The 456,610-nt window shown below is 63.2% G+C and carries 421 protein-coding genes, 6 pseudogenes and 1 riboswitch (1 of these 428 running past the window's edge); of the genes and pseudogenes, 243 read left to right on the top strand and 184 right to left on the bottom strand.

What is annotated here, in order from left to right; all coding sequences use genetic code 11:
• Positions 1-207: the end of a precorrin-3B C(17)-methyltransferase gene (gene cobJ / locus ACWAT4_RS26705; RefSeq protein ID WP_449728488.1), read on the top strand. It extends 528 nt beyond the left edge of the window; only the last 207 of its 735 coding nucleotides appear in the window; its start codon lies beyond the left edge, outside the window; it ends in the stop codon at positions 205-207.
• Here the strand turns inward: cobJ and ACWAT4_RS26700 are convergent.
• A complete protein-coding gene (locus ACWAT4_RS26700) occupies positions 183-929 on the bottom strand; it encodes a cobalt-precorrin-6A reductase (RefSeq protein ID WP_449728487.1) in 747 nt (248 codons plus the stop codon). The two genes, cobJ and ACWAT4_RS26700, sit on opposite strands and share 25 nt — an antisense overlap.
• 10 nt (positions 930-939) lie before the next feature.
• Here ACWAT4_RS26700 and cbiT point away from each other — a divergent pair, with 10 nt between their 5' ends.
• The 7 genes from cbiT to cobT are packed head-to-tail and all read left to right on the top strand — an operon-like array spanning position 940 to position 7,112.
• Positions 940-2,121: a precorrin-6Y C5,15-methyltransferase (decarboxylating) subunit CbiT gene (gene cbiT, locus ACWAT4_RS26695; RefSeq protein WP_449731266.1), complete on the top strand. Its 1,182-nt coding sequence runs from the start codon at positions 940-942 to the stop codon at positions 2,119-2,121.
• Positions 2,118-2,486 (top strand): cobalamin biosynthesis protein, encoded by a 369-nt coding sequence (locus tag ACWAT4_RS26690; RefSeq protein ID WP_212300549.1) that lies wholly within the window; start codon positions 2,118-2,120, stop codon positions 2,484-2,486. Before cbiT ends, ACWAT4_RS26690 begins: the two co-directional genes overlap by 4 nt.
• A complete protein-coding gene (gene cobM / locus ACWAT4_RS26685; RefSeq protein WP_449728486.1) occupies positions 2,483-3,265 on the top strand; it encodes a precorrin-4 C(11)-methyltransferase in 783 nt (260 codons plus the stop codon). The genes ACWAT4_RS26690 and cobM overlap by 4 nt, the downstream gene beginning before the upstream one ends.
• On the top strand, positions 3,265-4,575 hold the full coding sequence (locus ACWAT4_RS26680) for a cobyrinate a,c-diamide synthase (RefSeq protein ID WP_449728485.1): 1,311 nt from the start codon (positions 3,265-3,267) through the stop codon (positions 4,573-4,575). The genes cobM and ACWAT4_RS26680 overlap by 1 nt, the downstream gene beginning before the upstream one ends.
• A complete protein-coding gene (cobA, locus tag ACWAT4_RS26675; protein ID WP_212426701.1) occupies positions 4,572-5,303 on the top strand; it encodes a uroporphyrinogen-III C-methyltransferase in 732 nt (243 codons plus the stop codon). The genes ACWAT4_RS26680 and cobA overlap by 4 nt, the downstream gene beginning before the upstream one ends.
• Complete coding sequence (cobF, locus tag ACWAT4_RS26670; RefSeq protein WP_449728484.1) at positions 5,300-6,049, top strand: precorrin-6A synthase (deacetylating); 750 nt, start codon at positions 5,300-5,302, stop codon at positions 6,047-6,049. The genes cobA and cobF overlap by 4 nt, the downstream gene beginning before the upstream one ends.
• A 10-nt stretch (positions 6,050-6,059) precedes the next feature.
• Positions 6,060-7,112: a nicotinate-nucleotide--dimethylbenzimidazole phosphoribosyltransferase gene (gene cobT / locus ACWAT4_RS26665; protein WP_212444036.1), complete on the top strand. Its 1,053-nt coding sequence runs from the start codon at positions 6,060-6,062 to the stop codon at positions 7,110-7,112.
• Here the strand turns inward: cobT and ACWAT4_RS26660 are convergent.
• Entirely contained in the window at positions 7,105-7,677 is a 573-nt protein-coding gene (locus ACWAT4_RS26660; RefSeq protein WP_449728483.1) for a histidine phosphatase family protein, read from the bottom strand. The genes cobT and ACWAT4_RS26660 overlap by 8 nt on opposite strands.
• 73 nt (positions 7,678-7,750) lie before the next feature.
• A riboswitch (cobalamin riboswitch) is annotated at positions 7,751-7,952 on the top strand.
• A 116-nt stretch (positions 7,953-8,068) separates the two neighbouring features.
• Between ACWAT4_RS26660 and ACWAT4_RS26655 the strand changes: the two genes are divergently transcribed.
• The 3 genes from ACWAT4_RS26655 to ACWAT4_RS26645 all read left to right on the top strand — a co-directional run bounded on the left by ACWAT4_RS26655 (position 8,069) and on the right by ACWAT4_RS26645 (position 13,449).
• Entirely contained in the window at positions 8,069-10,426 is a 2,358-nt protein-coding gene (locus tag ACWAT4_RS26655; protein ID WP_449728482.1) for a TonB-dependent receptor, read from the top strand.
• A 12-nt stretch (positions 10,427-10,438) separates the two neighbouring features.
• Positions 10,439-11,872, top strand: coding sequence for a PepSY domain-containing protein (locus ACWAT4_RS26650; protein ID WP_449728481.1), 1,434 nt, complete (start codon positions 10,439-10,441; stop codon positions 11,870-11,872).
• Between the two features lie 143 nt (positions 11,873-12,015).
• A complete protein-coding gene (locus ACWAT4_RS26645) occupies positions 12,016-13,449 on the top strand; it encodes an NAD-dependent succinate-semialdehyde dehydrogenase (RefSeq protein WP_212300558.1) in 1,434 nt (477 codons plus the stop codon).
• Between the two features lie 54 nt (positions 13,450-13,503).
• Here the strand turns inward: ACWAT4_RS26645 and ACWAT4_RS26640 are convergent, their stop codons facing one another.
• Entirely contained in the window at positions 13,504-14,637 is a 1,134-nt protein-coding gene (locus ACWAT4_RS26640; protein WP_212300559.1) for an MFS transporter, read from the bottom strand.
• 325 nt (positions 14,638-14,962) lie between these two features.
• On the opposite strand from ACWAT4_RS26640, the gene ACWAT4_RS26635 reads away from it, so the two are divergent.
• From ACWAT4_RS26635 to ACWAT4_RS26605, 7 genes are all read left to right on the top strand, one after another.
• A complete protein-coding gene (locus tag ACWAT4_RS26635; RefSeq protein WP_212300560.1) occupies positions 14,963-15,895 on the top strand; it encodes an N-carbamoyl-D-amino-acid hydrolase in 933 nt (310 codons plus the stop codon).
• Between the two features lie 60 nt (positions 15,896-15,955).
• Positions 15,956-17,425: a dihydropyrimidinase gene (hydA, locus tag ACWAT4_RS26630; RefSeq protein WP_449728480.1), complete on the top strand. Its 1,470-nt coding sequence runs from the start codon at positions 15,956-15,958 to the stop codon at positions 17,423-17,425.
• Between the two features lie 238 nt (positions 17,426-17,663).
• Positions 17,664-19,265 carry an ABC transporter substrate-binding protein gene (locus ACWAT4_RS26625; protein WP_212300562.1) on the top strand — a complete coding sequence of 534 codons (1,602 nt, stop codon included), beginning with the start codon at positions 17,664-17,666 and terminating at the stop codon, positions 19,263-19,265.
• Positions 19,266-19,282: 17 nt separating this feature from the next.
• Positions 19,283-20,224, top strand: coding sequence for an ABC transporter permease (locus ACWAT4_RS26620; RefSeq protein ID WP_212426711.1), 942 nt, complete (start codon positions 19,283-19,285; stop codon positions 20,222-20,224).
• Entirely contained in the window at positions 20,221-21,144 is a 924-nt protein-coding gene (locus ACWAT4_RS26615; RefSeq protein WP_212300564.1) for an ABC transporter permease, read from the top strand. The genes ACWAT4_RS26620 and ACWAT4_RS26615 overlap by 4 nt, the downstream gene beginning before the upstream one ends.
• 19 nt (positions 21,145-21,163) lie before the next feature.
• Positions 21,164-22,153, top strand: a complete 990-nt coding sequence (locus ACWAT4_RS26610; protein ID WP_212426712.1) for an ABC transporter ATP-binding protein — start codon at positions 21,164-21,166, stop codon at positions 22,151-22,153.
• Positions 22,150-23,133 carry an ABC transporter ATP-binding protein gene (locus tag ACWAT4_RS26605; RefSeq protein WP_212426713.1) on the top strand — a complete coding sequence of 328 codons (984 nt, stop codon included), beginning with the start codon at positions 22,150-22,152 and terminating at the stop codon, positions 23,131-23,133. Before ACWAT4_RS26610 ends, ACWAT4_RS26605 begins: the two co-directional genes overlap by 4 nt.
• A 26-nt stretch (positions 23,134-23,159) precedes the next feature.
• On the opposite strand, the pseudogene ACWAT4_RS26600 reads toward ACWAT4_RS26605, so the two are convergent.
• Together ACWAT4_RS26600 and ACWAT4_RS26595 are read right to left on the bottom strand one after the other, a co-directional pair.
• Positions 23,160-23,615, bottom strand: a pseudogene (locus tag ACWAT4_RS26600) (helix-turn-helix domain-containing protein); the annotation flags it as partial.
• Positions 23,616-23,872: 257 nt separating this feature from the next.
• Positions 23,873-24,580, bottom strand: coding sequence for a hypothetical protein (locus tag ACWAT4_RS26595; protein WP_212426791.1), 708 nt, complete (start codon positions 24,578-24,580; stop codon positions 23,873-23,875).
• 297 nt (positions 24,581-24,877) lie between these two features.
• Here ACWAT4_RS26595 and ACWAT4_RS26590 point away from each other — a divergent pair, with 297 nt between their 5' ends.
• Positions 24,878-25,300: an OsmC family protein gene (locus ACWAT4_RS26590; RefSeq protein WP_212426714.1), complete on the top strand. Its 423-nt coding sequence runs from the start codon at positions 24,878-24,880 to the stop codon at positions 25,298-25,300.
• Between the two features lie 88 nt (positions 25,301-25,388).
• Positions 25,389-25,904: a peptide-methionine (S)-S-oxide reductase MsrA gene (gene msrA / locus ACWAT4_RS26585; protein WP_212300569.1), complete on the top strand. Its 516-nt coding sequence runs from the start codon at positions 25,389-25,391 to the stop codon at positions 25,902-25,904.
• 21 nt (positions 25,905-25,925) lie between these two features.
• Here msrA and ACWAT4_RS26580 read toward each other — a convergent pair whose 3' ends face one another.
• Positions 25,926-28,766, bottom strand: a complete 2,841-nt coding sequence (locus ACWAT4_RS26580; RefSeq protein ID WP_212426715.1) for an ATP-binding protein — start codon at positions 28,764-28,766, stop codon at positions 25,926-25,928.
• Between the two features lie 370 nt (positions 28,767-29,136).
• On the opposite strand from ACWAT4_RS26580, the gene ACWAT4_RS26575 reads away from it, so the two are divergent.
• The 4 genes from ACWAT4_RS26575 (at position 29,137) to ACWAT4_RS26560 (ending at position 34,192) form a co-directional block, all read left to right on the top strand.
• On the top strand, positions 29,137-30,126 hold the full coding sequence (locus ACWAT4_RS26575; RefSeq protein ID WP_212426716.1) for a Bug family tripartite tricarboxylate transporter substrate binding protein: 990 nt from the start codon (positions 29,137-29,139) through the stop codon (positions 30,124-30,126).
• A gap of 244 nt (positions 30,127-30,370) precedes the next feature.
• Entirely contained in the window at positions 30,371-31,945 is a 1,575-nt protein-coding gene (locus ACWAT4_RS26570; protein ID WP_449728479.1) for a sugar ABC transporter ATP-binding protein, read from the top strand.
• Complete coding sequence (locus tag ACWAT4_RS26565; protein WP_212300573.1) at positions 31,942-32,934, top strand: ABC transporter permease; 993 nt, start codon at positions 31,942-31,944, stop codon at positions 32,932-32,934. Before ACWAT4_RS26570 ends, ACWAT4_RS26565 begins: the two co-directional genes overlap by 4 nt.
• Before the next feature lie 103 nt (positions 32,935-33,037).
• Positions 33,038-34,192, top strand: coding sequence for a substrate-binding domain-containing protein (locus ACWAT4_RS26560; RefSeq protein ID WP_212300574.1), 1,155 nt, complete (start codon positions 33,038-33,040; stop codon positions 34,190-34,192).
• 80 nt (positions 34,193-34,272) lie between these two features.
• Here the strand turns inward: ACWAT4_RS26560 and ACWAT4_RS26555 are convergent, their stop codons facing one another.
• The gene (locus tag ACWAT4_RS26555) at positions 34,273-35,067 is read right to left on the bottom strand and encodes a DeoR/GlpR family DNA-binding transcription regulator (RefSeq protein ID WP_212426718.1); all 795 of its coding nucleotides are present in this window, start codon (positions 35,065-35,067) and stop codon (positions 34,273-34,275) included.
• A 229-nt stretch (positions 35,068-35,296) separates the two neighbouring features.
• Between ACWAT4_RS26555 and deoC the strand changes: the two genes are divergently transcribed.
• The 8 genes from deoC (at position 35,297) to ACWAT4_RS26515 (ending at position 44,764) form a co-directional block, all read left to right on the top strand.
• Complete coding sequence (deoC, locus tag ACWAT4_RS26550; RefSeq protein ID WP_433995256.1) at positions 35,297-36,325, top strand: deoxyribose-phosphate aldolase; 1,029 nt, start codon at positions 35,297-35,299, stop codon at positions 36,323-36,325.
• Positions 36,326-36,327: 2 nt separating this feature from the next.
• Positions 36,328-38,715 carry an aldehyde dehydrogenase family protein gene (locus tag ACWAT4_RS26545; RefSeq protein WP_212426719.1) on the top strand — a complete coding sequence of 796 codons (2,388 nt, stop codon included), beginning with the start codon at positions 36,328-36,330 and terminating at the stop codon, positions 38,713-38,715.
• 82 nt (positions 38,716-38,797) lie between these two features.
• Positions 38,798-39,253 (top strand): RbsD/FucU family protein, encoded by a 456-nt coding sequence (locus tag ACWAT4_RS26540; RefSeq protein ID WP_212300578.1) that lies wholly within the window; start codon positions 38,798-38,800, stop codon positions 39,251-39,253.
• A gap of 5 nt (positions 39,254-39,258) precedes the next feature.
• The gene (gene rbsK / locus ACWAT4_RS26535; protein WP_449728478.1) at positions 39,259-40,182 is read left to right on the top strand and encodes a ribokinase; all 924 of its coding nucleotides are present in this window, start codon (positions 39,259-39,261) and stop codon (positions 40,180-40,182) included.
• Between the two features lie 7 nt (positions 40,183-40,189).
• A complete protein-coding gene (locus ACWAT4_RS26530) occupies positions 40,190-41,065 on the top strand; it encodes a carbohydrate ABC transporter permease (RefSeq protein WP_212300580.1) in 876 nt (291 codons plus the stop codon).
• Entirely contained in the window at positions 41,062-42,099 is a 1,038-nt protein-coding gene (locus ACWAT4_RS26525) for a carbohydrate ABC transporter permease (RefSeq protein ID WP_212426721.1), read from the top strand. Before ACWAT4_RS26530 ends, ACWAT4_RS26525 begins: the two co-directional genes overlap by 4 nt.
• 48 nt (positions 42,100-42,147) lie before the next feature.
• The gene (locus tag ACWAT4_RS26520; RefSeq protein WP_249148863.1) at positions 42,148-43,587 is read left to right on the top strand and encodes an extracellular solute-binding protein; all 1,440 of its coding nucleotides are present in this window, start codon (positions 42,148-42,150) and stop codon (positions 43,585-43,587) included.
• Positions 43,588-43,672: 85 nt separating this feature from the next.
• Positions 43,673-44,764, top strand: coding sequence for an ABC transporter ATP-binding protein (locus tag ACWAT4_RS26515; RefSeq protein ID WP_212426722.1), 1,092 nt, complete (start codon positions 43,673-43,675; stop codon positions 44,762-44,764).
• 370 nt (positions 44,765-45,134) lie between these two features.
• Here the strand turns inward: ACWAT4_RS26515 and ACWAT4_RS26510 are convergent, their stop codons facing one another.
• From ACWAT4_RS26510 to ACWAT4_RS26450, 13 genes are all read right to left on the bottom strand, one after another.
• Positions 45,135-47,705: a right-handed parallel beta-helix repeat-containing protein gene (locus ACWAT4_RS26510; RefSeq protein ID WP_449728477.1), complete on the bottom strand. Its 2,571-nt coding sequence runs from the start codon at positions 47,703-47,705 to the stop codon at positions 45,135-45,137.
• Between the two features lie 15 nt (positions 47,706-47,720).
• Positions 47,721-50,666 carry a host specificity factor TipJ family phage tail protein gene (locus ACWAT4_RS26505; RefSeq protein ID WP_449728476.1) on the bottom strand — a complete coding sequence of 982 codons (2,946 nt, stop codon included), beginning with the start codon at positions 50,664-50,666 and terminating at the stop codon, positions 47,721-47,723.
• The gene (locus ACWAT4_RS26500) at positions 50,663-51,097 is read right to left on the bottom strand and encodes an NlpC/P60 family protein (RefSeq protein WP_449728474.1); all 435 of its coding nucleotides are present in this window, start codon (positions 51,095-51,097) and stop codon (positions 50,663-50,665) included. Before ACWAT4_RS26500 ends, ACWAT4_RS26505 begins: the two co-directional genes overlap by 4 nt.
• Positions 51,094-51,597, bottom strand: a complete 504-nt coding sequence (locus ACWAT4_RS26495; RefSeq protein WP_449728473.1) for a hypothetical protein — start codon at positions 51,595-51,597, stop codon at positions 51,094-51,096. Before ACWAT4_RS26495 ends, ACWAT4_RS26500 begins: the two co-directional genes overlap by 4 nt.
• Positions 51,597-52,022, bottom strand: coding sequence for a hypothetical protein (locus ACWAT4_RS26490; protein WP_449728472.1), 426 nt, complete (start codon positions 52,020-52,022; stop codon positions 51,597-51,599). The genes ACWAT4_RS26495 and ACWAT4_RS26490 overlap by 1 nt, the downstream gene beginning before the upstream one ends.
• Complete coding sequence (locus ACWAT4_RS26485; RefSeq protein ID WP_449728471.1) at positions 52,019-54,271, bottom strand: phage tail tape measure protein; 2,253 nt, start codon at positions 54,269-54,271, stop codon at positions 52,019-52,021. The genes ACWAT4_RS26490 and ACWAT4_RS26485 overlap by 4 nt, the downstream gene beginning before the upstream one ends.
• Before the next feature lie 3 nt (positions 54,272-54,274).
• Positions 54,275-54,616, bottom strand: a complete 342-nt coding sequence (locus ACWAT4_RS26480) for a DUF1799 domain-containing protein (protein WP_449728470.1) — start codon at positions 54,614-54,616, stop codon at positions 54,275-54,277.
• Positions 54,617-54,717: 101 nt separating this feature from the next.
• The gene (locus ACWAT4_RS26475) at positions 54,718-55,023 is read right to left on the bottom strand and encodes a hypothetical protein (RefSeq protein ID WP_449728469.1); all 306 of its coding nucleotides are present in this window, start codon (positions 55,021-55,023) and stop codon (positions 54,718-54,720) included.
• 40 nt (positions 55,024-55,063) lie between these two features.
• Positions 55,064-55,993 carry a phage tail tube protein gene (locus tag ACWAT4_RS26470; protein ID WP_449728468.1) on the bottom strand — a complete coding sequence of 310 codons (930 nt, stop codon included), beginning with the start codon at positions 55,991-55,993 and terminating at the stop codon, positions 55,064-55,066.
• 3 nt (positions 55,994-55,996) lie between these two features.
• Positions 55,997-56,161 (bottom strand): hypothetical protein, encoded by a 165-nt coding sequence (locus ACWAT4_RS26465; RefSeq protein ID WP_449728467.1) that lies wholly within the window; start codon positions 56,159-56,161, stop codon positions 55,997-55,999.
• Positions 56,161-56,604 (bottom strand): phage tail terminator protein, encoded by a 444-nt coding sequence (locus tag ACWAT4_RS26460; protein WP_449728466.1) that lies wholly within the window; start codon positions 56,602-56,604, stop codon positions 56,161-56,163. Before ACWAT4_RS26460 ends, ACWAT4_RS26465 begins: the two co-directional genes overlap by 1 nt.
• Complete coding sequence (locus ACWAT4_RS26455) at positions 56,601-56,909, bottom strand: phage virion morphogenesis protein (RefSeq protein ID WP_449731265.1); 309 nt, start codon at positions 56,907-56,909, stop codon at positions 56,601-56,603. Before ACWAT4_RS26455 ends, ACWAT4_RS26460 begins: the two co-directional genes overlap by 4 nt.
• 26 nt (positions 56,910-56,935) lie before the next feature.
• On the bottom strand, positions 56,936-57,124 hold the full coding sequence (locus ACWAT4_RS26450; protein ID WP_449728465.1) for a Mu-like prophage major head subunit gpT family protein: 189 nt from the start codon (positions 57,122-57,124) through the stop codon (positions 56,936-56,938).
• Here ACWAT4_RS26450 and ACWAT4_RS26445 point away from each other — a divergent pair.
• The 31 genes and pseudogenes from ACWAT4_RS26445 to ACWAT4_RS26295 all read left to right on the top strand — a co-directional run bounded on the left by ACWAT4_RS26445 (position 57,117) and on the right by ACWAT4_RS26295 (position 76,233).
• Positions 57,117-58,898, top strand: coding sequence for a hypothetical protein (locus ACWAT4_RS26445; RefSeq protein ID WP_449728464.1), 1,782 nt, complete (start codon positions 57,117-57,119; stop codon positions 58,896-58,898). The genes ACWAT4_RS26450 and ACWAT4_RS26445 overlap by 8 nt on opposite strands.
• Entirely contained in the window at positions 58,805-59,287 is a 483-nt protein-coding gene (locus ACWAT4_RS26440; protein ID WP_449728463.1) for a Mu-like prophage major head subunit gpT family protein, read from the top strand. The genes ACWAT4_RS26445 and ACWAT4_RS26440 overlap by 94 nt, the downstream gene beginning before the upstream one ends.
• Positions 59,288-59,462: 175 nt before the next feature.
• The gene (locus ACWAT4_RS26435; RefSeq protein WP_449728462.1) at positions 59,463-60,236 is read left to right on the top strand and encodes a hypothetical protein; all 774 of its coding nucleotides are present in this window, start codon (positions 59,463-59,465) and stop codon (positions 60,234-60,236) included.
• 1 nt (position 60,237) lies between these two features.
• Positions 60,238-60,423: a hypothetical protein gene (locus tag ACWAT4_RS26430; RefSeq protein WP_449728461.1), complete on the top strand. Its 186-nt coding sequence runs from the start codon at positions 60,238-60,240 to the stop codon at positions 60,421-60,423.
• Positions 60,420-60,545: pseudogene (locus ACWAT4_RS26425) on the top strand (phage protein Gp36 family protein); the annotation flags it as partial. The gene ACWAT4_RS26430 and the pseudogene ACWAT4_RS26425, both read left to right, overlap by 4 nt.
• A gap of 104 nt (positions 60,546-60,649) precedes the next feature.
• Positions 60,650-60,898: a hypothetical protein gene (locus tag ACWAT4_RS26420; protein WP_449731334.1), complete on the top strand. Its 249-nt coding sequence runs from the start codon at positions 60,650-60,652 to the stop codon at positions 60,896-60,898.
• Positions 60,899-60,951: 53 nt separating this feature from the next.
• Positions 60,952-61,731: an AAA family ATPase gene (locus ACWAT4_RS26415; RefSeq protein ID WP_449728460.1), complete on the top strand. Its 780-nt coding sequence runs from the start codon at positions 60,952-60,954 to the stop codon at positions 61,729-61,731.
• Complete coding sequence (locus ACWAT4_RS26410; protein ID WP_449728459.1) at positions 61,731-62,393, top strand: hypothetical protein; 663 nt, start codon at positions 61,731-61,733, stop codon at positions 62,391-62,393. The genes ACWAT4_RS26415 and ACWAT4_RS26410 overlap by 1 nt, the downstream gene beginning before the upstream one ends.
• Positions 62,390-62,785: a transcriptional regulator gene (locus tag ACWAT4_RS26405; RefSeq protein ID WP_449728458.1), complete on the top strand. Its 396-nt coding sequence runs from the start codon at positions 62,390-62,392 to the stop codon at positions 62,783-62,785. The genes ACWAT4_RS26410 and ACWAT4_RS26405 overlap by 4 nt, the downstream gene beginning before the upstream one ends.
• Entirely contained in the window at positions 62,782-63,093 is a 312-nt protein-coding gene (locus ACWAT4_RS26400; protein ID WP_449728457.1) for a hypothetical protein, read from the top strand. Before ACWAT4_RS26405 ends, ACWAT4_RS26400 begins: the two co-directional genes overlap by 4 nt.
• Positions 63,090-63,473 carry a hypothetical protein gene (locus ACWAT4_RS26395; protein ID WP_449728456.1) on the top strand — a complete coding sequence of 128 codons (384 nt, stop codon included), beginning with the start codon at positions 63,090-63,092 and terminating at the stop codon, positions 63,471-63,473. Before ACWAT4_RS26400 ends, ACWAT4_RS26395 begins: the two co-directional genes overlap by 4 nt.
• Positions 63,460-64,029: a host-nuclease inhibitor Gam family protein gene (locus ACWAT4_RS26390; RefSeq protein ID WP_449728455.1), complete on the top strand. Its 570-nt coding sequence runs from the start codon at positions 63,460-63,462 to the stop codon at positions 64,027-64,029. The genes ACWAT4_RS26395 and ACWAT4_RS26390 overlap by 14 nt, the downstream gene beginning before the upstream one ends.
• Positions 64,026-64,409 (top strand): LexA family protein, encoded by a 384-nt coding sequence (locus ACWAT4_RS26385; protein ID WP_449728454.1) that lies wholly within the window; start codon positions 64,026-64,028, stop codon positions 64,407-64,409. Before ACWAT4_RS26390 ends, ACWAT4_RS26385 begins: the two co-directional genes overlap by 4 nt.
• A 40-nt stretch (positions 64,410-64,449) precedes the next feature.
• Positions 64,450-65,151, top strand: a complete 702-nt coding sequence (locus ACWAT4_RS26380; RefSeq protein ID WP_449728453.1) for a regulatory protein GemA — start codon at positions 64,450-64,452, stop codon at positions 65,149-65,151.
• Entirely contained in the window at positions 65,148-65,759 is a 612-nt protein-coding gene (locus tag ACWAT4_RS26375) for a GcrA family cell cycle regulator (RefSeq protein ID WP_449728452.1), read from the top strand. The genes ACWAT4_RS26380 and ACWAT4_RS26375 overlap by 4 nt, the downstream gene beginning before the upstream one ends.
• A gap of 3 nt (positions 65,760-65,762) precedes the next feature.
• Complete coding sequence (locus ACWAT4_RS26370; protein ID WP_449728451.1) at positions 65,763-66,035, top strand: hypothetical protein; 273 nt, start codon at positions 65,763-65,765, stop codon at positions 66,033-66,035.
• Positions 66,032-66,280: a hypothetical protein gene (locus tag ACWAT4_RS26365; RefSeq protein WP_449728450.1), complete on the top strand. Its 249-nt coding sequence runs from the start codon at positions 66,032-66,034 to the stop codon at positions 66,278-66,280. The genes ACWAT4_RS26370 and ACWAT4_RS26365 overlap by 4 nt, the downstream gene beginning before the upstream one ends.
• Complete coding sequence (locus tag ACWAT4_RS26360) at positions 66,277-66,669, top strand: hypothetical protein (RefSeq protein ID WP_449728449.1); 393 nt, start codon at positions 66,277-66,279, stop codon at positions 66,667-66,669. The genes ACWAT4_RS26365 and ACWAT4_RS26360 overlap by 4 nt, the downstream gene beginning before the upstream one ends.
• 121 nt (positions 66,670-66,790) lie before the next feature.
• Positions 66,791-67,129 (top strand): septal ring lytic transglycosylase RlpA family protein, encoded by a 339-nt coding sequence (locus ACWAT4_RS26355; protein ID WP_449728448.1) that lies wholly within the window; start codon positions 66,791-66,793, stop codon positions 67,127-67,129.
• Positions 67,126-68,010 carry a glycoside hydrolase family 108 protein gene (locus tag ACWAT4_RS26350; protein WP_449728447.1) on the top strand — a complete coding sequence of 295 codons (885 nt, stop codon included), beginning with the start codon at positions 67,126-67,128 and terminating at the stop codon, positions 68,008-68,010. Before ACWAT4_RS26355 ends, ACWAT4_RS26350 begins: the two co-directional genes overlap by 4 nt.
• A complete protein-coding gene (locus tag ACWAT4_RS26345; RefSeq protein ID WP_449728446.1) occupies positions 68,007-68,600 on the top strand; it encodes a hypothetical protein in 594 nt (197 codons plus the stop codon). The genes ACWAT4_RS26350 and ACWAT4_RS26345 overlap by 4 nt, the downstream gene beginning before the upstream one ends.
• On the top strand, positions 68,560-68,739 hold the full coding sequence (locus ACWAT4_RS26340; protein WP_449728445.1) for a hypothetical protein: 180 nt from the start codon (positions 68,560-68,562) through the stop codon (positions 68,737-68,739). Before ACWAT4_RS26345 ends, ACWAT4_RS26340 begins: the two co-directional genes overlap by 41 nt.
• A 3-nt stretch (positions 68,740-68,742) precedes the next feature.
• Entirely contained in the window at positions 68,743-69,117 is a 375-nt protein-coding gene (locus ACWAT4_RS26335) for a DUF2730 family protein (protein ID WP_449728444.1), read from the top strand.
• On the top strand, positions 69,117-69,413 hold the full coding sequence (locus ACWAT4_RS26330) for a VpaChn25_0724 family phage protein (protein ID WP_449728443.1): 297 nt from the start codon (positions 69,117-69,119) through the stop codon (positions 69,411-69,413). Before ACWAT4_RS26335 ends, ACWAT4_RS26330 begins: the two co-directional genes overlap by 1 nt.
• Positions 69,414-69,419: 6 nt before the next feature.
• Complete coding sequence (locus ACWAT4_RS26325; RefSeq protein ID WP_449728442.1) at positions 69,420-70,040, top strand: DUF3486 family protein; 621 nt, start codon at positions 69,420-69,422, stop codon at positions 70,038-70,040.
• Complete coding sequence (locus tag ACWAT4_RS26320) at positions 70,033-70,857, top strand: ASCH domain-containing protein (protein WP_449728441.1); 825 nt, start codon at positions 70,033-70,035, stop codon at positions 70,855-70,857. The genes ACWAT4_RS26325 and ACWAT4_RS26320 overlap by 8 nt, the downstream gene beginning before the upstream one ends.
• Positions 70,858-70,867: 10 nt before the next feature.
• Complete coding sequence (locus ACWAT4_RS26315) at positions 70,868-71,260, top strand: hypothetical protein (RefSeq protein WP_449728440.1); 393 nt, start codon at positions 70,868-70,870, stop codon at positions 71,258-71,260.
• Positions 71,257-72,891, top strand: coding sequence for a terminase large subunit domain-containing protein (locus ACWAT4_RS26310; protein ID WP_449728439.1), 1,635 nt, complete (start codon positions 71,257-71,259; stop codon positions 72,889-72,891). The genes ACWAT4_RS26315 and ACWAT4_RS26310 overlap by 4 nt, the downstream gene beginning before the upstream one ends.
• Positions 72,891-74,495 (top strand): DUF935 domain-containing protein, encoded by a 1,605-nt coding sequence (locus tag ACWAT4_RS26305; RefSeq protein WP_449728438.1) that lies wholly within the window; start codon positions 72,891-72,893, stop codon positions 74,493-74,495. The genes ACWAT4_RS26310 and ACWAT4_RS26305 overlap by 1 nt, the downstream gene beginning before the upstream one ends.
• Positions 74,488-75,258, top strand: a complete 771-nt coding sequence (locus tag ACWAT4_RS26300) for a phage head morphogenesis protein (protein WP_449728437.1) — start codon at positions 74,488-74,490, stop codon at positions 75,256-75,258. The genes ACWAT4_RS26305 and ACWAT4_RS26300 overlap by 8 nt, the downstream gene beginning before the upstream one ends.
• A 165-nt stretch (positions 75,259-75,423) precedes the next feature.
• On the top strand, positions 75,424-76,233 hold the full coding sequence (locus tag ACWAT4_RS26295) for a DNA adenine methylase (RefSeq protein WP_449728436.1): 810 nt from the start codon (positions 75,424-75,426) through the stop codon (positions 76,231-76,233).
• Positions 76,234-77,002: 769 nt separating this feature from the next.
• Here ACWAT4_RS26295 and ACWAT4_RS26290 read toward each other — a convergent pair.
• Positions 77,003-77,695 (bottom strand): SDR family NAD(P)-dependent oxidoreductase, encoded by a 693-nt coding sequence (locus ACWAT4_RS26290; protein ID WP_212426723.1) that lies wholly within the window; start codon positions 77,693-77,695, stop codon positions 77,003-77,005.
• Positions 77,696-77,916: 221 nt separating this feature from the next.
• On the opposite strand from ACWAT4_RS26290, the gene ACWAT4_RS26285 reads away from it, so the two are divergent.
• From ACWAT4_RS26285 to ACWAT4_RS26245, 9 genes are all read left to right on the top strand, one after another.
• Complete coding sequence (locus ACWAT4_RS26285) at positions 77,917-78,720, top strand: SDR family oxidoreductase (protein WP_449728435.1); 804 nt, start codon at positions 77,917-77,919, stop codon at positions 78,718-78,720.
• Positions 78,713-79,915 (top strand): pyridoxal phosphate-dependent aminotransferase, encoded by a 1,203-nt coding sequence (locus ACWAT4_RS26280; RefSeq protein ID WP_449728434.1) that lies wholly within the window; start codon positions 78,713-78,715, stop codon positions 79,913-79,915. The genes ACWAT4_RS26285 and ACWAT4_RS26280 overlap by 8 nt, the downstream gene beginning before the upstream one ends.
• A gap of 217 nt (positions 79,916-80,132) precedes the next feature.
• The gene (locus tag ACWAT4_RS26275) at positions 80,133-81,065 is read left to right on the top strand and encodes an ABC transporter permease (RefSeq protein WP_249148781.1); all 933 of its coding nucleotides are present in this window, start codon (positions 80,133-80,135) and stop codon (positions 81,063-81,065) included.
• Positions 81,065-81,868, top strand: coding sequence for an ABC transporter permease (locus ACWAT4_RS26270; RefSeq protein ID WP_212300587.1), 804 nt, complete (start codon positions 81,065-81,067; stop codon positions 81,866-81,868). The genes ACWAT4_RS26275 and ACWAT4_RS26270 overlap by 1 nt, the downstream gene beginning before the upstream one ends.
• 27 nt (positions 81,869-81,895) lie before the next feature.
• On the top strand, positions 81,896-82,960 hold the full coding sequence (locus ACWAT4_RS26265; RefSeq protein WP_212426725.1) for an extracellular solute-binding protein: 1,065 nt from the start codon (positions 81,896-81,898) through the stop codon (positions 82,958-82,960).
• Between the two features lie 10 nt (positions 82,961-82,970).
• Positions 82,971-84,065: an ABC transporter ATP-binding protein gene (locus tag ACWAT4_RS26260; protein WP_212300589.1), complete on the top strand. Its 1,095-nt coding sequence runs from the start codon at positions 82,971-82,973 to the stop codon at positions 84,063-84,065.
• A 136-nt stretch (positions 84,066-84,201) separates the two neighbouring features.
• A complete protein-coding gene (pxpB, locus tag ACWAT4_RS26255) occupies positions 84,202-84,897 on the top strand; it encodes a 5-oxoprolinase subunit PxpB (protein WP_449728433.1) in 696 nt (231 codons plus the stop codon).
• Entirely contained in the window at positions 84,894-85,871 is a 978-nt protein-coding gene (locus ACWAT4_RS26250) for a 5-oxoprolinase subunit C family protein (protein ID WP_212444016.1), read from the top strand. The genes pxpB (ACWAT4_RS26255) and ACWAT4_RS26250 overlap by 4 nt, the downstream gene beginning before the upstream one ends.
• 35 nt (positions 85,872-85,906) lie before the next feature.
• Positions 85,907-86,674, top strand: a complete 768-nt coding sequence (locus tag ACWAT4_RS26245) for a LamB/YcsF family protein (RefSeq protein ID WP_449728432.1) — start codon at positions 85,907-85,909, stop codon at positions 86,672-86,674.
• Here the strand turns inward: ACWAT4_RS26245 and ACWAT4_RS26240 are convergent.
• Genes ACWAT4_RS26240 through ACWAT4_RS26215 form a run of 6 tightly spaced genes read right to left on the bottom strand, consistent with a single transcriptional unit; the run spans position 86,667 to position 91,341 of the window.
• Positions 86,667-87,101, bottom strand: coding sequence for an acetyl-CoA carboxylase biotin carboxyl carrier protein (locus ACWAT4_RS26240; protein ID WP_449728431.1), 435 nt, complete (start codon positions 87,099-87,101; stop codon positions 86,667-86,669). The genes ACWAT4_RS26245 and ACWAT4_RS26240 overlap by 8 nt on opposite strands.
• On the bottom strand, positions 87,092-88,069 hold the full coding sequence (locus ACWAT4_RS26235) for a 5-oxoprolinase subunit C family protein (RefSeq protein WP_212300594.1): 978 nt from the start codon (positions 88,067-88,069) through the stop codon (positions 87,092-87,094). The genes ACWAT4_RS26240 and ACWAT4_RS26235 overlap by 10 nt, the downstream gene beginning before the upstream one ends.
• Positions 88,066-88,728, bottom strand: a complete 663-nt coding sequence (gene pxpB / locus ACWAT4_RS26230) for a 5-oxoprolinase subunit PxpB (protein ID WP_212300595.1) — start codon at positions 88,726-88,728, stop codon at positions 88,066-88,068. The genes ACWAT4_RS26235 and pxpB (ACWAT4_RS26230) overlap by 4 nt, the downstream gene beginning before the upstream one ends.
• Positions 88,725-90,080 carry an acetyl-CoA carboxylase biotin carboxylase subunit gene (gene accC, locus ACWAT4_RS26225; protein ID WP_449728430.1) on the bottom strand — a complete coding sequence of 452 codons (1,356 nt, stop codon included), beginning with the start codon at positions 90,078-90,080 and terminating at the stop codon, positions 88,725-88,727. The genes pxpB (ACWAT4_RS26230) and accC overlap by 4 nt, the downstream gene beginning before the upstream one ends.
• Positions 90,080-90,538, bottom strand: coding sequence for an acetyl-CoA carboxylase biotin carboxyl carrier protein (locus tag ACWAT4_RS26220; RefSeq protein WP_212300597.1), 459 nt, complete (start codon positions 90,536-90,538; stop codon positions 90,080-90,082). The genes accC and ACWAT4_RS26220 overlap by 1 nt, the downstream gene beginning before the upstream one ends.
• Before the next feature lie 47 nt (positions 90,539-90,585).
• The gene (locus tag ACWAT4_RS26215; protein ID WP_212300598.1) at positions 90,586-91,341 is read right to left on the bottom strand and encodes an SDR family oxidoreductase; all 756 of its coding nucleotides are present in this window, start codon (positions 91,339-91,341) and stop codon (positions 90,586-90,588) included.
• A gap of 188 nt (positions 91,342-91,529) precedes the next feature.
• On the opposite strand from ACWAT4_RS26215, the gene ACWAT4_RS26210 reads away from it, so the two are divergent.
• The 3 genes from ACWAT4_RS26210 (at position 91,530) to ACWAT4_RS26200 (ending at position 94,322) form a co-directional block, all read left to right on the top strand.
• Positions 91,530-92,516, top strand: a complete 987-nt coding sequence (locus ACWAT4_RS26210) for a LysR substrate-binding domain-containing protein (RefSeq protein WP_212300599.1) — start codon at positions 91,530-91,532, stop codon at positions 92,514-92,516.
• Positions 92,517-92,625: 109 nt separating this feature from the next.
• Positions 92,626-93,297 carry a 4-carboxy-4-hydroxy-2-oxoadipate aldolase/oxaloacetate decarboxylase gene (locus tag ACWAT4_RS26205; protein WP_212300600.1) on the top strand — a complete coding sequence of 224 codons (672 nt, stop codon included), beginning with the start codon at positions 92,626-92,628 and terminating at the stop codon, positions 93,295-93,297.
• Positions 93,298-93,335: 38 nt separating this feature from the next.
• Positions 93,336-94,322 carry a peptidyl-alpha-hydroxyglycine alpha-amidating lyase family protein gene (locus tag ACWAT4_RS26200; protein ID WP_449728429.1) on the top strand — a complete coding sequence of 329 codons (987 nt, stop codon included), beginning with the start codon at positions 93,336-93,338 and terminating at the stop codon, positions 94,320-94,322.
• Between the two features lie 30 nt (positions 94,323-94,352).
• Here ACWAT4_RS26200 and ACWAT4_RS26195 read toward each other — a convergent pair whose 3' ends face one another.
• The 20 genes from ACWAT4_RS26195 to ACWAT4_RS26100 all read right to left on the bottom strand — a co-directional run bounded on the left by ACWAT4_RS26195 (position 94,353) and on the right by ACWAT4_RS26100 (position 116,550).
• The gene (locus ACWAT4_RS26195) at positions 94,353-94,979 is read right to left on the bottom strand and encodes an FMN-dependent NADH-azoreductase (protein WP_449728428.1); all 627 of its coding nucleotides are present in this window, start codon (positions 94,977-94,979) and stop codon (positions 94,353-94,355) included.
• 3 nt (positions 94,980-94,982) lie between these two features.
• Positions 94,983-96,557, bottom strand: a complete 1,575-nt coding sequence (locus tag ACWAT4_RS26190) for an isochorismatase family protein (RefSeq protein WP_449728427.1) — start codon at positions 96,555-96,557, stop codon at positions 94,983-94,985.
• A gap of 24 nt (positions 96,558-96,581) precedes the next feature.
• The gene (locus tag ACWAT4_RS26185; protein WP_212300604.1) at positions 96,582-97,430 is read right to left on the bottom strand and encodes an MBL fold metallo-hydrolase; all 849 of its coding nucleotides are present in this window, start codon (positions 97,428-97,430) and stop codon (positions 96,582-96,584) included.
• A 30-nt stretch (positions 97,431-97,460) separates the two neighbouring features.
• Complete coding sequence (locus ACWAT4_RS26180) at positions 97,461-98,345, bottom strand: amidohydrolase family protein (protein ID WP_449728426.1); 885 nt, start codon at positions 98,343-98,345, stop codon at positions 97,461-97,463.
• Positions 98,342-99,463, bottom strand: coding sequence for a vWA domain-containing protein (locus tag ACWAT4_RS26175; protein WP_449728425.1), 1,122 nt, complete (start codon positions 99,461-99,463; stop codon positions 98,342-98,344). Before ACWAT4_RS26175 ends, ACWAT4_RS26180 begins: the two co-directional genes overlap by 4 nt.
• Positions 99,460-100,341, bottom strand: a complete 882-nt coding sequence (locus tag ACWAT4_RS26170; protein ID WP_212444002.1) for an AAA family ATPase — start codon at positions 100,339-100,341, stop codon at positions 99,460-99,462. The genes ACWAT4_RS26175 and ACWAT4_RS26170 overlap by 4 nt, the downstream gene beginning before the upstream one ends.
• Before the next feature lie 11 nt (positions 100,342-100,352).
• Positions 100,353-101,375: a xanthine dehydrogenase family protein molybdopterin-binding subunit gene (locus ACWAT4_RS26165; protein ID WP_449728424.1), complete on the bottom strand. Its 1,023-nt coding sequence runs from the start codon at positions 101,373-101,375 to the stop codon at positions 100,353-100,355.
• Positions 101,376-102,971 carry a xanthine dehydrogenase family protein molybdopterin-binding subunit gene (locus tag ACWAT4_RS26160; RefSeq protein ID WP_449728423.1) on the bottom strand — a complete coding sequence of 532 codons (1,596 nt, stop codon included), beginning with the start codon at positions 102,969-102,971 and terminating at the stop codon, positions 101,376-101,378. It lies immediately after the preceding gene.
• Positions 102,972-102,983: 12 nt separating this feature from the next.
• On the bottom strand, positions 102,984-103,460 hold the full coding sequence (locus tag ACWAT4_RS26155) for a (2Fe-2S)-binding protein (protein ID WP_449728422.1): 477 nt from the start codon (positions 103,458-103,460) through the stop codon (positions 102,984-102,986).
• A 5-nt stretch (positions 103,461-103,465) separates the two neighbouring features.
• Positions 103,466-104,284, bottom strand: a complete 819-nt coding sequence (locus ACWAT4_RS26150) for an FAD binding domain-containing protein (RefSeq protein ID WP_449728421.1) — start codon at positions 104,282-104,284, stop codon at positions 103,466-103,468.
• Positions 104,285-104,728 (bottom strand): SRPBCC family protein, encoded by a 444-nt coding sequence (locus ACWAT4_RS26145; protein WP_212300612.1) that lies wholly within the window; start codon positions 104,726-104,728, stop codon positions 104,285-104,287.
• A 3-nt stretch (positions 104,729-104,731) separates the two neighbouring features.
• Entirely contained in the window at positions 104,732-105,169 is a 438-nt protein-coding gene (locus tag ACWAT4_RS26140; protein WP_212426743.1) for an SRPBCC family protein, read from the bottom strand.
• A 10-nt stretch (positions 105,170-105,179) separates the two neighbouring features.
• Positions 105,180-108,080, bottom strand: coding sequence for a flotillin family protein (locus ACWAT4_RS26135; protein ID WP_449728420.1), 2,901 nt, complete (start codon positions 108,078-108,080; stop codon positions 105,180-105,182).
• Between the two features lie 26 nt (positions 108,081-108,106).
• The gene (locus ACWAT4_RS26130; RefSeq protein WP_212426745.1) at positions 108,107-108,940 is read right to left on the bottom strand and encodes a phosphoenolpyruvate hydrolase family protein; all 834 of its coding nucleotides are present in this window, start codon (positions 108,938-108,940) and stop codon (positions 108,107-108,109) included.
• Positions 108,941-108,943: 3 nt separating this feature from the next.
• Complete coding sequence (locus ACWAT4_RS26125) at positions 108,944-111,154, bottom strand: ABC transporter permease (RefSeq protein WP_449728419.1); 2,211 nt, start codon at positions 111,152-111,154, stop codon at positions 108,944-108,946.
• Positions 111,147-111,929, bottom strand: coding sequence for an ABC transporter ATP-binding protein (locus ACWAT4_RS26120; protein ID WP_212443993.1), 783 nt, complete (start codon positions 111,927-111,929; stop codon positions 111,147-111,149). The genes ACWAT4_RS26125 and ACWAT4_RS26120 overlap by 8 nt, the downstream gene beginning before the upstream one ends.
• Complete coding sequence (locus ACWAT4_RS26115; protein WP_212300618.1) at positions 111,922-113,010, bottom strand: branched-chain amino acid ABC transporter permease; 1,089 nt, start codon at positions 113,008-113,010, stop codon at positions 111,922-111,924. The genes ACWAT4_RS26120 and ACWAT4_RS26115 overlap by 8 nt, the downstream gene beginning before the upstream one ends.
• 1 nt (position 113,011) lies before the next feature.
• On the bottom strand, positions 113,012-114,022 hold the full coding sequence (locus ACWAT4_RS26110) for a branched-chain amino acid ABC transporter permease (RefSeq protein ID WP_449728418.1): 1,011 nt from the start codon (positions 114,020-114,022) through the stop codon (positions 113,012-113,014).
• Between the two features lie 318 nt (positions 114,023-114,340).
• Complete coding sequence (locus tag ACWAT4_RS26105) at positions 114,341-115,168, bottom strand: helix-turn-helix transcriptional regulator (protein WP_212300620.1); 828 nt, start codon at positions 115,166-115,168, stop codon at positions 114,341-114,343.
• A 131-nt stretch (positions 115,169-115,299) separates the two neighbouring features.
• Entirely contained in the window at positions 115,300-116,550 is a 1,251-nt protein-coding gene (locus tag ACWAT4_RS26100; RefSeq protein ID WP_212300621.1) for an ABC transporter substrate-binding protein, read from the bottom strand.
• Between the two features lie 392 nt (positions 116,551-116,942).
• On the opposite strand from ACWAT4_RS26100, the gene ACWAT4_RS26095 reads away from it, so the two are divergent.
• The 3 genes from ACWAT4_RS26095 (at position 116,943) to ACWAT4_RS26085 (ending at position 118,932) form a co-directional block, all read left to right on the top strand.
• On the top strand, positions 116,943-117,551 hold the full coding sequence (locus tag ACWAT4_RS26095; protein WP_449728417.1) for a cysteine hydrolase family protein: 609 nt from the start codon (positions 116,943-116,945) through the stop codon (positions 117,549-117,551).
• Between the two features lie 114 nt (positions 117,552-117,665).
• Positions 117,666-118,742 (top strand): flavodoxin family protein, encoded by a 1,077-nt coding sequence (locus ACWAT4_RS26090; RefSeq protein WP_449728416.1) that lies wholly within the window; start codon positions 117,666-117,668, stop codon positions 118,740-118,742.
• A gap of 16 nt (positions 118,743-118,758) precedes the next feature.
• Positions 118,759-118,932 (top strand): hypothetical protein, encoded by a 174-nt coding sequence (locus ACWAT4_RS26085; RefSeq protein WP_449728415.1) that lies wholly within the window; start codon positions 118,759-118,761, stop codon positions 118,930-118,932.
• On the opposite strand, the gene ACWAT4_RS26080 is transcribed toward ACWAT4_RS26085, so the two are convergent.
• From ACWAT4_RS26080 to ACWAT4_RS26070, 3 genes are all read right to left on the bottom strand, one after another.
• On the bottom strand, positions 118,929-119,657 hold the full coding sequence (locus tag ACWAT4_RS26080) for a DUF72 domain-containing protein (protein ID WP_449728414.1): 729 nt from the start codon (positions 119,655-119,657) through the stop codon (positions 118,929-118,931). The two genes, ACWAT4_RS26085 and ACWAT4_RS26080, sit on opposite strands and share 4 nt — an antisense overlap.
• A gap of 103 nt (positions 119,658-119,760) precedes the next feature.
• The gene (locus ACWAT4_RS26075; RefSeq protein WP_449728413.1) at positions 119,761-120,129 is read right to left on the bottom strand and encodes a VOC family protein; all 369 of its coding nucleotides are present in this window, start codon (positions 120,127-120,129) and stop codon (positions 119,761-119,763) included.
• An 18-nt stretch (positions 120,130-120,147) separates the two neighbouring features.
• Positions 120,148-120,612, bottom strand: coding sequence for a hypothetical protein (locus tag ACWAT4_RS26070; protein ID WP_449728412.1), 465 nt, complete (start codon positions 120,610-120,612; stop codon positions 120,148-120,150).
• Between the two features lie 208 nt (positions 120,613-120,820).
• Between ACWAT4_RS26070 and ACWAT4_RS26065 the strand changes: the two genes are divergently transcribed.
• On the top strand, positions 120,821-123,010 hold the full coding sequence (locus tag ACWAT4_RS26065; RefSeq protein ID WP_449728411.1) for an exonuclease domain-containing protein: 2,190 nt from the start codon (positions 120,821-120,823) through the stop codon (positions 123,008-123,010).
• 57 nt (positions 123,011-123,067) lie between these two features.
• Here the strand turns inward: ACWAT4_RS26065 and dinB are convergent, their stop codons facing one another.
• From dinB to iolG, 6 genes are all read right to left on the bottom strand, one after another.
• The gene (gene dinB, locus ACWAT4_RS26060; RefSeq protein ID WP_212300625.1) at positions 123,068-124,168 is read right to left on the bottom strand and encodes a DNA polymerase IV; all 1,101 of its coding nucleotides are present in this window, start codon (positions 124,166-124,168) and stop codon (positions 123,068-123,070) included.
• Positions 124,169-124,288: 120 nt separating this feature from the next.
• On the bottom strand, positions 124,289-125,335 hold the full coding sequence (locus tag ACWAT4_RS26055; protein WP_212300626.1) for an ABC transporter ATP-binding protein: 1,047 nt from the start codon (positions 125,333-125,335) through the stop codon (positions 124,289-124,291).
• Positions 125,336-125,343: 8 nt separating this feature from the next.
• A complete protein-coding gene (locus tag ACWAT4_RS26050) occupies positions 125,344-127,524 on the bottom strand; it encodes an ABC transporter permease (RefSeq protein WP_449728410.1) in 2,181 nt (726 codons plus the stop codon).
• Between the two features lie 22 nt (positions 127,525-127,546).
• Positions 127,547-128,587: an ABC transporter substrate-binding protein gene (locus ACWAT4_RS26045; RefSeq protein WP_449728409.1), complete on the bottom strand. Its 1,041-nt coding sequence runs from the start codon at positions 128,585-128,587 to the stop codon at positions 127,547-127,549.
• 93 nt (positions 128,588-128,680) lie between these two features.
• Positions 128,681-129,463, bottom strand: coding sequence for an inositol monophosphatase family protein (locus ACWAT4_RS26040; RefSeq protein ID WP_449728408.1), 783 nt, complete (start codon positions 129,461-129,463; stop codon positions 128,681-128,683).
• Positions 129,464-129,465: 2 nt separating this feature from the next.
• Positions 129,466-130,485, bottom strand: a complete 1,020-nt coding sequence (gene iolG / locus ACWAT4_RS26035; RefSeq protein ID WP_449728407.1) for an inositol 2-dehydrogenase — start codon at positions 130,483-130,485, stop codon at positions 129,466-129,468.
• A gap of 115 nt (positions 130,486-130,600) precedes the next feature.
• Between iolG and ACWAT4_RS26030 the strand changes: the two genes are divergently transcribed.
• From ACWAT4_RS26030 to iolB, 5 genes are read left to right on the top strand one after another with little or no spacing between them, the layout of a single operon-like run.
• Entirely contained in the window at positions 130,601-131,449 is an 849-nt protein-coding gene (locus ACWAT4_RS26030; RefSeq protein WP_212300630.1) for a MurR/RpiR family transcriptional regulator, read from the top strand.
• Complete coding sequence (locus ACWAT4_RS26025; RefSeq protein ID WP_449728406.1) at positions 131,442-133,343, top strand: bifunctional 5-dehydro-2-deoxygluconokinase/5-dehydro-2-deoxyphosphogluconate aldolase; 1,902 nt, start codon at positions 131,442-131,444, stop codon at positions 133,341-133,343. Before ACWAT4_RS26030 ends, ACWAT4_RS26025 begins: the two co-directional genes overlap by 8 nt.
• 13 nt (positions 133,344-133,356) lie before the next feature.
• Entirely contained in the window at positions 133,357-135,198 is a 1,842-nt protein-coding gene (gene iolD / locus ACWAT4_RS26020) for a 3D-(3,5/4)-trihydroxycyclohexane-1,2-dione acylhydrolase (decyclizing) (RefSeq protein ID WP_449728405.1), read from the top strand.
• 15 nt (positions 135,199-135,213) lie between these two features.
• Entirely contained in the window at positions 135,214-136,113 is a 900-nt protein-coding gene (gene iolE, locus ACWAT4_RS26015) for a myo-inosose-2 dehydratase (protein WP_449728403.1), read from the top strand.
• Positions 136,114-136,126: 13 nt separating this feature from the next.
• Complete coding sequence (iolB, locus tag ACWAT4_RS26010) at positions 136,127-136,933, top strand: 5-deoxy-glucuronate isomerase (RefSeq protein WP_212300634.1); 807 nt, start codon at positions 136,127-136,129, stop codon at positions 136,931-136,933.
• Positions 136,934-136,941: 8 nt separating this feature from the next.
• On the opposite strand, the gene ACWAT4_RS26005 is transcribed toward iolB, so the two are convergent.
• A complete protein-coding gene (locus tag ACWAT4_RS26005; RefSeq protein WP_212426754.1) occupies positions 136,942-137,454 on the bottom strand; it encodes a 2'-5' RNA ligase family protein in 513 nt (170 codons plus the stop codon).
• A gap of 136 nt (positions 137,455-137,590) precedes the next feature.
• Here ACWAT4_RS26005 and ACWAT4_RS26000 point away from each other — a divergent pair, with 136 nt between their 5' ends.
• The 10 genes from ACWAT4_RS26000 (at position 137,591) to ACWAT4_RS25955 (ending at position 148,543) form a co-directional block, all read left to right on the top strand.
• Positions 137,591-138,682: an ABC transporter ATP-binding protein gene (locus ACWAT4_RS26000; RefSeq protein ID WP_449728402.1), complete on the top strand. Its 1,092-nt coding sequence runs from the start codon at positions 137,591-137,593 to the stop codon at positions 138,680-138,682.
• Positions 138,683-138,715: 33 nt separating this feature from the next.
• Positions 138,716-139,846 (top strand): ABC transporter substrate-binding protein, encoded by a 1,131-nt coding sequence (locus ACWAT4_RS25995; RefSeq protein ID WP_212300637.1) that lies wholly within the window; start codon positions 138,716-138,718, stop codon positions 139,844-139,846.
• An 87-nt stretch (positions 139,847-139,933) separates the two neighbouring features.
• Positions 139,934-140,770: an ABC transporter permease gene (locus tag ACWAT4_RS25990; protein ID WP_212300638.1), complete on the top strand. Its 837-nt coding sequence runs from the start codon at positions 139,934-139,936 to the stop codon at positions 140,768-140,770.
• Complete coding sequence (locus ACWAT4_RS25985) at positions 140,770-141,582, top strand: ABC transporter permease (protein ID WP_449731264.1); 813 nt, start codon at positions 140,770-140,772, stop codon at positions 141,580-141,582. Before ACWAT4_RS25990 ends, ACWAT4_RS25985 begins: the two co-directional genes overlap by 1 nt.
• Positions 141,583-141,831: 249 nt before the next feature.
• A complete protein-coding gene (locus ACWAT4_RS25980; RefSeq protein ID WP_449728401.1) occupies positions 141,832-142,716 on the top strand; it encodes a helix-turn-helix domain-containing protein in 885 nt (294 codons plus the stop codon).
• Between the two features lie 208 nt (positions 142,717-142,924).
• A complete protein-coding gene (locus tag ACWAT4_RS25975; RefSeq protein ID WP_449728400.1) occupies positions 142,925-143,995 on the top strand; it encodes an ABC transporter substrate-binding protein in 1,071 nt (356 codons plus the stop codon).
• Between the two features lie 60 nt (positions 143,996-144,055).
• On the top strand, positions 144,056-144,880 hold the full coding sequence (locus ACWAT4_RS25970) for an ATP-binding cassette domain-containing protein (protein ID WP_212300641.1): 825 nt from the start codon (positions 144,056-144,058) through the stop codon (positions 144,878-144,880).
• On the top strand, positions 144,877-146,133 hold the full coding sequence (locus ACWAT4_RS25965; RefSeq protein ID WP_212300642.1) for a sugar ABC transporter permease: 1,257 nt from the start codon (positions 144,877-144,879) through the stop codon (positions 146,131-146,133). Before ACWAT4_RS25970 ends, ACWAT4_RS25965 begins: the two co-directional genes overlap by 4 nt.
• Positions 146,134-146,158: 25 nt before the next feature.
• A complete protein-coding gene (locus ACWAT4_RS25960) occupies positions 146,159-146,887 on the top strand; it encodes an SDR family oxidoreductase (protein ID WP_212300643.1) in 729 nt (242 codons plus the stop codon).
• Between the two features lie 30 nt (positions 146,888-146,917).
• Positions 146,918-148,543: an FGGY-family carbohydrate kinase gene (locus tag ACWAT4_RS25955; protein WP_449728399.1), complete on the top strand. Its 1,626-nt coding sequence runs from the start codon at positions 146,918-146,920 to the stop codon at positions 148,541-148,543.
• Between the two features lie 44 nt (positions 148,544-148,587).
• Here ACWAT4_RS25955 and ACWAT4_RS25950 read toward each other — a convergent pair whose 3' ends face one another.
• Positions 148,588-148,818 (bottom strand): hypothetical protein, encoded by a 231-nt coding sequence (locus ACWAT4_RS25950; protein WP_212300645.1) that lies wholly within the window; start codon positions 148,816-148,818, stop codon positions 148,588-148,590.
• Between the two features lie 259 nt (positions 148,819-149,077).
• On the opposite strand from ACWAT4_RS25950, the gene ACWAT4_RS25945 reads away from it, so the two are divergent.
• From ACWAT4_RS25945 to ACWAT4_RS25895, 11 genes are all read left to right on the top strand, one after another.
• A complete protein-coding gene (locus ACWAT4_RS25945) occupies positions 149,078-150,262 on the top strand; it encodes an ABC transporter substrate-binding protein (RefSeq protein ID WP_449728398.1) in 1,185 nt (394 codons plus the stop codon).
• A gap of 20 nt (positions 150,263-150,282) precedes the next feature.
• Positions 150,283-151,155 (top strand): branched-chain amino acid ABC transporter permease, encoded by an 873-nt coding sequence (locus ACWAT4_RS25940; RefSeq protein ID WP_449728397.1) that lies wholly within the window; start codon positions 150,283-150,285, stop codon positions 151,153-151,155.
• Positions 151,156-151,198: 43 nt separating this feature from the next.
• Positions 151,199-152,185: a branched-chain amino acid ABC transporter permease gene (locus tag ACWAT4_RS25935; protein WP_212426795.1), complete on the top strand. Its 987-nt coding sequence runs from the start codon at positions 151,199-151,201 to the stop codon at positions 152,183-152,185.
• On the top strand, positions 152,182-152,952 hold the full coding sequence (locus ACWAT4_RS25930; protein WP_212426760.1) for an ABC transporter ATP-binding protein: 771 nt from the start codon (positions 152,182-152,184) through the stop codon (positions 152,950-152,952). The genes ACWAT4_RS25935 and ACWAT4_RS25930 overlap by 4 nt, the downstream gene beginning before the upstream one ends.
• On the top strand, positions 152,945-153,685 hold the full coding sequence (locus ACWAT4_RS25925) for a branched-chain amino acid ABC transporter ATP-binding protein (protein ID WP_212426761.1): 741 nt from the start codon (positions 152,945-152,947) through the stop codon (positions 153,683-153,685). Before ACWAT4_RS25930 ends, ACWAT4_RS25925 begins: the two co-directional genes overlap by 8 nt.
• 29 nt (positions 153,686-153,714) lie before the next feature.
• Positions 153,715-154,923, top strand: coding sequence for an aspartate transaminase (locus ACWAT4_RS25920; protein ID WP_449728396.1), 1,209 nt, complete (start codon positions 153,715-153,717; stop codon positions 154,921-154,923).
• 123 nt (positions 154,924-155,046) lie between these two features.
• Positions 155,047-155,985 carry a nitrogen assimilation transcriptional regulator NAC gene (nac, locus tag ACWAT4_RS25915; protein WP_212300651.1) on the top strand — a complete coding sequence of 313 codons (939 nt, stop codon included), beginning with the start codon at positions 155,047-155,049 and terminating at the stop codon, positions 155,983-155,985.
• A gap of 132 nt (positions 155,986-156,117) precedes the next feature.
• Positions 156,118-158,184: a hydantoinase/oxoprolinase family protein gene (locus ACWAT4_RS25910; protein WP_449728395.1), complete on the top strand. Its 2,067-nt coding sequence runs from the start codon at positions 156,118-156,120 to the stop codon at positions 158,182-158,184.
• A 13-nt stretch (positions 158,185-158,197) separates the two neighbouring features.
• The gene (locus tag ACWAT4_RS25905) at positions 158,198-159,880 is read left to right on the top strand and encodes a hydantoinase B/oxoprolinase family protein (RefSeq protein WP_449728394.1); all 1,683 of its coding nucleotides are present in this window, start codon (positions 158,198-158,200) and stop codon (positions 159,878-159,880) included.
• A gap of 10 nt (positions 159,881-159,890) precedes the next feature.
• Positions 159,891-160,694: an SDR family NAD(P)-dependent oxidoreductase gene (locus ACWAT4_RS25900; RefSeq protein ID WP_449728393.1), complete on the top strand. Its 804-nt coding sequence runs from the start codon at positions 159,891-159,893 to the stop codon at positions 160,692-160,694.
• A 13-nt stretch (positions 160,695-160,707) separates the two neighbouring features.
• Positions 160,708-161,409, top strand: coding sequence for an HpcH/HpaI aldolase family protein (locus ACWAT4_RS25895; protein WP_212300655.1), 702 nt, complete (start codon positions 160,708-160,710; stop codon positions 161,407-161,409).
• Between the two features lie 132 nt (positions 161,410-161,541).
• Here ACWAT4_RS25895 and ACWAT4_RS25890 read toward each other — a convergent pair whose 3' ends face one another.
• The 6 genes from ACWAT4_RS25890 to ACWAT4_RS25865 form a co-directional block, all read right to left on the bottom strand.
• Positions 161,542-162,906 (bottom strand): FGGY-family carbohydrate kinase, encoded by a 1,365-nt coding sequence (locus ACWAT4_RS25890; RefSeq protein WP_212426765.1) that lies wholly within the window; start codon positions 162,904-162,906, stop codon positions 161,542-161,544.
• 138 nt (positions 162,907-163,044) lie between these two features.
• Entirely contained in the window at positions 163,045-164,160 is a 1,116-nt protein-coding gene (locus ACWAT4_RS25885; protein ID WP_212426766.1) for an autoinducer 2 ABC transporter substrate-binding protein, read from the bottom strand.
• A 49-nt stretch (positions 164,161-164,209) separates the two neighbouring features.
• A complete protein-coding gene (locus ACWAT4_RS25880) occupies positions 164,210-165,202 on the bottom strand; it encodes an ABC transporter permease (RefSeq protein ID WP_212300658.1) in 993 nt (330 codons plus the stop codon).
• Positions 165,199-166,185 carry an ABC transporter permease gene (locus ACWAT4_RS25875; protein ID WP_449728392.1) on the bottom strand — a complete coding sequence of 329 codons (987 nt, stop codon included), beginning with the start codon at positions 166,183-166,185 and terminating at the stop codon, positions 165,199-165,201. The genes ACWAT4_RS25880 and ACWAT4_RS25875 overlap by 4 nt, the downstream gene beginning before the upstream one ends.
• Positions 166,182-167,723 carry a sugar ABC transporter ATP-binding protein gene (locus tag ACWAT4_RS25870; protein WP_449728391.1) on the bottom strand — a complete coding sequence of 514 codons (1,542 nt, stop codon included), beginning with the start codon at positions 167,721-167,723 and terminating at the stop codon, positions 166,182-166,184. The genes ACWAT4_RS25875 and ACWAT4_RS25870 overlap by 4 nt, the downstream gene beginning before the upstream one ends.
• A 2-nt stretch (positions 167,724-167,725) precedes the next feature.
• Positions 167,726-168,538 (bottom strand): DeoR/GlpR family DNA-binding transcription regulator, encoded by an 813-nt coding sequence (locus ACWAT4_RS25865; RefSeq protein ID WP_212426768.1) that lies wholly within the window; start codon positions 168,536-168,538, stop codon positions 167,726-167,728.
• Between the two features lie 186 nt (positions 168,539-168,724).
• Between ACWAT4_RS25865 and ACWAT4_RS25860 the strand changes: the two genes are divergently transcribed.
• Complete coding sequence (locus ACWAT4_RS25860; protein WP_212300662.1) at positions 168,725-170,821, top strand: bifunctional rhamnulose-1-phosphate aldolase/short-chain dehydrogenase; 2,097 nt, start codon at positions 168,725-168,727, stop codon at positions 170,819-170,821.
• A complete protein-coding gene (gene rhaI, locus ACWAT4_RS25855; RefSeq protein ID WP_212426770.1) occupies positions 170,818-172,116 on the top strand; it encodes an L-rhamnose catabolism isomerase in 1,299 nt (432 codons plus the stop codon). The genes ACWAT4_RS25860 and rhaI overlap by 4 nt, the downstream gene beginning before the upstream one ends.
• A 94-nt stretch (positions 172,117-172,210) precedes the next feature.
• Here the strand turns inward: rhaI and ACWAT4_RS25850 are convergent, their stop codons facing one another.
• The 8 genes from ACWAT4_RS25850 to ACWAT4_RS25815 form a co-directional block, all read right to left on the bottom strand.
• The gene (locus tag ACWAT4_RS25850) at positions 172,211-173,383 is read right to left on the bottom strand and encodes a Gfo/Idh/MocA family protein (protein ID WP_212426771.1); all 1,173 of its coding nucleotides are present in this window, start codon (positions 173,381-173,383) and stop codon (positions 172,211-172,213) included.
• A 14-nt stretch (positions 173,384-173,397) separates the two neighbouring features.
• Positions 173,398-174,453 (bottom strand): sugar phosphate isomerase/epimerase family protein, encoded by a 1,056-nt coding sequence (locus tag ACWAT4_RS25845; protein ID WP_212426772.1) that lies wholly within the window; start codon positions 174,451-174,453, stop codon positions 173,398-173,400.
• Between the two features lie 115 nt (positions 174,454-174,568).
• Positions 174,569-175,729, bottom strand: a complete 1,161-nt coding sequence (locus ACWAT4_RS25840; protein ID WP_212300666.1) for a Gfo/Idh/MocA family protein — start codon at positions 175,727-175,729, stop codon at positions 174,569-174,571.
• 13 nt (positions 175,730-175,742) lie between these two features.
• Positions 175,743-176,504 carry a sugar phosphate isomerase/epimerase family protein gene (locus tag ACWAT4_RS25835; protein WP_212443969.1) on the bottom strand — a complete coding sequence of 254 codons (762 nt, stop codon included), beginning with the start codon at positions 176,502-176,504 and terminating at the stop codon, positions 175,743-175,745.
• A gap of 26 nt (positions 176,505-176,530) precedes the next feature.
• Positions 176,531-177,616 (bottom strand): ABC transporter ATP-binding protein, encoded by a 1,086-nt coding sequence (locus tag ACWAT4_RS25830; RefSeq protein ID WP_449728389.1) that lies wholly within the window; start codon positions 177,614-177,616, stop codon positions 176,531-176,533.
• Positions 177,617-177,622: 6 nt separating this feature from the next.
• Complete coding sequence (locus ACWAT4_RS25825; protein ID WP_433995258.1) at positions 177,623-178,507, bottom strand: carbohydrate ABC transporter permease; 885 nt, start codon at positions 178,505-178,507, stop codon at positions 177,623-177,625.
• A 5-nt stretch (positions 178,508-178,512) separates the two neighbouring features.
• Positions 178,513-179,391, bottom strand: a complete 879-nt coding sequence (locus tag ACWAT4_RS25820; protein ID WP_449728388.1) for a carbohydrate ABC transporter permease — start codon at positions 179,389-179,391, stop codon at positions 178,513-178,515.
• A gap of 75 nt (positions 179,392-179,466) precedes the next feature.
• Positions 179,467-180,711 carry an ABC transporter substrate-binding protein gene (locus ACWAT4_RS25815; protein WP_249148780.1) on the bottom strand — a complete coding sequence of 415 codons (1,245 nt, stop codon included), beginning with the start codon at positions 180,709-180,711 and terminating at the stop codon, positions 179,467-179,469.
• Between the two features lie 211 nt (positions 180,712-180,922).
• Here ACWAT4_RS25815 and ACWAT4_RS25810 point away from each other — a divergent pair, with 211 nt between their 5' ends.
• Positions 180,923-181,918, top strand: coding sequence for a LacI family DNA-binding transcriptional regulator (locus ACWAT4_RS25810; RefSeq protein WP_449728387.1), 996 nt, complete (start codon positions 180,923-180,925; stop codon positions 181,916-181,918).
• Between the two features lie 118 nt (positions 181,919-182,036).
• On the opposite strand, the gene ACWAT4_RS25805 is transcribed toward ACWAT4_RS25810, so the two are convergent.
• The 6 genes from ACWAT4_RS25805 to ACWAT4_RS25780 form a co-directional block, all read right to left on the bottom strand.
• Positions 182,037-183,239, bottom strand: a complete 1,203-nt coding sequence (locus tag ACWAT4_RS25805) for a mandelate racemase/muconate lactonizing enzyme family protein (RefSeq protein ID WP_212300672.1) — start codon at positions 183,237-183,239, stop codon at positions 182,037-182,039.
• 55 nt (positions 183,240-183,294) lie between these two features.
• Entirely contained in the window at positions 183,295-185,025 is a 1,731-nt protein-coding gene (locus ACWAT4_RS25800; protein ID WP_212443965.1) for an ABC transporter ATP-binding protein, read from the bottom strand.
• On the bottom strand, positions 185,022-186,149 hold the full coding sequence (locus tag ACWAT4_RS25795) for an ABC transporter permease (protein WP_212300674.1): 1,128 nt from the start codon (positions 186,147-186,149) through the stop codon (positions 185,022-185,024). The genes ACWAT4_RS25800 and ACWAT4_RS25795 overlap by 4 nt, the downstream gene beginning before the upstream one ends.
• A 15-nt stretch (positions 186,150-186,164) precedes the next feature.
• Entirely contained in the window at positions 186,165-187,151 is a 987-nt protein-coding gene (locus ACWAT4_RS25790) for an ABC transporter permease (protein WP_212443964.1), read from the bottom strand.
• A gap of 64 nt (positions 187,152-187,215) precedes the next feature.
• The gene (locus ACWAT4_RS25785; protein WP_449728386.1) at positions 187,216-189,174 is read right to left on the bottom strand and encodes an ABC transporter substrate-binding protein; all 1,959 of its coding nucleotides are present in this window, start codon (positions 189,172-189,174) and stop codon (positions 187,216-187,218) included.
• A gap of 103 nt (positions 189,175-189,277) precedes the next feature.
• Positions 189,278-190,387 (bottom strand): aldose 1-epimerase, encoded by a 1,110-nt coding sequence (locus ACWAT4_RS25780; protein WP_449728385.1) that lies wholly within the window; start codon positions 190,385-190,387, stop codon positions 189,278-189,280.
• A gap of 59 nt (positions 190,388-190,446) precedes the next feature.
• On the opposite strand from ACWAT4_RS25780, the gene ACWAT4_RS25775 reads away from it, so the two are divergent.
• Positions 190,447-191,106, top strand: a complete 660-nt coding sequence (locus ACWAT4_RS25775) for a GntR family transcriptional regulator (protein ID WP_449728384.1) — start codon at positions 190,447-190,449, stop codon at positions 191,104-191,106.
• Positions 191,103-192,065, top strand: coding sequence for a dihydrodipicolinate synthase family protein (locus ACWAT4_RS25770; RefSeq protein WP_212300679.1), 963 nt, complete (start codon positions 191,103-191,105; stop codon positions 192,063-192,065). Before ACWAT4_RS25775 ends, ACWAT4_RS25770 begins: the two co-directional genes overlap by 4 nt.
• 86 nt (positions 192,066-192,151) lie before the next feature.
• On the opposite strand, the gene ACWAT4_RS25765 is transcribed toward ACWAT4_RS25770, so the two are convergent.
• Together ACWAT4_RS25765 and ACWAT4_RS25760 are read right to left on the bottom strand one after the other, a co-directional pair.
• Positions 192,152-193,810, bottom strand: coding sequence for a glycoside hydrolase family 3 protein (locus ACWAT4_RS25765; RefSeq protein WP_212426783.1), 1,659 nt, complete (start codon positions 193,808-193,810; stop codon positions 192,152-192,154).
• A gap of 97 nt (positions 193,811-193,907) precedes the next feature.
• Positions 193,908-194,147, bottom strand: coding sequence for a hypothetical protein (locus ACWAT4_RS25760; protein WP_449728383.1), 240 nt, complete (start codon positions 194,145-194,147; stop codon positions 193,908-193,910).
• 93 nt (positions 194,148-194,240) lie between these two features.
• Between ACWAT4_RS25760 and ACWAT4_RS25755 the strand changes: the two genes are divergently transcribed.
• The 6 genes from ACWAT4_RS25755 to ACWAT4_RS25730 all read left to right on the top strand — a co-directional run bounded on the left by ACWAT4_RS25755 (position 194,241) and on the right by ACWAT4_RS25730 (position 202,455).
• Entirely contained in the window at positions 194,241-194,399 is a 159-nt protein-coding gene (locus ACWAT4_RS25755) for a hypothetical protein (protein WP_212300682.1), read from the top strand.
• A 45-nt stretch (positions 194,400-194,444) separates the two neighbouring features.
• Positions 194,445-195,689: an NAD(P)/FAD-dependent oxidoreductase gene (locus ACWAT4_RS25750; protein ID WP_449728382.1), complete on the top strand. Its 1,245-nt coding sequence runs from the start codon at positions 194,445-194,447 to the stop codon at positions 195,687-195,689.
• Between the two features lie 2 nt (positions 195,690-195,691).
• Complete coding sequence (locus ACWAT4_RS25745; protein ID WP_449728381.1) at positions 195,692-196,693, top strand: 4-hydroxyproline epimerase; 1,002 nt, start codon at positions 195,692-195,694, stop codon at positions 196,691-196,693.
• A 1,063-nt stretch (positions 196,694-197,756) separates the two neighbouring features.
• Positions 197,757-198,926 (top strand): calcium-binding protein, encoded by a 1,170-nt coding sequence (locus tag ACWAT4_RS25740; protein ID WP_449728380.1) that lies wholly within the window; start codon positions 197,757-197,759, stop codon positions 198,924-198,926.
• A gap of 155 nt (positions 198,927-199,081) precedes the next feature.
• Positions 199,082-200,956, top strand: coding sequence for a type I secretion system permease/ATPase (locus ACWAT4_RS25735; RefSeq protein ID WP_449731263.1), 1,875 nt, complete (start codon positions 199,082-199,084; stop codon positions 200,954-200,956).
• A 164-nt stretch (positions 200,957-201,120) separates the two neighbouring features.
• Positions 201,121-202,455 carry an HlyD family type I secretion periplasmic adaptor subunit gene (locus tag ACWAT4_RS25730; protein ID WP_449728379.1) on the top strand — a complete coding sequence of 445 codons (1,335 nt, stop codon included), beginning with the start codon at positions 201,121-201,123 and terminating at the stop codon, positions 202,453-202,455.
• A gap of 59 nt (positions 202,456-202,514) precedes the next feature.
• On the opposite strand, the gene ACWAT4_RS25725 is transcribed toward ACWAT4_RS25730, so the two are convergent.
• Genes ACWAT4_RS25725 through ACWAT4_RS25715 form a run of 3 tightly spaced genes read right to left on the bottom strand, consistent with a single transcriptional unit; the run spans position 202,515 to position 206,169 of the window.
• Positions 202,515-203,135 (bottom strand): type VI secretion system-associated protein TagO, encoded by a 621-nt coding sequence (locus tag ACWAT4_RS25725; RefSeq protein WP_212300687.1) that lies wholly within the window; start codon positions 203,133-203,135, stop codon positions 202,515-202,517.
• Positions 203,132-204,154, bottom strand: coding sequence for a TAXI family TRAP transporter solute-binding subunit (locus ACWAT4_RS25720; protein ID WP_212300688.1), 1,023 nt, complete (start codon positions 204,152-204,154; stop codon positions 203,132-203,134). Before ACWAT4_RS25720 ends, ACWAT4_RS25725 begins: the two co-directional genes overlap by 4 nt.
• Before the next feature lie 44 nt (positions 204,155-204,198).
• Positions 204,199-206,169: a coiled-coil domain-containing protein gene (locus tag ACWAT4_RS25715; RefSeq protein ID WP_449728378.1), complete on the bottom strand. Its 1,971-nt coding sequence runs from the start codon at positions 206,167-206,169 to the stop codon at positions 204,199-204,201.
• Positions 206,170-206,409: 240 nt separating this feature from the next.
• On the opposite strand from ACWAT4_RS25715, the gene ACWAT4_RS25710 reads away from it, so the two are divergent.
• Complete coding sequence (locus ACWAT4_RS25710; protein WP_212300690.1) at positions 206,410-206,922, top strand: DsrE family protein; 513 nt, start codon at positions 206,410-206,412, stop codon at positions 206,920-206,922.
• Here ACWAT4_RS25710 and ACWAT4_RS25705 read toward each other — a convergent pair.
• From ACWAT4_RS25705 to ACWAT4_RS25675, 7 genes are all read right to left on the bottom strand, one after another.
• Positions 206,919-208,355, bottom strand: coding sequence for a lipopolysaccharide biosynthesis protein (locus ACWAT4_RS25705; protein WP_249154305.1), 1,437 nt, complete (start codon positions 208,353-208,355; stop codon positions 206,919-206,921). The two genes, ACWAT4_RS25710 and ACWAT4_RS25705, sit on opposite strands and share 4 nt — an antisense overlap.
• Positions 208,352-209,230, bottom strand: a complete 879-nt coding sequence (locus ACWAT4_RS25700; RefSeq protein ID WP_212425581.1) for an AAA family ATPase — start codon at positions 209,228-209,230, stop codon at positions 208,352-208,354. The genes ACWAT4_RS25705 and ACWAT4_RS25700 overlap by 4 nt, the downstream gene beginning before the upstream one ends.
• Positions 209,231-209,268: 38 nt before the next feature.
• Positions 209,269-210,798 carry a hypothetical protein gene (locus tag ACWAT4_RS25695; protein ID WP_449728377.1) on the bottom strand — a complete coding sequence of 510 codons (1,530 nt, stop codon included), beginning with the start codon at positions 210,796-210,798 and terminating at the stop codon, positions 209,269-209,271.
• 2 nt (positions 210,799-210,800) lie between these two features.
• Complete coding sequence (locus ACWAT4_RS25690) at positions 210,801-212,780, bottom strand: GumC family protein (RefSeq protein ID WP_449728376.1); 1,980 nt, start codon at positions 212,778-212,780, stop codon at positions 210,801-210,803.
• Between the two features lie 19 nt (positions 212,781-212,799).
• Positions 212,800-214,212, bottom strand: coding sequence for an O-antigen ligase family protein (locus ACWAT4_RS25685; RefSeq protein ID WP_212425584.1), 1,413 nt, complete (start codon positions 214,210-214,212; stop codon positions 212,800-212,802).
• A gap of 197 nt (positions 214,213-214,409) precedes the next feature.
• Positions 214,410-215,255: a hypothetical protein gene (locus ACWAT4_RS25680; protein WP_249154306.1), complete on the bottom strand. Its 846-nt coding sequence runs from the start codon at positions 215,253-215,255 to the stop codon at positions 214,410-214,412.
• Positions 215,256-215,299: 44 nt separating this feature from the next.
• The gene (locus ACWAT4_RS25675; RefSeq protein WP_449731262.1) at positions 215,300-216,448 is read right to left on the bottom strand and encodes a glycosyltransferase; all 1,149 of its coding nucleotides are present in this window, start codon (positions 216,446-216,448) and stop codon (positions 215,300-215,302) included.
• A gap of 915 nt (positions 216,449-217,363) precedes the next feature.
• Here ACWAT4_RS25675 and ACWAT4_RS25670 point away from each other — a divergent pair.
• Positions 217,364-219,505 (top strand): type I secretion system permease/ATPase, encoded by a 2,142-nt coding sequence (locus tag ACWAT4_RS25670; protein ID WP_449728375.1) that lies wholly within the window; start codon positions 217,364-217,366, stop codon positions 219,503-219,505.
• A gap of 112 nt (positions 219,506-219,617) precedes the next feature.
• Entirely contained in the window at positions 219,618-220,913 is a 1,296-nt protein-coding gene (locus tag ACWAT4_RS25665) for an HlyD family type I secretion periplasmic adaptor subunit (protein ID WP_449728373.1), read from the top strand.
• 136 nt (positions 220,914-221,049) lie between these two features.
• Here the strand turns inward: ACWAT4_RS25665 and ACWAT4_RS25660 are convergent, their stop codons facing one another.
• The 7 genes from ACWAT4_RS25660 to ACWAT4_RS25630 all read right to left on the bottom strand — a co-directional run bounded on the left by ACWAT4_RS25660 (position 221,050) and on the right by ACWAT4_RS25630 (position 227,898).
• Positions 221,050-221,706, bottom strand: a complete 657-nt coding sequence (locus tag ACWAT4_RS25660) for a helix-turn-helix transcriptional regulator (RefSeq protein ID WP_212443945.1) — start codon at positions 221,704-221,706, stop codon at positions 221,050-221,052.
• A 209-nt stretch (positions 221,707-221,915) separates the two neighbouring features.
• Positions 221,916-223,223: a polysaccharide biosynthesis/export family protein gene (locus tag ACWAT4_RS25655; RefSeq protein WP_449728372.1), complete on the bottom strand. Its 1,308-nt coding sequence runs from the start codon at positions 223,221-223,223 to the stop codon at positions 221,916-221,918.
• A gap of 43 nt (positions 223,224-223,266) precedes the next feature.
• A complete protein-coding gene (locus ACWAT4_RS25650; protein WP_449728371.1) occupies positions 223,267-224,274 on the bottom strand; it encodes a GDP-mannose 4,6-dehydratase in 1,008 nt (335 codons plus the stop codon).
• A 19-nt stretch (positions 224,275-224,293) separates the two neighbouring features.
• A complete protein-coding gene (locus ACWAT4_RS25645) occupies positions 224,294-224,980 on the bottom strand; it encodes a sugar transferase (RefSeq protein ID WP_449728370.1) in 687 nt (228 codons plus the stop codon).
• Entirely contained in the window at positions 224,977-226,113 is a 1,137-nt protein-coding gene (locus ACWAT4_RS25640) for a DegT/DnrJ/EryC1/StrS family aminotransferase (RefSeq protein WP_212300701.1), read from the bottom strand. Before ACWAT4_RS25640 ends, ACWAT4_RS25645 begins: the two co-directional genes overlap by 4 nt.
• Positions 226,114-226,188: 75 nt before the next feature.
• The gene (locus tag ACWAT4_RS25635; protein ID WP_449728369.1) at positions 226,189-226,908 is read right to left on the bottom strand and encodes a nucleotidyltransferase family protein; all 720 of its coding nucleotides are present in this window, start codon (positions 226,906-226,908) and stop codon (positions 226,189-226,191) included.
• Between the two features lie 465 nt (positions 226,909-227,373).
• Positions 227,374-227,898 (bottom strand): LuxR C-terminal-related transcriptional regulator, encoded by a 525-nt coding sequence (locus ACWAT4_RS25630; RefSeq protein ID WP_449728368.1) that lies wholly within the window; start codon positions 227,896-227,898, stop codon positions 227,374-227,376.
• 873 nt (positions 227,899-228,771) lie between these two features.
• Between ACWAT4_RS25630 and ACWAT4_RS25625 the strand changes: the two genes are divergently transcribed.
• Positions 228,772-229,395, top strand: a complete 624-nt coding sequence (locus ACWAT4_RS25625; protein ID WP_449728367.1) for a LuxR C-terminal-related transcriptional regulator — start codon at positions 228,772-228,774, stop codon at positions 229,393-229,395.
• Positions 229,396-229,455: 60 nt separating this feature from the next.
• Here the strand turns inward: ACWAT4_RS25625 and ACWAT4_RS25620 are convergent, their stop codons facing one another.
• Positions 229,456-229,692 (bottom strand): DUF6894 family protein, encoded by a 237-nt coding sequence (locus ACWAT4_RS25620; RefSeq protein ID WP_212300704.1) that lies wholly within the window; start codon positions 229,690-229,692, stop codon positions 229,456-229,458.
• Between the two features lie 433 nt (positions 229,693-230,125).
• Between ACWAT4_RS25620 and glmS the strand changes: the two genes are divergently transcribed.
• The 4 genes from glmS to ACWAT4_RS25600 all read left to right on the top strand — a co-directional run bounded on the left by glmS (position 230,126) and on the right by ACWAT4_RS25600 (position 243,468).
• Positions 230,126-231,952 (top strand): glutamine--fructose-6-phosphate transaminase (isomerizing), encoded by a 1,827-nt coding sequence (glmS, locus tag ACWAT4_RS25615; RefSeq protein WP_449728366.1) that lies wholly within the window; start codon positions 230,126-230,128, stop codon positions 231,950-231,952.
• Between the two features lie 333 nt (positions 231,953-232,285).
• Positions 232,286-241,759 carry an alkaline phosphatase family protein gene (locus ACWAT4_RS25610; RefSeq protein ID WP_449728365.1) on the top strand — a complete coding sequence of 3,158 codons (9,474 nt, stop codon included), beginning with the start codon at positions 232,286-232,288 and terminating at the stop codon, positions 241,757-241,759.
• Between the two features lie 111 nt (positions 241,760-241,870).
• Entirely contained in the window at positions 241,871-242,992 is a 1,122-nt protein-coding gene (locus ACWAT4_RS25605) for an AI-2E family transporter (protein ID WP_212302621.1), read from the top strand.
• A gap of 26 nt (positions 242,993-243,018) precedes the next feature.
• On the top strand, positions 243,019-243,468 hold the full coding sequence (locus tag ACWAT4_RS25600) for a potassium channel family protein (RefSeq protein WP_212443937.1): 450 nt from the start codon (positions 243,019-243,021) through the stop codon (positions 243,466-243,468).
• 70 nt (positions 243,469-243,538) lie between these two features.
• Here ACWAT4_RS25600 and ACWAT4_RS25595 read toward each other — a convergent pair whose 3' ends face one another.
• Complete coding sequence (locus tag ACWAT4_RS25595; protein ID WP_212302395.1) at positions 243,539-244,222, bottom strand: helix-turn-helix domain-containing protein; 684 nt, start codon at positions 244,220-244,222, stop codon at positions 243,539-243,541.
• Positions 244,223-244,531: 309 nt separating this feature from the next.
• Here ACWAT4_RS25595 and ACWAT4_RS25590 point away from each other — a divergent pair, with 309 nt between their 5' ends.
• Together ACWAT4_RS25590 and ACWAT4_RS25585 are read left to right on the top strand one after the other, a co-directional pair.
• Positions 244,532-245,155, top strand: coding sequence for a response regulator transcription factor (locus ACWAT4_RS25590; RefSeq protein ID WP_212425594.1), 624 nt, complete (start codon positions 244,532-244,534; stop codon positions 245,153-245,155).
• A 132-nt stretch (positions 245,156-245,287) separates the two neighbouring features.
• Positions 245,288-245,656, top strand: a complete 369-nt coding sequence (locus ACWAT4_RS25585) for a response regulator transcription factor (RefSeq protein WP_212302397.1) — start codon at positions 245,288-245,290, stop codon at positions 245,654-245,656.
• Positions 245,657-245,671: 15 nt separating this feature from the next.
• On the opposite strand, the gene ACWAT4_RS25580 is transcribed toward ACWAT4_RS25585, so the two are convergent.
• From ACWAT4_RS25580 to ACWAT4_RS25570, 3 genes are read right to left on the bottom strand one after another with little or no spacing between them, the layout of a single operon-like run.
• Positions 245,672-246,256: an invasion associated locus B family protein gene (locus tag ACWAT4_RS25580; RefSeq protein ID WP_212302398.1), complete on the bottom strand. Its 585-nt coding sequence runs from the start codon at positions 246,254-246,256 to the stop codon at positions 245,672-245,674.
• Positions 246,257-246,279: 23 nt separating this feature from the next.
• Positions 246,280-247,167, bottom strand: coding sequence for an alpha/beta hydrolase family protein (locus ACWAT4_RS25575; protein ID WP_212302399.1), 888 nt, complete (start codon positions 247,165-247,167; stop codon positions 246,280-246,282).
• A 9-nt stretch (positions 247,168-247,176) separates the two neighbouring features.
• Positions 247,177-248,865 (bottom strand): aspartate:alanine exchanger family transporter, encoded by a 1,689-nt coding sequence (locus ACWAT4_RS25570; protein WP_449728363.1) that lies wholly within the window; start codon positions 248,863-248,865, stop codon positions 247,177-247,179.
• 137 nt (positions 248,866-249,002) lie between these two features.
• On the opposite strand from ACWAT4_RS25570, the gene ACWAT4_RS25565 reads away from it, so the two are divergent.
• The 5 genes from ACWAT4_RS25565 (at position 249,003) to ACWAT4_RS25545 (ending at position 256,443) form a co-directional block, all read left to right on the top strand.
• Positions 249,003-249,683, top strand: a complete 681-nt coding sequence (locus ACWAT4_RS25565) for a YoaK family protein (RefSeq protein WP_212302622.1) — start codon at positions 249,003-249,005, stop codon at positions 249,681-249,683.
• Positions 249,680-251,383, top strand: a complete 1,704-nt coding sequence (locus ACWAT4_RS25560; RefSeq protein WP_449728362.1) for a SulP family inorganic anion transporter — start codon at positions 249,680-249,682, stop codon at positions 251,381-251,383. Before ACWAT4_RS25565 ends, ACWAT4_RS25560 begins: the two co-directional genes overlap by 4 nt.
• Positions 251,384-251,518: 135 nt before the next feature.
• Positions 251,519-254,272 (top strand): decarboxylase, encoded by a 2,754-nt coding sequence (locus tag ACWAT4_RS25555; protein ID WP_212302402.1) that lies wholly within the window; start codon positions 251,519-251,521, stop codon positions 254,270-254,272.
• 18 nt (positions 254,273-254,290) lie between these two features.
• The gene (locus ACWAT4_RS25550) at positions 254,291-255,991 is read left to right on the top strand and encodes an aspartate:alanine exchanger family transporter (protein ID WP_449728361.1); all 1,701 of its coding nucleotides are present in this window, start codon (positions 254,291-254,293) and stop codon (positions 255,989-255,991) included.
• A 17-nt stretch (positions 255,992-256,008) separates the two neighbouring features.
• Positions 256,009-256,443 carry a hypothetical protein gene (locus ACWAT4_RS25545; RefSeq protein WP_212302404.1) on the top strand — a complete coding sequence of 145 codons (435 nt, stop codon included), beginning with the start codon at positions 256,009-256,011 and terminating at the stop codon, positions 256,441-256,443.
• Between the two features lie 71 nt (positions 256,444-256,514).
• Here the strand turns inward: ACWAT4_RS25545 and ppk2 are convergent, their stop codons facing one another.
• Together ppk2 and ACWAT4_RS25535 are read right to left on the bottom strand one after the other, a co-directional pair.
• Positions 256,515-257,315 (bottom strand): polyphosphate kinase 2, encoded by an 801-nt coding sequence (gene ppk2, locus ACWAT4_RS25540; protein ID WP_212302405.1) that lies wholly within the window; start codon positions 257,313-257,315, stop codon positions 256,515-256,517.
• Positions 257,316-257,340: 25 nt separating this feature from the next.
• Positions 257,341-257,793 (bottom strand): hypothetical protein, encoded by a 453-nt coding sequence (locus tag ACWAT4_RS25535; protein ID WP_212302406.1) that lies wholly within the window; start codon positions 257,791-257,793, stop codon positions 257,341-257,343.
• A gap of 162 nt (positions 257,794-257,955) precedes the next feature.
• Between ACWAT4_RS25535 and ACWAT4_RS25530 the strand changes: the two genes are divergently transcribed.
• The 6 genes from ACWAT4_RS25530 (at position 257,956) to ACWAT4_RS25505 (ending at position 264,884) form a co-directional block, all read left to right on the top strand.
• Entirely contained in the window at positions 257,956-258,381 is a 426-nt protein-coding gene (locus tag ACWAT4_RS25530) for a hypothetical protein (RefSeq protein ID WP_212302623.1), read from the top strand.
• Positions 258,374-259,606 carry an HlyD family secretion protein gene (locus tag ACWAT4_RS25525; RefSeq protein ID WP_212302407.1) on the top strand — a complete coding sequence of 411 codons (1,233 nt, stop codon included), beginning with the start codon at positions 258,374-258,376 and terminating at the stop codon, positions 259,604-259,606. Before ACWAT4_RS25530 ends, ACWAT4_RS25525 begins: the two co-directional genes overlap by 8 nt.
• A 102-nt stretch (positions 259,607-259,708) precedes the next feature.
• Positions 259,709-261,592, top strand: coding sequence for a sensor histidine kinase (locus ACWAT4_RS25520; RefSeq protein ID WP_449728360.1), 1,884 nt, complete (start codon positions 259,709-259,711; stop codon positions 261,590-261,592).
• Positions 261,593-261,827: 235 nt separating this feature from the next.
• Positions 261,828-263,531 carry a DUF3300 domain-containing protein gene (locus tag ACWAT4_RS25515; protein WP_449728359.1) on the top strand — a complete coding sequence of 568 codons (1,704 nt, stop codon included), beginning with the start codon at positions 261,828-261,830 and terminating at the stop codon, positions 263,529-263,531.
• The gene (locus ACWAT4_RS25510) at positions 263,528-264,445 is read left to right on the top strand and encodes a DUF2950 domain-containing protein (RefSeq protein ID WP_212425605.1); all 918 of its coding nucleotides are present in this window, start codon (positions 263,528-263,530) and stop codon (positions 264,443-264,445) included. The genes ACWAT4_RS25515 and ACWAT4_RS25510 overlap by 4 nt, the downstream gene beginning before the upstream one ends.
• Positions 264,429-264,884: a hypothetical protein gene (locus ACWAT4_RS25505; protein ID WP_449728358.1), complete on the top strand. Its 456-nt coding sequence runs from the start codon at positions 264,429-264,431 to the stop codon at positions 264,882-264,884. The genes ACWAT4_RS25510 and ACWAT4_RS25505 overlap by 17 nt, the downstream gene beginning before the upstream one ends.
• 3 nt (positions 264,885-264,887) lie before the next feature.
• Here the strand turns inward: ACWAT4_RS25505 and ACWAT4_RS25500 are convergent, their stop codons facing one another.
• A complete protein-coding gene (locus ACWAT4_RS25500; protein WP_449728357.1) occupies positions 264,888-265,424 on the bottom strand; it encodes a GNAT family N-acetyltransferase in 537 nt (178 codons plus the stop codon).
• A 163-nt stretch (positions 265,425-265,587) separates the two neighbouring features.
• On the opposite strand from ACWAT4_RS25500, the gene ACWAT4_RS25495 reads away from it, so the two are divergent.
• From ACWAT4_RS25495 to fabI, 4 genes are read left to right on the top strand one after another with little or no spacing between them, the layout of a single operon-like run.
• Entirely contained in the window at positions 265,588-267,816 is a 2,229-nt protein-coding gene (locus ACWAT4_RS25495) for a DUF3141 domain-containing protein (RefSeq protein WP_449728356.1), read from the top strand.
• A 29-nt stretch (positions 267,817-267,845) separates the two neighbouring features.
• A complete protein-coding gene (locus tag ACWAT4_RS25490) occupies positions 267,846-268,808 on the top strand; it encodes a phosphate acetyltransferase (protein WP_249148845.1) in 963 nt (320 codons plus the stop codon).
• Between the two features lie 5 nt (positions 268,809-268,813).
• Positions 268,814-270,028: an acetate/propionate family kinase gene (locus tag ACWAT4_RS25485; RefSeq protein ID WP_449728355.1), complete on the top strand. Its 1,215-nt coding sequence runs from the start codon at positions 268,814-268,816 to the stop codon at positions 270,026-270,028.
• On the top strand, positions 270,025-270,813 hold the full coding sequence (gene fabI, locus ACWAT4_RS25480) for an enoyl-ACP reductase FabI (RefSeq protein WP_449728354.1): 789 nt from the start codon (positions 270,025-270,027) through the stop codon (positions 270,811-270,813). The genes ACWAT4_RS25485 and fabI overlap by 4 nt, the downstream gene beginning before the upstream one ends.
• Before the next feature lie 171 nt (positions 270,814-270,984).
• On the opposite strand, the gene ACWAT4_RS25475 is transcribed toward fabI, so the two are convergent.
• The 5 genes from ACWAT4_RS25475 to ACWAT4_RS25455 form a co-directional block, all read right to left on the bottom strand.
• Positions 270,985-271,443, bottom strand: a complete 459-nt coding sequence (locus ACWAT4_RS25475; RefSeq protein ID WP_449728353.1) for a MaoC family dehydratase — start codon at positions 271,441-271,443, stop codon at positions 270,985-270,987.
• An 11-nt stretch (positions 271,444-271,454) separates the two neighbouring features.
• Entirely contained in the window at positions 271,455-272,105 is a 651-nt protein-coding gene (locus ACWAT4_RS25470) for a 3-oxoacid CoA-transferase subunit B (protein ID WP_212302418.1), read from the bottom strand.
• Between the two features lie 4 nt (positions 272,106-272,109).
• Positions 272,110-272,757 carry a CoA transferase subunit A gene (locus tag ACWAT4_RS25465; protein ID WP_449728352.1) on the bottom strand — a complete coding sequence of 216 codons (648 nt, stop codon included), beginning with the start codon at positions 272,755-272,757 and terminating at the stop codon, positions 272,110-272,112.
• Positions 272,758-272,839: 82 nt separating this feature from the next.
• Complete coding sequence (locus ACWAT4_RS25460; protein ID WP_449728351.1) at positions 272,840-273,442, bottom strand: hypothetical protein; 603 nt, start codon at positions 273,440-273,442, stop codon at positions 272,840-272,842.
• A complete protein-coding gene (locus ACWAT4_RS25455) occupies positions 273,439-274,365 on the bottom strand; it encodes an alpha/beta fold hydrolase (protein ID WP_212302421.1) in 927 nt (308 codons plus the stop codon). The genes ACWAT4_RS25460 and ACWAT4_RS25455 overlap by 4 nt, the downstream gene beginning before the upstream one ends.
• A 129-nt stretch (positions 274,366-274,494) precedes the next feature.
• Here ACWAT4_RS25455 and ACWAT4_RS25450 point away from each other — a divergent pair, with 129 nt between their 5' ends.
• On the top strand, positions 274,495-277,002 hold the full coding sequence (locus ACWAT4_RS25450; protein WP_212425613.1) for an alpha/beta hydrolase: 2,508 nt from the start codon (positions 274,495-274,497) through the stop codon (positions 277,000-277,002).
• Between the two features lie 9 nt (positions 277,003-277,011).
• Positions 277,012-277,875: an alpha/beta fold hydrolase gene (locus ACWAT4_RS25445; RefSeq protein ID WP_212425614.1), complete on the top strand. Its 864-nt coding sequence runs from the start codon at positions 277,012-277,014 to the stop codon at positions 277,873-277,875.
• Positions 277,876-277,901: 26 nt separating this feature from the next.
• On the opposite strand, the gene ACWAT4_RS25440 is transcribed toward ACWAT4_RS25445, so the two are convergent.
• A complete protein-coding gene (locus tag ACWAT4_RS25440; RefSeq protein ID WP_212425615.1) occupies positions 277,902-278,849 on the bottom strand; it encodes a 2-hydroxyacid dehydrogenase in 948 nt (315 codons plus the stop codon).
• 100 nt (positions 278,850-278,949) lie between these two features.
• Here ACWAT4_RS25440 and ACWAT4_RS25435 point away from each other — a divergent pair, with 100 nt between their 5' ends.
• Together ACWAT4_RS25435 and ACWAT4_RS25430 are read left to right on the top strand one after the other, a co-directional pair.
• Complete coding sequence (locus ACWAT4_RS25435; RefSeq protein WP_212302425.1) at positions 278,950-279,705, top strand: SDR family oxidoreductase; 756 nt, start codon at positions 278,950-278,952, stop codon at positions 279,703-279,705.
• 44 nt (positions 279,706-279,749) lie between these two features.
• The gene (locus ACWAT4_RS25430; protein WP_212425616.1) at positions 279,750-280,631 is read left to right on the top strand and encodes an NAD(P)-dependent oxidoreductase; all 882 of its coding nucleotides are present in this window, start codon (positions 279,750-279,752) and stop codon (positions 280,629-280,631) included.
• Between the two features lie 17 nt (positions 280,632-280,648).
• Here ACWAT4_RS25430 and ACWAT4_RS25425 read toward each other — a convergent pair whose 3' ends face one another.
• The 6 genes from ACWAT4_RS25425 to ACWAT4_RS25400 form a co-directional block, all read right to left on the bottom strand.
• Entirely contained in the window at positions 280,649-281,554 is a 906-nt protein-coding gene (locus tag ACWAT4_RS25425; RefSeq protein WP_449728350.1) for an SMP-30/gluconolactonase/LRE family protein, read from the bottom strand.
• 18 nt (positions 281,555-281,572) lie between these two features.
• Positions 281,573-281,911, bottom strand: coding sequence for a hypothetical protein (locus ACWAT4_RS25420; protein WP_449728349.1), 339 nt, complete (start codon positions 281,909-281,911; stop codon positions 281,573-281,575).
• A gap of 107 nt (positions 281,912-282,018) precedes the next feature.
• Positions 282,019-283,107: an ABC transporter substrate-binding protein gene (locus tag ACWAT4_RS25415; RefSeq protein WP_449731261.1), complete on the bottom strand. Its 1,089-nt coding sequence runs from the start codon at positions 283,105-283,107 to the stop codon at positions 282,019-282,021.
• Between the two features lie 120 nt (positions 283,108-283,227).
• A complete protein-coding gene (locus ACWAT4_RS25410) occupies positions 283,228-284,280 on the bottom strand; it encodes an ABC transporter permease (protein WP_212302624.1) in 1,053 nt (350 codons plus the stop codon).
• Between the two features lie 54 nt (positions 284,281-284,334).
• The gene (locus ACWAT4_RS25405; RefSeq protein ID WP_449728348.1) at positions 284,335-285,834 is read right to left on the bottom strand and encodes a sugar ABC transporter ATP-binding protein; all 1,500 of its coding nucleotides are present in this window, start codon (positions 285,832-285,834) and stop codon (positions 284,335-284,337) included.
• 151 nt (positions 285,835-285,985) lie between these two features.
• Positions 285,986-286,984 carry a LacI family DNA-binding transcriptional regulator gene (locus ACWAT4_RS25400; RefSeq protein ID WP_249148842.1) on the bottom strand — a complete coding sequence of 333 codons (999 nt, stop codon included), beginning with the start codon at positions 286,982-286,984 and terminating at the stop codon, positions 285,986-285,988.
• A 374-nt stretch (positions 286,985-287,358) separates the two neighbouring features.
• Here ACWAT4_RS25400 and ACWAT4_RS25395 point away from each other — a divergent pair, with 374 nt between their 5' ends.
• On the top strand, positions 287,359-287,844 hold the full coding sequence (locus ACWAT4_RS25395; protein WP_212302432.1) for a pilus assembly protein N-terminal domain-containing protein: 486 nt from the start codon (positions 287,359-287,361) through the stop codon (positions 287,842-287,844).
• A gap of 17 nt (positions 287,845-287,861) precedes the next feature.
• On the opposite strand, the gene ACWAT4_RS25390 is transcribed toward ACWAT4_RS25395, so the two are convergent.
• Positions 287,862-288,686 carry a sterol desaturase family protein gene (locus ACWAT4_RS25390; protein ID WP_449728347.1) on the bottom strand — a complete coding sequence of 275 codons (825 nt, stop codon included), beginning with the start codon at positions 288,684-288,686 and terminating at the stop codon, positions 287,862-287,864.
• Positions 288,687-289,189: 503 nt separating this feature from the next.
• Here ACWAT4_RS25390 and ACWAT4_RS25385 point away from each other — a divergent pair.
• The 15 genes from ACWAT4_RS25385 (at position 289,190) to ACWAT4_RS25315 (ending at position 302,018) form a co-directional block, all read left to right on the top strand.
• Positions 289,190-289,399 carry a hypothetical protein gene (locus ACWAT4_RS25385; RefSeq protein WP_449728346.1) on the top strand — a complete coding sequence of 70 codons (210 nt, stop codon included), beginning with the start codon at positions 289,190-289,192 and terminating at the stop codon, positions 289,397-289,399.
• 125 nt (positions 289,400-289,524) lie between these two features.
• Positions 289,525-289,734, top strand: coding sequence for a Flp family type IVb pilin (locus ACWAT4_RS25380; RefSeq protein ID WP_449728345.1), 210 nt, complete (start codon positions 289,525-289,527; stop codon positions 289,732-289,734).
• Between the two features lie 234 nt (positions 289,735-289,968).
• Positions 289,969-290,475: an A24 family peptidase gene (locus ACWAT4_RS25375; protein ID WP_449728344.1), complete on the top strand. Its 507-nt coding sequence runs from the start codon at positions 289,969-289,971 to the stop codon at positions 290,473-290,475.
• Between the two features lie 34 nt (positions 290,476-290,509).
• The gene (gene cpaB, locus ACWAT4_RS25370) at positions 290,510-291,436 is read left to right on the top strand and encodes a Flp pilus assembly protein CpaB (RefSeq protein WP_449728343.1); all 927 of its coding nucleotides are present in this window, start codon (positions 290,510-290,512) and stop codon (positions 291,434-291,436) included.
• Entirely contained in the window at positions 291,436-292,632 is a 1,197-nt protein-coding gene (locus ACWAT4_RS25365; protein ID WP_212425624.1) for an AAA family ATPase, read from the top strand. The genes cpaB and ACWAT4_RS25365 overlap by 1 nt, the downstream gene beginning before the upstream one ends.
• Positions 292,629-294,065, top strand: a complete 1,437-nt coding sequence (locus ACWAT4_RS25360; RefSeq protein WP_449728342.1) for a CpaF family protein — start codon at positions 292,629-292,631, stop codon at positions 294,063-294,065. Before ACWAT4_RS25365 ends, ACWAT4_RS25360 begins: the two co-directional genes overlap by 4 nt.
• Positions 294,062-294,994, top strand: a complete 933-nt coding sequence (locus ACWAT4_RS25355) for a type II secretion system F family protein (protein WP_449728341.1) — start codon at positions 294,062-294,064, stop codon at positions 294,992-294,994. Before ACWAT4_RS25360 ends, ACWAT4_RS25355 begins: the two co-directional genes overlap by 4 nt.
• A complete protein-coding gene (locus ACWAT4_RS25350; protein ID WP_449728340.1) occupies positions 294,991-295,887 on the top strand; it encodes a type II secretion system F family protein in 897 nt (298 codons plus the stop codon). The genes ACWAT4_RS25355 and ACWAT4_RS25350 overlap by 4 nt, the downstream gene beginning before the upstream one ends.
• Complete coding sequence (locus ACWAT4_RS25345; protein ID WP_449728339.1) at positions 295,847-296,542, top strand: methyltransferase family protein; 696 nt, start codon at positions 295,847-295,849, stop codon at positions 296,540-296,542. Before ACWAT4_RS25350 ends, ACWAT4_RS25345 begins: the two co-directional genes overlap by 41 nt.
• 27 nt (positions 296,543-296,569) lie before the next feature.
• The gene (locus ACWAT4_RS25340) at positions 296,570-297,007 is read left to right on the top strand and encodes a hypothetical protein (RefSeq protein WP_449728338.1); all 438 of its coding nucleotides are present in this window, start codon (positions 296,570-296,572) and stop codon (positions 297,005-297,007) included.
• Positions 297,008-297,016: 9 nt separating this feature from the next.
• Positions 297,017-298,345: a pilus assembly protein TadG-related protein gene (locus tag ACWAT4_RS25335; RefSeq protein WP_449728337.1), complete on the top strand. Its 1,329-nt coding sequence runs from the start codon at positions 297,017-297,019 to the stop codon at positions 298,343-298,345.
• Between the two features lie 23 nt (positions 298,346-298,368).
• Complete coding sequence (locus ACWAT4_RS25330) at positions 298,369-298,761, top strand: TadE/TadG family type IV pilus assembly protein (RefSeq protein ID WP_449728336.1); 393 nt, start codon at positions 298,369-298,371, stop codon at positions 298,759-298,761.
• 462 nt (positions 298,762-299,223) lie between these two features.
• Entirely contained in the window at positions 299,224-300,852 is a 1,629-nt protein-coding gene (locus ACWAT4_RS25325; RefSeq protein ID WP_449728335.1) for a type II and III secretion system protein family protein, read from the top strand.
• Positions 300,853-300,864: 12 nt separating this feature from the next.
• A complete protein-coding gene (locus ACWAT4_RS25320) occupies positions 300,865-301,266 on the top strand; it encodes a hypothetical protein (protein ID WP_449728334.1) in 402 nt (133 codons plus the stop codon).
• Between the two features lie 215 nt (positions 301,267-301,481).
• The gene (locus ACWAT4_RS25315; protein WP_212302627.1) at positions 301,482-302,018 is read left to right on the top strand and encodes a tetratricopeptide repeat protein; all 537 of its coding nucleotides are present in this window, start codon (positions 301,482-301,484) and stop codon (positions 302,016-302,018) included.
• A gap of 107 nt (positions 302,019-302,125) precedes the next feature.
• Here ACWAT4_RS25315 and ACWAT4_RS25310 read toward each other — a convergent pair whose 3' ends face one another.
• The 3 genes and pseudogenes from ACWAT4_RS25310 to ACWAT4_RS25300 all read right to left on the bottom strand — a co-directional run.
• Complete coding sequence (locus ACWAT4_RS25310) at positions 302,126-302,458, bottom strand: DUF5658 family protein (RefSeq protein WP_449728333.1); 333 nt, start codon at positions 302,456-302,458, stop codon at positions 302,126-302,128.
• A 253-nt stretch (positions 302,459-302,711) separates the two neighbouring features.
• Positions 302,712-303,872: a hypothetical protein gene (locus tag ACWAT4_RS25305; RefSeq protein ID WP_449728332.1), complete on the bottom strand. Its 1,161-nt coding sequence runs from the start codon at positions 303,870-303,872 to the stop codon at positions 302,712-302,714.
• Positions 303,873-304,045: 173 nt separating this feature from the next.
• A pseudogene (locus ACWAT4_RS25300) lies at positions 304,046-304,196 on the bottom strand (NAD-dependent epimerase/dehydratase family protein); the annotation flags it as partial.
• Between the two features lie 235 nt (positions 304,197-304,431).
• Here ACWAT4_RS25300 and dctP point away from each other — a divergent pair.
• The 8 genes from dctP (at position 304,432) to ACWAT4_RS25260 (ending at position 313,119) form a co-directional block, all read left to right on the top strand.
• Positions 304,432-305,430 (top strand): TRAP transporter substrate-binding protein DctP, encoded by a 999-nt coding sequence (gene dctP, locus ACWAT4_RS25295; RefSeq protein WP_449728331.1) that lies wholly within the window; start codon positions 304,432-304,434, stop codon positions 305,428-305,430.
• A gap of 5 nt (positions 305,431-305,435) precedes the next feature.
• Complete coding sequence (locus tag ACWAT4_RS25290) at positions 305,436-306,002, top strand: TRAP transporter small permease (RefSeq protein ID WP_449728330.1); 567 nt, start codon at positions 305,436-305,438, stop codon at positions 306,000-306,002.
• Positions 305,999-307,297 carry a TRAP transporter large permease gene (locus tag ACWAT4_RS25285; RefSeq protein WP_449728329.1) on the top strand — a complete coding sequence of 433 codons (1,299 nt, stop codon included), beginning with the start codon at positions 305,999-306,001 and terminating at the stop codon, positions 307,295-307,297. The genes ACWAT4_RS25290 and ACWAT4_RS25285 overlap by 4 nt, the downstream gene beginning before the upstream one ends.
• A gap of 212 nt (positions 307,298-307,509) precedes the next feature.
• A complete protein-coding gene (locus tag ACWAT4_RS25280; RefSeq protein WP_449728328.1) occupies positions 307,510-308,685 on the top strand; it encodes an alpha-hydroxy acid oxidase in 1,176 nt (391 codons plus the stop codon).
• 51 nt (positions 308,686-308,736) lie between these two features.
• Complete coding sequence (locus tag ACWAT4_RS25275) at positions 308,737-310,044, top strand: NtaA/DmoA family FMN-dependent monooxygenase (protein ID WP_449728327.1); 1,308 nt, start codon at positions 308,737-308,739, stop codon at positions 310,042-310,044.
• Between the two features lie 22 nt (positions 310,045-310,066).
• The gene (locus ACWAT4_RS25270; protein ID WP_449728326.1) at positions 310,067-310,933 is read left to right on the top strand and encodes an amidohydrolase family protein; all 867 of its coding nucleotides are present in this window, start codon (positions 310,067-310,069) and stop codon (positions 310,931-310,933) included.
• A 189-nt stretch (positions 310,934-311,122) separates the two neighbouring features.
• Positions 311,123-312,079, top strand: a complete 957-nt coding sequence (locus ACWAT4_RS25265) for a LysR family transcriptional regulator (protein ID WP_283816216.1) — start codon at positions 311,123-311,125, stop codon at positions 312,077-312,079.
• Positions 312,080-312,138: 59 nt separating this feature from the next.
• Positions 312,139-313,119 (top strand): flavin reductase, encoded by a 981-nt coding sequence (locus ACWAT4_RS25260; RefSeq protein WP_212425639.1) that lies wholly within the window; start codon positions 312,139-312,141, stop codon positions 313,117-313,119.
• On the opposite strand, the gene ACWAT4_RS25255 is transcribed toward ACWAT4_RS25260, so the two are convergent.
• Positions 313,081-313,356 carry a hypothetical protein gene (locus tag ACWAT4_RS25255; RefSeq protein WP_249154343.1) on the bottom strand — a complete coding sequence of 92 codons (276 nt, stop codon included), beginning with the start codon at positions 313,354-313,356 and terminating at the stop codon, positions 313,081-313,083. The genes ACWAT4_RS25260 and ACWAT4_RS25255 overlap by 39 nt on opposite strands.
• Here ACWAT4_RS25255 and ACWAT4_RS25250 point away from each other — a divergent pair.
• Positions 313,261-313,848: an RraA family protein gene (locus ACWAT4_RS25250; protein WP_449731260.1), complete on the top strand. Its 588-nt coding sequence runs from the start codon at positions 313,261-313,263 to the stop codon at positions 313,846-313,848. The genes ACWAT4_RS25255 and ACWAT4_RS25250 overlap by 96 nt on opposite strands.
• Before the next feature lie 630 nt (positions 313,849-314,478).
• Here the strand turns inward: ACWAT4_RS25250 and ACWAT4_RS25245 are convergent.
• The 12 genes from ACWAT4_RS25245 to ACWAT4_RS25190 all read right to left on the bottom strand — a co-directional run bounded on the left by ACWAT4_RS25245 (position 314,479) and on the right by ACWAT4_RS25190 (position 328,085).
• The gene (locus tag ACWAT4_RS25245) at positions 314,479-315,189 is read right to left on the bottom strand and encodes an SDR family NAD(P)-dependent oxidoreductase (protein WP_212443902.1); all 711 of its coding nucleotides are present in this window, start codon (positions 315,187-315,189) and stop codon (positions 314,479-314,481) included.
• Positions 315,190-315,233: 44 nt separating this feature from the next.
• Positions 315,234-316,016 (bottom strand): 3-hydroxybutyrate dehydrogenase, encoded by a 783-nt coding sequence (locus ACWAT4_RS25240; protein WP_212425642.1) that lies wholly within the window; start codon positions 316,014-316,016, stop codon positions 315,234-315,236.
• Positions 316,017-316,064: 48 nt separating this feature from the next.
• Positions 316,065-317,675 (bottom strand): MDR family MFS transporter, encoded by a 1,611-nt coding sequence (locus tag ACWAT4_RS25235; RefSeq protein WP_212302457.1) that lies wholly within the window; start codon positions 317,673-317,675, stop codon positions 316,065-316,067.
• Positions 317,676-317,695: 20 nt separating this feature from the next.
• Entirely contained in the window at positions 317,696-318,844 is a 1,149-nt protein-coding gene (locus ACWAT4_RS25230; protein ID WP_212425643.1) for an HlyD family secretion protein, read from the bottom strand.
• 34 nt (positions 318,845-318,878) lie between these two features.
• Complete coding sequence (locus ACWAT4_RS25225) at positions 318,879-320,054, bottom strand: DUF3734 domain-containing protein (protein ID WP_449728325.1); 1,176 nt, start codon at positions 320,052-320,054, stop codon at positions 318,879-318,881.
• 31 nt (positions 320,055-320,085) lie between these two features.
• Positions 320,086-320,886: an acetoacetate decarboxylase gene (locus ACWAT4_RS25220; RefSeq protein ID WP_212425645.1), complete on the bottom strand. Its 801-nt coding sequence runs from the start codon at positions 320,884-320,886 to the stop codon at positions 320,086-320,088.
• Positions 320,887-320,964: 78 nt separating this feature from the next.
• A complete protein-coding gene (locus tag ACWAT4_RS25215; RefSeq protein ID WP_212425802.1) occupies positions 320,965-322,170 on the bottom strand; it encodes an NAD(P)/FAD-dependent oxidoreductase in 1,206 nt (401 codons plus the stop codon).
• Between the two features lie 500 nt (positions 322,171-322,670).
• A complete protein-coding gene (locus ACWAT4_RS25210) occupies positions 322,671-323,621 on the bottom strand; it encodes a helix-turn-helix domain-containing protein (protein ID WP_212425646.1) in 951 nt (316 codons plus the stop codon).
• 50 nt (positions 323,622-323,671) lie between these two features.
• Positions 323,672-324,619 carry a helix-turn-helix transcriptional regulator gene (locus ACWAT4_RS25205; RefSeq protein ID WP_212425647.1) on the bottom strand — a complete coding sequence of 316 codons (948 nt, stop codon included), beginning with the start codon at positions 324,617-324,619 and terminating at the stop codon, positions 323,672-323,674.
• Between the two features lie 249 nt (positions 324,620-324,868).
• Positions 324,869-326,899 (bottom strand): PAS domain-containing sensor histidine kinase, encoded by a 2,031-nt coding sequence (locus tag ACWAT4_RS25200; RefSeq protein ID WP_449728324.1) that lies wholly within the window; start codon positions 326,897-326,899, stop codon positions 324,869-324,871.
• Positions 326,900-326,945: 46 nt separating this feature from the next.
• Positions 326,946-327,383: a response regulator gene (locus tag ACWAT4_RS25195; protein WP_212425649.1), complete on the bottom strand. Its 438-nt coding sequence runs from the start codon at positions 327,381-327,383 to the stop codon at positions 326,946-326,948.
• Positions 327,384-327,422: 39 nt separating this feature from the next.
• Complete coding sequence (locus tag ACWAT4_RS25190; RefSeq protein ID WP_212302631.1) at positions 327,423-328,085, bottom strand: response regulator transcription factor; 663 nt, start codon at positions 328,083-328,085, stop codon at positions 327,423-327,425.
• 511 nt (positions 328,086-328,596) lie between these two features.
• Between ACWAT4_RS25190 and ACWAT4_RS25185 the strand changes: the two are divergent.
• The 3 genes and pseudogenes from ACWAT4_RS25185 to ACWAT4_RS25175 form a co-directional block, all read left to right on the top strand.
• Positions 328,597-329,223: pseudogene (locus ACWAT4_RS25185) on the top strand (sigma-70 family RNA polymerase sigma factor); the annotation flags it as partial.
• Positions 329,224-329,618: 395 nt separating this feature from the next.
• Positions 329,619-330,548 carry an AraC family transcriptional regulator gene (locus ACWAT4_RS25180; protein ID WP_212302633.1) on the top strand — a complete coding sequence of 310 codons (930 nt, stop codon included), beginning with the start codon at positions 329,619-329,621 and terminating at the stop codon, positions 330,546-330,548.
• Between the two features lie 106 nt (positions 330,549-330,654).
• Entirely contained in the window at positions 330,655-331,584 is a 930-nt protein-coding gene (locus tag ACWAT4_RS25175) for a helix-turn-helix domain-containing protein (RefSeq protein WP_212425650.1), read from the top strand.
• Between the two features lie 26 nt (positions 331,585-331,610).
• Here ACWAT4_RS25175 and ACWAT4_RS25170 read toward each other — a convergent pair whose 3' ends face one another.
• From ACWAT4_RS25170 to ACWAT4_RS25150, 5 genes are all read right to left on the bottom strand, one after another.
• A complete protein-coding gene (locus ACWAT4_RS25170) occupies positions 331,611-332,546 on the bottom strand; it encodes a catalase (RefSeq protein ID WP_212425803.1) in 936 nt (311 codons plus the stop codon).
• A gap of 272 nt (positions 332,547-332,818) precedes the next feature.
• The gene (edd, locus tag ACWAT4_RS25165) at positions 332,819-334,648 is read right to left on the bottom strand and encodes a phosphogluconate dehydratase (protein WP_449728323.1); all 1,830 of its coding nucleotides are present in this window, start codon (positions 334,646-334,648) and stop codon (positions 332,819-332,821) included.
• Between the two features lie 49 nt (positions 334,649-334,697).
• The gene (zwf, locus tag ACWAT4_RS25160) at positions 334,698-336,176 is read right to left on the bottom strand and encodes a glucose-6-phosphate dehydrogenase (protein ID WP_449731259.1); all 1,479 of its coding nucleotides are present in this window, start codon (positions 336,174-336,176) and stop codon (positions 334,698-334,700) included.
• A gap of 58 nt (positions 336,177-336,234) precedes the next feature.
• Positions 336,235-337,191: a carbohydrate kinase family protein gene (locus tag ACWAT4_RS25155; RefSeq protein ID WP_449728322.1), complete on the bottom strand. Its 957-nt coding sequence runs from the start codon at positions 337,189-337,191 to the stop codon at positions 336,235-336,237.
• Positions 337,192-337,309: 118 nt separating this feature from the next.
• On the bottom strand, positions 337,310-338,551 hold the full coding sequence (locus tag ACWAT4_RS25150) for an ROK family transcriptional regulator (RefSeq protein WP_212425653.1): 1,242 nt from the start codon (positions 338,549-338,551) through the stop codon (positions 337,310-337,312).
• A 204-nt stretch (positions 338,552-338,755) separates the two neighbouring features.
• Here ACWAT4_RS25150 and ACWAT4_RS25145 point away from each other — a divergent pair, with 204 nt between their 5' ends.
• From ACWAT4_RS25145 to ACWAT4_RS25130, 4 genes are all read left to right on the top strand, one after another.
• Positions 338,756-339,775 (top strand): sugar ABC transporter substrate-binding protein, encoded by a 1,020-nt coding sequence (locus ACWAT4_RS25145; protein ID WP_212302469.1) that lies wholly within the window; start codon positions 338,756-338,758, stop codon positions 339,773-339,775.
• A 122-nt stretch (positions 339,776-339,897) separates the two neighbouring features.
• Entirely contained in the window at positions 339,898-340,980 is a 1,083-nt protein-coding gene (locus tag ACWAT4_RS25140; RefSeq protein ID WP_212302470.1) for an ABC transporter permease, read from the top strand.
• Complete coding sequence (locus ACWAT4_RS25135; protein ID WP_212425656.1) at positions 340,977-341,774, top strand: ATP-binding cassette domain-containing protein; 798 nt, start codon at positions 340,977-340,979, stop codon at positions 341,772-341,774. Before ACWAT4_RS25140 ends, ACWAT4_RS25135 begins: the two co-directional genes overlap by 4 nt.
• A 569-nt stretch (positions 341,775-342,343) precedes the next feature.
• Complete coding sequence (locus ACWAT4_RS25130; protein ID WP_212443891.1) at positions 342,344-342,553, top strand: hypothetical protein; 210 nt, start codon at positions 342,344-342,346, stop codon at positions 342,551-342,553.
• Between the two features lie 125 nt (positions 342,554-342,678).
• Here ACWAT4_RS25130 and ACWAT4_RS25125 read toward each other — a convergent pair whose 3' ends face one another.
• On the bottom strand, positions 342,679-342,987 hold the full coding sequence (locus ACWAT4_RS25125; RefSeq protein ID WP_449728321.1) for a hypothetical protein: 309 nt from the start codon (positions 342,985-342,987) through the stop codon (positions 342,679-342,681).
• Between the two features lie 113 nt (positions 342,988-343,100).
• Between ACWAT4_RS25125 and ACWAT4_RS25120 the strand changes: the two genes are divergently transcribed.
• Positions 343,101-344,393, top strand: coding sequence for a c-type cytochrome (locus ACWAT4_RS25120; protein ID WP_212425657.1), 1,293 nt, complete (start codon positions 343,101-343,103; stop codon positions 344,391-344,393).
• A gap of 19 nt (positions 344,394-344,412) precedes the next feature.
• On the opposite strand, the gene ACWAT4_RS25115 is transcribed toward ACWAT4_RS25120, so the two are convergent.
• Positions 344,413-346,383 carry a 4Fe-4S binding protein gene (locus ACWAT4_RS25115; protein WP_449728320.1) on the bottom strand — a complete coding sequence of 657 codons (1,971 nt, stop codon included), beginning with the start codon at positions 346,381-346,383 and terminating at the stop codon, positions 344,413-344,415.
• Positions 346,384-346,520: 137 nt separating this feature from the next.
• Between ACWAT4_RS25115 and ACWAT4_RS25110 the strand changes: the two genes are divergently transcribed.
• From ACWAT4_RS25110 to ACWAT4_RS25065, 10 genes are all read left to right on the top strand, one after another.
• Positions 346,521-347,288, top strand: coding sequence for a biotin/lipoate--protein ligase family protein (locus tag ACWAT4_RS25110; RefSeq protein ID WP_449728319.1), 768 nt, complete (start codon positions 346,521-346,523; stop codon positions 347,286-347,288).
• Complete coding sequence (locus ACWAT4_RS25105; protein ID WP_212443888.1) at positions 347,285-347,812, top strand: DUF6505 family protein; 528 nt, start codon at positions 347,285-347,287, stop codon at positions 347,810-347,812. Before ACWAT4_RS25110 ends, ACWAT4_RS25105 begins: the two co-directional genes overlap by 4 nt.
• A complete protein-coding gene (locus ACWAT4_RS25100; protein ID WP_449728318.1) occupies positions 347,809-348,816 on the top strand; it encodes a DUF6352 family protein in 1,008 nt (335 codons plus the stop codon). Before ACWAT4_RS25105 ends, ACWAT4_RS25100 begins: the two co-directional genes overlap by 4 nt.
• Positions 348,813-349,277: a DUF3305 domain-containing protein gene (locus tag ACWAT4_RS25095; protein ID WP_449728317.1), complete on the top strand. Its 465-nt coding sequence runs from the start codon at positions 348,813-348,815 to the stop codon at positions 349,275-349,277. The genes ACWAT4_RS25100 and ACWAT4_RS25095 overlap by 4 nt, the downstream gene beginning before the upstream one ends.
• A 47-nt stretch (positions 349,278-349,324) precedes the next feature.
• Positions 349,325-349,957 carry a DUF3306 domain-containing protein gene (locus ACWAT4_RS25090; protein ID WP_449728316.1) on the top strand — a complete coding sequence of 211 codons (633 nt, stop codon included), beginning with the start codon at positions 349,325-349,327 and terminating at the stop codon, positions 349,955-349,957.
• A 132-nt stretch (positions 349,958-350,089) separates the two neighbouring features.
• Positions 350,090-350,869, top strand: a complete 780-nt coding sequence (locus ACWAT4_RS25085) for a Cro/CI family transcriptional regulator (protein ID WP_212302637.1) — start codon at positions 350,090-350,092, stop codon at positions 350,867-350,869.
• A 29-nt stretch (positions 350,870-350,898) separates the two neighbouring features.
• Positions 350,899-351,117: a twin-arginine translocation signal domain-containing protein gene (locus ACWAT4_RS25080; RefSeq protein WP_212302479.1), complete on the top strand. Its 219-nt coding sequence runs from the start codon at positions 350,899-350,901 to the stop codon at positions 351,115-351,117.
• A 2-nt stretch (positions 351,118-351,119) separates the two neighbouring features.
• Positions 351,120-354,062, top strand: coding sequence for a formate dehydrogenase subunit alpha (locus tag ACWAT4_RS25075; RefSeq protein WP_449728315.1), 2,943 nt, complete (start codon positions 351,120-351,122; stop codon positions 354,060-354,062).
• Between the two features lie 12 nt (positions 354,063-354,074).
• A complete protein-coding gene (gene fdh3B, locus ACWAT4_RS25070) occupies positions 354,075-354,671 on the top strand; it encodes a formate dehydrogenase FDH3 subunit beta (protein WP_212302481.1) in 597 nt (198 codons plus the stop codon).
• Between the two features lie 33 nt (positions 354,672-354,704).
• On the top strand, positions 354,705-355,700 hold the full coding sequence (locus tag ACWAT4_RS25065) for a formate dehydrogenase subunit gamma (protein WP_449728314.1): 996 nt from the start codon (positions 354,705-354,707) through the stop codon (positions 355,698-355,700).
• A gap of 18 nt (positions 355,701-355,718) precedes the next feature.
• On the opposite strand, the gene ACWAT4_RS25060 is transcribed toward ACWAT4_RS25065, so the two are convergent.
• Positions 355,719-355,841, bottom strand: a complete 123-nt coding sequence (locus tag ACWAT4_RS25060; protein ID WP_283815627.1) for a hypothetical protein — start codon at positions 355,839-355,841, stop codon at positions 355,719-355,721.
• 398 nt (positions 355,842-356,239) lie between these two features.
• Between ACWAT4_RS25060 and solA the strand changes: the two are divergent.
• Positions 356,240-357,410 (top strand): annotated as a pseudogene (gene solA / locus ACWAT4_RS25055) (N-methyl-L-tryptophan oxidase).
• Between the two features lie 420 nt (positions 357,411-357,830).
• Positions 357,831-358,790: a tRNA dihydrouridine(20/20a) synthase DusA gene (gene dusA / locus ACWAT4_RS25050; protein WP_249154335.1), complete on the top strand. Its 960-nt coding sequence runs from the start codon at positions 357,831-357,833 to the stop codon at positions 358,788-358,790.
• 53 nt (positions 358,791-358,843) lie between these two features.
• Here dusA and ACWAT4_RS25045 read toward each other — a convergent pair whose 3' ends face one another.
• From ACWAT4_RS25045 to ACWAT4_RS25020, 6 genes are all read right to left on the bottom strand, one after another.
• Entirely contained in the window at positions 358,844-359,506 is a 663-nt protein-coding gene (locus tag ACWAT4_RS25045) for an outer membrane protein (protein ID WP_449728313.1), read from the bottom strand.
• Between the two features lie 164 nt (positions 359,507-359,670).
• Positions 359,671-360,231 carry a TIGR02281 family clan AA aspartic protease gene (locus tag ACWAT4_RS25040; protein WP_212302485.1) on the bottom strand — a complete coding sequence of 187 codons (561 nt, stop codon included), beginning with the start codon at positions 360,229-360,231 and terminating at the stop codon, positions 359,671-359,673.
• Between the two features lie 28 nt (positions 360,232-360,259).
• A complete protein-coding gene (locus tag ACWAT4_RS25035; protein ID WP_449728312.1) occupies positions 360,260-360,463 on the bottom strand; it encodes a DUF1289 domain-containing protein in 204 nt (67 codons plus the stop codon).
• 44 nt (positions 360,464-360,507) lie between these two features.
• Positions 360,508-362,103, bottom strand: coding sequence for a sensor histidine kinase (locus ACWAT4_RS25030; protein ID WP_212425667.1), 1,596 nt, complete (start codon positions 362,101-362,103; stop codon positions 360,508-360,510).
• Between the two features lie 138 nt (positions 362,104-362,241).
• Positions 362,242-363,519, bottom strand: a complete 1,278-nt coding sequence (gene nhaD, locus ACWAT4_RS25025) for a sodium:proton antiporter NhaD (protein ID WP_449728311.1) — start codon at positions 363,517-363,519, stop codon at positions 362,242-362,244.
• 22 nt (positions 363,520-363,541) lie between these two features.
• On the bottom strand, positions 363,542-364,414 hold the full coding sequence (locus tag ACWAT4_RS25020; protein WP_212302489.1) for an NAD(P)-dependent oxidoreductase: 873 nt from the start codon (positions 364,412-364,414) through the stop codon (positions 363,542-363,544).
• A gap of 189 nt (positions 364,415-364,603) precedes the next feature.
• Between ACWAT4_RS25020 and ACWAT4_RS25015 the strand changes: the two genes are divergently transcribed.
• The 6 genes and pseudogenes from ACWAT4_RS25015 to ACWAT4_RS24990 all read left to right on the top strand — a co-directional run bounded on the left by ACWAT4_RS25015 (position 364,604) and on the right by ACWAT4_RS24990 (position 373,413).
• The gene (locus ACWAT4_RS25015) at positions 364,604-365,053 is read left to right on the top strand and encodes a VOC family protein (RefSeq protein ID WP_249154316.1); all 450 of its coding nucleotides are present in this window, start codon (positions 364,604-364,606) and stop codon (positions 365,051-365,053) included.
• Between the two features lie 108 nt (positions 365,054-365,161).
• Positions 365,162-366,310, top strand: coding sequence for an Mrp/NBP35 family ATP-binding protein (locus tag ACWAT4_RS25010; RefSeq protein ID WP_449728310.1), 1,149 nt, complete (start codon positions 365,162-365,164; stop codon positions 366,308-366,310).
• Between the two features lie 189 nt (positions 366,311-366,499).
• Entirely contained in the window at positions 366,500-367,591 is a 1,092-nt protein-coding gene (locus ACWAT4_RS25005; RefSeq protein ID WP_212302491.1) for a TRAP transporter substrate-binding protein, read from the top strand.
• Between the two features lie 350 nt (positions 367,592-367,941).
• A pseudogene (locus ACWAT4_RS25000) lies at positions 367,942-368,130 on the top strand (cupin domain-containing protein); the annotation flags it as partial.
• Positions 368,131-368,341: 211 nt separating this feature from the next.
• The gene (locus ACWAT4_RS24995; RefSeq protein WP_449728309.1) at positions 368,342-371,701 is read left to right on the top strand and encodes an adenylate/guanylate cyclase domain-containing protein; all 3,360 of its coding nucleotides are present in this window, start codon (positions 368,342-368,344) and stop codon (positions 371,699-371,701) included.
• A 543-nt stretch (positions 371,702-372,244) separates the two neighbouring features.
• A protein-coding gene (locus ACWAT4_RS24990; RefSeq protein WP_449728308.1) for an IS3 family transposase occupies positions 372,245-373,413 on the top strand; the annotation gives its coding sequence in 2 pieces (ribosomal slippage) (positions 372,245-372,533 and positions 372,533-373,413; 1,170 coding nt in all).
• 196 nt (positions 373,414-373,609) lie between these two features.
• On the opposite strand, the gene ACWAT4_RS24985 is transcribed toward ACWAT4_RS24990, so the two are convergent.
• A complete protein-coding gene (locus tag ACWAT4_RS24985; RefSeq protein WP_449728307.1) occupies positions 373,610-373,735 on the bottom strand; it encodes a hypothetical protein in 126 nt (41 codons plus the stop codon).
• Between the two features lie 14 nt (positions 373,736-373,749).
• On the opposite strand from ACWAT4_RS24985, the gene ACWAT4_RS24980 reads away from it, so the two are divergent.
• The 3 genes from ACWAT4_RS24980 to ACWAT4_RS24970 all read left to right on the top strand — a co-directional run bounded on the left by ACWAT4_RS24980 (position 373,750) and on the right by ACWAT4_RS24970 (position 376,163).
• Complete coding sequence (locus ACWAT4_RS24980) at positions 373,750-374,838, top strand: TRAP transporter substrate-binding protein (RefSeq protein WP_212302492.1); 1,089 nt, start codon at positions 373,750-373,752, stop codon at positions 374,836-374,838.
• Between the two features lie 83 nt (positions 374,839-374,921).
• Positions 374,922-375,266: a YunG family protein gene (locus tag ACWAT4_RS24975; RefSeq protein ID WP_212425805.1), complete on the top strand. Its 345-nt coding sequence runs from the start codon at positions 374,922-374,924 to the stop codon at positions 375,264-375,266.
• A gap of 234 nt (positions 375,267-375,500) precedes the next feature.
• Positions 375,501-376,163 carry an HAD family hydrolase gene (locus ACWAT4_RS24970; RefSeq protein WP_212302494.1) on the top strand — a complete coding sequence of 221 codons (663 nt, stop codon included), beginning with the start codon at positions 375,501-375,503 and terminating at the stop codon, positions 376,161-376,163.
• Positions 376,164-376,242: 79 nt separating this feature from the next.
• Here ACWAT4_RS24970 and ACWAT4_RS24965 read toward each other — a convergent pair whose 3' ends face one another.
• Entirely contained in the window at positions 376,243-377,232 is a 990-nt protein-coding gene (locus tag ACWAT4_RS24965) for an alpha/beta hydrolase family protein (protein WP_212425671.1), read from the bottom strand.
• A 331-nt stretch (positions 377,233-377,563) separates the two neighbouring features.
• On the opposite strand from ACWAT4_RS24965, the gene ACWAT4_RS24960 reads away from it, so the two are divergent.
• A complete protein-coding gene (locus ACWAT4_RS24960; RefSeq protein ID WP_212303881.1) occupies positions 377,564-378,532 on the top strand; it encodes an IS110 family RNA-guided transposase in 969 nt (322 codons plus the stop codon).
• 119 nt (positions 378,533-378,651) lie between these two features.
• On the top strand, positions 378,652-378,864 hold the full coding sequence (locus ACWAT4_RS24955) for a hypothetical protein (RefSeq protein ID WP_449728306.1): 213 nt from the start codon (positions 378,652-378,654) through the stop codon (positions 378,862-378,864).
• Positions 378,865-378,899: 35 nt separating this feature from the next.
• On the opposite strand, the gene ACWAT4_RS24950 is transcribed toward ACWAT4_RS24955, so the two are convergent.
• Complete coding sequence (locus ACWAT4_RS24950; protein ID WP_212425672.1) at positions 378,900-379,136, bottom strand: hypothetical protein; 237 nt, start codon at positions 379,134-379,136, stop codon at positions 378,900-378,902.
• A 205-nt stretch (positions 379,137-379,341) separates the two neighbouring features.
• Between ACWAT4_RS24950 and ACWAT4_RS24945 the strand changes: the two genes are divergently transcribed.
• The 3 genes from ACWAT4_RS24945 (at position 379,342) to ACWAT4_RS24935 (ending at position 383,334) form a co-directional block, all read left to right on the top strand.
• Positions 379,342-380,016: a response regulator transcription factor gene (locus ACWAT4_RS24945; protein WP_212302497.1), complete on the top strand. Its 675-nt coding sequence runs from the start codon at positions 379,342-379,344 to the stop codon at positions 380,014-380,016.
• 1 nt (position 380,017) lies between these two features.
• Positions 380,018-381,382 carry a sensor histidine kinase gene (locus tag ACWAT4_RS24940; RefSeq protein ID WP_449728305.1) on the top strand — a complete coding sequence of 455 codons (1,365 nt, stop codon included), beginning with the start codon at positions 380,018-380,020 and terminating at the stop codon, positions 381,380-381,382.
• Between the two features lie 197 nt (positions 381,383-381,579).
• Positions 381,580-383,334: a tannase/feruloyl esterase family alpha/beta hydrolase gene (locus ACWAT4_RS24935; protein ID WP_449728304.1), complete on the top strand. Its 1,755-nt coding sequence runs from the start codon at positions 381,580-381,582 to the stop codon at positions 383,332-383,334.
• A gap of 71 nt (positions 383,335-383,405) precedes the next feature.
• Here ACWAT4_RS24935 and ACWAT4_RS24930 read toward each other — a convergent pair whose 3' ends face one another.
• Positions 383,406-384,437, bottom strand: coding sequence for a LacI family DNA-binding transcriptional regulator (locus tag ACWAT4_RS24930; protein WP_212302500.1), 1,032 nt, complete (start codon positions 384,435-384,437; stop codon positions 383,406-383,408).
• Between the two features lie 356 nt (positions 384,438-384,793).
• On the opposite strand from ACWAT4_RS24930, the gene ACWAT4_RS24925 reads away from it, so the two are divergent.
• The 3 genes from ACWAT4_RS24925 (at position 384,794) to ACWAT4_RS24915 (ending at position 388,491) form a co-directional block, all read left to right on the top strand.
• Positions 384,794-385,762 carry a sugar ABC transporter substrate-binding protein gene (locus ACWAT4_RS24925; protein ID WP_212302501.1) on the top strand — a complete coding sequence of 323 codons (969 nt, stop codon included), beginning with the start codon at positions 384,794-384,796 and terminating at the stop codon, positions 385,760-385,762.
• A gap of 154 nt (positions 385,763-385,916) precedes the next feature.
• Positions 385,917-387,473, top strand: coding sequence for a sugar ABC transporter ATP-binding protein (locus ACWAT4_RS24920; RefSeq protein ID WP_449728303.1), 1,557 nt, complete (start codon positions 385,917-385,919; stop codon positions 387,471-387,473).
• A gap of 55 nt (positions 387,474-387,528) precedes the next feature.
• Positions 387,529-388,491 carry an ABC transporter permease gene (locus tag ACWAT4_RS24915; protein ID WP_249148831.1) on the top strand — a complete coding sequence of 321 codons (963 nt, stop codon included), beginning with the start codon at positions 387,529-387,531 and terminating at the stop codon, positions 388,489-388,491.
• Between the two features lie 32 nt (positions 388,492-388,523).
• On the opposite strand, the gene ACWAT4_RS24910 is transcribed toward ACWAT4_RS24915, so the two are convergent.
• The 8 genes from ACWAT4_RS24910 to ACWAT4_RS24875 form a co-directional block, all read right to left on the bottom strand.
• Positions 388,524-389,813: a M20/M25/M40 family metallo-hydrolase gene (locus ACWAT4_RS24910; protein ID WP_449728302.1), complete on the bottom strand. Its 1,290-nt coding sequence runs from the start codon at positions 389,811-389,813 to the stop codon at positions 388,524-388,526.
• Positions 389,814-389,946: 133 nt separating this feature from the next.
• Positions 389,947-390,375, bottom strand: coding sequence for a hypothetical protein (locus tag ACWAT4_RS24905; RefSeq protein ID WP_449728301.1), 429 nt, complete (start codon positions 390,373-390,375; stop codon positions 389,947-389,949).
• Between the two features lie 232 nt (positions 390,376-390,607).
• Entirely contained in the window at positions 390,608-391,210 is a 603-nt protein-coding gene (locus ACWAT4_RS24900; RefSeq protein WP_449731257.1) for a hypothetical protein, read from the bottom strand.
• A gap of 553 nt (positions 391,211-391,763) precedes the next feature.
• On the bottom strand, positions 391,764-393,365 hold the full coding sequence (locus ACWAT4_RS24895) for a TRAP transporter large permease (RefSeq protein ID WP_212443872.1): 1,602 nt from the start codon (positions 393,363-393,365) through the stop codon (positions 391,764-391,766).
• On the bottom strand, positions 393,362-393,901 hold the full coding sequence (locus ACWAT4_RS24890) for a TRAP transporter small permease subunit (protein ID WP_212302507.1): 540 nt from the start codon (positions 393,899-393,901) through the stop codon (positions 393,362-393,364). Before ACWAT4_RS24890 ends, ACWAT4_RS24895 begins: the two co-directional genes overlap by 4 nt.
• Positions 393,902-394,215: 314 nt before the next feature.
• Entirely contained in the window at positions 394,216-395,250 is a 1,035-nt protein-coding gene (gene moaA, locus ACWAT4_RS24885; RefSeq protein ID WP_449728300.1) for a GTP 3',8-cyclase MoaA, read from the bottom strand.
• A 119-nt stretch (positions 395,251-395,369) separates the two neighbouring features.
• The gene (locus tag ACWAT4_RS24880) at positions 395,370-395,855 is read right to left on the bottom strand and encodes a hypothetical protein (protein ID WP_449728299.1); all 486 of its coding nucleotides are present in this window, start codon (positions 395,853-395,855) and stop codon (positions 395,370-395,372) included.
• Positions 395,856-396,012: 157 nt separating this feature from the next.
• Positions 396,013-396,687 (bottom strand): HAD-IA family hydrolase, encoded by a 675-nt coding sequence (locus ACWAT4_RS24875; protein WP_212302510.1) that lies wholly within the window; start codon positions 396,685-396,687, stop codon positions 396,013-396,015.
• Positions 396,688-396,851: 164 nt separating this feature from the next.
• Between ACWAT4_RS24875 and rpiA the strand changes: the two genes are divergently transcribed.
• The 3 genes from rpiA to gor are packed head-to-tail and all read left to right on the top strand — an operon-like array spanning position 396,852 to position 399,532.
• Positions 396,852-397,550, top strand: coding sequence for a ribose-5-phosphate isomerase RpiA (gene rpiA, locus ACWAT4_RS24870; RefSeq protein ID WP_212444184.1), 699 nt, complete (start codon positions 396,852-396,854; stop codon positions 397,548-397,550).
• 21 nt (positions 397,551-397,571) lie between these two features.
• Entirely contained in the window at positions 397,572-398,084 is a 513-nt protein-coding gene (locus tag ACWAT4_RS24865) for a DUF2059 domain-containing protein (protein WP_212425679.1), read from the top strand.
• A 47-nt stretch (positions 398,085-398,131) separates the two neighbouring features.
• The gene (gene gor, locus ACWAT4_RS24860; protein ID WP_212443870.1) at positions 398,132-399,532 is read left to right on the top strand and encodes a glutathione-disulfide reductase; all 1,401 of its coding nucleotides are present in this window, start codon (positions 398,132-398,134) and stop codon (positions 399,530-399,532) included.
• A 69-nt stretch (positions 399,533-399,601) separates the two neighbouring features.
• Here the strand turns inward: gor and ACWAT4_RS24855 are convergent, their stop codons facing one another.
• Entirely contained in the window at positions 399,602-400,927 is a 1,326-nt protein-coding gene (locus ACWAT4_RS24855; RefSeq protein ID WP_433995275.1) for a 2-hydroxycarboxylate transporter family protein, read from the bottom strand.
• A gap of 263 nt (positions 400,928-401,190) precedes the next feature.
• Entirely contained in the window at positions 401,191-402,711 is a 1,521-nt protein-coding gene (locus tag ACWAT4_RS24850; RefSeq protein WP_212302514.1) for a porin, read from the bottom strand.
• A 402-nt stretch (positions 402,712-403,113) separates the two neighbouring features.
• Here ACWAT4_RS24850 and ACWAT4_RS24845 point away from each other — a divergent pair, with 402 nt between their 5' ends.
• The 3 genes from ACWAT4_RS24845 to ACWAT4_RS24835 are packed head-to-tail and all read left to right on the top strand — an operon-like array spanning position 403,114 to position 406,257.
• Positions 403,114-403,803, top strand: coding sequence for a response regulator transcription factor (locus ACWAT4_RS24845; protein WP_212302515.1), 690 nt, complete (start codon positions 403,114-403,116; stop codon positions 403,801-403,803).
• Positions 403,778-405,157, top strand: a complete 1,380-nt coding sequence (locus ACWAT4_RS24840; RefSeq protein WP_449728298.1) for a sensor histidine kinase — start codon at positions 403,778-403,780, stop codon at positions 405,155-405,157. The genes ACWAT4_RS24845 and ACWAT4_RS24840 overlap by 26 nt, the downstream gene beginning before the upstream one ends.
• Positions 405,154-406,257, top strand: coding sequence for an ABC transporter substrate-binding protein (locus tag ACWAT4_RS24835; protein ID WP_212302517.1), 1,104 nt, complete (start codon positions 405,154-405,156; stop codon positions 406,255-406,257). The genes ACWAT4_RS24840 and ACWAT4_RS24835 overlap by 4 nt, the downstream gene beginning before the upstream one ends.
• Positions 406,258-406,309: 52 nt before the next feature.
• Here ACWAT4_RS24835 and ACWAT4_RS24830 read toward each other — a convergent pair whose 3' ends face one another.
• The 3 genes from ACWAT4_RS24830 to ACWAT4_RS24820 all read right to left on the bottom strand — a co-directional run bounded on the left by ACWAT4_RS24830 (position 406,310) and on the right by ACWAT4_RS24820 (position 409,882).
• Entirely contained in the window at positions 406,310-407,860 is a 1,551-nt protein-coding gene (locus tag ACWAT4_RS24830) for a porin (RefSeq protein WP_449728297.1), read from the bottom strand.
• A 321-nt stretch (positions 407,861-408,181) separates the two neighbouring features.
• The gene (locus ACWAT4_RS24825) at positions 408,182-408,649 is read right to left on the bottom strand and encodes a hypothetical protein (protein ID WP_212302519.1); all 468 of its coding nucleotides are present in this window, start codon (positions 408,647-408,649) and stop codon (positions 408,182-408,184) included.
• Between the two features lie 96 nt (positions 408,650-408,745).
• Positions 408,746-409,882: a hypothetical protein gene (locus ACWAT4_RS24820; RefSeq protein WP_449728296.1), complete on the bottom strand. Its 1,137-nt coding sequence runs from the start codon at positions 409,880-409,882 to the stop codon at positions 408,746-408,748.
• Positions 409,883-410,184: 302 nt separating this feature from the next.
• On the opposite strand from ACWAT4_RS24820, the gene ACWAT4_RS24815 reads away from it, so the two are divergent.
• Positions 410,185-410,490 (top strand): hypothetical protein, encoded by a 306-nt coding sequence (locus tag ACWAT4_RS24815; RefSeq protein ID WP_449728295.1) that lies wholly within the window; start codon positions 410,185-410,187, stop codon positions 410,488-410,490.
• A gap of 13 nt (positions 410,491-410,503) precedes the next feature.
• Here the strand turns inward: ACWAT4_RS24815 and ACWAT4_RS24810 are convergent, their stop codons facing one another.
• The 3 genes from ACWAT4_RS24810 to ACWAT4_RS24800 are packed head-to-tail and all read right to left on the bottom strand — an operon-like array spanning position 410,504 to position 412,821.
• A complete protein-coding gene (locus tag ACWAT4_RS24810; protein WP_449728294.1) occupies positions 410,504-410,719 on the bottom strand; it encodes a hypothetical protein in 216 nt (71 codons plus the stop codon).
• Between the two features lie 31 nt (positions 410,720-410,750).
• The gene (locus ACWAT4_RS24805) at positions 410,751-411,980 is read right to left on the bottom strand and encodes a carboxylate-amine ligase (protein ID WP_449728293.1); all 1,230 of its coding nucleotides are present in this window, start codon (positions 411,978-411,980) and stop codon (positions 410,751-410,753) included.
• 13 nt (positions 411,981-411,993) lie between these two features.
• Positions 411,994-412,821, bottom strand: coding sequence for a class II glutamine amidotransferase (locus ACWAT4_RS24800; RefSeq protein WP_212302523.1), 828 nt, complete (start codon positions 412,819-412,821; stop codon positions 411,994-411,996).
• 203 nt (positions 412,822-413,024) lie between these two features.
• Between ACWAT4_RS24800 and nhaA the strand changes: the two genes are divergently transcribed.
• From nhaA to ACWAT4_RS24775, 5 genes are all read left to right on the top strand, one after another.
• Entirely contained in the window at positions 413,025-414,260 is a 1,236-nt protein-coding gene (gene nhaA, locus ACWAT4_RS24795) for a Na+/H+ antiporter NhaA (protein WP_449728292.1), read from the top strand.
• Between the two features lie 293 nt (positions 414,261-414,553).
• Positions 414,554-415,024, top strand: a complete 471-nt coding sequence (locus ACWAT4_RS24790) for a tellurite resistance TerB family protein (RefSeq protein WP_212302525.1) — start codon at positions 414,554-414,556, stop codon at positions 415,022-415,024.
• Positions 415,025-415,026: 2 nt separating this feature from the next.
• Positions 415,027-415,389, top strand: coding sequence for a hypothetical protein (locus tag ACWAT4_RS24785; RefSeq protein ID WP_212302526.1), 363 nt, complete (start codon positions 415,027-415,029; stop codon positions 415,387-415,389).
• Positions 415,386-416,024, top strand: a complete 639-nt coding sequence (locus ACWAT4_RS24780; RefSeq protein WP_212302527.1) for a TerC family protein — start codon at positions 415,386-415,388, stop codon at positions 416,022-416,024. Before ACWAT4_RS24785 ends, ACWAT4_RS24780 begins: the two co-directional genes overlap by 4 nt.
• A 42-nt stretch (positions 416,025-416,066) precedes the next feature.
• Entirely contained in the window at positions 416,067-416,639 is a 573-nt protein-coding gene (locus ACWAT4_RS24775; protein ID WP_449728291.1) for a TIGR00645 family protein, read from the top strand.
• 116 nt (positions 416,640-416,755) lie between these two features.
• Here ACWAT4_RS24775 and ACWAT4_RS24770 read toward each other — a convergent pair whose 3' ends face one another.
• On the bottom strand, positions 416,756-417,724 hold the full coding sequence (locus ACWAT4_RS24770; protein WP_449728290.1) for a helix-turn-helix domain-containing protein: 969 nt from the start codon (positions 417,722-417,724) through the stop codon (positions 416,756-416,758).
• 106 nt (positions 417,725-417,830) lie between these two features.
• Here ACWAT4_RS24770 and ACWAT4_RS24765 point away from each other — a divergent pair, with 106 nt between their 5' ends.
• The gene (locus ACWAT4_RS24765; protein ID WP_449728289.1) at positions 417,831-418,007 is read left to right on the top strand and encodes a hypothetical protein; all 177 of its coding nucleotides are present in this window, start codon (positions 417,831-417,833) and stop codon (positions 418,005-418,007) included.
• A gap of 48 nt (positions 418,008-418,055) precedes the next feature.
• On the opposite strand, the gene ACWAT4_RS24760 is transcribed toward ACWAT4_RS24765, so the two are convergent.
• Positions 418,056-419,465 carry an aldehyde dehydrogenase family protein gene (locus ACWAT4_RS24760; protein ID WP_212425691.1) on the bottom strand — a complete coding sequence of 470 codons (1,410 nt, stop codon included), beginning with the start codon at positions 419,463-419,465 and terminating at the stop codon, positions 418,056-418,058.
• Positions 419,466-419,646: 181 nt separating this feature from the next.
• Here ACWAT4_RS24760 and ACWAT4_RS24755 point away from each other — a divergent pair, with 181 nt between their 5' ends.
• Positions 419,647-420,024, top strand: a complete 378-nt coding sequence (locus tag ACWAT4_RS24755; RefSeq protein ID WP_212425692.1) for a hypothetical protein — start codon at positions 419,647-419,649, stop codon at positions 420,022-420,024.
• A 3-nt stretch (positions 420,025-420,027) separates the two neighbouring features.
• Here the strand turns inward: ACWAT4_RS24755 and ACWAT4_RS24750 are convergent, their stop codons facing one another.
• Both ACWAT4_RS24750 and ACWAT4_RS24745 read right to left on the bottom strand, forming a co-directional pair.
• Positions 420,028-420,405: a winged helix-turn-helix domain-containing protein gene (locus ACWAT4_RS24750; RefSeq protein ID WP_212425693.1), complete on the bottom strand. Its 378-nt coding sequence runs from the start codon at positions 420,403-420,405 to the stop codon at positions 420,028-420,030.
• Between the two features lie 79 nt (positions 420,406-420,484).
• Positions 420,485-421,567 (bottom strand): substrate-binding domain-containing protein, encoded by a 1,083-nt coding sequence (locus tag ACWAT4_RS24745; RefSeq protein ID WP_212425694.1) that lies wholly within the window; start codon positions 421,565-421,567, stop codon positions 420,485-420,487.
• Between the two features lie 113 nt (positions 421,568-421,680).
• Here ACWAT4_RS24745 and ACWAT4_RS24740 point away from each other — a divergent pair, with 113 nt between their 5' ends.
• The gene (locus ACWAT4_RS24740) at positions 421,681-423,165 is read left to right on the top strand and encodes an aldehyde dehydrogenase family protein (RefSeq protein WP_449731256.1); all 1,485 of its coding nucleotides are present in this window, start codon (positions 421,681-421,683) and stop codon (positions 423,163-423,165) included.
• A 185-nt stretch (positions 423,166-423,350) separates the two neighbouring features.
• Entirely contained in the window at positions 423,351-423,614 is a 264-nt protein-coding gene (locus ACWAT4_RS24735; RefSeq protein ID WP_212302537.1) for a hypothetical protein, read from the top strand.
• Here the strand turns inward: ACWAT4_RS24735 and ACWAT4_RS24730 are convergent.
• Positions 423,611-424,405: a COG4705 family protein gene (locus ACWAT4_RS24730; protein ID WP_449728288.1), complete on the bottom strand. Its 795-nt coding sequence runs from the start codon at positions 424,403-424,405 to the stop codon at positions 423,611-423,613. The genes ACWAT4_RS24735 and ACWAT4_RS24730 overlap by 4 nt on opposite strands.
• Positions 424,406-424,548: 143 nt before the next feature.
• Positions 424,549-425,445 (bottom strand): alpha/beta hydrolase family protein, encoded by an 897-nt coding sequence (locus tag ACWAT4_RS24725; protein WP_212425696.1) that lies wholly within the window; start codon positions 425,443-425,445, stop codon positions 424,549-424,551.
• A 181-nt stretch (positions 425,446-425,626) separates the two neighbouring features.
• On the opposite strand from ACWAT4_RS24725, the gene ACWAT4_RS24720 reads away from it, so the two are divergent.
• From ACWAT4_RS24720 to ACWAT4_RS24710, 3 genes are all read left to right on the top strand, one after another.
• A complete protein-coding gene (locus tag ACWAT4_RS24720; protein WP_212425697.1) occupies positions 425,627-427,015 on the top strand; it encodes a class II 3-deoxy-7-phosphoheptulonate synthase in 1,389 nt (462 codons plus the stop codon).
• 4 nt (positions 427,016-427,019) lie between these two features.
• Positions 427,020-427,373, top strand: coding sequence for a diacylglycerol kinase (locus ACWAT4_RS24715; RefSeq protein WP_212302541.1), 354 nt, complete (start codon positions 427,020-427,022; stop codon positions 427,371-427,373).
• Positions 427,374-427,587: 214 nt separating this feature from the next.
• Positions 427,588-429,345: an NAD+ synthase gene (locus ACWAT4_RS24710; protein ID WP_449728287.1), complete on the top strand. Its 1,758-nt coding sequence runs from the start codon at positions 427,588-427,590 to the stop codon at positions 429,343-429,345.
• Between the two features lie 167 nt (positions 429,346-429,512).
• On the opposite strand, the gene ACWAT4_RS24705 is transcribed toward ACWAT4_RS24710, so the two are convergent.
• Positions 429,513-430,694, bottom strand: a complete 1,182-nt coding sequence (locus tag ACWAT4_RS24705) for a DUF2865 domain-containing protein (protein WP_449728286.1) — start codon at positions 430,692-430,694, stop codon at positions 429,513-429,515.
• Positions 430,695-430,837: 143 nt separating this feature from the next.
• The gene (locus tag ACWAT4_RS24700; RefSeq protein WP_449728285.1) at positions 430,838-431,143 is read right to left on the bottom strand and encodes a hypothetical protein; all 306 of its coding nucleotides are present in this window, start codon (positions 431,141-431,143) and stop codon (positions 430,838-430,840) included.
• A gap of 288 nt (positions 431,144-431,431) precedes the next feature.
• Between ACWAT4_RS24700 and cysS the strand changes: the two genes are divergently transcribed.
• The 4 genes from cysS (at position 431,432) to ACWAT4_RS24680 (ending at position 435,508) form a co-directional block, all read left to right on the top strand.
• Positions 431,432-432,814 (top strand): cysteine--tRNA ligase, encoded by a 1,383-nt coding sequence (cysS, locus tag ACWAT4_RS24695; protein ID WP_449728284.1) that lies wholly within the window; start codon positions 431,432-431,434, stop codon positions 432,812-432,814.
• A gap of 115 nt (positions 432,815-432,929) precedes the next feature.
• Positions 432,930-433,421, top strand: a complete 492-nt coding sequence (locus ACWAT4_RS24690; RefSeq protein ID WP_449728283.1) for a GNAT family N-acetyltransferase — start codon at positions 432,930-432,932, stop codon at positions 433,419-433,421.
• Entirely contained in the window at positions 433,418-435,016 is a 1,599-nt protein-coding gene (cimA, locus tag ACWAT4_RS24685; RefSeq protein WP_449728282.1) for a citramalate synthase, read from the top strand. Before ACWAT4_RS24690 ends, cimA begins: the two co-directional genes overlap by 4 nt.
• Before the next feature lie 114 nt (positions 435,017-435,130).
• On the top strand, positions 435,131-435,508 hold the full coding sequence (locus tag ACWAT4_RS24680; protein WP_212302548.1) for a VOC family protein: 378 nt from the start codon (positions 435,131-435,133) through the stop codon (positions 435,506-435,508).
• A gap of 4 nt (positions 435,509-435,512) precedes the next feature.
• Here the strand turns inward: ACWAT4_RS24680 and ACWAT4_RS24675 are convergent, their stop codons facing one another.
• A complete protein-coding gene (locus tag ACWAT4_RS24675; protein ID WP_212302549.1) occupies positions 435,513-436,118 on the bottom strand; it encodes an LOG family protein in 606 nt (201 codons plus the stop codon).
• A gap of 201 nt (positions 436,119-436,319) precedes the next feature.
• On the opposite strand from ACWAT4_RS24675, the gene ACWAT4_RS24670 reads away from it, so the two are divergent.
• The 12 genes from ACWAT4_RS24670 (at position 436,320) to ACWAT4_RS24615 (ending at position 450,556) form a co-directional block, all read left to right on the top strand.
• Positions 436,320-438,275 carry an ABCB family ABC transporter ATP-binding protein/permease gene (locus ACWAT4_RS24670; RefSeq protein ID WP_212425705.1) on the top strand — a complete coding sequence of 652 codons (1,956 nt, stop codon included), beginning with the start codon at positions 436,320-436,322 and terminating at the stop codon, positions 438,273-438,275.
• An 84-nt stretch (positions 438,276-438,359) separates the two neighbouring features.
• Positions 438,360-439,058, top strand: a complete 699-nt coding sequence (locus ACWAT4_RS24665; protein WP_212425706.1) for a phosphatidylserine decarboxylase — start codon at positions 438,360-438,362, stop codon at positions 439,056-439,058.
• Positions 439,059-439,136: 78 nt separating this feature from the next.
• A complete protein-coding gene (locus ACWAT4_RS24660) occupies positions 439,137-440,009 on the top strand; it encodes a CDP-alcohol phosphatidyltransferase family protein (protein ID WP_212302552.1) in 873 nt (290 codons plus the stop codon).
• A 122-nt stretch (positions 440,010-440,131) separates the two neighbouring features.
• Complete coding sequence (locus tag ACWAT4_RS24655; protein ID WP_128934471.1) at positions 440,132-440,851, top strand: RraA family protein; 720 nt, start codon at positions 440,132-440,134, stop codon at positions 440,849-440,851.
• A gap of 101 nt (positions 440,852-440,952) precedes the next feature.
• A complete protein-coding gene (locus ACWAT4_RS24650; RefSeq protein ID WP_449728281.1) occupies positions 440,953-441,777 on the top strand; it encodes an SDR family NAD(P)-dependent oxidoreductase in 825 nt (274 codons plus the stop codon).
• 214 nt (positions 441,778-441,991) lie between these two features.
• Positions 441,992-442,765, top strand: coding sequence for a motility protein A (locus ACWAT4_RS24645; RefSeq protein ID WP_212302554.1), 774 nt, complete (start codon positions 441,992-441,994; stop codon positions 442,763-442,765).
• Positions 442,766-442,788: 23 nt separating this feature from the next.
• Positions 442,789-443,619 carry an OmpA/MotB family protein gene (locus tag ACWAT4_RS24640; protein WP_212302555.1) on the top strand — a complete coding sequence of 277 codons (831 nt, stop codon included), beginning with the start codon at positions 442,789-442,791 and terminating at the stop codon, positions 443,617-443,619.
• 173 nt (positions 443,620-443,792) lie between these two features.
• On the top strand, positions 443,793-445,691 hold the full coding sequence (locus ACWAT4_RS24635) for a potassium transporter Kup (protein WP_212302556.1): 1,899 nt from the start codon (positions 443,793-443,795) through the stop codon (positions 445,689-445,691).
• Positions 445,692-445,833: 142 nt separating this feature from the next.
• Positions 445,834-447,762, top strand: a complete 1,929-nt coding sequence (locus ACWAT4_RS24630) for a potassium transporter Kup (protein ID WP_212302557.1) — start codon at positions 445,834-445,836, stop codon at positions 447,760-447,762.
• Positions 447,763-447,920: 158 nt separating this feature from the next.
• On the top strand, positions 447,921-448,247 hold the full coding sequence (locus ACWAT4_RS24625) for a rhodanese-like domain-containing protein (protein WP_212425709.1): 327 nt from the start codon (positions 447,921-447,923) through the stop codon (positions 448,245-448,247).
• A 7-nt stretch (positions 448,248-448,254) separates the two neighbouring features.
• Positions 448,255-449,436, top strand: coding sequence for an aminotransferase (locus tag ACWAT4_RS24620; RefSeq protein ID WP_449728280.1), 1,182 nt, complete (start codon positions 448,255-448,257; stop codon positions 449,434-449,436).
• Positions 449,437-449,443: 7 nt separating this feature from the next.
• Positions 449,444-450,556, top strand: coding sequence for a polyamine ABC transporter substrate-binding protein (locus tag ACWAT4_RS24615; protein ID WP_449728279.1), 1,113 nt, complete (start codon positions 449,444-449,446; stop codon positions 450,554-450,556).
• 18 nt (positions 450,557-450,574) lie between these two features.
• Here the strand turns inward: ACWAT4_RS24615 and ACWAT4_RS24610 are convergent, their stop codons facing one another.
• The 6 genes from ACWAT4_RS24610 to ACWAT4_RS24585 form a co-directional block, all read right to left on the bottom strand.
• Positions 450,575-451,507, bottom strand: coding sequence for a lipid A biosynthesis lauroyl acyltransferase (locus tag ACWAT4_RS24610; protein ID WP_449728278.1), 933 nt, complete (start codon positions 451,505-451,507; stop codon positions 450,575-450,577).
• Between the two features lie 8 nt (positions 451,508-451,515).
• Positions 451,516-452,793: a beta-ketoacyl-ACP synthase gene (locus ACWAT4_RS24605; RefSeq protein WP_212302562.1), complete on the bottom strand. Its 1,278-nt coding sequence runs from the start codon at positions 452,791-452,793 to the stop codon at positions 451,516-451,518.
• Positions 452,794-452,887: 94 nt separating this feature from the next.
• Positions 452,888-454,093, bottom strand: a complete 1,206-nt coding sequence (locus ACWAT4_RS24600) for a beta-ketoacyl-ACP synthase (RefSeq protein ID WP_212425712.1) — start codon at positions 454,091-454,093, stop codon at positions 452,888-452,890.
• Positions 454,090-454,560, bottom strand: coding sequence for a 3-hydroxyacyl-ACP dehydratase FabZ family protein (locus ACWAT4_RS24595; RefSeq protein WP_212302564.1), 471 nt, complete (start codon positions 454,558-454,560; stop codon positions 454,090-454,092). The genes ACWAT4_RS24600 and ACWAT4_RS24595 overlap by 4 nt, the downstream gene beginning before the upstream one ends.
• Positions 454,561-454,570: 10 nt before the next feature.
• Complete coding sequence (locus ACWAT4_RS24590; RefSeq protein ID WP_007592476.1) at positions 454,571-454,858, bottom strand: acyl carrier protein; 288 nt, start codon at positions 454,856-454,858, stop codon at positions 454,571-454,573.
• A gap of 244 nt (positions 454,859-455,102) precedes the next feature.
• Positions 455,103-455,447 (bottom strand): hypothetical protein, encoded by a 345-nt coding sequence (locus ACWAT4_RS24585; RefSeq protein WP_212302565.1) that lies wholly within the window; start codon positions 455,445-455,447, stop codon positions 455,103-455,105.
• Between the two features lie 270 nt (positions 455,448-455,717).
• Between ACWAT4_RS24585 and ACWAT4_RS24580 the strand changes: the two genes are divergently transcribed.
• On the top strand, positions 455,718-456,344 hold the full coding sequence (locus ACWAT4_RS24580; RefSeq protein ID WP_212302566.1) for a ParB-like protein: 627 nt from the start codon (positions 455,718-455,720) through the stop codon (positions 456,342-456,344).
• Between the two features lie 16 nt (positions 456,345-456,360).
• Here the strand turns inward: ACWAT4_RS24580 and ACWAT4_RS24575 are convergent, their stop codons facing one another.
• A complete protein-coding gene (locus ACWAT4_RS24575) occupies positions 456,361-456,516 on the bottom strand; it encodes a hypothetical protein (RefSeq protein ID WP_194476480.1) in 156 nt (51 codons plus the stop codon).
• Between the last annotated feature and the right edge of the window lie 94 nt (positions 456,517-456,610).

Below are 456,610 nucleotides of genomic sequence, written 5' to 3'. Positions count from 1 at the left end.
GCGCTCGCGGTGCTGAAAGAAGCGGGCTGCGGTGAGCGCCTGGTGATCCTTGCGCGCGCCGTCAGCGGGCCCGACGAGAAGATCGTGACCGTGACGCTGAACGACGCGACGCCCGAGATGGCCGACATGCGCACGCTGGTGATCGTCGGCAACTCGCAGACGCGCCGCGTCGGCCGCTGGGTTTATGCACCGAGGCAGGTCCGATGACCGAGCCACTGCATCACCTCCGTGACGCTTTCAACCCGCTTTCGCGCGGGCAATTGCGGCCGGGAGATCATGATCACGGGCAGGCCGAGCATGCGCGCGGCGTCGATCTTGGCGTGCGCGCCGTCACCGCCGGAATTGCGGGCGACGATCCAATTGATGCCGCGTGTGCGCATCATCGCCAACTCGCCATCAAGCGTGAATGGCCCGCGCGACACGATCAATTCGGCTGCGAAAGGCAGGGACGCCTCGGGCGGATCGACGAACCGCAGCGTGTAGGCGTGCTGCGGCCGCTTCACGAACGGTGCGATGTGCTGGCGGCCGATGGCCAGGAACACGTTGGCCGGCGCTTCCGGCAGTGCGTCGACCGCTGTGTGGACATCGGTCACTTCGATCCACTTGTCGCCGGGCACCTTGGCCCAGGGCGCGCGCTCGAGCGCAATCAGTGGCGTCGCAGTTTCCGCGCAGGCTTTGACCGCGTTGCGGCTCATCTCGGCCGCGAAGGGATGCGTCGCGTCGATCACATGCGTGATGCCTTCGCGCCTGATGGTATCGGCAAGTCCGCTCGCGCCACCAAAGCCGCCGATGCGGGTCGGCAGCGGCTGATCGGCGGGCGCGCGCGTGCGGCCGCCATAGGAATAGACGGCATCGATCCCAGCGCGCGCGATCTCCGCGGCGAGCAGGCTCGCATCGGCAATTCCGCCCAGAATAAGGGCGCGCATCATGGCTGATTCCTTGGCTGATCCCTGGCTGACCATCATCGGTATCGGCGAAGATGGCCTTGCGGGGCTGTCCGACGCAAGCCGAAAGGCGCTTGGTCGCGCGGAAACCGTGTTCGGGGGTGTGCGTCACCTTGCGCTCGCGGATGTGGGAAGCCGCGGCCGCGCGTGGCCGGTGCCTTTCGATGCGAGTGTCGTGCTGGGCTGCCGCGGCCGGCCGACGGTGGTGCTGGCCTCCGGCGATCCATTCTGGCACGGCGCCGGCGCGGGCCTTACCGAGAGGCTCGGTGGCGACGAGTGGATCGCGCATCCGGGACCCTCGACCTTCTCGCTCGCGGCGGCGCGGTTGGGTTGGCGGCTCGAATCCATTGCCTGCCTCGGGCTTCATGCCGCGCCATTCGAGCGTCTCGTCCAGCATCTCGCGCCAAGCGCGCGGATCGTTTGTCTCGTCCGCGACGGCAAGGCCGCCGGCGATCTTGCGAAATGGCTGAGCGAGCGCGGATGGGGCGCGTCGGCGTTCTGGACACTCAACGCGCTTGGTGGACCGCGGGAAGACATCGCGAAACATCGCGCCGACAGCTTTGGGGGCGATCTCGCTTGTCGCTTGGTCGCGGTCGCTGTCGAGGCAAGGGGTGGGCGGGGCCTTCCCCGCAGCTCGGGACTCTCGGACGATCTCTTCGTTCATGACGGCCAGATCACCAAGCGGCCGGTGCGCGCTTTGGCTCTCTCCGCGCTGGCGCCGCGCCCCGGCGAGCGGCTGTGGGATATCGGCGCCGGCTCGGGCTCGATTTCGGTGGAGTGGGCGCTGTGCGGCGGGACGGCGACCGCGATTGAAGCGCGCGAGGACCGCGCCGCGAACATCCGGAACAATGCGGCTACGTTTGGGGTGGCGCATAGGATCACTGTCGTCTCGGGGATGGCACCCGAAGCTCTCGCTGCACTGGACCCGCCGGATGCCGTCTTCATTGGTGGTGGCCTCGATCGCGCGATGTTCGACGCGGTGTGGTCGCGGCTCAAGCCGGGTGCGCGATTGGTCGCGCATTCGGTGACGCTGGAGACGGAAGCGCTGCTTGGCGAACTGCACCGGCAGCATGGCGGCGAATTGATGCGGGTCGAGATCGCGCATTGCGCTCCGCTCGGCCGTTACCGTTCGTGGGAGGCAGCGCGGCCGGTGGTGCAGTGGAGTGCGGTCCGATGAAGGTCGCGGGGCTCGGGTTCAGGCAGGATGTCACGCTGGCCTCATTGCGAGAGGCGCTGCTGGTAGCCGGCGGCCCTGAAGGCCTTGCGGCGCTGGCGACCGTCAGCGACAAGGCCGACGCGGAGGCGTTGAAATTGCTCGCGCGCGAATGCGGTTTGCCGATCAAGGCGGTTCCGGCAGATGTGCTTGCGAGCGTTGACACGGCGACGCAGTCGAAATTCGTCGCCGAAAAATTCGGCACGGGATCCGTCGCCGAAGCTGCCGCCCTCGCGGTTGCCGGCCCGCGCGCGCGGCTGATCACGACGCGGGTGGTCTCGCAGGATCGCTCCGCGACCGCGGCGATCGCCGAAGGAGATGGCGCATGACCGTGCATTTCATCGGCGCCGGCCCCGGCGCGCCTGACTTGCTGACGCTGCGTGGCCGCGATCTGATCGCGGCGTGCCCGGTTTGCCTCTATGCCGGCTCGCTCGTGCCCGAAGGCGTGCTCGCGCATTGCCCGCCCGGCGCGCGCATCGTCAACACGGCTCCGCTGTCGCTCGATGAGATCATCGCGGAGATTGCTGCTGCGCATGCCGACGGCAAGGATGTGGCGCGGCTGCATTCCGGCGACCTCTCGATCTGGTCGGCGATGGGAGAGCAGCTTCGCCGTCTGCGCGCGCTCGGCATTCCCTTCACCGTCACGCCCGGCGTGCCGTCGTTCTCGGCCGCCGCGGCCGCGTTGGAAGCCGAACTGACACTGCCAGGTCTTGCGCAGAGCGTGGTGTTGACGCGTACGCCGGGCCGCGCCAGCGCGATGCCCGAGGGCGAGAAGCTTGCCGCATTCGCCGCGACGGGCGCCGTGCTCGCCATTCACCTGTCGATCCATCTGCTGGACAAGGTCATCGCCGAGCTGGCGCCGCATTATGGCGAAAACTGCCCGGCCGCGATCGTCTGGCGCGCGAGCTGGCCGGACCAGCGCATCGTCCGCGCGACGCTGGCAACGCTCGATGCCGCCATCGGCAGCGAGATGGAACGCACTGCGCTGATCCTGGTCGGCAAGACGCTTGGGGCTGCGGATTTTGATGAGAGCCGCCTCTATGCGGCCGACTATGATCGCCGCTATCGGCCGGTGGGCGCCGAGCCGCGCTTTCCGGAGGCTTCGTGATGCCGGCAGGCCTCGTCATCTCCGCGCCTGCCTCCGGCGTCGGCAAGACCACGCTGACGCTGGCGCTCGCGCGCGCCTGGCGAGATCGCGGATTGAACGTGCAGTGCTTCAAGAGCGGCCCAGACTATATCGATCCCGCTTTCCATGCCGCCGCCACGGGCCGTGCTTCCGTCAACGTCGACAGCTGGGCGATGGACCGCGCCACCATCGAACATCTGGTCAGCCGGGGCACGAATGCCGACATCGTTCTCGCTGAGGGCTCGATGGGCCTGTTCGATGGCGTCGCCGCGCGCGGCGTTTCCGGCACTGGTGCCACCGCCGACATCGCGGAGATGCTGGGCTGGCCGGTGGTGCTGGTGATCGACCCCTCCGGGCAGGCGCAGACCGCTGCGGCGATTGCCGCGGGCCTTCGCGACTATCGGCCCGGCGTGCGCCTTGCCGGTGTCGTGCTCAACCGCGTCGCCAGCCTGCGCCATGAAGATCTCGTGCGGCGTGCGCTGCACGACATTGGCATTCCTGTGTTTGGCGCGCTGCCGCGCCATGCCGAGATCAGCCTGCCGAAGCGACATCTCGGCCTGGTGCAGGCCGAGGAGCAGGCGGAGATCGGCAAGGTGATTGACGAGGCCGCGCGCTTTGTCGTCGAGCACGTCGATCTCGATGCGGTGCTGCGCGCGGCGGCTGTCTGGTCACCGCAAGCAGCAGCGAATGGCCTCAACGTGACGCCGCCCGGCCAGCGCATCGCGCTCGCCCGGGACGCTGCATTCTCCTTCGTCTATCCGCATATGCTGGAAGCCTGGCGCGCGGCGGGCGCGGAGATCTCGACATTCTCGCCGCTCGCCGACGAAGCGCCGGATGCGAGCGCCGATGTGTGCTGGCTGCCCGGCGGCTACCCAGAGCTCCACGCCGGCAAGATCGCGGCGAGTGCACGTTTTTGCAGCGGTCTGCGCGCCTTTGCTGAGACGCGGCCCGTGCACGGCGAATGCGGAGGGTATATGGTGCTGGGAACTGCGTTGACCGACGCTGACGGCGTCCGTCATGGAATGACGGCCCTGCTCGGATTGGAGACGAGCTTTGCCAAGCGCCGCATGCATCTGGGCTATCGCCTTGCCGCGCTCGCTGCCCCCATGCCGGGGCATCAGGCCGGCGCGCGGCTGCGCGGGCATGAATTCCATTACTCGACGATCGTCGCACAACCCGATACGCCGCTGGCGGTCGTGCATGACGCCACCGGCGCGGTCATCGCCGAGACCGGCTCGCGCCGCGGGCAGGCCACCGGCACATTCTTTCATCTGATCGCGGAGGACCGGTGAGCGGTTTTGTGTCCTTTATCTCCGCCGGACCCGGCGATCCTGAGTTGCTCACGCTCAAGGGCGCCGCGCGGCTGCGCGAGGCTGATGTGGTGCTCTACGACGATCTCGCTTCGGGCGCGATCCTCGATCTCGCACGGCCCGGCGCGAACCTCGTCGCAGTCGGGAAGCGGGCAGGGCGGCCGTCGACGAAACAGCACCACGTCAACCGCCTCCTGGTCGACTATGCCGCAACGGGGGCGCGGGTCGTGCGGCTGAAGTCGGGCGACGCCGGCATTTTTGGTCGGCTCGAGGAGGAGCTCGAGACGTTGCGGGAGGCCGGCATCGGCTACGAGATCGTTCCCGGCGTCACCTCGGCTTGCGTTGCCGCCGCGCGGGCCGGCATTCCCCTGACGCGTCGCCACACCTCTCGCCGGGTGCAGTTCGTCACCGGCGCCGATGTCACCGGCGAGCTGCCGCTGAATTTGAACTGGACGGCGCTCGCCGATCCGGATGCGACGACAGTGGTCTATATGGGCCGGCGCACCTTTCCGGCGCTGGTCGCAAAGCTCATCGAGCACGGCCTTGCGCCGAACACTCCGGCGTTATTTGCAGAATCCCTCGGCCGTTCCGACGAGCGGCTGATGCGCACCACCATTGCCGAGCTGGCCGAGCAGCTTGCCCGCGGTGGCGCGGCTTCCACGGCGGCCGTCATCATGTTCGGGGCGCTGGCGGAGGGCGGGTCGTCATGACGACGCTCTCGCTGATCGGCATCGGTTGCGGCGATCCCGGGCAGCTCACGCGCGCCGCGATTCAAGCCATCAACGCTGCCGATCTCGTCCTGATCCCGCGCAAGGGGACCGCAAAATCCGATCTCGCCGATCTCAGGCGGACCATTTGCGCCGATTTGCTCACGAACGGCACCACGCGCATTGCCGAGTTCGATCTTCCCGTGCGCGACGCCGGCGAAGCCGATTATCGCAAGGGCGTGGACGATTGGCACGACACAGTCGCCGCGGCCTGGTCGCAGACGATCGCGGATCATCTCGGTGGCGATGGCAAGGTCGCGCTGCTGATCTGGGGCGATCCCTCGCTCTATGATTCCTCGCTGCGCATCGCGCGGCGGCTCGATCCGTTGCCCGAGATTGAAGTCGTGCCCGGCATCACCTCGATCCAGGCACTGTGCGCGGTGCATGCGCTGCCGCTCAACGACATCGGCGAACCCTTCCTGGTCACGACGGGACGTCGCTTGCGCGAAGGCGGCTGGCCGCAAGGTGTCGATACCGTTGTTGTGATGCTCGACGGCGGCACCGCGTTCCAGTCGCTCGATCCGGAAGGCCTTCACATCTGGTGGGGTGCCTATCTCGGCATGGCCGATCAGATCATCCTATCCGGCGCGCTGACTGAGGTCGGCCCGCGCATCGTCGCAGCCCGACAGGACGCGCGCGCGCAGCACGGCTGGATCATGGACAGTTACATCCTCAAGCGCAGGCCATAAGCGAGGCAGCATGCTCCCCGATTGGGTTACCGAAAAATGCCCCGAGATTTCCGTCGTCCATCGCGAAGCGGCGATCGCGCGGCAGACGCAACTGACAAAACCGACCGGCGCGCTCGGCCGCCTCGAGCAACTCGCGATCGAGCTTGCCGGCCTGCAGGCAACCGAACGCCCGCGCGCCGTGCGCGTACCAATCATCATCTTCGCCGGCGATCACGGCATCGTCGCGCAAGGCGTGTCGGCCTATCCGCAGGCCGTGACCATCGCGATGATGGCGAATTTTGCCGCCGGTGGTGCTGCGATCTCGGTGCTGGCACGCGAGCTCGGCTCGAGCCTTGAGGTCGTGGATGCCGGCACGCTGGCGCAGAACGAGATGACGGGCATTGTCACGGACAAGTCGCGCCACGGTACCCGCGACTTCAGCATTGAGCCTGCACTCGCGCCGGCGGAGCTGGCCTTCGCCTTCGAGGCCGGGCAGCGTGCAGTGGCGCGGGCGAAGGTCAATCAGCCTGATCTGCTGATCTTCGGCGAGATGGGCATCGGCAACACCACGACGTCGGCTGCGATAGCCGCGAGCCTGCTCGGCATCGACGCCGGGGAAATCGCAGGGAGCGGCACCGGTGTCGATGCTGCCGGCCGTGCCCACAAGGCGCGCGTAATCGATGCTGCAATTGCGCGTCATGGCATCGCTGGTGCCTCGCCCGAAAACATCCTGTGCGCCGTCGGCGGTCTCGAGATCGCGGCGATATCAGGCGCGATCATCGCGGCTGCGCAGGCGCGCATTCCCGTGCTGATCGACGGGTTTATTGTCTCGGTTGCCGCGCTCGCAGCGGTGCGGCTGAATCCATCGTGTCAGCCGTTCCTGCTGCCGTCGCATCAATCGGCCGAGCAGGGGCATCGGCTGGTGCTGCGCGCGCTGAACGTGCAGCCGCTGATCAGCCTCGACCTCAGGCTCGGCGAGGGATCAGGTGCCGCGATCGCGCTGCCACTGGTGCGGTCGGCCTGCGCGCTTCACAATGACATGGCGACGTTCGCGCAGGCCAATGTGCCGGATCGTCCTAACTGATCCGCTGATTGACCGAGCCGACGCGCCAGCCGGTCGCGAGCCGGTCGATCCGGGTCATCGACAGCGGATCGATCACGAAGCGCAAGGCGGCTTGTGGCGTCAGGTCGAGCGCGATGCAGAGCGCGGCGCGGATCGTGCCGGAATGCACGACGAGCGTCGCGGGACCGGCACCGATCCGCGCGAGGCCCAGCCTGACGCGCGCGACCTGATCCTCAAAGCTCTCGCCGCCCGGAGGCCGTCCGCGCGCGGCATCGCTCCAGAATTGCGCATAGGCCTCGCCTCCGCTGGCCGCGAGCTCGTCATGGCGTCGGCCGGTCCAGTCGCCAAAATTTTGCTCACCGAACTCGGGTACCAGCACGGCGTCAAGCCCGAGCGCGCGCGCGGTCTCGACCGTGCGCCGGGCCGGGCTGGCATAGCTCGCGGCATTCAGTGGAAGGCACCGGCGCAGCGCCTCCAGTTGCGCGCGGTCGCCGAGATCGGCGGGCGCATCATTCGCATGGATGGTGCCTGCGGTGCCGTCGACGGGGGCGTGTCGTATCAGCCAGAGGAAGGTCTCGCCTTCCATGCAGATCTCCCAGGGAAGTTGGCCGCTGTGGCAATATCGCCGCAACAGGCACATTGACTCCGTCTTCGCCGTAATCCTAGATGGCGATGACGGTTTCCCCGAAAGGGGATGAAAAGGGAATGCGGTGCGGGGACATTGTCCCCAATGCCGTAGCTGCCCCCGCAACTGTAAGCGGTGAATCCTTCGTCAGGAGCCACTGGGTCCTCGGTCCCGGGAAGGCGACGAAGCGGTCACGACCCGCGAGCCAGGAGACCTGCCGTCAGCCGTGGTCACACGCGAAGATGTCGGTCGGGGAGTACAGACATTCGGCTTCATCGGACGGCTGACAGCCGGAAGATGGGACCTTGGTTCGCGGTGACGTGCCACTGACGTCACACCGAGGTCCAGGACCGTGTTTTCCATCGATATTGTACAACCGCGCCGCCTTTTGCTCGCGTCCACCGCTCTCGCGTCTTTTGTCGCCATCGACATGCCAGCTGCCTTGGCGCAGCAGGCCCGCGAGCGACTGCCGGCTGTGGAAGTATCGCCGCCGCAATCCCGCAAGCGGGCAAAGCCAGCCGGCCGGGACGCGGCAAGCGCACGCCGCACGGCTGCGCGCAGGCCAGTCGTGGCAGTGGCTGCGTCCAAGCCGGTCGTGCCCAACGCCGTAGCCCCAACGCCGCTCAACAGCAACGCCGTCGCCGAGAGCGCCTCGCGCCTCGGCCTGACGGTGCGGCAGACGCCCGCGACCGTCGAGGTGATCTCCGCCGAAACCATCCGCGAGCAGGGCTATCGCACCGTCTCCGACGTGGCCCAAGGTGCGGTCGGCGTCACTGCGGGCGACAATCCGGCCGAGCCCTCGGCCTTCTCGATGCGCGGCTTCACCAACAGCCAGATCAACACGCTCTACAACGGCATCAAGATCGGCCCGCAGAACATGACCTCGCGGGTCATGGACACCGCCAATCTCGAAGCTGTGGAAATCCTGAAAGGCCCGGCTTCGCTGATCTCGGGTGAGGGCGCCGCCGGCGGCGCGATCAATTTTGTGACCAAGCAGCCGCACACAGGGCCGATCCGGAACGAGGCGGACTTCTCATATGACTCCCTGAATTCGTTCCGCGCATATTACGGCTCCGGTGGTAGCACCAATGTGCAGGGCCTGGACTACCGCTTCGACATCAGCCGCTCCACGCTCAACGGGTTTGCCGACGACACCAATACCAAGACGCTCGACGTCTCCGGCCAGCTCAACTACCGCATCTCCGACAGCCTCAAGGTCTGGGGTGCGATCGAATATCGCGAGGACCGCGGAAAGGCCTATTGGGGCGCGCCGCTGGTGCCGGTCGCTTTCAGCGGCTCGCACGCGACGGCAGGCATCGTCTCGGGTACCTACGTGTCGGATTTCACTAAATCGAATCTTGGACCAATTACGATCGACGATCGCACCTTCAACACCAACTACAACGTGCTCGACAATCGCAACGTTGCACAGGAGGTCTGGCTGCGCGGTGGTTTCGAGTTGAAGCTCGCGCCCGATTTGACGCTGAAGAGCCAGGCCTATGCCTACGGCGCGGAACGTTCGTGGTTCAACAACGAGGTCGAGGCGTTCAATACGGCCACGAACACGGTCGATCGCAGCCGCTTCTACGTGGCGCACAGCCAGCGCCTGGTCGGCAACATCACCGACCTGACCTGGGATGCGAACATCGCAGGCTTCGACAATCGTCTCGTCACGACACTGTCGTCGAGCTACCTCGATTTTGTCCGGCCGGGTGCTGCGAATTTCCCAAGCGATTCCTTTGATCTCGTCGATCCGAACCGGGGCTTCTACGGCCTGCTCACGACCAAGCAGCAGACCGCGCGCATCGACAACGAGGCGCTGTCGTTCGAGGACCGGCTGAAGCTGACGCGGACCTTTTCGCTGATCGGCGGCCTGCGCGCCGAGCATATCGGGCTCGACCGCAATTCGACCGACAAGTTTGGTCTGGAGAATACGGGCTTTCCGTTCACGAAGTCCTGGGCGCCCGTCACCGGCCGCATCGGCTACACCTGGGAAGCCGTTCCGGGCCTGACCTTCTTCAGCCAGTACGCCACCGGCGCCGACATCTCGGCCAACAACATCTTTTTGCTCGGACCGACCCAGAAGCTGGATCTCACGACCGCGCGCACTTATGAGACCGGCGTCAAGCACGTATTTTGGGACAACAGGGCGGAGTGGTCGTTCTCGGCCTACGATATCGTCCGCAAGAACGTCTATGCCGCGGCCGGCGGCCAGACGCTCAATATTGCGGGACGGCAGGAGTCCAAAGGCGTCGAGCTTGCCGGGTCGATCCGCCCGATCGAGCCTCTGCGGCTCTGGGGCAACATCGCCTATGTCGATGCGCGCTATGCCGACTATGACTTTGCCGGGGGCTCGTTCTCGGGCAACACGCCGCCGAACGTGCCGCGCATCGTCGCCAATGCCGGCGCGTCCTGGCGCTTCTTCACGCCATGGCCGGTGGAACTCGGCATCGCCGGCCGCCATGTCGGCGACCGCTACAACAGCGACGCCAACACGGTGACCATGAATGCCTACACCGTCGGTGATGTCTACGCCTTCGTCGATATCCCCAAGACGGTGTTCAATGCGGTCGACCAGGCCCGCCTGACCTTCCGGGTGCGTAACTTCACCGACAAGCGCTACGCGATCTGGGGTGACCCGTTCTATCCCGACCAAATCTTGTTGGGCGCACCGCGGACCTACGAGATCTCTGCGGCGTTCAAATGGTAGGGTGCTGACCGGATGATGGGCGCGATCATCCTCTCGCACCGCTGGCTCGGGATCGCGTTCTGCCTCCTGTTCGCGATGTGGTTCGCGAGCGGAATCGTGATGCACTTCGTTCCGTTTCCAGTGTTGACGGAAGCGGAGCGCTTTGCCGGGCTCGCGCCGGTGGAGCGCGGCGAGGCGATCATGGCGGTCGGCGGCGCAGTCGTCGCGAGCGGGATCACGGACGCCACGCGTGTTCGCCTGATCCGGCGCAGCGATGGGCCGGTCTATCTCGTGTCGGGACCGTCGCGTGTAAGGTCGGTTCGTGCATCGGATGGGGCCGATGCATCGGTGGAATCCCCCGACGTCGCGCTCGCCATCGTGCAAGATCATGCTCGCGGGCGCAGGCTTGATGTCACACACGCCACGATCATTGCGCGCGCCGATTACGATCAATGGAGCGTGCCGAACGGCTTCGATCGTCATCGGCCACTGTTCCGCATCGCTCTCGGCGACGCAGCCGGAACGGAAGTGTACGTCTCATCGCGCACCGGCGAGGTCGTGCTGGATACAACGCGGTTCGAGCGAGGCTGGAACCTCGCCGGCAGCGTCTTGCACTGGATCTATCCGACGGTCCTGAGAAGCGACTGGCCGCTGTGGGATCGGCTGGTCTGGACCTTATCGCTGCTGGCGTTGATCGCTGCGGCACTGGGCGCGGTGGTCGGGATTGTCCGGATCAGGTTGCGAGGAGGGCTGATCGGCTCACCCTACCGCGGTTGGCACGCTCTCCATCATATTGTCGGTCTCGCGGCGACGGCGTTCGTGCTGACCTGGATCTTCAGTGGCTGGCTCTCCATGGATCACGGTCGCCTATTCTCGCGCGGGCAACTAACCCCGGCTGAGGCCGGCGTGACGAATGCGGTGCCGGACTGGCGCGGGGCTCCGTCGCCCTATCAGCAGCCGCTGTCGACTTCAGCGCGCGAAGTCGAATGGTTTGCTTTCAACGCGAATGTCTTTCGGCGCGACCGCACCGGTCTTGGTAGCCAGACCTTGACCAAGGCGGGACAGCCGACTCGCGATCGGCAGATGGCGTTCCTGGATGAGCAGGACGTCCTCAGCCTGACGACGCGCATTGCGGCAGGCTGCGGCGTTGCATCTGTTCTTGCCGACAATGACGACTATCCCGCGCATTCCATCGTTCCCGGCGCGCCGGTCTACCGCTCCCGCTGCGGCGATCTCTGGTTCGACGTCGACGGCGCCGACGGCAGCGTGCTGCAACGGCTGGATGGCTCGCGCCGAGCCTATCGCTGGGCCTACAGCGCGCTGCACACGCTCGACTTCCCGGTCCTGATGGCGCATCCGCGCCTGCGCGACGTCCTGATCGTCGGGCTTTGTGCGCTGGGGCTGGTGTTCTCCGTCACCGGCATCGTGGTCGGCTGGCGGCGTTTGCAGGCGAAATTTTCAACCTGAGCTGCATGACGTGCATGGCCGCCGGGAAGATCAGTGATGCGCTGCTGCTCCCTTTCCGGGGACTGCCTTTCGGTGTAGCTCTGCGCCCACTTATTGGGCGGGGTGTCAGTCCCGCCGTTGAAATCACGCAGGAGAGCCAAAGGATGTACCCGAAAGTTCAGATGTTCATTGCCGGCGAGTGGACCGACGGCACCTCCGGCAAGTCGGAGGACATCCTCAATCCCGCAACGGGCCAGCCGATCGGCAGGACCCCGCACGCCTCGAAGGCGGACCTCGACCGCGCGCTGGAGGCTTCCAAGGCCGGCTTCGAGGTCTGGCGCAAGACCTCGCCGTTCGATCGCTACAAGCTGATGCGCAAGGCCGCCGACATCATCCGCTCGCGCGCCGCCGAGATCGCGCCTGTCATGACCATGGAGCAGGGCAAGCCGGTCGTGGAAGCCCAGGGCGAGACCATGCTGGCCGGCGATCTCATCGACTGGTTCTCGGAGGAAGCCCGCCGCGCCTATGGCCGCATCGTGCCGCCGCGGATGGGCAATGTCTCCCAACTCGTGACCAAGGAGCCGGTCGGCCCGGTCGCGGCGTTCACGCCCTGGAATTTCCCGATCAACCAGGCGGTGCGCAAGATCTCGGCCGCGCTCGCCGCCGGCTGCTCGATCATCGTCAAGGGTCCGGAAGAAACACCCGCAAGCTGCATGGAGCTGGTGCGCGCCTATGCCGACGCGGGCATTCCGCCCGGCGTCGTCCAGCTGGTGTTCGGCGTGCCGTCGGACGTGTCGGAGTATCTCATTCCGCATCCGATCATCCGCAAGATCAGTTTTACGGGCTCGACCGCGGTCGGCAAGCATCTGGCTGCCCTAGCGGGCCTGCATATGAAGCGCGTCACGATGGAGCTCGGTGGCCACGCGCCGGCGATCGTGTTTGCGGATGCCGATCTCGACAACGCCGCCAAGATCCTCTCGGCCAACAAGTTCCGCAATGCCGGCCAGGTCTGCGTCTCCCCGACGCGCTTCCTGGTGCATGAAAGCGTCTACCAGCCCTTCGTCGACAAATTCGTGGCGGCGGCGAAGAGCCTGAAGGTTGGCAACGGCCTCGACAAGGATACCCGCATGGGCCCGCTGGCCAACCCGCGCCGTGTCGACGCCATGGAAGGTCTCGTCTCCGACGCCGTTCAGCGCGGCGCCAAGGTGCAGGCCGGCGGCAAGCGCATCGGCAACGAAGGCTTCTTCTTCGAGCCGACCGTCATTACCGACGTGCCGCGCGATGCCCGCATCATGAACGAGGAGCCGTTTGGCCCGCTGGCACCGATCACGTCGTTCCGCAGCTATGATGAAGTGGTCGCCGAGGCGAACCGCCTGCCGTATGGTTTGGCGGCCTATGCCTACACGACGTCCACCAAGACGATGCAGGCGATCGGCGCCGACGTCGAGAGCGGCATGGTCTCGATCAACCATCACGGTCTCGCGCTGCCGGAAGTGCCGTTTGGTGGCATCAAGGATTCCGGTTACGGCTCCGAAGGCGGCCTCGAGGCGATCGAGGGGTACCTCAACACCAAGTTCGTGACCCAGGCGAGCGCGTAAAGCCCGCACGACCCTCATTGCAGGGCGCGTCACGGCAGGCCGTGGCGCGCCCTTCTATTTTGTGGTGACGGCGCGCGCGGATAATGTGACGAGGCCCATCAGCGCTGCGAGCATCCAGAACGCCGTCGGCAGGCCGACGGCGTGGGCGACGAAACCGATGCCGGCAGGGCCAACCAGAACACCGCCATAGCCGGCGGTGGTGATCGACGCCACCGCGAGCCCCGTAGGCATCGCGGTCTGCGTTGCGGCCCCGCGGAACAGCACCGGCACCAGGTTCGACGCGCCGAGGCCGATGAGCAGGAAGCCGGCAATGGCGATGGCCGGGCTCGGTGCCAGCAGCAGCACCGCCAGGCCTGCGATCGCAAGCAGGCTTCCCCCGACCAGCGTTGCGCGGTCACCGATACGCGCCACGACGACGTCGCCGCCCAGCCGGCCGATGGTCATCGCGATCGAGAACACGATGTAGCCGATCCCGCCTCGTGCCTCGCTAACGAGACCCGCGTCGATGACGAGTAGCGCGCCCCAGTCGAGCATCGCGCCTTCGATCAGGAAGGTGACGGCGGCCAACAGCGCCAGCAACAGCACGATGCCATGCGGCAGCACGAACAGCGGTCCCTCCTGCGCCTGCGCCCTGCGCAGCAGGCGCGGCGAGGCGAGCGCCATCGCGATCAGCATCAGCACGGAGCAGATCAACGCGCTCGCCAGCGGTCCAAGATGAAACGACAGCAGCGCCGTCATCACCGCGGATCCAGCGAAGCCGCCAATGCTGAAGAGCGCATGAAAGCCCGACATCAGCGGCTGTCGCGCCGCGCGTTCGACCTCGACGGCATGTATGTTCATGGCGACGTCGATGGAGCCGAGCGCCGCGCCGAATGCGAGCAAGGCAATTGCCAACGTCACGGACGTGCCGGTAATGACGAGCAGGGGCAACACCAGCGCGAGGCCGATCCCGCCCCCGATGATGATAGGCTTGGTGCCATGACGGGCGCTCAAAATTCCGGTCGCGAGCATCGCAACGACGGAGCCGATCCCGAGGCTGAGCAGCAGCAGGCCGAGGACGGCGTCATCGACCGCGAGCCGCTCCTTCGCGAACGGCACCAGCGGTGCCCAGCATGCGAGGCCGAATCCGGCGACCAGAAACGAGAGGCGCGTGGCGAGCCGCGTCGCCGGCCGGTCGGCTGAAGTCATTCGTGTAACTCCGGGAGGGAATCGGGGGTAAGGGTTGAGTTTAACAACCCAAGATGCGGAGAGAGGTTCCGCACACTGTCATAGCATGGTTGCTGTCATTGCATGGTTATGGCCCAGAGGGACGATTTGTCCGCAGAAGCGCGAAGAGCGCACGCGGAAGCGCAAATTCGGGACAAGCTGCCGCGCCCTTTGAGAGCGATGCGATCAACTCACGGCATGAAAGCTGCTTGGGTGGTCAACCGGCGCGAGGCTGCGTTATGCTGAGCGCGCCGACACGCCATCGAAGCTGCAATCGTCAGCCTCATCAAGAATCAGGAACTCGCTGATGCGTATCGTCAACGTTGCGGCCGCCCAGATGGGGCCGATTCAGAAGGCCGACAGCCGCGAGGCGGTGGTCAAGCGCATGATCGCGCTGATGGACGAGGCGAAAGCAAAAGGCGCCGACCTGATCGCCTATCCGGAGTTGGCGCTGACGACGTTTTTCCCGCGCTGGTACGTGGAGGACCGGGCGGAGTTCGATAGCTGGTTCGAGCGTGAAATGCCGAACGCCGCGACCAGGCCGCTGTTCGAGCGGGCGGCGCAACATCAGATGGCGATGAATTTCGGCTATGCCGAGCTGACCCCTGACGGCCACCACTTCAACACCGCTGTTCTTACCGACAAGTCCGGCAGGATCGTCGGCAAATACCGCAAGGTCCATCTGCCGGGCCATGTGGAATACGACACCAGGCGCTCGCATCAGCATCTGGAGAAGCGCTATTTCGAGCCGGGCGATCTCGGCTTCAACGTCTGGCGTGAGCTCGGCGGCATCATCGGCATGGCCATCTGCAACGACCGCCGCTGGCCCGAGACCTATCGTGTCATGGGCTTGCAGGGCGTCGAAATGGTGCTGATCGGCTATAATACGCCGTCGGTAAATGCGGAGCGAAGCGAGGAGGGCATCGAGAAGCGCCTGTTTCACAACCGCCTCTCGGTGCAGGCCGGCGCCTACCAGAACGCGACCTGGGTGATTGCCGTCGCCAAGGCGGGCGTCGAGGACGGCCATCCGCTATTCGGCGGCAGCCTGATCGTCGATCCCAACGGCGAGATCGTCGCTGAAGCCAGGACAGAAGAGGACGAGCTTCTACTCCACCCTTGCGATCTCGACGCCACTACCTTTGGCAAGACCACAATCTTCAATTTCGCGCAGCACCGCCGTATCGAGCATTATGGCCTGATCACCAGCCGCACCGGCGCGGTGCTGCCGCCGGAGGAATGATGCCGATGGTTTTCCTGCCAACTGGCAATCCTTTCGCTCGGGCCTGTCACGGAGTGCCTCATGACTGAACCCAACTACGATCTGATCATCCGCGGCGGACGCGTCGCCACCACCACTGATGTGTTCGAGGCCGATGTCGCCATCTCCGGTGAAACCATCGCGGCTATCGGTCGCGGGCTTTCGCCGGCCAAGCGCGAGATCGATGCGCGCGGCAAGCTGGTGCTGCCGGGTGGCGTCGATAGCCACGCGCATATCGAGCAACTGTCCGCCGCCGGCATCATGAACGCCGACACGTTCGAGAGCGCGACGGTCTCTGCAGCTTTCGGCGGCACGACAACGGTGATCCCGTTCGCAGCCCAGCATGTCGGCATGAAGCTGCCGCAGGTGGTGGAGGATTATCACGCGCTGGCGAAAAAGGGCGCCGTGATCGACTACGCCTTTCACATGATCATCGCGGATGCGACCAGGGAGACGGTCGAGGAGCACATTCCGGCGCTGGTGAAGAAGGGGCATGCCTCGATCAAGATCTTCATGACCTATGACCGGCTCAAGATCGATGACGAGCCGCTGCTCGACATTCTGCTGGCCGCGCGCCAGTCCGGCGCGATGTTGTGCGCTCATGCCGAAAATCACGGCATCATCGCCTGGATGGTGAAGCGTCTGCTTGCGCGTGGCTACACGATGCCGAAATACCATGCCGTCAGCCACGCCCGCGTCTCGGAGGCGGAAGCCTTCACACGGTTGATCGGCATGGCGGCCTTGATCGATCAGCCGATCATGATCTTCCATGTCTCGACCGCCGATGGCGCCAAGGTGATCCGCGACTCGCGCGGGCAGGGGCTCAAGGTCTTTGCCGAGACCTGTCCGCAATATCTGTTCCTCACGGCTGATGATCTCGACAAGCCCGGCGCCGAAGGCGCCAAGTGGATGTGCAGCCCGCCGCCGCGAACGTATCAGGACCAGGAGGCGCTGTGGCAGGCGCTGTCGCTCGGCGATCTCCAGACCATCTCGTCGGACCACGCGCCATATCGCTATGACGAGACCGGCAAGCTGCGAGCCGGACCGAACCCGAACTTCAAGCAAGTCGCGAACGGCCTGCCGGGACTGGAGCTGCGGCTGCCGCTGCTGTTCGATGCGATGGTGTCGAAGGGACGACTGGGTCTTGAAAAGTTCGTCGAGCTGACCGCGACGGCACCGGCCAAGATCTACAATCTGCATCCGCGCAAGGGCTCGATCGCGATCGGCACCGATGCTGACATCGCAATCTGGGATCCCAACCGCGAGACCGTGATCGCCGACGAGATGATGCATGACCTCGCCGGCTACACGCCGTTCGCAGGCCGCAAGCTGAAGGGCTGGCCGGTGTCGGTGCTGTCGCGCGGTCGCGTGATTATCGACGGTGACAGATGTCTTGCCAGCGCCGGCAGCGGAAAATTCCTGGCGCGCAGCGGCGGCGAGGCGGCGAAGCCGACCGGCCGGCTCGTGGCCGACATGGATCCGGAGAGGAATTTTGGAGCAAGATTGCTGTGATTATGGCTCGCGCGCGCTGACGATCATTGCCGCGGTGAGCGCTCCTCCACCGAACCAGAACCGGTCATCTCCAGCGGCGTCACTGCGTCCGTGCTGCTGTGCAATGATGGCCAAAAGTCGATGAGAACCCGCTGGCGGACGGCCGGTTACTGGCATACCATTTGCACGCTATTGGGCTCGATTTCACCTGCCCTTGGCCAATGAACGGCCGGCATCACGGCATGACTGGGAGGACTTTATGGATCGCAGGACCGTATTGAAGGGACTGGCCGGCGCAGGCGGCCTGGCATTGACCGGCCTATCGGCCCCGGCGATCGCCCAAGGCGCAGCGGCGCGCACCCTGCGTTTCGTGCCGCAGGCCAATCTCGCCAATTTCGATCCGATCTGGGGTACCCAATATGTCGTGCGCAATGCGGCGGCCCTGGTCTGGGATACGCTGTACGGCGTCGATGCGAAGCTGCAGCCGCAGCGCCAGATGGTCGAGTCCGAGGAAACCTCGGACGACGGCAAGATCTGGACGTTCAAGCTGCGCCCGGGGCTCAAATTCCACGACGGCGAGCCGGTGCTGAGCAAGGACGTCGTCGCGAGCCTGGCGCGCTGGGCCGCGCGCGATCCGATGGGCCTGATGATCCTGGCGATCCAGCAGGAGTTGACCCCTGTCGATGACCGCACCTTCAAGTGGGTGTTGAAGCAGCCCTTCCCGAAAATGCTCTATGCGCTGGCCAAGAACAACGCGCCGTGCTCCTTCATCATGCCAGAACGTATCGCGAAGACCGATCCGTTCAAGCAGATCACCGAGTATGTCGGCTCGGGGCCGATGAAGTTCGCCAAGAGCGAATGGGTCCCCGGCGCCAAGTCGGTGTTCGAGAAATTCGCCGATTACGTGCCGCGGCAGGAGAAGGCCTCGTGGCTTGCCGGCGGCAAGCAGATTCTGGTCGATCGTGTCGAGTGGCTGGTGATGCCGGATCCCGCAACGGCGGCCGCGGCCTTGCAGAACGGCGAGGTCGACTGGTGGGAGAACCCGATTGCCGATCTCGTGCCCGTGCTGAAGAAGAACAAGAACATCAGCGTCGATATCGGCGATCCCCTCGGCAATATCGGCTCGTTCCGCATGAATCATCTGTTCGCACCGTTCAACGACGTGCGGGCACGTCGCGCGGTGCTGATGGCGCTGAGCCAGGAGGACTACATGCGCGCGATCGTCGGCGACGACGATGCACTGTGGAAGTCCCTGCCGGGCTTCTTCACGCCCGATACGCCGCTCTATAGCGAGATGGGCGGCGAGATCCTCAAGGGCAAACGGGATTTCGATGCGGCCAAGAAACTGCTCGCCGAGAGCGGCTATTCCGGCCAGCCGGTGACCTGCCTCGTAGCGCAGGACCAGCCGATCACCAAGGCGATGGGCGATGTGACCGCCGACCTCCTCAAGAAGCTCGGGATGAATGTCGACTTCGTCGCAACCGATTGGGGCACGGTCGGCTCCCGCCGCGCGCAGAAGACGCCGCCCGGACAAGGCGGCTGGAACATGTTCCACACTTGGCATGCGGGCGCGGACTGCATCAATCCCGCGCCGTACACCGCTATTCGCGCCAATGGCGACAAGGCCTGGTTCGGTTGGCCCAACAGTCCCAACGCAGAGAAGGAAGTCACGGCCTGGTTCGACGCCAAGAACCTCGACGAGGAGAAGGCGGCTGTCGGCCGTCTCAACAAGGCGGCGCTCGATGATGTCGTCTACGCGCCGACCGGATTCTTCCTGAGCTACACGGCGTGGCGCAAGAACGTTTCGGGCATTACCAAGGGACCGCTGCCGTTCTTCTGGGGTGTATCGAAGACCGCATGATGCCGCGCTGAGGCCAGATGCTTTCCTATATCCTCCGGCGCATCGTCGCCACCTTGCCGGTGATGGCGATTGTTGCACTGTTCGTGTTCAGCCTGCTTTACATTGCGCCGGGTGACCCCGCCGTGGTGATCGCGGGCGACCAGGCAAGCCCGGAGGATGTGGAGCGCATCCGCCAGAGCCTCGGCCTCGACCGTCCGTTCCTGGTCCAGTTCGGAAGCTGGGTCTGGCGCATCCTGCACGGCGATCTCGGCACCTCGATCTTCACCAACCTGCCGGTCTCGACGATGATCGGGCAGCGTCTTGGGCCGACGCTGTCGCTGATGGTGGTCACGCTGCTGCTGACGATCGTGGTCGCGGTGCCGCTCGGCGTCGTGGCGGCATGGAAGGCCGGCAGCTTCATCGATCGGGCCATCATGGGCTTTGCGGTGTTCGGCTTCTCGCTGCCGGTCTTCGTCGTCGGCTACATGCTTGCCTACATCTTCGCGCTCGAGCTCGAATGGCTTCCGGTGCAGGGCTATACGCCGCTGAACCAGGGCTTCTGGCCCTGGCTGGAGAATCTGATCTTGCCGGCGATCGCGCTCGGCTGCGTCTATATCGCGCTGGTCGCGCGTATCACCCGCGCGGCCATGCTCGAAGTGTTGCAGCAGGACTATATCCGCACAGCGCGCGCCAAGGGCCTCGGGCAGGGCGGCATCCTGTTCATTCACGCGCTCAAGAACGCGGCTGTGCCGATCGTCACCGTAATTGGCATCGGCATCGCGCTGCTGATCGGCGGCGCGGTCGTGACGGAAAGCGTGTTTGCGATCCCTGGTCTTGGCCGTCTCACGATCGATGCGATCCTGCGCCGCGATTATCCCGTCATCCAGGGCATCGTGCTGCTGTTCAGCTTCGTCTACGTCCTCGTCAATCTGATGATCGACGTCACCTATACACTCGTTGACCCGAGGATCCGCTATTGACCGACGCGACCGTCAATCCGCAGGTGCTGCCGGCCGGCCTCGTGCTCGCGCCGCAACTGCCTGAAATCCTCCGGCCCGTCACGATCCGACGTGGGTTCATCGGGTTCTTGCGCGGCCACCCCACCGTTGCGATCGGCGGGGCGCTGCTGCTGGCGCTGGTCCTGATCGCGATCTTTGCGCCATATCTCTGGACGGTGGACCCGACCGCGCTGGCGCCTGCCAGGCGCACCCGGGCGCCATCGGCGGCATTCTGGTTCGGCACCGACGTGCTCGGCCGCGATATCTACTCACGCGTGCTGTTCGGCGCGCGGGTCTCGCTCACGGTCGGGCTATCGGTTGCCGTGCTCGCATCCGCAGCCGGTCTCGCCATCGGCCTGGTTTCGGGATTCATCCGCTGGGCCGACGGCATCCTGATGCGTTTCATGGACGGGCTGATGTCGATCCCACCGATCCTGCTCGCAATTGCGCTGATGGCGCTGACGCGCGGCAGCGTCGGCAACGTCATCCTGGCCATCACCGTCGCCGAAATTCCGCGCGTGTCGCGCCTCGTCCGCAGCGTGGTGCTGTCGCTGCGCGAGCAGCCCTATGTGGACGCCGCGGTGGCCTGCGGAACGCGCACGCCGATGATCATCCTGCGCCACATCCTGCCCAACACGCTCGCGCCGATGCTGGTGCAAGCGACTTACATTTGCGCCAGCGCCATGATCACGGAGGCGATCCTGTCCTTCATTGGCGCCGGCACGCCGCCCACCATTCCGTCCTGGGGCAACATCATGGCCGAGGGTCGCGCGTTGTGGCAGGTCAAGCCTTACATCGTGTTCTTCCCGGCGGCGTTCCTCTCCGTCACCGTGCTCGCCGTGAACCTGCTCGGCGACGGCCTTCGCGATGCGCTCGACCCGCGCATGGCCAAGCGTCTCTGATGCGCCGAGGCTGATCGCGATGGCGTTGCTTGAAGTTGAAAATCTCCAGACCCACTTCCGCACCCCAAGCGGAATCAATCGCGCGGTGGACGGGGTGTCCTTCCATGTCAACGAGGGCGAGACGCTCGCCATTGTCGGCGAATCCGGCTGCGGCAAGTCGGTGACATCGATGTCCCTGATGCGGCTGATTCCGGAACCGCCGGGCAGGATCGCCGGCGCCATCCGCTTTGCGGGCAAGGACCTGCTGCAATTGCCCGACCGCGAGATGCGCGCCATTCGCGGCAACGACATCTCGATGATCTTTCAGGAGCCGATGACGAGCCTCAATCCGGTGCTGACCGTCGGCCGCCAGATCCGCGAAACGCTGATGCTGCATCAGGGCCTCGACAAGGCGGCGGCCGAGGGGCGCGCGATCGAGATGCTGACTTTGGTCGGCATTCCCGAGCCGAAGCGGCGCGTACGCGAATATCCGCATCAGCTTTCCGGCGGCATGCGCCAGCGCGTGATGATCGCGATGGCGCTGGCCTGCAATCCGAAGCTCCTGATCGCGGATGAGCCGACCACGGCGCTCGACGTCACCATCCAGGCGCAGATCCTGAAGCTGATGCTGGACCTCAAGCGCCGCGTCGGTGCCGCGATCATCCTGATCACCCACGATCTCGGCGTGGTCGCCGAGATCGCCGAGCGCGTCATGGTGATGTATGCCGGCCGCAAGGTCGAGGAGGCGCCGGTGGCGGAGCTGTTCCGCTCGCCGCGTCACCCCTATACGCAGGGCCTGCTCGGCGCCGTGCCGCGGCTCGGCTCGTCGCTCGCCGGCACCGCGACGCGGCTCGCCGAGATTCCCGGGCAGGTGCCCGACCTGCGCAAGCCAATCACCGGCTGCGTCTTTGCCGGCCGCTGTGCGCTCGCGACTGATCTCTGCCGGCAACATGCGCCCGGCCTCGAAGAAAAGGGGCCGCGCCACATCGCAGCCTGCCACCACGCCGCCAAGGGAGCCGTTGCGGCATGAGCATCCCGCTGCTCCAGGTCAATGACCTCAAGAAGCACTTTCCGGTCAAGGCCGGCCTGTTCGGGCGCAAGTCCGAGTGGGTCTATGCGGTCGACGGCGTGTCGTTCGAGATTGCACGGGGCGAGACGCTGTCGCTGGTCGGCGAGTCTGGCTGCGGCAAGTCGACGGTCGGCCGTGCGATCCTGCGGCTGTTCGACGTGACATCAGGCCAGGTGATCCTCGACGGCCAGCGCATCGACGATGCGCATCCGAGCACGATGCGCCAGCTGCGGCAACGCATGCAGGTGGTGTTCCAGGACCCGTTCTCGAGCCTCAATCCACGCATGCGCGTGCGCGACATCCTGGCCGAGCCGATCCGGAATTTCGGTCTGGCCAAGTCGGCGACCGATCTCGAGACGCGCGTCACGGCGCTGATGGACACCGTGCGCCTGCCGCGCGAGGCGCTGAACCGCCGGCCGCACGAATTCTCGGGAGGCCAGCGTCAGCGCATCGGCATCGCACGGGCGCTCGCGGCCGAACCGGAGCTGATCGTCTGCGACGAGGCGGTTTCGGCGCTCGACGTCTCGGTCAAGGCGCAGATCGTCAATTTGTTGCAGGATCTCCAACGCGAGTTTGGCCTGGCCTTGCTGTTCATCAGCCATGATCTCGCAATCGTCGAGCATATGACCCATCGCGTCGCGGTGATGTATCTCGGGAAGATCGTCGAGGTGGCGCCGCGCCGGGAGATCTTTGCCGCGCCAAGACATCCCTACACCAAGGCGCTGCTCTCGGCGGTGCCGCTGCCGGAGCCAGGGGCCAAGCGCAATCCCATCATCCTCGGCGGCGACGTACCGAGCCCGATCAATCCGCCGCGCGGATGCCGCTTTCACACTCGCTGCCCGTTCGTGTTCGACCGCTGCCGCACGGAAGAACCGGAGCTTCGTTCGACTGATGGCGAGCAATGGGTGGCCTGCCACCTCGATGAACTGCCTGCGGGATAGAACGCTGAGCGCCGCTGTTGAACGCCTCAGCGCGCATCCGCGTAATGCATGTTGACCCTCCAGTTCGTGTCTGGCGTAAGCCGGCGCCGTAGTGGACTTTCACAGTTAGGCCGTTCGGTCTTGGCGGCCGTGCGCCATCGCGCCGGCGTCTGGCCGCTGATGCGCTTGAACACGGTCGAAAAGTGAGCCTGGGTGCTGAAGCCGACTGCGAGTGCAATCTCGGCCAGAGGCCGCTGGGTCGTCGTCAGCTGCGACTTCGCGTGCGCGATCCGGTGAATGAGGAGGTATTCTCGCGGACGGTATCCGGTCGCCGCGCGAAATTGTGCGGCGAAATGCATTCTCGAGAGACCCGCGACATTGGCGAGCTCGGACAGGCTGATGCTGCGTTCGAAATGAGCGGCGATATGGTGCTCGACGCGACGCAGCCGCCATTTCGGTAGGGCATTGATCTTGGCACGCGGCAATTCGGGGCGGGCTTCGTGATCTCCTGGGCCGGCCGGAAGGTCGATCCGGGTGTGTGCTCTCTGCAATTCGGTCAGCATCGCTTATTCTTTCTGATCCGCGCGGTCGTTCGCCGAGATCGGTGAACTCGCATCTTCGGTATTGGTGGCAGGATAGGCGCGCGAAGGCCTGGAAGCCCGTTAGGGGTGATTAGGATCTGTTAGATTATGTGGGGCGGGCGGGTGCGGCAGCCGGCCGCAGTCGCTTGAGCTTTGGTTGGTATTCAAGGGCTTGGCCGTCATTCGAAGACGGCGTCGAAAATCTCGACGTCGATCAGCACGGGCTTGGCGATCACCGCTGCGTCGGGCTGCAGCGCCAGGGTACGCCGAAGAGTTGGAACCACGATGCCGCCGAAGGTCTCGTGGGCCCACGAGTAGTGCGCGACACGTGCGCCCAGGAGGTCGTGGTCGGTCCGTCGCTGCAGGGCGCTGTCGTCGAAATAGAACACGTGCTCGGACGCCAGGCTGATCAGGTCCGGCGGGAATTGCGCGCGCAGGCGCCGCCACGTCTCACGATTTTCCTGCCACGGCGGTAGCTCCTCGACCGCGACGTCGGGACGGGCGAGGAGGAATGGGGTGGTGAGATAGTTCCAGATCTGGACGCCGCAGAAGAAGACCAGATGCAGCTCGTCCGCCAGCGCATGTGCGCCATGGGTGGGGAAGGCAAGGCTCGGGTTGCGCCATGTCCGCAGCACGTGACCATCCAGGCTTTCGATCGTGATCGCATCAGGCTGAAACGCGCCGGATCGTTCGCCGCCCGTGATTCCGGTGAAGCGGACGGATTGTGTCCGCGTCGATCCCTCCGCGGTGACGTCCTTGAATTCCCGCGCATGTCCGGCGTCGGAGAACAGTACCCCGCCAACGGAAAGATGCAGCGTGAACCGGCTCAGATTGTTCCAGCGGGTCAGCCCCCCGCAGGCGTCGATCGCATCGTCAAGAAGTGCCATGTCCCACTGCATCCACCATGAATTGCCTCCACCATGGCGGGGCGTGGGCGGCTTGGCGTGTTAGAAGTTGTTAGGAGTTGCAAGAGCTCGATCGGACGGTAGCTCGTTGAAGATATTGCCAATTTGTCCGCCAAGCCGCATGAGGCCAAGTTGAGCGTGCACGGCCGTTCCGAGGAAGCATTGGTGATGCGCGTGTTCCGGGATACCCGCATCGGCTGGATCGGTGTTGGCTTCATACAGGACAAATCAGCAGCGGATAGGATCGCTGCGATACGCGAGCAACCGAGGAGACGTGACATGATCCGCAAGGCAAAAGCTGTTTGGCAAGGCACCGGTCGCGACGGCACCGGCCATTTGACCAGCGAGTCCGGCGTGCTGGCCGAGACGCCCTATTCCTTCAAGACGCGTTTCGAGAACGAGAAAGGGACCAACCCCGAGGAATTGATCGCAGCCGCGCATGCTGGCTGCTTCACCATGGCGCTGGCGTTCGGCCTTCAGCTTGCCGGCTTCGCGCCGACCGAGTTGTCGACGGAGGCTGCAGTCTCGCTCGAGCCCGACGGCAAGGGGTTCAAGATCAGCAAGTCGGCGCTGACCCTGCGCGCCAAGGTGCCCAATCTGGATGACGCCGGTTTCGCCCGCATTGCAGGAGAGGCCGAAAAGAATTGTCCGGTGTCCAAGGTTCTCAACGCCGAAATCAGCCTCGACGCCAAGCTGGTCTAGTTGCGGTGCTTCAATTAAGTTGTCCATCCGGCTCCCCGGCAGAATGTCGGAACCGGATGGACGTCCCTGGCCGATTGGGAGCTGACAGATGACGACAGAGCGCGCAGTTTTGGCTGGAGGCTGCTTCTGGGGCATGCAGGACCTCATCCGCAAGCAGCCCGGAATTGTCTCCACGCGCGTCGGGTACACCGGCGGTGCTGTGAAGAACGCCACCTATCGCAATCACGAAGGTCATGCCGAAGCGATCGAGATCATCTTCGATCCGGCAAAGACCAGTTATCGAACGATGCTGGAGTTCTTCTTCCAGATCCACGATCCCACCACGCTCAACCGTCAGGGCAATGATCTGGGGACGAGCTATCGCTCGGCGATTTTCTACACGTCGGACGAACAGAAGCGCGTTGCCGAAGACACCATTGCCGATGTCGAAGCATCGGGTCTGTGGCCCGGCAAGGTGGTGACGGAAACGGCACCCGTCGGCGAATTCTGGGAGGCTGAGCCCGAGCATCAGGATTACCTCGAGCGCTATCCCGACGGCTACACCTGCCACTTCATCCGGCCGAACTGGAAGCTGCCGCGGCGCGCAGTTGCTGCGGGAGGCTAGATCCGGACGGGGGATTTCAGGCTACGCCCGCAATTGCGCGATCAGGCTGCGCGCGATCCGCATATCGGCGATGTCGGGTCCTTCGGTCAGCGCGCCACAGACCGTCTCTAGAATGGCGAGTGCGTCTGCGCGCTGGTCTCGTTCAATCCTGAGCTTTGCGATGCTGACGGCGCATCGCAGCTGCCAGAAGTTTGCGCCCTGCTGTGTTGCAAGGTCCATGGCCTGGTGAAAACAGGCGTCGGCAGCTTCCGATCGGGGCGTTTCTCTCAGCATGAGATCGCCCTTGATACGGAGCAGCTCCGGCAGGTACCAGCGTTCCTGCCGGTCGTTGCAACGCTCCAACGCGTTCTCGATCGTGTCAAAGCCCTGATGGATCTGATTGGCCTGTCCGAAACATGCCGCGAGCTCGCCGAGCAGGGGAAGAAAGCGCGGCAGGAAGCGCGCGTCGCCGGCACGGTTGAGCTCGTCGCGCAGCAGCGGCAAGCCTGCCTCGACGTCCGTGCGCTTTGCAACGACCAGGGCGTTGAATGCACGGGCCCACAGCCCCCAGAGCCGGATCGCGTGGCGATCGGTGTGCTCGAGCAACTCGGTCCCGTAGCGCTCGGCGGCATCGTAGTCCCCGGCCAGAAAAGCGATCGGGCACGCGGCCTGTCCGAGCACGCTGCAGAAGGTCAACGCGTGGCCGTTGGCGCGGCCTTCATGGATGTTGCGCTCGGCGAGCGCGAGAGCCTGATCCGCGTGACCTTGAAGCCACAGAATGCGGGCGCGGAAATACTGTGTCGATATCCGTAAGTCGAGCGGGAATATCTTGGGCTTCTCGGCCAGCACATGCAGGGACGCATTCACCCGGTCGATACGAACGCGCGCCTCGCTCTGATCACCGAGATAATGCAGGGCAACGGCCATGAGCCGGTCCGCCAGCATGAGGTCGGTCTTGTCAGATGAGCTCGACGCGGCTTCGGCGAAGCGATCGGCGAGCGCGCGCGCCTTGCCGAATGCACCGTTGTTGAACTGGTCGATGCACAAGCCCCAGAGCGCCCGCAGCCGGAAATCCTTGTCGTCCAGCCTGTCGGCCAGTTCGAGCGTGGCTTCGAGGATCGGGCGGGCCTCGCGCGCGCGTCCTTCGCCGTACATCAGCGACCAGCCGAGCGCGGCCAGGAGCTGCATGCGCACCCTGTTGTCGCCGTGGTCGCCGAGCGCGGCCAGCGCGGTCCTGACGCGTTCGCGGCACTCGGCGAACATCGACAGGCGCACCCAGAGCGTCACCGCCGCCGCCGTCAACGCGATGCCAAGCTGTGCATCACCATCTGCGGAAAAGGCCCAATCCAGTGCAGCGCGCAGATTGTCCAGTTCGGCGCCGTAGGTGCCGAGCCAGTCTGGCAATGGAGAAGAGGTCTCGGCTTCAGCGCGCTCGAACAGGTCGCGAAAATAGTCGGCATGCCGCCGCGCAATCCGTTTCGCTTCGCCGGCCTCGTTCAGCTTGCCGAGTGCATAGGTGCGCGTGGTATCCAGCAGCCGATAACGCAGCGTTCTTGCGCCCGATGGTGCGATCAGGGATTTGGTGACGAGATTGTCGATCGCCTCCATGGTCGCGGCTGCACTAAGCCCGTCGCCTGCGGCGACGGAGGCGGCCGCCTCCGGCGTGAACCGGCCGACGAAGACCGACAATCTCCGCAAGATCGCGCTCTCGGTTGCGGGAAGGAGGTCGTAGCTCCAGTCTAGCGCGGCGCCGAGCGTCTGGTGTCGCGGGATGGCCGTGCGTCGCCCACGCCATTGCAGCGAGAAGCGGCTGTCAAGCAGGGATGCCGTGCCGGCGATTCCATAGGCATTGACGCGCCCCGCCGCGAGCTCGATTGCGAGTGCGATGCCGTCGAGGCGGCGGCAGATGTCCGCCACCAGGGGGGCTTCTTCCTCGCTGAGCTGGAATGGTCCGGAACTCTGCGCGATACGCTCGAGAAAGAGCTGGGCTGCGGGATAGGTGAGGACGTCGGCCACGGTGAGATCGTTACGTTGGGGCGGGCAATCCAGCGGAAACAGTCGAAATATCCGTTCGCCTTCGCTGCGAAAGGATTCGCGGCTGGTTGCCAGCACATGCAATCGCGGCGCGTCGCGGACGAGGTGCTCGACGAGCGGCGCGAGGATCTCCAGCACGTGCTCGCAACTGTCGAAGATCAGTAGCACTGGCTTTGCCTGGAGATGCGTCAGCAGGGCCGGCAGCGGATCCTCCGCATCGATGGACAGTCCGAGCGTCGAGGCGATGGTGATCGCGGCGAGTTCGGGCTTCCTGACCGGTCCAAAGTCAACGAAAAAGACGTGTCCGTCGAAACGCGTGAGCTGGCGATGGCCCACGGCCACCGCCACCGCGGTCTTGCCGATGCCGCCGGGGCCGACCACGGTGACGAAACGGTGCTGCGTAAGCCCGCTCGAAATCTTTTCGATGATATCGTCTCGTCCGATCACCCGGGCGAGCGGAGCGGGAAGCGAGCGAGGGAGAGGGACGTCAACCGGGGAAGGCTGGATCTCGGCGGGGGTCTGGGCGAGAGTCGCGACGAAGCAATAGCCACGGCCGGGGACGTTGACGACATAGCGGGCGGACTTGCCGGTGTCGCCGAGTGCTTTTCGCAGCGCTGCGATGTGAAAGCGAAGGCTGCCGTCGTCGACATTCACGTCGGCCCAGACGCGTTTGACCAGCTCGCGCTTGTCGACGACTTCGCCGGGCCGCTCGGCCAGGAAGATCAGGATGTCGAGCGCGCGGCCTCCGACGTGAAGATGCGCGCCGTCCTTCTCCAGGAGGCGGGACTTCGGAAGCAGTCGAAATGGCCCAAAAGAAATGGCCGAGTCTTGGTTGTTATCGTCTGGCACGCGCCATCGCCCCCTCGGCCGGGAGTCAAAAGTGTTTGAACCGGTCTAGCAGATCGAGGAGGTGAGTAAACTGGACGAAAGGAGCGAGGGACCGCGGCGGATGTGCACCTCGCCGCGTCGGTCGACCGCGTGCGACGAAATATCTCTTTCGAACGAATGGGTTATGGCGATGCCGGTCTGGTGCCGTTCCGGCCACTTCCGGTTCCGCGTAGCGGGCATGCCTGAAGCGAGGTGGAGGTGGTCGCTCCGTGTTCAGCGATAGCTCATCTCACGAGGCATGCCGCCATTGACGATCGCCGCATGCTGCTGCGAATGGGTTTTTGGAGTCGGTCTCGCCTCCGACGGGAGCTCACGACATTTGGAACAGGACATGCCTTCCCTCTCGCGGCGAGACTTCGTCAATGCGGCCACGTTTGCAGCGGCGCTCGCGGGAGTTCCAAATTGTGGCAGCGCCGCCGATTATCCCTCGCGTCCCATTCGGCTGGTGATTCCATATGCCGCCGGTGGCTCAGGGGATCAGATCGGGCGCCCCTGGGTTGAGAAGATGTCATCTCAGCTCGGCCCGACGTTTGTCGACAACATTGGAGGCGCGGGCGGTGCGATCGGCACGACCGCTGTCGCGCGCGAGAAGCCCGATGGCTATTCACTGCTGCTCGGAAACGGCAGCACGCAGGTCATCATTCCGCTGACGACGCCAAATCCCACTTATGCCATCGGCGATTTCCGGGCGATCTATCGCCTGATCAGCAGTGCACTGGTTTTCGCCATCCATCCGTCGGTGCCGGCCGCAGATCTGCAAGGCCTGATCGCTCATGCGAGGAGCAATCCCGGCAAGCTGTCCTATGGGACGCCCGGCATCGGCACCGGCAATCATCTCGTTGGCGAGATGTTCAAGCGGCAGGCAGGCGCTTTGGATATCGTCCACATTCCTTATCGAGGAATCTCGCAGGCCACCAACGATCTCGTCAGCGGCCAGATATCTCTCGTTGTGGCCGTCATGTCCGTTCAACTGTTGCAACTCAGCCGGACCGGCAAAATAAGGCTGCTCGCGGTCACGACCGACAAGCGCCTGAGCGGCGCTCCGGACATACCGACCGCCATTGAATCGGGCATGCCGGATCTCAGCTATGAGGGATGGTTCGGCCTGTTCGCACCGAAACAGACGGAAGATGTGATCATCGACCGCATCGCGCAGGCCACACGCGCGGCGATGGCTGGTGCCGCGCTCCAGGCGAACTATCGCGCGCAGGGCATGGAGCCTGATGGCGATTCCAGCCCGGGCAAATTCCAGCGAATTGTCGACGCCACCTCGGCTAGTCTTGCTCCCGTGATCAAGTCGATCGGCCTGCAGTCGCTCTAAGCCTTCCGGCGTCGGTCCTTATCCCTGCGAATTCATCCGCTTCGAGGCGGGTAACGCCGGCTCTCCGGACCGACGTTCGCACCCGCACGCGTCGCGAAAGCCGGTCGCCATTTGCGGCGGAGGCGTGATCTGCCATTGACAGGTCGCCCGGGGTGATAGAATTATAACAACATAAGTTGCAAAAATAACAATATGTCACCATCGTACCAGCGTCTCGCAGGGCCGACGGGAGGAAAGTTTGGAATTGTCCGGTTCGGTTGCAGCAGAACCTCGGCCGTCGACCTCGCTTGTGATGGTCAGTGCCATCAACAAGCGCTTCGGCGGCGTGCGCGCGCTGCGCGACGTCAACCTCGAGGTCCGGGCCGGCGAGGTGCACGCGCTGCTGGGGGAGAACGGCGCCGGAAAATCCACGCTGATCAAGATCCTCAGTGGTGTTCATGCTCTCGACAGCGGCACGATCGAGATCGCCGGCAGGCCGGTGGAGTTTGACAGCCCGGCAAAGTCGCGCGAGGCGGGGATCGCCGTCGTCTATCAGGATCTCAGCCTCGTCGAATCTCTGAGTGTCGCGGACAATTTGTTGCTCGGCCGCGAGCCACGCGCAGCATTCGGTTTTGTCCGGAAACGCGCGCTGATGGCCAGGGCCGAAGCGTTCCTGAAAGAGCTCGGCATTCCCCTCGATACGAGAGCGACAGTCGGCTCGCTGCCGTTCGCCTATCGCCAGATGACGGAGATCGCAAAGGCCCTGATGGGCGAGGTCCGGCTTCTGATCCTCGACGAGCCGACCTCCTCGCTGACATCGGATGAAGTCCGGATCCTGTTCGATGCGATCGGAAAGGCGACGCGCCGCGGAGTCGGCGTGATCTATGTGACGCATCGGCTTAACGAGGTTTTCGAGATCTCGCAGCGTGTCACCGTGCTGCGCGATGGCGCCAATGCCGGCACGTTTGTTACCGCCGATACGGACATGAAGCGGCTGGTAAACGCCATCGTCGGAGCCGATCGATCGCCATCAATCGTCTCGCGCAACGAGCCTGCCCCCAAGCGTGATTTGAATCCATCGCCAGTTCTGTCGCTGTTGGATGTCTCCAACGACCGGCTTCGCGCCGTCGATCTTGCCGTGTTGAAGGGCGAGATCCACGGCCTCGCCGGGTTGATAGGTAGCGGGCGCACGGAGATTCTGGAGACGGTGTTCGGCCTCCGGCCGCTCGAGAGCGGCGCAATCGAAATCGAAGGCCGCCGATGGCTGCCGGCAGGCCCATCCGATGCGATCGAGCAGGGCATCGCGCTGGTGCCGGAAGATCGGCACGTGCAGGGCCTGGTCCTGGACCATTCGATCGAACGCAACGTCACCTTGCCGCGGATTCCCCATTTCTCGCGCTGGGGCTGGATGCAGCAACGCGCCGCCGCCAGGCGCGCGGAAAGTGCGATCGCCAGGCTCGCGGTGAAAGCACAAGGCGCTTCGAGCTTGGTCAGGACGCTCTCGGGCGGCAACCAGCAAAAGGTCGTGTTCGGGAAATGGAATGATCCGCGGCCGCGCGTGCTGCTGCTGGACGAGCCGACGGTCGGCGTCGACGTCGGCGCCCGCGAGGAAATCTATGCCGTGATCCGGAACGCCGCCCGCGATGGCAGCGGGGTTCTGGTCGTCTCGTCCGATCTCGTCGAGTTGATCGAGCTTTGCGACCGCATCTCCGTCATCGTCAACGGCCGTGTGGCTCGTACGCTTTCGCGCGGCGAGATCTTTGATGCCGAAGAGCTGCATCATCTCCTCCAGATGTACCAGGCCTCCACGCCCGGTCCCTTGCAAGAGCTTTCCGCATGACCGAACTGACTGCTCCCAACGTGGTCGCCGCGTCGACCCGGTCCGATCGCCGCCGCAAGATTCTCCAGAATCTGCTGCGGGGTGAGCGGCCCTACATGCTGTACATCGCCTTCGTGATCCTGCTGGTCGTGTTCAGCCTGTCCTCGCCCTGGTTCCTGTCGGTCGACAATTTCCTGAACATCGGGCGCCAGACCACGCTGGTGTCGATCATCGCGGTCGGCATGACCTTCATCATCATCGCGCGTCAGATCGATCTGTCGGTTGCCTCGACGTTGGCGCTGTCGGGCATGGCGGCCGCTCTCGCGATGAGCCAGATCAACAACAGCTGGATCGTGGGCGCCGTGGCCGGGCTCGGAACCGGCGCGCTGGTCGGGCTGATCAACGGCATCCTGACCACACAGCTGTCGATCCCGTCCTTCCTGGTGACGCTGGGCTCGCTGAGCATGGCGCGCGGACTGGCGATGATGGTGACCAATACCAAGCCTGTCATCATCACCAACGAGACCTATTTCGCGATCTTTGGCGAAGGCACATTCCTCGGCATACCGGTCCCTATCGCCTGGACGTTGGCGGCGATGATCGTCGGCATCCTGCTGCTGCACTACAACGTGTTCGGCCGCCGCATCTACGCGGTCGGCGGTAATCCGACCGCGGCGCTCTATTCCGGCATCAACACCAAGCGCATCACGACGGCAGCCTTTGTCCTGACCGGCACGCTGGCTGGTCTGGCAGCGCTGGTGCTGTCCGCGCGGTCACATGCCGCGCGGCCCGACGTCGTGCAGGGGATGGAGCTCGACGTCATCGCCGCTGTGATCCTCGGCGGCTGCAGCCTGTTCGGCGGGCGCGGCTACATCCTGGGAACGCTGTTCGGAAGCCTGATCATCGGCACGCTGAATAACGGTCTTGTCCTGCTCGGCGTGAGCTCGCCGATGCAGCTCGTGATCAAGGGCGCGATCATCGTTGCCGCAGTTGCCTTTACGAAACGCTAGTCGACGTCAGGCGCCGCGCGTGAGCCACACGTTCATCGCGCTGCGTGGGTAGGGGCAAGGTCGCTGGCCCTCCGGTGAATCGGCGACCAAAATGGAGGAAACAATGAAACCAATCTTGCGACAAACCTTGCCTTTGACTGTGTTGATGGCTGCTGCTGCGGCCGTTTCGATTGTCCCCTCGGCCCACGCCGAAGTGCCCGCGACCTGCGTCAAGGGTGTCGATCTTGCAAAGCTCGGGCCGAAATCGATCGTCGGCCAGGGCCCCCACGGCGAGAAGGCGGCTTCGCCCGAGGTGCTCGCGCTGTCGGAGGCCGATGCTGCGAAGATCAAGGAGAAGCACTTCAAGGTCGGCATCTCCATGCAGACGGTCAATCTCGACTGGTCGCAGCTCCAGATCCAGGGCATCACCGATACGCTGAAGAAGTACGGCGTGACGGTGACGGGCGTCGCATCCGCCGAATATCAGGTGGACAAGCAGATCGCCGATATCGAGAACACCATCCAGCAACATCCAGACGGCATCATTTCGATTCCGGTCGATTTCACCGCGACCGCGCCGACCTACAAGAAGATCGCCAAGGCCGGCATCAAGCTCGTGCTGATGGACAGCATCCCGACCGGCCTGAAGCATCCCGAGGAATATGCGACGATGGTTTCGGCGGACAGCCAGGGCAACGGCCAGATCGCGGCGCAGATCCTGGCGTCCTGCATGCCGCAGGGCGGCACCATCGGTCTCGTCAATTTCGGCGTCGACTATTTCAGCACCAACGAGCGCACCAAGGGCGTGCGGGAGTGGATGAAGGCGAACCGGCCCGACATCAAGATGAAGCAGGTCGATTTCACCGATCCGCCGAAGGTCTCACAGATCGCGGGCGACTTTCTGACCGGCAATCCCGACGTCAAGGGACTGTACGCGGTATGGGATCAGCCGGCGCTCGACACGCTGAGCTCGATGCGGGCTCAGGGCATCGATATTCCCATGACGACGGTCGATCTCGGCCTGCAATCGGCCATCGAGATTGCCAAGGGCGGTCCGCTGAAGGCCACCGGCTCGCAGCGTCCCTATGATCAGGGCGTTGCCGAGGCGATGGCGATGATGAATGCACTGCTGGGGAAGGAAACGCCCGGCTGGGTCGGTGTGCAGTCGCTGCCGGTGACGCAGTCGAACGTGTTGGAGTCCTTCAAGACCGTCTTCAAGAAGGACCCGCCGGCCGAGCTGACGGATGCCTGCAACAAGGCGAAGCCGGCCTGCAACTGAGGGCGCAGAAGCGATGCGCGGCTCTTTGGAGTCGCGCATCGTTCAGCAGGCCTGGTCCGGGTGAACCAGCCCCGTCCGGATCAGGCTGCGCTGGTGACGTATTCGACGGTAAGGCCGCGGAAGTGCTTGCGCGTGTCCGCCGGCACGGAACCTCCGACGATGATCCGCGAGAATGAGCCGATGTCGGAGAAGAACGCCGGCTTGAGGCTGCCGAGCTTGCTGGCATCGACCACCAGGATGCTCTCCATCGCAGTGGCGATGACGGCCTGCTTGATGGCGACTTCGTGAAAATTCGAGCAGCTCGCGCCGCGGGTCCAGTGCAGGCCACCGGCCGAGATGAAAGCCTTGTTGACCCCGAGCCGCCGCAGATAGGACAGCGCGTCATCCGAGGAGAACGACTGCGACGATGGATGGTAAAGCCCGCCCATCAGCATCACCTGCGTCGCCGGCCGGTGGGTGACGATCGTGGCGACGTTCAGCGAATAGCAGATCACCGAGAGCGGCATGTCCTCGGGCAGGCAATCCGCCAGCGATTGCATCGTGGTGCCGCAATCGATGAAGATGGTGTCGCCTTCCCTGATCGAGGCGGCTGCGGACCGGCAGGCGAGGCGCTTGTCCTGCGTGTGCTGGTCGATTTCCTGCTCGAACGTGTACTTGATCCCGGTTGGCGACGCCGCGTTGACGACGTAGCCGCCGAGCAGGGCGAGCGTACCCTCCGGGCCGGCAAGGTCGCGCCTCACCGTCATCTCCGACACCTTCAGCAAGTCTGCGGCGTCCTTCAGATGCAGTGCGCCGCTCGTCTCGACGGCGCGGCGCAGCCGTTGCAGCCGCTGGACGCGGGACTCGCTTGAGCGTGCGGTCGGTGTTTCAGCCATTTTCGTCACCGAGCTTGCTTATCCGGTTGACAATGATCTTACAATGATGTGAGTTTAGCAACGTCAATTTGTTACAATAATAACATCTGACCTGAAGAGGCGTTTCGCTGTCGGCGATGGCGGGCAGAAGAAGCTCCAGCGGGCAAGGGATGGAGGATCGCATGTTGCAATCGGCAAATTCAGTCTATCTGTCGCGTCAGCCGATTCGCTAGCATCGCGCGGCGTACCGATGGCGCAGGGCGTCTTGATATCAAATCCATCCGCGGTGCCGGTGCAACCACATGCACGGGATCACAATCATCCGCATGCCATCGCGCGCAACAGCGGCCGCGCGCTCGAGATGGACTGGGTCGATGAGATCAGGATCAATCTCTCAGCCGCTGAGCGCCGAGTTGCGAGCCTGCCCGGCCGGCGCACCGTCAAGAAGGACGCGCAGGCGGCGTGGTTGCTCAAGGCGATCACCTGCATCGACCTGACGACGCTCAACGGCGACGATACGACCGAACGCGTGAAGCGCCTCTGCGCCAAGGCGCGGTCGCCGCTGCGAAGCGACCTCCTCGAGGCCCTCGGCTTTGCCGGGCGCGGTCTGCACACGGGTGCGATCTGCGTCTATCATCGCTTCGTCGCGACCGCGGTCGAGGCGCTCGATGGATCTGACATTCCGGTGGCTGCGGTCTCGACCGGATTTCCTGCGGGCCTCATCCCCCACGATCTGAAGCTCAAGGAGATCGAGGCGTCGGTCAGGGACGGCGCGCAGGAGATCGACATCGTCATCACGCGTGAGCATGTGTTGACGGGAGATTGGCGGGCGCTCTACGCCGAGGTGCGGGATTTCCGCGCCGCCTGCGGCGATGCGCATCTGAAGACCATCCTGGCAACCGGCGACCTCAAGACGTTGCGCAATGTCGCCAAGGCCTCGATGGTTTGCATGATGGCCGGCGCTGACTTCATCAAGACCTCGACCGGCAAGGAAGGCGTCAATGCCACGCTGCCGGTGACGCTCGCAATGCTGCGCATGATCAGGGTCTATGAGGAGCGCACCGGCTTCAAGATCGGCTTCAAGCCGGCCGGAGGCATTTCGACAGCGAAGGACGTGCTCAACTACCAGTTCCTGATGAAGGAGGAGTTGGGGCGCGATTGGCTCGAACCGGAGCTGTTTCGCGTCGGCGCCTCGAGCCTGCTCGCCGACATCGAGCGCCAGCTCGAGCATCACGTCACCGGCCGCTACTCGGCCTTCAACCGTCACCCCGTGGGCTGAGCATGAGTGTCGCACATTATTACGAGACCATGGAGTATGGTCCCGCTCCCGAGGCGGATGGCGAGGCGCGGGCCTGGCTGAAGCGTCACGACGCAACCTTCGGGCATTTCATCGCCGGCAAATACGCAGCTCCCGCTTCGGGCCGGCATCTGACGACGATCGAGCCGGCCACCGGCAAGGCATTGGCCAAGATCGCGCAAGGCGCCGCAGCCGACGTCGAGGCTGCTGTTGGCGCCGCGCGATCCGCGCAATCACCGTGGGCGAAGCTCGGCGGTCACGGTCGTGCCCGTCATCTCTATGCGCTGGCACGCATGCTGCAGCGTCATGCGCGGCTGTTCGCGGTTCTAGAAGCGATCGACAACGGCAAGCCGATCAGGGAAACCCGCGATCTCGACGTGCCGCTCGCCGCGCGCCACTTCCTGTATCACGCCGGCTGGGCGCAATTGCAGGAGCGCGAGTTCGCCGATCACGTGCCGGTCGGTGTGGTCGGCCAGATCATCCCCTGGAATTTCCCACTGCTGATGCTGGCCTGGAAGATCGCGCCTGCGCTGGCGGCCGGCAACACCGTGGTGCTGAAGCCGGCAGAATTCACTTCGCTCACTGCGCTGCTGTTCGCGGAGCTTGCGGTAGAAGCGGGCCTGCCGCCCGGCGTTTTGAATGTAGTGACAGGTGATGGCGCCACCGGCGCGCTGCTCGTCGAAAATCCCGGCGTCGACAAGATCGCTTTCACCGGATCGACCGAGGTCGGTCGGTCGATCCGCCAGTCGACCGCAGGCAGCGGCAAGTCGCTGACGCTCGAGCTCGGCGGCAAGTCGCCGTTCATCGTGTTCGACGATGCCGATATCGATGGCGCCGTCGAAGGCGTGGTGGATGCGATCTGGTTCAACCAGGGCCAGGTCTGCTGCGCCGGATCGCGGCTGCTGTTGCAGGAAGGGATCGCAGAGACATTCCGCAAGCGCCTGATCCGCCGCATGGAGACGCTGCGTGTCGGCCCGCCGCTCGACAAGGCGATCGACATGGGCGCGGTGGTGGCACCAGTGCAGCTCGAGCGGATCAAGGCGCTGGTTGAAACGGGAGTGAAGGAGGGCGCCGAGAAGTATCAGGCCTCTGGCGCAATCCCTGCGGAGGGATGCTTCTATCCCCCGACCTTGCTCTGGAACGTGCATCCGTCCTCGACGGTGGCGATCGAGGAGATCTTTGGGCCCGTGCTGGTCGCGATGACCTTCCGCACGCCTGACGAGGCGGTGATGCTCGCTAACAACACGCGCTATGGGCTTGCCGCCAGCGTCTGGAGCGAGACCATCGGCCTGGCGCTCGATATCGCGCCAAAACTTCAGGCCGGCGTGGTCTGGGTCAACGCGACCAATTTGTTTGATGCCAGCGTCGGCTTCGGCGGCTACCGCGAGTCCGGTTTCGGCCGGGAAGGCGGCCGGGAAGGCCTCACCGAATATCTCAAGCCGAAGGCATGGAGCGGGCGGAAGGCGCGCGCCAAGCTGCCGCCATTCCCGGCGGCTCCTACCGATGGCGCCGGGTTTGGCACGCCGTCGATCGACCGGACCGCAAAGCTGTTCGTCGGTGGCAAGCAGGTCCGGCCCGACGGAAATTATTCGCGTGCGGTGCTGTCGCCGAAGGGGAAGCACCTGGGCGAAGTCGGTGAGGGCAATCGCAAGGATATTCGTAACGCCGTGGCCGCCGCTCGTTCGGCCGAGGGGTGGGCGCGGGCGACGGCGCATAATCGCGCCCAAATCCTCTATTACCTTGCCGAGAATCTATCCGCGCGCGGCGACGAGTTCGCCCGGCGCATCGGTGACATGACCGGCGTTTCGTCCGCAAAGGCGCGCGCGGAGGTCGAGGCGAGTATCGAGCGGCTGTTCAGCTATGGCGCCTGGGCGGACAAATATGAGGGGACGATCCATGCACCGCCGCTGCGTGGCGTTGCGCTTGCCATGCACGAGCCGATCGGCGTCGTCGGGGTGGCCTGTCCGGACGAGGCGCCGCTGCTGGGCTTCATCAGCCTGGTGGCTCCGTTGATCGCGATGGGCAACCGCGTCGTCGCGGTCCCGAGCGAGCGGCATCCGCTGGCCGCAACCGATTTCTACCAGGTGCTGGAGACGTCGGACGTGCCGGCAGGGGTCGTCAACATTGTCACCGGCGAGCGCGATGCGCTTGTAAAGGTCCTTGCCGAGCATGACGACGTCGACGCGCTCTGGGTGTTCGGTTCGCAGGAGGCCTCAACAGCGGCGGAGCAGCTGTCGGTCGGCAATCTCAAGCGGACGCTGGTCGACCACGGGCTGGCGCTCGATTGGTACGACAGGGCGGCGAGCGAGGGTCCGATCCTGCTCCGTCATGCGGTGCAGGTGAAAAACATCTGGATTCCCTATGGCGACTAGAGACGTCACCTTGCCGTGATATGAATGAGCACCCGGACCATCAGAGTTCGGGCGATCTTTGAAGACAAGGGAAGGACACAACATGCTCAAGGGCATCAATCCACTGCTCAATGCCGACGTGCTCTATGCCCTGCGCGCAATGGGGCACGGCGATCGCCTCGTGGTGTGCGATACCAATTTCCCGGCTGACTCGATCGCGCGCCAGACCGTGTTCGGCGAGCTGCTTCGCATCGACAATGTCAGCACGGCCAAGGCGATCGAAGCCATTCTCTCGGTGATGCCGCTCGACACCTTCGTCGACGATGCCGCGATCCGCATGGAGATCGTCGGCCAGCCGCAGGAGGTGCCGCCGGTGCAGCGCGAGGTGCAGGCCGCGATCGACCGCGCCGAGGGACGCTCCTGGCCGCTGGTCGGGGTCGAGCGCCATGCCTTCTATGAAAGAGCCAAGTCGGCCTATTGCGTGATCGCCACCGGCGAGCGGCGCTTCTATGGCTGCTTCCTGTTCTCCAAAGGCGTCATCGCGCCGGACGGAGAGTGACGACCATGAGCAAGAGTGGCGTCGCTGTCCTCGGCATCTTCGTCGTCGATCTGGCCTTCCGGGCTGGCAATATGCCTGCGATCGGCGAAACCATCGCCGGTTCGGGATTTGCCATGGGTCCGGGCGGCAAGGGATCGAACCAGGCTGTCGCCGCGGCGCGCGCCGGCGCGGATGTGACCTTCATCTCCCGGATCGGCAGCGATGCCTTCGGTGACCTTGCCATCAAGACCTGGGAAGCCGAAGGAATTCGTCCGCGCGTGGCCAGAGCCAAGGAGGCGCCGACCGGTGCCGCCTTCATCTACGTCCACGAGACGCGCGGCGACAACGCCATCATCGTGGTGAGCGGGGCGGCCGATGGTCTTAGCCCTACCGACGTCGACGCTGCTGCAGAGGCGATCCGCAACAGCCGCGTCTTCGTGACCCAGCTCGAACAGCCGGTCTCCGCCGCGCAGCGCGGCCTCGAGATCGCGCGCGCGGCGGGCAGCGTTACGGTGTTCAATCCCGCACCGGCGGCCGCATTCGATGACAGCCTGTTCGCCTTGTGCGACTACGTCGTTCCCAACGAGACCGAGGCGGAAGCGCTGACCGGGATCGCAGTCAGCGATCTTGCCGGCGCCCGCCGCGCCGGAGATGCGCTGCTCGCCAAGGGGGCGGGGACTGCGCTGATCACGCTCGGCGAACGCGGCGCGCTGTTTCATGGGCGCGATCGCTCGCTGCATGTGCCGCCGTTCGCTGCCGGCAAGGTGGTCGAGACTGCGGGCGCGGGCGATGCCTTCGTCGGCGGTTTCGCGGCAGCGCTCGCGGGCGGTGCCGATCCGTTGGAAGCGGCGCGCTTCGGCTCGGCGACGGCCGGGATTTCTGTGACGCGCGCCGGCACTGCGCCCGCCATGCCGCGGCGGGCGGAGATCGAAGCCCTGTTGAAGGGATGACCTGCTGATGATGCGGAACGATCCGATCAAGCATGTCTTCATCTGGCCGGCGGTGCTCGTCGTGCTGGCGATCTCGATCTTTCCGTTGATCTACTCGTTTACCACGAGCTTCCTCAGCTATCGCCTGATTCCGCCGATCCCGCCGCGCGTGGTGTGGCTCGGCAATTATGCGACGCTGTTGCAGGAACCGCGCTTCTGGAATGCGATCCTCACGACGACGCTGATCGCCTTCATCGCGGTCGGCTTGCAATATGTGATCGGATTCGGTGTCGCGCTCGCGCTGAACGCGCGCGTGCCGGGCGAGCGGCTGTTTCGCGTTGCCTTGCTGCTGCCGATGCTGCTGGCCCCGGTTGCTGTCGCGCTTGTTGCCCGCATGATCTTCAATCCGACGATGGGGCCGCTCAACCAGTTCCTCTCCATGTTCGGTCTCGCAAACCTGCCGTTCCTCACCAACGGGCATTGGGCGCTCGGCTGCATCATCGCGGTAGAAATCTGGCAGTGGACGCCGTTCGTCATCCTGATGATGCTGGCCGGCCTGCAAACGCTTCCTGAGGATGTCTATGAGGCGGCCGAGCTCGAGAACGCCAGCGCCTGGCAGCAATTCTGGGGCATCACGTTTCCGATGATGCTGCCGATTTCGGCCGCGGTGGTCTTCATCCGCCTGATCGAGAGTTACAAGATCATGGATACCGTCTTCGTGATGACGGGCGGCGGACCGGGCGTGGACACAGAGACGCTGACCTTGTTCGCCTATCAGGAGGGCTTCAAGAAGTTCAATCTCGGCTACACCTCCGCGCTGAGCTTCCTGTTCCTGATTGCCATCACGATCATCGGGGTGACTTATCTGGCGTTGCTGCGTCCGCATCTGGAGAAGCGCCGATGAGCGGGCAGGGCCTCACCGGACTGTCGAACTGGAGCCGGCGCCTGGTCGCGCTCGGCGTGCTCGCCTGGTGCCTGATCACGGCGTTTCCGCTCTATTGGGTGGTGGTGACCGCGTTCAAGACCCCGCCGGGCGTGGTCGGCGGCCCGACCTATATTCCGTTCGTCGATTTCACGCCGACGCTGCAGCCCTTCATCGATCTCTATCAGGGAATCCGGGGTGAATTCTTCCGGACATTCCTGAATTCGACCATCGTCGGTCTATCGGCGGCGGCGATCGCGACCGCAATCGGCGCGATGGCGGCTTATGCGCTGGTGCGGTTCGAGTTCAAGGTGCGCTTTGGTGCCGGCCTGATCTTCTTCCTGCTCGCGCTCGGCGGCTATCTGCTGTTCAACAACAATCTTGGATTCACCCGGGCGCAGGCGCTGCTGCTCGCGTTTCCGATCGCGCTGGTCGTCGCCATCGCTGCCAACCGCCTGCCGCTGCCGGGCCCGATCCTCGGCAACGAGGACATCCTGTTCTGGTTCGTCAGTCAGCGCATGTTCCCACCGATCGTCACGGCCTTTGCGCTCTATCTGCTGTACAGCGAGATCGGCAGGCTCGGCTTCCAGCTCATCGACAGCTATGTCGGTCTGACGCTGTGCTACGTCGCGTTCTCGCTGCCGATCGTCGTCTGGCTGATGCGCGATTTCTTCGAGGCGATCCCGATCGAGGTGGAGGAAGCCGCGATGGTCGACAACGTGCCGAGCTGGCGCATCTTCCTCGGCATCGTGGTGCCGATGTCGATGAACGGGCTGCTGGCGACGTTCATGATCACGCTGGCCTTTGTCTGGAACGAGTTCCTGTTTGCGCTGTTCCTGACCAATTCCAAATGGCAGACGCTGCCGATCCTGGTGGCGGGACAGAACAGCCAGCGCGGCGACGAATGGTGGGCGATCTCGGCCGCGGCGCTCGTCGCCATCATTCCGATGATGATCATGGCGGGCCTGCTCAGTCGCATGATGCGGTCGGGTCTGCTGCTCGGGGCAATCAAATAGCAAAAACTCAGTAGGGAGGACTGGACGATGTTACGACGAACGTTTCTGATGCTGACCACTTCGCTCGCGGTGGCTTGCAGTGCAAGCCTAGCGAACGCGGCCTGTAGCCCGGATTACTCCGGCGTCACCCTGACGGTGGCGTCGCAGACCGGACCGTATATCGCTTCCGCGCTCAAGCTCGGCGCGGATGAATGGACCAAGAAGACTTGCGGCAAGGTCAATGTCGTCGAGTTTCCGTGGTCGGAGCTCTACCCGAAGATCGTCACGTCGCTCACCGCCTCGGACGCGACGTTCGATCTGGTCAGCTTCGCGCCGGCCTGGCTGCCGGACTTCGTTCCCTATCTCAGCGAGATGCCGAAGGCGATGCAGTCCGGCAAGGATTGGGACGATGTCGAGCCGGCCTATCGCGAACGGCTGATGGTGTGGGAAGGCAAGATCTATTCGCAATCGATGGACGGCGACGTCCACACCTACACCTATCGCAGCGACCTGTTCAGCGATCCCAAGGAGAAGGACGCCTTCAAGGCCAAGTACGGCTATGATCTCGCGCCGCCCAAGACCTGGAAGCAATATCTCGATATTGCGGAGTTCTTCCAGCGCCCCGACAAGGGCCTTTGGGGCACCGCGGAAGCGTTCCGTCGCGGCGGCCAGCAGTTCTGGTTCTTCTTCAGCCACGCCGCCGCTTACACCAACAACCCGAACTATCCGGGTGCGATGTTCTTCGACCCCGAAACCATGGATGCCCAGATCAACAATCCGGGCTGGGTGAAGGGACTGGAAGAGTACATCCGTGCCTCGAAGCTTGGCCCGCCCAATGCGCTGAACTTCTCGTTCGGCGAGGTCAACGCGGCGGTCGCCGGCGGCCAGGTGGCGGAATCGATTGGCTGGGGCGACACCGGTGTGATCGCGGCCGATCCCAAGCAATCGAAGATTTCCGGCAAGGTCGGCTCGGCCGTGCTGCCCGGCTCTGACGAGATCTGGAACGCGAAAACCAAGAAATGGGACAAGTTCCCGGCAGTGCTGCCGGCGCCCTTCATGGCGTTCGGTGGGTGGCAGGTCGCCGTGCCCAAGGTGGGCAAGAACCAGCAGGCGGCATGGGACTTCGTCAAGACGCTGACAAGCCCTGAAGTCTCTGGTCAGGCCGCGATTACCGGCGGCACGGGTGTCAATCCTTACCGCAAGTCGCATACCGCGAATCTGGAGTTGTGGAACAAGATCTTCTCGCCGCAGGAGGCCAAGGAATATCTCGGCGCGCAGGCTGACTCCATCAACGGCAAGAACGTTGCGCTCGACATGCGTCTGCCCGGTTATTTCTCCTACACCGAGGTCGTGGAGATCGAGCTTGGCAAGGCGCTGGCTGGTCAGACCACGCCGCAGGCCGCACTGGATACGGTCGCAAAGGAATGGAATCGCCTGACCGACGAGTTCGGCCGCGCGAAGCAACTTGCCGCTTATCGTGCGGCGATGGGCCTTCCGCCCAAGAACTAGCTTCTCGCGGAGACTTCCCCGGATGATGCGTGAGCATCGTCCGGGCTTTGTTCGCCGTCGACATAAGGGACGGAAAAAGGATTCCATGGCGCGCGTTGAGATCGAGAACGTCAGCAAGGCATACGGGCCCTACAAGATCATCGAGGGGCTCGATCTGAGCGTGGCCGACGAGGAGTTCGTCGTGCTTGTCGGCCCGTCCGGCTGCGGCAAGACCACGACGTTGCGCATGATCGCGGGACTGGAGACGGTCACGAGCGGAACCATTCACATTGGCGACCGGGATGTGACGCAGTTGCGCCCCGGCTTGCGCAATTGTGCGATGGTGTTCCAGAACTACGCGCTCTATCCGCATATGACGGTTGGAGAGAATATCGGCTACGGCATGAAGGTCAGGGGCGAGCAGCGCGCCAGCGTCGCGAAGGCAGTCCAGGACGTCGCACGGGTTCTCGACCTCGAGCAATATCTGGACCGCCGGCCGAAGCAGCTCTCCGGCGGACAGCGCCAGCGCGTGGCGATCGGCCGTGCCATCGTGCGCAGCCCGGACGTGTTTCTGTTCGACGAGCCATTGTCGAACCTCGACGCCAAGCTCCGCATCGAGATGCGGACCGAGATCAAGGCGCTGCACCGCCGTCTCGCCAAGACGATCGTTTATGTCACCCACGACCAGGTCGAGGCCATGACCATGGCTGATCGCGTCGTGGTGATGAATCGCGGCCGGATCGAGCAGGCGGCGGACCCGATCACGATCTACGAGAAGCCCAGCAATCTCTTCGTCGCGGGGTTCATGGGCGCACCCAGCATGAACTTCATCCATGGCGAAATCGTCGCGCGCGATGGCGCGCTGGTCTTCACCGAACCTTCGGGAACGATGTTGGAATTGCCGAAGTCGCGCGAGGCCGCCTATGCAGGAAGCATCGGCAAGCCGGTCGTGCTCGGCGTCCGGCCCGATCACGTGCTGCGGCAGGACGCGCCGGCGGGCTCTTCCATCCGCTTGATGGTGAAAGACGTGGAGCCGCTCGGGCCGCATACGCTCGTGATCGGAACCGTCGGTGCATTTCCGTTCACGGCGCAGATGCCGGTGGGTGTGGCTGCCGCGCCGGATCATGTCATCGACGTCGCACTCGATCTGGAGCGAACACATCTCTTCGACAGGGTTTCGGGGATGGCCATCGCCTAGGTCCGCGGGGGCAGCCCGGCCTGTGTCGCCGCCCGTCAACCCCTCTTGCTAAATATATTCTACTTTACCGAAATTCGGAAACGGCGTATGTGTCGCTCATCCCGGCTCGACCTGGAGGGGCGATCGTACGTCGTCACGTTTGCGAGCCGGGCTTGCGGTGGACGCGGCAGCGTCGGCACGAGAGGTGCGGGCAGGGCGGGTAGTCCCTGTGAGCCCGAAACTGCGTGTGGATGAACGGCGCTGCTAAGTTCGTCTCGTGTAGCGCGCAATTTCAAATGTCACCTCGTGCAGCTTCAAATGTCACCCCCGCGGCTGGCCCGGTTTGAACCAGGTTCCAGCCTCGGTTTGAAGTAGCCTTAAAGCCCCCACCTCACTGGACCTGGGTGACGATACCGTCTGCCGTCTTGAAGTTCCCGTTGGGCGCGCCGGAGGTCCAGGTCACGCCCTTCGTGACGCCGGTGCCGGTCCAGAGTACAGGCTGGACCGTCGCACCCACGATGTCGTTCCCATAGACGCCGCCCGCGGAAGCATTGAGGTGGCCCTCGATCCCGTAACGGCAGGTCCCCAACACCTCGTTGCCGCGAACGCTGACGATAGCCGGCGTGTTGGCGTCGGTGTCGACGAGGATGCCGACCGAATAGGGGTGGATCGTCGTGAGGTTGACGGTCGCCCCCGATAGGCCGGCGCCTGTAACAGCGGCCGGCGAGGATGGGACGACAGAATAGGAGCCGGCATTGGTGACGCCGAGGATCGCCGTGATCGCGCCGCCTGCCACCGTCACCGACAGCTGGGCGGCCACCCCTGTGCCGCCGACGACTGTCACGGTCTGCGTGCCATTGGTGCCGCCGGAACCGCCGGCGCCGACTGTCGCCGCCGACACCGAGGATAGCGTGCCCAAGCCAGGGTTCTCGATGATGTTGTCGTCGATCTTGATGATGCTGCCGGCCTTGCAACTGCCGGTGCGCCAGATGCCCGGACCTTGCGTGTTGAAGATCTGGTTGCCCGTGCACTTGATCGAGCGCATCGCTCCCAGCCGGATGCCGGTATAGGTGGACGAAGACGACGGAACGAGCCCTGGCGCCGTAATGATGTTGTTGCGAATCGCGATGGCACCACCATTGGCGCCGACATCGACGACGCTTGCGGCGTCGATTCCGACCGAGGCGGTCGCAGGATCAACGGTGATATTGTTGTCCGCGATCACCGAGCCGAGAAGGTCATTCGGGTTCTTGGCGAAGACGGTGATGCCGTAATTCACGTTCTTCAGCGTGTTGCCGATCATGGTGATCTGGTAGGAGTGGTTGTCGACCTCGTTGGCGAGGTTCATGCCCCCGCTGTAATCGGTGATCGAATTGCCGAACACCAGCACGCCGTTGCCGTGCGCCTCAATGCCGGTGCCGTAGAGCTTTGCACCATCCTTCATCGTATTGCCGAAGATGACTGCGTTCGCAGCCGTCACCCAGATCGAGCTGTGATCGGTGCAGCCCGGATTGACCGCATCTCCGTTCTTTTCGAACACGCAATCGTAGATGCGAAGGTCGGTGACGGTGGGTGGATTGGCGGGACCTCGGCCGCATTTGAACCCCGTCGAGCCCGGGTTGTTGATCACCTTGATCTTGGAGATCGAGATATTGTCGCCCTTCTCCATGCCGATCGCGATGTTGAGCGCCGCGGCGTTGCCGCCCGTGTTGTTGACACCGTCGAAGTCGATCGTGAAACCGTCGAAGATGACGTCATTGGCACCGGTGGTGAGATCGTCGTTGTAGAAGATATGATAGAACTGCGAGGCCGTGTTGACGCCGGCCTTCAGCTTGAAGACCGCCCCAAATCCTTCGCCTCTTACGCTGACTCCGCTGCGGACGATCATCGTCGACAGCCCGTTGGTGGACAGGCTGCCGAGGATATACGTACTGCCAATGCGCGGTCGGATCACGCCGCCGCCAATCGCCTTCAGCGCTTTCGACAGCTTCTCGATGATCGGTGCGTCATCGTCGGTCTGAACGCCCTTGCCCTTGGCGCCGAACGCTTCCGGCGTGACCGGCCCTTGCGGATCGAACAGCCACCACGCGCCGTCTGCCGATTGAAACGCTGCAGGTTCGACCAGGTCGGCATTGACCAGCGCCGGATTGCTCGCCTGCTTGCGATATTGCAACCCGCTCGACAATGCGGTCGTCGAATACGCCTGCGTTCTGATGAACTGCACACCGCTCGGAATCGAAGCGGCCTTCGCCAGCGCATAAGTATCGTACTGGTGCACCTGGTTGCCGAGCGCCGAGGCCGAGCTCGCTGCTGCCGTGGCATAGCCGCTCGCCGCGTCGCGCGCAGCAACCGCATCGGCGACGACGCCGGCGGTATCGACAGCCACCGACGTCAAGATCTGATAATGATTCCCGCTCCAGATCATCGATACAGGCACATTGGCCACGAACGTGTCCGCTGCCGGCGTCGAGCCGAGCGAATTCTTGACCACGATTCCGTTGATGGTCAGCGCGGCGCCGGTGTTGTTCGCGGTCGGCATGATGAGATAGAGCTTGCCGCCCGGCGTAGAAGGCACTTGCGGCGCCATCGTCGCGACGATCGCGTCCGCCGTGCCGCCCGTGATCGAGAACTGGATGATCTCGTTCGGCAGGTCCGCGATGCGCGTCCAGCCTCCGCTGCCGGAAGCGCCGGTCTTCTGGTAGAGCCCGTTCTTGCTGGGATCTGAATCGGCTGCGACCAGGCCGAGCTGGAAGGCCTGGTAGGCGAGCTGACCATCAGCCTGTGCCTTGGAGGTGAATGCGACGCCACCGCCGAGCTGCCCCGCTGCGACGATCGCGTCGATCGCGCCCAGCACCTGGCTGCGCGGCACGCGCCGGAGCGACCTGTTATTCCCGTCAATCTGGTTGACCAGGAACTCGTCGGCGGTGGTTCCTAGCGGAATGTTCGGCGAACGAATGCCCATCTATAGGCTTCCCCCTCAAGTCGTTTTGATCGTCGCAAGGTGAGTCGTGGCAATCGCCCCGCTGGAGACGACGATCTTGATGTCTGCGGTGTCGCCGGCGCCGAACGCGGCGGTATGACTGGAATCGCTTGCAGTGACCGAGGCACCGGTGACGGTGCAGGTCACGGCGGTGTCGGCGTTGTTCTTGCGCAGCGTGTAGACGAAGGTCTCCGAGCCGCCCGGCGCCAGCGATGGCGCGACATCGAGCCGGTTGATGGTGCACGCCGGCATCGTGACATGCGCCGAGGCCTCCGAAGCAAAGGCGTTGGAGAGTCCGATGTAGGATGTCCCGGCCGCGACGTTCGTCGTGCCGCTGGAGAATTCGACGAAGCCGTTGCGAATGCTGACCGCGCTGTCGGCGCCTGCGACGCCGTAAGCGCTCACCGCGTGCGCCTTTACGTCGACGTCGTCTGTGGTGAGATAGCCGGAGATCTGTGCAGCGCCGGCGGAGGCATCGATCGTCACGGCTGTGAAGCTGCCGCCGCCATGAATCCGGTGCGAGACCACATAGCTCGCCGGCACGGCGACGCCGGCGCCGGGCCAGACGATCACTGAGATTAATCCGGTTGCGTCAGTCTTGATGCCGGCAATCTCCGGCGCGCCCGGCACCAGCGCCGACACGTCGGTGATCTCGCCGACGCGGCCGTCCCAGGCCGGCGGGACCTCGGCATCGGTGAGATCGTCGATCTCCGGCGCCGCATCGACCAATGTCAGGTTCGCCGTCAGATTGTCGCCGCGCTCGACGTTCTTGACCAGCACGTCGAAGGTCGGACCTTTGATCGTGGTGCCGAACAGCACGAGGTTGCCTTCTCTGACGCCGGTTAGATCGCCGACCAACTGCAGCGCATTGGTCTCGCCTGGAATCGTGATGGCGGAGCGCCGCACAGAGCTGCCCGACGCCAGCCTGATGCTCGCGGCGTAGGAGCGCCCCTCGATCATCGTCACGAGATCGTCGAGCACGACGGTGGCGCCGTTGACGCTGCGAACGCGCGCCGAGACCTGGTCGCGATCGAGCACGTCATGATTGAGCGGCGCGAGATCACCGCGGGCCAGCACCAGCGATTCGATGTCCTGGCTGACCGTGTAGCTGTGAGGCCGGTGGATCAGCTCATATTGCCGGCGCCGCGCCCGCTTCCATGCCTCCGCCGGGTCTGTGGTGCCTGGAACATCGAAGTCCTCAGTGACCTCGACCTCGTCTGCGCTTTTCCCCGGGAACGGCACCACCCGCTCGGCCTGATTCCACCCGTTGGACGCGTCGATGAACTTGACGCGGAAGCCATCGGGGAACAGCGGATAAGGCGTCGAGCCCTTGAAGTCCCAGGAGTTGCGCGGGGTGATCGCGGATACGTAGGTCAGCTCCTGCGGCCGGTCGATCACGACGCCCCAGGTGACGCCGTCATCGCGAGGGCTGGCCCGGCCAGCAGCGCAGATGTCACGGAGCACGTCGAGCCGCGTTGCGTTGTAGTCGTGCACGCGGTTATAGCTCAGGCCCTTCGCAACACAGAACTCGTGGAAGTCTCCAAGCCCGGTGAGGTCGATCTCGGCGTCCGTCTTCGGACGCACGTTCGCAGGTCCCTTCAAGGTGTAGAGGGCGAGCGAAGCCGGGTTCGAGGTTTCGCGCGTGATCCAGGTCTGCGACGCCGCATCCCAGTCGGGGCAAAGCAGCGCCGCGACGGCGTTGTAATTGTTGATGATGCCGTTGAGCTGATTGCTGGCGCGAACGCGCAGCGCGACCTTGGCCGTGGGCTTGTCGAAGTTGAACGGGCTTTCGGGACGGAACGAGCGGATTGCCGTCCAGTCCGATCGGCCCATGATCTGGCTGTTGTCGTCGAAGTCAGGAACGGTGCGATACAGCTCGATCTCGTATTGCCCGCGCGCCGGGAGCGCCCACCGCATGCTGCGACGGATCGGCTGGCGCGACGAGGCGAAGAACGCCATGTCCGGCAACGTGGTCCAGGCGACGTCGCCGACCTTGCGCTGCCGCCGGCGGATCACGACCTCGCCGGTCTGGTTGCGCCCCTTGTCATCGATATAGACGAGACCCTGCGCGAAGGTGATGTCGACCGAGACCTCTGTGACGTCGCGTGCCGTGAAGCGCGACGACGGCGCCTCGTCGTTGCGCAGGTTGATCGAAAGCTGCTCTTCGAGCACCTGTTGTGGATAGAGCGTGATCGGTGGGTCGCCGACGATGCCTTGCTGAACCTCCATCTGCACGTCGGCGAAGTTGGAGATCGGCGTATCGCCGAGCTGATGGTTGTAGAAATTGTAAGGTCCGAACCCGAACTCGAACGCAGCGATCACATACTGGTCGTCGCCGATGATCTCGGTATAGGGCGGCGCGGCATATACCGGCGCGTAGCGGTGGCGCCCCAGGATCGACGGAATCACGCCGCCGGGGTTGCTGGAGTTCTGCACGCCGGTGATGGCGTTGAGATTGGTGGTGTTCCCCTGGTCGCCGATGCTCGCCGGTGGAATGAGCGCATTGAGCGCCGCCGTTCCGGCGAAGGCCACGGCGGCCGTGGTGAGCGCGCTGACCACCGAGATCAGCTCCGGCGCAATGGTGCTGGCGCCGAGGCCCGTGAGACTTCCGGCCGGCAGCAGCGCGCCCGCGATCTCAGGCGCATAGAACTGCCCGACCGAGATGGCCGCGACGATCACGGCGACGGTCAGCACGCTGCGCAGCGTGTCGTTGCCGGCCGGCACGAGGCGGATCACCACGGTGGTGCCGTCATGCGGCCGGATGCGCCGCCAGAGCGCCTGCGCGATCACGTCGGCGCCGATCACGACGCGCACGTCGCGATGCTCCGGCAGGTCCGGAAACGCTGCGGCCACCATCTCGGCGATCGTCAACCCCGGCGCCAGCGTCATGACCTTCCGCGCCTTGGCCACGTCGAGATGCGGCAGGATCAGAGCGCGGCTCATGACAGCGCCCCGTGACGGTAGATCCCGGCGAGCCGCGTGTGCCACGGGCCCGATGTGAAGGAGACGACGTGCGTCTCCCCGCCATCGATGGTGTGCAGCACGCGGCCAGGCGCCGTGACCAGGCCGACATGGCTGTGCAGCGATCCGCGCCGGAAAACCGCCATGTCGAAGGTACGTTCCGTGCCGAACGCAACCTGCTGCCATGGCGAAGTGGCGCAACCGCCCTCGATCAGCGAGGCGATCTCCTTCTTCTCCTGCGCATCGAGCGTCTCGCCGGCATAGCTCGCAAGCTCGATGCCGAGCACGTCGCGATAGACCAGCCACAACAGCCCGTAGCAGTCCACGCCGTTGCGGCTGCGCCCGGCGCGCAGATGCGGCAGCCCGACATAGTCTCTGCTCCACAGCATCGGGATCTTGGCGCGCGCAATCATCGGAACTGCCCCGGATAGCGCTGCTTGGTCATGCGCTGCGCCGGATACGGCTCGCTCTCGATCGGCTCGCGCGAGACGGTGAGCGAGACCTGTGTGGCGTTGTAGGTCGCCCCGGTCGCCTTCATCACATAGGTCTCTTCGACGAAATCGACGTCCGCCGTCGACACCAGCTTCAGCACGACGTCCGCCTGCCGTCCGGGCGTGACGCTGCGCGCGGCTGCCGCCATGTCCTCTGCGACGTTGGCGAAGTTGAGCGAGGCCGCGGGCGGGCTCGAATCCTGGTCATCGGGCCAGGACATCTTCATCAGCACGAACAGATAGTCCCGGCCGTTGCTGCGCGTGCCATAGGTCAGCGGGTCGAGCGAAAGGCGCTGGGTCGGGTCGCTGGACAGATATTGCGTGTCGCCGCCATCGGGCGTCAGCTCGGCCAGCACGATCGGCGCGACATCCGTTGAAGGCGCGTTGAAGGCCTCGCGAAACGTGAACGAGATCTCCGCCATCACGGCAGCTCCGTCAGCTGGAATTGCGGCGTGAACCAACCGCCGCCGGCGGCGCCCCATTGCGGTTCGGCCTGGTCGGAGAACACGCAGAGAATCCAGCTCTCCATGATGATGTCGTTGCCGGCTTCGTCCTGCAGGGTGTTGCCGGCATCGTCGAGCAGCGGGAAGCCGTCGCTGTGCGGATCTCGGTAGAAGAACGGAGCGGTGCCCTGGTTCAGATCCTCGTCCCAGAACCGGTCGAGCCGCGCGCGCTCGTCTGCGGTGAAGAGATCGTTGAAGGCGATGGTGCGGGTCTTCGGGCCACGCGGCCGGAACTTCGGCGGCCCGACCTCCATGGCCGTGCCAAGCCGCGTGCCGCGCGTGCCGGACTTGAATCCGTCGACCGGCGTGCCCTGCGGCAGATCGTCGGGCCAGCTCGCCGTCATCGCTTCACCCCGATCGGCTTCGCGCCATAGCTCGACCGCATCGTTCGCTGGAACGACGATCCCGAACGCTGGGCGTTGGCGGCCATCTGGTCGTCGAGCGTCAGCTCGATACTCCGCTGCCCGCGGCCGTCGACGGATTGGCGCGCCTGCACGTCCTTCGGCGCGCCGTTGTTGACGACGCTGACGGCGATATTGCCCGACGCGGACGCAAAGGCGTTGAGGCCGCCGGCGCCGGCTCCAACCAGGCCGCCATCGGCATAGCCGCGGATGTTCTGATGCAGCCGCGCGAAAAAGCCGACGCCGGCCTTGCTGACGCTGTCCTGGTCGAACACGTATTCGCCGCGATGGACCACGCCGGCCGGCTGATACTTCCCGCCGAAGCCGGTGAACCCGCCCTCGGCGAAGCCGAAGAAGGATTTCAGCGAGGTCCCGACCGAGCTGATGATGCTGCCGCCGGTACCACCGCTGAGCACGCTCTGCAGTGCCTGGAAGATCGGCAGCGTGATGTTGGTCTTGATCAGCATCTCTTCGAGGCCCCGCGTCACCGTCTTCACCATGCTGTTGAAGCCGTCACTGATACTCTTTGTGCCGTCGAAGATGTCCGCAAGCCCGGTGGTGACCGACGAGAACTGCGAGGTCAGGAACTGGTCCAGCTGCTTGTTGCCGTTGCTGGCATCGTTGATGGCCTGCTGCAGCTGCGGCAGGTTCGAGCCTGCGACCTTCGCGGCGTCAGCGGTGTCGCGCAGCGACTTCGCCAGCGCAATCTGTGCCGCGGCCATCTGCTCGGTGTTGCTGGGGTCGATCAGCTTGGCGTCGATCATGGCCTTGAGCTGGTCGTTCATCGCCTTCTGCGCTTCGGCGGCATTGAAGACGCCGATGCTGGCCTGCTGCTGCACGCGCGTCATCTCGGCCTGGGCCCGCGTGACGTCGAGGATGGCCTGGCGCTGCGCGGCAGACACGGAGATGCCGTTGCGCGCGGCCACGTTCAGCTCGGCCTCCTTGGCACGGACGAGATCATCCGCCGTCGCCAGCTGGCCAAGAAGCCCGATGCGCTGCTGGGTGATCTGGTCACGCCGATCGGCTTCCTCCCGCGTCTCCGGCTGGGCGATCCCCGCCGCCTTGTTCAACGCGCCTTGAAGCGCGTTGGAATTCCCCGGACGGTCGAACGCCCCGAAGCGGTCCGAGAAGCTCGGCGGCGCGCCGAGGCCCGCGGCCGTCGCGATCGTTTTGCCGAGCGTATAGGCGCCGCCGGTGATCGGATTGAGGGAGAGGCCCTTGTCGATCACCGTCTTCAGCCAGGGCGGAATCGTGATGCCGGCGAGCGCGGTGGCGATGTCGACGGCAGACGACTTGAAATAGGCGACCATCTTCGTCGTCGCCGTGTTCCAGGCATCGTCGAACGCGCGCGCCTTTGCGATCATGTTGATCTCGGCCGCCTCGTTGAACTTGACGGTGCCGTTCAGCGCGGCCTGGATTCCGGCCGAGCCTTGCTCCATGAAACGAACCCAGGCTGCGTCGCTGGGCAGCCCGGCCTCGCGCAGGATCTTCTGCTTCTGGATGTCGCTGGACGCACGCGCGACGAGATCGGCGACAGCGCCCATATAGCCGGACAGATCCTTCGCGCTCTTGCCGTTGGCGATCATCAGCCCGTTGAGGGTGCCTGCGTTATGCTGGGCCTCATAGACCTGGTTGGCGAACTCGGTGATGCCTTTGGTAAAGTCGCTCTCGCCGATGCCCTTGAACGACATCGCCTGCTGCAGCGCATGCAGCTTGCTCAACGGCTGGTCGGTCGAACGCGAGAGATCGTCGAGCGTCTTCTCGCTCTGGACGAGCGCGTGGCCGGCGATGACAGCAGCCGCAGCCAGCGCGACAAATCCGCCGGCGACCAGGGCGGCGGTGCTCACAGTGCCTAGAAGCGCGCTGCCAGCCTCCTTGAAAGCACCGCTCAGGCCGCCAGGGCCGCTGGCTGCGAACGAGAGGTGATTGAGCTGGCCCGTCAGGATCTGCGTCGGCGGTGCGCCCAGCGCGATCTGCTCGACCATGCTGCGGACCGAATGTTGCGCGGCCATCGCCTGCGCTGACAGGCCTCCATGCGACTTTGCGAGGTTATCGTTTGCGACGCTGGCAGCGGCGGTGCTCTGCGCAGTAGACTTCGCGCTGCCGCCGAGATCCCGAACGGCCGCGGACGCATCCTGCGCCGCCTTCTTGGCGCCGGAGGCGTCACCATCGATGACAAGCGAGACCCGCAACCTTCAGCCCTCGTTCAGCGCCGCGCAGGCGGCATCTTCCATCACGCGCAGTCCGCGCCACAGCTCCGGCGTCACCTCGATCGCCTCCGCCTCGAGCCCGGCCCGCACGGCCGCATAGTCCAGCCCGATAAACAGCGGCCGCGACGGTGCAACCGCGCCGCCCATCGGCGAGATCACGCCGCCGCCGCCGGCCGAGACCGTGCGCCACTGCCGGCAGACCGCCATGAACGCATCGACGACCGGCACGTGCTCGCGCCAGAGGCCTTCGTACTCTGCGTCGGCACCAACTGGCGCCTGTGCCTGGCCGAGGGCGTGCCGCAAATTCGACAGTGAGGCTGCATCCATGCCGCTTTCCTGTGCGCTCGCCAGGAGCCGTGTCACGTCCTTCGAGATCGCTTGCGGGGCTGCGTTGCGCGCGGCGTCGACCCAGCGCCTGGCAGCCCATCTCAGTTTCCCGGCTTCACCTTCATCACGGCGCGGGTGTAGTGCGCGATCAGGCCGTGCATCACGTTCGGATGGCGCAGGAACTGTGCGCGCAGCTCGTCCGTGCAGTCGACCGGCTTGTTGTCGTCGTCGGTCAGGCCGTTGAAGGTCACGACGGCCTTCTCCAGGAAGCCGTTGCCGAGCTTCTCGATCTCGTCCGTTGAGAGGTAGTTGAACGTGGTGTTCAACGTTTCCTCGGTGTAGCCGCCGTCGGACGGCATCATGATCGGCACGTCGTGGGTGAAGGTGTAGATATCGACGATCTTCATGGACGAAATCTCCTGACTGGACTTCGGGGCGAGGACGGCTTCAGGTCAGCGCAAGCGACCACTGGTCGTTGCCGGCGGTCGGCAGCGGCAGCAGTGACAGCGGCCATTCCAGGATGTCATCGACCGGGTCGTAACCGGTCGGCCGCTGGAACTGTGCGGTAGGGATGTTGAGGGTGGCGATGTTGCCGGCCGTGACGCCATGGGTCAGCAACACGGGAACGGTCGTCTGCGCCAGCGCGAGACCATAGGGGTCGAGCGTCGAGACCGGCACCGTCTCGACCTTGATGTCGAGCTTCTCCTGGTGATTGGTGATCTTGATCGACTCGTCGTTCACCAGCAGCCGCGGCACGACGTTGGCATTGAAGTCGAGCGCGAAATTGCGCATCACCAGCGCGACGCTGTTGAGCGTGAACTGCGTATTCGCCTTGTTGACGACCAGCGGCTTCTTCCAGGCCGTGAACGTCGGTGTGACGGGCGCGACCTCGGCCGGCGCGATATAGAGGCCCTGCAGCTTCCAGTGAAACACCGGCAGGCCCTGCGCATTGGTGGTCAGCTTGCGCGTTCCGCGCACGCCCTTCGCCGCATGCAGAGTGCCGCCCATCCAGAGCTTCAGATACGCGCTCTCCATCGCGTTCGTCACGGGCGAATACGTCACCGAGGTCGATGCGACGATGACCTCAGCGGCGCCGCAAGCCCGCATCAGCGGCCCCCAGGCGGGCGCAGTGCCGGCAGTGCCGGACCCGGCCATCTCGGTGTCGAACTCGATCGAGACGGTGATGCCGGTCGGGATCGTCGGCTGGTTGCCCATGTAAGGCAGGATCAGCCCGCGCGAGAGATCCTGGCCGTCCATCGGCGTGATCGTGATGTTCTGCGCCAGCATCGCATTGGCGGCGCCGGTCAGGGTCGGGTCGGTGCCGTATGAGGTCTCGATCTTCGCCAGGAGGATCGCGAGCTTCGCGGAAATCGACATCGGTTACTTTCCCCTCGTCGTCTTGGTCTTGTGAGCGTGCGGCGCGGCCTCGGCCTCGGCGGCCTTTGGCTGGGCATCGTCTTCGACACGGCGCACGAGAGAGCCGTCCTTCTGGCGGATGAAGCTGCCGCCGCCGGGCGGCTGCTCATGCTGGACATCGTCGCTCATCACATGATCCTCAGTTGGTCGCGCAGCGAGAAGTCGATCTGGTACAGAACCAGCCCCTTGTCGGCCGACAGCAGCCGGCCGCGCTTCACGTAGAACACGTCCATCGCCCCGGCCGGCGCCCAGCCTGCGACGGCGTCGGTGATGGCATCGCGGAGATCACCGATCGTCGGCAGCGCCTTTCGGGCCTTCGCATCGCCGCGGGCCTTGACGCAGATGACGACTGCGATGGCGTCATCCAGCATCTGCGTATGCGCGCCCGCGATCGAGTTGCCGCCGCGGTCGTCGAAACCCAGCGGGCAGACGAAGGCGCAAACCTCGGCCTGAGGCAGTGCGCCTTCCGCGATCAGCGCGGCGAGCGCCGCGATGTCCTCGACGCGGCCCGTCAGCGCGGCGACCTGGGTGTCGATGCGCGCTGCGACCAGGCTTTCCAGTGTTGCCGTCATGCGAGCTGCCCCTGGTTGGAGAGGTAGTTCTCGACGATCGTCTGGATGGTGCGCGGATCGTCCTGGTCGAGACCGAGGAATGGTCGCGCCGGCATCGAGATCGTGTGCGCGCCGATCTCGGCCTTGCGGGCGCGATCGGCCTTCGACGGCTTGGCAAAGCGCGAGACGCCGGTGCGCTTGTTGGTCTTGAAATGTAGCACAGCGGTCCGAGCCGCCTTCGCGATCGTGCCTGCGAACTGATGGATTGCGGCGTAGATCACGTTAGTCCCGACCTCGACGCCTGTCGGCGAAGCATTCGCTGTGATCGAGCGATAAAGCCGGGACGACAGGATCAGCGTCTTGCCGCCATGTCGAAGAAGAACTGGCCGTCATAGCAGTTGGTGGCGAAGCCCGCGGCCAGCAGAGGCCAGATCAGCTGGTCCGGCCAGGCCGCGACGCTTTCACCGAAGCTCTGGAAGATCGGCGTGTAGATGCCGAGCACGTCGTCTTCGATGTCCTCGCGGTCGACGCCGATGGTCAATATTGGAGGTCAGGATCTGAACGCCTCGACCTTCATCAACATCCTGAAGGCCGGACTCTACAACTTCGGCAACAGTGCTGACGCTGGTAAGATGGACAGCGACGGATATATCGTCTCAACGCCTGCGAGCACCGTCTTTCTAGCGTGGCCCAATAGCTCTACGTTCGTTGGCGCTGGCGTCACTTATAAGGTTGCTTGGCCCGCGACAAGAAGCACATGGACATGGACATTCGTCGGCAATGTATCGAAGGTCGCAAATTCCGGCGCCGGCTCGGTGTCGGTGACTGGCGGCACGTCGTCAAACATGACGGTGACGCCAGTTCCCGGTCAAGCGGGGTGGGTGACGTTCACATTAAACGTTGCCAATAGTTTCGCGCTCAATGTGGGCGTAGCCGGTCAGACTTACGCCGCAGGTTCCGGCGAAATCGCAATCTATCGGTTGAGCGACGAAGCCGATTATCTAGCCGGAGAATACTTCACGCCAGAATTCAAGGCTCTCATCAGCGGCCTGCGCCCCTATGCGCTACGCTTCATGGGGTGGATGCAGAGCGGTGCATCGAACCTCAATTTCGAGACGACGTGGGACTACCGTATCGCGCCGAGCAATCTGACTTGGGCGAGCGCTCGCTTTCATCCAAACATCTGGTGTGGGAACGCGGCCTACACCAACACGCCGTCAGAAATCTACACGATCACACCAGGAGGCGGTTTTCCGTACTCCGACTGGACAGACGGCATGATGTTCCAGTCGTTCGTTGCTACCGCGAACGCAACTACCGTCACTTCGGTGGCGATACCTGGCTTTACTGGCAGCAAGACAATTGTGCGCCAGAGCAGCGGCACGATGTCCGTTGGCTTCCTGACGGCAAACACCTCCACCACATTTATCTACGACAAGGTGCTGGACAAGGTGATCGCCTATCCTGGGCAAGGAGCATCGACGCCTTCTCCGCCATTCTCTGTTCCGATCGAGGCAATGGTTCAGCTCTGCAACAGAGTGCGAGCGCACCTCTGGGCTAATATCCCGCCTATGGCTCTTGACAGCTACGTGACGCCATGGGCGACTGTTCCTTACAATAATCTCGCAACCGATCTCTGCTTCTTCCCCGAGTACGGCAACGAGTTCGGATGGAATACGCAATTCCCCAACAGTAGCTGGGGCAATGCGCGTGGCCAGGCTCTTGGGTTCACGTCATCAAGCAGTCGTCATGGTCATGGCTATTATGGTTTGCGCGTCCGACGGATCATGGGGGACCTGATCCCGGCCGTTTGGTCGGCGCGGATGTCAAAACTGAAGCGCATGCTGATGTTCCAGGCTGCTGGTGATGTCACAACGCGGGACTACCGCATGAAGGGCGCAGACCTGGCCCCTCTTGGAACGAGCACAGGTCAGGGCAACGCTGCCTATATCGCGTTCACCGACCCGGTGGGCGGTGTGGGCAAGGACTACACGACGAAGCCCAATCGCCCCATCGATGTTGTCGAGGGCATCGGCATGGCGCCTTATGCAGGCGGCACGAACCTGTTCTTCGGCAACGACATCAATTCGGGAGATACGCCGAACTCGAACAACACGCCCTTCTATCAGGCACTGGTCAATGCATACGACACAGGCGACACGGCGACTGTGCTCGCGATGATCGATGCTGATGTCCGCGGTGGTCTCACACCGACCACCCCGTGCTCGACGCTAACGGCGCCGTCACCCAGGTCGCCAACACCGATGGCGGCTCCGGCACGGCCTGGTTCCTGCTCGACGTCTCCAAGGTGCTGAAGCCGCTGATCTGGCAGCTGCGCAAGTCCGGCCAGTTCGTCGCGCTCGACAATCCCACCGACGAGAACGTCTTCAACAAGAAGGAATTCCTCTACGGCTGGGACGGCCGCGGCAACGCCGGCTACGGCTTCTGGCAATATGCCTGGGGCTCCAAGCAGACGCTGGACGCGACCCACTACGCCGCGGCGCGCGCCGGCCTGATGGGCATGAAGGGCGATTTCGGCCGACCGCTGAACGTGCTCGCGAATGGCAGCAAGCCGCTGCTGGTCGTGCCCTCGACGCTCGAAGGCCAGGCGCTCTCGCTCATCAACACGCAGAAGAACGCCAACGGCGCCGACAACATCTACTACAACACCGCCGAAGTGCTCGTCTGCACCTGGCTCGGCTGAGACGGGTGATCCATGGCGAAGCAGACGAAGGCGAAAGACTCCAAGCCGCAACATAGCGCGGCAAGCGAAGCGGCCGGCAACACGACGCTGGCCGCACCGGCGGGCTCTTCCCAGGAGCCCGCCAACAATTCCGGCGAAGACGTCGACGGGACTGCGGATCTGCATCCACAGATCCGTGACCTGGAAGCGCGGCTCGCTGACGCGAGCGCCGAAGACGGCAGCGCGCGCCGGCGCGATGACGTTCAAGCTCTCAAACTACATCGACAAGAAGGCGCTGCCGAAGCCGCCCAAGCAGTTCGGGCACGAGACGCTGATCCCCTCGACCTGGGGCATGCTCGGCAACGATGCCTACGGCGATTGCGTCTGGGCCGGCGCGGCGCACGAGACCATGATGTGGAACGCCGAAGCCGGCCACGTCGTCAGCTTCACCGACAAGGCCGTGCTGTCCGACTACTCGGCCGTGACCGGCTTCAATCCGAAGAAGCCGTCGAGCGACCAGGGCACCGACATGGTGGTCGCGGCATCGTATCGCCGCAAGACCGGCGTGATCGACGCTGCCGGCAAGCGCCACAAGGTTGCGGCCTATCTGTCGATCGAGCCGGGCAATCTCAACGAGCACATGATCGCGGCATACCTGTTCGGCGCCGTCGGCATCGGCATCGAATTCCCGGCCTCAGCCATGGATCAGTTCAATGCCGGCAAGCCCTGGGACGTCGTCAGCCGCTCGAAGATCGAGGGCGGTCACTACATCCCGCTGGTCGCGCGCCGCACCAATCTCGACGTCGTCACCTGGGGCAAGGTGCAGCAGATGACCACGGCGTTCTTCTCCAAGTACAACGACGAGAGCGTCGCCTACGTCTCGCTGGAGGCGCTGAACAACAACAGGTCACCGGAAGGCTTTGACGCCGCCCAGCTGCAGGCCGATCTCGCGGCCTTGAAGGCGGCTTAAAATGGCCTGCAGCCTCCATCAGCGCGAGATCCGTGAGGTCGTCGTCGTTCACGGCGACGGCACGGTCTCGCCGTTGATGGAGGCTCGCTTCCTCGACGTCGTCGACGGCATCGTCCGCGGCCGGCGCCCCGACGACGTCCTGCGCGAGGTTCGCAAGCTCTCGCCGATCCTGGACATGATCCGATGACCTACGCCACGCAAGCCGACCTGGTCGAGCGGTTCGGCGAGGACATGCTGACCGATCTGTCCGATCGTGAAAATCCGCCCGCTGGCGTGATCGATGCGACCGTCATTGCCGATGCGCTCGCTGACGCGGATGCGATGATCGACGGCTATCTGCTCGGCCGCTATCTGCTGCCGCTCACGCGCCAGAAATCGCTGCGCTTGCGGAAGCGCTCCGCGCCGAGCAGCCGATGCAAGAAAACTTCGGCGCGAACGTGCAAGCGCTGCGGCCGGTCGAGACCGATCACCAGCTCTGGAATCGCGCACGCGCGCTGGAGGCGCGCATCGCTGCGAAGGAATTCGTCGAACCGGACGAGCTGCTCTGGCTCGGCAGTTTCCGCGAAGGCTCTGTGTACCGCGGCTTCCTCGCCGTCTACGGCGCGCTGAATGGCGTCGCCGGCGAGATCGCATCAACCGACGAGGCTGCCTCGTCTTCTTAAGCAACCCCGGGTTCGGGCGAAGCCCGATACCCAAAATGGAAGGTCAGGACTCCATGACGAACTCAATCGCACAAGGCCCGGTCGCTCTGAAGAACGTCGCATCATTCATGGCGATGACGACCAAGCTGATCGAGCGCGCGCCGCATCTGCCTGGCTTCGGCGTCTGCCACGGGCCCTCCGGCCTCGGCAAGAGCTGGGCCTCGATGTTCGTGCAGATGAAGGTGAAGGCGCGCCGCATCGAGGTCGGCGAGACCTGGACGCGGCGGGCGCTGCTCCGCCACATCCTCAAGGAGTGCGGCGAGACCGTGCGTAAGAGCTGGAGCGCATCGGACCTCGCCGAGATGGCCAAGGTTTCGCTCGGCGCCGACGCTACGCGCCCCTTGATCGTCGACGAGGCCGACAAGCTTGTCGACAAGAACATGATCGAGGTGATCCGCGAGCTTCAGCAGGAATCGGGCGTTCCCGTCATCCTGATCGGCGAAGAGAAACTGCCGGCCAAGCTCCTGACCGTCGAACGCATGCATAACCGCGTGCTCGACTGGTTTCCGGCGCAGCCGTGCGATCTCGACGACACGCGTGTTCTTGCCACCGCTTTTGTGCCGAAGGTCAGGATCGATGACGACCTGCTCGACACCATCCGCCAGCGCTCCAGCGGCCGGGCCCGGCGCATCGTCGTCAATCTGGAGAAGGCGGCCGAGTACGCCCGCAACCGCAGCCACAAGGCGCTCGATCTCAGGATCTGGGGCAACCAGGACTTCTACACCGGCGAGCCGCCGGCGCAGCGCGACATCGAGCAGTTTCCCCGCCGCAGCGCCCTGAAGGTGGTCGGCTGATGCACAAGGAGCACTTCCACAAGGCCAGTCTCCCGATCCGCGTGCCGCGCGGCAACGAAGGCTTCTGGGAAATCATGGTCCGGCTCAACAAGGAGCAAGGCTGTTTCACCGTCGCCGACGTCGACGGTGAAGGCCACGTCTCGGTCAAGCACATCTCGAAGTACCTGAAGGGCCTGGTCGCAGCCGGCTTTGTCGAGCAGATCGCGACCAGGCAGCACCCGATCAAAGGCAAGTTTGCGACGCCGCTTTACCGGCTGTTGAAGCAACCCGTGAAGGCGCCGCGCGTGCGCCCGGACGGCAGCCTCGTGCCAACCACCACCGCGGCGGAGCAGCTCTGGATCGCGATGCGCAACCTCTCGACGGGCTTCAGCCTGGCCGAGCTGGTGTTTGCCGCGACCACGGAGGAGCTGAAGCCGAACATGCAGACGGCGGGTTGCTTCGTCCGCCGGCTGCACAGAGCCGGCTATCTCGCCGTCATCAAGACGTCCAAGCGCGGCGGGGTTGCCGGCCGCGGCGGAGCCTCGGCCTGGCGGCTCAAGCCTGGCATGAGCACAGGTCCACTGCCGCCGAGCCTCAAGCACATCAACGGCAAGTCCGTCTGGGACCCGAACCTCAAGCAGTTCGTGGGCGAAGGGCCGATCGCCAAGGAGGTGAAGCCGTGAGGTACGAAAAACAGACCTTTGTGCAGAAGGCGCATTCGGCCTGGGGCCATCCGGCGCCGGACTGGATTCAGGCGCTCGCTGAAGAGGCCGACCGCGTCACCGCCACGCGCGCCGCGAAGAGCATCGGCTATTCCGCCGCCGTGCTCTCGCACGTCTTCGCCGGGAACTACAAAGGCGACATGGGTGCCGTCGAGCAGAAGGTGCGCGGCGCGCTGCTCGGCGCAAAAGTCATGTGCCCGGTCTATGGCGAGATCGGGCGCGACCAGTGCCTGGATCTGCAGAAGGTCGTGCCGCCGTTCTCCTCGGAGGCGAGCGGCCGTTGCTATCGAACTTGCCGCGGGCTCGGCGTGGAGAAATGCAGGCACTCGCGCCTGCAGGAAGGTGCGAAATGATGAGCGTCTCGCTGCAGCTGAAGGCGCTCTATGAGCGCTTCGACGGCATGGTCACCGGCAAGGCGCCGATGACCACCTATGAGGCCGCCGAGTTCAAGCGCGACATGCGCACCGTGATGGCGCGTGTCGGGCTGATGGAGCTGGGCATCGCCAACGACACATTCGACGCGATGATCCAGGAGATCGCGCCCGGCCTTGTCGCCGTGCCGATCGCGGCGCCGGTCGAGCACGACGCCAATGTGATTTCGCTGACCAGGGCACGCCTCGATCGCATCGCCGCCCGCTGCACGGATGGAGGTGACAAGTGAGCACCTCCGCCGAGCTCATCGAGACCAGGCTGGCCGCGCAGATCTCTGCGGTCGATGCCAGCGCCGTGGCCGAGTCCATCACCGGTCACACGACGCATGCCGCCAAGCAGCGCTTCGCGATGAACGCCTCGATCGTCGAGATTATTGCGATGGCCGCCTGGCTGCTGCGGCTGCAGGACATCGCAGACCTCACCTACGACATGTTCAAGACCGCCGATCTCATGGACGAGAAGCCGCGCGGCAGCGCCGAGCGTGCGGAGCTGCTCCGTGCGACCCGCGAAAAGATTGCGGTCGTCGGCGCCTCGTTAGAGGCGCTCGGCTTCGGCCAATCACCCACCACCGCCCCAACATTCAGGAGTGACCACCATGGTGAAAGCTAAGGCCGCGGCAGCCGATGTCCGCGTTCCACAGAACCGCGAGGAAGCGGCCAGCATGATCGCAGAGTACGGCGCCGCCGCGATCGAGGTGGCGCGCATTGAAGCCGGCCTGAAGCAGACGCTGGCCGACGCGAAGAAGGCCGCCGAGGATCTCGCCGCGCCGTTCGTGAAGAAGGCCGAGGACATCTACAAGGGCCTGCACACCTATTGCGCGGCCAACCGTCAGCAGCTGCTCGGCAACAGCGGCACCAAGACCGTCGACTTCGGCACTGGCACGGCGAAGTGGCGGTACAATCCGCCGAAGGTGAAGATCAGCGGCGGCGAGGAAGCCGTGCTCGACCTGATCGCGCAAAAGAAGGCTGACGCGATGGCGAAAGACGACCTCGCCAGCGAAGCGGCCTATGGCAACTTCCTGCGCGTCAAGGTCGAGATCGACCGCGAGGCGATGCTCAAGAATCCCGACCTCGCACGCACCATCACCGGCGTCACCATCCCGAAGGGCACCGAGACGTTCGAGATCGAGCCCTTCGGCGCGGAGATCTCGGAGAACGCGGCATGACACCGGCGCCGATCCGCATCGGCCTCACGGCTCGCCAGCGCGAATGCCTGGAGCTGATCGAGCGCTATCAAACCACCTTCAAACAGACACCGACGCGAAGGGAGCTCGCAAACATGTTGGGACTGAAATCACCCGGACGAGTGGTCGAACTGCTCCGTGGCCTACAGGAGCGCGGCTGGATCACCTTCCTGCCGCGCCGCGCGCGGTCGATCACGCTGCTCGCGGAGCCGACCACTCGCACCGGCGGATATGAACTGCCGCTCGCCCTGGATGCCGCTCTGCGGCGCTATTGCACCGACACCGGCGAGAAGCCGGAAGACGTCGTCGCTGATGCCGTCGCGCTGCTGCTCGACGAAGCAGAAGGCCAGGTCGCGGCCTGATCACGAGCAATCATCAAGAAACGTTCAACAGGAGATAACGATGCCTTTGTCTGCCCACCTTGCAACCACTTCGATGCTCTCGACCATCCACGTGCTGAAGGCCAAAGCGAAGTTCGATGACGACACTTATCGCGACTTCATTGCCAAGCGCACCGGCGGAAAGCGCTCCGCCAAGGAACTGACGACCAGCGAGGCCGGCCGGGTAATCGAGGATCTGCGCAGCGTCATCGGCGAGGCCGATATCCGCGGCGCCGTCGCCGGGCTCGACAGCCCGATCGGCGGCAAGCTCCGCGCGCTGTGGATCGCCGGCTACGACCTCGGCATCGTGCGTGATCGCACTGATCGCGCCATGCTGGCCTTTCTCCAGAGGCAGACCGGCGTGTCGCATACACGCTTCCTCAGCGATTCCCGTGCCGGAACGTCAGCGGTCGAAGGTCTGAAGTCATGGCTCGAGCGCGGCGCCGGCGTCGACTGGCCCGGCGATCACGGCGACATCATCGCCAGCAAGCGCGCTGTGCTCGACGCGCAGTGGCGCAAGCTGATCGCGATCGGCGCCGTCAAGCCAGTCGGCCAGGCCGTCGATCCCATGGAGGATCTGCAGCACTACGCCGGCCGCATCGCGCGGCTCAACAGTTGGGAAGCGATGCAGCCGCATCATCTCGACGACGTCCAGAACGCGCTCGGCCGCAAGCTGCGCGGCGCGATAACGCGCCTGAACCAAGGGACGGGAGAGCCGGCATGACCACGATGACCCGCATAGAAGCGACGATGGCCCGGCTGGACAAGGCCGGCGATCTCGACAAGGCGAGGCGCGAGAGAGGCTGGACGGAAACGCGCACGCGCGTCGCCACGGCGCTCTACAATTGCGGTCTCTCCGCGCGCGAGGTTGCCTGCGAGATCGGCGGCGGCATCAGCCGGAACGCAGTCATCGGCAAGATCCACAGAGGTGAGCTGGGTGATCCGCAGCGAAAGCTGCCGCGGCGCTCTACCGACCAGGCCAGAGGCGTTCGCCAGCCGCGGCAGCAACAGTCGCATGACCGCGGCTCACTTGTCCGCGTCAAGGCGAGGGCGAAGGAACAGCCGATCCCGCCGAACGTCATCGATACGCAGATATCGATCGAGCAGCGCCGATCACTCGCCCAGCTCGACAATACTTGCTGCCATTGGCCGGTTGGAGATCCGCGTGAGGCGGAGTTCTTCTTCTGCGGCGCACCGAAGGCGAACGACGAGGACCTGCCGTATTGCGCTTCGCATCAGTTCCGGTCGAGATTGCCGGGCAGTGATCGGGCGAGGAGCAACCCTGCAGCATTCATCAGCGCAGGCCCTAATGCCTCGTGGCGAACGAGGTGAGCGATGGCCGGCATTTGGTGGGATCAAAAAGACACCAGGTTAATCGACTTCTCGGCGCTGACCAGGGCCAAAGGCACCGTCATCACCATTAAGCTTGAAACCGCGGAGCCATTTTCGCTGGCGTCCATCGTGGCCGACCTCAAACGCGCGGCGCAGGAGCAGTCCGACCGGCAACAGGATGAGCAGACGCCAAAACGTTCTCGGCCGGCGTCGACGAAGCTTTGCTCACGTCCGTTGCTCGCTCTTCCATTCCTTCCCAGGAGCAACGACGAATGAAACCGTTGCGCGTCTGCGACCATGCACTGCTCCGCTTCATCGAGCGCGTCGGCGGCCTCGATGTTGAAGGCCTGCGCCGACACCTCGCCGAGTCCCTCGGTCGAGCTGCCGGCGCCGCCGATCAGCTCGGCGCCAGGGAGATGACGATCGCCGCGGACGGCAACCATTACGTCGTCGTCAAGGGCACCGTCGTCACCGTGCTGGCGCCGCCGATGAAGCCGAGGCGGATCAAGGCGCGACGATGACCGGGGAGCTGCCCGGCGTGCTGGCGGAAATCGCCGAGCTTGTCGGCAACGCTAAAGCGTTGCAGATTGCGGCCCATGCTGGCGGCACCCGAATCTATTTTCCAAGCAAGGTCCATCCCGATCATTGGCTCGTGCAATGCGTCGGGCTGGATGCAGCCGGCAAGATCCTGGAGCGCTTTGCCGGCGATACCTGCGACATTCCCCAGGCCGGCCACGGTTCTTATGCACGGTTCCGCCGCAGCGTTGCCGCGCGCATCGAGCAGCTCGAAGGCGAGGATGCGTCCTCAAAGGACATCGCACGCGACGTCGGCGTGTCCCAGCGAACGGTCCATCGCCGTCGAGCCGCCCGGCGCGAGCGCAAGAACAGCAAGCAACGCTCGCTGTTCTAGCCAGAGTCTCCCTGACACATGTCAGCCTGAATAATTCCGGGCAATTTCGGGATTGTGGCCCTCACAGCCGGGGGCCAGCTTGCTTCAACCATCCTTCAAGAGCGCTTTGACATGGGCATGCGTGGCCCTCGCGCTGCTCTGTCTCGGCGCGCCGGCGCGCGCTGACATCTACGGCGGCGTTGCCACCTGGTACGCCGACGAGAGCGGCCGTTATACGGCCAATGGCGAGACCTACGACGCCGACGACCTCACCTGTGCTCACCGAACCTATCCCTTTGACACGCTTGTGCGGGTGACCTGGCGCGGCAGGAGCATCATCTGCCGCGTCAACGATCGCGGTCCCGCCAAATCCACCGGCGTCGATATCGACCTGTCACGGCGCGCAGCGCGCGATCTCCGCATGATCGATGCGGGCCGCGTCCACGTCATCATCGAGAGGCTCGGAAAGATGCTCGAATGATCGACAATTTCCTGAAAAGCATGCCGGTCATCCTGGCTTACGAGGGCGGCTGGTCGAACCATCCGCGCGACCCCGGCGGCGTCACGCTGGAGGGCATCATCCAGCGCGTCTATGACGGCTTCCGCAAGCGCAAGGGCCGGCGCCCCCAGCCGCTCACCAAGGCGATGCGCTTCACGCCCGCCTGGGAAGCCGAACGCAACGAGATCTACAAGGTGCAGTATTGGGACGCGGTGAAAGGGGACCAACTGCCCGCCGGCGTCGATATCGTGATGTTCGATTCCGGCATCATGTCCGGTCCGTACCAGGCCGTGCTCTGGCTCCAGCGCGCTCTGCGCATGAACGACTGCGACGGTCATATCGGCGAAGCCACGCTGGCAGCGATCGAGAACCATCCTGATCACGACCAGCTCGTCGCCGAGATCTGCGCGCGTCGACTCGGCTTCGTGCAGCATCTGAGCACATGGGATGCCTTCGGCAAGGGCTGGTCGGCGCGCATCGCTAATCTCAAGCAGATCGGACAGAGCTGGGCGACCGGATCGGTCGGGCCGCAGCCGGTGTCTGCCCACCAGAACCGCGGCGACGCCAAGGCCTATGCCTCCGACGTTGCGCAGCCGGTCGTTGATGCGAATGATGCCGTCAAGGCCAGCGTCGGCACCGGCTCGGTCGCTGGCGTTCTGGAAGGCGCGCGCGACACCATCGCGCCGGCCGCCTACACCTCCGAAGCGCTGACGAAGGTCTACACCGCCATCGTCATCCTCTGCGTTCTGGCTTCGCTAGGCGCGCTCTTCTATTCGTTCTGGTCGAACTACAAGAGCAAGAAAGCGCGCCGCGCGATCGACGGCGACGTGCTCGCAGACGTGCCGGCAGGAGCATCGGCATGAGCTGCGGCATCTTCGATCCCGCGAGTTGCGTGTTCGACGCCGTCGACACGATAAACGACTTTTCGGCGGACCTGTTCTGGCAGCTCGCGACCGCGCCGCTCACGCTGATCGTGATCGCTGGAATCGGCATCATCGCTTACGCGATTGCGCACGTGCCCTTCGTCGAGAAGTTCATTCCTTCCACGGTCCCGTTCATCGAGAGTGCGCGGGTCATCTGCCTGGTCGCCGCCGGCGCATTGATCTTCCTGATCGGACACCGGTCGGCCGACCAGCGCGCGGAGCTGGAGCGGGCCAGGAGCGATCTGGCCTGGACCGAATTCCAGCTCACCAACCAGAAGCGCGCGACTGATGACGCCGACGAATTGAAACAGGCGGCCGATGTCGCAACCGCGCAAGCCAAGGGGCAACTCAGTGCATACCAGGAGAAGTTCGGCAATGATCCGAATTCCGCCGTTTGTCCTCCTCGCCCTGGCGTCATTGAGTGGCTGCACGACCTCCAGCGTCGAAAGCAGGCAGCAAGCCCCGTCGCGGCCGAACCAAAGCGTGGCCTTGTCGCGCGCCTGCGAAGATCTGGCGCGAAACGTCGATGACCCAGAAGTCACCGAACAGACCGACCCCTGGCAGAAGGTCGGCGAATACGCCGTCGCGCTCGGCGAGGCCAATGCCAACATCGACGCGTCGCGCGAATGCCAGAAGCGGCAGCGTGAGCGGTTTGCAAAGAGGAAGTAAGCAGTGAACGTCAACGACTGGGCGCCGTGGGTTTCGATCGTCGTCGCGCTCGCCGCGTTTCTTTACCCAATCCTGAACGGCCGCTCGAAAAAGATCGACGCGCGGATGGCATCGATCGAAGAGACGCAGAAGCACAACCACGAGCAGGCGCTCCTGCGCACGGTCGCAGTCCAGGCCGAAACCGCCACGGTCAGAGATCGCGTGACGAAGCTCGAAACCGAGGTCGAGCACTTACCGGACAAGGACGTAACACACCGGCTGGAGATGCTGCTCGCCGGCGTGCAGACCGAAGTGCGCGGCCTCTCCGAACGTGTCAAGCCGATCGCCGCCATGGCCGATCGGATTCAGGAAGCCATGGTCGACAAGGTGATGGGCTGATGGGCAAGGACATCATTCGAGAGCACGCGCGGCTGATCATTCTGCGGGAGCTGCACGGCCAGGCGAACTATTCATCCAACGACAGCATGCTCCAGCAGGTGTTGGAATCCTTCGGCATCGCCAAGTCTCGGGACTGGATACGCGGCGAGCTGGATTGGCTCGCCGACATGGACACCCTCACGAGGGCCAGCGCCGGCACCGTCTGGATCGTCACGCTGGCCTCGAAGGGCGTCGAGTTTGTCGAGAGGCGCCTGGTGATCGAAGGCATCAAGCGTCCCGGCGCGCCGGAGGGCTAGCGCCCGATGGCACAACATGCAAAAGCGCGCCGCGGCCGGCTCGCGGAGATCGACAAGCTTCCGGATTGGGCGGATGAAGCCAAGGTCTGGGCCTTCGAGCAGCTCAAGGAGCGCAAAGTCTCGCAGCTCGAGATCCTGGAGCAATTCAACGCCCGTTTGAGGGCCGCTTCACTGGCTCATGACGCAAGCGCAGAGGTGCCGGAGATCTCGCGGTCGGCCTTCAACCGCACAGCCATGCGCGTCGCACTGCTTGGTCGCCGCCTGGAAGAGACTCGCGAGATCGCGGCGATCATCGCGCCGAAGCTGGATGAATCCGGCGATAATTCGCTGACGCTGATGGTGGCGGAAACCATCAAGACGCTGATCTCCGAGATGCTCGGCAACGCGGGTGAGCTCGGCGCCGATGGCGACACCGCCGAAATGCTGATGATGACCTCGCGCGCGCTCAAGCACGCCGAGGAAGCCAAGCGCATCAGTGCGGACGGTCGCCGCAAGATCGCGGCCGAGATGAAGGACAACGCGATCAAGGCCGTCGATACCGTCGCGAAGGCCAAGGGCCTGACGGCCGAGACGGTCGACGCCATCAAGAACAAGATCCTCGGCATCGAGAAGAAGGCCAATGCGTGAGAAAGCCCGCGGAGCCGCAATCCTCGTCCTCTGGGTGATCTTCGCCGGGATCGGCGTGGCGACGTCGATCCGTTTTGTTGTGAGCCACGTCTTTCAGTCAGGAGGAAGATGCGAGATGAGCCACGAATGTCCGATCGAGAACTGCACCGCCAGGGTGCCGTCAGCAATGTACATGTGCCCGCGCCACTGGCGCATGGTACCGAAGCCTTTGCAAGTGGCTGTCTATGCGAGCTTCCGAGCGACCGGCCGTACCAGTGAGAACCATCACGAGGCGAAACGTGTCGTCGAGCAGGCCGAACAGGGTCTCAAGGCGCTCGATCTGCCTGCCGGCACCAAGGCGCTGACTGTTTATCAGCCCTGGGCTACGCTGATCATCCTCGGCGCCAAGCCATATGAGTTTCGCGGCTGGAAGTTCACAGACAAGCCGCATCTCGCGAAGCTGGTAGGGCAGAGAATCGTCGTTCACGCCAGCGCACGGCACCCGCCGATCAAAGAGCTGGACGACATTATTCGGCGGATCGACGACGGAGAAAGCGCGCTGAAGGACGAGACTGCGAGGCCGATCGTGATGGAGATGCGCGCGGCCCTGAAGGCGCGCGGCAAGGATGCGGATCTGCACATGGCCCCGCTCAGTGTCGCGCTCGGCACCGCCGTGATTGGCGAGCCCCGTAGCGTGCTCGACATCTTCAAGGGCTCGCCGATCGCGGACAGCGATCGTCTCGACCACAGCCTCTATGGCTGGCCGATGAGCGACGTGAAGCGGTTCGAGCGGCCGATTCCGTCCGCGGGCGCGCAGGGCTTCTGGAACTGGTCATAGGAGAGCGATATTGGAAGACGCTACTGTCGCCGGCGTAGAGCCGAATTGGGAATGGGCCATCGTGGAAGTGTTCGGCCATCGCCGGCATGTCGGCCGGGCGACGGAGGTCGAGCGATTTGGCGCAAAGATGCTGCGTATCGACGTGCCGAAGCTAGGCGCCGGCGATCACGCTTCACTTGCCGATGGCGAAGTGACCTGGTCGACGCACCTCTACGGAGGAAGCTCGATCTTCTCCTACACGCCGACCGACGAAAAGACCGTCATGAACTACGCCGATCGGGTGCGAGCTGCGCCAGCGGCGATTCCGTATCGCGATCACGGCCAGAGCGATGACGCCTATACCGGCGAAATTGAACCTTCCCACGGCGATGAAGGCTTCGACGAGAACGCGCTCGACGAATGACGGAGTCCGCCCGCACCATCACCGATGCCGAATGGGCAGAGACGCGCCGGGCCGGCCTGGCTGTCGGCGCGCAGCTCGCGCGCGACGCCGGCGGAATCGAAGGCGTGTTGCTGGGCTATCAGAAGCGGCTGCTCGGCTCGACGGCGATCCACGACGTCGTACTCTGCGAGAAGTCGCGCCGTATCGGTGCCACCTGGGGCGTGGCGTCCGATGCCGCGCTGACGGCAGCGGCCGTCAAGTCGGCCGGCGGCATGGACGTGTTCTACATCGGCTACAACAAGGAAATGGCGCGTGAGTTCATCGACGTCTGCGCGATGTGGGCGAAGAGCTTCGAGGACGCCGCCTCCGAGGTGCAGGAATTCGTCTTCGACGATGGCGACCCAGATAGCAACATCCAGGCCTTCCGCATTCGCTTCGCCTCCGGCTTCGAGATCATCGCGCTGCCGTCCCGTCCGCGGTCGCTGCGCGGCATGCAGGGCTTCGTTGTCCTGGACGAGGCCGCGTTCCACGATGACCTCGACGCCATGATGAAGGCCGCGCTGGCGCTCCTGATGTGGGGCGGCCGTGTGCTCGTGATATCGACCCATCTCGGTGTCGCAAATTCGTTCAATCGCCTGATCGAGGACGCGCGCGCCGGCCGCAAGCCATACCATGTCGAGCGCTATACCTTCGACGATGCGCTGAGAGATGGCCTCTATCAGCGCATCTGCCTCGTGACCGGCAAGGAATGGTCGCCTGAAGGCGAGGCACAGTGGCGGGCCGAGATCATCGCCTCCTATGGCGACGACGCCGACGAGGAGCTGTTCTGCGTTCCCTCGCAGGGCGGCGGCGTCTACCTGCCGCGTGCGCTGATCGAGGCGCGCATGGTGACCGACGGCCCGGTGCTGCGCTTGTCGCGGCCGGCAGAGTTCACCTTTCTGCCGAAGGACTACCGCGAAGCAGACATCGCGTCCTGGTGCAAGGAGCATCTTGAACCGCTGTTGAAGAAGCTCGATCCGGAGCGGCAGCACGGCTTCGGCCAGGACTTCGCGCGCAATCTCGACCTGTCGGTGCTGCTGCCGATCGAGATCGGCAAGACCCTGCGCCGCACCGTGCCGTTCTGGATCGAGATGTCGAACATCCCGTTCGAGCAGCAGCGGCAGGTGCTGTTTTATCTGTGCGATCGGTTGCCGCGCTTCGTCGGCGGCAAGATGGACGCCTCCGGCAACGGCGCCTATCTCGCCGAGGTCGCCGCGCAGCGGTACGGGCCGCTCCGTATCGAGCAGGTCAAAATGTCGACCGAGTGGTATCTCGAGAACTTCCCGCCGCTCAAGTCGGCGTTCGAGGATGGCATCCTCCTGCTGCCGAAGGACGCCGACGGCATTGACGATCTCGCCACAGTGCAGACCATCAAGGGCATTCCGCGCGTGCCCGACATTCGCACCAAAGGCGCGGACGGCAAGAAGCGCCACGGCGACCTCGCCATCGCGCTGGTGCTGGCCTACGCGCAGACGCGAGCGCAACTCGTCGAGTTCGATTACCGGTCGGCCAGGACGCCCGATCCCGAGAACCCGTCCGGCGATGAAGACAGCGACACGGGCCGCGCCTGGTGGAAAGCGCCGCTCGGCGCACGCATTCGAGGAGGCTTCTGATGGCCGTCACGACGTCACCCATCCTCGATCAGTTCGGCCGCGCCATCCAGCGCGAGATGCTGACCGAGGAGATCTCCGGGCCGCGCATCGGCACCGTTCGCTCGCCGATCTCCGGCTATCCGGCCGATGGCCTCAATCCTATCAGGCTCGCCAACATCCTGAAGGCCGCCGATTCCTATGATCCGCTCCGGTTTTTCGAGCTGGCCGAGCAGATCGAGGAGCGCGATCTGCATTACGCCGGCGTGCTGGGCACACGGAAGCGGCAAGTCTCGCAGCTCGACATCCAGGTCGATCCGGCCGAGGACACGGCGGACGCAAAGGCTCATGCGGCCTGGGTTGAAGGCGTCTTGAAGCGCGACACGCTGCAGTCCGAGATCTTCGACATGCTCGATGCGATCGGCAAGGGCATCAGCATCACCGAGATCATCTGGGACACGTCGGAAGGCGAGTGGAACATCGATCGGCTCGCGTGGCGCGATCCACGCTGGTTCCGGTTCGATCGCAACGACGGCGAGACGCCGCTTCTGCTGGGTGAGTACAACGCCGATGGCGTCGGCACGATACCCACGACGTCGTCGGGTGAGACGCCGCTGGCACCGTTCAAGTTCATCACCACCGTGATCCGCGCCAAGTCGGGCCTGCCCATCCGCTCCGGACTCTCGCGCCTGGTCGCATGGGCCTGGATGTTCAAGGCGTTCACCGGACGCGATTGGGCCATCTTCAGCCAGACTTTTGGCCAGCCGGTGCGCGTCGGCAAGTATCCGGCGGGCACGACGCAGGGCGACAAGGATACGCTGTTCAACGCCGTCGCCAACATCGCCGGCGATTGCGCAGCGATCATTCCGGAGACGATGGCGATCGAGTTCATCGAGTCCAAGAATGTCGGACCGGGCAGCGACCTCTATCAGAAGCGCTGCGACTGGCTCGATCAGCAGGTCTCGAAGGCGGTTCTCGGCCAGACCGCCACCACCGACGCGATTGCAGGCGGTCATGCGGTCGGCAAGGAGCACCGGCAGGTGCAGGAGGACATCGAGCGCGCCGATGCAAAGGCTTTGAGCGCGATTCTCAACCGCGACCTTGTTCGCTGCGGCATCGACCTGCAATTCGGCCCGCAAAAGGCCTATCCGCGCCTGCGCATCGGCCGCGCGCAGGATACCGACGTCGAATTGTCAGTCGACAGCGCAGTGAAGCTCGTGCCGATGGGGCTGAAGGTCTCAAAAACATACTTCAACGACTTGCTGGGCATTCCGACGCCGGAAGATGGCGAGGAGCTGCTCGAAGCACCAGCTCAAGCGCCATCTACTGGCTTCGGTGGCGATAGCTTTGCCGGAGTGCCGGCGCTCAATGCCGCGCTTCGCATGCGCGAGGCTCACGATCCGATCGCGATGCTCGCCGAACAGGCTGAAAAGCTCTGCGGACCCGGCTCGGATGCGATCATCGACGAGGTTCGCACCGTCATCGAGCGCTGCTCGTCGCTGGAGCAGGTGCGTCAGGAGCTGCGCAAGCTGAAGCCGGGCATTGCCGAACGAAATCTCGCCGGCTTGATGCGAATGGCGCGCGTCGTCGCCAATCTTACCGGTCGAGCGCAGATTCCGGATGCTTAAAGTTCACGGCACACCTGTTCTGCGCGCGTGCGGCTGCTCTTGGGGCTCGCTGCACGCGGAGGTGCTGCCGTTTTCGACCAATCCGACCGAGGCGATCAACTTCCTCAAGCGAAAAAGCAACGTTCCGACCGCCACCTGGACAGACCTCTGGCAGCAGGAGCACTCGGCGAGCTTCACCGTCGCCGGCGCAATGACCGACGACCTGGTCGCGGACTTCCACGACGCGGTCAACAAGGCGATCGAGGGCGGCGAGACCCTCGAATCCTTCCGCAAGGACTTCGATCGCATCGTCGAGGAGCACGGCTGGAGCTACAACGGCTCGCGCGGCTGGCGCTCGCGCGTGATCTTCGACACCAACATGAATACGGCCTACGCTGCCGGCCGCTGGGACCAGATCCAGAGCGTCAAGCGCACGCGTCCCTACCTCAGATATCGCCATCTCGAAGGCCAGAAGTATCCGCGCCCGCTGCACGCGAGCTGGGATGGCATCATTTTGCCTGTCGATCATCCATGGTGGCAGACGCACTACCCGCCGAATGGGTGGTTCTGCCATTGCTGGGTCGACAGCCTCTCCGACGACGATCTCCGGCGCTACGGCCTCTCGGTGTCCAGCCACGCGCCCGTGTCGCAGATGGTCGAGAAGACGATCAGGCTCTCGGACGGCAGCACGAAGACCGTGCTGGTGCCAGAAGGCATCGATCCCGGCTTCGCGTATCGCCCCGGTGAGATGCCGGCGAGCCTGGACGAGGCGCTCGACGAATGACGATTACCCTTCGGCACGGAAGTGGCGGGGGTCGACAGCGCGCAAACGCTGCAACCGCGGGCCTATCCTGGCAGACTGACCCGCACGACGAGAGTATCCGTCCTCGCCGACCCGCCGCTGCTGCGCAGCGCGGCGACCGTAGGCGGGCCGGAGCGATTCGAAGAGATGAGTACGGGAGTTGTCTACAAGCCGGTGAAGCCCGCCGCGGGCTATATCGGCGGCAAGAAGCAGCTGGCAAAGACCATCGTTGCATGCATCGAGCGGATTCCACACGAGACCTATGCCGAGCCCTTTGTGGGCATGGGAGGCGTTTTCCTGCGGCGCCGGCGGCCGAGGAAGGGCGAGATCATCAACGACCGCTCCGGCGACGTCGCGACGTTCTTCCGCATCCTGCAGCGCCACTACGTGCCCTTCATGGACATGTTGAGATGGCAGATCACGGGACGCGCCGAGTTCGAGCGGCTGAAAGCATCAGACCCGTCGACGCTGACCGACCTGGAGCGCGCCGCGCGCTTCCTCTATCTCCAGCGCACCGCGTTCGGCGGCAAGGTAGCGGGCCGCAATTTTGGCGTCGATCCGGCCGGCGCGCGCTTCAATGCGGCCAAGCTCGCGCCGATGCTGGACGAGCTGCACGAGCGGCTTGCCGGCGTCACGATCGAGTGCCTGCCCTGGGCCGAGTTCATCCGCCGATACGATCGGCCGGGCACGCTGTTCTTTCTCGACCCGCCATATTGGGGCGGCGAGAAGGACTACGGCGCCGGCCTGTTCGACCGGTCGGAATATGCGCAGATGGCGGATGTTTTAAGGGCCTTGAAAGGCCGCTTCATCATGTCGATCAACGACGTCCCGGAGATCCGGAAAACCTTCGCCGGCTTCCGCCTGCGGCCGGTCCGGCTGACCTATTCGGTGGCCCGCAGCAACAAGGCACACCAAGCGCGGGAGCTGATCATCACCGCCCGGAATCGGCGGCGCTGAGGAGTCTGGGTTCCGAGTCCGAGTTCGCTGCCCGCGCGCCGCTCCGTCCAACGGCTAAACCATTGCGGCACAATGATTTAGCGCCGTTTTTCCCAAACTCGGACTCCGCGACGCAAAAGCCGCGATTTGAGTCCGAGTTCGAAAGGCTGCTCCGTGTTTTTCAGCCTTTTCGCGCGCGCCGCCACCGCAGGGTGACATCTGAACTTGCGCGCCGTCTATTGCGCCAATTCGCACCAAGGGCCGCCCAAGCCCTTGCATTCCAACAATTTCCCGCCGCTTCCCGGATAATCCCGGCTGATCCCGGGAGGTGTCATATGAAACTGCGCGTCACATCTCGCCAACATTCTTTCGGCGCGTGTGCACACTGCCGAAAGACCCTGTGGCATCGGGCGAACATGCGTACGGCAAAACCGTGTGGTCCTGGCCGTCGTCGCTACGGTCAAGCCTGTCGCGGAGGTGCGGGGAGCCCAACCGGGTGAAGTGCATCGCCAATCTGCGGGGCGAGGGAGGCCAGAAGGAATTCGGCTCCCGGGAGAGCACGGCATAAGCCGTCAAACCACTGCGCAGGGAAGGCCGAGTGATTGGCACCACCTGTATGCTGCCGTGCGGTCTCTTTGCGCTACACTTTCGCGCAGCAGACCGCGGGTGCGAGGTCAGCACCCGGTCTTCCCTGCGCCCTCCTCGACAAGAGGGCGGAATGACGCAGCAAAACTCGGGCGAAATAGGCCGCGAGAACGAGGAGCCGCGCGATAGCGGTCCTGCCCCAGCCTCAGAGCATCGGCTCGAACTGGCAGTGGACGAGCAACTCAGACACCGAGGCGTTGTTCGGCAGCATGAGCGCGGTCTCGACCAGGCGGGCGACGTCGTTCGGCTGGCTCATCTCGTGACGGGGAATCTCGTCGTCGTTCAGCGTCATGTCGGTGGCCACGTAACCCGGGCAGACCACCGTCGCCCGAATGCCGGCCGCGCGTCCCTCCCGGCGGATGCCGTGGGTGAGCGCGACCACTGCGAACTTGGTCATGGCGTAGCCGACATTGCTGCCCACGCGCTTTCCGGAGAGGGATCCCAGATTGACGACCCGTCCATGACCGCAAACAGACAGATGGGGCAGAACGGCTCTGACGAGGCGCAAGGGGCCCTTGACGTTCACGCGCCACATTTCATCGAGTTCGCTCTCGCCCTCGTCGGAGACGCGAACCTTGGGATTGATCCCGGCTGCGTTGACGATGGCGTCGACACCGCCCCACCGCGCAACCGTTGCGTTGGCCCAGGCGAGCGGGCTCTTGGCGTCTTCGGCGTCATAGCGGTGCGTCATCAGTCGCTCGCTCTCCGCGAGCCGGTTCGGATCACGGAGGCCCGCCGATACGCGAAAGCCCGACGACAGCAGCCGGTCGACGACCGCGCGTCCGATGCCGCGCGAGGCCCCCGACACCATGACAATTCGATTGCCGACCTCCAACATCCGGGTCCGTCTCCTATGTGGGCACAAGCGAAATGTAAGGGGACGCGACCGATGGCGAGTAAGAGAAATTCGCTCTGCCGGCATCGGGCGTGCTTATGGCCCGGATGTCCGGTTCGGATATTGGATGTCCTTATGAGGGCAGAACAAATCTGCTGTATGCCGGTGTCGGCCCATCCACGTAGTTTTCCGTCGCCCTGGCTGCCTGCAAAAGAGCCCTGCGGATGGGATTTTCGGACTATCGAACGGCGTTGGTGACGGGCGCATCCTCCGGTATTGGGGCTGCGACGGTTCGGCGCCTGCGTGCTGAGGGCCTCGAAGTCCACGCGCTGGCACGCGATCATCGGCGGTTGGCGAGCCTGTCGGCCGAGACCGGATGTCGCATATGCGAAGTCGACGTCAACGATCTTGCGGCCCTGACGCAGCTTGCGGGCTCGGCCGAATTCGATGTTCTCGTCAACAATGCCGGTCAGTCGCGGCGCAGCAATATCCTGGGTACGGCGCCCGAAGATGTCGATACGCTGGTCGACGTCAACCTGCGCGCGGTCCTGCACCTGACGCGGCTCGTCGTGCCGGGCATGGCAAAGCGCGACCGCGGCCACGTCGTCAACGTCTCCTCGATCGCCGGCCACTACGCCTTTGGCGAGAATGCGACGACATTCAATTCGTCCGTGGCCTATCACGCGACCAAGGCGGGTATTCATTCGCTGTCGCAGCAGCTGCGTGTCGATCTCTACGGGACCCGCGTTCGCGTCACCGAAATTTCGCCCGGACGCGTCGCCACCAGCATCTTCCAGAACCAGAACGCTGCCGACAATCCGGATGCCCGCTTCGTCGGGGCGTTCGAGACGCTCCAGTCCGACGACATTGCGGATGCCATTGCATTCGCGGTCGGGGCGCCGGCGCGCATGAACGTCGCGATGATCGAGGTCGTTCCCACGTTCCAGGTCGTCGGAGAATTACGTTTCGCGAGCCGATCCGAGGCTGCGCGATTGAAAGACATGAGAAGTGGAGCTGACAATGCCTGAACTCGCAAACCGCCTCAAAACCGTGAAGGTGTCGGCCTCGGCGGCGATGACGGATAAGGCGCGCGAACTCCGTGACGCAGGCGTCAAGATTGTCGGTCTGTCGTCCGGGGAACCGGACTTTCCGACGCCGCCGCACGCGATCGAGGCCGCGCACCGAGCGGCCCTTGCCGGCGATACCAAATACCCTGCACAGCCTGGAACCGTCGCGCTGAGGACCGCGGTGCAGCGCAAGTTCAATCGGGAGAACAATCTCGATTATGCGCTCGACGAGATCCTGATCGCCAACGGCGGCAAGCAGATCATCTTCAATGCATTGTTTGCGACCTGCAATCCCGGCGACGAAGTCGTCATTCCGGCGCCGGGCTGGATCACCTATGCCGATATCGTTCTCCTCGCGGAGGCGACGCCTGTCGCCGTGCCCTGTCCGGAGAACAACCAGTTCAAGCTCCGCCCGGCGGACCTTGAAGCGGCGATCACGCCGAAGACGAAATGGTTGATCCTGAACTTTCCCAACAATCCGACCGGCGCAGCATGCACGCGCGGGGAGATGCGGGCAATCGCTGACGTCATGCTGAAGCATCCAGATGTCTGGATCCTGACCGACGACATCTACGAACACCTGACCTATGACGGTTTCGAGTTCTGCACCATCGCGGAGGTCGAGCCGAAGCTGAAGAACCGCGTCGTGACCGTGAATGGCGCGTCCAAGGCCTACGCCATGACGGGCTGGCGGGTCGGCTATTGCGGCGGCCCCAAGGATCTGATCGCGGCGATGAACAACGTCCACGGCCAGGCGACCGGCGGAATCTGCACCCTGAGCCAGGCGGCGGCGGTCGCGGTGCTGGATGGTCCGCAAGACTTCCTGAAGGAGCGCGCGGACATCTATCGCAACCGGCGCGATCTGGTGGTCGGGCTCCTCAACCAAATTCCCGGTATCACCTGCCACAAGCCCCAGGGCGCCTTCTACGTGTTTCCAAACATCGCCGGCTGCATCGGCAAGACCACGAAAGGCGGGCGGCGGCTGGAAACCGATGCCGATTTCATCTCAGCCCTGCTGGAAGAGCAGCATGTCGCCGCCGTACCCGGGGGCGCCTACGGCATGAGCCCATATTTCCGCATTTCCTACGCAACCGATACCGAATCGCTGAAGGAAGGCTGCCGGCGCATCGCTAGCTTCTGCGAGGGGCTGCGCTGACCGGCGTCGAGACGACAGGAGGACTGACCCGACGGAGAATGAAAGATGCGTCCAGCGGCATTTGTCGACCAAGATCGGAGCAATATGCCGAACCGATTGTCATAATCGTTCCTGATGCCCCTAAACGAAGATGTTCTTGGTCCTGTAGGATGGCGACGCATAAGCTTTGTGCAAAGAGGGGATTGCCTTGGTATTGCGCAGTCGAGGACGGCCAGCGATGACCACCAGCGACGATGCGGTGACAGTCTTGACTGTTGAGGCGCCTGCGGTCGCCCAACGGCGAGCGCGCTGGCGCATGGCGCTGCCCGTCGGGCTCCTGGCCGTCCCGATGCTTGCATTCCTGACCTATTTCTTCTTCTACCCAGCCTTCATACTGCTGTTCTCGAGCATCCAGACGCAGGACAGCCGGGGCATCATCGGCCGCCCGTTCACGCTTGCGCACTACGCGCGTCTGATCAACGTCGAGCTCTATGCGCGCGTGCTCTGGACGACGCTCCGGATCAGCATCATCACCTCCGCGCTGGCGACGGTGCTCGCCTATCCGGTCGCGCTGGTCATGGTCAGGAGCCGCCCGATGGTCACGCGCATCATCACCTTGATCGTCATTGCGCCCCTGATCGTCAGCGTCGTCGTTCGCGGATACGGCTGGCAGCTCGTGCTCCAGAACGGCCCGAAGGGCATGCTGAACTGGATCCTGATGACACTGCATATTGTCGATGCACCGATCTCGGTGCTCTACACCGAAGTGGCCGTCGTCATCGGATCGCTGCACGTGTTCTTCCCGATGATGGTGCTGCCGCTGGCCTCCGCGCTCGGCAAGATCGATCCCAATCTCGAAGATGCGGCCCGCATGCTCGGCGCGCCCTGGTGGAAGGTGTTCCTCCGGGTGACGCTGCCGCTGAGCATGCCGGGCTTCGTGGCCGGCTTCACGCTGGTGTTCTCGCTCACCGCCGGCTCGTTCGTCATTCCTGCGATCCTCGGTGGCGCCTCGGCAGTCATGCTCGGCAATTTGATCGAACAGCAGATTTTCGTCGTGTACGACTGGCCGTTCGGCGCGGCCATCGCCGTCGTTCTGGTCGGGCTGGTTCTGGCGGTGAACGGCTTCTCGATGTGGCTTCTGGAAGGCCGGCGTCTCAGGAGGCCCGAGTGATGGACGAGCGGTTCTCCGGCTTCGGCGCTTTCATCCTCTACACCATCACCGCCGGCATGATGCTGTTCATCCTGGCGCCGCTGCTTCTCGTCATGGCGGCGTCGGTCTCCGATTCCTATTTCGTGACCTTTCCTCCGCAAGGCTTCACGCTGAAATGGTATGCCAAGGTTCTCCAGGACCGCGACTTCCTCGAGGCGATGAGGCTGAGCATCCTACTTGCGCTCGGCACGACGGCGGGATCGCTCCTGCTGGGCGTGCCGGCGGCTTTTGCGCTGGTGCGGGGCAGGTTCTTCGGCCTTGCGGCGATCAAGGGGTTCCTGCTATCGCCGCTGATTTTCCCGGCGCTGGTCACGGGCCTGGCGCTGCTCCAGGTCCTGACCAAGCTTGGCTCGCAGGATGCGCGGCTCAACCTGCTGATCGGGCACGTGGTCGTGACGTCGCCCTATGTGATCCGCACGGTCGTTACCAGCCTTCAGCTGGTGGACGAGAATCTGGAGGACGCCGCACGCACGCTCGGCGCCAACCGTCTGCGAACTTTCTGGCGCGTGACGCTGCCGCAGATCGCCTCCGGCGTCGCGGCCGGTGGGCTGTTCGCCTTCATGGTGTCCTTCGACAATTATCCGGTCACGATGTGGCTGGCGAACTCCGAATACTCGCCCGTGCCGCTCATTTTGATGCGGCAATTGGTCAACGTCTTTGACCCGTCCGTGCCCGCGATGTCGACGATCATCATCCTGATGGCGATGGTCGGTGTGCTGCTGCTCGAGAAACTGGTCGGCCTTCGCCGCGCGCTGGCCGCCTGATTTGCATTGGTAGATGGAGATTGGACCATGAAGCTGTCACGTAGGACTCTCATTAAAGCCGGCGCATCCGCAATTGCCTTCCCGACCATCATCAGCCGGTCGTGGGCGCAGGACGCCAAGCAGCTGCATGTCGGCGTCTACAATTCGGCGCTGGGCAAGCTGATCCAGAAGGAGGTCATTCCGAAGTTCGAGGCCGAGTTCAAGTGCCGCGTCTTCACGATCGAAGGCGCCACGCTCTCCAACATCGCCGCTCTCCGCGCGACCCGCGACACGCCGCGCTTCAGCATGATGATGATGGACGATGTCGGCATTCCCCAGGCCAAGCAGGAGGGGCTGATCGACAAGCTCGATGCGGCCAAGATTCCCAACCTGGAGAAGGTCTATAAGCGCTATCTCTTCGAGGACGGATACGGCGTCGGCTTCTCGATCTCCAGCGCGGCCATGTTCATCAATCCGCAGGTGACGAAGCCGCTCGAGAGCTACGAGCAGATCTTCGATGCGAAATATCGCAAGCAGATCCTGCTGAACACGCCCAAGAACACCCAGAGCGTGCTGATGCTTATCGTCGCGACAGCGCTGACGACTGGTAAGCCGCTGAAGGAGGCGCAATATCTGGTCGACAGCGGCTGGGACAAGCTCGCATCGCTCAAGCCGAACGTCCTGACGATCTACGACAGCGAGGCCCAGGTGCTGCAGGTGGCGCAGGGCCAGGCGATGATCGGCGGTATCGAATATTCGAAGGCGATCTATCCCCACACGGCCAAGGGCCTGCCGCTCGACATGACCTTCCCCAAGGAAGGCGCGTTCACCGGCATCAACAGCATGACCCTGGTCAAGAATGCGCCCGAACCTGAGCTTGCCTGCGCGCTGATCAATCGCATTCTGGACCCGTCGGTGGCCAAGATGCTCTCCGAGCAGACCCTCAGCGCACCCTCGGTAGGGGGCATCGACTTCAAGCCGGAGACCGCCAAGTTCCTCGCCTATCCCGACACAAAGGCGACCGATCTCGGGCTGTTCACACCGGACTGGAACTTCATCGTACCGCGCCGCGGACCGTGGCTGGAGCGTTATAATCAGGTCTTCACGAGCTGAGCGGGGCGCCATGAAGTCTTCCGAAGTCAGGCTTGACCGCCTCAGCAAGGAATATGGCCGCATGGTCGCGGTCGACGAGGTCTCGCTCGCGATCGAGCCGGGCCACATGGTGGCGCTGCTCGGTCCGAGCGGCTGCGGAAAGACCACTTGCCTTCGCATGATCGCGGGGCTGATCCGGCCGACATCCGGTGACGTCTTCGTCAACGACAAGAGAATGACGGACGTTCCGGTGCATCGCCGCAACGTCGGGATGCTGTTCCAGAACTATGCGCTGTTCCCCCATCTGACCGTGGAGGAGAACATCGCGTTCGGCCTGGAGATGCGCGGGATATCCAAGGCCGATGCCGCACGGAAGGTGAGCGAAGCTCTCAACCTCGTCCAGCTGTCGAAGTTCGGAAAGCGTTATCCGGCACAACTTTCCGGCGGTCAGCAACAGCGCGTCGCATTGGGACGCGCTCTGGTGATCGAGCCGGCGATGTTGCTGCTCGACGAGCCGCTCGGAGCGCTCGACAAGGGGCTTCGCGAGAGCATGCAGGTCGAGCTGCGCGCCCTTCAGCGCAGGCTCGGCCTGACCACCGTCATGGTGACCCACGACCAGGACGAAGCCCTGACGATGGCCGACAAGATCGTGGTGATGCGCGACGGCAAGCTCGAACAGGTCGGCTCGGCGACCGAGATCTACCAGCGCCCGACCTCGAAATTCGTCGCGCAGTTCATCGGCGCGTCAAATCTGTTCGAGGGTCCCATCGAGCAGCGCAACGGCAATGGCGCCGTCATTCGTGTGTCGCCCGAATTGAGCCTCCAGGTCGATCAGCTGCCGCCGACGACGAGCGACGTGATGGTCTCGATCAGACCCGAGGCGATCGTGGTCGAGAGGGCTGGTCAGACCCCGGCCGCGCAACGCGCAAACAGCGTGACGGCGCGGGTGGACCAGGCGGTCTATCGCGGCTTCGTCAGTCACTACTATCTCAAGACGCCAAGCGGCGGACAGATCATCGTGTTCGAGCAGAATCAATCGCAACAAGCGGGACTTCGATACGCCGTAGGCGAGGAGGTTGTCGCGCGGTGGGAAGCGCCCAGCAATCACATCATTGCCCGACACTGACGTTTAGGACGAGCGACGTGGGGCGGGCAATCGACATGCCTTATACCCGCAGACGAACATCGTCTTGGATCGGGTTGGATTGCTTGGCTAGAACGCGAGGCGGAGGCGCCACCGGCGTTGGACCAGCGAGGCCCTTTTGTCGATTATTCAGCCAAGCGCTCCCCTTGTAGGTGCGATCGAGAAAAGCCCGAAGATCAGCCTGATTGGCACGCTTGCGATGTTGATCGAGGCGCCGGGCGAATTTGACCTCATTCAGCAGGGACGTATCTGGGCGCTCGCAGACGTGGTGTCATCCTGGCCCATCGTCCAGGAAGCCGTCATTGGTGTCACCAATGTGATGCTTGTGTTCGAGCAGCCGCCGGCGGATATCGACATGCTCGGCGCTTCGATCGTCGAACTGTGGCATCGCTTGCCCGGCCGGAAGGCCGATGGCAAGGTCATCGAAATTCCCGTGGTCTATGGCGGCGAGCTCGGCTTGGACCTGGCGGCAGTCGCGAAGCACACCGGATTACCCGCACGTGATGTCATCAGGATTCACAGCGAGGGCGAATACACCGTCTGCGCCATCGCGAGCTCGCCGGGATTCGGATATCTCCACGGCCTCGACCCGCGCATCCATATGCCTCGCAAATCCGTGCCCTCGCTCAACATGCAGGCAGGCTCGGTTACGATCGGCGGAATGCAGACCGGTGTCGCGGCGCTGACGAGCCCGAATGGATGGAACGCGATCGGCTGGGCCTCGGTCGCCATGTTCGATCCGCAACGCGAACAGCCGTCGCTCATGCTTCCAGGAGACCGGATCAAATTCAGGATCGATCGGATCGAGCTGTGATCGAGATTCTGACCAGCGCCGCCTTCAACACGATCCAGGATCTCGGTCGCCATGGCGCGCGTCGGTTCGGCGTGAGCACGTCCGGCGCCATGGATCCCGTGGCGCTCGCTGCCGGAAATGCGCTGCTCGGCAACGACGAGAATGCCGCCGGCATCGAGATCCAGACGTTTCCGTTCCGCCTGCGTTTCCAGGCCGATGCCACCTTCGCCCTCACGGGGGCTGATCACGTCTCGACGCTGGGCGGATCAACGGTTCGTCCCTGGTGGTGCACGCGGGCCCGCGCCGGCGACATTCTCGTGGTCGGACTGCCTCGCCGTGGAGCCCGCGTTTACGCGACGTTCGGTGGCGGCATCGACGTGCCTTGCGTGCTAGGCTCGCGCAGCACGCATCTGCGCGCCGGCTTCGGAGGAATCGAGGGACGTACCTTGCAGGCGGGCGATGTCGCGCCGATCGGAAGCACGAAAGGCAATAGCGACCGCCGCTTCGATTTCGGCGTCGCGCCGCCAGATGTCGCCATCGCCGGTGCTACACCGGTTGAAGACGGTGTGCTGCGGATACGCGTCATGCGCGCCGGCGAGTATGACCTGTTTTCGCAGACCATGCAGGCGCGGTTCTGGTCGACCAAATGGAAGATCAGTGCCCGGAGCGATCGCGGCGGATACCGCCTCAGCGGCAATCAGTTGATCCTGGATGCGCCGGTCGAGATGCGTTCGCATGGTGTGGTGGCCGGAGTTGTGCAGGTGCCACCCGCCGGCGAGCCGATCATCCAGATGAGCGACGCCAACACGGCAGGCGGCTATCCGAAGATGGCGGCCGTGATCCAGGCCGATCTCTGGCGCCTCGGCCAGGCGGCGCCAGGATCGATCATCGCCTTCAGCGAGGTGAGTTACCAGGACGCGGTCGCGGCCATGGTTCCCGTCAACGACTATCTCGCGAAGTTGCGTGCGACCGCGAACCTATATCGAGCGCTTTGAGTGGACGTCGGCAAAAACAAGAGCAGGGTGCGAACATGAAAATCGGCATCAATTCGGATATGGGCGAAGGCTTCGGCAACTACCGGATCTGCGACGACGAGGCGCTGATGGGCATCGTCTCGTCCGCCAATGTGGCGTGCGGCTTCCACGCCGGCGATCCCATCATCATGGACCGCATGGTCCGACTGGCAAAGCAGAAGGGAGTCGAGGTCGGTGCCCATCCGGGCTTGCCCGATCTGCTCGGATTTGGCCGCCGCGTGATCCAGATGGATGCCGCCGAGCTCGAGAAGCACATGGTCTATCAGATCGGCGCCTTGCAGGCGATCGCGGCCAATGCCGGCCACCGCGTGACCCATGTCAGTTTCCACGCCGCGATGGGCAACATGGTCAATGCGGACCCCGACATGGCCGACGTCGTCGCCCGCGCGATTGCGACCATCAATCGCGACTTTATCGTGTTTTCACAGCCCGACGCCGAGATCGTGCGCGCGGCGCGCAAGGTCGGTTTGCGTGTCCTGACGCTGTTCCTGGCCGACCGGGCCTATCACGAGAACGCTCATCTGGTGTCGCGCAAGCTTCCCAACTCGGTCATCACCTCGACCGAAGCCGTCGCCGAGCGGGTCAAGCGGTTCCTTGACAGCGGAACGGTGAAGACCATCGAAGGCAAGTCGATCAAGGTCGAGGCCCGCTCGATCCTGATCCACAGCGACACGCCCGGATCGGTCAATCTCGCCGGCACCGTGCGCCGCGTGATCGAAGAGGGCGGCGGCGAAATCACGCCCGCAACCGTGTTGCTCAGTTGAGCGGACGATTCGCCGCATGTGGTCGGATACGCACAATCGGGGTGCCGTAGCCGACCATGGTGCCGGTCTCCGCGATCACGGCATCGATGGTGCCGGCGGCTGGCGCAACGACCGGTGCGTACAAGAGCCCGATCCTGACAAGGCCAACGATCGCTCCCGCCTCGACGCGTTGTCCGGGCGCAACGAACGGCTTGTCCTGCCAGGGATGGGCCGCAAGGAAATGTCCCGCCACGTCGGCCTTCGCGACGACGGAATGATCTGCGGCGCGGGTGGCCGTGCCGGCAGGCTTTGCAGACGCCGCGATCCTGGCACCTGTGTCGACGACGAGCTTCAGTGTCAGTCCCGGCTCCTCAATCTCGATCGTGTCGACACCGGACTTTGCGAGGACCCGCGCCAGCCGCGCGATGTCGGTGATCTCTATCGGCATGTACGGGTCTCCTCGACAAGACGCACATTGGTCCTCAGCCGGTCGAGATAAGCCGACATCTCGGCTTCGGCTGCAAGCGCGTCGGGATAGGTAGTCTGCTCGAACCGCAGCTTGCTGCCGAGCCGCGCTTGCCCGACGCGCCACAGGTCGGCCCGGATCACGGTGGCGATCTTCGGATAGCCACCCGATGTCTGTGCGTCGCGCATCTGGATGATGGGCTGTCCGTTGGGCGGAATCTGGATGACGCCGGGGACGATACCGTGCGAGCGCTTCTCGACTGGCGCCTTGGGCTTCACAGCCGGGCCTTGCAGACGGTAGCCGTAGCGGTTGCTTTGGGGCGTGATCTTCCAATGGCTGGACCAGAACAACGCCTGCGTGGCAGCGTCGAACGCGTCATATTCGCCGGCGACAACGACCCTGACGATGGTCTCGTCCGCGGCAGCGTTCGGCCGCGCCAGCGAGATGTCGGCTGGCTCGACCCCGAGCTCGCCGACAGCAGCTGTGGATGCGGCGCAGGGCAGGATGTCGCCGGGCTGGAGCGGCCGTCCGTGCAAGCCGCCGAATTCGCCGCGAAGCTGGGTGCTGCGCGAGCCCAGCACGACAGGCACATCGATGCCGCCGCCGACGGCCAGATAGCTTCGCGCGCCCCGGGATATCGCCTTGATGGTCAGAACGTCTCCTGCGCGCGCGTGCGAGCGCCACCAGGGCGGGATGGCCCGTCCTGCGATCTCGGCCTCGACGCCGGCGCCGGTGAGCGCAAATGCCATGTCCCGGCCGAAGCGGAGCTTGAACGGGATCATCGGGATTTCGACGGCGGCGTCGTTCTCGTCATTGCCCAGCAGGATGTTGCCGGCGCGCAGCGCGATATCATCCATCGCGCCAGAGGTGCCGACCCCGAAGCGATATTGGTCGAAGCGCCCGAGATCCTGGACACTAGCGGGACCTGTGACTGAAAGGATCTCGATCAACGGATCACCCGCTTGATTTCGAAGCGGATCGTATCGCCCGGCGCGAGCGCGGCCGGCGTCGGCCAGGACGGGTCGAAGAACGTCCAGCTTGTATGCCCGATGGCGTGCCAGCCGCTGGGGCCGGGCGAGGCGGAGACGCCGGTCTGCGATCCGCCGATCGATACTGAGCCGCCCGCCGAACGTTGCAGCGGCGTCTGTCGCCGCGGCATGGTGATGCGCGGATCCATGCCGCCGAGATAGCAATAGCCGGGATGGCTGCCCAACGCGAACACCGTGTAGAGCGGCGCGGCATGGATCGCCACCACATCGTCGATGGACAGGCTGCAGTGATCAGCGACGGACTGGAGCGAGGATCCGACTTCGCCGCCATAGGTGACAGGCAGCCTGATCTCGCGACCACCGATCGCAAGGCTCTCTGCCGCGTCCCAGCTCTCGTTGAGTGCGGTGATCAGGGCGTCGAGCTCGCGAGGAGGCGTTTCGAAGGTCAGCATCAGGTTGGTGATGCCGGGAATGGCCTCGCGGATGTCAGGCCATTTCGACGCCGTTGCGGCCAGTGCCCAGATCCTTCGTTGGTGCGGCAGGTCGAATGTTCCGGGGGCCTCGAACAGGAGAGCCGATGTACCGAGCAGGCTGATCCGAGGCCGGTCGGGGGCCGTCATTGCGCGGCCACCTTCGCATTCATCCAGTGCTCGAGATGGTGGATGTCGTAGCCGCCACGGCAGAAGGTCGGATCGACGAGGATCGCCTGATGCAACGGCACATTGGTCCGGATGCCCTCGGCGCGCAGTTCGGACAGGGCGACGCGCGCGCGGGCCAGTGCCTCGTCGCGGGTGCCGCCGTGAGCGATCAGCTTGCCGACCAGTGAGTCATAGTGGCGCGGAACGGTGGCGCCTGCCGTGATATGGGAATCGACGCGGATGCCGATGCCGCCCGGCACGTCCCAGCGCGTCACCGTGCCGGGAGAGGGAGCAAAGGTGCCGGGGTCTTCGGCATTGATGCGGAACTCGACGGCATGGCCGACACGCACGATACCATTTTGCGTGATTCCGAGTGGCTCGCCGCGCGCGATGCGAATCTGTTCCTTGACGATGTCGATCCCCGTCGTCATCTCAGTGACCGGATGCTCGACCTGGACGCGCGTGTTCATCTCGATGAAGAAGAACTGTCCGTCCTCGTAGAGGAATTCGAAAGTGCCGGCGCCGCGATAGCCGATCCGCCGGCAGGCTTCAACGCAGCTTGCGCCCACCCGCTCGATCAGCGCGCGGTCGATGCCGGGCGCGGGAGCTTCCTCGACCACTTTTTGGTTCCTGCGCTGGAGCGAGCAGTCGCGGTCGCCGAGCCAGAGATGGTTGTCATGCTGATCGCACAGCACCTGAATCTCGATATGGCGGGGCTTTTCGAGGAATTTCTCGATATAGACCGCAGCGTTCCCGAAAGCCTTGCTGGCTTCCGCGCGCGTCAACGCAAGTGCATCGTCCAGTGCGCCTTCGTTGCGCACGATCCGCATGCCGCGTCCGCCGCCGCCGCCGGCGGCCTTGATGATGACGGGATACCCGATGTCCCGTGCGATCGCGCGGACCTCGGCCGGATCGTCCGGCAGCGCGCTGTCCGGCCCGGGTACGCAAGGCACGCCCGCCAGCCGCATCGCGCGCTTGGCGGCAACCTTGTCTCCCATGGTCCGGATACAGTCCGCGGGAGGGCCGATGAAGGCGAGACCGGCGCGTGTAACCCGCTCGGCGAACTCCGCGTTCTCCGAGAGAAACCCGTAACCCGGGTGGATCGCCTGGGCGCCGCTGACCTCCGCCGCGAGCAGGATCGCAGCGACGTTGAGATAGGTGCTGTTCGCCGGCGCCGGTCCGATGCAGAGCGCCTGATCGGCGAGCGCGACGTAGCGCGCATCACTGTCCGCTTCCGAGTGAATGACGACCGTCTTGAGACCCATGGCCCGACAAGCGCGCTGGATACGGAGCGCGATCTCACCGCGATTGGCGATCAGGACCTTGTTGAACATCAGGATGAACCCACAGGACCAATCCGGAACAACGCTTGGCCCGCAGCGATCTCCTCACCATTCTCGGCGAGGACCGCAAGCACGACGCCGGGCCCCTCGGCGGCGATGTCGATGAAGGTCTTCATCGCCTCGATAATGCATATCTTCTGCCCGGCCTCGATCATCGCACCGACCTCGACCAGCGGCGGCTCGTCCGGCGCCGCAGACCGGTAGAAGACGCCGTGCATGGGCGCAGGCACGATGAGGTCGGCGATCGCGTCGGAAGGAGGGCTGTCCGGGTGATCGGGGGCAGGGACTTGCGGGCCGCTTTCGCTTGCAGGGCGTACCGGGACCGGCTCCGCTTCCGTGGACGGGCGCTTGCGGATGCGAATGCGGGTTCCGTCCTGTGTCAGATCCAGCTCCGAGATGGAGGAGCGGGCGACCAGATCCACAAGTTGTTCGATTTTTGGAAAGTCCACGGTCAGGCTCTGCGTTGACGGCCTATCACGTTCGGGGCGTTCATGGATCACTCGGCGGGGCGGCTCTTCTGCGCGAAATTGAGGCCGCCGACGACCTGCTGCGTCGGCAGGACTTCCATGAAGGCGACGTTCATGCGCGCTGGCGATCCGACCGCGAATGCGATTGAATTGGCGATGTCCTCGGGTTGGAGTGCATCATAGTCGTCGAAGAAGCGGCGCTTGGCTTCGGCCAGATCGCCGAGCAGCCGTCCGAAAACCTCGGTCTCGACCCGCGCCGGCGATATCTCGGTGACGCGGACCCTGGTTCCGTAGAGGTCGACGCGCAATTGTTGCGACAGGGAGTGAATGCCGGCTTTCGTGGCGTGATAGACGGTGTTTCCACCGCCGAACGCGTAATGGCCCGCGATCGAGGAGATGTTGACCACGTGACCGCGGTCGCGACGCGCCATGCCCGGCACGACGAGGCGCGTCAGATGCAGGACCGCACGCAGATTGACATCGATGAGTGCGTCGACATCCTCTGGCGTGGTGTCCAGGATATTGCCGCGCCGAGACTGGCCGGCATTGTTGATCAGGATGTCGAACTCGGTTGACTTCGCCAAGGCCGCAAGTGCATCGAGGTCACTGATGTCAACGGCGCAGGGACGGCAACCGGTCTCCGCGGCCAGGGCGCTCAGGCGGGCGGCGTCACGTGCGACGGCATGAACCTGGAGCCCTTCCGCGCTCAGGCGGCGAACCGTCGCAGCCCCGATCCCCGACGACGCGCCCGTCACCAGGGCCGTCCGATAATCCGAAAATCCCATCCAAAGGGCTCCTCTGCTACCGTCCTGCCCCGCGCGAGCGGCGTCGGCTGCAAGGTAAGCGGCGGACGAGTGGAGCACTACCTATAGGCCCCCGGGGTTCCAGATGGTAAGAACAATTCCTTCTGATCCCATAGCTTCAGCCTATTGCTGCTGCATGGCTCCCTCGCTGGATATCCGGAGACGCCGTATTGGATACGAAACGTTTGGAGGCCTTCATCAAGGTCGTCGATCTCGGCAGCATGACGAGCGCGGCGAAGGTGCTGAATGTCGCGCAGCCGGCGCTGAGCCAGCACATTGCGAGCCTGGAGGCGGATTTCAAGAGCAAGCTGCTCCATCGCAGCGCCCGCGGTGTCAAACCCACCGAGGCGGGACAAATCCTCTATCGCTATGCCAAGTCGATCCAGCGCCAGATCGAGGAGGCGAGGCGGAGCATCCTGGACAACAAGCCGGAGTTGACCGGTAACGTCACGATCGGTCTTGCGCCGCTCAGCTCGGCGGCGTTGCTCGCGACCCCTTTGCTGTTGCAGGTCCGTGAGCGCTATCCCGGCATCGTGCTGCACATCTACGACAGTTCCGGAATCATGCTCAGCGAAATGATGCTGAAGGGCAGCATGGACATGGCTGTCCTGTACGGCGATCGTCCGGTGACCGGCCTCGATTACAAGCCGCTGATGCGCGAACCCTTTTATCTTGTGGCGCCCCGCAGTATGTATGGGACGGAGCCTCCTCCCGAGGAGGCGTCGGCCGAGGAAGTCGCGCAATTCGACCTGTTGCTGCCCTATCGGGAATCCTTCCTGCGACAGGCGGTCGAGCGGGTCTGCGCCGAGGTGGGACTCCGTCCGCGCATTGTTGCCGAGATTCATTCGCAGTCGACGCTGTCTTCGGCGATTGCGGCCGGAATGGGGGCCGCGGTGTTGCCCATGTCGATTGCAAAAGAGCTGCCCAATCTTGCCGAGCTCTGCGTTCGGCGGATCAACGCGCCGTCGGCGTCGCAACAGATGTCGTTGTGCATCTCGGACAACATTGCTTTGTCCGATGCCGCATTCGCGGTCTACAAGATATTGCTGGAAATCATCGCAAAGGACTGGGGACCGTTCGATTGCGCGACGGGTCCGAATCCCGTTGCAGCGGCGGTCTCGCCGGCGGAACGGGACGTTTTGGACGGCGAGCCATAACGAAATGCGATGCGGCAATCCTAAAATCTGAAATTCTCGAAGATGAGACGGTGGATTATTTGGAGGTGTAGCGCAATTTTGCCCCTGCTGCGGATCCTTGGGAGGGACCATGGTTCACGTTATCAGAACATTCGACCGACCTGCCGCAGACCTCGTCGAACGTATCAAGCAGTTTCCTCCTTCCACGCTGCATGAGGCGCAGGGACGATCAGGTGCGCTGACCTCCCGCATCAAGCCGATTTATTCCGGGATGCGTGCCTGCGGGCCGGCATTCACGGTGAGCTGCCATCCGGGCGACAACATGATGCTGATCACAGCGATTTCGCTGGCGAAGCCGGGTGACGTGCTTGTGGTGAGCGCGGGCGATCATCCTGAACAAGGTGGCTTCGGCGAGGTGCTGGCGACGGCGTGTGTCGCAAGGGGCATCGTTGGCTTGGTCACGGATGCCGGCGTGCGTGATGGACTGGCGGTGCGCGACACCGGCTTCAACGTCTTCTCCTACGGCCTGTGCATGAAGGGCACCGTCAAGGAGACGCTCGGCACCATCAATCAGCCAATCGTCATTGGCGGAATTGCTGTTCGTCCCGGCGATATCGTCAGCGCCGACGACGACGGTGTCGTGATCGTGCCCAAGGAGAACATTGCCGACGTCTGCGTCAAGTCAGCCGCACGCGAGGAGAAGGAGGCTGGCGTCATGAAGGCGCTCAAAGCCGGTGAGAATATCCTCGATCTGTCCGGCATTGGCAAAGTGTTGGAATCCAAGGGCTGCACCTTCGCCTGAGCGGTACGTGCCGCACGCGAGCAATAGCAGGATAACCAGTGGCAGCCATTCTCGGCTCGGGCGAGCATCGCTACCGCGTCATCGACAATTGGGCGAAGCTGCCTGATGGCTGGCAGCTTACCGATGTCGCTTCGGTCGCAGTCGACAGCAAGGACCGCATCTACGTTTTCAATCGCGGCGCCCATCCGATGGTGGTGTTCGACCGTGACGGAAATTTCCTGCGCAGCTGGGGCGAGGGGCTGTTTTCCCGCGCTCACGGCCTGCATATCGATGCCGACGATAATCTGTACTGCACCGACGACGGCGACCACACCGTCCGTAAATGCACGACCGACGGCAAAGTGCTGCTGACGATCGGCGTCCCCGAGAAGCCCGCGGCGTTCGTGAGCGGCGATCCTTTCCATCGCTGTACCCACACCGCCTTGTCGCCGAAGGGAGAAATCTATGTCTCCGACGGCTACGGCAATGCCCGCATTCACAAGTTCACGCCGGACGGCCGGCTGATCAGGAGCTGGGGTGCGCCGGGCACCGACCCCGGTCAGTTCAACATCGTGCACAACATCGTCACCGATGCCGACGGTTGGGTCTACGTCGCCGACCGCGAGAACCACCGCGTGCAGGTGTTCGACGGCAATGGCAAATACGAGACTCAGTGGAATAATTTGCACCGGCCGTGCGCGCTGTGCCGTTGCGGCGGGGCCAAGAACCCGATCTTCGTGATTGGCGAGCTCGGCCCCGCCATGCCCGTCAACCGCAAGGTGCCCAATCTCGGCCCGCGGCTATCGATTGTGGATGCCAAGGGCAAGCGCATTGCGCGGCTCGGCGGCGAGGATGGTCCAGGTCTTGCGAGCGGCAAGTTTCTCGCGCCGCATGGCATTGCTTTGGATTCCAGGGGCGACATGTATGTCGGCGAGGTCGGTGTGACCGACTGGAAGACGAATTTCCCCGACGACGACATGCCGGCCGTAGTCCGCACTAGCAGATGCTTGCAGAAGCTGGAGCGCGTGGCGGAAGTTCCGCGCTAGAGACAGGCCCGGCAAACAGAAGAACACGGCTCAGAAACGTTTCGCCATCTCGGCGAGGCGGCGGTGCGCGCTCTCGCGCGCGGCGCGGATCGGTTCAGCCGGGCCCGCCGTTGGGCCGATCGGTACGAAGCGAACGTCGTTGACGCCGATGAAGCGGAGCGCCTCCCGCAAATAGGGCGTCGCCATGTCGATGCGGCCGCGGTTCATGCCGGTGGCGAAGTCGCTGCCGGAGGCGAGGACGACGATGGTCGGCCGGTCTTTCAGCAGCGGAAGATAGCCAGATGCTGGGTCAAAGCGAAACGTCAATCCCGGCTGTATGACAATGTCGAACCATTGCTTCAGCTTGTAGGGGATGCCGAAATTCCACATCGGGGTCGAGATCAGCACGCGATCGGCGAGCGAGAAGCGCAGCGCCATCCGCTCGGCTTCGGCAAAGCTGTCACGCTGTGCGTCGTTGAAGGCTTGCGCTTTCATGCGCGCATATTTGGCCTCGACGATGGGGCCGGCAAGTTCCGGCATCCGCTCGCGCCAGAGATCGACGACGTCGATGTCCCATTCGGGACGGGCCTGGCGAAAGCCGTCAAGGAAGACCTGCGCGCCAGCGCTCGACTCGGAGTCGGGGCGCGGCGAGCAGGAGAGGTGCAGAAGCTTCGCCACCGCTCATCCCAGCGCGTTGATGACGGCATCCGCGCGCGTGACGACCGCGACGTTTTGCATGGCGAAATTGATCGAGGCGGAGTGCCAGTCAGCATTCATGGTCGAGCAGCAGTCTTCGGGCACGATCATGAAATAGCCCTTGTCGGCGCCGGTGCGCGCGGTGTGCTCGACCGACATGTTGGTCCAGGCGCCGGTATTGATGATCATATCGCGGCCGGTGGCCTTGAGGATGGTCTCTAGCCGGGTGCCTTCCCAGGCGCTCATCCGCATTTTCTCGACGACGAAATCGCCGGGACGTGGTTCGAGGCCCGACACTGGTGCCGCACCCCAACTGCCGCGCACCATGGCTTTGCTGTCGACCAGGCCTTCGAACAGCGGCGCGTTCAGCGTCACGCCGGGTGCGCCGGGCTCGACCACGAACCAGACGTGGATGATGGCAACGCCTCTGGCGCGGGCGGCCTCGGCGAGGCGCCGGACATTCTCGACGACATGCTGCTGTTTGGCGTGAGCGGGCGCGCCGGACTCAGCGAACGCGCCGCCATCCATGATGACGTCATTCTGAAGATCCTGGATAATCATGGCGCAGCGGCTCGGATCGAGCCGCATCTCGCCATCGGCGAGGATCGGTGCTTTTGCCGCAGGGCCCGTGCTCGCGGCTCCGCCGCTGCGCCGGCCGGTCATATAGGGCTCGTGGCGCGGTCCGGTCTTGGTCGGGATCGCATAGACCGAATGCGTCGAGGTCAGGTACAAGGTGCGAAAATCCGCTCCGCCCCAGGCGAGGTTGGCCACGAGTTCGGGCACACGAACCTTTCCGAGCAGGTCCCCGTGCGGTGAATAGACCCAGACGCCGCCGGGCGCGGTGACCCAGACATTGCCATGCTGGTCGCACTTCATGCCGTCGGGCAGGCCCGGCTCCAGCTCGGAGCGGATGCCGCTTGCGAACACCCGCGCGTTCGACAGCGTGCCGTCAGCATTGACGTCGAACGCACGGACTAGCGCCTGCACGGTATCGTTGACATAGAGCAGCGTTTCGTCAGGCGAAAAGCAGAGTCCGTTCGGCTGGTCGAACAGGGTTCTGTCGACCACCAGCTTGGGCTCGCTGCCGGGCATCACGCGATAGACGCCCTGGAAGCCGAGCTGGCGTGGTCGTTCGACGCCGTAGACCGGCATGCGGCCATACCAGGGATCCGAGAAATAGATCGCGCCTGACGAGTGCACGCAAACATCGTTGGGGCTATTGAGCTCCTGTTCGCCAAAGTGCGAGGCCAGCACCTCCCGCCGTCCATCCGGTCGCTCGCGGATCAGCGACGAGGTCGCGTGCTCGCAAACGATCAGGTTGAGCTCGGCGTCATAGGTCATGCCGTTGCATTTGTTCGACGGACGCTTAACCTCGGCGACGCCACGCCGCGCATCCCAGCGCCGACGAACGTCCCCAGGCATGTCCGAAAACAGAAGGTAGTTGTCGAGCGGATGCCAGATCGGTCCTTCCGTAAAGTCAAAACCGGTGCCGACTTGCGCGACGGGCGCGTAAGGGTCGATCAGGGTCTCGAATTCGGAACGCAAGGTGACATGTGTCATCGGTCGACATCCTTTAGGGGCACGTCAGGCTGGGAACCAGTTCCGCGCGGGCAAAGACTGCACGATAGGGCCGGGGACCTGGTCGTGCAGCCGGCCCACGACGTTGCCGCCTTCGATCTTGGCGGGGCGATCGTGCACCGGCAGCAGGTAGCGCGAGTTGCTGAGCAGCTTCTTGATCGCGGCCTTCTCGGCGCGCTTGCTGGTGCCGTGGTTGCCGGTGGTGCGCGGCTCCCAGTCGTGGATCTCGTTGAAGGGGGTGACGATCTGGTCGTTGAAATCGTAGATGACGTCGCCGCAGATGGTGGCGATGCCGTCCGCAGTTTCGACGATGATGTTCATGGAACCTTCGGTGTGGGCGCCAGCGGCGTCGCAGTAGACGCCGGGCATCAGCTCGATTGGGCCGGTAATCTCGAGGTCAAGGAAGCGCAGCGCGCTCTTGGTGTGCAGGCGATCGATCAAATGCTTGATGTCGGGCGCCGGGTATTGCGGATGCATCAGGCCGGAGACGGAATATTCGAGCTCCTTGCGGTTGAGGACGACAGTCGTGTTCATCGGGAACAGATCATCCTTGCCGGCGTGGTCGATGTGCAGATGGGTGTGGCAGACGAAGCGGACATCGCCCATGCGCACGCCATGGCGCGCGAGCTGGTTCTCGATCATGTTCTCGTGGTATTGCAAGCCGCGCATGCCCAGCGTTTCCATGATCTGGTTGGAGCGGTAGCCGGTATCGACCACGACAGGATATTTGCCGCCGAGGATCAAAAAGCCCAGCGTGAGGACGCGGCGGGTGCGGCCGCAATCGCGGCCGAGCACCAGAAAACTCGATTCCAGCTCGATATCGCCGTAGTCCAGGATCTTGATCTCCAGCGCCATGCGTTGCCCTCCCTGTTCCTTTTCTATCCGTCAAAGCCGATAGACACGCGTTGCGGTGCCTCTGAAGATCGCATCTCGTTGCCCAGTACTCAGCGGCGCGGCCGCCGCGCGAAACGCATCGACGAGCTCGCGGTAGCTGGTCCATAATTTCTCGATTGGAAAGTTCGAGCCGAACAGGCAACGCTCGGCGCCGAAGATCGCGACGGTGTCCATGACGACCGCCGCGATATGCGCGGGGTCGTTGCGATGGATAAATGTGCCGAGGCCCGAGAGCTTTGAGACAACGTTCGGGCAGACTGCAAGTCGGGCCATGCCTGCTCGCCAGGCCGCACGTCCTGCCGGCGAAAGGTCTTCCAGCATGCCGGCGTGCTGAAGGATGAAGGTGACCTTGGGGCAGTTCTCCGCAAGCTGTGCGGCGTCCGACATCTGCGGCGTGAAGACCTGAAGATCAAAGCTCCAGCCGTAATCGGCGAGGTGCGCAATGTTGCGGTTGACCAGGGGGGCGAGGCAGAGATCGGGTTTTGCGGCGAAACGATAGAGCGGGTTCTCATGCCAGTGCAGCTGCATGCGGACGCCGCGGACGAGGGAATAGCGCTTCAGGCGGTCGAGCTGCGGGCGCGCGTCGTCCACGGCGAAATTGACATAGGCGACGATGGCATGCGGCCAGCCGTGCTGGTCGGCTGTCTGCTGCACCCAGGCGGTCTCGTCCTCGAAACGATCGTTGGCCCAATTGGTCTGGACGTAAACCGAGCGGGTGACGCCGGTGCCTTTGAGGTCGTCGAGATATTCTTGAATCGGATAGTCGCGCCGGATGGCCTCGTAGGGGCCGAAGATGCGGGGCTGCATCGGGCCGACCAGCCAGGGCAGGTCGGCCTGCCGCCAGATATGATGATGGCCGTCGACAATCTCGCTCACGCAACTCTCCTTCGTCCCAATGCCAGCAGGTGCGTGACGACCGATGCGCTCGATCCGCCATCGACGAGATCGTCGACGAAGCGCTCGATCGCGACGAGCGCTTCGGTCTGCGGACGGAAACCCGGGCCTGTCGCCAGCGGCGTCAGCCAGCTCACACGCCAGGCCCGCCGCGACAGTTTGGCCACGGCATCGCGTAGCGTATCGGGCTCGCCCCGTTCCAGCCCGTCGGAGACGACGACAACAGCCGCCCCGCGCGCATAGCCGCCGAAGCGGGGGACAGCGAGGAAAGCCTGCAGCGCATCGCCGATTCGGGTGCCGCCGTCCCAGTCGCTGACGAGATGAGCTGCCGCTCTCAGCGCCTGCTCGCGGCGCTTCAGCCGCAGCGCGCGGGTGACGCGGGTCAGCCGGGTGCCGAAGGTGAAGACCTCGACATTGGGCGCGGCTTGCACCAGCGCGTGCGCGAGCCTCATGTTGTCGTCGGTGCGGCTCTTCATGGAGCCGGAGACGTCGATCAGCAGCAGGAACTTTCGCGGGCGCTGACGCCGCTTCATGTGACCGAGCCGAAGGATCTCGCCGTCGCTACGGACGCTGTCGCGCAGCGTGCGGCGAAGATCAGCGAAGGAGCCGCGACGGGCACGCATGCGGCGATGACCACGTCGCCGCGGCAGGCGCCGAGGCGCCTCGCGTCTCAGCCGGCGCAGTGCCTCGGTGGTGGAGAGCTGAGCGAAGCGGCGCTCGACCAGCGCCTCGTTACGAGTCGCGGTCAAGCCGGACTCATTGGCCTCGTCGGAGAGCAGCGGCTCCTCGTCACCGCGGCCCTCCTCCTGGAGCCGGACGGTCTCGTCGTCCTCACCGTCGTCGGTGTGCTCGATAGCCTCGTTGCCGCGGAAATGAAGATCGAACAGGCGGTTGAAAGTGCCCCGGCGCTCGGGCGGCGGGGCGAGGGTGGCGAGGGCCGCCTGCCTGATATCCCTGAGGTCGCGCGGGCCGAGCAGCTCGATCGCAGTGAGGAATGCGGTGGTCTGCTCCGGAGCGACAGCAAAGCCATTGGCGCGCAGCAGTGCGACGAAGGAGACGAAGACGCGCGCGGCGCGCGGAAGCTGCGGCTCGGTGCTCATGCGGTCGCCTCCGCGAGCATGGCGTCGAGCCGGGGCGAAATGAAGTGCAAATCCTCCTCGTCCTTCAGCGCCACGCCGATCGAGCGTTTAAAGGCATCAGGCCAGCGCGCGCCGCCCTTGTTGAGAAGAGTTGCGGCCTCCGCCCAGTCGACGGCTTCGGCGATGCCGGGCGCTTTGCTGAGGGGTTCGCGCCGGAGCTTGCCGACGGCGGCGACGACGGCACGTGCAGTCGCTTCCGCAACGCTGGAGGCCCGCAGCATCACGATCCGCGCCTCGCGCTCTTCGCTGGGATAGTCGATCCAGTGATAGACGCAGCGGCGACGCAAGGCCTCGTGCAGGTCACGCGTGCGGTTCGAGGTCAGCACGACGACGGGGCGCTCCGCGGCGCGCACCGTGCCGCGCTCGGGGATCGAGATCTGGAAGTCTGATAGGAATTCGAGCAGAAACGCCTCGAACTCCTGGTCGGCGCGGTCGATTTCGTCAATCAACAGGACGGTGGAATCAGGCGCGCGCAGCGCCGCCAGCATGGGACGCTCGATCAGAAACGTTTCGCCATAGATGTCGATGGTCTCGTCGCCAGCCTGACGGATCGCGAGCATCTGGCGTGGATAGTTCCATTCATAGAGTGCAGCGGAAGCATCGATGCCCTCGTAGCATTGCAGCCGGATCAGGCGCCGGCCCAGCACGGCGGCGATTGCTTTCGCGGCCTCGGTCTTGCCCACACCCGGCGCGCCCTCAAGCAGCAGCGGCTTGCCGAGCGCGAGGCCGAGATAGGCGGCTGTCGCAAGGCCCTCGTCGGCCAGGTAGTAAGCCGCGCGCAGCGCCTTCTCCAGCGCCTCCGGGCTATCGATGCCGACGATGTTGCTGCGGACAGCCATGGACCAGACCCCTAGCGCCGCGCCTGCGGTCGCGCGCCACCCTGCGCTTTTATTGCGCGCAGGACCTTTTCCGGGGTGATCGGCAGATCGTCGATACGCACGCCAACCGCATTGAAGATCGCGTTAGCTACGGCGGGCAGCACCGGATTTGCGCACATCTCGCCAGGGCCTTTTGCTCCGAACGGGCCATCAGGGGCAGGGCGCTCCAGCACGGCGATATCGTGCGGACAGACATCACCGGGGCCGGGCATGAGATATTCGACGAAGTCGCGCGGGCAGTGCACGGGCTCGGGATAGTACGGCTCCGGCGTCTCGTAGAGCGCGTGGCTGACGCCCATCCAGGCTCCGCCGACGAGCTGCTGCTCGACCAGGCGCGGATTGAGCGCGCGGCCGAGCTCATAGGCTGAATCCATCCGTACCATCGCGACCTCGCCGGTCTCGTCGTCGACATCGACCTCGGCGACGAGGCAGGCATGGGCGTAGCAGGTGGCCGGCGACATCTCGCCGGTCTCCGGATCGACGTTCGAAAGTGGCACGAGAAAGATGCCGCGGCCGGAGATGGTCTTGCCCTGCTTGAACTGCGCGGCGATCGCGACGTCCTTGGTCGAGATCGAGCGGTGCGGGGCGCCCTTGACGTGGATGTTGCCGCGTCCGTCGGTGTCGAGATCGGCGGCGTTGACCTCCAGCTCCTCTGCGGCGGCTTCCATCATGACGCCACGTGCCTCGCGGGCTGCGGCCATCACGGCATTGCCGACGCGATGCGTGCCGCGCGAGGCGAACGAGCCCATGCAGTGGGGGCCGGTATCGGAATCCGCAGTGTCGACATAGACGTCTTCGACCGGCACGCCGAGCGTCTCCGCGCAGATCTGCCGAGTCACCGACTTCATGCCCTGGCCAAGATCGATCGACGACAACGCCACCGTGAACTTGCCGCTCGGATTGGAATGCACCAGCGCCTGGCTGGGGTCGCCGCCAAGATTCATGCCGATGGGATAGTTGATCGACGCGATGCCGCGTCCGCGATGCCGGGTCATCTAGCGCCTCCTGGTGCCGAAGACGGAGGAGAAACGGGTGGCGCCATGCGAGGGCGCGGCCGGCCGCGGCGAGGGCGGCGGGGGAGCGGGCGGTGGCGGCTCGCGCGGCGGTTCGCGCGTGACGGTGGGTGGAAGACGGTCGTAGCTGGTGCGCTGCTGGCCGGCAGCCGCGGGTCTTGCGCGCGAAGGATCTGTCGGCGTCGGCGGGATCACGGCGCGGCTGCCGCCGCCGTCCTTGCGTGAGGAGGCGCGCTTGTACTCCTCGCGGAGCGGCCACTTGGCCTTTTCAGCTGCGACCTGAACGCATTCGATCAGCGCCGTGTTCTTGGCTTCGCGCCGGTGCGCCTTCATATCGCCGTCGCGATAGGCGTTGAGAATCCGGAACTCCATCGGATCCATGTTTACGAGGTGCGCCAGCTTGTCCATCTGGCACTCGATGGCAAAATCCATCGCGGTGACGCCGAAGCCGCGCATGGCGGTGGCCGGCGTACGGTTGGTGAAGACGCAATAGACGTCGCCATAGACGTTGGGGATGGTGTAGGGCCCCGGCAGATGCGCAGCGCATTTCACCGCCGCGTAGCTGGACAGCCGCGTATAGGCGCCGCTGTCGAAATAGGCGCGGATCTTGCGCGCGACGATGCGGCCGTCGCGCATCACGCCGTCTTTGATGTAGATGCGTTCAGCGCCGCGCGGTGGGCCGTATTGCATCTCCTCCTCGCGGCCGAAGACGTAGCGCACCGGGCGCCCCGTCAGCATCGCGCCGAGGATGGCGAGCGGCTCCGTCAGCGTGTCAACCTTGCCGCCGAAGCCGCCGCCGACGGTGCCGCCGATGAAATGGAAAGTGTTGGAGGGCACGTCGAGGATCTTGGCACAAGTGTCGACCGAGAAGAACAGCGCCTGCGTCGAGGTATAGACGACATAGCGGCCGTTGGTGTCGGGCGCCGCGATCGCGCCATTGGTCTCGGTCGGCGCATGCTCGATCGGCGACATCTGGTAGCGCTGTTCGAGCACATGGTCGGCGGTCGCGAGCGCCGCGTCGGCGTCGCCGAAGCGCAGCTTCTGGTGGTCGTAGACCTCGTGATACGTGAAAGCGTTTTTGGGATAGGTCTCGTTGACCACGGGCGCGCCGGGTCTCAACGCCTCCTCGACGTCGAATACCGCCGGTAGCGGCTCATAGTCGACCTTGACCCTTGCGATCGCTTCAAACGCCTCGCGCTCGCTGTCGGCGACGATCGCGACGATCGGCTCGCCCTTATAGCGGACTTTGTCGACAGCCAGCGACGGTTCGTCGTCTTTGCCGAAATTGATCAGGCTGAGGAGCGTGTTGAGATTCACCGGTACATCCGTCCCGCGGATGATCCGGCGCACGCCGGCCGAGCGCTCGGCCTCGGTGGTGTCGATGCGGCGAATCCGTGCATGGGCCTGCGTCGAGCGCACCACCTTCAGATGCAGCATGCCCTGCAGCTTGTGGTCGTTAAAGTAGCTCGATGTGCCCGTGACATGACCGAGCATGTCCTGGCGCTGGGTGCCCTTGCCGATCTCCTTCAAATTGTCGTCGCGCTCGTCGGCGAAGATGTCCTTGCGCAGTTCCAGCATGGTCGCGTTCCCTCACGCGCTGATCCGGCCGCCGGCGGCGGCGAGGATGGCATTGATGATCGGCTCGTAGCCGGTGCAGCGGCAGATGTTGCTGGAGATGGCTTCGATAACCTCGTCACGGCTTGGCGACGGATTGCGGTCGAGCAGGGCCTTGGCGGCCATCAGCATCCCCGGCGTGCAGTAGCCGCACTGAGCAGCAAAGTTGTCGGCGAAGGCGCGCTGCAGCGGATGCAGGTTCGGGCCCTGCTTCATGCCGTCTAGCGTCTCGATGGAGCGGCCCGCGACGGTCTCCGCCAGCGTCAGGCAGGAGAGGTGAAGCTCGCCGTCGATCAGCACGCTGCAAGTGCCGCAGCCGCCCTGACCGCAGCCGAATTTCGGCGTCATGTCGCCGATCAGCTCGCGCAGCGCGACCAGGAGATTGGTGCCTCCGTCGACGAAGATCGCGACCTCGCGGCCGTTGTGACGAAATTGCAAGGGGATCTTGGACATGGGCTCTATTCCTGTCCCGACAGCAGGCGGTGCAGATGCACGCCGATGATCTCGCGGCGATACCAGGCGCTGCCGAGCGCGTTGTCGGATGGCGATGTTCCTTCCGTGGCGGCGGATGCGGCGGCTGCGATAGTCGCGGCATCCAGCGAGCGTCCTTCCAGTGCCCGCTCGGCGGCACGGGCGCGGATCTGTGTCGGGGCCATCGACCCCAATGCGATCCGCGCACCTGCGATCCGGCCGCCGGAGATTGGCAAATGCGCCGCCAGAGTGATGACCGAGCCGCCCTTCGGCTTGATGCGCGCGATCTTGCGATAGCGGAACGCTTCGGTGCTCGCCGGCCGGGTGCAGGACACGGACAGAACCAATGTGCCTGCCTGCCGGTCGCGTGCCTGCAAAAACTCTTCAATTCCGATGTCGCGTGAGCCAAATCCGCCTTGCACGGCGACGGTGGCGTCGAGAGCCAGCAGCGCGACGGTGAAATCGCCATAAGGGTTCGGGGCGAAGAGATTGCCGCCGACTGTCCCCATGTTGCGCACCGCGGGACCGCCGATCGAGCGGGCCGGGGCATGCAGGAAGGCAAGGTCGCGTTCGGCGAGGACGCGCGCGAAGGTGACGCCTGCGCCCAGCGTGACGCGCGGGCCGGATGCGTCGATTCGGGTGAGGGCCTGGTCCTGGGCGCGGACCACGGTCGAGATCGAGACGTCGCCCTCGTTCAGCGCCCGCATCACCAGCGTGCCGCCGCCGAGATAGCGCGCACTGCGGTCCGAGGACAGCGCCCCGGCCGCCTCGCTGGCGCTAGCAAAAGTCTTCACTGTCACGGCCATCTAGGCGGCCTCCTTCAGATGCCGGCGGATCGCTTCGAACCCGGCTTGGTAAATGTCTTCGGCGACCATGTGGGTGATGCGATCTCGGTCTTCTGGCCTGGTCGTGAAGCGCGACTCCCAGTGCCAGAAGGTGCGGTCCCCGTCGGTGACCGGCAGCAAGCGGACATGGGCGACGTAGTTGAACATCGGGATCGGGGTATCGAGCAGGCAGTAGCTAAAGCTTTGCTCGAGGTCCGACAGTGCCAGCAATTGTTCACGCAGCTCGGCGCCATCCTTTAGTTTGAATCGCCTGACGCAGCCGATTTTGTCCGCGGGATGCGCGCGCTCGATCGAAGAGCTCGCGACCGCCGGATGCCAGCGATCATGGCCGTTGAAATCGCGCAACATGGCCCACGCTGCATCGGTCGGCGCATCCAAAATCGTGCTCTTGACGATATGCGGCACGGATCAGCCTCCGAACACGCGCTTCAATGCGTCAAAGCCGCCCTGGAACACGCCGCCGCCGATATTGCCGACGAGCTCGGCCTCGCGTTCCGGCGCGCAATCGAACTCGGCGGTCCATTCGACAAAGGTTTGGTCACCGTCAGTGACTGGCGTGAGCCGCAAGGTCGCAACGTAGTTCTCGACGCCCATTGGGGATTCCAGGATCGAATAGGTGCAGAACATGTCGTAGTCGGAGAGGCCAAGCAGCTTCTCGCGAATGCGGTCGCCGTTGCGCAAACGGAAATCCCTGACGCAGCCGATCTTGTCCGAGGGCTCTCCGCCCTCGATCCGGCTTTCGGCGATCGCGGGATGCCAGTTCGGCAGGCCGTTGAAATCGCGCACGCGCGCCCAGACGCGATCATTGCGCGCGTTGACGACGGTGGAGACGTAGACGCGGGGCATGGGGCAGACCTCAGCTCTTCTTCCGCGGACCGCGCTCGGCCGGCGGCTCGCCACCGCTCTCGGCCGCAGGCGGGGAAGCGGCCGGCTTGTCGCCACCACCCTTGCGCGCGGAATCCTTGATGCCCTGCATGTCGCGGGCTTCGCGGATCAGGCCCGGCATCTTCGCGAGGCTGCCGCCCTCGACGCCGATGTCGGAGAGGATGGAGTCGATCAGCGGCGCCTGGACGCGGTAGCGCAGCGCCGAGTCGATCACCTCGTCGGTGGCGCTGCGTCTACCATTGCCGCCGTGGCCATTGCCGTTGAGGCCGTCGACCTGGAGGATGCGGATGCCCTCGATCTTCTCCATCGGCTTGACGCTCTCGCGCACGATACCCTCGATGCGGTCTAGCAGTTTTCGGCGGAACAGAGAGTAGCGCGCCTGGTCGGTGAGCACGTTCTCGGCCTCATTGAGCATCCGCTGCGCTTCGGCCTCGACGGCTGCGCGCACGCGCTCGGCTTCGGCGGCAATCCGGGTCTCCTCGGCCTGCTTCTCGGCGAGCAGCACCTCGACGGTCTTGCGGCGCTTGGCAATCTCGCTCTCGCGCGCAGTGATCACGCGCTCGGTCGCTTCGGTGGCCCGCATCCGTGCTTCTTCCGCCATCGCCTTGGCGGCGGACTCCTCCAGCGATTTCTGGTGAATGGCGATCGCCTTCTCCATCAGGACCGTCTCGACCTCCTTCTCTCTGATAACCTCGAGCTTGCGCAGCTCGCGCTCGCGACCGATGCGGGCCTCGTCCAGGCCGCGGTCGGAGGCGATGCGCGCGCGCTCGACCTCTTCGCGGGAGGCAATCTCGGCCTCCTGCAGTGACTGGACGCGGGCGACCTCGAGCTGCTCGATCGAGCGGCGGCGCTCGAGGCGGGCGGCTTCGAGGGCCTGCTCGCGCGAGACATCGGTAGTCTCGACCTCCTTGCGAGCGACGATCTCGGCCTGGCGAACCTGGCGGTCGGCGTCGATCCGCTCGGACTTCTTGGCGGAGAGGGCGATGATGCGGTCCTCGTCGGCAATCTCGATCGCCTTTTTCTGCTCAATATTGAGCACCTCGCGCTTCTTGGACGAATTGATCCGTTCGGCCTCCAGCGCGAGATCGACCACGATGCGCTGGCGCTCGATGGCGTCGCGCCGCTTCAGCTCAGCCGCCTCCAGCACGCCGGTGCGTTCGATTTCGAGCGAGCGCGTGTCGCGTTCGGCCTGGATGCGCTCGGCCGCGACCGCCTTCTCCTGAGCGATGCGGGCCGCCTCGATCGCTTCGCGGGAGGCGATATCGGCCTCCTCGACGGCGCGGTTGCGGGCGATCTCCAGCGAGCGGACGCGCTCCTCCTGGGCGATGCGCGAGGCCTCTGTGGTCTCGCGCGCGGCGATGCCGGCGACCTCGAGCGTCTGGTTGCGCTCGATTTCGAGCTGCCGCGTGTTCTGCTCGGCGGCGATGCGTTCGGCGGCGAGCGTCCGTTCGCGGGCGATCCGGGCGGCCTCGACGGCGCGCTGCGCCTCGATCTCGGCCTCCTGGATGGTGCGGACCTGCTGGATCTCCAGCGCGCGGGTGCGTTCGTCGGAGGAGATGCGTTCGACATTGACAATCCGCGTCTGCGCGATGCGGGCCTTCTCGGTGGCTTCGCGGGCGGCGATCTCGGCCTCATCGACGGCGCGGGTGCGCTCGATCTCGCGGCGGCGCGTCTCCTCCTCGTTGGCGATGCGGGCGTCGGTGACGACGCGGTCCTGCTGGATCCGGGCCTTCTCAATCGCCTCGCGTGCGGCGATCTCGGCTTCCTCGACGGTGCGCATCCGCTCGATCTCGCGCTGGCGGACCTCGCGCTCGGAGGCGATCCGCGTCGTGTCGATCGAGCGCTGATTGGCGATGCGGGTCTTCTCGATCTCCTCGCGTGCCAGCAGCTCCTTCTCCTCGATAGTGCGGGTGCGCTCGATCTCCTTCTGGCGCGTCTCGCGCTCGGAAGCGATACGGGCCTCGGCAATCGCCTGCTCGTTGGCGATCCGCGAGCGTTCGATGGCTTCACGCGCAGAGATCTGGGCCTGCTCAGCCTCGGTCTCGCGCAGCGCACGTTCGCGGGCGACTTCGGTGCGCTGAAGCGCACGGCGCATCTCGATATCGCGTTCCTGCTCGAGGCGGGCTGTCTCGCTCTCGCGCTCGATCTCGAGTGCCTGACGCTCGGCTTCCAGATTTCGCGTGCGGATCTTGATCATCGAGTCCTGCTCGATGTCGTTGCGCAGCTTGCGCCGCGCTTCGATGTCCTGCATCAGCTGGGTCATGCCCTCGGCGTCGAAGCGGTTCGAGGGGTTGAAGAATTCGAGGTCGGTCTGGTCGAGGTCGGTGATGGCGACGGATTCGAGTTCAAGGCCGTTCTGGGCGAGGGCCTCGGCCGCATTTGTCTTGACGCGCGCGACATAATCGCCGCGACGCTCATGCATCTCCTCCATGGTCATTTCGGAGGCGACGGAGCGGATCGCCGAGATGAACTTGCCGGCCAGGAGCGCATGAAGCTGCTCCGGCTCCAGGGTACGGCGGCCGAGGGTGGCGGCCGCGATGGAGACGGCCTCGCGGGTCTGCTGCACACGGACATAGAAGTCGGCCTCGATATCGACGCGCATGCGGTCGCGGGTGATCACGGCGTCCTGCCGCGAACGCACGATGCCCATCGGCAGCACGTTCATGTTGACGGGGGTGTAGGCGTGGATAAACGGCAGCACGAAGGCGCCACCGTTGATCACGACGCGTTCGCCGAGGAAGCCGGTCCGGACGAACGACACCTCCTTGGAGGAACGGTGGTAGAGCCAGTTGACGATGTAGACGCCGACCACGATCACGATGATCGCGACGATCAGCCAGAGTATGAGCTCGCCGACCAGGATCCCTGACATGTTTCCCTCCCTCAATCTTGCAAGCGTTATCGCGCGCCGATCGCCTTGAATTTGCGTACCTGTTCCGTCAAAGCCCGCTCCACCGGCAGCCTCTCCATCGAGGACGCCCCGTAGAAGCCGTGGCAGTAGCGGGTATTCTTCATGATGAAATCGGCGTCTGCGGGATCCGCGATCGGGCCGCCATGGGCGAGCACCAGGATCTCCGGATTGACGCTGAGCGCGGCGGAGGCCCAGGTGTCGATGCGCGCCGGACAGTCTTTCAGCTTTGGCGCCGTCTGCGCACCGATCGTGCCGCCGGTGGTGAGCCCGAGGTGACAGACGATGATGTCGGCGCCGGCGATCGCCATGGCCGCGGCTTCCTTTTCGCTGAAGACGTAGGGCGTCGTCAGCAAGTCTTTCTCGCGTGCCTTGGCGATCATGTCGATCTCCAGCGCGTAGGACATGCCGGTCTCTTCGAGATTGGCCCGGAAGACGCCGTCGATCAGGCCGACGGTCGGAAAGTTCTGCACCCCGGCGAAGCCGAGCGCCTTAAGCTGGTCGAGAAACACGTCCATGTCGCGGAATGGATCGGTGCCGTTGACGCCGGCGAGCACGGGCGTTTTGCTGACCACGGGCAGGACTTCGCCAGCCATCTCCAATACGATGGCGTTGGCGTCTCCGTAGGGCATCAGCCCCGCGAGCGAGCCGCGGCCAGCCATCCGATAGCGACCGGAATTGTAGATCACAATAAGGTCGACGCCGCCGGCTTCCTCGCACTTGGCCGACAAGCCGGTGCCGGCACCGCCGCCCACAATGGGCTCGCCGCGCTTCGCCATCTCGCGAAACCGCTTCAGGAGGGGCGCGCGTTCAAACCGGGCCATCGGTCACCTCGCTAGTCTCCGGCGCGCCCCGCCGCGGCCGAACAGCGTTCGGAACGCGCTGACAATGGTCGAGGCGAACTCGGGATCGTTGATGTTCTGCTTGACGCGGATCAGTTGCCGGTTGCCGGTCGCGCGCACCGTGCGCTCCAGCGCGCGGAACAGGGCGGCATCGGCATCGGGGTCCCAGAACGGCTGGCCGCGGGCATCGAGGGCGGAGACGCCGCCCTCGGGCAGGAAGAAGCGCACCGGCCCGTCCATCTGGTTGAGCCGCTCGCCGATCCAGCGGCCCATGCGCTCGTTTTCCTCTGCCGTCGTCCGCATCAACGTCACCTGCGGATTGTGGACGTGGAATTTGCGGCCGCGATAGCGCTCCGGGATGGTGTCGGGCGCACCGAAATTGACCATGTCGAGCGCGCCGACCGATCCGATATAGGGTACGCGGGTGCGGATGGTCGCGCCGAAGCGATCCTCTGTCGCCGGAAATACGCCGCCCATGAGGAGGTCGCAGATCTCGGTGGTGGTGAGGTCGATGACGCCTGATAGCTGACCGGAGTCGACAAGCTTCTCCATCGAGCGTCCGCCGACGCCTGTGGCGTGGAAGACGAGACACTCGAAGTCATCGCGCAGATCGGCCGCGATCTTCTGCACCGCAGGCGTGGTGACGCCGAACATGGTGATGCCAACCGACGGCAAACCGGCGCCACGTTCCCTTGCCTCGCGTTGATCGAGCCGCGCCTTGACCATGCCGGCGATAGCATTGGCGCCATTCGACAGCACCGCGCGTGAGATCGAGTTGAGGCCCTGCACGTCGGTGACCGAGTACATCATGGTGATATCGGCCGGACCGACGTATGGCGCGACGTCGCCCGAGGCGACCGAGGATATGATCAACTTGGGCACCCCGACGGGGAGGGTGCGCATGGCAGGCGCAACCAGCGACGCTGCGCCAGAGCCGCCGGCGGAGATCACGCCGGCGATATTGCCCTGGCGCTTGATCCAATTGGCGAACGCATCCGCCATCGCCGCCACCGCGACACCGCGGTCCGGACCGAACACCGCCGATCCGCCGCGGCCGTGGTTCAGTGCAATCTCCTGCGCTGAGACATCGCACGTGGCCTGCTTGCCGCTGGTGGAGACGTCGACCAGCCGCGTACGCAGGCCGCTTTCGGCAATGGTGTCCCGGAGAAAGCGGAGTTCCGCTCCCTTGGTGTCGAGCGTGCCGACGACCAGCACCACGGGGGGGCCTGATGTCTGCGCCGTCATCGGCTCACGTTTGCGCCGCGCGGTCTCGTCGAGACGCGAGACCTGCGTCGACAACGTTCGCGCTGCCGCTTCGATCCGTCCGATCGGGACCGGCTGCGACCAGTGCGTCGGGGGGCTCGGGTTGGAGATATAGATCCGGATCGGCCCGCTTGCGCGCGCGGGTTGCGGAGCCGGCTTTGCTTCGCCGCCGGCCACGGGCGCATCGATCTCGGGTTCGAGCTCGGCGTGCAGCCCGACGCCGAGCAGGCGCTGCTGAAGCTCGCGATCGGCAGCGAGCCGCACCGAATCGATGATGCGGTTGATACGGCCGTTGACCATGATCGCGACATTGTGCGAAATCGCGGTCGCGACGCCGATGTTCTGCTCAATCACGAGCACGGACATGTCGCCGTCCTCGCCGAGCTGCAGCAGCATGTCCTCGACCTGGGAGACGATGACGGGCGCGAGACCTTCGGTCGGCTCATCCATGATGAGCAACTGCGGATTTGTGAGAAGCGCGCGCGAGATTGCGAGCATCTGCTGCTCGCCGCCGGAAAGCTGGCCGCCGCCATGGTCCTTGCGCTCGGCGAGCCGCGGAAAGGTGGCGTAGATCCGCTCGACGGTCCAGGCGCCGGAGCGCATCCCGCCGGCGAGCCGCAGATGCTCGTCAACGCTGAGCGAGCGCCAGAGCCGCCGGCCTTGCGGAACATAGCCGACGCCAAGGCGGGCGATACGGGCGGGCGGCCGCCGCGTGATGTCCTCACCGCGGACGCGGATCGAGCCGCCGCTCACCGGCACGAGGCCCATGATCGCCTTGCACAGCGTCGTCTTGCCCATCCCGTTGCGGCCGACGACGGAGAACACGCCGGCGTCGAGCGAGAGGTCGACACCCTGGAGGGCATGCGAATGGCCGTAATAGACGTCGAGGCCGCGGACCTCGAGCGCTGCGGGGGAGCGGCGGGTCTCATTCATGGCCGCCTCCGAGATAAAGCTCCTGCACCTCGGGGTCGGACTGGATCTCCTCCGGCAGGCCTTCCTTGAAAATGCGGCCGTTGTGCATCATCGTCACGCTCTCGACGACGCGCAGCGCCACGTCCATGTCGTGCTCGATGATGATGTAACCGATGTGCGCCGGCAGCGATGTCAGAATCTCGACCAGCTCGACCCGCTCGGTCGGCGAAAGGCCGGCGGCGGGTTCGTCGAACAGCACGAAGCGCGGCGCACCCGCAAGCGCCAATGCAATTTCGAGCTGGCGCTGTTGCCCGTGGGCAAGCTCGGCGACGCGCTGATCCTTGACCGCGGAGAGATGCACGGCTTGCACCAGACCGTCGGCTGCATGCATCAGCGCGTCGTTCTGGCCCGGTCGCAGGAACGAGAAGCGTCCGCGCGAGACGCCGCGGCAGGCGAGATAGACATTGTCCTGGACGGTGAGGCCGGGAAACAGCGCGGAGATCTGATAGGTCCGTCGGAGCCCACGGCGGATGCGCTCATAGGGCGGAAAGTGCGTGACGTCCTCGCCGAAGAAGCGGATTGTGCCCGAGGTCGGCGGGAAGTCCCCGGAGATGCAGTTGAACAGCGTGGTCTTGCCGGCGCCGTTGGAGCCGAGCACCGCGCGCCGCTCGCCGGGACGTACCGTGATGGTGACGTCGGTCAAGGCCGCGAGCGCGCCGAACAGCCGTGTCACGCCGCGCAGCTCCAGTGCCGCACCGGCACCGACAGCGGAGAGGCGCCGGGCGACACTATCCATGGCCACGCCCTCCGGCCGGACGATCCGACTGGGAGTAATAGCTCTGGCGCCAGCGCTGCCACAGGCCGATCACGCCGTCCGACGACCAGAACACGATGGCGAGGAAGCCGAGCCCGATCAGCAGCCGGAACCGGTTGCCGTCGAGCCCGATCTTGACCAGGAAGTCGAGCGCGAAGGTGCGCAAGAGAACGAAGACCAGCGCGCCGATATAGGGGCCGACCGGCCGCGTGATGCCGCCGACGACGGCAATGATGAGGACGTCAATGCAGGCACCGACACTGACCGAGCCCGGCGAGATCTGGCGATAGTTCCAGACCTGCAGCACGCCGGCGAGGCCCGCGATGAAGGACGCCACCGCATAGGCCGCGACACGGTGCGCATTGACGTTGAACCCGAGCGCGGCCATGCGGCGCGGGTTGTCACGCACGCCCTGAAGCGCCAGGCCGAACGGAGCCCGCGAAATGTAGTCGACAGCGAAATAGCAGATCGCGGCAACCGCGAGTACGACATAGTAGAAGGGAATATCCCAGCGCCAGTCGACGCCCCAGAAATGCGGCGTTCCGACATTGTTGATGCCAGTATGGCCGTTGAAGATCGCCCAGTTCTGGTTGGTGAAATAATAGAACGCCGCGCCGATCGCGAGCGTGATCATGATGGTGTAGATGCCCTCGGTGCGCACCGCGAGCGCGCCGCCCAGTGTGCCGAAGATCGTCGCCAGCATCAGCGCCATCGGCACTGCCAGCCACCACGGCCAGCCAAGGCTGATATTGGCGTTGCCGCTGACGCCGAACACCGCGACCATGTAGGCGGCAAAGCCCGCGATGGTGAGCTGCATCAGACTGACCATGCCGCCGTAGCCGGCCAGGAACATCAGGCTGAGCGCGATGGTGCCGAGGATCAGCGTCGTCGCAAAGATCTCGATCAGGAAGAAGCCGTTGGCGATCAGCGGCATGATCAGCAGGATGGCCGCGACAATCCAGGCCGCGGGATTGTTGATGTCGGGCCAGGCGCGCGCGGCCGGGCGCTGCGCTGTCGAGGCGGGGTTGCGCACCTGAATGTGAGCATCATGGGTGACCGACATCTTAGCGCCTCGCAAGCAGGCCCTGCGGCCGAAGCGCCAGCACCAGCACCATGATCAGGAAGGTCACGACGATGGCGTAGGTCGGGATGTAGACCGAGCCGAGCTGCTCGGCGAGGCCGATGATCAGCGCGCCGAGCGCAGCACCCGGGATCGAGCCCATGCCGCCGACGATCACGACCACGAGGGATGCGAGCAGGAAGCGGATGTCCTCGCCGGGCGAGAGCGATTGGAAAGTGCCGCCGACGACGCCTGCGACACCGGCAAGACCGGCACCGAGCGCGAAGACCAGCACGAAGACGATCTGGATCCGCACGCCGGTGGCGGCAAGGATGTCGCGATCGTCAACGCCAGCGCGGATAATCATCCCGATCCGGGTGCGGTTGAGCGCGAGCCACATCGCGATGCCAATGATCACCGAGGCCAGGAAGATCACGAGTCGCACTAGCGGATAGCGCAGATAGACCGGCTCGCCCGAGGATTTCACGGCGGTGATCAGCGGCAGCTCGATCGGACCGATCAGCCAGCTCGGGGTCTGGATCTGGTAGAAGTCACCGCCACAGGCCCACAGCATCAGATCGGCGAATACGATCGACAGCCCGATCGTCACCATGGTCTGACGCAGATCCTGGCCCTCCATGCGGCGGAACACGAGGACCTGAAGCAGGGCGCCGACCAGCGCCGTCAGGATGAAGGCGACGATGAAGGACAGGATCCAGGAGCCGGTCGAGGCGCTGATGGCGTAGCCGACATAGCCGCCGAACAGATAGAGCGAGCCGTGCGCGAGATTGACGTTGCGCATCAGGCCGAAGATCAGCGTGAAGCCGCTGGCGACGAGGAAATAGAGGCCGCCGAGCGTGATGCCGTTGAAGAGCGCGTTGAGGAACACCCGCTTGCGGCCGATAGCCTCTTCAAGGCCGGGAGGCCATACAGCGAAGATCAGCCACAGCGCCACTGCCACCGCGATGATGACAATCAGCGCCCATGCGGGATGGCGTTCGACAAAGCGGGTCATGGTCGCCGCTCCGTCTTCACCTCGCCCCGCTTGCGGGGAGAGGTCGCGCCCAACGGGTCGCGCCGAAGGCGCGCCCGATGATTGGCTCCGGAGCGGGTGAAGGGGAGTCTCCGCGGGTCGAACTGCCACCGACCTCGTGGAGACTCCCCCTTTCCCCGCAAGCGGGGCGAAGTGGCACGCAGACCGTTGCCGGCCGCAAGCCCTGCCATGAACATGCGCTCCCTACTGTGTGCGATCCTCTTGCCGGGATCGCGTTCCGCCCATCCTAGTGGGGCGGCGAGGAAGGCACTTGATCGTGAGTATCTTTTCGCGCGCTCGTCAGCCGCGCAAAACCTTGGCCGCACGGCGATAATCGGTCGGCGCCATCCCGACATTGGCGGCGAAGAATCGAGTGAAGCCGCTCTGCGAGGAGAAGCCTAGATCGAAGCCGATATCGGCGATCGGCGCTTCGCTCGCCACCAGCGCCTCCAGCGCCTGCTCCATCATCAGCGTGTTGAGATAGAGGTGAGGGGTCACACCGGTCTGGGTGCGGAACAGTCGGTAGAAATGGGGGCGTGACAACCCGGATTCGCGCGCGATGGTGTCGAGCTCGATCTCGGCGCCGGGGCTCTCCGACATCATTTTGATGCACTTGCGCACGCGAAAATCGGTAACAGCGCCGTTCGTGCGCGGATCCCGCGCGAGCTCGGCCTGCTGCCAGCTTTCGTCGTAGCAGACGTCGATCAGACGCCTCAGCTCGCCATCGAGGCTATTTAGCGAAGGTGCGCCGCACACAAGGGCGGCTGCGTGCCTAATATGCTTGTCCAGCGCGGGCGACCGGGTGAACTGCGTCCGCCCGAAGCGAAGGCGGTCGGCGCCGGGTGCATCGGGCGCGAACCACTCCGCATTGACATAGAGCACGAAGAAAACCGCGCCGCCCTCGAGATCGGATGGCAGGAAATTGTGCGGCTCCCATGGATTGACCGCGACGACTGAACCTTCGGCGAGCTGGTAACGTCCGTCGTTGACATCGATACACGCGGGACGTCCCCCGACATGGAAGATCAAATGACCTTCGCGATGTGCGTGGATGTTGAAGGGGCGGTTCAACTGATAGACCGTCGCCCGGCCGAAGCGGCCGTGGAAGACGGCGAGCGCACGGCTCATGCCTTCCCTCCCAATCGCCCTTCTCTTTTCTTGATAGCGTTCAACAACCGGGGAGAGAATGCAAGGGCGCACGATGTCCGCGTCTTGAAAATCTCTCCCCGGTCAGTCATGGCGTCGCTGATGCGACTGCGTCAGTACTTCTTACATTCCGGTACTGTACGGCTTGGCAGACCGATCTTGGCGAATACTGCGGGGTCGTAGCCCAGCGTCTGGTTGACGTTCGGGATCACCTTCACGACCTTCGAGAACAGCGCGCCCTTGCCGTCATCGACAACCTCGGTGACGAAGTTGGTGCCGATCGCCTGGCGATTGGCGTCGAGCTTGATCTTGCCGTTGGGCGCATCGAGCTCGATCTTCGCCAGCGCGGCTTTGTACTTGGACTGGTTGTCGCTGAGATCGCCGTTGACCTGGCGCAGCGCCAGGATCAACGCCATGGTCGAGCCGTAATAGTTGGTCGCGAGCAGAGACGGGCTCGGGAAGCGCTTGTTGGGCGGGAAGGCGTCCTGATAGTCCTTCACGAATTTTTGCCAACCCGGATCCTCCCAGGTGTCGGCCTGGCCGCTCGCGGCCAGCGTGCCGACCAGCGCGTTCTTGGCGTTGCCCTTGGACGACAGGATGGTCTGGTCGATCATGATCGAACCGCCCATCAGATGCGCCTTGCCGCCGGCCTGCTGATACTGGTTGAGGAAGTTGACGGCGTCGGCGCCGCCGAGACCGAGATAAATCGCGTCGACGTCGTCGGGCAGGGCGGCGATGACCGAAGCAAAGTCCTTGGTGCCGAGCGGCACCCATTGCCGGTTCGTGACTTGTCCACCCATGCCGCAGAATTCGAGCACGAGGCCGAACACCTGGGTGTAGATGAAGGAATAGTCCTCGCCGACGGTCGCGATCTTGCGATACTTCTTCTCTTCATAGGCGTATTTGCCGAGGCCGACCTGCCACTGCGCGCCATCCATGTTGTAGCGGAAGAAGTTCGGAGCCGGATCGACATAAGTCGTTTCCTGGGCGCCGGAGGCCGCGTTGATGAACGTCAGCTCCGGATGGGTCTTTGCAAAATTCTTGACCGCGATGCCCTCGTCTCCCGATAGCGGCGACAGCAAAATCTGCACCTTGTCCTGCTCAATCAGCTTTCGCACGGCGCGCACCGCGGAATCGGGCGTCGCGTCAGTCGAGGCGATGACGAATTCGAGCTCCTTGTCGCCGATCTTCTTGCCGAGCACGTTGAGTGCAGTCTGGAAGCCGCGGATGCCGTCCTCGCCCAGTACGGTGTAGGTGCCTTCGAGCGTCGCAGTGACGCCGACCTTGATCTTTTCTTGTGCGAATGCGGTGCCTGACAATAGCAGGCTGCTCAACGCAATCAGTCCTAGACTGCCTTTCAACATTGCTCTCCTCCCTGGGGCGTTTTTGTCGCTGTTTTTCACCGCACCCTCGCGCGTCGGCCGTACGAATGCGGCGTCCGGGCAAGGCCAACGGTTCTTGAGCTGGAGGCTAACCGAAGTCAGACGCAGCGCACGCGTCGCAGGCATGTGCCGCTTAACAGGCAGTCTCATTTTGAATGGTGCATCGCAAAGCGTTCCGCGGTGCAATAGCAGTCGTCAGGCAACGCGTGGCTGCAGCCAGATTCGAACCTCAACGCCGTCGACCGCGAGGACGACCGACAACTCCTCGATCTTGCCTGCAATGGCGGTTTGGAACGGCTCGTCATTGGGCAGGTTTGTAATGCTGGACGCACTCACGCGCGCAGAATGTCGCGGCCCGCCGGCGGTGGAGGACGATGAGAAGCAGCAAGTCGGACGTCGTCGAAATCCGGGACGCGGTCCATCTCTGCATCGACATGCAGAATATTTTCGCGCCGGGCGGTCTTTGGGAAACGCCCTGGATGGAGCGCGTTCTGCCGACGATCGTCGAGATCGTTTCGCGCCATCAGCCGCGGACGATCTTTACGCGCTTCATCACGCCGAAGATGCCGGAAGAACGCCCCGGTCAGTGGCAGAGCTATTTTCGACGCTGGCATCAGGCGACCCGCGATCAGCTTCCACCGTCCGCGCTGGAGCTCGTACCGGCTCTCGCCCGATACGTGCCGCCATTATGCATCGTCGACAAGCCCGCTTACTCGGCCTTCAGCAATCCGGCCCTGGCGAGCCTGCTGGTCGAGCTTGGGATCGGAACGGTGGTGATTTCAGGCGCAGAGACGGACGTTTGCGTCCTCTCGACGGTGCTGAGCGCCGTTGATCTCGGCTTCAGGGTCGTGATCGTGGAGGACGCGCTGTGCAGCTCGTCGGATGTCGGCCACGATGCGCTCATGACGATGTATCGCACGCGCTTCCACGGCCAGGTGGATCTGGTGACGTCGGAGGCGCTGGCGGAGTGTTGGCGCGAATAGCGACACGACCGCTATGGCTCGCCGGTCGCGTTGAGGCCAGTGACGCGTAGCCATCAGGAACCGCACCGTGAGCCTCGGGTTGATGTGATCGCGCCTACGGATCGAGGAGCCAGCATGACGGAACCGGATGTTCGGAAAGGGATGCCGCCGGTCAAGCTGTCGCGGGATGAGTTTGAACGCCGGTACAGAAGCCAGTTCGTCGACCCCGCCTTTGCACCGCTGGCGCGCGAGCTCGACGCGATCGTCGGCGCCGCCTGGGATGCCTACAGCCATTCGCGCAAAGCTCCGTTGACGCAGAAGGCGGGAGCTGGTTTTTCTGATCCGGATTACGATCTGGCGATCGACTGGCTCAACACCCGGGCTGCGATATTGAAGGCGCAACGGCAGCATGACGATGCCGGGGCGACGCCGCGCATTCTGATCGTCAACGGCGCGGCCCGCAGCGAGCACACCTGTCCCGGCGAGATGTCCAAGACCTGGCGCATGGTCAAGCTGGCCGAGCCTGCGTTTGCCGAGATGGGATTCGTCGTCGACATCCTCGATCTTTCGCGGCTCACCTCCGAGTTCGGCAAGACTATTCATCCCTGCAAGTCCTGCGTGTCGACGGCCATGCCGCTCTGCCACTGGCCATGCAGCTGCTATCCGAACTATTCGCTTGGCCAGGCCAGCGACTGGATGAACGAGATCTATCCGCTCTGGGTCGCAGCCCACGGCATCCTGATCGTGACGCCGGTGAACTGGTATCACGTGCCGGGCGGCCTCAAAGCGATGATGGATCGCCTGGTCTGCGCGGACGGCGGCAATCCGGATCCGACATCGACCCATGGCAAGAAGGCCGCTGAAGCCAAGGCCATTGAGTTGAAGGGCTGGTCGTATCCTCGCCATCTCGCCGGCCGGCATTTCGGACTGATCGTTCACGGCGACAGCGTCGGCGCCGAGGGCGTGCGCCGGACCCTGTCCGACTGGCTAACCGACATGCACCTGATTTCGGCCGGCCGCTTCGGTGAGCTCGACGGTTACGTCGGCCACATGGAGCCCTACGCGACCTCTCACCGCGCGTTCGATGAAGACGCGGAATTCCAGCAGCAGGTGCTGAACACGGCGCGCGCGCTCGGCAACGCTGTCTGGCTTGCGCGGAGTGGCCAGATGCAGGAGCCGGCCGCCGGTCTCGAGGACCCCAACCCCAAATGACGGATGGAGAGGATCGATGCTCGAAGAAGAGCTCAAGGAATCCATTGTCGGCGAACTCAAGCGCCAGGCAGCCAACCGGCCGCAAGCGCTGAAGGTCGAAGGCTCTTCCGAGGAGCTGGTCGTCAACGGCAAGATCGACCTTGCCGAGCTTGTCATGGTGATCGCAGGTTCAGTCGCGGGCGGGCCCTAGTCCGGAAGCAGCGTCTTCAACTTGAGTGCGTCGGCCGGAGCCGCGCTCTTCTGGTCATTGTCGAAATAGACATAGACATCGCAGCCTTGCCGCTTCCAGGATTTGATGCGGCGCGCCCATTGCGCCAGCGTCTGCCGGGTATAGTGGCCGTGATAGCGTCCGCTCGGGCCGTGGCCGCGCACATAGACGAAATCCGCCGTCCGCTTCCAGGGCGCCGGTGCATCGTGATGGTCCGACAGGCAGAGTGAGATGTTCTCATCTGCCAGCATTCGCAGGATGCGCGGCTGATACCAGCTCGGATGACGAAATTCGAAACTGTAGCGGCGCTTCTTCGACAGCAGCTTGAAGAATGAGGCGAGCCTGTCGGCATTTGCCTCGAATTGCGGCGGCAGCTGGAAGAGGATGGGCCCCACTTTGCCTCGCAGGAAGGAAATGCGGTCTTCCAGCAGGTCAAGGCTGTTTTGGGAGCGATCAGTCAGGCGCTTCCAATGCGTGATGAATTTGGAGGCCTTCCAGGCGAAGATGAAGTCGCCGCCGGTCTGTTCTCGCCATGCCTCGACCGCTTCCGGCGTTGGCGTCCGATAGAATACACCGTTCAGCTCGGTGGTCTCGAACTGACCGGCGTAGTAGCGCAGCTGTTGCTTCAGCGGCAGCCCGCCCGGGAAGAACGGACCCCGCCAGGAGTCGTAGTGCCAGCCGGACGTGCCAACCAGAACGCGCGCCATCTTCCGACGCTCTCTCCATGGGACTGTCTGGTAAGAGACTGCGCTGCGCGACGGTTCCTAAATCCTCGAGAGCTCGTGCGACCAGGCGCGGCCTCATCGTTTGTTAGAGGTCGGCATCCTTTTTGGGCGCCTCCTTCGATGTAGCTAATAAGTCGAAGCTCTCCCTCGCGGTGTAAGTGACCGCCTCGATCTTGTTGCCATCGAGGTCACGGACAAACGCGCCGAAATAGTTCGCGTTGTAGTTCGCCCGTATCCCCGGCGCGCCTTCGTCGGCTCCGCCATGATCGAGCGCGATCCGGTGGAAACGCCTGACGGTGTCTCGGTCGGGCGCCTGGAAGGCGATGTGCACTCCATTGCCCGCGGACGCCGGGCGACCGTCGACCGGCGTTTCCAGGCTGAAAGCGATGTCGGAAGCGCCATAGTGAATCGCGGTCGGGGAGGCCTTGATGAGGCGAAAGCCGATCAGCCGCATCAGCGGGTCGTAAAATGCCTACGCGCGGCGAACGTCGTTCGTGCCGACCGAAACATGATGGATCATCTGCTGTTCTCCCTCACTGACGAGGAGTTCCCCGGCGCCAAAGCCGTCGTCGTCAACGCGGGGGGCCCGGCCTCGCGAGGAAAGCCGGGCTTGCTCGATCAGCGTCGCCGCTTCGCTGTGCGCGACTTGGTCGCTCGCCGGTCGTAGGGCGAGCGATTGACTGGCTTCAGTGAGATGCCCTCGCGTTGCGCCTTGCTGCGGATCGCCGCGATGGGACGCTGAAGCTTGATGCTCATGACGCCTGTTGGAGTGTTGCCCTTCGCAAGCTGCCGCAACATCCTGACGTCCGCCGCCGACCACGGCTGACGTGACCGACGCTTGTACGAGGGGTTTGCCTTGCGCGGTCCCTTCTTGCCGATTGGCGAGCCGGGACGTTTCCATGCTGTACGTGCCATGTTGATCCTCCTCGATCTTCAAGGCACGAATCAGCGCGTTGGTTCCGTTTTCGATGCGCGGCGAAGGATGTCAGTTCAACCGGCGAAACTTCACGATGCTTGCCTGTCGATGTCTGAAGTTCTGAGCTTGACACAGCCTTTTAAAAAGAACAAATGTCGAACATGGGCGCCCATGAATCAGGAGCAGCCGGCATCTCCGCCGGCCACGTATCGTCGACGAGAGCGGGATCGTGCGGCGCCGCGCCGAGGGCGAAGCGCGGATGACGCTGCCTGTCCTGCCGGTCTACTACTACCACGACCACTTCACGGAGATGCTGAGCTTCGTTTGCGACACCTATGGTCCGGTGCTGACCGAAAGGCATCGCGCGTTCGTCGCTCGCTTCTCGTCTCTGTCGAAGGACGCCCAGTGCTTGTTCATCCGGATGGTCAACCGGAGCGGCACGGTCTTCAATCCCTCTACGTTCAGGTATGCCGAGATTGCCGATCCCGTCGGCGCGCTGGGGGAGCTTGGTCTCGCCGGCCATGTCCGAGAGCTGACTGAAAAGGATTACGCCGCGTTCTTGGCATGTCTTGCAAAGCCGATCCTGTTCGATGGCACCAAGGCGGCCGGCATGAGCGATGTCCGGGCCTCGTGGCCCAAGGCCAAGCTGACGGAGTATTGTCTCGCCAATCTGTCGTTCGGTACTGCGTTGAGGCATTGCAGGGGCGAGGCGTTCATCGCGCTCGGTGACACCGAGCCGCTGGAGTTTCTGCTCTATCTCTACTTCGGCAAGACAGAGGACAACCTCAAGAATTTCGCGCTGCGCGATCTCGGTATCTTGCGCACGAACGACCAGGTGGATTTCAGCGCCCGATTTGCCGACGCGGATGAAGCGAGGGCCTGCTTTCATTACGCCCGCCTGCTGCGTCAGCTCGAGGCCAAATCGGACGAGGTATATCGCAACTCCGTTGCCGAGGTTCTCGGGGGGCCTGTCTGCCCCACGGATTACGCGACAGATCTCAGGAGCCGCGCGGCGCACAAAGCAGGTCTGCACTTCGAGAAGAAGGGCGAGGCCGCGCTGGCGATCCAGCTCTACCGCGCTGGCTCCTCGGCCGAGTGCCACGAGCGCCTCGCCCGTCTGCTCTACGCGGAAGGCGACAAGGGCGCGGCTGAGGAACTGTTGCGTCGTATGATCGATGATCCTGCCAGTGATGATGAATTCGTCTTCGCGAGCGATTTCTATGCCCGGAAGTTCGATGGACGCCGGACGGGACTTTGCACGGAGCTGCTTCGGGCAGGGCGAACGCTCCGGGTCGACGATACTTGGCGCGGCAGCCCGGAAGCAGGAATCGCCGGCGTCCTGCGCCGGCAGGGCCTCGAGGTCTTCCACGCCGAAAACACGCTTTGGCATTGCCTGTTCGGGTTGCTGTTCTGGGACGAGCTGTTCGAATCCGGACAGCTGCACAGCGGCTTCGATTGGATGCCGCATTGCCTCAAGGACAGAACCTTCGCACGGTTGTTCTCTCCCCAGATCGAGGTGAAGCTGGATGCCGTCGCGTCGAACGCCGCGCTACCCCGGATGCTGCGGACCGTCGCCGCAAAATGGGGGAAGGCGAACGGCGTGTTCGCCTGGGATCACGTCGATATGGATGCAATCCGCGCGCTGCTCGCAGGCGCGCGTGCGACTGGCCTCGCCAGTATCCTTCGCCTGATGTGCGAGGACTATCGCGCGATGCGCGATGGTTTTCCCGATCTCATGCTCGTGGCCAACGGCGCCGTCTCGTTCATGGAGGTGAAGGCAGAGGGCGACGTCATCAGGCGCAACCAGCTGACGCGGCTTCGCCAGCTCGGCAACGCCGGCATCCCTTCGGAAATCGGCCGGGCCGATTTCCGTTTCGATCCGGACCAGGACTATGTCGTCGTGGACATCGAGACCACCGGCGGCTGGACCGGCGGGGATCGCATCACCGAGATCGGCGCCGTCAAGATCCGCAATCATGAGGTCGTAGCGGAGTGGCATTCGCTGCTCAATCCCCAGCGATCGATCCCGGCGAAGATCGTCTCATTGACCGGCATCACCAACGAGATGGTGCGGCACGCGCCATTGTTCGCGGAAGTCGCGGACAGCCTCATGCAATTTATGGCTGACGGCGTGTTCGTCGCCCATAACGTCAACTTCGACTATGGTTTCATTGCCGCAGAGTATGAACGCCTCGAACGCCGTTTCCGCTTTCCAAAGCTCTGCACTTGTGCCGGCATGCGCCGGCACTACCCCGGTCACAAGTCGTACGGGCTGGGCAAGCTCACCCGAGCCTACAACATCGAGCTGAAGAACCATCATCGCGCTCTATCTGACGCACGCGCTGCGGCCCACCTCCTCAACCTGATCAATGCCAAACGCGATGAGAGCGGGAGCAGGACGAAAGAGATTGCGGCCTGATCCTGAACCACGCGGTGATTTGCCACCCCTGGGCCGGTTCGGCGTATTTCAGTCGGATCAGATGCCGAAGGTCAGTTGTGGTTCCGGATCGTCTCCGGCGTGGAGGGACGACAGCGAGACACCGAGGAGCCTGACCCGTTTCGGCAGCGGCATCTCGACTTCGAGCAGGCCGCAGGCGAGGCGCTCCAGCTCGTCCCGGCCAGCGACCGGCGCAGGCACAGACCTGCTGCGCGTGACGATCTCGAAGTCAGCAAATTTGATCTTCAAGGTGACGGTGCGACCCCGGCTGCCGGTCGTCTCGCAATGGCGCCAGACCTTGTCGACGAGAGGGCGCAACTCGAGGACCAGCGCGTCGAATTCGGCGAGGTCGTTCGAGAACGTGGTCTCCGCGCCGATAGACTTGCGGATCCGGTTGGCGCGCACCGGCCGCTCGTCGACGCCGCGCGAGATCCAGTAATAATAGGCGCCCGATTTGCCGAAGTTCGCGTTCATGAACTCGAGCGTCTGGTTGCGGATGTCGAGACCGGTAAACAGCCCAAGCGCATTCATCTTCGCACCTGTTGCCGGCCCGATCCCGTGGAACTTGCCGACGGGCAGCGTCTCCACGAAGGCGGGTCCCATCTCCGGGGAAATCACGAACTGGCCGTTGGGCTTGCGGTGATCGGAGGCGAGCTTTGCCAGGAACTTGTTGTAGGAGATGCCCGCTGAAGCGTTGAGGCCGGTCTCGGCCTTGATCTTCTCGCGGATCCGCAGCGCGATATCGCGGGCCAGCGGAATCCCTTGCAGGTTTTCGGTCACGTCGAGATAGGCCTCGTCGAGGGAGAGGGGCTCGATGATCTCCGTGTGCTCGGCAAAAATCTCGCGGATCTGCCGGCTGACTGCCTTGTAGACCTCGAAGCGCGGCTTGACAAAAGCCAAGTCGGGACATTGCCGCTTCGCGGTAACCGAGGGCATCGCGGATCGAACGCCGAATTTGCGCGCTTCATAGCTCGCTGCTGCGACGACGCCGCGCTCGGCCGAACCACCCACAGCGACGGGCTTGCCGCGCAGCTCCGGGTTGTCGCGCTGTTCTACGGACGCGTAGAAGGCATCCATGTCGATATGGATGATCTTGCGAACACGCGTCACGCTGCCTTCCACGGCGCCGGTTCCCTTCATGCGCGGATGATACTATTGTGCCGAGAGAATCGCGAGGTGGTGTGTGCGCCTGCTGTCGTTCCTTCATCCTGCTGATGCGGGCGCGGTCGTGGATGGCATTGTCGCTCGAACGCGGGTCCGTCACCGAACGAGAGCAATATTTTGTTGGGCTAGTGACAGGCTGATCGCTGCACCTTCAGCCGGAAGCTCATCGGTTTGCCGGCTGATGACAAAAAGCTCGCCGATCGGTGTCGAGACGATCATCTCGACGTGATCGCCGAGGTAAGAGGATTTTCTGACTGTTCCTGCAAGGCCATCGCCGAGCACGATGCCGTGTGGTCGAATGGCAGCCTTCGCCCGCCCAGGAGTGAGGCCGCGCGCGGGAAGCGTCAGCTGCAGCGGCCCCAACCTGACTTGTGCCTGCCCGCCCTCGACCGCGTCGATCGTCACCTCGACGAGATTGGCATCGCCGATGAAATCAGCGACGAAGCTGTTCGCGGGCGCTTCATAAAGCTCACGCGGAGAACCTTGTTGCGCGATCTTCGCATTCGACATCACGATGATGCGGTCGGAGACGGCTAGCGCCTCCTCCTGGTCATGCGTGACATAGGCGACGGTAAGGTTCAGCGACTGCTGGAGCTCGCGGATCTCCTGCCGCACCTTGCGCCTGAGCTTGGCGTCGAGGTTGGACAGCGGTTCGTCGAAGAGCAGGACCTGCGGCTCCAGCACGAGAGCGCGCGCTACGGCGACGCGCTGCTGCTGACCGCCGGACAACTCGGCCGGGTAGCGCTTCTCGAAGCCTTTGAGTCCGACCAAAGCGAGCTTCTCCAGCGCCATCGCCTCGGCCTGCGCCTTTCGCAGGCCTTTCACCGTCGGCCCATAGGCTGCGTTCTCCAGCACGGTCATATGCGGGAACAGCGCATAGGACTGGAAGACCATGCTGACGTCGCGGTCCGCCGCCGAGAGCCGTGTCACATCCTTGCCGCCGATCAGGATCTGCCCCTCGCTCGCGATCTCGAGGCCGGCGATCATGCGCAAGGTCGTCGTCTTGCCGCAGCCGGAAGGGCCGAGGAGTGTCACGAGTTCGCCTGCGCGGATCGTGAAACTGACATTATCCACGGCGGTTACCGCGCCGTAGCGCATGCTGACATGTCTGAACTCGACGGAAGCGGGGCCGGATTTGGGCATGGAGGATCCTATCTGGCGGGCTCGGCGGCCGAGGTCGCGAGCGCGACGGGCCTGCGGCCGAGCTTACGCTCGCCGACACCGAACTGGATGAGCGCGATGCCCGCTGCCATGACGACGATCAGTACCGAGGAATAGGCGATGGCGAGGCCGAACTCGCCGGCCTCCACCCGTCCGACGATGTAGGCGGTGGAGAGGTTGTACTCGGCCGACACGAGAAAGATCACGGCGCTGACCGAGGTGATGCTGCGCACGAAGCTGTAGATCAGCGCCGCAACGAGCGCCGGCTTGAGCAACGGCAGCACCACACGGCGCAGCGTCGTGAAGCTGCGCGCCCGCAGGGTCGTCGAGGCCTCGTCAAGGCTCTTGTCGATCTGTGCCAATCCCGCAATGCCCGAGCGTATGCCGACGGGCATGTTGCGGAAGACGAAGGCGAGCACGAGGATGAGACCCGTTCCGGTGATCTCGACCGGCGGTACGTTGAAGGCGAGGATATAGGCGACGCCGAGCACGGTGCCGGGAATGGCGAAGCTCAGCATGGTCGTAAATTCGAGCAACTGCCGGCCGACGAAGCGTTGCCGCGTGAGCAGATAGGCGGTGAGCAGGCCGATCAGCGCTGTCAGTGGCGCCGAGATCGCAGCGACCTTCAGCGTCGTGAACAAGGAGGGCCAGGCTGCGCCCTCGAAGAACAAGCCGTGGCTGAAATCGACGGCGAAGCCGGTGCGGTAATGCTCCAGCGTCGGCGTGTGGTCGCGGCCCATCGTCTTGACGAAGCCACCGATCAGGATCACCGCATAGATCACCGCCGTCAGCACGACCCAGGGTATGATCACTGCGGCCGAGAGCACGGTGACAGAGGTGGGGAGCTTCGCCGGAATGCCGGCATCGCCTTTGCCGGAGACAGTGGTGTAACTCTTTCCGCCGAGCCAGCTCTGCTGCAGCCAGAACGCGCCGAGCGTGAAGACGAGCAGCACGATCGCCAGCACGGCCGCCATGCCCTGATTATGCGCGGCGCCGACCACGGCAAAGAAGATCTTGGTCGAGAGCACTTCGAAATTGCCGCCGAGCACGAGCGGATTGCCGAAATCGGCCAGGCTCTCGACGAAGCCGAGCAGAAAGGCGTTGGCGAGCCCCGGCCGCAGCAGCGGCCAGGTCACCGAGCGGAACGTCGGCCAATGCCTGGCGCCAAGCGTCTGCGCCGCCTCTTCGAGGCTCGGTGCGATGCCCTGAACCACCCCCATCAGCACGAGGAAGGCGATCGGCGCGAAGGCCAGCACTTGCGCCAGCAGCACGCCCGGTAGACCGTAGATCCAGCGTGAGCGGGGGATGCCGAACCACTCGGACATCAAGCCGGTCACGACACCGGAACGGCCGAACAGCAGAATGAGAGCAAGGCCGATGACGAAGGGCGGCGTGATGATCGGCAGCACGGTCATCGCGCGCATCAGACGCTTGCCCGGCATCGCCGTGCGCAACACGAGCAGCGCGCAGGCAAGGCCGAGCAGCGTGGTGATGAGGCCGGTCAGCACGCCGAGGATCAGCGTATTCCAGGCGACGCCGCAGGCGATACTGCCGCCGACGCAGCCGAGTCCCCAGATTGTCGAGGAGAATAGCCGGCCCGCGAATTCGCCGAGCGCCCAGTTGCCATCGGCGTCGACCAGCGCACTGCGCAGGATCGTCGCGACGGGCAGGAAGATGAAGAGGCCGATCAGCAGCACCACGACACCGATGGTGGATGTGGTGAAAAGATCGCCCCGGCAAAAGCCGCGATAAGCCAGGCCATGGCAGAGCAGCAGGAGGAGCGCGAACAGGGTCAGCAGCGCGCCGAAGCCCATGCCTGGCTGCGCGGCGCCTGCGCCGCCGAGCAGAGCAGCGAGCCAGGGAATGCCCTGGTCAGGCAGAGTTACTGCAAAGCCTTGTGCGAAGAACGCCACGAGACCGCAAAGCCCGGCGGTGACCAGTGCCCGGCCGCTGAAGCTGGTCTCGGCACGGACGGCGAAGAGCGTCGTCGCGAGCAGCGCGATGCCGATCGGCCAGAGCCAGGGTGCTGCGCCTGATGTCGCAAGCGCCAGCGCGGTTCCGGCCCGCCCGAACGGATAGCCGGCAAGGTCCCAACCCTCTGGCAGGTACCAGGGCACGAGCGCATAGCCCAGCCAGCCGAACAGCAGAGCAAGCCGCGTCGAAGGGCGCATCGGGTCTCTCCGCAGCCGGGGGCTATTTCGGCTGCGCCTTGACCTCCTTGTCCCACTTCGTCAGCAGCCTCGTTCGCTCGGCCGACGAGCCGTATTTGACGAAGTCGTAGTTGATCAGCTTCATCTCGCTCATCTTCGGCGCCTGCGGCGGCACCGTCGCGTTCTTGTTGGATGGCACCTGATACGACTTCGCGGGGGCAGCAAGGGCCTGTGCGGCGGGGCTCAGTGCCCAATCGTAGAACTTCTTGGCGTTCTCCAGATTGCGAGCGCCCTTGACGATCGACATCGAGCCGATCTCGTAGCCTGTGCCCTCGCACGGCGCGACGGGCTTGATCGGATCGCCCTGCACCGCGAAAACGACGGCGTCATGGATGAAGACGATGCCGACAGCGGTCTCGCCGAGGCTCGCCGCCTTGGCCGGCGCGGCGCCGGACTTGGTGTACTGGCTCACGTTCTTGTGCAGGGCCTTGAGATAATCGAAGCCCTTGTCCTCGCCCATCAACTGCACGACCGTGGCGAGCAGGGTATAGGCGGTGCCGGACGAGTTCGGGTCGGCGACCTGCACGTCATCCTTGAGTTTGGGATTGAGCAGATCGGCCCAGCATTTCGGCTCCGGGATGCCCTTGGCCTTGATCTGCTCGGTGTTGTAGCCGAAGCCGAGCGCGCCGGCATAGATGCCGATCGAGCGCTGCTTCGCCGCTTTCCACTGGTTCAGCGCCCAGTCGTGCAGATCCTTGTTGGCGGGAGATTCGTATTCGAGCGTCAGCCCCTCTTCGGCCGCCTGAAGATGCGGGTCGCCGGTGCCGCCCCACCAGATGTCGCCGCGCGGATTCGAGGCCTCCGCCCTGAGCTGCGCATAGACCTCGCCGGCGGACTTCCGTGTCATCGCAACCTTGATGCCCGTCTCCTTTTCAAAGGTTGTGGACATCGCACGGCACCATTCCTCCTGCACGCCGCAATACATGACGAGCGAGCCCTGGGCCGATGCCGGCGCAGAGGCCGCGCCGGCGCTCAAAATGCCGGCACCGAGCAGAACGCTGAAAGTCATGGATCTCAAAAACATGGTCCACCTCCCCGGAACGAGAACTTGATGTTCTTCGCAATTGGCTGTGACGGTGGCGCCTAGGCCGCCCCAAAGCAATAAATATTCTGTCGACTAGGCAATCCCCGTGATTTCGCGCAGCTGCGATGCCAGCGCCGGCGTGCAGCACAGGATCGGGTTGCCCTTGCTGATGCCGTCTCCGGCGAAGAAGTCATTGACCCAGCCGCCGGCCTCGCCAACGATCACGATGCCGGCCGCAACGTCCCAGGCGTTGATATGCAACTCGGCGTAGCCCTCGGTACGCCCGTTCGCGACATGGCAGAGGCCCAAAGTGCCTGAGCCTGAGCGCTTGATCGAGCAGCCGGCGGCATAACCGCGGCTGATGATGTCCAGATAGCGCTGCGAGGGCACACGGGCCGACCAGCCAAGTTCGACATACGCGCGGCGGATGTCATCGGCACCGGAGACGGCGATCGTCTGTCCGTTCAGCGTCGCGCCCTGGCCGCGCTGCGCGACATAGAGTTCGTCCAGTGAGGGGGCGGCGACGATCCCGATCGTCGGCTCGCGGTTGAGCAGGAAGCCGATGGAGATGCACCAGTTGCGATCGCCACGGGCGAAGTTCGACGTGCCATCGATCGGATCGATGATCCAGACCGCATCGCTGGCATCGCCGCCACCTTCCTCGCCGATGACCGTATCGCCGGGGAAAAGCTCGGCCAGCCGCGCACGCAGAAAGTCCTCCACGGCGCCGTCGGCGACGGTGAGCCAATCCTGCGTTCCCTTCATCGTGACGCCGAGGCTTTCCTTGCGGCCGAAATAGTCGAGCGCCATGCGCCCCGCCTCAGCGGCGAGACCCTGGGCTGCGTAGCGGCGCAGCAGGAGTTCAGCTGGCGTCATGGTCAGGCGGTCGCGATGGCGACGGGACGGCCAGTGCGGGCCGATTCGGTGGCCGCGTCGGCGAGCATCTGGGCGCGCTGTCCGTCGAGACCGGTCGGCGAGAGCGCAGCCTTGCCAGCGCAGGCATCGATGAAGGCCGCGAGTTCGGCGCGATAGGCGGCGGCATAGCGTTCGAGGAAGAAGTTCTGCACCGGATCGGCACGGAAGCCCTGGCCGGTCGCGATCTCGACGGTCGTCTCGTGGATGTTGCCGGCCCTCAGCATTCCCTTCGAGCCATGCACCTCGACGCGCTGGTCGTAGCCGTAAGTGGCGCGGCGCGAGTTCGAGATCTGCGCGATGCGTCCGCTTGCCGTCTTCATCAACACCGCGGCGGTATCGACGTCGCCGGCCTCGCCGATGGCCTTGTCCACCAGCGCTGAGCCGAGTGCAAAGACCTCGACCGGCTCCTCCGCCAGCAGGAAGCGCGCCATGTCGAAATCATGGATCATCATGTCGCGGAACAGACCGCCCGAGCGTTTCACATAGTCGACCGGCGGCGGTCCGGGATCGCGCGAGATGACGCTGACGATCTCGATCTCGCCGGCCTCGCCGCTGCGCAGCCGCTTCTCCAGCGCCGCGAAATTCGGATCGAAGCGGCGGTTGAAGCCGATCATCAGAGGCTTGCCAGTCTTCTCGACAGTGGCCAGGCAGCGGCGAATACGGCCCGAGTCGAGATCGACCGGTTTCTCGCAGAACACCGCTTTGCCGGCCGAGACGGAGGCTTCGATCAGGTCGGCATGCGTGTCGGTCGGCGTGCAGATCAGAATGGCGTCGATCCCGGAATCGCTCATGATCGCGTCGGCATCGGCCACCTTCGCGCCTGTCGCCTGCGCCAGCGAGGAGGCAGCGTCGGTTGAGGCGTCGGCCACTGCGACGAGCCGTGCATCGCCGCGCGCCGCGACATTGAGTCCGTGAATGCGCCCGATTCTGCCGGCGCCGAGAAGTCCAAACCGCATTGTCATCATCATGTCCGTCCCAGTCATGGCCTAACGCCCTAAACGGCATATTTTTTTTGTTCGGCTTGACTAATGGAATAAACATTCCATTCTCTCCGCCGCCAAGTCAAGGCTAAGTCAAGGTCGGAGAGTGCCTTTCTCGATGTCCCCCGCCGCGTCACAGGATCAAGTCAAACCGGACTACGACGCGTTCGTGACGCGGCTATGCGAGCGCGCGGACTCGTTGCCGAAGCGGCTGCGACAGGTGGCCGATTTCGCGCTTGCCCATCCCGACGACATGGCGCTGCACACCTCGGCGCAAGTGGCCGAACAAGCCGGCGTCCAGCCCTCGACGCTGGTGCGATTTGCACAGGCGCTCGACTTCTCCGGCTTTAGCGAGTTGCAGCACGTTTTCCGCAGCCGCCTCCGCCAGCAGTTCCCCGATTATCGCGAGCGCATCGAAATCCTGCGCGACGAAGGCGCGGCAGGACCCGACATGGCACGCGTGCTTCTGGATGGCTTCGTGGCGGCGAGCCGCAGCTCGCTCGACCAGCTCGAAAAGAGCTCGGTTCATGCCGACATCGACCGCGCCACCGATCTTCTCGCCAAGGCGCAGAGCATCGTCCTCGTCGGCGCCCGGCGCATGTTCCCGGTCGTGTCCTATCTCGCCTATGCCTTCGGCAAGCTCGGAATCCGGGCGATTCTGGTCGATCACGTCGCGGGGCTGGGCGCCGAGCAGGCAGCGCTGGCCAGGCCGGGCGACGTGGTGCTGGCGGTCAGCTGCGCGCCCTATACGCCTGCCACCATCGACATCGCCGCGCAGGCGCACCAGCGTGGCATCCCCGTCATTTCGCTGACCGACGGGCCGCTCAGTCCGCTCGTGCAGAACTGCACCCTTTGGCTCGAGGTTCGGGAGGCCGATTACGGCGCCTTCCGCCCAATGGCCGCCACCTTCGCCCTCGCCATGACGCTGGCCGTGGGCACTGCCGAGAAAGCGCGCGCCGATGGCTGAGCCGAAGCTCGATTTGATCTCGATCGGCCGCTCCTCGGTCGATCTCTACGGCCAGCAGATCGGCGGCCGGCTCGAGGATATGGCGAGCTTCTCCAAGGCTGTCGGCGGCTGCCCGACCAATATTGCGATCGGCACGGCCCGGCTCGGGCTGAAGTCGGCCGTGATCACCCGCGTCGGCGACGAGCAGATGGGCCGCTTCATCCTCGAGCAGCTGCGCCGAGAAGGCGTCGACACGAAAGGCGTCATCGTCGATCCCAAGCGCCTGACCTCGTTGGTCATCCTGGGCGTGCGCGACGAAAAGACCTTCCCGCTCATCTTCTACCGCACCGATTGCGCCGACGCCGCGCTCGACGAAAACGAGATCGAAGAGGAGTTCATCGCCTCGGCCCGCGCCGTCGTCGTCACCGGCACGCATTTCGCCATTCCCAATGCGGCCGCAGCCCAGCGCAAGGCGATCGCGCTCGCGCGCAAGCATGGTCGCAAGGTCGTCTTCGATGTTGACTATCGCCCCAATCTCTGGGGTCTCGCCGGGCATGCGGCGGGCGAAGAGCGTTATATCCGCTCCGGCACCGTCACCGGCCATCTCCAGGCCATCCTGCCGGATTGTGACCTGATCGTCGGCACCGAGGAGGAACTTCACGCGGCCGGCGGCAGTGAGGACACGCTCGCCGCACTGCGCACCATCCGCTCGCTCAGCGCGGCGACGATCGTCTGCAAACGTGGGCCCATGGGCTGCGTGGTCTTCCCGGGCTCGATCCCGCCGTCGCTGGACGACGGCGTCAGAGGGCCAGGCTTTCCGGTCGAGGTCTACAACGTGCTCGGCGCTGGCGACGCATTCATGTCCGGCTTCCTGCGCGGCTGGCTTCGCGACGAAGCGATCGAAACCTGCTGCGCCTGGGCGAATGCCTGCGGCGCCTTCGCGGTCTCGCGCCTGCTCTGCTCGCCTGAGAGCCCGACCTTCGACGAGTTGCAATACTTTCTAAAGCACGGCTCACCGCACCGCGCCTTGCGGCACGATGCAGACATCAACCACATCCATTGGGCGACGACGCGCCGCCCGCAGCCGCCGACGCTCATGGCGCTTGCCATCGACCATCGCAGCCAGATGGAGGCGATCGCGGACGAGGCTGGTGCTCCGCGCGAGCGTATCGCCGTCTTCAAGACGCTCGCAGTCGAGGCGGCGGCACGCGTGGCGCAGGGGCAACCCGGTTTCGGTATGCTGCTCGACGGGCGCTACGGCCGCGAGGCGCTGTTCCGCGCCGCCGATCATCGTCTTTGGATCGCGCGCCCCCTGGAACGAACCGGTTCACGACCACTGGCGCTGGAAACAGATGCTGAGGGCTCGCTCGGCCTCGCGCTCGCCGAATGGCCGGTCGATCATGTCGCGAAATGCTTTTGCACCTACCATCCCGACGATGCCGAGGCGCTCAAGGCTGCGCAGGATGCGACGCTGAAGCGCGTATCGCTTGCCTGCCGTCAGGCCGGGCGCGAACTGCTCGTCGAGATCGTCGCCTCGAAGCATGGCACGCTGGCGGACGATACCGCGGCGCGCGTCATGCGCAGGCTCTATGGGCTCGGTATCAAGCCAGATTGGTGGAAGCTCGAAGCCCAGCCGAGCGTCGCCGCCTGGCAGCAGATCGATGGCGCCGTCGCCGAGAACGATCCCTATTGCCGCGGCGTTGTCGTGCTGGGGCTTGATGCGCCGCTCGCCAAGCTCGAAGCGGCATTCGAACTGGCCCGTGGCGCGGCGAGCGTGAAGGGTTTCGCTGTCGGGCGTTCGATCTTCGGCGAGCCTGCCCGCGAGTGGTTTTCCGGCCGCCTCGACGACGAAGGCGCGATCGCCGCGATGACGGAGCGCTTCGGCCGGCTGGTCCAGGCCTGGCGGCGCGATTGAGCGGGAGCGAGTGATGGCAACGATCAGGCTCACCATGGCGCAGGCGCTCGTCGCCGCGATGGCCGCGCAGAGGACGGTGATTGACGGACAGAACCAGCCGTTCTTCGCCGGTGTGTGGGCGATCTTCGGCCATGGCAATGTGGCGGGCCTCGGCGAGGCGCTGTATGCCGCGCGCAACCGCCTGCCGACCTTGCGCGCCCACAACGAACAGGCGATGGCACATGCCGCGATCGCCTTCGCCAAGGCCTCGCGCCGCCGGCGCATGATCGCGGTGACGAGCTCGATCGGCCCTGGTGCGACCAATATGGTGACGGCCGCAGCGGTTGCTCACGTCAATCGCCTGCCGGTGTTGCTGCTGCCGGGTGATGTCTTCGCCGGACGCCGTCCCGATCCGGTGCTGCAACAGATCGAGGACTTCGGCGACGGCACCGTCTCCGCCAATGACTGCTTCCGGCCCGTCTCGCGCTATTTCGACCGCATCACCCGGCCCGAGCAGATCATGCCCGCCTTCGAGCGCGCGATGCAGGTTCTGACGGATCCGGCCGAATGCGGACCCGTGACGCTCGCGCTCTGCCAGGACGTGCAGACGGAAGCCTACGAATATCCCGACTGGTTCTTCGCCGAGCGCATCTGGCAGCCGCGCCGGGCGCGCCCCGACGAGACGGAGTTGGCTCAGGCCGTCGCACTGCTCAAGGCGGCCAGGCGTCCGCTCGTCGTCGCCGGCGGTGGCGTCCTCTACAGTGAGGCGGAAGGCGATCTCGCATCCTTCTGCACGGCGCACGGCATGCCGGCGGCGGAAACGCAAGCCGGCAAGAGCGCGCTGCCTCACGACCATTCGCTCAATCTCGGCGCGATCGGCGTCACCGGTACTGGCGCGGCAAACGATGCTGCGCAGCAGGCCGATCTCGTGCTCGCGATCGGCACCCGGCTGCAGGATTTCACCACCGGCTCACGTTCGCTGTTCGCCGATCCCGCTTGCCGGATCGTCGGCCTCAATACGCAGATCTTCGATGCTGGCAAGCATCGTGCGCAGCCCCTCGTCGCCGATGCCAAAGCAGGGCTCGCGGAGCTCGACGCCGCGCTCCAGGGCTGGGCGGCACCTGCCAGCTGGACCGAGCAGGCAAAGAACGGCCGCACGTCGTGGCTGGAAACGGCCGCGCGCTACACCGCCGCCGGCAACGAAACCTTGCCGAGCGACGCAGAGGTCATCGGCGCCGTTCAGCGCCGCAGCCTGCCAAGCGATGTCGTGCTTTGCGCCGCCGGTGGCTTGCCCGGCGAGCTGCACAAGCTCTGGCAGCCGGGCGCGCCCGGCGGTTACCACATGGAATACGGCTATTCCTGCATGGGCTACGAGATCGCTGGCGGGCTCGGCGTCAAGCTCGCCGATCCCGCGCGCGAGGTCGTCGTGATGGTCGGCGACGGTTCCTATCTGATGATGAATTCCGAGATCGCCACGTCGGTGATGTCAGGTGCGAAACTCATCATCGTCGTGCTCGACAACCGCGGCTTCGGCTGCATCAATCGGCTCCAGAACGCCACCGGCGGCGCCCCTTTCAACAACCTCCTGCGCGACGCCCGTCACGAGATCCTGCCGGCGATCGACTTCGCAGCGCACGCCGCTGCGATGGGGGCGATCGCGCGCAAGGTTGCGGGTATTACGGAACTGGAAGCCGCGCTCGATGAGGCGCGACGTCACGATCGGACGAGCGTCGTCGTGATCGACACCGACCCGCTGCGCTCGACCGATGCCGGCGGTCATTGGTGGGACGTGGCGGTGCCCGAGGTGTCGGATCGCACCGAGGTCGAGGCCGCAAGGCGCAATTATGTCGAGGCGCTCGTGCGCCGCAAGTACTGATCAAGCGAGGACGACATGCCTATCCGTATCGGCGCCAACCCCATCGGCTGGTCGAACGACGATCTGCAGGAGATCGGTGGCGAGACACCGCTCGAGACGTGCCTCGCCGAAGCGCGTGAGGCGGGCTTCGTGGGCATGGAGCTCGGCCACAAATTTCCGCGCGAGCCGCAGGCCCTGAAGGCCGCGCTCGCGCCTTTCGGTATGGCCTGCATTTCCGGCTGGTATTCGGCGGAGCTTTTGAAGCGCGATGCTGATGAAGAGATGCGGCATCTGCGCTCGCATCTCGATCTCTTGAAGGCGATGGGATCGACCGTGCTGGTCTTCGCCGAGACCTCGAATGCGATCCATGGCGATCGCAGCAAGCCGCTATCGCAGCGGCCGGTCATGAAAGCGGGCGACTGGGCGGAGTTCGGCCGGCGCATTACAGAAGTAGCCGAGCGTACGCTCGCCGAGGGCGTCAGGCTGGTCTACCATCATCACATCGGCACCATCGTGGAGAGCACGGCGGATATCGACGCTTTCATGGCAGCGACCGGCGATGCCGCTCATCTGTTGCTCGACACCGGCCACGCCACGTGGGGCGGCGCCGATCCGGCTGCGCTGGCCCGGCGCTATCGCGCCCGCATCAGCCATGTCCACGCCAAGGACGTGCGTCGGACGGTGATGGAGCAGGCGCGCCGCGAGGATTGGAGCTTCCTCGATGCCGTGTTGGGACAGGGCAGCGAACTCGGCGTCTACACCGTGCCCGGCGATGGCATGGTCGACTATCCGACTGTCTTCCGCGAGCTTCCGAACTATTCCGGTTGGATTGTCGTCGAGGCGGAGCAGGATCCAAAGAAGGCACATCCGCTGACCTACGCCAAGAAGGGTGTTGCACATCTGAAGCAGAGCCTGAAGGAGGCCGGGCTTGCCTAGGCCCGGAGGCATCATGTCGAAGCTTCTCATCAAGCCGAGCGCGTCCGATGCTGATGGGCGCGTCCATGACGTGACACCGCAGACGGCCGGATGGTCCCATGTCGGTTTCGCCGTCCACGGGCTCCGCGACGGCCAGAGTTTGGCGCGCGAGACCGGCGCGCGCGAGCACTGCCTTGTCCTGCTCTCCGGCAAGGTCGCGGCGCAGGCGGGCGGGCAGGATTTCGGCGTCATCGGCGGGCGCAACTCGCCCTTCGAGGCCGATCCCTGGTCGCTCTATGTGCCGGCCGGGTCCGACTGGTCGGTGACGGCTCGAGGATCCTGCGAAGTCGCCATCTGCTCGGCGCCCGGCGTTGCGAACGCGCGTCCGCCGCGCCTGATCGCACCTCGGGATGTCGGCTGCCTGACGCGAGGGCAGGGGAGCAACACCCGCCATGTCCGCAACATCCTGCCCGAGACGGAGCCCGCCGACGGGCTGCTGGTTGTCGAGGTCGTCACGCCGGCCGGCTCATGGTCGAGCTATCCGCCGCACAAGCACGACCAGGATAGGCTGCCAGCCGAATCTCAGCTCGAAGAGACCTATTATCACCGCCTGAACCCGCCGCAGGGCTTTGGCTTTCAGCGCGTCTACACCGACGACCGCTCGCTGGACGAGACCTTCGCTTTCGAGGATGGCGACGTCGTTCTGGTGCCGAAGGGCTACCATCCCGTCGGTGCGCCGCATGGCTATGATCTCTATTATCTCAACGTCATGGCCGGCCCGAAGCGGATCTGGAAGTTTCACAACGACCCGGCGCATGAATGGATGCTGGCGGGCCGCTGACGCCCGTCTCAGCGTCCGAGCGGCACCGTCGCCTGGATCGTCCAATCGGCGATCGGAATGTCCTGTCCTGAACGGACGACGCAAATTCGGTCGAAGGTGATGGCGCGGCCGGCGAGGCGCTGCGTGAATTCGGCGGCTGCCGGCGCCTTCACCACTTCCGGTAAATTGCCATAGAGCAGCGAGACATGCGGCATGAAGTCTTCGATTCCCTCGGGATCGAGGCGTCGCTTCAGCTTGTCGAGCGGCACTGAGACGGCGAAGCGCACGTAGAAGGCCCGGAAGAACGCTCCTGTCGTCTCGATCGACGTGATCGGTTCGGCGAAAGGCTCCAACGCGGAGGCGGCTGCCCGAACGTCGTCGTGGAGACGCTCGAATGTCGCATCCGTGTCGCCGCGCAGCGTTAGATGCGGCGCGAAGATCGGCGTGCCGAAGCGCGACGCAAGCTCGCTGACGAGCGAAGCGAGAAACGCTTGGTCCTTGGGGCAAGGCATCAGCCAGAGCGATCGGATTTCGGTGGTCATCGGGGTCATAAATCTGTTGCACGAGCGCGCTAGGGAACGTTATGTTTATTCCAAGCCGATCGCGGAATGGAAGAACAATTCCATCAGCGTATAGGGCGGCGTGGAGGGACGGATCGTGCGGGCGGGCTCGCAAGCTATGTCGCGCGCTGGCGCGGCAATTGAGGTGCGCGGCCTGCACGTCGCCTATGGCGGCACGAAGGTGCTTCAAGGTGTCGATCTGGATTTCGCGCCGGGGACCTTCACGGCGTTGCTCGGCTCTTCGGGCTGCGGCAAGACCACGCTTCTGCGCGCTCTTTCCGGTTTTGTGCCGATCGAGTCCGGCTCGATCGCCGTCGGTGGCAAGGATGTCGCCGGTCTGCCGCCCGAGAAGCGCGGCATGGCAATGGTCTTCCAGTCATACGCGCTTTGGCCGCACATGACGGTGCTGCAGAATATCGGCTACGGCCTGAAGCTGCGCGGAGTCTCGAAGAGCGATATCGCCGCAAGAGTGTCCTCACTGCTGGAGATGCTCGGGCTCGCGGGTTACGAGGACCGCAAGGTCACCGCCATGTCGGGCGGGCAGCGCCAGCGTGTGGCGCTGGGACGCGCGCTTGCGATCGATCCCGGCATCCTGCTGCTCGACGAGCCGCTCTCCAATCTCGACGCCAAGATCCGCATGACGATGCGCCACGAGATCCGCGCCATCCAGCAGCGGCTCGGCGTCACCACGATCCATGTCACGCATGACCGCGAGGAAGCGATGACGATGGCCGACAGGCTCGTCATCATGAATGCGGGCCATATCGCGCAGATCGGCACGCCGGAGGAGGTCTACGACCGGCCGAACAGCGCCTTCGTCGCCAATTTCATGGGCGCCGAGAACGTGCTGCCGCTGCACGTCGCGCCCGGCGAGGGCTCTGCTGCGATCACGGCCGGCGAAGCGCGCGGTGTGCTCGCCGGTCAAGCCGGCCTTGAGCTGCCAGCAGGCGAAGCACTCGCTTATTTCCGCGACGATGTCGCGAGCCTCGATGCGCCCGACGCAGCAGCGGGCGAGGATCTCGTGGTGCCGGGCCGCATCGCGGCGCGCAGCTATCCGGGCGGGCTTTACCGTTACCGCGTCGAGGCGGCCGGCCGGCAGATCACCGTCGACCACGCCACTCGCCATGAACCCGGCGCGGCCGTCGGCCTGCGTATTCCGCTGTCGCGTCTTCACATCTTCCCGGCCGCACAGGCCTCCACCCCTGCCTGACCCAGTCCAACGATCCGACACGGAGCCAGTCTCATGCGCCTTTTCACGATAGCCACCTCGCTCGCCGCGCTGATCGCGGCCTCGCCGCTCGCTGCGCAAACGCTCAACGTCGCCTCCGCCGGTGATCAGAACATGGTCGACTACGTGAAGGACTACCTAGGCCCGATGTTCGAGAAGGCTCATCCGGGCGTGAAGGTCGTCTCGGTCGGAACCGGTCCGGGCGACGCCGGCTCGCAGAAGATTTACGAGAAGCTCGATGCCCAGAAGGGCTCGGCCACGACCGATTTCGACGTGGTGGTGATCCACCAGAAGGCCGCCGGCCAGATGGTCAAGGAGGGACTGCTCAGCAAGTATACGGCCGATGTCGACACCGCCAAGCTCGCCACCGGCGACGCAGCCAGGAACGCGCTCGGCACCGACGTGAGCGGCTACGTCATCCCGATGTTCCAGTCGCAGACCGCGCTCGCCTACAACGCCGACATGGTCAAGACGCCGCCGGCGACCTTTGCCGAGCTCGCCGATTGGGCCAAAAAGAATCCGAAGCAGTTCGGTTACAACGGCATCAAAGGCGGCATGTCGGGGGTCGCCTTCGTCGCCGGCTGGGTCTATGCTTTCGGCGGCGATGCCGACAAGCTGATGAAGGGCCCTTATGACGCCGCCACCAAGGCCAATTGGGACAAGGCCTTCGCGGAGCTGAAGGCGTTCAACGCCAACGCCACGATCACTCCCGGCAATGCTGGCACCCTCGACATGCTGAACCGCGGCGAGATCGCCATCGGACCGGTCTGGGTCGACATGTTCTACTCCTGGCAGGCCGACGGCAAATTGCCCCCGAACATGAAGCTGAAACTCGTCTCGCCCGGCATGCCCGGACAGCCGATGTATTATTCGATCCCGGAGAAATCGGCGCAGAAGAAGCTGGCCGAAGCCTTCATTGCGCTCGCAACGTCGCCGCAGGTCCAGGCCGACGGCATCGTCAAGAAGTTCAACTGGTATCCGGGCATCGACGCCAAGAACCTCGAGGGCAAGCTCGATAAGGCCGCATGGGACAAGCTCTTTACCGACGTGACGCCTGCTGAGCTCGCCAGCAACGGCAAGCCGTTCCCGATCGCGCCTTACTTCAACGACATCCTCGAGGGCTACGAAAAGAAGGTTGCGAACTGAATTTCATTTCGAAAGGCCGTCATTCTTCCGGGGGGCGCGCCTGGGAATGATGGCCTTTCGCCTTAAGCGCCGCGGTCGGCAGGTTTGATGTCCATCTCCCAACGTCAGCTCGCTCTGCTCCTCATCGCACCCGGCCTTGCGCTGGTGGCGGCGCTGTTTCTCTATCCGCTAAGCTTCTCGCTGATTTCGGCTTTTACCGGGCCACAGGGCGGCGTCTCGCTGGACGCCTTCCGAAAGGCCTGGGAGCTCTATTCCCGCGATATGCTCTTTACGGTCGTGATCGTGCTCGCCTCCTGCCTGTTCACGGGGCTTGCCGCCATCATCATCGCCGGCACGCTGACGCTCGGTGAAAACCGCTGGATCGTCGGGACGCTAAAGGCGCTCTACCGCTGGCCGCTCTTCATCCCGTTCATCGTCGCAGCACAATGCATGCGAACCTTCCTCGCCAAGAACGGGCTGATGAACAATTCCTTCGTGGCCATGGGGCTCATGGAGCCGCTTCAGGCGGTGAGCTTCCTCGACTGGCGCGGCATCGTCGCCACGTTCGTCTGGAAGCAGACGCCCTTCGTCGCCCTGCTGCTCGCTGGCGCGCTCGCCGCTCTCGATCGTGCGACGCTCGAAGCGGGCCGCAATCTTGGTGCCTCTCGCTTGCGCGTGCTCGTCGAACTCGCGCTGCCGCAGGTGATGCCGCAGCTACTCGTGGCACTGGTGCTCTCCTTTGTGACGATGCTCTCAGTGCTGTCGGTGCCGATGATGGTGGCGGGATCGCAGCCCACCATGCTGACCGTCGACATGGCCTTCCGCATCAACTCCTATGGCGACTACGCCACGGCGAATGCGCTTGGCGTCGTCACCTATTTGCTCTCGGCGGGGGCTGCGATCATCTATCTCAAGCGCGGCATGGCGAAGGAGGGCGCAACATGATGCGTCTGGCATCCTCGCTGCGCACGGCGCTCGCCGCGTTCCTGCTCGCAGCTTTCGCCTTCGTGCTGATCGGCCCGCTCGCCAACCTCGCGCTCTGGTCCGTGGCCGAGCGCTGGTACACGCCCTACAAGCTGCCGGTGACCTACGGCACGCGCTATTGGGAGCAGGTGTTCCGCCCGACTGGCGATGCCATGGCCTCACTCGGTACATCGGTCTGGATCGCGGTGCTGACGGTCGTCGTTGCGCTCGCGCTCTCGATCCCGGCCGGCTACGCGCTGGCGCGGCTCAAGCTGCCGGCGCGCGCCTTTTTCATGGTTCTGTTCCTGTTGCCGCAGGCCTTTCCGTCGGTCGCGATCTACATCAACGTCGCTCGCGTCTTCTACCAGCTCGGCATCAACGGCACGGTCTTCGCCGTGGTTCTCGTCCACGCCGCGCATGGGCTGGTTTACTCGGTCTGGATCGCGGCCGCCGCCTTCAGCGCGGTCGACAAGGATTTGGAGCTTGCCGCGCGCAACATCGGTGCCTCGCCGCTCAGGACCTTCTTCTCGGTGACGCTGCCGCTGGCCGCGCCCGGTATCATCGCTAGCGGCATCTTCGTATTTCTGGAATCGCTCGACGAGTTCACCGGCACCTTCTTCGTCGGCGTGCCGCAGGTGACGACCCTGCCGCTGCTGCTCTACAACGCCGCTATGGGCGGCAACTATCAGGTCGCCTCGATCACCGCACTGATCCTGCTCGTGCCCTCGGTGCTGTTCATGCTCTTCATCGAGCGCCTTCTGCGCGCCGACGTACTGGCCAAAGTTGGGGCTTAGGTGTCGGAAAATACCAGCAAAATTAATGGCTTGCATCGCAAATTGGCGGCGCAGCCATGATGGGCGAGCGGGCACAAACAGCCGATGTGTTGCGTATCAAAAAAGTATCAGTTGCACATTGAAATCGTGGTGGCGTGCCCAAATAGCGGTCGTTACTCTCCCTGCGAGAGGAAACGCTGAGCAAAAATTCAGCTGATAAGGGAACAGGGGCGGATCATTGCAAACCGCACCGGCCTGAAGGGAGCGGATATGGAACCGGACCTGGAAGTTGTCCAGATACGGCGCGGCGAGTCGTTCAAGGCGTGGTCGCACGGCTATCCCTTCCACACGGTGCGCTGGCATTTCCATCCCGAGTACGAGCTCCATCAGGTTGTGGCTACCAGCGGGCGCTATTTCGTCGGCGACTTCATCGGCGAATTCGAGCCGGGTAATCTCGTGCTCACCGGCCCCAATCTGCCGCACAATTGGGTGAGCGATCTGCCGGCGGGGTGCACCATCCCGCTGCGGGGACGCATCCTCCAGTTCAGCGAAGAATTCATCGGCGACATGATGAAGGTCATGCCCGAGCTTTCGGGTCTTGCCTCGTTGCTGGAATTCTCCCGGCGCGGCGCGCTGTTCACGCGCAGCACGAGCGACGCGCTCGCCCCACTGATGGAGGAGATCGTGACGGCGAACGGCGTGCGCCGGATCGAGCTATTCGTGATGAGCTTGGGGATACTCTGTCGCGCCCGAAACGCGCGTCCGCTGTCCAGCCCGAACTATCTGCCTGATCCGTCAGGTTACATGTCTGCGGGCATGAACAAAGCACTTGCCTTTATTCGAAAGAATCTGACGCAACCTTTCGGTGAAGCGGAGCTTGCAGCGATCGCCGGTCAGTCACAAAGCGCATTTTCGCGCTCGTTCCGCCGGCACACCGGCATGTCACTGGTACAATACGTCAAGCGACTGCGTATCAATCTTGCCTGCCAGATCTTGATGAGCGACGAGCAGGCTTCCATCACCGACATCTGCTTCGAGGTCGGCTTCAACAATCTCTCCAATTTCAACCGGCAGTTTCTGGCCGAGAAAGGCATGCCGCCTTCGCGCTTCAGACGATTGTTGGCGCACAACATCGACGCGGCGCGCGCGGCCTAGCCGGAGAGGAGCAAAGGAGGAGCACCATTACGCAAGAATGACGCGGATACGCCGATGGCGGTCCGCGACAGGAATCGTCTGTCCAAGATTCCGCGCGGCTTCGGAGCATCGTCGCTCATCGCGCCGTCGGCGATGGAAGCAGCGAGGGCCTGATTTCAAAAGATCAACGACGACACTCTAACACCCAGTCCCGGAAAGGAAATCCGAAATGAGAATGTTCTCTCCGAAATATACGGGTACAATTGCCTTGGCCCTGTCGCTACTCGGCACAACGGCCATGTCATCGCGGGCCGCCGAAGTGAAGAACGCGACCGTGGCCTTCCTTATGCCGGACCAGGCCTCGACACGCTATGAGCAACACGACTATCCGGGCTTTGCGGCAGAGATGAAGAAGCTCTGCGACAGTTGCAAGGTGATCTACCAGAACGCCAGCGCGGATGCCGCGCGGCAGCAACAGCAATTCAACTCGGTGATTTCGCAGGGCGCCAAGGTGATCGTGCTCGACCCGGTCGACTCGACCGCCGCGGCCTCCCTGGTCAAGATGGCGCAGTCGCAGGGCATCAAGGTCATTGCCTATGACCGGCCGGTTCCCGACGCCAAGGTCGATTTCTATGTCTCCTTCGACAACGAAGCCATCGGCAAGGCCATTTCTGAATCGCTCATCAAGCATCTGAAGGCCGCCAAGGTCACGGCAAAGGAGGGGGAGGGCGTTCTTGAAATCAATGGATCGCCGACCGATGCCGCTGCCGGGCTCATCAAGAAGGGCATCCACGCAGGTCTCGATCAGAGCGGCTATCCAATTCTTGCCGAATACGACACGCCGGACTGGGCGCCGCCGAAGGCGCAGCAATGGGCGAGCGGCCAGGTCACCCGCTTCGGCAAGAAGATCCTCGGCGTCGTGGCCGCCAATGACGGCACGGGCGGCGGCGCAATCGCCGCCTTCAAGGCCGCAGGCGTCGATCCGATACCGCCTGTGACCGGCAACGATGCGACGATTGCCGCGCTTCAGCTCGTCATCGCCGGCGATCAGTACAACACGATCTCCAAACCGAGCGAGATCGTGGCCGCTGCGGCGGCTCAAGCGGCGGTGAAATTCCTCTCCGGCGAGACGCCCAAGGCTGAGACCACGCTCTTCAATGCGCCATCGAAGCTGTTCGTGCCGGCGGTCGTCACCCAGGAGAACTTGAAGGCGGAGATCATCGACAAGAAGATCCAGACGGCCGATCAGCTCTGCACGGGCCGCTATGCTGCCGGCTGCAAGAAGCTTGGCATAAACTAGTCTGCGTCTGTCCCGGCCGCCTCCGGCGGCCGGGATGACCACGAGAGCACGGACTTGGAAATGACCATGATTTCGGACGTCGATCACCCGCAGGGCGGGGTGCGCAAGCCGGTTCTGAGCCTTCGCGGAATTTCCAAGCATTTCGGCGCTGTGTCCGCCCTCACCAATGTCGATCTGGACGTGCATGCCGGCGAGGTGGTGGCACTTGTGGGCGATAACGGTGCGGGAAAATCCACGCTCGTGAAGATCCTCGCCGGCGTGCATCAGCCCACCTCCGGAACGATCGCCTTCGATGGTGAGCAGGTCGTGCTATCCGATCCGGCCGCGGCGCTCGCTCTCGGTATTGCCACCGTATTCCAGGACCTTGCGCTCTGCGAGAACCTTGACGTGGTCGCAAATATCTTCCTCGGCCGTGAGCTCAATCCCATGCGGCTCGACGAGGTCTCCATGGAGCTCCGCGCCTGGACGTTGCTCAACGAACTGTCGGCACGGATCCCGAGCGTGCGTGAGCCCGTTGCGTCGCTCTCCGGCGGACAGCGCCAGACCGTGGCGATCGCGCGTTCACTGCTCACCGAGCCGAAGCTCATTCTGCTCGATGAGCCGACCGCCGCACTTGGCGTCGCCCAGACCGCCGAGGTGCTCGACCTCGTCGAGCGCGTTCGCGCCCGCGGCCTCGGCGTCATCATGATCAGCCACAACATGGAGGACGTCCGCGCGGTCGCCGACCGGATCGTGGTGCTGCGCCTTGGCCGCAACAACGGCGAATTCGAACCCGATGCCTCCAACCAGGATCTCGTTACGGCGATTACCGGTGCGGACGAAAATTCGGTCTCCCGCCGCGCCAGCCGGCGCCGCGCCCATCAATCACCGGAGCAGCGGCGATGACGGGTGACACGCAACGGGTTTTGACGGCGCGGCCGCTCGATCGCAGTGACGAGCGCGTCAAGCATACGGACACATTTGGGAACATGTTCAGCGCTTTTGTCGACCGCGTGCGGTCGGGCGACCTCGGTTCGCTGCCGGTGGTCGTCGGACTCGTCGTCATCTGTACGGCATTCGAGAGTCTCAACCCTGTCTTTCTGGCGCCGAACAACCTGGTCAATTTGCTGTTCGATTGCTCGACGGTGGGAGTCATCTCGCTTGGCATCGTCTGTATCCTGATGGTCGGCGAGATCGACCTCTCGGTCGGTTCGGTGAGCGGGTTTGCTTCGGCGCTCGTCGGCGTGCTGTGGGTCGGTCAGGATTGGCCGGTGGTCGTCGCGATCGCGACGGCGTTGGTCCTGGGCGCTGCCATTGGCGCGCTCTACGCCTTTCTGTTCAATCGTCTGGGGATGCCGAGCTTCGTCTCGACGCTGGCCGGTCTGCTCGGGTGGCTCGGCCTGCAGCTGTATCTGCTCGGTTCTTCGGGCTCCATCAATCTTCCCTACGGATCACCGCTGGTCGATTTCGGGCAGATGCTCGTCATGCCGCCCATCGTGTCCTATATGCTGGCGGCAGTTGCGAGCTTGGTCATGTTCGTGACCGGCTACCGCACGGCGGCGCGCCGGCGGCAGGCAGGGCTATCGGCCAGTTCGCTTGGCCGTATGGTGCTGCAGGCGCTGCTGGTTACCATCGTGCTCGAGTTCATCGTGTATTATCTCAATCTCGGGCGCGGCGTTCCGTGGATGTTCGGTCTGTTTGTCGGCCTGTGCGTGGTCATGAACTACGCGTTGACGCGAACCAAATGGGGCCGCTCGATGTCCGCGGTCGGCGGTAATCGCGAAGCGGCCCGTCGGGCCGGCATCAACGTTCGCCGGGTCTATGCGACCGCGTTCATGCTGTGCTCCACGTTGGCTGCGGCTGGCGGCATTCTTGCCGCAGCGCGACTTGCATCTTCCAGCCAGCAGGCCGGGACCGGAGATGTGAACCTCAACGCCATCGCAGCCGCGGTCATCGGCGGAACGAGCCTTTTTGGAGGCCGCGGCAGCGCCTATTCCGCGCTCCTTGGCATCATCGTCATCCAATCCATCGCGAGCGGCCTCACGCTGCTCGATCTCTCCTCCTCGCTACGGTACATGATCACGGGCGCGGTACTTGCCATTGCGGTCATCGTCGACTCGCTGGCACGGCGCTCACGCCTGTCCCATGGCCGAGCTTGAATAACTCTCACAAGAAGGACAAGCCGTGGCCCAGGAACTTGCAGGAAAAGTCGCCGCGATCACCGGCGCCGCGTCGGGCATCGGTCTCGAATGCGCCAGAACGTTGATCGGGGCGGGTGCGCGGGTGGTGCTGATCGATCGGGCAGAGGAGGCGCTGAGCAGTGCGCGCGTCGAGCTGGGCGACCGGGCGATCCCGTTGCGTATCGATCTCACCGATCCCGTGAGCATGGAAGCCATGATGCCGCAGGTGCTGGAGAAGGCGGGCCAACTGGACATCTTCCATGCGAATGCAGGCGCCTATGTCGGCGGCGAGGTGCTCGGCGGCGACCCCGATGCCTGGGACCGCATGCTCAACCTGAACGTCAATGCGCTCTTCCGGTCGATCCATGCGGTTTTGCCGCACATGGTGGAGCGCAGGAGCGGCGACATCATTGTCACCAGTTCGATAGCCGGCCTTGTCCCTGTCGTCTGGGAGCCGATCTATACTGCGTCCAAGCACGCCGTGCAGGCGTTCGTGCATACCGTGCGCCGACAGGTCGCCAAATACGGATTGCGTGTCGGTGCCGTTGCGCCAGGCCCTGTCGTGACCGCACTCATCAAAGACTGGCCCAAGGAGAAGATCGAGGAGGAGATGGCGGCCGGCGGCCTGATGCAGCCGGTGGAAGTCGCGCAGGCGGTGCTGTTCATGTTGACGCGTCCGAGAAATGTCACCATCCGCGACCTCGTCATTCTGCCGCAAAGCAACGATCTGTAGCATCTTCAGATCGGCGACCTGGATGGCTTCATGACCAAAGAATCCGCTGACCGCTATTTTCTCGGCATCGATGTCGGCACGGGCAGCGCACGAGCCGGAATCTTCGATGGCTCCGGCAGACTGATTGCGAGTGACAAAGCTCCTGTCGCACTTTGGCAGGAGGCCGGCGACATCGTCGAGCAGTCGAGCGAGGACATCTGGCGTGCCGTGTGCCGCAGCGTGCGTAGCACGGTTGGACAGACCGACGTCGCGCCGGACAGCATTGCCGGCATCGGCTTTGACGCGACCTGCTCGCTGGTGGTGTTGGGCGAAGGGGGCGAGCCGCTACCCGTCGGTCCGTCCGGCGACCCCGCTCGCAACGTCATCGTCTGGATGGATCACCGTGCGGCCGATCAGGCCCGCCGCATCAACCAGACGGGCGAGAAAGTTCTCGAATATGTCGGCGGAAGCATCTCTCCCGAGATGGAGACGCCAAAACTGCTGTGGCTCGCCGAAAACATGCCCGGCACATTTTCCCGTGCGTGGCAGTTCATGGACTTGACGGACTTCCTGACCTGGCGTGCGACTGGGAGCTTGTCCCGCTCCATTTGTACCGTGACGTGCAAGTGGACCTATCTGGGCCACGAAGCCCGATGGGATGACAATTTTTTCCGGTCGGCCGGCCTCGGTGTACTGGCGGACGAGCAATTCCGCAGGATCGGCACCGAGATCGTACCGGGCGGAACAAGGCTGGCGGCGGGCCTGACTGTGGACGCTGCTGCCGATCTCGGTCTTCTGGCGGGGACGCCCGTCGCTGTAGGCCTCATCGATGCACACGCCGGCGGTGTTGGTACGGTGGGCGCACGCGGCGCGGCCGGCACGGTGCTTACGCGGATGGCCTATGTCTTCGGAACGTCGGCCTGCACCATGTCGACCACGACGCAACCGTCCTTCGTTCCCGGTGTTTGGGGACCTTATTTCTCCGCCATGGTGCCTGGGCTTTGGCTCAATGAAGGTGGGCAGTCGGCTGCCGGCGCTGCGATCGAGCGCCTTTTGCAGATGCATCCGTATTCGGAGCAGGCGACGCGTGCTGCAAGTGAGTCACAGCAGACGCTTGCCGATTGGCTCGCCGCTGAAGTCGAAGCACGCGGCGGTGCCGGCATGATTCCGGGATTGGTCGGTGAGTTCCATGTCGTCCCCGAATTCCTCGGCAATCGCGCGCCGTTCGCGGATCCTGACGCGCGTGCACTGATTGCCGGGCTTGATATGCGCTCGGATCTGGAGAGCCTGCTGGCGCTTTATCTCGCCGGCCTGTGCGGCCTCGGCTACGGGGCTCGGCAGATCGTTCGGGTCCAGCAGGAGAAGGGTATCGCAGTTGATACGATCGTGGTCAGCGGCGGCGCCGCAAAGAGTCGCCTCGTGCGACAGGTGCTGGCCGATACGACGCGTTTGACGGTCGCTGCATCGGCATCTCCGGAGGCCGTTCTTCTCGGCTCCGCGATGCTCGGATCAGTCGCTTCGGGGGACCATGCAAATCTCGGCGAGGCGATGCTGGCGATGTCGGTCTTGGGAGAAGTCCATGAGCCCCAGGCGGCTTTGGCGGACTGGGCCGATCGGCGCTTTGAAGCCTTTGAGGCCCTGCAGAAGGTCGGCCGGACAATTAGAAGCGCTTCTTAAACCTCTACCTCGCGGGGCGGCTTCGAGGCGCTTCATTGACATGTTCAGCCGATCAACCGGACTGCCGCCGCAGGATCGGCGGCAGCAGGCTGGCGCGCCACGACGACAGGCGAACGCGTCTCGTTACTGTAGCGGGCAGACGGGCGGACGGCGAATGGTGGCTCCATAGGCAGCCGCATAGTCGTCAGCGTCGCACGCCTTGGGGCAAGGATGGTATCGGTCTCTGCACCGGTCGGCCGGAGGCCGGCGAGATGCGGCGCGCGCAGCGTTTCCATTGCATCGACGATCGCTGCGGGCGTACCGGCCGGAGATGAGCGCAGAATATTTGGGCGCAGGCGTCGGCCATGCAAAACGCCGAAACGCAGGGACCCGCCATAAGAATTCGCTATGGCGGCAGACCGCAGTCGTGCTTCCCCCGCCCGCAGCCGCAAATCTATTTTTTACCGTCGGCCGCAGCAATAATTCCAAGAGCAAGATCGCAAAAGCGGCGGAGTGGTCAGGCGCATAGATTTGCAGCAGCAACGGAGTGGGGACATGACGATCGAGTTGAGCCGACGGGGATTTTGCATCGGAACCGCTCTGATTGGGCTTCAGACGATCTCCTCCGGTGCCTTCGCACGGAGCGAGGACGGTACCGTCAAGCTCGGCCTGGTCGCCCCGAGGAGTGGTCCGAATGCCCGCTACGGCGCCTTCTCGCTGCGCGGCGCCGAAATGGCCGCGAAAGAGATCAACACAGCCGGAGGCGTCGGTGGCCGCAAGATCAGCGTCATGCCCGCGGATAGCCAGGGGACGCCGGTCGAGGGCGTTTCGGCGACGCGACGCCTGATCGACCAGAGCCAGGTCGACTACATCATCGGCGACGTCTCGAGCTCGGTCACGCTCGCGATGCAGCCGGTGGCCGAGGACGCCGGCGTGCTCCTGCTCAATGCCGCCTCGTCGAACCCGATGATCACCTACAAGGCCGGCGTCGGCGGCTTCAAATGGACCTACCGCAACTATCCGACCGACGAGAACCGTGCGCTGATCGTGCTGCAATATGCGGCCGAGAAGAAGGGCTTCACCAAATACGCCGTTCTCTCCGTCGACACCGATTATGGGCGCGCGGCCATCGAGTTCACTAAGAAATATCTTCCGCGTTTCAAGAGCCAGATCCTGACGGAAGACTATTACAAGGAGGGCGAGGTCGATTTCCGCAGCGTGCTCTCCAAGATCCGCGATTCCGGCGCTCAGGCCATCATCATGTACGGCAATGCCGATTCGACGCCCATCGTCGGTCGCCAGATGATCGAGGTCGGGATCGCTGGCAAGATTCCGCTGATCGGCAATGCCGAATTCAATACGGCGAGCTCGATCAAGGCGGCGCCGAAGGCGCTCGAAGGGGCCATCGAGGCGGCGGCGTGGCTTCCGGCGTATGATTCTCCGAAGAGCAAGGCCTTCGTGGAGAAGTTCATTGCCGAGTACGGCGAGGCGCCGAACAATCACGCCTATGTGCATTGGGAGACGGTGCATCTGCTGGCCAAGGCGATCGAGCAGGCCCAGAGCATCGACCGCGAGAAGGTTCGCGCCGCGCTCTCCGCCATCCACTACGAAAGCGCAGTTGGCGAGGTGACGTTCGACGATCACAATCAAGCTCGATTGCCGATGATCCTGCTCGAGATCGAGCACGGCAAGCCCGCGATCAAGGGAGCCTATTCGGCCGAGATCGACTATCCGAAGTAAGGCAGCGCAACGGGACTGACATGTTGTACACGGTCATCGAACAGGTCGTTAACGGCATCGTATCCGGATCGGTCTATGCGATCGTTGCCGTCGGCATGACGATGATCTTCGGCGTGCTGCGCGCCATTAACTTCGCCCACGGCGAATATTACATGCTCGGGACCTTCGGGGCCTGGTTCGCGATCGACTATTTCGACCTGCCCTATCCGGTAGCGATCGTGGTCGGTGTGGTGGCGACGGCGCTGATCGCCGTCGTGGTTGGCAACTTCGTGATGCAACGCATCGTGGGGGCGCCAGCCGAGGCCGGAGTGCTCGCGACGCTCGGCGTCGCGCTGATCCTGCAGAACACCGTTATCCTGGTGTTCGGCGGAAGCTACAAGTTCTTCTCCGGCGGCTACATCGAGCCGGTGACGCTGTTCGGCTTCACGCTGGCCGAGCAGCGCATCCTGATCATCATCGTCGGCCTCATCGTGTTCGTCGGCCTCGAGCTGATGGTCACCTACAGCCGGATCGGCAAGGCGATGCGCGCGGTCTCGCAGAATATCGAGTGCTGTGCGGTCGTCGGCATCGACGTTCGCCATATCGCGCTATGGACCTTCATTCTCGGCGCCGGCCTTGCGGGGCTGTCGGGCGTGCTGACCGCGCCCGTCAACGTCAGCGTCTACGGCGGCATGGGCGAGCTCATCACGTTCAAGACGTTGCCGATCATCATCATGGGCGGGCTCGGTAACGTGCGCGGAACTTTCGTCGCGGCGATGATCCTCGGTATCGCCGAGAGCCTGGTCGCGACCTATGTCGGGCTGCAGTTCCGCGACACCGTCGGCTTTGCGACCCTGATGCTGGTGCTGATGTGGCGTCCGCACGGGCTGTTCTCCGCGCAAGCACGCTTCTGATCGCTGGGATGTGACATTGACCGAGATCGTCCGAGACCAGACCATGACACCGGCCGAGAGCCCAGTCGCAAAAACGGGGGCGGATCTGCGCATCCCGTTCGGCCTTGCACTTGCGGGGCTGGCATGCATGGCGCCGCTGTTCCTCGGCAACTACCCGCTGCATGCGATCATCATCGCTTTGATCTTCCTGCTCCCGGCCCATGGTCTCAACCTGCTGCTTGGATACACCGGTCTGCTGTCGCTGGCGCAGGCCGCGTTCTTCGGTATCGGCGCCTATGCCTCGGCGCTGCTGGCGGTGCATTTCGGCACGCCGTTCTATCTGAATTTCCTCGCCGCCGGGCTCGTCGCCGGTGCGATCGCGCTTCCGCTCGGCATTCCTGCGCTGCGGCTGCGCTCGACGTCGTTCGTGATGTGCACGCTCGGTTTCGTGATCATCGGACAAGCGATCGCGAAGAACTGGATTGGTCTGACGCGCGGCGACATGGGCCTGGCGGCCATTCCCAAGCCTTACTTCGCGCTAGGACCGGCCTCGTTCACGGTGTCCGGGACCGTCGGGTTCTACTATCTGGTGCTCGCCATTGCAGCCCTCGCGACCCTGGCGGTCTATCTGATCGTTCGCTCGCCGGCCGGCCGCAACATGATCGCCATTCGCGAAAACGAGACGCTGGCGGAATCCGTAGGGATTCCCACCTGGCACTACAAGCTCATCGTGTTCATGATCAGCGCCGTCTTTGCCGGCCTCGGTGGGAGCCTCTATGCGCATTACCTCACCGTGGTCAGCCCGCTGACCTTTCAGATGTACTATTCGACGACGATGCTGATCATTGTGCTTGGCGGCGGAGCGGGGACGATCTCGGGCGTCATCTTCGGCAGCCTGCTGTTCGTCGGCCTTACCGAAGCCCTGCGCGTCGCGCCGGAGCTGCGCATGATCGCATACGGCTTCTTCCTGCTCGGGCTGGTGTTCTGGTTCCCGAACGGGTTCGCGCCGCTGATCGGCCGCTTCTGGTCATTCCTCGAGAGGCGCAAATGAGCGGGCTGCCGATCCTCGACATCTCCGGGCTTTGCAAGTCCTACGGCGCCGTGCGCGCGGTCGATGGTGTCGACCTGCATGTCGATCGCGGCGAAATCTGCGGGCTGATCGGGCCCAATGGATCCGGAAAGTCTACCTTCTTCGATTGCGTGACCGGGCTTGCGAGGCCCAGCGCAGGAGCGGTGAAGCTCGATGGCCAGGACATCACGGGCTGGTCGCTGAGCGATATCGCGCGGCAGGGGCGCATGCTCCGCTCCTTCCAGAAGACGGTCGTGTTCTCGGCGCTCGATATCGAGGAGAACCTCGTCATCGCCGGCCAGATGTTCACCTTTCCCGGGATCTGGTCGACCTTCGGGATCGGGGCCGCCGCGCGCAATCGTGTCGCGGCCTTGCGGGAGCGGGCGCGCGAGCTGATCAAGATCGCTGGTCTGTGGGACGTGCGCTTCCAGGCCGCGGGAAAACTGTCCGGCGGACAGCAGAAGCTGATTCAGTTCGCCTCGATGCTGATGCCGGAGCCAAAACTCATCCTGCTCGACGAGCCCATGGCCGGGATCAATCCGAAACTGATCGAGCGTGTGGTGGAGAGTATTCGTCTTGCCAATGCCTCGTTCGGCGTCAGCTTCCTGATCATCGAGCACAACATCGACGTGGTCACGAGCCTGTGCAGGCGCGTGGTCGTGCTCGACCAGGGCCGCAAGCTCGCTGAAGGAACGCCGGGCGAGATCGTTCAGAACCAGGCGGTGCGGGAGGCCTATCTCGGTGGCTGAATCTTCGCTCCTGATCAAGGGACTGCGCGCGGGTTATGGCTCGCTCGACATCCTCAACGGCGTCGATCTCGACGTGCCGCAGGGGCAGTTCGTCGCGTTGATGGGCCCGAATGGGGCCGGCAAATCGACGCTGCTTAAGACGCTCTACGGCATGACCACCGTCAAGGGTGGCAGCATCAATTGGCGGGGCAAGGACATCTCGGCCTTCAAATCGCGGGCGATCCTGGCTGAGGGAATCTCCTGGGTGCCGCAGGGCCGCTGCAACTTTCCAGTGATGACAGTCGACGAAAACCTGCAGATGGCCGCCTACACGCTGCGCGACAGCAAGGTGAAGGCCGAGCGCGACTATGTCTACGACCTCTTTCCCATCCTGAAGACGCGTCGCAACACGCTCGCCGGCAACATGTCCGGCGGCGAGCAGCAATTGCTCGAGGTCGCGATGGCCGTGCTGCAGCGGCCAAAAATCCTGTTGGTCGACGAACCCTCGGTCGGTCTGTCGCCGACTGCGATCGGCATCGTGTTCGACGAACTGCTGCGCATCAACGCGGCTGGCCAGACCATCTTGTTGGTCGAGCAGAACACCAAGAAGGCGATGCAGGTCGCGCAGCGCGCGGTCATTCTGCGGCTCGGCAAGGTGATCTGGGACGGTCGCCCCGCTGACATCACCCACGATGAGCTCGGCGAACTCTTCCTCACCGGCCGCATGCGCGGTGAGACCGACGTCGAGCATTAAGACGACTTGCAACTCAAAGGACGACCACAGTGACGATCTTCGTGCCGGCCGCGCGCGTCTCGCGCATCAAGATTTCTCCGACAACCGCGGCGTCCGCACGTGTGCGCGAGCTGAAGGCCGCCGGCCGCGACATCGTCGACATGGCGATCGGCGAGCCCGATTTCGACACGCCTGACGACGTCAAGGCAGCGGCACATGCGGCGATCGACCGCGGCGAGACCAAATATACCGCCGTCAACGGCACCGTGGCGCTGCGCAAGGCGATCATGGGCGACTACAAGCGGCGGCTCGGGTTGGAATATGCGGACAACCAGATCTGTGTCGGCGGCGGCGCCAAGCAGATCCTGTTCCTTGCGCTGATGGCCAGCGTGGAGGAGGGGGCCGAAGTCATCATTCCCGCGCCCTATTGGGTCTCCTATCCCGACATGGTCATTGCCAATGATGGCAAGCCGGTCATTGTCCGATGCTCCGAGAATCAGGGCTTCAAGCTGACGGCGGAGGCGCTGGAGGCCGCGATCACGTCGAAGACGCGCTGGCTGATCCTCAATGCGCCGTCGAACCCGACCGGCGCGGCCTATTCCCGTAGTGATCTCGAGGCGCTCGGCGCGGTGCTGCAGCGCCATCCTGATGTCCTCGTGCTCTCCGACGACATTTACGACCAGATCTGGTACCGCGACGAGCCTGCGACCACGCTCGCGGCGGCGGTGCCTGCCTTGAAGGATCGCATCCTGCTCACTAACGGCGTGTCCAAGACCTATGCCATGACCGGATGGCGCATCGGCTATGCCGCAGGTCCCGCGCCGCTGGTCGCGGCGATCAACAAGCTGCAGTCGCAAATGTCGTCATGCCCGTCGTCGATCAGCCAGGCGGCTGCGGCCCATGCGCTGACCAGCGACCAGTCATTCGTTCACGACAGTGTCAAGCTCTACAAGGAGCGTCGCGATTATGCCTGTGCCCGGCTGAACGCGATTCCCGGCCTGTCGTGCCTGGTGCCGGATGGTGCCTTCTATCTCTATCCCGGCTGTGCCGGCGTCATCGGCAAGACCACGCCGGATGGCAAGGTCATCGAAAACGATCTTGATTTCGTGCTCTATCTTCTGGATGGCGTCGGCGTCGCCGCGGTGCAGGGCGCTGCCTACGGGCTCTCACCCTATTTCCGGCTGTCGATCGCGACTTCGATGGAGACGATCAAGGAGGCCTGCGACCGCATCGAGCAGGCCTGCCGGGTGCTTCGCTGAGCGCTGTTCGGGGCACGGACGAGAAAGGCTGACGGCTGTGAGAAGAATCTCATTGAAATCAATGGGCTAGATAAAGGATATTGCTGGCTAGGATCACATTCTCAGAGCTGGTATTCGGCCCCTATGAGCGTCGATTTCAGGAAGCTGAAAAGCTTTGTCAAAGTCGTCGATGCCGGCAGCGTTTCGCGGGCCGCTGGCCTGCTGCGAACGGCGCAGCCGGCACTCTCGCAGCAGATTGCCGCGCTCGAGAGTCACTTCAAACACAAGCTTCTCCTGCGCAGCAATCACGGCATCGTTCCGACCGAAGCGGGCCTCATTCTCTATCGTCATGCGCAACTGCTGCTGAAGCAGATCGAGCAGGCGCAGATCGATATCGACCAGTCGACCAAGGCGCTTGCAGGTCGCGTGTCGATCGGGCTTGCGACCTATTCGGCGTCGAGCACGCTATCGCTGCCGATCCTGAAAGAGATGTCCGCGCTGCATCCGCAGATCATCGTCCACATCAACGATAGTTTCGGTCATGTGCTGAGCGAGCTCATCATGACCGGCAAGATGGATATGGCGATGATCTACGGCTCCGGTCCGATCAAGGGCGTCAAGCTGCAGCCATTGTTTCGGGAGGAGTTGTATCTGGTCTCGCGCGCGGAGTTGGCGGCAAAGAAGCAAAGCGACGAAGCGCTCCCGCTCTCGGCGCTTGCCGAGGTCAAGCTGTTGCTGCCGAGCCAGGGCCATTTCCTGCGCCGCCTGATCGACGAATCCCTGGCGCGGGCGCGGGTGACACCGAATGTCGTGTCGGAGATCGAGTCGGTCTCTGCGCTCGGGGCGGCCGTGACGGAGGGGCTCGGCTCGACCATTTTACCGGCGTCCGTGGCGGCGAGCGCGTCGAGCTTTGACGGCGTCGAGGTTCGCCGGCTCGTTCGCCCGGCCATCGAAGCAACCGTTTCGCTGTGCGTATCGGACCACCTCCCGCTCTCGGAGCCTGCGCTTGCGACCCGATCGGTGCTTCTCACTGTCGTGGAGAAGCTCATGCGCAGCCATCCCCAGGGCATCCGCGCGGTCTGAGCAACAACGTGCCCGGCGCCTGTTGTGCGCCGGATCAGGCCATAAACAAAACCTATGGCGGCAGACCGGAGTTATGGTGGTCGGTCGCAACCGTATTTCCTACCCTCGAAGACGATCGCTCCGAGGAAACAGATGGCCAAGCTCGCATTCGATACCGGGGGAACCTTTACCGATTTCGCACTGCTCGACGACAAGGGCGAACTTCATCTTCACAAAGTGCTGAGCACACCTGCCAATCCAGCCGAAGCAGTGGTTCGCGGTGTTTCCGAATTGCTCGCGCAATTTGGCGACGTCGTCGATCTCGACGATCTTCAGGTGCTCGGAGCAACCACCGTCGTCACCAATGCCGTGTTGGAGCGCAAGGGCGTCAAGACCGGATTCATCTCGACCGCCGGTTTTCAGGATATGCTGCGCATCCGTAACGAAGGGCGTTACGACCTCTACGACCTGAACTTGAAATATCCCGACCCGCTGGTGACGCGCGCGCACAGCTTTGGCGCCGTCGAGCGCATGTCGGCCGACGGCGAGGTCATTACGGCGCTCGAGGAGGAGACGGTCCACGAAATTGCCGAGCGGTTGCGCGAGGAAGGCATCAAGTCCGTCGCCGTCTGCCTGCTGCATGCCTACAAATATCCGGATCATGAGCAGCGCATCGCGGCGCTGCTGCGGGAAGAGGATCCCGATATCTTCGTGTCGCTGTCATCGGAGGTCTGTCCGGAGGTTCGCGAGTTCGACCGCGCCTCGACGACTGTGGTCAATGCCTATACGCGGCCGCAGATGTCCGGCCATGTCGCCCATCTCGAACGCGAATTCGCTGCCAAGGGCATCAATCGCCAGGTGCTCTGGATGACCTCGTCGGGCGGCCTGGTTCCGAGCAGCCGCGCTGCGGAGTTGCCGGTTCGTCTGATTGAATCGGGGCCGGCCGCCGGCGCCGTCGCCGCCGCCGAGTTCGGCCGCATCGCCGGCGAGGGCAGCGTACTGTCATTCGACATGGGCGGCACCACCGCAAAGCTTTGTCTGATCCCGAACGGCGAACCGACGGTCGGTACGGATCTTGAAGTCGCACACTATCATCGCTTCCGCAAAGGTTCTGGCTTTCCCTTAAAAATCCAGTCGATCCGCATGATCGAGATCGGGGCCGGCGGCGGCTCGATCGCCGCGAAGAATCCGCTGGGCTTGCTCGATGTCGGACCGCGTTCGGCGGGCGCGCAACCGGGACCGGCTGCGTATCAGCGGGGTGGCACCGAGCCGACCGTGACAGACGCCGACATTCTGCTCGGTTACATGGGGACGGAATCCTTTGTCGGTGGCTCGTTCAAGGTGTCGAAAGATGCCGCGCTTGCGGCCATGACAAAGCTCGCAAGCTCCCTCGATGTGAGCGTGCCGCGTTGCGCATTCGGTATCCACGACCTCGTCAATGAGTCCATGAGCAAGGCGGCCGCGGTGCACGCAACCGACCTCGGCGTCGATCCGCGCAGCCTGCCGATGGTCGCGTTCGGCGGGGCCGGCCCCGTGCATGCCTATGGGATCGCGCGCAAGCTCGGCATCAAGCGCATTATCTGCCCGACCGGGGCCGGCGTGACTTCGGCGATCGGCTTGTTGATCGCGCCAGTGGCGGTTGATCTGTCCGCGAGTTTTCCGATGCAGGTCGAAAATTGGGATTTCGACGCGATGAACCGTCTGCTCAGCGATCTCTCTGCGCAAGGCGCCGAGGTCGTCCGTGCCGCCGGCGTTGCGCCGGAGACGATCACCAACACCTACACGGTCGATATGCGCCACGTCGGTCAGGGCCACGAGATCACCGTGGCATTGCCCGATCGCGGCCTGCCGCGGGAGAAATTCTTCGAGCAACTGCTCGGAAATTTCTACAAGCTCTATCGCGAACTGTTTGGCCGCACGGTCGCAGGCTCGTCGGTCGAGGTGATCACCTGGCGCCTGCGTTCCAGCGGCCAGAAAGATGAAGTGACCCGTCCGCACACGCATCACGCTGCGGAAGCTAGGAAGGGCACACGCTCAGTCTATTTCAGCGAGCACGGCGGCTTCGTCGAAACGCCAGTCTACGATCACTATAAACTGCCCGTTGGCGAGGCGATCCAGGGACCTGCCATCGTTGAGCAGCGGGAGTCGACAGCAGTCGTCGGACCGAGCGGCACCGCCCACGTCGACATCAATGGCAACCTCGTGATCAACATCGCCTAAGGACGTCGCTCTCATGTCCGTGAATGCTGCCGACTTCAACGATCCCATCAATTTGCAGGTGATGTGGAATCGGTTGATCTTCATCGCCGATCAGGCCGACATCGTGCTCGGCCGCACCGCGTTCTCGCCGATCGTGCGTGAGAACCATGATTATGTGACCGTGCTGCTCGACAGTCGCGGCCGTGCGCTGGCCCAATGCACCTGGTCGATTCCGGTGTTCATCACCTCGCTGCCGGTCGCTGCGCAGAAATACTTCCTGCCGAAGTTTCCGGCTGAAACGCTGCAAGAGGGCGACGTACTCGCAACCAACGACCCCGAGATCGGCACCGGCCATCTGCCCGACGTGACGATGATCACACCGATCTTCAAGAACGGCAAGGTCGTGGCCTATGCCGGTTCGATCGCGCATCTGCCCGACATCGGTGGCGCTCCCTTGCACTCTGAAGCCAGCGACATCTTCGAAGAGGGTATTCGTTTCCCGATCGTGAAGCTGCACAAGGCCGGCGTTCCCAACCAGGACGTGCTCGACATCATTGCCGCTTCCGTTCGCCTCCCGACCGAGGTGATGGGCGATCTCGAATCCATGGTTGCAGCCAACAACGTCATGGGCCGGGAAGTGGTCAAATTCCTGGACGAGTATGGGCTAGATGGCGTCGATGAACTGGCTGACGCGATCCACACTCGCTCCGAGGCGCAGACTCGGCGTGCGATCCGGCAGTGGCCGAACGGCACCTACAGCGCCGAGGTGCTGCTCGACGGCTACGACACCGACGTGACGCTGAGGGCCGCCGTGATTGTCCGCGACGAGTCCATCCACGTCGACTACACCGGGACGTCAGAGCAAATTCTTCACTCGATCAACTGCCGGACGAACTATCGCTACGCTCATTCGGTCTATGCGCTGAAATGCCTGCTTGACCCGGATACGCCGAACAACGAGGGCTGCATCACCCCGATCACGGATGAGGCGCCGCTGGGCTCGATTCTCAATCCCGAGGAGTGGACGGCTGGCAATTCGCGTAACTTGATTGGGCACGTCATTCCCTCGTTGATCTTCAAGGCGTTGGAAGGCGTGGTGCCTGAAAAGGTGATGGGTGACAGCGGAGGCGCACCGATCTGGGCCGCCAATTGCGTGGGCCGCCGCGACGACGGTTCGCAATATGGCTCGGTCCAGAATTTTCACGGTGGGCAGGGCGCGCGCGCCGAGTTCGATGGCCTCGATACGCTGAGCTTTCCGTCGAATTGCAAGGTCACCGCGATCGAGATGTTCGAGATCGCCGTGCCTGCGCTCACCGAATGCAAGGAACTGATTCCGGACTCCGGCGGAGCCGGCAAGAGCCGCGGTGGTCTCGGTCAGCGCGTCGTGCTGCGCAACCTCGGTTGCAATCCGATGAACATCTACCTGGCGTCGGAGCGCGTGCGGCATCCCTGTTTTGGTGTTGTGAGCGGTAAGTCCGGTCGCGCCGGAAAAGTGTACAGAAACGGCGAGCCGCAATTTCCCAAGGGCAAGGTGGTGCTGAAGACCGGTGACCGCCTGGAAGTTGAGACGCCGGGCGGTGGAGGCTGGGGACGCACAGCCGATCGTGCGGCCGCTGCGATCGAAATCGATCTCGCCGAAGGCTTGATTACGCCCGAGGCCGCGAGGCAAATTTACGACTATCAGCGCTCAAGCGTGGCGGCGACCGCCGCCGAATAGGTGGAAAACCATGTCTCTGCTTGCTGGAAAGGTCGCACTCGTCACCGGCGCAGGTACGGGGATCGGGCGTGAGACCGCGATCCTGTTGGCGCAGGAGGGCGCAACGGTCGTTCTGACGGGCCGTCGGATCGATCCGCTACGCGAGGTTGTCGCTGCGATCGAGAAGGCAGGCGGCAGGGCCGTCGCCCATGTGCTGGATGTGTCGTCGCGGGAGGCGATCCTCGAGACGGTTGCCTGGGCCAAGCGTAACATCGGTGCGATCGACATTCTCGTGAACAATGCCGGCAGCGCCAGCAAGGTGCTGAACGCCCGCTTCCTCAGCGAGGCGGAGTGGAATGCCACGGTGAACGTCAATCTCACCGCGGTGTTCAACCTGACCCAGGCCGTGCTGGAAGACATGATTGCCAAGAAGGAAGGGACGGTAATTACCGTATCGTCGCTGGCGGTCGTCAATCCCAATCTGCTTGGCGGCGCCGCTTACGGTGCGGCCAAGGCCGGCGTGAAGAACTTCATGACATTCCTGCACAACACCTATCGCAACCAGGGCATCCGTGCGACGGCCATCCTGCCGGGTGAGACTGATACCCCGATCATGAACAATCGTGCGAGGCCGCCGCTTGATGGCGAGCGCGCTGTGATGCTCAATCCGCATGATGTCGCGCGTGCCGTTCTGCTCTGCGCCAGCCTGCAGAAGGGGGCCATGATTCCCGAGCTGCACATCTGCCCGACTTTCATGCGTGACACCTCCGCCGACATTGAGACGGCCCGCTGGGTCGGCGCGCCAGAAGGCCTCGCCGACAAACCGAAGAGTTGAGAGGGAATTTTTCATGAACGGAGCCAAACTGCGCGAGCGTCTCGCAAAGGGCGATGCGATCACCATGCTCACGCCGCACCACGCCTCATCGGGGCTGGCGGTCCGTCTGGTCGAACTTGGCGCGGACGCGATCTTCGTCGACTGCGAGCATGGCAGTTGGAGCTTTGAAGACGTACGCGTGACCGCTCAAGCGATCCGCGGCGCGGGTGGTGCGGCGATCGTCCGTCCGCATTCCCACGAGCGACCGATCCTGATCCGTTATCTGAATGCCGGTGCCGATGGACTGATGGTCCCAATGGTCGATACGGCGGACGAGGCTCGCGCGATCGTCGATGCGGTCCGCTATGCTTGCCCGGCTGATCATGAGAAGCGGCTCGTCATCGCCATGATCGAGACACCAAGGGCGATCGACAACATCGACGAACTGCTTGCGGTCGAAGGCATCGATGTATTCTTCATCGGCCCCGGCGACCTCTCCCAGAACATGGGCTATCCACCGGCGCCGGCATTCGGGCAACCCCGGCCGCGAGCGGTCATGGAACGGGTCGAATTCGCAGTCAGGAAGATCCGCGCCGCGGGCAGGATCGCCGGGACGCTTGTGACGTCGGACGAGCTGCCGTTCTGGCTCGAGCGGGGCGTGAAATATTTCTACATCCATTCAGATCCGTTCTTGCGCATCGGTTTGGCGGGCATAAAAAAAGCGCTCGGGCGGTGATTTCAATTCGGCAGCGCACGCGGTGCGGCGAGACTGGATGACCCAAATGAGTCCCGCCGAGCATTTGACAGGTAGCTCGCGAGCAGAGGCAGGTACACGACGCGAGCGCTGAATTCCCGTTCGACGTCTGACTCACCGAGCAATCATCTCGACTGCCGCCGTCCACGCCTTCCGATAGGAGTCCAGGCCGGCAACCGAAATCGGATCGACGGGGGTTGGCTCCGCGACATGATAAGAAGGAGGCCATTCTGCGAGCATCGCGGCGCCGCGTGCCGTGCCCGCGGCGTCTTCCGCCGCAAAGACGCGCTGCGTCGGCCGCAATGCGCCGAGTGTCTGACAGAAGGGAAGGTTGCCGGCGAAGGTTCCTTCCACGATGAGATCACCGCTGGCCGCTCCCATGCGCGTTAGCATCAGATCGCTGACCAGAGCACAATAGAGCGTCGCAAGCGCAGTCCGATCGCGCGACGCGACTTCGCCGCGGATCACGCCTTTGGCCGTCGCATAAGGTCCGCCATGGCCGGTGAAGCAGGGTAGGGCCATCGCGCCTGAGGCGATGACGCGCTCGATGGCGCCAGGATCAGGACTTCCTCCGCCGCCCGCGACGACGGCGTATTCGCGGCCACCCATGAAGCGTCCGCAGGCGATGGGTCGACCCAGCGCGTCGACGTTGGCAAGCGTGTCGTCGCGCGGATCGAGTTGATCAAGCGAAAGGCCCACGGACATCAGGATCACCCAGGTGCCGGTCGACAGCACGGTGAACGGCGCCTGGCGCGTGACAAGGTAGGGCAGAAGCGAAGCATTGGAGTCGTGAATACCGCAAAAGACAGGCGTTTCAGGCGCTAGCCCGGTGGCGGCGGCGATGTCGGGTTTGATCGGACCGAGCGGATCGAAGGCGCGGCGCAGCGGTGGCAGCAAGTGGTCAACGCCGAGAGCTTTGGCGAGGCTGGAGACCCGTCCCTGTCGCGGAGTCCAGAGATCGGTATGGGCGCCGAGTGTAGTGACTTCAGAGACCGCGACGCCGCAGAGACGCCACGCCCAATATTGCGGATAGCCCACGAAATGCCTCGCTTTGGCGAACAGCTCCTGACAGTGCCACTTCTGATAGGCGAGCTGCCGGCCGAGGTTGAGACCGGCCGATAATGTCGGCGACAAGCTCTCTGAAAAGGGCGGCCGCAGCCTCGCGTAGTCGGGCTCGATCACGTCTACGCCGTCAAATTCGTAGTCCATGACCGGAGCCGCGAGTTCGCTCTCGCCAATCAATGCGCCGGCGGCGCCATGAGCGGTCGGCACGATCGCGCTGATCTGTTGCGCGCGTGCGGCCTCACGAAGCGCATCGAGGAAGAAGTTCCACGCGCTCTCAACATCTTCGTGCGGATAGGGCGGCCCTGGCCGAATGCGATTGGGCGCGGACCTTTCCCAGAGAAGCCGGCCGTTGTCGAACAAGGCAACCTTCACGTTGGTCTTGCCGATGTCGAGGACTGCGACCGTTTGGCTCATCGTCACGCTCAAGGCAGATGGAACATCTCGGCACGCAACATCATCGCCGTGTCATGGTCGGCTTGTTGCGGAACATGATAGCGGATGCCAAAAGTGAAGCACCCGGCCGCGTTTGGCGGCCGGGCGCCACGAGTTCAGTCAGAAATCGAAGTCCTTGATGTTCTGCTTCGTAAAGATGAAGGGCGAACCAAGCAGGATCTCGCTGCCATTCACCACGCTCAGCTTGCCGAGCTTGCCCGCGTCCACCGAGGTCGCGCCAGGCTTGAGGCTGCCGTCGACGACGGCACGCATCACGTAGGTCGCGGCATAGCCGAGATCGACCGGATTCCACAGCACCACCGACTTGACACAGTCCGCGTTGACATACGGCTTCATCGCGTTCGGCGTGGCGAGGCCGACCACCGCCACCTTGCCGCAGAGCTTGGCCTTGGTCACGGCTTCCGCGGAAGCAGGCGTTGCGACCGAGGTCATGCCGAACAGGCCGGCGAGCTTGTCGCCATGCTTGTTGATCAGCGTGGTTGCCTGGTTGAACGACAGGTTGTTGTCTTCCTGCGCCTCGACCGTTTCGAGCCATTTCAGCTTGGGATGACACTTCTGCGCATAAGCCCACATTTCGGCAATCCAGCGTGCCTGGTTCGGCGTCGTGAAGGTCGAAGTGACGATTGCGAAGCTCTTGTCCTCGCCGGCCTCCTTGGCCATCGAATCGATCATCGCCTTGGCGATGCCATTGAACTCGGCTTGATTGACGAACCATTCGCGGGCGTCCGGCGTCGCATTGGCGTCATAGCCGACGACGTGAATGCCCTTCGACAGCGCCTTCTTCAGAACCGGAGCGATCGCAACCGGATCGTTGGCCGCGAACAGAATGCCGTCGACGCCGCTGGTGATGTAATTGTCGATGAACTTGATCTGCTCGTCGATCTTGGCTTCGGTCGGGCCGTCGGTCTTCACCGTGACATTGCCGAGGGCCTTGGCGGCGTCCTGCATACCTTTCGACGTCGCGTTGAAATAGCCGATGCCAATCAGTTTCGGTACGTCGACCAGCGTGATCGGCTTGCCGGCTTTGTCGGCAGCATTGCTTGGCCGGCCCCCGTCATAAGGCTTGGCGGCGGGTGCCGCGTTGGCCTCGCTAGCCGAACAGGCCAGCGGATTGACAGGCAGGTCGTCCGCGCCGTCCCATCTCTTGTCCGCCGCCGAGGCCGATCCGGCCAGCAGCGTCGCGCCGAGGAATGCAGCAGCTAATCCAAGCTTCATTTTGTTTTCCTCCCTGTTGAAGCCGCTTTTTTCGCGGCCAGACACGCCATCAAACGCCCTCGCGTCGCCGCTGGAGCGAACTCGCCACAAGAGTTGAAAGGATGAGCACCGTGCCGATGACCACGATCGTCGCGTCGCCCTTGACACCGGTCAGGGCCAGCCCGTTTTTCAGGAGTTGGATCATCGCGAGGCCGACCACCGTGCCCCAGATCGTGCCGACGCCCCCGAATATGCTGGTGCCGCCGAGCACCACCGCCGCGATCACGTCGAGCTCGTAGCCGATCCCCATGTCCGAACGGGTGGTGGTCACGCGCGAGACAAGAACACAGGCCGAGAGGCCGGCCATAAGCCCCGACAGCGTGTAGATGATCAGCTTGACCCGATCGACCGGCAAACCGGAAAAGCGCGCGGCGGTCTCGTTGTTGCCGATCGCATAGAGTGTTCGGCCGAAAGTGGTGCGGTCTAGAACGATTGCCGTGACCACGATCGCGATCAGCAAGAGCCAGAGCTGCGCCGGTACGCCGAAGAGGTTTTCCTGCCCGATGAAGTAGAACCATTCCGGATAGCCGCGCACCGAACGCGCTTGGCTGATCCCTTCGGCGAGCCCACGATAGAGCGCGAGCGTCGCGATCGTCATGATCAGCGGTGGGACTTTCACCCTGGTGATGACGATCCCATTGAGGAATCCCGCAGCTGCACCCACGAGCAGCGAGAAGCAGATGGCCAGCGGCAAGGGAAGGCCGAATACCTTCCAGGAATAGCCGAGCAGGATCGCGCAAAGCCCGACGATCGAGCCCACCGAGAGATCGATACCGCCGGTGATGATGATGAAGGTCATCGGCAGTGCGATCAGCCCGACCTCGGTCGTCAGCCTGCCTTGATTGAGCAGATTGTCGAGCGTGAGGAAGCGGCTGTTCAAGCCTCCGAGCACGATCAATGCAATGAGCAGGATCACCGCAAGCATGGTCTCGTGGCGCAGCAGCCACCAGGGCACGAGACGTTTGGCGGTGTGGGGAAGAGGGATTTCGCTCATTGCGCTCATGCTCCGGCCATACGCCGGCGCCGCAGAATGTCGGCGATCACGGTCACGAGGATGAGCACGCCCTGGACCGCGCGAATCCAGTAGGGCGAGATGTCAATGAAGACCAGCGCGCTGGCGATCTCGGCGATCAGAACGGCGGCGAGCGTCGAGCCGACCACCGTACCGGCGCCGCCGAGGATGCTGACGCCGCCGACGACCGACGCGGTGATGATCGTCAGCTCGAGATTCGGCGGCACGGTCGACTGGATGACGCGCAGCTGCGTCGCATAGAGCAGGGCGGCCGCCCCCGCGAACAAGCCATGCAGCGCAAAGACCATCACGATCGTGCGCGGCTGCGAGATCCCGCAGAGCCGCGCCGCTTCGGCGTTGCCGCCGACGGCGTAGATCGCACGGCCCGAGGCCGAATAGCGCATCCACAGCGCCGCCAGGATCGTCACCAGGATCATGAGAAAAACCGGAAACGGCAGCTCGCCGAAGAGCTCGATATCCGCGAGGTGGAAACTGTCGGGCAGGTCGGTGATCCATTTGCCCCCCGTGACGCTGATCAAGCCGCCTTTGAGGATCGACAGCATGCCGAGCGTCACCACGATCGCCGGAATGCGCAGATAGGCAATGATCGCGCCTTGCAACGCCATCACGGCGATGCCGGCAACGAGCGCTGCCAGCCAGGCGACCACGATCGGCGCGCCGTTCACGGCCAGCGTACCGCTGATCGTCGCCAGAACGCCGATCAGCGCGCCGACGGAAATATCGATGTTGCCGGAGATGATCACCATCGACATGCCGACTGCGGCGACCGCGATATAGGCATTGCCGAGCAGCACGTCGGAAAGGTTGCGTGCCGCCAGAAAGCGCGGATTGTAAAGGCCGACCGCGATGGCGAGCCCGATCACGGCGATCGCGAGCAAAGCCTCTTGCGAGGCAAGCGCCTTCAGCCACCGCCGCGGACTAACTTCGGCACTGGCCAAGGTCACCGTCGTCATGCCGCTTTCTCCGCGTTTTCATGACTGCCCATCATCGCTGCGCCGATTGACTGCTGGGTTGCTTCTTCGCGTGAGAATTCGGCAACGATACGGCCTTCGCGCATCACGAGCACGCGGTCGCTCATGCCGAGCACCTCCGGCAACTCGCTTGAAATCATCAGGATGGCAAGCCCCTGGGCCGCAAGCTCGCCCATCAGCCGATGGATCTCCGCCTTGGCGCCGACGTCGATGCCGCGCGTCGGCTCGTCGAGGATCAACAGCTTTGGCTCGTTGGCCAGCCATTTGCCGAGCACGATCTTCTGTTGATTGCCGCCGGAGAGCTTGCCCACGATCTGCTCGAGCGAGCTCGTCTTGACCGCAAAGCGAGTGATGCCGTCGCCGGCCAGCTTGCGCTCGGCGCCGCGATCGATGAAGCCGCCGAATGCGACCTTGCCGAGCGCGGCGAGGCTGAAGTTCTCGCGCACCGTCATCGGCCGCACCAAGCCCTGGGTGCCGCGATCCTCGGGAACATAAGCGATGCCCAAAGACCGCGCCTGGGCCGGCGAGCGAATGTTGACTTGCCGCCCGGAGATCCGGATTTCGCCGTTATCGGCCGGGGTGACGCCGAAAATAGTTTGCGCGAGCTCGCTGCGACCGGAGCCGACGAGGCCGGAAAGGCCGACGATCTCGCCGGCACGCACCGTGAACGAGACGTTTTTCGTCAGGGGCCGACGTTCAAGGTCCTTCACTTCCAGCACCGGCTGACCGATCGGAACCGTCATCTTCGGGAACAGGCTTTCGATCCTGCGGCCGACCATCAATTGCACGAGCTCGGCCGCGTCCGTGTCGACGACCCGCTTGGTCGCGACATGCGTGCCATCGCGCAGCACTGTGACACGATCGGCGATCGCGAAGATCTCGTCGAGCCGATGGCTGATATAGATCACGGCGACGCCGCGGGCTTTCAGCCTGCGGACGATGTCAAACAGCCGCGTCACGTCGTACTCGGTCAGGGCCGCGGTCGGCTCGTCCATGATGAGAATGCGCGCATCCTGCGACAGCGCGCGCAGGATTTCAACGCGCTGGCGATTGCCGACGCTGAGGGAGCCGACGACCCGGTCGGCTTGCAGATCATGGATTTCGAGCGAAGCGAGTAGCGCATTCGTCTTCTCGTGCATGGCCCGCCAATCGATCCGGCCGAGGCCAGCGCGGGGCGCATGCCCCATGAAGATGTTCTCTGCGACCGTGAGCTCCGGAAACAGCAGCAGCTCTTGATAGATCGTGGCGATGCCGGCGCGCCTGGCATCGTCCGGTCGCGCGAGATCGACCTGCTTGCCGTTCACGAGCACCTCGCCCCGATCGGGCGGGAACACGCCGGAAACGATCTTGATCAGCGTCGACTTGCCAGCACCGTTCTCGCCGAGCAGGGCGTGAACTTCGCCCCTGGCGGCATCGAACGAGACGCCGGACAACGCCCGCACGCCCGGAAAAGACTTCTCGATCGCGCGCACCGCCAGAAGCGGTACCGCGGGAGCGTCACCGTGCGGGTCGGTTGTCATGGTCACGCCGCCGCAGTGGTTTGAGCGCCTGGATCTACGACAACGACGCGGACACCATGCTCGCGCAGCATGTCGAGTGCGTCGTTCGGCGCATCGGAATCGGTGATCAGCGTATCGATGCGCGAGAGCGGGCAGACGACCAGACTGCCGCGCGAGACGAATTTCGAGGAATCGGCGAGCACGATCAGCTTGTCGGCACGTTTCAGCAGTTTTGATTCGGCGCGGGCGAGCAGGGGGTCGCCCTCGATCACGCCGAGCGGTCCGATCGAGATCGCACTCATGAACATCCGCGTCGCCGAATAGTGCTGAATCGCATCCTCTTCAAAGGGGGAGACGATCATGCCCTGCTCACGATAGACTTCGCCACCCGGCAAGGCGACGCGGCATTTCGACGTGTGGATCAGCCCGTCGGCGAGCAGATAGGAATTGGTCAACACCTTCAGGCGGCGCTCGCGCAGATACTCGCCCATCTGATAGGTGGTCGTGCCGCCATTGATGATGATCGTCTCGCCATCGGCGCAGAGGGCGACTGCCGCTTTCGCGATGGCGCGCTTGGCGTCGATATTGAGCGTCTGGCTGACGTCGAAGGAGCGGGTGGCAAGCGAAAGGATGTCGCCCGGTGCGTTGGTGGTTTCCGGCAGGGCTTCGAGTCCGCCGTGCACCCTGATCGCGACACCTTGCTCGGCGAGCCTGGCGAAATCGCGCCGTATCGAGGCTTCGGAGACGCCGGTCGCACGACAGGCATCCGCGATGCGTACCAGCGACCGCTCGCGCAAGAGTGTCTTGATGACCTGCCAGCGTTCCCGCTCGTGCACGCCGTCCTCCCTTTTGCCCGTAAATAGGTCACGCTCTCGAACCGTGGTCAACTGTAAACCGTCAAATTCGCTCAATATCGCGCTGCATCAATCATATTGCGTCGCAGTGTTGATCGTCAGTGATTGACCTTGATTGAATCTGTGGCCTAATCTGCCCGGAGATCAAGCACACAGGGAGAACGCCTAATGAGCGAGGTCGCGGCCACGCCCCTGCCAAATCTATGGGACGACGCGTTCGCTGCCGGGCTCGATGAAGCAGGCCAGTTGCTGTATCGCTCGAACCTGCTCGGAGCCGATCTACGCATCACCAATTTCGGCGGCGGCAACACCTCGGCCAAGATCGAGATGAAGGATCCGCTGACGCGCGAGAACGTGCGCGTGCTCTGGGTCAAAGGCTCTGGCGGTGACATTGGCTCGATGAAGCGCGACGGCTTTTCGACGCTGTACCTCGACAGGCTCGAGAGCCTGAAAGGGCTCTATCGCGGCCTCGCCCACGAGGACGAGATGGTCGCCTTGTTCAATCACTGTACCTTCGATCTCAATCCGCGCGCGACGTCGATTGATACGCCTTTGCATGCCTTCGTACCGCACCGGCACGTCGATCACGTCCATGCCGATGCGGTCATCGCCATTGCCGCCTCAGAAGACGCTGAGCGTCTGACCCGAGAGGTCTTTGGCGGTAAGCTCGGATTCCTGCCGTGGCAGCGGCCCGGCTTCGATCTCGGCCTGAAGCTCGGCGAGATGGCCGCGCGCCATCCTGACTATGTCGGCGTGGTCCTCGGCGGCCATGGGCTCTTCACCTGGGCCGAGACGTCGAAAGCCTGTTACGAGATGACTTTGCGCGTGATTCAGCAGGCGGCCGATTGGCTTGCCGCGCATGAACAGAATCCGGCCTTCGGCGGCGCCAAGGTCCAGACGGCCTTGCCGGAAAAGCGCCGTGCGATCGCGGCCCGGCTGATGCCGCTGATCCGCGGCAAGATCTCTGCGGATGAGCGCAAGATCGGCCATTTCACCGATGCCCCGGAGGTGCTGGAGTTCGTCAACTCCCAGGCGCTGACGAAGCTGGCGCCGCTTGGCACCTCCTGTCCGGATCACTTTCTTCGCACCAAGATCCGGCCGCTGCTGCTGCCCTACGATCCCGCGCGCGACAATCTCGATGAGGTGATCGTCGGCCTCGATGACGTGCTCGCCGCTTACCGGCGCGATTACGCCGCCTATTACGAGCGCTGCAAGCATCCGAATTCGCCGGCCATGCGCGATCCCAACGCGGTCGTGTATCTCGCACCGGGAATCGGCATGTTCACGTTTGCCAAGGACAAGGCGACGGCCCGCGTCGCGGCCGAGTTCTACGTCAACGCGATCAACGTCATGCGGGGCGCCTCGGGCGTCAGCGCCTATGTCGGCCTTGCCGAGCAGGAAGCCTTCAATATCGAATATTGGCTGCTGGAGGAGGCCAAGCTCCAGCGCATGCCCAAGCCGAAATCGCTCGCCGGTCGGATCGCCTATGTGACCGGCGGCGCAGGCGGCATTGGCGGGGCGACCGCGCAGCGGCTGCTCGGTGAAGGCGCTTGCCTCGTCATTGCGGATATCGACGAGAAGGCATTGAACGAGGGCGTCGCGGCGATCGCCAAACGCCATGGCCGTGACGCGGCCATCGGTGTCAAGCTTGATGTGACCGACGAGGCGGCGGTGATCGCCTCGTTTGAAGAAGCCGCGCGCGCGTTCGGCGGCATAGATATCGTCGTCTCGAATGCCGGGATTGCCTCGGCTTCGCCTGTCGAGGACACGAGTCTCGGACTGTGGCAAAAGAACATGGACATTCTCGCCACCGGCTATTTCCTCGTCTCGCGCGAGGCATTTCGGCTGATGCAACGCCAGAACATCGGCGGCGCCATCATCTTCGTTGCTTCGAAGAACGGCCTCGCTGCTTCGGCTGGCGCTTCGGCCTATTGCGCCGCCAAGGCGTCGGAAATCCATCTGGCTCGCTGCCTGGCGCTGGAAGGAGCAGTGCATGGCATCCGCGTCAACACGGTCAATCCGGACGCGGTGTTGCGCGGCTCCAAGATCTGGGAGGGCGAGTGGCGCCAGCAGCGTGCGGCGTCCAATAAGGTCGCGGAGGACCAGCTCGAGGAAGTCTACCGCCAGCGTTCGATGCTCAAGCTGTCGGTATTCCCGGAGGATATCGCCGAGGGTGTCTACTTCTTCGCGTCCGACCTTTCGGCCAAGTCGACCGGCAACATCCTCAACGTCGATGCCGGCAACGCCCAGGCTTTCACACGATGAGCACGCCGTTTTCGATTAGCGCGGATTTCGTCGCCGAGCAGAACGCGCGGCTCGAAGGCGCGACCACTGAAGACTTCGACGCCCTGAAGCGCGCGCTGACGCGACACGGGATCGACGCAGAGGTCCTGGTGCAGAAGGTGATGGCCTTCGGTGTTGCCATTCCGACCTGGGGAGTCGGCACGGGAGGCACGCGATTTGCCCGCTTTCCGGGGCCGGGTGAGCCGCGCAATGTCTTCGAAAAGATCGATGATTGCGCCGTGATTCAACAATTGGCGCGGGCAACCCCGACGGTCTCGCCGCACATCCCGTGGGACAAGGTCGACGACTATGGCGCCTTGCGCGAACAGGCCGCGACGCACGGCCTTGCCTTCGATGCGGTCAACTCCAACACGTTCCAGGATCAGCCGGGGCAGGAGCTTTCGTACAAGTTCGGCTCGCTGTCACATACCGATGCGCGTGTGCGCGTGCAAGCCATCGCCCATAACGTCGAATGTATCGAGATCGGCCGCAAGCTCGGCTCGAAGGCACTGACCGTCTGGATCGCCGACGGCTCGAATTTCGCCGGCCAATCGAATCTGACCAAAGCGCTCGACCGCTATGTCGACGCGATGCGCGAGATCGTCGCGGCGCTGCCCGCCGACTGGCGGGTGTTCCTCGAGCACAAGCTTTATGAGCCGGCGTTCTACTCGACCGTGATCTCGGATTGGGGGACGAGCTTTGCTGTCGCGCAGGAGCTCGGGCCCAAGGCCTATTGCCTCGTCGATCTCGGCCATCATGCGCCGAACGTGAATATCGAGCAGATCGTTGCCCGGCTCGTCCGCTTCAACAAGCTCGCGGGTTTCCATTTCAACGATTCAAAATATGGCGACGACGATCTCGACAGCGGCTCGGTCGATCCGTTCCGGCTGTTTCTCGTCTTCAACGAGCTGATCGACGCCGAGCGTCGCAGGGCGGAAGGCTTCGCGCCCGCCTACATGATCGACCAGTCGCACAATGTGACCGATCCGATCGAGAGTCTGATGCAATCGGCGATCGAGTTGCAGCGCGCCTATGCGCAGGCGCTCATCGTCGATCGCGCAGCGCTTGAAGCGGCGCAAGAGGCCAATGACGCGCTCGGTGCGCATCTCGAATTGAAACGTGCCTTCACCACCGACGTCTCGCCGCTCCTCGCCGTCGCCCGCATGCGGGCCGGCGGGGCGATCGCGCCAATTGCGGCCTATCGCGCGTCCGGCTATCGGGGACGAAAGGCGATGGAACGTCCCGCGGCCGGCGGAACTTCGGCAGGCATCGTCTAGGGTAAGTGGCCCCTCGTTTTCAGGATGGTTGCTGGCCGCACGAGGTGCCGGCCTTTGCGCTTTGAGCGTTTCAAACGAATCCGCGCCGCGCTAGCTAGGTGAGCCGGATCCAGGCTCCATTGGCTGCGGATGATCTCACCGCGGCGTCTATGAACTTGATCCCGGCGAGGCCGTCCTCGACCGTCGGATATATCGGCGGATCCAGTGTCGAGCGGGCCTGCGGGGCCCTGATGGCACGCGCCGCCTCGGCATAGATCGTAGCGAAACCTTCGAGATAGCCCTCGGGGTGACCGGAGGGAATGCGGGTGACGCGGCTCGCCTCGCCCAAGGCACCGGCCCCGCCGCGGGTCAGGAGCTGCTTGGGCCGGCCGTAAGGCGTAAACCAGAGCTGGTTTGGATTCTCCTGCGCCCATTCGAGACCGGCTTTGCTGCCATAGATGCGCAGCGTGAGGCCGTTTTCATTGCCGACGGCGACCTGACTCGCCCACAGCATGCCCTTGGCGCCGCCCTTCCACTTCAGGAGAATTTGAACGTCGTCGTCGAGGCGCCGTCCCTCGACGAAGGTCGACAGCTGGGCCAGCAGTTCGTCGAGCTCGAGGCCGGTGACGAAGCAAGCGAGATTGTAGGCATGAGTTCCGATGTCGCCGATGCAGCCGCCGGCGCCGGAACGCGTGGGGTCCGTGCGCCACGCCGCCTGCTTCTGGCCGCTGGCCTCCAATCGCTCCGTCAACCAATCCTGCAGATACTCGGCCTGGACCAGACGGATCTCGCCGAGATCGCCGTTCGCGATCATGGCGCGGGCCTGCCGGATCATGGGATAGCCCGTGTAATTGTGCGTCACCACAAATACCCTGCCTGTCTTCCGGACCAGCGCGACCAGCTCCTCGGCCTCGGCGACGGTCGTCGTGAGCGGCTTGTCGCAGATGACGTTGATCCCGGCTTCAAGGAAGGCCTTCGCGACCGGGCCATGCATGTGGTTGGGGGTTACGATCGAGACCGCTTCGATGCCGTCCGCTCGCGCAGCCTCAGCCCTCGCCATCTCCTCGAAGGAGCCATAGGCACGGTCGTCGGCGATGCCGAGCTCCTTTGCGGAGGCCTTGGCTCGAACCGGATCTGACGCGAGCGCACCCGCGACCAGCTCGAACTGGTCGTCGATGCGAGCGGCAATGCGATGGATGGCGCCGATAAAGGCCCCCTGACCGCCGCCGACCATGCCGAGCCGGATACGACGATGGCCGCCAGCTTCGTTGCTTGCTTCAATAGGCATATTGGTCCTCTCGCTCAGGAAATGCCCAGCATCTTGCGGTTCGCTGCGTCGTCGGTGCCGGAGCCTGCGAAATCGTCGAAGGCTTTCTCGGTGACCCGTATGATATGGCTTTTGATGAACTCGGCACCCTCGCGCGCACCTTGCTCGGGATGTTTCAGCGCGCATTCCCATTCGAGCACTGCCCAGCTGTCGTAGTCGTATTGCGTGAGCTTCGAGAAGATTGCGCCGAAATCGACTTGGCCATCGCCGAGCGAGCGGAAGCGGCCAGCACGGTCGACCCAGCTTTGAAACCCGCCATAGACACCCTGGCGGCCCGTCGGATTGAATTCCGCATCCTTGACGTGGAAGGCCTTGATACGTTCGCGATAGATGTCGATGTAGTCGAGGTAGTCGAGCTGCTGCAGCACGAAGTGCGAGGGGTCGTAGAGCAGATTGGCGCGCCTGTGGTTATTTACCCGCTCCAGGAACATCTCGTAGGAGACGCCGTCGTGCAAATCCTCGCCCGGGTGGATCTCATAGGCGAGATCAACGCCATGCTCGTCCGCGTAGTCGAGGATCGGCCGCCAACGCTTAGCGAGCTCGTCGAAGGCGGCCTCGACGAGGCCGACCGGGCGCTGCGGCCAAGGATAGATGTAGGGCCAGGCTAGCGCGCCGGAGAAAGTCGCTTGTGCCGTGAGTCCGAGGCGCCTGGAGGCAAAGATCGCACGCTTGACCTGGTCGACGGCCCACTCTGTGCGGGCCTTGGCGTTGCCACGCACCTCCGGCACGGCAAAGCCGTCGAATGCGGCATCATAGGCGGGGTGAACGGCAACGAGCTGGCCTTGGAGATGGGTCGAGAGCTCGCTGATCGCAAGCCCGTGGTGCGCCGCGATTCCCTTCACCTCATCGGCATAGTCCTGCGACTCCGAGGCCTTCTTGAGGTCGAAGAGCCGCGCATCCCAGGTCGGGATCTGAACCCCCTCGTAGCCGAGCGAGGCGGCCCATCCGCAGATCGAGTCGAAGGAGTTGAATGGCGGCGCGTCGGCCGCGAACTGAGCCAGGAATATCGCCGGTCCCTTGATCATCTTCATCGAATGCTTCCTTGTACCTGCAGGCTCTAGCAGCATGCGTCCGCTGAGCTCGATATTCACCAAACCGCGCCGCCTTCGCCGGTTCCAGGTGAACACACCTGGGGATTGTCCTGCTTCAGAACGTTTCCCCGGCCCACAGCGCCATCGCATCGAGGTCGGACAGCGGCGCCGGTCGCTCGACACGCGAGTGTACTGCGATCTCTCCGCCCTCGACGCTCGCCTTGAGGATCGCGTGCTTCACCTCCAGAGCGTGGCTCGCCAGCGCGCCGGAGGAGCGGTGTGGCGTGCCGTGCAGCACCGCACTTGCGAGTTCGGCGACGCCCAGGCAACGATAGTTGGCCTGGTTCGGCATGTGATCTGCCCAATTCGGCGAACGCCAGTTGGGCTTGCCGAACGGCCGGTCGTCAGCCGTAACCGAGATCCAGTCGCCACCCTTCTCGGTGTATTGCACCGCGCCGCCGAAAAAGTTGGGGTCCGGTACGCGCAGTGAGCCTTCAGTGCCGTAAAGCTCAATCGGCGGATGTCCGTGCTTCCAGACGTCCCAGCTCATCGCGAAGATGATGTCGGCGCCTGACTCGAAATGCAGCAGCGACATCACCGTCGTCGGGGTTTCAACCGCGATCGTCTTGCCGTTCATCGGCCCCTTCGAGGTGACGAGTCGCGAGGCGAAGCCGGCGCTCGCGCGCCCCTGCACCAGCGCGACGGGACCCAACAGGTTGATGAGCGCCGCGAGATAATAGGGCCCCATATCGAGGATCGGCCCGCCGCCGGGCTTGAAGAAGAAGGTTGGATCGGGATGCCAGTGCTCCATGCCATGCGACATCAGAAAGCAGGTGCCGTAAAGCACTTTGCCGATCCGTCCCGTATCCACCAACTCGCGCGCCAGCCGTGCGCCGCCGCCGAGAAAAGTATCCGGCGCGCAGCCGATCTTCAGATCGCGACGCGCTGCCTCCGCGACCAAGGTCGCAGCGTCGTTGGCCTCCACCGTGATCGGCTTTTCGCCAAACACGTGCTTGCCGGCGTTAAACGCCGCGTGGCTGACGCCGTAATGTGCATTCGGCGTGGTGAGATTGACGACGATCTGGATATCGGGGCGCGCAAGTAGTGCTTCGATCGACAAAGCCTCGATGCCGAACTGCGCCGCTTGGGCTTGCGCGGCCTCAGGGCGCAGGTCGGCGCAGGCGATCAGCTTGAGATCGCGAAATCTCGGCATGTTGTGCATGTAGATCGTCGAGATGTTGCCGCATCCGACGATGCCGACTCCCAGCTTGCTCATGATCCGCTCCCCGTCACGCCCACGACGACACGGTCTCGCGCGCCCTGCGGGCGAAACGAGCAACGTCGTTCGGCTTGTCGTGTTCAGCGACAAACAGAGAAACCCCGGCCTCCCTCATCGCCGCGCGCAGCGCCGGCCAGTCCATGATGCCGTACCCGGGATCGGCCCAGCCGTCCTCGTCGGCGCACTGCCCCGATGGCGCGAGATCCTTGATGTGGCAGGCGACCAGGCGCTGCGCATGCTTCTTGATTTCGGCGACCGGATCGCCGCCACCCCGCACGATCCAGGCGAGATCGGCCTCCCAGACGAGGTCGGGGGCCTCCTCGAATAGGCATTCGAGATAAGTCTTGCCGCTCGCGCTGCGGCCATATTCCCAATGATGGTTGTGCCAGCCGAATTTGACTCCCTCGCTCGTCACCGCCTTTCCGATTTCGGCAAGCTCGCGCCCGATGCCGCGCCATTCCTTTTCTCCGCCCTCGCGCTCGCCCAAGGGTGGGGCCGGTGCGAAGATGGTTTCGATGCCGAGTCCCTTGCACATCCTCGCCGTGCCGACCGCATCCTCGCGCAGTCGGTCGAGCCCGACATGGGCACTCGGCGCGGTCATCCCGTGGACATCGAGGAGCCTCTTCAATGTCTCGGGATCGTTGAACAGCGCACCCCAGGGCTCGACCATGGTGTAGCCGAGGCCGGACAGCAGCGCGAACTGCGCCTCGAGCGGGGTGATGGAGCGGGCAGAATAGAGCTGAATGGAGAATCGGTCGATCGGCTTGGTCATGTCTCGCTTTCTGCTGGGTGAAAGATCTAAAGGCGCTGTCCGCTCGTCTCGTCGAACAGCGACATGGCGTCGGCGGGGAAGCGGACGGTCAACGTGTCTCCCACACGCACTTGCGTGTCGGCGTCATGGCGGAGGGAGAAGGCGGTGCCATCAGCAAGGCGGCACCAGATCAACGTGTCGGCGCCCATCGGCTCGACCATCTCGACACGCGCGGACACAGACGACGGATCGTTGGACGCAGTCAACTCGATATGCTCGGGCCGTATGCCGAGAACGGCCGGCGCCTCGGTCGGCTGGCCGCGGAAGGCGTAACCGGTCAGGCTCAGCCGGTTTACGCCGGCGATGAATGCGACCTCGCTGCCACGCGCGAGCTTGCCGGGAATGAAGTTCATTGCGGGTGAGCCGACGAAAGAAGCGACGAAGCGGTTGACGGGCTCGCGATAGATCTTCTTCGGCGTATCGAGCTGCTGGATCACGCCACCCTGCATCACGGCGATCCGGTCCGCGAGAGTCAGCGCCTCGATCTGATCGTGCGTCACGTAGATCATCGTGGCGCCGAGCCGTGCGTGCAACCGCTTGATCTCGACCCGGAGCTCGGCGCGCAGCTGGGCGTCCAGATTGGAGAGCGGCTCGTCGAACAAATACACGCCGGCATGACGCACGAGCGCCCGTCCGATCGCGACGCGCTGGCGCTGGCCGCCCGAGAGCTCGCTGGGGCGGCGTTCGAGGAGATTGGTGAGCCGCAGCATCTGCGCGGCCTCAGCGACCCGGCGCTCGATCTCGCTCTGCGGTGTGCGCGCAACCTTCAGCCCGAACGACATGTTCCGGCGCACGCTCATGCGCGGATAGAGCGCGTAGCTCTGGAATACCATCGCGATGCCGCGATCCTTCGGTTCTGCCCAGGTGACATCACGGCCGCCGATGTGGATCTCGCCACCCTTGACCTCGATCAACCCGGCGATGGCGTTGAGCAAGGTCGACTTTCCGCAGCCGGAGGGCCCGAGCAGCACGAGGAACTCGGACGCGCCGACATGGAGATCGAGATTCTCCAAGACCTTCAGGCCGCCAAAGCCGATCTGGAGGCTCCTGATATCGACGTTCGATTTCTGCATGCTGGGTCAGCCTTTCACCGCGCCGGCGGCGATGCCGCGCACGAACCAGCGGCCGGATCCGAAATAAACGGCGAGCGGCAATAGCGCAGTCAGCAGCGTTGCCGCCATGTCCACATTGTAGGCGCGCTCACCTTGCGTCGAATTGACGATGTTATTGAGCTGCACCGTCATCGGCAGATTGTCGCGGCCGGCGAAGACCAGCCCAAGGATAAAATCGTTCCAGATGCCGGTCGTCTGCAAGATCACCGCGACCACGATCATGGGAGTGGCCATCGGCATCATGATCCGGGCATAGATCTGGTAGAAGCCGGCGCCGTCGACGCGGGCGGCCTTGAACAACTCCACCGGAAGCGATGCGAAATAGTTGCGGAATAGCAGCGTCATCGTTGGAAGGCCGAAAATCGTGTGGATGATCACGATGGTGAAGAGCGACTGCCCGAGCCCGGTGAAGGAGAACACGCGAACCAAGGGGTAGATGAACACCTGATATGGAATGAACGCGACGACCATCATCGCGCCGAACAGGATGTTGGCGCCGCGCACACGCCATAGTGACAGCGCGTAGCCGGTGAGCGATCCGACCAGGATGGAGATCGCGACCGACGGCACCAGGATACGCAGCGAGTTGAGAAAACCGACCTTGATGCCCTGGCACGTCAGTCCGGTGCAGGCCGACGTCCAGGCCTTGACCCACGCGTCGATGCTGGGCGCTATCGGCAAGGCCAACAGATTGCCTTGCCGGATCTCTGCCATCGGCTTCAGCGAAGTGACGACCATCACGTAGAGCGGCAGCAGGAAGTAGAGCGCGGTAATGAAGATGAAGGCATAGAGGCCCCAGCGCGCCGGGGTCATGCGCTTCGACCGCCGTGCAGCGGGCAAAGTCTGCGCCACTGCAGTCATCGTACCTCTCCTTTGCGTGTGCGCCAGTAGAGATAGGGCGCCACCACCGCGACCACCGTGATCAGCATGGTCGTGGCCGCCGCCGTCGCAAGTCCGATATTGGCGCGTTCGAACAGATGATCCATGACGAACTTGGCGGGAACCTCCGAAGCGATGCCGGGCCCGCCATTGGTCATCGCGACCGAGAGGTCGTAGAGGCGCACCACGCCTGTCGAGAGCAGCACCGCGGCGGTGGCAAAGCTCGCCCCCATCATCGGAATGATGATCGACACATAGACCCGCCATTTCGGCAGGCCGTCGACTCGCGCCGCCTTCCAGATCTCCTCGTCGACGCCGCGCAGGCCGGCGAGCATGATGGCCATCACCAGTCCCGAAGCCTGCCAGACGCCCGCGACGACCAGGCAGTAGATTGCGGTCTCCGGCCGTACGATCCAGTCGAACGTCGCGCCTTCGAAGCCCCAGCTGCGCAGCACATGCTGGATGCCGAGCGTCGGGTTGAGGAGCCATTGCCAGACCAGCCCCGTGACGACGAAGGACATCGAATAGGGGTAGAGATAGATCGAGCGGATCGTGTCCTCGGCGCGTACCCGCTGATCGATCGCAACCGCCAACAGGAAGCCGATCAGAAGCGCGAGCGAAACGAACAGCACACCGTAGATGACGATGTTGTGGACCGAGGTGATCCAGCGGTCGTTGCCGAGCAATATCTGATACTGCCGGAGCCCGACGAAATTGTTGTTCGGCAGCATGCGCGAACTGGTCAGCGAGATCCAGACGGTCCAGCTCGTGGCGCCGATATAGACGACGAGCATCACCAGCAACGCCGGCAAGAGCGCGGAGATCGCGGAAAGTCGGGAGTTCAGCGAAAGACGCATCGTATCGCCGGATTAGAGAGAGGTTGACGGGCAGGAGAGGCGGCCGACAGGTCGTCAACCGCCTCTCGTCATGCATCACTCCTGGGACTTCAGCGCCGCAACGACCTTGGCAGAGAATTCATCTGCGCTCATATTGGTGTTCCAATATTGCGAGATGGCATCCTGCAGCGCGCCGATCAGCGCAGGCGGCGCCAGCATGTCGCCGGACGGCATTTGCTGGGCTTTGTCTGCGACATAGCGCATGCCCTTTTGGGCGCAAGCGTCGAGTGCGGACGTATCGACATCGCTACGGACCGGGATCGAACCCTTCTTGAGCGCAAACTGGATCTGGGTCTCGGGCGTCAGCATCAGCCGCGCCAATGTCATCTGCGCCTTTGTCGTGGATGGGTCTTTCGCTTTCGGGAATACGAACACGTCGCCGCCCATCACATAGCCGCCATGGCCATTGGACAGCACCGTGCAGCCATAGTCCTTGTCGGCGACCTTGCCCGCCGCGATGAATTCACCCTTGGCCCAGTCGCCCATGATCTGCATTCCGGCTTTGCCCTGGATGACGAGGTTGGTCGCGTCATTCCAGTTGCGGCCGGGAGCGCCGGGATCGACATAGTCCTTGAGCTTCTTGTACGTGACGGCCACCGCCTTGAATTCGGCGCTCCCTGCCAGCGACGCGTCGCGCTTGCCGAGTATGCCGGTCCACATCTGTGCGCCGCCGACACCGATCATGACCGCGTTGAAGAGGTTTTGCTCCCAGTTCTTCTGGCCCGAGAAGGCCAGCGGGATCACCTTGCCCTCGGCCTTGAGCTTGTCGAGAATGGCGAGAGCGTCATTCCAGGTCTTCGGCTCGTCGGCGCCGACGGAGGCGAGCACGGCCTTGTTGTACCAGAGCCAATTCTGACCATGGATGTTGATCGGCACCGCATACATCTTGCCTTCGCGGGTCGCCGCGGCAATGATCGCAGCGGGCATCACGCCTTTCCAGTTGCCTTCGGTTGCAATCGCGTCGATGTCAGCGAGCAGGCCGCCTTCCACCAACTCGTCGAACTGCTTGCCGGTGTTGAGCTGCATGGCGGTCGGCGGATTGCCGGCGACGGTGCGACTGATTGCGGCGTTTCGTGCATTTGCCGCGCCAGCGACCGCGCTGTCGATCCAGGTGCCGCCGGCCTTGGTGAATTGATCGGCAAACACCTTCACTGCGGCGGCCTCGCCGCCAGAGGTCCACCAGTGAATGACCTCGGCCTTCATCTCCTCTGCGGAGACCGGCACCGAGGCCCAGGCCGCGGCGACAATCGCCACCGATGCGAACAGTGTGCGCTTCATCATTCCCTCCCGGATCTGCCTTTGCAGGCTTGTGTAATTCGTCTTGCGGCCCTTGGGGCTCGTTGCGGCTTTACATACCGGATGTAATCGATTACATTTTCATCGTAGCAGAACTTCGAGTTTTTGCAAGTCCCGTTATCACGCCGCGGCGGCGAGGCTCGACATGGCCAAACGACCCAGAGTGACACGGCCAGGTGCGGCCAAGATCGCCGACGTGGCGCGGCTGGCCGGCGTCTCGGTTGCGACCGTCAGCCGGACCTTGGCGCGGCCCGAGGTCGTGATCGAGGAGACCCGAACGCGCGTGCTCGCCGCCGTGCGTGAAACCGGCTACACGCCGAACATTTCCGCACGGAACCTGCGTGTCCGAAAGACCATGGTCGTGCTGGTGGCGGTGCCGGACATCGCGAACCCGTTCTTCGCCGAGGTTTTGGAGGGCATCGACGATACGTTGTCGGCCGCCGGCTACGGGCTCATCATCGCCAACCTGGCCGGATCCCCGGAGAAGGAGGCGCGCTATGTCGACCTGGTGTGCGCCGGCCAGGTTGACGGTGTGCTGCTCTTGTGCGGCCATGTCATGCGCAGCCCCAACCGCGACTTGCGCGACGCGCGCGTGCCACTGGTTGCCGCCTGCGAGTACATTTCCGGTGAGAGCTTCCCTCAGGTCACAATCGACAATATCGGCACGGCGAGCGAGGCGGTGCGGCACCTGGTGGAGCTGGGACACAGAAGTATCGCCTATCTGTCTGGACCGAAGTCCAACATTCTCGAGCAGCAGCGTTTTGCGGGCTACCGGCAGGCCTTGCAGGGAACGGGGATCGCGGTTGACGAAGGCTTGATCCTGCGTGGCGACTTCACTTTCCGCACCGGTGTCGACGCCGGCCGGGCGCTGCTGGGGCTCAAACCGGCGGCGCGGCCGACCGCGCTGTTTGCAGCCAATGACGAGATGGCCATTGGCCTGATCAAAACGGTGCGCGCGGCGGGCCTGCAGGTCCCGAAGGATCTTTCCGTCGTCGGCTTTGACGGCATTGCTTATTCGAACTATTGCGAGCCGACTCTGACGACCGTCGTCCAGCCCCGTCGTGATCTCGGTGCGACGGCTGCGGCTGAATTGATCGCGCTCATGACAACGGGCAGGGCTCCGATCAGGAAGGAGACCCAGCTTCCCGCTAAGCTGATCTTACGGGACAGCACGTGCCGGCCCCCTGCATGAGGCCGGGCTCGCCTTCGTTCCGTCACAACGAAGTTTACCCGGTCCCCGCTGCAGGCGGTGGCTACGAGTCCGAACCATCCAGGGCGGACGACACTGCGCTGGACCGGTATCCTCCTCTTTACGCGTAGGCCGTCGATCCGTCCGGACGGCGCGGCACCTTGCGCTGCCAATGAACGTAATCCTCCTTGCCGAGCACTTCCATGTCCATCTCGACGCCCCAGCCCGGTCGATCGGGCCGCAACTCGAGATAGCCGTCCTTCGGCAGGTAAGGGTCCTTGACGTACAAGGTGTCCTGCGAGCGGTCTGGCGTGATGTTGGGATCGCCGCTGCCGTCGCCGAAGGCATAGGCCGCGCCGTGCGGCAGTCGGTATTCGAGGATCCGGAAGTTCGGCTGCGCAGCGGAGAAATGCAGATTCACGGCGGTGGCGAGCGGTCCCATCGGATTGTGCGGGGCGACGGTCACGTAGTGCGCCTCGGCCAGGGTGGCGATCCGCCGCATTTCCGAAATCCCGCCGACCACGCAGATGTCGGGCTGGATGATGTCGCAGCCCTTGACCGACAGCAGCCGCAGGAATTCGAAGCGGTTGTAGAGGGACTCTCCGGTCGCGAGCGTGCAGGTGAGCCCGCGCTTCAGCTCGCCCCAGGCCTCGATGTTCTCGGGTCGGATCGGCTCTTCGAAGAATAGGGGATCATAGGGCGCGAGCGCATTGCCGAGCTGGATCGCCTGTCCGACCTCGAAGATCTTGGCGTGCGCGTCGAAAGCGATCTCGTAGTCCGGGCGCACCGTCTCGCGCAGCTTGCGGAAATACTCCGCACTGGTACGCACGACCTCGCCCCAGCGTTGCGCATGCATGTCGATCCGGTAGGGGCTGAGCTTGAAGGCCGTCAGGCCCCATTCAGCGTTGAGCCTGTCGAATTCGTCGCGGGCAATCGCTGCGTCAGGCGCGGTATAGACACCGGCATAGACGCGGACGCGGTCGCGCACGTTGCCGCCGAGCAGCCGGTAGACCGGGACGTTGAGCGCCTTGGCCGAGATGTCCCAGAGGCAATGATCGACCGCGGAGATCGCGGCAAGGCCCAGCGCGCCGGGCGGAAAGCGGCATTGCTGCAGCAGATACTGGATCAGATATTCGATCCGCCGCGGATCTTCGCCGCGGATGAAGGTGAACAGATAGTCCAGCAGCGGCTCCAGCGCCTTGTCGGGTCCGTGATTGTAGCACTCGCCCCAGCCGGTCAGCCCGTCGTCGGTATCGATGGCAATGATCAGGCGAGGGCGGTCCTTGTCGCGTGACATAAAGGCCCGCAGGCGGTCGATCTTCACGGATTATCTCCATCCATTTGCTTGTTCTCGCGCCGGAACCGACGCTGGGATTGTTTCAGGCCGCCGTGTAGCGGTGCCGCCGGTGAATGCTGCGTGCCCGCGGGTCCGGTCGCGGAATGGCCGACAGCAGCGCCTGCGTGTAGGCGTGGGTCGGCGCGTTGCAGACCTGCTCGGCGGAGCCGGTTTCCACCACCCGGCCGCGATACATCACCGCCACGCGATCGCACATGTAGCGGATCACGCCGATGTCGTGGCTGATGAAGACGTAAGACAGTCCGAGCTTGTCCTGCAGGCCCATCATCAGGTCAAGCATCTGCGACCGCAGCGAGACGTCGAGCGCGGACGTCGCCTCGTCGGCGACGATGATGCGCGGATTGAGCGCGATCGCGCGCGCAATGCCGATCCGCTGGCGCTGGCCGCCGGAGAAAGCGTGCGGGTAGCGCTCGCGCCAGGACGGCTCCAGACCGACCTGCTGCAGCAGATCGGCTACACGGTCGTCGAGCTCCTTGCCGGCCGCGATCCTGTTGACGAGCAGCGGCTCGCCGACGATCTGGGCCACCGTCATGCGTGGATTGAGCGAGCCGACAGGGTCCTGGAAGATCATGCGTATCTCGCGCCGGCAGGCCTTCAGCGTCTCCTTGTCGGCCCTGACGAGATCGAGGGTACTGCCGTCCGGCCGGCGATACTCGATCGCGCCGGCGCTGGGATCGTAGATCCGCAGCAAGCAACGTCCCATGGTGGTCTTGCCCGATCCGGACTCACCGACAATGCCCAGCGTCTCGCCTGGCTTCACGGTCAGCGAGACATCGTCGACGGCCTTGAGCGCGTTTTTTCCAGAACCGAACTGCATGGTGAGGTTGCGGACCTGCAGCACCGGCAGCGTCTCGTCGGCGATCGGGGCGCGACGAAGCCGGATCTCAGCCTTCTGCTCCAGCTTCAGCACGGAGCCGATCAGCATTCGCGTATAATCGTTCTGCGGCGAATGGAAGATGGCGTCCACCGTGCCGCTCTCCATCACCTTGCCGCGATGCATCACCAGCACGTCATCGGCTATCTCGGCGACGACGCCCATGTCGTGGGTGATGAACATCACGGCCATGCCGTGCTGCTGCTGCAGCCGCCGGATCAGGTCGAGGATCTCCGCCTGCGTGGTGACGTCGAGCGCGGTCGTGGGCTCGTCGGCGATCAGGAGCGAAGGGTTGCAGGCCAACGCCATCGCGATCATGACGCGCTGGCGCATGCCACCGGAGAATTCGAAGGTGTAGCGGTCGATGGCCCGCTCGGCATTGGGGATCTCGACCTGCTTGAGCAGCTCGACGCAGCGCGCGCGGGCCTGCTTCTTTCCCATGTCGAGATGCAGCCGCAACACCTCCATGATCTGGTCGCCGACGGTGTGGACCGGCGATAGCGACGACATCGGTTCCTGGAAGATCATCGCGATCTCGCGGCCGCGTACCGCGCGGATCTCCCGTCCGCGGGGATTGAGCTTGGCGAGGTCCACCGACGTTCCGTCAGCTCGGTGCAGCATCATCGCGCCGGACACGATGCGGCCGGGCGCATCCACGATCTGTAGAATCGAACGGGCGGTCACGCTTTTGCCCGAGCCACTTTCGCCGACGATGCAGAGCGTCTTGCCGCGCTCGAGCGTCAGCGACACGCCATCGACGGCCCTGACGACGCCGCTTCGTACCGGGAAGTGCGTCACGAGATCCTTCACCTCGAGAATGAGCGAGGGAGGTGTTGCCGTGCGCGCGCCGGCATGGGTTGCGAGATCGATCAGGCTCATTTGTTGTACGGATCTGCGGCGTCGCGCAGCCCGTCTCCCAGGAAATTGAGGGCGATCACGGCGATCACCACTGCGGCGCCGGGTGCAAACAGCCACGGCGCGGTTGCGATTGATCGGATGTTCTGGGCTTCGCGCAGCAGCACGCCCCACGAAATGGTCGGTGGCTGCAGGCCGAGGCCGAGGAAGCTCAGCGAGGTTTCCGCCAGGATCATGGCCGGGATCGCCAGCGAGATCGACGCGATGATGTGGCTGGTAAAGCTCGGCAGCATGTGACGGAAGATCACCCGCCATTCGGACGCGCCGTCGAGTCGTGCCGCGGTGACGAACTCCTCGGTGCGCAGGCTGAGGAAGCGGCCGCGTACGACGCGCGCGAGCTGGGCCCAGGCGGTGAGGGAGAGGATCAGCGTGATCATGAAGTAGTTGAGCGTCGCTGGCCAATCGTGCGGCAGGGCCGCCGACAGCGCGAGCCAGATCGGAATGCTGGGCAGCGACAGCACGAACTCGATCAGCCGCTGGACTGCGAAATCGATCCGTCCGCCATAATACCCGGAAAGCCCACCGAGCACGATGCCGATGGTTAGCGACAGCAGCACGCCGGCGAGACCGACCGACAACGAGATCTGAGCGCCCTGCATGATGCGGCTATAGACACAGCGGCCGAGCCGGTCGGCGCCGAACAGGAACACCGGCTGATTCTTGTTGTCGGTGGCGATCAGATGGGTCGTGGTATCGAACAGGCCAAACAGCTTGTAGGCGTAGCCGGTGCCGAAGAACCGGATGTAGCTCTTGCGCGCCTCATCCTCGTGGTAGACCGCCTGCAGCGTCTGCGGATCACGCTTGAGCGCATAGGGATGGATGTAGGGCCGGATCGACCAGCTGCCGTCGGCTGCGGTGTCGATGATATGGACCACCTGGGGCGGGTGGTAGGCGGCGCGCGCATTCTGCTGCGACGGATCGTTGACGGCGAAGAAGCCGGGCGCTGCGGCGACGATGTAGAAGAACGCGGTAACGACGAGCCCGGCCATGGCGAGGCGGTGGCGCTTGAACGCCCACCACACCAGTTGCCACTGCGATGCGACCGCGAGCTGGCGGCTGTCGACGTGTGAAATGGCGATATCGGTCATGATTTTGATCCCGGCCTATTCAAGCCTGATGCGCGGGTCGACGAGGGCGAGCAGGATGTCGCTGATGAGCGAGCCGACCAGCGTCAGTGCGCAGATCAGGAGGACGAAGGCGCCGGCCAGATACATGTCCTGGCTCATCAGGGACTGCAGCAGAAGCGGTCCCGCCGTCGGCAGACTGAGCACGATGGCGACGATGATCGAACCGGAGACGAGGTTCGGAAGCAACCAGGAGATCGTCGAAATGAAGGGATTGAGCGCGAGCCGCAGCGGGTATTTCACCAGGAGATGGAATTCCGACAGGCCTTTCGCGCGCGCGGTGGTGACGTAGGGCTTGTTGAGCTCGTCCAGCATGTTTGCGCGCATGACGCGGATCAGGCTGGCGGTGCCGGAGGCCGCGAGGATGATGACTGGAATCCAGAGATGGTGCAGCAGGTCGAGGATCTTGCCGAAGCTCCAGGGCGCGTTGACATAGGCCTCGGAGAAAAGTCCGCCGACCTCCTGGCCGAATTCGACGGCGGCGATGTACATCAGCACCAGCGCGAGCAGGAAGCTGGGAATCGCGAGTCCGAGGAAACTGAAGAAGGTGACGACGTAGTCGCCGATCGAATATTTCTTGACCGCCGAGAAGACGCCGACCGGTAGCGCGATGCCCCAGGTGGCGAGCAGGGTCGAAAACGTCAGCACCAGCGTCAGTGCCATCCGTTCCCAGATCAGGTTGCTGACCGGCTGCTGCCATTCGAAGCTGAGGCCGAAATCGCCGTGCAGCAGAATGCCGCTGATCCATTTCAGATACTGGATGATCATCGGCTGATCGAGCCCGAAGCGGGCGCGCAGGTCGGCGGCGGTGGTCTGGTCGACGACCTCGTTCGACGCGGCCAGCGTCGCGATAAAGGTCGTGACGTAATCGCCGGGAGGCAGCTGGATGAGGACGAACGCCAGGAAACTCACCACGATGAGCGAGGGCACCATCCAGAGAAGGCGCTTGGCGATGAAGCGGAGCATGGTCCTGCCTGTTCAGGGAATTAGAGCCCGGCACACCGCGCGGTGCGGCCGGGCTCAAGGCCGATCACGTTGAGAAGAAGAATTGCTGCGGCAGGGCCGGGCCTGGATTGGGCCACGACCACGAGTTCGGATATTTCGCCGGCACGTTCGCGAGGTTAGTCTTGCAGATGCCGAAGGCGTTCACCGCCAGGCAAATGCCGATGGTCTCGAAAGCGTCGGCCGTGAGATCGAACAGCTGCTTCATGATTTCGCCGCGCTTCTGCAGGTCGGCGGTGGCGCGAGCCTGATCGAACAGCTTCATGCGCTGCTTCTGGCTCTCGGGCGGCTCCTGGCCATCCTTGCCGCCGGAGACGTACCATTGCGCCCACGGCACGGCGTAGCGCGAGCCCTGAGTGTGCTGCGCGAAGAAGTCGCGCGGATCGAGCATCGGGTCGAGGCCGCCGGGGCCGGGCCACACCGCTGCATCGTGGTCATTGTTGTCGCCGCGCGTGTAGTAGAGCGCGCGCTCGATGGTGTTGACCTTGATGTCGATGCCGATATCCGCCCAGTGCCGCTTCACCAGTTCGAGCGCATCGACCTCATCCGGGTAGAGTGTCGGGATCACGTCGATGGCGAAGAAGATCTTCTGTCCGTCCGGGCGCAGCCGGAAGCCGTTGGCGTCCTTCTTGGCATAGCCGAGCTTGTCGAGGATGGCATTGGCCTGGGGCTGATCGAACTCGCTGAACTGCGTCGCCAGAGCGGCATGATACCAGGGATGCCCCGGCCGCGGCCCGGCCTGATAGGACTGCGATTGTCCGAGATAGACCAGCTCGATGATTTCGCTGCGGTTCATGCCGAGCGATAGTGCCTTGCGAAATTCCTTGTTGGCGAACATCTCCCGCATCTTCGGATCCTTGTGCGTGAGGTTCAGGTAGATCTGAACTTGCTGGGATCCGGAATTGATCAGTTCGATCAGGCGATAGCCGCCCTTCTGCATGTTCTGCGACAGCGTCGGCTTGTTTTGCAGCGTGTCGATATGGCGTTCCTGGATGTCGAGGCGGCCGGAGATCACATCGAGCATCAGCGACTCGACGTCCTGCGAGATGTTGAAGTTGAGCCTGTCGATATAGGGAAGCTGGTTGCCGGCGGTGTCGACCTGCCAGAAGTAGGGATTGCGCTCCATCACCACGCGCGTCGCGCCGCCGGTGTAGGGCTCCTTGATGACCCACGGATCGAGTGTCGGTTTATCGGCGTTACCCCAACGCGTGGGAATTTCGATGTCGCCGCACTTGTTGCGGAACAGCGTGCCCCAGTCGGAGAGGTTCGCGGCCTTGACGAGATCGGCCACCGCCGGATTGTACTTCGGGTGGAACTGGCTGCAATAGTGCTTCGCGAACAGCGTTGGATGCTGTCCGAGCGGCGTCGCCATCTGCTCCAGAAACAGCGCGTACGGACCAGCGAAGGTGAACTTCACGGTGGTGTCGTCGATCTTGGTGACGGTGCCGGCCTTGCCACCGATCACGATCGGGGTCGGCGGCGATTTATAAAGCTCGGTATTCTTGGCGCAGTCCTCGATGGCGAAGACGATATCGTCCGCCGTGAACGGATGGCCATCCGACCACTTCATGCCCTTGCGGAGATGGAAGGTGAATTCGGTGGAATCGGCGTTCACCTCCCATTTGTCGGCAACATTCGGCAGCACCTCGGTAAAGGCGAGATTCCAGCGCACCAGGCCCTGATTGCCGACCATGCGCAGGATACCGTTGTGGTCGGCCGAGCCGCGCAGTCCGCGCCGCAGCGCGCCGCCATAGCGGCCGACCTTCTCGACGGTGACGACCATCGGGTTTGCCGAGATGCGATCCGCCAGCGGCGCCAGCTTGCCGTCCGCCGCGAGTTTGGCGAGCGCCGGCGCTTCCTTGGCGCCCTCGGCGCGCGCCGCATAAGGCAGCGCGGAAAGCGCGGTTGCGCCGGCAAATCCCTTCAGCACGGCGCGGCGGTCGAGTCGGCGGCAGTGAGTCGTCCTTTGCTGGATGTCCTCGCTCATGGTTCCTCCCGGTTGAGATGTGTGTTGCGGCCATTCGGCCTTTGTGGTTCTTGATGGCGCCGTCGCGTCGTTCGGCTCGGTCATGGTGATGGTCGTGATGTCATCATGTCACCGTGATCCGCACGCTGGCCCAAAGCGTTTCGCCGGGATGCAGCACGCGCATCCCGGTCTCGGGCAGTCCGGCCGGCGCGAGATTGAAGGCGTCCGCCACGTGGCTGACCGGTTCGAGGCAGAGGTAAGCTCCGCTGGATGGCGCATGGACAACAAGGTGATCGAGCGGAGCGGCGGTCTCCATCACGATCGTCGTGCCATCTTGCCGATGCAGCGATGCCGTGCCGCTCCAGCCTGCATAGTAGATCGTGGTTTCCATCGCGCCGTGGCGGAGGTCGTGCAGACGCTCATTGTTGGCGAACGCGCGCAGACGTCGGCCGCATCCGTCAGCGTCTGCCTCCCAGATCGCATCTGTCTTGAATTGAAAGCGATCGCCGATCGACACTGCGAAGTAGGGATGGATCCCCAATCCCATCGGCATCGGCGTGTCGGCGCGGCTCTCCACGCCGATCTCGTGGATCAGGCCGGTCGGATCGAGCATGATCCGCTGGATCGCCTCGAAGGCCCAGGGCCAGGCATCAGGCGCATGGGCGGGCTCATGGCGATAACGCATCTCGACCTGTGTCGCCGTCTGCGCGGTCACGCTCCAAGGGCGTTGTTGGCAGAAGCCATGCAGCGAATGGGGCGCGGTGGCCGGGTGTGACGCGAGCTGGACGAGGGTTTCACCGAATCGGAAAGCGGCGTTGCGGATGCGGTTCGAATAGGGGACCAGTGGATAGGTGCCGGCTTTGGGCCAGACAAGCGGATCAAAGCTGCCGGCGGCCAAGGGAACGAGGACGTCGGTGCGACGGTTGCCGGGCGCCTCGCGCCAAAGCGATGCCAACCGTCCTCCGTCATGCGGTCGCACCGCCGCGTGCATCGCGCCCGCGGCCAGATTGCAAACGGATGCAGGCACATGCGGCTCATCGAACGATGCGGCCCGCGCAATGTGCGCCGTCTCTTTGCGCATTCGTTTCCATCCCTGTGGCCGGCTTCCTGCCGGCTTATTGACATGGGGTGAATTTGATATATCAAATTTCACGGCTGTCCAGTAATGCGTTTGACCAATATCAAAAAAGTTTGGGCGCATGACCTGCGTCCAGGGAGAGCAGCGTGCCGCCAAGGCTTCAGCCGGTCGATCCGGTTTATCTGAAAGGGCTGCGTGCGCATGTCCGCGAGGAGTTGCGTCGCGCCATCATCGCCGGCGAGCTGCCGTCCGGAGCGGTGCTCAACGAACGGCAGATGGCGGAGCAGCTCGGCGTCAGCACCACGCCGCTGAAGGAGGCGTTGCGTCAGCTCGAAGCCGAGGGCCTGGTCGTGGCGGAGCCGCGCCGCGGCATCCGCGTGACCTTCGATGCCGAGCAGGCCGAAGAGATGGCGCTGGCCCGCGCCGCGCTCGAGAGCATGATCGCCCGCATGGCGGCGTCGCGCATCGACGATGAAGGGGTCGCGCGGCTGGCTGCCATTGTGAGCAAAATGGCCGAGGCGACCGCGGCGAGCGCGACTGACGACCTAATCAAGCTCAACGAGTTGTTTCACGATGCCATCCACGAGATCTCGCGTTGCAGCTATCTGCAGCGCATTCTGGTCGGGCAACAAGTCTATGTGCATACCGCGCGTCAATTCATCCTGAGCGACGCGGCGGAACGGGGCCGCGCCCTCCGCGAGCATCGAACCATCTACGAAGCGCTGGCCCGTCGCGACAGCGACACAGCCGAGCGGGAAATGCGCGATCACGTGGTCCGTTCTGCGCGGCAGCACGTCAAGGCCGCCTTCGAAAACCGCGGGCAACCGCAAACTGCTCCCCAAGCTGTCCGTGCTGCGAAGGAGCACAATTCATGAGTTTGAAGAAAGTGAGAGCGGCGCTCGAGGGCATTTCGGGCGTGCATGTCACGCCCTACGCCACGAGCGGCGACATTGACGGCCCGTTGCTCGGCCGCATCATCGATCGGATCGCGGGCGCGGGAATCCACAACATCGTGTCCGCCGGCAACACCGGCGAGTTCTACGCTTTGACAGCCGACGAAGTCCGCGCCGTGCATGATGGCGCCATCGAAGCCAATGCGGGACGCTCGCTGCTGACCGCCGGTGTCGGGCGCTCGCTGAAGGAGGCGATCGAGCTCGGCCGGCGGGCGAGAGACAAGGGCGCCGACGCCTTGATGGCGCATCAGCCGCTCGATCCGTTTGCAGCGCCGCAGGCGCAAGCAGCCTACTTCAAGGCGATCGCGGATGCGGTGGACATACCGCTCATTGCCTATGTCCGCTCGGACGCGATGAGCCTCGGCGACATCTTGAGCGTTGCCAACCATCCGAATGTCGCCGGTGTGAAATTCGCCACCACCAACCTGATGCTGCTGTCCGAGTGTATCCGCTCCAGTACGGGGTCGACCGCATTGTGGGTGTGCGGTCTTGCCGAGGGCTGGGCGCCCGCCTTCTATGCGGTTGGGGCGAGGGGCTTCACGTCGGGGCTCGTCAACGTCGATCCCGTCCGTTCACTGGCCATTCATGCCGCGCTCGAGGCCGGCCGGTTCGACCGGGTCCGCGAACTCGTCGATACCATCGCCAGGTTCGAGACGATGCGGACGCGTTTCGGCAACGGCGCCAATGTCACGGTGGTCAAGGAGGCGCTGCGGCTGATCGGATTTCCGGTCGGTCCCGTGCGGCTGCCCGGCCTGCCGCAACTCGACGACAGCGACCGCGCGACCCTCGCCGAAGTGTTGCGAGCGTGGAATGTGCCGGCCCCCGCGCCGGTTGCGCGGATTGACGCATCGGTTGACGTGGCCCCGCTCCACCAGATTTGAGACCGAACGACCGATTGGTGCCTCATCCAATCCCATGCCGTCTAAGCGGCGATTCGCCGTAGCACCTTCGTGAAATCCAGATCTCGCTAATACCTGGCGTCTTCGAGTCCGCAATAAGGATCAACGGGACTGCTCCGATTCCATGGAGACCGTCCCCTCAGCAAGTCGACGACCGCGGCCTGCATTTCGTCGAGCGTAGAGTAGGCATTGATGTAGACCGGTGCGCGGGGCGCATCATAGAGATAATAGGGATAGCCGAAGGAGATGATGGCAGTCGGGATGTCGTGCCAGTAACGCCGCATAGCGCCGACGAAGTCGGCGCCAAGCTTTGCCCAATCGAGAAAGATGCGGCCGCGGGTCAGCAAAGTTTCCTCTCCGAGCAGGTAAAGAACCAGATCGAAGTCGGTGGGATCCACGAGAGGCTGCTGCTGGTGAACCGTCACCTCGAAACCCTCGGCGGTCAGCATCGCGGGGAGTTTGAATTCCCCCGGCGTGCCGTGGAGAGGACTGACAATTCCGCCCGATATCACCAGGACACGCCGGTGGCTTTGCGGATTGATGGGCAAGAGACCGATGGTGTCCTTCACCAAGGTGGGCGCGCGTCGCAGAGCCGCGTCGGCAACGGCCTTGTCGGAGGCACGCGCCATCGCACCGGCAGGCCGCGGGCGCGTTGCATCGTGCAGTCCGAGCGAGGCCTTGAGCGCGAGGACGCGCAGAACGGCGTCTTCGAGGCGTTCGACCGGAAGGCTGCCGTTCTCGACGGCCTGGCCTACTTCCGCCATGTCTTCCTCCGGCGCGCGCGAAAACAGGATCATGTCACACCCGTTGGCGATGATCTGTGATTTGGCCGCGCGCATGCGACACCAGGATGTGAGGCCGGCCATCTCGCTGGCATCGGAGACGATCAGGCCGTTGAAGCCGAGCCGTCCGCGCAACAATTCGATGTTGAGAAGCTTGCTGATCGACGCCGGCCGGAAGGCCTCGACGCCGGGGTCGGGTAGCTGGCTTCTGACGAATGCTGGTAGGGCGATGTGCGCCGACATGATGGAGAGCACGCCGGCCTCAATTGCAGCGCGATAAAGCCTGCCGAAGGTCGCGTCCCATTCTTCCATCGGGAGCGGATTGATCGTGGTCACCAGATGCTGGTCGCGATCATCGTAGCCTTCGCCGGGCCAGTGCTTGGCCGTTGCGGCGATGCCATGCTTTTGCAGCACCTCGAGGTGGGTCAACGCATGACGGCGGATTGTATCGAGGTCCGAGCCAAAGCTCCGCGTCGCGACGATCGAGCTGCGAAACGCGCGGTTGATATCTATCACCGGCGCGAAGGACCAGTTGACCCCGATGAAGACGGCTTCCTCTGCAATGATGCGGGAGACCTCGCTGGTGACGTCGAGGTCATCGATCGCGGCGAGCGCGAGCGGGTTTGGCACTTGTGTTCCGAAAGGAAGGCTCATGCGCGAGCCCTCGAGATCGGCGCTGACGAGCAGCGGGACCGGCACAGCCCTTTGCGCCTCGGCTATTCGCGCGCGCTCGGCTTCTCCGTCGGAGCCGAAATAGCGGGTCATTCCGCCCGGCCGGAGCCGCGCGAGCCTTTCCAGTTCGTCCGGATCGGTCCCGCGGGACAGGAAATTGAAGAGCTGCCCGACCTTCTCCTCGAGGCTCAATGCGCGATAGGTGGCTTCCACCCAGCTGATGGCGCGGGCATCCAGATTAAATGGCGTGCGGGAGAGGAAAGAGGTGTTCATACATGCCATCCTATGTACCAGTGTGCGCCGTACCCACGGAGAGCGCGGCGGTCTCGATCGAACCAGACATGTGATCGACGTCGCGACCGTAAGTCCACTACAGCTGTGTGATGAGTAATCCGTTGAGCAGCATGAGGCCGTCGAGGATCAGGAGAAAAACGAGTTCTAGTCCGAACATATCGCCGAGCCAACCGGCAGGGAGACTGTACATGGTCCAGGCGATCGACTCCACGACTGCGTTGAGAACAGCGAAGGCAAAGCCACGCAACTCGGACCGGATGACCGACATGACGATCGGCCGGTTCACGCCGCGATGGACACCTTGGAGGGCGACCATCAGGAACCAGAGACCTCCCGAATACAAGTGGTATAGTGAAGGTCGAATTGCCGGACCGACGACCCGGAAGAGACGGCGAACCCAGGGGGGCGAATGAGCGCGAAAATCTTTTCCTGCTGCATTCCGGCTTTGATGACGCCCTGCACCGCAGAGCGCCAACCAGACTTCGTCGAGACCCAGCTGAAGCCGTTCGAAACCTGGTACGCCCACTGGTCGAAAGAACTCGGCGCGTCGCAAAAGCACGCAGCCTGACGTCAAGTTTGGTAAGCCCTCCCGCAGGAGCTGAGTGAGCAGACGATGTCCGAGGCGGTAGTTCCCGACACCATCGTGATCGGAGCGGGCGTCATCGGCCTGTCTGCTGCGCTGGCCCTGCAGGCCCAAGGGCATCGCGTCGTCGTGCTGGACCGGGAAGGTCCGGCTGCGGGGGCTTCCGCCGGCAACGCTGGTGCTTTTGCGTTTACGGACGTCCTGCCGCTCGCTTCGCCTGGCATCTTGCACAAGGCGCCGAAATGGCTGCTCGACCCCCTTGGGCCGCTTTCGATTCCGCCGGCCTATGCGCTACGGATCGCACCGTGGATGTTCCGCTTCTGGTTAGCCTGCGCGCCGGGCCGCTTGGCTCAATCGACCGCGGCGCAGATATCGCTCATGGACTTGTCGAAAGCCGAACTCGAGCCGTTCCTGCGGCGGACCGGAACGCTTGCCATGCTACGCAAGGAGGGCAATCTGCAGGTCTATGAGAGCGAGTCCGAATTCCGGGCCTCGCTGCCTGGGTGGCAGGCCCGCGCCGATCACGGAATCGCATTCCGCCATATGACAGCAGCGGAGATGGCGGAAATCCAGCCCGGCATGGCCGCGCGCTTCACCCACGGCACCTTCACCCCAGGTTGGTATTCGATCTCCGATCCGAAGCTCTACACGCTTGCTCTTGCCGAACGTTTCGCTGCCGATGGCGGGATCATCCAGCGTGCAGAGGTCACCGCATTGCGCCCGCTCGAGAACGGCGTCGAGGTGATTGCTGGTGTCGCGCACCGCGCAGGTCATGTGGTCGTCGCAGCAGGGGCTTTCTCGCACAAAATCATCCGCACCCTGGGCGAGCGCATCCCGCTCGAAACCGAGCGCGGCTACAACACCACACTCTCGGCCGATGCCTTCGACCTGCGCACGCAGATTACGTTCGGAGGGCACGGCTTCGTCGTCACTCGCCTGTCGACCGGCATCCGCGTTGGCGGCGCAGTCGAGCTTGGCGGTCTTTCACTGCCACCGAACTTCGGGCGCTCCCGCGCCATGCTGGCCAAGGCCAGCGCTTTCCTTCCCGGTTTAAAGACCAGCGGCGGTACCGAATGGATGGGATTCCATCCCTCGTTGCCCGACAGCCTCCCGGTCATTGGCCGTGCCGGCGCGACACCGCGTGTCACTTACGCGTTCGGCCATGGTCATCTCGGCCTGACGCAGTCGGCCGGCACCGCCCGGCTTGTCGCCGACCTGGTCGCAGGACGAATGCCTGCCATCGAGCTTTCCGCCTTCTCGCCTCGGAGATTCTGAATATGGCCACCCACACCTTCTCCTGTATCGACGGGCATACCTGCGGCAATCCGGTGCGTCTCGTCTCCGGCGGGGGGCCGCGTCTGGAGGGCGCGAACATGCTTGAAAAGCGCGCCCACTTCCTGCGCGACTATGACTGGATCCGGACCGGTCTGATGTTCGAGCCGCGCGGACACGACATGATGTCGGGCTCCATCCTCTATCCGCCAACACGCCCCGATTGCGATGTGGCGGTGCTGTTCATCGAGACATCCGGCTGCCTGCCGATGTGCGGTCACGGCACCATCGGAACCATCACAATGGGCATCGAGAATGGCCTCATCACACCGCGCGAACCCGGGAGGCTGTCGATCGATGCGCCGGCCGGCAAGGTCGATATCACCTACCGGCAGGAAGGCCGCTTCGTGGAAGAGGTGCGCCTTACCAACGTTCCGGGCTTTCTCTACGCGGAGGGATTGACGGCGAAGGTGGAGGGCCTTGGCGAGATTGTCGTCGACGTCGCCTATGGTGGCAACTTCTACGCCATCGTCGAGCCGCAAAAGAACTTCCGCGACATGGCGGACCATACGGCAGGGGAGCTGGTGGGATGGTCGCCGCGCCTGCGCGCCGCACTCAACGAGAATTATGAGTTCGTCCATCCCGAGCACCCGGAGATCAAAGGTCTCAGCCACATTAAATGGACGGGCAAACCAACGAAGCCAGAGGCGCATGCCCGCAATGCCGTCTTCTACGGCGAGAAGGCCATCGATCGCTCGCCATGCGGTACGGGCACCTCGGCGCGCATGGCGCAGCTCGCCGCGAAAGGCAAGCTCAAGGTCGGCGACGAGTTCGTGCATGAATCGATCATCGGCTCGCTGTTCAAGGGACGGGTCGAGGCCAGCGCCAGGGTCGCCAACCGGGACGCGATCGTTCCCTCGATTGCAGGCTGGGCCCGCATGACCGGCATCAACACGATATTCATCGACGATCGCGATCCCTACGCTCACGGCTTCGTCGTGAAATGAAAATCTGAAGCAACGATCCGCTCGCATTCCTGGCAGATCGCCGAAGCGCATCGCCGTCCGGGCAGGTTCGGACAACGCGCGGATCGCCATGGCGATCGAGCGCGCGAACTGGATCGAAGGCGTTCGCTTCACGTCTCGATCGGGGCCAGATAGTCCATGTAAAGAGTGATTGGCCCCTTCGATCCGTCCAGAATGACGCGGAGGCTCTTCGGATAATAGCCGGCCCCGATCACGGTCCCTGTCCTTCCGGCTAAGCGAGGGCCAGCTGTCGGCTTTATCTGAATGCGTGAACCCGACGGAAACTTGAGCTCGTGTTGGGCCGATCCTGCCATGACGTCCTCGGCAGCGAATGAGCTGGCTCTCCGCGAAGAGTTCGCTAACGCGTGGGCAGTGAACCAATGAGCGAGCGAGCAAGCGAGAAGTTCGATCGTCCCGGACTGAATCACGGAAACGCTTCGGTGGAAACATCCTTCGTCGGGAGTAATCCGGAGCTACAAATCAACCCGGCTTGCTTCTATCGCCTGCACGCGCTCGGTTTCCACAATAAGAGCTGCCCCTTGGCCAAGCTCGATGCGCGGGAAAAAGCGGTGTGGGAAATGCCCTGTGAGCCCCCGAGACGAGCAGCGTACTTTGGGCTGCCGTCTTCGCGAAACTCAACCCGCGTGCGGTCATCGCGCGCTCTCGGAGCATCCGATTGAACGGTACGATCGTAACTGAGAATACTCCAATAGGGGTACCTCGACTGGCCGTTCTGCTGCTGTCTCCCGGTGAGATCGGAGCGGCTCGATCAAGTTTTAAACGTCGGCCATGCACGAGGATGCGGCGCATCTCGCATATAGGTCCCACCACAGACTACTGACAGCGTTGGAGAAACGCCAGTAAAGGGCGTTTGAGGCAAATTGGGGCGCAATTGGGCGTCCAACTTTTCGGCACAATAACCCCTTGGTTCCGCCCAATCGAGCCGAGATTCCTGCCCCAAACGTAAAGATACGTTCACCCGCAATGAGGGCCGGTCGCGCTCAGACTTACAGGTGCTGGGGGTATCATCACATAGGGGAATCATTTGACAACGCTACACTACACCGCAGGTAACAACTTCACCGCGCAGGGAGCCTACGCTCCGGCCACAGCGGGCTTCAACCTGGCCGATGTCTCGTCCGTCGACGAGCTCAACTCATTGCCGGCAGGCGTGAAGGGCATGGTCTACCTGGATCAGGGCGACGGTGTTACGCAGAGCTTCATCGATGCGCTGAAGCCCTATATCGGAAATCCGAACGTGTACGGCTTCTACCTCAAGGATGAGCCGGATCCCACGGGCCAGTACAATACGCTGGTGACGGCGGCCAATCTCAAGGCCGAGTCCGATTACATCCACGCCAATTTTCCCGGCGCGAAGACCTTCATCACCATGATGAACATGGGGTCATCGGAAAATCCGACCTACGCCAACACCTACAACCCGACGAACACCCACATCGATCTGTTCGGCATCGATCCGTATCCGGTCCGCACGGACATGAGCACGGTCGATTACAACATGATCGACAAGGCGGTGGCTGCGGCCGAATCCGCGGGGATTTCGGCAGATCACATCGTCCCGGTGTTCCAGACGTTCGGTGGTGGCAACTGGGTCGATGACAGCGGAGGCTCCTACGTGATGCCGACGGCCGCGCAGGAGCAGACGATGCTCGCTCATTGGGCGGCGCTCATTCCGAATCCGGCCTTCGATTACGCCTATGCGTGGGGTTCGCAGAATGGCGATACGGCACTGGAAAGCTCGTCGGCGTTGCAGAGCGTGTTTTTGCAGCACAATACCGCCGCGGGCACGACCGGAGGCACGACGACCGTGACGGGGTCGACCGGCGGCACGACGACCACGACAAGTGGCGACGGAACGACCACGGCCGGTGGCACGACGACGGGCACTGGCACGACCACCGGCACAACCACTGGCACCACCACCGGCACTGGCACGACCACCGGCTCGACCAGCGGTTCGACATCGACGACGACCGATGGTGGTCACCATCATCACCATCAAACGCTCGATTTCTCGCAGCTTGCGACCGGCACAACGGCGTCGTCGACGACCGTTACGACGTCCACAGCGTCGACCCTGCCCACAAGTGGAAGCAGCACGACCGACGCGACCACGACGGCGTCGACGGATATCGGGACTCACTCGACCGATTGGATCGGTCACCACACCGACCATCACGCTTGGCACTTCTGAGTTTGAAGGACGTCTTCATCAACAGAGACATACGCGGGGCACGTCCCCGCGTATGAGAATTTCCTAGGGGATCACTCGCGGCCGCCGTGGCCCGGGTCGGGGTGCCATTCTGCGCATTGCGGAATGTTGGAATGCGAGCGCTCGCGCTCGATCACATGCAATTTCAACCGCTTGCCGCTGCCCTGCCCAGGGGCCGCCCGGATATGCACATGTACACAACGGCAAAGGTCTCCGCGCTCGCGGACGGATTTCGTCAGATACGTCCCGGCCTGCTTGCGGCCGGCGGATTATCGATCTTCATAAACCTGCTGGTGTTCGTCTCGCCGCTCTACACTATGCAAATCTACGATCGTGTGCTGACCAGCCGGAACGGGATGACCCTTCTGCTGCTCTCGCTGATCGCGCTTGCACTGTTCGTCAGCTACGCAGCACTCGAGCATTTTCGTAGCCGGGTCCTTGTCCAAATCGGAATCCGGTTCGACCAGCTCCTCTCGGGAGAAGTCTTCGAGACCGCACTGGGGCAAGCCCTCAGCACGAGCAGCTCACATCATGTCCAATTGCTGCGTGACGTGGACACTCTGCGCGAGGTCTTGTCGGGTGGCGTGATCACCGCACTCATGGACGTGCCGTGGACACCGATATTTCTCGCAATTTGCTTCCTGCTCCATCCCTTGATTGGCTTGGTTGCCCTGATCGGTGCGCTTGTCATCCTCTTGCTGGCCTTCCTCAACGAGCGCGCCACCAAGGCACCGCTGATTGCGGCCGCATCGAAGAACCTTGATGCCCTCGACCGGTTGACATCCTCGCTGCGCAACGCCGAGGCGATCCGTGCACTCGGAATGGGACCTGCAGTGCGAACCGCCTGGAGCTCGACCCACGGCAAGGCACTCGTCGACAGTGCCCTTGCGGGTGAGCGTGGCGGCACGCTCCTTGCGATCTCAAAATTTCTGCGGATGGCGCTTCAGGTGTCGATCATGGGCGTGGGAGCCTACCTCGCGATCCAGCAGGAGATCTCGGGAGGAGTTCTGTTCGCTGCCTCGCTCATTATGGGGCGGGCACTCGCGCCGGTGGAAGCAGCCGTGTCGCAGTGGAAGGCCCTCGTTGTCGCGCGTACATCGTATGCACGGCTTGAAGCCGCACTTCGGACCCGGGCCGCAGAGCGCCCGCCGACCAGACTGCCGGCGTTGGCTGGCGAGGTCTCGGTGGAAGCGGTGACGGTCCTCGTACCCGGATCGCAATTGCCGGCAATTGCAGATGTGTCTTTCAGGCTGGCTCCTGGCGAGATCGTCGCGGTGGTCGGGCAGTCCGGATCTGGGAAATCGTCGCTGGCACGGGCGCTTGTGGGCGCCTGGCCCGCCGTTCGCGGCTGCGTGCGCATCGATGGAAACGATACGAGGCATTTCGATTCCAACTTCCTTGGGCAACGCCTCGGATATCTGCCGCAGGACGTGGAACTGTTCGCCGGCACGGTGCGCGACAATATCGCTCGCTTTCGCGATGACGCGACCGACGAGGCTGTTGTCGAGGCCGCACAACTGGCGTCGGCGCACGCCATGATACAGCGGCTTCCGAAGGGTTACGACACCGTGATCGGAGATAACGGCGCGGGACTTTCAGGCGGTCAGCGGCAGCGTATCGGGTTGGCGCGCGCGCTGTTCGGCCGGCCGGTGCTGATCGTGCTCGATGAGCCTAACGCCAATCTCGATGGCGACGGCGACCGCGCGCTGGCCGATGCGATCCAAATGCTGCGGAAGCAGCGCGTGACGGTCGTGATCATCAACCACCGTCCTAATCTGCTTGCCCTGGTCGATAAGATCGTCTTCATGCACGAAGGGCGCTTGGGGCGGGTCGGGACACGCGACGAGCTTCTTCCCGTGCTGCTGGGGCAAGCCGTCACGCCGATGCACCGTGACGGCCGAGTGCCAGCCGAGCGCCGCCACCCGGCCGAAGCTCATCATCGCGCCGATGGCGCTCCCCGCAACGTGCACCTTTCGAATCCACCGCGTTCCGCTCACGCGACGAGGCAATGATGGGCAATATGATGTCGGTTGAAGAGAGGGCTCTTCCAAGTGAATTCGCCGAGCTCCTGCGACGCTTGAGCGACAATGGCAAGCCTCGGCAGCGCCACGCCCTGTCAAGCGGCACTGTCAGCATTCCGTCGCTGGCAAGACGTCTCATTCGTCGAGCGAAGGCGATGCGATCGATTCTTTCGAATCGCAACGCGGGACAAGACCACGACGGTCCTTCCGGCAATTGGCACAGTCCGGCGAGACGCGGCTTTGCGATTGTGTTCTTCACATTCGTCGTGTGTGGAGGGTGGGCCGCCATGGCGTCGATCGATGGTGCAGTGGTGGCCACCGGCTCGGTTGTTGTAGAGAGCGACAGGAAAGCCGTGCAGCACCTCGAGGGTGGCATCGTCCAGAGCCTGATGGTGACTGGAGACGCCCACGTCGTAGAAGGGCAAGTCCTGCTACGGCTCGATTCAACCCAGGAACGGGCAAAAGAGGAGATCGCGCGCTCGACCGTCTATTCGGCCGTCGCCGAGGAGGCGCGGCTGCAGGCCGAAGCCGAGGGACGCGACGACGTCGTGTTTCCTGCCGAACTGGTCCAGAAGACCTCGGATCCATCGGCACAACGCGCAATGGGAGATCAGAAGAGGCGTTTCGACGAGCGCCGCGCTGCGCGAAAGATCGAGATATCGATCCTTGATGAGCGCATTGCGCAGGCGCAGCGCCAGATCCAGGCAAGCGATGCGCAGAGCAGGGCCTCGCGCGCGCAATACGACAGCGTGAGCGCGGAATACGCCAAGCTCAAGCCGCTCGCCGATCAGGGAATCGTTGCGTTCGCACGCGTCGCCACTCTGGAACGCAGCAAGGCCGAGCTCGATGGAAAGGTCGGCGCTTACGAGGCCGACATGGCCCGCTATGGGCGCGTCATCGACGAGTCGCGACTGCAGATCAACCAGGTCGGACAGAAGGTCCTGGAGGAAGCGACTGCCAAGCTCGCTGAGACAAGGGCGCAACTTGCCGATGCGCGGGAGAAGCTGCGAGTCGCCTCCGACGTTCTCGCCCGCATGGAGCTGCATGCGCCGCGCTCTGGACGTATCGTGAATTTGAAGGTCCATACGGTCGGTGCCGTGATCAAGCCCGGCGAAGTGCTGATGGAGGTCGTGCCCGACAACGATGTGCTCGTGGTTGCGGCGAAGGTGTCGTCTCTCGACATTAATCATGTCCAGGTTGGTTTGCCCACCGAGATCCGGCTTCCCTCATTCAAGGCGCGTTCGACCCCGATTGCCGTCGGCGAAGTTCTTTCAATCGCAGCCGACGCCGTTCGGGACGAAGCGACGCATCAGCCATATTATGAGGTCAAGGTCTCGGTTCAGGTGGCGCAATTCCCGGAGAAGCTGCGTGAGAAGCTCAAGCCCGGGATGCTAGCCGATGTTCTGATTGCTACCGGCGAACGCACTGTGCTGGCGTATCTGACGCAGCCGATGACGGATGCGATACGACGCGGTATGCGGGAGAACTAGTTTTCCCCAAGGAAGGAGTGGAGCAAGCGGGCCGCCTCTGCGGTCAGATGGGGCGATGCTCAGGAGCCGGGCCAGCCGCAGGCTGTCGCGAGCTTGCCGCGAACGAAATCGAGGCCGGTCAATTGAAACGTGCTTTCGTATGGCGGCGCCTTTCCTGCGTAGACCCTGATCATGAGCCGGCCGTCCTGCGGCATTGACCGCAACAGGCGAACGACGTCGCCCTGAAAGGCAAGTCCTCGGCCTCCATCCGCGGCGCGCCAGCGCTGCTCGACGGATGGCTCGCCGTCGACCTGGTACGCGACCTTCGCGTCGCCCTCTACAGGCGGGGTCCAGGACGGCGAGGCGGCTATCATCAAATCGGTACGACCGGCGCGACAACGGATGGTGATCGAGGTGGGAGCATCCTTTGTCGTAGGGTGTCCCATAACCTGCGCCGTGATCTGCGGCTTGTAGTCCACGGGCGATGTCGTCTCGCTGATGATCCAGTTCTGCGCTCGAGGTGACGGCGGGGTGGTTGGTCCCGCCGCCTCGCCGAGCGACTCATCGACACATTTCAGGCGTTCCATTCCTTCCAGCCGGGCACATTTCTTCAACCGGTCCGTGGCATCACCCGCTCGTGCGCAAGTCGGCACGCCCAGGATTGCCAATGCGATCAAAGCCAGGGCGGCCACGCTGTTCATCGTGACAGCCCGACCGTCGCGCCCGGCGCGCGATCGAGCCATTCCTGCGCGGGGCCGAACCGGGCGAGGCCGGGTACGTTGGCGCGGAGGCTCACGTCCTTCCATTTCGAATCGAATCCGGGCGACTGCAACCGGTCGAGCCGGCTGAACAAGTGATCCACGAAGCGGGCCATGCGCGCGTAGCGGTCGGACTGCTTCGGCCAATTATAGCCCGCCAGGATAGTGGGGACCGCGATGGTCGAGATGCGCGTGCCTTTCGGGACGAGGCTCGGATAGTCCGCGGAGTCGATCGCGGAGGGAAGATAATAGTCCTCGAATCGCGAATCGTACTCCACGGGCAGGAACTTGAATCCGGGCTCCCAACGCCCCTTCAGGAAAGCGTCGATCGGCTTCGATGTGATGAATACGACGGCTGCGATCTCCCCGCTCTTCATCTGCTGCAATGCGACCTGATGAGGGATGAACATCTTGTCGACATTCAACCCCAGTCGGCTGAAGATCAGAGGACCGGAGTATGCGGCTGCCGTGCCCTGCGTGTTGAAATTCACCTTCTTTCCCTTGAGGTCTTCGAGCGAGTTGATCTCGGGGCGCACAAAGACATGCAGTTCGGCCGGAAATAGATTGAGAATGTAGACGATGCGCCGATCAATCGACGGGACCTGAACTTTGTATTCGTCGAGGGCGTCCGTGTTGATGATTGCCGCATCGACGCCCCGCAGATAGAGCAGCGAATTGACGTTCTCCGTCGCGCCTGTCGTCACGATTGGGATGATGTGGAGCTTGTCGTCCTCGTTGGCGACGCGGGCAATCTCTGCTGCAAGTCGCAGTGGAGCTCCCTCGATGAGACCGCCTGCGAGCCCCACGGTCCAGGCATTGATGCGCTCTTTTGCGATCATGTCGGCGTTCTTCGCCGGCGCTGCGGCTTGCGTCGCGGGTGTCCGGACTGACTGGGCGTTCGCCGCCATTTGCAGTCCGAGCAGCGCCGATGCAATTGCGAGTGCCAACCTGATCATGGACATGGATCGTTCTCCGTCGTCTGGCTGCTTGGAGAGCCGGTGCGGCTCTATTTCAGCGTCTTGATGCGCTCCTCTGCATCGTCAATGCCGCCTGCCTTTGCTCTTTGATACAAATCGCGCGCCTTGTCCCGATCGCCCGCGACTCCGCGCGCGTGCCAAGATTCCAGCACGGGCGGATCGTAAGTCTCCGCAAGCATGAAAGCGGCCTGCGCGCTGCCATGTGCGAGAGCTAGCTCGAGCAACTGGCGGGCGCTGCTGATGTCGACCTGCCGCAGCAATGCATTCGCCCGAGCAAGCAGCCTCTGCTCGTCTCCGAGGGCGAGGGGCGTCGCGCTCGCCGAGGCGGAGCGCTCCGATGCCGGAGCGTCCTTCGTACCGCGATCCGCGGACGGGACGGGAGTCGTTGGTTGTGCCTGCAATATCGATGAGCCAGATTGCGAGCGAGGTTGTGAGTTGGGAGTGACCGTCCGGGCGGCGTCTTGCTCGCGCGAGCGAGGCCCGCCCTTACCATCGGAAGGGCGCTCACGCTGCTGGGAGGTCTGTTCCGGCGACCTTGTCGCGGGCGAATCTATTGCCGCAGGTTTTCTGTTCGCTTGTTCGATCCGAGCCCTTGTCAGCGCAAGCTCCCGTGCGAGACCGTCGGCGCGCTGGCGCTCACTGGCGAGTTCATCGCTCTGTTTGGCAGCCGTCGCGTTGAGTTCCGTGACCCTCAGGATCTCGGCATAGGCGGCGGCGAGGCCCGCGGACCGCTCTTCGACCTCCTTCCGCGCCGAGGCCAGTTCGCGAAGCAGAGCTTCGCCCCTGTTCCTCTCTCTGACCAATTCCTCCTTGTTCCTTGCCTCGGCCGCATCGACGGCCCGCGTGGCCTGCTCGGCGGTGGAACGCGCGTCATCACGTTGCTTCGCCAGCGATGTTGTTTCGCCTGCGAGCGCATTGGCTCTGTCTCGTTGTACGCCAAGCTCGCGTTCCAGCGTCTGTCTCTGCTCGGCCTCGGCGCTGCTGGCTTGCAGATGCGCGCGTCGTGCGGCGTCAAATTCCGCTTGGACCGAGGCGAGTCGATTCACGGCGGAATCTGCCCGGTCGCGTTGCTGCGCCAGTGCGTTCTCCAGGGCGAGCTTCGCCTCGGAGCTTGCTTTCGCCGCATCTGGTGCCTCGGTTCGTGTTGTGTTAGCCGCCGTCCGCAGGGCATCCAGTTCGGTGGACGCTGCATCCGCCTTGTCGCGTTGCAGCTTCAATTCCTGCTTCAGTGCTTCGTTTCGCGTGGCTTCGGCAGCGGCTGCCTTCGAGGCGTCGGTCGTCGCCGTCCGGGCGGCTTCGAGCTCGACCTTAAGGGAGGTCTGCTCAGTCACGAGCGCCGCGAAGTTGTCGCGTTGCTGCTTCAGTTCAGACTTAAGCACTTCTTTCTGCGCAACCTCGGCGCCAAGAGCGTTTGTAGCGTCCGTGGCGGCGCTACGCGCGATATCGAGGTCCGATCGCAGCGCCGCGACCTCTGCCGCGGCGCGCTCTGCGTCGCTTCCAGGTGCAGCGGTCGGCTCTTGTTTGGGTTCTGCGGGGAAGACCTGCATCGCCTTTGAAGCTGCGATCCGGGTTGCGTCGAGCTCCGCCCTGAGGAACGAGAGGTCCCGCGTCAGATTGTTCACCTTGTCGCGTTCCAGCTCGAGCGCGTGGGTCTGCCTGATCCCCAGCTCGATGGCGCCGATCGCGTGCTCGCGCTCGAGCTTGACGGCATTGAGCTCTGCCCGGACATTTGCGAGCTCGCGCGCGAGCCTCTCTGCTCGGTCGCGCTCCTGTTCAATCGCCTGGCTCTGTCCGATCCGTTCGGCTTCAACTGCCGTAAAGCCGAGTTCGATATCGTCACGTGAGCCTCCATGCGCAAATCCTACAAGGAGTGTCAGGATGAAGGTCGTCGCAACGGCGGTCCGCGCGACATCTCCGCCAAGTGATCCGCCCTGTCGGACAGGACGTGGGACGCCGCTTGGCGAGACTATCGTCTTGTGCGCAATTGCCTGCAACCTCATCGTGACGGCTCAGATTGGCTAGGCTCCGTATCGTCGGCGTCATCAATGACACCGCTTTGGTTGGCGCTCTGTCGATGTGGCAATGTAGGTAGCCACTAAGAAGTAACGGCGCCTCGCTCGGGGAATAAAGTAGATTGTCCGCACTGCTGCTGAGGGTTTCTTGACCAGCGCAGCCGCGCGCAACAGATTGAGGCGGGTCAACGAGACCCTCCGTGTTCCGCACATTCAGGGGAAGACAGCATGAACAGAACAGTCATCGTTTTCGCCAGTGTGGCCTTTACAGGCGCGTTTCTGGTAAACGCCATCCAGACAAGCCACGCTTCTCAGGCCGGCAGCGCCAAGCTCAACGCCAATGCCAAGATGGTGGTCAGTCCCAAGCGGGTGCAGTCGCACAGACTCGTCGTCCAGGTCGACGTCAATGATCCGGCGATTATGAACCTTGCACTGAATAACGTCAGCAACACTGTTCAACACTATTCGGAAATTGGACAGAAGGTTGAAGTCGAGCTGGTGGCGTTCGGACCGGGGCTGCACATGCTACGAGACGATACCTCGCCGGTGAAGGCACGCATCAAGTCCATGAGCGAGACCATGCCCGAAGTCGCGTTCTCCGCATGCGGAAATACCAAGGAGAATATGGCAAGGGTCGAGGCAAAGGAGATTCCTCTCATCTCGCAAGCGAAGGTCACCAAATCCGGCGTGGTCCGGCTGATGGAGCTACAGGAGCAGGGCTGGAGTTACCTGCGCCCCTAAAGCGGTGCCCGCTGGCGCGTCGATGTGTTGTGTTTGCGAGGTGTGAAATCCAGAACGGAGGACGCATCGACATGGACATCCGGCCGTGCCGCAATGTTCTTCTTGCGGCTCGGCACCAATAGCCCAAAGACCCCGGGCAGCAGTCGCAGATGGCGTGAGATGAAGACGGCCATGGCGATGTGCCAGACGATCAAGGCGGCCGAGCTGGCGATCGCAGCGCCGGTCAATCCAAGCCAGTAGATGAATGCGACGCTGGCCAGGATGTTGCCCGCCGCGCTCATGACCAGCAGAACGGCCGCCGCCCGCTCATGCTCGGTCATCGTCATAATGAGCAGCAGGGAACCGAACGCGGCTGCGACCACTTGCCCCAGGAGGAGGATGTGCAGGGCAGGGACGCCTGTCACGAAATCCGCGCCGAACCAGGAGAGAAGCGGCTCGGCCATGATGGCCAATCCGAGCGCAATGGCCAACGCGGCAAAGAGGGTCCATAAAGCGGCCCTGGTCACGAGTGCCTGCAGGGTCGTTCGATCGTTCCCCGTGAAGAGGCTTGAGATCGTCGGGGCGAACAGTGTGTTGATCGCCGTGCGGGGCAATGCCACCAGGAACGCAATGTTGAAGACGAGGCTGTATATTCCGGCCTCCCTGGTTTCTCCGAACCAGCCGAGCAGCACCACGCCGGCGCGGTTGAGGAGCGCTTCTGCCCCCGCGATGATCATGAACGGCACGGCGGTCTGGCGCCAGCTTGCGGGTTCATATTGAGCGTCAGCAGTCCTGATTGAGTCCGGACACAATCGACGAACAGCTTGGCTTGCGAGCACTAGTCCGAAGACGGCGCCGGCAACGGACGCCAACATGATTCCCCGCGCATCGACCTGCGATCCGAGCAAAGGACCGGCCACGACGACAATAATCACAAGCAGCCCGTCCCGCACCACGCGGTCGGGTATCAGTGCCGGCACAACCCCGCCGAAAGCCCGGACGACCGAGCAGCGTATCCATAACAGCGCCAGTATGGGGATCAGAAGGAAGCCAACCAGAAAGGTTCTTTTCAGTTCCGTCGGGAACGGGCTGGGCCAGATGTCGATGATGGCCGCTCCGACGAATGCAACCAGAAGGCTTACCGCAAGTGAACGTCGTTCGGCGTATTGGATAACACCCCGTGCAAGGCTGCTCGCTGCCAAGGTCTGATACACGGACACGAAGCGCAGCAATGCGATGTCGAAGCCGAGCGCGCAGAAATAGGCGAGAATGGTTATCCAGGCGATGACATAGGCGTAGACGCCGTAAGTGTGAGCGCCGACAATTCTGGCTAGCAAGAGCTGCGAGCACGCGGTTACGCCAGCGCTGGCGACATAGATCGAAAATGCCGCAGCTCCCCCGACGACCACTCGCCTGATCCGTGCGCTGCCGGCGCCTCGCTCATGCATGTTCATTTTCTTGTCCTTGCAGTGCCAGTTCTATCGAGTGCTCCGAGATCCGGGTCGAAAATAGTTGAGATTAACGAGGAGTGGCCTGAGATATCCGCTCCAACATGTGCCGGCTTGGTCGCGGCGCGCTTGCGTTGCTCGACCATGCTAACGATCTGTCGTTCCATCTGCTCGACGGCCGCGGCAAGAGACGGTTGGTTGACCGAGGAGATGCTCACGACATTTCGGCCTTTCCTGCACAGCAAGTCGTGCAGGAGATCGACGACGTTGCGTGAACTGAGGCTAGTTTCCAGGTCCAGCTCAAGCAGTCTTTCGACCTTGCTCCCGAGATCATGTCGGTCGCGGAGCCGCTCTTCGAGCAGTTTGGCCGGAGCGTCGAGACGTATCAGCAGGTCCGGTTCGGGGACGAGATCCAGCGCATACGAGATCAATGCCTCGTCTGCGATGCCGCAAAGGAGTGTCAGGGAGCAAATGGCCTGGACGAACGCTTGATCGAACAAGACGATGCGCGCAATCGCGGATTTGCGATACCATGCGTGCGACAGCCTGGACATGTATTGCAGCAGTCTGAGCGAGGAGAGCGCGTTGGAGGGCGGAAGAACCTTGATCAGATTCAACGCTGTCCTGAGATCGCGGGACAGCCCTCGCGGCCGAACCAACATGGATGCCAGCTCCGTGGGCGGACGCGTCAAGCGCCGTACCGCGAACGCTATCTTACGAAGGGCCGTCGACGGTTTGGGGCTCTCGCTCGGCGAACGCTCCGCCGGTCGGTGACTCAGTACGAGGTCCACGGTGTAATTGTGTTCACGCAGACGCGCTGCAAGAGTACGTGCAAGAGTGGTCTTGCCGGCGCCTGGAGGGCCGAAAAACTCGATGATCATATTCGAATCCGGACAATTGCTTTGTTTTATCGCTCTCACTAAAGCAGTCGCCACACCTCCTTCTTCACCGCGCGAATGACGTCGGGCAGGGGCTGTTGGGCATCGATGGAAACGACGCGCGCGCCGGAAAATGCCAGTCGCGGGATCGCCGCGATACGCTGCTTGATCACGGACGGATCCATGTCGGGTTCGCGTCGAGCGCAAACCTCGGGCGGAACGACCAGCTTGATCACAATGTCCGGTGGAAGGCGCTGGGCAAGCGAATAGGAGTTGGCCTCAAATCGACGCAGCCATTGCGGGATGCCGATAAGGCGCGGCATCAGCGGACCTTCATTGAAACCGGCGATCTCGTTCTGCGGGTATCGATCTGTGACCACGACAAGGCCACGACGGGCTCCGCGATGCGCTGTCGACAGCTTGATCCGCTTTTCGATGGCCGTCGCCGTCGCCCAGATCGTCATGAGCGCACTGTACAATCGGCCCGGGGGACGATCTGATATCTTGCCATGCGATGAGCCTTTGGGCTTGGTCTTGAACAGGGGCGTGATCAGCGGCACCATCAATTTGAGGGGCCATAATATGAGGGAAGGGCGTCCTGCCCCGGTCCCGAAGTAGATCGGAATGACATCCATCTCCTCGCCGAGCCACTGCCGAATGGTCGCGACGATGGTTGATTTCCCGCTGCCGTCGACGCCGATGACGGCCACAACGTGCCCGCCGCCGGGGGCCCGGCGGCTCCACGGCCGGGGGATGCAGAGAAGACGCTTGTTCAGGTGGCCAGCGAGGAGCTGCGCGACGCGTATCATCGTCCGCAGTCCGGCCTCGAGATCGTTGTAGATTCGATGCGGCGCGAAGTGTCGTCGGAGTAGCCGGCGCAAATGTCGCTGATGCTCCAGCTCGGGTTGGCAATAGAGAGCATCGGCGACCGCGTCAGCCAACTCGCCGCCCAGCAGTTCGGCGGCTCGTCTTCTGAGTGCCGTGCGAGGAATTCGGTCGGCGAGTTCCGCGCGATCACGCGCAAATTTGTGCGTCATTGCCTGCCAGTTGCGGAGCACGACCGGATCCGATCGCCTCAGCTCTAAGCACCCACGTACAATCAGCAGCAATGCCTCGTCCACGGGCTCCAACATGCGGATCAGCAGCCCCGGATGAACAATCGCTCGCCTCGCCAGGGCCTCTTCCCACGGCAGATGGTAGTTTTTGAGCAAGCTGGTGCCCGCGACCAGTCGGATGTGCAGATGAAGATGCACGATCCGGCCACTTGGTTCGTCGTATCCGAGATAGCTCGAGAGAGCCGGATGGTCGCGACAGGCGACGGCGGGAAAGAGCTTGAGGCCGCGCTCGAGCAGGATCGCCTGGGCGCGGTGCTGATCCCGTTGTGCGACAAGCAGATCGACGTCTCCCTCGCCGGTCAGAGCGCGGTGGAGTCGATTGCTACTCTTCCAGTAGAAGTAGGTGATGTTGTACCGATCAAACTCACTCAGGACCATGAGCACCAGCGGCAAAATCGTGTTCTCGGCAGCTTGACCAGCCGTCGGGTCGGTCCTGTGCAGGGCATCCTGTCTCATCCTTAGTGCCCTTTCCGCCCGAATGATCTTGCAATGTCCAGCGCTTGAAATCCGATCTCCTGCATCCAATGATGCAAGCTGGAAATGGGCGCGAGACATCTTGCAACAAGGCCGGCGCGGGGCGCGCCCCGGGAGCCGGCGACGAATTCGCTGGTGTCTCCATAGCGGTATTGCGCATGTCTCTTGAGATCGACCTGAGTGACGATCGCCGCCGCAAAATCAGCGCGCTCGTTCTCGAGGCGCCCACCGTTGCGAAGCAGTTCTAGGGCGTTCTGAGCGAACTCCCGCCTCGTGCTCCCCCATTTGACGACGAAGAGAAGATTGTCGGCGATCGACGGGAGTAATCGCGCCTCGACGGTTGCGAAGACAGGCGGACCATCGATGATGATGCCATCGTAACGTTCGCGTAGTTGGCGAATGAGGTCGCCCAACTGTTCAACGGTAGTCATGGGGTCGAGCCGGTGGCAGGGTATTCTGACGTAGTCGAAGCCGGCATGCGGAATGTGCCTGATCGAGTCCGCCAGCGACCGGGTTTGCAGACCGACAATTCGTCGCTCGCCGGCGTTGTCGAATTCTGCTGCTTGCTTGCCTTTGTGATGGTCGATTGCGATCAGGAGCGCACGTCGCCCGAGGAGGCCGACATAAGCCGCGAGGCCTCGAGCGAGCGTAGTTTTCCCCTCGCGGGCAATGCTGGAACTGATCAAGACCACTTTCGTGTGACCTGGCTCACCCAGCCGCAACGCCGCAACTGCGGACCGCAGTCCTTCCGCGTACGGGGAAAATGGTTCCGTTCGAAGGTAATTGACGGAGTGGTTCAGTTGCTTTGGCGGTATTCGGGGGACTAGGCCGATACAGGCAAGTTCGAACGCCTCGGTGACTTCCTTCTCGCTGCGCAGCCCGCTGTCGAGGCGCTCCAGGATGAGAGCTACGAAGCCTCCGCAAATCAAGGAGACGATCAAGGCGGGGAGCATGAACAGGATCGGATTCGGCGAGCTCGGCCGAGACGGCGGAGACGCTAGCGAGAGAATGCTTACATCCGGATTGACGAGTTCTTCCTGTTCGCGGATCTCCTTCTGTCGCTGAAGAAGACTTGCGTAGAGTTGCGCGCTGGCGGCGGTCCGGCGCTCGAGCTCACGTGGATCGAGGTCGGCTTCCTGCTCCTCGGTTGCGGCGCTGCGGCTCGCATCGGAGCGCCGCTGAATTGCCTTATGCAGTGCCGCGCTGGTCCGCTCGATATCGCCCTTGACCGTCGCAATACGTTGCTCCAGACGAGCTAGTTCGCCGGTAGTGTAGGCTCGTTGCTGCTCGGCATTGCTCTGGACGTAGAGTTCGACGATCCGATTGACGATGTCGGCTGCCCGCTCGGGAGTCGTCCACTGGAAGGTTACGTTGATGATGCGCGAGCGGCGTTCCTGAAGGACTTGCAGGCGGCGCTGAAGATCGTCGAATTTCAGGCCAGCGCCGGCTCGCTTGTGATGGAGGAGCGGTCCAATCCAGACGCCCAGCCGGCGCTCGAGTTCCTTCAGGCCCAGCGACCCGGGCTCGCTCGTCTGGGGTTCAGCCGGAGCCGGAGTGACGGCCGGATCCGCTTCGGGGTCGGGTGTCAGTCCGCGAAAGCGTGGATCGTTCCGAAAGCTGTCGAGAACGTGTCGCAAGTGATACGGAGAGGTCAGCATTGTGACCTGAGTATCCACGGCCTGCTGGAGCGCTTCGGGGCTGAGGGACGCCGAGCCTTGAACCTGAACGAGCTGTGCAGTTGCGGTATATTTGGGCGCAATCAGCAGCCCGGTGACGCCCGCCAGGATTGTTCCCACGCCCGCGACCGTCAGAATGAGCCTGCTTCTGCGACGCAGGATTCCAATGACCTGCCGGAACCCTACTTCGGGAGAGATCTTCGGCCGGTCTTCTTGCCGCTGGTCCTCGAACTGGGGTCCCAATGGTATACGGTCGGCGATAAGGCCGGCTTTATCCATCAACTGCATCGGTACCTCCATTCCAGCGTCATACGCGTAGTCGGATTGAGCCCGGGCCCTGTCTTCTCGCGCCATGTTCGAAGCCGAGCCGCGGGCGCGAAAAGAGGGGGCTGGCCCTGCGAGCATGGCCGCGTAGCCCTTTGCCTGCCGGGGACGATTGTCGCTGGCCGGTCGCGATCGGCTCCGCGACCAGGCAGATGGCGATCACAAACCAGAAGATCGGATGCCGAAGCAGGAAGGTCGCGATCGCGTAAATGCAGAGACCGCACAGCAGGGCCGGCAGCCCCGCTTGACCGCTTCGGTACGCGGACCAGAAAGCCGATGCCACGAGCCCGACGAAGCTCAAGACGAGAAGAAGCCCGCCCTGGGTAAAGAGATCGAGCATCGTATTGTGCGCCTCGAAGTTCGGCACAAAGGAGGGCTTGGGGTGTTCGACAAACTCGGGATGCGCCATGTTCATCTGTCGCGAAGCGACGATCGACTGCGGAATTTCGAGATGCGGACCAGGGCCCAGGCCCAACGACCCCGACTCGAGCCCTCGCCGGATCGCCTGTTCCCAAAGCTCAAATCGCAGTTCGGTCTTCTCCCGGGTTTGCTCCGGGTTTTCACGTGCCATCGACTTGGCCAGGTCTCTGGCTTCGACTGCGATCGAATAGGCCAGTGGCGCGATCGAAATCACGATCAAGGGCAAAGCCAGCGCGATCAGCCAGGCGAATGACGAGCGGAAGCTGGTCTGCATCCGCGAGAACAGCCATGTGCGGCATTTGAATGCCACAAAGATCGGTCCGGCAAGCACAAGAATGAGCGTGAACGAGTCGCTACCTGTGAGCCGACCGGCGTAGGTAGGGATGATGGCGCAGGCAAGCGCGCCGATCCTGGCGCCAGTCGTAGTGACCGTTTCCGCAAGATGAAGCGACAGAAATCCAAGCACCATGCAGAGCACTGCGAGTTGGTGCGGATTCGACGACCATCCCCGGAATTGGTCCCACCACAACGGATCGACCGATGGGAGATCGTAGAATCCCCAGGCGTCGGCCAGCTGTGCGGCGATCACGGGACTGCCCAATCCGCAGAGAAGCCAGGTGATCCGACGTAGCCGCGCTCCGGGATCAGACCCGACCAAGCTCAGGCAGCTGACGGCAGCCAGCAGAGGATAAGCCATGACGTCATGCAGGAACCACTCGGGATCATGCTCGTCGCCGATCATCTTTGCAGTCAGTGTTCCGAGGCTTTGTGCAAGCACAAACAGCGACCAGAACAGAAGCAGCCGCGACAGCGCCGGCGTCAGGTGAAAACGGAGGAGGGTTGCCTCGCGGCCGAGCACGAGGGTCACCCAGACGAAAAGACAAAGTTCGCCTGGTCCGACCGGCAAGCCCGCGAGCCGCAATTGGGAGGCGGGCGTCAGCAGCAGCCCAAATGCGAACAAAAGGTCCAGGATCATCGACGTGCCTCGCGCCCCGTCGATCGATTCCGCAACCGGCGCTCGATCGACGAGCGCGGTCTTTGAGCGACGGTCGGAAACGTCGCGATGGTTCGCAGGAGTTCGGATCTCGCATCTGCAGCCCGGCGGCTCGCAGAGCGGCCGCCCGGCCGGAGTATTTCGCTGCTGCTTTGCTTTCGGGCGGCTTTCATCGGACGTCAATTCATTCGGTTCAGGGCGATCGGGTTGCGATTGCGGCGCAGGAACGCTGCCTGCAATTCCGGCGAGCCGGCGAGGGTCCAGTCTCCATTCTGCGGTCCCCAGCTGTAGGCAAAGTCAAAAACGGGCGCTGGGATGAGCGCGTCCCAGCGGGCCAATATCTGCTGCATCTGATTTGCGGTCGGCAGCACGTATCGGCCACCGCCGTCATTGATCCAGCGGCCGCCGCCAAAAGTCTGATACACAGGGATCATCTTGTCGCGTGGCACTCCCTCGGCCTCGGCCGCGGCGACATAGCGATCGATCTGGTGGTAGTCGCAGCCGTTCAGTTCCGTCCGGCAGGGGTAGGGGTCGATGCCATATAGATCGACGTGCGAGCTGGCCGGGTTGTAGGTGTCCTTGAACGACGGCGCGCGTGACGACGTCATCGTCATGAGCAGGATGAAGGTTTTTGCGCCGGGCACATTGGCATGGATCCAGTCCGATTCCGCCTTCAGGTTGTCGGCCGTGCAAAGCGGAAAGTGCTGTCCGGTTGGATCCGGATCGTCCATCAAATAGAAACCGAACAGTTTCGCGTGACCGATGAACGGACGTACCGACTCTACGAATTTGGCATCCGCGCCCTTGCATTGACCGACCCAGACCAGGCCTCTGACGCCGTCAGGCAGAGAGTCCATCTGCGCCAGGCTGCTGACGTCCGCCAGATTGAAACCGGCGACACCGGGAAGATAGTTGCCGGCCGAGTCGAAATTTCCGTTGGAGGCGAAATGCAGCGTGGTCGTGGCCTCAGCGCGCGTGGGAGTATCGAACACCAGGCCTTGCAGGAGCAACGCACTGGCCGCCAACAGTGCCGCCGCCGCGAGCCAAATAGCAGCGCGAGAACGACTCCCTAGAGGACGCATGTATCCTCCTTGGTTGCCGCTGCGCGCCCTCGGTCGGCGAACCGAGCAGGGAGCGCGCGATCAATTAACTGCCTGTAGAGAGCGGCATGCTGGTCGACAACGGTCGCGAGCGAGAATTCCCTCCTGACATACTCGGCGGCGCGACCGGCCATGACCAGGCCCTTCTCGCGATTGGCGAGCAAGTGAAGAATCTTTGCGGCCAGCACGGGCGGCGCTCCCGGGGGCACCAGCAAGCCATTCCATCCATCGCGGATCACTTCGGCGCATCCCGGCATGGTCGTGGTCACCGTCGGCACACCGGCGAGTGCGGCCTCGAGGAGAACCCGCGGTACGCCTTCACGGTACTCAGTCGGAAACGCGAATACATTCGCGAGCCTGAACAGGGCTGGAATGTCTGATCTCGGCCCGATTGCCTTCACGTAGGGCGCATGCTGGTCGATCTCGGCTTGCGTGATGGCGAGAGGACCTTCGGAGTCGCGCGGTCCGACAAGCAGGAAGCGTACATTCGGGCGCACCGCATGCACGCGGGCAGCCGCCTCGAGCAGGGCCGGAATGCCCTTCTGTCTGGTCATCCGCGTCACGGTGATCACGACTTCGGCGTCGCCTAGCCCAAGCTCGTTGCGAAGCTGTGCTGGTGATGGTCCCGAATTCAGCGCCCGGTCGAAGCCCTCGACGTCGACGCCGGCTCCTCGGATCAGAACGGGCATCTTTCCGGCCATGCCGTGACGCTCGAAGAACGCGCGGTCGTCACCGATCTCGAAGACGGTAGCGGCGGCGGTGCGGGCCGCGAGCTTGTGGAGTGCGCGATAGACCGGACGCAGCGATAAGGCGAGGGGAGAGCGAGACGAATAGAGAAACGCACGTCCGTTAATTGTACGAATGGCCAGCACGCCAGGGGCGCTTCGCGCAGCCAAAGGCAGGAATATCGAGGGTTTGGTATCGAAGCTTTGCGCGAGATCCGGCTGCTCTTCGATCAAGATCTTCGCAAGGCGTTTGATGGCCGCCAAATCGGCCCGCGGATTTACGAACCGGTTGAACTGGAACTTCCGATAACGGATGCCTGCTCTTACAAATGGAGCCGGGTCGCCGCTGGCGACGGCCGTTATGCGGAAGCCGCGGTCGCGCAGCGCACACATCGCCGGAAGGCGAAGATGATGATCTTCGCCTCCGATATAGAGCAGATGGGGCTCCAGCGGACCGCGTTGGTCCTCCGGCGTTTCGCTTCCATCGTCCAAGAAGCGTGAGACGTATCTGCGATCGCCGTCCAGCCCTGGTTTCAACATTCGCAAAACTCCCGCATTCGATATCGCCCCACGTCTTGGCAAATGTCGACAGCCCGTCGGCCAAGACAGGATCATCCGTTGGATCGCAGCTCACTTGAACGATGTGGCGCTCGTCGATTGATCGGAAACCGCAAACCGGTATCCGTTCAAAAAGTGCCAACACGCTCAAGAAGGCGCGAATTTCACCATGCAACCGAGAGAGTTGTCTGCAAATCCACTATTATCACGGCGAGTTCGCGATCGTATCTGAATAAAGGGGTAACTACACGATCGCTCGCGCAATCGGCGACGGTCCGGATCGATGCTGAGCGAGGATCATCGCGCGCGGGAATGCGTTGGTTGTGCGGCGCGTGGCGAAGGAGGTTTGATAAGACGTTATTCCGTCGGTCCATGGCTGGCAGATGGGGTGCGTGATGCAGCTCCTGCGCTTCCACTACCCCTTTTGGATTAACTCTATAGCTTGCATCTAGCGGCGGCCGATCTTCTACCCCGTTCCGCCGCGTGCGAGCCTGTCGGTGACGCCACCTCGGTGTGGGCTGCCGAGCTTCGGAGCTACCTATTCGGAAGTAGTGAAATTGCACATGTACTGCGTTTTTGCTGCGCGGGTATCTCGTAAGCAGGGTTAGAGTTGCGGCCTCAGCGCACGTGTTGGCTTGAAAGCGAAGTCGCCTTCTTCTGTTGGTCGCAGGCTCGATCAAAGGCCGCCTCCCGTGCGTCAGCAGTGAGTGCTCTCCTTGACGTTTGTCGCGTAAGATGTTGGCGGACCACATGCGGGATATCCGAGAAATCGCATCGCCAGAACAATCGGGGTGCTTCGCGCTCGTGTTGCTGCTCAGATTGCACGGCATTGCAGCCGAAGAGGAGCAGCTCCGGCATCGTTTAGGCACCCGTCAGATCGGGGTGACGGAGATGGTGCGATGCGCGAAAGCCTTCGGCCTCAAGGCGCGAACGATCAGAACCGGTTGGGCTCGTCTTGGGCGCATACCCTTGCCGGGGATCGCCGTGCTTAATCAAGGCGGCTTCCTCCTGGTTGGCAAGGCGGACGGGGACGAGGTCCTGGTTCAGTGTCCCTCGGAGCCCCGTCCGCGCAAACTCAGTCGTGCCGAATTCGAGGCGCTTTGGGACGGTCGCGTGGTCTTGATGGCGCGTAGGGCGTCCCTTTCCGATCTGTCTCGCCGATTTGACGTCACCTGGTTTCTTGGCGCCATCCGGAAATATCGCCACCTGCTCGGAGAGGTGCTGCTCGCCTCCTTCTTCCTGCAGGTATTCGCCCTCGTTAGTCCGCTGTTCTTTCAGGTGGTCATCGACAAGGTGCTCGTCCATCGCGGAATTAGCACGCTCGAGGTGTTGGTGATCGGACTGGCTGTGATCGCAGTTTTCGAAACCATTCTGGGTGGATTACGAACTTATCTGTTTTCTCATACGACAAACCGGATCGACGTCGAGCTCGGCGCGCGGCTCTACCGCCATCTCGCGTCGTTGCCGCTGATGTATTTCCAGACGCGTCGCGTGGGCGACTCGGTCGCCCGCGTTCAGGAGCTGGAGAACATCCGGAGCTTTCTGACGAGCTCGGCGCTGACCTTCATCATCGATTTCATGTTCACCGTGGTGTTCATCGCGGTGATGTTCGTATACTCGCCGATGCTCACGCTGATCGTTCTGGGAGCGTTTCCGTTCTACGTCGGCATTTCGATCGTTGCGACACCGCTATTCCGCCAACGGCTGGATGAAAAGTTCCGGCGCGGCGCTGAAAATCAGGCCTTCCTGGTCGAGAGCATAACCGGCGTACAAACGCTGAAGGCCCTGGCCGTTGAGCCGCAAATGAACAGGCGCTGGGAGGAGCAGCTTGCCGCCTATGTTTCCGCAAGCTTTCGCGTCGTGAGCCTTGGAAACCTGGCAAGTCAGGCGGTGCAATTGGTGAGCCATCTGGTCATGGTTGCAATCCTGTTCTTCGGCGCGAAGCTGGTGATCGAAGGTCACTTGACCGTTGGCGAATTGGTGGCCTTCAATATGCTGGCAAATCGCGTCAACATGCCGGTCTTGCGTATCGCCCAGATCTGGCAGGACTTCCATCAGGTCCGCCTGTCGATCGAGCGATTGGGGGATATTCTCAATACTCGGCCGGAGCCGGCTATCGGCTTGGGCAGGGCCATCCTTCCGGCGATTCGAGGCGCCGTGACATTCGACCATGTCGGATTTCGATATCGCCTTGATGGTCCGGAAACGCTGCACGACATCAGCTTCCACGTTTCGGCCGGCGAGGTCGTTGGCATCGTGGGACCATCGGGCTCGGGCAAGAGTACCCTGACCAAACTCATCGAGCGGCTGTACGTACCGGAAACCGGCCGGGTTCTCATCGATGGCGTCGACCTGGCCATGACAGATGCCGCCTGGTTGCGACGTCAGGTGGGGGTCGTCCTGCAGGAGGACGTGCTTTTCAATCGAACCGTGGCCGAGAACATTGCGCTTGCTGACCCCGCCATGCCGATGCAACGCATCATTGATGCGGCAACGCTTGCCGGCGCACACGAGTTCATACTCGAGCTTTCCGAAGGCTACGATACCATCGTGGGAGAACGCGGCTGCAGCCTTTCCGGCGGCCAACGGCAGCGCATCGCGATTGCGCGGGCGCTGGTCAATGATCCTCGCATCTTGATTTTCGATGAGGCGACCAGCGCGCTCGATTATGAGAGCGAACGCATCATTCAGGACAACATGAAGCACATTTGTGAGAGGCGCACCGTCTTTATCATTGCCCACCGGCTTTCTACGGTGCGTCGAGCAGATCGGATCATCACCATCGAGCGCGGGCGGATCGTCGAGGACGGTACCCACGATGAGTTGATCCGCTCGAACGGGCGCTACGCGAACTTGCATTTGCTGCAGGCAGGGATCAATGACCATCGCTAGACGCATCGTTCAATTCCCAAATCGGTCCCGGCGCGAGGAGGAGACCGCCTTTCTCCCGGCTGCGCTGGAGGTGCTCGAGAGGCCGCCGTCGCCGATCGGCCGCGCCACCGGTATGATCATCATCTTGCTGTTTTGCGCCGCCTTGGCCTGGGCCTCGCTCTCCAAGGTGGATGTTGTCGCGACCGCATCGGGCAAGGTCGTGGTGAATGGCCGGACCAAAGTCATCCAGCCCGCGGAAACGGGGGTGGTGCGTGCGATCCGCGTCAGGGACGGCACGATGGTCAGGGCGGGTGACGTGCTGATCGAACTGGATCCCACAATCACGGCCGCTGAACTCGATCACGTGAAGAGCGACCTGCTTGCCGCCCAGCTTGACACCGCCAGGTTGCGCGCGGCGCTGGTGCCCGGCGATCCCATTGCCGAGTTCGTTCCTCCAGCAGGAGCCAGCGGTCAGATGGTTGACCTGCAGCGCCAGTTCTTGGCCAGCCAGATGGCGGAGCAAGCGACGAAGCTGTCGGAGCTCGACAGACAGTTGGCACAGAAGAAAGCGGAGAGCGAAACAATCGCGGCGACGATATCGAAACTCGATGCAACGATCCCCCTTCTCGAGGAGCGCGTGAACGTTCGCAAATATCTCTACGACAAAGCGATCGGGTCCAAGATCATCTATCTTACCGAAGCTCAGGAATTGGTTGGCCAGCAGCATGACGTTCTGGTCCAGCAGAGCCGGCTCCACGAAGCCGAGGCGGCCACGGCGAGTCTGGCGCAGGCCAGATCCAAAGCGGAAGCGGAGTTTCGGCGTGCGCTCTATGATGATCTGTCCAAGGCCGAACAGCGGGCCGCCGGTCTCGCTCAGGATTTGATCAAGGCGGAGCAACGGGCGAGACTGCAAATCCTCACCGCGCCGGTCGACGGGGTGGTGCAGCAGCTCGCGGTACACACGATCGGTGGGGTGGTCACGCCGGCGCAAACATTGGCGGCCGTCGTTTCGTTGAATCCGGACTTCGAGGTCGAGGCTCTTGTGTCGAACCGTGATATTGGCTTTGTCGTTCCGGGACAATCCGTCGCAATCAAGATTGATACGTTCAATTTTACGCGCTATGGCCTGCTGAACGGTCGGGTGCTCAGCATCTCGCGGGATGCGATCATACGTGATCGGCGTGAGGACGGTGCGAGGGATCAGGCCGGCGGAACGGAGATTGCGTCCAGCGAGCCGAAAGGGCAGGAGTTGAACTATGCGGCTCGCGTCAGCCTCGACCGTACCTCGATGGAGGTCGAGGGCCGGACCGTTCAGCTCTCGCCCGGAATGGCGGTGACCGTCGAGATCAGGACGGGGTCGCGGCGAATCATCAGCTATCTGCTCTCGCCGTTGATGCGCTACAATCAGGAAGTATTGCGGGAGAGATAGCGGCGAGGCCGCTTTGAGGATGGAAGAGCGAGCTTTCTGGGCCGGCCTCTAGCGAGACCTGACGATGGAGGGCCGCGTTGCGACGATCGTCATTCGGATGCGTCTCGCGGCAGCAAACCAGGGTCGGAAAAAGGGGCTACGGTAGGAGGGCAATACGTCCCAACAGGGAGACGAGCTCCACTTGGCGTCGCGTCTGCGTCTTGACGAACAGCGAGGCAAGATGGGAGCGGATCGTCGTCCGGCTCAGGCGCTGGGAGCGGGCAATATCGAGCAAATTGCCGCCACGTGCCAATTCAATAGCGACATGAATCTCCGCGGCCGTGAGGCCGAACAAGCGCTGCAGCGTTCGGGGTGACGGCTCCGGACGTGCATCGAGGTCGAGCAGGACGATCGCACAGGTGTCGTCCGACCAGACACTGGTCGTCTGATTGACAAGACTTGCTATGCCTTCGCGGAAGGACGTTGCCAGCCACGCTATCGAACCCGTGGGAATTTCGACGCCCGCGCGTTTTACGATCTGCCTGACGGCGCCAGAGAGCGAGTTCGCAACGACGGCGGATCCACAGAAGCGCTCCAGGATGGCGCGGCCCGCCGGGCTGAGCTCGACCACATGGCCATGCTTGAGCAAGACATGCGCGCAGCCGAAACGACCGAGCGCCGCATGCAACTCATCGCGCAGGTCGAACCGATGGTCGTCATCGGGGATCGGGGGAGCCCGGTTTGAAATGTTGAAAATGGATTCCCTGGACTGGTAATGCGATGCAACCGAGCTGCTCTGGGTTAAGTTCAGCATGCGACGCGCCCCCTTCAATCTCCTGGCTCATTCAAATGAACGACATCGGATCTCCATTCTCCAATTGGCGGGCGCGTTGTAAACGTTGAATAGGGGTTAGGCGATCAACTTGGGAGTACTCCAGCCGGCGTTCGCGCGCAGGCAGAGAAGGTTGACGCGGGGTAGCCGGACGCTCTGTGAGACGGGGCGATGAGTTCGAGCCGGTGGTCTCAGGAGCCGCCGTGGGGCCGCAGCGCGATTTCGATGACGTCGCCCGGTTCGAGGTCGTAATCCTCGGATACGACGATCTTCTCCCAGCTCTGGCCGGACTTTCGCACGAGGGTGACCTGGGGCTTGAGGTCACCTGTTCCCGCCGGCACCGCCGCGCTTCCGTTGACAGGCTGCAACTTCTGCCCCACCGATTTCATTCTGATACGAAGGTCGGCAATATGAACGTTGGAGTCTTTCAGCTCGCGAAGCAGCGTGATCGTACGCTGGCTTGCGGCGCGATCGATCTGCCGGGCCGAGTCCTCGCGCTGCCGTTGAAGACGCATGAGCTCGACCGTGGTTTGCAGGCGCCGGGTCGAAGAAAGCAGAAGGGCACGCCGGCTTTCGGTGACGCGGGGGCTCGGCAGCGAGCCCGAACCGAACAGCTTCACGACGCGATCGAGCTCTTCCTCATCCGCCTGGACACCCTTTTCTTCGCCTTCCTGCTGCTTGCTGAGCGCCGCGAACTGTGCGTCCGCTTGCTTCACGGCGTCTTCCAGGAATGTGCGCTCCTTGCGATAGTCGCGTTGCGCGGTCTTCAACGACTCTGCTTCAGCCTGCACGATCGGGGCTATTGCAGAGGCCGGCAAAGAAATGTCCCGGGGCGGGGTCTGATCGAATGTCTCCTTGTCTGCCAGCTCAGCGTCGACGCGAAGGATATGGAAGTACTCCTTCACGTATTCCGTGGATAATGATTGATAGTCGCGCAGAAGATCCGCCGGGTCGCTGGTGCCGGGCTGGTTGCGGGAGCGCAGCAGGCTGTAACCGCCGGAAACCGCGACAGCCTGGCGTACGGTCATAGAGGACCTGTACGTCAACTGCCCGGGCGTCAGAACATCCCCGGTAACGTAGATGGGGCGGTACTCCACCACGCTTGCGATCACGTCTCCAGGCACGACGACGATTGCCTGCTCGCGCCCGTCCGGCAGCCGTTGCCGCAATATCTTCGACTGCAGAAGCGTTTCCATCCGGCTCTGCAACTCGGCCGTGGTGAGGCCCGCGACCTCGACCGTGCCGATTCCGGGAAGCGCGATCGTGCCGTCGATCTGGATTTGAGCCCGGTGACGTTGCTCCGTCGCGCCTCCAATCGATACCTCGACGGTATCTCCCGCCGCCAGCCGATACTGTGCCGCGAAGCACGAGCTGCCGGCGAGCAGAACTATTGCGGTCAAGCCGGCAATCGCGATGTGGCTGAACGTCCGAACGCGCCTGCTGCCGTTCATGGCAATCTCCCTGTGCAATTCAAGCACGCGCGACACGATGCTGCTCATTCCAGAACACGCGCCGGAATGTCCGGACGGTCGAGCGGCGTCGTCATGCCATAAAATCCGTCTGCTGCCGGATTTGATTGGTAGAAAGGCGACCCCGCCACCAATTGACGGTTCGCTGCAGTCCCTCGCGCAAAGTGACCTTTGGTGTCCAGCCCGTTACCCGTACGAACCGGGTGGAGTCGGCCAGGAGTGCGCGCACTTCCGAGTTTGTCGGCCGCAGACGCTTTTCGTCCCGCAGGATCGGCTTGTGACTGGATGTCAGATCGAGAATGTTCTCAATCAGATCGCCGATTGTGATGGCGCGCTGACTGCCGGCGTTATAGGCATGGCCATATTCGAGGTCGTCCACGAGCCCGGCCGCCATGAATGCGGCGGCGGTATCCGTGACGAATGTCAGATCGCGCACGGTGGTCGTGTCGCCGACCATGATTGCATCGCATTCCGGATCGAGCGCCTGCCGGATGATCGTGCCGATGATGGCGCGTTCGCTCTGCCGAGGTCCGTACGTATTGAACGGCCTGAGGATGACGACGGGAACGCCGAACGAACGCGCGAAGGCCTCCGCCATCATGTCCGCGCCGATCTTGGAGGCCGAGTAGGGCGACTGCCCCTGCAGCGGGTGAGACTCGTCGATCGGCATCTTGATCGCCGTACCATAGACCTCGCTCGTCGAGGTCACGACGACCCGTTCAACACCGTGTTGCCGTACCGCCTCGAGGACGTTCAATGTGCCGATCACGTTGGTCTCGACATAGGATTGCGCCGCCAGATAGGAATAGGGAATGGAGATCAGCGCTGCGAGATGAAAGACGTAGTGATGGCCCTGAACCAGTCGGCCGACGAAGGCCGCGTCGCGAATGTCGCCGCGCACGAGATTGAGCTTCTGACGGGTCGAATGGGGAAGATCGTCGAGCCAGCCATGGCTGTCAAAAGAGTTGTATTGCGCAAGTGCAGTTACGTGAGCTCCTGCCGAAACGAGCTGTTCCGTCAGATGCGATCCGATGAACCCGTCGGCTCCTGTCACAAGAATTTTTGTTCCAAGATAGGTCATCAGCGTCCCTTTCTGTCTCTCATCTTGACCGATGCTTCCGTGTCAGGGCGGCCCAGCATTCCAGTGCGATGACTTGCCCAGCGCGGGCTATCCAGCCGAGATCCGATACGAGAGTCCGGTGTGGGAAATAGGCAAGGTCGATCTTCGCTTTCGCCGGAAACAGGACTTTCCGATAGTACTCGGGGGCGGGCACGTCCGCGGGGTAAGCGCTGCTTTCGTGCCTGAACAGGACCTGGCACGGCCCAAACACGCCTGGTTTGTAGTCGAGCAGTCGTTCGAAGCCGCCCCGAAAGCAATCGGAAAAGCTAAGAGACTCGGGGCGGGGCCCCACGAGCGACATATCGCCCCGCAAGACGTTCCAGAGCTGCGGCAGCTCGTCCAGCTTGGTCGCAGCCAGGATACGTCCAACGGCTGTCATACGTTCATCTTCCTGCAGCGTCAGGGGAGAGCCGTCGCTGCCGCAGCTCGGCCTGAATTTGCGAAACTTGTACATGCGAAACGGTTCGCCGCCTTGCCCCAGGCGGAGCTGCGAGAACAGAAGTGGCCGGCCGCTCTCGAGCCAGATGATGAACGCGACAACCACGAATACGGGTGAAAGCGATGCAATCGCGGCGCTGGCACAGAGAACGTCCATGGCACGCCGCGCGCTGAGACGTGCGGAACGGGATTGCGCAGCCCACCCGCTTTGCGTCTCGGGCAGGGTCATGCGACGGCCCCCACCGGATATTGGGGTGCGAGCGCAGTTGTCAGTGCAATCACGACTCTCTCGACGTCCGACGTCCCCATACGCGGGTGCAGAGGCAGTGTCAGCTCGCGGCGAGCAAAATCCTCCGTGCGCGGGAGGGTCATCTCCGGATAGAGATCCCTGTAGAATGTCAGGCGATGGACGGGCGGATAGTGAACCGTGGTCTGAATGCCGTGCTTTCGCAGGCGATCGATGACGCGCTGGCGGCTGGTCGCCGGCGGCAGCACGACCGGCATCACGTGGTGGGTCGAGGGCCAGGGAGCTTCAAACGGGATCATCACGGAAGGGCAATGTTCCGCCATGAGCTCACGGTAAGTGGCTGACAATCGCCGTCTGATCTCATTCCATTCCGGCAGCTTCTTGAGCTGTACGAGGCCGAGCGCAGCCCGTAGCTCGTCCATTCGATAGTTGAACCCGAGAATCGTCACGTCGTAGTCAGGACGGCGGCTGGACAGGCGTTGCCGGGTACCGCTGGTCATCCCGTGAGCGCGGGCCTGCCGGATCGTCTCGCGCAAGGTGCGGCTGCGCGCAATGATCGCGCCCCCTTCGGCGGTGGTCATGTTCTTGTTTCCATAGAAGCTGAAGGCGGCCGCCTCGCCATAGCTGCCGACCTCGGGCAGTCCGGGCGCATGAGCGGCGTCCTCGATCAAGAGCAGTCCCTTCCGGCGCGCAAAGGATTGCCAGGCATCGCGATGCGCGAGGTAGCCGGCAAAATGAACGAGGATGATGGCCTTGGTCCTCGAGGTGCACTTGGCTTCCGCCTCGTCCAGCGACATCAACGGAACCTCTGCAGAACCGATATCGACGAAGACCGGCTTGGCGCCGACATAGAGAACGCTGTTGGCCGTGGCGACGAAGGTCAACGAGGGAACGATGACTTCGTCGCCGGGGCCGATGCCGAGGGCGTGCAGGATGAGGTGGAGGGCCGCCGTGCAGGAGCCGACGGCGACCGCATCCTCGGCCTCGTGCAGGCGGGCGAACGCCTGCTCGAAGTCGCGAACGCGATCTCCCATCGTCACCCAGCCACTGTCGATGACCGCGGCGAGAGCGAGCTTCTCGTCTTCGCCCAGGACCGGCTCTGATACCAATAGCATGTGTTCATCTCCAATCAGGGCGCAAACTCGCGCCGCGAGCACGACGTTTGCGATCATTGCGGATGAGAGAGTGCCTCAGGCGGCGGCGAAACTTGCGAGTGCCGGCGATTGCTCATCCCATGCGACGTCCTGGGCTTTCAGGAAGTCCTCGACACGTCCGATGTCGAGCCAGAGGCCGCTGTGCTTGAAGACGTTGACCGGAGCATTGTCGTTCAGCATCTGGAACATCAGATCGTCGAACCCAAAGGGGACGCCCGACGGGATTCGTTCGACGATGGAGGGATCCATGCAGTAGATCCCCATGCTGACGAGGTGCGTGAGCTCGGGCTTTTCACGGAAGTCGCTGACGCGTCCATCCACCTCGTCGATCACGCCGAAGTCCATCTTGGTCGGACGAATCGACGTTGCGATCGTGAGCGGCGAATTGCCGCGCCGATGACAGCTCACGAACTGATTGAGGTTCAGATCCGTCAGAACGTCGCCGTTGAGAACGAGAAATGGTTCGTCGAGGTGGTCGCGCAGCAGCGACAGGGGGCCAATCGTTCCGAGCGGCTCCATTTCCTGCGTGTAGTTGATGCGCATATTCCACTGATTGCCATCCCCGCAGACACTGCGAATGAGATGGCCAAGATATCCGGTCGTGACGTAGACCTCCCTGATCCCGTTCCGCCTGAGCCACTTGAGAACGAGCTCGAGAACAGGCCGTGCGCCGATCGGCATAAGAGGTTTCGGCAAAATCGAGGTGTGGGGACGTAAGCGTGTTCCTTTGCCGCCGCATTGAATAACCGCCTTCATCAAACCCTCCATATTGCTAGAGTCCGCAGTCGTTCAACTATGTGCTTTTTCGCCTGCATAAGTCCGATCTCAGTGTGCTGATCGGGCGGGCGTAGAAAGAACGTAAGCGCAATCGAGCAGACGCGTCTTCGTGCATTCGCATGAGACAATGTGGGTATGCGGACATACTCCAGCGGGCAGATGCGATCGTGATCGTCCGACGAATGCCGAGCGCAGCAGTACGAGTGCGGAGACGAGTGCAGCGGATTAATGCTACTTGGCGTGTTCAACGCGGGAAAATCAAAGCACGATCAGTGCGCTGCGGAGAGACCAGGACGATCGAGATCCGCACGGAGAAACGCCACAGCAGCGTGGGCTGCTGTGGCGTTTCATGAGCTGCTCGGCCGTCGCGGTACTTGGGATTAGCCCTTTTTCGCTTGTCGAAGACGCGGCTAGCGATGAAGCGCTAGACGCGGCCAGCGTCCGTTAATAGAGCTTGGTGACGCCGGGACCTTGATTGGCATGAGTCCGGCGATCGAGATGCAAGGCGCCGAGACCCGTGGCTTGGGGGATGATGGAAGGCAGCGCGTGTCCATTTGCGGAGTGAACCAGCGATCCGTTGTTCATGCCCCAGATCGCGGCCTGCGTCCGGTTCTGGACCCGGATCTTCCGCAGAATCGCCTTGACGTGAACTTTCACGGTTGCCTCTGCGATGTCGATCTTTCGGGCGATGGACTTGTTGGAATTGCCTTCGATCAAGCAAGACAGGATCGCCTTCTCGCGTGGAGAAAGATGCGGCGCAGCCGGCTCCTCCGCGGCGAGCCCGATGTCATGTCCAGCCTGCTCCACTGATGCGGCTTCGCGCTCAAAAATGCCGTCGAGTGCGAACGACAGAAATGCCGGAGGAAAGACAGCTTCACCCATCGTCACGAGTTCGACGGATTTGATGAAGGCATCGCAGGAATTGACGTTCACGAAATAGCCGCTCGCACCAGCCCGATATGCCGACACGAGTTCATCCGGACAATAATGGTCCGAGACAACTGCGATCCGGGCATCAGGATAGTGATTTCTGACGAAACAGATCTGGTCCAATGCGACATCAAAGCCATCGCCATTGTGTAGGACGAGAAACAGGAGTTGATGCGCCTGGAGTTCGTTTGGCAATTCATCGACGCTCGAAGCAGAGAGCGCGATCCGAAAATGTGCCGCATGCAGGATCTTTGAAATTCCCTCCCTGATCAAAATGTTTTTTCCAATAAGAACGGTTTCGCAAAGCTGACGCCTCGACATTCTACCCTCCAGCGACGAACGCAACGACACGACTGGAACTAAATGATGAAGATCAATAGTGATCTGGGCGGATTACGTCTGCCTGCGTGGTATCAGGTCATACCTTTCGTATTAATCCGGCCGTGTGCTTCCGGCCAATATCTGGCAGTTTCCGCCCATTAATTTTTTTGCTACAGTTTTATGACGTTAAATCCGAGATTCCGATTTTGGTATATATCGTTCGTTGTAAGTGCGGCTGCGGAGTCCGGTCTGATAGGTAAAAGGATGACGGCTCCCAGCCAATCGTTGCGGGAGAATCGCGTCCCGGGAGCTTGAGATGGTCTACCCCCGGTATCTTGCGGGGTGAGGCCGCCCGGGCACGGATCATGGCCTGTGGTAACATGTCGCCTGCGGTTTTCACGTTATGCGAGTAATCTGGGTGAGTTTACAGGTTCATTGATTTGATTGCGGCGTAGGCCGACATTTTTGCAGCGCGCCAATGTGCGTCAGCGGCGGAGGGAAACAAGCCGGATTTGCGGACGTTAACATTGGGGCGGCTGGCCGAGGAGCCTCATGAATTGCATAAAAATAGTAATAGCTGATCGGCATCCAGTGGTCTTGAAAGGTCTGAGCAGCGTGCTCGGCGTTGAAGACGATTTCGAAATTGTTGCATCTTGCAACGACGCCGCGAGCTGCGCGCAAGCGATCGAGACCCATGCGCCGGATATCGCGATTCTCGGTTCATTGATGCCTGGGGAGCTGATCGCGCTGAGTCCCTCCATCCTCAATCCAGCCGGTCGCTCGATCCGTTTGGTGTTCTTCATCTCTTCGGAAAGCTACGATGCCGTCCCACTGGACGCGATCGATGGCTGCAGCGTGGTCTTGAAGGAAACCTCGCCGGAAGCGTTGGTGCGGTCTTTACGGCAGGTGGCGAACGGCGAACGGATCTTGCCGCAGCCTTCCGTCGAACCGGTCACGATGGCTGGTCCTGAGATCAATACGGACAGTGTACTGGCTGTGCTGACGGATCGGGAGCGTCAGATCATGCGGCTGGTCGCGGAAGGACTATCGAACAAGCAGATCGGACGCCGCTTGAACATTGCCGACACCACAATCAAGGTCCATCTTCACCACATCTTCCAGAAGCTCGAGATCAGCAATCGGACAGAGCTTGCGGCCTTGGCCATTTCGCAGAATGATCGGGGCCCTGCGGTCAAGTCGATGGAATCTGAATGAACGGTGAGAATATCCCCACATTGACGAGGTCTTAGAACCTCGACATGCGCTTGGCGCAGCCTATTGGGTGACCGAAAAATGAAGGACGAACAGCGGCAGACTGCTCAGTTCTGGGCTGTCGCTCACCTCGATCCGCCACGACGAGTAGTCCTGAAATGGCCCAACGACGTCGCTTCGGAGGATCTCGTGGCTCAACTCTATAGCCGCTGTCCGTGCGGCGTCGATGTCGGGAAGATTCACCCCGAGGTCGTCGGGCACTGAACCGCCGTCGTGGACGTGGAAAAAATATCGAGGCATTGGTGCTTCCGGAAAACGGTTATCCCCGGGACGAAACCAAGCGCACCTCGCGGCAGCGTCCCAGAGTGGACCTACGACGACTTGGCATTCTAGGTCCATGATCATTGTTGGGTACCTCAACGTCGAACCGGTTTCTCATGGTTGACATGGACTATCGCGTCCTGCGGTCTAGAATCACGATGCGCCGCAAGTGCCGCCCACTTCGGCGTGTTCGGCGGCCCCGGCTTCTCCTGCGAATAGGCCCCCCGCCGGGGCCGCGATCTCTTCGCGTCGACGTTATGGCGACAGCTGGTTCACCCGCACGCGTTCGGAGTACCCCGCGTTTGTCGCCGTCATTCTCCCTATTCGATCACGCCAATCCTAGGTTGATCGGCAATGATGGATCGTTGCGAGCGTGCTTCGGTGGTTGTCGACGAGGCGAGAGACCTGACAGATGTGCGGAATTATCGGCATTCTGGGACAAACTGCGGTATCGGGCCGATTGATCGATGCGCTTAGGCGCCTCGAGTATCGGGGGTACGACTCGACGGGGGTGGCGACCCTCGATGACGGTCATCTCGAGCGCCGGCGGGCCGAAGGTAAGCTCAAGAACCTGGAGGTGCGGCTGCGTGCCGAGCCGCTGGGCGGGGACGCCGGGATCGGTCACACGCGCTGGGCTACACATGGAAAGCCGACGGAGTACAACGCGCATCCGCACGCGACCGAACGCGTTGCGGTTGTCCATAACGGCATCATCGAGAACTTTCGGAAGCTGCGCCAGGTGCTCGAAGCGAGGGGGGCGAGGTTCGCGAGCGACACGGATAGCGAAGTCGTCGTGCACCTCGTTCATTCCTATCTGCTGATGGGCTATTCGCCTCAGGAAGCCGTCAAGGCGTCATTGCCCCAGTTGCGCGGCGCCTTCGCGCTGGTGTTTCTTTTTAAGGGATATCGCGATCTTCTGATCGGCGCGCGTAGGGGTTCGCCGCTGGCGGTGGGCTATGGCGCCGGCGAGAACTATCTCGGCTCCGATGCGATTGCGCTCGCTCCCTTTGCCCAAGGCATCAGCTACCTGGAAGACGGCGACTGGGTGGTGCTGTCACGCGAGAAAGGAGTGATCCGGGACGCGAACGATGCGGTCGTTACGCGCGAGGTGATCGAAGCGGGTGGGGCGTCGTTCATCGCCGACAAGGCAAACTATCGCCATTTCATGGCCAAGGAGATTTGGGAGCAGCCGGACGTCGTAGGCCGCACACTCGCCCATTATGTGAATATGAGAGCCGAGCGGGTGGCGCTGCCGATCAAGCCGCCGTTCGATTTCCGCGACGTCAGGCGTGTTACAATCACGGCCTGCGGCACCGCGAGCTATGCCGGGGCGATCGCAAAGTATTGGTTCGAATGGCTGGCACATGTCCCCGTGGATGTCGATATCGCCTCCGAATTCCGCTATCGCGAAACGCCGCTCGGCAAGGGCGACCTTGCGGTCTTCGTCTCGCAATCCGGCGAAACCGCCGACACGCTGGCTGCACTTCGCTACGCCAGGGAGAGCGGCGCCCACACGATCTCTGTCGTGAATGTGCCGACATCCACCATTGCGCGCGAGAGCGAAACGGTGCTGCCGACCCTGGCCGGCCCCGAGATCGGCGTTGCCTCGACCAAGGCCTTCACCTGTCAGCTGATGGCGCTCGCCGCCTTCGCGGTTGCTGCCGGAACCGCGCGTGGCGAGATCTCCGCGAGTGAGGAGAGGCGGCTTGTGAGGGGGCTGATCGAAGTTCCGCGTTTGATGGCTGCAGCTCTTGCCAGCGAGCCACAGATCGAGAAGCTGGCTCGCTATGTCGCAAAGGCGCGTGACGTGCTTTATCTGGGGCGCGGCACCAGCTATCCGCTTGCGTTGGAAGGCGCGCTGAAGCTGAAGGAAATCTCCTATATCCATGCCGAGGGCTATGCCGCGGGCGAACTCAAACACGGCCCCATCGCCCTGATCGATGAGGACATGCCCATCGTGGTTATTGCGCCATTCGACGGTGTGTTTGAGAAGACCGTGTCGAACATGCAAGAGGTCTTGGCGCGCGGCGGCAAGATCATTCTGATCACGGATTCCAAAGGTGCGGCGGAAGCAGCTGTCGAGTCCGTAGCCACGATATCGCTGCCTGACATGGCGCCGACCTTCGCGCCGATGGTCTACGCCGTTCCGATCCAGTTGCTCGCGTATCATACGGCCGTGATCATGGGCACCGATGTCGATCAACCGCGGAATCTCGCCAAGTCGGTGACGGTCGAATAGGCGTGATCCATTCGGTGCAGCGAATTTGGCGGGGGGCGGATACGCCGCTCCCGTGAGGGAGTACCCCTTCTGGGACGGCAGAATGGTCTGTCGTGGTGCTTCAAATTCCTGGCCGCATGTCGTGCAATACCAAGGGGACCGCAGGCGAATGTTACCGCCGGCGGCTGACAGGAGCATTGATGTTCGGGTCCGCGTGAGCGGTGCCGGAGATAATGTTGGATTTCAGAGCTCGGGTGAATGCGGCGGGCTTCAGTGAATCTTGGTGCGGCGTTGCCGAGGTTTCTCCGGCAACGAGATTGATGAAGTTCAGATTCGGCCAGAGGGAGCATTACCGTGAGCTATTCCTCGAGCATCCAAACGCTGTTCTCCGGGCCATCCACCACCAGCACCTCTCCCCCGTACAACGGTCTCGCCATTGGGCCGAACTATGTCGTGATGGTCGAGGGGTCGAGGATCGAATGGACGGACCTGACCGGCGGATCCCCAACGCTCCAGTCTGTCTATAGCTTCTTCTCGCCGCTATCGCCCACCGGCGGCCTCTATGATCCGCGTGTCATATACGACAGCGTCAATCAGCGCTTTGTCGCGATTATGCAGTACCTGGCGCCGGGCGGGACCGCGACCAGCATCGATATTGCGGTCTCCAAGGATGCCAATCCCAACGACGGCTGGACCTTCTCGCAGCTCAATACAACCGTCACACTCGGCGGCCAGACAACCGGCTCCGATCGGCCGATGCTGGCGGTCGATGGTTCGAACGTCTACATCAGCGCGCCACAGTACAATCTCAGTGCGTCCGGTTATGCCGGTACGGAAAATTGGATCATCGGCGATACAGCCGGCGCTGGCGGTGGCATCTATGGCGGCGGCACGTTGAGCTTGACCACGAGCGAGGTCATGTCGTCGAGCCAGGGCATCTTCGCCGTCGCATCCGGCAGCAACGGCAAGACTTACTATGCCAGCGATTTCTCCAACGGAGGTCAGATCGTCGTTGCCTTGCAGACCTACGACAAGGCCACGAATACGTTCAGCACCACCAGCACGGTCAATCTCGGCAATATCGACCAGGGTGGCGCCTACACCGCCCAGCAGTTGGGGACGAGCCTTCTGCTCGACGGCGGCGATAAGCGGATTGCCAGCATGGTCTATGCCAACGGCTTCCTCTACGCCGTGGCCGAGATGAAGCCGAGCGGATCCAGCGTGCCTCTGGTCCATTGGTTCAAGATCGACGTCAGCAATCCCAATGCTCCTTCCCTCGTGGCGCAAGGCGACATCTCCGGCGCCGCAATCGGCACCAGTGTCGCGACGTTCAATCCTTCGATCGCGGTGGACGCAGCAGGCGATATCATCATCAACTTTACCGCCAGTGGACCGAACATGTACCCGGCGGACTACTACGTTTTCCAGGGGGGCGGCGACCCCACGGGTTCGTTCAGTGCGCCCGTCCTGTATCAGGCGAGCACCAGTTTCTTCAACTCGGGCGACGGATCCAGCGTGCAGCGCTGGGGTCTCAATTCATCGGCGACGGTCGACCCGAATAATCCGAACTCGTTCTGGATCTCGAACGAATATGTCGCCAACGGCTGGTGGCAGACGTCGGTCGCCCGCATCGCCATTCAGGGTTCAGCCGCAATCCCACCGACGGTTTCTTCGATCGTGACATCGGGCTCCGGCATCACCAGCGGAGCCGGCGATCTCAATGCCGGCAAGGCGGTCACACTGACGGTCAACTTCAGTGCAGCCGTGACGGTCAACACCAGCGGCGGAACGCCGACGATCACCCTCAACGACGGCGGCACGGCGACCTACACCGGCGGTTCGGGGAGCACCGCGCTCACCTTCAGCTACACGGTGGCTGCGGGGCAGAACACCGCCGATCTCATCATCTCATCGTTCAACCCCAACGGCGCGACCATCGTCGATGGCAGCGGCACTGCCGCCAACCTCGCGGGGGCCGCCAATTACAATCCGGCCGGTATCCTGCAGATCGACACCACGGCGCCGACGATTGCCTCGATCGTGGCTTCCGGCACCGGCATCACCAACGGCACCGGCAGCGTGAGCACCGGGCAGGCCGTCACCTTGACCGTTAATCTCAGCGAGGCGGTGACGGTCAATACCAGCGGCGGCACGCCGACGCTCACGCTCAATGATGGCGGTACGGCGAGCTACACCGGCGGCTCGGGCAGCACCGCGCTCACCTTCAGCTACACGGTTGCGGCGGGGCAGACGACTGCCGATCTCGCCATCTCGGCCATCAACCTCAACGGTGCAACCATCAACGACGGAGCCGGCAACGCCGCGAACTTGTCGGGCGCCACCAACTACAATCCCGCGGGCACCCTTCAGGTCAACTCGAGCACCGCCACCAAACCCAGCCACATCGTCGTCCTTTCCCTGGAAAACGAGAACTACTCCGACATCGTAGGTAGTTCCCAGGCGCCTTACCTGAACTCGCTGATCGCCCAGGGGATGTTGCTCACCAACTATAACGGTGTGACCCATCCGAGCCAGCCCAACTACATTGCCCTGTTTTCCGGCTCGACTCAGGGCATTACCAACAACGGCACGTTTCCACAGATTCCGGCCAGCGTACCGACGTTGGCAAGCACGCTCGCCGCCAGCGGTTACACCTTCGGCGGTTACGCCGAAACCACGGCCGATCCCGAACGCCAGCCTTGGATCCACTTCGCCAATTCGGTCAACACCGCTCACGATTTCAGCACTTTTCCTCAGACCGCGGCCGGCTTCGCCAACCTTCCGACGGTCTCCTATGTTTCGCCCAACGACGCCGACAACATGACGCCGACCAGCGACAACGGCGGCGGGATTCCGGCGGGCGATGCCTGGGTCCAGGCCAATCTCTCTGCCTACGCGGCCTGGGCGCAGGCCAACAATTCGGTGCTGATCGTCACTTTCGACGAAAACAACACCAATCCAGCGGTGACCTATCCCAATCACGTTGCGGCAATTGTCGTCGGCGCCGGTGTCCCGGCCGGAACCGTCAACGATTCACCGGCGGATCCCTATTCCCTGCTTGCCACGATCGAAAGCCTTTACGGCGCTACAGCGATCGGCGCCAGCGCCGGCGTACCGGCGCTCGATTTCTATTCGGCGACGCCGGCGAGGGCGTCAACCTCGGTCACTCGGTCATTTTCCGGATTGTCCGACCCGACCAACAATCCGCCCCAAAATGCGTTGGCGGTAGGACCGAATTACATTTTCACCGCGGAGACCACTCACTACGCGATAACCGACCTGAGCGGCAATCCAATCGTATCCAACGGGTCACTGTATAGCCTGTTCGCGCCGCTTGGCGGCACGCTTGACAACGCTCTCCTCGACGCGCGCGCCGCCTATGACAGTACGACCGGCCGCTACGTGGTCACCGTGGATAATTTTCAACCCGGAGGCGGGAATTTCGGCACCAATATCGATATTGCCGTGTCGGTGGATAGCAATCCGAGTCACGGCTGGTACCTGGCTTCGATCGACACGTCCAACGGCAACACGACCCAGTCGGACATGCCCTATCTGTCGGTCAGCAACGGCAAAATCTACATCTCCGCGCCCGAATTCTTGGACGCGGGAGGCGGCTACAGCAACGGCGAATTCGTCGTCAACGAAAGCAGCGTCATCGCTGCTGGAAACCACGCGATCACGCCTGACGCCAGCACTATCGTGCCTGGGACCGCCAGCATCATGCGCAACGTCGCCGGCGACAACGGGGTGACCTACTATTTGAGCGCCCGTTCGACCGCGAGGGAGACTGCGCTCGCATATCAAACCTACGATCCGACGAATGGCTTCAGCGGGACCCAAACGATCTTTCTCGGCGACGCAGATGTGGGAGGGGGCGGAAGCAATTTCACCGTCGCGCAGTTGGGCACGACCAAGAAGCTCGACATTAACGACGGGCGCATCCAAAGCCTTGCTTACACCTCCTCCGGAGGACACAACTACGTCTACGGCGTGAGCGAAGTCATGCCGAGCGCAGGGGCGCCCGCACAAATCGAGTGGTTCAAGCTCGACGTCACCGATCCCGCGAATCCGCAATATGTCATCGGGAACGTCATTTCCGGCGCGTTCCTCGGCACGGGCGTCGCCGTGTTCAACCCTTCGATCGCGGTCGACAACAATGGTGACGTGCTCATCAATTTCTCGGCCTCAGGGTCGAACATGTATCCTGCCGACTATTACATGGTGCTCGGCGCCGGGACTTCCGCCTTCAGCGCGCCGACGCTTTACCAGGCGAGCACAACGTTTCTCAATTCCGGAAGCCTGAACGACCAGCGTTGGGGGACCTATTCGACGGCAATCGCCGATCCGAACAACCCAAACGGGTTCTGGATATCGAACGAATACGTTGCCAACGGCTGGTGGCAGACGGTGGTCGCTCAGATCGCCGTCCAGGGTTCCGCGGCAACGGCACCGACGGTTTCTTCGATCGTGACCTCGGGTAGCGGCATCACCAGCGGCGCCGGCGATCTCAATGCCGGAAAGCTGGTCACGCTGACGGTGAACTTCAGTTCGGCCGTGACGGTCAACACCAGCGGCGGCACGCCGTCGCTCGCGCTCAATGATGGCGGCACGGCGAGCTACACCGGCGGTTCGGGCGGTACTGCGCTCACCTTCAGCTACACGGTAGGGGCAGGGCAGAACACTGCTGATCTCATCATCTCGGCGTTCAACCTCAACGGCGCGATCATCGCCGGTGGCGGCGGCATTTCTGCCGACCTGACGGGTGCGACCAATTCCAATCCGGCGGGCATCCTGCAGATCGACACCACGGCGCCGACAATCGCCTCGATCGTCCCGACCGGGACCGGCATCACCAACGGCACCGGCAATGTGAGCACCGGCCAGGTCGTCACCTTGACCGTCAATCTCAGCGAAGCCGTGACGGTCAACACCAGCGGCGGCACGCCGACGCTCACCCTCAATGATGGCGGCACAGCGAGCTATACCGGCGGCTCGGGCAGCACTGCGCTCACCTTCAGCTACACGGTGGCGGCAGGCCAGACCACGTCCGATCTTGCCATCTCGGCGCTCAACCTCAACGGCGCTGTGATCAACGACGGCGGCGGCAACGCCGCCAACCTCTCAGGCGCAACCAACTACAATCCCGCCGGCACCCTGCAGGTCAACCCGACGGCGGCGACGGTCGCCTCGATCGCGGCCTCGGGCACCGGCATCACCGCTGGTGCCGGCGATCTCAACGCCGGCAAGGTGGTCACGCTGACCGTGACCTTCAGTACGGCCGTGACGGTCAACACCAGCGGCGGCGCGCCGTCGCTCGCGCTCAATGATGGCGGCACGGCAAGCTACACCGGCGGTTCGGGGAGCACGGCGCTCACCTTCAGCTACACGGTCGTGGCAGGGCAGAACACCGCAGATCTCATCATCTCGGCGTTCAACCTCAACGGCGCGACCATCACCGGCGGCAACGGCCTTGCGGCCGACCTGACAGGTGCGACCAATTCCAATCCGGCGGGCATCCTGCAGATCGACACCACGGCGCCGACAATCGCCTCGATCGTCCCGACCGGGACCGGCATCACCAACGGCACCGGCAATGTGAGCACCGGCCAGGTCGTCACCTTGACCGTCAATCTCAGTGAAGCCGTGACTGTCAATACCATCGGCGGCACGCCGACGCTCACCCTCAATGATGGCGGTACGGCGACCTATGCCGGCGGCACCGGCAGTTCCGCGCTCACCTTCAACTACACGGTGGCGGCGGGCCAGACCACGTCCGATCTGGCCATCTCGGCCCTCAACCTCAACGGCGCGGTAATCAACGACGGCGCCGGCAACGCCGCCAACCTCTCAGGCGCCACCAACTACAATCCCGCCGGCGTCCTCCAAGTCAACCCGACGGCGACGACGGTTGCGTCGATCGCCAGTTCCGGAACCGGGATCACCAACGGCGTCGGCAATCTCAATGCCGGCAAGGTGGTCACGCTGACCGTCAACTTCAGCGCCGCCGTAACGGTCAACACCAGCGGCGGCACGCCGTCGCTTGCGCTCAATGATGGCGGCACGGCGAGCTACACCGGCGGTTCGGGGAGCGCCGCGCTCACCTTCAGTTATACGGTCGCCGCAGGCCAGAACACCGCCGATCTCATCGTCTCGTCTCTCGCCCTCAACGGCGCGACCATCACCGGCGGCAACGGCCTTGCGGCCGACCTGACGGGTGCGACCAATTCCAATCCGGCGGGCATCCTGCAGATCGACACCACGGCGCCGGCAATCGCCTCGATCGTCCCGACCGGGACCGGCATCACCAACGGCACCGGCAGTGTGAGCACTGGCCAGGTCGTCACCTTGACCGTCAATCTCAGCGAAGCCGTGACGGTCAATACCACCGGCGGCACGCCGACGCTCACCCTCAACGATGGCGGTACGGCGACCTATGCCGGCGGCACCGGCAGCTCCGCGCTCACCTTCAGCTACACGGTCGCGGCGGGCCAGGCCACGTCCGATCTGGCCATCTCGGCCCTCAACCTCAACGGCGCGGTAATCAACGACGGCGCCGGCAACGCCGCCAACCTCTCAGGCGCAACCAACTACAATCCCGCTGGCGTCCTCCAAGTCAACCCGACGGCGGCGACGGTTGCGTCGATCGCCAGTTCCGGAACCGGGATCACCAACGGCGTCGGCAATCTCAATGCCGGCAAGGTGGTCACGCTGACGGTCAACTTCAGCGCCGCCGTAACGGTCAACACCAGCGGCGGCACGCCGTCGCTTGCGCTCAATGATGGCGGCACGGCGAGCTACACCGGCGGTTCGGGGAGCGCCGCGCTCACCTTCAGTTATACGGTGGCCGCAGGCCAGAACACCGCCGATCTCATCATCTCGGCGCTCAATCTCAACGGCGCGACCATCACCGGTAGCAACGGCATTGCTGCCAATCTGACGGGTGCGACCAACTACAATCCCGCCGGCACCCTGCAGATCGACACCGCGGCGCCGACGATTGCCTCGATCGTTGCGACCGGCACCGGCATCACCAGCGGCAGCGGCAATCTCAATTCCGGCAAAGTCGTCACGCTGACGGTCAATTTCAGCGAGGCGGTGACTGTCAACACCACCGGCGGCACGCCGACGCTGATCCTCAATGATGGCGGCACGGCGAGCTACGTCAGCGGCTCGGGCGGCACAGCACTCACCTTCAGCTACACGGTAGCGGCAGGACAAAACACTGCCGATCTCATCGTCTCGTCGCTCGCCCTCAACGGCGCGACCATCGCTGACGGCGCCGGCAACGCCGCCACTCTGTCAGGCGCCACCAACGCCAATCCGTCCGGCACGCTCAAGATCGATACGACGGCGCCGACGATCGCCTCGATCGTCGCCACCGGGACCGGCATCACCAGCGGCACCGGCAACGTGAATACCGGCGGGGTCGTCACCTTGACCGTCAATCTGAGCGAGGCCGTGACGGTCAACACCGCCGGCGGCACGCCGACGCTCGCCCTCAACGATGGGGGCTCGGCGAGCTACATCAGCGGCTCCGGCACCACAGCGCTCACCTTCAGCTACACGGTGGCGGCGGGCCAGACCACGGCCGATCTGACTATCTCGTCGCTCAACCTCAATGGCGCGATCGTCAACGATGGCGCCGGCAACGCCGCCAATCTGGCGGGCGCCACCAACTACAATCCCGCCGGCATCCTGCAGATCAACAGGCCGCCCGCGACGATTGCCTCGATCGCGACCTCCGGCACCGGTATCACCAACGGCGCCGGCGATCTCAATGCAGGCAAGGCGGTCACTCTGACGGTCAACTTCAGTGCAGCCGTGACGGTCAATACCGCGGGAGGCACCCCGAGGCTCACCCTCAACGATGGCGGCACGGCGAGCTTCACCGGCGGCTCGGGCAGCACAGCGCTCACCTTCAGCTACACGGTGGCGGCAGGCCAGAACACCGCCGATCTCATCGTCTCGTCGCTCGCCCTCAACGGCGCGACCATCATCGACGGCAACGGCAACGCCGCCAACCTGGCGGGCGCTACCAACTCCAACCCGGCCGGAATTCTGCAGATCGACACGACGGTGCCGACAATCGCCTCGATCGTCGCGACCGGCACCGGCATCACCAACGGCAGCGGCAGTGTGACCACTGGCCAGGTCGTCACCTTGACCGTCAATCTCAGCGAAGCCGTGACCGTCAATACCACCGGCGGCACGCCGACGCTCGCGCTCAACGACGGCGGCACGGCGAGCTACATCAGCGGTTCGGGCAGCACCGCGCTCACCTTCCGCTACACGGTGGCAGCAGGCCAGACGACGTCCGATCTGGCCATCTCGTCGCTCAACCTCAACGGCGCCATCGTCAGTGATGGAGCCGGCAATGCGGCCAACCTGGCCGGTGCGGCCAACTACAATCCCGCCGGCACCCTGCAGGTCAACCCGACCACGACCAACACCGGCGTACCCAGCTACAGCCACATCGTCGTCGTCGTCGAGGAAAACCACAACTATGACGAGATCGCCGGCAGCAGCCAGGCACCCTACATCAACAGCCTCATGGCCGGCGGCGCATCGCTGACCAACATGACGGCGGAGGCTCATCCAAGCCAACCGAACTATTTTGTCATGTATGCCGGCTCGACGTTCGGCACCACCGATGACAACTCCTACAGTCTTCCGGATCCGACGCTGTACACGGTGCTGAAAGGCGCGGGTTATTCGTTCACGGGCTATGTGGACGAGGGCGGGATTGGCAGTGACTTCAATCATGACCCCTGGGTTTCATTCCCGGAGGGGCGCACGGTTCAAACGGACTTCACCAGCTTCCCATCGCTTTTTGCTAACGGCAATTATTCGAGCCTGCCGACCGTCTCGTTCGTCATTCCCAGCGTCAGTAACGACATGCACAACGGGACGATCGCGCAAGGCGATACATGGCTTCAGCAAAACCTGAGCGCCTATGCTCAGTGGGCGGTCAACAACAATTCGCTGCTGATCGTGACCTGGGACGAAAATGACGATTCGAGCTCCGAGGTTAATTCCAACAAGGTTCCTACTCTCCTGTATGGCGCCAACGTGGTGTCCGGAAATTACAGCACCGCCTACAATCACTACAATCTTCTGAGCACGATCACTGCTTCGTTGGGCCTGACCGCGCCCAACAACGCCGCGACAGCGGCTCCCATTCAAGTGTTTGGGACGCCCGCCGGGGCGGCCGCGCTGACGACGGTGGACCAGGACGCGGTGCCCGAGAGTCCGGCATTGGCCATCAGCAGCAGTTCGCTGACGGTGCAGGCCGGAGGATCCGTGCCGCTGGGCATCACCGCGACGCCCGTCGACTCCGACGATCAACTGTCGCTGAGCATCAGCGGCTTGCCAAGTTATGAGTCGATCACGGCTCCGGCCGGAAACGCCGTCACGAGCGCCCTTCAATCCGATGGAACCTACACTTGGACCATTGCTGAGGGCACCTCCGCGATAGGCCAACCGCTCACCGGGCTGACGCTGTCGTCGAGCTATACGGGCACCGACCACCCGGTCGCAACGTTCACGGTGACGGCGAGCAACACGACCCCAGGCGAAGCCGCGACATCGGCGCCACAGACCATGACAATGACCGATCCGCCGGCGCCTTCGCCGCTTGGCCCAAGCGTCGGTTCGAGCACGGACCCGGGGCATATCGACCATCTTGCAGCACTGATGGATCAATTTGCAGCAGCCGGCTTCCAGGGAGTCGGCTTTGGCCCACTCCATTCGACTCCTTATCCAACAATTGGAGCAATTGGTGAGACTTCGGCCTTCCTGGCTGCTTCCCATCTTCACACAGGATGAGCCGCGGCTCAGCGCTCGAACGTTCGCTTTGATCTGGATCAAGCCTCAGAAGCGGGCCGCACGCCTAGCTAGCGGGTAGCATGCCGGCCGTCGAGCAGGAGGCAACAAGGCTTGAAAACGCTTCGCCAGCTTCTGTCCGCGGACGACATTGTCCAGCTCTTGATTCGAATTGGATTGCTGGGGCTGTTGATCTTCTGGACGTTCCTCCTCATTCGTCCGTTCGTGCCGATCCTGACTTGGAGCGCGGTGTTGGCGGTGGCGTTTCGTCCGGTCTTTGCGTGGCTCACCGAACGGCTCGGCGACCGCCCCTATGTCGCCTCGGCCGTTCTCACCGTCGTCACGCTGGGCGTCGTCATCGGTCCTGCCGCGTGGCTCGGTCTGAGCGCCGTTGAGGGCCTCAAAGATATTGCCGGCCAGATCGGCAGCGGAGATCTCGTGCTCCAGGCGGCGCCGGAGCAGATCAGGAATTGGCCGTTGATCGGCCCGCAGCTCTACGATTTATGGAATCAAGCCTATACCAACATTCGCGCGGTGTTGCGTGATGTGCTGCCGTATCTGAAGCCGATCGCCGGGATGATGCTGTCGTTCGCCGGTGATACCGGTGTTGGAATGCTCCAGTTCCTGCTGTCGGTGCTCGTCGCCGGATTCCTGCATCCATACGGGGCACAGCTTGTCGCCGCGCTCCGCGCGTTTCTGACGCGCATCGTGCCGGACCAGAGCGAGCACTTCCTGGAACTGGCGGGAGCGACCATCCGCGCAGTCTCGCAGGGCGTCATCGGCGTCGCGATCATACAGGCGCTACTCGCGGGGATCGGCTTCAAGCTTGCCGCTATCTCGAGCGCGGGGCTGCTCGCCGTCATCGTGCTGTTGCTGTCGATCGTCCAGATCGGTGCGGCCATCGTCCTTCTTCCGGTCGTGATCTGGATCTGGATGGACAAGGACGTGACCACCGCCTTGCTGCTGACGGCTTATCTCGTCGTCGTTGGGCTGCTCGACAACGTTCTGAAGCCGCTGGTCATGGGGCGGGGGCTGGGCACGCCCACCCTGGTCATTCTGGTTGGCGTGATCGGTGGAACGCTCGCGCATGGAATCATCGGCCTCTTCATCGGTCCGATCATCCTTTCGGTCGCCTGGGAGCTTGCAGCGGCGTGGGTCCGTATTGATCGCGTTGCACCGGTGCCGCCTGACGAGGTCTGGGTTGCCGAGGCAAAAACCACCGTGATCCACCATTGACCGCCAGCCGAATGGGGGGGGAACGGATGATGCTCCAGTTTCTCGTCGCCATGCTGGTGAGCCTGATCAGTATCGGGCTGCACGCGCTGATGACCGTCGTCGCCATCGACATTGCCCGCCGCGCGGGTCTGCGTCATCCGGCGCGGCCGCGATCGCATTTGATGGGCGTGATGATGGCAACCGCCGTGGTGCTCATGATCGCGCACATGCTGGAAGTGTTCGTGTGGGCCGCGACTTACGCCATCATCGGCGTGGCCGCCGCCGAGCAGGGATTGCTCTATTTTGCCTTCGTCAATTATACGACTCTGGGTTACGGCGATATCACGCCTGTGCGCGAATGGCGGCTCATTGGTCCCCTGACGGCCATGAACGGGGTGCTGCTGTTTGGATGGTCGGCGGCCGTGCTGTTCGAGGTTCTCCGCAAGACGCTCGACCATTTCGAAGCCGCCAAGGCACCGGGATTTACGCGGCCTTGAGCCGATGAACGGGAGCAAAATGCATGGTATGACAGTATCGGAGCCTCTTGCGGACGGCTCGAGCTGCAGTTCACGGCTGCAGATCCAGCCCGGCGAGCTGCTGCCGGTCGAGCAGCACGATCTGGCGCTGGGTGTTGCCCACGAAGCCGAGAACGCCGAGTTCATGCAGGCGTGACAGAGCGCGCGAGACGGTTTCCAGTGTCAGGCCGAGGTAGTCGGCGATATCGCGTCGCGACATCGGCAGCGCCATGACGCCCGCCGCTGTCAGCCGCTTGTCCATTTCGAGCAGGAAGGCCGCGACCCGCTCGAGCGAGGTCTTACGTCCGAGCAACAGCATGTGATCTTCGGCATGCTGGAGATTGTTCGTGGTCATGCTCAGGAGATTTTGGGCCACCATGGCATCGCTCTGGGCCACCGTTTCAAGGCTTTGCCGCCTCACGAGGCGTACGGTTGTGTCGACGATCGCTTCAGTCGTGAACCGGTGCTCGCCGCCATTTTCGAGCCCGAAGATGTCGCCGACGAGGTGGAATGCGCCGATCTGCCGCCGGCCGTCCGATAGCAGCTTGTAACTCCGCACCGCGCCGGACTTGACCTGGTACACATAGTCGGCCGGCTCTTTCTCGCCGTAGATCTCGGTTCCCTTCCGGTAGGAAAATTCGCTTAAACTGACCATCGCATTTGATTCACTTCTCATGCCGAGGTCGCGAAGGGAATTGGGGCGTGGGATGGAATCCGTGGTGATGCGAACAAACATAGGCCAACTCCTCAGCTCACCGCCGAATTGGTCCGTCAGACGAAATTATTCTTTAGTCGGAAATGCGCCGCGCTATCCCACTCCGGCCGAAGTTGATTTACGACTCCGGCAGTGGTTCAATCCATTGTCCCAAGGTTCATTGTACCAAGGGACAGCGCAGGCGGCTCGTGCGCAGGATGAGAAAGCGCTGAGGCTGCGGGAATTTGGCTCATTGCGAAGCAGATATTTCGATCAGCAAACTGTTGAGGATGAATTTTCGGGCTGGGAGGACCTCGACGGTCCTCATTGGAATTGCGCTAGAGGTGGAAGGTGCCGGGCCTCGTTCACATAGTCGATGACGACGAGTCCTTTCGTACGGCGATCGAACGCCGGCTGAAGCTTGCGGGCTACGACGTCGCCACTTATGCGTCGTCACAAGCGTTGCTGGAGTCCGCGCCGAATGACGAGCAGGCGGGATGCATCCTGCTCGACGTGCGGATACCCGGACTGAGCGGTCCGGATTTGCAGGCGCGATTGATCGAGTCCGGCTCGACTTTGCCGATCATCTTCCTGACCGGGCATGCAGATACGCCGACCACCGTGCGGGCAATCAAGGCGGGTGCGGAAGACTTCCTGACCAAACCGATCTCCTCCGAGCAGCTGATCGAGGCAATCGAGCGCGCATTGGCCAGTCAGCGGGCGTCACGCGTCCAGCGCAGCAGGCTCGATGCGTTTCGCGGTCATCTGGCCACGCTGACGCAGCGCGAGCGACAGGTGTTCGATCTCATCGTGCGTGGCCGGATCAACAAGCAGATCGCGTATGAGCTCGGAACCACCGAGCGCACCGTGAAGGCGCATCGCCATCAGGTGATGGAGAAGATGCAGGTTCATTCGCTTGCGGAACTCGTTTCGATCGCGGAGCGGCTTGGGATGCTCGATACGAACGGCTACTAGCTGATCTGTTGCCAAATCGCACGGTTCCACCGGCGTGACTTCCCGAAGGGACAATAGGAAATCCGCTCTCGCGGTGCTGCCGTGCAGGGGTGGCGGATCATTTTGCCCGATTCCGCCCAGGAGATCGCCGCTGTGCCGATACCCCGTTCCGTTTTCATCGTCGATGATGATCCATCCATCCGGATGAGCATGTTCAGGGTGCTGCGCGAGCATGGCTTTGTCGCGACGCTGTTCGAGTCCGCGAGCGCCTTGCTGGATCACGGCGGATTCGAAAAGGCGATCTGCATCGTCCTCGACATCAATATCGGCCGAAAGTCGGGCATCGATCTGCGCCAAAGGCTGTCGGAGAAGGGCGTCACTGCGCCCGTGATCTACATCACCGGCAACGACAGCGCCGCAAGCCGCGCTGCGGCAACCGCATCGGGCTGCGTTGCTTATCTGACCAAGCCGTTTTCCGCGGACGCCCTGATCGAGTCGGTGACGCGCGCCACGGCCGCCTAGGGTAGCGCAAGCACGTCACTCCTCGACATATTGCTCCAGCGTCTTCGCCGGCGCGCCCTTGTGGGCGGCGGCGAACTGCGTTAGTGGAATCGCAGTCGTCACGGCAAGGAGGTTCGCGTCGACGAGTTCGAGCGTCAGCGCCTTGCCGGCCTCCATCTCCTTGACGACCTGCGGCGGCGCTACGTTGGCTGCGATGCATAGATTCGACAGGCACCAGGTGTAGGGCACGCGGATAGGGGGCCTTCCGTCGATGCTCAGCTTGGGCGGCTGTTGCAGGTACATGCCGGCAGGAACGAACAGCTGCAGCCGGGCGGTGGGTGCGTCCTCGCGCTCGATCAGATCGACGCGCACGGCCGTCTGTCCGGTCGGGAACTTACCTGTGACGGAGGTCCGGCACAGCGTTGGCGCACCGCCGGCTTTGAAGCAGAGTTTTTGCCAGTCGCCATAGGTGATGTCCTTGGCTTCGCGCTGACCGCGCGTTGCGACCTCCGCGGCCGTCGCGGCTTGCGCCGCTTTCGGCGCGGCCGTGGCCGGGCTCGTCGCGGTCGCTATCATCGCGACGGTCAGGAGACCGGGGAGAGAATGAAGAGGGCGAGACATGATCGCATCTCCGAGAGTCGAGCTCACTTCTGCGCATCGAGGAACTTGGCAACCAGCGGCGACCAGAGCGGAACCGCGTCCGGCGAACCGAGGAAGAAATGCCCCTCATTGCCGAACGGCGGCATCAGATGATATTCGGCCCGGCCGCCGCCGGCGGCGAAGGCGGCGTGCATGCGCTTCGACAGTTCGGGACCGAAAAACGTGTCGTTCCCGATGTAGATCCACAGCATCGGCACGCGCGATGTACGGCCGAAATCCGCGGTGGCCTCGACCAGCTTGTCGGGTGCGCAATTGTTGTTCGGCTTGCCGTCGACCCGCCCGCCGCGGCCTCCGGCGAAGACAATGATGGCCTTCACCTGGGGCGGGTTCACGCTCGACAAGGCGATCGAGGCCCAGCCGCCGGCAGACTGCCCGACCACGACCACGTCCTTGGGGATGATCCGCTTCTCGGCCGATAAATAGTCGATGATCCAGAGGTCGACCTGCGCGATCGCAAGGCCCGCATCATGGAAGTTGGGATTGGTGCATTTGCCGACCTTGGAGAAGAACGGGCCAAACAAGGCACGCTCGGGAATGTCGATGGCGGCTGCGCCATAACCGCTGCCGACCGGCGCCACCACGAGATAGCCCCGCTTGGCGAACCATTTGGCGGCGTCGCGGAATTCGACCAGCGGAAACAAGCTGCGGTCGGTCGGTTTGAGCGAAACGCCGTGGTTCATGATCACCAACGGGAAGGGGCCGTCGCCGGCCGGGCGCGCCAGATAGGCGAACATCGGCAGCGGCAGGGGGAGGGTCCAGACTTCTTCCTGGATGCGAACGTCATCCTCGGCGCGGGCGGGCGCCGCAATCATCACGGTCAGCAGCACGATTGCTGCGAGGTGTCGGAGGATTGCCGTCACGGGCGCGAACATCGTAGGTCCTCAGCCGGTATAGGTGAGAGCGACGATGATCGGCCCGAGCACGGTGAGGATGACATTGCCGACTGCATAGGGAACGGCGACGCCGAGCACCGGGGTCTGGCTTTCGGCGACATCGCACGCACCTGTGACCGCGGCATCGACCGTCATGGCGCCGGCCAGCGCGCCGCAGGTCACCACCGGATTCATGTGGAGCACATAACGCGCAAACAGCGTCGCGACGACGAGCGGCACGATCGTGATGACGAGCCCCATGCCGACCAGCAACAGCCCGTGAGCCTGGATCGCCGCCCAGGCCGCCGCACCATTGCCGAGCCCGATCGCGGCGATGAAGCCGCCAAGCCCGAGATCGCTCAGGGTTTGTTGCGCCTGGGGCGGCAATGCGCCCACGGTCGGGCGCCGCGCGCGCAGCCAGCCGCAGACGAGCCCGGCGATCAGCGCGCCGCCGCCTCCGCCGAGCGTCAATGCGATCCCCCCGACCTTGAAGCTGACGAGACCTGCAAGCAGGCCGGCCGCAATGCCGGCGGTGAGGAACGCAATATCGGTGCGGTCGCCGGAACGCAGGATCTGGCCGACGTCCTTGGCGGCCCGCTCGATGTTGCGGGTGCTGCCCACCAAGGTCATGACATCCCCGACATAGACCCGCGTCTCGGTGCTCAGCGGGACCTCGCGGCCGGTACGCATCAAGCTGCGCAAGAATACACCGCGCGCATCGTCTCCCACCCGTGCGGCGACTTCCGCGATCGATCGACCGTGAAGATGGCGGTTGTCGACCAGCACCTCGACCACATTGCCTGGCACTGCCTTCAGGATCTCGTCGGCATCGATCTCGGTGCCGATGATGGGCCTCGCAGCGACGATGACCGCGGTGCGGCCGGCAATGACGATATCGTCGCCCGCTTCCAGCACGGCGTCCTGACGCGGTTCGATGTCCGCGCCCCCGCGGACGATACGTTCGACGACTGTGCGGCTTCCGATCTCCTCTTCGATGGACTTGACGGTGCGGCCGGCGCCTGCGGTCACCCGGTAGGCGCGGGCCTGGAATTTGCGATAGGAGAGGTTTTCGCTTCTGGGCGGATCGCCGCCGGCGAGTTCAGCCTCGAGCTTCTTCGCCTCGGCCTTCAGGTCGATTCGCATCAGCCTTGGCGCGATGAAGGGGACGTAAAGCAGGGTGAGGATGTAACCGAGCACGTAGGTCACGGCATATCCGGCCGCGATATTGGCCTCTTGCTGTTTCAGCAAGTCGCCGGGCAATCCGAGCTGGGCCAGCGCACCGGACGCTGTGCCGATTATCGAGGATTGCGTCAGCGCGCCTGCAGCAATGCCGGAAGCCGTGCCGGGATCGAGCGTGAAGATGCGGGCGAACATCAGAACAATGATGAGGCCGGTGCCACCAAGCACGAGCGCCATGGCGACCTGCGCCAGCGTGCGGATGCTGAGCGAGGCAAAAAATTCAGGCCCCGAGCGGTAGCCGATCGTGAACACGAACAGGCTGAAAAGGACGACCCGCAATAGCGCCGGAAACGCGAAGCTGCCGAGTTGCCCGATCAGGACGGCGACGATCAGGATGCAGGCGGTGGTGCCGATCGAGAAGCCGCGTATTTTGATCCGGCCCAGAATGGTGCCGATCGCAATGGCGAGCAGCAGGAAAATTTCCGGTGCGGCGGTGATGATCCACCTGACGGTGTCCATGGTCGCAAATCTCCCGGCGTTTTCCGGCGATTTGATTGGCGGTGCGGGGACATTGCTTGATCCAGATCAAGCCTCGGCGGGGGCAACACGACGTCAATTCGCGTGATGATGAGTTTGCGACAGCCGGCCCCGCCGATATGAGCACCATGGACGTCGCTGCCGGTGCGATCCGCCGTGACGAAACGGTCGAGATCGTCCTGTTGCTGGCGTTCGCCGGCGGCTTCGTCGACGCCTATACCTGGATCATTCACGGCGTGATGGCGAATGCCCAGACCGCCAACTTGATCCTGCTCTGGGTCTATGCGACGGCCGGAAACTGGGCGAAGGCACTACATTTCGTGCCGCCGATCCTGGCCTTCGCGGTCGGCATCGTGATTGCGGCCTGGCTGCGCCGCGCGGTGGGCGGCCGGGCTGGCGCGATCAGCACCTTGATCGAGATTCTGCTCTTGATCGTGATCGCGATCCTTCATAACCGGCTGCCGGATCTGGCCGGAACACTCGGCATTTCTCTGATCGCGGCGATGCAAGCCGCCATCTTCGTCAAGGTCGAGGGTACCGTTTGCAGTACGGTGATGATTACCGGCAACATGCGACAGGCCATCGAGAACATTTTTGCGGTCGTGCACGGCGGTGCGCCGCTCGGGACGCTGCGCAAATCCGGTATATTCTTCGCGTTGTGTGCGGTGTTCGGCTTCGGTGCGGCTGCTGGTGCGTACGCCACCAAGTCAATTCCCGACCTTGCACTCGGTCTCCCCGTGATTGCGCTGCTGATCGTACTGTTGCGCTGTGAAACGATGCCACGTGAGATGGTCGAATGAATTCGCCTTCCGATCCTGGCCGGACTCGATTCTTCCCACCGGCTGAGTGGCTCGCCACCTATCGACGCGAATGGCTGTCCTCCGACGCGATCGCCGGCATCACGCTTGCCGCTTACGCCATCCCGGTCTCGCTCGCCTATGCTGCGCTGGCAGGTTTGCCGCCGCAGATCGGCGTCTATGGTTACATGCTCGGCGGTATCGGCTACGCCTTGCTGGGGTCATCGCGCCAGCTCGCGATCGGGCCGACCTCGGCAATCTCCCTGATGATTGCAGGCACGGTCGGCGCGCTGGCCGGAGGAGACGCGGTGCGCTACGCGCAGATCGCGAGCCTCACAGCCTTTGCCGTGGCAGTCCTGTGCTTCTTGGCCTGGCTCTTCAAGCTCAGCGTCCTTGTCCGGCTCGTCAGCGACAGCATCCTGGTCGGCTTCAAGGCCGGGGCAGGGCTCACCATCATCATGAGCCAATTGCCGAGCCTGCTTGGCGTTGCCGGTGGCGGCCATAACTTTTTCGATCGAGCGATCAAGCTGGCCGGGCAGCTTGGCGCCACCGATCCGCTCGTGCTCGCCATCGGCGCAGTCGCACTCTTGTTGCTCCTGCTCGGCGAGCGGCTTTTGCCGGGTAAACCCGTCGGCATCACCGTCGTTGCGCTCGCGATCATTCTGGCAACATTGCTGGGCTTCCCGGTCCTCGGTGTGCCCGTCACCGGGCAGATACCGCAAGGGCTGCCGGCGCTAGCCGTCCCCACCTTCGGCCTGCTCGAATTCGACGATCTCTTTCCGCTCACGGCAGGCTGCGTCCTCCTAGCTTATATCGAGGGCGTATCGGCGGCCCGCAGCTTTGCTGCCAAGCACGGCTATCCGCTCGATGTTCGCCAGGAGTTCCTCGGATTGGGCGCGGCGAACCTCGCCGCGGCCTTTGGCCACGGTTATCCCGTCGCCGGTGGTCTGTCGCAATCGGCGGTCAACGACAGCGCCGGGGCGCGGACACCGCTGGCGCTGGTGATCTGCTCGGTGACGCTCGGGCTGTGCCTTCTGTTCTTCACGGGGCTGCTCACCAACCTGCCCAAGGCAGTGCTCGCGGCCATCGTCTTTGCCGCCGTCTACAAGCTGGTGGATGTCCGCGCGTTGGTACGGATGTGGCGGGTCAGCCGGATCGATTTCTACGCGGCAGCAATTGCGCTTGTCGCCGTGCTGCTGCTCGGCATCCTCCAGGGCGTGCTGTTGGCCTCGATCGCATCGATCTTCCTGCTGTTGGCGCGGGCATCGCGGCCAAACGTCGCGTTTCTCGGCCGTCTGCCCGGCAGCGGCCGCTATTCCGACAGCGCAAGGCATGAAGGCGTCGAGCCTCTGGTCGGGATCATCGCCTTCCGCCCGGAAGCCTCGCTGCTCTACATCAATGCCGAGACGATCCTGGAGACGGTTCTGGTCGCGCTCCGCAGTTCGCCGGGCATCCATCTGGTGGCCTGCGACCTCTCGGCTTCGCCCTATATCGATCTGGCAGGCGCGCGCATGCTGCACGATCTCCATGACGAACTTGCGTCACGTAAGGTGACCTTCTGCATCGTCGGGGCGCATGCACAGCTTCGCGACGTCTTGCGTGCCGAAGGGCTGGCGGACAAGACCGACAGTGGTCAGTGGCTGCGCTCGCTCGATGGCCTGCTTGGCGATGATCAGGCGAGCGCCGGGCAGCGAACGGCCTGACGCTCGGTATTGCATTGCGAACGACATGCCGTCGCCCGTCAGAATGGACGCGACCGTTGACTTGGATCAATGGAGCGACCGGTGCCGCACTCACGATCCCGCATCACCTTCGCTCCAGTGGATCGGGAGAGACACATGTCCAAAGAGCCCAAGGCCGCGCAAAAGCGCATCGACCAGTTCTTTTCCGGTCCCGGTGCCCGGGCGGACGACTGGCGCGATCTGGTGGAAGCTGCAAAGGCGTGGGCGCGCGCGGGCAATCGCGCGGTCTATGATGCGGCGCTAGCCGATCTTTCCATCACCGAGGAATTTCACGGTTACCCCGGTCCGCAATTGATGGGAGCGCTTCGGGAAGCGGCAGCCGCGGGAGACGGGGCGACCTCGTTCGCGCTCACGACAAGGATTGCCCAAGCCTTGGCCACGCGATCCTTCCGCCAGCATGCTGGCGATTGGGGCGCGAAGGACGATGGCAACGGCGATGCACCTGAACTGGTATCGCCCACCTTCGGCGGGCATAAGGCACGCCGGCCCTATTTCGAAACCCTGATTGTGACCGGCGTGTCGTCAAACCAGTGGCCCGCGCTCGCGGCCGAATGGCGCAAGCTGCGCCGTCCGGAAGATGCCTTCATCTATGAGCCCGTCATCGTCGGCAATCTGGAGGACGCGTTCTGCGCGACGATGCTCAATCCGAACCTCGGAGCAGTGATCATCAACGAGGGCTTTGGCCTGCGTTCGCGCCACAATGCGCCGGTGCTCCGCTCGATCATGGGGTCGGCCGGTCTCAACGACGAAACCGACGCGTCCGCGCTCCGGCTTGCCCAGATCATCAAGCGCGTCAGGCCCGAACTCGATCTCTACATGATCTCGAACCGCGACGTCGAGGAATTGGCCGGCAATCCCGAAGCCAACGTCGTCCGCCGCATCTTCTATTCCGTTGAAGAGCTCCTGGAACTGCACCTGTCGATCCTCGAAGGCATCCAGGATCGCTACGACACGCCGTTCTTCGACAATCTCAAGAAATATGCGCAGCGGCCGATCGGAACGTTCCACGCGCTGCCGATCGCCCGCGGCAAGTCGATCTTCAAGTCGGATTGGATCCGCGACATGGGCGAGTTCTACGGCCCGAACCTGTTTTTGGCCGAGAGCAGCGCCACCACCGGCGGCCTCGACAGCATGCTCGAGCCGACCGGCAACATCAAGAAGGCGCAGGAGAAGGCGGCCCGTGCGCTCGGCGCCGATCGGGTCTTCTTCGTCACCAATGGTACCTCGACCTCCAACAAGATGGCGGTGCAGGCGCTGCTCGCGCCCGGCGATATCGCGATCGTCGATCGCAACTGCCACAAGTCGCACCATTACGGCATGGTGCTGGCCGGCGCCCAGCCGCTTTACGTCGAAGCGTTCCCGATGACGGAATATTCGATGTATGGCGCGGTACCGCTCAAGACGATCAAGCAGGCATTGCTCGGCGCCAAGGCCGATGGCCGGCTCGACCGTGTCAAATTGATCGACCTGACCAACTGCACCTTCGATGGCCACATCTACAACACCCGCCGGGTGATGGAGGAATGCCTCGCCATCAAGCCCGACCTGATCTTCCTGTGGGACGAAGCCTGGTTCGGCTTCGCACGCTTCTCGCCGTTCCTGCGCCGTCGCACAGGTCTTGGCGCCGCCAATGAGATCGAGGCGTGGATGCACGATCCAAAGTCGGTGGCTGCCTATGAGAAGCAGCAGGCCGAGCTCGGCAAGACCCCGTCAGACGAGGTTCTGCTCAGGACCCGCCTTATTCCAGACCCGAGGCAGATCCGCCTGCGCGTCTATCAGACCAACTCGACGCACAAATCGATGTCGGCGATCCGTCAGGGTTCAATGCTCTCGGTCAAGGACGTCGAATTCCACACGGTCGAGCAGCAGTTCAAGGAAGCTGTGTTTACCCACGCCTCGACCAGTCCGAACCAGCAGCTCATCGCCAGCCTCGATATCTCACGGCGGCAAATGGAGCTGGAAGGCTATGGTCTTGTCGCCAATGCGATCGAGATCGCGTTTGCGATCCGCCAGGCGGTCAACAACAATCCGCTGATCTCGAAATATTTTCGCATCCTCGGCGCCGACGCCATGGTGCCGGCACAATTCCGGCAAAGCGGCTTCACCGACTTTCTCGCTCCCGGCATGAACTGGGCGAATGCGCTCAAGAGCCTGGACGAGGACGAGTTCTGCCTCGACCCGACCCGCATGACGCTGGTGTGTGGCATGGCCGGCTATGACGGCACCCAGTTCAAGGGCATTCTGGCCAACGAGTACAACATCCAAGTCAACAAGACCTCGCGCAACTCGGTGCTGGTCCAGTCCAACATCAACAACACCCGCAGCGACGTCGCGCATCTCATTCGCGTTCTTGCCGAGATCGCGGGCGAGGTCGATCGCGGACTGGCGCAAGGCGGCGAAAATGCGCGCAAGACCTTCGAGGCGCGCGTCAAGAGCCTGATGAAGGACGTGCCGGACCTGCCGAACTTCTCGCATTTCCATCCGAGCTTCCGTGGCGACGCCGGCGCCAAGACCAACGAAGGCGACATCCGGACCGGCTTTTACGCAGCCTATGACGTCGCGGGCTGCGAGCACATCCGCCTCAGCGATCCCGAGATCGACCGGCGGTTGAAGGCCGGTCCGGAGCTCGTCTCGGCCAACTTCGTGATCCCGTATCCGCCCGGCTTCCCGATCATGGTGCCGGGACAGGTCATCACTCAGGAGACCATCGATTTCATGCGCAAGCTCGATGTGAAGGAGATCCATGGCTACGACGCCAAGGAAGGCTTGAAGCTCGTGCGCACGGAAGCCTTGGCGAAGCTTGGCCGGCCGAAGCCTGGAGCGCAGCCGAAGCTCAAGGCCGCGTCATAAGTCCTGGAGGGGACGAACATGAAACCGTTTTTCGAGTTCTTGCAGCACTATCCGTATCTGCTGCTGTTCTTCGTCGTCGGTCTCGCCGTCTATATCGGGCGGGCCAGCATCAAGGGTTATGGCCTCGGCATGGTCGCCGGCGCCATCGTGGTCGGCGCGGGCCTGTCGGTATGGTCGTCGACCTACGGCGTGAAGCTCGAGCTGAATAACTTTGCAAAAAGCCTGTTCTACTATCTCTTCATGTACGGCGTCGGGCTTCGTGTCGGGCCTTCCTTCATCAACAGCCTGAGGGGGGACGGACTCAAGTTCTGCCTTCTGGCGGTGGTGTCGAGCATCATTGGCCTAGCTCTGGTGGTGATCGGCGCAAAGCTGTTCGATCTGCCGGTCGGCGCGGCGGGCGGCATGCTGGCGGGCTCGCAGACCATGTCGGCAGCGATCGGCTCGGCTGAACAGGCCGTCACATCAGGCGTCGTCAAATTACCCGCGGGGATGAAGCCCGAAGAGGCCTCCGGCATGATCGCGCTGTCCTATGGTATCACCTACATTTGGGGCACCGTCGGCATCATCCTGATCTGCAAATATCTGCCGCGCTGGTGGGGCGTTGATGCCAGGGCCGCCGCGAAGCAGTATGAGCAGGAGTTTGGCGTCAAGGATCTTGAAGGCGGTGGTCTCACCGGCTTTCGTCAGTTCGGCCTGCGGGCCTACCGGTTGGAGAACCCCGCGCAGATCGGGGTGAGCATCGCCAAATTCCGCGCGATCAATCCGGAATACCGGATCGTCAATGTTGGGCGCAATGGCAAGCCGCAGGGTGCCGATCCCGATTTCGTGCTGCAAAAGGGAGATATCGTCGCCCTTGGCGGTTCGACCGAGCATCTTACCGAGAAGATGGGCTTGATTGGTCCGGAGGTCGCTGACGCCAAGACGCTCGGCATTCCCATGGACCAGGCGGACATCCTCGTCATCAACAAGGAGATGGTAGGGCGGACCTTCGAGTCCTTCCGCGATACCGCGATTGCCGGCCAGTTACAGGTCACCAAGGTCGAGCGCGGCGGTGTCCAGATTCCGGCAGGTCTCAAGACCAAGCTGGAGCGCATGGACATCGTCTCCGTGGTCGGGCTGAAATCCGCGGTCAACGAGCTCGGCGAGATGTGGGGCCGTATTGCGCGCGCCAACACGTCGACCGACCTCCTGACCCTTTCCGTCGGCATGATCATCGGCTTCCTGATCGGTATGGTCGAATTCCCGGCCTTCGGTGCCAAGGTCGGCCTCGGCAACGCCGGCGGCCTGCTGCTCTCGGGCGTGATCGTGTCTTCGGTCGTCTCCCGGCTGCGCTTCTTCGGCAACACGCCGAATGCGGCGCGAAACGTGCTCGAGGATCTCGGCCTCGTCGTCTTCGTCGCCATCGTCGGCGTCAATGCCGGCGCGGGCCTGCTGGCGCAGCTCACCGGCGCGGTCGCGCTGAAGATCTTCATCGTGGGCTTCATCGCCTGCACGATCCCGCCGTTCATCGTCTGGGCCATCGGCCTCCACGTCTTCAAGATCAATCCGGCGGTGCTGATGGGCGGCGTGGCCGGCGCGCGGTCGCATTCCGGCCCGTGCCGCGAGGCCGCGGTCGAGATCCAGAGCTCCGTGCCCTGGATCGGATTCCCGGTCGGATATGCCGTCTCGGGCATCCTGCTCACCATCTTCGGCTACTTCGCGATGTTGCTGGCGCAGTAAAAAAGGGGAAGAAAGTTATGAGAAAAGTGACTGTCGGAGCTGTCCTGGTCGCCTCGCTTGCGATCGTCGCCGGTTTCAGCACGCCCTCGCGTGCCGACACGGGCCAGGTCGCCGTCGTCTTCACCAAGGGCGGCTTCATCGTCGGCATCGGTGGCGGCGAGGGCGTGCTGCTCTACCGGGGCCACAAATATCCCTTCACCGTCTCCGGCATGAGCGTCGGCTTCACGGTCGGAGCTTCGACCACGAAGCTTGTCGGCCGCGCGCTCAATCTGAAGGGTCCGCAGTCGATCGAGGGCTCTTACGCGGCGGGCGGAGCGGGTGGCGCGGTCGCCGCAGGTGCCGGCGCCGTGCAGTTGCAGAACGGCAACGGCGTGATCCTTCAGCTCAGTGGACCCAAGGTCGGCGCGGAAGTGTCGGCCGCGGTCGGCGGCGTCACGATCCGCCTGAAATAGGCCGGGCAACAACTCCAAAAGAAGAACGGGCTGCGTCACCGCAGCCCGCTCGCATGTCAGGATGGCGCGATTCAATACCGCTCTTCGACGAACTTCAGTCTGCGCAAGCTCGCCTGGTCGTTGTAGCGTCCCTTGTGCGATCGTGGCGGCAGCTTGACCTTGTCCCGCTTGACCTTCTTGTAGGGGATCGTGCTCAGGATGTGCGAGATGACGTTGAGCCGCGCGCGCCGTTTGTCGTCGGAGCGGATCAGCCGCCACGGGGCATGCTTGGTGTCGGTCGCCTCGAGCATCATGTCGCGCGCGCGCGAGTAATCGTACCAGCGCCCGAACGACTCGGTGTCCATCGGGCTCAGCTTCCACTGCCGCAGGGGATCTTCGATGCGGGCCTTGAAGCGCAGCTCCTGCTCCTCCATCCCGACCTCGAGCCACAGCTTGATCAGGATGATGCCGGCGTCCACCGCGAACTTCTCGACCAGCGGACACAATTCCAGGAAGCGCTTGTGCTCGGCCGGCGAGCAGAAGCCCATGACGTATTCGACGCCGGCGCGGTTGTACCAGCTGCGGTCGAAGATCACGATTTCGCCGCCGGCCGGGTATTGCTCGATATAACGCTGCAGGAACAGCTGGGATTTTTGCCGGTCGGAGGGCGCGGGCAGGGCGCAGACGCGGAACACGCGCGGGCTGACCTTCTCGGTCAATGCCTTGATGGTGCCCCCCTTGCCGGCGGCGTCACGGCCCTCGAAGATGATGATCACTTTCAGTTTCTGGGTTTTGACCCATTCCTGGAGATGACACAGCTCGACCTGGAGCTTCCTGAGCTCCTTCTCATACTCCTTCCGCTTCATCCGCTCTGCGGGCGCGTCCTTGGCCATGCCTGTCCTTTCGCTGCCGTGCTCGTCAATCATCCCACGCAATGGTCACGCCGATGTCGCCGGGCATGCCGCCCGGGAAGTCGATGATCTGATAGGCGATGCGATAGCCGCGCGGCTTCAGATAGTCGGTCCAGAGCTGGAAGATCTCCTTGGGAATGCCGGTCAGGGTGTTCTCCCAGCCCTTTTCCATCTGGTTGATGGCCCGGCCCTTGTCGGTGCAAAGCGAGTTCGGGAAGCGATAGACCATCACCTCGGTCAGGCCGTTGCGCACGGCGCGCTGGATGACGCTCGCGGCAAGCTTGATCTTCTCTTCCTCGGTCTTGCCGGAGGGCTTGCTCAGGCGTTCGATCAGCGCGCGCTTCTCGGCCTCGGCGGCGGCGGCGAGCCGGACATACTCTTCCGCCTTCTCGGCCTCCTTGAGTGCTGCCTCTTTGCGGATCTGCGTGGCACTGGGAATGAGTTCGTCAAGCCCGGACATGGCTGCGGCTCCCTGTGAATATGCAAACGGCGTCATAAAACGCTATGCCCGGATGGGGGCATTCCCTTGATTCAAGTCAAGCAAATTGGGAAGCTGGCCGAACACAGTGCCGCAAGTGCACGCTTGACCGGGGAGAGACAATTGGGCGACCAGCTTCATCCGATGGCCCCGCACCATCTGCCGTTCTATCTCGCGCCGGGAAGCGGCACCGATCCGCTGATGGTGGTCATGGGCGTATTCCTGATCGGCACCGTGCTCTGGGTCGGCACGCTCTATTGGAAGCTGCATAGCCTCCCCGAGCGGATGGCGCACAAGTCGCAAAAATTGCAGTTCGAGTTCGTCGCGGTGCTCGGCCTGATCTCGCTGTTCACGCACATGCACATCTTCTGGATTGCCGGCCTGCTCCTCGCGATGATCGACCTGCCGGATTTCGGCACGCCGCTGCGCAGCATCGCCGGGTCGGTCGAGAAGATTGCAGAGGCGACTCCGGCCGCCGATGGCGAGGAAATCCCTGCAGACACCGCGGCCGCGCCGCCTCCGGCAGACAAGCCGGGGCTCCTGAAGGAAAAGGAGCACAGCCATGTTTGAGCTGATGTTCTGCTCACTGCTGACGATCCTGCCGGACTACCTCTATCGTCGCTACGCCCAGGGCAAACGCTTCGGCAAGGAGATCACTTTCTTCTCGATCTGGTACGAGCTGCGCTGGGGCATCACCGGCTGCCTGATGCTGACGGTGTCGCTGATCACCATGATCTTCTACTTCCACCCCGCGACGTCGTCGGCGACGCTCTATTTCCGCACGGTGCCGATCCTGCCCGAAGGCTCGGGCCGCGTCGCCGAGGTCAAGGTCGGCTTCAGCGCGCCGGTGAAGAAGGGCGACGTGCTGTTCACGCTCGACAGCTCGAAGCAGGAGGCCGCCGTCGAAACCGGCAGGCGCAAGGTGGCCGAGGTCGATGCCGCCATGCAGACGGCGCAGGCCGATGTGGTCAAGGCCGAGGCGCAGATCGGGGAGGCGAAGGCCAACTATCAGCAGGCCAAGGACGAGCTCGAGGTCAAGAGCGAGCTCCAGCGCCGAAATCCCGGGATCGTTCCGCAGCGCGACATCGACAAGCTCCAGGTCCTGGTCGATCAGCGTCAGTCCGGCGTCGATGCGGCGACGGCCGCGAAGCAATCGGCGTCGCTGCAGGTCTCGACCTTGCTGCCGGCGCAGAAGGCCAGCGCGGAAGCGACGCTCGCCCAGGCTCAGGTCGATCTCGACAAGACGCTCGTGCGCGCCGGCGTCGACGGCCGTGTCGAGCAGTTCCTGGTGCGCCCGGGCGACGTCGTCAATCAGCTGATGCGCCCGGCAGGCGTTCTCGTCCCGGAAGGTGCGGGCCGCAAGGCCCTGCAGGCCGGTTTCGGCCAGATCGAGGCGCAGGTGATGAAGGAAGGCATGGTTGCGGAAGCGACCTGCATCTCGAAGCCATGGGTGATCATCCCGATGGTGATCACGACGGTGCAGGACTACATCGCTGCCGGACAATTCCGATCCGGCGAGCAGCTCGTCGATCCCCAGAACGCGGCCCGGCCGGGCACCATCCTGGTCTATTTGGAGCCGCTCTACCAAGGCGGCCTCGACGGTGTCACGCCCGGCAGCAGCTGCATCGTCAACGCCTATACCAGCAACCATGAGGAAATCTCCGCCAAGGACACGCCGACCAGCCGGAAGATCGCGCTGCATGTCGTCGATGGCGTCGGCCTCGTCCACGCGCTGCTGCTGCGGATTCAGGCGCTGCTGCTGCCGATCCAGACGCTGGTGCTGAGCGGACATTGAGCGGGTGCCGGAGGAATCGGCCCTGTCCGCGCAGCGCATTTCCCGCTAGAATTGACCGCAAAGCAGCCGTCGGAAGCTGCGGGAATGGAGCTGAGCGGGCACATGTCCAGTGTTTCGGTCAGGCCGTGGCCAGCCGCGGCCGCGCTGTTGTGCCTGAGCCTGTTCGTCGCGCTGTGCCTCTCGCCCGAGCGGGCCGGGGCCGTCGAGCGAAGCCGGCGCGGCGAGCTCAAGCGCGTGTTGGTGCTGCATTCCTTCGGCCGCGAGTTTCGGCCGTGGAGCGAATATGCACGCGACATCAAGGCCGGGCTCGAGGCGCAATCGCCCTGGCCGCTCGATATCCAGGAGCACGCGCTGCTCACGGCGCGCTTCAACAATCCCGGTCCCGAGGCGCCGTTCGTCGAGTATCTGCACTCGCTCTACCAGGGCGCAATGCCCGACATCGTGTTGAGCATCGGCGCGCCTGCCGCACGGTTTGCGCAGAAATACCGCGCGCGACTATTCCCCAATACGCCGCTGATCCTTTCCGCGGTCGAGTATCGGCTGATCGATCGCGCCGATCTGCGCGACAACGACGTGGTCGTGGCGATCCGCAACGATTTCGTGGCCGCATTCGACAACATCCTTCGGCTTCTGCCGGACACCAAGTCGGTTGCGATCGTGATCGGAGCCTCGCCGCTCGAGAAGTTCTGGATCGAGGAGGTGAAGCGGGAGCTGAAATCGTTTGACGAGCGGTTGGAGCTCGTCTGGTATTCGGACTTGTCATTCGAGGAGATACTGAAGCGCGCATCGGCCCTGCCGCCGCATACGGCGTTGTTTTGGGGGCTGATGTCGGTCGATGCGGCCGGGGTCGCCCACGAGAGCGACATTGCGCTGCGCAGCCTGCACGCGGTCGCGAACGCCCCGATCTTTTCCTACCAGGAGCCCTTCTTTGGCGACAGCACCGTCGGGGGACCGATGCATCTGGTGGGGGAAACGACTTCGAGGACCGTGAGCGCCGCGATCGGCATTCTCGGCGGAGCGGATCCGGCCAGCATCAAATACGAGCCGATCGGCTTCGGTGTGCCGAAATATGATTGGCGGGAACTGAGGCGCTGGGGCATCAGCGAAAGTCGCCTGCCTCCAGATAGCGAGGTTCTGTTTCGGGAGCCGAATATCTGGCAACGCTATCGCTGGCAGATGTTGTTGATCACGGCCGTGTTCCTGGTGCAGGCGGGCCTCATCAGCGGCTTGCTGCACGAGCGTCGCCGTCGCAGGTTCGCCGAAGTGGAATCCCGCGAGCGGCTGACAGAGCTTGCTCACGTCAATCGCTATTCCACCGTCGGCGAGCTCACGACGTCGATCGCCCACGAATTGAACCAGCCGCTTGGATCCATCCTGACCAATGCCGAGACGGCGGAACTGTTGCTCAAGGCCAACTCGCCCGATCTCGACGAGATCAGGCAGATTCTTGCCGATATCAGGCGCGACGACCAGCGGGCGAGCGAGGTGATCCGCAGGCTGCGCGCCGTTCTGAAAAAGACGCCGTTCGAGGTCAAGAACATCGAGCTCAACGATACTGTCCGCGAGGCGATCGGCCTTGCGAAGACCGTGGCCCACGGACGTCGCATCACGTTGACCTATATGCCTTTCCAGACCGATCTGCACGTCAAGGGCGATCCGGTCCAGCTTCAGCAGGTCATTCTCAACCTGATCATCAACGCGATGGATGCGGTCTCCGATGCGGACACCGGAAAGCGCGAGGTCAGCGTCTTGACTCTGCGGACCGGCCATCAGGCCGAGATCAGGATCACCGATACCGGCCCCGGAATAGCAGCGCCCGATCTTGAAAACGTCTTCGATCCGTTCTTCACGACCAAGCCGCAAGGCATGGGCATGGGCCTTGCGATCGCCAAGACCATCGTCGAGGCTCATCACGGCGTGATCGCCGCGTCGAACCAATTGGCGGGTGGCGCGCTGTTCACGATCCGGCTTCCGATGGCGCGCTGACGGGGCGGTATCTTGATCTTGATCGGCGCCGGCGTTCGCAGCGGCGCCGACATTGCTGAGGTGATCGAGACTGCTGCGCGCGCCGGCGGCGGTCTGGTCGTGTCGCCGGATGGCGGCTTCTTCGGAACACTCTCGCGCCGCAGCAGCCTCGACGACCCGGTTTCGTTGATCTCGATCAACAAACGTCGGCGGGCCGGCTCGATCTTCCGACACGGAAAGGGTGAAGGAGGATGTCATGTTCCGCTGCGGCAAGATCCTGATGGCGCTTGCGTTCACAATGGCGACGTCGCCCGCTGCAATGGCGCAGACACAAACGGCACCTGCGACGCCGGCTGCGCAGGCGCAGCCGGCAAGCCCGCCTGCGCCGTCAGCCGAGTTGCTGAAGCCCGCAGAGCTCGAAGCTCTGGTCGCGCCGATCGCGCTTTATCCTGATGAATTGCTGGCCAACGTGCTGGCCGCCTCGACCTATCCGCTGGAAGTGGTGCAGGCCGACCGCTGGCTGAAGGAGCGCAAGACCCTCAAGGGTGAGGCACTGAAGACCGAGGTGGACAAGCAGGCTTGGGACGACAGTGTCAAGGCGCTCGCCAGCACGGCCGATGTCCTGACCATGATGAGCGACCAGCTCGACTGGACCAAGAAGCTCGGTGACGCCTTCCTCGCGCAGCAGCCCGATGTGATGGACGCAATCCAGCGCCTGCGCAACAAGGCCTATGACAACAAGAAGCTTGTCACCACCAAGCAGCAGAAGGTCAGCGTGCAGTCGCAGGAAGGCAAGCAGGTCGTCGTGATCCAGCAGGCCGATCCCGCGGAGATGTACGTGCCTTACTATGATCCGGCGACCGTCTACGGCAGCTGGCCCTATGCGGAGTATCCGCCGTATTATTGGGGCTATCCGTCCTATATCGGCGCCGGCATGGTTGCGGCGGGCATCGCGTTCGGCACGGCCTGGGCGATCGGTCGCTGGGGCAATTACTGGGGCGGCGGCTGCAACTGGGGCAATCGCAACGTCTACGTCAATCATCGCACCACCAACATCGGCAACGGCTGGCAGCACAATCCGGCCCATCGCGGCGGGGTGCGCTACAACAACAGCAATGTCCAGCAGCGCTTCGGCAACAACAACGTGCGGGCCGGCGCGTCGGACCGGATGGATTTCCGCGGCCGTGACGGCAACCAGGTGTTGCGGCCCAATCAAGGGGCCGGAGATCGCGCGGGCGATCGTGCAGGAGATCGAGCAGGAGATCGCGCCGGTGATCGCGCCGGTGATCGCGGCGGGGCCGGGGATCGCGCCGGCAATCGCGGCGATCGTGCGGGCGGAGATCGCGCAAGTGCTGGAACTCGCGATCGGCCGGGCGGCGGCGATCGGGCCGGTGCCGGCGATCGCGCCAAGGGAGGCGCCAAGAGCAGCAATAAGAGCGGCAACAAGGGTGGCGGCGCAAAGGCTGCGAACCGCGCCGGTGGCGGTGCGGCCAATCGTGGCGGTGCCATGAACGTGTCCTCCGGCCGCTCGGCGGCCGCGGCATCCGCGCGCGGCCGCGCCAGCATGGCGAGCATGCCGCGCGGTGGCGGCGGTCCGAGCATGGCCGGCCGCGGCGGCGGGGGCGGAATGGCGATGCGTGGCGGCGGCGGAGGCGGTTTTGGAGGAGGCGGTCGCGGCGGCGGTGGAGGCCGGCGCTCCGACATCGCGTTGAAGCACGACATCGTTCTGCTCGGTCATCTCTCCAACGGTCTCGGCTACTACCGCTTCAGCTACATCGGCAGCGACAAGGCCTATGTCGGCGTGATGGCGCAGGAGGTCGAGCAGGTGATGCCTGATGCCGTGAGTCGCGGCGGCGACGGCTATCTGCGCGTCCAGTATGAAAAGCTCGGCCTGACATTCCGCAGCTACCGCGACTGGCTCGCCGGCGGCGCGAAGATCCCCGCGGAGGTGACGCCATGACCGGGTTGAAAGCTTTTCGCCGCGCCGTATTGCCGGGCCTCACGGCGCTGGCGCTGCTTGGCTCTGCAACTCAGGCACAGCAATCCTACAAGACGCCCGAGGACGCCGCGGCTGCGCTCGCCGCCGCGATCAAGAGCGGACCAAGCGACATCCTCAAAGTGCTTGGCAGGAACGCGGAGGACATCGTCTCATCCGGCGACGAGATCGCCGACAAGGACATCCAGGCGCGTTTCTCGTCGTTGTACGACGCCAAGCATGGCATCAAGGCGGAAGGCAACAAGACCGCGACCCTTATGCTCGGGCCGGACGACTTCCCGTTCCCGATTCCGCTGGTCAACACCAGGACCGGCTGGGCGTTCGACACCGACCAGGGACGCATCGAGGTGCTGCGCCGGCGCATCGGCCGCAACGAGCTCGATGCGATCCAGACCGCGCTCGCCTTCGTCGACGCGCAGAATGAATACGCCGACAAGGATCGCGGCGAGGGCGCCGGTGTCTATGCCCAGCGCATCGTCTCCTCGCCAGGCAAGAAGGATGGTCTGTTCTGGCGCGACGATAGCGATCCGAGCCCGCTCGGCGCGCTGGCAGCCGAGGCTTCGAAGGAGGGCTATCGCGCGGGCGATGTCGGACCTGTGCCCTATCACGGTTACTACTTCCACATCCTCACAGGGCAGGGCCGGGATGCGCCCGGCGGCGCGCTCAATTACGTCGTCAAGGGCAAGATGATCGGCGGATTCGGCCTGATCGCCTGGCCTGCGGAATACGGCAACTCCGGCATCATGACCTTCCTCGTCAACCATGCCGGCACCGTCTACCAGAAGGATCTCGGCAAGCGCACGGCCTTCACTGCAGAGCGTACGACGCTGTTCGATCCCGACGAGACCTGGAAGAAGGTCGATGCCACAAAGCCCTGAAGGGCGGACGCGCCAGTTCCGCTTGATCGCGCTCACGCTGCTCGCGCTCGGTCTCGCAGCGCCGACGCCGTCTTTTGCGCAGGCGGCTGCGCAAGTTCGTGCCAAAATCGTCAAGGCCGGCCTCCTGATCGGAGGCGGCGCGGGCGGCGGTGTGCTGACCTACCGCGGCAAGACCTATCCGTTTAGGATCAGCGGCCTGAGTTTCGGTATCACGGTCGGTGCTACCGTCGGCCGGTTCGATGGCTGGGCCTCAGGGATTCGCGAGGTCGGCGATTTCGCCGGCACCTATAGCTCGGTCGGCGGCGGCTTTGCGCTGGTGGGCGGCGTCAATGGTGTTCACCTCCGCAACGAGAAGGGTGTGACCATCGTGCTGCAAGGCCCAAAGGCGGGCCTCGAACTCGCCGCCAATATCAGTCAGATCACGATCGCCTTGAGATGAGGCTCACGCGGGCCGCGCAGCGGCAAGATCGAGAACCAGGCGCACGGTTCTCGGTTCTTCACTCCGCGCAGGTCCGAAACCGTACTTCGCGAACACCTTGCGCATCGATGCGTTGTCGGACAGAACCTCGGCCGTGAGTTCACGCATCCCATGCACCCGCGCAATGTCGATGAGATGCCTCAGCAACAGGGTGCCGATCCCGCGCCCTTGCCAGGCATCCACCACGACGAAGGCCATCTCGGCCCGGCCGCGATCTGTGACCACATATCGGCCACCGCCGACGATGGCGGGACGCCCCTGTTCCTCGACCCAGGCGGCCAGCGCGACGTGGTTGTTGAAATCGACGTCCATGAAGAAGGCGCGCTCCTTCTCCGAGAAGTGTCGCTTCATCACGAAGAATCGACTCTGTAGGGAACTCGGGCCGGTGCGATCGATCGCCGCGAGCATGTCTGCTTCGTCGCCCGGCCGAAGTGCGCGGATCTCGACCGGAGTACCGTCCTTCAATACCGCCGGTGCGCGGTAGGTTGCGATTTGTGACATGCCGATGTCGCTCCGGCAGCAATTGGCTCGTCAAGCAAGTCGCGCGCCGCATGACGCCTGCGCAGGATGAGAGCCTTTCGAGCGGGCAGAGCATCTTGACCTAGATCAACGTTCGCTCCTGCACGGCGCCGTCAATTGTCGAGCGCGGCGGAGAGGTCGAAACATGTCCATGGACAAGGCGCAAATTCCCGGTGGTCCAATGTCGGGGCTCGTCGCTTCGGCGGTCGAATACATGATCGATGCGGGGCAGCGCAGTGTCCTGTTCCTCGACATCATGCGCCGCCGCGGCGATCAGTACAGGGAACACGTCGCGCAGACCGCGCCGCACGTTCTGCAATATACTGCCGAGCTGATCATGGACGGTCGCAAGCTCGACGATCCCGTCAACTACGCGCTCGTGCGCATCGTTCCGCCTGATGGTGTCGAGATCGACCTGGACCGGCGGCCGTTCGTCGTGGTCGATCCGCGCGCGGGCCATGGTCCCGGCATCGGCGGCTTCAAGGCCGATAGCGAGATCGGGGTGGCGATGAAGGCGGGCCATCCCTGCTATTTCATCGGCTTCTTGCCGGATCCGATGCCAGGTCAGACCATCGAGCGCATCGCGCGTGCCGAAGCCATCTTCATCGAGAAGGTCATCAGCCTTCATCCGGATGCCGACGGCAAGCCCTGCGTGATCGGCAATTGCCAGGCTGGATGGGCCGTCATGATCCTGGCCTCGCTACGCCCTGAGCTGTTCGGACCGCTGATCATCGCCGGCGCGCCGCTCGCCTATTGGGCCGGCGTGCACGGAAAATATCCGATGCGCTACTCGGGCGGGCTGCTCGGCGGAAGCTGGCTGACGGCCCTGACGTCCGATCTCGGCGCCGGCAAATTCGACGGTGCGTGGCTGGTGCAGAATTTCGAGAACCAGAACCCGTCGAACACATTGTGGACCAAGCAATACAACGTCTATTCCAACGTCGATACCGAAGCGGACCGCTATCTCGACTTCGAGCGCTGGTGGGGCGGTCATGTCAACCTCAATGCCGAGGAGATCCAGTTCATCGTCGATGAGCTGTTCGTCGGCAACAATCTTGCCGCGGGCAACATCGAGATGTCCGACGGCCGCAAGGTCGATCTCCGCAACATCAGGTCGCCGATCGTGGTGTTCTGCTCCGAGGGCGACAACATCACGCCGCCGCAGCAGGCGCTGCACTGGATTCTGGATTGCTATGCCGACGTCGACGAGATCAGGGCCTACGGCCAGACCATCGTCTACACCGTGCACAAGAGCATCGGCCATCTCGGTATCTTCGTGTCCGGTGGTGTTGCGAAGAAGGAGCATGCGGAATTCTCGGGCAACATCGACCTCATCGACGTTCTGCCGCCCGGGCTTTACGAGGCCACGTTCGAGGCGAAGGGCGAAGAGACCGCAAGTTCGGATCTGGTGGTGGGGCAGTGGGTGATGCGCTGCGAGGCGCGGACGCTCGACGATATCCGCGCCATGGGCGGCAATTCGCCCGAAGACGAGCGGCGCTTTGCGACCGCCAAGCGCGTCTCGGAGATCAATCTCAAGGCCTATCAGAAATTCGTCCGGCCCTGGATCAGGGGCATGGTGACGCCGCAGATGGCGGAATTGGCTCACAACATGCATCCGCTGCGGCTGCAATACGAGCTCTTCAGCAGCAAGAATCCGTATATGGCCACGGTGAAATCGTTGGCCGAGAAGGCCGAGGAGGAGCGCAAGCCGGTCGCAGCGGACAATCCGTTCCTGGCGTTCCAGGAGCAGATGTCGAAGCAGATCGTTCACGCCCTGGACAGCTGGCGCGATTCGCAGGAGGCGCTTAGTGAAGCGATCTTCCTCAGCGTCTATGGATCGCCGGCGCTCCAGGCGGCCGTCGGGATCGATCCCACTTCCGCACCATCCCGGCAGCGTGAGATGTCCGCCGAGCATCGCGCCATGCTCGGGAAGCGGGTCACTGAACTGAAGGTGCGGATCGGCGAGGGCGGTCTTCGCGAAGCTGCACTGCGCGCCTTGCTCTATGTCGGGTCCGCGCGCGGGATGGTCGACGAACGTAGCATCGAGGCCCTGCGCCAGATCCGCCGGGACCACGGTGGCCCGCGGATGACCCTGCCCGAGTTCAAGATGCTGGTGCGGGAGCAGTTCTTCATGCTGTTGCTCGACCGTGACGGGGCGCTTGCCGCCATTCCGAAGATGCTGCCTGACGACGTCAATTCTCGCCACGGCGCGTTCGAGGCGATCGAACGGGTGCTGTCGGCCAGCGAGGACGTCACCGGTGAGCGCGCGAGGCGGCTGGCGCAGATCGCCAGCCTGTTCGGCATCGACGCGACAGGGGGGACTGAAAAGGCGTCGAATGTTGCCCCTTTCGATCCGAAGGCGAAGGCGTCGTAGCGCGGGTTGCAAGGATCGGGAGCGAAATGATGTCAGCAGATGCGACGAATACGCACTCTCCCAGCAAGTACGATCGCCTGATCGCCGCAGCGAAGGCGATCCCACCGGCGCCAACCGTCGTCGTGCATCCCTGCGACGAGACGTCGTTGCGGGGCGCCGTCGACAGCACCGCCGCCGGCATCATCCGGCCGCTGCTGGTCGGGCCGGAACGGAAGATCAGGGATACGGCCGCCAGGTTCGCGTTGGACATTTCCGGCTACGAGATCGTCGACGCCGCGCACAGTGACGAAGCCGCCGCGAAGGGCGTGGAATTGATTCATGCCGCCCGCGGTGAGTTGCTCATGAAAGGCAGCCTGCACACCGACGAGCTGATGCGCGCCGTCACCGCGAAGGTTGGGGGGCTGCGGACCGACCGGCGTATCAGCCATGTCTTCGTCATGGACGTACCAGCCTATGCCGAGACCATCTTCGTCACCGATGCCGCGATCAACATCTTCCCCGATCTCGATGCCAAGCGCGACATCATCCAGAACGCGATTGACCTCTACAACCAGGCCGGCTTCGGTAAGTCGCCGCGCGTCGCCATCCTGTCCGCGGTCGAAACGGTCACGTCGAAAATTCCATCCACGATCGAGGCGGCGGCACTCTGCAAGATGGCGGACCGCGGGCAGATCACCGGCGGCGTGCTCGACGGACCGCTCGCGTTCGACAATGCGATCGATGTCGAGTCCGCGCGCATCAAAGGCATCAAGTCCGAGGTCGCCGGCCGTGCGCAGATCCTGGTCGTACCTGATCTCGAATCCGGCAACATGCTGGCCAAGAATCTCGCTTATTTCGCCAAGGCCGACGGCGCCGGCATCGTGCTCGGCGCGCGCGTGCCGGTCGTCCTGACCTCGCGCGCCGATACCCCACGGGCGCGGATGGCGTCCTGCGCCGTCGCCGCCCTTTATGCCCACGCCCGGCGCCAGAAGGCGCCGGCTGTTGCGGTGTGAGCGCCATGGACAGCATCCTTGTCGTCAATGCCGGCTCGTCGAGCGTCAAGTTCCAGGTCTTTGCGGTCGAGTGCGAAGGCAGGCTTCGCCGCACGATCAAGGGACAGATAGACGGCATTGGCAGTCGTCCACGCCTGCGGGCGAACGGGGCGGGCGGCGATCCCATGGCCGACCGCGCCTATCCGATCGAAGCGGTCGGGGACGTTCCCGCGGCAATGGAGATCGCCGGCGCGTGGCTGCGGAATGAAGTTCGCATTCAACCGCTGGCGGTAGGGCACCGCGTCGTCCATGGCGGGCCGGACTTCGAGCGGCCGGTGCTGGTCGACCATGGCGTGGTGGCGCGGTTGGAGCGCTTCGTGGCTCTGGCACCGTTGCATCAACCGCACAATCTGGCGCCGATCCGCTCGATTCTCGCCGGCTTCCCGGCGGTGCCGCAGGTCGCCTGCTTCGACACCGCATTTCACCGCACGCATGGTCCGCTGGCCGATCACTACGCCATCCCGCACCAGCTCCATGCCGAAGGTGTGCGACGCTACGGCTTTCATGGGCTTTCCTATGAGTACATCTCCAGGAGCCTGCCGCAGATCGCGCCCGCGATCGCAAAACGCCGAGTGATCGTCGCCCATCTCGGCAGCGGCGCCTCGATGTGCGCCATGAAGGAGGGGCTGAGCGTCGAGAGCACCATGGGGTTCACCGCGCTCGACGGGTTGCCGATGGGCACGCGTCCGGGCCAGCTCGATCCAGGCGTTGTGCTGTACCTGATTTCGGAGAAGGGAATGACGGCCGCGAAGGTGCAGGATTTCCTCTATCGCGACTGCGGCTTGAAAGGTCTCTCCGGCGTCAGCAACGACATGCGCGAACTCGAGGCAAGCGCCGATCCGCAGGCTAAGCTGGCAGTCGATTACTTCACCTATCGCATCGGTCTCAATGCCGGCATGCTTGCCGCCGCGCTTCAGGGCCTCGATGCCTTCGTCTTCACCGCCGGCATCGGCGAGAATTCGAGCGGCATCCGCGCGCGCGTGGCGGAGCGGCTCGGCTGGCTTGGCGTGGCCCTCGATGCCGCCGCGAACGACCGCCATTCGCGCCTGATATCGGCGAAGTCCAGTCTCGTCCCGGTCTATGTCATACCGACGGACGAGGAGTTGATGATCGCGCAGCATACGCTGTCGCTGCTGATGGGCGGCCAGTCGCCTAACCCCAGAAATGAGAGGGTGTCATGATCCCAGTATTTCCGGACAGCAAAGTTGCTTTGAAGGGGAAGAAGGGCCTCGTCGTCGGCATCGCCAACGACCAGTCGATCGCCTGGGGCTGTGCCAGGGCGTTCCGCGCGCTCGGTGCCGATCTCGCCGTCACCTATCTCAACGATCGCGCCAAGAAGCACGTCGAGCCGCTCGCGCAGGCCCTGGAAGCGCCGATTTTCATGCCGCTGGATGTCATGGTCGAAGGCCAGACCGAAGCCGTGTTCGAGCGCATCAGGTCTGATTGGGGTCAGCTCGATTTCCTGCTTCATTCCATCGCCTTCTCGCCCAAGGACGCACTGCATGGCCGCGTCGTCGATGTCGGCCGCGACGGCTTCCTGAAAACCATGGACGTCTCGTGCTGGTCGTTCCTGCGGATGGCGCATCTGGCCGAGCCCTTGATGAAGAACGGCGGCACGATGTTCACCATGACCTATTACGGCAGCCAGATGGTGGTGGAGAACTACAACATCATGGGTGTCGCGAAGGCGGCGCTCGAGGCCTCCGTCCGCTACGTCGCCGCGGAGCTGGGGCCGAAAGGCATCCGCGTGCACGCGATCTCGCCGGGACCGCTTGCGACCCGCGCGGCCTCAGGCATTCCGGAGTTCGACGAGCTGATGGACAAGGCGCAATCCAAGGCGCCGTCGCGCAGCCTCGTCAGCATCGACGATGTCGGCAATGCCACCGCGTTCCTCGCGCTCGATGGCGCCAAGCTGATCACCGGCAGCGTGCTCTATATCGACGGCGGCTATCACATCATCGATTGATCGCGCATCCGCGTGTTGTCGCGCCGGGTTGGAGCGTCCGGGCACATGAGCCGATGGTGGCATCTTGCCCCTGTTTTGCCCGACGGGTCAAGAAATTTTCGCTAAATCGGAAAATGATCGTGTCGTCGGCCCCATGGCTACGGTGCATGGGGTTGTTTTCCGATTTTTGTTTCAGCGGTAGTGCAAGGCGATCAGCTCGGCGATGCAGGCCGGTTTCTTGCCGCCCTCGATCTCGATCACGAGATGATAGTTGACGCGCAGTCCGTCCGGCGGCACGTCCTCGGCTTCGGCGACTGTGACGCGGCCGCGCAGCCGCGAGCCCGCCGGCACCGGGGCGAGGTACCTGATCCGGTCCGCGCCGTAGTTGAGCGTATTGCGCAGGCCCTTCAGGCCGATCACCGCTCGGATGAACAGCGGCGCGAGGGCGAGGGAGAGCAGGCCATGAGCGATGGTCTTGCCACCGGGCATCTCCTTGCTCGCGCGCTCCTGGTCGACATGGATCCATTGCTCGTCGCAGGTCGCCTCGGCGAACTGGTTGATGCGCTCCTGTGTGATCTCGGTCCAATCGCTGGCGCCGATCTCGGTGCCTACCGCCGACTTGATCTCGGCGAAGTCGCTGAATATCCGCATGGTCGTCCTGCTCAGAGTCTCATGTCCGGAACATGATCGGGAATGGCCAGTTCCGCCTCCGTCAGCGCCAGGACCTCGCCGACGCTGATGCCGGGCGCGGTTTCCAGCAGCGTCGCCTTGCCCTCGGGGAAGCCGATCACGGCCAGGTCGGTGACGACCAGATGGACCGGGCGCGCCGAGGTCAGCGGTAGCGAGCATTTCGCCACGATCTTCGACTTGCCCTTGGCCGCGTGCTGCATGGCGATGATGACGCGCTTGGCGCCGCTGACGAGATCCATCGCGCCGCCCATGCCCGGCACCATCTTGCCTGGGATCATCCAGTTGGCGAGATGGCCCTGCGCGTCGACCTGAAGGCCGCCGAGCACGGTGACGTCGACATGGCCGCCGCGGATCAGCCCGAACGACATGGCGCTGTCGAAGACGCAAGCGCCCGGCAGCGCGCTAATCGGGCGGCCGCCGGCGTCGGTGAGCGTCGGATGGGCCATGCCCTGCTCGGGAATCGGCCCCGTGCCGATCAGCCCATTCTCCGATTGGAAGAAGACCTTCAGATCGGATGGGACATAGTTCGCGACCAGGGTCGGAATGCCGATGCCGAGGTTGACGAGATTGCCGCTCTTCAGCTCCTTGGCGACGCGCCGGGCGATGACGATCTGCGGATCCATGATGTCACCCGTTGGTGATGAGATAGTCGACAAGAGGTGCGGGGGTGACGACGTGATCGGGTGCAATCACGCCAACGGGCACGATATGCTCGGCTGACACGATCACGGTGTCGGCCGCCATGGCCATGACCGGATTGAAATTGCGGGAGGTCAGCGCATAGGCGAGGTTGCCGAGATAATCGGCGAGGAAGGCGTGCACCAGCGCGAATTGCGCGCGCAGTGCGGTCTCCAGCAGGAACGGCTTGCCGTCGACCTCGATCTGGCGCTTGCCTTCGGCGACGAGCGTTCCGACGCCCGTCGGCGTCAGCACGCCGCCGAGGCCGCATCCGCCGGCGCGGATGCGCTCGACGAAGGTGCCTTGCGGAACGAGGTCGACGGCGATCTGGTTCGCCAGCATCTGCTGCTGCGCCTTCGGATTGAGACCGATATGCGTTGCGGTCAGCCTCGACACCAGCGCCTGATCGAACAGCTTGCCGACGCCCTTGCCGGGCGTCGCCGCGTCGTTCGAGATCAGGGTCAGGCCCGTCTTGTTCTGGCGCACCACTTCGTCGAGCAGGCGCTCCGGCGTCCCGACGCCCATGAATCCGCCAACCATGACGCTGGCGCCCGCCGGAATCATCGCAACGGCTTCTTCGACGGAAACGGCCTTCATGATCGAACTCCCGGTCGGGCGGCAGCGTCCGGATGTTGGTGCCCGGCGACGATCCTCCCTTGATCTGCATCAAGGCTTCCAATCATTCCATTCCGGGCGCGTCGATGCCGATGCTGCCGAGCAATTCGCGCCAGAGCTTGCGGACGCCGGCGTGACGTTGCGCGAGCGCCGCACTCACGACGTCCCGATGCGGCGCAAGATCCGCGCTCTTGAGAAACAGGATCTGGGCCTGCAGCAGCCGGCCGCTCTCGAACTCGATGCGGCGCAGCGCCATGACGAAAGGATCCTGCGTATTGGCCTCGACCGGAAGCAACGCGGCCGGCCGGATGCCGGCATGCACGGCATGGGCGAGCGTTGCAAGGTGCACCGCCTGGGCAAGGCGAGGGTCTGCGATCCCTTCGACCGGCGCAGGCAACCATGCGGCCTCCCAGGACGCGACCATGTATCCCAGCGATAGATCCGGCACCCAGGAGGTGGCGCGCAGCAGCAGCGATACGATCTCGCTCTCGCGATAAAACTGCGCGTTCAATTCGCTTTGCCATGCCGCGTCGAGCCTCGCGGGCAGCGTGAAGGCGAATTGCCGCGCGAGCGCACCATGGGCCGAGATCAGGAATGCGGCGACCCGCGTCTGTTGGTGCGGTGGAATGCGGCCATCCAAATCGAGAGGACCGAGGAAGCCGCTCATGGCCGTGCTCGCCTGACAGGGATGGCGCGCAGATGATCGTAGCCGGCGGGAAACGGCGTAAGCTCACCGCCGGGCTGGTCCGGCGCCACCCAGACAGCCTGATTGCCCTGCCAGCGCCCGGCCAGCACATCCTCGGCAAAGCGCGCAAGCAGATCGGCCGTCAGCGCACCTTTCTCCAGCGTGAAGGCGTGATAGGCTTTCGGAATGATCACCAACGAGCTGTTGGGAATCTCGACGCGCAATGTTTCGTGAAGAGCGCGCGGCGTGAGGAAATCGAACTCGCCGTTGAGGATCATTGTCGGAACAGAGATCGCGGACAGGCGCGGCGTGAGCGGCCGGAAGTCGAGGAAGGATTCCATCAGGTTCTGGAGCGCGTAGACGTCGTTCACCAGCCAGCCCTGCCGCTTGACGCTGTCGAGCTTGTCCAGCAGCGGCTTCAGCCATTGGTCCGACAGGTTCATCGGCAGCAGGAGGTCCTGGAGATAACCAGTGCCGCCGAGGATCAGTCCGGTCCGCAGGGCGTTGCCCAGCAGAGAAAGCTGGGGCGACAGCTCTGCAAAGCAACTCATCGGTACGAGCCCGGATAGCCGCTTCCCATGCTCGATTGCATAACGCAGCGCGATCAGGCCGCCAAAGCTGATGCCGCTCAGGAAGATCGGACCGTCCCCAAGCTCGTCGATCAGCAGGCGCAATGCGGCGACCTGGTCGTCCTGGCTAATGTAGAGCGTCGGCTTGTCCGAAGCGCCCTGGCCGAGCAGATCGAACGTCGCAACGCGAAAGCGTCGCGCGAGCAGGGCCTCGCGATAGGCGCTCCACAACTCGGAATATTGCGTAAGCCCGTTCACGAGCACATAGGCAGGCGCCCCCGTCGGCCCGTCGAGCTCATAGCGTATCCGATACGAGCCGTGGCTGAGGAAAGGCATCACAAAAGGCCACCAACATTTTGATGCCTTCGATCCTCAACCTCCACGACGGGATTCCGTTGAGTTAGATCAAAGCTCTCCGTGCCGGGCTTCCTAGCGTTCGAAAAACTGTCCAGGGAGGAAGCCGTCATGACCGGGACCGATATTGCGAAGCGTTGCTTCGTTAGCTTGATCGTATTGCTGGTCGGCACCGCACTTGCAGTCGCACAACCCTTCAGCCGCCGCTCGTCGCAGGTGCAGCATGACGGGCTGAAGAAGACCTACGAAATCGCCAACTTCCGCCTCGGCGGCAAGTACGATCTGACTGATCCTTCGAAGTGGGAGAATGGCGGCGAGGGGGGCGTCACGCTGGAGTCACTCGGTGCCGGAAAGCTGCACACCGCCTACATTGCTATCGGCAACGCGCGTCGCAACGCCGCCGGCGAGATCACCAATGCCGTCGTGATCAACTCCTATTATTCCGGCGATTCCACCGACATGTACGAACAGTGGGTCAAAGGTGCTGCACTGTCTGGCGGCGTGCCGATCATCGGTCCGGGCCGCCCGATCGATACCGATCGCTACTATGTCATCATGGTCGATCCGCTCGGCACGTGGGGTGCGAGCAAACCGTCCGACGGCCTCGGCATCAAGTTTCCGCAGTACAGCTACTACGACATGGTGCAGGCCAATTACCGCCTGCTCCGCGACGAGCTGAAGGTCGCGCGCGTCGCACTCGTGACCGGCGTGTCCATGGGCGGCACCCAGACTTACGTTTGGGGCGTGATGCATCCGGAATATATCAACGCCCTGATGCCAATCGGCGGCACCACGCAGTCGGATGGCGACGATCCCGTCGGCAACTGGACGTTCCAGATGATGACGGCGGCGATTCAGTCCGATCCCGTCTGGCAGTCCACCAATGGCGATTACTACAAGCTACCAAAGGAGAAGCATCCGGTCCCGGGCGTTGCGTTCGGCTGGTCGATTCTCGGAATGACCGGTTACGACTTTGCCTTCCGCACGACCCAGAACTGGCCAGCCGTGCAGCCGGAGATCTTCTACTGGGATCCACCGAACGAGAAGGCGGGATTGAACGTCACGAACCGCGCCAAGCTCTATGACGCTGTTGACCTCGTCTGGCGCAACCGGGTCGGCGAAACCCACAACATCAACCCGTATCTCGGCCGCATCCAGGCGCGCACCTTGGTGATGCATATCACCAACGATCTCTGGCTTAACTTCAAGCTGGCGCAGAAGGCCGTCGATCGTGTGCCGGGCGCGGACCTGATCGCGCAGGAGAGCCCGGTCGCCCATTACGGCGTGTTCCCTATCATCAATCAACGCAAGAACGATCCGAAGTTCGTCGCCTTCATGGACGACGTAGCGGCGCTCGATCGCGCCCAGAAATTCGTCGACAAAAATTATCGCGTGCCCGACGTCGCCCAGAACATCGATCCCAAGAAGTCGTTCTGGAAGGCCTATGTGACCTATCCTTATCCGGTCAAATTCGCGGACGCCAAGGACAAGAGCGGCAACTCCTGGGAAATCGGCTACATGGATGAGTATGCCGGCACCGACAAGGACCCGAAGGTGCTCGTCATCATTCACGGCAAGGGCGCATTTGGTGGGCACTACGGCAACATCATGCAGTACGCGCTGCGCAGCGGCCTGCGCGTGATCGTGCCTGACCTGCCGCATTACGGCATGTCGGGGCCCGGCAATCTTGACAAGAGCCCGGCGCGCACGATGCAGGACATGCGCGAGGTGATCTATGACCTCCTCGTCAACCAGCTCGGCGTCAAGAAGGCGTATTATCTCGGCCACTCGCTCGGCGGCCAGTTCGTCGTTGGCTATGCCTTGACCTGGCCGGATGCGGTACAGGGCCTCGCTTTAGAGGCGCCGTCGGGCCTCGAGGAGTATCCGCGCGAGATCACGATCGCGAAAGACAAGAAGGCGCTGCTGTTCGCCGACGGCCTCGGCCGCGACTTCGACAAGTGGAAGCAGGTCTGGGACCAGACCGGCATTCTTGCCGCGGAAAAGGCGCGCGACGAGCAGAACATCCGCGACTTCTTCTATTTCAAGAAGCGTGATCCGGACACCGGCGCGGTGTCGGCCGCAAAGAGCGGCTATTTCTTCAGTGACAGCGAATATGCCCGCTTCCACACCGAGCAGCGCGTTGGGCTCACCAAGGGCAACCCCAAGGAGCTCGAGCAGTGGTGCAACGTTTTCATCTTTGACATCTACACCATCGGTGCCGAACTCCAGCAGGATGATCCGAAGAACCTCTATGAGAGGGTCACCCAGATCAAGGCGCCGATCTTTCTCGCATTCGGCGACAAGGAGCCGTTCATTCCGACGCCCGCCTTCAATGGACTGACGGACCTCGGGCGCGACGTCATCACGCCCTTCATGACGCGGATGACGGCTGTCGGCAATCGGCCTATGCTCAAGATCTATCCGGAGACCGGACACTTCATCCACACCGACAACCCCGTGGAATTTTCCGTCGATGTCGTGGACTTCGTGACCAAGGGAACGGTCGATACGTCGTCACCGCTCGGCACCGACCGCATGATTAAGGGCGCGGTCGTGTCGGCCCTGCCGGTGGCGCCGACGCCGCCCGGTGCGGCGCCGACGGCGGGCTTGAATAAATAGGGCCTGTCCATGCCGAGAGTTCAGGCGGGTGAAGTCCAGCTTGGCTGGCGGGAATGGGGACGAGGCGACGTCACCGTCGTCTTCATTCACGGCAATCTCGCCAGCAAGGACTGGATCGAGCTCGCCGCGCCGATGTTTCCGACCGGGCTGCGCGTCATCGCCATTGATTGGCGCGGCTGCGGTGACAGCGACCGGCCGAAGCCCACGGCGGACTATTCCAACTATTCGATGCAGCAGCACGCCGAGGACATGCTGGCAGCGCTCGATGCGCTCGGCATCAAATACTGCCACCTTGCGACCCATTCCACCGGCGGCATCATCGCCGCGCGTATGCTGCTCAATCAGCCGCAGCGTTTTGGCCGTGTCTTCGCGCTCGATCCGGTGACGCCGCTCGGAATGGCCTTCAACGCCGACCAGATCGGGTTATTCAAGGCAATGATGGCGAGCAAGGAGCTGACGCGCAGCGTGATGGCCACCGCCGCCTCATCACTGTTTGTCCCGGAGACCATGGCGCCAAACATGATCCCGCGCTTTCGCGACGGCGTCGGAGAGATTCAGGTGCTATTCGATCGCATCATCGAGCAGACCTTTGCCGTGTCGGCGGGGATCTGGATCGGAACGCCGGTCAACCTGACGCGCGAGAGGGAGAGCCGCGAACTGGAGCGGCGCATGCCGGAGATCCGGCATCCGCACCTTGTATTGTGGGGCGAGTGTGACGGCTGGATTCCACCGGCAGACCTCCGCGCCATGGCCGAAGCCATGCCGGATTGCCGTCTGGTGATCGTCCCCGGCATAGGTCATTCAATGAATCTCGAACGGCCGGCACTCTATGCCGGCTATTTCGGGGCCTGGTTCGGAGGACTTGCCGCGTGACGGTCGGCCACCTGGAATGGAAGACGTCAGGGGACCGGTGTCGGCGGCGGCAGGCCGGCGAAATGCGCGGCGAGATTGTCTCGCATCAACTGACCCATGGCCTTGCGAGTCTCGGTCGTGCCGGAGGCGTGGTGAGGCTGTAGCAGCACATTGGGGAGGTCGAGAAATCGCGGATCCAGCTTCGGCTCACCCTCGAAGACGTCGAGCGCCGCCGCGCCGAGCTTGCCGCCCGTCAGCGCCGCGATCAGCGCCTCTTCGTCGATGTTGGAGGCCCGTGAGACGTTGACGAGGAGTCCGTCGGGACCGAGTGCTTCGAGAACATCACGCCCCACGATGTGCCGTGTCGCTGCCGAGGCCGCGAGCGTGACGAACAGAACATCCGATCGCGCAGCGAGCGCGATGGGATCGGCGATGAAGGTCCAGTCCTTGCCGTGTGGCTTGGCCTCGACATCGGAATAAGCGATGTCCATGTCGAAGCCGGCCAACCGGCGTGCCACTTCAAACCCGATCCGGCCGAGGCCGAGCACGCCGGCGCGCTTGCCCCAGGCTCGAGTCCTCAGCGGATAGAGCCCCTTGGCGGCCCATGAGCCGTCGCGCACCCAGCGCTCTGCGCCATTCACGCCGCGCCATTGCGCAAGCATCATCGCAATAGCAAGATCAGCCACGTCCTTCGTCAGCACGTCGGGCGTGTTGGTCACGACGATGCCGCGCTTCCGGCAGCTGTCCAGGTGTACCGCATCGAAGCCGACGCCGTAGACCGAGATGATCTCCAGCTTCGAACAGGCCGCGATGAGCTCGGCATTCGCACCGAGCTCGCCGCGCGTGGCGATGGCGCGGACACGTGGACCGACCTCGGCGAGGAGGGCCGGCCGGTCGCTTGCCTCGAAATAGCGGTGCATGGAGTAAGCTGCATCGAGCGGGACCTGATCCCACTCCGGATAGGGGCCCATTTGAAGGACTTCAGGCTTCGACATGTGGGTGAGCGCTCCTCTTGGCCACGATCTTGACATTGCATGTTATCGATAACATAGTGTGATGGAGAATGAATGTCGAGATGCAAGAAGAGGAGGCAGGGTGACGATCAACTTGTTCGATCTGACAGGGCGCCGCGCCCTCGTCACGGGATCTTCTCAAGGCATTGGCTTTGCGTTGGCGCGCGGCCTGTCTGAAGCGGGTGCGGAGGTCGTGCTTAACGGCCGCGACGAAACCAAGCTCGGTGCTGCCGCCAGCTCCATTGCGGGCGCACGAACGCTGGCCTTCGACGCCGCCGACCACGCCGCAGCGCGCGCGGCCGTCGATCGCTTCGAGGCCGACGTCGGGCCGATCGACATTCTCGTCAACAATGCGGGCATGCAGCACCGAGCGCCGCTCGAGGAGTTCCCGGCGGACGCATTTCAACGCCTATTGCAAACCAACATCGCCTCGGTCTTCAACGTCGGCCAGGCTTGCGCGCGCCACATGATCGGACGGCGCGCCGGCAAGATCATCAACATCGCTTCAGTGCAAACCGCGCTCGCGCGCCCGTCGATCGCGCCCTATACGGCGACGAAGGGAGCAGTTGGAAACCTGACCAAGGGCATGGCGACGGACTGGGCGAAACACGGCCTTCAAGTCAACGCCATCGCGCCCGGCTATTTCGATACGCCGCTCAATGCTGCACTGGTCGCAGATTCCGCTTTCTCGGCCTGGCTCGAAAAGCGCACGCCGGCGGGCCGCTGGGGCAAGGTCGAGGAACTCGTCGGGGCCTGCGTCTTCCTTGCCTCGCCTGCGTCCTCCTTCGTCAACGGACACGTGCTCTATGTCGATGGCGGCATCACGGCTTCGCTCTGAGGCTCGTCGTCGAAGCATTCCCTTGGGTTATCGCGGAGGGTCAAATGTCCCGTTCAGTCGCATTGATCGGCGCCGGCGCTATGGGCGGCGCGATTGGAACTCGACTCGCCGAGACCAGGACCCGTCTGCTGGTGTTCGATCTCGATCCTGCAAAGGTCGCTAGTCTTGTCGAAAAAGGCGCGACCGCAGCCATCACTGCCGCGCGTGCTGCGGTTGAAGCCGACGCAGTGATCCTCAGCCTCAACTCGCCGAAGATCGTGCGCGCCGCCGTGTTCGGGCCAGCGGGCGTTGCCGAGGGCGCGCGCAAAGGCACGCTCATCATCGATATGTCTTCGATCGATCCGCAATCAACGCGCGAGCTTGCGAAAGACGCGACCGCAGCCGGTCTGCGCTGGGTCGACAGCCCGCTGTCAGGCGGCGCACCAAAGGCCTTGATCGGCCAGCTGACCTGCATGGCCGGCGGAGACGCTGCCGATGTCGCCGAAGCGCGGACGGTCCTCGCCGAAGTCGCCTCGAACTTCACGCATATGGGCCCGAGTGGCGCGGGGCAAACCACGAAGCTGATCAACCAGGTCCTGTGCGCCCTGAACTTCGTCGCCGTCGCCGAAGCGACCGCGCTGGCCGAAGCTTCCGGCGTCGATGCCGCGAAGATCCCCGAAGCGTTGCGCGGCGGCCGCGCCGACAGCGCCATCCTCCAGGAATACATGCCGCGCTTCGCCGCACGCGATTATCGTCCGACGGGCCGCATCGACAACATGGTCAAGGACCTGAACGGCGCGCAGGATCTGGCACGGCAGACGGGCATCGCAATGCCGATGACCGTCGTCTGCGCCGAGATCCATCGCCTTTTGACCGCGATCGGGTGTGGCGCGATGGACCAGGCCGCGCTGATGGAATTCTGGGCGGCGCGCACGCCGCCGGCGTGAACGCGCGGTGTTCCGCCTCAGAAAAGCCCGTGCGCGTTGACGAAGATCGCGTAGAGCGATGTCTGCGCCGTGACGTAGAGCCTGTTCCGCTTCGGCCCGCCGAAGGTCAGGTTGGAAACAATCTCAGGGACCGAAATGCGTCCGATCAGCGCGCCGTCCGGCGCGTAGACGGCGACTGCATCCGCTGTTGACGTCCAGATGTTGCCGTTCCGGTCGACGCGGAATCCATCGTAGAACCCGGCTGGCGAGGTCGCGAACACTCGGCCTTCGCCGACTCCAAGCCCGCTTGATGCAACATCGTAGGCGCGAATGACCGCTGGTAAGCCAGGCACATGCGTCGCGCCGGTTTCGGCCACATAGAGCAATCGCTCGTCTGGCGAGAAGGCGAGACCGTTCGGCTTGACCATGTCGGTCACGATGGCTGCGAGCGAGCCGCTCGTCGGATCGAAACGATAGACGTTGCTGGCGCCGATCTCGCTCGGTCCCGCGTGTCCCTCATACTCGCTGTCGATGCCGTAGGTGGGATCGGAGAACCAGATTGTTCCGTCCGACTTGATCACGACATCGTTCGGGGAATTGAAGCGCTTGCCTTCGAAGCGCTCGACCAGTCCAATCCATTGGCCATCGGGTTCGAGCCGCGAGATGCGACGGCCGCCGTGCTCGCATGCGATCACGCGACCGAGCGCATCGCGCGCATGGCCGTTGTGAAAGCCGCAGGGGCTCTCGAACACCGAGACCGAACCGTCGGTCTCGTCGAAGCGCAACACGCGGTCATTTGGAATGTCGGACCACAGCAGCGACTTGGCGGCCGGCACATAGACCGGGCCCTCGGCCCAACGGCTGCCGGTCCAAAGCCTCTCGAGCTTGGCGTGTCCGATGATCAACGCCTGGAAGCGCGGGTCGAGAATGTCGTAGGTGCTCACTGTGTCAGATCTCCGCGATCAGTCAGTCGGCAGGGCAAAGTCATCGGCCTTGAAGACCGTGTGGAAGATGGAGCCGTCGAACATCTCGGTGAGCCCCTTGGTCACCTCGCGGCTTTCGAAGCGAACCGGTGAAGCCAACGCTTCCTCGATGGCCTCGCGCGAGGGGTAGCGGATCGCGAGCACCATCTCGTAACGCTGAGCGTCGCTGTCGCTCTCCTCTTGCCGCAGCACGCGAACCTCTTCCGCGCCGGGAAAGCGCGTCCACAGCGGCACGAGTTTCTCGCGCACATAGGCGGTGAATTCGGTTTCGCGTCCGGGCTTGATGCGGCCACTGAAGAAAGCACAACGGATATACATCGGCATTCGCTCGTCTGTCTGATGAAGGGGAAGAAAAATCGGCGGTCAGCTTGCGACCGACCGCCGAGGGAGCAGGGTCATCGTGCTCGGGGAGGAGAGGGAAGGGTTTACTGGAGACCCCAGGCTTTCTTGTAGGCATCGCGGTAGCCGTTGCCCGGATCGAATGTGTTGGTCGGCCCGCCGTCGAATTCGACATTGGCCTTGGTCACCACATGCAGCGGCGAGACGTAACCCGACCACTTCTCTCCGGCGATGGCGCGGTTCAACTCGTCGACGAGCTGCCAGCCCTGAAGGTTCAGAGGCTCGGCGACGGTGACGGCCTGGTAGGCGCCGGAGCGGATGCGCTGGTAGGCGCTTTCGGAGCCGTCGCCCGCCGCGACGTTCACGGGCGCGCCGGTGCCCTTGATGCCGGCCGCAGAGAGCGAGGGCGCCATGAAGTCATAGTAGAGATCATTAATGGCCAGCGAATGCGTCCAGGCCGTACCGTGCTTTTGCAGCAGCGAGGTGGTGAGCTGCGGCATGCGCGTCGAGGTCTCCGCGATCGGCGTATCGACCCATTCAAGAACCTTGCCGCCGAGCGCTTCGATGACCTCTTTCATCTTCTTGGCCTTGGCGATCGCGATCTCGTAGGTCGAGTCGGTGAAGATGATCACGCCCGGTTTGCCGCCCGCGTCGACGAAGGCCCAGTTCGCCGCGGCCGTGGAGACCGCCATCGGATCGGTCGTCACGTTGGCGAAGACGCCGGCTTCGGGAACGGGGCCGATGACAGGAGCGGCGTGCCAGGACACCATCGGGATCTTGGCGGCCTTGGCCGCTTCCATGCCCGGCTTCTGTTCGACCGCGTCGAAGCCGCAGATGACGAGGCCATCAGGCTTGAGCGTCATGGCTTGGCCGAACGCGGCGGTGCGGCCGGAGACCGAGCCGGCGCCGTCAAGCGTGCGCACGGTCCAGCCGGCGGCCTTGGCGGCCTCCTCAATTCCCTTGGTGACGCCGAGCACGCCGCCGTTCTTCATGTCGGAAGCGAGCACGACAATGGTCTTGCCCTTGGCGATCTTCGGAGCGGCGGTCGGGCCATCCCACTTGTCGACCTTGGAAGCATATTTGTCGACGAAGGTCTTGGCGTCCGCGAGCGAGTCGGCATGGGCGGACGCGAGACCGAATGCGAGCCCGGCGACGACGGCGCCGGTTCGTATCATCGAATGCAACATAGAGCGTTCTCCTTGGTGTGATTGCCGTTTCGTTTTTCACCGGCCCTCCGCCGGACTTTCGGTTATGACCGGCTTGCCGTCGGCCACGAACTCCATCGATGGTGTGTTTCAGGCCTTGCGATCGGGTGCGCCGGCCGGGACCTTCGCAACGGCGCCGCGCTTTCTCTGCGCGTAGCCGGCCATGCCGATCGCGGCGAGCAGCGTCAGGCCATTGAAGAGCGGCTCGACCCAGAAGGAGCCGCCGAACTGCTGGATGCCGGCGATGCCGACCGCGAGCACGGCGACCCCGATGATGGTGCCCCAGACATTGACGCGGCCGGGCTTGATGGTGGTCGAACCGAGGAATGCGCCGACGAGGGCCGGCAGGAGATATTCGAGGCCAACGCTCGCCTGGCCGATGCGCAGCTTCGAGGCGAGCAGAACGCCGGTGACCGCGGTGAGGATGCCGGAGGCCATGAAGGCGCCGACCGTGAAGCGCTGCACCGGAATGCCGTTAAGTGCGGCCGTCTTGGGATTGGCGCCGATGGCGTAGATGTAGCGGCCGATCGGCAGATATTCGAGCATCAGCCACATCGCCACTGCGAGAAGCAGCACGTAGAAGCCGGTGATCGGCAGACCGAAGATCATCGTGCCATTGAGGGCGAGGAAGCCGTCCGGCAGCATCGCGACGACCTGCCGGCCGCCGGTGTGCCAGAGCGCGAGCGCGTAGAGCACCGTGCCCGTGCCGAGCGTGGCGATGAAGCTGTCGATGCGTGCGACCTCGACCAGCAGGCCGTTGAGAAGGCCGGTGAAGGCGCCGAGGCAGATCACGACGAGGACTGCGATCGGCCAGGGCAAGCCGAAGGCAGTTTGCAGGCTGATCACCAGGATGTGCCAGAGCACGATGCCATAGCCGACCGTGAGATCGATCTTGCCGGCGGCCATCGGGATCATCGCGGCGAGCGAGAGCATGGCGATGATCGACTTGTCGGAGACGATCGAACGCAGATTGAGAAGCGTCGGAAAGGTATTCGGCAACAGGATCGAGAACAGCGCGATCAGCGCGACCGTGATGATCGGCAGACCATAAACCGGCAGGAGGCGCGTGATCTTCTGCGAAGGCGAGGCGCCCGCAAGATCGGCGCGCGTCGGCTCCAGTGCATTCGACTCGATCGAATTCATTCCCATGCGTTCCTCCCGGCGGGCGCCTTGCGTCGGCCCCGTGCGAATTGTCCGTTACGCGGCTTCCGAGGCTGAAGCCGCGGTGATCAGGGCTTCCGTCGTCAAAGCATCTCCGGCGATCTCGGTGATGATCCGGCCGCGGTTGAAGACGAGCGCGCGATGGCAGATATGCGCAACTTCCTCGAAATCGGTGGAGACGACGACGACCGCGAGCCCCTCGGCGATGGCACGGGCGATGAGCCGATAGATCTCCGCCTTGGCGCCGACGTCGACGCCGGCGGTCGGATCTTCGGCCACCAGCAGCTTGCGTCCCGTCGCAAGCCAGCGGCCGACGACAACCTTCTGCTGGTTGCCGCCCGAGAGTCCTTCGATGGCAAGATGTGGATCATTGGGTCGCAAGCCCACCAAGGCGCCGAGCTTGACGGCCTCTTCGGCTTCGCGCCGCGGAGCGAGCACGTCGAACAGACCGCGCCCGGAGGCGCCGGGATTGAGGAAGACATTTTCGCGGATCGACAAGGATGCCGCGATCGACTCTTCCGTTCGGTCGCGGGCAACGAGACCAATGCCGCCCGCCATGGCGGCCACGGGGCTCGACAGGTCCGGCGCCGTGCCGTCGATCCTTATATCGCCGCGATGCGCCACCGCGCCGAAGAGGGCGCGGCCGATCTCCTCCTGACCGGCGCCGCGCAAGCCCACGAGGCCCAGCAGTTCGCCCTCGCGCACGTCGAAATCGACCGGTCCGGCCTTCGGCGTGATCAATCCCCGCACCGTGACGCGGGTCTTGCCGGAATGCGAGGTGGCTTTCTCGAACATGTCGAGCAGGGGCCTGCCGACGATCAATCGCACCAGATCCTCGGGCGAAGTCTCGCTGATTGCCTTCTCGCCGACGAGTTGGCCATCGCGCAGCACGACGACGCGGTCGGCGATGCGGAAGATTTCGTCGAGCCGGTGCGACACATAGATCATTCCAACGCCCTGTTCGCGCAGACGCCGCAGCGCTGCAAACAGCCGCTCTACCTCATCGGCCGGCAAGCTCGCCGTCGGCTCGTCGAGCACGAGGAAATCACAATTGACGACGAGCGCACGGGCGATGGCGACGAGCGATTTCTCGGTGCGCGACAGGCTCGACACCCGCGTGGTCGGATCGATGTCGCAGCCCACCAGTGCGAGCGCCTTGGTCGCGCGCGCCTCGGCGGCGCGCCAGTCGATCAGGCCGAACGGCCGGGTCCGCGGAAAGCCCTGGGCGAGGCCGACATTTTCGGCGATCGTCATCCATTCGACGAGGCCGAGATCCTGATGGATGAAGGCGACCGGCTGGTGCTCGGCACGGCCTCCCGGTGCATGGTGATAGGGCTCGCCTGCGATCGTTACGGCACCGGCATCGGGACGATGGATACCGCCGAGCACCTTGATGAGGGTCGATTTGCCAGCCCCATTTTCGCCAAGCAGGGCGACGATTTCGCCGCGCTCGACGCCGAAGCTGACGCCTTTGAGCGCGCGAGTGCCGCCGAACGACTTGACGACTCCATCGAAGCGCAGCGCACCCGATGCCATCCCCGGTTCTCCTCCCGAAATCGCCAGCCGATCACGATCGGTTGGGAGGCTCTCCCAACCGATGACCAGGCGCTCGGCCATCGTGATCCATTATGGCGTCATATTTGTTATCGATAACACTACCCGGTCGAGCGCCGCTGTCAAGCCGAACTCAGGTGCTTTCGCGCTCGATGACCTCAAATGGGACGATCAACGTTTCGGGTCCTGGTCTCCGGCCGTCTCTAACGTCGGCGATGGCGCGAAGCATAACGCGGCCGGCCTCCAAGCCGATGTTGCGGCAGTCGACAGCGACGGTCGTGATCCTCGGCCAGGAGCAGCGCGAAACCTCGAAGTCGCCGAAGCCGGCCACCGCGATCCGGCCGGGGACCGCCCAACCGCGGCGGTGGCATTCCATGATCGCGCCAAAGGCAGAGAGGTCGGAGACGCAAACGGCAGCGTCCACGTCCGGCCATTGCTCGATGAGCTGGACGATAGCCTCGCCGCCCTGTTGCATGGAGATGGGCGGATTGCCGAACGAGATCGTGCGTCCGACCGGCAGGCCGAGCTCCTCGACGGCGCGCTTGTAGCCCAGACGGCGGTCGGCGCCGCGCGTGTCGCGCCGGCTTGCGCCGCCAATGAAGGCGATGTTGCGATAGCCCTTCTGGTAAAGCCGATGCACGAGCGCGCGCGAAGCCTCGGCGTTGGAGAAGCCGACGACGTGGTCGATCGGATCGGCGGGCATGTCCCAGGTCTCGACCACCGGAATGCCAGCGGATTGCAGCATGCGGCGTGCCTTCGGTGTGTGCCTTCCGTCGGTGACGATGATGCCGTCGGGCCGGCGCGTCAGCATTGCTCGCACGAGCTGTTCTTCCTTCTCCATGTCGTAGTCGGTGTAGCCGAGGAGCATCTGGAGCCCCTGGCCTTCGATCGCCTCGGTGATGCCGCGCGCGGTATCGGAGAAGTTGGAGTTGTTGATGGAAGGGATTACCGCCGCCACGAATCCCGTCCGCTTTGAGGACAATGCGCCTGCGGACAGGTCGAGCACATAGCCGAGCTCCTCGACGGTCGCGAGAATCCGGCCTCGCGTCTCCTCAGAGACGGCGCCATCGCTCTTCAACGCGCGCGAGACGGTCATTGCGGAAACACCGGCCCGCGCCGCCACCTCAGCCATGGTCGCTGGCCGCTTGGGCGCCTTTTTGCTCGTCGTCCGGGTTCGCTTCATTTCAACGCGATGTTTGCTTGGTATGCGGAGCCAGCCTCGGCGGGAGCTTGGGCAGCCCAGACTCCCGACCGTGAGGGACCTGACGATGGTATCGATAACAATTTGTTGAGGCAATTGTTTTTGACGAAGCTTGCCGACCTCAGTTCCGCCTTGCTGCATCTTTGCGCGAATCCGGCCATGCGCTTCAACCAGCTCCGCCGAGGTGGCGACCTCTTCATCGGGCTACAATTTGCCGGTGCGCTGCGAAGCCCGCGCTTGGCAATTGAAACGGAACGGAGGTGCGAGTAACATCGCGAAGCTGCGATCGCAATATAGGATCGAACATGCGTTATTTATTGGTCTGCTGCGCAGTCAGCGCTGCAATTGTCGCAGGCTTTGCAAATGCTCAGGCGCCACGGGAACTCGTCGCAGCCGATACGATCGAGCTGCGGGCCGAACAGACGCGCACGTTTGCATTTGATGAACCGGTGACAAAGTTTACTCTGTCCTCCGAAGGCGTAGCCCAAGTCATTCCTGAGACGGATCGGACGTTCACGGTGCGGGCTCTCACGCCGGGCCGGGTGTTGATGACCGCCTATGCGCCGGATGGCCACGTCGTCCATCGCTCCAACATCGTGGTTGGGCAAACGGAAGGCTTGGTCAAGATATACGGGCTAAAGGACGCCAAGGATAGCGAGGCCAAGGATTTCCTCGGATTTTACTGCTCAAATACCGGCTGCGGTCGCGCTGACCCGGACAAGATACCCGTGTCACAGACGCGGCAACGGAGCGGAGGAAACAGCGAGGCGACGAAAGACGAGCAGCGCTGAAGTTGCTTGCCGCGCGCTTATGTTCGGCTGGCATGATCCGCGTGCCGCTCTTTCGTGCTGTCTCCTGATCTCTGGCGCCATGCGAAGAAGGGATAAGCGAGCAAACGGAGATAGCCGCGAGGCATCGGGTGATCGACCCCGAAGGCTTGCGCTCTCTTGCCGATAGGCAGGTACTGACTTCCGAACAGAACATCGATGAAGGCAAAGTGCGCGGCGTAATTTCTGTCGCGCGCTTCGCGTTCGCTGCTGTGATGCCAATGATGAAAATCGGGCGATACGAACAAGTAGCGAAGCGGGCCAAAGTTGATCCGCACATTGGCATGCACCAGAAACGCCTGCCAATAGGCTATCAAGAGATACGTGCCGATCGCCTCCTCCGAGAAGCCGAACGAAAGCGCAGGAAGCAGCGAGCATCCCTTCATGAAAATGAGGTCGAGCGGATGCTGATGCACGGCTGCGAGCCAGTCCAGGTCTTCGACGCTGTGGTGCACCGCATGGATCTGCCATAGCGTCGGATATGTATGCAGCATGCGATGAGACCAGTAGATTCCAAGATCAGCTAGAAACATGACCAGCAGCACCTGCGCCCAGAAGGGAAGATCTCCGACGGCATGCTGAATGGATGTCGGCACGATCCAGACGGAGGCGAGGGCGCCCAGGACCCAGAAGAAGAGCAAGCCAAGCGATACCGGCCACATATTGAAAAATAGAAACGCGATGTCCGTCAGAATGCCGCGGCGAAAGAGTTTCCGAGGGCGCAAGGCAAGTACGTATTCGACGGGAATAAATATCAAGAACGCGAGCAAGCTGAGCTTGAGTGCCGATAATAGATTTTCCAGCATTCGAAATCTCGCTGAGCAAACGGCAGCACGGCATCATCTGGATCATGCGCGACGGACGGAAAGCTTCTGATAGATCGTCGGCAGATGCGGTCTCGATGCATCGCAATGAATATATCCTACCTGCATGAAGGTGTTTCCTTCAATCAAGATCGATGCACGAGAGATCGCACTATCTTCCGTTGAAATTTTCGGGGTGAACGGCCAAGCGGAATGTGTTGCGCAGTGCATGTCGAGCCACGAGCGGATCGCGCCTTCGCTGCGAATTGCTCATCTGGCAGACTGAGCTTTTGCCGAATTCCGATATTCGCTCCCGGAATTTTACGGAGCGAAAGCTGTCTATATATCCGAAGATATACGGCTCTAATTCCAATTAGTAAGCTTAAAGAACGGTTATCAGTCGACAATTTAAATTCAATCATTGTAGAATTTTTTTCAGTTGGCAGAGCCATTGCCTGCTGCTGACCGCACTGCGTGTTCATGTTTTACAGAAGGAATATTCACTCATGCTGAAGCTTTATGTTCAGACCACCGAAGCCCTCAAAGCTTTCCGCGCAAATGAGAACGGCGTTGTGTCGTTCGAGTACGTGATCGTTGCCGCCTGCATCGTCGGCGCAGTCGCCGCTGCATTTGGTACGGACGCCACCACAGGTATTGGAGCGGCGCTGAAAACCGCGATCACCAAAGTCACCACTGCTGTGAGTAACGCAGCCTGATGTGAAGTGGCGCGCTCGGAGAAGCGATTGTCTGCGCGTCTAATTGAACTTTCTGTTGGCAGCCCCGCTGCCAACAGACCATCTTGATAACGCAACATTCAATAGTCGCTTAAAAGGGTTTAGCCATGTTCAAGCTTTATGTTCAGGCCGCCGAAGCATTGAGGGACTTTCGGGCGGATAAGGATGGCGTTGTGTCGTTCGAGTATGTGATCGTTGCCGCCTGCATCGTCGGCGCGGTCGCTGCTGCGTTTGGTACGGACGCCACCACAGGTATTGGAGCTGCGCTGAAAACCGCGATCACCAGTATCACCACGGCTGTGACCAATGCCGCCTAATGCTGCTGCGTGCTCGGAGAGATGATCTCCGAGTATCGCACGAAGTTTCCTTCGCTGGCGGGTTTGGTTTGGCAGCGGCTAGTTTATTGATACTGCTATATTCAACTCGACGGCGGCGGAGTTAGGTCGCGCGGTCGGAGCTTTTGGCTTCGCTCTAATAGTGGCGCTTGATGCGCCTGACGGATCGCGCTGGGAAATTGGACGATACCCGAACGTTCTTCGAGGGTGTGTTCTATGAGTTGGATTGTTGCCGTAGTCTCATTTCTTCAAGTCATTTTGCTGCTGTATGTCGCAACCGTTGATGTTGCGACGCGAACGATCAGAAACGAGATCTGTGCGGCACTGGCTGTGCTCGGCATCGCCGTTCAATTGTCCAGCCCCGTGCAAGTCGCTGAATCCCTCGTCGCTGCCGCGATCGTGTTTGTGTTGCTCTTTGCCATCTACCAACGCGGAATGATGGGGGGCGGCGATGTCAAATTGCTAGTTGCATTAGCGGTCGGCCTGCCGGTCGCCGGGATGATGCAATTGCTGGTCGTAACTGCACTCGCAGGCGGAGTGCTAGCGCTGGTGCATTGCATGATGCGCTACTTGCCACATCCGAAGCTCGCGCCTGCGGGATCGTCGCTGGTGCGCCGCGTCTATGCGGTGGAGCGGTGGCGTCACTTGCGCCACGCGCCGCTACCTTACGGCGTCGCCATCGCGTGCGGCGGTATTTGGACTGTTTTGAGCAAAGGATATTAATATGTCATCCGCTTTGCGCTTATCAATCATTGCGGTGCTGGTGCTCGCAGCCACGGCGCTGGGTCTCATCGCCTACAATATGAATCTGCCGAAAGAGCTCCCTGTTGAAGTGGCGGAGAAGGCGCCCGCGCTGCCTCCGACGGTGGGCTATTTCGTCGCAGCACGCGCGCTTCCGAGAGGCACGTTGGCCCGCGAAGAGGATTTCACTGTGCGCTCGGTGCCGCGAGAGCGGGTTCCGGCAGGAGCCATCCTCGAAACTCCCGACTCCAAAGTCGGGCTACCCGGCTCGCTGGTGCGCAAGTTTGTTGAGGCCGGCAGTCCCGTGACACTCGATGATATATTGCGGCCGCGGGATCGCGGCTTCCTCGCCAGCGTTCTGGCGCCGGATAGCCGCGCGATCACGATCAAGGTTGACGAAGAGACCGGCGTGGCGGGCCTGATCAGGCCGGGCGACCATGTGGACGTCGTTTTGACCCAGGTGTTCGAGAAAGCAGATCCCGCCCGTCGTGCCCTGAGCGAGACCGTTCTCCGTAACATCCGGATTATCGCGATCGACCAGGAGATCGTGCAGGGCGGGCGACCGGCCTCGGCCGCGCTGGGCAAGATCGCGCAAACGGTATCGTTGGAACTTTCGGCCGAGCAGGTCAAGAAAATCACGGTCGCAAAGCAGCTCGGTACGCTTTCTTTAGCGGTGCGGGCGGCAGTCGATCAGTGGGAAAAGGCAGACGTTGGCGTCGTGTCCAGCTGCGATGTGTCGCCGGAGCTCGCCAGGCAGAATGCACTCGCGGGGCAGAGCACGGCGGTGATGGTTCACTCCGGCGGCGAGGTCAAGCAATACTCGGTCAGGAAGCAGGATGCCGATGACAGCGACCGGGCCGTGAGCTGCGACGGGACACCGGATGGTGCTCGCCGCACGACGACGGCAATGGGATATGCCGGCAAACAGTCGGAGAAGCGCTGATGAACATCGCCTTGCTCAATCCGCCCGAAGACATGACACCTGCGGTGTCCCGTGACCGGATCGTCTGTTTCGTCGACGACGAAGAGAGTGCCGCCGCACTCCGCAAGGGCCTCGACGGCAGTAACCTGTCGATCAAGAGAGGTACGATCCGCAACGCCATCAAGATGCTCGAGACCGACACAGAGCTTTTTGCGCTGGTCACCGACATCAGTGGCATCGACGATCCATTCGCCGAGCTGGAGCGGCTGGCGAGCGTCTGTCCGCCCAGCGTACGGGTGGCACTGATCGGTGAGAGCAGGGAAATCACATTCTATCGCGAGCTCATGGAGCTCGGCTTGACCGAATATCTGCCGCGGCCGCTGACGCGTGACATGGTGCTCGATCAGTTGCGTCCGAAGCTGCTTGGCGATGTCTCGTCCGTTCACTCCGATCGTGGTGGGCATGTGGTTTCGATCTGCGGAGCGCAGGGAGGGGCCGGCGCAACCAGCATCGCAATCAATCTCGCGCTGCAACTGGCGGAGACGACCAAGGCCAAAGTCGCCTTGCTCGATCTCCATCTGCAGGGCGGTGAGACCGCGGTGATGCTCGGCGTTCAGCCAGGAGCGGGCTTGCGCATCGCTCTCGAGAACCCGATGCGGGCAGACACGCTGTTCATCGAGCGCGCGGCCATTGAGGTGAACGAGCGTGTTTCCCTCATTTCGGCCGACGAGGAGTTGGATGCCCAACTCAATATCACCGAGGCGGGCGTGCGGCACGTGCTGGGCCTGCTTCGCCAGCGGTTCAACTACATCGTCGTTGATATGCCGGTCCCGTTCCCGCCGTCCATGCATCCGGTGCTGACGCTCTCGCGTCATGTGCTCGTGCTGCTCGAGGCCGAGGTCACGGGCCTTCGTAATGCGCATGCACTCCGCGCGGCCGTTACCAACATTGCGGGCAAGGATCGCGTTTTCACCCTGCTCAATCGTGCCAATCGTGCGGGAGGACTGCCCAGGGCAACTATGGTGAAGGCTCTGGGCGCGGAGCCTGACATGGTCATTCCCGATCTTGGCAAGGGGATGACACAGGCGGTCAATCTCGGAATTCCTGCGCTCAAGCATGTCAGGGGATTGCGACGTCACCTCGCTCCGATCGTCCGGGAGATCACCGGCGTCGGCGGTGAGGGGAAGGGACGCCTGAGAAGGTTGCTTGGGCTATGAAGAAGTTTGGCAAACGGCCCGAAGACGAACTGCCCGCGTTAAGGGTGCGCTTGGCGGCGTCGCCGTCGATCGCGGCTGCGCAACCGCTCGATCTGCCCGCGTCGGCGGCGAGCCCGGCCGCGTCACCAGCAGTCTCGCCTGAGCCGCCGCCCAAGTACGACGAACCTGTGGTTCATCATCCCGTCATGCCGACATCGTTGCGCGAACGGGTAATGGAGCAGATAGACCCATCGGCGGCCGCGGCCGTCCCGCGCGAGGTTCTTCGGCGTCAGATCGAGGAAATCATCCACGGGATCGCGAATCAAGAACGGCTGGAGCTGTCGGGTCGCGAACAGCTGCAGCTTGCAGACGAGATTGCCGACGACATGACGGGCTACGGCCCTCTGCGCGCGCTGCTGCTGGACGAAACGATCAGCGACATCATGATCAACGGGCCGAGTAACGTTTATGTCGAGCGGCGAGGCAAGCTGGAGCGGATTGCGGTACGATTCCGCGACAACGATCATATCGCGTCGGTCGCGCAGAAGATTGCCTCGCAGGTCGGACGGCGCGTCGATGAATCCAGTCCGATGGTGGACTGCCGGTTGCCCGACGGTAGCCGCGTCAACATCATCCTTCCGCCGCTCGCGATCCATAGCCCCTGCATATCCATTCGCAAGTTTCCAAGCCGCCGACTGAGCATGGCCGGTCTCATCGACAACGGCTCGATGACGGCGGCGATCGGACAACTGCTGGAGATCGCTTCCCGTGCGCGGCTCAATGTTCTCGTTTCCGGAGGAACGGGCTCCGGCAAAACGACGCTCTTGAATGCGATGAGTGAGTTCATCGATCACAGCGAGCGCGTCGTCACCATCGAGGATGCGGCCGAACTGCAGCTTCAGCAGCCCCACGTCATCAGCCTCGAGACCCGGCCCCCCAGTCTCGAGGGTACCGGCCAGGTCACCCAGCGCGATCTGCTGTGGAACGCTCTGCGCATGCGGCCCGACCGTATCGTTGTCGGAGAGGTGCGCGGCGCCGAAGCGTTCGACATGCTGCAGGCGATGAACACCGGCCATGACGGCTCGATCTCCACCGTTCATGCCAACAGCGCGCGCGATGCCCTGACCCGCGTGGAAAACATGGTGCAGATGGGGCAGGTCAATCTGCCTTCGCGAACCATTCGCGCGCAGATCGTCGCCGCATTGGACGTCATCGTCCAGGTCGAGCGCATGAGGGACGGGCAGCGCCGTATTGTCCAGATCAGCGAGGTGATCGGCCTGGAAGGCGACGTGATCACCACCAACGACATCGCGGCCTTCGAGTACCAGGAGGAAGACGCTCACGGGCGTATATCGGGAACGTACAAATCCACGAACGCAGTCCCGAAGTTCAAGAGCCGACTTGTCTATTTCGGTCTCGATCGAGCCTGGGCCGAGGCTATGAGGCAAATATGACGCTGGAATCGCTGATCGCTATCGTCCTGGTGTTGCTGCTGTGCGCAACCATCACGTCGTTGTGGCTCGATGCGCGACAAAGACGCATCAATCGTCAGGTCGCGGTCGCTCTACCGGCTTCGCATCCCGACAGCCTGCCCTCGATTCGTCGCTTGGAAGCGAAGTCTCGCTGGGTGACCCTGCAGCACCTCGCCAAATTCAATCCTGAGATCACTTACGCCTGGCATCCGGCCTACGTCCTGCTGGCCGGAACAGTTGGAGCCGCGGCGGTCTTCTATGCCAATCGTTTGCTGGGATTTGGGATCGCCGAAGTGTCTCTCGCGGCCTCGCTCGTGGCCTTGTTGGTCGTGCGGGGCCTGTTCGGATGGCAACAGCGCCGCTTTGCCAATAAGCTGTTCCGGCAGCTCCCCGATGCGATCCAATTGGTTACAAGTACTGTTCGATCCGGCCTGCCAGTCAACGAAGCGTTTCGCACGATTGCCCGAGAAATGCCGGAGCCGACAGCCGGGCAGTTTGCGATCGTGTGCAGCGAATTGAACCTGGGACGATCTCCTGAAGAAGCTGTGGAGGCCGTATATCGGCGAACGCTCGTGCCGGAATATGCCATGTTTGCGGTGACATTGGCGGTGCAGTTGAAGTCGGGCGGCAGCTTGGCGGAAACCTTGAGTACTTTGGGTGAGACAGTGAGCCAGCGGGTAGCCCTTGCGGCGCGTGCGAAAGCTCTCGCAGGCGAAGTGATCTTTTCCTCGCGTGCGCTTTCATGCGCCCCCGTCGTCGTCGGCGGGCTGCTCTACATGGCTAATCCGCAATCGATCGACCTGCTATTCAGTGATCCGACGGGAAACAAGCTGCTGGCGTACGCCATCGGCTCCGTCATTGTCGGGCATTTTGTCATACAGTGGATGATCAAGAGGGAGACGGCACTATGAGTGCTAGTCTCGGTGTGATGGTTCTCGCGACTGCCGCGGCTGCTGCGACGTTCGTGTTGCTCATCCGCGAAATTCATTTTCGTACATTGGACGCTCGGGTGTCCAAGGCCGTGCTTGGCGTCCCGGGTAGAGCGGCGCCCTCCGAGGACATGATCGACTGGCTTTCGTCGGTCGGACGGCGCTTTCGACGCTTCTATGCTGAGGAAAATCTGGAGCAGCTACGAACGATCCTCCAGTCGTCAGGTCTCAATCATCATCGGACCTTGCCGATCTGGATCGGCGTCAAATCCGTCAGCACCGCCGTCTTTCCGATTGCCGCCTTCTTGACTGCACAGCTTTCTGGCAAGCCGCTCAGCAATGCTCTGGTCTTCACACTCGTCGGCGTCGTGATCGGGATCATGGGGCCGCGGCTGTTTCTTTACGCGCTGAAGCGACGCTTCGATGCGGCCATCCGGCTGGGCACACCGGACGCAATCGATTTGTTGGTCGTGTGCAGCGAAGCGGGAATGGGCCTCGAGAGCAGCGTGCAGCGCATCGCGGAGGAAATGAAGGAGACCAGTCCCGCCATGGCGCAGGTGCTGAACGGTCTGCTCGACGATCTCCGCGTCTTGCCGAATCGCGCCGATGCGTTCGAGAGATTGGGGGCCACGTCGGAAGGCCTTCGTCGCTTCGGCACTGTGGTCAGCCAGAGCCTGCAATACGGAACGCCGTTGAGCCAGGCTCTCCGTAGCATCGCCGTCGATCTTCGCAGGGAGCGTATCACCAAGCTGGAAGAGAAGGCGCACAAGCTCGGCGCGAAGCTGACCATTCCGATGGTGCTATTCCTGCTTCCAGCCATGTTCGTCATTCTGGGTGGAAGCCCGTTTTTACATCTCATTCGCACGTTCAAGTAGGGACACTATGAGCACGATTACCATTTCGAGAAACGGGTCCTACGATCGGACGATGCGGATCCTGGGCAGCACATGGTTCATGCTGCTGGCGGTCGTCGCTGCAATGAAGCTTGGAACGTCACTTGCGGATCCCTGGCCATCGTTGCTGTCGAGCCTCTGCCTTGCGATCTTCTACACACTGCTGGGGTTGCTGGTCCTGTCACGGCCGCCGGCCAAAGCGCAGGCGGAAGGCATATGGCCTCGCATCGCTGCGTTCGTTGGCACCTATCTACCGTGGACGATCAGTTTCTTCGACAAGACCGATGCGGCGCTGCCAAACCTGGTGTCCACCGTTTTCGTGCTGACCGGCATGATCATGATGCTCGTGACCATCCGTCATCTCGGCAAGTCGTTCAGCTTGGTGCCGCAGGCGCGTTCGGTGGTGCAGACCGGGCCTTACCGTTGGATCAAGCACCCGCTCTATCTCGCGGAAGAAATCGCGATCATCGGCGCCGTCTTGCAATATCTGAGCGCTGCGGCGGTCGCCATCTTGGTCCTGCATATCGGCGTTCAGGTGTGCCGGATTCTCTACGAGGAGGATCTCCTTCGGCGAACCTGCCCCGAATATGCGAGCTATGAAGCGTCACGATGGAGATTGATTCCGTTCGTTTGGTGAATTCCGATGGCCGGCTGGATTGGGCCCATGAGGCGTAAACGTTCATTCATCGCAGATCAGCGCGGCACCGTCGCGTTTGAGATGCCAATTGTCTATCTGTTCATAATCATCAGCCTGCTTTTGCCCCTTGCCGACGTTGCTGTTGCGGGCTTCCGTTACATATCGGCGTGGCAAGCATTGCGTGCCTTCGGGCAAGCCATCCTGTACTCGCCTCCACCGGACGTCACCAATCCGTCTAGTTGGGTATCGGCTGCGACAGCCAAGGCAGATTCCAACTATCCCATTTCCAATTTTCAGCTGATATGCGGCAACGGCAACGTTGTTTGTTCCTCGGGCAACAACGTTCCTCCCATGTATTACTCCTATTCGACCAGCGTTACGTTGGCGCCAATCGTGCTGAGCTCGGTATTGTGTGCCAGCGGCAATTGCACTTTCACGCTGACATATACCGAGCAGTTTCAATGAAGGTGTCCCATGCGTGACTTGCTTCGTTCCCGCCGCGGTTCGGTCGCATTCGCCACCGTCGTCGCGCTGGTGCCGCTCATCGGTGCGGTCGCGCTCGGGGCTGAAGCAGGGTCTTGGTATGTCATCAGGCAACATGCACAGAATGCCGCCGATGCCGCGGCCTATTCGGGCGGCTTGACGGTTGCTTGCACTCTGTCCGCGAGCACGAGTTGTGACTCCTCTCAGAGCTACATTTATCGCGGCAAGCAGGCGGCCTCGCAGAACTCGTTCTGTAACACGGGCGACTCCGCGTATTCCGGATCGACGTGCAGCGGAAGTCTTCCGGCCGGCACATCTCAGAATGTCACGATCGCTTCGCTGGCGTCTTGGAATGGTGTCAGCGGAAATTACGTCCAGGCCACCGTCACCCAGCAGCAGAACACGTCTCTCGCGGTACTGCTCGGCTTGTCCACTGTCACCGTTGGGGCAACCGCCGTGGCACGAGTGTCTGCGTTGGCAAAGCCTCCGTGCGTTCTGGCATTGAAGGACCCCATCACCTTCCAGGGCAGCCCGACGCTGAGTTCTCCGGATTGCGGCATCTCGTCGAATAGCACTGCGGCAAATTCGATTGGATTTGTGGGCAATAATGGTCTCAACATCAATGCGCCAAGCTACACGGTGGGAGGCTGTTCGCAGACTGGGGGCAGCCAATGTACCAATGTGCAAACGTACCAGCAGCCGATACCCGATCCGCTCAGTTCGGTGAATACAGCGATAACGGCGCTGAAGACATCGGATTTCCCCAACAAGTCGTGTGGTGGATCAGGTCTGAAATCGTATGAGGCAGGCGCTTGTTATAATGGGGGTAGTCAGACCTTAAACAGCACGACATTAAGCGGCACCTATTATTTCAATGGAAATGTCACGATAAGTGGTGCGTCGACGACGATCACTGGAACGGCGACCCTGATATTGTTCGGAAGCGCGACGCTGACGATTAATGGAGGGCCGACGATCCAGCTCAAGGCAATGTCGTCTCCTGCGGGGCCCTTTTCGTCGTCCGTTTTAAGTTTGATGGCTGGTCTGCTTCTCTATGATGGCGAAACAACTACGAAGAGCAAGAGCGTCACTCTCAGTGGCAGCACGACCAGCTATTTCGACGGTACGGTCTATGTGCCAAATTCGCCTTTGAACTATGGAGGGAATAGCAGCTCATCTGCGCCCAACCCTGGTTGCTATCAAGTCATCGCTTACTCCGTGAATTTTTCCGGTAACACGTCGCTGGACAATTCGGGGTGCAAATCATTCGGAGGGGGAGCTCCTGGGCCTAACGTACAGACCGTGCGGTTGGTGCAGTGATGAGAAGGCTGGATAACAGAGGCGTGGCGGCGTTCGAGTTCTGCATCATTGCCGCTGCATTCTTCACCCTGGTGTTTTCTGTCTTTGATCTCGCCCGCTACGCCATCACGATGCAATCGCTGCGGGCCCTTGCGAATGCCGGCGCGCGGTCGATCATGATCGATGATTGCTACATCAATGCCGCGGTCAACAAGACAACTCCCACCTGTAGCGGAGACCCTCTTCCGACGGCTTCAGCTAAACAGGCTGTCGCGCCGTTTTTGTACAACGGCGGTCTCACGCCCACACTGAACGTGCCGGCGGCAGCGACGTCTCCGTTGATTGTTACCGCATCGCAGCCGAATTTCACCATGTTGAACCCGATCTGGGGCTCATCATTCAACGCGCCCAGCGCAAGCACGCAGGTGCCGTTCTAGAAATGGGACGGCAATGCGCCCAGCGCAGCGACCAAGATACCATCGCCCGTCTGACGCGATTTAATTTAAATAGTATTTAATAGACAATGCTATTGGAGGTTATCGAAATATGTTGCGGGCGAGCTGCGGATTTTCGTGCGCAGGTGGGGCAGGTGATGCTCCCCGGCAACATCGAGCAACTTTCCTCCGAATGCGAAGAGTTCGGCAGGGTCTTTCCTTGCAACTCCGACGTTTGAGGGGTCATGCTCCGCAACAGGGGGGCGCCTGGTGCGGGTGACTCCAGCACCCCTTGGGGCAGCCGATTTGGCTCAACCTCGTCGGGTGTTGCTAAGGAAAATACGAAGTAACGATTTATAGTGGACCGAGTAGTAAGATCCGTTGGCGTGCTGCGGGGGATAATCGTTAGCACGCCGAGGGGTGCATTTCGCGGGTTGGCCGTAGAACGCGGCAATGGGGAATCCGATGGGTGGCGGTCGCCTTTTGAACAAGGCAGGAGGGGGAGGTATCCCTTGGGGAACGGTGCGTCTGGGGGCCGCGCTGATTCTGTTTGGTTTCTCCTCTCTTGCGGACGCGGCTGATCGTCGGGGCGCTCCCGGCGGCGTCTTCGTCAGTGAGATGAACGACGTCCAGCGCGTCAAGGTGACGGTCAACAAGTCGCGCACCTTCCGTGTCGATACGGCGTTTTCGACGATTGTCGCGGGTTCCCCCGATATCATCGACGTGAAGTCGCTGAGCGACCACCTGATCTACGTCCAGGGCAAGAAGACCGGCACCACCAACGTCGTCCTGTTCGACAGCTCGATGACGCAGATCGGCATTCTCGACGTCGAGGTGAACGTCGACATCGGCAATCTTCAGCAGAACATCCAATCCAGCACCGGCGCGCGCGGTATTCGCGTGGCGGCATCGCAAGGTCAGGTGGTGCTGAGCGGAGTGGCGGCAGATGCTGTCGTCGCGGAGCGGGCCCTCACGATTGCAAAAGGCAGCATTCCTGAGGGGGGAATCGTCGTCAATGCCATGAGTGTTGCTGCGCCGCAGCAGGTGATGCTCGAGGTTCGCTTTCTCGAGGTCAACCGGGACGCCGGGCGCGAACTGGGCGTGAACCTTTATGCGGCGAACGCCAACGGGACCAATGTCGGAAATACGGGACTTGGCGCGGCGACGGCCAGTCGACAGCCTATCGGTGGTGTCAACGGTGCCGTCGGGGCTCCCCCGACGGGCAGCCTGCCAGTACTCGGCACGGTAGGTACGCTTCTTGGTACTGCTGCGGGCGGTGTAGCCCCGGCCCCGTTTGGAAGCCTGTTGACCAGCATCATCCGAACCAGCAGCGGCGGCTCGGTCGACTTGTTGATCTCGGCGCTCGAAACCAAGGGATTGGCTCGCCGCTTAGCGGAGCCGAACCTGACCACGCTGTCAGGGGATGCCGCCCGCTTCCTGGCCGGCGGTGAGTTTCCGGTGCCGATAGCTTCTACGGCGGTAGCCGGCGCATTGCCGACCGTTACGATCGACTACAAGAAATTCGGTGTTGAACTGGCTTTCGTTCCTACCGTGCTGTCGCGTGGCGTGATCAATCTTCGCGTCGAGCCTTCGGTCAGCGAACTCGATTTCTCCAACGCGGTGACCATCGCTGGCACGACTATTCCGGCGCTGACCCGCCGCGACGCGCGAACGACGGTTGAGCTGCGCGACGGCCAGAGCTTTGCGATTGCCGGGCTGCTCCAGACGCGGAACCGGCAGGACGTTTCGCAATTGCCGTGGATCGGTTCGGTGCCCGTGATCGGAACCTTGTTCAGCAGCAAGTCGTACCAGCAGCAGGAAACGGATCTGGTCATCATCGTGACGCCGCGCCTGGTCGCGCCGGCGGCGCCTGGGCAGCAACTGGCTTCGCCGCTCGACTCGCGCCTGCCGGCGAACGACGTCGATTTCTTCCTCAATGGCCAGATGGAAGTCCGCAAGCGTTACGACGACTACGTCAATTCGGGTGGCGAGGTGAAGGGGCCCTATGGCCACATCATCGCTCCTGAAGTCAGGGCGCCCGTCGCGGCTCCGGCCGCTGCTGTCGACCAGCCGGTCGTGAAAACGCTCAACTAGAGGAGGCGAGAGATGACCATCAGATATCTCGCTCTGATCGCGCCCCTTCTGCTCGGGGGCTGCTACGGCCTTGCCGGTCATGACGAGATGGACCGTTACGTCCAGCGTTCCGACACGATCACGATGAGCGCCGGCAATGCCAAAGAGGTCAACGCGGTCACCCATACCATTCATCCATGGCCCGCCTACGTTGGGGATCGCAGGATCGCCTACGACGCGCGGCGTACGGGCGAGGCTGTGAAGCGCTACGGCACCACGACGCGGCCGGTCGATCAGCTTCCCGATATGGGCGATCCGACGAAGGCCATGGGCCAGCCACCGCCCGTCACCACGATTCAGAACGTCAACACAACCGGGCTGGGTGCGGGGACCGGAGGATCGGTGGCTGTCGGAGTAGGGGCGCCTAGTCGTTAGATGAGCCTCGGCATCCTGAGTATTCGCCTGGGGTTCGGTTCTTTCGGCGTTGCTGAGATGCCGAGGGAGAAGGGGGAAGGGACTGGAATGGAAGATGCGCCGTTGTTCTGGCGCTCACCGCAGTTTTGGTCCTGGCGTGTGTTCTCGTAGGTAGTTTTGCGATGATATTTCGATGGGTGCAAGAGATGCGCTGGAGTCGGGGAATGGGGCGAGGAATGCACCGTCTCGCGCCAGCGTTGATCTGTTGCGGTTTGGCGACCGGCCTTGGGGCTTGCGACTACACGACCCGGGAAGCGGCGATCGTCGCTCCCGTGGATCCACCGGGCGCGGACCCTGTGCAGGAGCCGACGGATGTCAAATATTATCCCTCCGACGAGCCGGTGCGCATGGGCTTGGAGCAATACAACCGCGGCAATTACGGAATCTCTCAACGCTATTTCAAGGATGCGGTCGAGAAGGCGCCGAAGGACGTGACAGCCTGGATCGGGCTTGCGGCGAGCTATGACAAGCTGCGCCGCTTCGATCTCGCCGATCAGGCCTACACGCAGGCGATCCGGCTGGGGGGCGAGACCGTTCAGATTCTCAACGATCAGGGATATTCCTACATGCTGCGCGGAAACCTGAGCGCGGCGCGGCGGAAGTTCGAGAAGGCCTATTCGCTCGATCCGGGTAACCCGGTTATTGCCAACAATCTCGAGCTCCTCAACGGTAGCCGGCGATTTATCGAAAGACCGCCGAACAATCAGCCCTGAGCAGAATAATCCGCGCTGATTCTGAGGTGCCGCGTGCAACGCAGCGTTGCGCGGCCGACGTCAGGCTTGATGAGAACGTGCTTGCGGGCAGATGGCCAGCAATTGGCTCAGTTCGTGCCCGCGATAATGATGAGATTGTTCAGTACGGGCGTCGAGAGGAAGGCCACGACAAGCGCGATATTATGCACATTCTTGCTATGCCAAAGCAACCAGACGACCATGCCGGTCAAACCGAGCTTGGGAATGAGCCACCAAGCGCCGAGTGTTTCCTGGGCCAGGCGCATGAACGGGTTCAACTCGCCCAATCCCAGATGAAGAATCTCGTTTGTGGTCGCGAGATCTGCGACTCCCAGCAAGAAGCCGCAGAACAACAGGAGTGACTTAATCAGGGATGTCCTCTTGTGCAGTTGCTCTGCGCTCACCGTGTGGGCCCCATTCATTTCACGCTCCCGGTGCCGAAGATTGTCGGACCGTAGCTCCTTAGCTGAAACGTCTTAATTTTCCTTAACACTGACGCGAAGGCAATGGTTCCTTCGCCGCCAAGGCGGGATATAGCTCCCGAACGCTGCTCAGAATTCTATCAATCCTAGATTGTGACTGGGGGGCAAGACAATGCGCCTGAACAATCAGGCCAATCATGACATGAACCCAGGTTAAAAGCTTGTCTCGAGACCGAGAGATGAGCCAAGCGGTTCAATTCGATTGCAGCACCGCATCTGCCTGACGGCTGTCGCGCTTAAGGATGATGATCGCACCGTTCTGGATCGTGAAGCGCGCACCCAGCAACTTCGGCACTTTGTCGGTTACCGGGGAAGGCAGAGGGATGGTCCCAACGACGACAGGATCGCCCACGCTGATTGGTTTTGCCGCGGGGCCTTTGACGGGAGACGGTTTGATGTATTCGCGGATGAGCCGGATCTCGTCCGGCGAAAGAGTGAGGCTCGGCGCAGTGGGACGGCGCTCCGCAGGGAGTTTGTCGTTGTCTGCCGCTACGACCGGCGGCGGGATCTTCTGATCCGCACTGGTTTTCTGCCGTGGCTCGGAGTTGGCCGCCTGCTTCTTGAGTGACTCGAGTTGCCGCTCAAGGGTCGAGATCTCTGACTTTAGCGATTTGATCTGTGTGACGGCGATGTACGCTCCGGCGCAGAGGATTATCCCGAGCAGCGCGAGTATCGAAAGGACGAGACCGCTTGTTCCGCCACCGGAGACGTTGCCGACATGGGGGGCCTCTTGCTCGATGTGACCTCTCAGGATGCTGCCAAAACGCTTCATGCTGGACGCCAGCGGGATATATCTGGCGGAAGGCGCCGTGTCGGAGGTCGCTTTGAGCTTCCCAAAATCTACCGTCGAGACCGGCGGTGCATGAGTCCAGGCCGGCGGCGTATGTGTTGCGGGGAAAGTTTCGAGCGCGTCTGAATTCGTCGGCTCATCGGCAGGTTGCTCAACAATCCGATCAGGTTGCCCGGCGTCGTCTAGATCAATGGTTGCCTGATCGTCCGCCGGCTCGAAATCTGCGCCGCCGCTGCGAGGTTGCAGATCCAGGTTGAATATCTTCTGGCGCATCTCCGTGCCGATCAGATCGTCGATCTTCTTGAGCGAAGGCAAGCGTGCAAGGGAATTTTTCCCGGGGTAGGATTCTCCGAGGTCTTCGATAGCTCGCAAGACGGCACGGCCGGTCTCGGTGATTCTCAGGCCATCATTCTCCTCGATGACGAGGCCGGCCGGAAGCGCATCGATGTTGTCGAATTCCAGAAATCGCCTTGCCCTCACTTGGCCCTCGGCGGAGGTCACCTCCCGGACAAGCACCTCAAGAGTGGCGCGCCCGTCGCGACACTTGGCCAGAACGTCCAGCATAGCTAACGTAACTTGCACGCTCTATCCTTGATTCGAGGACACTCGGATTACCAGATCGAATGGGATTGATCCGCCGTCGACGAAGCCTGGACTATAGCACGCCTCAGGCTCAGAGGGCCTAACGGGGCGGGATGGGGCGCAGCCGGCTGCGCGCGGCGGGGCGGGCCTGCGGTGCCGCGCACGAGATCGTCGACGAAGCCAGAAACTCCGCATCTGCGTGCCGCCGCCATAAATCGTGATCGGCTCGCCGCGCAGCGCCTTCACCACGAAGTTGGAGACGACACGACCATCGTTCCCGAGCACGCGCGGGCCGCAAGACGCGAATCGGGCTAGTCCTCGAACCGTGCTGGTCATCGAACTGGATGGCATTTGGCTAGGGCGATCCATCATTCGTGCCGATGGATCTCATCAGGAAAATGCCCAATCGAGCTGGATGACCATGTGCTAACAAAACTCAGTAGCGCTTTGGCCGGGCGACCGCCTTTGTCGCAACGCAACACCAGGGGCGAACACGTCCCGGCAATACAAGAAACATGGACCGTTGGGGGAGGAAGTCCGAATGCTGAGACGACGTCATGCGGCCTTTGCCGCAGCCGGCCTGCTGGGGATGTGTGGCCTGGGGACGCAGGCGTCGCCGAGTTCGGCGGGCCAGACGTGGAACGCCTACACCTACAACTCAGTCGCCACCGTGACTGCAGCCAAGGGCCTGGCGGAACTGTTCGACGAGATCGGCAAGCGGACGAATGGCGAACTGACGGTCAAGCTGCATCTGGGCGGCACACTGCAAATCAAAGCGACCGACATCACCCAGGCTGTCGCTGACAACATCGTTCAATTGGGCGACGATGCCTTCTTTCTCGGTAGCGTGCCGGTCGGCGCCGTCGTCCGCCTGCCCATGCTCGTTCACAATCCGGCGGAATACGAGAAGGTGTCGGCCATCCTCGCGCCCGCGCTGAGTGAGGCCTATGCCAAGCGCGGCATCGTCGTGGTCGGCGAATACGTATTTCCGGAGCAGGTGATCTGGTCGCGCAAGGAGCTCAGGTCACTGAAGGACATCCAGGGTCAAAAGATCCGAGTGATCTCGCCCGATCAGGGAGAGTTCATCAAGCGATTGGGCGGATCTCCGGTGACACTGGGGACTGCGGAAGTGCCCGCTGCGCTCGATCGTGGCGTCGTCGACGGCGCGATTACGGCAAGCTCGGGCTATGGCTATGTCTGGCGTGATCTCTTCAAATACAACTACCGGCTCAATCTCGGCTATGTCAGCTCGCTCCTCCTGGTGAACAAGCGCGCATGGGACAAATTGTCGCCGTCCGTGCAGGCGACGGTAAAGGACACGATCCGCGAGATCACGGACAAGACGACGAAGGCAATGGCTGCCGAGGATCACGAACTTACGCAGAAATTGGCTTCGCAAATGACGGAAACTATGCCGTCTGCGGCTGATGTCGCGGACGCCGAACAGCGGATCAAGCCTTACTACGACGACTGGGCGAAGGGCCAGGGAGCTGAAGCGATCGAACTCTTGAGCAGGGTCCGCAAGGCTCTGGGGCGTTGAAGGACATGGTGTCGTCTTCCAAAACCCCGACGCTCGACGATGCCGGAGGCGTCGCCGCCCCCGGTCGTTCGCAGCCTCCGGAAGGCTGGGTCGAACGGCTTTGTCGCTGGCTTTGCGAGTTCGCCATCGTCTCCATGATCCTCATGGTCGCAAGCGAGGTCTTTCTGAGGAACGTGCTCGGCCTCTCGCTACAATCGGCGGACGAACTCGGCGGATATCTTCTCGTCGGCGTCTCGTTCCTGAGCCTGTCGACATGCTTCGTGAGCGGCGCCTTTCATAAGGTCGAATTCATTGACGGTCGGCTCGGTGAGCGCGGCCATGCGCTACGCAAGCTGATCTTTGACGCGATTTCGCTGGCCTTCTGCCTGCTTCTGCTCTGGCAGCTCACGCGCCTCGTGCTGCGGAGCTGGGAGGGGGGCGATTTCGCCGCAACCCTTCTCGGGACCCCGCTATGGATTCCGCAACTGAGCATGCCGCTTGGAATCGCGGCCCTCTGCTACTCCTTGGTGAAATCGCTTTGGGCGGACGTTCGTTGGCTCAGTGCCGTTGGATGGCGGAGCCGTAGCCAATGAGTCCGGGTCTTCAACTTATCGTCGCCTTTACGGTGTTCCTGTCGCTCCTTGGTTTGGGCATGCAGGTGCCTTTCGCCATTGCCATTCCCGCAGCCGTCTATCTCTTCATGCAGAACGGCTTCGATGCGTTCAACGGCCTGGGTCTGGTCAGCTGGGGCAGCATGGACAGCTTCACGTTGACCGCAATTCCACTGTTCATCCTGCTCGCGGAAATCCTGCAGAAGAGCGGATTGAGCTTCAGGATCTATCGCGGTCTTTCGGTGCTGGTCGCCCGCATTCCCGGCGGCCTCCTGCAAACCAACATTGCGGGATGCGCGGTGTTTGCCGCCATCAGCGGATCGAGCATCGCGACCGCCGCCTCAATCGGCAGCGTCGCGCTGCCTCAGCTCGGTCAGCGGAAGTACGATCGTAGGCTCTCCGCGGGTTCGCTGGCGGCCGGAGGCACGCTCGGCATCCTGTTTCCACCGAGCATCGCGATGATCGTCTACGGGACCTTCAGCGAGACATCGGTTGCCAAGCTGTTCATGGCGGGGGTGATCCCGGGCCTGATCCTGACCGCCATGTTCATGATCTACATTGCTGTCTACACGACCATCAAGCCGAGTGCAGCGCCGGTCGAGGTGCTGACAAGGAGCGTCGCGGGAGTCCTCGGCGCTCTCACCGACGTTCTGCCATTTGCGGTCCTCATCGGATTCATCCTCGGCAGCATCTATTCAGGACTCGCCACGCCGACCGAGGCGGCAGCCATCGGGTGCCTGTTCGGAATCGCGATCTCAGCAATCTGGGGCGAGCTGACATGGTCGAAATTCGTCGCCGCCATGCATCGGACGGTCGAGGTCGTCGGAAACATCCTGTTCATCGTCTACGCGGCCTTCCTGTTCTCCTATGCGATCAGCTATGCAGGCGTCGGCGATGACGTCACCGCCTTCGTGGTCGGGCTGCATCTGAGCAAGGTCGAATTCTTCCTGGCGATCTTCGTGCTCTACACCGTCCTCGGCTGTCTCGTTGAGAGCCTGGGCATGATCGTGATCACGGTGCCGTTGCTCTATCCTATTCTCGCCCAGTACGGCGTCGATCCGATCTGGTTCGGTGTGATGCTCGTGATGTTCATCGAGCTCGGCCAGATATCTCCGCCGATCGGGATCAATCTCTTCGTCATTCAGAGCATCTGGGACGGCAAGCTCAGCGAGGTCGTGATGGGAACGGTCCCGTTCCATCTGATCATGTTGATTCTTCTTTTCATGCTCGCGATCTGGCCGGAGCTCGCGTTGTTTCTGCCGACCCGCATGGGGTGATGGGCCAGGGCGCTACTGAATGACTGCGCGGCCTCGCATGGCACGTACGAACGCGCGCGCCTTCACTGCCGTGCCGCTTCGCTTTGCTCAACGTGAGATCGCGCGACGGATCATCACGTCGACTGATAGTCAGTATCAAGATTTGGCCAATTCTCTCCTGCGATCCGATCGTCGAATAATGACGACACGGATCGCTCAACCAGCAAGTCATCATGCGGCTCGATCAAGCAATCAATTTCGACGATATCAGAATTCTGGCGCGCAAGAGTCTACCACGCATCGCGTTCGACTTCATTGATGGCGGTGTGGATGGTGAGGTGGCGCTCGAGCGAAATCGTGCCGCGTTCGATCGCTACAAGCTGCTGCCGCGCTATCTCGTCGACATCGAGAAGCGCCGTCAGACGGTCAAGCTGTTCGGGTACGACTATGCGAGCCCGTTCGGCGTCTCGCCGATGGGCATCGCGGGCTTCTTTCGCCCCGGCGCAGATCTCATGATCGCACGCGCCGCCGCGCGTTTTGACATCCCCTACATCATGTCGAGCGCGAGTTGCGATTCCATCGAGGCGGCAATGGCGCACGCGCCCAAGACGACGTGGTTCCAGATCTATGGCACGCGCGACCCACGCATCACACTCGATCTTGTCCGGCGCGCCAAGGCGCTCGGCGTGCGCGTGTTGCTGATGACCATCGACACACCGGTGATGGGCAAGCGCGAGCGCAACGTGCGCAACGGATTCCGTCGGCCGATGAAGATGACACCGTCGGTGATCGCGCAGGGATTGAGCCGGCCGGGCTGGACTTATCGGTATCTCACCAAGGGCGGCATTCCCATGATGGAGAACTGGCGGCCCTATGCTGCCGAAGGCGCCAACGCCAACTCGGTTGCCGATCTCTATGGCGAGCAGACGCCCGCGCCCGCGCAAACCTGGTCGATTTTGGAGCAGGTTCGCAAGGCCTGGGACGGCCCACTCGTCGTGAAGGGCGTGATGCATCCGGCCGACGCGCTGAAATGTCTCGAGCTCGGCGCCGACGGTGTGATGGTGTCCAACCATGGCGGGCGACAGCTCGACAGCGCGCCCGGCTCGATCGACGTGCTGCCAGCAATTGCCGACGTGGTCGGCGGCCGCATGGAGCTGTTGATCGACAGCGGCTTTCGCCGCGGCGGCGACGTTGCGAAAGCGCTGTGCCTTGGTGCCAAGGCCGCTTTTTTCGGCAGGCCAGCGATGTTCGGTGTTGCGGCGGCGGGCGAGGCGGGGGCGTGCAAGGTGTTCGACATCATGCGCCAGGAGGTCAGTCTTCTGATGGGACAGCTCGGCTGGATCGACGTCGACAAGGCCGGACCTGATAGCCTCTTCGACCTCCTCGATCGACGCATGGGACGAAACTAGCAGGGGTTGCGAGCCACCGGATCAATTCAGAAAACTCCAGCGAGGAACGACGTGACCAAACGCATGCATCTGATCGGTTTCTACATGCATAGCCCGATCAACCATACGGCGCTGAGCTGGGCCGACCCCGAGGACGATCGTGTCGAAGGCTTGCGTTTGTTCGAGCACTGGAAGCGTCTTGCGCGCACGCTCGAGCGAGGGCGGTTCGACGCAGCCTTCTTCGCCGATACGCCGGGGGGAATGGAGCGTTACAAGGACAGTTTCGAGGACTATGTCCGCTACGGCGTCACATGGCCCTGTCACGATCCGATGGCGTTACTCGGCGTGATGCTGGCCGAGACGAAGCATCTCGGGCTCGCCGTCACGCTGTCGACGGCGGGAACGCATCCCTACCACACCGTGCGCCGTCTCTCGACGTTGGATTATCTTAGCGGCGGGCGCGTCGGCTGGAATATCGTTTCGGGCCATTTACGCGGAGAGCACCGTGCCCTTGGCCTCGATCAGATCGAGCACGACCGTCGCTACGATCAGGCCGATGAATACATGGAGATCTGCCACGCATTGTGGAATGGGGTCCAGCCCGGCGCGATCCTGGCAAACCGGCAGACGGGTGAATTCGCTGATCCCACGAAAATCTCCGTCGTCGATTTCGCGGGGGCTCACTACCGCTGCCACACCGTTCCGCCGACCCTGCCATCGGCGCAGGGACGTCCGGTGCTGTTCCAGGCCGGATCGTCCGGACGCGGTCAGGAGTTCGCGCTCAAGCACAGCGACGTGGTCTTTTCGATCCAGGCGAGAGAAGAGGCGATGAAGGCCTTCGTCGACAAGCTGAATGACTCGTCGATCTCCCAAGGCCGCACCGAGCCGCCGAAGGTGATCTTCGGCATTCAATGCGTGCTCGGCGGGACCGAGGCCGAGGCGAAGCGTCGCCAGGCCGAGATCTTCGAGCGCATTCCGCTCGATGCCGCACTTAGCCGGATGTCCGGTACGCTCGGCATCGATTTCAGCAAGATCGACCTCGATCGCCCGTTGGCCTCCAACACGACGGACGCCTCGCGCGGCATGCTGATGGCGCTGGCCAACATGACCGGCGATGGCAATGCGACGGCGCGCGACGCCGCACGCGTCTTCGGCGCGACGGCGGGCATGCCGCAGCTTGTCGGTACCCCCAAGCAGGTGGCGGACCAACTCGAGCATCTCTGGCGCACGAGCGGCTGTCACGGCTTCAATGTGACGCCGACGACCAACATTCGGAGCATCGAGAATTTCGTAGACGAGGTCGTGCCACTGCTGCAGGCCAGGGGCATCTTCCGCACCGACTACGAGAGCGAAACCCTGCGCGACAACTTCATGAACTGAGCCGCGTATACCGCGCCGATCGATGGGTCCTTTCAAGATGTCGAACGATTTGCCAGGACGAAATCCAGATCTAAAGACGCCGGCCGGCGCCTGCGACACGCATATGCACATCTATAATAGGGCGTATCCGGCATCCTCGAAGGCCTGGCTCTTCCCGTCCGATTCTAGCGTTGACGACTATCGCAAGGTGCAGGCGCGCCTCGGCCTGCAACGAACGGTCATCGTGCAGCCGGTCACCTACGGCTTCGATAATCGTTGCACGCTCGATTCGGTGGCCGCAATCGGCGGCAACGCGCGGGCGGTCGTGACGGTGCCGCCCGCCGTGACCGACAGCGAGCTGGAGCAGTTCTGGCAGAGCGGCGCGCGCGGGCTGCGCTATCACCAGATGCGGGGCAGCGTCACCGAATGGTTGGACGTGCCGTTCATGGCCGAGCGCATCCGCGGCACCGGCTGGCATCTCCAGATTCAGTTCGACGGACTGGAGTTTCCCGATCATGAGGATCTGATCGCGCGGTTGCCTTGCACAGTGGTGATCGACCATATGGGTCGATACGCCCGGCCGCTGCCGATCGAGCACCCGGCCGTCAGGTCGCTGCTACGTACCGCGGCGCGCGACAACGTTTATGTGAAGCTCTCCGGCGCCTACCACATCGCCCACGGCAGCGGGCCTGACTACAAGGATGTTGCGCCGATCGCCCAAGCGCTGGTTGCGCAAGGAACCGAGCGTCTGCTGTGGGGATCAGATTGGCCGCATCCGACCGAGGCGGCCGAGGCCATGCCCGACGACGCCGACCTCCTTGATCTTCTCTTGGGCTGGGCCCCTGATCCCGGTGCCCGCCAGGCGATCCTCTCGGACAATCCGGCCCGCCTCTACCGGTTCGAAACTTAGTCGGGGAGCTCGGGGCGACATGTCACCAGCCGCCAAGCAACCCACCGCAAGCTCGGTACGCGGACATTCCGGGAGGGTGGATATATTCTTCCACTATCAGATATATTGATGGAAATCCGCGCAGATCGTTTCATTAACCTGATGAAAGGGCCTGCGGGGCCCACAGAAAATCATTGGGCTAGGTGGAACATGCTCTCCAGGGTGACATTCGATCAACTCCAGATGCTGATCGCCGTCGCGGACACCGGCAACTTCTCCGCGGCGGCCCGAAAGGTCAATCGCGTTCAGTCTGCCGTCAGTCAGTCGATCCAATCGCTCGAAGACGCGCTCGAGCTGAAGCTGTTCGACCGCTCGAGCAAGCTGCCGCGGCTGACGGAGTCCGGCGAGGCGATCGTGCAGGACGCGCGCCGCATCATCAGCAGCACCGACGCGCTGCGTGCGCGGGCGAAGAACATGGCGACCGTGGCCGAGCCGGAGATCAGTCTCTCCATCGAGCAGGTGTTTCCGAGTACGGTACTGATCGAAAGCCTGCGCGCGTTTCGCGAACGCTTTCCTCTCGTCTCGGTGAACCTGCTAGCCGAAGGGCTTGGCGCGCCCGAGCAATCGCTTTTTGAAGGCAACGCGCGGCTGGCGATCTATTCGACCGCGCTCGACGGAATGCCGGGATTCCAGATGGAGTTTCTCGGCGACGTTCCGATCTCCCTTGTTGCATCCGCCCGACATCCGTTGGCGAAAATCGAGGGGCTGATCCCGCAATCCGCGCTGGAAGAGCATGTTCAGTTGACAATGGTCGACCGTACCAAGCGCTACCGCGGCGTCGTGATGGGAACGCGCACCTGGAGTTTCATCGACCAGTTCAGCCGTCTGGACTTCGTGCGTAACGGGTTCGGCTGGTGCGCCATGCCGACCCATCTTGCCAAGGAGTATCTCGCCTCCGGCGAGCTCGCGGAGCTGAAGCTCGCCGCGCACAATGGCGAGCCGCTCCGCTTCCCGCTCTACGCCGTCCACAAGATCGAGCAGCCGCCCGGACCGGCTGCGCAATGGCTCTTGAGTGAAATTCGGCGCCGCTTCTCAGAATGGATCGACGCGACGATTGATCATCGGTCGTTGCGACGGGGTATCCAGATCCGGGTGACCACGGTTTGAATCGGCATGCATAGGGAGCGGAGTTGGTAATGGGTTGCACGGCTGAAGGGAGCTCGTCCATGAGATCGCCCATCGAGAGCGGAAGCCCTCGCGTTGAGACGGACGGCTTTCGTCGCAGCCTTGCCGAATTCGCGACCGGGGTCACCGTCATCACCACTTCGGTTGATGGCGAACGCTTCGGCCTCACGTCGAACTCCTTCGCCTCGGTCTCGCTCGACCCTCCGCTGGTGTTGTGGTCGATCCGCCGCGAGAGCAAGAGTTTCGCGGCGTTCACGGCCTGCTCCCATTTCGCCGTGAACATCCTAGCCGAAGACCAGATCGAGCTGTCACAGCGCTTTGCGCGCTCCGGTCCGGATAAGTTCAGGGAGCTCGATTGTCTCGCAGGAGAGGGCGATGCACCGCTGTTTGCAACTGCGGCCGCTTCGTTCGAGTGTGTCTGTCGCCAGACCTATGATGGCGGTGATCATCTCATTCTCATCGGCGAGGTCCTGCGCTACTCCCGCTACGAACGACGGCCGTTGCTGTTCGTGAAGGGCGGCTATGCCGTCTCCGCCGAGCATCCCGATATGCGCACCTTCGTTGCGGGTAGGAACGCGGAATGCTCGGATAATGGCGAGGAGCGCGTCCTGTCCAACCTGATGATCCGCGCCTACAGCGCCATTGCCTCGCGGCTGGAGCGCGGGCGGCAGATGGAGGGGCTCGGGCTCACACTGATGCAGGCGCGGCTCCTGCGCGCTGCCGCGACATCGCCCGACCGCACGCTCGACGATCTGATGCCGGAGCTGTTCCTCGACTTCAACGCCAGCCGTAATCTCTTGGAATCGCTCATGTCGTTGGGGCTCGTCGCTGTCGATGATCGGGGTCAGGTGCGGCTCACGGCTGAGGGCGAAGGACGTCTTCAGGCAATCGTGGCGCATGCGCGCGCCAACGAGGACATCTTGTTCAAGGGCATTCCCGATACCGATCTCGCGACGGTTCGGCGCGTCCTCAACATGATGGTCTCAAAGCAGCTCGGCGCGCCGGCGTCGGCCCTCCAATAATCCGGAAAGGACATCACAGTGCAATCCGTCGTCTACAAGCGAATTCCCCGTCTCGATCCGGTCCTCATTGAGCGCGCGCGAGGCATCAACGTCGCTGACCTGCATGAAGGCTTGGGCCCGGTCATAGGACGGCAATGCCTGATGCAGCCGCAAATGTGTGCGCTGTTCCCGACTGCGCGGGTCTGCGGCCAAGCCGTCACATCCTTCAATTTTCCAGGCGATAATCTCATGCTCCATGCGGCCTTCCGGGTCGCAGAGCCGGGGGATATTCTCGTTCTGACCAATGGCGGCTCTCCGCAGGGCGCGCTGTGGGGAGAAATCGCGAGCTACTACAGCCGGATCAGGAAGCTCGGCGGCGCCGTGATCGACGGTGCGACCCGCGATACGGTGCAGATCACCGAGATGGGCTTTCCGGTGTTCGCCTCCCATGTCTCGGTGTCCTATCCCGGCAAGCGCGGACCCGGCGCGGTCAATGTCCCCGTGGTCATGGCGGGGGTGACCGTCAATCCTGGCGATCTCATTGTCGGGGACGCCGACGGCGTCATGGCGATCCCGCCCTCGCATGTCGAGGCGGCAGTCCGCAATGCCGAGGCGCGAATGGCCAAGGAAGCGGAGATCAAGCGGCGGCTCGACGGGGGAGAGACGTTGTACGACGTTGGTGGCATGAAGGGGCTGTTCGAGGCCGCCGGCATCGTGGAGATCGATGCTGCCTGGACCGATCGGCCCTGATGCTCGCTAGATGTGGACGCAGCCCATTTGAACCTTGGTCCAATGGGGGCGGGCTGCTTACGCTCTGGTGATGTGTTGGACGATCTGTGCTGCCGAGGGATGAGGTTTCCTCAAACCGCAGGATTTGTGATCGGTATTGCGCTCTCTTGGCTTGTCCCGCGATCCGTTCCCACCAATTCCGATGCCGATAGCGGTGCCACGCCGATGGCTGCGAACGACACGAAGTGCAGTACGGAAACTGGTGGCGGGCCCCCAGCCAGCAACAATGCCGGCCGTACGTCCTCGACCCATAGGGAGCACTCGCACAGCCGTCCTACAGTGGAAGTGATTTCACGTCGACGCAGAGCGGCTTTGCGGGGTCTATCCGGGATCCAGATTTTCCTTCGGGCTCGACGCAGCTTATCCCAATCCGGAAGCACTCTCGCCGACACGCCCAGAGCGTTCGGCGGCGTCTACCATCCGCTCTGTGGTCTGTCCATGAACAAATAACAGGCCGCTTGCCAACGCAACCAAGTCCAGTGCCGCCTCGCGCGTTTGAGCTTCAAGATAGGATCGAACTGTTCGGCCGACAATCGCCATTGAAATGAAACCCCGAAAGTTGCTGCGCCTCGCCCCCGGATGCCCGCCTTTCTAATGTCCGGCGCTCTGTCCGCCGTCGACATGCAGGATCTCGCCGGTCGTGAAGTTGGCACCCTCGAGATACAGCACCGCATCGACAACATCGCGTACCTCTCCCATCCGTCCGATCGGATGCAGTTTGGCCAGGAAGTCGTACGATTCGGGTGCATGCATCGGCGTCTTGACAGCGCCGGGAGCCACAGCGTTCACGCGGATACCCTTGCTCGCATATTCGATCGCGAGCGACTTCGTAGCTGCATTCAAGCCGCCCTTCGTGAGAGCCGCCAGAACCGATGGCACGCGGCTGACCGCATGTTCGTCGAGGCTGGTCGTGATCTGAACGATGTGCCCGGATCCTCGCTTCAGCATGTGATTGGCTGCGCGCCGAGTAATATGGAAGAAGCCGTCGAGATTGATCCCAAGCAGATTGGCATAATCTTCGTCCGTATATTCGGTGAATGGCTTGGCGACGAAAATGCCGGCGTTGTTGACGAGTGTGTCGATGCGGCCGAAGCGATGCATCGCCTGCGATACGATGCGTTCCGCGGTGTTCGGATCGGCGATGTCCCCGGCTACTGCCAGGATATCCGGATCAGACGGCTGTCTGATCGAGCGGGAATTGGCGACGACGCAAAAATTGCGATCTCGATAGGCCCTTACCAGGGCCTCTCCAATACCCTGCGATGCCCCGGTGACGATAGCGACTTTCTGTTCTTTATCCATGATAGACTCCACATTCCGGTTTGAAGGGGGGGCTGGCCGTTTGGCTACTGTGCAGTCCAGCCGCCATCGACGGAGATCGTTGTGCCCGTGATTTGGTCAGCCGCGGCCGAGCACAGGAAGGCCACGGTGCCTCCAAGCTGCTCCGGTGAGACGAATTCCGAGGACGGCTGCTTCTCGCCTAAGAGCGCCTTGGCAGCGTCTTGTTGGCTGACGTTCTTTTGCGCGGCCATGTCGCTGATTTGCTTTTCGACCAGGGGTGTCCGCACCCAGCCAGGGCAGACTGCATTGCAGGTCACGCCGCTGCCGGCTGTCTCCAGGCCAACCACCTTGGTCAGGCCAACGAGCCCGTGCTTGGCTGCAACATAAGCTGCCTTGTGTGCGGAGGCGACGAGACCGTGCGTCGATGCAATGTTGACGATCCGGCCCCAGCGCTGCTTCTTCATCTGGGGGATCGCGGCGGCGATGCCGTGGAATGCGGCGGACAGATTGATGTCCAGGATTGCGTGCCATTTGGCAGACGGAAATTCATCTACCGGTGCGGTGAACTGGATGCCGGCATTGTTCACGAGAATGTCGAGACGCCCGAAAGTCTCGATCGTGGCCGCTATAAGTCGGCGCACGGAATCGCCCTTCGACATATCGGCGTCGTCGTACACGACACGCACGTCGTGCTCGCGCTCGAGCCCGCTGCGGATAGCTTCGATCTCGACGAGGTCGCCGAATCCGTTCAACACGACGTTGGCGCGGAGCCTGGCCAATTCCCTGGCGATGCCGAGCCCAATGCCGCTGGTGGAGCCGGTGACGATAGCTACTTTATTCTTCAACATGGGAGCTCCTTTTGTGCTTCGTGGTGGTTTCGTTGACGGCGAATGAAGTTAATGCCCGCCCCCGGCTTCGATACGTTCTGGCCTCGTGAGCATCAGCGCCGCGAGGAGCGCAACGATCTGCGAGACGCCAAGCAGATAGAAAGTGTCGCTGAAACCGAGGATGAAGGCCTGCTTCTGGATGATCTTGCCGATCGCGACATAGGCATGGTGGGTGGCATCCATGCGGTCGATCACGCCATGGCTCATGAAATATTGCGTGAGTTGGTCGAGGCGAGTACGGGTGGCTTGCTCGAACATCGAGACCGATTGCGTCAGGACGTTGGAATGATATTGCTCGCGTTTGGTCAGCAACGTCTGAAGGGCGGCAATGCCGATCGCGCCGCCGAGGTTACGCATCATGTTGAACAAGGCGGACGCGGACCCGGCATTCTCGGGCTCGATTCCAGCGGTGGCCACCGCCGAGAGCGGCGCAAAGACGAGGGCCTGACCAAACGCGCGGACGACATTCGGCCAGAAAAGCTGATCAGCCGCGTAGTCGTTGGTCATGTAGATGTTCAGGAAGTTGGAGCCGCCGAAGAGCACAAAGCCGACTCCGATCACGAGGCGCGGATCGAGCCGCTGCATTAGGCGAGGTACCAGCGGGATAAGCACGAGCTGCGGCAGGCCGGTCCATGCCAGCACCATGCCAATCTGCTCGGAGTTGTAGCCCTGGATGCGCGACAGGTAGACCGGCAGGACATAGACGGAGCCATACAGCGATACGCCCAGTAGAAAATTCGCCAGGACGCCGAAGCCGAAATTGCGCCGGAACAGGATGCGCAGGTTCAGCAGTGGCTTATTCACGGTCAGCTCGATCGCGAGGAATAGCGCCAGCGCAACCGCCGCGACTATCGCGAGCCGAACGATGAAAGGCGAGCCGAACCAGTCGTCCTTGTTGCCTTCTTCCAGCACCGTCTGAAGCGCCGCGAGCCCGATCGCCATCGTGGCGATGCCGGCCCAATCGCCTTCACGCAGCAGGCGCAGCCGCATGGGTGTCGCTTCGAGCGAGGCGTAGAGCATGGTGATCATGATCGCGCCCGGGACGACGTTGACGTAGAAGACGTACTCCCAGCCGAAGTTTTCAGTGAGATAGCCCCCGATGGTCGGCCCAATGGCCGGAGCGAAGGTCGCGGAAATCGCGAACATCGCCAGGCCGATCGGCTGCTTCGCCTTCGGCAGCAGCGTAATGATGAGGGTAAACGCCATGGGAATGAGCACGCCGCCGGTAAAGCCCTGTACGGCGCGGAGCACGATCATCTGCGGCAGGTTCTGGGCGAGCGCGCAGGCTGCCGAGAACGCCAGGAAGAGGAAAGCGTTGGTGAGGAGGTAGGTGCGGACCGAGAACACCTGGGCAAGCCACCCGCTCAGGGGGATCACGACGATCTCGGCGATCAGATAGGAGGTCGAGATCCACCCCCCATCATCGATGCCTGCGCCGATCCCGCCCTGAATGTTGGCAAGGGATGCATTGACGATCTGGATGTTGAGCACCGCCATGAAAGCGCCCAGCGTCGCTCCGCTCACCGCGAGCCAGGTTCTCGCCGAGACGGTGGGAGCCGCGGCTGGCGGCCCCGCTTCGCCAGCGGGGACGGCGTTGATGGTCGTTTGCAGTGTCGTCATGGCTGTCTGCCTACATTTCGTCAGCTGCGGGGCTTGCCCCCGCGTGACGCGAGCCGTTTCTCGGCCTCGCGCTCGGCGAGAACGGCCGACTTGGTGTTGACGGTCGGCTCCGCCGACATTCCGGGGCGCAGGAGGCCGTTCAGGCTCTGGTCGTCGAGCGCGATCTTCACCGGTACGCGCTGCACGATCTTGGTGAAGTTGCCGGTCGCGTTGTCAGGAGGCAGCAGGGCGAACTCCAGGCCGCTCGCTGGCGATAGGCTGTCGACATGGCCCTTCAGCTTCGTCGCATGGAAACTGTCGACGCGCAGCTCGACCGGCTGCCCATTGCGCACGTGCGTGAGTTGGGTCTCCTTGAAATTTGCGACCACATAGACCGCATTGAGCGGAACCACTGCCATGAGCTGCGTGCCCGCCTGGACATATTGGCCGACCCGCAATGTGCGCGCGCCGACGGTGCCGTCGACCGGCGCCGTGATCCGCGTATAGGATACATTGAGGGTCGCCTGCTGCTCCAGCGCGCGAGCATGATCGAGCTGTGCGAGAGCCTGGGCGCGTTGAGTCGAGAGCACCTCAATCCTCTTGTTGGCGGCGATCAATCCCGCCTTGCCTTGCTGCAATTGTGCGATCAGCGAGCGCAACGCTGCGTCGGTCTGTTGGGCCCGTTGAATGGTGCCCGCACCCGATTTCATGAGATCGTCATAGCGGGCGCGCTCTTGCTGGGCGAATTTCAGGTTGGCCTCGGTCGCGTCGACCTCGGCTGCCTGCTGTTGAATGAGCGGCTCCTGCAATTCGATCTGTGCGTTCAGATTTTTGACCGCGGCCTCGGATGCTGAGACATCCGCCTTGGCTTGCTTCAACGCGGTCTTGAAATCGCGGTCGTCGATCCGCGCCAACACCTGGCCGGACTGCACCGGCTCGTTGTCCGCGACGAGAACCTCCGCGATGTAGCCGGAGACTTTGGGCGCGATGATCGTGGAGTCCGCCTTCACATAGGCGTCGTCGGTCGTCTCCAGATAGCGGCCGGCCGTGACATAATAGTGGCCGTAGACCGTAGCCCCGGCTACGCCGAGCGCGGCGGCGAGCGCGAGCGCGGCGCGCCGGATCGCCTGACGAGAAGGAGAATATTGGGCTTTGGTCTTTGGTTCGGAGGCGTAAGAAAGGGTCGACATGGCTCTCTCCGGAAGCTGCGGGCGGCGCTGAGTCTCAATCACGACGATGGACGTCGTGGGTCACGATGCCGAGATCGGGAGATGGCGGGTCCAGGCGGCGTGGATCGGCCAGCGTGCGGCGAATGTCGTCGAGCCCGCTCTGCCAATGCGCGCGCATCGCGCTCAGCCCAAACTCGTAATCCCTCGAATGTCCCTCATGGATCTTGGTCTGATAGATCAGGTGAACGATATTGTAGGCGCGCTCGCGCGCCATCTCGGCGATGTCGCGGATCTCCGGATCTCGTTTCTCGGCTTCCGGCAGCTTCTCGATCGTCCGCTGCAGGGCCCGACGCATCTTCTGCATCCGCAGGACCTGATCGGTCACGTTGCGGGTTCGGCTGGAATACTGGATGTCCTTTTGGCGGCTCGAAACCTCCATCATGTCGTAGGGAACGCGGCCCCTGGCCGACCAGAGATCGATCTGGAACGTCAGCGTGTCACGAGGCTCGCCAGACAGGACGCGGGAAAGAGGCGTGTTCGACACCACACCGCCGTCCCAATAGTGCTCTCCTTCGATTTCGACGGCGGGGAATCCGGGCGGCAGCGCGCCGGACGCCATGAAATGCTTCGGCCCCAGCCGACGTTCGTCGGTGTCGAAATAGATCAAATTGCCGGTGCGGACGTTGACTGCGCCGACGCTGACGCGCATCTCGCCCGAGTTCAGCCGGTCGAAGTCGACGAACCGTTCCAGCGTCTGTTGCAGTGGTGCCGTATCGTAAAAGCTGGTCGCGGCGTTACCCGAGAAGGGCGACCAGAGCGGCGAGGGGAAACGCGGCTTGAAGAAGCCGGGCTGGCCCTGGACCAACGCCCTCGCTGCCGCCAGCGCGTTGCGGATCGAGGTGATGTCGAACGCAAAAGGTAAGGCGTTGGCCAGTCCTTCGCCTGCGGGCCATTCGATCGAAAACGCGCAGATGGTCTCCCAGAACTCTCGCAGCCGCCGCACGCGCTCGCCTTCAGGCGAGCCTGCGATGATGGCGGTGTTTAGGGCTCCGATCGAAATTCCGGCCAACCAGTTTGGCCGGATGCCGGCCTCGTGCAAGCCTTCGTAGACCCCGGCCTGATAGGCGCCGAGAGCTCCGCCGCCTTGTAGGACCAGGGCAACCACGTCATAGGGCCGCGGCCTCGATTGTTGCGACACAGGCATGTTTGGCTCGCGCGTGACCTTAAGCATTTCGAATCTCCCGACGTTGCGGCTGATCTGATCAGCCGGCGTTTGCCTCAATGAGGATTTCGGATCTGGATCTGGGTTGCCGTGCGGTCGCCTCGGGCGACAGGTAGTCGTGGACCACGGTGCCGAGACCGAGCGTCAGGTCGGCCACGAGGTGTTTGGCCGACAGCACCTGCAGAACCGGAAGTTCGGCGACGGGCGCCAGGGCATGCGAATGCAGGTCCAGCGCCGCCGGCCCGGTCCAGGCGCCTTTCACGGTGATGTCTTCGAGGTGGTAACGGACCAGTTCGCAGATGCGCGCTGAGCCATCGACATGCGGCAGGATCTTGAGCAGGAAATTGGGCGCAGTGAGCCTCCTGGCCTCGGCGTCGATGTCGAGGGCGCGGTGTTTGTAACCCATGGTGCCGGTTGCGATGCGCACCGAGCCGTAGTTCAAGGTGCCGACCAGCGTATCGATCTCGACCGCAAGCTTTGGCTGCGCCAGCTTCTTTGGAAATCCCCACAGCTCCCGCCCGCCGGCGATGGGCGGATGATCATTGAGGAACATCTGATGGGTAAAGCTGCCAACCTGCCCCTGATAAGACACCGGGATGACCTGGCCGCTTTCGGTGTAGTCGCCGAACCCTGTTGAGTCAGGCATGCGGATGAATTCGTAGTTCACCACCGGCTCGGTCACCTCGAGCGGCGCCGGTACGATCCGACGCAACGCCTCGGGATCCGTCCGGTACTGGATGATGAAGTATTCGCGGTTGACGAAGCGGTAGGGACCCGGCGGAAAAGCTGGATTGGTCAGCGGCATGGCGAACGCCGTCGTGCGCACGGTCTCGGGTTTCATCGGGGGTGGCTCCAGTTTGGTCGATGGCGAGGGAGCCGCGCTTCCAGGTCGGAAGCGCGGCCGTATCTCTCGACGGTCTCAGACCTCGGTGACGTGCTCGGGATCGGCAGACGCGAGTGCGGCGGCACGCTCGGCCCGCGGCGGGTAGATCCACACAGTGTTGATCTCGTGCTTGGTCTTCTTGGCGACGTCGCCGATCATCTCGACCTTCCGTTCCCAGCCGCGCGTGAAGACCGCGCCAGCCTCGCCAAGGTCGAGGCATGTGACGTAGGCTTTCTGGTGGTACGGCTTGGTCGGGACGCCAAGGAGCTCGGCAGCGGCATTGTTGCCGGCGAAGGCGCCCATTCGGGTGGCGTGTTGGCAGGACATCAAGGCAAAGTTGCCGGCGTCGTCGCACGCAGCCTTCGCGGCATCGCCGGTTGCAAAGACGCCGGGCACCGATGTCACACGCAGATCCTGATCGACCAGGAGTCGGCCAGAATTGTCGCGCTCGGCCGGGATCTGCTGGGTCAACGGCGCTGCGCGAATGCCCGCCGCCCAGACCACGGTCTCCGCTTCGATGCGCTCACCGTTCGAAAGCGTGACGCCGGTTTCATTGAGCGAACTGACGCCGGCGCCGACCCGGGTCTCCACGCCGAGCTTGCGGAGGGCGTCCTCGATGACGGGACGGGGGCCTGCGCCCATGTCGGGAGCGATCGCGCCGTTGCGCTCGACGATGATCACCCGCGGCCTCGTTTCCTTGCCGAGGATGGCACGAAGTCGCCCGGGCATCTCGGTGGCGGCTTCGATGCCGGTGAAGCCGCCGCCGGCAACGACGATGGTGTCGCGTCCGTTTCTGGCCGGCCTGTCGGCCAGGCTGTGCAGATGCCTGTCGAGGGCGATCGCATCATCGAGCGAGTCGACACTGAAACCATGCTCGGCAAGGCCTGGAATATTCGGGCGGAAAAGCCGGCTGCCGGTGGCGACGACCAGTCGGTCATAGGAGAGCGTCTTTCGGGTGCCCGCTGCGGTCGAAACCTGCACCATGCGGGACTTGGTATCGATCGTTTCCGCGCTGCCTTGCACGTAGACGACGTCGATGGACTTGAGTACGTCCAGCAAGGGCGCGGTCAGCGTTTCCGGCTTCGCTTCGTAGAGCCGCGGGCGAACCACCAGTGTGGGTTCCGGTGCGATCAGGGCGATCTCGAGTTCGTCGGGCGAGGCGCCCTGGATGTCGCGCAGGCGGGCAGCTGAAAGTGCGGCGTACATGCCGGCGAAGCCGGCTCCGATGATGACTAGTCGCATGTGGTCTTCTCCTCTGGTTGATCTTCGCGCATAGGCGCGTCGCCGCCGCCGCTGTGCTTGCGGTTTGGTGTGGTCGTCGACGCGAAGACGTGAAACGAAATCGTTAGGTTTTAAGGGGAGGGGCAACTCGACATCGATGTGGCCCATCGCCGGCGAAAGAAGAGCGGCTCGGTAGCATTTGGGCCGCCCCAGTTGGCATAGGGAAGGCGTGTGTCATCGGTGGTCATGACGGACAGCACTGGGGTCGTCGTTTGCAGGGACCGCGGTGGGATTTCCACTTCCTCGCCGGTTGCAGAAGTGAAGCGAACCGCCAAGGAGAGTCCATACATGATTGTCGTTGCAGCGAGCCTCCGCCGCGGAGGGATTACGAGGAGGCTGACGAAGGTCTTCGAGGTCATCGCTTGTCTCCGTCTGTTGGGAGCGTTAGGGACCTTGACTGTCTAGCGGATCGAATCTGCTGCTGCGCCAGCGCGATTGCGGTGCCTGTAGAGCAATTGCTGCTACCGCATGCGCCGTCGCCAATCACTTGGCGTTTCGCCGGTCAATTTCTTGAACGCCGCAGCGAACGCAGTCTGCGAAGCGTAGCCAAGCTGTCCGGCGATCGCCGCGATCGATGCGTCCGTATCGCGCAGCATGTTCATGGCTTGGTCGAGCCGTTGTTGGCGCAGCCAGGCATGAGGCGAAAGCCCGGTACTTTCCTTAAACGCACGACAGAAGTGGAATCGCGAGAGCCCTGCATCCGATGCCAGCACCGCGAGAGACACGTCAGTGTCGCTGTCCGAGCGCAGACGTTCGATCGCCCGTCGCAGAGCATGTGGCGACAGCCCGCCCATGACCAGCTTGAACGTGGATGGCTCGCCGGTGTGCTCAGCAAGGATGCGTGTGGCCAGAACATCCGTCAGTTGCTGCCTGAACAGGTGATCCAAGGCCGCGTTGCCCTCCAGCACGTCCGCCGCACTCATCAGCAACCCCGATACGACCGGGTCTGGATGCCCCGTTCGTTCGAGAAGATCGCCAGGAGTAGGCGTGTTGGCCTCGTGAGCAATGCGTGCGAGCGCGGCCTGCGGAAGATAGAGTTGGATCACATCGACAAAGCCAGGAATATCCCATCTGGCGCTTGAACCGGCCGGTATGATCGTCACAACTCCGGACCGCGCCGTCCCAATCGCGACCGATTTCCCATTGCGCCTCTCGAGCCGTTGAACGCCTGTCGGGTAAGTCATGATCACGTGGTCGGTCATGGGCTCGACCACGTCATGCAGAGCCCCATGCTTCCAGTGCGCGATGGCGCCGTTGGAAGGGTCCGAAGCCATTTGAAGCGGTGCGGTCTTGAGGACGCGCGCCATCTCCACGTCGGCGCGGCGCCGCTCGACGCTCGAAGAGGCATCGTGGCCCGCGCCGGGAGCGACGAGCAAAGCCTCCAAAGGATCCTGCGGGATTGGTCTGGTCATGGAGCTGTCTCGCCTTCCGAGGCAGGTCATCAACAGCGGGAGGGGTTTCGCTAACGCACGCGTCGTCGCCAATCGCTCGGCGTCTCCCCGGTCAGTCGCCTGAACGCCGCCGCGAAGGCCGTCTGGGACGCGTAGCCAAGCTCCATCGCCACCGATACGACGGATGCATCCGTGTCGCGCAACAGGTTCATGGACTGCTCGAGCCGGTGTTGCCGCAACCAGGCAAGTGGCGAAAGTCCGGTGCTTTCCTTGAACGCGCGGCAGAAGTGAAAGCGCGACAGCCCGGCGTCGGAAGCTAGGGCATCGAGGGAGACGTCCGCCTCGCTGTCAGAGCGCAAACGCTCGATGGCACGGAACAGGACTTTCGGCGAGAGCCCACCTATGGTCGGCTGGAGTGTCGTTGGTGAGCTGGTGTGCGCGGCCAGGAGGCGCGTCGCCAGGAGGTCAGTCAATTGATGCCTGAACAATGCGTCCAGTGTCCGATTGCCTTCCAGCACGCTGGCCGCGCTCAGGAGCAATCGGGATGTAATGGGGTCGGGATGCGCCGTTCGCTCTAGGAGGTCGGTGGATGTGCCAGCCGCGGCTTCGTCGGCAACGCGCTTCAGCGTTGCGTGGGGAAGATAGAGCTGGACGACGTCGACAGGTTTCGGGATATCCCAGCGGGAACTCGATCCCTCTGGAATGATGATCAGCACCCCGGGGCGAAATGTCCCGTTCGCGACCGATCTTCCGGTCCGCCGCTCCATGTGCTGGGTCACGCCGTTGTATGCCATGATGACGTGGTGGCTCATGGGTTCGACGACGTCGTGTAAGGGTTCATGCTTCCAGTGGGCGATCCCGGCGCCGCTGGCATCCAAAGCCATTCGAAACGGTGCGGTCCCGAGAACGCGTGCCATCTCCACATCGGCGTGACGTCGGTCAGAGGCCGGCACGTCAGCGCCGGATGTCGTGGGTACGATTGGAAGGGTCTCGTGGGGATCGACGCTCGGATGGCTCATGAATTGTGCTCGTACTGGAAGGTCTTGCGCTCACCTCTCACCGGCCGTTTAGCGGGCCGATGGGCGGAGCGGTCGCCTCAGCCTTGTTCGCGATGGTGATGGAAAGCAGCGGACTGCGGTATCGTTCGGTGGGTCTGATTTCGCAGGTTTCGCGGCTAGATTTACCTGTACCTTGGGATAGGCTCGACCGGAGCTTGGGTGATGGGCCACAATGAAGCGAAAGATCACCGAACGGTGAGATAAGCAGGGCTATGACGTTGCTCGCCCTGGATCGGAGCCGCTAAGTGCCGGCACAGGAACCGTGAAGTGGAAATGCGCGCCGCCTTTAGGACGGTTAGAGCCCGCGATCCGACCGCCATGCGCGGTGATGATCGACTGGCAGATGGTGAGGCCGATTCCGAGCCCCGCATCCTTGGTGCTGAAGAAGCTGTCGAAGACGCGCGACAAGTCCGCGACAGGTACGCCCGGCCCGTTGTCGATCACGGAGAGGGCGACCGAGCCTTCGTCCTCGATCGACGTCTTGATATCGATCCGTCGTACTGGTTGGCCCGACTGCACAATCGCCTGGATGCTGTTGACCAACAGATTGATGGTCACCTGCTGCAACTGAATCCGGTCACCCAGGACCTTGGGAAGATCGGCGCCGAAGCTCGCAGACAGGATGATCGACTTTGAGTCGATGTCGTGGCGGATGAACAAGAGCGCCTCTTCGACCACCTCGTTCAAATCGATGAGGCGCTTCTCCGGCTCGTGCTTCGCGGCCATACCGCGTATGCGATGAATGATGTCACTGGCGCGACGCGCGTTCGATACGATTCGCGAGGTGAGCTGCGTGACCTTTTCCGTGTTTTGATCGGCGCGCGCGAGCCATCTCAGGCTGGTCTCGCCGTTGGTCACAATGGCCGCGAGCGGCTGGTTGATCTCATGTGCGATCGACGTCGCGAGCTCTCCGAGTGTCGCGATCCGCCCGGCATGCGATAAGTCGGCTTGCAGTTTCCGCAGCTGCTGTTCGGCGTTCAAGCGCTCGCTGATGTCCTGCATGGTGATGAAGGTGTTGTCGAGCTGCTCGGGAGGCACCGGATAGGTCACCGTGAACAGGACGTCGATGATCGAGCCATCGAAGGCACGAATCCGGGTCTCCTCGATAAGGTTCCGCCGGCCTTCGAAATGCGCGACCATGACCCGTTCGGCCAGTCCGGGGGCGGCGGCGAAAATATACCTGACTGGCTTGATGAGATCCGCAGGGTTGTGGGCGCGGAACAGCGATACGGCGTCCCGATTGACGTCGGTGACGCGAACGACGTCTTTGGCGTGTTCGACGAGGTCCGGGTTTCGCTCGAGGTGACCTGCGATGTCGCGCACACCATCCGCCTTCAATTGGTCGAAGGCCTCGCCGGCGCGACGGGAATCGACCTGCCACAGTGCGGTCGGCAGGTATTGAACGAGCTGACGGTATCTCTCCTCGCTGGCCTGCAGTTCCCAGGTCGTCCGGTCGTTATTCGACACGCCATTGATGGTCACGAACACGGTACCGGCAGGCTTTGGTTCTGCGGAATGCCAGGCCTTGACGGCGGGATTGCGCAAGCTTCCGCTTAAGACCATTTTGCTCGTCGCAAGGCGCGTGCGATCACTCGCGACGTTCTCGAGCAGTGAAGCCAGCAGTGAGCGGCTCTCGGCCGGCCAGAAGTCGCCGATGGGTTTGCCGATCATCTGCTCGTAGCCGGCATGGGCGCCGAACATGCGGACCGCGCGATCGTTGACGGCTAGGATGCGGGTTGCGGTCAGCATCGTGTCGACCCAATCGGGATGCAGGTCGAAGTCGATTGTGACGCCGCTGCTCCGGTGTTCGGCGATCGCATCGAGCAGCGGGCGCGCGAGCGACGTATCGAGTTCCCAGGAAGCGGCGAGGGAGGATTGCAACTCGGCATCCATACGCAGGTACGCCGCCTCAGTAAGGGAGCCTGCGTTTCGGCCAAATTCGACAATATCGAGAAGCGCGCCGGTCGTGTCCCGACGGACGATTTGCTTCACCGCAGCCACAATTTCCATTCCGGTCAGACCACGACGGCGGACTACTCCCTCCCATCGCCCTTCGCGCAGCAATGCGCCGAAATGGTCGGTGCCGCTGTGTGTCAGGGAGCCGATCGACTGGATATGTTGTCCCACCATCGCCATGGCGGGCCATCCGTAGAGGTCCTCGGAGGCAGCATTCCAGTAGCGGATGACGCCATGTGCGTCACTGACGATGATGCTTTCGGATGCAAGATCTGCCAGCTCCATAGCGTGAGGGTAAGTGCGACCTGCAGCCGTAGCCCGTTGGAATAGGTTAGTCATCTGACGGCGTGTCCCGTCGGTCGTCGTCGCGTGGGCCGTCCGCGCGATTCAGCGCGGACTGTAGATAGTGAAAGAGGACGTCATCGTTGACCGGCTTGGTCAAACAGGCGAGGGCGCCCCCACTGAGCGCACGTGCTCGCGTGGCTGTGCTTGCATCTGCGGTGATGACGATGACCGGCATTGACGAGCCCAATTCCCGCAATCCTTCCTGGAGTTCGAGGCCACTCCGGCCTGGCATGCTCACATCGGTAATCAGGCAGTCGAAACGATCCGGAACGTATTCGGCCATGAAAGCTTCCGCTCGATCGAATGTCTGGCATGCGAGTTCCAGCACCAGGAGGAGATCGGAAAGCGCCTCTCGCACGGCTTCGTCGTCGTCTACGACCGCAACGATGGGCATCTCTGGCGAACGGAGCATTTTCGCTGGCATGGCCCGACGACCATCCGCCCATTGCCGGCCGGGGTGTACCTATCCTTTGGTGTAGGCCGATTGCTGTCCTCGAAGTGCGGCGGGCAGTGATTCCCATATCCGGATCAATTGGCCGACAGATCCGGCCTGTAGTTTCCGCATCGCGTTACCGCGGTGCAGCTTGACCGTGATCTCGGTGATACCCAGATCGAATGCGATCTGCTTGTTGAGGCGGCCCTTGACCACTTCGCGCAGCACTTCACTCTCGCGAGGCGTCAATCTCGCGTAGCGTTCGGCGTATTGCCTGACCTGACGGGCGGCCGCCCGTTGCGCGACGTCCTTCTCGATGGCAGCAGTGACCGCGTCGAGCAGCGCCTGATCCCTGACAGGCTTGGTCAGGAAGTCGATAGCTCCCGCTTTCATGGCCTGCACGGTCATTGCAATGTCGCCATGACCTGTCAGGAAAATGATCGGCCGCGTGTTGCCGTTCGCGACAAGACGCTGCTGGAGATCGAGGCCGCTCGTTCCGGGCATACGAACGTCGAGGACCAGGCAGCCCGGCCGCTCCGGGAGATCGGCGTGCAACAACTCCTGCGTTGAACCGAAGCAGCACGTGTCCAGTCCAACCGACAGGAGCAGTTCGCGAAGCGCAAAGCGGATCTCTTCGTCGTCGTCCACGATCAGGACAAGCGGACGGTTTGTGGAATCGGTTTCCACGTTCATGGGATAGCGGGATAAAACATGAGCACCGGCGGTCGTTTCAAGCATGAGTGGCCTCCTGATCGCTTCCAGCTCCGCGTTTTTACGGGTCTTACTGGTGTACCGTCTGGCCGTCTTTCCCAAAGCGAGCGTGTTTTGTCTAATTCTGCGCGGCACCACGCAGGCCCACGCTGATGTGACTAATCTGACAACGACCGGCCGCGCCTGGCGACCGGCCTATTCCCCCTAGACCAGCAGACTAGGAACACGAGCCCTGCGTACGGTAGTCCACCTGGTGTTACACGGCCCATCTTAATCGTCGTTTCGTCAAAAGACGGAGAGGGCGATGTCCATGACTGAGGGGCGGCAACAAGCGGGCACTGCAAAGTCGCATCGATCTCGGTCGAGGACATCCTCATCGGGCGGCGCACGGACCCGACCGGCTGTCAACCCTCCCAACGTCAGCAGTAGGCCGAAGCCGCTGCATGGCCCCTCCAGCATATTGGGCGATGACGCGCTGGCTTTTGCCGTCCGCCTGACGGCGGAGTCAGGATCGGTTCTCCCACGCGCCTCGCGCGAGCGGAAAACGGATCATCGCTTTGCGCAGGAAGATGTCAGCGACGAGATGCTGCTCAAGAACGTTGCGGAAGGCGACAAGGCCGCTATGCACATCATTTTTGCCCGTCACCGCAAAAGGGTGTTCCGATTTATCCAGCGTCTGGTTCGCAATCCGGCGGTTGTCGATGATCTCGTCAATCAAGTCTTTCTCGATGTGTGGCGCTCTGCAAACAGGTTCGAAAACCGCGCACGGGTGGCCACATGGCTGTTTTCGATCGCCCGATTCAAGGCCATCAGCTCGTGGCGGGAGCGAACGCACGAAGATATCGATCAAGACGATGCGCTCCGAGTTGTCGACACTCTGGATACGCCTGATGTAGCTCTGGACCACAAGCAAACGCAGGGCATCCTGCGCGGGTGCATCGATAAGCTCTCGCCGGCGCACCGGGAAATCATCGACAAGTTCTATTATCACGAAAATTCCGTCGCTGAAGTCAGCGGAATGATCGGCATTCCTGAAGCCACCGTGAAGAGCAGGATCTTTTACGCGCGCAAGCGGCTTGCCAGATTGCTCGTGGATGCGGGCTTCGATGCAGCTGCTGCCCGAACGAGTCTTGGACTTTCGCTCGCTCACGCAACAGACGAACCGCCAGCGGCAAGGTGAGACCTTCGCGATGTCGATTTGAGCGCGTTCGCGGTGACCCGCTTGATTCGTCTCAGGGGCGCCTTGGCGGCAGAAGTTTCGGCGCGCGCCGGCAAGACGGCAATCGGATTTTCACAAACGCACGATGGAACCGAGCCTGGGTTTGTTCCCGCGCATGACCTCAGGGCCCAATCACCTTGGAATTGCTCCGAAAAATCTCTGATTGAGACTTATCGGGAGCAACCCGGTGCAACGTCCTATGCCGGCGCAGGTCTGGACGGTTGTTTGCCGATTTCCGATAATGCGGTCACGGGCGGATGACCGCCCCGTTCAACTTCAGGGATAGGTCGACTGATATGTCACGCGCGGGCGCCTTCGGAGAGAGGGTCAGGCAGCAGCTGCGCTTGAAGGATGCGCCGCCCTCGCTGGTCACGCGTTCATTGCGCGGCATCGACCTTTCGGTCACCGAAACCCAGGATGACAATCCCGCGGAAGGTCGTTCAGGCTCGATGGCCGATGAGGCCTATCTCGTCAGCCTGAAACTTCACAACTACCCGGATTGCGAGCTTTGGGACCACGGCAAGTGCGTCATGAAGGCGGATGTCAGAGCCGGTACAACGTATCTGTACGACCTCAGGAGCGACCCGGGCTTCATTATCGACAAGCCATTCCATTCCATGCAGTTTTACCTGCCGCGGTCAGCCCTTGACGGCATCGTCAGGGAATCTCGTTTACCCCCTGTTGGGGACCTCGCCTGTCAGTTTGGTTTCGGTCATGACGACAAGGTCATGCGCCATATCGGCGCATGTCTGTTGGAGGCGCTCACCCGTCCAGGCGAGGCCAATCAGCTTTTCATCGATCACATGATGCTCGCCTTCGCTGCGCACATCGCCCAGACTTATGGTGGGCTACAAAGCGCTGCCGCATCGGTTCGCGGCGGTCTCGCCCCTTGGCAGGTAAAACGAGCCTGCGAAAGGCTCGACGCGAATCTCGGCGGGACTCTTGCGTTGCAACAGATCGCGGCGGAATTTGATCTCTCTGTTAGCCATTTCTCGCGCGCGTTTCGCGTTTCCACTGGCCTGCCGCCGCACCAATGGCTGCTGCGTCAGCGCGTCAAGGTGGCCCAGCAGTTGATGACTGTACGCGACTTGCCGCTGTCCGAAATCGCGATCTCGGTCGGGTTCGCCAACCAAAGCCACTTTACGAAGGTGTTTTCAGCGCAAGTCGGCGTCAGTCCGGCTACATGGCGTCGGGGATCACTGAGCATTTCCGAAGGCGATATGTAATCCTGCGCGCTTGCCTTGGAGGGCCGCTTCAAGAGTCCCAGTGATCACAACCGTTGGTCGATGAAGAACGCTCAATCCGTCCAATACCACACGAGGGGCGGCGAACATGAAGTCGATGGGTTTCTACGGTCGGACTGTCAGGCGGTTCTTGCACCTCGAGCGCGAACCGGTCTCGTTGATCACGCGTTCACTACGCAACGCCGAAATCGCTGTTACCGAGACCCGGGATGATGATCCAATACCACGCTCCTCCGGCGAGATGGGCCTTCAGGATGCCTATGTTGTCAGTCTGAAACTCAACGACTACCCGAATTGCGAGATCTGGGAGCGCGGCCATGCCATCAAGACCGATATCCGGGCTGGTGCAACATACTTGTATGACATGAAGAAAGATCCGCGCTTCTTTATCAACAAGCCGTTCCACTCTCTCCATTTCTATCTTCCGCGGTCGGCGCTCGATGGCATCGCTGATCAGTCGGCCGCGCCGCGCGTTGGCGAACTCCCCTCTCAGCTCGGCGTCGGCCATGACGACCCGGTCATTCGTCATATCGGCGGAGCTCTCCTGCAAGCGCTGCGTCGGCCCACCGAGACCAACCAGCTCTTCATCGACCACATGATGCTCGCATTTACGACGCACGCCGCACAGACCTATGGCAAGCTGAGGTGGGGCGTCAAAGTGCCCAGGAGTGGTCTCGCTCCATGGCAATTGAAGCGAGCTTACGAGAAACTTGACGCCGATCTTGGTGGGACACTTTCGTTGCCGCAGTTGGCGGCCGAGTTCGGTCTCTCGGTCAGTTATTTTTCGCGCGCGTTTCGGATCTCGGCCGGCTTGCCGCCGCATCAATGGCTGCTGCGCCAGCGAGTGAAGGCGGCCATGCAGTTGATGACCGTGGGGGACCTGCCGCTGTCCGAAATCGCGATCGCCGTAGGATTTGCCAACCAAAGCCACTTTACGAAGGTGTTTTCGGCGCAAGTCGGCGTTAGTCCGGCTACATGGCGCCGCGAATCGCTGGGGGTCAGCGAAAGAGAAGACTGATCAGAGGATGCCGGACGCATCCCCGGTCAGCGACGTTTCGCCAGCGAGATGGCATAGGCTGCGCTGCGAGCCGCGAAGATCTCGTCCGGCGGATGGGCAACGCCGTCGGCGAGATTTGCCGGATCGAAGACCGAGACGTCGCACGTTTCGTCCGACTCAAGGCCGGTGATCACGATCGTTCCCAGCCGAACCTCCTCGCGATTGTCCTCATTGGGCCATCTGATGGTCACGTCCGTGGTGGGATCGCCGGGACGATCGAGCAGCGCCATCACGCTGAAGCGGACGTCGCCGCTAGTGACCCGGTGTTCGAGATCGTCGTACAGGACGTTGGCGAAGTTTGCCGTAACGTCGCTTTTCGTTGGCGCGATCTCCGTGCCGACGGGGGCGATCTTGAATTTGATGAACCGTGTTTCGCCGGCCGAATTCGTGGCCGGATAAGAATGCACGCCCCAATAGGTGGTGCCGGCTAAATTCCGGGGTAGTGGATGCGTGGCGATGTAGTTGGCCTGATGCAGCGTTTCGGGATTGGCAGCGGAGAACGCCCTGATATTCTCGAGATCCGGACTGCCGTCCGGTCCTGGACTGCGCGCTTGGAGGAAGGCGAGCATTTGGTCGAGCGTCTTCGCAAAATGCACCGGAGCGCTTTGCGCGAGAATGTCGGAGCGGTGGTGAATGTCCCCAAGTCGGAAGCCAAAGCCGCGCAGCTCGAGCTTGTCGGCATCCATGCCATTGGGATCGTTGCTGCCGACCGAGAAGCGCGCCAGCACGCGCGATGGCCTTGTGAAGCTCCGGGATCTCGTAACTTCCTCGGCCCGATCCGATGGGACGTAGGTTCCGCGGACGCATCTGCCCTTGGCAAAGCTCGCGCGTACCTTCGACGAATCGCCGGCTACCGCTTTCAGCGCATCGACGATCGCCGCAATCGTGGCGGCGGGAAATTGGGGCGTTGGGAGCTCTGGGATTGACACCGCAATGATCTAGCGGATCTGCCACCTCGCGACTCCAGAGCGATTGCTACGATTGTAGTGCGATTGCTGGCAACGCGGATTCTGCGATCGGTCGCCGTCGCCGCCGGCGGCTCAGGGTACGTAACGAGTCGTTTGCGCTCCTAGCCAAGAAGCGGCCACAATCAAGTTTGCAGTCATTCGGTCTCCCCCGAGCGCTACGTCGAAGCGAACCTGTCCGGCTCCGCTTCCGCATCGGCTTTGCGAGACGGCATCGCCAAGCCTGTCGTCTACGCCACAAAGAGGCTTGCGCCGCGATCTGCAGAGCTGACGCGCTCGCGGAAGACGCCGAAGAGTTCGCGGCCGATCCCGACGTGCGCCGCGGACAGATCGGCTTGCGCGCAGGTTCGCGCGGCCCACTCGCTCGGCGCGACGAGCACATCAAGCCGACCGGTTTCGGCGTCGAGCCGGATGACGTCACCGTCGCGAATCCGGGCAATCTCACCGCCGTCAGCCGCTTCGGGCGTGACGTGAATGGCTGCGGGAACCTTACCGGAGGCGCCTGAAAGCCGTCCATCCGTGACGAGCGCAACTCTCAGCCCGCGATCTTGAAGGACGCCAAGGAGCGGCATCAGCTTGTGCAGCTCCGGCATTCCGTTTGCCTTCGGCCCCTGGAAGCGCACCACCGCAACCACATCACCCGTGAGCTCGCCCGCCGCGAAGCTCCGTTGAAGATCCTCCTGGGAATGGAAGACGCGAGCCGGCGCTTCGACCACATGGCGCTGCGGCGCGACCGCAGATGTCTTGACGACGGCGCGCCCGAGATTGCCGTCCAGAACCCGAAGGCCGCCCGTTGCCTGGAACGGGTCAGCGATCCGCCGAAGCACGGTCGAATCGCCACTCGCGGCCGGCCCATCGTGCCACGTCAGCGTTCCGTCGGCATTGAGCCGGGGCTCTTGCAGGTACGCATCGAGTCCGGCGCCGCGAACGGTGAGGACGTCGCGGTGCAATAACCCGGCAGCGAGCAATTCCCGGATCAGGAAGCTCATCCCGCCGGCAGCATGAAAATGGTTCACGTCTGCGGAGCCGTTGGGATAGATGCGCGCGATCAGCGGTGTCACCTGCGCGAGGTCGGTAAAATCGTTCCAGGTCAGGGTGAGGCCGGCCGCCGCAGCCATGGCAACCAGATGCAGCGTCAGATTGGTCGAGCCGCCGGTGGCGTGCAGCCCCACGATGCCGTTGACAAAGGCGCGCTCGTCGAGCACGCGTCCGATCGGACTGTATTGATTGCCGGCCGATGTGATGTCCAATGCGCGTTCGGTCGCGGCACAGGTGAGCGCATCGCGCAAGGGCGTGTTCGGGTTCACGAAGGATGCGCCCGGCAGTTGCAGGCCCATGATCTCCATCAGCATCTGGTTGGTATTGGCGGTCCCGTAAAACGTGCACGTCCCCGCGCCGTGATAGGCCTGCGCCTCGGCTTCCAGCAAAGCGTCGCGACCGAGCTTTCCTTCCGCGTAAGCCTGCCGGATTTTCGCTTTTTCATCGTTGGCCAGGCCTGAGGTCATCGGGCCGGACGGAATGAAGACCGCGGGCAAATGCCCGAACGACAGCGCGCCGATCACGAGACCCGGCACGATCTTGTCGCAAATGCCGAGAAATACGGCGGCATCGAAAGTCTGATGTGACAGTGCGACAGCGGTGGACAAGGCGATAACCTCGCGCGAGAACAGCGAGAGTTCCATTCCCGCCTCGCCCTGGGTGATGCCGTCGCACATCGCCGGCACGCCGCCAGCGACCTGGGCAACACCACCTGCTGCGCGTGCGCTCCGTCGGATGAGTTCAGGGAAACGTTCGTAGGGCTGATGCGCCGACAACATATCGTTGTATGCCGTGACAATTCCGAGACTGGGGACGCGGCCGTCCTGCATCAGAGTTTTGTCGTGCGCGCCGCAAGCCGCGAAGGCGTGGGCCTGGTTGGCGCATCCCAGTCTCCGGCGCACTGGTGCGCTCGCCGCGTTCGCAATGCGGTCGAGATAGCGTGCTCGGCTGTCGTGACTGCGCCGAGCGATGCGATCCGTTACTTCGGCGACCCGCGCATTGACCTTTGCTTCGATCGTCATAGTGGGCTCCTGTTTGCGGCTTTGGCATCAGCGATGCGCTGCTCCGTGGTCATGGACCGTCCTCCATCCATGTTCGACCGTCGCGTTCAATCAGTGCGACGGCGGCGGAGGGGCCCCAGCTGCCGGCAACATAAGGTCGCGGAATTTCATTCGTCCGGCTCCACGCCTGACGGATCGGGTCGATCCAGCGCCATGCCGCCTCGACTTCGTCCCGGCGCATGAACAAGGTCGCGTCTCCGCGGACCACGTCCATCAACAGCCGTTCGTAAGCGTCCGGTACCGAGACGTTGAACGCTTCCGCAAAACTCATGTCGAGGGGGACATATTGCAACCGCATGCCGCCTGGTCCGGGCTCCTTGATCATGAGCCAGAGCTTGATTCCCTCGTCGGGCTGCAGGCGGATCGCGAGCCGCGTCTGCACAGCCTTTCCAGAATCCGAATTGAAGATCGAATGCGGAACTTTCCTGAAGGTCACGACGATCTCGGAGCTGCGTTGCTGCAGTCGCTTTCCGGTGCGCAGATAGAAGGGAACGCCGGTCCAGCGCCAACTCGCAACGGCCGCCTTGAGCGCAACGAAAGTCTCGGTCGAGCTTGGGCGATCGGCAATCTCTTCCGCATAGCCCGGAACCGCGACGCCGTTGCATGCGCCGGCGCGGTATTGACCCGGCACGGTCAGGAATGCCGCGTTTGTTTCGTCGATCCGCTCGAGCGATTTCAGGATCTTGAGCTTCTCATCGCGTACCGCATCGGCCTCGAGCGAATGTGGCGGCTCCATCGCCACCAGACACAGCAGTTGAAGAAGATGGTTCTGAACCATGTCGCGCAGGGCGCCGGACTTGTCGTAATAGGGGCCGCGTTCCTCCACGCCGATGGACTCGGCGACCGTGATCTGCACATGGTCGATGTGAGCGGCATTCCACAGCGGTTCGAACAATGCGTTGGCGAACCGTAGTGCCATTAGATTTTGAACCGTCTCCTTGCCGAGATAGTGATCAATCCGGTAGACGCGTTCCTCCGGAAAGATCATGCCGACGGTTTGATTGAGGCGGATTGCGGACTCAAGATCCCTGCCGATCGGCTTCTCGATAACGATGCGGGAATCGCCTGTAGAAAGACCGTAGTGACCTAGCCTTTCGCAGATCGGTCCGAACAGATGCGGTGCCGTAGCCAGATAGTGGACCTGAATACGTTCGGCGTAGGCCGATAGGGCGGCTGCGAGTTCGGTCCACCCATTTTCACCTTCTGCATCGGCAGCCATGTAGGAGATGCGGGCCAGGAAGCGATCGAGTTCGGGTCCCGTGGTTTCCGATTCCGGCACATGTTTCATGACCGCCGCGCGTACCATGGCGAGGAAATCATCCCGCGACATCGCGCCGCGCGCGACGCCGATAATAGTCGCTTCATCTGGTAGTTGGCCGGCAAAATCGCGACGAAACAGCGCCGGCAACAGCTTGCGGCACGCCAGATCGCCCGTCGCTCCGAATACGGTCAGGACGAAGGGAGCCACGGGAATCACGCGGCTTGTCATACGCGAGCCTTTCTCAACTCGTTCCCTGCTGGTGTGCCGTGTTGCATCCGTCACTCTGTCAAGCATGGCATGACTCCGTACTCGCATCGATCTCGGCGGTGGTCGGAAGGTCGGCACCATCGCGTGAAACCGTGATGGCGGCGGCGGCCGTTGCGTAAGCGAGCAACTCGCGGATTGCAGACAGGTCGAGCGCCGCGATGGCCTCGGGATGGAGCCTGCCGGTCTTCGCCAGCTGCGCAAGCAGCGCGGCGTGGAATGTGTCACCGGCGCCCACGGTGTCGCGCACGACCACGGAACGACCGGGCACCGAGACGCTGCCGGCGGCGGAAAAGGCGGTTGCCCCCTTCGCTCCCTCGGTCACCACCACGAGGCGTGCGCCACACTTGAGCCAGTAGGCGGCGGCATCGGCAATTGAGAGGCGACCGCCCCACGCAACGCGAACGTCCTCGTCACTCGCCTTGATCATTGTCGCCGTCCGGTAAAAGCGTTCCGCGGCGACGGCCCAGCCTTGCATATCGCTGACGACGGTTGGACGGACGTTCGCATCGACGCTAACGACGCAGCGTCCATGCATGCGCCGGGCGAGCGCGGCAAATGTGGTGCCGACCGGCTCGACAGCCATGGAATAGGAGCCGAAGGTCAAAGCCTGAATATCGTCCGGGAGCGTGTTGGGCAGGTGGGCCAGCTGGAGCGAGCGGTCTGCCGCACCGTCGCCATGGAACGCATAGTTCGGTTCACCGTCGTCGGTCGTGGCCACGATCGAAATCGTTGATGGTCGGTCGGTCCGTACGAGAAACCCGTCACCCACGCCTTCGCAAGCGAGCCTGTCCGCGAGGAATGCGCCGAAGTGATCGCGCGAGATGCCGCTCAGGAAGGCCGTTCGAACGCCGAGCCGGGCGAGACCAATAGCAACATTAAAGGGAGAGCCACCGGCAACGGCACGGGTCGACATTTCCGATCGGCCGCGCCTCGTCACAAATAGATCGATCACGGCCTCGCCACAGACGAGAATCATGGTGCGTCACCCCTGTTCATCGCGACAAGCTTCGAGGCTGTCAGGCACTTGCGGGAAAAGGGACTCGCGCCAGGCACGATGAGACGCTCGGAGCGGAGAGCCATGTCGTCGACCATGCTCAATCCTTGAACAGCACGTCGTGATCGCGAGCGAAGGCCGCGAGCAACGGTAAGGCCGCGCCACCGATCGCGCGTGCATCACGTCCGATCGAGCCTTCCACCACCACGGCGTCGGTGAGGCCCTGCCGGTCCATGCGGGCCCAATGTTCGTTTGTGCGCTCGACGAGGCGACGGCGCACATCGAGCGGAAAGGCTCCGTCGATGATGACGGCTTCAAAGTCGATCACGGCCAGCAATGCGGCGACGGCCTGTGCGAGGGCCTCGGCTGCTTCCGTAACCCACGCATCGAGCGGGTCCTCGAAGCTCGACCAGTCGTCGGGCGAGAGCCAGATATCAGTGCCACGTCGACCAGCGGCGATCAGTCGGCGCTCCAATTGATAGATGGACGCGGTGCGGATCAATTGCTGAAGGCTTGTCTCTCCGTTGTCCTCCCGTCGCATGATCGGCATGGAGCCGAGAGCGCCGGCATTGCCGCTGCGGCCCGGGAAGAGGCTGCCGTTCAGAACAATGCCGCCGCCGATGAACGCGCCAATGTAGAAATACGCGAAATCCCGGTACGCCGCCCCGGCACCGAAGGTGAGTTCAGCCGCGCATGCTGCAGTCGCGTCGTTGCAGACGCGGACCGGCCAAGGGGCGAAGCGGCGCGACAGTTCAGCGGCAACGTTGAAGTCTCGCCACTTGCCGAGCGCGCCGGGCGGCGTCTGCAGATCAGCTTCCCAGTTCCACAACTCAAACGGCATCGCGACGCCAATGCCGCTGATCCTGCGGTGCTGGGCCTCGGGCAATTCGGTGAGAAGACCCGACATCTCGCGTTCCGCAAATGCCATGATCTCCTCGGGTGCCGGGAAGGAATAGATCATACGTCGTCTGGCGCGGATGCCGGCGGTGAAGTCCATCAACACCAGATCCGAGCTGCGCCGACCGATCATTAGACCGAGACCGAAAGCGCCAGCCGGGTTGAGCGAATAGGGGACGGAAGGTTGGCCGATGCGGCCTCGCTGCGGTTCGCCTGCGAGCACCAAGCCATCAGCTTCCAACCGATTGATGATCACCGTCGTCGTTTGGGTTGAAAGACCAGTCAGGCGCGCGATCTCGACTTTGGCGAGACTGCGGTGGCGCCGGATAAGGGAGAGGACCAGGCGCTCGTTATACAGTCTCATGCCTGTCTGGGTGCTGCCGCGACTCTCGGCCGGCAGGGCCACCGACGGGCTATTTGCTTCGGCGGGTGCTGTTTCTTCCATCCTCGGCTCCGCAAGCACCTTGGGTTATTTGCTTAGCAAGTTGAGTTCCCAAGGCGGGTCGGTCACTACAATGAACGCAGTCGAAGGCGGGTGTCAATTAATAAGTCTGGATGATTTATTTATTGACAGATCCGTTTCAGTCCTCTTAGGATCATCCAACACGCGGCCGGACCGCGCAGGCAAAAATGCTCCAGGAGGGAATACATGCGTCAGTCATTCGGACTATTCGCAGCACTCGCGCTTACTTTGGGCGCCAACAGCGCTTTCGCTGCCGACAAGCCGATCGTTGGCCTCATCACCAAGACCAACACCAATCCGTTCTTCGTGAAGATGAAGGCTGGCGCCGAGGAGGCGGCCAAGGCCAATGATGTCGAGCTTCGATCCTTCGCCGGAAAGGTCGACGGTGACAATGAGAGTCAGGTAGCGGCCATTGAAAACCTGATCGCCGCCGGTGCGAAAGGCATTCTGATCACGCCGAACGACTCTCGCGCCATCGTTCCGGCCGTAGAGAAGGCACGCGCCGCGGGCATGTTGGTCATTGCCCTCGACACCCCGCTCGATCCGGCGAATGCGGCGGATGCGACATTTGCCACCGACAATTTCCTTGCGGGTCAATTGATCGGACAGTGGGCCGCCAAGACGCTGGGTGCCAAGGCGGCCTCGGCGAAGATCGCGCTACTGGATCTGAACGTGAACCAGATCTCGGTCGACGTCGCCCGCGATCAGGGTTTCCTGAAAGGGTTTGGCATTGATCTCGGCAACCCCGCCAAAATCGGCGACGAGAAAGATGCGCGCATCGTCGGTCACGATGTGACGCTCGGCAGCGAGGAGGGCGGCCGCAAGGCGATGGAGAACTTGCTGCAGAAGGATCCCGGCATCTCGCTCGTCTATACCATCAACGAGCCTGCGGCCGCGGGAGCCTACGAGGCCTTGCGCTCGGTCGGCCGCGACAAGGACGTGCTGATCGTTTCGGTCGACGGCGGTTGCCCAGGCGTGCGCAACGTGAAGGACGGCGTCATCGGAGCCACTTCCATGCAGTTCCCGCTGCTGATGGCGGCGAAAGGCGTCGAGGCCGTGAAGGCGTTCGCTTCTGGCGGGGGCAAGCCGAAGGCGTCGCCGGGCCTGGACTTCGTCAACACCGGCGTCGAGCTCGTCACCGACAAGCCGGCCGGCGAGATGCCAGCGATCGACAGTGCCGCCGCTTTGAAGAAGTGCTGGGGCTGATCGCCCCCTGACTTGTAGCCGCTGGCAAGGACTGGCGCCCGCGACCCGGGCGCCAGAAATGGCCGGGAACGCCTGCCCGAGATTGGATGGGCAGGTCTCCGCATGCAACGAGGAAAACGGCAATGACCGATATCGGCGGTAGTCCCCCCGCTGCCCAGGCCTTCGAGCTTGTGCTCGACAAGCGCGAGAGCCGCGTGGCCGAATTCGACGTTCGTGCGAGATCGCCGCTGCAGAAGCTTCAGCACTTCCTGCACGCCAATCCGACGGCGGTGCCGGCAATTGTGCTCCTGCTCAGCGTTGCCGTGTTCGGCATCACCGTCGGCCCGCGCTTTCTCTCGATGTTCAACCTGTCGCTGATCATTCAGCAGGTCACGATCATCGGCGTGATCGGGGCGGCGCAGACGTTGATCGTGATCGCAGCTGGAATTGATTTGTCGGTTGGGGCCATCATGGTGCTGTGCTCCGTCATCATGGGCAAGCTTGCGGTCACCATGGGACTTCCAGCTCCCATCGCGCTCGTTGTCGGCGTTGCCGCAGGTGCCGGCTGCGGCGTACTCAACGGTACGCTCGTGACCCGACTCAAGCTGCCTCCTTTCATCGTGACCCTTGGGACGTGGTCGATCTTTTTCGCGCTCAATCTTTGGTATTCGGCGTCCGAGACCATCCGTTCGCAGGAGGTCGCGAAAATCGCCCCGCTGCTGCAGGCGTTGGGGACGCCGGTGAACATCCTTGGCGCACGTTTCACTTACGGCTCATTCTTCATGCTCGGACTCGTGGCATTTATCTGGTTCGTGCTGAATCGTACGGCCTTCGGGCGCCATCTCTATGCGGTGGGCGACGATCCGGACGCAGCGAGGCTTGCCGGCATCCGAACCGACCGCATCCTCTTCAGCGTCTATGTCATCGCCGGCGTGATTTGCTCGCTCGGTGCGTGGGCCTTGATCGGGCGCATCGGGTCGATTAGTCCGCAGGCCGGCCAGACGGCCAATTTGGACAGCATCACGGCGGTGGTCGTCGGTGGTGCCAGCCTGTTCGGCGGACGTGGTTCGATTATCGGCACGCTAATCGGCGCCCTCATCGTTGGCGTATTCCGCAACGGGCTTGCCTTGTCCGATGTCGACGTCCTCTGGCAGGAATTCGCCGTCGGCTGGCTGATCATCACCGCAGTGGCACTCGATCAATGGATTCGCAAGGTGTCAGCATGAGCGCAGGACCGAACGTTCCCGGGGCAACACCGCTGCTGCAGGCACGCGGCTTGAGCAAGCGCTATGGCCGCGTGACGGCCCTCGACCAGGCCGACTTCGATCTCTATCCGGGCGAAATCCTGGCTGTGATCGGAGACAATGGTGCTGGAAAGTCATCGCTGATCCGCGCACTCTCGGGCGCACTCGTTCCGGACGCCGGCGAGATCAGCCTCGCTGGCAAGCCAGTTGCATTCCGTTCACCACTCGACGCTCAGGCCGCCGGCATTGAGACGGTTTATCAAACGCTTGCACTGTCGCCGAGCCTGTCGATCGCCGACAACATGTTCCTCGGCCGCGAATTGCGCCGGGCGGGTCCGCTCGGCACGATTTGCCGCATGCTCGATCGCAACGCCATGCAGCGCATCGCTCGCGAGAAGCTCACCGAGCTCGGTCTCATGACCGTGCAGAGCATCAACCAGCGCGTAGAGACATTGTCAGGCGGTCAGCGCCAGGGCGTCGCGGTGGCAAGGGCTGCGGCTTTCGGCTCGCGCGTCGTGATCATGGACGAGCCGACTGCGGCACTCGGGGTCAAGGAATCGCGTCGTGTGCTGGAACTAATCCTCGATGTGCGACGGCGAGGTGTTTCGGTCGTCCTCATCAGCCACAACATGCCGCATGTGTTCGAGATTGCGGATCGCATTCACATCCATCGGCTCGGTCGTCGGCTCACAGTGATCGATCCCAAGGCCTACACGATGTCGGATGCCGTTGCCTTCATGACCGGCGCAAGGGCACCGATAGAAGTTGCCGCGTGACAAGGGCTCGAAAGCTTCGTCTTCCTTGGGGACTTAGGCGCGTCGATGCTCTCTTGGTTCTCGGAAACCTTCGCCGGCGTGGGGCAGCAGGGTCGTGGACGAACCTTCCTCTGATTGGCTCCAATCGGACAACGATTGCTGGACCTGGGTCGAACTTGTTCATGATGGACTGGAATGAGAGTTCAAGGTTCAATCGGTTGGAAGGCGGCGTGTGCACCGGGAGATCAAGAAAAATCTCATCAGAGCCGGTGTAAGCAGACTTTGCGAGGTGGGATTTGGCCGCCTCGGGTCGGCGGAAGAGCATGACCATCGTGCTCGCAATCAGAAAACGCGTCACCCCTTCGTTGTGCTTCGCGGAGCCCTCGCTGGCCGGACTCGAGAACGAGCAGCTATTTCAGTGTGGGTTGGTAGCGCTCCGCCGAATTGAACGTCCGAATCGGCGCACCAAATGCAAGGTGGAATAAAAGAACGGAACTCCGATCACCGGTACGAGAGATGTGAGGCAGCACACATCCGGAACTCGGGTGACGCGCTAATCAGGGCTCGGGCACGCGCACACGGAGATTCCAATGAAGCGTCTGACAATTTGCGGATTGATCGCCGTTGCGTCGCTCGCCGCCGCGACGACCATGCTGCGATCGCACCCATGGCCGATTGCCGGGACCACCGGCGCGGCCCGCCCAGCCGCCGTGCAGGAGTCGAAAACCGGATCGCAGGCGGATAAACTTCCGGTCCAGGATTTCGACGATCGATCGTTGGTGTTTCCGCGTGAGAGATGAGGCGGCTCCGGCAGAGCAATCGGCCGGCCCTCGGATGCGCGGTTCGTAAGGGACGCGGCCCACGAACTTTTCCGAAACCGCCTGCACTGGCGTCGATGGCTTGAATCGACAGCATCTTTGAACCGTCAAGGACCTATCAGATTGGTGAAATTGGAGAGCGTGCCGGTTGGTTCGCCCAGCAGTCCCAGCGTCCGGAGCGCTGCACTCTGCTGGTCCACTTCCAGGATCGCCAGCAGCACGGCCAGCACGACCGCGACGAAGATGAGCAGGGGCGACGCTTCCTGGCTGGTCGGATTGGGATGATGTGAAAGCCAAACGTGAAGACGTCGCAATCGCAACAATACCTGCAAATACGCTTTCGATCGTATGTGCACGTTCCGCCTCAGTTCCGAGGTCTTGCGGCGCAGCCTAGAGCCCGGTGCTTCACCGCTCAAGGCGCTGCTTGTCGCACCCTGGAACCGAGGATGCGAGGCCATCGGTTTGGCTACGCCGCCAAACCGTGCAAAATGGCGTGGTCGATCTCATCTCGCGATCGCCCGGACGGCGAATGAAACTAGGCCTGCGTCTCTCCGTAGTGTTGCTCGCAGCCGCACCGCTCGCTGGGTTGCGGCCCGCGTCCGCGCAATTGATTGGGCATGGTGGCCCAGTACGGGCGATCGCCGTCTCAGTGGACGGCAAGACGGTGCTGTCGGGAAGCTTCGACACGGCAGCGATCCGATGGTCCCTTGCAACCGAATCCGCCGAGCAGGTGTTGCGCTTGCATGCGGATGCGGTGAACGCGGTCGCCTTTCTGGGCGAGGCGAGAATGGCGACGGCCGGCGCGGACGGACGCATCGCGATCTGGACCGCAGGCCGGCAGCAACCCGACAAGGTCTTCGAAGGTCATACGGGGCCTATCGTCGCGCTTGCTGTCTCGCCGGATGTGTCGACACTCGCATCGGCCTCGTGGGACCGCACCGTGCGGCTGTGGTCGCTTTTGGACGGCACGTCGCGCGTGCTGGAGGGGCATTCGCAGAACGTCAACGGGGTCGCGTTCACGCCGGACGGACAGTCGCTCGTGAGCGTGGGTTACGACCAGACGATGCGGGTCTGGCATTTGACGGATGGCACGTCCGAGATTGCCAAATTGCCTGCGCCATTGAACGCCGTAGCGATTGCGCCGGATGGCGAGATCGTCACGGGCGCGGCGGACGGAAGGTTGCGCATGATGACCGCCGACGGCAAGGAGAGCGGCAGCGTCGTGGTCGACGCCACGCCGATCGTGGCCTTGGTCATCTCGCATGACGGTGCGTTGATCGCCGTGGCCGGCATTAGCGGCTCGGTTGTGATCGTCGATCGCAGGGCGCGCAGCGTGCTGCGCACGCTTGTCGGGGCCGGCATGCCGGTCTGGTCGGTTGCGTTCCAGCCTGATGGCGCGACGCTTTTGACTGGCGGCGCGGACGGCAAGATCAGGCGCTGGAATGCGCTGACCGGCGATACTCTCGGCTCGAACCTGTTGGGCACGCCGACCGATCCGCTCGCCGGCTATGCCGGCGATCGCGGCGCCGAAATTTTCAGGGCCTGCGTCGCCTGTCACACCCTTTCGGACAAGGAGGTGCAGCGTGCCGGCCCGACGCTTGCCGGGCTCTACGGCCGGAAGATCGCCTCGCTGCCGGGCTACCGCTTCTCCGACGCGCTCAAGAGGATGGGCATCGTCTGGACGCCAGAGACCGTCGCCAAATTGTTCGAGGTCGGTCCGAACGCCTATACGCCCGGCACCAAGATGCCGGAGCAGCGTATCGGCTCGGCGGAAGATCGCCGGGCACTCACGGAGTTTCTGGCGCGCGCGACCGCGAAGTAGCCCTTGCGCGAACAACACTCTAATTCTTGTTGTCTCGGTGGCGCGAGTAGTCGTCGGCCGTGCGCGGCGGGGCCCGCTCGGGGACGCCAGCGAACGGATCGAATTGCTGTTCGGTCATGACGATGGCGCGGCAGTCCGCGCACATCCGCAAGATCTCGAGCCGCTTGTCCTCAGCAGGGTACATCCAATGCTGGCCCTCGAGCTTTGCCGCGACCCGATCGATCGTGCTCTTCACGCCGAACGGTGTACCGCAGCGGACGCACAGCGCGGGCTCTTCCTCCTTGATCGCGACTGCGCTCGCACGGGCCGCGCGAAAATCGATCTGCGGCCTGAGCGTGATGACCTTTTCGGGGCATGTGCTCTGGCACAAGCCGCATTGCACGCAGGCGTCTTCGACGAATTTGAGCACGGGCCGCTCGGGATCGTCGCGAAGCGCGCCGGTTGGGCAGACCGAGACGCACGACAGGCACAACGTGCATCCATCGGTATTGACGCTGATGGTGCCGAGGGGCGCGCCTTGCGGCAGGGCGACCACGTCGACCGGCATTGGCGCGAGGCGGTGCAATTCGCTCAGGGCAAATCGTAGCAGGTCGCCTCGCTTGCCGACTGTCCTGAAGGTGGCGGGTGTCTGGACCGCCGCAACCGTCTCGATTGCGCCCAGTTGCGCATCCAGCGCGTCGGGATCGTCTGTTTCGATCGTGGCCACACGGCATCCGTCAAATCCGAGCCCGGTCAGAATGGCATCGGCCATGGCGATCGTTTGCGATAGTCCGGTCACTTCATGCCGTGGTTTTGCGCGCAGCAGGAACCGCACGGCGGACGCGCCGTAGGCGAATGCGCCGACAACCGCTTCCAGCCCCACCTGCGTCAGCTCGTTGACGCCGAAGGGAAGCACGTTGGCCGGCAGCCCGTCGCCATGACGTGCGAGCGCGTCGATCAGCGGCGTGCCGTGCGGACTGTCATGCAGCAGCAGCATCGGATGCGTGCCGCCGGCTGCGTGATAGGCGAGCAGCATGGCGCGAAGGGTCTGCAGCTGGGTGTCCGCGGGCGGCAGTGCGTAGGATGCTGCTCCCGTGGGGCACGCGGCCGCGCATTGTCCGCAGCCGGCGCAGACGTCTGCGTTGATTGCAACATGATCGCCAGCGGGGGTGATCGCCCCAGTCGGGCACAGGTCAAGGCAGCGATGACATCCGGTCAGCTTCGAGCGCGAATGGGCGCAGAGACCAGGCGTGAAGTCGACATATTTCGGCTTGTCGAAACTGCCGACGAGGTCGCGCGCGGAAAGAACCGCGCGCAGCACGGCGGCGGGTTCCCTGGGATCTGCACGCAGATAGCCGTCGCGCATGTCGTGCGCAGGAAATAGCGGCATCCCGCCGGAGAGGTCGAGTACGAGATTGCACCGCGAGGTCGTCCCGTCGCGCGGAGATTCGAACACGAAGCGATCGCGCGACGACGGGCGGGGCTTCGCATAGTCGTCGATCGTGAGCTCGAAGGCGCCGAAATGTCCCCGGGCGTTGCGGATCGTGCCCTTCACGATCGGGAAGACTGTCGCCGCAGGCGGCGTGATGTCCGTCGGCTGGTTGAGCATGACCGTGACATCGAGGTGGTCCGCTAACATCCGGCCGACTTCGATCGCCGTTTCGTCGCGCCCATAGATCAGGACGATGCCGTCGCTTGTCAGCGTGACCAGCGGATAGTCCGGCGCGGGAACCGCAGCGGCCGCGAGCAGCGCGGCCATCTTCGCACCCGCATTCGCGCCGTCGCGCGACCAGCCTGCGGTCTCGCGGAGGTTGACGAAGCCGATCCCATCAGGGCGTTCGGCGGCCTCGTCGGTAAACTGCGCCGCCTGCTGCGTGCAGGCGACCGTCAGCGCGCCGCCCGCCTTTGCGGCACTGCGAAAATGTTCGAGTTCCGCGCCGCAGAGATGACGAAAGGTTTTGATCTCACAGCTGGGGCATCCACGCCGGATCGCCGCCGTGTCGAGGCGCATCGTGTCTTCACACGAGCAGATCAGGACGGTCTTTGCTGGTTGCTCCAGGTTAAGCCCTCCGTCAGTGCGGCGCTGAGGACGGACTCGCGCCGATCAGTTGTCTCGTATAAATATTCCCTATCGGGAAGAAAAGGAAAGTGGAGGACGGCCTGCGGTCGACCCCAACCAGCCATATTTCCCTGGCGGAGCCAATTCATCTGCCGCCGCCGTTCGCACTCGTCCGGCTGCGTGAGGGCGGAGATGCCTTCGCCCACGCTTGCCGCATTGCACCCGAAAGTGGCGCCGGAACGCTGGTCTATGTCGGACGGTTCGATCTTGCCGAATTTGCAGTGGTGCTCGAGCCGAGCGAGCCCTTGGGCGCAGCGCGACGCGCCTTCTACGCCAGCATGGTCGCGCTCACGGATTCTCTCCGCGCCTATGCGCCACCGAACAAGGTCATTGCGATCGACTGGCCCGACGCGGTCAGGATTGACGGCGGGCTGGTCGGCGGCGGTCGGATGGGATGGCCGCCGTCCGCGCGCGAGGACGAACCGCCGGCGTGGCTAGTGTTCGGCGCCATGATCCGGACCGTCGCTATGACTGATCCGGGACCCGGCGTTCATCCACTGGCGTCAGCGCTGGACGAGGAGGGGTTTGGCGATGTGGGGGCCGTGCAGGTGACCGAGAGCTTTGCGCGCCACCTGATGCGGGCAATCGACGGTTGGCAGGTCGATGGCTTTGACGGCATCGCGCGCGCCTATCTCAGTCGCGTACCGCGCGAGAGGCAAACGCTTCTGCGGATTGACGGTCAGGGCGATCTCCTCACGCGGCGGCTCGGCACCGACACGACTGAGCGGGGTGGGCTCGTGGAGGCACTCGCCACGCCATCCTGGTTCGATCCGAAGCTCGGAGGGCCGCGGCTATGAAACTGCTGCGCACCATCGCGCTAGATCCGTCCGACACCATTATGTTCGACGTGCCGGCCGTATCAGGCGAATGGGCCATCTCCGGCGCCTTTCGCTTCTGCGATCGGGATCCGGCGAAACTGAGCGGCAAGGGGCGCGCCGCCTTCCGCAGCGGCTTCCTTGGCGTGCAATCCTGGGGCTGGTCGACGCTGGCGCAGATCGTTCCGGCGACCGAGGATGATTGCCGGGCGCTGGTCGAACTGCTTGCCAGGCAACTCGTCGATCGCTTCGGCGCGCCGGATCTGGCAACGGCGCGGCCTGCCGCAATAGACGAAGTCGCCTTTGTGCAAACGCTCTGTACCCATCCGATCAGCTCGCTCATTGCGGTGCACCGCGCGGCCAATGACGGCGAGGTCCGCGAGACCTTCCGCAGGTTGCAGCTGCGGAAAGGGCAGGGCCATGGCAGGGCGTTCTCGTTCATGGAGGTGGAGGAGGACAGCGATCTCAACCTTGCGGACATCGCTGGGGAGCTGCAACACCGATGAAGGATTTCTGGATCGCGTGCGGCCATCACTTGCTCGATCGTGATGCGAGCGGCGGGCTCCATGCGACCGATGAATTCCTGAAAGCCTACTTTGCCCGCCCCGAGCTGATGCCGCCGGACAATGCATGCGTGATCGAACGAAGGTTGCACCGCGAGCTGTTCGTCGATCCGCACAAGTTCGTCAACGCGGGCGAGGTCGCTGCGATTGCTGATGCGGACGCCCGCGAAAACTGGCGGTTCGTGCTCGCCTTTCGCGATCTCCTCGCGCGACATGCGACGCTCGAGGCGGCCTACCTCGCAACCGTCCGGTCGCGTACCAACGATCTGCCACCGCTGTTCGTCAATCAACTCGTGCAGGTGATCCTGCGCAACGCGCTCGATGGCTGCGACGACGCGTACGTGCTGCGCGCTGCGGAACTGTTCTTCCGTCCCCAGCGCATCATGCCGCATGAGCGGGCCTTGTTGCTCGGCGATGAGGAGGTTGTCAGCGGACTCAGCCTGACTCCCGTGCTCTCGCTGATGTCGATGCTGGGAGCTGCGACCGACGCCCAGCTGGACGTATTGAGCGACGGAAATGCCGAGGAGTATTGGCAGCGCAGCGACCATTTCGACATGGCGCTCGACCTTACCTCAGGCGGCCGCGGACCGGCTGCGCTTGCGCAGGCGATGGCACGCTGGATCTCCCATCTGCTCGCGATCGATGTCGCGGTCGAACCGCTGCGCGAGCTGCATGATGCGCGGCTCAGCTGGTATGTCGGTCTCGACGCCGACGCCACCGATCTCGGCGACCGTCTCTGGCATGGCGAGCAGCTCGACGAACGCAGCGCCGGCCGCGTGCTCGCAATGTTCCGGTTGACCTTTGCGGTCGGTAGCCAGGCGATAGACGAGGTACGGGGGGAGCCGGTCTATCTTATCCTCGCGATGACGCCTGACCTGAAACTGCGGATGAAACCGCAGAATCTGCTGACGGGGCTGCCGATTAAACCTCTGGAGATGGTGATGTGAGCTCTGCCGCGCTGCCGCTTGTACGCATCCCCGTCGGCATCGTGGTCGAGCGGTGCAAGGCGGGCTCGCGATGGGCCGACTTCGTCTGGCGTGCCGTCGCAGTCCTGCCGGACGAGCCGAGGACGAAGCCGTGGACCGTGCTTCGCGAGGAGCACGGTGCGACCCTGTTCTATGCGGGCAGCGCCACAGTCGATCTCTATCCGTCCGAAACGGCGCGCTATCGCGACAATCTCGCCTCGGGTAATCCTAGCATCTGGACGGTGTTGTCGCCTGCGGAAGGTGCCTTGCCCTATTCGGTGACGGCCGCTACTGCCGATCCCGCGGAAGGCGAGGCCTTCACAGAGGCCGGCGGCAATCTCGTCGAGCCGGTGGCCATTCCGGAGATGCTGCGGGAGGCGATTGCAAGCTTTGTCGCTGAGCACCATGTCGAACGTGAGTTCTTCAAGCGCACGCGCCGGTAAGCCGATCCGGAGGCGCTGGCGCGCCGCCAGCATGAAGGCGGATATAAATGAGTGAGGACAAGTTCCTGAAACGGTGGTCTCGCCGCAAGCAGGAGGCGAGGGCGAATGCTACCCCGCCGGAGACGGCAATGCACGACGACGTGCAATCTCCGCCGCCGCCCGCCGTCAAAGACGAGGAGCCCGAATTCGATCTGTCGAGCCTGCCGTCGCTCGACTTGATTACGTCCGAGACCGACATCACGTCATTTCTGCGCAAAGGGATTCCACAGGAGTTGAAGCGTGCGGCTCTTCGTCGCGCCTGGAGCGCCGATCCTGCCATTTGCGGCTTCGTCGGGCTCGCGGAGAACGCCTGGGACTTCAACGATCCGACCGCAATGCCTGGCTTCGGCCCGCTGGATTGCTCCGAGGCAGAATTGGCCGCGCTGGTTGACCGGATCGTCGGTGGCTTGGGCAAGGCGGCCCAATCCCCGCCGGATCTGTCCGTCGAATCCGAGGATTCTTCACGAGAATTGCATCAGGAGGATGAACCTGGAGCGGCCAGGGACGCGGCTGACGGACCTACCGCGGCCGAGCTCGCGTCCGCTCCTGTTGCGGCGCAACCGGCGGTGGCTGAAGACACCAAAGATGAAACCGATCCTGTGCGGCGAAGCCGGACGCATGGTGGCGCGCTTCCATCCTAGATGCTCGACCAAAGGCCTATAGCCTCTGGCTATGGGCAAGCGTTGACCACCCGCGGAGCGAGGACTACGCTTCGCTATTGCTTTGTTACAAAAGCAAAAATCAAGCACCTGGGACTTGGATTGGAGGTCCGCGTGCGTGATGATGGCCTTGATCGCGCTATTGACGCTGCTGGCGGCGTTGCCCAGCTTGCGCGAAAAATCGGCATCAGCCAGCCCTCCGTTTCGAGCTGGAGCAAGGTGCCCGCACAGCGGGTGATTGCAGTCGAAGCCGCGACTGGCATTTCTCGCGGCGAATTGCGGCCTGATCTTTTCAGCAAGCAGCCCCTGCCTGCGAGACCGGGTGATCCCGTCGACGCGGCGCGCGCGCAGGAATATTTGCTGCTGGCTACGCTACTGTCCGCTGCGCCGTCAGGAAAGCTGCTTGATCAACTGGCTGCATTGACCGGTGATGCGACGACGCTCGGGCGAGCGCACATTGCACTGGCTGCGGCCGCTGCCGACACGGTCGCAGCGAAGGTCGAGCGCGAACATTTCGATCTGTTCGTCGGCCTCGGCCGCGGCGAGCTGTTGCCCTACGCCTCCTACTATCTGACCGGCTTTCTCAATGAGCGGCCGCTTTCGCGCCTGCGCGCCGACCTCGCCGCGTTCGGGATCGAGCGTGTTGCGAACAGCTCGGAGCCGGAAGATCACGCGGCCATCCTCTGCGAGGTCATGGCAGGTCTTGCGGGTGGCCGCTTCGAGGCTTCCTGCGAAGCGCAGCGCTCCTTTTTCGAGAAACACGTCGCCCCCTGGATGGGTCGTCTGTTCGGCGACATCGAGGGCGCAGAGAACGCCACTTTCTATCGTGCTGTCGGCGCGCTCGGCCGCGCCTTTATCGAGATCGAGATGAAAGCATTCACGTTCGCCAACTGACCTGCACACGTAGGTCCAGGAGAGATGCGATGAGTGAAGGGAAGGTAACCACAGTCGGACGCCGCGACTTCCTACGCAAGGTTGGTGCCGGCACGGTGGGCGCCGGCGCTACGCTCGCGACACCGCTGGTCGGGTCCGCGCAGGCCGACAGCGAGACCAACGATGAGAAGCGCAAGGCCCGCTACAAGGAATCCGATCACGTGAAGGCCTTCTACCGAGTCAACCGTTATCCGGCTAAGGGAGGCTGACCGTGCTGATCAAGCGAACAAACCAGCGTTCCCTGCGCCACGGCTCCGTCTCGGAGTCCCTTGCGGGTCAGGGCGGCGGTCTCGACCGCCGCAGTTTCCTGCGCAAATCCGGGCTTGCAGGCGGCGCACTCGCCGCACTTGGCACTCTGCCGCTCGGCGGCGTGCGCAAGGCAGAGGCGGCGATGGCCGGCCCGCTCACCATGGGCGCGACCGTCCGCAAGAGCATCTGCACGCATTGTTCGGTCGGCTGCACGGTAACGGCGGAGGTCTTGAACGGGGTCTGGATCGGCCAGGAGCCGAGTTGGGATTCCCCGATCAACCGCGGCTCGCATTGTGCCAAGGGCGCCTCCGTGCGCGAGCTCGTGCATAGCGAACGACGCCTGCGCTATCCGATGAAGCTCGTCGGCGGGCAGTGGACGCGCGTCTCCTGGGACGCCGCGATCAACGAGATCGGCGACAAGCTTCTGGCCGTGCGTGAAAAGTCGGGCCCCGATTCCGTCTATTGGCTCGGCTCGGCCAAGATGACCAACGAAGGCGCCTATCTGTTCCGCAAGCTAGGGGCGTTCTGGGGAACCAACAACACTGATCACCAGGCCCGCATCTGCCATTCAACGACCGTCACCGGCGTCGCCAACACCTGGGGCTACGGCGCGATGACCAACAGCTACAATGACATCCGCAATGCGAAGACGCAGATGATCCTGGGCGGCAATCCGGCAGAGGCGCATCCGGTCTCGCTGCAGCATCTGCTCGAGGGAAAGGAGCTGAAAAAGGCCAACTTCATCGTCATCGACCCGCGCCTGACGCGCACGGCCGCGCATGCGACGGAATATGTTCGGATGCGGCCAGGCACTGACATTCCCGTGCTTTACGGCATGATGTGGCACATTCTCCAGAACGGCTGGGAGGACAAAGAGTTCATCCGGCAGCGGGTCTACGGGTTCGACGATCTCCGCAAGGAAGTGGAAAAGTGGAATCCGGAAGAGGTCGAGCGTGTCACTGGCATTCCCGGCGAGCAGCTCAAGCGCGTCGCCAAGATGTTCGCCACTGAAAAGCCGGCGACGTTGATCTGGGCGATGGGGCAGACCCAGAAGACCGTCGGCACCGCCAACGTGCGCGCCAGCTGCATCCTGTTGCTGATGACCGGCAATGTCGGCGGAGAAGGTAAGGGAGCCAATATCTTCCGCGGCCACGACAACGTACAGGGCGCGACTGACGTCGGGCTCGATATCGTCACGCTGCCGTTCTACTACGGCCTCGCCGAGGGTGCCTGGAAGCACTGGTCGCGGGTTTGGGAGGTCGACTACGACTTCCTGAAGTCGCGCTTCGATTCCAAGCAGATCATGGAAACCCCGGGCATCCCGCTGACCCGCTGGTTCGATGCGGTGACGCTGCCGAAGGATCAGGTGGCGCAAAAGGACAACGTGCGGGCGGTGTTCGTGCAGGGGCACGCTTCCAACAGCATCACCCGTATTCCTGAATCCCTGAACGGCCTGAAGGCGCTCGAGCTGCTCGTCATCGCCGACCCGCATCCGACGACTTGGGCCTCGCTCTCGGTCGAGGCAGGACGTAAGGACGGTGTCTACATTCTCCCGGTCGCCACGCAGTTCGAGTGCAAAGGGTCGCGCGTCGCGTCAAACCGCTCGCTGCAATGGGGCGAGCAGATCGTGAAGCCGATTTTCGAATCGAAGGACGATCTCGAGGTCATCTATCTGATGGCGAAGAAGCTCGGCTTCGCCGACCAGATGTTCAAGAAGATCAAGATCGAGAACAATCTGCCGGAAGCAGAAGATGTGCTGCGCGAGATGAATCGCGGCAGCTGGTCGACCGGCTATTGCGGGCAATCGCCGGAGCGCCTCAAGGCGCACATGAAGAACCAGGCGAAGTTCGACATGCTGACAATGCGGGCGCCTAAGGAAGATCCCGAGGTCGGGGGCGACTATTACGGTCTGCCTTGGCCGTGCTGGGGATCACCGGAGGTCAAGCATCCCGGCACGCCGCTGCTCTATAATACCAATCTGCATGTGATGGATGGTGGCGGCACGTTCCGGCCGCGCTTCGGCGTTGAGCGCGAGGAGAAGCTGCCGGACGGGACCACGCGCAAGATCAGCCTGCTGGCGGACAAGTCCGCCTCGAAGGATTCGGAGATCCAGGATGGCTATCCCGAATTCACACTCGCGAGCCTGAAGAAGCTCGGCTGGGACAAGGATCTCACCGAGGCCGAAATGGCCGTGATCAACAAGGTCAATCCCGCCACTCCCGATGCGGTGTCGTGGTCGCTCGATCTCTCCGGAGGCATCCAGCGGGTCGCGCTCAAGCACGGCTGTGTGCCCTACGGCAACGGCAAGGCGCGCATGAATGCGTTCGGCCTGCCGGACCCGATTCCGGTGCATCGCGAGCCGATCTACACGCCACGTGTCGACCTCGTCGCGAAATATCCGACGTTGCCCGATGCCAAGCAGTTCCGCATGCCCAATATCGGTTTCTCGGTGCAGAAAGCTGCGGTGGAGAAGGGAATTGCAAAACAGTTTCCGCTCATCCTCTCCTCGGGCCGTCTGGTTGAATATGAGGGCGGCGGGGAGGAGACCCGCACCAATCCGTGGCTTGCCGAGCTGCAGCAGGACATGTTCATCGAGATCAATCCTGCCGATGCCTCCGATCGCGGCATCAAGGACGGCGGCTGGGTTTGGGTCACCGGCGCGGAGAACAATTCCAGGGCGAGAATGAAGGCTCTCGTCACCGAGCGCGTTGGCAAGGGCGTCGCCTGGATGCCGTTCCATTTCGGCGGTTGGCTCGCAGGCAAGGATCTTCGCGGCAACTATCCGAAAGGCACCGACCCGATCGTGCTTGGCGAAAGCGCCAACACGATCACCACGTATGGATACGATCCGGCGACGGGGATGCAGGAGCCCAAGGTCACCCTCTGCCAAATTGCGGCGGCATAAGGAGCAACGACGATGGCCCGTATGAAATTCCTCTGCGACGCCGACCGTTGCATCGAGTGCAACGCCTGCGTCACCGCGTGCAAGAATGAGCACGAGGTTCCCTGGGGCATCAACCGGCGCCGTGTCGTGACCATCAACGACGGCAAGCCCGGCGAGCGTTCGGTCTCGATGGCCTGCATGCACTGCACCGATGCCCCCTGCGCCGCCGTGTGTCCGGTGAACTGCTTCTACACCACGGCCGATGGCGTCGTGCTGCATTCCAAGGATCTCTGCATCGGCTGCGGCTATTGCTTCTATGCGTGTCCGTTCGGCGCGCCGCAATATCCGAAAGTCGGCAATTTCGGCTCGCGCGGCAAGATGGACAAATGCACCTATTGCGCCGGTGGTCCCGAGACCGACGGCAGCAAGGAGGAATATGAGAAATATGGCGCGAATCGACTTGCCGAAGGCAAGCTGCCGCTGTGTGCCGAGATGTGCTCGACGAAATCGCTGCTCGCTGGCGACGGTGAGATCATCGCGCAGATTTACAAGGAGCGCGTGATGAAGCGCGGCTACGGCTCGGGGGCATGGGGCTGGAAGACGGCTTATCGCGAGACGATCGAGTCCTGACGCAAGCGGTGCGCGCAAGACCGGGAGGAGCTCATGGCGTCATTTGGAAGGTTCATTCGATTGGGCGTCGGGGCGTGGGCGCTGCTTCTGCTGGTCATCGTGGCGCCGGCGTCGTCGGGTGCCCAGCAGGTCAATCCAACCGCGAGTTCGGTCAAGGAGCAGCAGTTGCTGCAGGAATTGAACCGGATCCAGGGGCGGGTCAGTATCCCGGATCAGCGGTCAGGTGTTCTCGAGCAGCCGCAGGGGCGCGAATGGCGTGAATTCCGCAATGTCACGCTACGGTGGATTGGTGGCGTGGCGATCGTCGGTATGCTGGCGGTGCTCGTGATCTTTTATCTTACGCGCGGCATGGTCCGCCTCGAAAGCGGCCGATCGGGACGCACCATCGTTCGCTTCAATATGTTTGAGCGGTTCGTGCACTGGATGTCCGCGACCTGCTTTATCATTCTGGCGATCTCCGGCCTGAATATCACCTTCGGCCGGCCGCTGCTGCTGCCGCTGATCGGATTCGAGGCGTTTTCGGAATGGTCGCAATGGGCGAAGTATGCCCACAATTATTTGAGCTTCCCGTTCACCATTGGAGTCGTGCTGATCTTTCTGGTGTGGCTTGGCAACAATATCCCGAGCAAGCTGGATGTCGAGTGGATCACGCGGGGAGGCGGTTTGATCGGGCATGATCACCCGCCGGCCCGTCGCTTCAACGCGGGCCAAAAGGGGATCTACTGGATCGTCGTGATCGGCGGCGGTCTCGTCGCTGCGACCGGCTATCTCCTCATGTTCCCGTTCTACACCACAGGGATTGAAGGCATGCAGATGGCCCAGATCGTTCACTCGATCGTTGCGGTGTTGTTCGTCGCGGCGATGCTCGCGCATATCTACATCGGCACGATCGGTATGGAAGGCGCGTTCGAGGCGATGGGGTCAGGCGAAGTTGACGTCAATTGGGCGCGCGAGCATCACAGCCTGTGGTTGGACGAGGAAACGTCGCGCACAGGGCAGCCGCGCCGCGCGGCCTCTGCGGCGGAGTAGCGGTCCCTCGGCCGCTCCCTAGAGACGCACGCCGGTGGTCGCAAAGGCCTGTGCGACGGGCTCCTGGATGCCGCTAAGCATCGCAGCCGAGGCTACGGCGATCACGACAGCCGCCACGCAGGCGAGCAAGAAAGCTTTCATCCGAATCCTCCACAAATTCTGCATGGCGCACGCGACCCTTAACACGTCGCGCGCGGAACTCGCGCACGACAGCAGATGTGACAGTCTGCGGGCGGTCGCAGCAGCCAACCGCCGGCCGAACAGTGGACGGCAGGCGTGAGTTATACTCGTATTGCGAGATGAGTATAACCGCGGCGCCTCATGACCCGAAAGCTCAAAGACGTTCTGAGTGCTCTGGGTCCTGCCTGTGCACTCCTGCTCTCGTGCGCGCGACGTGTGCACCGAGAATCCGAAACGGTAATTTCGGCTTCCAATTCATGCATATGCCGTCCTCGAAGAGCCAAACAGCGGAAGCTTGGTCCAACCAAATTTCTCAATCGGTCCAGTCACAGATTGGATCGGCATTTCGCTCAGGGATCATGACCGACCAAGCGGATATCGTTGTCGTTGGTCTTGGCGCGATGGGCAGTGCCATCCTTTATCAGTTGGCCAAGCGCGGCGTGCATGCGATCGGAATCGATCGTTTCGTGCCCCCCACACCGTGTGGGGTCGAGCCACGGAGAAACCCGTATCACGCGGCAGGCGGTCGGTGAGGGTGGCGTCTACGCTCCACTCGTCCTCAACTCCCACCGGATCTGGCGCGAGCTCGAAGCGGATACCGGTGAGAAGCTGCTGAATGATTGTGGCGTTCTGGTCATGGGGCCCGGCGCGGGACCGACCTCGCACCATGGCAAACCGGACTTCGTCGCGCGCTCGGTCGAGGTCTCCCGCGATTTCGGCATCGAGCACGAAATTCTCGACGGTACGGAAGTTGCCCGCAGGTTCCCTCAATTCCTGGGCCTCGCAGGAAACGAGAAGGCTTACTATGAGCCTGGCGGCGGCTATGTGTTTCCCGAGCGCTGCATCTCGGCGCAACTGAGCCGCGCCTCGCAGCTTGGCACGCAAATCCGCACCGGCGTAGAGGTTCTTTCAGTCGACCAGCACGGCATGGTCCGTGTCGAGACCTCGAGTGGAACGATCGAGGCGCAGCAGGCCGTGGTTACGGCCGGTGGCTGGACAGCGCCCCTGCTGGGAGCGCCGTTCGATCGCCTGCTGACCGTCAATCGCCAGGTTCTTCACTGGTACGAACTCGACGATGCCGCCGCTTACGGGCCTGACGCTCCGGCGTTCATCTGGATGCATGGCGCGACCGACGTCGACTATCTCTATGGCTTTGCACCGCTGCCGGGCGATCGCCGCATCAAAGTCGCGACCGAACAGTATGAGACGCGGACGACCGCTGATACCATCGACCGCGAGGTCGATCCGGCAGGGTCCGCCGAGATGTACCGCAGGCCCGTCCAGGGACGGTTGGCAGGTGCGACGCCGCGCGTGGCTCAAGCGGCCGCCTGTCTCTATACCGTCACTCCCGATCGAGGGTTCATCATCGATCACCATCCGCGCCATGACCGCATTTTCGTGGTCTCGGCATGTTCCGGCCACGGTTTCAAGCACTCCGCCGGAATCGGTGATGTGGTGGTTGCCGAACGATTGACCGGCGGGCGCAATCATATCGATCTGACTTCGTTTGCGATTGCTCGTTTTGAGTAGTTCCAGCCGCTCTCCCATAGACCGACCAGCGCTTCGGCGGAATGCGCTCGATCAGCAAAAGGCCGTCAGGAGGGCTACGACGATCCAGCGGAAAAGCGGTGGGAGCGGCCGGCCGATCTCGCAGGACGCATAGCGCGCGTCTCGGAGATGATATGAGCCGATAGCTCACGGCCTATTGAGCTGCCGGATCATTCTCGCCGATGCTGGCTGTCCAAGGTTCTTCCCGGCGCCTTGAGGCGTGAGCTTGCTCTCCCTGTCAAGAAGCGAAATTCTTTCTGTTGAAAGTGGTGCATGCTTGGGCAATGAATATACCGCAATGACCTGAGCGGGATGGCTCGGAAGCGGTACCGCGGGCTGCGCGAGCTGAAAATCAAGATCAAGCTGTTGAATTTACAAAGATTAAAGTTCTCCGTGGCGCCCATGATGGATTGGACCGACCGGCATTGCCGGGTGTTCCACCGCCATTTGTCGAAACGGGCGCTGCTCTATACCGAGATGCTGACGACGGGTGCCATTATTCATGGCGATCGAGAGCGGCTGCTTGGTTTCGACACTGTCGAGCATCCCGTGGCGCTCCAGCTTGGAGGCTCGGATCCAGGCGATCTCGCGAAGGCTGCGCGGATCGGTGAAGAGGTCGGCTATGACGAGATCAACCTCAATGTCGGCTGCCCGTCCGATCGTGTGAAGGACGGCCGCTTCGGTGCCTGCCTGATGGCAGAGCCGGAACTCGTAGCAAGGTGCGTCGACGCGATGAAGCGCGCAGTGTCCGTTCCCGTTACGGTGAAATGCCGCATCGGGATCGATGACCAGGATCCGGAAGTTGCGCTTGATGCGCTCGCGCGGGCCGTCGTCGCTGCGGGCAGCGACGCGCTGATCGTGCATGCCCGCAAGGCTTGGCTCAACGGCCTGTCGCCGAAGGAGAACCGCGACATCCCCCCGCTCGACTATGATCGCGTCTATCGGCTCAAGCGTGCGATGCCTGATGTGCCCGTCATCATCAATGGCGGTGTTCTGAGTATCGAGGAGGCGAAGGCGCATCTTGCGCATGTCGATGGCGTGATGCTTGGCCGCGCCGCATACCAAGAGCCGTGGCGGCTGCTCTCGGTCGATTCCGACATCTTCGGTGAGGCGTCGCCCCATGCGACGATGCAGGACGCATTCGAAGCGATGATGCCCTACATCGAGGCGCAGCTCGCGCGTGGCACGCGGATGCACGCCATCACGCGGCATTTCGTCGGCGCTTTCCATGCCGTGCCTGGTGCGCGCGCATTCCGCCGCCATCTCGCCGAGCAGGGTGTGAAGCCGGGGGCCGGCATCGATGTCCTGCGCGATGCGATCGCATGCGTCTGTGCCCACGCACCGGCAGAGGCGGCTGCCTGACCACCGTCATGCGAAGAGCCGGATCGAAAAAACCGGCTCTTCGTCGATCGGTCTCAGCGGAACAGGTCGAAATGATAGTTTACGCCGACGCGGAAGCTGTGGAATTTCGCAGCGTTCCAGTCCGGCAGATTGTCATGCTTGAACTCGGTGTAGAGATATTCGGCTTTGGCCGACCATTTCGGTGCGAACGCCCATTCGACGCCACCGCCCGCCGTCCAGCCCATCTTCATCTTGTTGATCGGGCCGTCCTTCAATTCGCCGGTGGCAAGACCTGCGGTCCCGAAGAACAGCAGTCGTGAGTCCATCGTCGCGATGCCGGCGCGCGCGCGGCCGGTCATGTACCAGGGCAGGCTGATCGCAGCACTGTTCAGCGCGTCGTGGTTCTTGATGTCTCCACCTTCGAAATCGTTCTCGATGCCGACCACGAACATCGGCGAGAGCTGGTAGTTGTAACCGATCTGCACGCCGCCGATCGCGCCCTTGACCTTGCCGCCGCTTATCCCGACGAGATTGTTGAAAGCATTGTCGCCACTCTCGGCGTAGCCGGCGTTGAGACCGGCATAGAGACCGGTCCAGGAGTAGACCGGCTGCGGCGCCGTGTAGGCCGGCGCGGCGTATCGCTGCGACAGATCGGCTGCGCTGGCATTGCCCGCGGCGAACGCCACGGCAAAGGGCAGAGCGCACGTCGCACGGCGTAAGGCGGCTCTCACAGTCATCACTTTCAATCTCCCACTTGGCCGGCTCCATCACGCAGGAGCGGCACTCGTCCAACCCGATCCGGGAATAGATCGTTTATAAACCGACTAGGCGGTTTGTAAATGGCGAAAACGCCACAGTGCAGTTGAATTGACTTGAGCGGGGAGGGCGCCGCAGCCCGTTCTCAATCGACCGCTGTGCGCGAGCGGCGATGGCTGCTTTGTAGTTCCGGGTAGCCGGTGAGCATCAGCGTGTCGGACCGCACGCCCCAGCTTTCCAGGCGATCGAGGAAGCTCATGCCGAGCAGATTGGTCTTCATCTGTCCGCGCTGGACGACGAGCGCCGGCACCGATTTTTCGACGAGGTGGCCGACGGCGAGGCGGTCGATCGTGAGCCGCGCCGCCTTGGTGTGGCCGCCTGCGGTCTCGAGGTCGACGTCGTATTCGAGCATCTCGAGCGGCAGCCCGATCGCTTTCGCGGTTTCCCAGGTCAAAACCACCGAGGTCGCGCCGGTATCGATCACCATCGGCGCGGCAACGCCGTTGATCTTGGCGCGCAGTGCGAATTCGCCGCCTTGGCCGCGCTGGATCTGCACGGCGGGCGCTGGCGTGAGCGACGCAGCCGGTCCGCGGAACATGTGCGAGACCCTGTGGCTGGCGCGCGCGATCTGGTCGGGATCGCCATAGGCGACGACAGCACCAGCGGTACCGGCCAGCATGACGAAAACGAGCAGGAAGCGGATCATCGCGCGCCTCCGATGACACGCGGGCCAGTCAGGTGCGCTTCGGCGATACCGCGATCGGCACAAGGCCAACATCCGCCATGCGTGCCGGCAGCAGCGCCATCACGGCGAGCCGTTCCGCGCTTTCCATGGCGTGCCAGCGCGCGATCTCCGGCAAAGTCCGGCCACAGCCGAAGCACAGCCTGGTTTTGGGATCGATCATGCAGACGGCGACGCACGGCGTTTCTTTGCTCATAAGGGTATAGTGATGGATCGTCGGGCATGTCTGCAAGCATCTCGTTACGAGCCCGTGCCTGCGCTCATGATCGGCTTGTGGCGCGGCCTGCGCTTCTCGTCAGGAACCATGGCACTCTCCGGCTGAAGCGGCGGCGCGTCCTCCGACAGCGGCGCCAGCGCGCTCATGACCCGCTCCGGCGGGAAGGTGACGATGACCTCGGTGCCGATGCGCAGCTTCGACTTCAGCGTGAAAGAGCCGCCATGCAGGTCGATCAAGTTCTTTGCGATGGGCAGGCCGAGCCCCGCGCCCTGTTCGGCCGATTTGATCGAATTGGAGCCCTGCCCGAACGAGGCGAGCACGACCGGGATTTCGTCCTCGGGGATGCCTGAGCCGGTATCCTTCACCGACAGATACTGTCCACCCGAAGCGGTCCAACCGGCCTTCAGCCAGATCTCGCCGCCTTGTGGAGTGAACTTGATCGAGTTGGAGATCAGATTGAGCACGACCTGGCGGATGGCGCGCTCGTCGGCCCAGAGCCGCGGCATGGCCTGCTCGAACACCTCGTGGATGGTGATGCCGCGGCTCGAGGCGCGCAGCTTCATCAAATGATGGCAGTCGGCGACGATGCCGACGAGCGAGACGGCTTCTTCGTTCAGTTCATAGCGGCCGGCCTCTATCCGCGACAGATCGAGGATCTCGTTGATGAGGTTGAGCAGGTGCACGCCGGAATTATGGATGTCGGCTGAATATTCCTTGTAGACCGGCACTGCATGCGCGCCAAAAATCTCGCTCTTCATCACCTCGGAGAAGCCGAGTATGGCGTTGAGCGGCGTGCGCAGCTCATGGCTCATCTGCGCGAGGAAGCGCGATTTGGCGACATTGGCGGATTCGGCGCGGTGCCGTGCTTCATCCGAGATTGCCTTGGCCTGTTCGAGTTCGCCGATCAGGGCGTCCTTCTCGGCGCGCGCCTCCAATGTGGCGAAAGTCGAGGAGTGCAGGCGGTGCGCCAGCAGAACGAAATAGCCTTCGGCGGCGAGTGCGAGCGCACCGAGAACGTAATTGTCCAGCGAACCGGTCATCACGAAGCTCAGCGCCATGGCGACCGCAACCGGCGCTGTGGCGGCAAGGGCTGCGATCGGCAGATTGGCGGCGAGCATGCTCGATACTGCGATCACCAGCAGCATCAGGAACATCATCAGCGTTTCCGTGACCATATCGAGCACGGGATGGATCAGGATCGCCATCCAGCACAGGCCGTAGAGCAGGTCGAGCACGACAAAACGGGTCCGCCAGGCGCGTGTCGCGGTGGGCGAAGCAGGCTCAGCCAGGAAACGGCGACAGCTGCGGATCATCGCGCCATGGATGCAGAGCATGCCGGTGGTCCAGAGCGCGGCCGGGATTGGCTGCATCCACAACCCGAACAACACGCCGGTGGCGACGACCAGCAGCATCACGACGTAGGAGGCCGACAGTCGCGTCTGTGCATATTGGCGCAACAGCTCGGCGTCGAAGGCCGGCCGGGTTCCGCTGGTGGACGTTAACTTATCGCGCGCCTCGCGCACCCGCTGCGCCGCAGCCCTTCGGCTGCTCGCTGATGGAGCGCTGACCGGCTCGGCCGGAAGCTGCACTACCTCAGGCTTTTCAGCGGGGTTACTCATCAAGCAACAACGATTCCTGCCCACGTCGGACGCGGGCCTTCTGCATTGTCTATCTCTGGCAAGAAATCCTTAAGAGGTGACTTAAGGAGCTAAAGAATTACGTTAACCAGTCGTTAATCTGGATCCGGCCGTCGCTGCTCAATTCAGCCACGCATGCTGGGCGACATAGACAACGGCGCCGGCCAGGTAGCCCGCGAGCGCAGGCACCGCGATGCGGCGGGCGTACCAGAGGAACTCGATCCGCTCGAGCCCCATGGCGGCGACGCCCGCGGCCGAGCCGATGATCAGGATCGAGCCGCCGGTGCCGGCGCAATAGGCGATGAACTCCCAGAGGAAGCTGTCCGGCGGGTAGTGGCCAAGGTCGTACATGCCCATGGTCGCGGCGACCAGCGGCACGTTGTCGATGACGGCGCTGAGCAGGCCGAGCACGACGACGATGACGTCCTGGCGGCCGATCGTGGTGTCCAGCCATTTCGCCAGCATCGACAGCAGGCCCGCATGTTCGAGGCAGGCGACCGCGAGCAGGATGCCGACGAAGAACACGATCGAGCCCATGTCGATCTGCGTCAGTGCGTGCGCAAGCGACAGGGGGCGGCGCACGTGCTCTTCCTTGTCTCGATGGACGATGTCGCCGATCAGCCAGATAAGGCCGAGCCCGAACAGCACGCCCATGAATGGCGGGAGATGCGTGATCGCCTTGAACGCGGGCACCGCGATCAGTACGCTGAGCCCAAGAAAGAACATCAGATTGCGCTCGACCTGGCCGACGCCGAGTAGATCGCCGTCCTTCGGCGGCGGCGCGATGGTCTTCCCTTTCAATGCAAGACTGATCGCTACCAGCGGCACGAGCAGGTTGAGCAGCGAAGGCAGGAACACTGCACTCATGATGTTGAGCGGCGAGATCTGCCCGCCGATCCACAGCATGGTGGTCGTGACGTCGCCGATCACGGTCCATGCGCCGCCGGCATTGGCGGCGATGACGATCAGAGAGGCGAACAGCAGGCGGTCCTCGCGCCGAGCGATCAGGCGCTGGATGAGCGAGATCATGACGATCGTGGTCGTCAGATTATCCAGGATGGAGCTGAGAAAGAAGGCCACGAAGGCGACCAGCCATAGCAGCTTGACCTGGCTGGTCGTGCTGATGCGGGAGGTGATGACCTCGAAACCGTCATGCGCATCGATTACCTCGACGATCGTCATAGCGCCGATCAGGAAGAACACGATCTGCGCGGTTGAGGCGACGGAATCGTCAAGCTGACGGCCGACCAGAGCGTGGTCGCCCGTCGTGATCCCATAGATCATCCAGAGCACACCCGCGCCGAGCAGCGCGGATGCGCTCTTGTTGATCCCGATCGGATGTTCGAGCGCGATCGCCGCGTAGGCGACAATGAAAAGTGCGGTGATCGCGATCAACAACGCGAGGTCAACTCATCGATTTTCAGCGCGACAGGCGTGCGAGCAGGCTCGACGTATCCCAGCGCTTGCCGCCCATCTTCTCGACCTCGGAGTAGAACTGGTCGACCAGCGCGGTCACCGGCAGGTTGGCGCCGTTGCGGCGGGCTTCGGCCAGCGAGATCGAGAGGTCTTTGCGCATCCATTCGACGGCGAATCCGAAATCGTACTTGCCGTCGTTCATGGTCTTGTAGCGGTTCTCCATCTGCCACGACTGCGCCGCGCCCTTGGAGATGGTTTCAATCACGGCGGCGACGTCGAGGCCCGACTTCTGGGCGAAGTGGATACCCTCGGAGAGGCCCTGCACGAGGCCGGCGATGCAGATCTGGTTGACCATCTTGGTCAGCTGGCCGCTTCCGGCGGGCCCGAGCAGTTTGCACATCCGCGCGTAGGCGCCCGTGATGATCGGCTCGGCGCCGGCATAGGCGTCCTGCGCGCCGCCGCACATGACCGTCAGCACGCCGTTCTCGGCGCCGGCCTGGCCGCCGGAGACGGGGGCGTCGATGAACTTGAAGCCGGCCTTGGTCGCGGCCGCATCGAGCTCGCGCGCGACCTCGGCGGAAGCGGTGGTATGGTCGACGAAGGTCGAGCCCTTCTTCATGCCGGCGAAGGCGCCGTCGGGGCCGATTGCAACTGCGCGCAAATCGTTGTCGTTGCCGACGCAGCACATCACGAAATCCTGGCCCTCGGCAGCGGCTTTCGGGGTTGCTGCGGTCTTGCCGCCGAACTTGTCCGCCCACTCCTTCGCCTTGGCGGCGGTGCGGTTGTAGACGGTGACCTCATGGCCTCCTTTTTTCACGAGGTGTCCGGCCATGGGGAAGCCCATCACGCCGAGACCGAGGAAAGCGACTTTAGCCATATGTGTGTCCGTAGCTTGAGTTTTACGGTTGCAGCCGGGCGAGGGGGCGCCAGCCGGGGTCCTGAAGTTCCGCCTGAGAGCGGACCGGGCGCACCATAAACCCTTGAGGGCAGAGGGCAACGGCTTCGTTTGGCGGCCTCCTGTGCTAGGATGGCGGACCTCAAGGACTTCAAAACAAGGGAGCGAAGCATGGCATCGGGTTTGGGCGGCGTGAGCGTTGGCGTGCTCGATCATTTCAACATCCGGACCCGGAATCTGGCCGAGACGGTCCGCTTCTACGAGGACGTGCTGGGCCTGGAGAAAGGCCCCCGGCCGGATTTCGCCTTCCCTGGCGCCTGGATGTACAGCGAGGGCAAGCCGGTGGTGCACCTCGTCGATATTTCCCCGACTTCCGAGCCGCAAAAGCCGGATTCCGGCGTTGTCCATCATGTCGCTTTCGTCAGCCGCGGCTTCGACGGAATGAAGCAGCGGCTGGCCTCAAAAGGCATGAAATTCGACTCCCGCCAGGTGCCCGGCGGCGACCTCTGGCAGATCTTCGTCCACGACCCCAACGGGGTCATGATCGAGCTGAATTACGAGGCGGCGAAGGAGCAGGGGACGGCGCCCGCCGAGATGGCTGACGATATCGGCAGGCAGTAGCCTTTTGGCCGTTTCCGCTCTAATGGGGCGTCCTGATGTCTTGAGCATGATCTGGTCGGATAACCGCTTCACACTTTTCCGGATCATGCTCTCTCTGGGAGATGCGCTTTGAGCGTGACGCAGCAACAGGTCCTCGACCGCCTCGCCAAAATCAAGTCGCCCCGCGGGGTCGCGCTTACCAATGCCAATGTGCTGAGCGCGATCAGCGCCTCCGACGGCAAGGTTTTCTTCTCGATCAACGTCGATGCCGCCGAGGCGCGGGCTTGGGAAACTGTTCGTGCTGAGGCCGAGGCCGCCGTCCGCGCCATTCCCGGCGTCACCACGGCGATGGTCGCCCTGACGGCCGAGCGCAAGGCGGGATCCGCGCCGCCGCCGCCCCCGCAGCCGAGCCGCGGCACGCCCGGCGTGCAGCCGGTCCACGCCCACAAGCCGCCGCCGCAGGGCGGCGCCCAATCGCCGATGGCGCGGCAATCCGAAATTCCGGGCATTGCCGCCGTGATCGCGGTGGCTTCGGGCAAAGGCGGCGTCGGCAAATCGACCACCGCGCTTAATCTCGCGCTGGGCCTGCGCGACCTCGGCCTCAAGGTCGGCCTGCTCGATGCCGATATCTACGGCCCCTCGGTGCCGCGGCTGACGGGCCTGCACGAGAAGCCGGAATTGGACGGCGAGCGAAAGATGATTCCGCTCCGCCGCTTTGGCCTTGCCATCATGTCGATCGGCTTCCTGGTCGAGGAAGAGACCGCGATGATCTGGCGCGGACCGATGGTGATGTCGGCGGTGACGCAGATGCTGCGCGATGTTGCATGGGGCACGCTCGACGTGCTCGTCGTCGACATGCCGCCGGGGACGGGCGATGCCCAGCTGACGCTGGCGCAGAACGTGCCGCTGAAGGGCGCCGTCATCGTCTCGACCCCGCAGGATCTGTCCCTGATCGACGCCCGCCGGGGGCTTGCCATGTTCAAGAAAGTCAACGTGCCCGTGCTCGGTATTGTCGAGAACATGAGCTATTTCCAGTGCCCGCATTGCGGCACGAAATCGGACATCTTCGGGCATGGCGGGGCGCGCCATGAGGCGGAGAAGCTCGGCGTCCCGTTCCTGGGCGAAATCCCGCTGCACATGGCGATTCGCGCCACCTCGGACGCCGGCAATCCCGTCGTGGACAGCGAGCCGGAGGGCCCCCACGCGGCGATCTATCGCGCCATCGCGGGACAGGTCCGGGACCAGCTCAAGGGCGTCATCGCAGCCGCGCGAAGCTGATCTTTTGGGGACATGCGACTTTCGTCGCCCCCCGTCATGCCATTGTCGCGTTCCGCGAGGGTGGCTTCCGTGTTAAAGGCCCACGGCAGCGAAGCCCCACCGGTTTGACGCGGCCAGACCCGTGTCGCCGGAATGAGCGGCCATAACGAAGAAGTTCGGGGAAACGCCCCAGCAAGGAGAGACCTGAAGATGAAGCGTCGTGATTTCCTGAAAGTGTCGGCAGCAGGCGCGGCGGCGACCGCCGCGGTGGCCTCGCCGGCGATTGCGCAGTCCTCGCCCGAGATCAAGTGGCGCATGACGTCGAGCTTCCCGAAGTCGCTCGATACCATCTATGGCGGCGGCGAGCAGGTGGCGAAGTACGTCGCCGAGATGACCGACAACAAATTCCAGATCCAGGTGTTTGCTGCCGGCGAAATCGTCCCCGGCCTCCAGGCGCTCGACGCGACCTCGAACGGCACGGTCGAGATGTGCCACACCGTCTCCTACTACTATGTCGGCAAGGACCCGACCTGGGCGATCTACGCCTCGGTGCCGTTCGGCCTCAATGCGCGCCAGCAGAACTCGTGGTGGTACCAGGGCGGCGGCGAGCAGCTCGGCAACGAGTTTTTCAAGAAGTCGAACGTGATCGGCTTCGCCTGCGGCAACACCGGCACCCAGATGGGCGGCTGGTTCCGCAAGGAGATCAAGACCGTTGCGGATCTTTCGGGCCTGAAATTCCGCATCGGCGGCATCGCCGGTCAGGTGCTCCAGAAGGTTGGCGTCGTGCCGCAGCAGCTCGCCGGCGGCGACATCTATCCGGCGCTGGAAAAGGGCACCATCGACGCGGCCGAGTGGGTCGGCCCCTACGATGACGAAAAGCTCGGCTTCGCCAAGGTTGCGAAGTACTACTATTATCCGGGCTTCTGGGAAGGCGGTCCGATGGTCCACGCCTTCGCCAATCTGGAAAAGTGGAATTCGCTGCCGAAGAACTACCAGGCGATCCTCACCAACGCCACGGCCAACGCCAACAGCTGGATGGCCGCGCGCTACGACATGCAGAACCCGTCGGCGTTGAAGCGTCTGGTGGCCGGCGGCACCCAGCTCCGTCCCTTCACCAACGAAGTGCTCGAGGCCTGCCTCAAGGCGACCAACGAGCTGTGGGGTGAGATCTCGGGCAAGAACGCCGACTTCAAGAAGTCGATCGACGCCATGCAGGCCTACCGCTCCGACGAATACCTGTGGTGGCAGGTCGCCGAATATACCTACGACAGCTTCATGATCCGCTCGCGCACCCGCGGCTGATCCTCAAGCTCGAGCTGTCGGACTGAATGGCCCGGCCTCGCTCGCGAGGCCGGGCTTTTCGTTGGCGAAGCGGGAGGGCGCACTCGGAATCCGCAAAACAACCCCATGCACAGTAGACGTGGGTGAGGGCGGGACTCCGGATTGCTTCGCGGCGCTCGCAATGACAGGCGGACGGAGTTGGGCCGGCGCTTCCGCTTTGCATTCGCGGGTGTCGACGAAAGCGTTTGACGCGTCGGGCAAAACAGTGCGATAAATCAATAATCGAATAATCCGAAATTGGCGGTGTGGCGACGATTGCTTGCCCTCGCGATGTTGCGCCCTGCAGAGCGGATCGGCTCGCCCACTCGAACCTCTGCGTTAGGCTGGATGGTTCGGTTGAATACGAGACGAGCGACGGAGAGGTGCGCCACGTACCGGCGGGGAGCTTCGTGCTAGTGGAGGACACACACGGCAAGGGCCATCTGTCGCGCCATTCGCCGGAGGCGCAAACCGTCATCTGGATCTCGTTACCAAATGGCCTCGATTTGCCGCTAGTATAGTCCGTTTGAGCACGATGGTGGCGCCGCTGCCGAGAACCTGGTCTTGGCCCTCGCAATTGCGAGCGCCGCGTTGATATGTCCGAAGTGTAGGGTACACCGGAAGCCAATCGGCGAAGCTCAAACTGGCGCTGTTGACCCAAATCGGCCATTTCCCTAGACAGGCTGCCTCGCCGGGGGAATGATGGAGCGCTAGGCGAACTGGGGCGCCGTCATGGACCTCGGAGGTTGGCTGCGGAGGCTTGGCCTCGAACAATATGAGGCGGCATTCCGCGAGAATCAGATCGACGATACGGTCCTGCCGAACCTGACGGCGGAGGACTTGAAGGACCTTGGTGTCGGAATTGTCGGGCACCGCCGCAAGCTGCTCGATGCCATCGCTGCCTTGAGTGCTGAATCGGGCACACCGGCGCCCCTGTCCGACGCTCCTTCGGCAACCTGCAAAACCGCCAACGACACCGCTGAGCGCCGCCAGGTCACCGTGATGTTCTCGGACCTGGTCGGTTCGACGTCGCTCTCGACACGTATGGACCCAGAAGACCTGCGCGAGATCATTTTGGCGTATCAAACGTGCGTCGCCGATACGGTGCGCCGCTTCGGGGGCTTCGTTGCGAAGTATATGGGCGACGGCGTGCTGATCTATTTCGGCTACCCGCAGGCTCACGAGGACGACGCTGAGCGAGCCGTTCGCGCAGGATTGGAAGCGATTGGCACGGTTGGTGCGCTCGAGTTTTCAGTTCCGCTGCAAATCCGCATCGGTATCGCGACGGGCCTGGTCGTTGTCGGCGACTTGATCGGCACGGGATCGGCACAGGAGCAGGCGATCGTCGGCGAGACCCCAAATCTTGCTGCACGGCTACAGAGTGTAGCCAAACCGAACGCGATGGTCATAGCTGAGAGCACGCGGAGACTGCTTGGGAACCTGTTCGATTTGGCGGACCTCGGATTGCAGGAGCTCAAGGGCATCGATGCGCCGGCGCGAGCCTGGGCAGTGCTACAAGTGAGTTCGGTGGAAAGCCGCTTCGAGGCGCTCCACGGAAGTGGGCTGACCGAGCTAGTCGGACGGCAAGAAGAACTCGATTTGCTGCTGCGGCGATGGCGGCGGGCGGCGAGCGGTGAAGGCCAGGTCGTGCTGCTTGCTGGCGAGCCAGGTATCGGCAAGTCGCGGTTGTTAGCGGCGCTCCAGGAGCGACTTCAAACCGAGCTGCACGCCCGCCTTAGGTACTTTTGCTCGCCGCAGCGCGTCGACAGTGCGTTCCTTCCGATTGTCACGCAGCTGGAGCGCGCCGCCGGATTTTTGCGCGAAGATACGCCCGAGGCGCAGCTTGACAAATTGGCCGCGCTGTTAGAGCCGGCCTCACCGTCGCTAGAGGATCAAGCCTTGCTGGCTGAGCTGCTATCGATCCCTTTCAAAGGCCATTTTCTGCCTCTTCAGCTAACGCCCAGGGGCAAAAAGGAAAAAACTTTCGAGGCGCTGCTTCGGCAGCTCCACGGTTTAGCGCAGCAACGACCGGTGTTGATGCTCTTTGAGGACGTGCACTGGATCGATCCCAGCTCGCGCGAGCTGCTCGACCTTGTAGTCGAGCGGGTCCAGCATCTACCGGTGTTGCTCCTTATTACATTCCGTCCCGAGTTCGAGCGGATCTGGGCCGGGCAGGCGCACGTCACAATGCTGTCCCTTAGTCGGCTTGACCGACGCGAGGGCGCTGCGTTGGTTCAGCAGGTTATCGGCGAGGGGACGCTAGGAAGCGATGTTGTTTCAGAGATTGTCGAGCGCACGGATGGGGTGCCGCTCTTCCTCGAAGAGCTGACGAAGGCGGTGCTTGAGGCGGATGACCGAGTGGCCGGAACCTTCTCGCGTGTCTCGAGGACGGCGCTTGCCATTCCAGCCACTCTGCATGCCTCGCTGATGGCGCGTCTTGATCGGCTCGGTTCACCGGCCAAAGAGGTGGCGCAGGTGGGCGCGGCCATCGGTCGGGAGTTCTCCTACGAACTACTACGAGCCGTAGCGCAGCGGAGCTCAGCTGAGCTGGATGAAGCGCTGGATCAGTTGGTATCTGCCGAACTGATTTTCCGGCGCGGAATGCCACCAGACGCGGAATACAGCTTTAAGCACGCCTTGGTGCAGGATGCGGCCTACGGCACGCTGCTGCGGCGAGCCCGTCACAAGCTACATGGACGCATTGCCAATGCGCTCGAACAGCTCTTTCCCGAGCGTGCCAGCATCGAACCCGAGCTGTTGGCGCACCATTTCACGGAGGCCGGACAGGCAGAGATCGCCATTTCATACTGGCTGAAGGCTGGGCGGCGTTCGGCAGAGCGCTCCGCCGACCAGGAGGCCGTGCGTCATCTCAGACGGGGCCTCGAGATGTTGATGACGCTGCCGCATTCGACCCAGAAGGACCAGCAGGAACTCGACTTCCAGCTCGCTTTGGGCACGCCTCTGGCGGCTCAGCATGGGTATGGTAACCCCCTCGTCGGAGCTGCGCGCGATCGTGCGATTGCCTTGTGTGAAGAATTAGGCGACATGCAACACCTATTGCCGAGCCTCTACGGCCAGTATGGCTATTGCATAGCAAGCGGCAGGATCCCCAAGGCACTCGAGTATTCGGAGCGCTGCCAATCGCTGGCCGCGCACACTGGCGACCGCGTGGCGCGATTGATTGCGCACCGCGCTATGGGCGCGTCACTGCTTGAACTCGGCGAGTTCGAGGCCGCGAAGGCACAGTTGGAACAGATCCTTGTAATCGACAGGGTCGAAACGGACCAAGCTCTTTCGGCGCTTTACCTGGCTGATCCGCACGCATCGGGCCTCGCCTATCTGGCATTGAGCCTGTGGGCCTTGGGATACCCCGACCAGGCGATCGCAGCACGCCAAAAGGCAATTAAGCACGCCCTCGACGCAAACCACGCGAATACGAGCGGCATAGTTGGCATCTATGCTGGCGCGCAGTTGTCTGTGTTGCTCGGCAAGATGGCCGACGTCAAGAGCGACGTTGAAGACCTGAACGCACTACTTGGATCGCGCGTGCCACTCTGGGCTGTTAGTTGCGGTCAAATACTACGCGGTTGGGCGATCGGGTGTGCAGAACAGCTGGAAGACGGCATTGCCCTGATGAAACAGGGAATACATGCCGCCGAACAACAGGTTCGCTTTCATTCTCCGCACTACCATTCACTCCTTGCGGTCCTGCAAGCACGCGCAGGAGATATGCAGGGTGGCCTGAGCACGATCAGAAAAGCCACTGAGCTGATAGCCGAAACAGGCGAATATCTCTGGCACGCCGACGTGCTCAGAATTGAAGGTGAACTTCGATTGCTTGTCGAAGCATCGATGGAAGCGGAAGCAAGCCTTGTTCAAGCGCTCGAACTCGCCCGCAAGCAGCGGGCAAAGTCGTTCGAGTTGCGCGTCGCGATGAGCATAGCGCGGCTCTGGCGTGATCGAGGCAAGCGGAATGAGGCGCACGAGCTGCTCGCGCCTATCTACGGCTGGTTCACCGAAGGCTTCGATACCCGCGATTTGAAGGAAGCGAAGGCACTGCTCGAGGAACTCACTGCCTGCGACTTCCGGTGATGTCCCATCGCGTCAGTTAGCGCAGTGTAGCGACATGTCTGAAGTTGATGGCAGACCGGAAGTAGCTGGCCGGCTGTAAAAACGGCGCGATTAAACCCTGCGGCAGTAGTCCCGGAGGAACTATCGTCGCCTCGGCAGCGCTTAACGTCGATTTTTTGAACCTACGAGCTCCGCTATTGGGAGCGTCTCTATCGCATGCGCAAGCGAACTCCACATCGCATGTGACACCTTTGGATTGATACAGCTGGAATAATAGTAGAGGTGCTCTGGATGACCGGCTGAGGCCCAAGTAACTTCAATTGAGGGGGAGTCGGCCCCATACTGGGGGCAGAGAGCGATGGTCTCAGCGGGAAGTGAAGCCGCCAAAACCGCGGCAAGGAGCAGCACCTCATAGGAATGGTCTCGGTGGTTTCAGCCGATTTTTCTCAATATCCGCTTCTGGCCCCTTCTCGGGCTTGGAGCCATGTCCGACTTTAGGCCGCTGTGAACCTCCTCCGAATGAGTGGACACCTGTAGTAGGTTCGTAGAGCCCGGAGGTGTCGAATGGAACTTCAACGTCGGTCGTTTACCGAAGAGTACAAGCGCCAGGCGGTCGAGCTGGTGATCTCGAGCGGTCGCTCGGTCACGTCGGTGGCCAAGGAGCTCGGTCTGCGCGACTCGGTGCTGCGGCGCTGGGTTGACAAGTTGCGGCAGGAGCCGGCATCGGCGGCGTGGCGCCCCACCACGCAGGCGACGCCGATGTCGGCGGACCAGGCTTCGGAGATCGCCCGCCTGCGCCAGGAGAACGAACGGCTGCGCATGGAGCGCGACATTTTAAAAAAGTCGATCGCGATCTTTGCCGGAACCCGGACATGAGCTTCCGCTTCATCGAAGACCACCGCGACGCCTATCCGGTGCGGCTGATGTGCGCCGTGCTCGAGGTCTCGTCGGCCGGCTATTACGCCTGGCGCGATCGCCCGGTGAGTGAGCGGACCAAATCCAATGCCACGCTGCTGGCTGCGGTCCGGCAAGTCCATCAAGACAGCAGCGGCCGCTACGGCAGTCCCCGCGTTCATGCAGCCTTGCGCAGGCAGGGCCGAGGCGCCAGCCGCGGCCGGATCGAGCGGATGATGCGTCGGCACGGTATCCGCGCCATCATGGCGCCGCCGCGCCGCGTGCGCACCACCGACAGCCGTCACGGTCTGCCAATCGCCCCGAACCTGATCGCGCGCGACTTCACAGCGCAAGCCCCGAACCGGGTCTGGCTCGCCGATATCACCTACATCCCGACCGCGGAGGGGTGGCTGTATCTGGCAACCGTCATGGACCTGTTCAGCCGAAAGATCGTCGGCTGGGCCATGCGGGATCACATGCAGGTCGAACTCGCATCCGCGGCACTGGCGATGGCCACCCGGCAGCAACGGCCGCAGGCCGGATTGATCCACCACTCCGATCGCGGTGTGCAATATGCCTCACACGCCTATCGCAACGCTCTCACCGGCGCCGGCATCACCGCATCGATGAGCCGCAAGGCCGATTGCTACGACAACGCCCCGATGGAGAGCTTCTTCCACACTCTGAAGACCGAGCTGGTCCATCATCGCCACTACAACAACCGCGCGGAGGCCCAGCGCGATATCTTCGCCTTCATCGAGGGCTTCTACAACCGAACAAGACTCCATTCCGCCATCGGATATATCGCCCCGAGCGAAATGGAGCTAAAAGCCGCCTAAACCCGTCCACTTTTTCGGGGGAAGATCAGCTGTGCGCACCAAAGCCGCCGTCCGCTCCAAGGTCGATAGGCTCACGCCATGGTCTCCATCGTCCGATAGATCGCGACCGGGCACCCCCGATCCCGATGGCTTCATGATCCGCTTGCGCGCCCGCGCCTGACGAAGAACGAGCCTCTACGCCTTAAGTCGAACGACCTCAGAGCCCGGCCCGCAGGAAGGCCAGGCTTTTTCTTTGCCGCAGTGCGATGACGATGGAATTCGGCCGGCCCTTGAGCCATGCTGATTTCCAAGCCTCGGCAAGAAGGCTCACAATCAGATCCATCAGGGCAGGACATCATGAAAAGAAGAGACTTCATCAAAGTCACAGGACTTGGTGCGGCCGGCGCCGCCACGCTCGCGGCTCCAGCGATCGCGCAGTCGATGCCGGAAATCAAATGGCGCATGCCGACGAGCTGGCCGAAATCGCTCGATACGCTCTATGGCGGCGCCGAGATGATGAGCAAGCTGGTTGCGGAAGCGACCGACAACAAATTCCAGATCCAGACCTTTGCCGCCGGCGAGATCGTGCCGGGCCTGCAAGTGCTGGACGCCGTGCAGAACGCGACCTGCGAGATCGGCCATACCGCGTCGTACTACTATTTCGGCAAGGACCCGACCTTCACCTTCGGCTCGTCGGTGCCGTTCGGTCCGAACATGCGCATCAACCAGGCCTGGTACATGCAGGGCGGCGGGCGCGAGGTCCTCAACGAGTTCTACAAGAGCTACAACGTCATCTCGCTGCTGGCGGGCAACACCGGCTGCCAGATGGGCGGCTGGTTCAGGAAAGAGGTCAACACGCCCGGCGATCTCAGCGGCTTGAAATTCCGCATCGGCGGGTTCGCCGGCCGCGTGCTGCAGAAGCTCGGCGTGGTGCCGCAGCAGCTCGCCGGCGGCGACATCTATCCAGCGCTGGAGAAGGGCACCATCGACGGCGCCGAATGGGTCGGCCCCTATGACGACGAGAAGCTCGGCTTCTACAAGATCGCGCCGCACTACTACTATCCCGGCTGGTGGGAAGGCGGGCCGATGCTGCTCGCCTTCGTCAACCTCGACAAATGGAACGCGCTGCCGAAATATTACCAGAGCGTGCTGGAGCAGGCCGGCCACACCGCCAACAATTACATGATGGCGCGCTACGACACGGCCAATCCGCTGGCGCTGAAGAAGCTGCTCGCAAGCGGCGCCAAGCTGCATGCATTCTCGCCGGCGATCATGGATGCCTGTTACAAGGCGGCCAAGGAGCTGCACGCCGAAGTAGGCGCGACAAACGCCAACTTCAAGAAGGTTCACGACTCCCTCGCAAAGTTCTCCAGCGACGGCTACGCCTGGTTCCAGGTCGCCGAGGTCGGGTTCGACGTCTTCATGGCGCGGCACGCGCAGGGCTGAGCGCGGCGTCTTGCGAATGCAGGCCCCGGAGCGCAAGCGCCGGGGCCTTTGCGCGCGGGGGCCCCACGAGATAGCAAGTGACGATGAGCTTCGATCCCCATGCGGTTCAAACCGCGCTGTTCAAGGCTTGGTCGTCGTCGACGGCGAGCCAATGGACGGCGGACAATCCCGCAGCAGGGCAATGCAACGTCACGGCGCTGCTCATTCACGAACTCTTCGGTGGCGACCTGCTGAAGACACCGCTGCCGGCCGGCGATCATTTTTACAATCAGATCGGAGGCCGGCGGTACGACTTCACGGCGAGCCAGTTCGATCAGCCGATCGCTTACGTGGACTTGCCGGCAAACCGGGCCGAGGCGGAGCAGGGGGCAACGAGTGGGCAGCTGGCCGAGCTGAGGGAAGCCTTTCAGAGGCAACGTATCAAATGAGTTGGACCGTAGGGCGGCTCGCGCGCAGCGAAATTCATCATCTCGTGCCGGGTGACCACATGCTGGTCATGATTGCCACGTCGTGCGATGGGTCTCGCATCGGGCCGAAGGCGTCAGGTCGATCGCGCCATGGAGCCCCGGATCGTAAGACCCAGAAAATGTCCATTGGTCTCTCGCGCGACTAATCTCCGACAGCTGTTTGTTGCAAGGTCGAAATTCAGCGGAATCTTGTCAATGATCCCAAAGCCCCTTAAGGCCGTCGTTTTCGATATGGACGGATTGCTGCTCGACACCGAGGCGCTTTACCGTGCGGCTATTTTCGCCGCTTGTTCGGCACAAGGGCGCCAAATGGTCGACCATGTGCATCTCAGCTTGATTGGTGCGCCGAAGGATCTAGGTGACGAAAAGCTTATTGGCTATTTTGGACGGACGTTTGATCTTGACCGTTACCATTTAGCCTGCACGGAACATTTCGACGGTCTGTGCGCAACTGCAATTCCACTTCGTCCCGGTGTTACCGACCTTCTCAAAGTTCTGCGCGACGCGGCCATCCCCATGGCCGTCGCAACGTCAACCGCACGATCAAAAGCTGAAGCGCAGTTAAAGAAGGCGGGAATCTTCGACAAATTTGACGTGCTCGTCACGCGGAGCGACGTTGAAATAGGCAAGCCCCATCCCGAGACTTTTCTAAAGGCGGCCACACTCCTCAGCGTCGATCCACCAAGTTGCCTAGCACTCGAAGACTCGCACAATGGAGTTCGTGCGGCAGCGGCGGCGGGAATGTCTACGATCATGGTCCCCGATCTGCTCCAACCGACCCCGGAGATCGCAGGTCTATGCGTCGGCGTGTTGCGGAGCCTGGATGACGTTCGGATCAGGATTGCTCAGCAGCTATAGCGGCCGTGCACCTTCTTGGATGTCTCTTTTGGGCGGGCCGAAGGGCGAAGGCGGAAGTGAACCAATCCAACGAAGCTGGTCAGTCCTTCAGATGCTCCCGGAAGAACGCCAGCGTGGCTGCGTTGAGCTGCGCGTGAAACGCGGCTCGATCAAATCCGGGCCTGTCGGTGCAGATGTTGGGGCGCTTCTTCGCCAGCTCCGGCGTGCAGGGCGGAAGAAAGGCGTAGTGACCGGCATTTTGCACCAGGTGGAAGTCCGGCTTGACCGGCAGGTCGCGCATGATCGTTGACACAAAATCCAGCGTGACTTCGCCGCCGGTCTGGTCATCTCCGCTCAAGGCCGAAGCCCAGAGCTGAATCGGGATTTTCACGTCCTTCAGGCCATCGGGGCCGAACAAGGGACCGAAAGCCGGGTCGGCAATGACAAGGGCTTTGACGCGCGCGTCATGCACGAATGTCGGTGTTGGGGTCTCGTTCTTTCGCAGCTCCGCGCAGCCGGGGTTTGGAGAACTCTCCGGGCACAGGGCGATCATCTTGCGCAGATCGGGATTGCCGCCCGCAACGACCAGGCCGGTGTAGCCGCCGCGTGAGAAGCCAAAGAAGCCGATGCGCCCGGGGTCGAGCTTTGCGTGATCAGGCCATGCAGTAAGCATGTCGTCGATCACGCGCTTGATGTCTGCCGGACGCTCCGTCAACACCGCGAGCGTGTCCGCGCGGCTCATGCCGCTGGAGCCCGCATCGACCGGATGATCGAGCGCGACAACGACGAAGCCGCCATCAGCGAGCACCTCGGCCGTGTCGTGGTGACCGGTGAAGCCACCGCCATAGCCGTGCGAGATCACGATCAATGGCAGCTTGTCTCCAGATACGGGGCAGTTCTGCGTCGCACGCAATGTCATGGTGCGAAGCCCGACCTCGCTGGGCGGCTCGCTGCAGGGCGACCACACGGCGGCCCTGAGCTCAGGAAGGCCGGCCTCGGCCGGCACGGTGACGAGACGAAAGCCGGCCGCCTGGGCCAGCGTCGTGATCAAGCAGATGGCTGATGCGAGCGCGAATTTGAGGACGTGCATGCGTTACTCTAGCTGGCGGTCTGGTTGTGAAGCGGATGCAGGATGGGGTGAGCGAAGCGAAACCCGTCATCTCTCCCGCGGTGACGAAGCGATGGGTTTCGCTGAGGCTCAACCCATCCTTGTATTAGCCCGATCGCTTATATTGAGGGCCGTTCCGTGAGGAATGGCCCAGCCCGGGAGGCCGCCCGAACTGGGCCGCCGTTCGATCGGATCGGTACCCACCGAAGCCTTGAGGGCTGTCTGACGTAGCGAGATCGCGATCGGCACTTCATCGGGACCCGAATGGTTGAACGAACTTAAGGTTCGCATCACAAGGGAGGGATCGACGAAGATGGCCAAGTCTACCACGATCTGTGCCGGGATCGATACCGGCAAACGGAAGCTTGATGTGGCGATCGAGGGTTGCCGCGAGCCGTTGCAAGTGAAGAACACGTCGGAAGGTCACGCGGCTTTGTTGGCGTGGCTGCGACAGCATCGCGTCAAACGCATCGGCATCGAGGCGAGTGGCGGTTACGAACAGCCTGTCGTCGCCGAACTGCGGCGCAAGCGGTTTGTGGTTGTGGTGTTTCAGCCGGCTCAGGTCCGGGCCTATGGCAAATTCCACTTGCAGCGTGCCAAGAACGATAGGATCGATGCCGCTCTTATTGCCGCCTGCACCGCAGCGGTGCGCAAGATCCATGCTGCGCCCGATCCGCGGTTACTGCGGTTCGCCGAGCAGCTGACCATGATCGATCAGATCGGCGAGGATATCGCGCGCCTCAAGAACAGGATCGAAAGCTGCCGCAATGTGACGATTAACAAGATCTGGCACGAGGATATCGCTCGCCTGGAGCAACGCGAGAAGGCCGCACTCAAGGCCCTGGTCACCTCGATCCGCAAGCACCCTGATCTTGCCAAGCGGCTCGCGCTGATCAACAGCGTCGACGGCATCGGGCTGCCGACTGCCGTTGCCATCCTGGTGCGTCTGCCTGAGATCGGCCGGATCACGCGGGAGCAAGCCGTCGCTCTCGCCGGCCTTGCGCCCTATGACGACGACAGCGGCGACCAGGTCGGAGTGCGGCATATCGAGGGCGGACGAAAGCGGCTGCGTCGCGCCCTTTATACCGCCTCACTGGCTGCATCGTTTCGATGGAACCCGCAGCTCATCCAGCTCTACCAACGCCTGACCGCAGCCGGAAAGGAGCACAAGCGCGCGCTCGTTGCCTGCGCCAGGAAGATGCTCATCTTCGCCAACACAGTGGTGGCTCGCGGCACGCCATGGTGCGGCGAACCGCCGGTGAGATCATTCCCTGTTTCTTAGTTCGACCGGGACGTGTTTCTTCGTCCCGACCTACGGTCCCTCACGACGCCGCGCGCAGCGTCCGTCAAGGATGGCCGTCGCTCGCCCGCACCTCACCTGATCTGCCGCCAGGCCACGCCTTGACGGATGCGAGCACGGCGTCATCATGGCAGGCGCCGACGATCCGAAAGGCAAAACACAGCCGCCAGTTAATGGTTGCTACAAGTTGGCTGCCTCGTAACGGGCCGCCGTATCGATGGACGGTGCTGCCGTTCTTCGAAACGAGAACTTCATTGCTGATCGTCGCCGTCTTCACCGCCGGTCTGACGATGGTGATCGAACACGTGCTCTGAAGTTGCTAAGCCCTGTTCGAACCGTTGAGCCTGGTCTACCCCCTGACGTCATACTGCTTGCTGAGGTGATCGCCGATCTGGACCAGCATGGCGACGCATTCGGGGTAGCCGGGGCGATCGGAGGTGGCCTGATCTGCGTCGGCTCGAAACTCCCAGGAACCGCCGTCGCGAACGATCGAGATCGTCATTCCATCGGGACAGTCGGCGTGCACCTTCAATTCGGCCCTCGCCATCGCGATCAGTTCGCTTTCGGATTTGACCAGTCTGCTCATGAAGCCCCTCTCTCTGGATTGCGGCCGAATATTGCTTGCATCGGCCAGATTATCAGACAGCATCTGATCTGCTTACACCAAGCTGACAAGAGGTCGCCGGCCAGCCGTGCTCTTTTTCGCTGGCCCGACCGTCCGGAATGCTGGAAAAGAGCACAGATGCGGCGCAAGCCGTATGATGACACCGGAACATCCGGCCGGGAATGCGATGCGCCTTTTGATCGTCGAAGACAATGCCGAACTGTCGCGGCTCGTAGCCAGCGGGCTGGCGGGAGCGGGCTACGAGAGCGATATCGTTGCCAGCGCCGAGGAGGCGCGCGAGGCGGTGCACAATGTCAGCTATGCCGCGATGATCCTCGACCTCGGCCTGCCCGACGGCGACGGCCTGTCCGTGCTACGCGAGCTGCGGCGGCAGATGGAACCGCTGCCGGTGCTGGTGCTGACAGCGCGCGGCGGGCTGCAGGACCGCGTCAACGGTCTGCGCAGCGGCGCCGACGATTACCTCGCAAAGCCGTTCGCGATGGAGGAGCTGGTGGCGCGGCTGGAGGCGATCCTGCGCCGTCCCGGCCAGCTGCTCGGCCGTTCGCTGCGGCTTGCCAATCTCGTTTACGACACCGAGAGCCGGCAGATCTTCGTCGACGACAAGCCGCGGATCATCTCGTCGCGCGAAACCTCGGTGCTGGAGATCCTGCTGCGCCGGCAGGGGCGGGTGGTGCCGAAGAAGAACGTCGAGGATCACATCTTCGGGCTCGAGGGCGAGGTCGCCTCGAATGCAGTCGAGGTGTATGTCTCACGGTTGCGCAAGCAGCTTGCCGAGCACGGCGCCAAGGTCGTGATCCACACCATCCGCGGCGTCGGCTACATGATGGCCGAGGAGAAATAGCGTGGCCCAGGCTGGATCCCAAACCGGATCCAAGGTCCGGTCGTCGACATTCAAATCGCTGATCTCCCGCATCGTGTTCTTGCACATCATCGCGGTTGCGGTGGTTGCGATCTTCCTGCCGCTGGTCCTGCTGTGGCTCTTGAACTCCGAGATCGATCAGCTGCATCGGGCTGCGATGCGGGCCCAGGCCGAGGCGCTGGCCGAGCGTATCGCGGTCCAGCCCGACGGCAAGGTGACGTTCAATCTGCCCGACAGCCTCCGCGGCCTCTATTCGGAAGCCTATGGCCGCTACCAGTACGACATCCGCGATGCCGAGGGGCGCCTGCTGTTCTCGTCGCACAGGAAGACCGGCGGTCTTGAGTCAGAGTCGATTTCCGGTGCCGGCGTCACCCAGACGATCGGCGACACCACGGTTCGCATTCAAGTGGCCGAAGACCTGTCCCATCGCGACGTCATCACCGACGACATCGTATCCAACTTCTTCCGCCGGGTCGGGTGGATCACCATCCCCATTCTTCTGGTGCTGCTCGCCACCGATATCTTCATCTTCCGCCGCGCGCTCGCGCCGCTCTGGATGGCCTCCGAGGAGGCCAGCAATATCGGCCCGTCGCGCACCGACGTCCGCCTGCCGACCGAGCAGATTCCGCGCGAGATCATGCCGCTCGTCACAGCCGTCAACCGGGCACTGGATCGCCTCGAGGACGGCTTTCGCGTGCAACGTCAGTTCACCGCCGATGCCGCGCATCAATTGCGCACGCCGCTCGCGATCCTGCGGACGCGGATCGAGACGCTCGGCGACGGCGCGGCAAGGCAGGTGCTGCATGACGACATCGAGGGCATGAGCCGCATCGTCGCCCAGTTGCTGGAGATCGCCGAGCTCGACACGCTGGTGCTCGATCCCGGCGAGACCGCTGATCTGCGGGCCGTCTGTGCCGAGGTGGTCGGCGCGATCGCACCGCTGGCGATCGCGCAGCACAAGGACATCGCGCTCCGGGGCGCCGATGCGCCGGTGATGATCCACGGCAATTCCGAGATGCTGCAGCGCGCGGTCTTCAACCTCGCCGAAAACGCCATCAAGTTCACCGCGAAGGACACCTCGGTCGACGTCGAGGTCGGCGACGATGGTTCGGTGCGCGTGCGCGATTGCGGTCCGGGCGTAACCGAGGCCGAACGCGAGCTGATCTTCCAGCGCTTCTGGCGCAGGGATCGTCAGCGCAGCGACGGTGCGGGTCTCGGTCTTTCGATCGTGCGCGGCGTCGCCGACGATCACGCCGCAACGGTTGCGGTGGACAATCTTCCCGGCGGTGGCGCCGAGTTCACGCTGCGCTTCAGGCTGGCGGACAAGGCCGTCGCAGCGCCCGCCTAGAGCAGGTTGCATTTTCCGGCACGCAATCGAACATCGGGACGGCGTCGGACGCGCCGCTCCGCAGAACCATCCAAAAATCTTGAGAGAAGTACGGTGGGCCCCTGCGCGCGCCCTTCCAGACGTCATGATGTCATGCCATCATAAATTGTATGCTAGCATGGCGCAACTGAAATGAAAGCGATTGGGGAATGCAGATCATGTATCGTCTATGTCTCATCCGCGCGGCCGCAGGCATTTTTGTCGTGGCTGCTGGTATTGCGCCTGCGATGGCGACGCAGTGCACAGGCTTGCAGGCGCTCGTTCTGGAGCAGACGACCATCACGTCGGCGACCGATGTCATTTCCGGCACCTTCGCCATTCCGGGCACCAACCCGGTGCAGTACATCACGGGATTGCCGACGTTTTGCCGCGTCACCGCGACGATCGCGCCCACGACCGACTCGTCGATCAAGATCGAAGTCTGGCTGCCGGAAAGCACATGGGGCGGACGATTTCTTGGCCTCGGAAGTGGCGGGTTCGGCGGATTCTTCGACTACGGTGCTCTCGCCTTTCGCCTCAAGGCCGGATACGCGGTCGCCAATACCGGTCTCGGCACCGGGGTGTCGGGCTGCACCAATTACTTCTGCGGTTCCAACGGCAATCAGGGCAACGCGCTAGCGATTTCGTTGGGAGAGCCGGCCAACCCGACCAATGGTCTCCATGGGCACCCGGAACGCATCACGGATTTCGGCCATAGGGCGATCCACCTGATGACGGTGCAGGGCAAGGCCATCACCGCGGCGTTCTATCAAAAGAGCGCGGACAAGAGCTATTTCTTCGGTTGCTCGACCGGCGGTCAGAACGCGCTGATGGAGGCGCAGCGCTATCCCGATGACTACGACGGCATCGTGGCTGGCGCGGCGCCCTTCAACCGCACACGGTCGTATGGATCAACGCCTTACGGCTGGCAGATCGCGCATGCGTCTCCTGGAAGCCTCATGCAGGCTGGCCAGATGTCATTGATCAACAAGGCGGTGCTGGCGCACTGCGCCGGTCGGGACGGCGGTGTGAAGACCGACCAATTCCTGTCGGATCCGCGCGCCTGTCATTTCGATCCAAAGGTTCTGCAATGTACGGGCGGCAACCTCCCACCGGCGTGCCTGACCGCCGAGCAGGTCACGCGGATGCAGAGTTACTATGCCGGCACCATCGACCCCGTGAACGGCGACGTGATCTTTCCCGCGTATTCGCGCGGCACCGAGATTGAAGACATCAAAGCTCTCGGCATCATGGCAAAGCAGCAGCTTCCGGAGCCGCTCGCTGACGGTCCCCTCTATTGGGTGTTCGGTCCAAGCTTCGGCCAGCAGAGCGGTGCCATCAACTATACGAATTACAACATTCACCGCGATCTCAAAGCCGTGGACGACCAGCTCGGCGAATCGATGAACGCCAACAGCACCGATCTCAGTGCGTTCCGTGCACATGGCGGCAAGCTGATCATGTACCACGGCTGGGCCGACCAGGGTGTTCCGTCACAAGTCAGCATCAACTATTTCAATGCACTCGTGGAGCACGACAGGCACGATTTCGGGCACGGTCGGCCTCATGCCGAGGAGGCGCGGCTCGACGAAAGGGACGGCAGGCGATCCGCACTGGAGAGGACCCAGAACTACGCCCGGCTCTACATGGTCCCCGGCATGTATCACTGCACCGGCGGGCCCGGTCCAAACTCGTTCGCTCTGCTACCGTCGCTCGTGAACTGGGTCGAGAACGGCACGGTACCGGATGCGGTCACCGCGACCAAATATGTCAACGACACTGCGCCCAATGTACAGATGACGCGCCCGCTTTGCGTGTTCCCGAAAGTCGCGAGATACAACGGAAGCGGCAGCACCAACGATGCGGCTAGCTTCACCTGCGTCCCTGGCGAGCATGAGTTCAACCAGGAGCCGGCCCCGCAGTACGGGCCGTGACCACGACGGTGCGGGGAGGGGACGATGACAGGACTCTCTCTGCACCCTTCGCGCTGAGTTGCCGATAAGCCTTATCGCGACGCGCTCGCCGCCGGCTCCAACACCGGTTCCGTCGAGGACTCGCGCACGACGAGTTCGCACTGAAAAAGACTGGGCTTCCCGGCCTTCGGCAGCTCGCGCAGACCGAGCAGCGAGGAGACCGCCGCGTTCGCAATCTGCGCCATCGGCTGGACGATCGTCGTGAGGCGCGGTGTGATGAGGTTCGACAGCGGGATGCCGTCAAAGCCCACGACAGACAGGCCCGCCGGGATCGGAATGCCGAGGTCGTTGGCGGCCCGCAGGCAGCCGATGGCCTGCTGGTCGGAGCTGGCAAAGACTGCGGTCGGACGCTCGGCTCTCGGCCTCGCGAGCAAAAATGTGCCGGCGGTACGGCCGCTCTCATAGTCGAAGGCCGCGTTGACGAAGAGCGGTTCGATCTTCCCGCCCTTGGGCGCAGGAAGAGTGCGCATGACGTCGAGATATCCCTGGAGGCGATCGTCGGCGGGGCGCGAGCCGGACGGGCCGGCGATGCAGGCAATGCGACGATGCCCGAGCTTGGCGAGGTAGTCCACCGCGACGCGCGCGCCGCCGCGGTGGTCCGCTGCGACGCCAGGATGATGGGGGAGGACGCGGTCCACCGTGATCAGGGGCAGCCCTTTGGGCGCCTTGATGGCGTGAGGGCTGTTGCAGGGAACGATGATGATGCCGTCGACCTTGCGCCCGGCGAGCTGCGCCAGCCGATCCGCCTCCTTGGCGGCATCGTCGAACGAGGTCATGAAGATGACGTTGTGGCCGCGATCGGCCGCGGCACGCTCGGCGCATTGCACGAGCTCAGCGAAGAACGGATTGGTCAGGTCCGGAATGACGATGCCGATCAACCGGCTGACCTTGCTGCGCATGCTCCGGGCGAAGGGGTCGGGCCGGTAGCCGAGCTCGTGGATCACGGCCTTGACGCGCGCGCGCACCTCTGGCGTCACCGATGGATGCTCATTGAGCACGCGCGAGACGGTGCCCACGGCGACGCCGGCGCGCTCGGCAACGTCCTTGATTCCACGCTTTGCCATCAGGCCTCAGTGATTAGCGCTCAGGACAGACGACCAGCAACTGGCGCTTTGACGAACGCACCGGTTTGAAAGCCTTCAAAGCGCCGAGCCAACAGTTGGTCAGTCTTCCTGTCCATTTGGAAACGGTTCATCACTATATCGATGAACTGCTTTGGAGGCAAAGGCTGGGAGGAGACGTTGGACTCGATCCGATTGCTCGATTTGTTCGCCAAATAAAGTGCAATATGGCTGCGGCGCGAGTGCGCGAGCGCTGGTGGCTTGAAACCCGCTTCCAGTTCTGATAACCAAAATTTGGAAACGTTTCATTGCGCCGCCGCAATGGCCGGCACAAGATAGCGTTCAACAGGGAGGTGGAAATGGCGAATTCGACGCGCAAATCCGGAATCAGCCGCCGTCAGATCGTTCTGGCCGGCGCAGCAGGTACGATCACCATCATGTCCGGCGTTCGCCCGACATTTGCCGATGGCAAGCCGAAGGTCGGCCTGGTCATGAAGTCGCTCTCCAACGAGTTCTTCAAGCAGATGCAGGCCGGCGCGGACAAGTTCGCCGCCGAGAACAAGGACAAGTTCGACTTCAAGGCCGTCGGCATGAAGGACGAGCGTGACTTCGCCGCCCAGGTCGACGCGGTCGAGAACTTCGTCACCCAGAAGTACGACATCATCGTCGTTGCGCCTGCCGACTCCAAGGCCATGGCTACGCCGCTTGCCAAGGCCGTCAAGGCCGGTATCACCGTCGTCAATATCGACGTGCCGCTCGATGCCGGCGCCAAGAAAGCCGCGGGCATCGATCTCGCCTTCTTCGGTCCCGACAACCAGGCCGGCGCCAAGCTGGCCGGCGATGCGCTCGCCAAGGCTCTCGGCGCGGGCGGCAAGGTCGTTATCCTCGAGGGTAACCCCGAGGCCGACAATGGCAAGCAGCGCAAGCAGGGCTTCATGGAGTCGATCGCCGAGGGCAAGCTCCAGCTTCTCGACAGCAAGACGGCGCATTGGGAGACCGAGGAAGCCAATACGCTGATGACGAACTTCCTGACCAAATATCAGGACATCCAGGGTGTGATGGCCGCCAACGACTCCATGGCGCTCGGCGTCGTCAAGGCGCTGGATGCGACCGGCAAGAGCGGCAAGATCAAGGTCGTCGGCTTCGACAACATTCCGCCGGTGCAGCCGTTGATCAAGAGCGGCAAGATGCTTGCGACGGTCGAGCAGTTCGGCGCCCAGATGGCCGTCAACGGCATCAAGTACGGCCTGCGCCAACTCGCCGGCGAGAAGTTCACCGGCTGGATCAAGACCGACGTCAAGCTGGTCGAGGCCAAGGATCTTTCATAAGGAGGATCTTTCATAAGAAGGATCTCGCCCAGATCTCTCGCTCGCATCTGCGATCATAACCTGTCGGGACGCCTGCATCTTGCCGGCGTCCCGATTTTGGCGAAGATCATCTTCGCATATCCATCCTTGTTCGCGACGGGGAGCGCACCCTCTCATGCATGGCGATGAGCCGAGTCGTCCTCGCGCCGAGACGATTGCGAACGCCGAAAGCCCGATCCTCAAGCTGCAATCGGTCGGCAAGCGCTTTCCCGGTGTCGTCGCGCTGCGCGACGTCTCCTTCGAGGTCGCGCGCGGCTCGGGACACGTGCTGCTCGGCGAGAATGGCGCCGGCAAGTCGACCCTCATCAACCTGCTCGGTGGTGTACTACAACCGGATGACGGATCGATCTGGTTCGACGGCGCGCCTTATCGACCGACTTCGCCGCTCGAGGCCATCAGGGCCGGGATTCGCGTCGTCCACCAGGAGCTGCATCTTCTGTCCAACCTTTCGGTGGCGGAGAATCTGCTGTTCGAGCAGCTGCCAAGCCGGCGGGGCCTCGTCAATTTCCGCGACATGAACAGGCGCGCGGCCGAGCTGCTTGCGGAAGTCGGCCTCGACGTTTCGCCGACCATGGAGGTCGGCCGTCTCGGCGTCGCGCAGATGCAATTGGTCGAGATCGCGAAAGCGCTTTGCCACGAGAGCAAGCTGCTCGTTCTCGACGAGCCCACGGCGACGCTCACTGTCCGCGAGGTCGATCGTCTCTTCGAGATCCTGCATCGTCTGAAAGCGAAGGGCGTGACCACGCTGTACATTTCGCATCGGCTCGAGGAGATCTATGAGGTCGGAGATCAGGTGACGGTGCTGCGCGACGGGGCCCACGTGACCACGCGCGCGCTTGCGGGGCTCGATATCCCCGACATCGTGAAGCTCATGGTCGGACGAACCATCACCGGCCAGGCGCCTATCGATATGGATGCACCGATCGGCGATGAAGCGCTTGACGTGACCGACCTGAAGCTGACCGACGAGAGCCCTGCCATTTCGTTCTCGCTTCGCAAAGGCGAGATCGTCGGCATCGCCGGGCTCGTGGGATCCGGTCGCACGGAAATGGTTCGCGCGCTGTTCGGGGCCGATCCGAAGGCCGCCGGCACGATCCGGATCGACGGCCAGGAGGTCGACATCGCCTCGCCCAAAGATGCGGTGGCGCACGGCCTGTGCCTTGCGACCGAGGACCGCAAGGGGCAGGGGTTGCTGCTCGAGATGAGCTGTGCCGAGAACATGACCATCACCGACCTCCTGCGGGTGTCGTGGCGCGGACTGCTTCAGCGCAAGCAGGAGAATAACGTCGCGCAGCGCTCGGTGAGGGAGTTACGGGTCAAGACGCCGTCGATCCATCAGGCGGTCCGAACGTTCTCGGGTGGCAACCAGCAGAAGGTCGTGATCGCCAAGTGGCTGTTCCGCGGGCCCAAGACACTGATCTTCGACGAGCCGACGCGCGGAATCGATGTCGGCGCCAAGGCCGAGATTTACGAGCTGCTCGGAAAGCTCGCGCTCGAGGGCAAGAGCATCCTGGTGGTCTCGTCCGATCTGCCCGAGCTGATGGCGATCTGCCACCGGATCCTGGTGTTCGCGAACGGACGGATCACCGGCGAGGTGCCGCGCGCCGAGTTCGACGAGCACCGCATTCTTTCTCTCGCCTATCAGGAGTACAGCCGTGTCCGAGCAAGTTGAGCGCGCCACCGAGCGGAAGGCGCGCGTCAAATGGGACAATCTTCTGCGCATCTCGATGCGCGAGGCGGGCGTCACGGTCGCGCTCGTGCTGATCGTCCTGTTTTTCTGCGTGACTGCGCCTTACTTCGCGACCAGCGGAAACTTCCTCAAGATCTTCGTTCAGATCGCGATCAATACCGTGCTCGCCGCCGGCATGACCTTCGTCATCCTGACCGGCGGCATCGACTTGTCGGTCGGCTCGGTGCTGGCGCTGTGCACGGTCGTTGGCGCGACGATCATGACGGACGAGCGCCTCGCGCCGGGGACCTCGATCGCGCTGGCCTTTGCTGCGTGTCTCGGAACGGGCGCCATTTGCGGCGCCATCAATGGCTGGGTGTGCGAACGATGGAAGCTGCCATCCTTCATCGTCACGCTCGGCATGCTCAATATCGCCAGCGGCCTTGCTCGCGTCGTCTCGAACAATTCCACCATCACGGGATTGCCGCAGCCCTTTGTCGATTTCGGCAACATGATCTTCTTCGGCGTGTTCCCGTCGATCTTCGTGATCGCGCTAGGCGTCGTGCTGATCGGCTGGTTCATCCTGCGCTTCACGGTGTTCGGCCGTTTCATCTTCGCCATCGGTACCAATGAGGAGGCGGTGCGTCTCTCTGGCCACAATCCGAGCGCGATCAAGATCGCCGCCTTCACGATCTCGGGTCTCACCGCCGGCACGGCTGCGATGGTCTATCTGCTCCGGCTCAACGTCGGCAGCCCGATTGCCGGCATCGGCTATGAGCTGAACGCGATCGCGGCCGTCATCATCGGCGGTACGAGTCTCTCAGGCGGCAAGGGCTCGATCATCGGCACGCTGGTCGGAGCCTGCATTCTCCAGGTGCTGTCGACAGGTCTTCAGCTTCTCGGCGCCGAAGACAACGTCAAGCCCATCGTGATTGGCGCCGTCATCGTGCTTGCCGTAATCCTCGACACCTATCGCAACAAATTCCTGCGCGCGATGGAGAGCCGCAGGTCGGACGGATAGAGAGGAGTTCTGTTTGGAGGCCGCGAGAAGCGCTATTTCAGCTTTCCGGTCGACAAATCCATGATCATGCGCGTGGTCAAATAGAGCCGTGGCACGATGCTGTCGATCTTCACATATTCGGCATCGTTGGAGTGCGCGCCGAACCCCGACAGGCCCATGCCTTCGACCACGGCGCCCTTGGTCTTGAGCGCGGCAAAGGCGGCGTCGGTGCCGCCGCCGGTCGCCTTCTCGTCGACCTTGAGCGGCATTCCGAGCTCCTGATAGATCGTCTTGCCGTAGGCCGCGATGCGCCGCGAGGCGTCGTTGGCCTCGAGCGGCGGGCGGCGCACCTCGAATTTCAGCGAGACCTTGGAGTCCGGCAGCAGCTTGTTCTTGATCTTGTCCTGCAGCGCCTTCTCCAGCTCGTCGAAATCCGACACCTTGAGCGCGCGCGCATCGGCCTGGGCGGTGGCCTCGGCGGGGATCACGTTGCGGTTGGTGCCGGCCTTGGACACCGTCCAGTTCAGCTTCAGGCCCTGCTCGGGCTTCGACAGGTCCTTCATCTGCAGCACCTGGTGCGAGAGCTCGTAGAGCGCATTGATGCCGCCCTCGGGCCTTGCGCCCGCATGTGACGACTTGCCGATCACCGTGAGATAGGCCGAGCCGATGCCGCTGGTGGCGAGCCGCAGCGTGCCGTCGGTGCCGCCGCCCTCGAACGAGAACACCACGTCCTGATCGGCTGCGAATTTGGTGATGGTGCTGCGCCAGCCGGGCGAGGAGATCTCCTCGTCGCCATTGGTGAGCACCGTGAGCGTGCCGTAGTCCTTGAAGTTCAGCTTCTGCAGCATCGCCACGGCGTGGAGAATGAGCACGACGCCCTGCTTGTCGTCGGCGATGCCGAGGCCGTAGGCCTTGTCGCCGTCGATGTGGAACGGTTGGTCCTTCAGCATGCCCTTCAGATACACGGTGTCCATATGGGCGATCAGCATGATCTTTGCGCTGCCGGTGCCCTTGAAGGTGGCGTGCACGGCCGGGCCGATCTTCTCGGGCGTGTCGTCGAGGCGATAGACGTCGGTGGGTTGCAGGATCTCCACCGTGCCGCCGAGCTGCTTGAGTTGGTCGGCGACGCGGCCGGCGATCACGTTCAGGCCCTCGACGTCCTTGCTGCCGGATTCGATGCTGACGAGGTCGCGCAGCGTATCGAGCAGCGGCTGCTGCTCCTTCTGCGCCAGGGCCTGAACCTCGGCCACGGGTTCGGCATGCGCGATGGTCGCGGCACAGGCGAGCCAGAGCGAGGCGATCAATGAACCAGCGAACGATGGGGCAGGAAGCGATCGGAACATGCGTGGCGGACCATATGTTGGGAGGATGGTCCGGTATGCCCGTGTTTCCCGCGCTTGTCACGCGACACCGACGCTGCAAGGCCCCGGCGTCGACCGGGGCCATCTGTTGCCGCGTAGGGAGCACATGCCGGGGTTATTGGCAGGGGTATATCCGGCCGTCGTCGAGCTTGGTTGTTGTGCCGGGCTCGCAGACCATGCCGTTTCGCCTCCGCCAGTCCTCCGGAGAGTAGCCGTATGCCGCGTAAGGTCCGCTATCACTGGAGTAGCCTGCACCGCTGTAATAGGGGCTTCCCCATCCCCTGTAAGGTGATGTCGCCGCGACCGCTGCCGCCGTGCCAACCGCCACGGCGCCTGCCGCGACTGCGCCCGCTCCATACACGCCCCGTCGCGCCTGTCGACGCGCAACGCCGGCGACGCTGACGGGCGTCAGAGGACGACCGACCCGCGCCTGGGCGCTCTCGACCGATAGCGAGATACCGCTTTGCTCGGACCAGGCAAAGGAGAGCAGCGCCGCAGACGAGAAGACGCAAGCAGCTAGGGCAATCTTTCTTACATGCTTCATGAGCTTTCTCCGTTGCAGAAGAGACAACGCGCGCACGTTTGTCGTCCGCTGTTGCAGCAACGGTTGATCCATATCAACGAGTGCAACGCGCAATCCGAGATGCCGATAAAGTCTTCGTTATCGCAAGGCGTCATCCATCGTTGCGCTGTCCACATCGGGTCGCGCGAGGACGCGCGCTTCGTGCGCATCATTTGCGAACTCATATCCATCAAGGAGCTGTTCGCGTTCGTGCTCACGGCGGCAGGAGCGCCGCTGCCTGCTCGAGCTGGTCAGCCGGCACAGCTTCCTTCGGCCGCTCGAATACGACGCGAGAGGTCACTGATATTGCGGCGCCGGCACGGCCATCCTGGCCGATGAGAACGAGTCCGGCTCCGCCATTGGCCACATTCAGAATGGCTTCCTCGCCGCTCCAGGTCTTGATCGGGTCCATTCCAATGACGAGAAATTCGCCCGCGGGCTGGTCGAGATATTGAAGCCTCAGTTGAGGGCCGACCTCTGCTGCGGCGATCCGCAAACCCAGCTGCTTGGCGCGCTCGTAGATTGCGGTCAAGGTCACAGTGTCCGTCTCAAAGCCGAGTGCGGCCGCCGACACAGAGACGAGCTCTACTTCCTTTCTTGTCGTGCTGACGATGAAGGCCGGCCGTGCGAGGATTTCCGCAGCCAATCCTCCGACGTGGCAGCCGATTGCATCCAGGGCGTTGCGGAGGGTGAGCGAATTCGAATAACTGCCGAGAGTAATCCTCTTCCACACCGGCAGATCGGCAATCGATCTGACCGGTGTGATCGGAGCTTGACTTGACGAAGCCGTCTTCAGCTTCAACTGGTTCTGCAACACATCTCGTGCGCTGCATTGCGCACCGGCTTCAGTCGCGAGCTGGAACATGCACATGGCGCAGAACATCGTGGTCAAGAGACGACGGCTACGATGATGTGCTGCTGTCGAACAATGTTGTCGTGCTCGGCAGCCAATTTCCTGATGAAAGCCTTGGTCCATGACAACCTCGCTTGCGTGAGGCGCGGACAAAATGAATCAGGATGTGTTTTTCAATTTTTGGTCAGTCGGTCCGCGTCGTAACGGATCCCTGAAAGTGGTCGTAAGCTTAAATCCGATCACGGAGCGTGAACATCGGAAATTTCGAGAAACCCGGGACCGTATCGGGGCAAGCAGGCTGACGGGGCTCGCACATGCCGGTGCGCCGGCACCGTTCAATCGAGAAACGCACGCCCTTTGATGGTGCTCGCGAGCGGTTCAATCTCAGCGCGATGGCCGATGCAAAACATCGGCGTTGGTCGAGACCGGCGGCCCAAGGTCGCCGATGCACCTTTTCTCACATCCGCCTTCGTCGAGGCTTCGGCGGACATGAAGGGAGAAGGAAGAAAGCGCGCCGCTACTTCTGCGGCGGCCCGAAATCGAGCGGCGGCAGCTCGATCTGCGGCACCTCGATCTTGACCTTGTTGAGGTCGACATTGACCGGCTTGTCCAGCAGGCCCGTCACCGTGACCGGGAACGCGATCACGATCAGCACCATGATCATCTGGAGGCCGATCCAGGGCATTGCGCCCCAATAGATGTCCGAGCTCTTCACTTCCTTCGGCGCCACGCCGCGCAGGTAGAACAGCGCGAAGCCGAACGGCGGGTGCAGGAACGAGGTCTGCATGTTGACGCAGAGCATGACGCCGAACCAGATCAGCGCCGGGCCGTCGCCGACGACGGGTCCCAGGATCTTCTGCGCGATCGGCGCGATCATCGGCAGGATGATGAAGGCGATCTCGAAGAAGTCGAGGAAGAACGCCAGGAAGAAGATGAAGAGGTTGATGAAGATCAGGAAGCCCCAGACGCCGCCGGGCAGCGAAGTCAGGAGGTGCTCCAGCCAGACCCCGCCGGAGACGCCGAGGAACACCACCGAGAAGCAGGTCGAGCCGATCAGGATGAAGGTGACCATGCAGGTGAGGCGCATGGTGGATTCGTAGCCCTGCTTGATGAGGTCGCGCAGTTCGGGGATGCGTGCGGCCGAGATGCAGATCCAGGCGACCGCGAGATAGGTCAGGGCGAACGCGATCTTGAAGATCAGGTTCTCGGTGAACAGCATCGCGATGATGGTGCCGATGCCGGCGGCGATCACGCCGACGATCAGAATCCTGCGGTCCGTCGAGGAGAAATCCTTGTGGTGGATCGCTGCGAGCACGATGGCGCCGACTGCGCCCATGGCGCCTGCCTCCGTCGGCGTCGCAAGGCCCATCATCATGGTGCCGAGCACGACGAAGATCAGCACGGCCGAGGGGATGATGCCCATCAGGCACTTCTTCCACAGCGCCCAGCCGGTCAGCGTGCGCGCTTCCTTCGGCACCGGCGGCACGTGGTCGGGCTTGATCAGGCCGAGGATGAAGGTGTAGCCGGCGAACAGCAGGATCTGGAACACCGAGGGGCCCCAGGCGCCGAGATACATGTCACCAACCGACTTGCCGAGCTGGTCGGCGAGCACGATCAGCACCAGCGAGGGGGGCACCAGCTGCGTGATCGTGCCGGAGGCCGCGAGCACGCCGGTGATGTAGCGCATGTTGTAGCCGTAGCGGATCATCACCGGCATCGAGATCAGCGCCATGGCGATGACCTGCGCCGCCACGGTGCCGGTGATGGCGCCGAGGATGAAGCCGACGATGATGACGGAATAGCCGAGACCGCCGCGGATCGGGCCGAACAGCTGGCCCATCGAATCCAGCATGTCCTCGGCTAGTCCGCATCTCTCCAATATCGCGCCCATGAAAGTGAAGAACGGGATCGCGAGCAACAGCTCGTTGGAGAGCACGCTGCCGAACACGCGGCCGGGGATCGCCTGCAGGAAGTTGAGATCGAAGAAACCGAGATGGATGGCGAGAAAGCCGAAGGAGAGGCCGACTGCCGCGAGCGTGAACGCGACGGGAAAGCCGATCAGCATCGCCAGAACCAGGCCGCCGAACATCAACGGCGGCATCATCTCCAGCGTAATCATTGGGTCGGCCTCTCGTACTTGGCGTCGATCGTCACATAGCCCTGGAGAGCCGCGATACGCTTGATGACTTCGGAAATGCCCTGGAGCGCCAGCATCACGAAGCCGGCGGGGATCACGAACTTGATGGGCCAGCGGACCAGGCCGCCGGCGTTACCCGACATCTCGCCGACGTCGTAGGCCTGCATGAAGAACGGCCAGGACAGATAGGCGAGCAGCAGGCACGAGGGGATCAGGAAGAACAGCGTGCCGATCAGGTCGAGCCAGAGCTGGCCGCGCTCGGACAGGGTGAGATAGAAGATCTCGACCCGCACATGCTCGTTGCGCTTGAACGTGTAGGACGATCCGAACATCACCAGGATCGCGAACATGTACCATTGCAGCTCCAGCCACCCGTTCGACGAGTAGCTGAAGGCGTAGCGGATCATGGCGTTGGCCGCGCTGACGAGGCATGCGAGAAGCACGAGCAGGTTACAGACGTACCCAATCTTTTCATTGAGGGCGTCGATGGCGTTACTCACCGCCAGCAATGGACGCATCTTACTTTCTCTCCGTCGCGGCCCAACACTCTGCGGGAGGCTTCAGCACGCAACGCTCGGCCCGCGTGCGAGAAGCACGCGACCGCACGGATGGTCGTCCGGAGCGATTGCGGCGTCAGTCCTCCCCTCGTGCCTTGCCGTCTTGACCGCGACCGCCAACGGGGCGGGCCGGCTTATTGCTGCCGGGCAAGCAAAGGCGAGGGCACCAAACCAGCGGGCTTGTGCGCCGTCAATCGGAAAATGGGCAAATTGACGGCGGGTCAAAAGCTTAGGTCGCAAAAGCTTAAGGCCGTCGCGCGGGGGACGCGAATCGCTCAGCCGCCGGTCACGCTCATATGCCTGGAGACGCTGGGGCGGTCGTGGCGGCGGTCGATGATGAAATCGTGGCCCTTGGGCTTCAGCCCGATGGCACGGTCGATCGCATCCGCCAGCAGCATGTCGTCGCTGGACGCACGCAGGGGTTTGCGCAAATCGGAGGCATCCTCGTGGCCGAGGCAGGTGTGCAGCGTTCCCGTGCAGGTGATGCGCACCCGGTTGCAGGATTCGCAGAAATTATGGGTCATCGGCGTGATGAAGCCGAGCTTGCCGCCGGTTTCGGCGACGCTGACATAGCGCGCCGGCCCGCCGGTGCTCTCGGCGAGGTCCGTCAGCGTGAATTGCTGGGCGAGCCGCGCGCGCACCAGCGATAGCGGCAGGTATTGGTCGATGCGGCCCGAGCCGATCTCGCCCATCGGCATCACCTCGATCAGGGTGAGGCCCATGTTCTTGCCGTGGGCCCAGCGCATCAAATCGGGGAGCTCGTCCTCATTGAGGTTCTTCAGCGCCACTGCGTTGATCTTCACGGCGAGCCCTGCAGCGCGTGCGGCCTCGATGCCTTCCAGCACCTTGTCGATCTCGCCCCAGCGGGTGATCTCGCGAAACTTCTTGGGATCGAGCGTGTCGAGCGAGACGTTGATGCGGCGGACGCCGCAATCGGCGAGCTCGCTTGCATGCTTTGCGAGTTGCGTGCCGTTGGTGGTCAGCGTCAGCTCGTTCAGCGCACCGCTTGCGAGATGGCGCGACAGCGAGCGCACCAGCGTCATCACGTTGCGGCGGACCAGCGGCTCGCCGCCGGTGAGCCGCAGCTTCTTCACGCCCTTGGCGATGAAGGCCGAGCAGAGTCGGTCGAGTTCCTCGAGCGTCAGCAGGTCGGCCTTGGGCAGGAACGTCATGTCTTCCGACATGCAATAGAAGCAGCGCAGATCGCAGCGATCGGTGACGGAGACGCGCAAATAGGAGATGGTCCGCCCGAACGGATCGGTCATGGCACTCGACAACGCGGCGAGGGGACTCGCAATAGATCCGTTCATACCAATGCCTTGTCACTTACGGCGACGGGCGCACCTTTGCTTCGGCGGTGCTGTCGAAGCAATCTAAGCATCGGACGCGGCTCAGACAATCGGGTGGTATACGTAGATTAGCGTTTGGATCAACGCTTGCCGGCGTTCGGATCGGGGAACGGCGTACCGGCCGCGGGCGCTGCAGCATCGGCCGGCGCCGCGGCGGGCGCGGCGGCTGCGGCTGGTTTCGGCTTCCTCGGCCGGTGCGGCTTCTTCTTCACGGGCTTGGGCGGCACCGCCTGCTGCAACTCCGCGAACACCGGGTTCGGATCGGTGGTCACCGAGGCGGGGGTGGTGAAATCGCCGGGATTCTTGATCACGTTCACCGGTACGCTGGTCGGCTGGTACTTGGGCAGCGCGAAAGCGACCGTAAACGGTGCGTCGGGGGCGGGAACCGAGACGGAGCAGGGGGTCTTGCAGCCCCCACCCAGCGAGGTCGTCGCGTCAGCTCCCGGCGGATTGGATTCGAGCCGGACCTGGAGGGGCGGCGGCGCCGATTTGAACATGTCCCAAGACATCGAGGAGCAGCCACCAAGGCTCGCTCCCGCTAACGCAATCGCGATGACACGACGCATGACCATCCACTTCTACTGCGACGAACCGCCACATAACCCCGCGCGGACCTTAGGAGCGTCGCTCCGGGCAAGCAACCGGCGGACCACGCATAGTTAATAGATGGTTAACGCGGGGTTCTCTGGAATAGGTAAGCTATATCAGGGCTTTGCCTGGGGTTTAGGCGGTCATCAGGCTGTGGGCGGCGGCCGGCAGGTCGCGCATGTGATGGATCAGCCGGTCCGGCTTCAGATCGGCGATCGGTACGTCGGTGTAGCCGAAGCTGACCCCGATCACAGGTACCCCGGCGCGCCGGGCCACGCCGACATCGGTTCCGGCGTCGCCGACCATGATGCTGGCTTTCACCGCGCCGCCGGCCCGCGCCACGGTCTCGCGGAAAATGGTCGGATCGGGTTTCTGGACCCCGAACGTATCAGCGCCGCAGATCGCCTCGAACCGCCGGCTCAGGTCGAGCTGGTCGAGAAGCCGCTTCGACAGCCATTCCAGCTTGTTGGTGCAAACCGCGAGCCGATGGCCCTGCGCCGCAAACAGATCGAGCGCGTCGAGCAGCCCCTCGAAGGGACGGGATTCGACGGCGATATTGTCGGCGTAATAGGCGATGAAATCCGCTGTCATCCGGTCCATGTCGGCCGGCGTGACCGCGCGGCCCTCGGCCTCCAGCCCCCGCTCGATCAGCTTACGGGCACCGGCGCCGATCATGTTGCGGGCCGAGGCCATCGGCACCGGCGGCAAGCCTTCGCGGTCGAGCACGTAATTCAGCGCGGTGATCAGGTCGGGCGCCGTATCCACAAGCGTGCCGTCGAGATCGAAGACGAGGGTGTAGGGGGAGGTCATGCCAAAGCGCTATCGGTCCGGCCCGGCCGGCGCAAGGGGCGGGCCCATAAGATCACCTTATAGTCGTGTCCTCGAGCCCTGTTCGCCGGGGGAAAACGGGGCTACATAGGCCGCCGCAAGCGGCACGACCGGCGGCATTCCTGAACTTTGAGGCGGGCGCAAACGTGGACATGGACCAGTTGAAGCGGCAAGCGGCGGCGCGCGCACTGGACGAGGTGCGTGACGGGATGCAGCTTGGCCTCGGCACCGGCTCGACCGCCAAGCATTTCGTCGAGCTCCTGGGCGAACGCGTGCGCGCCGGCCTCAAGGTGATCGGAGTTCCGACCTCCGAGGCGACCCGCACGGACGCGCTGCGGTGTGGTGTGCCGCTGACGACGCTCGACGAGATCGACCATCTCGACATCACCGTCGACGGTGCCGACGAAATCGATCCCGAGCTCAACCTGATCAAGGGTGGCGGCGGCGCCTTGCTGCGCGAGAAGATCGTGGCGGCCGCCTCGGATCGCATGATCGTGATTGCCGACGACACCAAATGGGTGCCAACGCTGGGCCGCTTTCCGCTGCCGGTCGAGGTCATCCCGTTTGGGCTTGGCGCGACACGGCGGGCGATCGAAAAGGCATTTGCGGAATGCGGCGTTTCCGGGCAAATGGCGGTCCGCAAGGCCAGGGATGGCCACGTTTTCGTCACCGATGGCGGCCACTGGATCCTCGATGCCCGGCTTGAGCGGATTGTGAATCCGCCCAGCCTCGCCAAGGCTTTGAGCACGATCCCCGGCGTGGTCGAGCATGGGTTATTTATCGGCTTGGCCAGCTCGGCTGTTTTGGCGGGTGGCGAGGGAATCCGCGTGATTGAACGGCGATAAGCCGCCAAAAGGAGACCAGGAATGAAGAACGTTTTGAAGATCGTGCCCGCTGCATGCCTCGCCATCGCGTTGGCGCTGGGGGCATCGCCTGCGACCGCGCAGCAGCCGGCGGCACCCACTCCCGGGGCGATTGCCGCCGCGAAGGAGATTTTGACGCTGAAGAATGCCAGCGCGATGTACGCCGGCGCCGTGCCCGGCATGGTGGAGAAGGTCAAGGCCACGCTGATCGGGCAGAACCTCAACTACCAGAAGGACCTCAACGAGCTCGCCCCTGTCATCGCCAAGCAACTGGCCGGCCGCGAGTCCGAGATCGGCGACGGCATGGTCGGCGTCTACGCCGGCGAGTTCACCGAGCAGGAGCTGAAGGATCTCGTGACGTTCTACAAGTCGCCGCTCGGCCAGAAGCTGCTTGCCAACGAGCCCAAGGCCATCAGCCTCAGCATGCAGGTGATGAACGCCTGGGCGCAGAACTTCTCCGAGGTCGTCGCGAGCGCCTTCCGCGCCGAGATGAAGAAGCGTGGCAAGGAAATCTGACAGTTCTTATCTGTCTGGGTAATCCTTGAACGAGGTCGGAGTGGACAATGGCTGAATTCGACGTCGACCTCTTTGTCATAGGTGGCGGTTCGGGCGGCGTGCGTGCCGCCCGCATCGCGGCCGGGTACGGTGCCCGCGTGATGATCGCGGAAGAGTACCGCATGGGCGGCACTTGCGTGATCCGCGGCTGCGTGCCGAAGAAGCTGTTCGTGATCGGCTCGCATGTCCGTCACGAGCTCGAGGATGCCGCGGGTTTCGGCTGGACCGTTCCGCCCGCGACCTTCGACTGGCCGACGCTGATCGCCAACAAGGACAAGGAGATCGCGCGGCTGGAGGCGGCTTACACGACCAATGTCGAGAAGTCGGGCGCGCAGGTCGTCAAGAGCCGCGCGGTGATCGAGGACAAGCACACCGTCCGCCTGCTCGCGGACGACAAGAAGATCACGGCGAAATACATTCTCATCGCCACCGGTGGCGCGCCCAATCATGGCGCCGCGATTCCCGGCATCGAGCATGTGATCTCGTCCAACGAGGCGTTTCATCTCAAGAAGCTGCCGAAGCGGATCGTGATCCAGGGTGGGGGCTACATCGCGCTGGAGTTCGCAGGCATCTTTGCCGGCTTCGGCTCCGACGTCACCCTGATCTATCGCGGCGACAACATCTTGCGCGGCTTCGACGAGGATGTTCGCGCCCACGTCCGAGCTGAGATGGAGAAGCAGGGCATCACCATTCTCACCGGCTGCACGGTGAACAAGGTCGATCGCCATGTCGATCGCAATGGCGAGGAATTCACCACCCATCTGTCGAACGGATCGAGCATCGCCTCTGACCAGGTGATGTTCGCGATCGGCCGTCATCCGGCCGTTGCCAATCTCGGGCTGGAAAAGGCCGGCGTCGCCATCAATCCGAAGAACGGCGGCATCGCGGTCGATCATTTCTCCAAAAGCTCGGTCGACAGCATCTATGCGATCGGTGACGTCACCCATCGCTTCAACCTGACGCCGGTCGCGATCCGCGAGGGCCATGCCTTCGCCGACACCGTGTTCGGCAAGCGCGAGGTGCAGGTCGATCATTCCTCGATTCCGACGGCGGTGTTCTCGCAGCCGGAGGTCGGCACCGTCGGTCTGACGGAAACCGAAGCGCGCGCGCAGTTCAGCCACGTCGACATCTACAAGACGACGTTCCGTCCCATCAAGGCGACGATGTCCGGTCGCGACACCCGTGTGCTGATGAAGCTCGTGGTCGACGGCTCGACCGATCGCGTGCTTGGCTGCCACATCGTCGGCGATTGCGCCGCCGAGGTCACGCAAGTGGTCGCGATCGCCGTGAAGATGAAGGCGACGAAAGCCGATTTCGACGCAACCATCGCGCTGCATCCGACGGCGGCCGAAGAGCTGGTGACGATGCGCACGCCGACCGCGCGCCACGTGCGCCAGGCGGCGGAGTAGGGCGTCAAACGGCGGGGATCCCTGAGACCAAGGTCCGCGCCGCTCGGGGCGAGGCATGATGCCGCGCGTCTACGCCACCCAGCGCAACAGCACCAGCACGCCGGTGACCGTGATCGCGCCGCCGATGCGTGTCGCGATCTGAGCGAACGGCATCAGTTCCATGCGGTCGGCCGCCGTCAAGATTGCGACGTCGCCGGTGCCGCCCTGGCCCGAGTGACAGGCGTTCACGATCGCGGTCTCGATCGGGTACATGTTCAGCAGGCGGCCGATGATTGCGCCCGTGGCCATTAAAGTGAAGACGGTGGCGACGATGGTCACGAGATTGGCGACCGTGAAGGCGGACATCAGCTTGTCCCAGGGCGTCAGCGACACGCCGATGGCGAACAACAACGGATAGGTCATACCGATGCGGACAAATCGGTAGACGATGAGCCCGCCCGATTGAAGCCGCGGCGACACCGCGCTGGACAGCTTGGCGAGAACGGCGAGGAACAGCATCGCGACGGGCGCCGGCAAGCCGATCAGATGAAACAGCATGACGCCCAGCAAATAGAGCACGATCGCGGTGAGGCCGGCGGCGGCAATCGCCGTGATGTCGAAAGGCGATGACGTCTCCTCCTGCTGCTCCGAGGCGGCGAGATCGAGGGCGTCATCGCCGGCTGGCTGGAGACGCCCGTTGCCGGTGAACTTCGGGTACTTCTTGCCGGCATAGTTGAGCATGCCGGAAAACAGGATCGCCGTGAGACTGCCGAGCATCACCGGCGGCAGCACCTGGGCGAAGAAATCGCCCTGAGGTTGGCCAAGGATCGCAGCGTACCCTATCGAGAGCGGAATGGCGCCTTCGCCGACGCCGCCTGCCATGATCGGCACGACGATGAAGAAGAATGTCTTGTAGGCGCCGAGACCGAGCGCCATGCCGACGAGCGTCCCAACCGCCGCAGCCGCGATCGAGCCGACGCTGAGCGGCACGAAGATCTTGAGGAAACCTTTTACGAGGATATTGCGGTCCATCCCGAGGATGCTGCCAACGATGATGGCCGCGATATAGACATAGAGGAAGTTGGTGGACTTGGTGAAATCGATGATCGACTTCTCGATCGGCGCAGGGATGAGCTTGTAATAGACGAGTGCCGACGGAATGAAGGTCGCGAAGATCGCGGCCGCTCCGATGTTGCGCAGGACCGGCAGGCGCCTGCCGACCTCCGCACAGGTGAATCCGCCGAGAACCAGCACCGCAATCATGGTCGGCGCGTCCGGCTTGATCTGGCCCTGCTGCGTCAGGATCGCGAGCAGCCCGACGAGAATGACATAGATCGGTAGCGAGATGATGCCGATCTTGTAGTCCATCAGACGCCACCAGCCGGTTGGCCAGAACGATGCAGAACGAGACGTCATCGCGGGCTCGCGATAAGTCCCGGCGTTGGCCTCAACGGTGTCTGACATGGTGTTCTCCTGTCCATCAACTCGATTTTTTGTTGTGCTCGGCGATCCGTGTCGCGAGCCGATAGCGCAATCGCCAGGCTCGAGAGGGCCAAGTGAGGGGCATCTCACTGGCTCCTTCTGCGGCACGGTGCTCGTGTGAATCCGCAAACCCGATTAGATCGTGTTCCGCGGACGGTCGAAGGCTTCGACCGTCCGCTGTTTGCAGGCAGTGCCGCTTACCACTTGTAACGGACGCCAGTGACGAGCTCGTCAGCGCTGTCGTGGAGGTGTGCCTGACTTGCGCTGTAGCCACCCGTCGTCTTGAGGTGATCGCCGGCGACATAGACGTCGACATTCGGAATCGGGTGGTACATGAACGAAGCGTAGGTCGTCATGCGGGTGCCCGTGCCGGTCGCCACCGCGCCCGTGGCATCCTTGAACGGCACCAGTGTGTAGCCGGCAGCATTGATGGCCGCGTTGTGGGCGAAGAAGTCCTGCCAGCCGACCTCGAAGTCGTAGAACTTCGAAGGCGTAACCTTGGCCGACACCGTGACGACATCGTCGTTGCGGATGCCGAGGATAGTGCCCTGATCGGCGTTGTAGTGAATGTAGCCGGTGTTCAGGCGAAGCAGGCCGCCGTCCCAGTTGCCACCGATGCCCCAGGACTGATGGATATGACCGACATTGGTCGTCCCGATGGTCGGAGTCTCCAACACGTTCGAGCGGGTGTAGAACGCCGACACGTGGAACTCGCCCGCGTTGTAACCGGCAGCCACGGCCTGCGAGCTACCCTTGTCGAGGCCCGCACCCGGGATTGGTCCGCTGCCGTTCGGTCCGCCCGGACCGTTGCCGTCGCTGAAATTGTAGGCCGCGCCGAGATAGAGTCCATTGTCGAATATCTTCTTCCAGACGAGCCCCTGATCGTAGCGGGTGTCGCCCTGTCCATTCGCGCCGTTACCGCCGCTGGTGTAGAAGATGAGCTGCTTGAAGTTGTTGACGTTTGTGAAGCCACCCTCGCCGGTGCTGAGCGCGGAGGCACCGTAGGGATCGCCCCAGATGTTGGCGACATCGCGCGGCAACGTATTCTGGCGGCCCACGCTGAACTTGCCGAGCGTCGGACTCTCGAAGCCGACCCAGGCGTCGCGGTTGAAGAGTACGCCGGGCGTGTCCATGTTGCCGCTGGGGAGCTCGAACTCGCTTTCCATGCGCGCCAATAGGTTGAAATTGTATTCGGGGAAAACCTTCTGGGTAACGAAGATTCCCCAGCGGTTGCCGCTGAACCAAGAGGTGTTCAAGCCGATAGTCGATCGTCCGGCCGTATCGACATTGCTCATATAGCCGAACGACGGTTCGATAAGGCCATAGAGCAGCACATCCGTGTTCTCGGTCTCGAAGATATGCACGGGCTTGCCGGTCTTGAGAGCCTCCCAGGCGCCGACCTTGGTCGGCATTGGCGGGGGCGGCGGCATCTGAGCGTGCGCCTCTTCCTTCTTCTCGACCTGCTTCAGGCGATCATTCATCGCCTTCACTTTGGTCTTCTGGTCCTCCATGTCGGAGAGACGTTTGTTCAATGCCCTGATCTCGGCCTTGAGCTCGGCAATGTCGTCTGCCTTGGCTGGGGTCATTGGCGCAAGGCCGGCAGAGATGGCCGCGCCGATGAACGCATAGCGTGCAACCGCCCCGAGCGTTGCATTACGCCGATCGATCCTTGCCGTACCGGTCAGCCAGAGATGCCGAAGTCGCGTCGTCAATTTCATGTCGCCCCCCAAAAGAGTTTTGTTAGCGAGACAAAACTGGCGGCGAGTGCTGTCAAAACCCTGTCATGCCGTGCAGTCCAACGAGTGCAGCGTCGATCGGCGCTGAGCGTTGCAGGTTCAACACAGGGTGAGAACGTTTCGCATATGCACAATGCGTGCACGGCGACGCAATGAAACACCGTGGGCTTACGGGCTTTCTGCGGGCCACTTGACCACGTCGTTCATCCTGTTAGTTGTTGAGCGATAACGACGAGCGCCAAGGACAATGGCGCCCCCGGGCCAATGACAAGCTCGGCGCCCAAGCCGACCGAATTTGGAATCAGAGGTAGACGAGCGGTCGCCATCGACGCATTGCCGAGGGTGTCGCAACGCGGACGCGCGTTTCGGCTTGGGGAACAGTTTATGCGTGCACTCCTGATTGAGGACACCGTTGATCTCGGTGCGGCGATCGCCGCTAGGCTCAGGGATCAAGGTCATGCGGTAGAGTGGCTGACCGACGGCGGCCTCGCCTCGCAGCGAGTTCAGGAGGATCCCTTCGATCTGATCATTCTCGACCTGACCTTGCCAGGCATGAATGGCGTCGATGTCTTGAAGCTCGTGCGCGGCCGGCGGATCAATACGCCGGTGCTCGTCATCACCGCGCGCGGCGAGATCGGCGACAAGATCGATCTCCTCGACATCGGAGCCGACGACTATCTGGTCAAACCGTTCGACTTGCGTGAGTTAGAGGCCCGGATGCGCGCCGTGGTGCGCCGGCACAGTGGCACGCCGACCAGCCGGATCGAAATCGGAAACGTCACTGTGGACATCGCAGCTCAGTCGATCATCGCAGCTGGCCACAGGGTAGAGCTGACACGGCGTGAGTTTCGCCTGCTGGAGCTGCTGATACTGAACTTCGGTCAGGTGGTCGCGCGCGAGCGTCTGATGGATCAGCTTTTTGGCTATGAGAATGCCGTCAACCCAAATGCGCTGGAACTCTATGTCTCGCGCATCCGGCGACGCCTGAAATCCTCCTCACTGCGCATTGAAACCGTTTGGGGCACAGGGTACGTCGCGAAGATCGATCATGACCGGCCGCCAGAAGTCAATTAAGCGCGACATTCTGCTTGGCGCCATCGTGTTGCTCGCCCTTCTCGGGCTTGGGTTGTTTGCCTACATTCGCGCCTATTCACTCGATGCCGCCGACACGGCCTTCGATCGCGTGCTCGCCGCAGCCGCGCTCTCGATCGCCGATAATGTCAGGGTCGAGGATGGGCATCTCACGGTCGAGTTGCCGATCGCATCGCTCGAGATATTGGGGGCGTCGCGCGAGACACGGGCATTCTACGCGGTGCGCGCGCCCGATCATTCGCTCATCACAGGCTATCCCGATTTGCCGGACGCCACGCCGGCGCACGATCGCAAGCCGCGCTTTTTCGATGCAACCTATTCCAACGATGCCGTGAGGATAGGCAGCGTCCAGCGCTACATCGATTTCGGTGAGAAGTCTGGCTGGATCAGCGTCACGGTCGCGGAGACACGGGAAGCACGAACCCAGCTCGCTTCGGTCATCCTCAGAAACTCACTTACCCCGATGGCAGTGGCGGGATTGATCATGTGCTTCTTGATATCGACCGGTCTGAATCGCGCCTGGGCACCGCTGGTTGCTCTGGAAAACGAACTCGTCCACCGAGCGCCGACCAACCTCAATCCGATCCAGACATCGGTGCCCAAGGAGGTCAATTCCCTGGTTTCCAGCCTCAACCTCTTCATGCAGCGGTTCGAGGGCGCGCTCAGCTCGCTTCGTCGGATTTCCGTGGACACCACGCATGAGATGCGCACGCCGCTCGCCTCCATCCGGGCGCTTACCGAAGTCGCTGCGTCCGAGTCTGATCCCGGAGTGCTCCGCGGCTATCTGCAGCGGATTCATGCAAACGCCGTCGTAGCGACGCGCATCGTCAACCAGCTTCTCGCCGAAGCGGCAGTGGCCCATCATATCGAGACCACCGCCAATCCGAATTGCGATCTTCTCGAACTTTATCTCCAGGCGGTCGAGAGATTGCCCACGAGCCGAATGCAGCGTTGCAGGCTCGCGCATTTGTCGGCTGCGGATGACCTTCTTGTCAGGGGATCTCCTCTCGTGTTCCGCGAACTGATCGATAATCTGCTCGACAATGCGCTGAACTATGCGCCGGAAGGATTCATCGATGTCGGTCTGCGAATTGCCGACGGGACAATGATCGAACTCGACGTGGCGGACCGCGGTCCGGGCATTCCCGACAGCGAAAAAGGTCGCGTGCTCGAGCGCTTCCGGCGAGGGGCCGCGAGCGAAAACGTCGCCGGCACGGGCCTTGGACTCAACATCGTCAGGAATGCAGCTAATGCGGCGGGAGGTCATCTCGCATTGCTGGATCGGCCCGGCGGCGGCTTGATCGCACGAGTCATTTTGCCGAGGGCGACGTCATGAAGCACTCCCTGGAACGGATGGCTGGCGGTCATGTCGTCTTGGCGGCGCTTCTGCTCGTTCTGGGCGCGTGGTCCTCGCAAGGTCGTGCCGAACAATCCAAGTCGACGCACGAGCTCAAGATCTTCAAGACTCCAGCCGCACCGGCGGCGAAGCTGTTGATCAATGGTACCGCCGATATCGCCAGCATGGGACCGGTCATCGAGGGCTTTCAAAAGCATCATCCCGACGTCGAGGTCGACTACCGGCTTTACGAAACTGTACCGCTTTACGAGAACGGGACTAGCCAGGAGCCGAGCGCCGATCTCCTCATCAGCTCGGCAATGGATCTCCAGGTTAAGCTTGCCAATGACGGACATGTGCAGCCGGCCTCGATCATTGCCGCGCGTGGGCTTCCGGATTGGGCGGCCTGGCGGGACCGCGTGTTCGGTTTCACGCTGGAGCCTGCTGTGATCGCCTACAATGCGGACGCGGTGCCGCCCAATGATGTTCCGCGGTCTCACCGCGATCTGATCCGTCTGCTGGAGCAGGCGCCGGAAAAATTCCGCGGCAAGATTGCGACCTACGATATCGGCGTCAGCGGTGTCGGTTACCTGTTCGCAACCACCGAGTCGATGCTATCGGCAAATTTCTGGCGGCTGACGCATGCACTCGGGACAGTCAAGACGCAACTGTTCTGCTGCACTCAGGACATGATCGATTCCGTTATCCGTGGCGACAGCGTGATTGCGTATGACGTGCTTGGCTCCTACGCGCTGCGGCGCATGGAGGAGCATCCGAATCTGAAGGTGGTCGTGCCTGAGGACTACGTGATCGTCGTGGCGCGCACAATCGTCATTCCGAGCAGGGCGCAGCATCCCGATCTCGCCCAGACTTTCATCGAATACGCTCTCTCGGAGGCTGGCCAGGCCATCGTTGCGGACTCGTTCGGGCTTTCGGTCGGAGGCCTCGGGATAGATCGCGACCAGATGAAGGCGCGCTACGTCACCGAGAAACCGGGCCTGATCAATGCCCCACCGCTCGGCCTGTCCGTCCTCACATATCTCGATTCGATCAAGCGCGAACAGTTCGTGCGGACCTGGCGGCAAATCGTGTCACCTTAGCCGCACAGGAACAGGGGAGCCTGAGCTCCCCTGTCTTCATCGGACCCGAATTTCAGAAGTCGAACGTCATGCCGGTCGTGACGGCTTCTGCCTTGTTGCCTGCGACCACATTGTTGTTGGCGTCGCGTCCGCAGACGCCGTAGCCGTGTCCGCTGACGCCGAGACAGTAATGTGCGCCCGGTCCATTGCGCAGATAGCTGCCCACCATGTACCAGCTCACGAACGGACTGAAGTGGTACTTCACGCCGATTGCATACTGGTCGGCACTGGAGTCGACGGTGTTGAGCGCAAAGTCTGCCGCACCTGCGGGCGCCGAAGCCGCAACCCCGGCCGTGGGATAGGCATTGAGGACGCCCGTGCCGGGCGAACCCGGCGAAGCGTTGGCGTGAGCCCAGGATGCGCTCACGTCCCACTTGTCGACAGTCTGGGTCGCGCTCAGGAAGTAGCCGTCGCGCGAACGCTCGTTGAAGTCGGCAACCGTATTCTGGCGTCGCATGATCTCGTAGATGCCGTAGAGCTGGAGGGTGCCGATCATGTCGTTGAACTTGTAGCCCGCGCCGACCTTCGCGGCCCACTCGTTGGCGATGCCGACCGCGCCCGCCGGAACGGTGAGAACGCCGCCATTGCTCAGCGCTGTCACGGCCTCGTCGCCGGTTCGGTTGGTGCCCTCATGCAGCTCGTAAGCGGCGACGCCCGTGAAACCGCCTTGGTTGTAGGTCAGCGATGCGCTGTAGAGATTGCCGTAAGAGCCGTCGGTGCAGCCTTCCGGCGCGGATGTCAGCGGGAAACCCGAGCCGCTGCCGCGCGACGATGTAGCCGGGCAGTTGAAATCGCCGAGCGCATAGTCGCTGTTGTCCTTTGCGGTGTTCTGTCCCGGCGAGACCATGAGGGTGGCCTGGAAGCCGTTCCACACCGGCGATTCATACCAGATCGCATGCGCGGCGCGCCAATCGAACTCGGCGCGGAGATCGCCGCCGGTGTTGCCCATGATCGAGTTGTAATCGCCAAGCGTTGCCGAGAACGGATCAAACTTCGCCGTCGCTTTCTTGTAGGGCGTGTCCGCCTTGCCGGCCTTGATCGTGCCCCAGGGGCTTTCCATGCCGAGGAAGCTGTCGCGCGTGCCGAACGCTGCGCGCTCGGTTGGAACGGCTGCGACCTCGACGAGCGACTCGAATTGCGCGACGGCCGCCCAGCCGGGATAGCCATAAGGATCGAGATTGTGCCGCGCGCGAACGCCGAAATAGGTGAGGTTGCTCGAGACGCCGAACTTCGTGCCCTGGTCGTAAACCCCGGGATTGAAGATGTCGCCGGAGACGTCGACATGGCCGTAGAGCGTCACCGTGGTGTTGTCGATGAACGGGTTGGTTCCGGGCGCCTTGCTGTAGAGCGGAGCGCCGCCGAGGCTGACGACGGTGTGCTCGGGCGCGGGTGCCGGCGACGGCGCGACCGCCGCGTGAAGAACGGGATTGCCCTTGGGCGAGGCCGGCGCGACGGCGGTCAGCGCAGTCTTCGGCTCGCCCATGTGATTGACGCGTTCGCGAAGCTGCGCGTTCTCCTTCGCAAGCTTGGCATTGCTGCGCTCGAGCGCATCGAGGCGGGCCACCACATCATCTATGGTTGCAGCATGTAGTGATTGATTCATTGTGGTTGCACAAAGGGCCGCAAAGCCTGTGCCGAGCAGAAAGGCCTTCCTCATCTGGTTTCCCCTTTATCGCCGCGAGCTCTCAGTGGGCCCGGGATAAATTGGAACGTATTGTATGCCAGATGCCAAATACAATCGGATTGGTGTGACCCTACTCACTTTCAGTCTGGTTGTGTCTATTTCGCAACTATTCCTGACAAAGTGTGTCGCGCGGCGATCTGCCGCATTGCGGTCCGCCAAGCTGACTCCCCGTCAAAAAGGCGAATGGCTTCAGAAGCTTGCTTATTTACCCCACGGCGTTTCGCCGCGTCCGAGACGGCCGGCGATGTCGGTCTGGAACACCGGTGGTCCGAACGCGAACCACTCATCGCCGATCTGGTAGACGAGCAGCCGCTTGTTCTCGGCGCAAAATCGCATCAGCCAATCCAGCGCCTTCGTCTTTGGCTGCTCGCCAACGGGCACCACGACGTCGACCGGCAGGCCGCGCCAGAAAAAATTGGCGGCCAGCATGATCATGTCGGATTGATCCGGTCGCATCCAATCCGGCAGCGGGCTCGATGCGACCAGCCAGCCGCAAATGAATTCACGGCAGGGATGTTGGGGGCGTTCGGGATAGATGGAACAGCGGTGGGCGACGCTGAAAGGGCACGGTTGCCCTCTGCGCACCTTGTGTCCGCGCACCTCGATCTGCAGCCAGCCGTCGCAGCAGGCGGTGCAGCTTCCGCAGGTTCTGGTGACGTCGCGGCTCACGGGCGAAGCGGTTGCTCCAGACGCATCTCGATCGCCTATGAACTACCAGCATCATTCCTGCGCGAGCAAGAGCTGCAGCTGTGTTCTCGCTCGCGCCTACGCGTAGAGATATCCGACCGGCCTGCCTTCGGTGCGCAGGGGACGAATGTCCTTCTGTGTGATGATCTGGCCGGCGAGGCCGTCGATCTCGTCGCGCTGCGTGGGTGTCCAGCTGCGAAGTTCATTGATGCCTTTCAGGAGACCGAGACGAAGCACCTGCGTGTTCTCGCCGACGCCGGTGAGGCTGACCGAGTCCTTGCCTGCCGTCACCACATCGCCGGCGGAAAGTTCAAAGCTCTCGCCGGCCTTCTTGAATTCCGCCGAGCCGCGAATGACTCGATAGATCACGACCTCGCCCTTGGCGAAGCAGTCGGCGTCCACGGCGATCGACGCGCTCTTCGGCAGGAGCGAGCGGCCGCGCGGATCGGTCGCGATGATGTGGCCGGTGACGAGATGGCCGCTTGGAATCTCGATGCCGATATCGCGCACGTAGACCGGCAATGCAGATTTGACCGAACCGTCGGTGAGCGGCTTGTAGAGCGCATCCAGCGCCAGAGGATCCTGAAGCCAGAAGCCGGCATCGGCGGGACGGTCATGCAGCGGATGGCTCCACGCCACGCGCGGGGTCTCGGCTTCGTTGATCTGATCGGGTCCGACGATGGTCGGATTCGGAAAGGTTGTGGGATCGGTGATGAAGGCTTCGAGGAATTTGCCGGAGTAGCCCATGGAGATCGGATCAGGCACGACCGTCTGCGGCGTCTTCAGATTATCTTCGGTCGACAGACCCGACCATGTGTAGAACAGCTGGCGGTGGACGATCGCGCTTTGCAGCATCACTGCGCCGGGGCCGACATTGTAGAAGCGCCCATCATAGTCGAAGGTGAATGCGCCCGACGTGACCAGCACGAGCTGAAAGCCGCCCGGCGGAAGATGCAGATGGAAATCGGTCGGGCCGGTGTCGGGGCGATAGATCGGCAAGTTCGTTGCGACTTCGTGCAGGAGGAAGGTTTCATTGTTGGCGTGGAAGCCTTCGTTGGCGCGGTTGTAGAGCGCTTGCGGACGGTACGTCGCCTCGAACTTCGCGCTCTTGTCGCGATCGATCGCGACGAAGTCCTGGGTGTTGAGGCGGAGCGGCGCGCCGTTCGGGTGGGTGAGGCCAGTCGTCTTGAGATCGCCCGCAGCATGTACGTTCATGACGTTCTCCGCTCTGCGCCATTGCCAGCTTGCAAGATCGTTGCGAATCTTGGGCCAGTTGGTTTGCGAAGCAGCAAAGGCGTCTGGCGCGTCAATGCGGTGAGGAAAAATCCGGTGGCTGCACCGGAGGTTAGCTCGCCCCGCTCGCTCTGATCGTCCGACGCTGCGCGCAGGCGCGCCATTGCGAGGCGGCGGCGGTCTTTGTCTATTTTGTCAGCAAAGCCTCGCCGTTGTGCGTGCAGGTGGCGATTGACAATATGTTCTTGTTTTGTTCTTATATCGCGACCGAGAGGGAGGCAGCCATGGACAACCGCATCAACGACATCCGCAGGATCATCAGGGCGCTTCGCGTCAGCATGCGCGAGGCCGAGGCGATCATGCATGAGCAGATCAACCGCGATGAGGACTGCAGCTTCGTGGCGCAGGAAGTCATGAAGATGCGCTCGGTCATGAGCCTGCTTGTGAAGGAGCGAACCGCGCTCGGCGATTTCGAGCCGATCGTCGTGAGCAGCTTCTTCATCCCGCGGCGGCGGTCAGCACGTAAGCTCGCTGCGCCGGCCCCGACCGTCGAGTCCGTGTTCCGTCCACGCCTGGTGGCGCGGGCTTGAGGCGGAGGGCGACTCAATCAAAGGCGTGAGGCACGGCCCGATCCGGCTTGCCGGCCGGGCTGTCCGCCCACTTGGCCATCTCCATGGTCCGCGCATCGACGCCCTCGCACCAGAAGCAGCTCGGCCGTGCGCGGCCGTTCTCGGACAAGATCGGAACCAGGCTGTGTCCGCAACCGGCGCACCAGGTGATGTCAGTCATGAAGTCCTCTTCGGCGTAGTAAATTGACATGACGTTCTCGTTGGCGAAGCTTGCGCGAGCGCTATGACGGCGCTGGGGCACTGCGCCCGGTGGGCGCGCTCGTTCCTGAGATCGTCGATGTCGCGATCCATTGTGACACGGAGGCGATGTCGTCGCTGTTTTCGCGATAGGCGCGAAGCTGGAATTCGGCTGAGCTGCCGCGATCCACGATGGTGCGGCAGTGCGCGATCTCGGCGGCGCAGGCGAGTGCCGCCGAGTCCTCGGCGGTGGCGTCGATGATTCCGGAGAGCATCTCCGAGATCGTGACCGGTCCGTCCCTGGAGGCGAAGATGCAATCGGTGCCGTAGCGCTGGGCGCGCCATTTATTCTCGACCGCAATTGCGCGCTCGACCACCGTGACCGCCTTCGACAAATGAGGCCGCAGATAGAGATGGCGCGTCAGGCAGCGATAGAGCGATGCGATCGCGACGGCATCCTCGATCAGGGTGCAGGTATCGGGCGCGCGCAGCTCCAGCGTCGGGTGCTTCATGGACGGGCGCATCGCCCACCAGATGTGACTTTCGTCGGGAATCACGCCGGAGCGCTGGAGAGCGCCGACATATTCATCGTAATCCTGCCTGGTTTCGAACAGCTCCGGCAGGCCGGTGCGCGGCAGCTCGGAATAGGCCGCCAAGCGATAGCCTTTCAGTCCGGTCTTGTGCGAATTCCAGAACGGCGAGGATGCCGACAGCGCGATGAACAGCGGCAGATGCGGCAGCATCGCCCGCATCACCGCCATCCGCTTCTCCGGATCGGGAAGCTGCACATGCACATGCATGCCGCACATCATGTTGCGGTGGCCGATGCTGCGGAGATCCTCGATCATCTCCTCGTAGCGCGGCTTCGGGCTCGGCTGCGACATGCGCCAGGCCGCGGTCGGATGCGTGCCGCAGGCCATGATCGCAAAGCCATATTGTGCGGCGACGTTGGCGACCTCGCGGCGCAGGAACCGCAGCTCCTCCCGCGCGTCATTGACATCGACGTGGATGTTGGTGGCGACCTCGAGCTGGGATTGCAGCATCTCGCGCATGGCCTGGCCGCCGGTCGACCAGTTCGCCGATTCGAACAGCTCGTTCGGAGTCTGGATCGCCACGTCCAGGGTGCGGCGATCGGCGAGGAAATATTCCTCCTCGATGCCGAAGGAATAGTCGGCCGCCTTGCCGCGCCCGCCGGCGGAGCGGATGACGACGTGCTGCTTGCTGTCGGAAGGATCCAGTCGCAGCAGTTTCAAAACGTCCGAAGCAAATGTCATTCGCCACCCCGCATTACCTGCGGGCAATAATCCGTCTGACGGGAACGGGTTCCGCCGCGGACCTCTTGGAAATTGCAAGGTCGAATGGAACAATTTTCGTAGCTTCGGATGCGCGCGCGATCAGCGCGTGGTTCGGCGGCACCTCTGTCCAGTCCGTTTCCTTGTCGAACGGCTCGGACACCACGATGACCTGGCCGCCGGCCTCGCGGAAATAGAGCGTGTTGGCGGCGTCGTTGACGGCAACGCGGAATGCGTAGAGGTCGCGTCCGTTTGCGATCGCGCTGGTGAAGCGCATTCGCTCACGAAGCTGGCCCTCGTTGACGAGGCCGACCAGCGATTGCAGCACGGCGCGCGTTGCGCCCAGCGGATCGGCGTCGAGGCCGGCGCCCATCATGCCGAGGAACACCGCTTCCGAGTCGGTCGTTCCCAGGCGCGAGGGATAATAAGCGTCGGGTATCAGCGCCTCGACCTTTCGCCGCAGCCGGTTCCAGCTGCCGACGAAGCCGTTATGCATGAACATCCATTGCCCGCAGGCAAACGGATGGCAGTTCTGCCGCGTCACCGCAGTGCCGGTGGCGGCGCGCACATGGGCAAAGAACAGGTGCGAGCGCAGATGGCGGCAGAGGTAACGCAGATTTTCATCCGACCAGGCCGGCCGCGTCTCGCGATAGAGGCCGGGCTCCGGATGTTCGCCATACCAGCCGAGACCAAAGCCATCGCCATTCGATCCCGCCGTCGACTGCAGCGACCGAATGCTCTGCGCGACCAGCGAATGTTCGGGCTCGGTGACATAAGGCTCGAACGAGGTGGTCTCGCCCCGGTATGCGATCCAGCGGCACATGCGGCCTTCCTCTCAGGCGGTGAGTGCATCGTGAGCTGAACCAACGAGGGGCCTGCTTCAGGGTTCCCACTGTTCCGAGCGCGACGGCCCGAAGCGGGTTGCGTTCATCGCGTCGCCGTGTAGAACAGCCGCGGGTGTTCGCTGCATGTGGCAGCGACAGGTCAAGCGATGGTCGGGCCGCCACGCAGAATGCGTGTGCACCCATGAACGATCAGCTGCCCGGCCGGCACCAGCCGAAATCCCCGTTTGTCGTTGCGCGAGCGCTCACCGCGCTCCAGCAGTTTCTGCATGTCGAGGCCGTCAGCGGCGTCGTGCTGCTGGTGGCTGCGGCCGCAGCACTGCTCTGGGCCAACTCACCCTTCGCCCATTCGTATCATGACGTCTGGAACTTGCCGATTTCACTTCATCTCGGCGGATTCGTCTTCGTCAGATCGCTGCATTTCTGGATCAACGATGCGTTGATGACGATCTTCTTTCTGGTCGTCGGCATGGAGATCCGCCGCGAGCTCCATGAAGGCGCGCTGAGCAAGGTCGACCAGGCCATTCTTCCGGTGCTGGCCGCTGCCGGCGGTGTGGTTGTCCCCGCGCTGATCTATTTGAGCTTCAACACGGTCACGGGACGCAGCCAAGGCTGGGCGATCCCGACCGCGACGGATATCGCCTTTGCGGTCGGCGTGCTCGCGCTGCTGGGACGATCGATCCCCGCCAATGTCAGGGTGTTTCTGCTGGCCCTGGCCATCATCGACGACATCATCGCGGTTCTCATCATCGCTCTGTTCTACAGCGGCGGACTCAATCTCTACGGCTTCGTCGCCACCGCACTCGGCGTGCTGTTGGCGCTCGGATTTCAGCGGCTCGGCTTCAGCTCCGCGTTTGCCTATGTCCTGCCTGGCTTCGTGGTCTGGGCCGGCTTCCTCATGGCCGGCGTCCATCCGACGCTTGCGGGCGTCGTGCTCGGCTTGATCACGCCGGTCCGCTCGGCGCAGCCCGAGATCGCGGCGCCCGTCATTCGCGTCGAGACGGCACTGCATCCCTGGGTCGCTTACGCCATCATGCCGCTGTTCGCGCTGGCCAATGCCGGCGTTGATCTCCGCAGCACCGAATTCGCCGGCGGCGCCCAATTCGTCACACTGGGCATCGGGCTTGCGCTTTGCGCGGGAAAGCCGATCGGTGTGATCGGCGCGACCTGGCTTGCGGTGCGCATAGGTGGATGCCGACTGGCGCCAGGCGTGACATGGGCCGCCGTCGGCCTGATCGGGCTCCTTGCCGGCATCGGCTTCACCATGTCGATCTTCATCGCGATGCTCGCGTTCACCGATGAAGGATTGCTGGACGCCGCGAAGTTCGGCGTGCTGCTCGGCTCCCTCATCTCGGTGACGCTCGGTCTCGGATGGGGCGCCGAATATGCCCACCGGCAGCGCGCGCACGGCGATCACTGACGCGGCCGCGCTGGAGCCTACCCAACCCGGCCAACACGGAACCCGATGCGGCTGCTGGTCGCAGTCCTGTCGGCTTGATTCCGGCTCACCCGGCTTTATCTCTGAGGAGAACAAGAATCCGGGCCCCTCTGGCGAGGACGCCGACACATGTCGGCCAAACCTCGCGATGTCGGATGACCTGTCCCGCGCGAATGCGATGGATCGGCCGATTGTCGGGCCTTCTTCAGTTCCCTCCGACCAAATCGTCCCCATCGCAGCTCCGCGCGGCCATTTCGCAAGATTGAGGAGCGACGATGTCTGACGTCAAATATTCCAATCCAATCGAGATCACCGAGCCGACCAGCCTGAACGAGCAGGCTGCGGTGGCGCTGGTCATTGCCGGCGCGCTCGTCGCGGTGGCGGATCGCCGCGTCTCGCCGGTCGAGCGCGATGAAGTGGTCCGCTTCATCAGGGATCGCGCATTGGCGCCGCATATCAGCGATCAGCGGCTGTTTGCGATGTTCGACGAGCTGGCGGAACGATTGGAGGAGCCGGACTTTGCCAATGTGGTGATCGATACGCTGCGGCCGGTCTCGAACATGCCGCTCTCGTCGCATCTGATGGAGCTGTCGGAACGCGTCGCGGCCGCGGACGAGGACGTGCATCCCCATGAAGTGCAGGCGATCAAGCTGCTGCGGCTGCTGACACTGGTGTTGCCGCGGGCCAAGCAGGTCGGGCCAAGTCAAGTCGGGTCTGGCGGGGCGAGCACCGCCCCAAAGGAGTGAGCGTGAGCGCAGCATCGGACGAGCGGGCCTCTGGCACCGAGGGCACCACCGGCCAGATGGCCGGCGGCGACCCGCGCCTCGACAAGCTCGTTCATCGGCTGCCGCCGCGCTTAGGTGATACCGTCTCCTATCTGCTCAAGCCGTCCAGTCGCTGGATGAGGATTCCTTCGGGGGCGCTGCTCGTCGTCGGCGGCGTGTTCTCGTTTCTGCCGGTGCTCGGCGTCTGGATGCTGCCGCTCGGTCTTGCGCTGCTCGCCGAGGACGTGCCCGCGCTGCGCTCGTCCCGCTCAAAGGTGTTCGACTGGATCGAACGCCGCAAGCCGCAATGGCTCGATCCGTCCGTCCCGAAACCTGATCAATCATGACCGAATTCATCACGGCCGATGCGCTGACCGCGCTGTTCCAGGTCGTTCTGATCGACCTCGTGCTCGCCGGCGACAACGCCGTCGTCATCGGCCTCGCCGCGGCGGGCCTGCCGGCCGGGCAGCGCCGTCGTGCCATCGTCGTCGGTATCATTGCGGCCACGGCCCTGCGCATCGCCTTTGCCGGCGTTGCGACCCAGCTTCTGCAGGTGATCGGCTTGCTGCTTGCCGGCGGCGTGCTGCTGTTGTGGGTGTGCTGGAAGATGTGGCGCGAGCTGCGGGAGCAAGCCACACATTCCAGCGAGCTTGCGTTCAGCCATGGCGGCAGTGGGAGCACTGCACCGATGCCGCGCAAGACGTTCAAGCAAGCCGCGTTGCAGATCGTGGCGGCCGACGTCTCCATGTCGCTCGACAACGTGCTCGCGGTTGCCGGCGCGGCGCGCGAGCATCCCTACATCCTGGCGTTCGGCCTCCTGCTGTCGGTCGGACTGATGGGTGTTGCCGCCGACCTGCTCGGCCGCGTGCTCCAGAAGCAGCGCTGGATCGCCTATGTCGGCCTCGCCATCATCGTCTACGTCGCGTTCGAGATGATCTATCGCGGCTCGCTCGAGCTGGCGCCGGTCATCGCAAGTCTCTGAGCGCTGCCTTCATTTTCTGCCTTCGTCTTCCCGGAGTGATCGATGTCGTCTGAACCCAAAGCACCTTTGGCGAGCCCGCCGGTCGGCCTGTTTCCGCGGCTGATCTTCGGCTCACGCTGGCTGCAATTGCCGCTCTATGTCGGCCTCATCGTCGCGCAGGGGGTCTACGTACTGCTGTTTCTGAAGGAGCTCTGGCACCTGGTCGCGCATTCGTTCGAGGCCAGCGAGCAGCAGATCATGCTGGTCGTGCTCGGGCTGATCGACGTCGTCATGATCTCGAACCTGCTCGTGATGGTGATCGTCGGCGGCTACGAGACCTTCGTTTCGCGCCTGAATCTGCGCGGCCATCCGGACGAGCCGGAATGGCTGAGCCACGTCAATGCCAGCGTGCTCAAGATCAAGCTCGCGATGGCGATCGTCGGCATCTCCTCGATCTCGCTGCTCAGAACCTTCATCGAGGCCGGCAATCTCGGCACGACGCGCAGCAATTTCACCGAGACCGGCGTGATGTGGCAGGTGCTGATCCACCTGACCTTCATCATCTCGGCGATCGGCATCGCCTGGGTCGACCGCCTCGGCGACAATGGGTCTCGCAAGGAGTCGGAGCACGGCTGAGCGCAGCTCTATCCGGCGAGAACTCCTGCGCAGACCTGGAACTCGCTGCGTCATTAACAGAGTATGGAGGCGCGAATGTCGAAGCGGAGCAAATGCCCGTATTTAACCGGGCTCTTTCAGGGACGCGCGGTCGTGCCCGCAGAATGGCGGCCTCGTGCCAGCGTCTCGGACGGCGTTTCGCCGAAGGCGCGCCTGTAGCTCATTGCGAAGTCGCCGAGATGCCAGAAACCGTTGCCGATCGCGGCGGCCTTTACGGTCAATCCGCTGCCTCCCGTCATGAGCTGGACGCGAACGGCCCACATCCGCTTGAGACGCAGATAGTGATGCAGGCTGACGCCGTGCACGGCTTGCGTTGCAATCTGGAGCGTGCGCGCAGAGACGCCGAGCGCGGTGGCAAGGTCGTCGCTATAAAGCGGCTTGCTGCCGAACAGCTCGACGATCTCGTCGAGCTGCGCAATCAGCTTGCGATGCTTGTCGAATGAACGGGGACGGGCGGTGCGTGCGCCGGTCGGCAGCAGAATCGCGTCGAGGGCGGCGAGCAGCGTTTCCTGGATCGGGCGGTTGAGCGCCTCGAATCGCCGGGGATCGTCGCATGCAGACGCCAGCGCGAGCATTTCCACAAAAATGTCGCGCAGGCGCGCCATCGGATCGTCCTGAGTGTGAATATAGGCGAGGCCGGTATCGAAGTCCGCCCATCCGCGATGCCGCATGTCCGAGTTGAAGCGCAGCATGAGATAGGTGTTGGGTTGATGCTCGATCGACAAGACGGGCGCTTTGCCGCGCACGACGGCGATCGTCGAGCTGTCGACCTCGCGGCCATTGGCAATCGAGTGAAAGGCAAACGGGACAACGAGGCCGATGCCGCTGTCCGTCCCCATCTCGGCTTCGTACCGCCGCGCAAAGGCCCGCTGCAGCACGAATAGCCCGTTCTGGAGCGGCAGGATGGCGCGTGATAGCGAGAATTCGCGCGGACGAAGCGGCGTGCTGGTTCCGAGGCCGAGCACCTCGTTGGCGCGAAACTCGCTGAAGTCCGAGAAGCGCTCGATGTTCAGGACACGCGATGGCTTCAGCCGATCGACCGGCATGTCGGGATCCCTGGAGGTGAGGGGCAACTGGCGGAAACCCGAAGAGATATCAACGCCGGAGCATCGGCCATATTCCGGGAAACTACTGCCAATTCAGGCGCGATTCATGATGCGTGCGATTGCGGGGGCGCGCGGGGACCAGGCGATGTGCGAAAATGCCGCATCTTCCGTCGCTCGCGCTCGCCGCGAAATCGCGCAGGACTGCGTCGGGGTCGTGATGCGGCGCATAGACGAGGGCGCCGAGATCGCATTGCGCATCGAACATGGTCGCCTCCGCTTTTAAGAATAGATCGGGGCCGCGGCCGGTTCCGCCGCGACCCCCTATGTTGGATCACGCGGCCGGCGGGCCGTTGATGATCTGGAGCTGGGTGAACTCGGCGAGACCTTCCTCGGCGAATTCAGTCCCGATGCCCGATTGTTTGGCGCCGCCGAACGGGATGTGCGGGGCCATGTCGAGATGCTTGTTGATCCACACCGTGCCGGACTCCAGGCGCGTGGCGACCTCATGCGCGCGGTCGATGTCCGACGACCAGACCGAGGCGCCGAGGCCGTAAGTCGTGGCGTTGGCGCGGCGGATCACGTCATCCTTGTCCGAATATTTGATCAGCGGCAGCACCGGGCCGAACTGCTCCTCGTCGACCAGTTTTGAGCCTTCCTTGATGTCGCGCACGATGGTCGGCTCGATGAAATAGCCGGGACGGTCCATCGCGGCGCCGCCGGCGACCACCTTGCCGTTCTTGTGCGCGTCCTCGAGGAACGCCTTCACTTTCTCGTACTGCATCTTGTTCTGCAGCGGCCCGAGCTTGGTGCCCTGTTTGGAGCCGTCGTCGACCACGGTGCTCTTGGCGATCGCGACCAGCTCGTCGCAGAGCTCGTCGTAGACGGATTCGTGCACATAAAGCCGCTTGATGGCGAGGCAGACCTGGCCGGAGTTCTGGAACGCGCCTTCGAAGATGCCGGGTGCGACCTTCTTCGGATCGACGTCGTCGAGCACGATGCCGGCGTCGTTGCCGCCGAGCTCGAGCGTAATGCGCTTCAGCGTCTGTGCAGCGCTCGCCATGACCTTCTGGCCCGTCGCGGTCGAGCCGGTGAAGGAGATCTTGCGGATATCGGGGTGCTTGGTCATCTCGCCGCCGAGGTCGTTGGCGTCGGTGATGAAATTGAGCACGCCCTTCGGCACGACGTCCTTGATCAGCTCGGCGAAGCGCAAGGAGGCGAGTGGCGTGGTCGGCGCAGGCTTCACGATCAGGGTGTTGCCGGCGATCAGTGCGGAGGGCAGCTTGAAGCTGAGGATCAGGAGCGGATAGTTCCAGGGGATGATCGCGCCGACGACGCCCAGCGGGCGGCGATAGGCCTCGACCTTGCGATCGCCGGAGTTCTCGATGACCTTCATCGGCAGGTCGAGCGAGCCGAGATAGCGGAAGAAGGCGGCCATGCCGAGCACCTCGCCGGTGGCGTCCGCCAGCGGCTTGCCCTGTTCGGAGGTCAGCAGGCGCGCGAGCTCGCCCGAATTGGCCTCGATCACGTCCGCCATTTTCATCACGACCTTGCGGCGGTCCTCCATCGACGTCGCGGCCCAGGCCGGGAAGGCGGCCTTCGCGGCGGCAACGGCCGTATCCAGCTGCGACTTCGAGGCGCGGGGGCACTGTGCCACCACCTCTTCGGTCGCGGGATTGAGAACCGGCATGGTCATGTCGCCGGGCACCATTTTGCCGTCGATGAGAAGATTGAAGTCACTCATAGGCTTTGCGCTCCCTTTAAAGAACGGGCCGTTCGGGCCTCGTTATATCTACTCATATATCACGCTTCTCGATGGCCGACCATGACGGCAGGCTCGATCAATTCCAGAAAAAGCGGCTAGACGCAGCCCGACTTATCGATATATCGTAGTGGATATAGCGAACTGTGTTCCGGAACTGGCAATGGAAATCAAGGTGAGGCAGCTCACGACCTGCGAGGTGTCGGCCGACGGCGGTGCGATCTCGCTGGGCTTCGAGGACGTTACGGGGAGCACCGCAGCCGTCAACGTCTCGCTCAACCAGGTCGGCGCTCTCATCATGACGCTGCCTGGGCTGCTGGAGGCGGCGCTGAAGGCCCGCTATGGTGACCAGAGCCTTCGCTATGCCTATCCGCTTGCGTCCTGGGCGATCGAGCAGTCGACCGACACGACGCAGCGTATCATCACGCTCCAGACCGAGGACGGCTTCAAGGTCCGCTTCTCGATCCCGAAGGCAGAGCAGGGGCTGCTGGGCGAAGCGCTGACGCAGCCGATGTCGGAAGCGACGGTACGGCCGAACTGATGCCTAAGAGGATTTGCGCGAACGGGCTATGTCGCTCTTGAGCGCTTCCAGATCCTTGTGCACCGCGCGTGCGGCGTCGCGCTCGATCTTGCGGTAGCGCGCGACGAGCTTTTCGCCGAACGGTGTGAGCATTGCGCCGCCGCCGTTCTTGCCGCCGGCCTGCGGTTCGACCGCAGGATGGCCGCAGATGCGGTTGATTTCGTCGACGAGATCCCAGGCGCGCTTGTAGGACATGTCCATGGCGCGTCCGGCCCCGGAGATCGAGCCTTGCGCGCGGATCTGCTCGAGAAGCTCGATCTTGCCGGGTCCGATCCGGTCCTCGCTGTCGAGGTCGATCCGAAGGCTCAGTTGGGGGAGCGATTTGGCGCTCGCGCGCGACATGACAGGCTCTCTTGAATGGCTCTAAACGGAGATTGCCATTCTTGCCCGTCGCGGACAAGGAGGAGCGCGGCCTGCACCGTCATCGCACGGCGTGCATCTCCAGAAACGCCTTCACGCCGGTCACGGTGCCGGTGTCCGACGGCACATAGCCGGGAAGGGTGGCGACGGCGGCGCGAAAATCGGCGCTGCGGATGATCTCAAGGATGCGCTTCATGGGTGCGGTATCCAGAAAAGCGCGCTTGCACACGAAGAAATAGTCCTCGGTGAGGATGCGAATGAAATCGAGGCCGAAATGCCGCGCGGCCGCCTCGACGCCAAAGCTCGCATCGGCCATGCCGCTCGCGACATAGGCCGCGACGGCAGCGTGGGTGAACTCGATCTGCTGCGCGCCGTTGATCTTGCCTTCGTCGATGTTGTGAGCCGCGAGCAACTGGTCGAACAAGAGGCGGGTGCCGGAATCGTGGTCGCGGTTGACGAAGCGGACGTTCGGCTTGGTGAGATCATCGAGCGAAGCAATGCGCAGGGGATTGCCACGTGCAACCATCAGCCCCATCTCGCGCGTCACGAAACTGATGATGCGGTCCTCGCGCGGATCGAGCCATTCGCGCGCGGCCTTGATGCCCTGGGCGCGCAACGCGCCGTGCGGCAGATGCAGGCCGGACAGGTCGCAGGCGCCCTGCGCCAGCGAGACCAGCGAGTGCTGGTTGCTGACATAGCGCAGATCGACGCCGATGCCGGGCTCGCGGTCGAGGAATTCGCGCAGCTTGGCCACAGCAAAGCCGTGGCTGGCATGGACGCGGATCACGGAAGGGCGCTGCTCGAGGAACGGCTTGATCTCGCTCGCAAGCTCCTGCGCCAGATTCTCCAGCTGCGGCCCGAGCCGCGCCTGCATGCGCTCGCCGGCCCACACCAGCCGCTCGCCGAACGGCGTGAGCTTCGAGCCCTTGCCGCGCTGGGTCTCGACCAGCGGAGTTCCGAAGAACTCCGACCATTGCTCGATCAGATTCCAGACATGCCGGTAGGACAGGTGCGCATCGCTGGCCGCGCTTGTGATCTTTCCGGTCTTCCGGATTTCATTGAGGATCCCGAGCATGACCACCGCGGTGCGCGGGCTGCCTTCGTGGCGAAACCGCCAGACGGCCTCGATCTCGATCTGAAGCATCTGACAACCTTATGAACTTAGCTTCATATATGGTGCGTCCATTTGCAAACCATATCATATTTACTCCAGACAATAGCTGCCTAGTCTGGCATACCAGATCAGGAGGAAATATGATGTCTGTTGCATATGACTTTGCGCATTCGCCGGCCACCGAATTCATGGCGCGGCCGCAGCATCTGCTCATCGACGGCCGCCGTGTGCCCGCGAGTTCCGGCCGCACCTTCAAATCCCTCAATCCTGCCACCGGGCAGGTCATCGCTGTCGTTGCCGAAGGCGGCGAGGCTGACGTCGAGCATGCGGTTGCCGCCGCCCGCTGCGCCTTCGAGGGCCCGTGGCGCACGATGCGCGCCTCCGAGCGCGGCCAGATCCTGCTGCGCTGGGCGGATCTGCTCAAGCGTCATGCCGACGAGATCATCGAGCTGGAGTCGATCGATGCCGGCAAACCGATCTCCGCGACGATGCGCCAGGACTTTCCCGCCGCCGTCGACACGCTGACTTATTACGCCGGCTGGGCCGACAAGATCAGCGGCGACGTCGTGCCGGTGCGTGACGATGCATTGACCTACACCGTGCGCGAGCCCGTCGGCGTGGTCGCGGCGATCGTGCCGTGGAATTTCCCGCTGATGATCGGCATGTGGAAGCTCGCGCCGGCGCTGGCCTGCGGCTGCACCATCGTGATGAAGCCGGCCGAGCTGACCTCGCTATCGGCGCTGCGCATCGCCGAGCTTGCGCTCGAAGCCGGCCTGCCGGCAGGTGTCTTCAATGTCGTCACCGGACCTGGCCGCGTCGTCGGAGATGCCCTGGTCAATCACCCCGACGTGGACAAGGTGACCTTCACCGGCTCGCCGGGTGTGGGGCGCGGAATCATGAAGGGCGCGGCGAGCAACTTCAAGCGCGTCTCGCTCGAGCTGGGCGGCAAGTCGGCCAATGTGATTTTCGACGACGCCGATCTCGAAGCAGCCAGCAAGGCTGCGGCCTCCGGCATCTTCTTCAACGCCGGGCAGGTCTGCTCCGCCGGCTCGCGCGTGCTGGTGCAGGAGAGGGCCTATGACGAGGTCGTTGAGCGTCTCGCCGCGCGTGCGAAGTCGATCAGAATCGGCGACCCACTCGACCGCAAGACCGCGCTCGGTCCCGTCATCTCCGAGAAGCAGATGAAGTCGATCCTCGACTATGTCGATATCGGGCAGAAGGAGGGGGCAAGGCTCGTCACCGGCGGCGAGCGTGTCGGCGAGCGCGGCTATTTCATCAGCCCGACCGTGTTCGCCGATGTCGCGCACGAGATGCGGATCTCGCAGGAAGAGATTTTTGGTCCCGTCGTCAGCGTCATCAAGTTCAAGGATGAGGCCGATGCGCTGCGGATCGCCAATGGCACCGCCTACAGCTTGGCCGCCGGCGTCTGGAGCCGCGACATCGGCAAGCTGCAGCGCTTCGCCAGACAGGCGCGCGCCGGCACCGTCTGGATGAACACCTATGGCTACACCGACGTGCGGCTGCCCTGGGGCGGCGAGCGTGACTCCGGCCTCGGCCGCGAGCACGGCACCGCCGCGCTCGACAATTTCACCGAGCCCAAGGCGGTGTGGATGAATCTGGCCGTCTGATAACCTCCCGATCGGCCAATCCTGGAGCCCGCTTGATCCCGTCAGGCGGGCTCTCTTTTCAGAAAAGATAAAATTGTCCGCAATCCGCTCAGCAGCGACAAACCCTGCAGATAAGAACCGTGCCGTCTTAAACCTCGGCTTTGGAACCGGCGTGCATCCTCACGGCAAAAGGGTGGGGCAACAACATGTCAGTTCTCAAGGAGGTCGTCGCGGCGGTCGCGGGAGTCTACGCACTCCTGTTCGTCTGCGACGCATTGTTCGGCGTCGGTGAGACGCGTTTCGACGATTCCTATTACAGCGCCAGCTTCTACGCGCCACGACCGAAGGAGTTCCGGTTTGCAGACGGGACCACGCCGGCTGCGCGCGTCAGCGATGCTTTCGCACAGTTCTCTGCGGTCGAAGCCAAGCCGAACAAGCGCTACTCGTCGCTGACGACGATCATCCGCTAAGCGCGCTCGGCTGCGTGGTCGTTGCTTGGGTGCTGTCCCGCGCGCTGCGGGATCAGCAGCAGGCAGACCACCATGAACGCTGCGATCACGAGCGAGGCCAGCGGCCGGCTGAGGGCAAGTCCGCCGTGGTCGAGCGGCTTGTCGAGGAAGTCGCCGACGGTCGCTCCCAATGGTCGCGTGAGGATGAACGCGGCCCAGAACAGGGTCACGCGCGAGACGCGGCTCCAAAAATAGAGTGCGGCGACAATGGCAAGCCCAGCTGCGAAGATCAGCGCGCCGCCACCATAGCCCATGTCGCCGGTATCGGCGATCCAGTCGCCGAGCGCGGTGCCAAGCGTTTGCGAGAAGGTGATCGCGCCCCAATAAAAGGCCTCGACGCGGGGCGTGCTGACGCTGTTGACCGAGATGGTCCCTTCAGCGCGATACCAGAGGCCAAGCACCAGCACGAGGCAGGCGAGGAGCAGCGTCGAGCCGCCGGTAGAGCCGATGCCGAGCGAGCGGTCGGCGAAGTCCGCCATCGTCGTACCGAAGGTGGTTGAGGCCACGATGGTCGCCCAATACAGCGCCGGGTGGAGTTTTGTCGCGCGGATTTGTGCGGCGACCAGGACGATCATCGCCGCCAGGAACAGGAACGTGCCTGCGAGGTAGCCCCAATTCAGCGTCATCGTCACGGTGTCGCCGCCGGTCTCGCCCAGCGTCGTGGCGGCGATCTTGATGATCCAGAACCCGAGCGTGACTTCGGGGACCTTGCTCTCGCTGACGAGGCTTTGGCTTCTGGCGCGATTTTCCATTGTCCTCGTCGCGTTCGGCGTAGCCGGAACAAGATCAGTCGCGTTGTCGACTCTGTGTCAGGTGGCCAACGACGATGGCGGAAATCAGTTTCGGCTTGAGCGACCACGAGAAAGTGACGAGCGGCGATGCGGCTGCCTGAGCCTCACTCCCCCTGGATCCATTCCGCGACGCCGCGCCACAGCGTGTCGCGGTGCTCGGGGCGGAAGAAGCCGAAATGGCCGATCGCCTTGGCGCCGACGTCGGACGGTTGCACGGTGAGCACCTCCGGCTCGATCGCGGTGAATCCGCCAGTCAGCAACTCGACCGCCGGTCGTGTCGCCCAGGGATCGTCGGTGAAGCAGAGCGCGCGCAGCTCGCCCTTGAACTTGGCAAAATTCTCCAGCGCCGGCAGCTTTGAATCGAAGAGATAGCGCGGGCTCGAGACCCAATCCGCCCATTGCAGAAAGACGCCCTTCGGCAGATCCTCGCCGATGCCGGCCCAGCCCGGCGCGTAGCCGAGTGCGTGAGCCAGCGGCACGCCGACGAAATTCATGAAGGCGTAGACGCGGTATCTCTCCGGTGACGTCATCAGCCGCCAGGTCGCGGCCTGCGAGGCGACGAACGCGGCTCGCGAAATCTCGCTGTTGTTTTCGATCAGCCCGAGCGCCTGGCCGCCGTAGGAGTGGCCGACATAGGCCAGCGGCAGGGTGTTATAGCGCTCGCGCATCCAGCGGACCGCGGCGGTGACGTCTTGCGCGGCCCAGTCCGACATCGAAGCCTTGAAGCCGACCAGCGATTTCGGCCGGTTGTAACCGACCATTGCCGGCAGCCGGGAGTCGCCGATGCCGCGATAGTCGTAAGTGAGCACCGCGCAGCCGCGATGGGCGAGGTAGGAGGCAAAGCCGCGATAGATTTTTCGCGGGACGGCGGTCGCCGAATTGATCAGGACGGCATGGCGCTTGACTCCGCGCGGCAGGAACAGGGTGCCGGTCAGCGCATACCCGTCGGTCGCCGGGAAGCTGATCTCGTCGATGAAAACGTCGTCCAGTGCCGCGTCCATGGGGGAGGCTGTCTTGCCGGTTTCCGCTGCCATCCCCAGCAAATGCGAATTCGGCTTTGCTCGCAAGGGTTTGCATTGCGAAACGGATTTACAACTGGCGGTGTCGCGCCAGCCTGTGTATAAGGCGGCCCTCGCAACCCACAGATCAGGTTGCACTTTTTTGCTTCACGGAGAGATTGCGATGTCCGAGCGGTGGACGCCCGAGTCCTGGCGCAGCAAGCCGGTGCTACAGGTGCCCGATTATCCCGACGCCAAGGCTTTGGCCGACGTCGAGGCGCAGCTTGCAACCTTTCCCCCGCTGGTGTTCGCGGGCGAGGCGCGCAATCTGAAGAAGGCACTGGCCCGCGTTGCGGCCGGCGAGGCCTTCCTGCTCCAGGGCGGCGATTGCGCCGAGAGCTTTGCCGAGCATGGCGCCAACAACATCCGCGACTTCTTCCGCGTGCTGCTGCAGATGGCGGTGGTGCTGACCTATGCCGGCGCGGTGCCGGTGGTGAAGGTCGGCCGCATCGCCGGCCAGTTCGCCAAGCCGCGCTCCTCGCCGACCGAGAAGGTCAATGGCGTCGAGCTGCCGAGCTATCGCGGCGACATCGTCAACGACATCGCCTTCACCAAGGAAGCGCGCGTGCCGGATCCGCAGCGGCAGCTGATGGCCTATCGGCAGTCGGCCGCGACGCTGAACCTCTTGCGCGCGTTCGCCACCGGCGGCTATGCCAATCTCGGCAGCGTGCATGAGTGGATGCTCGGCTTCCTCAAGGATTCGCCGCAGTCCCGCCGTTACAAGGAGCTGGCCGACCGCATCTCGGACGCGCTCAACTTCATGCGCGCCTGCGGCCTCGATCTCGAGAGCCATCCCGAGCTGCGCGCCACCGATTTCTACACCAGCCACGAGGCGCTGCTGCTCGGCTACGAGCAGGCCATGACCCGCGTCGATTCCACCACGGGCGACTGGTACGCGACCTCGGGCCACATGATCTGGATCGGCGATCGCACCCGGCAGCTCGATCACGGCCATGTCGAATATTTCCGCGGCATCAAGAACCCGATCGGCCTGAAGTGCGGCCCGTCGCTCAAGCCCGACGAGCTGTTGAAGCTGATCGACGTGCTCAACCCCGACAACGAGCCGGGCCGCCTGACCCTGATCAACCGCTTCGGCTCCGACAAGGTCGCCGATCACCTGCCGGGCCTGATCCGCGCGGTGAAGCGCGAGGGCAGGGTGGTGGTCTGGTCGTGCGATCCCATGCACGGCAACACCATCACCTCCACGACGGGCTACAAGACGCGGCCGTTCGACCGCGTGCTGTCCGAGGTGAAGTCGTTCTTCACGATCCATGCGGCGGAAGGCACCCATGCCGGCGGCGTGCATCTTGAGATGACCGGCCAGGACGTCACCGAATGCATCGGCGGCGCCCGCGCCATCACGGACGAAGATCTCAACGACCGCTACCACACGGTCTGCGATCCCCGCCTCAATGCCGAGCAATCCATCGACATGGCTTTCCTGGTCGCGGAGCTGCTGAAGCAGGAACGCGCCGGCAAGGTCAGGCCGATGCCGACTGCAGCGGGGCTCTAGCACCTTGCTGCGGATCTGGAAGGCCACGATCAATTCCCGCAACGGTCTGGCCTTTGCGTTCCGCTCGGAACAGGCCGTCCGCGAGGAGATCTTTGCGCTGATCCTGTCGCTGCCGGTGGCGTGGCTCGTCGCGGCGACCGCGACACGCGCGGTCGAGCTGGTTTGCTCGGTCGCCTTCGTGCTGGTGGTCGAGCTGCTCAACACCGCGATCGAGAAGCTCGCCGACCGCCTGACGATGGATCACGACAAGCAGATCGGGCGGGTCAAGGACATGGGCTCGGCCGCAGTCGGCGTTGCACTGCTGATGGCCGGCGCGTTCTGGATCATCGCCATCATCGAGCGATTGGGGTTCCTCTAGCTCGCGGAGAGTATCGATTGGGCGTCGGCACCCGAGGCTCCTTTACCTCTCCCCAGCGGGGAGAGGTCGATTTGCGTCTCGCGATGCGCAGCATCGTCGAGCACAAATCGGGTGAGGGGGCTCAGGCCCTGCGAGAGACTGTAACCCCTCACCCGGATTGCATCTTCGATGCAATCCGACCTCTCCCTTTGGGAGCGGTGAAAGCGAGCGCTCTATGACCGAACGTCTCAACGCATTCGCGGTCACGCTCGCCCAGCTCAATCCGACCATGGGCGACGTCGCGGGCAATGCCGCCAAGGTTCGCTCGGCACGCGCGCGAGCGATCGCCGATGGCGCCGATCTCGTGCTGTTTCCGGAATTGTTCATCGCCGGCTATCCGCCGGAGGATCTGGTGCAGAAGCCGGCCTTCCAGGCCGCCTGCCGCGCGGCCATCGAAGCGCTGGCGCGCGAGACCGCCGATGGCGGGCCGGCGTTGCTGGTCGGCACGCCCTGGGTCGAGGACGGCAAGCTCTACAATGCCTGCGCGCTGCTCGACGGCGGGCGCATCGCCGGCTTGCGGTTCAAATGCAATCTGCCGAACTACGGCGTGTTCGACGAGAAGCGGTTGTTTGCGCGCGGCCCCGCATCGGGCCCCATCACCGTGCGCGGCGTGCGGATCGGCGTGCCGATCTGCGAGGACATCTGGCTGGAAGAGTCCGAGGATTACGAGAACGTGGTCGAGACGCTGGCCGAGACCGGCGCCGAGATCATTCTGGTGCCGAACGGCTCGCCGTATGCTCGCGACAAGAACGATGTGCGTCTGTCGGTCGCGGTCGCGCGGGTTACCGAGAGTGGCTTGCCGCTGGTCTATCTCAATCAGGTCTGCGGCCAGGACGAGCTCGTGTTCGACGGCGCCTCGTTCGCGCTCAATGGTGATCTCTCGCTCGCCGCGCAACTGCCGGCGTTCGCTGAGAGCATCACCACGCTGCGCTTCGCCCGGACCGGCGGCGATTGGCGCTGTACCGGTCCGATTGCCGAGCAGCCCGAAGGAGACCGCGCCGATTACGCCGCCTGCGTGCTGGGCCTGCGCGACTATGTCAGCAAGAACGGCTTTCCCGGTGTGCTGCTCGGCATTTCCGGCGGCATCGATTCCGCGCTGTGCGCTGCGATCGCGGTCGACGCGCTCGGTGCCGATCAGGTGCACGGGGTCATGCTGCCTTATCGCTACACGGCGGCACACTCGATTGCCGATGCCGGCGAGCTCGCCGGCCATCTCGGCATCCGCTACGAAGTGCTGCCGATCGCGGAAGCGGTGGGTGGGTTCGAGACCATCCTGGCCGGCATCTTCAAGAACCTTCCGCCAGATATCACCGAGGAAAACCTTCAGGCCCGCACTCGCGGGACGCTCCTGATGGCGATCTCCAACAAGATCGGGCTGATGGTGGTGACCACGGGCAACAAGTCGGAAATGTCGGTCGGCTATGCCACGCTCTACGGCGACATGAACGGCGGCTTCAATCCGATCAAGGACATCTACAAGACGCAGGTGTTCCGGCTGGCGGCCCTGCGCAACACCTGGAAGCCCGACGGTGCGCTCGGACCGGCCGGCGAGGTGATCCCGCCCGACATCATCACGCGTCCGCCGACGGCGGAGCTGCGCGAGAACCAGACCGATCAGGATTCATTGCCGCCCTACGACGTGCTCGATGCGATCCTCGAGCGCCTGGTCGAACGCGAGGAGCCGCTCGACCAGATCATCGCGGCGGGCTTTGACCGCGAGACGGTGACCCGCATCGACCATCTCCTCAACGTCGCCGAATACAAGCGCCGCCAGGCCGCGCCCGGCGTGAAGGTGACGCGGAAAAATTTCGGCCGCGACCGGCGTTATCCCATCACCAACCGCTTCCGCGATCGCGGCGAGAAATTGCCCGCGCCCGATGAGACGCTGGTGTCGCGCGGCAGCAAGGCGTCGATCGACGCGTTCGAGGGGTGAGTTTCGCCGACGCGTGCGAGGCAGGTGGTCTCGCCGCCCGTTCCGCCGTCATCATCCGCGAAGGCGGATGATCCAGTACGCCGCGGCGGATATCGTGAAAACCAGCTGCCGCCGCGGCGTACTGGATGCCCGCCTTCGCCGGGCATGACAGTTGAGTTTGGAGCCGCCTACTTCTGCTGCTGCGGCAGGAAGGTCGGGCCGACCGAGCGGATCGGCTTGTTCTCCGACGAGGTGGTGGGGGCTGCATCCGCAGGCGGTGGGCCCGCCGGTGCTGTTGCCGTCGTCGGCGCGGGAGCTGCGCCCTTCTTGCCGTTCGCAGGCGCGCCCTTGTTGAGCCGCTGCTGCTGCATCTTTCTGGCGCTCTCCTCGGTGACGATGATGTCACCCTGCTGCTCCACGGCCGCCTTGTCGTCGGCCGATTTCAGCGCGTCGGCCCAGCTCTGCCCCGCCGCCTTGCACGAGCAGGACGGGTTGAACTCGCTGCGGAATTTGAAGGCGGTCGGCAGCGACGTGTAGGGCTGGCCGCTGATCGAGACCGCGGAGTTCATGTCCTCGCCGGGATTGCGGTGGGCGTAGAGCACGGCTTCGGCCGCCGGGCAGAGCGCCTTGCAGGTCTTCTCGTCGTCGGGGAAGCGCGCCGGCACGGTCGCAAACGAGATCGGGAAATAGGCGCCGTCGCAGGTGCGCACGCAGACGGTGCGATAGGTGCCGGATTGCGGGCCGAGATCGGAGGGCGGCGCACTTGGCGGATTGTTGGGGTTGTTGCCGCCGCCGAACAGATTGCTCAGGAAGTTGCCGCCCTGTGACTGCGCGGCGTTGGCGTATTGCGGACCGCAATTGTTCTGCGCGAGCGCAATCAGCACCGAGCGGCGCTGGCTGTCGCGTTCGGGGCTGCCGCCGGCGCCGCCACCGCGCAGGCGTTCGAGATTACCGGTGATCTGGTCCAGATTGGCGCGCATCTGCTGGATCTGGGTATTGACCGGGCCGCATTGCGCCGACTGGCCGTTGAACAGCGAGAAGAAGCCGGAGGAATCGCAGCCCATACGCTTGGCCTGCATGGTGACGCGGTCGAGCTCGGCCTGCTGGCGGGTCTGGGAATCCTGATAGCGGCGGATCTGGTCGTCGCGCGCGGGATCGCCGCTCGCCCCGCGGTCGAGCGCGGCGAGCTGTCCTTCCAGCCGCACGCACATCGGGTTCGGTCCGAGCCCGCCTTGGGCCGGCGGAGGCGGCGCGCCGGACGGGCCGGCCTGCGCAAAGGCGTCAGTGGCGAGCACGACGCTAAGAAGCACGGTGCAGGCAAGGAGGAAGCGGGGACGGGACAGAGACAAAAATTCAGGCATATCCGCCATTCTAGCGAAGTCACGGCCCCAAGTGACTTTCCAATGTGATTTGGGGGGCCGAAGCGCGCCCTCCAATAGCCGCTTCCTGCGGCATCGTCACGTCGTTTCAGGGGCCGCAAATGGGTCCTAAGGTCCGCCAGTTCCGAGCGAATTCAGCGCTGACAGGTGATTGCGACATATTCGTCGCAATGGCCATGAGAGCAGTTTGCGCCGGATTTGGGGACAGAGCCGGTAATTTCGTCGGGATCGACCCGGCGGTAGGCCGATGCCTGCGCAAAGTCCCGTGACTGGCAGTAGGTGCGGGCGACCTGCGCGCCGCATCTCTCGCCCTTGGCCAGGCACTGGTCGACGCCATAGCCGTCGGCCTGGTTGGGAATGATGAAGACGCGCGTCTCGGCGAAAGCGCTGGATGCCGCGAGGAGGGAGGCACAGGAGACGAGCGCAAGCAGGGATCGCATGGGTGCACCGGGGCTGGGGGGACCACCGGGTTCCGAATTAGGCTCAAAAGGTTAAGGATGACGAACCATCAAGGCAGGCGGGCAGGCAATCGCGGACATAGAACGGCATTTTCGCGGCTCTCTTGACGAAAGGCGCCTTCGTGGCCCATATGACCGGCATGAACGGTCTCCTCGCCATCTGCATTATTTGCCGCGAGATTACGAGCTAGCGATTCGCTGGCTGGAGCCGTCTTTTCTCAACCACATTGAGAGCACTGGACGCCCGGCCAACAGCCGACGGGTGTCCATATGGAATTGCGCCTTTACGATACGCTGAGCCGGGAAAAGCGCACCTTCGCGCCGCTCGACGCGAAGAACGTCCGCATGTATGTCTGCGGACCGACCGTCTATGACTTCGCCCATATCGGCAATGCGCGGCCGGTGATCGTGTTCGACGTGCTGTTTCGGCTGCTGCGCCATGTTTATGGCGAGGCGCACGTCAAATATGTCCGCAACATCACCGACGTCGACGACAAGATCAACGATCGCGCCGCGCGGGATTATCCGGGCCTGCCCCTGAACGAGGCGATCCGCAAGGTCACCGAGCAGACCGGAAAGCAGTTTCACGCCGACGTCGATGCGCTCGGCGCGCTGCGGCCGAGCGTCGAGCCGCGTGCGACCGAGCATATCGGCGAGATGCGCGAGATCATCGAGCGGCTGGTCATGGGCGGCTTCGCCTATGTCGCCGAGAACCACGTGCTGTTCGCGCCGCAAGCGATGAACGCGGCCAATTCCACGCTGCCGCGTTACGGCGCGCTGTCGAAGCGGTCGCTAGACGAGATGATCGCCGGCGCCCGTGTCGACGTCGCGCCCTACAAAAAGGACTCGACCGATTTCGTGCTGTGGAAGCCGTCGAAGCCTGGGGAGCCGTCCTGGCCGTCGCCGGCCGGCATCAAGGCTGAGGGGCGTCCGGGCTGGCATATCGAGTGCTCGGCCATGGCCTGGAAGCATCTCGGCGAGCAGTTTGACATTCACGGTGGCGGCATCGATCTCGTGTTTCCGCATCACGAGAACGAGGTGGCACAGACCTGCTGCGCCTTTCACCAGCAGCGCATGGCGAACTACTGGATGCACAACGGCTTCCTGCAGGTCGAGAGCGAGAAGATGTCGAAAAGCCTCGGCAACTTCATCACCATCCACGAGTTGCTGGCGGACTGGCCGGGTGAGGCGTTGCGCCTCAACATGCTGAAGACGCACTACACCTCGCCGATCGATTGGACCATGAAGTCGCTGGAGGAGAGCGCCAGGACGCTGGACGACTGGTATCGGATCGCGGCCGACGTCGAACCCGGCAGGCCGGCTGGGTCCGTGGTCGAGCCGCTGCTCGACGACCTCAACACGCCGCAGGCGATCGCGGCGCTGCACAGCCTGCGCGGTAGCGACGTATCCGCTCTTGCGGGCTCGTTGCGGCTGCTCGGCTTCCTGTCCGAGAGCGCTGCGCAATGGAAAGATCGCAAGCAGCAGGCGAGCGGCGTCGACGTCAAGCAGGTCGAGAGCCTGATCGCGGAGCGGACGGTCGCGCGGGCGCGCAAGGATTTCGCCGAGTCCGACCGCATCCGCGATCAACTCGCCGCGATGGGCGTCGCGATCAAGGATTCCAAGGACGGGACCACCTGGGAGGTCGCGCGATGACCCGGCCCGACACGCCGTTTCCGCGGCACTGGCTCTATTACATCGCCTTGAAGATCCTGCTGCTCGGCGCCGCCGTAGCGATCGTGCTGAAACTCTATGGGTTGTGGTGAATACGATGGGAAAGACCTTGCCCAAGCCCGGCCTGAGGCCATTCCTGCCGAACGACGTTCCGATGCTGGCCGCGATCTTCGTTGCCAGCATCCAGGAGCTGACCGGCGACGACTACAGCGAGGCACAGCAGGAAGCCTGGATGGCGGCGGCCGAGACTGAAGAGTTTGGCAAGCGGCTGGCGTCCGACCTGACGCTGATCGCCACCCTCGACGGCTCGCCCGTGGGGTTCGCGTCGTTGCGCGGCACCGATCATGTCCACATGCTCTACGTTCATCCGGCCGTTGGCCGGCAGGGCATCGCGACCATGCTGGTCGACGCGCTGGAGAAGCTGGCGGGCGGCCGCGGCGCTGCGGCCCTCACGGTCGATGCCAGCGACACCGCGCAAAGCTTCTTCGCCAAGCGCGGCTATACGGCCCAGCAGCGCAACAGCGTCACCATGAATGACGAGTGGCTCGCCAACACCACCATGAAGAAGACGCTCGGAGCACCGCAATGAGCAAGGAGCGCCTTTATCTGTTCGACACCACGCTGCGCGACGGCGCGCAGACCAACGGCGTCGACTTCACGCTGACCGACAAGCAGGTCATCGCGGGGATGCTCGACGATCTCGGCATCGACTATGTCGAGGGCGGCTATCCCGGTGCCAATCCGCTCGACTCCGAGTTTTTCGGTAGCAAGCCGAAGCTCAACCACGCGCGCTTCACCGCCTTCGGCATGACGCGGCGGGCCGGACGCTCGGTCTCCAACGATCCCGGTGTCGCCGGGCTCTTGGAAGCGAAGGCGGACGCGATCTGCTTCGTGGCGAAGTCCTCGGCCTATCAGGTGCGCGTCGCGCTGGAGACGACGAAAGAGGAAAACCTCGCCTCGATCCGCGACAGCGTCGCGGCCGCGAAGGCTGCCGGCCGCGAGGTCATGCTCGACTGCGAGCACTTTTTCGACGGCTACAAGGAAGATGCGAGCTTTGCGCTCGCTTGCGCCAAGACGGCCTATGAGGCCGGCGCGCGCTGGGTGGTCTTGTGCGACACCAACGGCGGCACCATGCCGAACGAGGTCGAGGCCATCGTCACCGAGGTGACGAAACACATCCCCGGCGATCACGTCGGCATCCACGCCCATAATGACACCGAGCAGGCGGTGGCGAATTCGCTCGCTGCGGTGCGTGCCGGCGCGCGGCAGATCCAGGGCACGCTGAACGGTCTCGGCGAGCGCTGCGGCAACGCCAATCTCTGTTCGTTGATCCCGACGCTGCATTTGAAGAAGGAATTCGCCGACGCCTTCGAGATCGGCGTCACCGCAGAGAAGATGGCGACGCTCGTCAGAGTCTCGCGGACGCTCGACGACATGCTCAACCGCGTGCCGAACCGGCATGCAGCTTACGTCGGCGAGAGCGCGTTCGTCACCAAGACCGGCATTCACGCCTCGGCCGTGATGAAGGACCCGCAGACCTACGAGCACGTCTTGCCAGAGCTGGTCGGCAATCACCGCAAGGTGCTGGTGTCCGACCAGGCCGGCCGCTCCAACGTGATCGCCGAGCTCGATCGTGCCGGCATTCCTTACGAGAAGAGCGATCCGAAGCTGACGCGGTTGGTCGAGGAACTGAAGCAGCGCGAGGCGGCCGGTTACGCCTATGAGTCCGCCAATGCCTCGTTCGATCTGCTGGCGCGCCGCACGCTCGGCAAGGTACCGCATTATTTCGAGGTCGAGCAGTTCGACGTCAACGTCGAGCAGCGCTACAACGCACTCGGCGAGCGCGTCACCGTGGCGCTGGCCGTGGTCAAGGTCGACGTCGCCGGCGAGCATCTGATTTCGGCTGCTGAAGGCAACGGCCCCGTCAACGCGCTCGACGTCGCGCTGCGCAAGGACCTCGGCAAGTACCAGAAGTACATCGAGGGCCTGACGCTGATCGACTATCGCGTGCGTATCCTCAATGGCGGCACCGGCGCGGTGACGCGCGTCCTGATCGAGAGCGAGGACGAGAACGGCGATCGCTGGACCACGGTCGGCGTGTCTCCGAACATCATCGATGCCTCGTTCCAGGCGCTGATGGATTCGGTGATCTACAAGCTCGTGAAGTCGGGCGCGCCGGCGTAAGGCGTAGCTTTAGTCATTCCGGGGCGCCTCAAAGAGGCGAACCCGGAATCTCGAGATTCCGGGCTCGATGCTTTGCATCGCCCCGGAATGACAGCGGGGGAAGGAGCGCGACCAATGATCGACCACATCTCCGTCGGCGTCAGCGAGCTCGAACGCTCCGCAAAGTTCTACGAAGCCACGCTCGCCGCCCTCGGGCTCGTGCGTCTCGTGACGCGGCCGCGCACGATCGGCTTCGGCAAGTCCTATCCGGAATTCTGGATTAACTTACGCGAGGCGATGCTACCTGTGCCGCCGGAGAGCGGCGTGCACATCTGCCTGCGGGCGAAGACGACGAGCGAGGTCGATGCATTTCACGCAGCCGCGCTTGCGACCGGCGGCGCCTCCGATGGCGCGCCGGGCATCCGCCCACACGACCGAGTGCGCTACTACGCGGCCTTCGTCGTCGACCCCGATGGTAACCGGATCGAGGCGGTGACGTTTCCGAGCGAGTAGGGCGTCAGAGCTTGCGCGCCACGTCCGGGGCCATCTGCTTTTCCGCCTCGGCGATTTGCGCCGCAGCCGCCTTCAGCTTCGGCAAGATCTCCTCGACGCGGTCGGCCTTGAGGATATCGACCGAAAGGCCGGCGCGGATGAACTCGGTCTGGCGCATGTGCGACAAGAGCGAGAACAGCGGCTCCCAGAAATTGTCGAAATTGGCGAGCAGCACGGGCTTGGCGTGACGGCCGAGCTGCTTCCAGGTCAGTTGCTCGACCAGCTCCTCCAGCGTGCCGACGCCGCCCGGCAGCGCCACGAAGGCGTCGGAGCGCTCGAACATCAGCCGCTTGCGCTCGTGCATGTCGGGGGTGACGATCATCTCCTGCACGCGGGTCAGCGCGTTCTCGCGCTTGCGCAGGAATTCAGGAATGATGCCGGTGACGGTGCCGCCGTGATCGAGCACGGAAGTCGCGACCGAGCCCATCAGGCCGAGCGAGCCACCGCCATAGACCAGGCGGATATCGTTCTCGGCGAGCGCCTTGCCGAACGCCTTGGCGCCTTCGGTGAAGTGGGGATTGGTTCCGGGGCCGGAGCCGCAATAGACACAGACGGTTTTGATCGTGCTCATTGGTGCCATGATGCATTGCAGCGAAGGGGCGTCAAGCCCAATCGGTGATTCGGGTCACCCGGAAATCTACCGGTAAATGGCGATAAACAATCGAAGATTCGCCATCTGGCGGGGTGCGCTTCGGCCCGGAAGCTTCTATATGACGAGCGAAAATCGCAAATCGCAACGCGCCCGCATCCGGCGGGCCTTTCAGGCGTCCTGATGGTCCCTCCTCATTCGTCCCATGGCCCCGACGTGCCCGAGCCCGCGGCTGCACCGCTGGAGCGGGCCACCCTGATGGGCACGCTGGCGCATCTATGGCCCTATATCTGGCCGGGCGATCGCTTCGACCTGAAGATGCGGGTGGTGTGGTCGATGGTGCTGCTGCTCGCCGCCAAGCTGATCACGCTGACGGTACCATTCAGCTTCAAATGGGCGACTGACGCACTCACGGGCGCCAACACGGCGCCGGTGCAGGCCAGCAACTGGCACCTTTGGGTGGTCGCTTCGCCGCTGCTCCTGACCGCGAGCTACGGCGTCATGCGCATCGTGATGGCGGTGCTGACCCAGTGGCGCGACGGCATTTTCGCGCGCGTGGCCATGCATGCGGTCCGCAAGCTCGCCACCATCACCTTCGTCCACATGCACGAGCTCTCCCTGCGCTTTCACCTCGAGCGCAAGACCGGCGGCTTGACGCGCGTGCTCGAGCGCGGCCGCGAAGGTATCGAGGTCATCGTGCGCATGGTGATCCTGCAGCTGATCCCAACCATCGTCGAGGTCACGCTGCTGATGGCGGTGCTGCTCTGGCAGTTCGACTGGCGCTACGTGGTCGCGACCCTGATCACGGTCACGCTCTACATGTACTACACCTACATCGCGACCGAGTGGCGGATCGGCATCCGCCGCAAGATGAACGATTCCGACACCGAGGCGAACACCAAGGCGATCGACTCGCTGCTCAACTACGAGACCGTCAAATATTTCAGCGCCGAGGCCCGCGAAGCGCAACGTTATGACAAGTCGGTGGCGCGCTACGAGGAAGCGAGCATCCACACCTACACCTCGCTCGCCGTGCTCAACACCGGTCAGGCCGTGATCTTCACGCTCGGGCTGACCGCGACCATGCTGATGTGCGCGATCGGCGTGCGCAACGGCACCAACACGGTCGGCGATTTCGTGCTGGTCAACGCCATGATGATCCAGCTCTACCAGCCGCTGAATTTCATGGGCATGGTCTATCGCGAGATCAAGCAGGCGATCATCGACATCGAGAAGATGTTTGGCGTGATCGGCCGCGAGGCCGAGATCAAGGATGAGCCCAATGCGCTGCCGCTGGCCGTCTCGGCCGGCACGGTGCGCTTCGAGGACGTGCGCTTTGCCTATGAGCCGACGCGGCCGATCCTCAAAGGCATCAGCTTCGAGGTGCCGGCCGGCAAGACAGTTGCGATCGTCGGCCCCTCCGGCGCCGGCAAGTCGACCATCTCGCGGCTGCTGTTCCGTCTCTATGACGTCTCGGGCGGCAAGATCCTGATCGATGGTCAGGACATCCGCGAGGTCACGCAGGCGAGCCTGCGCGCCTCCATCGGCATGGTGCCGCAAGACACGGTGCTGTTCAACGACACCATCCGCTACAACATCCGCTACGGGCGCTGGGACGCTCGCGATGACGAGGTCGAGGAGGCGGCACGGTTGGCGCAGATCGACCATTTCATCCGCATGGCGCCGATGGGTTACGAGACCCAGGTCGGCGAACGCGGCCTGAAACTGTCGGGCGGCGAGAAGCAGCGCGTCGCGATTGCGCGCACGGTGCTGAAGGCGCCGCCGATCCTCGTTTTGGACGAGGCGACCTCGGCCCTCGACACCCACACCGAGCACGAGATCCAGGGCGCGCTCGACCGTGTCGCGAAAAACCGTACCTCGCTCGTGATCGCGCACCGGCTCTCGACCATCGTCGGCGCCGACGAGATCATCGTGCTCGACCAGGGCCGCATCGCCGAGCGCGGCACCCATGCAAGCCTGCTCGCACAGGAGGGGCTTTACGCCAGCATGTGGAACAGGCAGCGCGAAGCCGAGGCTGCGCGCGAGAAATTGGCCCGGATGGCCGATTCGAGCGATGCGCCGAATCGGGAGCCGCCGCCGGTCGATGACGCCCTCACGGCGCAGGCGGCCGCGGAGTGAGCTTGTCTCCGGTCCCAACTCTGGCCTAAACAACCCCGGTGCGCGAGACGACCCGCGCCGTCAACCCCTGAGCGGCAGATAGCGATGTCCATTCTCGATTCGATCCAACGTCAGATCCCGCCGATCCACAAGGAGGGCTACCCCTTCATCGGGATCTTCGCGGCGGTGAGCATCTTGCTGATGTGGCTGTGGTCGCCGCTGGGCTGGATCGGTACCATTCTCACGGTGTGGTGCGCGCTGTTCTTCCGCGATCCCGTGCGCGTCACGCCGCTGCGCGACGGGCTGGTGGTGTCGCCGGCCGACGGGCGGGTGTCGATGATCAGCATGGCGCTGCCGCCGGCCGAGCTTGGCCTCGGTGACCAGCCGCTGCCGCGCATCTCGGTGTTCATGAGCGTGTTCAACTGCCATGTGAACCGGGCTCCCGTAGCGGGCAGGGTGGATCGCATCGCCTACCGGCCGGGACTGTTCATCAACGCCGAGCTCGACAAGGCGAGCGAGGACAATGAGCGCAATTCGCTGGTGATCTCGACGCCGCAGGGGCGCATCGGCGTAATCCAGATCGCGGGCCTCGTGGCCAAGCGCATCGTCTGCTTCGTCAAGGAAGGGCAGGCGGTCGGGGCCGGTGAGCGGTTCGGCCTGATCCGCTTCGGCTCGCGGCTCGACGTCTATCTGCCCGCTGGCACCAAGGCGCTGGTCTCGGAAGGGCAGACTGCGATTGCCGGCGAGACGATCCTGGCCGACCTTACCGGGGATGACCCCAGCCGCGCCTATCGCGCCAGTTAACCAATAAGTCGAGGTTCCGCCGCAATGGCGGAGGGCAAAACGGCTTGCTATATCTTGCCTTAAGGTGAGGACGAGCCAATGACGCCCTATGACTTCAAGAATCCTGACGTCCGCCGCCGGCGGTTCCGCCCGATTCCGGTGCGGATGCTGGTGCCCAACGTCATCACGCTGCTGGCGATCTGCGCCGGGTTGACGGCGATCCGGCTCTCGATCGAGGGTCGGATGACGCTCGCCGTCTACGCCATCGTGTTCGCGGCCGCACTCGACGGCATCGACGGCCGCATTGCGCGGCTGATCAAGGGCCAATCCAAATTCGGCGCCGAGCTCGACAGCCTCGCCGACTTCGTCAATTTCGGCGTGGCGCCCGGCTTGATGCTGTATTTCTGGCAGTTGCACGAGCTCGGTAACGCCGGCTGGATCGCGGCCATGGTGTTTGCGATCTCCATGTGCCTGCGTCTCGCGCGCTTCAACGCCACGCTGGACGATCCCAACAAGCCGGCCTTCGCCGCCAATTTTTTCACCGGCGTGCCGGCGCCGGCCGGCGCGATCACCGTGATGTTGCCGATCTATGCGGCGTTCCTCGACCTCGGGCGCTGGCCCGCGGCCCTGACGGCCGGCTACACGCTGCTGATTGCCTTTCTGATGGTGTCGCGCCTGCCGGTGTTCTCCGGCAAGAGCATGCGCATGCGGGTGCCTCCCGAGCTGGTGCTGCCGGCATTCGTCGCGGTGATCTTCTTTATCGCGCTTCTGATCAGCTATCCCTGGTACGTGCTCTCGATCGGGACCGTGCTTTATCTGCTCGGCCTGCCGCTCGGCTACAAATCCTACCGCGATCAGGCGCGCGCGGCGGAAGCGACAGCGCCTGCGGGCGGCGAGGTGCCGTCGCCGCCGTCTGCGCCGACGCTGGCGAACTTGTCGGAGCCGCCGCATGACGACCGGCGGCTGCACTGAGCGATCGCATGCGGATATCTGCCATGAGAGCACCTGAGTTGGGTTGAGACCCGATCTCGGCTATATCGCCCAGTGTCGGCGGCACCGCGCCAACAGCGGCCGCCAATCTGGGAGAGAACGCCGTGACCAATTCCGCGACCGGGCCGCTGCCCGCTTCCGTCCTCGAAGCGCTGGGCCGCTACGACACGCCGACGATCTGCAACGCCATGGAGATCGTGGCGCCCGAGCGCCGCCTGATCGGCTACACCACCAAGCAGCTGGTCTGCCCGTTCCCCGACCTGCCGCCGATCGTCGGCTATGCCCGCACCGTTGCAATCCGCTCGGTGTTGAAATCATCGCTGCCCGCCGAAGAGCAGTCGAAGCGCCGCATCGAATATTACGAATATGTCGGCACCGGTCATGGTCCGCGCATCTCCGTGATCCAGGACATCGACGGTCCCGATGTCGGCTACGGCGCGTTCTGGGGCGAGGTGCAGAGCAACGTGCACAAGGCGCTCGGCTGCCTCGGCGTCATCACCGACGGCTCGATCCGCGACATCCCGCAATGGGCCCCGGGCTTCCAGGCGCTCGCCGGCTCGATCGGCCCGTCGCACGCCTGGGTGCATGCGGAGAGCTTTGGCGGCGAGGTGCGCGTCGCCGGCATGACCGTGAAGTCGGACGATCTGATCCACGCCGATCAGCACGGCGCCATCGTGATCCCGCTCGACGTTGCGGCGAAACTGCCTGAGGCCGCCGAGCTCTGTGGCCGCCGTGAAACGCCGATCCTCGAGATCGCGCGCAGCCCGGACTTCTCGCTGGAGAAGCTCAAGGCCGCGCTGAAGCGCTCGGCGGAGATTCACTAAAGCGCGATAGTCATCGCGCTTTAGGTTGTTCTCTTGAGCATGATCTCGTCGGAAAACCGCTTCACACTTTTCCGGATCATGCTCTAGCCTGGAGTGACGCCATGGACATGGCCGGCAAGACGGTGCTGATCACGGGCTCGACCGATGGCGTTGGGCGCTATGTCGCGAACCGCCTTGCCGCCGAAGGCGCGAAGGTCCTGATCCATGGTCGTGACGCGGCGCGGGCGAAAGTGCTGATCGATGAGAGCGTGAAGGCCGGCCATGCTGCGCCGACCTTCTATCAGGCCGATCTGTCGTCGATGGCGGACACGCGCGATCTCGCCGCGGCCGTGACGCGGGATCATCAACGTCTCGATGTCTTCGTCAGCAATGCCGGCATCGGTTCGCAGAACGACGGGCCCCAACGGCAGGAGAGCCGCGACGGTCACGAGCTGCGCTTTGCGGTGAACTATCTCGCGGGCTTCCTGCTCGCCCATCTGCTGTTGCCTCTGTTGAAGGCGGCCGCGCCTTCGCGCATCGTCAACGTCGCTTCCCTCGGCCAGCATCCGGTCGACTTCGACGACGTCATGATCACGAAGGGCTATAGCGGCTCGCGCGCCTATGCGCAGAGCAAGCTGTCGCAGATCATGCTCACGATCGATCTCGCGGAGGAACTGAAGGGCGCAGGCGTCACCGTGAACGCGCTGCATCCGGCGACCTATATGAACACCACGATGGTCCGCGCCGGCGGTATCACACCGATGTCGACCGTCGAGCAGGGCGGCGCAGCGATCCTGCATCTGGTCGAAGGCGACGACGTCGCCGGCCGAAGCGGGCTGTTCTTCAACGGCATGAATGAGGCGCGTGCCAATCCGCAGGCCTATGATGCGGATGCACGCAGGCGCCTGCGCGCGCTGAGCCTGGAGCTGACAGGACTATCATCCTGACGCGCCCCATTTATGGTTAGCAAAGCGTTGAGATTCATGTCGTGGAACGGCAAAGCCGCCGTCGTTTCGGCGCGCCAGCGCCGCTCCGTCGCGCCGCCTGAACTTAACCTTTACGCGGCTTTAAGGGCAGCGCTCTAGGGTTTCCAATGCGGTTCGGGGTTGGGCCGCGCCAGCGGCCAGGACGGCCGTTGTTGCGTTCGCGTTGGAGTCTCCCATGGATATCATGACGGGCGTCGGTCTCACGGCGGGCATCATCGTCATCGTGACGATGGTCCTCATGGGCGGCGACCTGCACATGTTCATCTCCGAACATGCGATGATCATCATCTTCGGCGGCTCGATCTCGGCCACCATGATCCGCTTTCCCCTGAGCGCGCTCCTGCACGGCCTGCCGCTCGGTGCCAAATTCGCATTCACCATGAGCCGCTTGTCGGCCCACGACCTCGTCGACGAACTCGCCCGCATTGCCGAGATCGCCCGCAAGCAGGGCCCCGTGGGTCTCGAAAAGGTCGAGACCGACGAGCCGTTCCTCGCCAAGGGCATCCGCTACGTCGCCGACGGCTACGACCTCGATTTCATCCGCGACAATCTCGAGCGCGACCGCGACAACTTCCTGATGCACCTCGACGAGGGCAGCAAGATCTATCGCGCCATCGGCGACTGCGCCCCGGCCTTCGGCATGATCGGCACTCTGATCGGCATGGTGCAGATGTTCGCCAACATGACCGACCCCTCCAAGCTCGGCCCGTTCATGGCGACCGCGCTGCTCGCCACGCTTTACGGCGCACTCGTCGCGAACCTGTTCTGTCTGCCGATCGCCGACAAGCTGCACGGCAAGCTGCTCGATGAAGAGACCAACCGCACGCTGATCATCGACGGCATCCTGATGATCCGCGACTCCAAGAGCCCGACGCTCGTGCGTGAAATGCTGCTGGCTTACCTGCCGGAGAAGCACCGCCACGCCGAAGGCGAGCCGGTTCCGGCTTGAGGCCGGACGCCGGAGTCTAGGTCATGGCCAAGAAGAAGCGTGGCGATGCACATGGAGGTGGTCACGGCTGGTTCGTGACCTTCGCCGACCTGATGGGATTGATGATGAGCTTTTTCGTGATGCTCGTCGCGTTCTCGACACAGGACGCCAACAAGCTGAAGGTCGTCGCAGGCTCCATGCGCGACGCCTTCGGTGTCCAGAGCGAAGCGCGCTATGCCGGCATCGTCGAGTCGGACGGCCTGCCGACCCGCCCGCGGCTGAAGAACGTCGACCACATCGAGCCCGAGGACGCCTCCAACACCCCGACGCCGGATCAGGAAGATCGCGACCGCACCTCCGGCGCGAAGATGAAGATCGATCGTAACTTTGCGCTTGCTGCGGCCTCGCTGCGCCAGGCGTTGCAGGACATGCCGGAGCTGACCGAAATGTCCAAGCACGTCATGTTCGAGGAGACCAAGCAGGGCCTCAACCTCGAGATCGTCGACCAGGATGGCCGCTCGATGTTCGCGGATGGTTCCAAGGTGCCCTACGACCGCACCCGCCGCCTGATCGAGAAGCTCGCAATCCCGCTCAAGGCGACCCCCTTGCGCGTCTCCATCGCCGGCCACACTGCGGCGGGCTTCGTGCCGACCCGCAGCGATTACGGCGCCTTCGACCTCTCGGCCGACCGCGCCAACGCGGTGCGCCAGATCCTCGAGCGCGAGGGCCTGCCGCCGTCGCACATCTTTGCGGTTTCCGGCAAGGCGGACACCCAGCCGCTGTTCCCCGACGATCCGTCGCTCGCCGCGAACCGGCGCGTCACCATCACGCTGATGCGTGAAGATCCGCCGCTGCCGCCGAACTTGAAGCCCTAAATCCGTTGCGCTACCATTTTACCTGAGGCGTATCGTCGCGACGGCGACGAACGTGGCCGAGCCGTCACAGCATCCACGGCTGCGCCTGCTATGGTGGCGAGCCGATTGACAGTCGCGGCGGAAGCGTCAAAAGGCGCCGGATCAATTCCAGGGACGAAGCGTTTTCCACCCTCATGACGGCGAGCATCACATCGACCGAGACCCAGGACGGGCCGGTCACTTCGGGCTTTTGGTCCCTTACGCTCGGGAGCATCGGTGTCGTCTTCGGCGACATCGGCACCTCGCCGCTATACGCTTTCCACGAGGCGGTCAGAGGCGCGGCCCATGGCGAGCCGGTCACGCGGATCATGGTGCTCGGCGTGCTGTCGCTGATCCTGTGGGCGCTGCTGATCGTCGTCACCGCCAAATACGTGCTGCTGCTGCTGCGCGCCGACAACAACGGGGAGGGCGGCACGCTCTCGCTGATGGCGCTCGGCCAGCGCGCGCTGGGGCGACGGAGCTGGTTCCTGCTCGCGCTCGGCGTGGTCGGCGCCTCCATGTTCATCGGCGATTCCATGATCACGCCGGCGATCTCGGTGCTGTCGGCCGTCGACGGCCTCAAGCTCGCGACGCCGGCGTTCGAGCATTATGTCGTGCCGCTCACAGTGCTGATCCTGGTGATGCTGTTCGCGGTTCAGAGCAAGGGCACCGCGCTGGTGGCTTCGGCCTTCGGGCCGGTGATGCTGATCTGGTTCACCTGTCTGGCGGTGCTGGGCGTCATCCACATCGCCGACGACCCGTCGGTGCTGGCGGCGATCAATCCCTATTATGCGCTGCAATTCCTGCTTTCGCACGGCACGATCGGCCTGGTGACGCTCGGCGCCGTCTTCCTCGCCGTGACCGGCGGCGAGGCGCTCTACGCCGATCTCGGCCATTTCGGCCGCAAGCCGATCCAATCGGCCTGGATGTTCTTCGTGCTGCCATCGCTGCTGATCAATTATTTCGGGCAGGGCGCGCTGGTGCTGTCCGATCCGAGCGCGATCGAGCACTCGTTCTATCGGATGGTGCCCGAGCATCTGGTGTTGCCGCTGGTCGGGCTCGCCACCGCGGCCACTGTGATCGCGAGCCAGGCGGTGATCACCGGTGCTTATTCTCTGGTCTATCAGGCGGTGCAGCTCGGCCTGCTGCCACGCTTCGAGGTGCGCTACACATCCGAGACCCATGCCGGACAGATCTATCTGCCGCGCGTCAACCGGCTGCTGCTGATCGGCGTGATGCTGCTGGTGCTGTTGTTCCACACACCGAGCAATCTGGCATCGGCCTATGGCATCGCGGTCTCCACCACCATGGTCGCCGACGGCATCATGGGCTTCGTGGTGATCTGGAAATTGTGGAACTGGAAGGCCGCGACCGCGGCGATCGTGATCCTGCCCTTCGTCATGGTCGACATGACCTTCTTCAGCGCCAATTTGTTGAAGCTGCTCGAGGGCGCCTGGGTGCCACTGCTATTTGGCGCGGCCATGGCCGGAACGATCTGGACCTGGCGGCGCGGCTCGGGAATCCTGATCCAGAAGACGCGCCGGATCGAGGTGCCGCTCGACGATCTGATCCGCAGCCTGGAGAAGCGTCCGCCCCACATCGTCAAGGGCACGGCGGTGTTCTTGACCAGCGATCCCGCCTTCGTGCCGACGGCGCTCCTGCACAATCTCAAACACAACAAGGTGCTGCACGAGCACAACGTGATCCTGACCATCGAAACCGCGCACACGCCGCGGGTCGATTTGTCCGAGCGTTTCCGGATGGAGAAGATCAGCGAGAAGTTTTCCAAGGTGCGCCTGCGCTTCGGCTTCATGGAGCAGCCGAATGTGCCCAAGGCGCTCGCGATTGCACGCAAGCAGGGCTGGCAGTTCGACATCATGTCGACGTCGTTCTTCGTGTCGCGGCGCGCGTTGAAGGCGTCGGCGCAGTCGGGGATGCCGCTTTGGCAAGACCATCTGTTCATCGCGCTGAGCCGCTCGGCCAACGATGCTACCGACTATTTCCAGATTCCGACCGGACGGGTGGTTGAAGTTGGCACACAAGTCACCATTTAAACGCACTTGGCGGACCTATGCGAAATTTGCATGGTGAGGGCCCAGAATCGGGCTAGGCTATGCCGGCAGCGCAGGACTATAAGCCCGCGCTCTTCCGCCGTTGTGCAGTGAAGCTTTTTTTTAGAGGCCACTGGGCTCTCCCATGACAAGCGACGTAGCAGTTCCCGCCCCGGAAACGGCGGCGGCCAACGGGCATGGCGACGCCCACACCACAGCCGGTTTCGGGGCGCTGACGCTCGGCAGCATCGGCGTGGTCTATGGCGATATCGGCACCAGCCCGCTCTACGCGTTCCGCGAGGCGGTGACTGCGGCTTCAGGTGCCGAGGGGACGCCGACGACGGCGGCGATCCTTGGCGTGGTCTCCCTGATCTTGTGGGCGCTCATCGTCGTGGTGACGCTCAAATACGTCGTGATCCTGCTGCGTGCCGACAACAACGGCGAGGGTGGTACGCTGGCCCTGATGGCGCTGGCCCAGCGCGCGGTCGGCGCCGGTGGGGCGACCATCGTCCTGCTCGGCATCATCTCAGGCGCCCTGTTCTACGGCGACGCCGTGATTACGCCGGCGCTTTCGGTACTGTCGGCGATCGAGGGCATGAAGGACGTCACTTTGACGTTCGAGCCTTACATTGTTCCGTTGACCGTGGTGATCCTGGTCTGCCTGTTCGCCGTGCAGTCGCGCGGCACCGCGCGCGTCGCGGCGTTCTTCGGTCCCGTAATGTGCGTCTGGTTTGCGGTGATCGCTGTGGCGGCGGTCCACCCGATCATCCGGCAGCCGCAGGTGCTGTTGGCCCTGAATCCCCTCTACGCCGTATCCTTCATGATCCATCACGGCATCATCGGTTTCGTGACGCTGGGTGCGGTGTTCCTGGCCGTGACCGGCGCCGAGGCGCTCTATGCCGACCTTGGCCATTTCGGAAAGCGGCCGATCCAGACTGCCTGGCTGTTCATCGTGCTGCCATCGCTGGCGCTGAACTATCTCGGGCAGGGCGCGCTCGTGCTCGCCGATCCCGCCGCGATCGAAAGCCCGTTCTTTCAGCTGTTTCCGCAAGGCTGGATCCGCGGCGGCATGGTCGTGCTAGCCACTGCCGCCACCGTGATCGCGAGCCAGGCCGTGATCACCGGCGCCTATTCGCTGACGCGGCAGGCAATTCAGCTCGGCCTGCTGCCGCGCTTTGAAATTCGCCATACCTCGGAAGCCCATTCCGGCCAGATCTTCATCCCGCGCATCAACCAGCTGCTGCTGGTCGCGGTGGTGCTGCTGGTGCTGTTGTTCCGCTCGTCCAGCGCGCTCGCCTCCGCCTACGGCATCTCCGTCACCGGCACGATGGTGGTCACGGCAATGATGGGCTTTGTGGTGATCTGGAAGGTCTGGCGGTGGTCGCCCTTCGCGGCGGCGGCCCTGATCGCGCCGTTCCTGTTCCTCGACCTGACCTTCCTGGCCGCCAACCTGCTCAAGGTATTCGAGGGCGGCTGGGTGCCGCTCGCGCTCGGCTCCCTCATGATCATCATGATGTACACGTGGCGGCGCGGCAGCCGGCTCCTGTTCGAGAAGTCGCGCAAGCTCGAATTCCCGCTCGCCGACCTCGTGGCGATGCTGGAGAAGCGGCCGCCGCAGCGGGTGCCTGGCACGGCCGTGTTCCTGACCAGCGATCCCCTGAGCGCACCGACCGCGCTGATGCATAGTCTGAAACACTACAAAGTGCTTCACGAGAAGAATGTCATTCTCACCATCGAGACCGCGCAGACCCCGCGGATCGATCCGGCCGAGCGCGTCAAGCTGGAACAGGTCAGCCCCACCTTCTCCAAGGTGACGCTGAAGTTCGGCTTCATGGAATCGCCCAACGTGCCGAAGGCGCTCGCCATCGCCCGCAAGCTCGGTTGGCAGTTCGACATCATGTCGACCTCGTTCTTCCTGTCGCGGAGGGCGCTGAAGCCCGCCGCCCATTCCGGCATGCCGCGCTGGCAGGACCGGCTGTTCATCTCGCTCAGCCGCTCCGCCAACGACGCCACCGACTATTTCCAGATCCCCTCTGGCCGCGTGGTCGAGGTCGGCACGCAGGTGACGATCTAGGCAGGCGAGCCAAGGCCGCACTTCAAGTCGCTGCGATTTAGCTTTAACTTGCGCAAGGCAGCTCAAGCCTTTGTAGCGCTTGATTTTCGTATGCCGAGAGGCGAGGTTGCCGGCCGCCGGGATTGCCCGGAACGCGCCCCGCGACGTTGGAGGATGATGTGGCAAATCAAGTACAGGATCTGACCCCGGACGAGGTCTCCAAGGGTGTCGCGGAAGGGCGCTATCTGCTCGTCGACGTCCGTGAGCCGAACGAGGTCGCGGCCGAGGCTTACCCTTACGGCGTCGTCGTGCCGCTCTCGACCTTCGATCCAAAGGCCATCCCGGATCCTGCCGGCAAGGAGGTCGTGTTCGCCTGCCGCTCGGGCAAGCGCTCGGTGACCGCCTCGCTCGCCGCCCAGGCGGCGGGCCTGCCTTACGACAAGCATCTGGCCGGCGGCATGCTCGGCTGGAAGGCGGCCGGTCTTCCCAGCAAGGTCGGCGGCTAGCCCGGCGATGACGACCAAGAGCTCCTCGCTGAACAAGGTCTTCGCCGACCTTCCCGTCACGATCTTCGAGGCGATGTCGCAGGCCGCGCGCGACAACAACGCCATCAATCTCGGCCAGGGTTTTCCTGACGATCCCGGCCCGGAGGACATCCGCCGCGCCGCGGCCGAGGCCTCGCTGAACGGCTACAACCAGTATCCGTCGATGATGGGCATCCCGGAGCTGCGCCAGGCGATCGCGACCCATTACGGCCACTGGCACGGGCTCAAGCTCGATCCGATGAGCGAGGTGATGGTCACCTCCGGTGGCACCGAGGCTTTGACCTCGGCGATCCTCGCGGTGGTGCAGCCCGGTGACGAGGTGGTCTGCTTCCAGCCGGTCTACGATTCCTACCTGCCGATCATCCGCCAGGCCGGCGGCATTCCGCGCCTGGTGCGGCTCGAGCCGCCGGGCTGGCGGCTGAACGAGGAGATGCTGAAAAGCGTCTTTAATTCAAAGACCAAGGCAGTCCTGTTCAACAATCCCTTGAATCCGTCCGCAGTGGTCTATCCGCGCGAGGATCTCGAGCTGCTCGCGCGCTACTGTCAGGAGTTCGACGTCATCGCGATCTGCGACGAGGTCTGGGAGCACGTCACGTTCGACGAGCACAAGCACATCCCGCTGATTACCATCCCCGGCATGCGGGACCGCACCATCAAGGTCGGTTCGGCCGGCAAGATCTTCTCGCTGACCGGCTGGAAGATCGGCTTCGTCTGCGCTGCGCCGCCGCTGCTGCGTGTCGCCGCCAAGGTGCACCAGTTCCTGACCTTCACCACCGCGCCGAACCTCCAGGCCGCCGTCGCCTACGGCCTCGGCAAGCCCGACGAGTACTTCCTGTCGATGCGCAAGGATCTGACGCGGAGCCGGGATCGCCTGACCAAGGGGCTGGAGAGCCTCGGCTTCCCCGTGCTGAAGTCGCAGGGAACCTACTTCCTCACCGTCGACCTGTCGCCGCTCGGGCTCAACGTGAGCGATGCCGAATTCTGCTGGCGGATCGTGAAGGACTACAAAGTCGCCGCGATCCCTGTCTCGGCGTTCTACGAGCAGGACCCCGTGACCTCGGTGGTGCGCTTCTGCTTTGCCAAAAAGGACCAGACGCTGGACACCGCCCTGGAGCGGCTGTCGGACGCGGTGCGTGGACGCAAGAGGTAGATTTGAGATGACGAACGTCAGCCGCTCGGGGGGGCGCCTCGGTTTTGCAATCGCCGTAGCGCTGACGTTGTTCTCCGTCCCAGCAAGGGCCGAGGAGCGGGTCGTCAACTTCTACAATTGGTCGAACTACATGGCGCCCGATGTCCTCGAGGCCTTCACCAAGGAGACCGGCATCAAGGTGGTCTACGACACCTTCGATGCCAACGAGACGCTGGAGACGCGCCTGATGGCCGGCAAGTCCGGCTATGACGTCGTGGTGCCCACGGCCTATTTCCTGCAGCGCCAGATCAAGGCCAACATCTTCCAGAAGCTCGACAAGTCGAAGCTGCCGAACCTTAGCCATGCCTGGCCGATGGTGACGAAGAATCTCGCGACCTACGATCCAGGCAACAATTTCGCCGCGAACTACATGTGGGGCACGACGGGCATCGGCTACAACGTCGCCAAGGTGAAGCAGATTCTCGGGCCCGACGCGAAGATCGACAGCTGGGACGTCGTCTTCAAGCCGGAGAACCTCGCCAAGTTCAGGGATTGCGGCGTGCACATGCTGGACTCCGCCGACGACATCTTTCCGGCGGCGCTGAACTATCTCGGGCTCGATCCGAACTCGACCAAGCAGGCCGACCTCGAGAAGGCCGCCGACGTCGTCGCAAAGGTCAGGCCCTTCGTGCGCAAGTTCCACTCCTCCGAATACCTAAGCGCACTCGCGACCGGCGAGATCTGCTTCGTGGTCGGGTGGTCCGGCGACATCATGCAGGCCCGTGCCCGTGCGGCCGAGGCCAAGAGCGGCATCGAGATCGGCTACGCCATTCCGAAGGAAGGCGCGCAGATGTTCTTCGACAATCTCGCGATCCCCGCGGATGCCAAGAACGTCAAGGAAGCCTACGAGCTGATCAACTATCTCTACCGCCCGGACGTTGCCGCCAAGAATTCGGACTTCCTGTCCTACGCCAACGGCAACCTCGCCAGCCAGAAGCTGGTCGATCCAAAGATACTGAACGACAAGAACATCTATCCGGACGAGGCGACGCTGGCAAAGCTGTTCGTCATCACGGCGCGCGATCCCGCGACCCAGCGGATCATCAACCGGCTCTGGACCAAGGTGAAGACGGGGAGGTGAGGGCGGCGGCCCAGCTGGTTACCGCCACCGCCGGTGCAGCCAGAGCCACTGCTCCGGATATTCACGCACCCAGCCTTCGATCACATTGGTGACCGCCTGCGTCGTGCCCTGGATGTCGATCTTGCCCTCGGCATCGCGCACTGGCGGAATTTCTTCGGTCAGCTCGGCGCGGAAGCGGAAGCCGGGCAGGCGGATGATGCGCACGCCGTGGATCGGGCATTCGACCTGGCGCAGCAGGCGCGCCAGCATCGGATTGGCGCGGGTCTTGCGGCCGAAGAAGGTGACCTCGACGCCGCCGGTGAGATACTGGTCGACCAGCATGGCGACGTGCTTGCCATCCTTGAGCGCCTGTCCGAGCCGCAGCGGCGCATCGCGGCCTGCGGGGATCAGCGTGCCCATATTGACCTGGCGCATTTCCTGGATGATGCGGTCGGCCGAGGCGATGTTCGGACGGCGGTAGAGGATTGCAGCATCGAGCCCGTGCGCGGGGGCAGCGAGCGCGGGCAATTCCCAATTGGCCAGATGCGAGGCGAAGATCAGCGCCGGCTTGCCGTCGTCCCTGATCCGGTCGTACAGCTCGATGGTGCGCTTCGGCAGCTCGATCCGGCTGCGTTCCGGATGCGCGCGGTCGTAGTCCCAGACATGGTCGATATGGGCGAACTCGGCGCCGATGCGGCCGAGATTGTCCCACACGCCCATCAGGATCTCTTCGATCTCCTCCGGCGATTTCTCAGGGAATGCCGCGGTGAGATTGGCGCGGCCGATGCGGTGCTCGCGCAGGCGCGGGCCGATCGTCTTGGTGACGCGCGCGAAAAAGTCCGACGTCTTGACCGGATCGAAATAGCGGGTCGTGCGCAGCATGCCGACCGTGGCCGCGCCGATCAGGCCGCCGCCGATCGATTTGGCTGCATTCCGCGCGCGAATCTTCGTGCTGATAGGAATCAGCGCCATGCGTCCGGTCAGGCCGGTTCGCGGGTCAGGATCAGCGAGGCGTTCTGGCCGCCGAAGCCGAACGAGTTCGACATGACGGCGGTGACGCGGGCGTCGCGCGCCTTGTTGCCGACGACGTCGAACAGGATCGTGGGATCCGGATTGTCGTAGTTGATGGTCGGCGGGATGCGCTGATGCTCCAGCGTCAGCAGCGAGAAGATCGCCTCGACCGCACCCGCGGCCGAGATGGTGTGACCGACCATCGATTTGTTGGAGGTGACGGGAATCTTCTGCAGGAGGTCGCCGAACACGGCCGATGTCGTGTTGTACTCCATCTTGTCGTTTTCGGGCGTGGCGGTGCCATGCGCGTTGATGTGGTCGATCTGGTCCGGCGTCATGCCGGCATCGGCCAGCGTCTTGTTCATGCAGCCGATGATCGGCTTGCCATCGGGCGACGAACGGGTGCGGTGGAAGGAATCGGTGAGCTCGCCGCAGCCGGCGATCACGCCGAGAATCTTCGCGCCGCGTGCGGTCGCGGCCTCATAGCTTTCCAGCACGAGGGCGCCGGCGCCTTCGGCCATGACGAAGCCGTCGCGATTCTTGGAGAAGGGGCGGGAGGCCGCCTGCGGCGGATCGTTCTGGGTCGACAGCGCCGAGAGCAGCGAGAAGCGCACCAGCGCTTCAGGATTCACGGTGCCGTCGGTCGCGACGCACAGCGCCGCATCCGTCTCGCCGCGGCGGATCGCCTCGACTCCGAGTTGGATCGAGGTCGCGCCCGAGGCGCAGGCCGTGGACAGCGAGATCGGCGAGCCCTTGGTGCCGAAGGTCTCGGCGAGGTGGGCGGCAACCGAGCCGAACATGAAGCGGTGATGATAGGCGCTGTACTTGCCGCCGCCGGAAATGCGCAAGAGATCGTCGTAGGTGAAGTCGGGCTTGCCAACGGCGCGGCCGAGCTCGCGGCGCTGCGGCCATTCGACTTCGACCGGCGCAACCGCAAGAAAGAGCGGGCCCGGGAAATCGCCCTTGGCGCCGATGCCGGCCTGCTCGAGAGCTTCCTGGGTCACGAGTTCAGCCATCCGCTCGGAGAGGCCGGTGGAGGAGAACGGATCGACGCTGACGAAATCGACCGTGCCGGCCATCGTGGTCTTCAGCCCATCGATCGGAAAGCGCGTGATGGTGCGGATGCCGGATTCGCCCGCAACGAGCTTGGACCAATTATCAGCCTTGCCAGCGCCGAGCGAGGTCGTGATGCCCATGCCGGTAACGACGACAACGGGACGCCCGAGTTTGTCGCGTGGTGCAGTCATGTCGATCCCCCGCTAGAGCATGATTCGGAAAGGCGTGATGCGGTCTTCCGAAAAGATCATGCTCGAACAATAACCTACTAGGGCGCGACGCGCGCTAGTCAACAGCCTCGACCAGCGCCATGCCTTCGCCGCGCCAGTGTCCGGCTCCCACCACGACAATCTGGGTGGGTGCCCCCTGCATTTCAATCTCGGTCCCCGTGGAATCGTTCGGCGGGAACAGCGCGCCGCGCGAGATTGCCAAGGCGGCCAGCGCAATCCCGAGCGGGAATTGCGTTTCCATGGTGTGCCCGAACATCGTACCGGTCGCGCGCACCGGGAAGTCGGTATGCTTCTTCAGGAAGTCGCGCTCCTCCGAGGTCGCCGGCTCAGCGCCTGACGCCCCCGAGATGATCGCACCCTTACCCTCGCGCTTCGGCAGCTTGTCCCACAGCTTGTCGAGCGTCGCTTCCATGTCGCCCGACTGCTTGCGACGGGCGAGATCGGTCACCACGCTGGACAGCTTTGCGAACGGCTTTGCGCCGCGCGCTTCCGCATGCGCCTTCGACTCCAGCACCAGGAACGCGCCGGCCGAGCCAAGCGCGAAGCCGGCGTGGTCCTTGCGCTGCCACACGGGGGCGAACTTGTCCTTCAGGTTGAAGTCGCCGAATTCGTAGAGGACCATCAGGTCCTTGCGCTCGCCATTATGCGAGCCGCCCACCAGCGCAATGTCGCTCTCGCCCGAGGCGATCCGCGACAGCGCGATGCGCGCGGCATCGGCGCCCGCAACCTCTTCGCCCATGAAGGTGCGCGAGGTGCCGCCGAGACCGTTGACGATGGCGATGTTGCCGGCGAGCAGATTGGAAAGTTGCGCCAGGAACAGCGTCGGCCGGAGATCGCTCATCAGCCGCTCGTTGAGGAAGCCCGGCGCATTGGCGCCCTTGGCCTCGGCGGTGAGCACGCCGGTGTCGACATTGAGATCGCGCTCGCCGCCGCCGGCAGCCACCACCATGTCGATCTTCGACAGGATGTCCTTGTTGCCCTTGATGCCGGCCGAGTCGAGCGCGAGGCCCGCGGCATAGACGCCGATGCGCTGCCAGGCTTCCATCTGGCGCTGGTCGCCCTTCTTCGGGATCTGGCTGTCGAAGCTGACAGGCAGCAGCGGGTGCACGATGAAAGGCGCAAAGCCCTTCTCGTCGACGTTGACGCGCTTCTCCTGAAGCGCGGTCCAGTTGGCGTCGAGACCTTCGCCGAGCGAGGTGGCAAGACCAATGCCGGTGATCCAGACTTCCGTCTGGCCGGGCTTCGAAGCAGTGTCAGTCATGGCGATATGGCCTGTTGCGGAAAGCCGACGCGCTTGGCGACCGCGTCCATGTATCCGCGCATATCCGAATTGGGGAAGGGGATCAGCGTGAAGGTGAGCGTCGAATTCGCGCGCAGCTTGCCGCCGACCCGGATCTTCGCCTCGGTCATGGCATAGCCCGAGCCTTCATGGGCCACGCTCGCCTCGAGGGTCATGAGGTCGCCCGGAAACACCGAGCCGCGGACCTTACCTTCCTTCACGGCGGCGAGAATCGGCATGCGCTCGAATTTCAAGACGCCAAGCAGGAGAAAGCCCGAAGCCTGCGCCATCGATTCGATCAGCAGCACGCCGGGCATCAGAGGATAGCCCGGGAAGTGCCCCTCGAAGATGGTGCTCTCCTTAGGGACCTGGGCCTCGACAACGATCTTCTTCTCGTCGACGTTGAGGTCGACGATGCGATCGATCATGTGGAAGTATTCGAGTTGCATGACCGCCCGATTAGGCGCTCGCGCCCTTGGCGGCAACCAGCTCGTCGATGCGCGCGCACAGATTCTTCAGCACGAAATACTGCTCGGTGGTCGCCTTGCCATCGTTGACTTCCTGGGTCCACTTTTCCAGCGGCAGCTTGATGCCGAACTGCTTGTCGATCGCGAACGCGATGTCCAGAAAATCGAGGCTGTCGATGCCGAGGTCATCGATGGCATGGCTATCCGGCGTGATCGTGTCGCGCGGGATGTCGCAGGTTTCAGCGATGATCGTAGCGACCTGATCGAATGTGGAGGACATCACTAAGCCTTTGATATATTGCAGGTATTTGTCAGATATCCCAGAGTGGCACGGTGGGTGGGCGTCGCGCCCCGAATGACGCCCTCTAACCCCCCTCTGGACGGGTCGAAAGCCCGTATATCGGAGCGCCGCCCTGAGTTCAATGGAGCCGGACAGGGCCCAGGGACAGGGCTGGGGATGCCGTCCTGGAGGGCCTCCAGGCGGGGTTGGCCCCGGTGGGGAGTCCGTCAGTGGCGGGCCGGGCCTAGATGTGCGGCGTCGTGATCTTGACGCAGTCCCGCCGGCCCATCAGCACGCAATCCTGGGTCCGGCGCAGATCGGCGATGCTGACCGCAAGCCAGATCCCGATGGCAGTCAGTGCGATGGTGAAGGCGAGCGCCGCGATATTGGCGAGCATGCGATGGCGGAAGTCGTCCGGCTCATCGCGGGGTTGTTCATAGCGCGACAAATCGAGCGGTTCGGGCGCTGCCGCACGGAGCGGCTGTACGATACCACCGCCCCGGTGGATCACAGGGGAGGGCGTCGTTCGCGGCCTGAACTGGAGCACTCGGTGCTCGTCGTCCGAGGTTATGGGCCGCTGGGACTTCATGGGGTAGGGATTACTCCGAAGCAGCGATTTTTAGATAGCACAGGCGATACGGGGGTTGCAGAAAATCTTCTCGTTGCGCGGTCGTGCCGGGACGTCGCGACTGCTTTTCGGAGCGGGTTGTCATCCGAACGCCAAGGACGTGCGAGTTGCGCTGCAACACCAACCGGGACGACGGACTCAGAGCCGCGAACCCATGTTGCCGCCGCGCGGCCCATGGCATAATCGGGAACCCGGACCACAATTTGCCACCAGATGAGAGGCCGTTCGATCATGACCACCAACGCGCGCGAGCCGAGAGTGCATCCGGTGTCGATCCTGTCGCTCCGGCCGACGCAGATGACGGTCGGCATGCGCGAGGTCAAGGAGAAGCGCAAGCGCTGGCGCGAGCATGGCAAGAAAAAGCAGTCCGACCTCCTCGGCACCCACATGATCCCCGTCGTGGCCGGACCTGACGGACGCTACTACGTGATCGACCACCACCATCTCGGCCGCGCATTGCATGACGAGGGCATCAAGCAGGTACTGGTCACCGTGGTCGGCGATCTCCGCATGGTCGAACGCGAAGCTTTCTGGGGCGTGATGGACAACAAGCGCTGGGTCTATCCTTACGACAGCAAGGGCGAGCGTCGCCCGTTCCGCGATCTGCCGAAATCGGTCGCCGACCTCAAGGATGATCCATTTCGCAGCCTCGCCGGCGAGCTCCGCCGCATGGGCGGCTTCGCCAAGGACACCACGCCGTTCTCCGAGTTCCTGTGGGCCGATTTCCTGCGCCGCAAGCTGACGCGCAAGGCGGTGGACGCCAATTTCGACAAGGCGCTGGAAAAGGCGCTGGCCGCGGCCAAGAGCAAGGATGCGGTCTATCTTCCCGGCTGGTGCGGACCGGCGTCGGACGATTGAGGCGCTGACGCGCGCGTCAGTCGCGCTGGAAGATCTTGGCGCCGGGGTAAGCACGCCGGGCGTACGTCACGACCAGCGCGCGGTCCTGGGTCTCCAGGAAGGGCGTACGGATGCGGCACGATCCGACGATGAGGTGCCAGAGACCATTGAGCCTTTGGATGACGATCTTCATTTGAGTATTCCTCGAAGGCACTGCGTGCAAGCAAATGCTGCTTGTCACGGTAGCCCTGCGATTCCCGATCGTGATCGCGGGTTTGAAATTCCCG

The organism is Bradyrhizobium sp. T-1, assembly GCF_053592855.1.
The sequence above is the reverse complement of the archived record's forward strand: the minus strand, read 5'-3'. Positions and strand labels throughout refer to the sequence as shown.

What these genes read in the sequence shown, in the direction of transcription:
- ACWAT4_RS26700 (WP_449728487.1), bottom strand. Translation starts at nt 929, where the DNA reads ATGATGCGCGCCCTTATTCTGGGCGGAATTGCCGATGCGAGCCTGCTC.
- ACWAT4_RS26690 (WP_212300549.1), top strand. Translation starts at nt 2,118, where the DNA reads ATGAAGGTCGCGGGGCTCGGGTTCAGGCAGGATGTCACGCTGGCCTCA.
- cobM (WP_449728486.1), top strand. Translation starts at nt 2,483, where the DNA reads ATGACCGTGCATTTCATCGGCGCCGGCCCCGGCGCGCCTGACTTGCTG.
- ACWAT4_RS26680 (WP_449728485.1), top strand. Translation starts at nt 3,265, where the DNA reads ATGCCGGCAGGCCTCGTCATCTCCGCGCCTGCCTCCGGCGTCGGCAAG.
- cobF (WP_449728484.1), top strand. Translation starts at nt 5,300, where the DNA reads ATGACGACGCTCTCGCTGATCGGCATCGGTTGCGGCGATCCCGGGCAG.
- cobT (WP_212444036.1), top strand. Translation starts at nt 6,060, where the DNA reads ATGCTCCCCGATTGGGTTACCGAAAAATGCCCCGAGATTTCCGTCGTC.
- ACWAT4_RS26660 (WP_449728483.1), bottom strand. Translation starts at nt 7,677, where the DNA reads ATGGAAGGCGAGACCTTCCTCTGGCTGATACGACACGCCCCCGTCGAC.
- ACWAT4_RS26650 (WP_449728481.1), top strand. Translation starts at nt 10,439, where the DNA reads ATGATGGGCGCGATCATCCTCTCGCACCGCTGGCTCGGGATCGCGTTC.
- ACWAT4_RS26645 (WP_212300558.1), top strand. Translation starts at nt 12,016, where the DNA reads ATGTACCCGAAAGTTCAGATGTTCATTGCCGGCGAGTGGACCGACGGC.
- ACWAT4_RS26640 (WP_212300559.1), bottom strand. Translation starts at nt 14,637, where the DNA reads ATGACTTCAGCCGACCGGCCGGCGACGCGGCTCGCCACGCGCCTCTCG.
- ACWAT4_RS26635 (WP_212300560.1), top strand. Translation starts at nt 14,963, where the DNA reads ATGCGTATCGTCAACGTTGCGGCCGCCCAGATGGGGCCGATTCAGAAG.
- hydA (WP_449728480.1), top strand. Translation starts at nt 15,956, where the DNA reads ATGACTGAACCCAACTACGATCTGATCATCCGCGGCGGACGCGTCGCC.
- ACWAT4_RS26625 (WP_212300562.1), top strand. Translation starts at nt 17,664, where the DNA reads ATGGATCGCAGGACCGTATTGAAGGGACTGGCCGGCGCAGGCGGCCTG.
- ACWAT4_RS26620 (WP_212426711.1), top strand. Translation starts at nt 19,283, where the DNA reads ATGCTTTCCTATATCCTCCGGCGCATCGTCGCCACCTTGCCGGTGATG.
- ACWAT4_RS26610 (WP_212426712.1), top strand. Translation starts at nt 21,164, where the DNA reads ATGGCGTTGCTTGAAGTTGAAAATCTCCAGACCCACTTCCGCACCCCA.
- ACWAT4_RS26605 (WP_212426713.1), top strand. Translation starts at nt 22,150, where the DNA reads ATGAGCATCCCGCTGCTCCAGGTCAATGACCTCAAGAAGCACTTTCCG.
- ACWAT4_RS26595 (WP_212426791.1), bottom strand. Translation starts at nt 24,580, where the DNA reads ATGGCACTTCTTGACGATGCGATCGACGCCTGCGGGGGGCTGACCCGC.
- ACWAT4_RS26590 (WP_212426714.1), top strand. Translation starts at nt 24,878, where the DNA reads ATGATCCGCAAGGCAAAAGCTGTTTGGCAAGGCACCGGTCGCGACGGC.
- msrA (WP_212300569.1), top strand. Translation starts at nt 25,389, where the DNA reads ATGACGACAGAGCGCGCAGTTTTGGCTGGAGGCTGCTTCTGGGGCATG.
- ACWAT4_RS26575 (WP_212426716.1), top strand. Translation starts at nt 29,137, where the DNA reads ATGCCTTCCCTCTCGCGGCGAGACTTCGTCAATGCGGCCACGTTTGCA.
- ACWAT4_RS26565 (WP_212300573.1), top strand. Translation starts at nt 31,942, where the DNA reads ATGACCGAACTGACTGCTCCCAACGTGGTCGCCGCGTCGACCCGGTCC.
- ACWAT4_RS26560 (WP_212300574.1), top strand. Translation starts at nt 33,038, where the DNA reads ATGAAACCAATCTTGCGACAAACCTTGCCTTTGACTGTGTTGATGGCT.
- ACWAT4_RS26555 (WP_212426718.1), bottom strand. Translation starts at nt 35,067, where the DNA reads ATGGCTGAAACACCGACCGCACGCTCAAGCGAGTCCCGCGTCCAGCGG.
- deoC (WP_433995256.1), top strand. Translation starts at nt 35,297, where the DNA reads ATGGCGCAGGGCGTCTTGATATCAAATCCATCCGCGGTGCCGGTGCAA.
- ACWAT4_RS26545 (WP_212426719.1), top strand. Translation starts at nt 36,328, where the DNA reads ATGAGTGTCGCACATTATTACGAGACCATGGAGTATGGTCCCGCTCCC.
- ACWAT4_RS26540 (WP_212300578.1), top strand. Translation starts at nt 38,798, where the DNA reads ATGCTCAAGGGCATCAATCCACTGCTCAATGCCGACGTGCTCTATGCC.
- rbsK (WP_449728478.1), top strand. Translation starts at nt 39,259, where the DNA reads ATGAGCAAGAGTGGCGTCGCTGTCCTCGGCATCTTCGTCGTCGATCTG.
- ACWAT4_RS26530 (WP_212300580.1), top strand. Translation starts at nt 40,190, where the DNA reads ATGATGCGGAACGATCCGATCAAGCATGTCTTCATCTGGCCGGCGGTG.
- ACWAT4_RS26525 (WP_212426721.1), top strand. Translation starts at nt 41,062, where the DNA reads ATGAGCGGGCAGGGCCTCACCGGACTGTCGAACTGGAGCCGGCGCCTG.
- ACWAT4_RS26520 (WP_249148863.1), top strand. Translation starts at nt 42,148, where the DNA reads ATGCTGACCACTTCGCTCGCGGTGGCTTGCAGTGCAAGCCTAGCGAAC.
- ACWAT4_RS26515 (WP_212426722.1), top strand. Translation starts at nt 43,673, where the DNA reads ATGGCGCGCGTTGAGATCGAGAACGTCAGCAAGGCATACGGGCCCTAC.
- ACWAT4_RS26510 (WP_449728477.1), bottom strand. Translation starts at nt 47,705, where the DNA reads ATGGGCATTCGTTCGCCGAACATTCCGCTAGGAACCACCGCCGACGAG.
- ACWAT4_RS26505 (WP_449728476.1), bottom strand. Translation starts at nt 50,666, where the DNA reads ATGAGCCGCGCTCTGATCCTGCCGCATCTCGACGTGGCCAAGGCGCGG.
- ACWAT4_RS26500 (WP_449728474.1), bottom strand. Translation starts at nt 51,097, where the DNA reads ATGATTGCGCGCGCCAAGATCCCGATGCTGTGGAGCAGAGACTATGTC.
- ACWAT4_RS26495 (WP_449728473.1), bottom strand. Translation starts at nt 51,597, where the DNA reads ATGGCGGAGATCTCGTTCACGTTTCGCGAGGCCTTCAACGCGCCTTCA.
- ACWAT4_RS26490 (WP_449728472.1), bottom strand. Translation starts at nt 52,022, where the DNA reads ATGACGGCGAGCTGGCCCGACGATCTGCCGCAGGGCACGCCGGTCGAC.
- ACWAT4_RS26480 (WP_449728470.1), bottom strand. Translation starts at nt 54,616, where the DNA reads ATGGATGCAGCCTCACTGTCGAATTTGCGGCACGCCCTCGGCCAGGCA.
- ACWAT4_RS26475 (WP_449728469.1), bottom strand. Translation starts at nt 55,023, where the DNA reads ATGAAGATCGTCGATATCTACACCTTCACCCACGACGTGCCGATCATG.
- ACWAT4_RS26470 (WP_449728468.1), bottom strand. Translation starts at nt 55,993, where the DNA reads ATGTCGATTTCCGCGAAGCTCGCGATCCTCCTGGCGAAGATCGAGACC.
- ACWAT4_RS26465 (WP_449728467.1), bottom strand. Translation starts at nt 56,161, where the DNA reads ATGAGCGACGATGTCCAGCATGAGCAGCCGCCCGGCGGCGGCAGCTTC.
- ACWAT4_RS26460 (WP_449728466.1), bottom strand. Translation starts at nt 56,604, where the DNA reads ATGACGGCAACACTGGAAAGCCTGGTCGCAGCGCGCATCGACACCCAG.
- ACWAT4_RS26445 (WP_449728464.1), top strand. Translation starts at nt 57,117, where the DNA reads ATGGTCAATATTGGAGGTCAGGATCTGAACGCCTCGACCTTCATCAAC.
- ACWAT4_RS26430 (WP_449728461.1), top strand. Translation starts at nt 60,238, where the DNA reads ATGGCCTGCAGCCTCCATCAGCGCGAGATCCGTGAGGTCGTCGTCGTT.
- ACWAT4_RS26420 (WP_449731334.1), top strand. Translation starts at nt 60,650, where the DNA reads ATGCAAGAAAACTTCGGCGCGAACGTGCAAGCGCTGCGGCCGGTCGAG.
- ACWAT4_RS26415 (WP_449728460.1), top strand. Translation starts at nt 60,952, where the DNA reads ATGACGAACTCAATCGCACAAGGCCCGGTCGCTCTGAAGAACGTCGCA.
- ACWAT4_RS26410 (WP_449728459.1), top strand. Translation starts at nt 61,731, where the DNA reads ATGCACAAGGAGCACTTCCACAAGGCCAGTCTCCCGATCCGCGTGCCG.
- ACWAT4_RS26400 (WP_449728457.1), top strand. Translation starts at nt 62,782, where the DNA reads ATGATGAGCGTCTCGCTGCAGCTGAAGGCGCTCTATGAGCGCTTCGAC.
- ACWAT4_RS26390 (WP_449728455.1), top strand. Translation starts at nt 63,460, where the DNA reads ATGGTGAAAGCTAAGGCCGCGGCAGCCGATGTCCGCGTTCCACAGAAC.
- ACWAT4_RS26385 (WP_449728454.1), top strand. Translation starts at nt 64,026, where the DNA reads ATGACACCGGCGCCGATCCGCATCGGCCTCACGGCTCGCCAGCGCGAA.
- ACWAT4_RS26380 (WP_449728453.1), top strand. Translation starts at nt 64,450, where the DNA reads ATGCCTTTGTCTGCCCACCTTGCAACCACTTCGATGCTCTCGACCATC.
- ACWAT4_RS26375 (WP_449728452.1), top strand. Translation starts at nt 65,148, where the DNA reads ATGACCACGATGACCCGCATAGAAGCGACGATGGCCCGGCTGGACAAG.
- ACWAT4_RS26370 (WP_449728451.1), top strand. Translation starts at nt 65,763, where the DNA reads ATGGCCGGCATTTGGTGGGATCAAAAAGACACCAGGTTAATCGACTTC.
- ACWAT4_RS26365 (WP_449728450.1), top strand. Translation starts at nt 66,032, where the DNA reads ATGAAACCGTTGCGCGTCTGCGACCATGCACTGCTCCGCTTCATCGAG.
- ACWAT4_RS26360 (WP_449728449.1), top strand. Translation starts at nt 66,277, where the DNA reads ATGACCGGGGAGCTGCCCGGCGTGCTGGCGGAAATCGCCGAGCTTGTC.
- ACWAT4_RS26350 (WP_449728447.1), top strand. Translation starts at nt 67,126, where the DNA reads ATGATCGACAATTTCCTGAAAAGCATGCCGGTCATCCTGGCTTACGAG.
- ACWAT4_RS26345 (WP_449728446.1), top strand. Translation starts at nt 68,007, where the DNA reads ATGAGCTGCGGCATCTTCGATCCCGCGAGTTGCGTGTTCGACGCCGTC.
- ACWAT4_RS26330 (WP_449728443.1), top strand. Translation starts at nt 69,117, where the DNA reads ATGGGCAAGGACATCATTCGAGAGCACGCGCGGCTGATCATTCTGCGG.
- ACWAT4_RS26325 (WP_449728442.1), top strand. Translation starts at nt 69,420, where the DNA reads ATGGCACAACATGCAAAAGCGCGCCGCGGCCGGCTCGCGGAGATCGAC.
- ACWAT4_RS26320 (WP_449728441.1), top strand. Translation starts at nt 70,033, where the DNA reads ATGCGTGAGAAAGCCCGCGGAGCCGCAATCCTCGTCCTCTGGGTGATC.
- ACWAT4_RS26310 (WP_449728439.1), top strand. Translation starts at nt 71,257, where the DNA reads ATGACGGAGTCCGCCCGCACCATCACCGATGCCGAATGGGCAGAGACG.
- ACWAT4_RS26305 (WP_449728438.1), top strand. Translation starts at nt 72,891, where the DNA reads ATGGCCGTCACGACGTCACCCATCCTCGATCAGTTCGGCCGCGCCATC.
- ACWAT4_RS26300 (WP_449728437.1), top strand. Translation starts at nt 74,488, where the DNA reads ATGCTTAAAGTTCACGGCACACCTGTTCTGCGCGCGTGCGGCTGCTCT.
- ACWAT4_RS26295 (WP_449728436.1), top strand. Translation starts at nt 75,424, where the DNA reads ATGAGTACGGGAGTTGTCTACAAGCCGGTGAAGCCCGCCGCGGGCTAT.
- ACWAT4_RS26290 (WP_212426723.1), bottom strand. Translation starts at nt 77,695, where the DNA reads ATGTTGGAGGTCGGCAATCGAATTGTCATGGTGTCGGGGGCCTCGCGC.
- ACWAT4_RS26285 (WP_449728435.1), top strand. Translation starts at nt 77,917, where the DNA reads ATGGGATTTTCGGACTATCGAACGGCGTTGGTGACGGGCGCATCCTCC.
- ACWAT4_RS26280 (WP_449728434.1), top strand. Translation starts at nt 78,713, where the DNA reads ATGCCTGAACTCGCAAACCGCCTCAAAACCGTGAAGGTGTCGGCCTCG.
- ACWAT4_RS26275 (WP_249148781.1), top strand. Translation starts at nt 80,133, where the DNA reads ATGACCACCAGCGACGATGCGGTGACAGTCTTGACTGTTGAGGCGCCT.
- ACWAT4_RS26270 (WP_212300587.1), top strand. Translation starts at nt 81,065, where the DNA reads ATGGACGAGCGGTTCTCCGGCTTCGGCGCTTTCATCCTCTACACCATC.
- ACWAT4_RS26265 (WP_212426725.1), top strand. Translation starts at nt 81,896, where the DNA reads ATGAAGCTGTCACGTAGGACTCTCATTAAAGCCGGCGCATCCGCAATT.
- ACWAT4_RS26260 (WP_212300589.1), top strand. Translation starts at nt 82,971, where the DNA reads ATGAAGTCTTCCGAAGTCAGGCTTGACCGCCTCAGCAAGGAATATGGC.
- ACWAT4_RS26245 (WP_449728432.1), top strand. Translation starts at nt 85,907, where the DNA reads ATGAAAATCGGCATCAATTCGGATATGGGCGAAGGCTTCGGCAACTAC.
- ACWAT4_RS26240 (WP_449728431.1), bottom strand. Translation starts at nt 87,101, where the DNA reads ATGCCGATAGAGATCACCGACATCGCGCGGCTGGCGCGGGTCCTCGCA.
- pxpB (WP_212300595.1), bottom strand. Translation starts at nt 88,728, where the DNA reads ATGACGGCCCCCGACCGGCCTCGGATCAGCCTGCTCGGTACATCGGCT.
- accC (WP_449728430.1), bottom strand. Translation starts at nt 90,080, where the DNA reads ATGTTCAACAAGGTCCTGATCGCCAATCGCGGTGAGATCGCGCTCCGT.
- ACWAT4_RS26215 (WP_212300598.1), bottom strand. Translation starts at nt 91,341, where the DNA reads ATGGGATTTTCGGATTATCGGACGGCCCTGGTGACGGGCGCGTCGTCG.
- ACWAT4_RS26205 (WP_212300600.1), top strand. Translation starts at nt 92,626, where the DNA reads ATGGTTCACGTTATCAGAACATTCGACCGACCTGCCGCAGACCTCGTC.
- ACWAT4_RS26190 (WP_449728427.1), bottom strand. Translation starts at nt 96,557, where the DNA reads ATGACACATGTCACCTTGCGTTCCGAATTCGAGACCCTGATCGACCCT.
- ACWAT4_RS26185 (WP_212300604.1), bottom strand. Translation starts at nt 97,430, where the DNA reads ATGGCGCTGGAGATCAAGATCCTGGACTACGGCGATATCGAGCTGGAA.
- ACWAT4_RS26175 (WP_449728425.1), bottom strand. Translation starts at nt 99,463, where the DNA reads ATGAGCACCGAGCCGCAGCTTCCGCGCGCCGCGCGCGTCTTCGTCTCC.
- ACWAT4_RS26170 (WP_212444002.1), bottom strand. Translation starts at nt 100,341, where the DNA reads ATGGCTGTCCGCAGCAACATCGTCGGCATCGATAGCCCGGAGGCGCTG.
- ACWAT4_RS26165 (WP_449728424.1), bottom strand. Translation starts at nt 101,375, where the DNA reads ATGACCCGGCATCGCGGACGCGGCATCGCGTCGATCAACTATCCCATC.
- ACWAT4_RS26160 (WP_449728423.1), bottom strand. Translation starts at nt 102,971, where the DNA reads ATGCTGGAACTGCGCAAGGACATCTTCGCCGACGAGCGCGACGACAAT.
- ACWAT4_RS26155 (WP_449728422.1), bottom strand. Translation starts at nt 103,460, where the DNA reads ATGTCCAAGATCCCCTTGCAATTTCGTCACAACGGCCGCGAGGTCGCG.
- ACWAT4_RS26150 (WP_449728421.1), bottom strand. Translation starts at nt 104,284, where the DNA reads ATGGCCGTGACAGTGAAGACTTTTGCTAGCGCCAGCGAGGCGGCCGGG.
- ACWAT4_RS26140 (WP_212426743.1), bottom strand. Translation starts at nt 105,169, where the DNA reads ATGCCCCGCGTCTACGTCTCCACCGTCGTCAACGCGCGCAATGATCGC.
- ACWAT4_RS26135 (WP_449728420.1), bottom strand. Translation starts at nt 108,080, where the DNA reads ATGTCAGGGATCCTGGTCGGCGAGCTCATACTCTGGCTGATCGTCGCG.
- ACWAT4_RS26130 (WP_212426745.1), bottom strand. Translation starts at nt 108,940, where the DNA reads ATGGCCCGGTTTGAACGCGCGCCCCTCCTGAAGCGGTTTCGCGAGATG.
- ACWAT4_RS26125 (WP_449728419.1), bottom strand. Translation starts at nt 111,154, where the DNA reads ATGAATGAGACCCGCCGCTCCCCCGCAGCGCTCGAGGTCCGCGGCCTC.
- ACWAT4_RS26120 (WP_212443993.1), bottom strand. Translation starts at nt 111,929, where the DNA reads ATGGATAGTGTCGCCCGGCGCCTCTCCGCTGTCGGTGCCGGTGCGGCA.
- ACWAT4_RS26115 (WP_212300618.1), bottom strand. Translation starts at nt 113,010, where the DNA reads ATGTCGGTCACCCATGATGCTCACATTCAGGTGCGCAACCCCGCCTCG.
- ACWAT4_RS26110 (WP_449728418.1), bottom strand. Translation starts at nt 114,022, where the DNA reads ATGACCCGCTTTGTCGAACGCCATCCCGCATGGGCGCTGATTGTCATC.
- ACWAT4_RS26105 (WP_212300620.1), bottom strand. Translation starts at nt 115,168, where the DNA reads ATGAGCCGTGCGCTCGCCGTCTTCCACGGCCGCTTCGGCCGGGCGACG.
- ACWAT4_RS26100 (WP_212300621.1), bottom strand. Translation starts at nt 116,550, where the DNA reads ATGTTGAAAGGCAGTCTAGGACTGATTGCGTTGAGCAGCCTGCTATTG.
- ACWAT4_RS26095 (WP_449728417.1), top strand. Translation starts at nt 116,943, where the DNA reads ATGAGAAGCAGCAAGTCGGACGTCGTCGAAATCCGGGACGCGGTCCAT.
- ACWAT4_RS26090 (WP_449728416.1), top strand. Translation starts at nt 117,666, where the DNA reads ATGACGGAACCGGATGTTCGGAAAGGGATGCCGCCGGTCAAGCTGTCG.
- ACWAT4_RS26085 (WP_449728415.1), top strand. Translation starts at nt 118,759, where the DNA reads ATGCTCGAAGAAGAGCTCAAGGAATCCATTGTCGGCGAACTCAAGCGC.
- ACWAT4_RS26080 (WP_449728414.1), bottom strand. Translation starts at nt 119,657, where the DNA reads ATGGCGCGCGTTCTGGTTGGCACGTCCGGCTGGCACTACGACTCCTGG.
- ACWAT4_RS26075 (WP_449728413.1), bottom strand. Translation starts at nt 120,129, where the DNA reads ATGCGGCTGATCGGCTTTCGCCTCATCAAGGCCTCCCCGACCGCGATT.
- dinB (WP_212300625.1), bottom strand. Translation starts at nt 124,168, where the DNA reads ATGAAGGGAACCGGCGCCGTGGAAGGCAGCGTGACGCGTGTTCGCAAG.
- ACWAT4_RS26055 (WP_212300626.1), bottom strand. Translation starts at nt 125,335, where the DNA reads ATGCCCAAATCCGGCCCCGCTTCCGTCGAGTTCAGACATGTCAGCATG.
- ACWAT4_RS26050 (WP_449728410.1), bottom strand. Translation starts at nt 127,524, where the DNA reads ATGCGCCCTTCGACGCGGCTTGCTCTGCTGTTCGGCTGGCTGGGCTAT.
- ACWAT4_RS26045 (WP_449728409.1), bottom strand. Translation starts at nt 128,587, where the DNA reads ATGTTTTTGAGATCCATGACTTTCAGCGTTCTGCTCGGTGCCGGCATT.
- ACWAT4_RS26040 (WP_449728408.1), bottom strand. Translation starts at nt 129,463, where the DNA reads ATGACGCCAGCTGAACTCCTGCTGCGCCGCTACGCAGCCCAGGGTCTC.
- iolG (WP_449728407.1), bottom strand. Translation starts at nt 130,485, where the DNA reads ATGACTGGGACGGACATGATGATGACAATGCGGTTTGGACTTCTCGGC.
- ACWAT4_RS26030 (WP_212300630.1), top strand. Translation starts at nt 130,601, where the DNA reads ATGTCCCCCGCCGCGTCACAGGATCAAGTCAAACCGGACTACGACGCG.
- ACWAT4_RS26025 (WP_449728406.1), top strand. Translation starts at nt 131,442, where the DNA reads ATGGCTGAGCCGAAGCTCGATTTGATCTCGATCGGCCGCTCCTCGGTC.
- iolD (WP_449728405.1), top strand. Translation starts at nt 133,357, where the DNA reads ATGGCAACGATCAGGCTCACCATGGCGCAGGCGCTCGTCGCCGCGATG.
- iolE (WP_449728403.1), top strand. Translation starts at nt 135,214, where the DNA reads ATGCCTATCCGTATCGGCGCCAACCCCATCGGCTGGTCGAACGACGAT.
- iolB (WP_212300634.1), top strand. Translation starts at nt 136,127, where the DNA reads ATGTCGAAGCTTCTCATCAAGCCGAGCGCGTCCGATGCTGATGGGCGC.
- ACWAT4_RS26005 (WP_212426754.1), bottom strand. Translation starts at nt 137,454, where the DNA reads ATGACCACCGAAATCCGATCGCTCTGGCTGATGCCTTGCCCCAAGGAC.
- ACWAT4_RS26000 (WP_449728402.1), top strand. Translation starts at nt 137,591, where the DNA reads ATGTCGCGCGCTGGCGCGGCAATTGAGGTGCGCGGCCTGCACGTCGCC.
- ACWAT4_RS25995 (WP_212300637.1), top strand. Translation starts at nt 138,716, where the DNA reads ATGCGCCTTTTCACGATAGCCACCTCGCTCGCCGCGCTGATCGCGGCC.
- ACWAT4_RS25990 (WP_212300638.1), top strand. Translation starts at nt 139,934, where the DNA reads ATGTCCATCTCCCAACGTCAGCTCGCTCTGCTCCTCATCGCACCCGGC.
- ACWAT4_RS25985 (WP_449731264.1), top strand. Translation starts at nt 140,770, where the DNA reads ATGCGTCTGGCATCCTCGCTGCGCACGGCGCTCGCCGCGTTCCTGCTC.
- ACWAT4_RS25980 (WP_449728401.1), top strand. Translation starts at nt 141,832, where the DNA reads ATGGAACCGGACCTGGAAGTTGTCCAGATACGGCGCGGCGAGTCGTTC.
- ACWAT4_RS25975 (WP_449728400.1), top strand. Translation starts at nt 142,925, where the DNA reads ATGAGAATGTTCTCTCCGAAATATACGGGTACAATTGCCTTGGCCCTG.
- ACWAT4_RS25970 (WP_212300641.1), top strand. Translation starts at nt 144,056, where the DNA reads ATGACCATGATTTCGGACGTCGATCACCCGCAGGGCGGGGTGCGCAAG.
- ACWAT4_RS25965 (WP_212300642.1), top strand. Translation starts at nt 144,877, where the DNA reads ATGACGGGTGACACGCAACGGGTTTTGACGGCGCGGCCGCTCGATCGC.
- ACWAT4_RS25955 (WP_449728399.1), top strand. Translation starts at nt 146,918, where the DNA reads ATGACCAAAGAATCCGCTGACCGCTATTTTCTCGGCATCGATGTCGGC.
- ACWAT4_RS25950 (WP_212300645.1), bottom strand. Translation starts at nt 148,818, where the DNA reads ATGGAAACGCTGCGCGCGCCGCATCTCGCCGGCCTCCGGCCGACCGGT.
- ACWAT4_RS25945 (WP_449728398.1), top strand. Translation starts at nt 149,078, where the DNA reads ATGACGATCGAGTTGAGCCGACGGGGATTTTGCATCGGAACCGCTCTG.
- ACWAT4_RS25940 (WP_449728397.1), top strand. Translation starts at nt 150,283, where the DNA reads ATGTTGTACACGGTCATCGAACAGGTCGTTAACGGCATCGTATCCGGA.
- ACWAT4_RS25935 (WP_212426795.1), top strand. Translation starts at nt 151,199, where the DNA reads ATGACACCGGCCGAGAGCCCAGTCGCAAAAACGGGGGCGGATCTGCGC.
- ACWAT4_RS25930 (WP_212426760.1), top strand. Translation starts at nt 152,182, where the DNA reads ATGAGCGGGCTGCCGATCCTCGACATCTCCGGGCTTTGCAAGTCCTAC.
- nac (WP_212300651.1), top strand. Translation starts at nt 155,047, where the DNA reads ATGAGCGTCGATTTCAGGAAGCTGAAAAGCTTTGTCAAAGTCGTCGAT.
- ACWAT4_RS25910 (WP_449728395.1), top strand. Translation starts at nt 156,118, where the DNA reads ATGGCCAAGCTCGCATTCGATACCGGGGGAACCTTTACCGATTTCGCA.
- ACWAT4_RS25905 (WP_449728394.1), top strand. Translation starts at nt 158,198, where the DNA reads ATGTCCGTGAATGCTGCCGACTTCAACGATCCCATCAATTTGCAGGTG.
- ACWAT4_RS25900 (WP_449728393.1), top strand. Translation starts at nt 159,891, where the DNA reads ATGTCTCTGCTTGCTGGAAAGGTCGCACTCGTCACCGGCGCAGGTACG.
- ACWAT4_RS25895 (WP_212300655.1), top strand. Translation starts at nt 160,708, where the DNA reads ATGAACGGAGCCAAACTGCGCGAGCGTCTCGCAAAGGGCGATGCGATC.
- ACWAT4_RS25890 (WP_212426765.1), bottom strand. Translation starts at nt 162,906, where the DNA reads ATGAGCCAAACGGTCGCAGTCCTCGACATCGGCAAGACCAACGTGAAG.
- ACWAT4_RS25885 (WP_212426766.1), bottom strand. Translation starts at nt 164,160, where the DNA reads ATGAAGCTTGGATTAGCTGCTGCATTCCTCGGCGCGACGCTGCTGGCC.
- ACWAT4_RS25880 (WP_212300658.1), bottom strand. Translation starts at nt 165,202, where the DNA reads ATGAGCGCAATGAGCGAAATCCCTCTTCCCCACACCGCCAAACGTCTC.
- ACWAT4_RS25875 (WP_449728392.1), bottom strand. Translation starts at nt 166,185, where the DNA reads ATGACGACGGTGACCTTGGCCAGTGCCGAAGTTAGTCCGCGGCGGTGG.
- ACWAT4_RS25870 (WP_449728391.1), bottom strand. Translation starts at nt 167,723, where the DNA reads ATGACAACCGACCCGCACGGTGACGCTCCCGCGGTACCGCTTCTGGCG.
- ACWAT4_RS25860 (WP_212300662.1), top strand. Translation starts at nt 168,725, where the DNA reads ATGAGCGAGGTCGCGGCCACGCCCCTGCCAAATCTATGGGACGACGCG.
- rhaI (WP_212426770.1), top strand. Translation starts at nt 170,818, where the DNA reads ATGAGCACGCCGTTTTCGATTAGCGCGGATTTCGTCGCCGAGCAGAAC.
- ACWAT4_RS25850 (WP_212426771.1), bottom strand. Translation starts at nt 173,383, where the DNA reads ATGCCTATTGAAGCAAGCAACGAAGCTGGCGGCCATCGTCGTATCCGG.
- ACWAT4_RS25845 (WP_212426772.1), bottom strand. Translation starts at nt 174,453, where the DNA reads ATGAAGATGATCAAGGGACCGGCGATATTCCTGGCTCAGTTCGCGGCC.
- ACWAT4_RS25840 (WP_212300666.1), bottom strand. Translation starts at nt 175,729, where the DNA reads ATGAGCAAGCTGGGAGTCGGCATCGTCGGATGCGGCAACATCTCGACG.
- ACWAT4_RS25835 (WP_212443969.1), bottom strand. Translation starts at nt 176,504, where the DNA reads ATGACCAAGCCGATCGACCGATTCTCCATTCAGCTCTATTCTGCCCGC.
- ACWAT4_RS25830 (WP_449728389.1), bottom strand. Translation starts at nt 177,616, where the DNA reads ATGCAGAAATCGAACGTCGATATCAGGAGCCTCCAGATCGGCTTTGGC.
- ACWAT4_RS25820 (WP_449728388.1), bottom strand. Translation starts at nt 179,391, where the DNA reads ATGCGTCTTTCGCTGAACTCCCGACTTTCCGCGATCTCCGCGCTCTTG.
- ACWAT4_RS25815 (WP_249148780.1), bottom strand. Translation starts at nt 180,711, where the DNA reads ATGATGAAGCGCACACTGTTCGCATCGGTGGCGATTGTCGCCGCGGCC.
- ACWAT4_RS25800 (WP_212443965.1), bottom strand. Translation starts at nt 185,025, where the DNA reads ATGAGCCTGATCGATCTCGCAACCCATGCCGGCGCGCGCACGGCAACA.
- ACWAT4_RS25795 (WP_212300674.1), bottom strand. Translation starts at nt 186,149, where the DNA reads ATGACCGATATCGCCATTTCACACGTCGACAGCCGCCAGCTCGCGGTC.
- ACWAT4_RS25790 (WP_212443964.1), bottom strand. Translation starts at nt 187,151, where the DNA reads ATGCTCCGCTTCATCGCCAAGCGCCTTCTCTGGATGGTGCCCTCGCTC.
- ACWAT4_RS25785 (WP_449728386.1), bottom strand. Translation starts at nt 189,174, where the DNA reads ATGAGCGAGGACATCCAGCAAAGGACGACTCACTGCCGCCGACTCGAC.
- ACWAT4_RS25770 (WP_212300679.1), top strand. Translation starts at nt 191,103, where the DNA reads ATGAGTTTGAAGAAAGTGAGAGCGGCGCTCGAGGGCATTTCGGGCGTG.
- ACWAT4_RS25765 (WP_212426783.1), bottom strand. Translation starts at nt 193,810, where the DNA reads ATGAACACCTCTTTCCTCTCCCGCACGCCATTTAATCTGGATGCCCGC.
- ACWAT4_RS25760 (WP_449728383.1), bottom strand. Translation starts at nt 194,147, where the DNA reads ATGGTCGCCCTCCAAGGTGTCCATCGCGGCGTGAACCGGCCGATCGTC.
- ACWAT4_RS25755 (WP_212300682.1), top strand. Translation starts at nt 194,241, where the DNA reads ATGAGCGCGAAAATCTTTTCCTGCTGCATTCCGGCTTTGATGACGCCC.
- ACWAT4_RS25750 (WP_449728382.1), top strand. Translation starts at nt 194,445, where the DNA reads ATGTCCGAGGCGGTAGTTCCCGACACCATCGTGATCGGAGCGGGCGTC.
- ACWAT4_RS25745 (WP_449728381.1), top strand. Translation starts at nt 195,692, where the DNA reads ATGGCCACCCACACCTTCTCCTGTATCGACGGGCATACCTGCGGCAAT.
- ACWAT4_RS25735 (WP_449731263.1), top strand. Translation starts at nt 199,082, where the DNA reads ATGCAATTTCAACCGCTTGCCGCTGCCCTGCCCAGGGGCCGCCCGGAT.
- ACWAT4_RS25730 (WP_449728379.1), top strand. Translation starts at nt 201,121, where the DNA reads ATGCGATCGATTCTTTCGAATCGCAACGCGGGACAAGACCACGACGGT.
- ACWAT4_RS25725 (WP_212300687.1), bottom strand. Translation starts at nt 203,135, where the DNA reads ATGAACAGCGTGGCCGCCCTGGCTTTGATCGCATTGGCAATCCTGGGC.
- ACWAT4_RS25720 (WP_212300688.1), bottom strand. Translation starts at nt 204,154, where the DNA reads ATGTCCATGATCAGGTTGGCACTCGCAATTGCATCGGCGCTGCTCGGA.
- ACWAT4_RS25715 (WP_449728378.1), bottom strand. Translation starts at nt 206,169, where the DNA reads ATGAGGTTGCAGGCAATTGCGCACAAGACGATAGTCTCGCCAAGCGGC.
- ACWAT4_RS25710 (WP_212300690.1), top strand. Translation starts at nt 206,410, where the DNA reads ATGAACAGAACAGTCATCGTTTTCGCCAGTGTGGCCTTTACAGGCGCG.
- ACWAT4_RS25705 (WP_249154305.1), bottom strand. Translation starts at nt 208,355, where the DNA reads ATGAACATGCATGAGCGAGGCGCCGGCAGCGCACGGATCAGGCGAGTG.
- ACWAT4_RS25700 (WP_212425581.1), bottom strand. Translation starts at nt 209,230, where the DNA reads ATGATCATCGAGTTTTTCGGCCCTCCAGGCGCCGGCAAGACCACTCTT.
- ACWAT4_RS25695 (WP_449728377.1), bottom strand. Translation starts at nt 210,798, where the DNA reads ATGAGACAGGATGCCCTGCACAGGACCGACCCGACGGCTGGTCAAGCT.
- ACWAT4_RS25690 (WP_449728376.1), bottom strand. Translation starts at nt 212,780, where the DNA reads ATGCAGTTGATGGATAAAGCCGGCCTTATCGCCGACCGTATACCATTG.
- ACWAT4_RS25685 (WP_212425584.1), bottom strand. Translation starts at nt 214,212, where the DNA reads ATGATCCTGGACCTTTTGTTCGCATTTGGGCTGCTGCTGACGCCCGCC.
- ACWAT4_RS25675 (WP_449731262.1), bottom strand. Translation starts at nt 216,448, where the DNA reads ATGTGTGCGCTGCGCGACCGCGGCTTCCGCATAACGGCCGTCGCCAGC.
- ACWAT4_RS25670 (WP_449728375.1), top strand. Translation starts at nt 217,364, where the DNA reads ATGCGGGATATCCGAGAAATCGCATCGCCAGAACAATCGGGGTGCTTC.
- ACWAT4_RS25665 (WP_449728373.1), top strand. Translation starts at nt 219,618, where the DNA reads ATGATCATCATCTTGCTGTTTTGCGCCGCCTTGGCCTGGGCCTCGCTC.
- ACWAT4_RS25660 (WP_212443945.1), bottom strand. Translation starts at nt 221,706, where the DNA reads ATGCTGAACTTAACCCAGAGCAGCTCGGTTGCATCGCATTACCAGTCC.
- ACWAT4_RS25655 (WP_449728372.1), bottom strand. Translation starts at nt 223,223, where the DNA reads ATGAGCAGCATCGTGTCGCGCGTGCTTGAATTGCACAGGGAGATTGCC.
- ACWAT4_RS25650 (WP_449728371.1), bottom strand. Translation starts at nt 224,274, where the DNA reads ATGACCTATCTTGGAACAAAAATTCTTGTGACAGGAGCCGACGGGTTC.
- ACWAT4_RS25645 (WP_449728370.1), bottom strand. Translation starts at nt 224,980, where the DNA reads ATGACCCTGCCCGAGACGCAAAGCGGGTGGGCTGCGCAATCCCGTTCC.
- ACWAT4_RS25640 (WP_212300701.1), bottom strand. Translation starts at nt 226,113, where the DNA reads ATGCTATTGGTATCAGAGCCGGTCCTGGGCGAAGACGAGAAGCTCGCT.
- ACWAT4_RS25635 (WP_449728369.1), bottom strand. Translation starts at nt 226,908, where the DNA reads ATGAAGGCGGTTATTCAATGCGGCGGCAAAGGAACACGCTTACGTCCC.
- ACWAT4_RS25620 (WP_212300704.1), bottom strand. Translation starts at nt 229,692, where the DNA reads ATGCCTCGATATTTTTTCCACGTCCACGACGGCGGTTCAGTGCCCGAC.
- glmS (WP_449728366.1), top strand. Translation starts at nt 230,126, where the DNA reads ATGTGCGGAATTATCGGCATTCTGGGACAAACTGCGGTATCGGGCCGA.
- ACWAT4_RS25600 (WP_212443937.1), top strand. Translation starts at nt 243,019, where the DNA reads ATGATGCTCCAGTTTCTCGTCGCCATGCTGGTGAGCCTGATCAGTATC.
- ACWAT4_RS25595 (WP_212302395.1), bottom strand. Translation starts at nt 244,222, where the DNA reads ATGTTTGTTCGCATCACCACGGATTCCATCCCACGCCCCAATTCCCTT.
- ACWAT4_RS25580 (WP_212302398.1), bottom strand. Translation starts at nt 246,256, where the DNA reads ATGTCTCGCCCTCTTCATTCTCTCCCCGGTCTCCTGACCGTCGCGATG.
- ACWAT4_RS25575 (WP_212302399.1), bottom strand. Translation starts at nt 247,167, where the DNA reads ATGTTCGCGCCCGTGACGGCAATCCTCCGACACCTCGCAGCAATCGTG.
- ACWAT4_RS25570 (WP_449728363.1), bottom strand. Translation starts at nt 248,865, where the DNA reads ATGGACACCGTCAGGTGGATCATCACCGCCGCACCGGAAATTTTCCTG.
- ACWAT4_RS25565 (WP_212302622.1), top strand. Translation starts at nt 249,003, where the DNA reads ATGAGCACCATGGACGTCGCTGCCGGTGCGATCCGCCGTGACGAAACG.
- ACWAT4_RS25560 (WP_449728362.1), top strand. Translation starts at nt 249,680, where the DNA reads ATGAATTCGCCTTCCGATCCTGGCCGGACTCGATTCTTCCCACCGGCT.
- ACWAT4_RS25555 (WP_212302402.1), top strand. Translation starts at nt 251,519, where the DNA reads ATGTCCAAAGAGCCCAAGGCCGCGCAAAAGCGCATCGACCAGTTCTTT.
- ACWAT4_RS25550 (WP_449728361.1), top strand. Translation starts at nt 254,291, where the DNA reads ATGAAACCGTTTTTCGAGTTCTTGCAGCACTATCCGTATCTGCTGCTG.
- ACWAT4_RS25545 (WP_212302404.1), top strand. Translation starts at nt 256,009, where the DNA reads ATGAGAAAAGTGACTGTCGGAGCTGTCCTGGTCGCCTCGCTTGCGATC.
- ppk2 (WP_212302405.1), bottom strand. Translation starts at nt 257,315, where the DNA reads ATGGCCAAGGACGCGCCCGCAGAGCGGATGAAGCGGAAGGAGTATGAG.
- ACWAT4_RS25535 (WP_212302406.1), bottom strand. Translation starts at nt 257,793, where the DNA reads ATGTCCGGGCTTGACGAACTCATTCCCAGTGCCACGCAGATCCGCAAA.
- ACWAT4_RS25530 (WP_212302623.1), top strand. Translation starts at nt 257,956, where the DNA reads ATGGCCCCGCACCATCTGCCGTTCTATCTCGCGCCGGGAAGCGGCACC.
- ACWAT4_RS25525 (WP_212302407.1), top strand. Translation starts at nt 258,374, where the DNA reads ATGTTTGAGCTGATGTTCTGCTCACTGCTGACGATCCTGCCGGACTAC.
- ACWAT4_RS25520 (WP_449728360.1), top strand. Translation starts at nt 259,709, where the DNA reads ATGTCCAGTGTTTCGGTCAGGCCGTGGCCAGCCGCGGCCGCGCTGTTG.
- ACWAT4_RS25515 (WP_449728359.1), top strand. Translation starts at nt 261,828, where the DNA reads ATGTTCCGCTGCGGCAAGATCCTGATGGCGCTTGCGTTCACAATGGCG.
- ACWAT4_RS25510 (WP_212425605.1), top strand. Translation starts at nt 263,528, where the DNA reads ATGACCGGGTTGAAAGCTTTTCGCCGCGCCGTATTGCCGGGCCTCACG.
- ACWAT4_RS25505 (WP_449728358.1), top strand. Translation starts at nt 264,429, where the DNA reads ATGCCACAAAGCCCTGAAGGGCGGACGCGCCAGTTCCGCTTGATCGCG.
- ACWAT4_RS25500 (WP_449728357.1), bottom strand. Translation starts at nt 265,424, where the DNA reads ATGTCACAAATCGCAACCTACCGCGCACCGGCGGTATTGAAGGACGGT.
- ACWAT4_RS25495 (WP_449728356.1), top strand. Translation starts at nt 265,588, where the DNA reads ATGTCCATGGACAAGGCGCAAATTCCCGGTGGTCCAATGTCGGGGCTC.
- ACWAT4_RS25490 (WP_249148845.1), top strand. Translation starts at nt 267,846, where the DNA reads ATGTCAGCAGATGCGACGAATACGCACTCTCCCAGCAAGTACGATCGC.
- ACWAT4_RS25485 (WP_449728355.1), top strand. Translation starts at nt 268,814, where the DNA reads ATGGACAGCATCCTTGTCGTCAATGCCGGCTCGTCGAGCGTCAAGTTC.
- fabI (WP_449728354.1), top strand. Translation starts at nt 270,025, where the DNA reads ATGATCCCAGTATTTCCGGACAGCAAAGTTGCTTTGAAGGGGAAGAAG.
- ACWAT4_RS25475 (WP_449728353.1), bottom strand. Translation starts at nt 271,443, where the DNA reads ATGCGGATATTCAGCGACTTCGCCGAGATCAAGTCGGCGGTAGGCACC.
- ACWAT4_RS25470 (WP_212302418.1), bottom strand. Translation starts at nt 272,105, where the DNA reads ATGGATCCGCAGATCGTCATCGCCCGGCGCGTCGCCAAGGAGCTGAAG.
- ACWAT4_RS25465 (WP_449728352.1), bottom strand. Translation starts at nt 272,757, where the DNA reads ATGAAGGCCGTTTCCGTCGAAGAAGCCGTTGCGATGATTCCGGCGGGC.
- ACWAT4_RS25460 (WP_449728351.1), bottom strand. Translation starts at nt 273,442, where the DNA reads ATGAGCGGCTTCCTCGGTCCTCTCGATTTGGATGGCCGCATTCCACCG.
- ACWAT4_RS25455 (WP_212302421.1), bottom strand. Translation starts at nt 274,365, where the DNA reads ATGCCTTTCCTCAGCCACGGCTCGTATCGGATACGCTATGAGCTCGAC.
- ACWAT4_RS25450 (WP_212425613.1), top strand. Translation starts at nt 274,495, where the DNA reads ATGACCGGGACCGATATTGCGAAGCGTTGCTTCGTTAGCTTGATCGTA.
- ACWAT4_RS25445 (WP_212425614.1), top strand. Translation starts at nt 277,012, where the DNA reads ATGCCGAGAGTTCAGGCGGGTGAAGTCCAGCTTGGCTGGCGGGAATGG.
- ACWAT4_RS25440 (WP_212425615.1), bottom strand. Translation starts at nt 278,849, where the DNA reads ATGTCGAAGCCTGAAGTCCTTCAAATGGGCCCCTATCCGGAGTGGGAT.
- ACWAT4_RS25430 (WP_212425616.1), top strand. Translation starts at nt 279,750, where the DNA reads ATGTCCCGTTCAGTCGCATTGATCGGCGCCGGCGCTATGGGCGGCGCG.
- ACWAT4_RS25420 (WP_449728349.1), bottom strand. Translation starts at nt 281,911, where the DNA reads ATGTATATCCGTTGTGCTTTCTTCAGTGGCCGCATCAAGCCCGGACGC.
- ACWAT4_RS25415 (WP_449731261.1), bottom strand. Translation starts at nt 283,107, where the DNA reads ATGATACGAACCGGCGCCGTCGTCGCCGGGCTCGCATTCGGTCTCGCG.
- ACWAT4_RS25410 (WP_212302624.1), bottom strand. Translation starts at nt 284,280, where the DNA reads ATGAATTCGATCGAGTCGAATGCACTGGAGCCGACGCGCGCCGATCTT.
- ACWAT4_RS25405 (WP_449728348.1), bottom strand. Translation starts at nt 285,834, where the DNA reads ATGGCATCGGGTGCGCTGCGCTTCGATGGAGTCGTCAAGTCGTTCGGC.
- ACWAT4_RS25400 (WP_249148842.1), bottom strand. Translation starts at nt 286,984, where the DNA reads ATGGCTGAGGTGGCGGCGCGGGCCGGTGTTTCCGCAATGACCGTCTCG.
- ACWAT4_RS25395 (WP_212302432.1), top strand. Translation starts at nt 287,359, where the DNA reads ATGCGTTATTTATTGGTCTGCTGCGCAGTCAGCGCTGCAATTGTCGCA.
- ACWAT4_RS25390 (WP_449728347.1), bottom strand. Translation starts at nt 288,686, where the DNA reads ATGCTGGAAAATCTATTATCGGCACTCAAGCTCAGCTTGCTCGCGTTC.
- ACWAT4_RS25385 (WP_449728346.1), top strand. Translation starts at nt 289,190, where the DNA reads ATGCTGAAGCTTTATGTTCAGACCACCGAAGCCCTCAAAGCTTTCCGC.
- ACWAT4_RS25380 (WP_449728345.1), top strand. Translation starts at nt 289,525, where the DNA reads ATGTTCAAGCTTTATGTTCAGGCCGCCGAAGCATTGAGGGACTTTCGG.
- ACWAT4_RS25375 (WP_449728344.1), top strand. Translation starts at nt 289,969, where the DNA reads ATGAGTTGGATTGTTGCCGTAGTCTCATTTCTTCAAGTCATTTTGCTG.
- ACWAT4_RS25365 (WP_212425624.1), top strand. Translation starts at nt 291,436, where the DNA reads ATGAACATCGCCTTGCTCAATCCGCCCGAAGACATGACACCTGCGGTG.
- ACWAT4_RS25360 (WP_449728342.1), top strand. Translation starts at nt 292,629, where the DNA reads ATGAAGAAGTTTGGCAAACGGCCCGAAGACGAACTGCCCGCGTTAAGG.
- ACWAT4_RS25355 (WP_449728341.1), top strand. Translation starts at nt 294,062, where the DNA reads ATGACGCTGGAATCGCTGATCGCTATCGTCCTGGTGTTGCTGCTGTGC.
- ACWAT4_RS25350 (WP_449728340.1), top strand. Translation starts at nt 294,991, where the DNA reads ATGAGTGCTAGTCTCGGTGTGATGGTTCTCGCGACTGCCGCGGCTGCT.
- ACWAT4_RS25340 (WP_449728338.1), top strand. Translation starts at nt 296,570, where the DNA reads ATGAGGCGTAAACGTTCATTCATCGCAGATCAGCGCGGCACCGTCGCG.
- ACWAT4_RS25335 (WP_449728337.1), top strand. Translation starts at nt 297,017, where the DNA reads ATGCGTGACTTGCTTCGTTCCCGCCGCGGTTCGGTCGCATTCGCCACC.
- ACWAT4_RS25325 (WP_449728335.1), top strand. Translation starts at nt 299,224, where the DNA reads ATGGGTGGCGGTCGCCTTTTGAACAAGGCAGGAGGGGGAGGTATCCCT.
- ACWAT4_RS25320 (WP_449728334.1), top strand. Translation starts at nt 300,865, where the DNA reads ATGACCATCAGATATCTCGCTCTGATCGCGCCCCTTCTGCTCGGGGGC.
- ACWAT4_RS25315 (WP_212302627.1), top strand. Translation starts at nt 301,482, where the DNA reads ATGCACCGTCTCGCGCCAGCGTTGATCTGTTGCGGTTTGGCGACCGGC.
- ACWAT4_RS25310 (WP_449728333.1), bottom strand. Translation starts at nt 302,458, where the DNA reads ATGAATGGGGCCCACACGGTGAGCGCAGAGCAACTGCACAAGAGGACA.
- ACWAT4_RS25305 (WP_449728332.1), bottom strand. Translation starts at nt 303,872, where the DNA reads ATGCTGGACGTTCTGGCCAAGTGTCGCGACGGGCGCGCCACTCTTGAG.
- dctP (WP_449728331.1), top strand. Translation starts at nt 304,432, where the DNA reads ATGCTGAGACGACGTCATGCGGCCTTTGCCGCAGCCGGCCTGCTGGGG.
- ACWAT4_RS25290 (WP_449728330.1), top strand. Translation starts at nt 305,436, where the DNA reads ATGGTGTCGTCTTCCAAAACCCCGACGCTCGACGATGCCGGAGGCGTC.
- ACWAT4_RS25285 (WP_449728329.1), top strand. Translation starts at nt 305,999, where the DNA reads ATGAGTCCGGGTCTTCAACTTATCGTCGCCTTTACGGTGTTCCTGTCG.
- ACWAT4_RS25280 (WP_449728328.1), top strand. Translation starts at nt 307,510, where the DNA reads ATGCGGCTCGATCAAGCAATCAATTTCGACGATATCAGAATTCTGGCG.
- ACWAT4_RS25270 (WP_449728326.1), top strand. Translation starts at nt 310,067, where the DNA reads ATGGGTCCTTTCAAGATGTCGAACGATTTGCCAGGACGAAATCCAGAT.
- ACWAT4_RS25265 (WP_283816216.1), top strand. Translation starts at nt 311,123, where the DNA reads ATGCTCTCCAGGGTGACATTCGATCAACTCCAGATGCTGATCGCCGTC.
- ACWAT4_RS25260 (WP_212425639.1), top strand. Translation starts at nt 312,139, where the DNA reads ATGAGATCGCCCATCGAGAGCGGAAGCCCTCGCGTTGAGACGGACGGC.
- ACWAT4_RS25250 (WP_449731260.1), top strand. Translation starts at nt 313,261, where the DNA reads ATGCAGCCGCAAATGTGTGCGCTGTTCCCGACTGCGCGGGTCTGCGGC.
- ACWAT4_RS25255 (WP_249154343.1), bottom strand. Translation starts at nt 313,356, where the DNA reads ATGGAGCATGAGATTATCGCCTGGAAAATTGAAGGATGTGACGGCTTG.
- ACWAT4_RS25245 (WP_212443902.1), bottom strand. Translation starts at nt 315,189, where the DNA reads ATGGATAAAGAACAGAAAGTCGCTATCGTCACCGGGGCATCGCAGGGT.
- ACWAT4_RS25240 (WP_212425642.1), bottom strand. Translation starts at nt 316,016, where the DNA reads ATGTTGAAGAATAAAGTAGCTATCGTCACCGGCTCCACCAGCGGCATT.
- ACWAT4_RS25235 (WP_212302457.1), bottom strand. Translation starts at nt 317,675, where the DNA reads ATGACGACACTGCAAACGACCATCAACGCCGTCCCCGCTGGCGAAGCG.
- ACWAT4_RS25230 (WP_212425643.1), bottom strand. Translation starts at nt 318,844, where the DNA reads ATGTCGACCCTTTCTTACGCCTCCGAACCAAAGACCAAAGCCCAATAT.
- ACWAT4_RS25225 (WP_449728325.1), bottom strand. Translation starts at nt 320,054, where the DNA reads ATGCTTAAGGTCACGCGCGAGCCAAACATGCCTGTGTCGCAACAATCG.
- ACWAT4_RS25220 (WP_212425645.1), bottom strand. Translation starts at nt 320,886, where the DNA reads ATGAAACCCGAGACCGTGCGCACGACGGCGTTCGCCATGCCGCTGACC.
- ACWAT4_RS25215 (WP_212425802.1), bottom strand. Translation starts at nt 322,170, where the DNA reads ATGCGACTAGTCATCATCGGAGCCGGCTTCGCCGGCATGTACGCCGCA.
- ACWAT4_RS25210 (WP_212425646.1), bottom strand. Translation starts at nt 323,621, where the DNA reads ATGACCAGACCAATCCCGCAGGATCCTTTGGAGGCTTTGCTCGTCGCT.
- ACWAT4_RS25205 (WP_212425647.1), bottom strand. Translation starts at nt 324,619, where the DNA reads ATGAGCCATCCGAGCGTCGATCCCCACGAGACCCTTCCAATCGTACCC.
- ACWAT4_RS25200 (WP_449728324.1), bottom strand. Translation starts at nt 326,899, where the DNA reads ATGGAGCTGGCAGATCTTGCATCCGAAAGCATCATCGTCAGTGACGCA.
- ACWAT4_RS25195 (WP_212425649.1), bottom strand. Translation starts at nt 327,383, where the DNA reads ATGCCAGCGAAAATGCTCCGTTCGCCAGAGATGCCCATCGTTGCGGTC.
- ACWAT4_RS25190 (WP_212302631.1), bottom strand. Translation starts at nt 328,085, where the DNA reads ATGAACGTGGAAACCGATTCCACAAACCGTCCGCTTGTCCTGATCGTG.
- ACWAT4_RS25180 (WP_212302633.1), top strand. Translation starts at nt 329,619, where the DNA reads ATGTCACGCGCGGGCGCCTTCGGAGAGAGGGTCAGGCAGCAGCTGCGC.
- ACWAT4_RS25175 (WP_212425650.1), top strand. Translation starts at nt 330,655, where the DNA reads ATGAAGTCGATGGGTTTCTACGGTCGGACTGTCAGGCGGTTCTTGCAC.
- edd (WP_449728323.1), bottom strand. Translation starts at nt 334,648, where the DNA reads ATGACGATCGAAGCAAAGGTCAATGCGCGGGTCGCCGAAGTAACGGAT.
- zwf (WP_449731259.1), bottom strand. Translation starts at nt 336,176, where the DNA reads ATGACAAGCCGCGTGATTCCCGTGGCTCCCTTCGTCCTGACCGTATTC.
- ACWAT4_RS25155 (WP_449728322.1), bottom strand. Translation starts at nt 337,191, where the DNA reads ATGATTCTCGTCTGTGGCGAGGCCGTGATCGATCTATTTGTGACGAGG.
- ACWAT4_RS25150 (WP_212425653.1), bottom strand. Translation starts at nt 338,551, where the DNA reads ATGGAAGAAACAGCACCCGCCGAAGCAAATAGCCCGTCGGTGGCCCTG.
- ACWAT4_RS25145 (WP_212302469.1), top strand. Translation starts at nt 338,756, where the DNA reads ATGCGTCAGTCATTCGGACTATTCGCAGCACTCGCGCTTACTTTGGGC.
- ACWAT4_RS25140 (WP_212302470.1), top strand. Translation starts at nt 339,898, where the DNA reads ATGACCGATATCGGCGGTAGTCCCCCCGCTGCCCAGGCCTTCGAGCTT.
- ACWAT4_RS25135 (WP_212425656.1), top strand. Translation starts at nt 340,977, where the DNA reads ATGAGCGCAGGACCGAACGTTCCCGGGGCAACACCGCTGCTGCAGGCA.
- ACWAT4_RS25130 (WP_212443891.1), top strand. Translation starts at nt 342,344, where the DNA reads ATGAAGCGTCTGACAATTTGCGGATTGATCGCCGTTGCGTCGCTCGCC.
- ACWAT4_RS25120 (WP_212425657.1), top strand. Translation starts at nt 343,101, where the DNA reads ATGAAACTAGGCCTGCGTCTCTCCGTAGTGTTGCTCGCAGCCGCACCG.
- ACWAT4_RS25115 (WP_449728320.1), bottom strand. Translation starts at nt 346,383, where the DNA reads ATGCGCCTCGACACGGCGGCGATCCGGCGTGGATGCCCCAGCTGTGAG.
- ACWAT4_RS25105 (WP_212443888.1), top strand. Translation starts at nt 347,285, where the DNA reads ATGAAACTGCTGCGCACCATCGCGCTAGATCCGTCCGACACCATTATG.
- ACWAT4_RS25100 (WP_449728318.1), top strand. Translation starts at nt 347,809, where the DNA reads ATGAAGGATTTCTGGATCGCGTGCGGCCATCACTTGCTCGATCGTGAT.
- ACWAT4_RS25090 (WP_449728316.1), top strand. Translation starts at nt 349,325, where the DNA reads ATGAGTGAGGACAAGTTCCTGAAACGGTGGTCTCGCCGCAAGCAGGAG.
- ACWAT4_RS25080 (WP_212302479.1), top strand. Translation starts at nt 350,899, where the DNA reads ATGAGTGAAGGGAAGGTAACCACAGTCGGACGCCGCGACTTCCTACGC.
- fdh3B (WP_212302481.1), top strand. Translation starts at nt 354,075, where the DNA reads ATGGCCCGTATGAAATTCCTCTGCGACGCCGACCGTTGCATCGAGTGC.
- ACWAT4_RS25065 (WP_449728314.1), top strand. Translation starts at nt 354,705, where the DNA reads ATGGCGTCATTTGGAAGGTTCATTCGATTGGGCGTCGGGGCGTGGGCG.
- ACWAT4_RS25060 (WP_283815627.1), bottom strand. Translation starts at nt 355,841, where the DNA reads ATGAAAGCTTTCTTGCTCGCCTGCGTGGCGGCTGTCGTGATCGCCGTA.
- dusA (WP_249154335.1), top strand. Translation starts at nt 357,831, where the DNA reads ATGATGGATTGGACCGACCGGCATTGCCGGGTGTTCCACCGCCATTTG.
- ACWAT4_RS25045 (WP_449728313.1), bottom strand. Translation starts at nt 359,506, where the DNA reads ATGACTGTGAGAGCCGCCTTACGCCGTGCGACGTGCGCTCTGCCCTTT.
- ACWAT4_RS25040 (WP_212302485.1), bottom strand. Translation starts at nt 360,231, where the DNA reads ATGATCCGCTTCCTGCTCGTTTTCGTCATGCTGGCCGGTACCGCTGGT.
- ACWAT4_RS25035 (WP_449728312.1), bottom strand. Translation starts at nt 360,463, where the DNA reads ATGAGCAAAGAAACGCCGTGCGTCGCCGTCTGCATGATCGATCCCAAA.
- ACWAT4_RS25030 (WP_212425667.1), bottom strand. Translation starts at nt 362,103, where the DNA reads ATGAGTAACCCCGCTGAAAAGCCTGAGGTAGTGCAGCTTCCGGCCGAG.
- ACWAT4_RS25020 (WP_212302489.1), bottom strand. Translation starts at nt 364,414, where the DNA reads ATGGCTAAAGTCGCTTTCCTCGGTCTCGGCGTGATGGGCTTCCCCATG.
- ACWAT4_RS25015 (WP_249154316.1), top strand. Translation starts at nt 364,604, where the DNA reads ATGGCATCGGGTTTGGGCGGCGTGAGCGTTGGCGTGCTCGATCATTTC.
- ACWAT4_RS25005 (WP_212302491.1), top strand. Translation starts at nt 366,500, where the DNA reads ATGAAGCGTCGTGATTTCCTGAAAGTGTCGGCAGCAGGCGCGGCGGCG.
- ACWAT4_RS24995 (WP_449728309.1), top strand. Translation starts at nt 368,342, where the DNA reads ATGGACCTCGGAGGTTGGCTGCGGAGGCTTGGCCTCGAACAATATGAG.
- ACWAT4_RS24985 (WP_449728307.1), bottom strand. Translation starts at nt 373,735, where the DNA reads ATGGATCTGATTGTGAGCCTTCTTGCCGAGGCTTGGAAATCAGCATGG.
- ACWAT4_RS24980 (WP_212302492.1), top strand. Translation starts at nt 373,750, where the DNA reads ATGAAAAGAAGAGACTTCATCAAAGTCACAGGACTTGGTGCGGCCGGC.
- ACWAT4_RS24975 (WP_212425805.1), top strand. Translation starts at nt 374,922, where the DNA reads ATGAGCTTCGATCCCCATGCGGTTCAAACCGCGCTGTTCAAGGCTTGG.
- ACWAT4_RS24970 (WP_212302494.1), top strand. Translation starts at nt 375,501, where the DNA reads ATGATCCCAAAGCCCCTTAAGGCCGTCGTTTTCGATATGGACGGATTG.
- ACWAT4_RS24965 (WP_212425671.1), bottom strand. Translation starts at nt 377,232, where the DNA reads ATGCACGTCCTCAAATTCGCGCTCGCATCAGCCATCTGCTTGATCACG.
- ACWAT4_RS24960 (WP_212303881.1), top strand. Translation starts at nt 377,564, where the DNA reads ATGGCCAAGTCTACCACGATCTGTGCCGGGATCGATACCGGCAAACGG.
- ACWAT4_RS24950 (WP_212425672.1), bottom strand. Translation starts at nt 379,136, where the DNA reads ATGAGCAGACTGGTCAAATCCGAAAGCGAACTGATCGCGATGGCGAGG.
- ACWAT4_RS24945 (WP_212302497.1), top strand. Translation starts at nt 379,342, where the DNA reads ATGCGCCTTTTGATCGTCGAAGACAATGCCGAACTGTCGCGGCTCGTA.
- ACWAT4_RS24935 (WP_449728304.1), top strand. Translation starts at nt 381,580, where the DNA reads ATGTATCGTCTATGTCTCATCCGCGCGGCCGCAGGCATTTTTGTCGTG.
- ACWAT4_RS24930 (WP_212302500.1), bottom strand. Translation starts at nt 384,437, where the DNA reads ATGGCAAAGCGTGGAATCAAGGACGTTGCCGAGCGCGCCGGCGTCGCC.
- ACWAT4_RS24925 (WP_212302501.1), top strand. Translation starts at nt 384,794, where the DNA reads ATGGCGAATTCGACGCGCAAATCCGGAATCAGCCGCCGTCAGATCGTT.
- ACWAT4_RS24920 (WP_449728303.1), top strand. Translation starts at nt 385,917, where the DNA reads ATGCATGGCGATGAGCCGAGTCGTCCTCGCGCCGAGACGATTGCGAAC.
- ACWAT4_RS24915 (WP_249148831.1), top strand. Translation starts at nt 387,529, where the DNA reads ATGCGCGAGGCGGGCGTCACGGTCGCGCTCGTGCTGATCGTCCTGTTT.
- ACWAT4_RS24910 (WP_449728302.1), bottom strand. Translation starts at nt 389,813, where the DNA reads ATGTTCCGATCGCTTCCTGCCCCATCGTTCGCTGGTTCATTGATCGCC.
- ACWAT4_RS24905 (WP_449728301.1), bottom strand. Translation starts at nt 390,375, where the DNA reads ATGAAGCATGTAAGAAAGATTGCCCTAGCTGCTTGCGTCTTCTCGTCT.
- ACWAT4_RS24895 (WP_212443872.1), bottom strand. Translation starts at nt 393,365, where the DNA reads ATGATTACGCTGGAGATGATGCCGCCGTTGATGTTCGGCGGCCTGGTT.
- ACWAT4_RS24890 (WP_212302507.1), bottom strand. Translation starts at nt 393,901, where the DNA reads ATGCGTCCATTGCTGGCGGTGAGTAACGCCATCGACGCCCTCAATGAA.
- moaA (WP_449728300.1), bottom strand. Translation starts at nt 395,250, where the DNA reads ATGAACGGATCTATTGCGAGTCCCCTCGCCGCGTTGTCGAGTGCCATG.
- ACWAT4_RS24880 (WP_449728299.1), bottom strand. Translation starts at nt 395,855, where the DNA reads ATGCGTCGTGTCATCGCGATTGCGTTAGCGGGAGCGAGCCTTGGTGGC.
- ACWAT4_RS24875 (WP_212302510.1), bottom strand. Translation starts at nt 396,687, where the DNA reads ATGACCTCCCCCTACACCCTCGTCTTCGATCTCGACGGCACGCTTGTG.
- ACWAT4_RS24865 (WP_212425679.1), top strand. Translation starts at nt 397,572, where the DNA reads ATGAAGAACGTTTTGAAGATCGTGCCCGCTGCATGCCTCGCCATCGCG.
- gor (WP_212443870.1), top strand. Translation starts at nt 398,132, where the DNA reads ATGGCTGAATTCGACGTCGACCTCTTTGTCATAGGTGGCGGTTCGGGC.
- ACWAT4_RS24855 (WP_433995275.1), bottom strand. Translation starts at nt 400,927, where the DNA reads ATGACGTCTCGTTCTGCATCGTTCTGGCCAACCGGCTGGTGGCGTCTG.
- ACWAT4_RS24850 (WP_212302514.1), bottom strand. Translation starts at nt 402,711, where the DNA reads ATGAAATTGACGACGCGACTTCGGCATCTCTGGCTGACCGGTACGGCA.
- ACWAT4_RS24845 (WP_212302515.1), top strand. Translation starts at nt 403,114, where the DNA reads ATGCGTGCACTCCTGATTGAGGACACCGTTGATCTCGGTGCGGCGATC.
- ACWAT4_RS24840 (WP_449728298.1), top strand. Translation starts at nt 403,778, where the DNA reads ATGACCGGCCGCCAGAAGTCAATTAAGCGCGACATTCTGCTTGGCGCC.
- ACWAT4_RS24835 (WP_212302517.1), top strand. Translation starts at nt 405,154, where the DNA reads ATGAAGCACTCCCTGGAACGGATGGCTGGCGGTCATGTCGTCTTGGCG.
- ACWAT4_RS24820 (WP_449728296.1), bottom strand. Translation starts at nt 409,882, where the DNA reads ATGAACGTACATGCTGCGGGCGATCTCAAGACGACTGGCCTCACCCAC.
- ACWAT4_RS24815 (WP_449728295.1), top strand. Translation starts at nt 410,185, where the DNA reads ATGGACAACCGCATCAACGACATCCGCAGGATCATCAGGGCGCTTCGC.
- ACWAT4_RS24810 (WP_449728294.1), bottom strand. Translation starts at nt 410,719, where the DNA reads ATGTCAATTTACTACGCCGAAGAGGACTTCATGACTGACATCACCTGG.
- ACWAT4_RS24805 (WP_449728293.1), bottom strand. Translation starts at nt 411,980, where the DNA reads ATGACATTTGCTTCGGACGTTTTGAAACTGCTGCGACTGGATCCTTCC.
- ACWAT4_RS24800 (WP_212302523.1), bottom strand. Translation starts at nt 412,821, where the DNA reads ATGTGCCGCTGGATCGCATACCGGGGCGAGACCACCTCGTTCGAGCCT.
- nhaA (WP_449728292.1), top strand. Translation starts at nt 413,025, where the DNA reads ATGAACGATCAGCTGCCCGGCCGGCACCAGCCGAAATCCCCGTTTGTC.
- ACWAT4_RS24790 (WP_212302525.1), top strand. Translation starts at nt 414,554, where the DNA reads ATGTCTGACGTCAAATATTCCAATCCAATCGAGATCACCGAGCCGACC.
- ACWAT4_RS24780 (WP_212302527.1), top strand. Translation starts at nt 415,386, where the DNA reads ATGACCGAATTCATCACGGCCGATGCGCTGACCGCGCTGTTCCAGGTC.
- ACWAT4_RS24775 (WP_449728291.1), top strand. Translation starts at nt 416,067, where the DNA reads ATGTCGTCTGAACCCAAAGCACCTTTGGCGAGCCCGCCGGTCGGCCTG.
- ACWAT4_RS24770 (WP_449728290.1), bottom strand. Translation starts at nt 417,724, where the DNA reads ATGCCGGTCGATCGGCTGAAGCCATCGCGTGTCCTGAACATCGAGCGC.
- ACWAT4_RS24765 (WP_449728289.1), top strand. Translation starts at nt 417,831, where the DNA reads ATGATGCGTGCGATTGCGGGGGCGCGCGGGGACCAGGCGATGTGCGAA.
- ACWAT4_RS24760 (WP_212425691.1), bottom strand. Translation starts at nt 419,465, where the DNA reads ATGAGTGACTTCAATCTTCTCATCGACGGCAAAATGGTGCCCGGCGAC.
- ACWAT4_RS24755 (WP_212425692.1), top strand. Translation starts at nt 419,647, where the DNA reads ATGGAAATCAAGGTGAGGCAGCTCACGACCTGCGAGGTGTCGGCCGAC.
- ACWAT4_RS24750 (WP_212425693.1), bottom strand. Translation starts at nt 420,405, where the DNA reads ATGTCGCGCGCGAGCGCCAAATCGCTCCCCCAACTGAGCCTTCGGATC.
- ACWAT4_RS24745 (WP_212425694.1), bottom strand. Translation starts at nt 421,567, where the DNA reads ATGCTTCAGATCGAGATCGAGGCCGTCTGGCGGTTTCGCCACGAAGGC.
- ACWAT4_RS24740 (WP_449731256.1), top strand. Translation starts at nt 421,681, where the DNA reads ATGTCTGTTGCATATGACTTTGCGCATTCGCCGGCCACCGAATTCATG.
- ACWAT4_RS24735 (WP_212302537.1), top strand. Translation starts at nt 423,351, where the DNA reads ATGTCAGTTCTCAAGGAGGTCGTCGCGGCGGTCGCGGGAGTCTACGCA.
- ACWAT4_RS24730 (WP_449728288.1), bottom strand. Translation starts at nt 424,405, where the DNA reads ATGGAAAATCGCGCCAGAAGCCAAAGCCTCGTCAGCGAGAGCAAGGTC.
- ACWAT4_RS24725 (WP_212425696.1), bottom strand. Translation starts at nt 425,445, where the DNA reads ATGGACGCGGCACTGGACGACGTTTTCATCGACGAGATCAGCTTCCCG.
- ACWAT4_RS24720 (WP_212425697.1), top strand. Translation starts at nt 425,627, where the DNA reads ATGTCCGAGCGGTGGACGCCCGAGTCCTGGCGCAGCAAGCCGGTGCTA.
- ACWAT4_RS24710 (WP_449728287.1), top strand. Translation starts at nt 427,588, where the DNA reads ATGACCGAACGTCTCAACGCATTCGCGGTCACGCTCGCCCAGCTCAAT.
- ACWAT4_RS24705 (WP_449728286.1), bottom strand. Translation starts at nt 430,694, where the DNA reads ATGGCGGATATGCCTGAATTTTTGTCTCTGTCCCGTCCCCGCTTCCTC.
- ACWAT4_RS24700 (WP_449728285.1), bottom strand. Translation starts at nt 431,143, where the DNA reads ATGCGATCCCTGCTTGCGCTCGTCTCCTGTGCCTCCCTCCTCGCGGCA.
- cysS (WP_449728284.1), top strand. Translation starts at nt 431,432, where the DNA reads ATGGAATTGCGCCTTTACGATACGCTGAGCCGGGAAAAGCGCACCTTC.
- ACWAT4_RS24690 (WP_449728283.1), top strand. Translation starts at nt 432,930, where the DNA reads ATGGGAAAGACCTTGCCCAAGCCCGGCCTGAGGCCATTCCTGCCGAAC.
- cimA (WP_449728282.1), top strand. Translation starts at nt 433,418, where the DNA reads ATGAGCAAGGAGCGCCTTTATCTGTTCGACACCACGCTGCGCGACGGC.
- ACWAT4_RS24680 (WP_212302548.1), top strand. Translation starts at nt 435,131, where the DNA reads ATGATCGACCACATCTCCGTCGGCGTCAGCGAGCTCGAACGCTCCGCA.
- ACWAT4_RS24675 (WP_212302549.1), bottom strand. Translation starts at nt 436,118, where the DNA reads ATGAGCACGATCAAAACCGTCTGTGTCTATTGCGGCTCCGGCCCCGGA.
- ACWAT4_RS24670 (WP_212425705.1), top strand. Translation starts at nt 436,320, where the DNA reads ATGGTCCCTCCTCATTCGTCCCATGGCCCCGACGTGCCCGAGCCCGCG.
- ACWAT4_RS24665 (WP_212425706.1), top strand. Translation starts at nt 438,360, where the DNA reads ATGTCCATTCTCGATTCGATCCAACGTCAGATCCCGCCGATCCACAAG.
- ACWAT4_RS24660 (WP_212302552.1), top strand. Translation starts at nt 439,137, where the DNA reads ATGACGCCCTATGACTTCAAGAATCCTGACGTCCGCCGCCGGCGGTTC.
- ACWAT4_RS24650 (WP_449728281.1), top strand. Translation starts at nt 440,953, where the DNA reads ATGGACATGGCCGGCAAGACGGTGCTGATCACGGGCTCGACCGATGGC.
- ACWAT4_RS24645 (WP_212302554.1), top strand. Translation starts at nt 441,992, where the DNA reads ATGGATATCATGACGGGCGTCGGTCTCACGGCGGGCATCATCGTCATC.
- ACWAT4_RS24640 (WP_212302555.1), top strand. Translation starts at nt 442,789, where the DNA reads ATGGCCAAGAAGAAGCGTGGCGATGCACATGGAGGTGGTCACGGCTGG.
- ACWAT4_RS24635 (WP_212302556.1), top strand. Translation starts at nt 443,793, where the DNA reads ATGACGGCGAGCATCACATCGACCGAGACCCAGGACGGGCCGGTCACT.
- ACWAT4_RS24630 (WP_212302557.1), top strand. Translation starts at nt 445,834, where the DNA reads ATGACAAGCGACGTAGCAGTTCCCGCCCCGGAAACGGCGGCGGCCAAC.
- ACWAT4_RS24620 (WP_449728280.1), top strand. Translation starts at nt 448,255, where the DNA reads ATGACGACCAAGAGCTCCTCGCTGAACAAGGTCTTCGCCGACCTTCCC.
- ACWAT4_RS24615 (WP_449728279.1), top strand. Translation starts at nt 449,444, where the DNA reads ATGACGAACGTCAGCCGCTCGGGGGGGCGCCTCGGTTTTGCAATCGCC.
- ACWAT4_RS24610 (WP_449728278.1), bottom strand. Translation starts at nt 451,507, where the DNA reads ATGGCGCTGATTCCTATCAGCACGAAGATTCGCGCGCGGAATGCAGCC.
- ACWAT4_RS24605 (WP_212302562.1), bottom strand. Translation starts at nt 452,793, where the DNA reads ATGACTGCACCACGCGACAAACTCGGGCGTCCCGTTGTCGTCGTTACC.
- ACWAT4_RS24600 (WP_212425712.1), bottom strand. Translation starts at nt 454,093, where the DNA reads ATGACTGACACTGCTTCGAAGCCCGGCCAGACGGAAGTCTGGATCACC.
- ACWAT4_RS24595 (WP_212302564.1), bottom strand. Translation starts at nt 454,560, where the DNA reads ATGCAACTCGAATACTTCCACATGATCGATCGCATCGTCGACCTCAAC.
- ACWAT4_RS24590 (WP_007592476.1), bottom strand. Translation starts at nt 454,858, where the DNA reads ATGTCCTCCACATTCGATCAGGTCGCTACGATCATCGCTGAAACCTGC.
- ACWAT4_RS24585 (WP_212302565.1), bottom strand. Translation starts at nt 455,447, where the DNA reads ATGAAGTCCCAGCGGCCCATAACCTCGGACGACGAGCACCGAGTGCTC.
- ACWAT4_RS24580 (WP_212302566.1), top strand. Translation starts at nt 455,718, where the DNA reads ATGACCACCAACGCGCGCGAGCCGAGAGTGCATCCGGTGTCGATCCTG.
- ACWAT4_RS24575 (WP_194476480.1), bottom strand. Translation starts at nt 456,516, where the DNA reads ATGAAGATCGTCATCCAAAGGCTCAATGGTCTCTGGCACCTCATCGTC.